Annotated in this window: 421 protein-coding genes, 11 tRNA genes, 3 rRNA genes, 3 other RNA genes, 6 pseudogenes, 1 riboswitch and 1 other annotated feature (2 of these 446 cut by a window edge); of the genes and pseudogenes, 179 read left to right on the top strand and 265 right to left on the bottom strand. The window is 57.4% G+C overall.

Annotated features, from left to right (window positions below; genetic code table 11):
• Positions 1–13: the beginning of an RNA polymerase sigma factor RpoE gene (gene rpoE, locus J1C59_RS04965; RefSeq protein ID WP_111139166.1), read on the bottom strand. Its footprint begins 563 nt before the window's first position; 13 of the gene's 576 nt are visible here — the first part of the coding sequence; its start codon is at positions 11–13; its stop codon lies off the left edge, out of view.
• Positions 14–425: 412 nt separating this feature from the next.
• Between rpoE and nadB the strand changes: the two genes are divergently transcribed.
• Positions 426–2,045 (top strand): L-aspartate oxidase, encoded by a 1,620-nt coding sequence (gene nadB, locus J1C59_RS04960; RefSeq protein WP_208721855.1) that lies wholly within the window; start codon positions 426–428, stop codon positions 2,043–2,045.
• Here nadB and trmN read toward each other — a convergent pair.
• Positions 2,030–2,779 carry a tRNA(1)(Val) (adenine(37)-N(6))-methyltransferase TrmN gene (trmN, locus tag J1C59_RS04955; protein WP_128084394.1) on the bottom strand — a complete coding sequence of 250 codons (750 nt, stop codon included), beginning with the start codon at positions 2,777–2,779 and terminating at the stop codon, positions 2,030–2,032. The two genes, nadB and trmN, sit on opposite strands and share 16 nt — an antisense overlap.
• Before the next feature lie 164 nt (positions 2,780–2,943).
• Here trmN and srmB point away from each other — a divergent pair, with 164 nt between their 5' ends.
• Entirely contained in the window at positions 2,944–4,272 is a 1,329-nt protein-coding gene (gene srmB, locus J1C59_RS04950) for an ATP-dependent RNA helicase SrmB (protein WP_128084393.1), read from the top strand.
• A gap of 216 nt (positions 4,273–4,488) precedes the next feature.
• Here the strand turns inward: srmB and grcA are convergent, their stop codons facing one another.
• On the bottom strand, positions 4,489–4,872 hold the full coding sequence (gene grcA, locus J1C59_RS04945; protein ID WP_111140608.1) for an autonomous glycyl radical cofactor GrcA: 384 nt from the start codon (positions 4,870–4,872) through the stop codon (positions 4,489–4,491).
• 243 nt (positions 4,873–5,115) lie between these two features.
• Here grcA and ung point away from each other — a divergent pair, with 243 nt between their 5' ends.
• A complete protein-coding gene (ung, locus tag J1C59_RS04940; protein ID WP_128084392.1) occupies positions 5,116–5,796 on the top strand; it encodes a uracil-DNA glycosylase in 681 nt (226 codons plus the stop codon).
• Between the two features lie 57 nt (positions 5,797–5,853).
• Here ung and grpE read toward each other — a convergent pair whose 3' ends face one another.
• Entirely contained in the window at positions 5,854–6,435 is a 582-nt protein-coding gene (gene grpE / locus J1C59_RS04935) for a nucleotide exchange factor GrpE (RefSeq protein ID WP_128084391.1), read from the bottom strand.
• Between the two features lie 122 nt (positions 6,436–6,557).
• Between grpE and nadK the strand changes: the two genes are divergently transcribed.
• From nadK to bamE, 3 genes are all read left to right on the top strand, one after another.
• The gene (gene nadK, locus J1C59_RS04930) at positions 6,558–7,436 is read left to right on the top strand and encodes an NAD(+) kinase (RefSeq protein WP_139805869.1); all 879 of its coding nucleotides are present in this window, start codon (positions 6,558–6,560) and stop codon (positions 7,434–7,436) included.
• 84 nt (positions 7,437–7,520) lie between these two features.
• Entirely contained in the window at positions 7,521–9,182 is a 1,662-nt protein-coding gene (recN, locus tag J1C59_RS04925) for a DNA repair protein RecN (RefSeq protein ID WP_139805868.1), read from the top strand.
• Between the two features lie 186 nt (positions 9,183–9,368).
• Positions 9,369–9,716 (top strand): outer membrane protein assembly factor BamE, encoded by a 348-nt coding sequence (gene bamE, locus J1C59_RS04920; protein ID WP_111140612.1) that lies wholly within the window; start codon positions 9,369–9,371, stop codon positions 9,714–9,716.
• A 110-nt stretch (positions 9,717–9,826) separates the two neighbouring features.
• On the opposite strand, the gene J1C59_RS04915 is transcribed toward bamE, so the two are convergent.
• Together J1C59_RS04915 and J1C59_RS04910 are read right to left on the bottom strand one after the other, a co-directional pair.
• Positions 9,827–10,120 (bottom strand): RnfH family protein, encoded by a 294-nt coding sequence (locus J1C59_RS04915; protein WP_128084390.1) that lies wholly within the window; start codon positions 10,118–10,120, stop codon positions 9,827–9,829.
• The gene (locus tag J1C59_RS04910) at positions 10,113–10,547 is read right to left on the bottom strand and encodes a type II toxin-antitoxin system RatA family toxin (RefSeq protein WP_111140614.1); all 435 of its coding nucleotides are present in this window, start codon (positions 10,545–10,547) and stop codon (positions 10,113–10,115) included. The genes J1C59_RS04915 and J1C59_RS04910 overlap by 8 nt, the downstream gene beginning before the upstream one ends.
• A 158-nt stretch (positions 10,548–10,705) precedes the next feature.
• Here J1C59_RS04910 and smpB point away from each other — a divergent pair, with 158 nt between their 5' ends.
• The 6 genes and pseudogenes from smpB to J1C59_RS04880 all read left to right on the top strand — a co-directional run bounded on the left by smpB (position 10,706) and on the right by J1C59_RS04880 (position 19,041).
• Entirely contained in the window at positions 10,706–11,188 is a 483-nt protein-coding gene (smpB, locus tag J1C59_RS04905) for an SsrA-binding protein SmpB (RefSeq protein WP_033733561.1), read from the top strand.
• 43 nt (positions 11,189–11,231) lie between these two features.
• Positions 11,232–11,593, top strand: a transfer-messenger RNA (tmRNA) gene (ssrA, locus tag J1C59_RS04900).
• A 203-nt stretch (positions 11,594–11,796) separates the two neighbouring features.
• Positions 11,797–13,038 (top strand): annotated as a pseudogene (locus J1C59_RS04895) (integrase domain-containing protein).
• Between the two features lie 197 nt (positions 13,039–13,235).
• A complete protein-coding gene (locus tag J1C59_RS04890) occupies positions 13,236–13,505 on the top strand; it encodes a hypothetical protein (protein ID WP_242281362.1) in 270 nt (89 codons plus the stop codon).
• A 197-nt stretch (positions 13,506–13,702) separates the two neighbouring features.
• Positions 13,703–16,615: an archaeal ATPase gene (locus J1C59_RS04885; RefSeq protein ID WP_242281361.1), complete on the top strand. Its 2,913-nt coding sequence runs from the start codon at positions 13,703–13,705 to the stop codon at positions 16,613–16,615.
• Positions 16,616–16,641: 26 nt separating this feature from the next.
• Positions 16,642–19,041: an amidohydrolase family protein gene (locus J1C59_RS04880; protein WP_128084389.1), complete on the top strand. Its 2,400-nt coding sequence runs from the start codon at positions 16,642–16,644 to the stop codon at positions 19,039–19,041.
• A 542-nt stretch (positions 19,042–19,583) separates the two neighbouring features.
• On the opposite strand, the pseudogene J1C59_RS04875 reads toward J1C59_RS04880, so the two are convergent.
• Positions 19,584–20,012, bottom strand: a pseudogene (locus J1C59_RS04875) (integrase core domain-containing protein); the annotation flags it as partial.
• Between the two features lie 33 nt (positions 20,013–20,045).
• On the opposite strand from J1C59_RS04875, the gene J1C59_RS21865 reads away from it, so the two are divergent.
• The 3 genes from J1C59_RS21865 (at position 20,046) to oxlT (ending at position 22,210) form a co-directional block, all read left to right on the top strand.
• Positions 20,046–20,126 carry an RNase A-like domain-containing protein gene (locus tag J1C59_RS21865; RefSeq protein WP_422615484.1) on the top strand — a complete coding sequence of 27 codons (81 nt, stop codon included), beginning with the start codon at positions 20,046–20,048 and terminating at the stop codon, positions 20,124–20,126.
• A gap of 10 nt (positions 20,127–20,136) precedes the next feature.
• The gene (locus J1C59_RS04870; RefSeq protein ID WP_128084388.1) at positions 20,137–20,433 is read left to right on the top strand and encodes a contact-dependent growth inhibition system immunity protein; all 297 of its coding nucleotides are present in this window, start codon (positions 20,137–20,139) and stop codon (positions 20,431–20,433) included.
• Between the two features lie 514 nt (positions 20,434–20,947).
• A complete protein-coding gene (gene oxlT / locus J1C59_RS04865) occupies positions 20,948–22,210 on the top strand; it encodes an oxalate/formate MFS antiporter (protein ID WP_128084387.1) in 1,263 nt (420 codons plus the stop codon).
• A gap of 233 nt (positions 22,211–22,443) precedes the next feature.
• Here the strand turns inward: oxlT and J1C59_RS04860 are convergent.
• Positions 22,444–22,545, bottom strand: a pseudogene (locus tag J1C59_RS04860) (hypothetical protein); the annotation flags it as partial.
• A 479-nt stretch (positions 22,546–23,024) separates the two neighbouring features.
• On the opposite strand from J1C59_RS04860, the gene J1C59_RS04855 reads away from it, so the two are divergent.
• Together J1C59_RS04855 and J1C59_RS04850 are read left to right on the top strand one after the other, a co-directional pair.
• Entirely contained in the window at positions 23,025–23,747 is a 723-nt protein-coding gene (locus J1C59_RS04855) for a hypothetical protein (RefSeq protein ID WP_128084386.1), read from the top strand.
• Between the two features lie 2 nt (positions 23,748–23,749).
• The gene (locus J1C59_RS04850) at positions 23,750–24,223 is read left to right on the top strand and encodes a hypothetical protein (protein ID WP_128084385.1); all 474 of its coding nucleotides are present in this window, start codon (positions 23,750–23,752) and stop codon (positions 24,221–24,223) included.
• 285 nt (positions 24,224–24,508) lie between these two features.
• Here J1C59_RS04850 and cirA read toward each other — a convergent pair whose 3' ends face one another.
• Together cirA and J1C59_RS04840 are read right to left on the bottom strand one after the other, a co-directional pair.
• Positions 24,509–26,464 carry a catecholate siderophore receptor CirA gene (gene cirA, locus J1C59_RS04845; RefSeq protein WP_128084413.1) on the bottom strand — a complete coding sequence of 652 codons (1,956 nt, stop codon included), beginning with the start codon at positions 26,462–26,464 and terminating at the stop codon, positions 24,509–24,511.
• A 67-nt stretch (positions 26,465–26,531) separates the two neighbouring features.
• Complete coding sequence (locus J1C59_RS04840; RefSeq protein ID WP_128084384.1) at positions 26,532–27,683, bottom strand: ABC transporter substrate-binding protein; 1,152 nt, start codon at positions 27,681–27,683, stop codon at positions 26,532–26,534.
• 431 nt (positions 27,684–28,114) lie between these two features.
• Here J1C59_RS04840 and J1C59_RS04835 point away from each other — a divergent pair, with 431 nt between their 5' ends.
• The 8 genes from J1C59_RS04835 to J1C59_RS04800 are packed head-to-tail and all read left to right on the top strand — an operon-like array spanning position 28,115 to position 36,039.
• The gene (locus J1C59_RS04835; RefSeq protein ID WP_128084412.1) at positions 28,115–28,945 is read left to right on the top strand and encodes a DeoR/GlpR family DNA-binding transcription regulator; all 831 of its coding nucleotides are present in this window, start codon (positions 28,115–28,117) and stop codon (positions 28,943–28,945) included.
• Positions 28,946–28,957: 12 nt separating this feature from the next.
• Complete coding sequence (locus tag J1C59_RS04830) at positions 28,958–29,941, top strand: substrate-binding domain-containing protein (protein ID WP_128084383.1); 984 nt, start codon at positions 28,958–28,960, stop codon at positions 29,939–29,941.
• 1 nt (position 29,942) lies between these two features.
• Positions 29,943–31,448, top strand: a complete 1,506-nt coding sequence (locus J1C59_RS04825) for a sugar ABC transporter ATP-binding protein (RefSeq protein ID WP_128084382.1) — start codon at positions 29,943–29,945, stop codon at positions 31,446–31,448.
• The gene (locus tag J1C59_RS04820) at positions 31,441–32,430 is read left to right on the top strand and encodes an ABC transporter permease (RefSeq protein ID WP_128084381.1); all 990 of its coding nucleotides are present in this window, start codon (positions 31,441–31,443) and stop codon (positions 32,428–32,430) included. Before J1C59_RS04825 ends, J1C59_RS04820 begins: the two co-directional genes overlap by 8 nt.
• A gap of 15 nt (positions 32,431–32,445) precedes the next feature.
• The gene (locus tag J1C59_RS04815) at positions 32,446–33,495 is read left to right on the top strand and encodes an ABC transporter permease (protein ID WP_046102429.1); all 1,050 of its coding nucleotides are present in this window, start codon (positions 32,446–32,448) and stop codon (positions 33,493–33,495) included.
• Entirely contained in the window at positions 33,495–34,187 is a 693-nt protein-coding gene (gene alsE / locus J1C59_RS04810; RefSeq protein WP_128084411.1) for a D-allulose 6-phosphate 3-epimerase, read from the top strand. The genes J1C59_RS04815 and alsE overlap by 1 nt, the downstream gene beginning before the upstream one ends.
• Entirely contained in the window at positions 34,184–35,080 is an 897-nt protein-coding gene (gene alsK / locus J1C59_RS04805; RefSeq protein WP_111139943.1) for an allose kinase, read from the top strand. The genes alsE and alsK overlap by 4 nt, the downstream gene beginning before the upstream one ends.
• Entirely contained in the window at positions 35,077–36,039 is a 963-nt protein-coding gene (locus tag J1C59_RS04800; protein WP_140917314.1) for a ribokinase, read from the top strand. The genes alsK and J1C59_RS04800 overlap by 4 nt, the downstream gene beginning before the upstream one ends.
• A 224-nt stretch (positions 36,040–36,263) precedes the next feature.
• Here the strand turns inward: J1C59_RS04800 and J1C59_RS04795 are convergent, their stop codons facing one another.
• Positions 36,264–36,566 (bottom strand): hypothetical protein, encoded by a 303-nt coding sequence (locus tag J1C59_RS04795; RefSeq protein ID WP_111139941.1) that lies wholly within the window; start codon positions 36,564–36,566, stop codon positions 36,264–36,266.
• A 50-nt stretch (positions 36,567–36,616) separates the two neighbouring features.
• The gene (locus tag J1C59_RS04790; RefSeq protein ID WP_242281386.1) at positions 36,617–36,805 is read right to left on the bottom strand and encodes a LuxR C-terminal-related transcriptional regulator; all 189 of its coding nucleotides are present in this window, start codon (positions 36,803–36,805) and stop codon (positions 36,617–36,619) included.
• 452 nt (positions 36,806–37,257) lie between these two features.
• On the opposite strand from J1C59_RS04790, the gene J1C59_RS04785 reads away from it, so the two are divergent.
• From J1C59_RS04785 to J1C59_RS04735, 11 genes are all read left to right on the top strand, one after another.
• Positions 37,258–38,295: a winged helix-turn-helix domain-containing protein gene (locus tag J1C59_RS04785; RefSeq protein WP_140917313.1), complete on the top strand. Its 1,038-nt coding sequence runs from the start codon at positions 37,258–37,260 to the stop codon at positions 38,293–38,295.
• Positions 38,288–38,758: a hypothetical protein gene (locus tag J1C59_RS04780; RefSeq protein ID WP_128085609.1), complete on the top strand. Its 471-nt coding sequence runs from the start codon at positions 38,288–38,290 to the stop codon at positions 38,756–38,758. The genes J1C59_RS04785 and J1C59_RS04780 overlap by 8 nt, the downstream gene beginning before the upstream one ends.
• 457 nt (positions 38,759–39,215) lie before the next feature.
• Positions 39,216–39,770: a fimbrial protein gene (locus J1C59_RS04775; protein ID WP_128085608.1), complete on the top strand. Its 555-nt coding sequence runs from the start codon at positions 39,216–39,218 to the stop codon at positions 39,768–39,770.
• Between the two features lie 41 nt (positions 39,771–39,811).
• Positions 39,812–40,492 (top strand): fimbrial biogenesis chaperone, encoded by a 681-nt coding sequence (locus tag J1C59_RS04770; protein WP_128085607.1) that lies wholly within the window; start codon positions 39,812–39,814, stop codon positions 40,490–40,492.
• A gap of 13 nt (positions 40,493–40,505) precedes the next feature.
• The gene (locus J1C59_RS04765; protein WP_128085606.1) at positions 40,506–43,010 is read left to right on the top strand and encodes a fimbria/pilus outer membrane usher protein; all 2,505 of its coding nucleotides are present in this window, start codon (positions 40,506–40,508) and stop codon (positions 43,008–43,010) included.
• On the top strand, positions 43,001–43,513 hold the full coding sequence (locus tag J1C59_RS04760) for a fimbrial protein (RefSeq protein WP_128085605.1): 513 nt from the start codon (positions 43,001–43,003) through the stop codon (positions 43,511–43,513). Before J1C59_RS04765 ends, J1C59_RS04760 begins: the two co-directional genes overlap by 10 nt.
• Positions 43,514–43,529: 16 nt before the next feature.
• A complete protein-coding gene (locus J1C59_RS04755; protein WP_128085604.1) occupies positions 43,530–44,018 on the top strand; it encodes a fimbrial protein in 489 nt (162 codons plus the stop codon).
• 57 nt (positions 44,019–44,075) lie between these two features.
• A complete protein-coding gene (locus tag J1C59_RS04750) occupies positions 44,076–44,975 on the top strand; it encodes a fimbrial protein (RefSeq protein ID WP_128085603.1) in 900 nt (299 codons plus the stop codon).
• A gap of 147 nt (positions 44,976–45,122) precedes the next feature.
• Entirely contained in the window at positions 45,123–45,368 is a 246-nt protein-coding gene (locus tag J1C59_RS04745) for a YmjA family protein (RefSeq protein ID WP_128085602.1), read from the top strand.
• A 228-nt stretch (positions 45,369–45,596) separates the two neighbouring features.
• Positions 45,597–46,085: a cold-shock protein gene (locus tag J1C59_RS04740; protein WP_128085601.1), complete on the top strand. Its 489-nt coding sequence runs from the start codon at positions 45,597–45,599 to the stop codon at positions 46,083–46,085.
• Positions 46,086–46,373: 288 nt separating this feature from the next.
• Positions 46,374–47,228: a PA4780 family RIO1-like protein kinase gene (locus J1C59_RS04735; protein ID WP_128085600.1), complete on the top strand. Its 855-nt coding sequence runs from the start codon at positions 46,374–46,376 to the stop codon at positions 47,226–47,228.
• A gap of 49 nt (positions 47,229–47,277) precedes the next feature.
• On the opposite strand, the gene J1C59_RS21860 is transcribed toward J1C59_RS04735, so the two are convergent.
• Complete coding sequence (locus J1C59_RS21860; protein ID WP_422615483.1) at positions 47,278–47,325, bottom strand: hypothetical protein; 48 nt, start codon at positions 47,323–47,325, stop codon at positions 47,278–47,280.
• 57 nt (positions 47,326–47,382) lie between these two features.
• Positions 47,383–50,085 carry a magnesium-translocating P-type ATPase gene (gene mgtA, locus J1C59_RS04730; protein ID WP_140917312.1) on the bottom strand — a complete coding sequence of 901 codons (2,703 nt, stop codon included), beginning with the start codon at positions 50,083–50,085 and terminating at the stop codon, positions 47,383–47,385.
• An 88-nt stretch (positions 50,086–50,173) separates the two neighbouring features.
• Here mgtA and J1C59_RS04725 point away from each other — a divergent pair, with 88 nt between their 5' ends.
• The 7 genes from J1C59_RS04725 to speG all read left to right on the top strand — a co-directional run bounded on the left by J1C59_RS04725 (position 50,174) and on the right by speG (position 56,454).
• The gene (locus J1C59_RS04725) at positions 50,174–50,482 is read left to right on the top strand and encodes a hypothetical protein (RefSeq protein ID WP_128085599.1); all 309 of its coding nucleotides are present in this window, start codon (positions 50,174–50,176) and stop codon (positions 50,480–50,482) included.
• A gap of 261 nt (positions 50,483–50,743) precedes the next feature.
• Complete coding sequence (locus tag J1C59_RS04720) at positions 50,744–52,312, top strand: ABC transporter substrate-binding protein (RefSeq protein WP_140917311.1); 1,569 nt, start codon at positions 50,744–50,746, stop codon at positions 52,310–52,312.
• Positions 52,312–53,364: an ABC transporter permease gene (locus J1C59_RS04715; RefSeq protein WP_111139927.1), complete on the top strand. Its 1,053-nt coding sequence runs from the start codon at positions 52,312–52,314 to the stop codon at positions 53,362–53,364. The genes J1C59_RS04720 and J1C59_RS04715 overlap by 1 nt, the downstream gene beginning before the upstream one ends.
• The gene (locus tag J1C59_RS04710) at positions 53,361–54,218 is read left to right on the top strand and encodes an ABC transporter permease (RefSeq protein ID WP_111139926.1); all 858 of its coding nucleotides are present in this window, start codon (positions 53,361–53,363) and stop codon (positions 54,216–54,218) included. Before J1C59_RS04715 ends, J1C59_RS04710 begins: the two co-directional genes overlap by 4 nt.
• Entirely contained in the window at positions 54,208–55,038 is an 831-nt protein-coding gene (locus J1C59_RS04705; RefSeq protein WP_140917310.1) for an ABC transporter ATP-binding protein, read from the top strand. Before J1C59_RS04710 ends, J1C59_RS04705 begins: the two co-directional genes overlap by 11 nt.
• Positions 55,031–55,708, top strand: coding sequence for an ABC transporter ATP-binding protein (locus J1C59_RS04700; protein ID WP_128085598.1), 678 nt, complete (start codon positions 55,031–55,033; stop codon positions 55,706–55,708). The genes J1C59_RS04705 and J1C59_RS04700 overlap by 8 nt, the downstream gene beginning before the upstream one ends.
• 200 nt (positions 55,709–55,908) lie before the next feature.
• Entirely contained in the window at positions 55,909–56,454 is a 546-nt protein-coding gene (gene speG, locus J1C59_RS04695; RefSeq protein WP_003850356.1) for a spermidine N1-acetyltransferase, read from the top strand.
• Here speG and J1C59_RS04690 read toward each other — a convergent pair whose 3' ends face one another.
• The 4 genes from J1C59_RS04690 to J1C59_RS04675 all read right to left on the bottom strand — a co-directional run bounded on the left by J1C59_RS04690 (position 56,455) and on the right by J1C59_RS04675 (position 59,766).
• Positions 56,455–56,874: a hypothetical protein gene (locus J1C59_RS04690; RefSeq protein WP_128085597.1), complete on the bottom strand. Its 420-nt coding sequence runs from the start codon at positions 56,872–56,874 to the stop codon at positions 56,455–56,457.
• Between the two features lie 85 nt (positions 56,875–56,959).
• Complete coding sequence (gene mmuM, locus J1C59_RS04685) at positions 56,960–57,895, bottom strand: homocysteine S-methyltransferase (protein WP_140917309.1); 936 nt, start codon at positions 57,893–57,895, stop codon at positions 56,960–56,962.
• Positions 57,885–59,294: an S-methylmethionine permease gene (gene mmuP / locus J1C59_RS04680; RefSeq protein ID WP_208721880.1), complete on the bottom strand. Its 1,410-nt coding sequence runs from the start codon at positions 59,292–59,294 to the stop codon at positions 57,885–57,887. The genes mmuM and mmuP overlap by 11 nt, the downstream gene beginning before the upstream one ends.
• A 136-nt stretch (positions 59,295–59,430) precedes the next feature.
• Positions 59,431–59,766: a DUF2002 family protein gene (locus J1C59_RS04675; protein ID WP_003850360.1), complete on the bottom strand. Its 336-nt coding sequence runs from the start codon at positions 59,764–59,766 to the stop codon at positions 59,431–59,433.
• Between the two features lie 153 nt (positions 59,767–59,919).
• Between J1C59_RS04675 and J1C59_RS04670 the strand changes: the two genes are divergently transcribed.
• The 9 genes from J1C59_RS04670 to emrB all read left to right on the top strand — a co-directional run bounded on the left by J1C59_RS04670 (position 59,920) and on the right by emrB (position 69,504).
• Positions 59,920–60,237, top strand: coding sequence for a DUF883 family protein (locus tag J1C59_RS04670; protein WP_128085595.1), 318 nt, complete (start codon positions 59,920–59,922; stop codon positions 60,235–60,237).
• A gap of 297 nt (positions 60,238–60,534) precedes the next feature.
• Positions 60,535–60,777, top strand: coding sequence for a glutaredoxin-like protein NrdH (gene nrdH, locus J1C59_RS04665; RefSeq protein ID WP_128085594.1), 243 nt, complete (start codon positions 60,535–60,537; stop codon positions 60,775–60,777).
• Between the two features lie 4 nt (positions 60,778–60,781).
• Positions 60,782–61,195, top strand: a complete 414-nt coding sequence (gene nrdI, locus J1C59_RS04660; protein WP_111139917.1) for a class Ib ribonucleoside-diphosphate reductase assembly flavoprotein NrdI — start codon at positions 60,782–60,784, stop codon at positions 61,193–61,195.
• Positions 61,165–63,303, top strand: a complete 2,139-nt coding sequence (gene nrdE, locus J1C59_RS04655; RefSeq protein ID WP_128085593.1) for a class 1b ribonucleoside-diphosphate reductase subunit alpha — start codon at positions 61,165–61,167, stop codon at positions 63,301–63,303. Before nrdI ends, nrdE begins: the two co-directional genes overlap by 31 nt.
• A gap of 8 nt (positions 63,304–63,311) precedes the next feature.
• On the top strand, positions 63,312–64,271 hold the full coding sequence (gene nrdF, locus J1C59_RS04650; protein ID WP_128085610.1) for a class 1b ribonucleoside-diphosphate reductase subunit beta: 960 nt from the start codon (positions 63,312–63,314) through the stop codon (positions 64,269–64,271).
• Positions 64,272–64,610: 339 nt separating this feature from the next.
• Positions 64,611–65,798, top strand: coding sequence for an MFS transporter (locus tag J1C59_RS04645; protein ID WP_140917308.1), 1,188 nt, complete (start codon positions 64,611–64,613; stop codon positions 65,796–65,798).
• A gap of 300 nt (positions 65,799–66,098) precedes the next feature.
• Complete coding sequence (mprA, locus tag J1C59_RS04640) at positions 66,099–66,629, top strand: transcriptional repressor MprA (protein WP_111139914.1); 531 nt, start codon at positions 66,099–66,101, stop codon at positions 66,627–66,629.
• Between the two features lie 150 nt (positions 66,630–66,779).
• Entirely contained in the window at positions 66,780–67,952 is a 1,173-nt protein-coding gene (gene emrA, locus J1C59_RS04635; RefSeq protein ID WP_128086785.1) for a multidrug efflux MFS transporter periplasmic adaptor subunit EmrA, read from the top strand.
• Positions 67,953–67,968: 16 nt separating this feature from the next.
• A complete protein-coding gene (gene emrB, locus J1C59_RS04630) occupies positions 67,969–69,504 on the top strand; it encodes a multidrug efflux MFS transporter permease subunit EmrB (RefSeq protein WP_128086784.1) in 1,536 nt (511 codons plus the stop codon).
• A 36-nt stretch (positions 69,505–69,540) separates the two neighbouring features.
• Here emrB and J1C59_RS04625 read toward each other — a convergent pair whose 3' ends face one another.
• Positions 69,541–70,707 carry a tRNA/rRNA methyltransferase gene (locus tag J1C59_RS04625; protein WP_140917307.1) on the bottom strand — a complete coding sequence of 389 codons (1,167 nt, stop codon included), beginning with the start codon at positions 70,705–70,707 and terminating at the stop codon, positions 69,541–69,543.
• 159 nt (positions 70,708–70,866) lie between these two features.
• On the opposite strand from J1C59_RS04625, the gene trxC reads away from it, so the two are divergent.
• The 5 genes from trxC (at position 70,867) to J1C59_RS04595 (ending at position 76,636) form a co-directional block, all read left to right on the top strand.
• A complete protein-coding gene (gene trxC / locus J1C59_RS04620) occupies positions 70,867–71,286 on the top strand; it encodes a thioredoxin TrxC (RefSeq protein WP_128086654.1) in 420 nt (139 codons plus the stop codon).
• 81 nt (positions 71,287–71,367) lie between these two features.
• Positions 71,368–72,045, top strand: coding sequence for a tRNA-uridine aminocarboxypropyltransferase (locus J1C59_RS04615; RefSeq protein WP_128086653.1), 678 nt, complete (start codon positions 71,368–71,370; stop codon positions 72,043–72,045).
• A 116-nt stretch (positions 72,046–72,161) separates the two neighbouring features.
• A complete protein-coding gene (locus tag J1C59_RS04610; RefSeq protein WP_140917306.1) occupies positions 72,162–74,819 on the top strand; it encodes a bifunctional acetate--CoA ligase family protein/GNAT family N-acetyltransferase in 2,658 nt (885 codons plus the stop codon).
• Between the two features lie 117 nt (positions 74,820–74,936).
• Complete coding sequence (gene pssA / locus J1C59_RS04600; protein WP_128086652.1) at positions 74,937–76,292, top strand: CDP-diacylglycerol--serine O-phosphatidyltransferase; 1,356 nt, start codon at positions 74,937–74,939, stop codon at positions 76,290–76,292.
• Positions 76,293–76,318: 26 nt separating this feature from the next.
• Complete coding sequence (locus J1C59_RS04595; RefSeq protein WP_128086651.1) at positions 76,319–76,636, top strand: YfiM family lipoprotein; 318 nt, start codon at positions 76,319–76,321, stop codon at positions 76,634–76,636.
• A 5-nt stretch (positions 76,637–76,641) separates the two neighbouring features.
• Here J1C59_RS04595 and J1C59_RS04590 read toward each other — a convergent pair whose 3' ends face one another.
• The 9 genes from J1C59_RS04590 to rluD all read right to left on the bottom strand — a co-directional run bounded on the left by J1C59_RS04590 (position 76,642) and on the right by rluD (position 88,305).
• Positions 76,642–77,931 (bottom strand): MFS family transporter, encoded by a 1,290-nt coding sequence (locus tag J1C59_RS04590; RefSeq protein WP_140917305.1) that lies wholly within the window; start codon positions 77,929–77,931, stop codon positions 76,642–76,644.
• A 274-nt stretch (positions 77,932–78,205) separates the two neighbouring features.
• Positions 78,206–78,321, bottom strand: a 5S ribosomal RNA gene (rrf, locus tag J1C59_RS04585).
• A 90-nt stretch (positions 78,322–78,411) separates the two neighbouring features.
• Positions 78,412–81,318: ribosomal RNA gene (locus tag J1C59_RS04580) — 23S ribosomal RNA — on the bottom strand.
• 205 nt (positions 81,319–81,523) lie between these two features.
• Positions 81,524–81,599: transfer RNA gene (locus J1C59_RS04575), tRNA-Ala, on the bottom strand.
• A gap of 138 nt (positions 81,600–81,737) precedes the next feature.
• Positions 81,738–81,814: transfer RNA gene (locus J1C59_RS04570), tRNA-Ile, on the bottom strand.
• A gap of 73 nt (positions 81,815–81,887) precedes the next feature.
• Positions 81,888–83,427, bottom strand: a 16S ribosomal RNA gene (locus J1C59_RS04565).
• Together the 16S, 23S and 5S rRNA genes with 2 tRNA genes alongside form the textbook arrangement of a ribosomal RNA operon.
• 473 nt (positions 83,428–83,900) lie before the next feature.
• On the bottom strand, positions 83,901–86,486 hold the full coding sequence (gene clpB, locus J1C59_RS04560) for an ATP-dependent chaperone ClpB (protein ID WP_208721877.1): 2,586 nt from the start codon (positions 86,484–86,486) through the stop codon (positions 83,901–83,903).
• Positions 86,487–86,599: 113 nt separating this feature from the next.
• Positions 86,600–87,328 (bottom strand): purine nucleoside phosphorylase YfiH, encoded by a 729-nt coding sequence (gene yfiH, locus J1C59_RS04555; RefSeq protein ID WP_140917280.1) that lies wholly within the window; start codon positions 87,326–87,328, stop codon positions 86,600–86,602.
• On the bottom strand, positions 87,328–88,305 hold the full coding sequence (gene rluD, locus J1C59_RS04550) for a 23S rRNA pseudouridine(1911/1915/1917) synthase RluD (protein WP_111141460.1): 978 nt from the start codon (positions 88,303–88,305) through the stop codon (positions 87,328–87,330). Before rluD ends, yfiH begins: the two co-directional genes overlap by 1 nt.
• Positions 88,306–88,434: 129 nt before the next feature.
• On the opposite strand from rluD, the gene bamD reads away from it, so the two are divergent.
• The 4 genes from bamD to pheA all read left to right on the top strand — a co-directional run bounded on the left by bamD (position 88,435) and on the right by pheA (position 91,182).
• The gene (gene bamD / locus J1C59_RS04545; RefSeq protein ID WP_128085944.1) at positions 88,435–89,166 is read left to right on the top strand and encodes an outer membrane protein assembly factor BamD; all 732 of its coding nucleotides are present in this window, start codon (positions 88,435–88,437) and stop codon (positions 89,164–89,166) included.
• Positions 89,167–89,447: 281 nt separating this feature from the next.
• Positions 89,448–89,783 carry a ribosome-associated translation inhibitor RaiA gene (raiA, locus tag J1C59_RS04540; protein WP_111141458.1) on the top strand — a complete coding sequence of 112 codons (336 nt, stop codon included), beginning with the start codon at positions 89,448–89,450 and terminating at the stop codon, positions 89,781–89,783.
• Positions 89,784–89,871: 88 nt separating this feature from the next.
• Positions 89,872–89,996: a sequence feature (Phe leader region), on the top strand.
• Entirely contained in the window at positions 89,873–89,920 is a 48-nt protein-coding gene (pheL, locus tag J1C59_RS04535; RefSeq protein ID WP_187507180.1) for a pheA operon leader peptide PheL, read from the top strand. Its footprint overlaps the feature before it by 48 nt.
• A 22-nt stretch (positions 89,997–90,018) precedes the next feature.
• Positions 90,019–91,182: a bifunctional chorismate mutase/prephenate dehydratase gene (pheA, locus tag J1C59_RS04530; protein WP_128085945.1), complete on the top strand. Its 1,164-nt coding sequence runs from the start codon at positions 90,019–90,021 to the stop codon at positions 91,180–91,182.
• 36 nt (positions 91,183–91,218) lie between these two features.
• Here pheA and tyrA read toward each other — a convergent pair whose 3' ends face one another.
• Together tyrA and J1C59_RS04520 are read right to left on the bottom strand one after the other, a co-directional pair.
• A complete protein-coding gene (tyrA, locus tag J1C59_RS04525; RefSeq protein WP_128085946.1) occupies positions 91,219–92,340 on the bottom strand; it encodes a bifunctional chorismate mutase/prephenate dehydrogenase in 1,122 nt (373 codons plus the stop codon).
• A 5-nt stretch (positions 92,341–92,345) separates the two neighbouring features.
• Entirely contained in the window at positions 92,346–93,425 is a 1,080-nt protein-coding gene (locus J1C59_RS04520) for a 3-deoxy-7-phosphoheptulonate synthase (protein WP_128085947.1), read from the bottom strand.
• Positions 93,426–93,713: 288 nt separating this feature from the next.
• On the opposite strand from J1C59_RS04520, the gene J1C59_RS04515 reads away from it, so the two are divergent.
• Positions 93,714–94,250 (top strand): GNAT family N-acetyltransferase, encoded by a 537-nt coding sequence (locus tag J1C59_RS04515; RefSeq protein ID WP_128085948.1) that lies wholly within the window; start codon positions 93,714–93,716, stop codon positions 94,248–94,250.
• 96 nt (positions 94,251–94,346) lie between these two features.
• Here J1C59_RS04515 and rplS read toward each other — a convergent pair whose 3' ends face one another.
• From rplS to ffh, 5 genes are all read right to left on the bottom strand, one after another.
• Positions 94,347–94,694: a 50S ribosomal protein L19 gene (gene rplS, locus J1C59_RS04510; RefSeq protein WP_003849035.1), complete on the bottom strand. Its 348-nt coding sequence runs from the start codon at positions 94,692–94,694 to the stop codon at positions 94,347–94,349.
• A 42-nt stretch (positions 94,695–94,736) separates the two neighbouring features.
• Positions 94,737–95,501, bottom strand: a complete 765-nt coding sequence (gene trmD / locus J1C59_RS04505) for a tRNA (guanosine(37)-N1)-methyltransferase TrmD (protein WP_128085956.1) — start codon at positions 95,499–95,501, stop codon at positions 94,737–94,739.
• A 35-nt stretch (positions 95,502–95,536) separates the two neighbouring features.
• Positions 95,537–96,085: a ribosome maturation factor RimM gene (gene rimM / locus J1C59_RS04500; RefSeq protein ID WP_111141451.1), complete on the bottom strand. Its 549-nt coding sequence runs from the start codon at positions 96,083–96,085 to the stop codon at positions 95,537–95,539.
• Between the two features lie 18 nt (positions 96,086–96,103).
• Positions 96,104–96,352 (bottom strand): 30S ribosomal protein S16, encoded by a 249-nt coding sequence (gene rpsP / locus J1C59_RS04495; protein WP_111141450.1) that lies wholly within the window; start codon positions 96,350–96,352, stop codon positions 96,104–96,106.
• A 141-nt stretch (positions 96,353–96,493) separates the two neighbouring features.
• Complete coding sequence (gene ffh / locus J1C59_RS04490; protein WP_128085949.1) at positions 96,494–97,855, bottom strand: signal recognition particle protein; 1,362 nt, start codon at positions 97,853–97,855, stop codon at positions 96,494–96,496.
• A gap of 164 nt (positions 97,856–98,019) precedes the next feature.
• Here ffh and J1C59_RS04485 point away from each other — a divergent pair, with 164 nt between their 5' ends.
• Both J1C59_RS04485 and J1C59_RS04480 read left to right on the top strand, forming a co-directional pair.
• On the top strand, positions 98,020–98,820 hold the full coding sequence (locus J1C59_RS04485; RefSeq protein WP_111141448.1) for a cytochrome C assembly family protein: 801 nt from the start codon (positions 98,020–98,022) through the stop codon (positions 98,818–98,820).
• 15 nt (positions 98,821–98,835) lie between these two features.
• On the top strand, positions 98,836–100,122 hold the full coding sequence (locus J1C59_RS04480) for an HlyC/CorC family transporter (RefSeq protein WP_111141447.1): 1,287 nt from the start codon (positions 98,836–98,838) through the stop codon (positions 100,120–100,122).
• A 57-nt stretch (positions 100,123–100,179) separates the two neighbouring features.
• Here the strand turns inward: J1C59_RS04480 and luxS are convergent, their stop codons facing one another.
• The 21 genes from luxS to J1C59_RS04375 form a co-directional block, all read right to left on the bottom strand.
• The gene (gene luxS, locus J1C59_RS04475; protein ID WP_128085950.1) at positions 100,180–100,695 is read right to left on the bottom strand and encodes an S-ribosylhomocysteine lyase; all 516 of its coding nucleotides are present in this window, start codon (positions 100,693–100,695) and stop codon (positions 100,180–100,182) included.
• A gap of 150 nt (positions 100,696–100,845) precedes the next feature.
• Complete coding sequence (gene gshA, locus J1C59_RS04470; protein WP_128085952.1) at positions 100,846–102,453, bottom strand: glutamate--cysteine ligase; 1,608 nt, start codon at positions 102,451–102,453, stop codon at positions 100,846–100,848.
• Between the two features lie 31 nt (positions 102,454–102,484).
• Complete coding sequence (locus J1C59_RS04465) at positions 102,485–102,886, bottom strand: YqaA family protein (RefSeq protein WP_199560057.1); 402 nt, start codon at positions 102,884–102,886, stop codon at positions 102,485–102,487.
• A gap of 23 nt (positions 102,887–102,909) precedes the next feature.
• Complete coding sequence (yqaB, locus tag J1C59_RS04460) at positions 102,910–103,476, bottom strand: fructose-1-phosphate/6-phosphogluconate phosphatase (protein WP_128085954.1); 567 nt, start codon at positions 103,474–103,476, stop codon at positions 102,910–102,912.
• A gap of 960 nt (positions 103,477–104,436) precedes the next feature.
• Positions 104,437–104,513: transfer RNA gene (locus J1C59_RS04455), tRNA-Arg, on the bottom strand.
• 59 nt (positions 104,514–104,572) lie between these two features.
• Positions 104,573–104,649: transfer RNA gene (locus J1C59_RS04450), tRNA-Arg, on the bottom strand.
• 83 nt (positions 104,650–104,732) lie between these two features.
• Positions 104,733–104,809 (bottom strand) — tRNA-Arg (locus tag J1C59_RS04445).
• Positions 104,810–104,817: 8 nt separating this feature from the next.
• A tRNA-Ser gene (locus tag J1C59_RS04440) sits at positions 104,818–104,910 on the bottom strand.
• Positions 104,911–105,192: 282 nt separating this feature from the next.
• Positions 105,193–105,378: a carbon storage regulator CsrA gene (gene csrA, locus J1C59_RS04435; RefSeq protein ID WP_008927091.1), complete on the bottom strand. Its 186-nt coding sequence runs from the start codon at positions 105,376–105,378 to the stop codon at positions 105,193–105,195.
• A gap of 249 nt (positions 105,379–105,627) precedes the next feature.
• Complete coding sequence (gene alaS / locus J1C59_RS04430; protein WP_128086500.1) at positions 105,628–108,255, bottom strand: alanine--tRNA ligase; 2,628 nt, start codon at positions 108,253–108,255, stop codon at positions 105,628–105,630.
• 133 nt (positions 108,256–108,388) lie between these two features.
• Positions 108,389–108,913 (bottom strand): regulatory protein RecX, encoded by a 525-nt coding sequence (locus tag J1C59_RS04425; RefSeq protein WP_128086499.1) that lies wholly within the window; start codon positions 108,911–108,913, stop codon positions 108,389–108,391.
• 123 nt (positions 108,914–109,036) lie between these two features.
• Positions 109,037–110,104, bottom strand: a complete 1,068-nt coding sequence (gene recA, locus J1C59_RS04420) for a recombinase RecA (RefSeq protein ID WP_128086498.1) — start codon at positions 110,102–110,104, stop codon at positions 109,037–109,039.
• A gap of 95 nt (positions 110,105–110,199) precedes the next feature.
• A complete protein-coding gene (gene pncC / locus J1C59_RS04415) occupies positions 110,200–110,694 on the bottom strand; it encodes a nicotinamide-nucleotide amidase (RefSeq protein WP_140917281.1) in 495 nt (164 codons plus the stop codon).
• Between the two features lie 105 nt (positions 110,695–110,799).
• Positions 110,800–111,576 carry a trans-aconitate 2-methyltransferase gene (gene tam / locus J1C59_RS04410; RefSeq protein ID WP_128086501.1) on the bottom strand — a complete coding sequence of 259 codons (777 nt, stop codon included), beginning with the start codon at positions 111,574–111,576 and terminating at the stop codon, positions 110,800–110,802.
• 175 nt (positions 111,577–111,751) lie between these two features.
• Entirely contained in the window at positions 111,752–112,087 is a 336-nt protein-coding gene (locus J1C59_RS04405) for a zinc ribbon domain-containing protein YjdM (RefSeq protein WP_128086497.1), read from the bottom strand.
• An 80-nt stretch (positions 112,088–112,167) separates the two neighbouring features.
• Positions 112,168–113,250, bottom strand: a complete 1,083-nt coding sequence (mltB, locus tag J1C59_RS04400; protein WP_128086496.1) for a lytic murein transglycosylase B — start codon at positions 113,248–113,250, stop codon at positions 112,168–112,170.
• Between the two features lie 149 nt (positions 113,251–113,399).
• A complete protein-coding gene (gene narI, locus J1C59_RS04395) occupies positions 113,400–114,077 on the bottom strand; it encodes a respiratory nitrate reductase subunit gamma (RefSeq protein ID WP_128086495.1) in 678 nt (225 codons plus the stop codon).
• Positions 114,074–114,802, bottom strand: coding sequence for a nitrate reductase molybdenum cofactor assembly chaperone (gene narJ, locus J1C59_RS04390; protein ID WP_140917282.1), 729 nt, complete (start codon positions 114,800–114,802; stop codon positions 114,074–114,076). The genes narI and narJ overlap by 4 nt, the downstream gene beginning before the upstream one ends.
• The gene (narH, locus tag J1C59_RS04385; protein ID WP_128086407.1) at positions 114,799–116,343 is read right to left on the bottom strand and encodes a nitrate reductase subunit beta; all 1,545 of its coding nucleotides are present in this window, start codon (positions 116,341–116,343) and stop codon (positions 114,799–114,801) included. Before narH ends, narJ begins: the two co-directional genes overlap by 4 nt.
• Positions 116,340–120,101 (bottom strand): nitrate reductase subunit alpha, encoded by a 3,762-nt coding sequence (locus J1C59_RS04380; protein ID WP_128086408.1) that lies wholly within the window; start codon positions 120,099–120,101, stop codon positions 116,340–116,342. The genes narH and J1C59_RS04380 overlap by 4 nt, the downstream gene beginning before the upstream one ends.
• Before the next feature lie 101 nt (positions 120,102–120,202).
• A complete protein-coding gene (locus tag J1C59_RS04375) occupies positions 120,203–121,594 on the bottom strand; it encodes a NarK family nitrate/nitrite MFS transporter (protein WP_128086409.1) in 1,392 nt (463 codons plus the stop codon).
• Positions 121,595–121,955: 361 nt separating this feature from the next.
• Here J1C59_RS04375 and narL point away from each other — a divergent pair, with 361 nt between their 5' ends.
• Positions 121,956–122,558, top strand: coding sequence for a two-component system response regulator NarL (narL, locus tag J1C59_RS04370; protein WP_242281383.1), 603 nt, complete (start codon positions 121,956–121,958; stop codon positions 122,556–122,558).
• Positions 122,559–122,754: 196 nt separating this feature from the next.
• Here narL and J1C59_RS04365 read toward each other — a convergent pair whose 3' ends face one another.
• Positions 122,755–123,678: an amidohydrolase family protein gene (locus J1C59_RS04365; protein ID WP_128086411.1), complete on the bottom strand. Its 924-nt coding sequence runs from the start codon at positions 123,676–123,678 to the stop codon at positions 122,755–122,757.
• Positions 123,679–124,660: 982 nt separating this feature from the next.
• Here J1C59_RS04365 and J1C59_RS04360 point away from each other — a divergent pair.
• Entirely contained in the window at positions 124,661–125,278 is a 618-nt protein-coding gene (locus J1C59_RS04360; protein ID WP_128086412.1) for a Fic/DOC family protein, read from the top strand.
• Here the strand turns inward: J1C59_RS04360 and J1C59_RS04355 are convergent.
• A complete protein-coding gene (locus J1C59_RS04355; RefSeq protein WP_164881279.1) occupies positions 125,275–125,445 on the bottom strand; it encodes a hypothetical protein in 171 nt (56 codons plus the stop codon). The two genes, J1C59_RS04360 and J1C59_RS04355, sit on opposite strands and share 4 nt — an antisense overlap.
• Before the next feature lie 331 nt (positions 125,446–125,776).
• Between J1C59_RS04355 and J1C59_RS04350 the strand changes: the two genes are divergently transcribed.
• Positions 125,777–126,897, top strand: a protein-coding gene (locus tag J1C59_RS04350; RefSeq protein WP_140917283.1) for an IS3 family transposase whose coding sequence is annotated in 2 segments (ribosomal slippage) — positions 125,777–126,035 and positions 126,035–126,897 — 1,122 coding nt in all. Because the reading frame shifts where the segments join, the coding sequence is not laid out codon by codon here.
• A gap of 400 nt (positions 126,898–127,297) precedes the next feature.
• On the opposite strand, the gene J1C59_RS04345 is transcribed toward J1C59_RS04350, so the two are convergent.
• Positions 127,298–128,701, bottom strand: a complete 1,404-nt coding sequence (locus J1C59_RS04345) for a hypothetical protein (RefSeq protein ID WP_128085836.1) — start codon at positions 128,699–128,701, stop codon at positions 127,298–127,300.
• 27 nt (positions 128,702–128,728) lie between these two features.
• On the bottom strand, positions 128,729–130,012 hold the full coding sequence (locus tag J1C59_RS04340; RefSeq protein ID WP_128085835.1) for a tyrosine-type recombinase/integrase: 1,284 nt from the start codon (positions 130,010–130,012) through the stop codon (positions 128,729–128,731).
• 217 nt (positions 130,013–130,229) lie between these two features.
• On the opposite strand from J1C59_RS04340, the gene mutS reads away from it, so the two are divergent.
• Positions 130,230–132,785, top strand: coding sequence for a DNA mismatch repair protein MutS (mutS, locus tag J1C59_RS04335; RefSeq protein ID WP_140917284.1), 2,556 nt, complete (start codon positions 130,230–130,232; stop codon positions 132,783–132,785).
• A 148-nt stretch (positions 132,786–132,933) separates the two neighbouring features.
• On the opposite strand, the gene rpoS is transcribed toward mutS, so the two are convergent.
• From rpoS to cysG, 13 genes are all read right to left on the bottom strand, one after another.
• Entirely contained in the window at positions 132,934–133,926 is a 993-nt protein-coding gene (gene rpoS / locus J1C59_RS04330; protein WP_009086923.1) for an RNA polymerase sigma factor RpoS, read from the bottom strand.
• Between the two features lie 57 nt (positions 133,927–133,983).
• A complete protein-coding gene (nlpD, locus tag J1C59_RS04325; RefSeq protein WP_128085834.1) occupies positions 133,984–135,084 on the bottom strand; it encodes a murein hydrolase activator NlpD in 1,101 nt (366 codons plus the stop codon).
• A 163-nt stretch (positions 135,085–135,247) separates the two neighbouring features.
• Positions 135,248–135,874 carry a protein-L-isoaspartate(D-aspartate) O-methyltransferase gene (locus J1C59_RS04320; protein ID WP_128085833.1) on the bottom strand — a complete coding sequence of 209 codons (627 nt, stop codon included), beginning with the start codon at positions 135,872–135,874 and terminating at the stop codon, positions 135,248–135,250.
• On the bottom strand, positions 135,868–136,629 hold the full coding sequence (gene surE / locus J1C59_RS04315) for a 5'/3'-nucleotidase SurE (RefSeq protein ID WP_128085832.1): 762 nt from the start codon (positions 136,627–136,629) through the stop codon (positions 135,868–135,870). The genes J1C59_RS04320 and surE overlap by 7 nt, the downstream gene beginning before the upstream one ends.
• A 191-nt stretch (positions 136,630–136,820) precedes the next feature.
• Positions 136,821–137,882: a tRNA pseudouridine(13) synthase TruD gene (gene truD / locus J1C59_RS04310; protein WP_128085831.1), complete on the bottom strand. Its 1,062-nt coding sequence runs from the start codon at positions 137,880–137,882 to the stop codon at positions 136,821–136,823.
• The gene (gene ispF, locus J1C59_RS04305) at positions 137,879–138,361 is read right to left on the bottom strand and encodes a 2-C-methyl-D-erythritol 2,4-cyclodiphosphate synthase (protein WP_086906370.1); all 483 of its coding nucleotides are present in this window, start codon (positions 138,359–138,361) and stop codon (positions 137,879–137,881) included. The genes truD and ispF overlap by 4 nt, the downstream gene beginning before the upstream one ends.
• Positions 138,361–139,077, bottom strand: coding sequence for a 2-C-methyl-D-erythritol 4-phosphate cytidylyltransferase (gene ispD / locus J1C59_RS04300; protein WP_128085830.1), 717 nt, complete (start codon positions 139,075–139,077; stop codon positions 138,361–138,363). The genes ispF and ispD overlap by 1 nt, the downstream gene beginning before the upstream one ends.
• A 3-nt stretch (positions 139,078–139,080) precedes the next feature.
• A complete protein-coding gene (ftsB, locus tag J1C59_RS04295) occupies positions 139,081–139,398 on the bottom strand; it encodes a cell division protein FtsB (RefSeq protein ID WP_111141653.1) in 318 nt (105 codons plus the stop codon).
• Positions 139,399–139,575: 177 nt separating this feature from the next.
• Complete coding sequence (locus J1C59_RS04290; protein WP_128085829.1) at positions 139,576–139,896, bottom strand: DUF3561 family protein; 321 nt, start codon at positions 139,894–139,896, stop codon at positions 139,576–139,578.
• Positions 139,897–139,950: 54 nt separating this feature from the next.
• Positions 139,951–140,556, bottom strand: a complete 606-nt coding sequence (gene cysC, locus J1C59_RS04285) for an adenylyl-sulfate kinase (protein ID WP_128085828.1) — start codon at positions 140,554–140,556, stop codon at positions 139,951–139,953.
• Positions 140,556–141,983: a sulfate adenylyltransferase subunit CysN gene (gene cysN, locus J1C59_RS04280; RefSeq protein WP_128085827.1), complete on the bottom strand. Its 1,428-nt coding sequence runs from the start codon at positions 141,981–141,983 to the stop codon at positions 140,556–140,558. The genes cysC and cysN overlap by 1 nt, the downstream gene beginning before the upstream one ends.
• 11 nt (positions 141,984–141,994) lie before the next feature.
• Positions 141,995–142,903: a sulfate adenylyltransferase subunit CysD gene (cysD, locus tag J1C59_RS04275; RefSeq protein WP_128085826.1), complete on the bottom strand. Its 909-nt coding sequence runs from the start codon at positions 142,901–142,903 to the stop codon at positions 141,995–141,997.
• 9 nt (positions 142,904–142,912) lie between these two features.
• A complete protein-coding gene (gene cysG / locus J1C59_RS04270; RefSeq protein ID WP_128085825.1) occupies positions 142,913–144,328 on the bottom strand; it encodes a siroheme synthase CysG in 1,416 nt (471 codons plus the stop codon).
• A 365-nt stretch (positions 144,329–144,693) separates the two neighbouring features.
• Between cysG and J1C59_RS04265 the strand changes: the two genes are divergently transcribed.
• Both J1C59_RS04265 and J1C59_RS04260 read left to right on the top strand, forming a co-directional pair.
• Entirely contained in the window at positions 144,694–145,707 is a 1,014-nt protein-coding gene (locus J1C59_RS04265; RefSeq protein ID WP_128085824.1) for an aminopeptidase, read from the top strand.
• A gap of 9 nt (positions 145,708–145,716) precedes the next feature.
• The gene (locus tag J1C59_RS04260; protein WP_128085823.1) at positions 145,717–146,001 is read left to right on the top strand and encodes a YciI family protein; all 285 of its coding nucleotides are present in this window, start codon (positions 145,717–145,719) and stop codon (positions 145,999–146,001) included.
• A gap of 51 nt (positions 146,002–146,052) precedes the next feature.
• Here J1C59_RS04260 and cysH read toward each other — a convergent pair whose 3' ends face one another.
• The 3 genes from cysH to cysJ are packed head-to-tail and all read right to left on the bottom strand — an operon-like array spanning position 146,053 to position 150,310.
• Positions 146,053–146,787, bottom strand: coding sequence for a phosphoadenosine phosphosulfate reductase (cysH, locus tag J1C59_RS04255; RefSeq protein WP_128085822.1), 735 nt, complete (start codon positions 146,785–146,787; stop codon positions 146,053–146,055).
• Positions 146,784–148,505: an assimilatory sulfite reductase (NADPH) hemoprotein subunit gene (gene cysI / locus J1C59_RS04250; RefSeq protein ID WP_128085821.1), complete on the bottom strand. Its 1,722-nt coding sequence runs from the start codon at positions 148,503–148,505 to the stop codon at positions 146,784–146,786. The genes cysH and cysI overlap by 4 nt, the downstream gene beginning before the upstream one ends.
• Positions 148,505–150,310, bottom strand: coding sequence for an NADPH-dependent assimilatory sulfite reductase flavoprotein subunit (gene cysJ / locus J1C59_RS04245; protein ID WP_140917285.1), 1,806 nt, complete (start codon positions 150,308–150,310; stop codon positions 148,505–148,507). Before cysJ ends, cysI begins: the two co-directional genes overlap by 1 nt.
• 298 nt (positions 150,311–150,608) lie before the next feature.
• Here cysJ and queD point away from each other — a divergent pair, with 298 nt between their 5' ends.
• Complete coding sequence (gene queD, locus J1C59_RS04240; protein ID WP_128086326.1) at positions 150,609–150,968, top strand: 6-carboxytetrahydropterin synthase QueD; 360 nt, start codon at positions 150,609–150,611, stop codon at positions 150,966–150,968.
• A gap of 88 nt (positions 150,969–151,056) precedes the next feature.
• Here the strand turns inward: queD and queE are convergent, their stop codons facing one another.
• From queE to rlmD, 6 genes are all read right to left on the bottom strand, one after another.
• On the bottom strand, positions 151,057–151,728 hold the full coding sequence (gene queE, locus J1C59_RS04235) for a 7-carboxy-7-deazaguanine synthase QueE (protein ID WP_128086325.1): 672 nt from the start codon (positions 151,726–151,728) through the stop codon (positions 151,057–151,059).
• Between the two features lie 301 nt (positions 151,729–152,029).
• Positions 152,030–153,325, bottom strand: coding sequence for a phosphopyruvate hydratase (gene eno, locus J1C59_RS04230; RefSeq protein ID WP_128086324.1), 1,296 nt, complete (start codon positions 153,323–153,325; stop codon positions 152,030–152,032).
• Between the two features lie 76 nt (positions 153,326–153,401).
• Complete coding sequence (gene pyrG, locus J1C59_RS04225; protein WP_128086323.1) at positions 153,402–155,039, bottom strand: glutamine hydrolyzing CTP synthase; 1,638 nt, start codon at positions 155,037–155,039, stop codon at positions 153,402–153,404.
• A 229-nt stretch (positions 155,040–155,268) separates the two neighbouring features.
• Positions 155,269–156,057 carry a nucleoside triphosphate pyrophosphohydrolase gene (gene mazG, locus J1C59_RS04220; RefSeq protein ID WP_128086322.1) on the bottom strand — a complete coding sequence of 263 codons (789 nt, stop codon included), beginning with the start codon at positions 156,055–156,057 and terminating at the stop codon, positions 155,269–155,271.
• Between the two features lie 139 nt (positions 156,058–156,196).
• On the bottom strand, positions 156,197–158,428 hold the full coding sequence (relA, locus tag J1C59_RS04215) for a GTP diphosphokinase (RefSeq protein WP_128086321.1): 2,232 nt from the start codon (positions 158,426–158,428) through the stop codon (positions 156,197–156,199).
• 29 nt (positions 158,429–158,457) lie between these two features.
• The gene (gene rlmD / locus J1C59_RS04210) at positions 158,458–159,774 is read right to left on the bottom strand and encodes a 23S rRNA (uracil(1939)-C(5))-methyltransferase RlmD (protein ID WP_128086320.1); all 1,317 of its coding nucleotides are present in this window, start codon (positions 159,772–159,774) and stop codon (positions 158,458–158,460) included.
• A 92-nt stretch (positions 159,775–159,866) separates the two neighbouring features.
• Between rlmD and barA the strand changes: the two genes are divergently transcribed.
• Positions 159,867–162,596, top strand: a complete 2,730-nt coding sequence (gene barA, locus J1C59_RS04205) for a two-component sensor histidine kinase BarA (RefSeq protein WP_128086319.1) — start codon at positions 159,867–159,869, stop codon at positions 162,594–162,596.
• A gap of 122 nt (positions 162,597–162,718) precedes the next feature.
• On the opposite strand, the pseudogene J1C59_RS04200 reads toward barA, so the two are convergent.
• The 6 genes and pseudogenes from J1C59_RS04200 to J1C59_RS04175 all read right to left on the bottom strand — a co-directional run.
• A pseudogene (locus J1C59_RS04200) lies at positions 162,719–163,855 on the bottom strand (glycerate kinase); the annotation flags it as partial.
• Between the two features lie 73 nt (positions 163,856–163,928).
• A complete protein-coding gene (garR, locus tag J1C59_RS04195) occupies positions 163,929–164,813 on the bottom strand; it encodes a 2-hydroxy-3-oxopropionate reductase (protein ID WP_111141430.1) in 885 nt (294 codons plus the stop codon).
• Positions 164,814–164,831: 18 nt separating this feature from the next.
• Complete coding sequence (garL, locus tag J1C59_RS04190; protein WP_128085990.1) at positions 164,832–165,602, bottom strand: 2-dehydro-3-deoxyglucarate aldolase; 771 nt, start codon at positions 165,600–165,602, stop codon at positions 164,832–164,834.
• Positions 165,603–165,647: 45 nt separating this feature from the next.
• Positions 165,648–166,979 (bottom strand): glucarate dehydratase, encoded by a 1,332-nt coding sequence (gudD, locus tag J1C59_RS04185; protein ID WP_128085991.1) that lies wholly within the window; start codon positions 166,977–166,979, stop codon positions 165,648–165,650.
• Positions 166,980–166,989: 10 nt separating this feature from the next.
• Positions 166,990–168,336, bottom strand: a complete 1,347-nt coding sequence (locus tag J1C59_RS04180) for an enolase C-terminal domain-like protein (protein ID WP_128085992.1) — start codon at positions 168,334–168,336, stop codon at positions 166,990–166,992.
• Positions 168,333–169,694, bottom strand: coding sequence for an MFS transporter (locus J1C59_RS04175; RefSeq protein ID WP_128085993.1), 1,362 nt, complete (start codon positions 169,692–169,694; stop codon positions 168,333–168,335). Before J1C59_RS04175 ends, J1C59_RS04180 begins: the two co-directional genes overlap by 4 nt.
• A gap of 571 nt (positions 169,695–170,265) precedes the next feature.
• Here J1C59_RS04175 and garD point away from each other — a divergent pair.
• Entirely contained in the window at positions 170,266–171,825 is a 1,560-nt protein-coding gene (garD, locus tag J1C59_RS04170; protein WP_140917286.1) for a galactarate dehydratase, read from the top strand.
• A gap of 63 nt (positions 171,826–171,888) precedes the next feature.
• On the opposite strand, the gene J1C59_RS04165 is transcribed toward garD, so the two are convergent.
• From J1C59_RS04165 to syd, 4 genes are all read right to left on the bottom strand, one after another.
• Entirely contained in the window at positions 171,889–172,335 is a 447-nt protein-coding gene (locus J1C59_RS04165) for a flavodoxin (RefSeq protein ID WP_128085994.1), read from the bottom strand.
• A gap of 12 nt (positions 172,336–172,347) precedes the next feature.
• On the bottom strand, positions 172,348–173,127 hold the full coding sequence (truC, locus tag J1C59_RS04160) for a tRNA pseudouridine(65) synthase TruC (RefSeq protein WP_128085995.1): 780 nt from the start codon (positions 173,125–173,127) through the stop codon (positions 172,348–172,350).
• Complete coding sequence (locus J1C59_RS04155; protein ID WP_128085996.1) at positions 173,127–173,456, bottom strand: YqcC family protein; 330 nt, start codon at positions 173,454–173,456, stop codon at positions 173,127–173,129. The genes truC and J1C59_RS04155 overlap by 1 nt, the downstream gene beginning before the upstream one ends.
• A gap of 586 nt (positions 173,457–174,042) precedes the next feature.
• Positions 174,043–174,591 (bottom strand): SecY-interacting protein, encoded by a 549-nt coding sequence (gene syd / locus J1C59_RS04150; protein WP_128085997.1) that lies wholly within the window; start codon positions 174,589–174,591, stop codon positions 174,043–174,045.
• A gap of 62 nt (positions 174,592–174,653) precedes the next feature.
• On the opposite strand from syd, the gene queF reads away from it, so the two are divergent.
• From queF to xni, 3 genes are all read left to right on the top strand, one after another.
• On the top strand, positions 174,654–175,499 hold the full coding sequence (gene queF, locus J1C59_RS04145; protein WP_128085998.1) for an NADPH-dependent 7-cyano-7-deazaguanine reductase QueF: 846 nt from the start codon (positions 174,654–174,656) through the stop codon (positions 175,497–175,499).
• Between the two features lie 168 nt (positions 175,500–175,667).
• The gene (gene ppnN, locus J1C59_RS04140; protein WP_128085999.1) at positions 175,668–177,032 is read left to right on the top strand and encodes a nucleotide 5'-monophosphate nucleosidase PpnN; all 1,365 of its coding nucleotides are present in this window, start codon (positions 175,668–175,670) and stop codon (positions 177,030–177,032) included.
• 34 nt (positions 177,033–177,066) lie between these two features.
• A complete protein-coding gene (gene xni / locus J1C59_RS04135; protein ID WP_128086000.1) occupies positions 177,067–177,822 on the top strand; it encodes a flap endonuclease Xni in 756 nt (251 codons plus the stop codon).
• A gap of 24 nt (positions 177,823–177,846) precedes the next feature.
• On the opposite strand, the gene rlmM is transcribed toward xni, so the two are convergent.
• The 4 genes from rlmM to J1C59_RS04115 form a co-directional block, all read right to left on the bottom strand.
• The gene (gene rlmM, locus J1C59_RS04130; RefSeq protein ID WP_128086001.1) at positions 177,847–178,947 is read right to left on the bottom strand and encodes a 23S rRNA (cytidine(2498)-2'-O)-methyltransferase RlmM; all 1,101 of its coding nucleotides are present in this window, start codon (positions 178,945–178,947) and stop codon (positions 177,847–177,849) included.
• Positions 178,940–179,335, bottom strand: coding sequence for a DUF423 domain-containing protein (locus J1C59_RS04125; protein ID WP_111141923.1), 396 nt, complete (start codon positions 179,333–179,335; stop codon positions 178,940–178,942). The genes rlmM and J1C59_RS04125 overlap by 8 nt, the downstream gene beginning before the upstream one ends.
• A 50-nt stretch (positions 179,336–179,385) precedes the next feature.
• Positions 179,386–180,303: a transcriptional regulator GcvA gene (locus J1C59_RS04120; RefSeq protein ID WP_046102471.1), complete on the bottom strand. Its 918-nt coding sequence runs from the start codon at positions 180,301–180,303 to the stop codon at positions 179,386–179,388.
• A 332-nt stretch (positions 180,304–180,635) separates the two neighbouring features.
• Positions 180,636–180,860 (bottom strand): YgdI/YgdR family lipoprotein, encoded by a 225-nt coding sequence (locus J1C59_RS04115; protein WP_128086002.1) that lies wholly within the window; start codon positions 180,858–180,860, stop codon positions 180,636–180,638.
• 210 nt (positions 180,861–181,070) lie between these two features.
• Between J1C59_RS04115 and csdA the strand changes: the two genes are divergently transcribed.
• Together csdA and csdE are read left to right on the top strand one after the other, a co-directional pair.
• The gene (csdA, locus tag J1C59_RS04110; protein WP_128086003.1) at positions 181,071–182,279 is read left to right on the top strand and encodes a cysteine desulfurase CsdA; all 1,209 of its coding nucleotides are present in this window, start codon (positions 181,071–181,073) and stop codon (positions 182,277–182,279) included.
• A 2-nt stretch (positions 182,280–182,281) separates the two neighbouring features.
• Positions 182,282–182,737: a cysteine desulfurase sulfur acceptor subunit CsdE gene (csdE, locus tag J1C59_RS04105; protein ID WP_140917287.1), complete on the top strand. Its 456-nt coding sequence runs from the start codon at positions 182,282–182,284 to the stop codon at positions 182,735–182,737.
• Here the strand turns inward: csdE and tcdA are convergent.
• On the bottom strand, positions 182,716–183,528 hold the full coding sequence (gene tcdA / locus J1C59_RS04100) for a tRNA cyclic N6-threonylcarbamoyladenosine(37) synthase TcdA (RefSeq protein ID WP_128086715.1): 813 nt from the start codon (positions 183,526–183,528) through the stop codon (positions 182,716–182,718). The two genes, csdE and tcdA, sit on opposite strands and share 22 nt — an antisense overlap.
• 48 nt (positions 183,529–183,576) lie before the next feature.
• Positions 183,577–184,725 (bottom strand): murein transglycosylase A, encoded by a 1,149-nt coding sequence (mltA, locus tag J1C59_RS04095; protein ID WP_128086714.1) that lies wholly within the window; start codon positions 184,723–184,725, stop codon positions 183,577–183,579.
• 203 nt (positions 184,726–184,928) lie between these two features.
• On the opposite strand from mltA, the gene J1C59_RS04090 reads away from it, so the two are divergent.
• The 3 genes from J1C59_RS04090 to J1C59_RS04080 all read left to right on the top strand — a co-directional run bounded on the left by J1C59_RS04090 (position 184,929) and on the right by J1C59_RS04080 (position 185,271).
• Positions 184,929–185,005 (top strand) — tRNA-Met (locus J1C59_RS04090).
• Between the two features lie 59 nt (positions 185,006–185,064).
• A tRNA-Met gene (locus tag J1C59_RS04085) sits at positions 185,065–185,141 on the top strand.
• 53 nt (positions 185,142–185,194) lie between these two features.
• Positions 185,195–185,271: transfer RNA gene (locus J1C59_RS04080), tRNA-Met, on the top strand.
• A gap of 111 nt (positions 185,272–185,382) precedes the next feature.
• Here the strand turns inward: J1C59_RS04080 and amiC are convergent.
• Complete coding sequence (gene amiC / locus J1C59_RS04075; protein WP_128086713.1) at positions 185,383–186,627, bottom strand: N-acetylmuramoyl-L-alanine amidase AmiC; 1,245 nt, start codon at positions 186,625–186,627, stop codon at positions 185,383–185,385.
• A 232-nt stretch (positions 186,628–186,859) separates the two neighbouring features.
• Here amiC and argA point away from each other — a divergent pair, with 232 nt between their 5' ends.
• The gene (gene argA / locus J1C59_RS04070; RefSeq protein WP_128086712.1) at positions 186,860–188,188 is read left to right on the top strand and encodes an amino-acid N-acetyltransferase; all 1,329 of its coding nucleotides are present in this window, start codon (positions 186,860–186,862) and stop codon (positions 188,186–188,188) included.
• Between the two features lie 51 nt (positions 188,189–188,239).
• Here the strand turns inward: argA and recD are convergent, their stop codons facing one another.
• The 12 genes from recD to rppH all read right to left on the bottom strand — a co-directional run bounded on the left by recD (position 188,240) and on the right by rppH (position 206,670).
• On the bottom strand, positions 188,240–190,081 hold the full coding sequence (gene recD / locus J1C59_RS04065; protein ID WP_140917288.1) for an exodeoxyribonuclease V subunit alpha: 1,842 nt from the start codon (positions 190,079–190,081) through the stop codon (positions 188,240–188,242).
• On the bottom strand, positions 190,078–193,617 hold the full coding sequence (recB, locus tag J1C59_RS04060; RefSeq protein ID WP_128083961.1) for an exodeoxyribonuclease V subunit beta: 3,540 nt from the start codon (positions 193,615–193,617) through the stop codon (positions 190,078–190,080). Before recB ends, recD begins: the two co-directional genes overlap by 4 nt.
• Complete coding sequence (gene ptrA / locus J1C59_RS04055; protein ID WP_140917289.1) at positions 193,614–196,505, bottom strand: pitrilysin; 2,892 nt, start codon at positions 196,503–196,505, stop codon at positions 193,614–193,616. Before ptrA ends, recB begins: the two co-directional genes overlap by 4 nt.
• Positions 196,506–196,601: 96 nt before the next feature.
• On the bottom strand, positions 196,602–199,979 hold the full coding sequence (recC, locus tag J1C59_RS04050; protein WP_128083960.1) for an exodeoxyribonuclease V subunit gamma: 3,378 nt from the start codon (positions 199,977–199,979) through the stop codon (positions 196,602–196,604).
• 101 nt (positions 199,980–200,080) lie between these two features.
• Positions 200,081–200,320, bottom strand: coding sequence for a prepilin-type N-terminal cleavage/methylation domain-containing protein (locus J1C59_RS04045; RefSeq protein ID WP_167498280.1), 240 nt, complete (start codon positions 200,318–200,320; stop codon positions 200,081–200,083).
• A gap of 46 nt (positions 200,321–200,366) precedes the next feature.
• Positions 200,367–200,771 (bottom strand): DUF2509 family protein, encoded by a 405-nt coding sequence (locus J1C59_RS04040; protein ID WP_128083959.1) that lies wholly within the window; start codon positions 200,769–200,771, stop codon positions 200,367–200,369.
• Positions 200,768–201,295: a prepilin peptidase-dependent protein gene (locus tag J1C59_RS04035; protein WP_208721878.1), complete on the bottom strand. Its 528-nt coding sequence runs from the start codon at positions 201,293–201,295 to the stop codon at positions 200,768–200,770. The genes J1C59_RS04040 and J1C59_RS04035 overlap by 4 nt, the downstream gene beginning before the upstream one ends.
• A complete protein-coding gene (locus tag J1C59_RS04030; protein WP_128083957.1) occupies positions 201,292–201,759 on the bottom strand; it encodes a prepilin-type N-terminal cleavage/methylation domain-containing protein in 468 nt (155 codons plus the stop codon). The genes J1C59_RS04035 and J1C59_RS04030 overlap by 4 nt, the downstream gene beginning before the upstream one ends.
• Positions 201,760–201,944: 185 nt before the next feature.
• A complete protein-coding gene (gene thyA, locus J1C59_RS04025; protein WP_128083956.1) occupies positions 201,945–202,739 on the bottom strand; it encodes a thymidylate synthase in 795 nt (264 codons plus the stop codon).
• Entirely contained in the window at positions 202,736–203,617 is an 882-nt protein-coding gene (gene lgt, locus J1C59_RS04020; protein ID WP_140917290.1) for a prolipoprotein diacylglyceryl transferase, read from the bottom strand. The genes thyA and lgt overlap by 4 nt, the downstream gene beginning before the upstream one ends.
• A gap of 266 nt (positions 203,618–203,883) precedes the next feature.
• A complete protein-coding gene (gene ptsP, locus J1C59_RS04015; RefSeq protein ID WP_128083955.1) occupies positions 203,884–206,130 on the bottom strand; it encodes a phosphoenolpyruvate--protein phosphotransferase in 2,247 nt (748 codons plus the stop codon).
• Positions 206,131–206,142: 12 nt separating this feature from the next.
• Entirely contained in the window at positions 206,143–206,670 is a 528-nt protein-coding gene (gene rppH / locus J1C59_RS04010) for an RNA pyrophosphohydrolase (protein ID WP_111140836.1), read from the bottom strand.
• 684 nt (positions 206,671–207,354) lie between these two features.
• On the opposite strand from rppH, the gene mutH reads away from it, so the two are divergent.
• The 4 genes from mutH (at position 207,355) to J1C59_RS03990 (ending at position 210,359) form a co-directional block, all read left to right on the top strand.
• A complete protein-coding gene (gene mutH / locus J1C59_RS04005) occupies positions 207,355–208,032 on the top strand; it encodes a DNA mismatch repair endonuclease MutH (RefSeq protein ID WP_128083954.1) in 678 nt (225 codons plus the stop codon).
• Between the two features lie 98 nt (positions 208,033–208,130).
• Complete coding sequence (locus J1C59_RS04000) at positions 208,131–208,841, top strand: TerC family protein (RefSeq protein ID WP_128083953.1); 711 nt, start codon at positions 208,131–208,133, stop codon at positions 208,839–208,841.
• A 118-nt stretch (positions 208,842–208,959) separates the two neighbouring features.
• Positions 208,960–209,178: a YgdI/YgdR family lipoprotein gene (locus J1C59_RS03995; protein WP_128083952.1), complete on the top strand. Its 219-nt coding sequence runs from the start codon at positions 208,960–208,962 to the stop codon at positions 209,176–209,178.
• 140 nt (positions 209,179–209,318) lie between these two features.
• Positions 209,319–210,359: an NADP(H)-dependent aldo-keto reductase gene (locus tag J1C59_RS03990; RefSeq protein WP_128083951.1), complete on the top strand. Its 1,041-nt coding sequence runs from the start codon at positions 209,319–209,321 to the stop codon at positions 210,357–210,359.
• Between the two features lie 36 nt (positions 210,360–210,395).
• Here J1C59_RS03990 and J1C59_RS03985 read toward each other — a convergent pair whose 3' ends face one another.
• Both J1C59_RS03985 and lysA read right to left on the bottom strand, forming a co-directional pair.
• Positions 210,396–210,848: a GNAT family N-acetyltransferase gene (locus J1C59_RS03985; protein ID WP_128083950.1), complete on the bottom strand. Its 453-nt coding sequence runs from the start codon at positions 210,846–210,848 to the stop codon at positions 210,396–210,398.
• A 142-nt stretch (positions 210,849–210,990) separates the two neighbouring features.
• Positions 210,991–212,247, bottom strand: coding sequence for a diaminopimelate decarboxylase (gene lysA / locus J1C59_RS03980; RefSeq protein ID WP_128083949.1), 1,257 nt, complete (start codon positions 212,245–212,247; stop codon positions 210,991–210,993).
• Positions 212,248–212,349: 102 nt separating this feature from the next.
• Here lysA and J1C59_RS03975 point away from each other — a divergent pair, with 102 nt between their 5' ends.
• Positions 212,350–213,270, top strand: coding sequence for a LysR family transcriptional regulator (locus J1C59_RS03975; RefSeq protein ID WP_128083948.1), 921 nt, complete (start codon positions 212,350–212,352; stop codon positions 213,268–213,270).
• On the opposite strand, the gene J1C59_RS03970 is transcribed toward J1C59_RS03975, so the two are convergent.
• The gene (locus J1C59_RS03970) at positions 213,267–214,430 is read right to left on the bottom strand and encodes an MFS transporter (protein WP_128083947.1); all 1,164 of its coding nucleotides are present in this window, start codon (positions 214,428–214,430) and stop codon (positions 213,267–213,269) included. The genes J1C59_RS03975 and J1C59_RS03970 overlap by 4 nt on opposite strands.
• A 315-nt stretch (positions 214,431–214,745) precedes the next feature.
• Between J1C59_RS03970 and J1C59_RS03965 the strand changes: the two genes are divergently transcribed.
• Positions 214,746–215,372, top strand: coding sequence for a S1 family serine peptidase (locus J1C59_RS03965; protein WP_128083946.1), 627 nt, complete (start codon positions 214,746–214,748; stop codon positions 215,370–215,372).
• Here the strand turns inward: J1C59_RS03965 and J1C59_RS03960 are convergent.
• The 6 genes and pseudogenes from J1C59_RS03960 to xerD form a co-directional block, all read right to left on the bottom strand.
• Positions 215,369–215,910: pseudogene (locus tag J1C59_RS03960) on the bottom strand (cupin domain-containing protein). The gene J1C59_RS03965 and the pseudogene J1C59_RS03960 sit on opposite strands and share 4 nt — an antisense overlap.
• A gap of 70 nt (positions 215,911–215,980) precedes the next feature.
• A complete protein-coding gene (gene lysS / locus J1C59_RS03955; RefSeq protein ID WP_128083945.1) occupies positions 215,981–217,501 on the bottom strand; it encodes a lysine--tRNA ligase in 1,521 nt (506 codons plus the stop codon).
• Between the two features lie 9 nt (positions 217,502–217,510).
• Positions 217,511–218,609 (bottom strand): peptide chain release factor 2 gene (gene prfB, locus J1C59_RS03950; protein ID WP_128083944.1). Its coding sequence is split into 2 segments (ribosomal slippage): positions 217,511–218,533 and positions 218,535–218,609, totalling 1,098 coding nucleotides; the frame shifts between segments, so codons are not numbered across the junction.
• 227 nt (positions 218,610–218,836) lie between these two features.
• Positions 218,837–220,573 (bottom strand): single-stranded-DNA-specific exonuclease RecJ, encoded by a 1,737-nt coding sequence (recJ, locus tag J1C59_RS03945; RefSeq protein ID WP_128083943.1) that lies wholly within the window; start codon positions 220,571–220,573, stop codon positions 218,837–218,839.
• Positions 220,574–220,576: 3 nt separating this feature from the next.
• Positions 220,577–221,290: a bifunctional protein-disulfide isomerase/oxidoreductase DsbC gene (gene dsbC / locus J1C59_RS03940; RefSeq protein WP_111142221.1), complete on the bottom strand. Its 714-nt coding sequence runs from the start codon at positions 221,288–221,290 to the stop codon at positions 220,577–220,579.
• Positions 221,291–221,311: 21 nt separating this feature from the next.
• On the bottom strand, positions 221,312–222,205 hold the full coding sequence (gene xerD, locus J1C59_RS03935) for a site-specific tyrosine recombinase XerD (RefSeq protein WP_128083942.1): 894 nt from the start codon (positions 222,203–222,205) through the stop codon (positions 221,312–221,314).
• A 102-nt stretch (positions 222,206–222,307) separates the two neighbouring features.
• Between xerD and fldB the strand changes: the two genes are divergently transcribed.
• A complete protein-coding gene (gene fldB, locus J1C59_RS03930; RefSeq protein ID WP_128083941.1) occupies positions 222,308–222,826 on the top strand; it encodes a flavodoxin FldB in 519 nt (172 codons plus the stop codon).
• A gap of 63 nt (positions 222,827–222,889) precedes the next feature.
• Here fldB and J1C59_RS03925 read toward each other — a convergent pair whose 3' ends face one another.
• Positions 222,890–223,297, bottom strand: coding sequence for a protein YgfX (locus tag J1C59_RS03925; RefSeq protein ID WP_128083940.1), 408 nt, complete (start codon positions 223,295–223,297; stop codon positions 222,890–222,892).
• Complete coding sequence (gene sdhE, locus J1C59_RS03920) at positions 223,272–223,538, bottom strand: FAD assembly factor SdhE (RefSeq protein ID WP_128083939.1); 267 nt, start codon at positions 223,536–223,538, stop codon at positions 223,272–223,274. The genes J1C59_RS03925 and sdhE overlap by 26 nt, the downstream gene beginning before the upstream one ends.
• A 226-nt stretch (positions 223,539–223,764) precedes the next feature.
• On the opposite strand from sdhE, the gene ygfZ reads away from it, so the two are divergent.
• Positions 223,765–224,751, top strand: coding sequence for a tRNA-modifying protein YgfZ (gene ygfZ, locus J1C59_RS03915; RefSeq protein ID WP_128083938.1), 987 nt, complete (start codon positions 223,765–223,767; stop codon positions 224,749–224,751).
• Between the two features lie 63 nt (positions 224,752–224,814).
• Here the strand turns inward: ygfZ and trhA are convergent, their stop codons facing one another.
• A complete protein-coding gene (gene trhA, locus J1C59_RS03910) occupies positions 224,815–225,480 on the bottom strand; it encodes a PAQR family membrane homeostasis protein TrhA (protein WP_128083937.1) in 666 nt (221 codons plus the stop codon).
• A 166-nt stretch (positions 225,481–225,646) separates the two neighbouring features.
• Between trhA and J1C59_RS03905 the strand changes: the two genes are divergently transcribed.
• Both J1C59_RS03905 and J1C59_RS03900 read left to right on the top strand, forming a co-directional pair.
• Positions 225,647–226,363, top strand: a complete 717-nt coding sequence (locus J1C59_RS03905; RefSeq protein WP_128083936.1) for a MurR/RpiR family transcriptional regulator — start codon at positions 225,647–225,649, stop codon at positions 226,361–226,363.
• Between the two features lie 115 nt (positions 226,364–226,478).
• Positions 226,479–227,918, top strand: coding sequence for a 6-phospho-beta-glucosidase (locus J1C59_RS03900; protein ID WP_128083935.1), 1,440 nt, complete (start codon positions 226,479–226,481; stop codon positions 227,916–227,918).
• A 24-nt stretch (positions 227,919–227,942) separates the two neighbouring features.
• On the opposite strand, the gene J1C59_RS03895 is transcribed toward J1C59_RS03900, so the two are convergent.
• The 8 genes from J1C59_RS03895 to J1C59_RS03860 form a co-directional block, all read right to left on the bottom strand.
• Positions 227,943–228,686 (bottom strand): SDR family oxidoreductase, encoded by a 744-nt coding sequence (locus J1C59_RS03895; protein ID WP_128083934.1) that lies wholly within the window; start codon positions 228,684–228,686, stop codon positions 227,943–227,945.
• A gap of 59 nt (positions 228,687–228,745) precedes the next feature.
• Entirely contained in the window at positions 228,746–231,619 is a 2,874-nt protein-coding gene (gene gcvP, locus J1C59_RS03890) for an aminomethyl-transferring glycine dehydrogenase (RefSeq protein ID WP_128083933.1), read from the bottom strand.
• 80 nt (positions 231,620–231,699) lie between these two features.
• The gene (gcvH, locus tag J1C59_RS03885) at positions 231,700–232,086 is read right to left on the bottom strand and encodes a glycine cleavage system protein GcvH (RefSeq protein WP_128083932.1); all 387 of its coding nucleotides are present in this window, start codon (positions 232,084–232,086) and stop codon (positions 231,700–231,702) included.
• Between the two features lie 23 nt (positions 232,087–232,109).
• Positions 232,110–233,207, bottom strand: a complete 1,098-nt coding sequence (gene gcvT, locus J1C59_RS03880; RefSeq protein ID WP_128083931.1) for a glycine cleavage system aminomethyltransferase GcvT — start codon at positions 233,205–233,207, stop codon at positions 232,110–232,112.
• A gap of 430 nt (positions 233,208–233,637) precedes the next feature.
• Positions 233,638–234,840 carry an FAD-dependent 2-octaprenylphenol hydroxylase gene (ubiI, locus tag J1C59_RS03875; protein ID WP_128083930.1) on the bottom strand — a complete coding sequence of 401 codons (1,203 nt, stop codon included), beginning with the start codon at positions 234,838–234,840 and terminating at the stop codon, positions 233,638–233,640.
• A 13-nt stretch (positions 234,841–234,853) separates the two neighbouring features.
• Positions 234,854–236,032, bottom strand: a complete 1,179-nt coding sequence (gene ubiH / locus J1C59_RS03870) for a 2-octaprenyl-6-methoxyphenyl hydroxylase (RefSeq protein WP_128083929.1) — start codon at positions 236,030–236,032, stop codon at positions 234,854–234,856.
• The gene (pepP, locus tag J1C59_RS03865; RefSeq protein WP_128083928.1) at positions 236,029–237,351 is read right to left on the bottom strand and encodes a Xaa-Pro aminopeptidase; all 1,323 of its coding nucleotides are present in this window, start codon (positions 237,349–237,351) and stop codon (positions 236,029–236,031) included. The genes ubiH and pepP overlap by 4 nt, the downstream gene beginning before the upstream one ends.
• 46 nt (positions 237,352–237,397) lie before the next feature.
• Positions 237,398–237,976, bottom strand: a complete 579-nt coding sequence (locus J1C59_RS03860) for a YecA/YgfB family protein (protein WP_128083927.1) — start codon at positions 237,974–237,976, stop codon at positions 237,398–237,400.
• A 170-nt stretch (positions 237,977–238,146) separates the two neighbouring features.
• On the opposite strand from J1C59_RS03860, the gene zapA reads away from it, so the two are divergent.
• The 3 genes from zapA to J1C59_RS03845 all read left to right on the top strand — a co-directional run bounded on the left by zapA (position 238,147) and on the right by J1C59_RS03845 (position 239,371).
• Positions 238,147–238,476 (top strand): cell division protein ZapA, encoded by a 330-nt coding sequence (gene zapA, locus J1C59_RS03855; protein WP_128083926.1) that lies wholly within the window; start codon positions 238,147–238,149, stop codon positions 238,474–238,476.
• A 40-nt stretch (positions 238,477–238,516) separates the two neighbouring features.
• A non-coding RNA gene (ssrS, locus tag J1C59_RS03850) (6S RNA) lies at positions 238,517–238,700 on the top strand.
• A 77-nt stretch (positions 238,701–238,777) separates the two neighbouring features.
• Positions 238,778–239,371 (top strand): 5-formyltetrahydrofolate cyclo-ligase, encoded by a 594-nt coding sequence (locus J1C59_RS03845; RefSeq protein ID WP_128083925.1) that lies wholly within the window; start codon positions 238,778–238,780, stop codon positions 239,369–239,371.
• A 150-nt stretch (positions 239,372–239,521) separates the two neighbouring features.
• On the opposite strand, the gene serA is transcribed toward J1C59_RS03845, so the two are convergent.
• Positions 239,522–240,760, bottom strand: coding sequence for a phosphoglycerate dehydrogenase (gene serA / locus J1C59_RS03840; protein ID WP_111140637.1), 1,239 nt, complete (start codon positions 240,758–240,760; stop codon positions 239,522–239,524).
• A 279-nt stretch (positions 240,761–241,039) separates the two neighbouring features.
• Positions 241,040–241,699: a ribose-5-phosphate isomerase RpiA gene (rpiA, locus tag J1C59_RS03835; RefSeq protein ID WP_128083923.1), complete on the bottom strand. Its 660-nt coding sequence runs from the start codon at positions 241,697–241,699 to the stop codon at positions 241,040–241,042.
• A gap of 181 nt (positions 241,700–241,880) precedes the next feature.
• Here rpiA and J1C59_RS03830 point away from each other — a divergent pair, with 181 nt between their 5' ends.
• Entirely contained in the window at positions 241,881–242,786 is a 906-nt protein-coding gene (locus tag J1C59_RS03830) for a LysR family transcriptional regulator ArgP (RefSeq protein WP_128083922.1), read from the top strand.
• 29 nt (positions 242,787–242,815) lie between these two features.
• Here J1C59_RS03830 and J1C59_RS03825 read toward each other — a convergent pair whose 3' ends face one another.
• The 7 genes from J1C59_RS03825 to tkt form a co-directional block, all read right to left on the bottom strand.
• Positions 242,816–243,541 carry an oxidative stress defense protein gene (locus tag J1C59_RS03825; RefSeq protein WP_128083921.1) on the bottom strand — a complete coding sequence of 242 codons (726 nt, stop codon included), beginning with the start codon at positions 243,539–243,541 and terminating at the stop codon, positions 242,816–242,818.
• Positions 243,542–243,686: 145 nt separating this feature from the next.
• A complete protein-coding gene (argO, locus tag J1C59_RS03820) occupies positions 243,687–244,310 on the bottom strand; it encodes an arginine exporter ArgO (protein ID WP_128083920.1) in 624 nt (207 codons plus the stop codon).
• Between the two features lie 123 nt (positions 244,311–244,433).
• Entirely contained in the window at positions 244,434–245,315 is an 882-nt protein-coding gene (mscS, locus tag J1C59_RS03815; RefSeq protein ID WP_128083919.1) for a small-conductance mechanosensitive channel MscS, read from the bottom strand.
• Positions 245,316–245,495: 180 nt separating this feature from the next.
• Positions 245,496–246,575, bottom strand: coding sequence for a class II fructose-bisphosphate aldolase (gene fbaA / locus J1C59_RS03810; protein WP_128083918.1), 1,080 nt, complete (start codon positions 246,573–246,575; stop codon positions 245,496–245,498).
• A 105-nt stretch (positions 246,576–246,680) separates the two neighbouring features.
• Entirely contained in the window at positions 246,681–247,844 is a 1,164-nt protein-coding gene (pgk, locus tag J1C59_RS03805) for a phosphoglycerate kinase (protein ID WP_128083917.1), read from the bottom strand.
• 51 nt (positions 247,845–247,895) lie between these two features.
• The gene (epd, locus tag J1C59_RS03800; RefSeq protein WP_128083916.1) at positions 247,896–248,915 is read right to left on the bottom strand and encodes an erythrose-4-phosphate dehydrogenase; all 1,020 of its coding nucleotides are present in this window, start codon (positions 248,913–248,915) and stop codon (positions 247,896–247,898) included.
• Positions 248,916–249,232: 317 nt separating this feature from the next.
• Entirely contained in the window at positions 249,233–251,227 is a 1,995-nt protein-coding gene (gene tkt / locus J1C59_RS03795; RefSeq protein ID WP_128083915.1) for a transketolase, read from the bottom strand.
• Positions 251,228–251,498: 271 nt separating this feature from the next.
• On the opposite strand from tkt, the gene loiP reads away from it, so the two are divergent.
• Positions 251,499–252,254, top strand: a complete 756-nt coding sequence (gene loiP / locus J1C59_RS03790; protein WP_128083914.1) for a metalloprotease LoiP — start codon at positions 251,499–251,501, stop codon at positions 252,252–252,254.
• Positions 252,255–252,306: 52 nt separating this feature from the next.
• On the opposite strand, the gene J1C59_RS03785 is transcribed toward loiP, so the two are convergent.
• The 3 genes from J1C59_RS03785 to speA all read right to left on the bottom strand — a co-directional run bounded on the left by J1C59_RS03785 (position 252,307) and on the right by speA (position 255,963).
• Positions 252,307–252,717 carry a YidB family protein gene (locus tag J1C59_RS03785; protein ID WP_128083913.1) on the bottom strand — a complete coding sequence of 137 codons (411 nt, stop codon included), beginning with the start codon at positions 252,715–252,717 and terminating at the stop codon, positions 252,307–252,309.
• Positions 252,718–252,895: 178 nt separating this feature from the next.
• Positions 252,896–253,816, bottom strand: coding sequence for an agmatinase (gene speB / locus J1C59_RS03780; RefSeq protein ID WP_128083912.1), 921 nt, complete (start codon positions 253,814–253,816; stop codon positions 252,896–252,898).
• Positions 253,817–253,986: 170 nt separating this feature from the next.
• Complete coding sequence (gene speA / locus J1C59_RS03775) at positions 253,987–255,963, bottom strand: biosynthetic arginine decarboxylase (protein WP_128083911.1); 1,977 nt, start codon at positions 255,961–255,963, stop codon at positions 253,987–253,989.
• 837 nt (positions 255,964–256,800) lie between these two features.
• On the opposite strand from speA, the gene metK reads away from it, so the two are divergent.
• Positions 256,801–257,952, top strand: coding sequence for a methionine adenosyltransferase (gene metK, locus J1C59_RS03770; protein WP_140917291.1), 1,152 nt, complete (start codon positions 256,801–256,803; stop codon positions 257,950–257,952).
• A gap of 528 nt (positions 257,953–258,480) precedes the next feature.
• On the top strand, positions 258,481–259,878 hold the full coding sequence (locus tag J1C59_RS03765) for a sugar porter family MFS transporter (RefSeq protein WP_111140652.1): 1,398 nt from the start codon (positions 258,481–258,483) through the stop codon (positions 259,876–259,878).
• Positions 259,879–259,943: 65 nt separating this feature from the next.
• Here the strand turns inward: J1C59_RS03765 and J1C59_RS03760 are convergent, their stop codons facing one another.
• Both J1C59_RS03760 and J1C59_RS03755 read right to left on the bottom strand, forming a co-directional pair.
• Positions 259,944–261,215: an O-antigen ligase family protein gene (locus J1C59_RS03760; protein ID WP_167498281.1), complete on the bottom strand. Its 1,272-nt coding sequence runs from the start codon at positions 261,213–261,215 to the stop codon at positions 259,944–259,946.
• Positions 261,205–262,311 (bottom strand): glycosyltransferase, encoded by a 1,107-nt coding sequence (locus tag J1C59_RS03755; protein WP_422615479.1) that lies wholly within the window; start codon positions 262,309–262,311, stop codon positions 261,205–261,207. The genes J1C59_RS03760 and J1C59_RS03755 overlap by 11 nt, the downstream gene beginning before the upstream one ends.
• Before the next feature lie 250 nt (positions 262,312–262,561).
• On the opposite strand from J1C59_RS03755, the gene J1C59_RS03750 reads away from it, so the two are divergent.
• The 6 genes from J1C59_RS03750 to ruvX all read left to right on the top strand — a co-directional run bounded on the left by J1C59_RS03750 (position 262,562) and on the right by ruvX (position 266,777).
• Positions 262,562–263,074 carry a SprT family zinc-dependent metalloprotease gene (locus J1C59_RS03750; protein ID WP_128083962.1) on the top strand — a complete coding sequence of 171 codons (513 nt, stop codon included), beginning with the start codon at positions 262,562–262,564 and terminating at the stop codon, positions 263,072–263,074.
• A gap of 76 nt (positions 263,075–263,150) precedes the next feature.
• Positions 263,151–263,855 carry a deoxyribonuclease I gene (gene endA, locus J1C59_RS03745; protein WP_128083909.1) on the top strand — a complete coding sequence of 235 codons (705 nt, stop codon included), beginning with the start codon at positions 263,151–263,153 and terminating at the stop codon, positions 263,853–263,855.
• Between the two features lie 69 nt (positions 263,856–263,924).
• Complete coding sequence (gene rsmE / locus J1C59_RS03740) at positions 263,925–264,656, top strand: 16S rRNA (uracil(1498)-N(3))-methyltransferase (protein WP_128083908.1); 732 nt, start codon at positions 263,925–263,927, stop codon at positions 264,654–264,656.
• Between the two features lie 106 nt (positions 264,657–264,762).
• Positions 264,763–265,707 carry a glutathione synthase gene (gene gshB, locus J1C59_RS03735; protein ID WP_128083907.1) on the top strand — a complete coding sequence of 315 codons (945 nt, stop codon included), beginning with the start codon at positions 264,763–264,765 and terminating at the stop codon, positions 265,705–265,707.
• Between the two features lie 87 nt (positions 265,708–265,794).
• Positions 265,795–266,358: a YqgE/AlgH family protein gene (locus J1C59_RS03730; RefSeq protein WP_128083906.1), complete on the top strand. Its 564-nt coding sequence runs from the start codon at positions 265,795–265,797 to the stop codon at positions 266,356–266,358.
• A complete protein-coding gene (gene ruvX / locus J1C59_RS03725; RefSeq protein WP_128083905.1) occupies positions 266,358–266,777 on the top strand; it encodes a Holliday junction resolvase RuvX in 420 nt (139 codons plus the stop codon). The genes J1C59_RS03730 and ruvX overlap by 1 nt, the downstream gene beginning before the upstream one ends.
• Positions 266,778–266,783: 6 nt before the next feature.
• On the opposite strand, the gene J1C59_RS03720 is transcribed toward ruvX, so the two are convergent.
• On the bottom strand, positions 266,784–267,776 hold the full coding sequence (locus J1C59_RS03720; protein WP_140917292.1) for a type IV pilus twitching motility protein PilT: 993 nt from the start codon (positions 267,774–267,776) through the stop codon (positions 266,784–266,786).
• Between the two features lie 14 nt (positions 267,777–267,790).
• Between J1C59_RS03720 and J1C59_RS03715 the strand changes: the two genes are divergently transcribed.
• From J1C59_RS03715 to hemW, 4 genes are read left to right on the top strand one after another with little or no spacing between them, the layout of a single operon-like run.
• The gene (locus J1C59_RS03715) at positions 267,791–268,498 is read left to right on the top strand and encodes a YggS family pyridoxal phosphate-dependent enzyme (protein ID WP_128086619.1); all 708 of its coding nucleotides are present in this window, start codon (positions 267,791–267,793) and stop codon (positions 268,496–268,498) included.
• Positions 268,499–268,510: 12 nt separating this feature from the next.
• Positions 268,511–269,065 carry a YggT family protein gene (locus J1C59_RS03710; protein WP_128086618.1) on the top strand — a complete coding sequence of 185 codons (555 nt, stop codon included), beginning with the start codon at positions 268,511–268,513 and terminating at the stop codon, positions 269,063–269,065.
• Positions 269,066–269,086: 21 nt separating this feature from the next.
• Positions 269,087–269,680, top strand: a complete 594-nt coding sequence (locus J1C59_RS03705; protein ID WP_128086617.1) for an XTP/dITP diphosphatase — start codon at positions 269,087–269,089, stop codon at positions 269,678–269,680.
• Positions 269,673–270,812: a radical SAM family heme chaperone HemW gene (gene hemW, locus J1C59_RS03700; protein WP_128086616.1), complete on the top strand. Its 1,140-nt coding sequence runs from the start codon at positions 269,673–269,675 to the stop codon at positions 270,810–270,812. Before J1C59_RS03705 ends, hemW begins: the two co-directional genes overlap by 8 nt.
• 36 nt (positions 270,813–270,848) lie before the next feature.
• Here the strand turns inward: hemW and J1C59_RS03695 are convergent, their stop codons facing one another.
• From J1C59_RS03695 to trmB, 3 genes are all read right to left on the bottom strand, one after another.
• Positions 270,849–271,565, bottom strand: a complete 717-nt coding sequence (locus J1C59_RS03695; RefSeq protein WP_128086615.1) for a YggN family protein — start codon at positions 271,563–271,565, stop codon at positions 270,849–270,851.
• A gap of 104 nt (positions 271,566–271,669) precedes the next feature.
• Complete coding sequence (locus J1C59_RS03690; RefSeq protein ID WP_128086614.1) at positions 271,670–271,996, bottom strand: YggL family protein; 327 nt, start codon at positions 271,994–271,996, stop codon at positions 271,670–271,672.
• On the bottom strand, positions 271,996–272,715 hold the full coding sequence (trmB, locus tag J1C59_RS03685; protein WP_128086613.1) for a tRNA (guanosine(46)-N7)-methyltransferase TrmB: 720 nt from the start codon (positions 272,713–272,715) through the stop codon (positions 271,996–271,998). Before trmB ends, J1C59_RS03690 begins: the two co-directional genes overlap by 1 nt.
• 154 nt (positions 272,716–272,869) lie before the next feature.
• Here trmB and mutY point away from each other — a divergent pair, with 154 nt between their 5' ends.
• Genes mutY through mltC form a run of 3 tightly spaced genes read left to right on the top strand, consistent with a single transcriptional unit; the run spans position 272,870 to position 275,361 of the window.
• Positions 272,870–273,955: an A/G-specific adenine glycosylase gene (gene mutY, locus J1C59_RS03680; protein ID WP_128086612.1), complete on the top strand. Its 1,086-nt coding sequence runs from the start codon at positions 272,870–272,872 to the stop codon at positions 273,953–273,955.
• Complete coding sequence (locus tag J1C59_RS03675) at positions 273,955–274,227, top strand: oxidative damage protection protein (RefSeq protein ID WP_128086611.1); 273 nt, start codon at positions 273,955–273,957, stop codon at positions 274,225–274,227. Before mutY ends, J1C59_RS03675 begins: the two co-directional genes overlap by 1 nt.
• Positions 274,228–274,281: 54 nt before the next feature.
• Entirely contained in the window at positions 274,282–275,361 is a 1,080-nt protein-coding gene (gene mltC / locus J1C59_RS03670; RefSeq protein ID WP_128086610.1) for a membrane-bound lytic murein transglycosylase MltC, read from the top strand.
• A gap of 1,433 nt (positions 275,362–276,794) precedes the next feature.
• On the opposite strand, the gene J1C59_RS03665 is transcribed toward mltC, so the two are convergent.
• Positions 276,795–278,948, bottom strand: a complete 2,154-nt coding sequence (locus tag J1C59_RS03665) for an ornithine decarboxylase (RefSeq protein WP_140917293.1) — start codon at positions 278,946–278,948, stop codon at positions 276,795–276,797.
• 563 nt (positions 278,949–279,511) lie between these two features.
• Here J1C59_RS03665 and acuI point away from each other — a divergent pair.
• A complete protein-coding gene (gene acuI / locus J1C59_RS03660) occupies positions 279,512–280,495 on the top strand; it encodes an acrylyl-CoA reductase (NADPH) (RefSeq protein WP_140917294.1) in 984 nt (327 codons plus the stop codon).
• A gap of 25 nt (positions 280,496–280,520) precedes the next feature.
• On the opposite strand, the gene J1C59_RS03655 is transcribed toward acuI, so the two are convergent.
• Positions 280,521–281,018 carry a CinA family protein gene (locus tag J1C59_RS03655; RefSeq protein ID WP_111140740.1) on the bottom strand — a complete coding sequence of 166 codons (498 nt, stop codon included), beginning with the start codon at positions 281,016–281,018 and terminating at the stop codon, positions 280,521–280,523.
• Between the two features lie 461 nt (positions 281,019–281,479).
• Here J1C59_RS03655 and J1C59_RS03650 point away from each other — a divergent pair, with 461 nt between their 5' ends.
• Positions 281,480–281,776 (top strand): Rdx family protein, encoded by a 297-nt coding sequence (locus J1C59_RS03650; protein ID WP_128086534.1) that lies wholly within the window; start codon positions 281,480–281,482, stop codon positions 281,774–281,776.
• A gap of 2 nt (positions 281,777–281,778) precedes the next feature.
• Here the strand turns inward: J1C59_RS03650 and J1C59_RS03645 are convergent, their stop codons facing one another.
• The 8 genes from J1C59_RS03645 to J1C59_RS03610 form a co-directional block, all read right to left on the bottom strand.
• Positions 281,779–282,309 (bottom strand): PadR family transcriptional regulator, encoded by a 531-nt coding sequence (locus J1C59_RS03645; protein ID WP_128086535.1) that lies wholly within the window; start codon positions 282,307–282,309, stop codon positions 281,779–281,781.
• A gap of 71 nt (positions 282,310–282,380) precedes the next feature.
• Positions 282,381–283,160 carry a siderophore-interacting protein gene (locus tag J1C59_RS03640; protein ID WP_277933481.1) on the bottom strand — a complete coding sequence of 260 codons (780 nt, stop codon included), beginning with the start codon at positions 283,158–283,160 and terminating at the stop codon, positions 282,381–282,383.
• Between the two features lie 351 nt (positions 283,161–283,511).
• Entirely contained in the window at positions 283,512–283,706 is a 195-nt protein-coding gene (locus J1C59_RS03635) for a hypothetical protein (protein WP_128086537.1), read from the bottom strand.
• Between the two features lie 205 nt (positions 283,707–283,911).
• Positions 283,912–284,781, bottom strand: coding sequence for a helix-turn-helix domain-containing protein (locus J1C59_RS03630; RefSeq protein WP_128086538.1), 870 nt, complete (start codon positions 284,779–284,781; stop codon positions 283,912–283,914).
• Positions 284,782–285,088: 307 nt separating this feature from the next.
• Complete coding sequence (locus J1C59_RS03625) at positions 285,089–285,256, bottom strand: DUF2474 domain-containing protein (RefSeq protein ID WP_128086539.1); 168 nt, start codon at positions 285,254–285,256, stop codon at positions 285,089–285,091.
• A 1-nt stretch (position 285,257) separates the two neighbouring features.
• A complete protein-coding gene (gene cydB / locus J1C59_RS03620; RefSeq protein ID WP_111140747.1) occupies positions 285,258–286,262 on the bottom strand; it encodes a cytochrome d ubiquinol oxidase subunit II in 1,005 nt (334 codons plus the stop codon).
• Between the two features lies 1 nt (position 286,263).
• The gene (locus J1C59_RS03615) at positions 286,264–287,676 is read right to left on the bottom strand and encodes a cytochrome ubiquinol oxidase subunit I (RefSeq protein WP_128086540.1); all 1,413 of its coding nucleotides are present in this window, start codon (positions 287,674–287,676) and stop codon (positions 286,264–286,266) included.
• Positions 287,677–288,463: 787 nt separating this feature from the next.
• Positions 288,464–288,844: a winged helix-turn-helix transcriptional regulator gene (locus tag J1C59_RS03610; protein WP_111140749.1), complete on the bottom strand. Its 381-nt coding sequence runs from the start codon at positions 288,842–288,844 to the stop codon at positions 288,464–288,466.
• A 98-nt stretch (positions 288,845–288,942) separates the two neighbouring features.
• On the opposite strand from J1C59_RS03610, the gene J1C59_RS03605 reads away from it, so the two are divergent.
• Entirely contained in the window at positions 288,943–289,800 is an 858-nt protein-coding gene (locus J1C59_RS03605) for an SDR family oxidoreductase (protein ID WP_111140750.1), read from the top strand.
• 351 nt (positions 289,801–290,151) lie between these two features.
• Positions 290,152–291,810: an alpha,alpha-trehalase TreF gene (gene treF, locus J1C59_RS03600; RefSeq protein WP_111140751.1), complete on the top strand. Its 1,659-nt coding sequence runs from the start codon at positions 290,152–290,154 to the stop codon at positions 291,808–291,810.
• A gap of 67 nt (positions 291,811–291,877) precedes the next feature.
• Here the strand turns inward: treF and J1C59_RS03595 are convergent, their stop codons facing one another.
• From J1C59_RS03595 to J1C59_RS03575, 5 genes are all read right to left on the bottom strand, one after another.
• Complete coding sequence (locus J1C59_RS03595; RefSeq protein WP_111140752.1) at positions 291,878–292,384, bottom strand: ferritin-like domain-containing protein; 507 nt, start codon at positions 292,382–292,384, stop codon at positions 291,878–291,880.
• A gap of 10 nt (positions 292,385–292,394) precedes the next feature.
• Positions 292,395–292,877 carry a YciE/YciF ferroxidase family protein gene (locus tag J1C59_RS03590; RefSeq protein WP_128086229.1) on the bottom strand — a complete coding sequence of 161 codons (483 nt, stop codon included), beginning with the start codon at positions 292,875–292,877 and terminating at the stop codon, positions 292,395–292,397.
• A gap of 502 nt (positions 292,878–293,379) precedes the next feature.
• Positions 293,380–293,544 (bottom strand): con-10 family general stress protein, encoded by a 165-nt coding sequence (locus J1C59_RS03585; RefSeq protein ID WP_004571242.1) that lies wholly within the window; start codon positions 293,542–293,544, stop codon positions 293,380–293,382.
• Positions 293,545–294,260: 716 nt separating this feature from the next.
• On the bottom strand, positions 294,261–295,235 hold the full coding sequence (locus J1C59_RS03580) for a sensor domain-containing diguanylate cyclase (protein WP_128086230.1): 975 nt from the start codon (positions 295,233–295,235) through the stop codon (positions 294,261–294,263).
• A 478-nt stretch (positions 295,236–295,713) separates the two neighbouring features.
• Positions 295,714–295,789 (bottom strand) — tRNA-Phe (locus J1C59_RS03575).
• Positions 295,790–296,011: 222 nt separating this feature from the next.
• Between J1C59_RS03575 and J1C59_RS21810 the strand changes: the two genes are divergently transcribed.
• Positions 296,012–297,331 (top strand): methyl-accepting chemotaxis protein, encoded by a 1,320-nt coding sequence (locus J1C59_RS21810; RefSeq protein ID WP_128086231.1) that lies wholly within the window; start codon positions 296,012–296,014, stop codon positions 297,329–297,331.
• Between the two features lie 29 nt (positions 297,332–297,360).
• Here J1C59_RS21810 and mrdA read toward each other — a convergent pair whose 3' ends face one another.
• The 13 genes from mrdA to J1C59_RS03500 all read right to left on the bottom strand — a co-directional run bounded on the left by mrdA (position 297,361) and on the right by J1C59_RS03500 (position 311,231).
• Complete coding sequence (gene mrdA / locus J1C59_RS03560) at positions 297,361–299,232, bottom strand: penicillin-binding protein 2 (protein ID WP_128086232.1); 1,872 nt, start codon at positions 299,230–299,232, stop codon at positions 297,361–297,363.
• A 219-nt stretch (positions 299,233–299,451) separates the two neighbouring features.
• Positions 299,452–300,165 carry a purine-nucleoside phosphorylase gene (gene deoD, locus J1C59_RS03555; RefSeq protein ID WP_111140757.1) on the bottom strand — a complete coding sequence of 238 codons (714 nt, stop codon included), beginning with the start codon at positions 300,163–300,165 and terminating at the stop codon, positions 299,452–299,454.
• 26 nt (positions 300,166–300,191) lie between these two features.
• On the bottom strand, positions 300,192–301,415 hold the full coding sequence (gene deoB, locus J1C59_RS03550; RefSeq protein ID WP_128086233.1) for a phosphopentomutase: 1,224 nt from the start codon (positions 301,413–301,415) through the stop codon (positions 300,192–300,194).
• 95 nt (positions 301,416–301,510) lie between these two features.
• Positions 301,511–302,839 (bottom strand): thymidine phosphorylase, encoded by a 1,329-nt coding sequence (deoA, locus tag J1C59_RS03545; RefSeq protein ID WP_128086234.1) that lies wholly within the window; start codon positions 302,837–302,839, stop codon positions 301,511–301,513.
• Between the two features lie 59 nt (positions 302,840–302,898).
• On the bottom strand, positions 302,899–303,678 hold the full coding sequence (gene deoC / locus J1C59_RS03540) for a deoxyribose-phosphate aldolase (protein ID WP_128086235.1): 780 nt from the start codon (positions 303,676–303,678) through the stop codon (positions 302,899–302,901).
• A 242-nt stretch (positions 303,679–303,920) separates the two neighbouring features.
• Positions 303,921–304,718: a TatD family hydrolase gene (locus J1C59_RS03535; RefSeq protein WP_128086236.1), complete on the bottom strand. Its 798-nt coding sequence runs from the start codon at positions 304,716–304,718 to the stop codon at positions 303,921–303,923.
• Positions 304,715–305,767, bottom strand: a complete 1,053-nt coding sequence (locus tag J1C59_RS03530) for a patatin-like phospholipase family protein (RefSeq protein ID WP_140917295.1) — start codon at positions 305,765–305,767, stop codon at positions 304,715–304,717. The genes J1C59_RS03535 and J1C59_RS03530 overlap by 4 nt, the downstream gene beginning before the upstream one ends.
• Positions 305,768–305,985: 218 nt before the next feature.
• Positions 305,986–306,147, bottom strand: a complete 162-nt coding sequence (locus tag J1C59_RS03525) for a DUF1328 domain-containing protein (protein WP_003848537.1) — start codon at positions 306,145–306,147, stop codon at positions 305,986–305,988.
• Positions 306,148–306,245: 98 nt separating this feature from the next.
• Complete coding sequence (osmY, locus tag J1C59_RS03520) at positions 306,246–306,860, bottom strand: molecular chaperone OsmY (protein WP_128085746.1); 615 nt, start codon at positions 306,858–306,860, stop codon at positions 306,246–306,248.
• Between the two features lie 260 nt (positions 306,861–307,120).
• Positions 307,121–308,707: a peptide chain release factor 3 gene (prfC, locus tag J1C59_RS03515; RefSeq protein ID WP_128085745.1), complete on the bottom strand. Its 1,587-nt coding sequence runs from the start codon at positions 308,705–308,707 to the stop codon at positions 307,121–307,123.
• Positions 308,708–308,985: 278 nt separating this feature from the next.
• Positions 308,986–310,089, bottom strand: a complete 1,104-nt coding sequence (locus tag J1C59_RS03510) for a M20 peptidase aminoacylase family protein (RefSeq protein ID WP_128085744.1) — start codon at positions 310,087–310,089, stop codon at positions 308,986–308,988.
• A 4-nt stretch (positions 310,090–310,093) separates the two neighbouring features.
• Positions 310,094–310,570 (bottom strand): YjiG family protein, encoded by a 477-nt coding sequence (locus J1C59_RS03505; RefSeq protein ID WP_128085743.1) that lies wholly within the window; start codon positions 310,568–310,570, stop codon positions 310,094–310,096.
• The gene (locus tag J1C59_RS03500) at positions 310,560–311,231 is read right to left on the bottom strand and encodes a nucleoside recognition domain-containing protein (RefSeq protein ID WP_128085742.1); all 672 of its coding nucleotides are present in this window, start codon (positions 311,229–311,231) and stop codon (positions 310,560–310,562) included. Before J1C59_RS03500 ends, J1C59_RS03505 begins: the two co-directional genes overlap by 11 nt.
• 468 nt (positions 311,232–311,699) lie before the next feature.
• Here J1C59_RS03500 and ftnA point away from each other — a divergent pair, with 468 nt between their 5' ends.
• Positions 311,700–312,206, top strand: a complete 507-nt coding sequence (gene ftnA, locus J1C59_RS03495; protein ID WP_111142294.1) for a non-heme ferritin — start codon at positions 311,700–311,702, stop codon at positions 312,204–312,206.
• 165 nt (positions 312,207–312,371) lie between these two features.
• Here the strand turns inward: ftnA and J1C59_RS03490 are convergent, their stop codons facing one another.
• Positions 312,372–314,732 carry a glycoside hydrolase family 31 protein gene (locus J1C59_RS03490; protein WP_128085741.1) on the bottom strand — a complete coding sequence of 787 codons (2,361 nt, stop codon included), beginning with the start codon at positions 314,730–314,732 and terminating at the stop codon, positions 312,372–312,374.
• A 10-nt stretch (positions 314,733–314,742) separates the two neighbouring features.
• Positions 314,743–316,053, bottom strand: a complete 1,311-nt coding sequence (locus tag J1C59_RS03485; protein WP_128085740.1) for an MFS transporter — start codon at positions 316,051–316,053, stop codon at positions 314,743–314,745.
• Positions 316,054–316,276: 223 nt separating this feature from the next.
• Between J1C59_RS03485 and J1C59_RS03480 the strand changes: the two genes are divergently transcribed.
• A complete protein-coding gene (locus J1C59_RS03480; protein ID WP_128085739.1) occupies positions 316,277–317,341 on the top strand; it encodes a LacI family DNA-binding transcriptional regulator in 1,065 nt (354 codons plus the stop codon).
• Here the strand turns inward: J1C59_RS03480 and J1C59_RS03475 are convergent.
• Both J1C59_RS03475 and J1C59_RS03470 read right to left on the bottom strand, forming a co-directional pair.
• Positions 317,338–320,187, bottom strand: coding sequence for a bifunctional diguanylate cyclase/phosphodiesterase (locus J1C59_RS03475; RefSeq protein ID WP_140917296.1), 2,850 nt, complete (start codon positions 320,185–320,187; stop codon positions 317,338–317,340). The two genes, J1C59_RS03480 and J1C59_RS03475, sit on opposite strands and share 4 nt — an antisense overlap.
• Before the next feature lie 270 nt (positions 320,188–320,457).
• Entirely contained in the window at positions 320,458–321,069 is a 612-nt protein-coding gene (locus tag J1C59_RS03470) for a cupin domain-containing protein (RefSeq protein ID WP_140917297.1), read from the bottom strand.
• Between the two features lie 331 nt (positions 321,070–321,400).
• Here J1C59_RS03470 and J1C59_RS03465 point away from each other — a divergent pair, with 331 nt between their 5' ends.
• A complete protein-coding gene (locus tag J1C59_RS03465; RefSeq protein WP_128085738.1) occupies positions 321,401–321,883 on the top strand; it encodes a YlaC family protein in 483 nt (160 codons plus the stop codon).
• On the opposite strand, the gene J1C59_RS03460 is transcribed toward J1C59_RS03465, so the two are convergent.
• From J1C59_RS03460 to J1C59_RS03450, 3 genes are all read right to left on the bottom strand, one after another.
• Entirely contained in the window at positions 321,880–323,283 is a 1,404-nt protein-coding gene (locus J1C59_RS03460; protein WP_128085737.1) for an aminotransferase-like domain-containing protein, read from the bottom strand. The genes J1C59_RS03465 and J1C59_RS03460 overlap by 4 nt on opposite strands.
• A 92-nt stretch (positions 323,284–323,375) precedes the next feature.
• Entirely contained in the window at positions 323,376–325,520 is a 2,145-nt protein-coding gene (locus tag J1C59_RS03455; RefSeq protein ID WP_140917298.1) for a putative bifunctional diguanylate cyclase/phosphodiesterase, read from the bottom strand.
• Positions 325,521–325,665: 145 nt separating this feature from the next.
• Complete coding sequence (locus J1C59_RS03450) at positions 325,666–327,750, bottom strand: putative bifunctional diguanylate cyclase/phosphodiesterase (protein WP_140917299.1); 2,085 nt, start codon at positions 327,748–327,750, stop codon at positions 325,666–325,668.
• Positions 327,751–328,293: 543 nt separating this feature from the next.
• On the opposite strand from J1C59_RS03450, the gene J1C59_RS03445 reads away from it, so the two are divergent.
• Genes J1C59_RS03445 through J1C59_RS03425 form a run of 5 tightly spaced genes read left to right on the top strand, consistent with a single transcriptional unit; the run spans position 328,294 to position 333,549 of the window.
• Entirely contained in the window at positions 328,294–328,863 is a 570-nt protein-coding gene (locus tag J1C59_RS03445) for a spore coat protein U domain-containing protein (RefSeq protein WP_128085736.1), read from the top strand.
• 22 nt (positions 328,864–328,885) lie between these two features.
• Positions 328,886–329,401 (top strand): Csu type fimbrial protein, encoded by a 516-nt coding sequence (locus tag J1C59_RS03440; protein WP_128085735.1) that lies wholly within the window; start codon positions 328,886–328,888, stop codon positions 329,399–329,401.
• Between the two features lie 23 nt (positions 329,402–329,424).
• Positions 329,425–330,123, top strand: coding sequence for a fimbrial biogenesis chaperone (locus tag J1C59_RS03435; protein WP_128085734.1), 699 nt, complete (start codon positions 329,425–329,427; stop codon positions 330,121–330,123).
• A 7-nt stretch (positions 330,124–330,130) separates the two neighbouring features.
• Positions 330,131–332,578: a fimbria/pilus outer membrane usher protein gene (locus J1C59_RS03430; RefSeq protein WP_140917300.1), complete on the top strand. Its 2,448-nt coding sequence runs from the start codon at positions 330,131–330,133 to the stop codon at positions 332,576–332,578.
• On the top strand, positions 332,575–333,549 hold the full coding sequence (locus tag J1C59_RS03425; RefSeq protein ID WP_128085178.1) for a Csu type fimbrial protein: 975 nt from the start codon (positions 332,575–332,577) through the stop codon (positions 333,547–333,549). Before J1C59_RS03430 ends, J1C59_RS03425 begins: the two co-directional genes overlap by 4 nt.
• On the opposite strand, the gene tcuC is transcribed toward J1C59_RS03425, so the two are convergent.
• The 3 genes from tcuC to exbB all read right to left on the bottom strand — a co-directional run bounded on the left by tcuC (position 333,546) and on the right by exbB (position 336,256).
• Entirely contained in the window at positions 333,546–334,868 is a 1,323-nt protein-coding gene (tcuC, locus tag J1C59_RS03420; protein WP_128085179.1) for an MFS transporter, read from the bottom strand. The two genes, J1C59_RS03425 and tcuC, sit on opposite strands and share 4 nt — an antisense overlap.
• Positions 334,869–335,104: 236 nt before the next feature.
• Positions 335,105–335,527 carry a TonB system transport protein ExbD gene (gene exbD, locus J1C59_RS03415; RefSeq protein ID WP_128085180.1) on the bottom strand — a complete coding sequence of 141 codons (423 nt, stop codon included), beginning with the start codon at positions 335,525–335,527 and terminating at the stop codon, positions 335,105–335,107.
• Positions 335,528–335,533: 6 nt separating this feature from the next.
• On the bottom strand, positions 335,534–336,256 hold the full coding sequence (exbB, locus tag J1C59_RS03410; protein ID WP_208721879.1) for a tol-pal system-associated acyl-CoA thioesterase: 723 nt from the start codon (positions 336,254–336,256) through the stop codon (positions 335,534–335,536).
• 348 nt (positions 336,257–336,604) lie between these two features.
• Between exbB and J1C59_RS03405 the strand changes: the two genes are divergently transcribed.
• From J1C59_RS03405 to J1C59_RS03385, 5 genes are all read left to right on the top strand, one after another.
• A complete protein-coding gene (locus J1C59_RS03405) occupies positions 336,605–337,576 on the top strand; it encodes a TRAP transporter substrate-binding protein (protein ID WP_128085182.1) in 972 nt (323 codons plus the stop codon).
• A gap of 46 nt (positions 337,577–337,622) precedes the next feature.
• Positions 337,623–338,129, top strand: coding sequence for a TRAP transporter small permease (locus J1C59_RS03400; protein WP_128085183.1), 507 nt, complete (start codon positions 337,623–337,625; stop codon positions 338,127–338,129).
• Between the two features lie 15 nt (positions 338,130–338,144).
• Positions 338,145–339,431 carry a TRAP transporter large permease gene (locus tag J1C59_RS03395; RefSeq protein WP_128085184.1) on the top strand — a complete coding sequence of 429 codons (1,287 nt, stop codon included), beginning with the start codon at positions 338,145–338,147 and terminating at the stop codon, positions 339,429–339,431.
• Between the two features lie 134 nt (positions 339,432–339,565).
• On the top strand, positions 339,566–340,756 hold the full coding sequence (gene metC / locus J1C59_RS03390; protein ID WP_128085185.1) for a cystathionine beta-lyase: 1,191 nt from the start codon (positions 339,566–339,568) through the stop codon (positions 340,754–340,756).
• 174 nt (positions 340,757–340,930) lie between these two features.
• On the top strand, positions 340,931–341,593 hold the full coding sequence (locus J1C59_RS03385; protein ID WP_111139883.1) for a DedA family protein: 663 nt from the start codon (positions 340,931–340,933) through the stop codon (positions 341,591–341,593).
• 30 nt (positions 341,594–341,623) lie between these two features.
• Here J1C59_RS03385 and J1C59_RS03380 read toward each other — a convergent pair whose 3' ends face one another.
• Positions 341,624–342,532, bottom strand: a complete 909-nt coding sequence (locus J1C59_RS03380; protein WP_128085186.1) for an AraC family transcriptional regulator — start codon at positions 342,530–342,532, stop codon at positions 341,624–341,626.
• Between the two features lie 203 nt (positions 342,533–342,735).
• On the opposite strand from J1C59_RS03380, the gene dkgA reads away from it, so the two are divergent.
• Positions 342,736–343,560 carry a 2,5-didehydrogluconate reductase DkgA gene (gene dkgA / locus J1C59_RS03375; protein ID WP_128085187.1) on the top strand — a complete coding sequence of 275 codons (825 nt, stop codon included), beginning with the start codon at positions 342,736–342,738 and terminating at the stop codon, positions 343,558–343,560.
• A 91-nt stretch (positions 343,561–343,651) separates the two neighbouring features.
• Here the strand turns inward: dkgA and ftsP are convergent, their stop codons facing one another.
• The 4 genes from ftsP to J1C59_RS03355 form a co-directional block, all read right to left on the bottom strand.
• Positions 343,652–345,082 carry a cell division protein FtsP gene (gene ftsP / locus J1C59_RS03370; RefSeq protein WP_128085188.1) on the bottom strand — a complete coding sequence of 477 codons (1,431 nt, stop codon included), beginning with the start codon at positions 345,080–345,082 and terminating at the stop codon, positions 343,652–343,654.
• A gap of 141 nt (positions 345,083–345,223) precedes the next feature.
• Complete coding sequence (locus J1C59_RS03365) at positions 345,224–345,961, bottom strand: 1-acylglycerol-3-phosphate O-acyltransferase (RefSeq protein ID WP_128085189.1); 738 nt, start codon at positions 345,959–345,961, stop codon at positions 345,224–345,226.
• A gap of 45 nt (positions 345,962–346,006) precedes the next feature.
• A complete protein-coding gene (parC, locus tag J1C59_RS03360) occupies positions 346,007–348,280 on the bottom strand; it encodes a DNA topoisomerase IV subunit A (RefSeq protein ID WP_128085190.1) in 2,274 nt (757 codons plus the stop codon).
• Between the two features lie 192 nt (positions 348,281–348,472).
• The gene (locus tag J1C59_RS03355) at positions 348,473–349,279 is read right to left on the bottom strand and encodes a transporter substrate-binding domain-containing protein (RefSeq protein ID WP_128085191.1); all 807 of its coding nucleotides are present in this window, start codon (positions 349,277–349,279) and stop codon (positions 348,473–348,475) included.
• Positions 349,280–349,392: 113 nt separating this feature from the next.
• On the opposite strand from J1C59_RS03355, the gene J1C59_RS03350 reads away from it, so the two are divergent.
• A complete protein-coding gene (locus J1C59_RS03350; protein WP_128085192.1) occupies positions 349,393–349,974 on the top strand; it encodes an NAD(P)H-dependent oxidoreductase in 582 nt (193 codons plus the stop codon).
• Positions 349,975–350,022: 48 nt separating this feature from the next.
• Positions 350,023–350,331, top strand: coding sequence for a putative quinol monooxygenase (locus J1C59_RS03345; protein ID WP_128085193.1), 309 nt, complete (start codon positions 350,023–350,025; stop codon positions 350,329–350,331).
• A gap of 204 nt (positions 350,332–350,535) precedes the next feature.
• On the opposite strand, the gene J1C59_RS03340 is transcribed toward J1C59_RS03345, so the two are convergent.
• From J1C59_RS03340 to nudF, 6 genes are all read right to left on the bottom strand, one after another.
• A complete protein-coding gene (locus J1C59_RS03340; protein WP_128085194.1) occupies positions 350,536–351,435 on the bottom strand; it encodes a LysR substrate-binding domain-containing protein in 900 nt (299 codons plus the stop codon).
• 108 nt (positions 351,436–351,543) lie between these two features.
• A complete protein-coding gene (gene parE, locus J1C59_RS03335) occupies positions 351,544–353,439 on the bottom strand; it encodes a DNA topoisomerase IV subunit B (RefSeq protein ID WP_128085195.1) in 1,896 nt (631 codons plus the stop codon).
• A gap of 49 nt (positions 353,440–353,488) precedes the next feature.
• Complete coding sequence (gene yqiA / locus J1C59_RS03330; protein WP_128085196.1) at positions 353,489–354,070, bottom strand: esterase YqiA; 582 nt, start codon at positions 354,068–354,070, stop codon at positions 353,489–353,491.
• A gap of 3 nt (positions 354,071–354,073) precedes the next feature.
• A complete protein-coding gene (gene cpdA / locus J1C59_RS03325) occupies positions 354,074–354,901 on the bottom strand; it encodes a 3',5'-cyclic-AMP phosphodiesterase (RefSeq protein WP_128085197.1) in 828 nt (275 codons plus the stop codon).
• Positions 354,902–354,943: 42 nt separating this feature from the next.
• Positions 354,944–355,369, bottom strand: coding sequence for a DUF1249 family protein (locus J1C59_RS03320; RefSeq protein WP_128085198.1), 426 nt, complete (start codon positions 355,367–355,369; stop codon positions 354,944–354,946).
• Complete coding sequence (nudF, locus tag J1C59_RS03315) at positions 355,366–356,001, bottom strand: ADP-ribose diphosphatase (protein ID WP_128085208.1); 636 nt, start codon at positions 355,999–356,001, stop codon at positions 355,366–355,368. The genes J1C59_RS03320 and nudF overlap by 4 nt, the downstream gene beginning before the upstream one ends.
• Before the next feature lie 213 nt (positions 356,002–356,214).
• Here nudF and tolC point away from each other — a divergent pair, with 213 nt between their 5' ends.
• The 3 genes from tolC to J1C59_RS03300 all read left to right on the top strand — a co-directional run bounded on the left by tolC (position 356,215) and on the right by J1C59_RS03300 (position 359,663).
• Positions 356,215–357,681 (top strand): outer membrane channel protein TolC, encoded by a 1,467-nt coding sequence (gene tolC / locus J1C59_RS03310; protein ID WP_128085199.1) that lies wholly within the window; start codon positions 356,215–356,217, stop codon positions 357,679–357,681.
• Between the two features lie 142 nt (positions 357,682–357,823).
• Complete coding sequence (locus J1C59_RS03305; RefSeq protein WP_128085200.1) at positions 357,824–358,495, top strand: DUF1190 family protein; 672 nt, start codon at positions 357,824–357,826, stop codon at positions 358,493–358,495.
• 7 nt (positions 358,496–358,502) lie between these two features.
• Positions 358,503–359,663, top strand: coding sequence for a glutathionylspermidine synthase family protein (locus J1C59_RS03300; RefSeq protein WP_128085201.1), 1,161 nt, complete (start codon positions 358,503–358,505; stop codon positions 359,661–359,663).
• 158 nt (positions 359,664–359,821) lie between these two features.
• Here the strand turns inward: J1C59_RS03300 and ygiD are convergent, their stop codons facing one another.
• Complete coding sequence (gene ygiD, locus J1C59_RS03295) at positions 359,822–360,607, bottom strand: 4,5-DOPA-extradiol-dioxygenase (RefSeq protein ID WP_128085202.1); 786 nt, start codon at positions 360,605–360,607, stop codon at positions 359,822–359,824.
• Between the two features lie 223 nt (positions 360,608–360,830).
• Positions 360,831–361,487, bottom strand: coding sequence for a 3,4-dihydroxy-2-butanone-4-phosphate synthase (gene ribB, locus J1C59_RS03290; RefSeq protein ID WP_128085203.1), 657 nt, complete (start codon positions 361,485–361,487; stop codon positions 360,831–360,833).
• Positions 361,488–361,597: 110 nt separating this feature from the next.
• Positions 361,598–361,755, bottom strand: a riboswitch (FMN riboswitch).
• 171 nt (positions 361,756–361,926) lie between these two features.
• Between ribB and ubiK the strand changes: the two genes are divergently transcribed.
• Positions 361,927–362,310, top strand: coding sequence for a ubiquinone biosynthesis accessory factor UbiK (gene ubiK / locus J1C59_RS03285; RefSeq protein WP_128085204.1), 384 nt, complete (start codon positions 361,927–361,929; stop codon positions 362,308–362,310).
• A gap of 42 nt (positions 362,311–362,352) precedes the next feature.
• Here ubiK and hldE read toward each other — a convergent pair whose 3' ends face one another.
• The 3 genes from hldE to J1C59_RS03270 all read right to left on the bottom strand — a co-directional run bounded on the left by hldE (position 362,353) and on the right by J1C59_RS03270 (position 368,045).
• Positions 362,353–363,777, bottom strand: a complete 1,425-nt coding sequence (hldE, locus tag J1C59_RS03280; protein WP_128085205.1) for a bifunctional D-glycero-beta-D-manno-heptose-7-phosphate kinase/D-glycero-beta-D-manno-heptose 1-phosphate adenylyltransferase HldE — start codon at positions 363,775–363,777, stop codon at positions 362,353–362,355.
• A gap of 70 nt (positions 363,778–363,847) precedes the next feature.
• Entirely contained in the window at positions 363,848–366,700 is a 2,853-nt protein-coding gene (glnE, locus tag J1C59_RS03275; RefSeq protein WP_140917302.1) for a bifunctional [glutamate--ammonia ligase]-adenylyl-L-tyrosine phosphorylase/[glutamate--ammonia-ligase] adenylyltransferase, read from the bottom strand.
• Between the two features lie 34 nt (positions 366,701–366,734).
• Positions 366,735–368,045 (bottom strand): CYTH domain-containing protein, encoded by a 1,311-nt coding sequence (locus J1C59_RS03270; protein ID WP_128085206.1) that lies wholly within the window; start codon positions 368,043–368,045, stop codon positions 366,735–366,737.
• Positions 368,046–368,316: 271 nt separating this feature from the next.
• Between J1C59_RS03270 and J1C59_RS03265 the strand changes: the two genes are divergently transcribed.
• A complete protein-coding gene (locus J1C59_RS03265; protein WP_111139906.1) occupies positions 368,317–368,937 on the top strand; it encodes a TIGR04211 family SH3 domain-containing protein in 621 nt (206 codons plus the stop codon).
• A gap of 157 nt (positions 368,938–369,094) precedes the next feature.
• The gene (locus J1C59_RS03260; protein ID WP_140917303.1) at positions 369,095–370,327 is read left to right on the top strand and encodes a multifunctional CCA addition/repair protein; all 1,233 of its coding nucleotides are present in this window, start codon (positions 369,095–369,097) and stop codon (positions 370,325–370,327) included.
• Between the two features lie 16 nt (positions 370,328–370,343).
• On the opposite strand, the gene bacA is transcribed toward J1C59_RS03260, so the two are convergent.
• Positions 370,344–371,162 (bottom strand): undecaprenyl-diphosphate phosphatase, encoded by an 819-nt coding sequence (gene bacA, locus J1C59_RS03255; protein WP_111139908.1) that lies wholly within the window; start codon positions 371,160–371,162, stop codon positions 370,344–370,346.
• Positions 371,163–371,353: 191 nt separating this feature from the next.
• Positions 371,354–371,713, bottom strand: coding sequence for a bifunctional dihydroneopterin aldolase/7,8-dihydroneopterin epimerase (folB, locus tag J1C59_RS03250; protein ID WP_128086068.1), 360 nt, complete (start codon positions 371,711–371,713; stop codon positions 371,354–371,356).
• A 108-nt stretch (positions 371,714–371,821) separates the two neighbouring features.
• Between folB and plsY the strand changes: the two genes are divergently transcribed.
• On the top strand, positions 371,822–372,427 hold the full coding sequence (gene plsY, locus J1C59_RS03245; RefSeq protein WP_128086069.1) for a glycerol-3-phosphate 1-O-acyltransferase PlsY: 606 nt from the start codon (positions 371,822–371,824) through the stop codon (positions 372,425–372,427).
• Between the two features lie 212 nt (positions 372,428–372,639).
• Here the strand turns inward: plsY and tsaD are convergent, their stop codons facing one another.
• Positions 372,640–373,653, bottom strand: a complete 1,014-nt coding sequence (tsaD, locus tag J1C59_RS03240; protein ID WP_128086070.1) for a tRNA (adenosine(37)-N6)-threonylcarbamoyltransferase complex transferase subunit TsaD — start codon at positions 373,651–373,653, stop codon at positions 372,640–372,642.
• Between the two features lie 277 nt (positions 373,654–373,930).
• On the opposite strand from tsaD, the gene rpsU reads away from it, so the two are divergent.
• The 3 genes from rpsU (at position 373,931) to rpoD (ending at position 378,229) form a co-directional block, all read left to right on the top strand.
• Positions 373,931–374,146: a 30S ribosomal protein S21 gene (rpsU, locus tag J1C59_RS03235; protein WP_001144069.1), complete on the top strand. Its 216-nt coding sequence runs from the start codon at positions 373,931–373,933 to the stop codon at positions 374,144–374,146.
• Between the two features lie 118 nt (positions 374,147–374,264).
• A complete protein-coding gene (gene dnaG / locus J1C59_RS03230; protein WP_128086071.1) occupies positions 374,265–376,010 on the top strand; it encodes a DNA primase in 1,746 nt (581 codons plus the stop codon).
• A 377-nt stretch (positions 376,011–376,387) separates the two neighbouring features.
• Positions 376,388–378,229: an RNA polymerase sigma factor RpoD gene (gene rpoD, locus J1C59_RS03225; RefSeq protein ID WP_128086072.1), complete on the top strand. Its 1,842-nt coding sequence runs from the start codon at positions 376,388–376,390 to the stop codon at positions 378,227–378,229.
• A 77-nt stretch (positions 378,230–378,306) separates the two neighbouring features.
• Here rpoD and mug read toward each other — a convergent pair whose 3' ends face one another.
• Positions 378,307–378,819, bottom strand: coding sequence for a G/U mismatch-specific DNA glycosylase (gene mug / locus J1C59_RS03220; protein WP_128086073.1), 513 nt, complete (start codon positions 378,817–378,819; stop codon positions 378,307–378,309).
• A 581-nt stretch (positions 378,820–379,400) separates the two neighbouring features.
• Here mug and J1C59_RS03215 point away from each other — a divergent pair.
• Positions 379,401–379,476, top strand: a tRNA-Ile gene (locus tag J1C59_RS03215).
• 157 nt (positions 379,477–379,633) lie between these two features.
• A complete protein-coding gene (locus J1C59_RS03210; protein ID WP_128086074.1) occupies positions 379,634–380,041 on the top strand; it encodes a hypothetical protein in 408 nt (135 codons plus the stop codon).
• Positions 380,042–380,092: 51 nt separating this feature from the next.
• Here J1C59_RS03210 and J1C59_RS03205 read toward each other — a convergent pair whose 3' ends face one another.
• The 9 genes from J1C59_RS03205 to J1C59_RS03165 form a co-directional block, all read right to left on the bottom strand.
• Positions 380,093–380,311 (bottom strand): ogr/Delta-like zinc finger family protein, encoded by a 219-nt coding sequence (locus J1C59_RS03205; RefSeq protein ID WP_128086075.1) that lies wholly within the window; start codon positions 380,309–380,311, stop codon positions 380,093–380,095.
• A 69-nt stretch (positions 380,312–380,380) separates the two neighbouring features.
• Entirely contained in the window at positions 380,381–381,553 is a 1,173-nt protein-coding gene (locus J1C59_RS03200; protein ID WP_128086076.1) for a phage late control D family protein, read from the bottom strand.
• The gene (locus tag J1C59_RS03195) at positions 381,550–382,077 is read right to left on the bottom strand and encodes a phage tail protein (RefSeq protein WP_128086077.1); all 528 of its coding nucleotides are present in this window, start codon (positions 382,075–382,077) and stop codon (positions 381,550–381,552) included. Before J1C59_RS03195 ends, J1C59_RS03200 begins: the two co-directional genes overlap by 4 nt.
• A 3-nt stretch (positions 382,078–382,080) precedes the next feature.
• Positions 382,081–384,543, bottom strand: a complete 2,463-nt coding sequence (locus J1C59_RS03190; RefSeq protein ID WP_128086078.1) for a phage tail tape measure protein — start codon at positions 384,541–384,543, stop codon at positions 382,081–382,083.
• A complete protein-coding gene (locus J1C59_RS03185) occupies positions 384,533–384,658 on the bottom strand; it encodes a GpE family phage tail protein (RefSeq protein ID WP_128086079.1) in 126 nt (41 codons plus the stop codon). The genes J1C59_RS03190 and J1C59_RS03185 overlap by 11 nt, the downstream gene beginning before the upstream one ends.
• Before the next feature lie 32 nt (positions 384,659–384,690).
• Positions 384,691–384,969, bottom strand: coding sequence for a phage tail assembly protein (locus tag J1C59_RS03180; RefSeq protein WP_140917304.1), 279 nt, complete (start codon positions 384,967–384,969; stop codon positions 384,691–384,693).
• Between the two features lie 58 nt (positions 384,970–385,027).
• Positions 385,028–385,537, bottom strand: a complete 510-nt coding sequence (locus J1C59_RS03175; RefSeq protein WP_128086081.1) for a phage major tail tube protein — start codon at positions 385,535–385,537, stop codon at positions 385,028–385,030.
• A gap of 12 nt (positions 385,538–385,549) precedes the next feature.
• Positions 385,550–386,719, bottom strand: a complete 1,170-nt coding sequence (locus J1C59_RS03170; RefSeq protein WP_128086082.1) for a phage tail sheath protein — start codon at positions 386,717–386,719, stop codon at positions 385,550–385,552.
• A gap of 80 nt (positions 386,720–386,799) precedes the next feature.
• On the bottom strand, positions 386,800–387,378 hold the full coding sequence (locus J1C59_RS03165; protein ID WP_128086083.1) for a recombinase family protein: 579 nt from the start codon (positions 387,376–387,378) through the stop codon (positions 386,800–386,802).
• A 60-nt stretch (positions 387,379–387,438) separates the two neighbouring features.
• Between J1C59_RS03165 and J1C59_RS03160 the strand changes: the two genes are divergently transcribed.
• Together J1C59_RS03160 and J1C59_RS03155 are read left to right on the top strand one after the other, a co-directional pair.
• A complete protein-coding gene (locus tag J1C59_RS03160; RefSeq protein WP_242281359.1) occupies positions 387,439–387,807 on the top strand; it encodes a gp53-like domain-containing protein in 369 nt (122 codons plus the stop codon).
• Positions 387,808–388,209 (top strand): tail fiber assembly protein, encoded by a 402-nt coding sequence (locus J1C59_RS03155; protein WP_128086950.1) that lies wholly within the window; start codon positions 387,808–387,810, stop codon positions 388,207–388,209. It begins immediately after the preceding gene.
• 295 nt (positions 388,210–388,504) lie between these two features.
• Here J1C59_RS03155 and J1C59_RS03150 read toward each other — a convergent pair whose 3' ends face one another.
• The 6 genes from J1C59_RS03150 to J1C59_RS03125 form a co-directional block, all read right to left on the bottom strand.
• The gene (locus tag J1C59_RS03150; protein WP_339329375.1) at positions 388,505–388,912 is read right to left on the bottom strand and encodes a tail fiber assembly protein; all 408 of its coding nucleotides are present in this window, start codon (positions 388,910–388,912) and stop codon (positions 388,505–388,507) included.
• Positions 388,913–389,091: 179 nt separating this feature from the next.
• Positions 389,092–390,150, bottom strand: a complete 1,059-nt coding sequence (locus J1C59_RS03145; RefSeq protein WP_242281358.1) for a phage tail protein — start codon at positions 390,148–390,150, stop codon at positions 389,092–389,094.
• Positions 390,147–390,755 carry a phage tail protein I gene (locus J1C59_RS03140; RefSeq protein ID WP_128085134.1) on the bottom strand — a complete coding sequence of 203 codons (609 nt, stop codon included), beginning with the start codon at positions 390,753–390,755 and terminating at the stop codon, positions 390,147–390,149. The genes J1C59_RS03145 and J1C59_RS03140 overlap by 4 nt, the downstream gene beginning before the upstream one ends.
• Complete coding sequence (locus tag J1C59_RS03135; protein ID WP_128085135.1) at positions 390,748–391,656, bottom strand: baseplate assembly protein; 909 nt, start codon at positions 391,654–391,656, stop codon at positions 390,748–390,750. Before J1C59_RS03135 ends, J1C59_RS03140 begins: the two co-directional genes overlap by 8 nt.
• Before the next feature lie 4 nt (positions 391,657–391,660).
• Positions 391,661–392,011: a GPW/gp25 family protein gene (locus J1C59_RS03130; RefSeq protein ID WP_128085136.1), complete on the bottom strand. Its 351-nt coding sequence runs from the start codon at positions 392,009–392,011 to the stop codon at positions 391,661–391,663.
• Positions 392,008–392,592 (bottom strand): phage baseplate assembly protein V, encoded by a 585-nt coding sequence (locus J1C59_RS03125; RefSeq protein WP_128085174.1) that lies wholly within the window; start codon positions 392,590–392,592, stop codon positions 392,008–392,010. Before J1C59_RS03125 ends, J1C59_RS03130 begins: the two co-directional genes overlap by 4 nt.
• Before the next feature lie 113 nt (positions 392,593–392,705).
• On the opposite strand from J1C59_RS03125, the gene J1C59_RS03120 reads away from it, so the two are divergent.
• Positions 392,706–393,356: a hypothetical protein gene (locus J1C59_RS03120; protein ID WP_128085137.1), complete on the top strand. Its 651-nt coding sequence runs from the start codon at positions 392,706–392,708 to the stop codon at positions 393,354–393,356.
• 22 nt (positions 393,357–393,378) lie between these two features.
• On the opposite strand, the gene J1C59_RS03115 is transcribed toward J1C59_RS03120, so the two are convergent.
• The 11 genes from J1C59_RS03115 to J1C59_RS03065 form a co-directional block, all read right to left on the bottom strand.
• Positions 393,379–393,828, bottom strand: a complete 450-nt coding sequence (locus J1C59_RS03115; RefSeq protein ID WP_128085138.1) for a phage virion morphogenesis protein — start codon at positions 393,826–393,828, stop codon at positions 393,379–393,381.
• Positions 393,825–394,292, bottom strand: a complete 468-nt coding sequence (locus J1C59_RS03110; protein ID WP_128085139.1) for a phage tail protein — start codon at positions 394,290–394,292, stop codon at positions 393,825–393,827. Before J1C59_RS03110 ends, J1C59_RS03115 begins: the two co-directional genes overlap by 4 nt.
• Positions 394,225–394,497: an Rz1-like lysis system protein LysC gene (lysC, locus tag J1C59_RS03105; protein ID WP_242281357.1), complete on the bottom strand. Its 273-nt coding sequence runs from the start codon at positions 394,495–394,497 to the stop codon at positions 394,225–394,227. The genes J1C59_RS03110 and lysC overlap by 68 nt, the downstream gene beginning before the upstream one ends.
• Positions 394,394–394,816, bottom strand: coding sequence for an Rz-like lysis system protein LysB (gene lysB, locus J1C59_RS03100; protein ID WP_140916882.1), 423 nt, complete (start codon positions 394,814–394,816; stop codon positions 394,394–394,396). Before lysB ends, lysC begins: the two co-directional genes overlap by 104 nt.
• Positions 394,813–395,322 carry a lysozyme gene (locus J1C59_RS03095; RefSeq protein ID WP_128085140.1) on the bottom strand — a complete coding sequence of 170 codons (510 nt, stop codon included), beginning with the start codon at positions 395,320–395,322 and terminating at the stop codon, positions 394,813–394,815. Before J1C59_RS03095 ends, lysB begins: the two co-directional genes overlap by 4 nt.
• On the bottom strand, positions 395,306–395,524 hold the full coding sequence (locus J1C59_RS03090; protein ID WP_064704197.1) for an HP1 family phage holin: 219 nt from the start codon (positions 395,522–395,524) through the stop codon (positions 395,306–395,308). Before J1C59_RS03090 ends, J1C59_RS03095 begins: the two co-directional genes overlap by 17 nt.
• 2 nt (positions 395,525–395,526) lie before the next feature.
• Positions 395,527–395,730 (bottom strand): tail protein X, encoded by a 204-nt coding sequence (locus tag J1C59_RS03085; protein ID WP_128085141.1) that lies wholly within the window; start codon positions 395,728–395,730, stop codon positions 395,527–395,529.
• Positions 395,730–396,200, bottom strand: a complete 471-nt coding sequence (locus J1C59_RS03080; RefSeq protein WP_128085142.1) for a head completion/stabilization protein — start codon at positions 396,198–396,200, stop codon at positions 395,730–395,732. The genes J1C59_RS03085 and J1C59_RS03080 overlap by 1 nt, the downstream gene beginning before the upstream one ends.
• Before the next feature lie 92 nt (positions 396,201–396,292).
• Positions 396,293–396,961 (bottom strand): phage terminase small subunit, encoded by a 669-nt coding sequence (locus J1C59_RS03075; protein WP_128085143.1) that lies wholly within the window; start codon positions 396,959–396,961, stop codon positions 396,293–396,295.
• Positions 396,962–396,964: 3 nt separating this feature from the next.
• Positions 396,965–398,077, bottom strand: a complete 1,113-nt coding sequence (locus J1C59_RS03070) for a phage major capsid protein, P2 family (protein ID WP_128085144.1) — start codon at positions 398,075–398,077, stop codon at positions 396,965–396,967.
• Between the two features lie 52 nt (positions 398,078–398,129).
• Positions 398,130–398,978, bottom strand: a complete 849-nt coding sequence (locus J1C59_RS03065) for a GPO family capsid scaffolding protein (RefSeq protein WP_140916883.1) — start codon at positions 398,976–398,978, stop codon at positions 398,130–398,132.
• A gap of 144 nt (positions 398,979–399,122) precedes the next feature.
• Here J1C59_RS03065 and J1C59_RS03060 point away from each other — a divergent pair, with 144 nt between their 5' ends.
• The 3 genes from J1C59_RS03060 (at position 399,123) to J1C59_RS03050 (ending at position 403,669) form a co-directional block, all read left to right on the top strand.
• Complete coding sequence (locus tag J1C59_RS03060) at positions 399,123–400,886, top strand: terminase ATPase subunit family protein (protein WP_128085145.1); 1,764 nt, start codon at positions 399,123–399,125, stop codon at positions 400,884–400,886.
• The gene (locus J1C59_RS03055) at positions 400,886–401,926 is read left to right on the top strand and encodes a phage portal protein (RefSeq protein WP_128085146.1); all 1,041 of its coding nucleotides are present in this window, start codon (positions 400,886–400,888) and stop codon (positions 401,924–401,926) included. The genes J1C59_RS03060 and J1C59_RS03055 overlap by 1 nt, the downstream gene beginning before the upstream one ends.
• A 123-nt stretch (positions 401,927–402,049) precedes the next feature.
• Positions 402,050–403,669, top strand: coding sequence for a hypothetical protein (locus J1C59_RS03050; RefSeq protein ID WP_128085147.1), 1,620 nt, complete (start codon positions 402,050–402,052; stop codon positions 403,667–403,669).
• 57 nt (positions 403,670–403,726) lie between these two features.
• Here J1C59_RS03050 and J1C59_RS03045 read toward each other — a convergent pair whose 3' ends face one another.
• The 14 genes and pseudogenes from J1C59_RS03045 to J1C59_RS02980 all read right to left on the bottom strand — a co-directional run bounded on the left by J1C59_RS03045 (position 403,727) and on the right by J1C59_RS02980 (position 411,667).
• A complete protein-coding gene (locus J1C59_RS03045) occupies positions 403,727–404,068 on the bottom strand; it encodes a type II toxin-antitoxin system HicB family antitoxin (RefSeq protein ID WP_128085148.1) in 342 nt (113 codons plus the stop codon).
• Complete coding sequence (locus J1C59_RS03040; RefSeq protein WP_128085149.1) at positions 404,065–404,319, bottom strand: type II toxin-antitoxin system HicA family toxin; 255 nt, start codon at positions 404,317–404,319, stop codon at positions 404,065–404,067. Before J1C59_RS03040 ends, J1C59_RS03045 begins: the two co-directional genes overlap by 4 nt.
• 376 nt (positions 404,320–404,695) lie before the next feature.
• Positions 404,696–404,941, bottom strand: a complete 246-nt coding sequence (locus J1C59_RS03035; RefSeq protein WP_128085151.1) for a hypothetical protein — start codon at positions 404,939–404,941, stop codon at positions 404,696–404,698.
• A 74-nt stretch (positions 404,942–405,015) separates the two neighbouring features.
• Positions 405,016–405,249: pseudogene (locus J1C59_RS03030) on the bottom strand (DinI-like family protein).
• Positions 405,250–405,267: 18 nt separating this feature from the next.
• On the bottom strand, positions 405,268–405,459 hold the full coding sequence (locus tag J1C59_RS03025) for a hypothetical protein (RefSeq protein WP_128085152.1): 192 nt from the start codon (positions 405,457–405,459) through the stop codon (positions 405,268–405,270).
• A 200-nt stretch (positions 405,460–405,659) separates the two neighbouring features.
• A complete protein-coding gene (locus J1C59_RS03020; protein WP_128085175.1) occupies positions 405,660–407,906 on the bottom strand; it encodes a replication endonuclease in 2,247 nt (748 codons plus the stop codon).
• Positions 407,906–408,910 carry a phosphoadenosine phosphosulfate reductase domain-containing protein gene (locus tag J1C59_RS03015; protein ID WP_128085153.1) on the bottom strand — a complete coding sequence of 335 codons (1,005 nt, stop codon included), beginning with the start codon at positions 408,908–408,910 and terminating at the stop codon, positions 407,906–407,908. The genes J1C59_RS03020 and J1C59_RS03015 overlap by 1 nt, the downstream gene beginning before the upstream one ends.
• On the bottom strand, positions 408,907–409,770 hold the full coding sequence (locus J1C59_RS03010) for a DNA adenine methylase (protein ID WP_128085154.1): 864 nt from the start codon (positions 409,768–409,770) through the stop codon (positions 408,907–408,909). Before J1C59_RS03010 ends, J1C59_RS03015 begins: the two co-directional genes overlap by 4 nt.
• Positions 409,767–409,994, bottom strand: a complete 228-nt coding sequence (locus J1C59_RS03005) for a TraR/DksA family transcriptional regulator (protein WP_128085155.1) — start codon at positions 409,992–409,994, stop codon at positions 409,767–409,769. Before J1C59_RS03005 ends, J1C59_RS03010 begins: the two co-directional genes overlap by 4 nt.
• On the bottom strand, positions 409,994–410,221 hold the full coding sequence (locus tag J1C59_RS03000) for a DUF2732 domain-containing protein (protein WP_128085156.1): 228 nt from the start codon (positions 410,219–410,221) through the stop codon (positions 409,994–409,996). Before J1C59_RS03000 ends, J1C59_RS03005 begins: the two co-directional genes overlap by 1 nt.
• A gap of 68 nt (positions 410,222–410,289) precedes the next feature.
• Entirely contained in the window at positions 410,290–410,607 is a 318-nt protein-coding gene (locus J1C59_RS02995) for a hypothetical protein (RefSeq protein ID WP_242281380.1), read from the bottom strand.
• A gap of 64 nt (positions 410,608–410,671) precedes the next feature.
• Positions 410,672–410,854, bottom strand: coding sequence for a phage filamentation protein Fil family protein (locus J1C59_RS02990; protein ID WP_128085158.1), 183 nt, complete (start codon positions 410,852–410,854; stop codon positions 410,672–410,674).
• Positions 410,855–410,863: 9 nt separating this feature from the next.
• Entirely contained in the window at positions 410,864–411,373 is a 510-nt protein-coding gene (locus tag J1C59_RS02985) for a phage regulatory CII family protein (RefSeq protein WP_128085159.1), read from the bottom strand.
• A 30-nt stretch (positions 411,374–411,403) separates the two neighbouring features.
• Positions 411,404–411,667 (bottom strand): hypothetical protein, encoded by a 264-nt coding sequence (locus J1C59_RS02980; protein WP_128085160.1) that lies wholly within the window; start codon positions 411,665–411,667, stop codon positions 411,404–411,406.
• Positions 411,668–411,798: 131 nt separating this feature from the next.
• On the opposite strand from J1C59_RS02980, the gene J1C59_RS02975 reads away from it, so the two are divergent.
• Both J1C59_RS02975 and J1C59_RS02970 read left to right on the top strand, forming a co-directional pair.
• Positions 411,799–412,371, top strand: a complete 573-nt coding sequence (locus tag J1C59_RS02975) for a phage repressor protein CI (RefSeq protein ID WP_128085176.1) — start codon at positions 411,799–411,801, stop codon at positions 412,369–412,371.
• A complete protein-coding gene (locus tag J1C59_RS02970; RefSeq protein ID WP_128085161.1) occupies positions 412,371–413,399 on the top strand; it encodes a phage integrase in 1,029 nt (342 codons plus the stop codon). Before J1C59_RS02975 ends, J1C59_RS02970 begins: the two co-directional genes overlap by 1 nt.
• Positions 413,400–413,882: 483 nt before the next feature.
• Here the strand turns inward: J1C59_RS02970 and J1C59_RS02965 are convergent, their stop codons facing one another.
• The 4 genes from J1C59_RS02965 to J1C59_RS02950 form a co-directional block, all read right to left on the bottom strand.
• A complete protein-coding gene (locus J1C59_RS02965; RefSeq protein WP_128085162.1) occupies positions 413,883–414,206 on the bottom strand; it encodes a DUF1493 family protein in 324 nt (107 codons plus the stop codon).
• On the bottom strand, positions 414,203–414,658 hold the full coding sequence (locus tag J1C59_RS02960; protein ID WP_128085163.1) for an STM2901 family protein: 456 nt from the start codon (positions 414,656–414,658) through the stop codon (positions 414,203–414,205). Before J1C59_RS02960 ends, J1C59_RS02965 begins: the two co-directional genes overlap by 4 nt.
• Before the next feature lie 70 nt (positions 414,659–414,728).
• A complete protein-coding gene (locus J1C59_RS02955) occupies positions 414,729–415,010 on the bottom strand; it encodes a hypothetical protein (RefSeq protein ID WP_242281356.1) in 282 nt (93 codons plus the stop codon).
• A gap of 139 nt (positions 415,011–415,149) precedes the next feature.
• Positions 415,150–415,407 (bottom strand): hypothetical protein, encoded by a 258-nt coding sequence (locus tag J1C59_RS02950; RefSeq protein WP_128085164.1) that lies wholly within the window; start codon positions 415,405–415,407, stop codon positions 415,150–415,152.
• Positions 415,408–416,314: 907 nt separating this feature from the next.
• Here J1C59_RS02950 and J1C59_RS02945 point away from each other — a divergent pair.
• The 5 genes from J1C59_RS02945 to ddlA all read left to right on the top strand — a co-directional run bounded on the left by J1C59_RS02945 (position 416,315) and on the right by ddlA (position 421,867).
• Positions 416,315–417,004 carry a DUF1120 domain-containing protein gene (locus J1C59_RS02945; RefSeq protein ID WP_128085165.1) on the top strand — a complete coding sequence of 230 codons (690 nt, stop codon included), beginning with the start codon at positions 416,315–416,317 and terminating at the stop codon, positions 417,002–417,004.
• A gap of 130 nt (positions 417,005–417,134) precedes the next feature.
• Entirely contained in the window at positions 417,135–417,746 is a 612-nt protein-coding gene (locus J1C59_RS02940) for a fimbria/pilus chaperone family protein (RefSeq protein ID WP_242281355.1), read from the top strand.
• An 18-nt stretch (positions 417,747–417,764) separates the two neighbouring features.
• Positions 417,765–420,128, top strand: a complete 2,364-nt coding sequence (locus J1C59_RS02935; protein ID WP_128085168.1) for a fimbria/pilus outer membrane usher protein — start codon at positions 417,765–417,767, stop codon at positions 420,126–420,128.
• Positions 420,125–420,676, top strand: coding sequence for a DUF1120 domain-containing protein (locus J1C59_RS02930; RefSeq protein ID WP_128085169.1), 552 nt, complete (start codon positions 420,125–420,127; stop codon positions 420,674–420,676). Before J1C59_RS02935 ends, J1C59_RS02930 begins: the two co-directional genes overlap by 4 nt.
• 93 nt (positions 420,677–420,769) lie before the next feature.
• On the top strand, positions 420,770–421,867 hold the full coding sequence (gene ddlA, locus J1C59_RS02925; protein WP_128085170.1) for a D-alanine--D-alanine ligase: 1,098 nt from the start codon (positions 420,770–420,772) through the stop codon (positions 421,865–421,867).
• Positions 421,868–421,887: 20 nt separating this feature from the next.
• Here ddlA and J1C59_RS02920 read toward each other — a convergent pair whose 3' ends face one another.
• The 4 genes from J1C59_RS02920 to J1C59_RS02905 all read right to left on the bottom strand — a co-directional run bounded on the left by J1C59_RS02920 (position 421,888) and on the right by J1C59_RS02905 (position 427,056).
• Positions 421,888–423,309, bottom strand: coding sequence for a GGDEF domain-containing protein (locus J1C59_RS02920; protein ID WP_128085171.1), 1,422 nt, complete (start codon positions 423,307–423,309; stop codon positions 421,888–421,890).
• Positions 423,310–423,559: 250 nt separating this feature from the next.
• The gene (locus tag J1C59_RS02915; RefSeq protein WP_128085172.1) at positions 423,560–425,035 is read right to left on the bottom strand and encodes a SulP family inorganic anion transporter; all 1,476 of its coding nucleotides are present in this window, start codon (positions 425,033–425,035) and stop codon (positions 423,560–423,562) included.
• On the bottom strand, positions 425,032–425,667 hold the full coding sequence (locus J1C59_RS02910; RefSeq protein WP_128085173.1) for a carbonic anhydrase: 636 nt from the start codon (positions 425,665–425,667) through the stop codon (positions 425,032–425,034). The genes J1C59_RS02915 and J1C59_RS02910 overlap by 4 nt, the downstream gene beginning before the upstream one ends.
• 579 nt (positions 425,668–426,246) lie before the next feature.
• On the bottom strand, positions 426,247–427,056 hold the full coding sequence (locus J1C59_RS02905) for a 5'-nucleotidase, lipoprotein e(P4) family (RefSeq protein WP_128085177.1): 810 nt from the start codon (positions 427,054–427,056) through the stop codon (positions 426,247–426,249).
• Positions 427,057–427,162: 106 nt separating this feature from the next.
• Here J1C59_RS02905 and J1C59_RS02900 point away from each other — a divergent pair, with 106 nt between their 5' ends.
• Positions 427,163–427,891, top strand: a complete 729-nt coding sequence (locus J1C59_RS02900) for a purine nucleoside phosphorylase YfiH/LACC1 family protein (RefSeq protein WP_140917329.1) — start codon at positions 427,163–427,165, stop codon at positions 427,889–427,891.
• 182 nt (positions 427,892–428,073) lie between these two features.
• Complete coding sequence (locus J1C59_RS02895) at positions 428,074–430,092, top strand: NADPH-dependent 2,4-dienoyl-CoA reductase (RefSeq protein ID WP_140917328.1); 2,019 nt, start codon at positions 428,074–428,076, stop codon at positions 430,090–430,092.
• Here the strand turns inward: J1C59_RS02895 and rlmG are convergent, their stop codons facing one another.
• The gene (rlmG, locus tag J1C59_RS02890; RefSeq protein ID WP_128086276.1) at positions 430,093–431,211 is read right to left on the bottom strand and encodes a 23S rRNA (guanine(1835)-N(2))-methyltransferase RlmG; all 1,119 of its coding nucleotides are present in this window, start codon (positions 431,209–431,211) and stop codon (positions 430,093–430,095) included. It lies immediately after the preceding gene.
• A gap of 85 nt (positions 431,212–431,296) precedes the next feature.
• Between rlmG and J1C59_RS02885 the strand changes: the two genes are divergently transcribed.
• A complete protein-coding gene (locus J1C59_RS02885) occupies positions 431,297–431,800 on the top strand; it encodes a M48 metallopeptidase family protein (protein ID WP_111142020.1) in 504 nt (167 codons plus the stop codon).
• Here the strand turns inward: J1C59_RS02885 and J1C59_RS02880 are convergent.
• Complete coding sequence (locus J1C59_RS02880; protein WP_128086277.1) at positions 431,797–433,485, bottom strand: chloride channel protein; 1,689 nt, start codon at positions 433,483–433,485, stop codon at positions 431,797–431,799. The genes J1C59_RS02885 and J1C59_RS02880 overlap by 4 nt on opposite strands.
• A gap of 146 nt (positions 433,486–433,631) precedes the next feature.
• Between J1C59_RS02880 and J1C59_RS02875 the strand changes: the two genes are divergently transcribed.
• From J1C59_RS02875 to sstT, 3 genes are all read left to right on the top strand, one after another.
• Positions 433,632–434,618 (top strand): Gfo/Idh/MocA family protein, encoded by a 987-nt coding sequence (locus J1C59_RS02875; protein ID WP_128086278.1) that lies wholly within the window; start codon positions 433,632–433,634, stop codon positions 434,616–434,618.
• 254 nt (positions 434,619–434,872) lie between these two features.
• Positions 434,873–435,841: a TerC family protein gene (locus tag J1C59_RS02870; protein ID WP_128086279.1), complete on the top strand. Its 969-nt coding sequence runs from the start codon at positions 434,873–434,875 to the stop codon at positions 435,839–435,841.
• 235 nt (positions 435,842–436,076) lie between these two features.
• A complete protein-coding gene (sstT, locus tag J1C59_RS02865) occupies positions 436,077–437,309 on the top strand; it encodes a serine/threonine transporter SstT (RefSeq protein WP_140917327.1) in 1,233 nt (410 codons plus the stop codon).
• A gap of 297 nt (positions 437,310–437,606) precedes the next feature.
• Here the strand turns inward: sstT and J1C59_RS02860 are convergent, their stop codons facing one another.
• The 3 genes from J1C59_RS02860 to uxaC are packed head-to-tail and all read right to left on the bottom strand — an operon-like array spanning position 437,607 to position 441,968.
• Positions 437,607–439,097 carry a UxaA family hydrolase gene (locus J1C59_RS02860; RefSeq protein ID WP_128086280.1) on the bottom strand — a complete coding sequence of 497 codons (1,491 nt, stop codon included), beginning with the start codon at positions 439,095–439,097 and terminating at the stop codon, positions 437,607–437,609.
• Between the two features lie 4 nt (positions 439,098–439,101).
• Positions 439,102–440,550 carry a tagaturonate reductase gene (locus J1C59_RS02855; protein ID WP_128086283.1) on the bottom strand — a complete coding sequence of 483 codons (1,449 nt, stop codon included), beginning with the start codon at positions 440,548–440,550 and terminating at the stop codon, positions 439,102–439,104.
• Positions 440,551–440,552: 2 nt separating this feature from the next.
• The gene (gene uxaC, locus J1C59_RS02850; protein WP_128086281.1) at positions 440,553–441,968 is read right to left on the bottom strand and encodes a glucuronate isomerase; all 1,416 of its coding nucleotides are present in this window, start codon (positions 441,966–441,968) and stop codon (positions 440,553–440,555) included.
• A 398-nt stretch (positions 441,969–442,366) separates the two neighbouring features.
• Here uxaC and J1C59_RS02845 point away from each other — a divergent pair, with 398 nt between their 5' ends.
• The 10 genes from J1C59_RS02845 to J1C59_RS02800 all read left to right on the top strand — a co-directional run bounded on the left by J1C59_RS02845 (position 442,367) and on the right by J1C59_RS02800 (position 449,131).
• Positions 442,367–443,671 carry an MFS transporter gene (locus J1C59_RS02845; RefSeq protein ID WP_140917326.1) on the top strand — a complete coding sequence of 435 codons (1,305 nt, stop codon included), beginning with the start codon at positions 442,367–442,369 and terminating at the stop codon, positions 443,669–443,671.
• A gap of 86 nt (positions 443,672–443,757) precedes the next feature.
• Complete coding sequence (exuR, locus tag J1C59_RS02840) at positions 443,758–444,534, top strand: transcriptional regulator ExuR (RefSeq protein ID WP_128086558.1); 777 nt, start codon at positions 443,758–443,760, stop codon at positions 444,532–444,534.
• Between the two features lie 322 nt (positions 444,535–444,856).
• The gene (locus tag J1C59_RS02835; protein WP_128086559.1) at positions 444,857–445,531 is read left to right on the top strand and encodes a DedA family protein; all 675 of its coding nucleotides are present in this window, start codon (positions 444,857–444,859) and stop codon (positions 445,529–445,531) included.
• On the top strand, positions 445,531–445,878 hold the full coding sequence (mzrA, locus tag J1C59_RS02830; RefSeq protein ID WP_140917325.1) for an EnvZ/OmpR regulon moderator MzrA: 348 nt from the start codon (positions 445,531–445,533) through the stop codon (positions 445,876–445,878). The genes J1C59_RS02835 and mzrA overlap by 1 nt, the downstream gene beginning before the upstream one ends.
• 191 nt (positions 445,879–446,069) lie before the next feature.
• The gene (locus tag J1C59_RS02825) at positions 446,070–446,444 is read left to right on the top strand and encodes a DUF1090 domain-containing protein (RefSeq protein ID WP_128086560.1); all 375 of its coding nucleotides are present in this window, start codon (positions 446,070–446,072) and stop codon (positions 446,442–446,444) included.
• A 35-nt stretch (positions 446,445–446,479) separates the two neighbouring features.
• Entirely contained in the window at positions 446,480–446,785 is a 306-nt protein-coding gene (locus tag J1C59_RS02820) for an ElaB/YgaM/YqjD family protein (protein WP_111139262.1), read from the top strand.
• 2 nt (positions 446,786–446,787) lie between these two features.
• Positions 446,788–447,183 (top strand): phage holin family protein, encoded by a 396-nt coding sequence (locus tag J1C59_RS02815; protein ID WP_208721881.1) that lies wholly within the window; start codon positions 446,788–446,790, stop codon positions 447,181–447,183.
• Positions 447,183–447,467 (top strand): YqjK-like family protein, encoded by a 285-nt coding sequence (locus J1C59_RS02810; RefSeq protein WP_128086562.1) that lies wholly within the window; start codon positions 447,183–447,185, stop codon positions 447,465–447,467. Before J1C59_RS02815 ends, J1C59_RS02810 begins: the two co-directional genes overlap by 1 nt.
• A 202-nt stretch (positions 447,468–447,669) precedes the next feature.
• Positions 447,670–448,080, top strand: coding sequence for a DoxX family protein (locus J1C59_RS02805; protein WP_128086563.1), 411 nt, complete (start codon positions 447,670–447,672; stop codon positions 448,078–448,080).
• 76 nt (positions 448,081–448,156) lie between these two features.
• On the top strand, positions 448,157–449,131 hold the full coding sequence (locus J1C59_RS02800; RefSeq protein ID WP_128086564.1) for a glutathione S-transferase family protein: 975 nt from the start codon (positions 448,157–448,159) through the stop codon (positions 449,129–449,131).
• Positions 449,132–449,541: 410 nt separating this feature from the next.
• Here J1C59_RS02800 and rnpB read toward each other — a convergent pair.
• Positions 449,542–449,920: RNase P RNA component class A (rnpB, locus tag J1C59_RS02795), an RNA gene on the bottom strand.
• Between the two features lie 33 nt (positions 449,921–449,953).
• On the bottom strand, positions 449,954–450,820 hold the full coding sequence (gene rsmI, locus J1C59_RS02790; RefSeq protein ID WP_128086565.1) for a 16S rRNA (cytidine(1402)-2'-O)-methyltransferase: 867 nt from the start codon (positions 450,818–450,820) through the stop codon (positions 449,954–449,956).
• 62 nt (positions 450,821–450,882) lie between these two features.
• On the opposite strand from rsmI, the gene J1C59_RS02785 reads away from it, so the two are divergent.
• From J1C59_RS02785 to dolP, 4 genes are read left to right on the top strand one after another with little or no spacing between them, the layout of a single operon-like run.
• Entirely contained in the window at positions 450,883–452,919 is a 2,037-nt protein-coding gene (locus J1C59_RS02785) for a penicillin-binding protein activator (RefSeq protein WP_140917324.1), read from the top strand.
• Entirely contained in the window at positions 452,877–453,272 is a 396-nt protein-coding gene (locus tag J1C59_RS02780) for a YraN family protein (RefSeq protein ID WP_128085073.1), read from the top strand. The genes J1C59_RS02785 and J1C59_RS02780 overlap by 43 nt, the downstream gene beginning before the upstream one ends.
• Positions 453,273–453,286: 14 nt before the next feature.
• Positions 453,287–453,874 carry a DnaA initiator-associating protein DiaA gene (diaA, locus tag J1C59_RS02775; RefSeq protein WP_111139254.1) on the top strand — a complete coding sequence of 196 codons (588 nt, stop codon included), beginning with the start codon at positions 453,287–453,289 and terminating at the stop codon, positions 453,872–453,874.
• 14 nt (positions 453,875–453,888) lie between these two features.
• Positions 453,889–454,461: a division/outer membrane stress-associated lipid-binding lipoprotein gene (gene dolP / locus J1C59_RS02770; RefSeq protein ID WP_128085074.1), complete on the top strand. Its 573-nt coding sequence runs from the start codon at positions 453,889–453,891 to the stop codon at positions 454,459–454,461.
• A 52-nt stretch (positions 454,462–454,513) separates the two neighbouring features.
• Here the strand turns inward: dolP and J1C59_RS02765 are convergent, their stop codons facing one another.
• A complete protein-coding gene (locus J1C59_RS02765) occupies positions 454,514–455,218 on the bottom strand; it encodes a pirin family protein (RefSeq protein WP_128085075.1) in 705 nt (234 codons plus the stop codon).
• 129 nt (positions 455,219–455,347) lie between these two features.
• Between J1C59_RS02765 and J1C59_RS02760 the strand changes: the two genes are divergently transcribed.
• Positions 455,348–456,247, top strand: a complete 900-nt coding sequence (locus J1C59_RS02760) for a LysR family transcriptional regulator (protein ID WP_111139251.1) — start codon at positions 455,348–455,350, stop codon at positions 456,245–456,247.
• Positions 456,248–456,250: 3 nt separating this feature from the next.
• On the opposite strand, the gene J1C59_RS02755 is transcribed toward J1C59_RS02760, so the two are convergent.
• Positions 456,251–458,161 carry a BglG family transcription antiterminator gene (locus J1C59_RS02755; RefSeq protein ID WP_128085076.1) on the bottom strand — a complete coding sequence of 637 codons (1,911 nt, stop codon included), beginning with the start codon at positions 458,159–458,161 and terminating at the stop codon, positions 456,251–456,253.
• A gap of 105 nt (positions 458,162–458,266) precedes the next feature.
• Positions 458,267–458,524, bottom strand: partial view of a 2-dehydro-3-deoxy-phosphogluconate aldolase gene (gene dagF / locus J1C59_RS02750; RefSeq protein ID WP_128085077.1) — the 3' portion only. It continues 483 nt past the right edge of the window; 258 of the gene's 741 nt are visible here — the last part of the coding sequence; the start codon falls outside the window, past its right edge; the stop codon is at positions 458,267–458,269.

Here is a 458,524-nt window from a genome sequence, read left to right as displayed (position 1 = left end):
ACTGCTCGCTCATCCGAGGTAATGTCTCCCCAAATTCTAAATGCATAAAGTAACTGCCAGCACATCTCATCATTCTGAGCAAGCATGCGCTTAGAGTTGTGATGTGGTGCGAAGTTCACTTTTCGCCCTGATATTTACTGCTCCGGTGGCCGCTACACGGGTTGTTCGTTTTCGTTCAGTGTAAGGAGCACAAATCGCAGGCAGAGTAACCTATGACAACAGCTTTTTCATCATTAAATCCGTCAGGTTTTATAGGTTTGCTATAAAAAACAGGACGAATAAGCGCGTCATTTTAACGCTTTGATTGTAGGTCATTTCAGAAAATCCTCTGCCGAAAAACAGCGCACACTGTTTAAAATACTTCACAGCCGCCCCGTTCGGGCTTATGCTCGGACCAGGTCTTGTTTAGTAAATTAAACATTATGATGAAAACAACCCCGGATTATCAGTGTGATGTTTTAATTGTCGGCAGCGGCGCGGCCGGCCTGTCGCTGGCGTTGCGGCTGGCAAAGCAGTATCAGGTGACCGTTCTCAGTAAAGCGCAGGTTAATGAAGGCTCGACGCTCTACGCGCAGGGCGGCATCGCTGCGGTTTTTGATGAGACGGACAGCATTGAGTCACACATCGAAGATACGCTGATTGCGGGCGCCGGGCTGTGCGACCGCGAAGCCGTCTCCTTTGTGGCCAGCAATGCGCGTCACTGCGTGCAGTGGCTGATCGACAACGGCGTGGCCTTTGACCTCGATCCCCAGGCCGCTGGCGACATGCGTTATCACCTGACGCGCGAAGGCGGCCATAGCCATCGCCGTATCCTGCACAGCGCTGATGCCACCGGCCACGCGGTGGAAACCACCCTGGTAAGCCAGGCGCTGAGCCACCCCAACATCCGGATTCTGGAGCGCACCAACGCGGTCGATCTGATCCTTTCAGACAAAAGCGGGCTGCCTGGCCCCCGCCGGGTGATTGGCGCCTGGATCTGGAACCGGAACCGCGAGCAGGTTGAAACCTGTCGGGCGCGGGCCGTGGTGGTCGCCACCGGCGGCGCGGCCAAAGTTTACCAGTACACCACCAACCCCGATATCGCCTCCGGCGACGGCATCGCGATGGCGTGGCGTGCGGGCTGCCGGGTCGCCAATCTGGAGTTCAATCAGTTTCATCCGACCTGCCTGTTTCATCCGCAGGCGCAGAATTTCCTGTTAACCGAAGCCCTGCGCGGCGAGGGAGCCTGGCTGCTGCGTCCCGACGGCAGCCGTTTTATGCCCGACTTCGATGAACGCGCAGAGCTGGCCCCGCGCGATATCGTCGCCCGGGCCATCGACCATGAGATGAAGCGGCTCGGCGTCGACTGTATGTATCTGGATATCAGCCACCAGCCTGAAGCCTTTGTGCGCGCCCACTTCCCGATGATCTACGAGAAGCTGCTGACCTTTGGCTTTGATCTCACCAAAGAGCCGATCCCGATTGTGCCCGCCGCGCACTATACCTGTGGCGGCGTGGTCGTGGACCAGCATGGGCAGACCGACGTCAGCGGCCTGTTTGCCATCGGTGAAGTGAGCTATACCGGCCTGCACGGCGCAAACCGCATGGCGTCCAATTCGCTGCTGGAGTGTCTGGTCTACGGCTGGTCCGCCGCCGAAGAGCTGATGCGTACCCTGCCCGCCATTGAGCCCGTCACGGAGCTGCCCGCCTGGGATGAGAGCCAGGTGGATGATGCGGATGAGCGCGTGGTGATCCAGCACAACTGGCACGAGCTGCGGCTGTTCATGTGGGATTACGTCGGTATTGTCCGCACGACCCGGCGGCTTGAGCGGGCGTTACGCCGCATTAATCTGCTTCAGCAGGAGATAGATGAATATTATCGTCATTTCCGCCTCTCCAATAATCTGCTGGAGCTGCGGAACCTGGTGCAGGTGGCGGAACTGATGGTGCGCTGTGCGCTGGCGAGGAAAGAGAGTCGCGGCCTGCACTTTATCCGCGACTATCCGGCATTACTGCCGGAGGCGCTGCCGACCGTGCTGGCCCCTTCTGGCTACATAAAGAGGTAGAACGCCTGCGTCAGGCCGCACCACTCATCCGAATAGCGGGTGTCGGGCGCGCGGATAGCGAGGCGCTCCAGCAGCGTTTCTCCGGCCTGCGGCGAGAGACCCAGCACGACGCGGTGTGGCGGACGATGAGCATACTCCGCCACATCCAGCCGGAAGCGCAGATGCCAGCCATCGGCCTGCGCCAGGGTGATAAATGTCTGACCAATCTCCACGGGCAGCACCACGCAGAACATCCCCTCCTCTTCGATCAGTAACGCCGCACTGCGCAACAGCGTCTGATGGTCCAGCGTGCCCGTGGCGCGGGCGCTGTCGCGGGCCGCGCTGGCGCAGGCTACGCCCGGCGCAAAATAGGGAGGATTGCTGACAATCAGCGAATACCGTTTATCGCACGCTTCCGCCCATCTGGCGATATCCTGCTGATGAACTGCAATACGCGCCGGCCAGGGTGACTGCTGCACATTTTCCTGCGCCTGCTGCGCGGCGTCGGCATCCAGCTCCACCGCATCGATGGCAACATTTGACGGCGTACGCTGCGCCAGCATCAGCGCGATCAGCCCGCTGCCGCTGCCGATATCGAGAATGCGCCTGACACCGGCGACCGGCGCCCAGGCCCCCAGCAGGATGGCATCGGTGCCCACTTTCATTGCACAGCGATCGTGCGCGACAAAAAATTGTTTAAAGGTAAATCCGTTATTGTTTAACTGTGGCCGTTTGCGCGGCTTATCCTGCATCATTCGTCACTACCATCGATTTTTCCTGCCGTCCGGCAGCGCATGAGTGTAACGTGACAACAGCGTGATTTCACGCAACAGACAACGCCGGGCACAGCCGAAACCGATTAACAGATGAAGATTCAGTCTGATCTGTCTATAATCAGCGCCCCAAACTGAGGTAGACCATGACAGTAACCACATTTTCCGAACTCGAACTTGACGAAAGCCTGCTACAAGCGTTGCAGGAAAAAGGCTTTACGCGCCCAACAGTGATTCAGGCTGCTGCAATTCCGCCCGCACTGGAGGGCCGCGACGTTCTGGGTTCGGCACCTACCGGGACCGGGAAAACGGCCGCGTATCTGTTACCGGCGTTGCAGCACCTGCTTGATTTTCCGCGCAAGAAATCCGGCCCGCCACGTATCCTGATCGTGACCCCGACCCGCGAACTGGCGATGCAGGTTGCCGACCATGCGCGTGAACTGGCGAAACATACCCATCTGGATATCGCCACCATCACGGGCGGCGTGGCCTATATGAACCACGCCGAAGTGTTCAGCGAAAACCAGGACATCGTGGTCGCGACCACCGGCCGCCTGCTGCAGTACATCAAAGAAGAGAACTTCGACTGCCGCGCCGTGGAGACGCTGGTGCTGGATGAAGCGGACCGCATGCTCGATATGGGCTTTGCCCAGGATATCGAAACCATCGCGGCAGAAACCCGCTGGCGCAAACAGACGCTGCTCTTTTCCGCCACGCTGGAAGGCGACAACATCCGCGACTTCGCGGAGCGTCTGCTGAACGATCCGGTGGAGCTGGAGGCCGATCCGAGCCGCCGCGAACGCAAAAAGATCCAGCAGTGGTACTACCGCGCGGACGATCTGGACCACAAGACCAAATTACTGATCCACCTGCTGAAGCAGGAGGACGTGACGCGCAGCATCGTCTTCGTGCGCAAGCGTGAACGTCTGCATGAGCTGGTGAGCTGGCTGCACGAAGCGGGGATTCGCACCAGCTATCTCGAAGGCGAAATGGTGCAGGCCAAGCGTAACGAAGCGATCAAACGCCTGAGCGAAGGCCGCGTAAACGTGCTGGTAGCGACCGACGTCGCCGCACGCGGTATCGACGTTGAGGAGGTCAGCCACGTCTTCAACTATGACATGCCACGCACCGCCGATACCTATCTGCACCGCATCGGCCGTACCGGTCGTGCGGGCCGTAAAGGCATCGCCATTTCGCTGGTTGAGGCGCATGACTTCGTTCTGCTGGGCAAAATCACCCGTTACGTGAACGAGCCGATCAAAGCGCGTGTGATTGATGAGCTGCGTCCGGTCACGCGTGCACCGAGTCCTAAAACCACCGGAAAACCGTCGAAAAAGGTGCTGGCGAAGCGTGCCGAGAAGAAAGCAAGCGAAACGGAAAAACCGCGCGTGAAGAAACGTCATCGCGACGCAAAAAATGTCGGCAAACGCCGCAAGGCAAGCGGCAGTGCACCAGCGAACGAGAACGCGGAATAAATCGTCGCCGCAATAAAAAAATCGCCTCACAGGAGGCGATTTTTTTTATTTAACAGAGAGTAACAGCCCTTTCATCCCGTTTTTACGGTCAGCGTACGCGCTTTAAAAGAGTGCTGGCCGGGCATCCGGAGTCAGATGCCCTATCCCCTTAATTTATCTGCTAATAGTTGCTGTGTGCGCTTTGCGCTCTTTTTCAGCACCCGTAAACTCAGGCGCTTAAAGGCTTTCAGTAAAAGTACGGGTAATAACGTCGCGCTGCTGCTCTGGCGTCAGGGAGTTAAAACGCACCGCGTAGCCCGAAACACGGATGGTCAGCTGCGGATAGTTTTCCGGATGCTTAACGGCATCTTCCAGCGTTTCGCGGCGCAGAACGTTGACATTCAGATGCTGTCCGCCTTCCACACGAACCTGAGGCTTGATTTCAACCGGCACTTCACGATAAGTGAATTCGCCCAGTTCACGGATGGCGACGACCTGATCTTCTTCATAGCCCGCCTTGGCACAGAGGCAGCGTGCTTCGCCTTTCTCTTCGTCCAGCAGCCAGAATGAGTTCAGTAATTCTGCATTACTGCATTGAGTGATCTGGATTCCAGTGATCATAATTGCGTCTCCCGGGTAATACGTGAATAAATCAATTTTGAGGCTCCGGTATACCACCCTAAATTTATGGCAGCTTTGACCTGTATCAATATTAATCAGCCATAACATCGCCTTTCACGCTAACCCCTTGATCTCACAACGCCCTCGCCTTCAACTTAATTTGTATTTTTTCAAATTATTTTACCTTCTGCTCTGTGCCCGGAACCGCTAAGCTTACTGACATTAACGCGAAGGGAGTGAAATATGGCTGAGAAGCTGACCTGGCACGACGTGCTGGCCGAAGAGAAAGAGAAACCCTATTTTGTCGAGACGCTGAAACAGGTCGCCGATCGACGTGCGGCGGGCGTGACCGTCTATCCGCCCCAGAAAGATGTGTTCAACGCCTTTCGCCTGACGGAACTGGGAGACGTTAACGTGGTGATCCTGGGTCAGGATCCGTATCACGGCCCCCATCAGGCGCACGGCCTGGCCTTCTCGGTGCTGCCTGGCGTTCAGGTGCCGCCATCGCTGCAGAATATCTACAAAGAGCTGGTGCAGGATATCCCCGGCTTTGAGAAGCCTGACCACGGTTTTCTCGAAAGCTGGGCTAAACAGGGTGTGCTGCTGCTGAACACGGTGTTAACGGTTGAGGCGGGGAAAGCGCATTCGCATGCGAAATTTGGCTGGGAGACGTTTACGGACAACGTGATCGCGGCGATCAATCAGCACTGCGAAGGGGTGATTTTCCTGCTGTGGGGATCCCACGCGCAGAAGAAAGGCAGCATCATCGATCGCCAGCGCCACCATGTGTTGCAGGCGCCGCATCCGTCGCCGCTCTCCGCGCATCGCGGCTTTTTCGGCAGCAGACACTTTTCCACCACCAATGAACTGCTGACTGCGGCCGGTAAAACGCCGGTGGACTGGACGCCGGTGTTACCGGCTTAACGCCAGAACGCACACGGCCGCGTCAGTGCGCGGCCGTGTCAGGGATTCCGGGATGAATCAGCTTTTGGCTTTGGCCACCGCCACCATCGCCGGACGCAGCAGGCGACCATTCAGCGTATAGCCACGCTGCATCACCAGCATGACATGGTTCGGCTCAAACTCTTCAGACTCCATCATCGACATCGCCTGATGCACTTCCGGGTTGAACGGCACGCCTGTCTCTCCGACCACTTCGACACCGAACTTACGCACGGCACCCAGCAGGCCTTTCAGGGTCAGTTCGATCCCTTCAATCATCGACGCCAGCTGTGGATCTTCTTTGTTCGCGACTTCCAGCGCACGTTCCAGGCTGTCGATAACCGGCAGCAGTTCGTTAGCAAACTTTTCCAGCGCGAACTTGTGCGCCTTCTCAACGTCCATCTCAGTACGACGACGAATGTTCTCGATTTCAGCCTGCGCACGTAGCTGGGCATCGCGTACACCGGTCTGCGACTGCGCTAATTCAGCTTCGAGCTGAGCGATACGCTCATCACGCGGATCCACCTCTGTTGCTGTCTCCGCGTCCTGAGGTTGCTGCTGATCCTGCTGAATTTCGTCTGAGACTTGCTCGTTTGGGGTGTTCTGTTCTTTACTACTCATGAATTTCTCCGCGTTTTGCACATTCATTTCGCTGGTTGGCTTATTATGGGGATTGGTATGACGGATTCAAGGGAACCTATCACATTGCCTTGCCGTTTTGGCTTATAAGGAACACCGACCAGATGAACAAACACTTTAACTGCATTGGTATTGTGGGTCATCCGCGCCATCCCACCGCGTTGACCACGCATGAGATGCTCTGGCGCTGGCTGACGGCCAAAGGTTATCAAGTGATCGTTGAGAAGCAGATTACGCAGGAGCTGTCGCTTCACGACGCAGAAACGGGCACGCTGGCGGAGATTGGTCAGCAGGCGGATTTAGCGGTCGTGGTCGGCGGTGACGGCAACATGCTGGGCGCGGCGCGCGTGCTGGCGCGTTATGACATCAAAGTGATCGGCATTAACCGCGGCAACCTGGGCTTTCTGACTGACCTGGACCCGGACAATGCGCAGCAGCAGCTGGATGAGGTGCTGCAGGGCAACTATTTCGTCGAGAGCCGCTTTCTGCTGGAAGCGCAGGTCTGCAAGTCGGACTGCTCGCCGCGCATCGGCTCAGCCATCAATGAAGTGGTGCTGCATCCCGGTAAAGTCGCGCACATGATCGAATTCGAAGTCTATATCGATGAAGTGTTCGCCTTCTCTCAGCGCTCCGACGGACTGATTATCTCCACGCCGACCGGCTCGACAGCCTACTCTCTCTCTGCGGGCGGGCCGATCCTGACACCTTCTCTGGAAGCTATCGTGCTGGTGCCGATGTTCCCGCATACGCTCTCGGCAAGACCGCTGGTGATCAACAGCAGCAGCACCATTCGCCTGCGCTTTTCTTCGCGCCGCAGCGACCTGGAAATCAGCTGCGACAGCCAGATCGCACTGCCGATCCAGGAAGGTGAGGATGTGCTTATCCGGCGCAGCGCCAATCATCTCAACCTGATACACCCAAAAAATTACAGTTATTTCAATACGCTGAGCTCTAAATTGGGCTGGTCAAAAAAATTGTTCTGAAATCCGGCCTCCCCTCTTTACTGGATAAAAAACCAGTTTATACTGTATGAAAAACCATATGTGTTTATTCGTACAGGTGAACCTATGCTGGCCCAACTGACCATCAGTAACTTTGCTATCGTTCGTGAGCTCGACATTGATTTCCAACGCGGTATGACAGCAATCACGGGTGAGACCGGTGCCGGTAAGTCCATTGCGATCGATGCGCTGGGGTTATGTCTGGGTGGTCGTGCCGATGCCGACATGGTGCGTCAGGGTGCCAGCCGGGCCGATCTCTGCGCCCGCTTCCAGCTTAAATCCTCCCCTTCTGCCCAGCGCTGGCTGACAGAAAACCATCTGGATGACGGCAACGAATGTCTGCTGCGCCGCGTCATCAGTGCAGACGGTCGCTCCCGCGGCTTTATCAACGGCACGGCCGTGCCGCTTTCTCAGCTGCGCGATCTCGGCCAGTTACTGATTCAGATCCACGGTCAGCACGCCCATCAGCTTCTGCTTAAGCCCGATCACCAGAAACATCTGCTGGATGCCTATGCCGGTCATGACGATCTGCTGCAGCGGATGCGCGCCAGTTATCAGACCTGGCACCAGAGCTGCCGCACCCTGGCGCTGCATCAGCAGCAGGCGCAGGAGCGCGAAGCACGTCGCGAGCTGCTGCAGTATCAGCTGAAAGAGCTGAATGACTTTGCGCCGCAGCAGGGCGAATATGAGCAGATCGACGAAGAGTACAAGCGCCTGGCCAACAGCGGCCAGCTGCTCTCCACCAGTCAGCAGGCGCTGCAACTGTTGGCCGACAGTGACGACAACAACCTTCACAGCCTGCTCTACAGCGCGCGTGAAATGATCGCTGAACTCACCTCGCTGGATGAGAAGCTGAATGGCGTGCACAACCTGCTGGAAGAGGCGGCGATTCAGCTGAGCGAAGCCAGCGACGAGCTGCGCCACTACTGCGACAGCCTGGATCTGGATCCGAACCGCCTGTATGAACTGGAACAGCGAATTTCGCGTCAGATTGCTCTGGCGCGTAAGCATCACGTCACGCCGGAAGGGCTGCCTGAACTGCATCAGCAACTGCTGGCAGAAGCCGAGCTGCTGTCTCAGCATGAGAGCGACCAGGAGAGCCTGCAGTCGCTGGTTGGTGAGCACTATCAGGCCGCGCTGAAAAGCGCGGAGCAGCTGCATCTGCAGCGCGGTCACTACGCCGACGAACTGCAACAGCTGATTACCCAGAGTATGCACCTGCTTTCTATGCCGCACGGCCAGTTCCGCATCGTGCTGACCTTTAATCCGGACCAGCTTACCGCAGACGGCGCCACCCGCGTCGATTTCCAGGTGACGACTAACCCGGGCCAGCCTCTGCAGCCGCTGGGTAAAGTTGCCTCCGGTGGCGAGCTGTCCCGTATCGCGCTGGCGATTCAGGTGATTACCGCGAAGAAAATGGAAACTCCGGCGATGATTTTCGATGAAGTCGATGTCGGGATCAGCGGCCCGACCGCTGCGGTGGTTGGTAAACTGCTGCGTCAGCTGGGCGAGTCCACGCAGGTCATGTGTGTGACGCATCTGCCGCAGGTCGCGGGGTGTGGTCATCAGCACTTCTACGTGAGTAAAGAGACCGATGGCGCGATGACCGAAACGCACATGCAGCCGCTGGACAAGCGGGCGCGTCTGCAGGAACTGGCGCGACTGCTGGGCGGCAGCGAGGTCACCCGCAATACCCTGGCGAACGCAAAAGAACTTTTAGCCGCATAGCAGCGCACTTTTTTAACCCACCGTGGTCATATGCTTGCTCTGTAGAGGTTTCCAACAGCGAAAAGGTTTATTATCATCGGCACTTATGTCGCCAGAGTAATAAAGCCTGCCGCAGGCAGAGTTCAGATTTTGATGGCAAGAAAACCGCCTGCTAAAGGCGTTTGGCCCCGGAAAAGGAATGTTTAGATGCGCTGTAAAACGCTGACTGCCGCGGCAGTGGTAATGTTAATGATGACCGCCGGATGTTCCACCTTAGAGCGCGTGGTCTATCGTCCTGATATCAACCAGGGCAACTACCTGGTTGCCAACGATGTGGCCAAAATCCATAACGGTATGACACAGCAGCAGGTGGCCTATACGCTGGGCACACCGATGATGAAAGATCCGTTCGGCAGCAACGTCTGGTATTACATTTTCCGTCAGGAACCGGGTCATGAAGATGTGAAACAGCAGACGCTGACGCTGACCTTCGATGGCAACGGTGTACTGACCAACATCGATAACAAGCAGAATCTCTCCCAGAGCGGCAACTGATCGAACAGCAGACCGTCTGCATCCCGGAGAGTCTGCACGACAGACAGCAAAAAGGCGCACTGAGCGCCTTTTTTATGGCCGTTATCCGCCAGCACTGGCGCGACACGGCCCTACTTTTTGCTTTCCGCCGCGCGCTCTGCGCGCTGACGCCGCAGCTCTTTAGGATCGGCAATCAGCGGACGATAAATCTCGATACGATCGCCCTCATTAATCACGTCATCCAGCTTCACCGGCCGGCTGTAAACGCCCACTTTGTTGCTGCTGAGATCGATCTCCCGACGCAGCTCAAGTAATCCGGAGGCGTTGATGGCCTGTTCGACCGTGCTGCCCTGCTCCACCTTCACATAGAGTTGATACTGCTTATCGGGCAGCGCATAGACCACCTCGACGGTGATATCAGGCACGGTAGACCTCTTTGGCGCGCTGCGTGAACGCCTGCACCATGCTGTTGGCCAGTTCTTTGAAGATGCGTCCAAAGGCCATCTCAACGAGCATATTGGTGAATTCGAACTCCAGGCTGAGCTCAACCTTGCAGGCATCATCGCCCAGCGAGACGAACTTCCAGCCGCCGGTGAGCTTGCGGAACGGCCCGTCAACCAGCTGCATATGAATGCTCTGGTTGTCGGTCAGGGTGTTGCGGGTGGTAAATGTTTTGCTGATGCCCGCTTTCGACACGTCCACCGACGCGGTCATCTCATTTTCAGACGCATCCAGTACGCGGCTACCGGTGCAGCCCGGCAGGAATTGCGGATAGGCATCCACATCATTTACAAGTTGGTACATCTGCCCGGCACTAAACGGGACCAGCGCCGAACGACTAATCTGAGCCATAATGGTTCCTGTTCATCACGAAACCGCTGAATAATAGCATTTTCAGCGATTAAACAAAAATGTCCCTGAGTAAGGGTGTGCTAGAATATCCCGTTTCCTGCCGCCCTGCTGGACTGGGGATGCGATAACCGACTAAGTGATGTAAAATACGCCGCACTATGACAAAGAAAAAAGCACACAAACCCGGTTCTGCCACTGTTGCCATGAACAAACGCGCCCGTCACGAATACTTCATCGAAGAGGAGTATGAGGCGGGATTATCGTTACAAGGATGGGAAGTCAAATCGCTTCGTGCCGGTAAAGCCAACATCAGCGACAGCTACATTCTGCTGCGCGATGGGGAAGCCTTTCTGTTCGGTTCAACCTTTCAACCCTTAGCCGTTGCCTCCAGCCATGTGGTCTGTGACCCGACGCGCAGCCGTAAGCTGCTGCTGAAGCAACGTGAACTTGACTCCCTTTATGGCCGCGTCAACCGCGAAGGATACACCATCGTGGCGCTGTCGCTGTACTGGAAGAACGCCTGGTGCAAACTGAAGATTGGTGTTGCACGCGGTAAGAAAGAGCACGACAAGCGTGACGATATCAAAGACCGTGAATGGAAGCTGGATAAAGCACGTATTATGAAGAATTCAGCGCGCTAACCACTGGATTTTAAGCTGTTTAATTGCTAGTATTTGAAGTTCTGGGGCTGATTCTGGACTCGACGGGATTGTGAAGCCTTAGGAGCATGCCGAGGGGCGGTTTGCCTCGTAAAAAGCCGCAAAAAAATAGTCGCAAACGACGAAAACTACGCTTTAGCAGCTTAATAACCTGCTCTGAGCCCTCTCTCCCTAGCTTCCGCTCTTAAGACGGGGATCAAGAGAGGTCAAACCCAAAAGAGATCGCGTGGATGCCTTGCCTGGGGTTGAAGCGTTAAATCCAATCAGGATAGTCTGTTAGTGGCGTGTCTGTTCGCAGCTAACCGGCGAATGTAAAAACTGACTAAGCATGTAGTGCCGACGGTGTAGTAATTTCGGACGCGGGTTCAACTCCCGCCAGCTCCACCAAAATTCTTGGTTGACGGTTACCAGAACCTTCAACGAAGTCCTGAAAGCCCGCAAGGTGAAAGCTTTGCGGGTTTTTTTGTGCCCTCAATTTATCCCGCAAAGTTCGAACTCAACTAATTAAATCCGAACCTTTTGGGCACCTTGTTAGGCACCTCATAAAGCTTTATTGTTTTTGAGGTGCCTAAAACTATGGAAACCCGGCAATGGCAAGACAAACGAAACCTCTCTCCGTTAAGGAAATCAAATCTGCCAAACCTAAGGAAGCGGACTATGTGCTCTATGATGACGATGGCCTTGAGTTACTCATCAAATCCGGCGGGAGTAAAATCTGGCAATTTCGCTACATTCGTCCCGTCACCAAGAAGTGAGCGAAAAAGAGCATTGGCCCCTACCCGTCAGTTACGCTTGCCGATGCTCGAAGCTATAGGGCAGAATCTCGTTCTCTCCTGGCGAAACAAATCGCTCCCCAGGAACAACAGCAAGAACAACAGCGTAGTTCGCTTGAAGCCAAAACCAATACTTTCCAGCTCGTGGCAGAACGTTGGTGGTATGTGAAGAAAGCCAGTGTGAAAGAGGGCTATGCGGAGGATATCTGGCGAGCTCTGGAAAGAGATGTCTTTCCTGCGATTGGCGACGTTGGCGTTACAGATATTAAAGCTCATACTTTGGTTCAGGCCGTGCAACCTGTTCAGGCCAGAGGAGCGCTGGAGACCGTTCGTCGCCTGTGCCAGCGCATAAATGAGGTCATGATCTATGCCCAGAATACAGGGCTCATTGATGCGGTACCCAGCGTTAATATTGGCAAAGCATTCGAGAAGCCGCAGAAAAAGAACATGCACAGCATTCGACTGGATCAGCTACCTCAACTGAGGCAGACTATGCGAACAGCCAGCATAAGCCTTTCCACACGCTGCTTATTAATGTGGCAACTTCTTACTATTACCCGCCCTGCCGAAGCGGCTGGAGCTCTATGAGATGAGATCGATTTCAATGCCAGCGAATGGAAGATTCCTGCTACTCGAATGAAAATGAACCGAGGCCATACGTTTCCATTATCTGATGAAGCTCTCGCTATTCTGGAAATTATAAAGCCTCTCAGTGGTAGCCGAGAGTTTATCTTTCGTAGTCGCATCAAAGCAACCCAGCAGATCAACAGCCTGACAGTGAATGCAGCACTCAAGCTCGCTGGATTAGGAGGGGGACTCGTATCTCACGGTTTGCGTTCTATCGCCAGTACGGCACTCAATAAAGAAGGCTTTCCTACTGATGTTATTGAGACTGCGCTTGCTCATATAGACAAAAAAGAGGCACGTCATGCTTATAACCGCATTGATTATCTTGAGCAACGTCTTCCAATGATGCAATAATGGGATGACTTTTTGAACAAAGCCGAAAGTAGAAACATTGCGGATTCCGGGAAAAGAGAGTTAAAACTTGTAGTCTGAGTTTCAAGATGAATTGGTTTATTAGTGCTTTTATTGAAGTAAAAATGCATGGGCTCTAAACGTCGCTGCAGACTTAATAGGTAGAACGCAATCGAATCTGATAGTTTAGTTTGTGTCAGCAACGGACTTTTTTAACGTTGCTAATGTATAAATCAATGGAGTGCAGGTCATATTTATAATATAAATTGGCTGGTACAATGAGATTTACAGGAACCTTGCCGATAAATATTATAGCCTCCATTGCTCTTTTAAGCGCATGTCCACTTGTACTGCTGGCAGCAGTGCTGGTGACCTTTTCAGAAACTGTCCTCGATGCCACTAGGCCAAAAGGTCTTTTGAAAAGGACGTCACTCACTCCAAATTCAAAACCAACCGCAGCTGATTTTATCGTTCTAAGCCCCGGCCCGACCGATAAAGATGAAAATTTAACACTTGCAGACGATAAAAATGACAATGGAATCACCTGAAATCCAGTTAAAGTCGCTGAATAATGCTTTGCATCGTTTACGTGGGGCCTTTGCTGCACTTGACGGGAGGAGCTTGATGACAAAATATCGAGGTCATGCGACGACTGCTGCTTGCTGAGGTGCTAGCCGAGGCTTGGATCGTGGCGCCCCCCAACTGATTGAAGCTAAGGGCATCGACTATTGCATAAATCAATGCAATGGTATTTGAAGCACCAGCTCTGATGAGTGGGCTGGCAAAAAATCAAAATAAATGGATCGATACAGACATGACAGACAGCTTACAGACTACAAATACCGAGAGAAATATCATCATCAACTTGTTTGCACCCAACCTTCCGGGCAGTACAAAAGAAGATGATCTCATTCAGAAATCTCTGCGTGATCAGTTGGTCGTGAGTATCCGGAACTCAGTTACCCCTTCTGACGCAGATAAGTCTGCTGAGCTAACACGATTTATTGATGAGTCCGGACGTAATGTATTTTTTGTGGATGGTACTCGTGGCGCGGGTAAAACCACTTTTATCAATAGTGTGGTCAAAGCTCTGAACAGTGACGAAGGTGATGTCAAAGTCAGCATCAAGTGTTTGCCGACCATCGACCCTACCAAGTTGCCGCGTCATGAGCCCATTTTGGTCACTGTGACTGCCCGTCTGAATAAAATGGTGTCCGACAAGTTAAAAGGATACTGGTCGTCGAATGGCCATACAAAACAAAAGGAACAATGGCAGAATTATCTTGCGCAGCTCCAGCGTGGTTTACATCTGCTTACAGACAAGGAATATAAGCCGGAATATTTCAGTGATGCTTTGAAGCTGGATGCACAGCTTGATTACTCAATTGGTGGCCAGGATTTATCAGAAATCTTTGAGAAGCTAGTTGAGCATGCATGTAAAATTCTCGGCTGCAAAGCCATTTTAATCTCGTTTGATGATATTGATACTCAGTTTGAAACGGGTTGGGATGTACTTGAATCTATACGTAAATTCTTTAACAGCCAGAATTTGGTGGTGGTGGCGACAGGTGACTTGCGCTTATATTCCCAATTGATTCGTGGTAAGCAATACGAAAATTACAGCAAAACTTTGCTCGATCAGGAAAAAGAAAGCGCCCGCTTAGCAGAGCGAGGCTACATGGTCGAACACCTTGAACAGCAATATTTATTAAAACTGTTCCCAGTACAAAAGCGTATTCAATTGAAAACCATGTTGCAACTGGTCGGCGAAAAGGGAAAAGTCAGTAAAGAGAAAATCAAGGTTAAAACCGAGCTTGGCATGCAGGATATTGCAGCCATAGATATTCGGCAAGCGATTGGTGATGCTGTTAGGGAAGGCCTTAATTTGAGAGAGGGCTCTGATGCAGACATGTATGTGAATGAACTGCTGAAGCAGCCAGTGCGGTTGTTGATGCAGGTGCTTCAAGACTTTTATACCAAAAAATTTCATGCTACATCGGTAAAACATGATTTTAAACAAGGCAGAAATCAAAGACCTGATGAGTTATCAGTTCCGAATTTACTTAGAAATGCCTTATATGGTTCGATGCTAAGCAGCATTTATCGTGCGGGGTTGAATTATGAACAACATCGGTTTGGTATGGATTCGCTTTGTAAGGATATATTCACCTATGTAAAGCAGGATCGTGATTTTAATACCGGCTTTTATTTGCGGCCTCAGTCTGAAAGTGAGGCATTAAGAAATTGCTCTATTTATTTGGCGTCTCAGGTAAGTGAAAACTGTCAGGGCAGTCTGTCAAAGTTCCTACAGATGTTTTTGGTTGGTTGTGGTTCCGTAAGCATATTCAACCAATTTGTGACCGAGTTAGCACAGGCTGAAAATAATAGAGAAAAATTCGAACAGCTTGTTAGTGAATATGTGGCCTATATGTCTGTTGGTAGAATTGAAAGCGCCTCACATTGGGCTAATCGATGTTGTGCTGTGGTTGCAAACAACCCTAATGATGAAAAGGTTGGCGTTTTTCTTGGCATGGTGCAGTTAAATCGTAAATCACGCCAAAAGATGCCTGAGGGTTACAAAAAATTTAACATTGATACAGAGCATGGCTTGGCAAAAGCTGCAATGGCGGCTTCCTTAAGTACAGTAGCTTCAAGTAATCTCATGGATTTCAGTAGTGTTTTTAATCTGATTGGTGCTATTGCAGATATCTCTGCTTGCGGTCGTGAAAGGCCTGCCATCGCTAATGCTTTTAATAAAATTATAGCTCAGACAACATGTATTGTTCCCCCGTGGAGCGAGGCTGCTACTCGTGCAGAAATGAAAGGTGCAAGTAAAAGTGCGGATAACAATACTGCTGTTTTGGATTTTGATCTTGATCCCAGGGATGATGGCATAACTGATGACAGTCAGCAGGATGACACAACAGAATTCTCTAATGCAATTGAAAAAGTTGAGCAATGGCTTGAAAAAGTAAATGAAATTGAGGTTAAAATTCGTCCATCGGCGCTTTTGATTGGTAAAGTATGGACTCGGTTCTATTTCAACCTCAATAATGTGGCTGATCAGCATAAAACTAGGCTCTATAATGATGCAGAGCATGGAAAAATGGCTAGTCAATCAAATGCTGCAAAAATTATGCGTTTTAATGTTTTGGCTTTTCTTCATGCGGTATTGGTTGAAGAAAGCTTATATCATTCGGCTAGTGACAGGGAATATATCGGTGAAGGGTTAAGATTAAACCCAGTTACTTCGGTTGATGAATTTGAAAAAAAAATAAATGTAATGAATTTAGAATTGAAAGCGGATAATAAAAAATGGAAAGACACCCACCCATTATTTTTTTTATTAATTAGCTGTCCAATCCTGCATCCGTTCATTTTTCCAGTAGGTGGAGTTAATTGTTCAGCCAAAGCACTGAGCAAGGAAAAAAATTTCCTTAAACTGATTAATGAAATTATTGGCAATAAATTACTTTCTGAAGAAGAATGGGAGTATCTATCTAAAAATGATAGTCGACAATTAGACATCAAACAACAAACATCTCAAAACACTATAACATCGCTTAATTCTGCTACAATCGTCGGAGCATTGTACGATAAGGCTACACCAGCCAGGAAATCCAAATTGCCTTCATCAAGTGACGGCGTAGAAAAATAATAATGGCCTTCGTATAAGGATTGGGTATGGAAAGCTTTCTTCTTAACTCAACAGTACTATTGCATAGGCTGAGCACCGTCTCTTTGGATGAGGCATCAATTGATGAGCGGGTGGAATCATCGGTGTTCCTTGCTCAATATGAACGAGTGCATAGTTTGCCTGATCATGTTAGCAAATCGGCATGGTCATCTTTAGTGCAGCAAATCAAACAACGGAATATGAAACTTGGCCCAGTAGCAACCCTACGCCTAGTAGCTGAAAAGTTTATTAAAAATGAGAAAGGTGGCCCCAAAATCAACCTATCTTTGTTTTCGGAATGGCAAACGCTAATGAGCCGAGTGTCGTACCTGCCAATTATGGCGTGTCATCAGATATTTAACTCTGGACCTTCCAGTCAGGGATATAGCTTTCGCTGGCCTTTATATCCATATCATCCGGCTGTTGAGGACTACATTACCCGTGAACACCTACACGAAACTCACCAACATTTGAATGGCAGTACCAGTGCGGAAGAGTGTTGGCTGGATGCGCTTAAGCATCCAGAAGTTAGCGTCAGTGATTTCGAGAAGGGTTGGTCATCTCAAGAGATGAAACAACTTTGCGCCCAGATTGATCCCTCTCTGACACCTAAAATCTTTAATGATCGTTTGCAGATCGCCAGCAATATTCGCGAAATTCTTTGTCGGGTCTCTCAGGGAGTGGAGTTGCCAGAGTGGATTGTATCACTGCAGAACCCGCAGCAGTTGGCGGATAGCACGATTCTGCATCATGGCCAGGAGTATGGGTTTAGGACTGTTTGGCCAACAGACGACAAATACAGTCAGGAATCTGAATTTTGCTGGTTAATCGGGTTGTTCGAAAAATGGCGGTATGGTGCGCCCGAAGGATTGGAACGACTGCTTTGGATTTATCTTCTGATTCAAAATCAGTACTTGACCTTACTGGTTCAGCGAGACGACTTTTTTGGTTTTGATCAGTTCCAGAATTACACCATGACAGAGCTAAGAGAGGAAACCGAGAAATCTTATTTGTCTCGTTTTAGACATGCCCATGGGTCTGGTGTGTACTCTCAGGTGCGTTATCTGGAAGGACGTTTTGCACCAAAGAGCGACCCCAGCAAAATGCAAAACCTGCTCTTCAGTGTGTTAAGAGGATATTGGGAATATCTGAGTGCTCATATGTCTCTGGAATGGGTGCATGAAAAGCCCCTGACTATGTCGCAAGTGCTCGATAATCTCGACTTGGTTGAACCTCATGGCAAGTGTGCAGAGCTGGCGCTAGTGCCGCACTTTATCAAAAGAAAGCCAAAAAATGGTGAGGTCTATCCTTACGCATTGCTATTCAAGGACCTGAAGAAGCAGGCAGCTAATCTGATGGACATGCTAAAGTATGAACCGCGCCTGACAGGCTGGATTCGAGGAGTGGATGCCGCAGCAAATGAGATGCACGCACCACCAGAGTTGTTTGGCCCATTGTTTCGGGTGTTAGCCAAATCAGGTATTGCTCATTTTACCTATCATGTTGGCGAGGATTTCCCGCATCTGATCAGTGGTATTCGATCCATTGATGATGCCTTGAGGTTTTTGCCATTGCGTAATGGCGACCGTCTTGGTCACTGCACGGCGATTGGCATCACACCTGACATCTGGAAACGCTCTTTGCCATTGTCTTTGTCCATGACCAAAGAGACGCGATTGCTCGATTTGGTATTTATCTGGCGGGAACTTCGAAGTCATCCAGAATTGCTGCGTTACGCCAATGATGCAGCGATTGAAGCTGTCTGTCTTGCTCATAAGGTGTTTTCGCTGGAAGAAGAAGTCTCGATTATGACTCTTGATCAGGTATTTCAAATGCGGGGAGTGTTGGCGGAATCGGAAGGGTTACTGGGTGAACTAAATAGGCCATTTCAACCTAAATCCCTCTGGTTGGAAGAGTACGAGCGCGCCAGAGAGTTGGCTAAAACTGCGGACATGATAAGGCCGCTGAAGTTGTATAAGCAATGGCTTACATCTAACGATATTCGAAAGCAGCGTGCTGAATATGTTGAAGTTGCCCTAGAATACTTGCCAGATGAAGCAGTTGTTGCTTTACAACAAGCTGTAATGGCAAAAATGGCAGACCGAAACATTGCGATAGAATGCCCTCCGACCAGCAATACTCGTATCAGCCAGTATCGAGATGTCAGCGAGCACCATATCTTTCGCTGGATGGGTTTGCCGGGTGAGGCGATTGAAGGTGATGTTCCTATGTCTATTTGTCTTGGATCTGATGATCCGGGGATCTTCGCTGCGGATTTGAAATCCGAGTTTTATCATCTGTTTGTTGTGTTAACTCGAAAATTCGGTTTGTCGCCAGCGAAGGCTTTAAGAAAGGTGGCAGAGGTGAACGAGAATGGACGGATTTATCGCTTTCATGACATCAACTAACCTGTATATATCGAGGATTCAGTGGTTGTTCAAGACCCACTGGATTCATTGGTATCCCTCAATACAGTACTGTCGCGGAGTTGGGAGATGTATGTTTATCGATCGTCATTTAACTCTCGATGTTCATTTTTCTTGTTAGTATGGGAGAGCGTCTTGTCGTCTGTGCATATGTACTTTTATTGTAATCTGTATACAATAAACTATTGATATCGCCTACAAAGGGCCTTGGACATACAGTGCCATACAGCCAAGGCCTCTAAATTAGGCTAATAATCAATTCTATATACCTCAATTGTTTACAATAGTTAGCAAACAATGAGTTCAGCACATAATAAAAGAAGTCAATTGGACTGCTTTGCTGCTCGTTGCTTTAAATTTAATGTCCGAAAATCGATAAGAATGGCCAGTCAGATTATTTTTTACCATAGTTTCACCGGTTAAAATATGCTCTTAGGTAGATAAAGTAATGAGCCTCAAGCTCCTCGCTTATTTTTTATAAAATAATCAAGTAACTTGTCCCCTGTATTAGATACAACGCTCAATAGCGATGAATGAGGCCTGCTCTCGTTATGGTCCTGCCGCCAGTCATTAATGATTTTTCGGGCATGAAGAATATCGCTGAACCAGTGTTCATTCAGGCATTAATCTCGAAAGCGACCGGTGAAACTCTCAACAAATCCGTTCTGCGTTAGCTTACCTGGCTGAATAGGTCGCAACTCCACACTATGCTCAAAAGCCCATTGATCGAGCGCGCGACAGGTAAAATCTAGGCCCTAATCGGTTCTTATCGTCGCCGAGCAGCCCCTAAACAGTGCGATGTTGTCCAGAATACGCGTGACCTGAACGCCTGAAGAATCGAAAGTAGCGGTGATCGTCAGACACTATTTCGTGAAATCATCCACACAGGTCAGGCACGTAATCCTTTTACAGTTGGCTAGTGCGTCCATAACGAAATCCATCGACCATGTTAGTTTGTCGTATCCTGACGCAGATGCGGAATAGTTATGACAAACGTGAGAATCATCATTGAGTTTCAACGTTATAACGGCAAACCTTATTACATTCTCACCGCGTTCCCGGATTGATAGGTACAAAATGCAAAACTTCTATTTTCTTGATCAACTGGTTTTTGGTTACTTCAACCAGGACGCTGACATCATCAATGATGGTGAGGATACGATTGAGGGAATCATCCGGTTATACAAAAAGTCTGCGCCAGACTGGATGCTTAACGATCTTATCGAAGAGGTGGACGAATTTATCGCCGCTTATGGCTCTGGTGTTGAAGAGGCATTCAGGCAACGATACGAGTTTGACTTCTCGCCTGAACTCTGGGAAACCACTGCACGCGAATTTCTGATGACAGTACGAAAGCTTTCGTCTATGAAATAAACGTCTGGGAGGTGAGTTTGATGAGGAAAAATAAGTGCCCGGTGAGGCGCAAAAAAAGAATCGAATAACCCGCAAGAGGACAACTCGACGTATCTGTTTGCACTCCACCAGCCCTGACTAACAATCACCCTCCACCTCTCCCTAAAAACCCTGCAACCCCGCGGGCTTTTTCGTCTCTTTAATTTCCCAAAAACCACTTAACCTGCCCAACTTAAGCACAGTTATCCCCGCTTCGCTTCCCGCGCGCACCCCTTTCACCCGCACCAACCCAGCGCACTGATATTTTGCACTGCATCACACTTATCACTTCACTCATCCACTTACCCATTGATAATAAACGTTTTTTACATTGGCACAGTTCCTGCAAACTTTTTAATTACGTAGCTCTGCAGGGCTGAGGATCTCAGACCTGTATCAGCCATTAACCGTCTGGATATAGACGACATCAGCAAATTCTGCACAGAGCAGGCTGAATCTGGCTGCATAACAGAGCGTAATTCTGGGAGAGAGTGCAATGACCTCAATTAGCGAACCGGTAGTAATAGCGAAACACAGTAAATGGGTGCAGCTTCTGCTTGGCTTACTTTGCATGGCGGCGATTTCCAGCCCGCAGTATGTCTGGACGCTGCTGACCAAACCGATGATTGCCAAACTCGGCGTGGGGCTGGCGGAACTGCAGGTTACCTTCTCGCTGCTGATTATTCTGCAGACCTTTTTCTCACCCTTTCAGGGTCGGCTGGTCGAGCGTTTTGGCCCGCGACTGCTGATCTCTATCGGTACGCTGATGGCTGGCTTCAGCTGGGTGATTGCCGCACGAGTCGACAGCCTGGCATCACTCTACCTGGTCTATGGCTGCCTGGGCGGACTGGGTACGGGGATCGTTTATATTGGCGTGGTTGGCCTGGTGATGAAGTGGTTTCCACAGCAGCGCGGTTTTGCTGCGGGAACCGTGGCAGCGGGCTACGGCATGGGCGCGATTTTTACCACCTTCCCCATTTCCATCTCGCTTAACAGTTACGGCCTCGAACAGACCATGACGGTCTTTGGCCTGATCTTCGCCGCCGTGGGTCTTCTCGCCAGCCAGAACTTAAGGCTGCCTGAAGCCAGCATGATGACACCGGTCAGCAGAAAATCCGCACCCGTAGTGGGGCAGCGCCAGTTTAAATCCGGGGAAATGCTGCGCCAGCCGCTGTTCTGGCTGATGTTCATGATGATGACGATGATGTCGACCTCGGGACTGATGGTGACGTCGCAGATGGCGATTTTTGCCGAAGACTTCGGCATCAGTAAGGCGGTGGTTTTCGGTATGGCCGCGTTACCGCTCGCGCTCACCATTGATCGTTTCACCAACGGCTTAACGCGACCGCTGTTTGGTTTTATCTCCGACCGTTATGGGCGCGAAAACACCATGTTTATTGCCTTCGCGCTGGAAGGCGTGGCGATGACGCTGTGGCTTGCATGCCGCGAAGACCCCTTGCTGTTCGTCCTGCTGTCAGGCGTCGTCTTCTTCGGCTGGGGTGAAATCTTCTCGCTGTTCCCCTCCACGCTCACCGACACCTTCGGCAGTGAAAATGCCTCAGCCAACTATGGCTGGCTCTATATCTCTCAGGGAATCGGCTCGATCTTCGGCGGCCCGCTGGCGGCGCTGATGTATCAGCACACCCATAACTGGCATTTAGTTTTTGGCTGCGCGATCACCTTCGACTTTATCACTGCCGGGCTGGCGTTATGGGTTCTTAAGCCGTGGCGGGCACGGTTTATGCGTGCGCAGCAGTAATTTTAAAAGCCGCGAACCCCGGTCGCCTGCCTGCTGTGGAATCTCAGATGGCGCTGTCAGCCCAGGCGGCTGGTTCACCGGTTGATAAGGATGTCAGATGATTGTCCGGCGAAGCAGATAGCATCTGCCGTATTCAGTGCTGCCCTGCCCCGCGAAGGCTGGCCGGAATGGACGCTGCCAACTCAAACATGATGGGCTTAGCCGGGACCCGAAGCTCCGGCCAGCACTTCCCCTTAAAAACTGTAATCCACCGCCGCGAAATATCTGCGGCCATCTTCGTTGTAGCTGTAGTCGTCGCGATTGAGATCTTTGTCGGTCAGGTTCAGCGTATTGGCATCACGCGTGTCTTCAATTACACCCGGAACCATTACGTTCAGGCTGGCTACTTGTTGAAACCGGGAGCGCCTGATTGGTTATCTGATGATTACACTCGTTCCTCCTCATAAGCCGAACCATAACTCATATCGCGCTCGTTTACTTTGGTGGATACAAAAGGCTATTATTCTTTTTTAATTCAGGCAGAAGATTTCTGGAAGCAGGGTTACAGAAACGCACAGGAAACCACTGTTAATTATTTTTTAATAAGTTAAAGCTACGATAAAATTGTTATCGCCTTGCAATGCACAACCTATTCTTCCGTTACTACACAGTATCAACTTATTTTACCCTCAATCCAGGCCACCACCACAACCAGCTGATTTAATTTAATAAAAAATACCACGAGGGACTGCTATCACATTTTTTAAGGGGCTGTTTTTATTCTGCTTGTTATATTTGTTATATTCGGAACATTGGTCAATTACAGGAAATGACGATGGATACGTCTTTACTTAGTGCACTGGACTCAGAGGGAAAAGCAAAATTTGAAAGCGCAGTAAACTCTTTACAGGGAGATGTAGCGGCGGCGGCCGCGAGGCTGTCTGTCGATCCCCGACTACGTCTTGAGTACTCTAAACGCATTAAAGAAATGGCTAATGATCTCCGGGCTAAAGCAAATAGCGGCTTAATCAGCTGGGAAAAAGCAGCACTTGAGGCTCAGGAAACCAGAAATCTGATCATGGAAATGGTGCGCACCCGAAGTACGCCGCTGGGCAGAGCTATGGCTGAAAGAATGAAGACTTCAGGGATAACGCTGAATGAGTTAGTCGCCAGGAAAACGGCTTCGATATTCGGGCCAAAGTCCAATTTTACCAGCTTATCAGAAATGCAGAAAAATCAGGTCTATGCCGAAATAGTAGAGTCTGCAGGCAAATCAAATCCTCAGGTTAACCTGAAGATGATGAAACTCTCACGGGCAGCTAAAGGGTTAATTGTTCTTTCTGTCGGAGTGGCCATGTATGAAATCTATACCTCCGATAATAAAGTTTCAGAAACCGGCAGGCAGTTTGCTATTAATGGGGCGGGTATTGCAGGCGGCTGGGCTGGCGGTACTATTGCGGGTCTGATGTGCGGGCCCGGTGCGCCAGTCTGCGTTCTGCTCGGCGGGTTTGCCGGCGGCGCATTAGCCGCATGGGAAATGGGGAACAGGTGGAAATAACGATGGAAGAAGTCACGACGCTGACGCTATCAGAAATTAGCGAAGCCACAGATGTGTCTCAGGCTCGCTCTGAAGTCCTGATAAGCGGTCATCCGACAGGGATTATCATTCCAGGTAAAGTGCTTGAAGCAGCGATAAAGATCGATTCGCGTCACTATCTTTTATTCGTAACGGACGACATCGTTTATGAGGAGATGCTGACACTTCTGCTGCTGAATCTCTCACAGGGCGTCGTAGAGAAACTGACCCTCGGTGGTGCTTACATGTCGGGTCACTTTGAGGAGCTGAACGTTTCATCCCACTCCGCCAGCTTCCGCTTTATTGGGGATACCACATGGACAGTAAAAGTCTCGACATCTCCCATCCTCAAACTGCCCTTCTCTGATCCTCGTGGGGTAAACCGCCCAATGGGAGTCAGGAAATTTATTGATATCTCTGCCGATCCCGCCCCCGCTAAAATTGATCGTCGTCGTTAGGCCATAATCCGGGGCTGTTGCATTCGACAGATTATGCATTAAGCCAAAAGACAGAAAAGAGACTGACATACGGTCGGGTGTAGCAGCCATATCAGCCATAAACTCTATCAGGAGATGAGGACGTCAGTTCAACCAGCGTCCGCTGTTCCTGTTTATCCAGTACGGTAAGTCTTTCTGCCTCTCCCGCTCTCCTGACAAAACCGTAAACCAGATGGCGAACCTGTCAGACTCGCGGATAACCCTATTAAAACAGCCGGGACCCGAAGCCCCGGCCAGCACTTCCCCTTAAAAACTGTAATCCACCGCCGCGAAATATCTGCGGCCATCTTCGTTGTAGCTGTAGTCGTCGCGATTGAGATCTTTATCGGTCAGGTTCAGCACCCCGGCCCGGATCTTCACCGCTTTACTCACCTGATATGACCCGCCCGCATTCCAGATCGTGTAGCCGCCTGGCGTGGCGTTGCCGTTGGTGACGGTGCGGCTTTGACCTTTGTAATTCGCGGAAAGGTAGAAGCTCCAGTCCACCAGCGGCGTCCAGTCGAGCGTGGCGTTGCTGGTGTGGAACGGCAGTTCAGACAGCGGTTTATTGCCGCCATTACTCAGGTCGCGGGCGTCGTTGTAGGTGTAATTGAGCTTCAGGTTCAGCGTGTCGCTCAACGGCAGGCCGAGCTCGGTTTCCAGCCCGCGGATACGCGCTTTGTTTACGTTGTAATAACGGAAGATCGGATTGCCGCTGGCGTCGAAGCCAGCAAAGTTCTGATAGGTCGGGGCCAGACCGCGGTTAGCGGTACGGATCACCGTGATCATATCGTCGATGTCGTTCTGGAACACCGTCGCGCTGGCGGTGACGCCCTCCAGCGGCCCTTTCTGACCGGTGTAATAGAGGCCGAACTCCAGACTTTCGCTGGTTTCCGCTTTCAGATCTTTACTGCCGACGACGTTACAGCTGCCGCGACAGGAGGTGCTCTGCCAGTCCGGGCTGAGCTGAAGCAGCGACGGCGCTTTAAAGGCAGATGCCCAGCCCCCTTTCATCGTGATGCTGTCCGTCGCGTCATAGACCAGATACGCACGCGGACTCCAGTTGACGCCATAGTTTTCGTGGTCATCCATGCGCACGCCGCCGGTCAGCGCCAGATTTTCCAGGATGTGCCACTCATCTTCCAGGAACAGCGCATACTGATTTGCCTGCGTGCTGCCGCCGTTTTTCATGTTTAAGGCATCTTCCAGCTTATCGTTACGGTATTCACCGCCAAACGTCAGGAACTGAGTATATTCGCCCAGCGGGATAACCACTTTGCCGTCGAGTGAGTTGTTTTTTGACGTGATGGTTTCCGCGTTTTTATTTTTGATGTTCTCACCGTAGAAACGCAGTTCGGTATTCGCCCCGCCCCAGCGGCCCGTATGGCCGAGCGAGTAGTTTTCGCGTTCGAGACGGTTTTTATCCAGGGTATCGGAATCCCGATCCTGACGATCCTTTCCATAGCCGAATGTGATGTCCTGATCCTTGTCCGGCGTCAGGGAGAATTCGACGTTGGCGTTACGGGAGGTCGAGCCTTCGATGCGCGGCTGACCCGTGCTGCCGCTGGCGGAGCGGGCCTGATCTTTGTTGCGTTTACCCAGCGCGCCATACACTTTCACGCCCAGTAGATCCTCCACCAGCGGCCCGCTGGTAAAGAAGCTTCCGTTGCCGCTGTCGCCGCGGTCGCGGTGCGCCTGAACGGTGGTGTCGGCGCTCAGCGTGCCGTGCCATTCCGTGCCCACTTTACGGGTGATGATGTTGACCACGCCGCCCAGCGCATCGGAGCCATATAAGGAGGACATCGGCCCGCGCACTACTTCGATCCGTTCAATCGCGTCGGCCGGGATCCAGTTCAGATCAAAATCGTTGTGGCGGAAGACGGCGTTGCGGGAGTTAACGCGTTTGCCATCGATCAGGATCAGCGTATAGCTGCTGCCCAGCCCGCGGAGGCTGACGCCCTGCCGGTTGTCACTTTCGTTGGTAATCTGCACGCCGGGCACATCCTTCAGCACCTCTTTAAGGTTCTGTACCGGTTTTTTCTGCAGATCGTCGCGGGTAATCACGCTGATACTGGCTGGCGCATCCTTCAGGTTCTGTTCGATCGCGGAGGCCGTCACCACCATCTGATCTTCACTGTCTGCTTCGCGGGCATCCTCCGCCATCACCGGCATCGCGGCGGCAATCAGCTGTGCGAGCAGCCCGGCTTTCACTGCCGGTGTCATGGAAATCTTCACTCTTTTTCTCTCCGTGAGGTAAAAATGCCCCGGCAGACCGGAGCCGCGTCCCTTTTTACTCTGTCCAGTAAGTGCCGGTCGGTTCGACGGCGAGGAACTGTTTATAAAGTTGTTTTTGTGTCTGCTGCGGATCGAGATCGGCAAACTTCTGCGGATAAAACGCTTTGGCGAACAGCTGAACGGCCAGCACGTTATAGGGGGAGTTGTAGTAGTTATGCCAGATGCCGAAACTGCGGCCCGCTTCCACCGCCTTCAGCGTGCTGATGCCTTTGCGTGCCAGCAGTGGCTTCAGGCTGGCGCTCGCCTGCGCTGGCGTGGTCTGCGCACCCAGCACTAAACCGGTGGGTTGCGGATCGCCCGCTTTCGGGGGTCTGGCTCCGCCGCTGACCAGATAGACATCCGGCTGCGCGTCGATAACCTTTTCCAGGTTCACCTGACCAAGCGGGCCGGGAAGCAGCGGCCTGGCGATATTCACCCCGCCCGCCAGGTCGATAAAATCGCCCATGTTGCCCTTGCCGGCCGAGCGACAGCACTCATCCGCCGTGGAGGCGCGCAGCTCGATAAAGACGGCAGGTTTATCCTGCGCGGGGATCGTCTGCGTAACCTCGGTGACGCGCCTGATGTTCTCCTGATAGAAGCGGATATAGTCCTGCGCCTGTTTCTCGCGGTTCAGCACCTTGCCCAGCAGTGCCATACTCGGCAGCGTATTTTTCAGCGGTGAGGTGCGGAAATCCACAAACACCACCGGCACGCCCGCCTTCTGCAGTTGGTTAACCAGCTCGCTTTCGCGGCCCGGCCCGTGACCCGACAACCCGAAAATCGCCAGCTGCGGATTCAGCTTCAGCACATTTTCCGGGCTGATGCTGTCGGCGCTGGTGGTGCCGATTAGCGGGATGTTGTCGATCTGCGGGAACTTCGCCCGATACGTGGCATAGGTCTGCGGGTCCAGCCTGCGAAAATCGCCCTGCCAGCCGACAATGCGGTCAAAGGGTTTCTGCCCTTCCAGCAGCGAAAGCGCGAAGAAGAGCCGCCCTTCGCCGAGCACCACGCGCTGAACGTCATCCGGCACGGTGACGGTGCGCCCTGCCACATCGGTAACGGTAACCGCCTGCGCCGTCAGGCTGAGCAGGCCCAGCGTCAGTCCGGCGAATCCGGCAGCCAGCCGTCTGCCGAAAAACGCGTTGTCTGTTTTCTGATAAAGAGTCATCTTCTGCCGATTCCTTTACGTTTCCCTGAAGAAGCGCAAACAATAAAAGAAACGATAACTATTATCAATTCGATTTACATTTGAAGGCCGCATGCTCTCCCCTGCCGGTTTCCCCGAGGGTGCCGTCGGCTGCCTGAAAATGTGAAAGCGTGAGCCAAAACGGTCAAACCCACACAAACGGTCATAAACAGTCATGGCGTTACCGCGATAGCGGTGTAATCTGTCCGTCCGGTATTTTATTTTTACCGGCCCGCAGAGCGAAAATACGTGAGTGACATCACCTTTAAATGCAATTTATTGCATGGCTTTGCATGTTTTATTTCGACTTCATCACTTAACAAAGGGCAGCGTTATTTGCCCGCGTGGACTCCTGCCCAGTCCACATTTTCCCGTGTTCGCTTCCAGTAATTTATCTCCATCGGAGGAAATGTATGTTGCCGATTGAAAGACAGCAAAGAATTATTAATGAGATTAATATTAACGGCCGGGTAATTGTCTCAGAACTGGTCACGCTGTGTCAGGTTTCACAGGAAACCATTCGCCGGGATTTAAGCCAGCTCGAAAAGCGCGGTTTATTACAGCGCAGCCACGGCGGCGCGGTATTGATAAAAAAACAGAGCACCGGCTCGGCGGGAAATAACAGGATCGCTAAAGAGAACGAATTATCATTTCGTCAGCGTATTAATGAACACGCTGATGAAAAAATGATCATCGCCAAGCGTGCGCTCGACTTTATCAGCCCCGGCGACTGCATCCTGCTGGACAGCAGCACCACCTGCTGGTATCTGGCGCGACAGCTGCCGGACATTGAGTTAACGGTATTAACCAATTCCCTGCGCATCGTGCAGACGCTGGCGGCGCGCGGCAGTATCCGCACGATCTGCCTGGGGGGAGAATATTCCGATCGCGATGAAGATTTTCACGGCGTGGTGGCCGAGCAGCCGCTGCGCGAATTTCAGATTAATAAAATCTTTTTTTCCTGTAGCAGTCTGGGCAACGACGGATATTTACGTGAAGGCAATGAGAATAATGCGCACCTGAAACAACAGATGCTGCTGGCCGCAGAAAGAAAACATCTTTTAATGGATGGCAGTAAATTTCTGCGCCCCTCTTTTGCCCGCATCTGTCACTACCGTGATGTCGATTTTCTTATTACCGACCAATTAAAAGATAAAGAGCTTGAACAGGAACTGGCATGGAATGGTGTCAACGTCATTGTCTGTTCTCAGCGTTATCAATCCATGCAGCTAATTAAAAATTAACCAGGAGTCTGTATGAAAAAACATCTTATCGCCTGCTCTCTGCTTGCCCTGTTTGCCGCCACCGGTGCCCATGCCGCAGAGAAATTACGTATGGGTATCGTGGTCAAAATAGGCGGCATTCCCTGGTTTAATGCCATGGAAGCGGGCATTAAAAGCGAAGCCGCCAAACGCGGTATCGATGCGTGGATGGTCGGGCCGACCGCCGCTGACCCGGCGCTTCAGGTACGTGCCATTGAAGATCTGATTGCGCAGAAGGTCGATATCATCGGTGTCGTTCCCAACGACCCGAAAGTGCTGGAGCCGGTGCTGAAACGGGCGCGTGACGCCGGTATCGAAGTGATTACGCATGAGTCACCCGGCCAGCAGGGCGCCAACTGGGACTTCGAACTGGTCGATGCGACCACCCACGGCATCAACCACATGAAAGCCCTGGCGAGCTGCATGCACGACGAAGGCAAATATGCCATGTATGTCGGCAGCCTGACGGTGCCGCTGCATCAGCAGTGGACCGATGCCGCGCTCACTTATCAGAAAGCGCACTACCCCAAAATGCAGCTGGTCACCGACAAATTTGGCGTCGGCGAATCGCTGGATGACTCCATCCGTACCACCAATGAGCTGATGTCCAAATACCCGGATCTGAAAGGGATCCTGGCGTTTGGCTCACAGGGGCCGATCGGCGCCGGACGGGCGGTTATGAACCGGAAAAAAATCGACCAGGTCTGCGTGATTGGCTCCTTCAGTCCGGGCCAGGGTGCCTCGCTGGTGCAGCGTAACGCCATTAAAGGCGGCTACATCTGGAATCCGCAGACCGCTGGCGAGGTCTTTGTCCGCATCGCCGACATGATGCAGAAGAAAGAGCCGATCACCGACGGCATGACGATCGAGGGGCTGGGCAAAGTCAAAGTGGATGAAGCCACCCACACCATCCTGGGCAACAGCACCGAAAGTCTGGACAAAGACAACCTGCCAAAACTGGTCAAAATGGGGCTCTGATATGCAAGAGGTCATTCCACAGACACTGATTGCGCTCGAGAATCTGTCGAAAACATTTGGTGGTAACCGCGCGCTGAGCGATATCTCCCTGACCCTGCTGGCAGGCGAAGTGCACTGTCTCGCTGGTACCAACGGCTGTGGCAAGAGCACTCTGATCAAAGTTATCTCCGGGGTGCACGCCCCGGACAGCGGCAGCCGCATCACGCTGGGCGACGGCCCGACGCTGCCGCGCCTCACCACCCGGCAGGCGCGCGACTTCGGTATCCAGGTGATTTATCAGGATCTGTCGCTGTTTCCCAACCTCAGCGTGGCAGAGAACATCGCCTTCGAGCATAACCTCAACGGCCTGCTGCGCTGGCACCACCGCGCCCGCCTGCGGGAGAGCGCGCGCAATATCATTACCGAACTGAAGTTCGATCTCGATCTGGATGAGAAGGTCGCAGCGCTCTCTATCGCGCAGCGTCAGCAGGTGGCGATCTGCCGGGCGCTGGTCGCCGATGCGCGGCTGGTGATCATGGATGAGCCGACCGCCTCGCTGACCCGCACTGAGGTCAATCAGCTGCTGCGTACCGTACGCTACCTGAAGGACAAAAATATCTGCGTGGTGTTTGTCAGCCACCGGCTGGATGAGGTGCTGGAGATCTCCGACCGCGTCACGGTGATCCGCGACGGACGCAGGATGGGCTGCTGGCCTGCGCGGGAGATGACGCCGCACCACCTGACGGAGCTGATGACCGGCCTGAAGCTCGACTACCAGCTCAAAGCCCCGACGCGCAACGGCGATCGCGCCATTCTGGAAATCGAGTCGTTAAGCCGCGCCGGGCAGTATCACGACGTCAATTTTAAACTCTATGAAGGCGAAGTGCTGGGGCTGTGCGGCCTGCTCGGTTCCGGCCGCACGGAGCTGGCGCTGTCGCTGTTCGGCATGACCCGTCCCGACAGCGGTAAGATCTGGCTCGACAGCAAGCCGGTGCGCTTTCGCGGCCATGAAGATGCGATCAAGGCGGGCATCGGCTACGTCTCCGAAGATCGGCTGACGCTGGGCCTGGTGCAGCAGCAGTCAGTGGCGGACAACATGGTGCTGCCGATCCTCGACAAGCTGCAGAACCGCTTTCACCTGATCGATGAGTACCGCAAAAACAAGCTGATCCTGCAGTGGATCCAGCAGCTTGGCGTGCGCGTCGCCGATCCGAACCTGGCTATTTCCACCCTCTCCGGCGGCAACCAGCAGAAAATTGTGCTGGCGAAATGGGTGCTGACCCAGCCGCGCATTCTGATCCTGGATTCTCCCACCGTCGGCGTTGACGTGGGTGCCAAGGCCAGCATCTACCAGCTGATCCACGAGCTGGCGAAAGAGGGGCTGTCGATCATCCTGATCTCCGATGAGGTGCCGGAGGTCTGGTACAACTGCGACCGGATCCTGCACTTCCGTGATGGCACGATCCATGCCGAATACCAACCCGATAGCGTCGAACAGCAGCAGCTGGCGGAGGTGATTAATGCCTGACTTTTCCCGTTTCCGTCCGCACTCCAGCCAGGGCTGGCTCGCCTGGGTGCTGCTGGCGTTCATTCTGTTTTTCTCGGTCGCCAGCGATCAGTTTCTCACCATGCAGAATCTGCTGGATCTGGCGGAGAGCTACGCCGTCACCGGCATCTTCGCGCTGGGCCTGTTTGTGGTGCTGGTCACCGGCGGGATCGATATCTCGTTTGCGGCCGTCGCCTCGGTGGTGCAGTACCTGCTGGCGTCGCTGTTTGTGCAGTTCCAGTTCGACAATGCGCTGCTCAGCATCCTGCTGGCCGTGATGTGCGGCACGCTGTTCGGAGTGATCAACGCGCTGCTGATCACCACGCTGCGGGTGGTCTCCATCATCATCACCATCAGCATGCAGTCGCTGCTTTTCGGGCTGCTGATGTGGGTTACCGGCGGCCGCAGCCTCTACTCGCTGCCGGAGTGGTGGATCACGCTGCGCAACGTGCTGCCGTTCAGCTGGCAGGGTGAGAGCTTCCAGGTCGGACTGCCGCTGGTCACCATGCTGCTGATCGCCGCGATCACCGCTCTGCTGCTGAACAAAACCAACCTCGGACGCCAGCTCTACGCCGTCGGGGGCGATGCGGAGTCGGCCCGCCGTATCGGTATCCGCGTCGGTCTGATTCATGTGTTCGCCTACGGCTGGCTGGGCGCGATGGCGGCCATCGGCGGGCTGGTGCAGGTCTATCGCATGGGAGAGGTGGTGCCTAATGCGCTGGTTGGCGGCGAACTGGACGTACTGGCCGCCACGGTGCTGGGCGGTGCCAGCCTGATGGGCGGCAAAGGCACGGTGAGCGGCACGCTGATGGGGGTCTTCCTGATCGCCATCCTGAAGAACGGCCTCAACCTGGTCGGCGTCTCGAACTACTTCATGAACATCGTGGTCGGCGGCGTCATCATGATTGCGATCGCCGTGACCCACTACAAGAAACGCAAAGAAACTGACGTCAGTTTCGTGTGACCGAGGGCACTGATGATGAAATCACTGACTGCACTGCGACCCGACGGAACCAACATCGGCCTGATGCTGCTGATCGCGCTGGCGCTGGCCACCTTCACGGTGATGCTGCCGGGTCGCTTCCTGACCGACTCCACCTTTATGAGTATGGCGTTTCAGCTGCCGGAACTCGGATTACTGACGCTGGCAATGTTTATCGCCATCCTCAGCGGCGGCCTGAACCTGGCGATCATCGCGACCGCGAACCTTACGGCGCTGTTTATCGCCTGGACGCTGATGAGCGCCCTGCCCGCGGGTGCCGGAATGGCGCTGCAGCTGCTGTGGCTGTTCATCGCCATCCTGGGTGCCATGCTGATCGCGGCCGCCATCGGCGTGGTAACGGGGCTGATGGTAACGCGGATTGGCGCACACCCGATTCTGGTGACGCTGGCGACGATGATGACGCTGAACGGCATCGGGATCTGGCTGACCCACGGCGCGGCCGTCAGCGGTATGCCGCCGGTGGTGCAGGCGCTGGGCGCCGACACGCTGCTGGGTATGCCGCTGCCGCTCTGGGTGTTCCTGGTCGCCGCCGCGCTGCTGGCGCTGTTCCTCGGTAAAACCCGCGCCGGTAAATGCATCTATATGGGCGGCAGCAACATCAACGCCACCTGGTTCAGCGGGATCAATACCCATCGTATGGTGATGCTGGTCTATGTGATCTCCAGCCTGCTCTGCGTGCTGGCCGGGCTGATCATGATGGCGCGCTTCAACTCCGCCCGCATGGGCTACGGTGACGCCTATCTGCTGCTGACGGTGCTGGCCATTATTCTCGGCGGTACCGATCCCAACGGGGGCTTCGGCCGTGTGACCGGCGTGGTGCTGGCGCTGATTGCGCTGCAGGTGCTCTCTACCGGTTTCAATCTGATGAACATCAGCCAGCACGTCAGTCTGGCCATGTGGGGCGCGGTGCTGATTGTGGTTCTCGCCTTCAAACAATTCAAAACCCGATTCAACGAACACCGTGCCGTAAAGCTCAGCAGGCTGGCGGCGGTGCTTAATCCTCTGACTGAAAAGAAGGAAGTATGATGCGTACTCAAATCTCCCCGTCACTGATGTGTATGAACCTGATGGAGATCAAGCACCAGCTGCAGGTTCTCGACTCGCGCGCTGACTTTCTTCATGTGGATATCATGGATGGTCACTACGTTAAGAACATTACGCTCTCCCCCTTCTTTATTGAGCAGATCCGTCCCTTTACCCGCGTGGCGATCGACGTGCATCTGATGGTGGAAGCGCCAACCGATTTTATCGAGGCGGTCGCCAGGGCGGGCGCGGACTATATCTGTCCACACGCGGAGACCATCAACCGCGATGCGTTCCGCGTCATCAACCTGATCCGCAGCTTCGGTAAAAAGGTGGGCGTGGTGCTGAATCCGGCCACGCCGGTGTCCTACATCCAGCACTATATCCATCTGCTGGATAAGATCACCGTGATGACGGTCGATCCCGGCTACGCCGGCCAGCCCTTTATCCCGGAGATGGTGGAGAAGGTGCGTGAGCTGAAGGCGCTCAAAGAGCAGCACGGCTATCACTATCTGATCGAGATCGACGGTTCCTGCAATACCCGAACCTATCACCAGCTGCTCGGCGCGGGTGCGGAAGTGCTGATTGTCGGCACCTCCGGCCTGTTCAATATTCATGAGGATTTGGCCACCGCGTGGGAGATGATGCGCGACAGCATTGATGAGGCCCAGGGGCTGACGAAGGTGTCCGCATGAGATCACGCTGGCTCGGTATCGATATCGGCGGCACCGGTACCCGGCTGCAGCTGATGGAAGAGGGAGGCGTCTGGAGCAGCTTTCGCAAGGTGGCTACCGCCAGCTGGGCGCAGCAGCCCGACGCGCTGCAGGCGCTGGCACAGCTGATTGATGAAACGCTGGAGCAGCAGCCGGTCAGCGGCATCATGCTGGGGCTGCCCGGCATCCTCAGCCGCGACAGGAAACAGGTGATCTCGCTGCCCTTTATTCAGGCGCTGGATCACCAGCCGGTGGCGGCGCGTCTGGCGGCGCAGCTCGGCGTGCCGGTCGCGATGGACAAGGATGTGAACCATCTGATGCTGTGGGACCTGCTGCAGCTGGAGCAGTTGCCGGATAACGCCGTGGGCCTCTATCCCGGCACCGGGATGGGCAACAGCCTGTGGCTGAATGGCCACTTTTATCACGGCGAGCATGGCGGCGCCGGTGAACTGGGCCATGTGCCGGTCGCGGGGAACGATCTCCCCTGCCCGTGCGGCAATCGCGGCTGTGCGGAGACCCTGACCTCAGGCCACTGGCTGAGTCACTGGGCCGCGCAGAACGCTGCCGACACGCCGATCGCCGCGCTGTTTACCCGCCACGGTGAACAGCCAGAGCTTCAGGCGTTTGTGCGACGGCTGGCGCAGCTGATCGCCACCGAGATGAATATACTCGACCCGGAATATCTGATCCTCGGCGGCGGCGTGCTGGCGATGGCAGATTTTCCGCTGGCCCTGCTGCGCAGCCAGATCCAGCAGCATCTGCGGCCACCGGTCACACGCGAAAACCTGAAGATTATTTTCAGCCACTCAACCGACTACACGGGCTGTCGCGGTGCCTGTCTTGCCGCCGAACGCCTGTTCAGGAGCGCAGGATGAAAGGAAAAGTGTGTGTTTTCGGCTCGTTTAACCTCGATGTCGTGGCCGTAATGCGTCGCTTTCCGCTACCGGGTGAGTCGCTGACGGCGCACCACAGCATGATGGGCGCGGGCGGTAAAGGCGCGAATCAGGCCACGGCGGCGCTGCGCGCAGGCGCGCGGGTGCACTACATCGGCAAGGTGGGTAACGACGATTTCGGCCTCTTTGCGCGTCGTCATCTGGAGAAAACCGGCTTCGACGCCATTACGCTGTTTACCTGCAAGGAGAAGCCCACCGGTAACGCGCTAATCTATGTCGCAGGCGATGATGCGGAAAATATGATTTCGGTCTATCCCGGTGCCAATACCACCGTGACTGCCGCAGAGGTGACACGCTGCCAGCCGACGGTAGCCGCCGCAGATATCCTGCTGGTGCAGCTGGAGAATAATCTCAGCGCCATTCAGCGTATGATCGATAACGCCCGTGCCAGCGGCACCTTCGTGATCCTCAATCCGGCCCCCTGGCAGAAAGTCAGCGATGCGCTGCTGGCAAAGGTCGATCTGCTGACGCCTAACAGCACCGAAGCGAGCCAGCTCAGCGGCGTGACCGTCACCGATTTCGACAGCGCCCGCCGTGCCGCGGCGGTGCTGCATCGGAAAGGGGCGCGTCAGGTGATCATTACGCTGGGCACAGCGGGCGCCCTGCTCTCAACGCCTCAGGCGCAGCAGCGCATTCCGCTCTTTCCGGCGCAGCCGCGCGATACCACCGGCGCGGGCGACGCCTTCAACGGCGCGCTCGCCGCCCGGCTCGCCTCCGGCGACGATCTGCCGCAGGCGGCGCGCTTTGCTGCGGCCTTTGCCTCACTCTGTGTCGAGCGTGCTGGCGCGGCCGACTCCATGCCCTCGTATGCCGAAGCGCTGACCCGCCTGCAGGCGCATCCGGAGTGCATTGTTGAACCGATTGAGACGCTTACCGCCTGAGCAGAGAGGCCGCATCTGCGGCGATGTCATCTGAACACAGGCGGCTTTCAGGTCACGCTCAGCAGGGCCGCCTGCTGAGCGCGTTTGCCGTCAGCACGTCAACGAGTGCAGGGCATCAGCGCGGCCGCGCGATGCTGTGTCTCCGCGCGGTGCATCACGCCTGGAGTGCGTGAGTGAACGCGCCGTAGCACAGAATGTCCCACGTCTTTCCCCTCTCAGGGATGTCACGCCTCATCATCTTTATAGACGCCCACCCGCTTACCGTTCATGGTCAGAATGAGCCTGGCTGTTTCAGGGTCGCCTTTGTGCAGACGGTCAAACAGATTCTCGTGCAGTACTGCGGTAAGGTAATCGCGGTTTGCCGGCGAATAGAGGTCGAACTGAATGCCGGCTTCACTGAGTCGCTTATCCGCCTCACGCTCGGTCTGATGAATAAGCTCAACAGTGTCGTTGATCAGTTTCTCAACATAGAACGTGATTGTCTCACTGATAATTTTTTTCTCTGCATCACTAAAAGATTCACTCATCTTACGCCCCTTCGAAGCCAGTTAATTTATAACGGTAATTATCAATACTGTCAGAATTCACTGCGCTTTAATATATAAGACTCAGCCTTCTCGCTGTTAAACATACTTCTGTTACACCGGAACCATGAAAAAAATTCAAAGTTGTTTTTCACCTGCAACTTTTTCATGGTTTTTCTTTTGTAATAACTCACATTCTGCTCGGTTATCTGCAGGAACAGCGAGATATCCCTGGGTTTCATACCGGTCATAAGAAACCAGATGATACAAACCTCCTGACTCTTCAGGCGAATTTCGGTTCCGGCGGTGTTAATAACGCGCATTGTATTCTGCTCTGCTCTTTCAGGTAAAAACCTTTCGTGTTGCATGGGTTTTAGTCATTCTTATAAAAAAGTAAACCCATCTTAAGAAAATCTGACTGCAGAGCATCTTAAATTTTATTTAGTTTAATAACCCATGAAAATCCCTTTGCATTCAGTAATTTAAATTTTTAGTTTAAAAGCGATCGCCTGGTATCCTCAGGAAAACCAACGGATAAAGGCGGGTACATTACTCAAAATATTTACTTTTTTCCGCCGGATGGATTATAAATAATGATTAAGAATTTTCTTAGACGCACAGTAACAGCGATAAAAATAATTAAAACGCCTTTCACAGAGCGTTGTTTCAATCACCTGCCAGGGCTTTAATAAAAATGAAACGCATTTACATTATTGGCGATAACGTCAAATTTATCCTTTCTGAAAAATGTCTGGTCAGGCTGGACAATGATACTAAAGTCAAATTAAGGGCATCAGCGGCCTTTTGCCTGCTATTATTGCTTGAAAATCATGGAAAACTGGTCACCCACGATGACCTGTATAAATTCGGCTGGGAACGCTTTGGCATGACAGCTTCGCTGAATGTGCTGCATAACACCATTTTCTATTTACGAAAAATGCTGAATCAGGCGGGGGATTTCGACAATGGGATTATCGAAACCATTCACCGGCGGGGCTTTATCTTCAATCTGCAGGTTTCTGTTGCGCTAACCTATATCAATATGGACACGCCTGAAGAAGAAGAAACGATGCAGGCGGAGGAGCAGGATCAGGACAGCGATGACGCGGAGGGCTTTCTCTTCCCGGCAGAGAGTGAAAGGGCTGAGGAGCAAAACAGCGACGCGCCACGCGCAATGGCCGGACAGGCGAACCCGCCGGAAACCCGCCCTGCTCCGCGGCAGGCCGGTGAGACAGAATCAGTCAAGGCTAAGTCAGAGATGAAAAGCAGCAGTGAGACATTCAGCAGTCCGGGCCTGATTCATCCCGAGGGGGTTGCGATTAATTATTCGGCCTCTGTCAGAACATCAGACACTTTATGCGGGCCAGCGGTAAAAAAGCGTGCCGTCACCATTGCGTGGCCGCGTTATATTTTGCTGCTCAGCATCCTGCTGATTATCGCCTGCTCACTCATCCTCTACCCTGCGGTTTCCCCCGGGAATTATGTTAATACGGGAAAACTGGGGGCCTGTGAGGTTTATCAGAATAACCGTGCTTACGATTTCAAAAATCTTAAAATGGTGGATTACCTCAGTCGTTTCTGTAAAGAGCCCAGGGTGCTTTATCTGACCAATTATCCCTACAGCAATAAGGTCTCCGCGATAAACTGCCGCGAAAAGATCGCCCTGTTCTCGGACGACATCTGCTATTCAAACTATTTTATTTACAAAGACACGGGATATTATCATGATTAAAAGGATTTTTTTTCTCTCAACCGTGGGGCTGGCTGTCGCACTGACGGCTTTTACGATCTGGTATAGATATGGCATTACGTCCGGCTTCTCCTGCTCCGGCAACGTAAACTTTCACAGAGAGTCGGGTATTCTGCGTCTTTCGACGAAACTGAATATTGATGGAAATAGCGGAACACTCTCAATGAACGGGTTTGTAACTCGCGAAGATGGCACCCGGGAAAATGTAAACCGGACGGTGGTCTTTACCAGTCATCATGTTGGCTCGCGGTATACCTGGGTCTCGGATGAGATCCTCGCCTCTATTGACGATAAACTCACACCCGAAATGGCCAGCGCGTGGTTTCCGGCATTTTATCGTGAGCCAAAAAGTAAGGTCGAACTGTTCATTTCCCGGTTGAATATTAATTCAGTAATGCTCTCCGGTGAGTTCGTTCCCTATTATGTCTGTACTCAGCGGCACTGACGCTGCCGCCATTAATCCAGCGTAAGTGGGATGAAATGCGCCGTTCATTCATCCCACTGCGCAATAAGATGTCATCCCGATGCACTTTTTACTTCTCTTAACTAAACCATAATCGCTTACAAAGCAGGCACTTAGTCCACTTAAGGATTTTCCTGCTCGCCTGGCGGTTTAAAAGAAACGCTGCATTTAATTAAAATTAAAAACAACTAAATTTTAATTAATATGACACCCATCCGCTTTTTGTTTAAATTTCATCGCAACTTAGCAGCCTGAACCCGCCCCTGGCGATTCTTATTATGCCGGCTGCTGAGTCTGCATGAACATCCCTGAACCGCATCACTAATCTGCCTGACAGATACAGGCCGGTAATCGATGCGCTGTCACGCTATGGCATGCAAATCAACCTGCTTACACGCCAGTTCACAGGCGTAATTAATAAAATTGAAAGGAATAAAAAATGAATAAAAAGTTCAGCATGAGTCTGTCAGCATTACTTCTTTCAACGGTCGTCCATACCGCCTGTGCCGACGATAATACCATCGTCTTTAAAGGCAAGGTTAATGATGCCGCCTGTCTGGTAAATGTCGGTACCAATGGCCGCCTTGAAGTGGATATGCCGGAAGTGCGTTCGGCAGATTTCGGCGCAAATGTCGGCGACGTTAACGCTAAAAGCTGGAAACCCTTTACCATTTCACTTACGGACTGTCGTAAAACGACTAAAAACAACGTTAAAATTTCTTTCCAGGCTGCTCAGCCAGATGGAAATTATATTGGTTTAACGGGTGCCTCACGCGCGAGAGGCGTTGCTGTCGTGCTTGCTGATTCAAATAAAGTCCAGCTTACCAGTAATGCATTTACGGATACGCTCCGTAATGGTGAAAACTCCTTTAATTTCCAGGCGGGACTGGTCAGAACTATTGCCGACACCGCTGTTGATGACGGTGACGCTATTCCAGGCATCGTGCCGGGCGATGTCTATGCCGAAGCGGCTGTTAACGTCGAATATAACTAAACCCACAGGGGCTGCCCAGCCCCTGGATTCGGAGATGTGTAATGCGTTTTTTAATTGGCTTATTTTTTGCCACCCTCACCTGGGGCTGTCAGGCCAGCATCAGCCTGGGCGTGACGCGCGTCATTTTTAATGAAGGCAGTAAAGATGTGACCCTGTTCGTCCGCAACAGCGCCAGCGAAACACCGTTTCTGGTGCAGTCCTGGATAAGCGACCCGGCGAAAAGTGATAAAACGACCGACCAGTTTTTATTAACGCCACCGCTATTTAAGATGGGGCCGGGCGAAGAGAATCTGCTGCGGGTTGTGGACACCTCTTCTGCGTTACCGAATGACAGAGAGAGCCTGTTTAAAATTAACGTCAAAGCGATTCCGCCAGCCCCCGATAAAGATAAATCCGCGAACACGCTGCAGATTGCGATTAAAACCAGCATCAAACTGTTTTACCGCCCGGCATTGATGAAAAATATGAAGCTGGAAGATGAGGCGGGAAAAGTCACATGGCGGCAGTCGGCTGACAACCTCACCCTGATTAACCCTACGCCGTTCAATATCGCGATAACGAAAGTGGACGTTAATGGTGTTCAGACTGCGGTGTCACAGAGCAGTTTACCGGCAAAAGGCAAGATGACCCTGAACATTCAGAAGAAAAACATCAGCGACATCGGGATTGAATATATCAATGATTACGGTGGTGTCGTTAAGACAAAAATAAAGAAAGAATAGAAATATTACCGCCATGAATAAAATCTTCTGTCTGGCCTTTTTATTGCTGTTTAATACAACACTCTCGTTTGCTGACGTCAGTTTCAACACCTCATTCCTGGAGCTGAACGGCAGCCCGGCGGATATGGATGCCCTTAAAAAGCAGGTTGACAATATCTCCCGCACGCAACCTGCCGGTGAATACTGGGTTGAGATCTATATCAACGAGAGTCTGTATGCGAAGCAGTCGGTTAATTTCAGCTACGATAAAAAGCGCGATAAAATTACGCCCTGCCTTGACAGTGATTTTTTTAAAAATGCCGGACTGAAAGAGGATGCGTGGTCTCGCCTGCAGCATTCGGGGAACTGTGTCGCCTTCACAGAGGCGTTAGAGGGGGCTGACTTTGTCTATGACTTCGCCCGGCAGAAACTCCTGATCACTCTTCCGCAGGCGTTTCTGGACGATGCAGACAGAACGCGGATCAAGGCGGGCTGGGATAATGGCGAAACCGTTCTTTTTTCAGGCTACAGCCTCAGCCATTCCCAAATCTGGTCGGCAGACAGCGCCGTTAAGAGTAAGAAGACATCTTTTACCTCACTCAATAATGGCTTCAACTACGGTGCCTGGCGATTCAGGAACGTCACCTATATTCAGGATGATGGCGAGAACGGGCGAGAGATCACCTCACCGCAGAATTATGTGCAGCGTCCGCTGCCGCAGCTTGATGCCAACCTGAGTCTGGGAGATGTCTATTCAAATGGCGAGATCCTGGAGGGCATTAACTATCGCGGCGTGCAGCTGGCGTCTGATATCAGCATGCTGCCCGTCGAATCGCAGGGATTCGCGCCCACCCTGCGCGGAACGGCGAATGGCCGCTCGAAAGTGTCGGTTTCGCAGAACGGATTTAAGATCTTCGAGCGCTGGGTGCCATCCGGCCCGTTTAATATCGGCAATATCCCCTCGGTCAGCGGCGGGGATGACCTGCTGGTCACGATTGAAAATGAAGCCGGAGAGAAGCAGTTTTACCGCCAGTCCGCGTCCGCCCTGCCGGTGATGGTGCGCGGCGGCCAGTTCTTTTATGAAGTTAACGCCGGTGAATATCGCACGCTCTATCCGGGGAATCACACGCCCGAACCTTACTTTGTGGCGGGCACGGCGCGCTACGGCTTAAACGGCAGCACCACCCTGTTTGGCGGCACCTTACTGAACAGCAACTATCAGGCCTATAACCTGGGCTTTTCACGCAATCTGGCGGGATATGGAGCACTGTCCGCAGACTCGACGCTGTCGCTGTTTAAACCTGCAGGCGCAGCGGATGCGCCGCAGCGCGGCAATGCGCTTCGCCTGCGCTATGCAAAAGATTTCAGCGGCACCGGTACTAACCTGACGCTGGCGGGCTATCGGTATAACACCCGCGGGTTCAGACGATTCAGTGAAGCCTTTGACGATTCCCGCGCCGTTTCGCAAAGCAGTGACGCCATCCTGTCGACATCCGGCCTGAAAAACAGCGTCTCTGCCACGGTTTCACAGCGGTTAACCGACAACAGCAGCGTCTATCTGAACTACAACAAAGATGATTTCTGGCAGTCACAGCCGGCACGCCAGACGCTACAGACCGGGTACAGTTTTAATGTCGGTCGGGCAAGCATTACGCTTTCCGGGACATTCAGTCATCTGCAGGAGAAGCAGACCTCGGCGTTTGCCCTCTCCTTCAGCATGCCGTTGAGTGCAACCAGCCACTCTCCGCGTCTCTTCACCACGTCAGGTTACAGCGCGAATAACCTGAACAATAGCGTGACGATATCGGATACCTCGGACAGCCTGCCGGGTTTAAGTTACAGCGCTAACGCATCCTCAATGCGTGGTGACGTGGGAAAGACCCAGGCTTATGGCGTTTCCGCGCAGTACAGCGGTGCGAAAGGCAATCTGCGAACCAACCTGTCACACAGCGATCTGCGCAATCAGCTGGATATCGGCGGCGAAGGCGGGTTAACGCTGTATAAGGGTTCGCTGATCGCATCACCTCCGCTGGGCGATACGAACATTATTGCCCGGACAAATAACATCGAAAATGTCGGTTTTGATTTTCAGTCAAAAAGCCGGACCAATAAAAGTGGCTATGCGATGTTAACCAATGCGTCGCCCTATACCCGGAACCGGGTGTCGGTCAGGACCAATACGCTGGATGACAATGTTGAAATTGAGAAACTTGTCGGCGAAGTGACGCCAACACGCGGGGCATTCAGCGTCATTGATTTCTCCGGCAGGAAAGGCAACAAAATTATATTACACGCCGTAAATGGCCAGGGGGAGACGGCACCTTTCGCTGCAGAAGTATTTATCGACGCCGAAAAGGCGCAGATAACGCCAGACGCGCTGGTGTCCGATAATGGCAGCGCCTATTTAACCGGCGTGCCGGACAACGCGCGCTTTGAAATTAAAGTTAACAGTGAGCGTTGGTGCGCCGGAGAAATCGCCACCCGCAATCATCAATCCGCTAAATCAGGCGTTATAAAGGTGAATACCGTATGTCATTAATTCTGTCCCGGATAGTCGTTATTTATGTTCTCACCGCTTTTCATGCGCTTTATGCCAAAGACACGGTGAATATCAGCGTGACCGGCTCGCTGAAAAAACCACCCTGTACTTACACTGCCAGTAAATCAATCAGTGTCAATATGGGAGAGGTCACTTATGACAAATATGACACCGTCTCAGGAAATATTCCGCTGATATTACAATGCCCGCCGGGTTCAGCCGTCACGGTAACAGTCCGGCCAGGCAGCGGAACCTCACTGGCCAGTGGTTCAACGACAACGGCGGTCACCAGCTACAGGAACCTGGGTATAGAGCTCTGGTGGAGCGGGACTCAGGCGCTGACCGGTGGACAACAACAACGGGTCAGCCTGACCGGCAACAGAATACTCAGCGGGCTCTCTGGTCAGGCCGATCTCTCAATGACGGCCAGGCTGGTTAAACTGGCCGATCTGGGCGTCAGTAGTTTCAGCGCCAGTTTCACCGTTGAACTTGATTACGACTGACAGGCTGGCGGTATTGATGAAACGATGGATGATGGCGGGAGTGATGTATATTGCGCTCTGTCGCGGCGCCCTGGGGCTGGATGTGAATGTCAGTGGGAATCTGCTGGCTCCGGCCTGTACGGCCGAACTCCCCGCGGACAGCCTCGTTACGCTTCCCGAGGTGAGCCTTGCTCAGCTCTACAAAGGGGAGAGTAAACCCACCTCTGCAACGATAAAAATACGCTGCTACAAGCTGACTGCGGTCAGTTTTACGTTGCGAACCGACCAGACGGATCCGACAGGCGTGGTGAAAACGGATCTGAGTGGCATCGGCCTGGAGATGGGCTATGGCCTGAGTCAGGCAGGCGTCCTGACCGGACTCGCTAAACCTGGTGAGATAATTAATCACACACTGCTGAATGAGGCGCTGTTTGTCATAAAGACCAGACCGGTCATTATCGATGAAAACCGCGCAGCCGCCGGGAGTTATTCTGCATCAGCCCTGCTGAGCATTGAGTACCGCTAATATTTGCTGTGTAAGATCAGCAATTTTATATTTTTACTATTTTTCCAGGAGAGCGTTATGTCCATTATTTTAAAGACAGGGTTTATCTTGATTCTCCTGATTTCTGCCTTTACCTGTAAAGCCGCAGATATGGTATGTACACCGTCTCTTATGATGGTGGATTTAGGGGTTGTTCAGCAAGGGGTCACCACTGATTATAATGCTTATATCGATGGACCTCTTAATCAATTTACCTGCAATGTAAACAGGAGTTTTTTATATGGCGCCTCACTTTCATATAAAAGCGAATCCGTCAATGGTTTGAAAGCTGGCATCCTGATCCCTATGGTTTATAATAACACCCAGGTTCCAACCTACCAGGTTAATAAAGCAACAAACCTGTGCATCGGGCCTACCAATTTCGCCTGCAACTTTCCTCTGGGCGCTAATTCAAGGCTCTCTTTTTCCATGCGATACCGTATATTAATCAATCTTGCTGGAATCGGAACTTTTGTAGGAAAAATAAATTTATATCAAACTCCCAGAGTTCTGGTCGGATATTCAGAACAGATCACCAGTTTTTATTACACCTATACCATTGCAGCCAGGCCCTGTACCGTCGCTGATAAAAATTTAGCGGTTAACTTCGGCGATCTGGATAACCGTCTGTCTGACAATCCGTACCGTGAGCTGGCGATCGCGGTAACCTGTCCGGCACGGACCAATGTCGATGTGCAGCTTAACGCCGGTAAGCCAATTGTGAACGCGACACAGGGCCTGTCAAAAACGTCACTCGCCGGTCTGAACATGCAGGTGTCCCGGAATGGTTCTCCGGTCGTTTTAAATCAGACCAGCACGCAGGTTTTTCAACAGGGGATTAACACTTACCAGCTGAAATTCTCTCCGCAGCTGGCATCCTCTCCGGCACCGACAGGCAGTTTCAGCGCCGACTATACGCTGACCTTTGACTATAAATAGGGCAGCATGCGCGTTTTACCTGACGTATTCAGGAAGGCCGCCGCTTCCCCTTTACAGCCCCGGCCTAAACACGAAATAATCCCCTGGTAAGCCGGGCCACAGATGCTGGCGCGGCCTGAACCTAACCTCAACGCTGCGGACCCCTTTATGAATAATGAAATTTCTCTCAAATACTACGATGTTGCAGATGAGTATGCGACGGAGTCCGCTAAGCCGGTGAGCGAAGCAGAGCGCACGCCGCTGGCTTACTACTTTCAGCTGCTGATCACCCGTTTAATGAACAACGAAGAGATTAGTGAAGCGTCACAGCAGGAGATGGCGCGTGAGGCTGGCATCGATGAGCAGCGTATTGATGATATCGCCGAGTTCCTGAACCGCTGGGGTAATGAGTAACGCCATTCCGGCCTGACGCAGCCTGAAACCTGCGTCAGCGCATCCCCCTGTCCGTGTCAGGCAGCCACGCCTTGTGCGTGGCGCACGGCCTGCTTTCCCGCCGCCCTTCTCTCTGCCTCTTGCCCTCTGGCGCCGCCGAAAATTATCATCCAGACTGATATAGTCTGCGCAGGCATTGTGCTTTACACTGCGCGCTGTAAAAAACTGAGTAGATTAAGCAGGCAAAAAATGGCGATGAACGGAACAATCACAACCTGGTTTAAAGATAAAGGATTCGGCTTTATCAAAGATGAAAACGGCGACAACCGCTATTTTCATGTGATCAAGGTCGCCAATCCTGATCTGATTAAGAAAGATGCGGCGGTGACGTTTGAGCCGACCACTAACAACAAAGGTCTGTCGGCCTATGCGGTGAAAGTGGCTCCGGAAAGCAAATACATCTATATCGCCGGTGAACGCCTTAAGATCACCTCGATTAAATCCTGGCTGGTCTACAGCGAAGAGGTCCCGGCGGATACCGGCATCGATAAAGAGAACGCGGTGCTGTCGGTGGGTCTGCTGCTGAACAATATCCGGCCAAAATCTGACGCTAAGGCGGATGAGATGCGCTCCCTGAAGAAACTGGCGGTCACCACTTTCCAGGGCACCACCCTGAGCTTTTCCGAAGATGAGATCGACGTTGAGAGCACCGTTAAGCTGCTCAAAACCCTGAAGTAATCGTCAGGCTGGCCGGGATCCTGCCCGCACGCACCCGGTCAGTCAGCACTCGCCTGTGACGCTCCCGCACGCCGATTGCGCTGGCGCAGTCCGCTGGCAGCGTCTCGTCCGGTTCGCCGCACTGCGCGGCGGGTCAGGCCAGAACCACGCTCAGAAGCGTATCTCATCAAGGATCATCCCCATAAAGCCATTTTCCAGGGTAGAATCAGATACTTTGTTCCGTGATTGCCACGGCTTCCATCATCGCAGATTGATACGAAAAGCGGGTGAAATAAGGGTTAACGCTGCATGAAAATCCCAAACAGAATCCAGCCTCTGGTCGATGACGGCCTGATTGACGATGTGCTGCAGCGGCTGAAAAGCGGCAAGGAAGCAGACGTTTACACCGTACTGTGCGGCGACAAGGTGCAGTGCGCCAAAGTCTATAAAGAAGCGACTCAGCGCAGCTTTAAGCAGGCCGTGCAGTATCAGGAAGGCCGTAAAACCCGTAACAGCCGCAACGCCCGCGCCATGCAGAAAGGCTCGAAATTTGGCCGTAAGCAGCAGGAAGAGTCCTGGCAGACCGCTGAAGTTGACGCGCTGTTCCGCCTGGCAAGCGCTGGGGTGCGCGTGCCTCAGCCCTATCTCTGCATCGACGGCGTGCTGCTGATGGAGCTGGTCACCGACGACAATGGCGCGGTTGCGCCGCGCCTCAGCGATGTCACCCTCTCCGAAGCGCAGGCGATTACCGATTTCCATACCATGATCCGTAACATCGTTCGCATGCTCTGTGCGGGCATCGTGCATGGCGACCTGTCTGAATTCAACGTTCTGCTGGATGACCAGGGACCGGTGATTATCGATCTGCCGCAGGCGGTCGATGCGGCGGCCAACAACCATGCCGAGTCGATGTTCAGACGAGATGTAAATAACATTACCGCATACTACGGCCAGTTCGCCCCGCAGCTGCTGAAAACGCGCTACGCCAGAGAGATCTGGCAGCTCTATGAAGATGGCAAGCTGACGCCTGAAACGCCGCTGACCGGACAGTTCGTGGAAGTGGAGCGCGCGGTCGATATGGATTCGCTGCTGGATGAGATCATTACCGCAGAGGATGACTATTACGAGCGCCAGCGCGCCAGCCGCGAGCGTGACAGCGATTAGAGAAGAAAAGGCAGCGAATCACTTCGCTGCCTTTTTGTTTACGCGGGGATTACCGTACCACCACCGTCAGCGCGATCAGCGTTAAGCCGATAACCATCACGCAGACAAAAACGCTGTCGAGCCGGTTTCTTTTCATCTTTGCCTCCCCGTGATCCTAGAACCACTGACCGAAACGACGGATATAGAACCGTTTCATGCCCTGCGCCACCAGGCAGTAGCTGAACAGCGTCAGCACCAGCCACGGGAAATATTGCCATGGCAGCGGCACCAGTCCGACCATCGCACCCAGCGGTGAGAACGGGATCAGGATGCCCAGCACCATTACCGCCAGCGTGGTCAGCATGACCGGTAAAGTGGCGCGACTCTGAATAAACGGAATCTTCCGGGTACGCAGCATGTGCACCACCAGCGTCTGCGACAGCAGCCCCTCGATAAACCAGCCGGACTGGAACAGCGACTGCACGCCCGCATGATTCGCACCGAAGATGAACCACATCAGCGCAAAGGTCGTGACGTCAAAGATTGACGACGTCGGGCCCATCCACAGCATAAAGCGTTTGATATTACCGGCATCCCATTTGCGCGGCTTGTTCAGGAACTCGCGGTCCACCTTGTCCCACGGCAGCGCCAGCTGGGAGACGTCATACATCAGGTTCTGAATCAGCAGGTGAATCGACAGCATCGGCAGAAACGGAATAAAGGCGCTGGCCACCAGCAGCGAGAAAACGTTACCGAAGTTCGAGCTGGCGGTCATGTTGAGATACTTGATGATGTTGCCAAAGGTCTCGCGTCCTTTGAGTACACCCTCATTCAGCACCTGTAAATCCTTCTCCAGCAGGATGATATCCGAAGAGGCTTTCGCCACATCCGCCGCGCTGTCCACGGAAATACCGGTGTCGGCGGCCCGCAGCGCAGGCGCGTCGTTGATGCCATCGCCCAGGAAACCCACGGTATGACCGTTCTGCTGCAGCAGACGCACCAGCCGGGATTTCTGCTGCGGCGTCAGTTTTGCAAACAGCGTGCAGCGTTCAGCCTCCTGCGCCAGCACCTCATCGCTCATCGCCTCGATCTGGTCGCCGGTCAGCATCGCCGGATCGGTCAGCCCGACATCGGCACAGACCCGCTGGGTGACCAGTGGATTGTCACCGGTCAGCACTTTCACCGCCACGCCGCTGTCGCGCAGCGCTTTGATCGCCTTGCCTGCGCTGGCTTTGGGCGGATCGCGGAAGGTCAGCATCCCCTGGATAACCAGGTCGCGCTCATCACTGTCGCTGAGCGGCGCATGCAGCGCGCCGTCACGGGTGGCGACCAGCAGTACGCGATAGCCCTGCTGGTGATAGCGCTCGGTCTGCGCCATCAGCGCGGCGCGCTGGGCCGCATCCAGTGCCACCACGGTATCGCCCTGCCGCACGGCGACGCTGACCGCCAGCATCTCTTCCACGGCCCCTTTGCAGATCAGCTGTGAACGATGCTGCGTCAGATCCTCCACCAGCACCGACACCCGGCGACGGGTAAAATCGAACGGCAGCTCATCGATCAGCTGAAACTGGCTGCGCTGAGCCGGTGAAATCACGTTGTCACCCGCGCAGAGCACCGCACGGTCCATGAGATTTTTCGCGCCGCTCTGACTGCCGCTGTTAAGCCAGGCCAGCAGCAGCACCTGCTGATCGTCCCGGCCCTGCACGTCCAGATGATGCGCCAGCAGGATGGTGTCCTGGGTCAGCGTGCCGGTTTTATCGGTGCAGAGCACATCCATCGCGCCCAGGTTCTGGATGGCGTTGAGCTTTTTCACGATCACTTTGCGGCGCGACATCGCAATCGCCCCTTTGGCGAGGTTGGCGCTGACGATCATCGGCAGCATTTCCGGCGTCAGGCCGACCGCGACGGCCAGCGCAAACAGCGTCGCATCCATCCAGTCACCTTTGGTGAAGCCGTTGATCAGCAGCACGACCGGAACCATGACCAGCATAAAGCGGATCAGCAGTTTGCTGACGCTGTTGACCCCGCGATCGAAGGCGGTCTGCGGACGGCTTCCCACCAGCGATGAGGCGAGCGAGCCAAACCAGGTGTCGCCGCCGGTAGCGACCACTACGGCGCTGGCGGTCCCGCTGGCGACGCTGGTGCCCATCAGGCAGATATTCGCCGATGAGAGGCGCTCCTGAGCGGTCTGGCCCTCCGCTTTGACTCCCGCCTCGCTGCTTTGTTTTTCCACCGGCAGCGACTCACCGGTCAGCACGGCTTCACTGATAAACAGATTGCGGGCACTCAGCAGGCGGACATCGGCGGGCACCTGATCGCCGGTGCTGAGCAGAATCACATCGCCCGGCACCAGTTCGCTCATATCCACATCCTGCCGCTGGCCCGTCTCGCTGCCCGGCTCACGCCGCAGCACGGTCACCTGGCTGCGCACCAGTGACTGCAGAGCCTGCGCCGCCCGGTTGGTGCGGAACTCCTGCCAGAAGCGCAGCAGCCCGCTCAGGATCACCATGGTACAGATGATGATCACGCCGGAGAGATCGGTCTCCTCGCCCGCGCGCAGCGGCAGGATATAGTCGGTAAACAGACTCACCAGCGCCAGGACCAGCAATACATAGATGAAGGGGTTGTTAAACGCCATCAGCAGCTGAACCAGCGCGGGTGGCGCTTTCTCATGCGCCACTTCATTGCGGCCATAGGTGGCCAGGCGTTTCGCGGCCTCATCATGGGTCAGTCCCTGACGATGGCTGCGGAGATCGGCCAGCGTCATCCCGACGTGCTGACCGGCATGCTGCGCCACAGCGTACATTTTTTTACTTTTTTTATCGTTACGGTTGCCGGATGCAGTGGCCGCAACCTGTTCCAGTTTCATGTCGCTCATTTCGACATCTCCCTGATTTAAAGCACGTGTTGTCCTGCACGAAAAATAAAGTGCATGGCATAAACCTGGCGGAGCCGGGTTATTTATTGTGGCGACCTTTAAAAATAAACATGTGCTTTCGCCCGCAGCGGAAATAATGACGCGCGCAGGTGAACATGACGCTGTTTTTACACAGCGTAATAAAGATCTGAAGTCAGCGTTCGGGCGTAGCCGGGGCTACGCCGATCGAGGCGGAGGAAAAAGTGCCAGAATAAACAGCAGCATAACGCGCACTCCTGTCACTAACAGGATGAAAAATAATGAGCGCGATCGTGAATTAAAGCGGGGATCGCTGCTCGCCGGTTGGCAAGCAGCAGAGAAGAATCAGCTTGCCAGAATAATGATTAAACCAGGGTGACTGTCCAACTGAATTCTCCGGAAATGATTTGCCGCTATTATAAAGAGAGCGAAGTGCGGGTAAAGCCATTCAGGAATAAATAAACGCCTCGTTGAGGATTTGTTTCTGCTCCGTCTGCCGCTTCGCTAACAAAATGGCGATCTTCTTATAACCACAACCTCACTCTTATAACTTTTAGTCATATGATTAGCCCATATTCGACTATTCTTCATATCAACCCTTTCGTAAACTCGCGTAACTTTTTAAAGGCAAGGAAATTTCATGAAAACTATAATTCCATCCCTGCTGGCGCTGACGCTGGCTGCCGCTTTCACAGCCCAGGCCGCAACACCCAAAGATACGCTGGTTATTGCCCAGTCAACTGACGATGCCGACAGCTTCGACCCGGCCAAAGGGTTTGAACTTACCAGCGTACAGGCTTTCACGAACATCTATCAGCGTCTGGTTCAGTCTGACCCGCAGAATCCGGTGGATCTGAAACCGACGCTGGCGACCTCCTGGCAGCCAGGCAGCGACAATCGCAGCCTGACCTTTGAGCTGCGCAAAGACGCTAAGTTCTCCACCGGCAACCCGCTGCGGCCGGAAGATGTGATCTTCTCGCTGGGTCGCGTGGTGAAGCTGAACCTCGACCCCTCTTTCATCCTGACGCAGCTCGGCTGGACCAAAGATAACGTTGACGGCTTCCTGAAGAAGGTTGACGACAATCATGTGCAGATCAGCTGGACCGCCGACGTCAGCCCGACCTACGTGCTGAGCCTGCTCTCTGCGCCGGTCTCCTCGATCGTCGATGAAAAAACCGTGACGGCCAACCAGAAGAACGGTGACCTGGGTAACGCCTGGCTGGCCACGCACTCTGCCGGCAGCGGCCCGTATCAGATCCGCAAGGTCGTCCTGCATCAGGCCGTGCTGCTCAGCGCCAACCCCTCTTCACCGGCGGGCGCACCGAAGATGAAGAACATCCTGATCAAGAACGTTCCGGAGCCTGCGGCGCGTCGTCTGCTGCTGGAGCAGGGGGATGCCGATATCGCCCGTAACCTGGGTGCCGACCAGATCGCAGCGCTGAACGGCAAGCCTGGCGTGAAGACCGAAGCCATTCCGATGGCGTCGCTCTACTACATTCAGTTCAACACCGGCGGAAACGACACGCTGAAGAACCCGGCCTTCTGGGAAGCGGCGCGCTACCTGTGGGATTACAAAGGCATCGCCAACGAGCTGCTGAAAGGCCAGTTCGACGTGCATCAGAGCTTCCTGCCGAAAGGTTTCCTGGGCGCGATCAACGACACGCCTTACAGCTACGATCCGGAAAAAGCCAAAGCGATCCTGAAGAAAGCGGGCCTGAACAACGTCAGCTTTAAACTCTCTACCAGCAACCAGCCGCCTTATCTGGATATCGCGCAGGCGCTGCAGGGCAGCTTCGCCAAAGGCGGCGTGAAGGTAGAAGTGGTGCCGGGCCTGAGTTCTGAAGTGTCGACCAACGTCAAAGCGCATAAGTATGAAGCAACGCTGAACGCCTGGGGTTCCGACTACTTCGACCCGAACACCAACGCCGCCTCCTTTGCTTACAACCCGGAAGATGGCAGCAAAACCATCGCTTACCGCTCAGACTGGCATATCCCGGCGCTGAACAAGCAGGTCATTGCCGCCACGGCCGAAAGCGATCCGAAGAAGCGTATCGCCCTGTATGAAGCGATGCAGCGTGAGGTGATGAAGAACTCTCCGTATGTGATTGGGATGCAGGCGAAGAACCTGATCGCGCTGCGCGACAACCTGAAAGGCTATGTTCAGGGCATCAACCCGGACATGGTGTATTACTCGCAGGTCACTAAGTAATGGCACAGTCTGTTCCTTCAGCCGGGTTCGCCCGGCTTTTTTGGCAGCGTGGCGGGCGTCTGATCGGTAGCGTGCTGTCGCTGCTGGTCACGCTGCTCGGCCTGCTCGCCTTTACCTTTATGCTGTCGCATCTCTCGCCAATCGACCCGGTGCAGCAGATTGCCGGCGATCACGCCAGTGAAGCGACCTATGCGCAGGTGCGTCATGACCTCGGTCTCGACCAGCCGGTGCTGATGCAGTTCTGGCGCTACATCGAACATTTAGCGCACGGCGATCTGGGCGTCTCCCGCCTCACCAACCAGTCGGTGAGCGGCGACCTGATGACCACCTTCCCCGCCACCATCGAGCTGGCGACCTGCGCGATGATCTTCGCCGTGGTCTTTGGCGTCACGCTGGCGCTGCTGGCCGCCTGGAAACCGGGCAGCTGGATCGATAACCTCGCCCGCTTTATCTCGCTGCTGGGCTACTCGGTGCCGGTGTTCTGGCTCGGTCTGCTGGGCCTGCTGCTCTTTTATGCCGTGCTGCACTGGTCCGCCGGGCCGGGGCGGCTGGATGATATCTGGGTCTACACCCTGGAGCCGAAGACCGGGTTTGTGCTGATCGACAGCTGGCTGTCGGGCGAACCGGAGATGTTCCGCAATGCGATAGCCCATCTCTGGCTGCCGGTGGTCATCCTGGGCCTGCTGGCGATGGCGGGCATTACCCGTCTGCTACGTGCGGCGCTGCTGGAAGAGAGCAGCAAAGAGTATGTGGTACTGGCGCGTGCCAAAGGCGCGGGTCGGGTGCGTATTCTGCTGCGCCACATCTTCCCCAACGTGCTCGGCACGCTGGTGACAGTGATCGCCCTCTCCTACGCCACCCTGCTGGAAGGCTCCGTGCTGACCGAAACCGTCTTCGCCTGGCCGGGTGTCGGCCGCTACATGACCAATGCGCTGTTCTCCGGCGATGTGCCGGCGATTCTGGGCTCAACCCTGTTAATCGGCACCTGCTTTATCCTGATTAACACCCTGGCGGATGTCTTAACCTGGTTAACCGATCCGAGAACCCGATGACGCAACAACTCTCTGAACTCGAAACGGTGCGACCACGTCGCCGCCGTCAACGCGTGACCTCGTTAACCGTTGGGCTGACGCTGGTCGCGATCCTTATCCTGATGGCGCTGCTGGCTCCGCTGATTGCGCCCTTTGATCCAAATGTGCAGACCATGTCGAGCCGCCTGCTGGCGCCGTCGGCACAGCACTGGTTTGGCACCGACGGCTTTGGCCGCGATCTGCTGTCGCGCGTGATTTATGGCACGCGGCCGACGCTGCTGCTGGTGTCGCTGATTCTGCTGCTGACCATTCCGGCCGGCCTGCTGATCGGCATCACCGCCGGTTACGTCGGCGGCTGGACGGAACGCCTGCTGATGCGCATCACGGATATCTTCCTGTCGCTGCCGAACCTTGTGATCGCGCTGGCGCTGGTGGCGATCCTGGGGCCTGGCCTGATGAACGGCGCGCTGGCGCTGGCGCTGACCAGCTGGCCGCCTTTTGCCCGTCAGGCGCGCGCTGAAACCCTGGCGCTGCGCCGCAGCGACTATCTGGCTGCCGCCCGGATGCAGGGCATTACCGGCTTCCGCCTGATGTTCGGTCATATTCTGCCGCTCTGCCTGCCAACGGCCGTGGTGCGGGCGGCGCTCAGCCTGGGCGGGATTATCCTGGCCGCGGCCGGGCTCGGTTTCCTGGGGATGGGCGTTCAGCCGCCCACCGCCGAATGGGGCTCAATGGTGGCCGAGGGCAGTAAAGTGATCTTCGACCAGTGGTGGGTAGCTGCCGCACCGGGCGCAGCGATTCTGTTTGCCAGCCTGGCCTTTAACCTGACAGGCGATGGCCTGCGCGACCGACTGGATACCCGTCATGCAAAATAATCTTCTCCATGCTGAGGGGCTGACCATCCGCAGCGATGATACGCTGCTGGTCGATCACATCAGTTTTTCCGTGGGTCGTGAGCGCGTCGCGCTGGTCGGCGAGTCCGGTTCCGGCAAGTCACTCACCGCCCGCAGCCTGATGGGGCTGCTGTCGCCCGCGCTGCATCTGCAGGCCAGCCAGCTTCAGGTCGCCGGTGAGAATGCGCTGACGCTGAGCGAGCGTCGCTGGAGCCAGCTGCGCGGTAATCGCGTGGCGATGGTGATGCAGGACCCGAAGTATGCGCTTAATCCGACGCGCACCATTGGCTGGCAGGTCGAAGAGCCGCTGATCCTGCATCGCCGTCTGAGCCGCGCCGAGCGCAAAGAGAAAGTGTGCGACATGCTGGATGCGGTCGGCCTGCCCGATCCGCGTCGCCTGATGCAGCAGTATCCGCATCAGCTCTCAGGCGGGATGGGCCAGCGCGTCATGCTGGCGATCGCCCTGATCACCGATCCGGACTTTCTGATCGCCGATGAACCGACCTCTGCGCTGGATCATGCGATGCGCGATCAGGTGCTGGCGCTGATCCGCGGGCTGGTGGAAGCGCGCAACATGGGACTGCTGCTGATCAGCCACGATCTGCAGCAGGTTTCGGAGCATTGCGAGCGGGTTATGGTGATGTACAAGGGCCGCCTGCTGGATACGCTGCCCGCCGCCGATCTGCCGCGCGCCACCCATCCCTACACCCGCACACTCTGGGCCTGCCGGCCGGGCAAAGCGACGCACGGTCAGCCACTGCCGGTGCTGGACCGCGCGGCGCTGGAGGCAAAATATGATTAAGCTGACCGATCTCAGCGTCGCCCATAAGCAGGGCTACGATCTGCGCACCGTGGTGCATGAGGTTAACCTGGAGGTGAACGCGGGCGAGTGCTTTGGCCTGGTCGGGCCGTCGGGCTGCGGCAAATCTTCGCTGCTCTGGGTGCTGGCCGGTCTCAATCCGCACTGGCAGGGCCAGATGCAGCTGGCCGGTCATCCGGTGACGCCCGGCAACGCCTTCACCGGCGCGCTGCGGCAGGAAGTGCAGATGGTGTTTCAGGATCCCTATGCCTCGCTGCATCCGCGTCACCGGCTGCGCCGCACCCTGGCTGAGCCGCTGAAGCTGCTGAAACGCGACAACATCAATGACCGCATCGACCAGGGCTTCCGCCACGTCGGCCTCGATCCCGCGCTGGCCGACCGCTATCCGCATCAGCTCTCCGGCGGTCAGCGTCAGCGTGTCGCCATCGTGCGCGCCCTGCTGCTGCAGCCGAAGATCCTGCTGCTCGACGAGCCGACGTCGGCGCTGGATATGTCGGTACAGGCGGAGATCTTAAACCTGCTCAACGATCTGAAACGCCAGGATGGCCTGACGATGGTGCTGGTCAGCCACGATCCCGATGTGATCGACCACATGTGCGACCGCGCCGTGCGCATGGCGCAGGGCCGCATCATCGAACAGATCTCAGCCTGACACCCGGCCGGGCGGCCCGCCGTGGCTGTCCGGCCGGGTCTCGCCCCGCGTTTCCCCTTACCTGTACCAGCCTCTCGCTGTTTTTCACGCGGCCCTTTCCGATCGGATGCCGAAATGACACCGCCTGCGCGCGCGGGTAAAACGCAGCGGCAGGCTAATCGGGTATACTCGCGGCACTGTGTTCAGAAGAGGAAAAGGTCATGACGGTAAAACTGCGTCCGCTGGAGCGGGAAGATCTGCACTTTGTCCACCAGCTCGATAACAACGCCAGCGTGATGCGTTACTGGTTTGAGGAGCCTTATGAGGCGTTTGTGGAGCTTTCCGACCTCTACAACAAGCATATTCACGATCAGACCGAACGTCGCTTTGTGGTGGAGCATAGCGGGCAGAAGGCGGGATTAGTGGAGCTGGTCGAGATTAACCATGTGCATCGCCGCGCCGAGTTTCAGATCATTATCGACCCGGCACATCAGGGCAAAGGACTGGCTACGCAGGCGGCGAAGCTGGCGATGGATTACGGTTTCTCGGTGCTCAATCTCTATAAGCTCTACCTGATTGTCGATCAGGAGAACGAGAAAGCGATCCACATCTACACCAAGCTCGGCTTCGAGATTGAAGGCGTGCTGAAGCATGAGTTCTTTATCAACGGGGAGTACCGCAACACCATCCGCATGTGCATTTTCCAGCATCAGTATCTGGAACGCCATAAAACGCCAGGCGGAATGGTGAAGCCCACCGCGCAGTAATCAGCCGCGCGCGCCGACCGGATTCATATAGGGACGCGGGTGGTCCGGCTTGAGGTCATACATGCCGCCGTAGAAGGGGTCGACCAGCAGCCAGCCGGGGAAGCCGCCCAGCGGAATATTCCCCAGCAGATACCAGAGGTTGGCGCGTGCTTCGATCGGCACCGTTACCGGCACATAGCCCGGACTTTCCAGCATCAGCAGGTAGTGCTTTTTGCCGAAGTAGCGGCCGGTCGATTTCGCCAGCTCCACGGTCTGCGGCGTGAAACCCTGCGCGACCGCATAGCCACGCTCATCCTGCACCGTAAAGCGCGCGCCCTGCGGTAGAGAGTCGATGCGCACCAGCTGGGTTTCATTGCCGACGATGGTGGCACAGCCGCTGAGCAGCAGCGCGGCGGCCAGAGCCAGAATTCGCTGTTTCATGAAGGGGTCCACAGAGTGATCAATGATCAGAGTGTAGACCGCCCTTTTCAACTCAATCGGGCTATCATCGCCCGATTCAGCCAGCTTATTGCGGTTGACAAGCGCGGGCGATAGACGCGATGTCGTTGGGTGAAGTGCGGCAGCAGCCGCCGATCAGCCTGGCGCCCGCCTGTTGCCACTCATCCAGCTTGTCATGCAGCGTGCAGCCCGACGGCGCAGAGTGCCAGGTTTTACTGCCCGCATCATACTGTTCGCCGGAGTTGGGATAGACCACCAGCGGCTTGTCGGTGAGTTTCTGCAGCTGCTGCAGCGCGGGCGTAACGCTCTCCAGCGCCACGCAGTTGATACCCAGCGCCACAACCTGCGGCTGCTGATTCAGCCAGCTCACCACTTCGGTCAGCGGCGTGCCGTCGCTGATGTGTCCGGCATCGCGCAGCGTGAACGAGAACCAGGCCTGGCCCTGCGGAAACTCCGCCAGCAGCTTCACCAGCGCCTGCGCTTCGGCAAAGGAGGGCAGGGTTTCGCAGGCCAGCAGATCGGCACCGGCCGCCAGCAGCGCCTGCACACGCGGACGGTGGAACGCGATCATCTGCGCTTCCGGCAGCGCATAGTCGCCGCGATACTCTGAACCATCCGCCAGGAACGCGCCGTAGGGGCCGACCGAGCCCGCCACCAGCAGCGTTTTCGCGTCGGGCCGCACCGCCAGATAGTCCTGACGGGCGCGACGGGCCAGCGCCACGCTCTGTGCAATCAGCGCCAGCGACTGCGCCTCATCCAGACCGCGAGCAGCAAACCCCTGCGGGGTCGCCTGATAGCTGGCGGTGATGGCGCAGCGTGCACCGGCAACAAAATAGTCGTAGTGAACCTGATAGATCAGTTCAGGATTTTCCATCAGCACTTTGGCTGACCAGAGCGCATCGGCCAGATGACAGCCGCGGGCTTCCAGTTCGGTGGCCAGGGCGCCATCCAGAATCAGCAGCGGTGACTCCGTTAAAGCCTGCGCGACAGGGTTATGCGACATCGTTAGCCTCCTCAGGCCGGGTGGATGCTTTGTGGGTCAGATGGTAAGCGGCATAGCAGAACAGAACAAACGGGATGCCGCACCACAGCGCGATGCGCTGGGTCGGGTCGAACGCCAGTCCCACACAGGCCAGCAGGCAGAGCAGAAAGCCCAGCACCGGCACCAGCGGATAGAACGGCGCACGATAGGTCAGCTCAGCCAGCGATTTGCCCTGCTGAAGATGACGGCGACGGAAGACGTAATGGGAGGCGCAGATGCTGAGCCAGACCGCCACCACCGCAAAGCCTGAGATGGCCGACAGCGCGACAAACACGGTATCCGGTGCCACCACGCTGGAGATCAGCGCCAGCAGGCCGCCCGCCATGCTGACCGTAATCGCCAGCAGCGGCACGCCGCGTTTGTTAACCCGGGCGAAGGCGCGCGGCAGCGTATTTTCATTGGCCAGCGACCAGAGCATCCGCCCGGAAGCGTAGAGGCCGGAGTTGGCCGCCGAGAGGATAGCGGTCAGGATCACAAAGTTAATGATATCGGCCGCATAGGGGATGCCGATCTTTTCAAACACCAGCACAAACGGGCTTTTTACAATGCCCGCCTGGTCCATCGGGATCAGCGCCGCCAGCACAAATACGGTGCCGATGAAAAAGATAATCAGCCGGACGACGGTCGTGCGGATCGCCAGCGGCAGCACTTTCTCCGGCTGCTGCGTTTCCCCGGCCGCGATGCCGATCAGCTCGGTACCGGAGAAGGCGAAGTTCACGGCCACCATCGTCATCAGAATCGGCAGGACGCCGTGCGGCAGCCAGCCGTGCGCGGTAAGGTTGCTCAGGCCCGGCGCGGGGGTGCCATCTTTCATCGGGATGAAGCCGAACATCGCCGCGCCGCCGAGCAGGATGAACGCGACGATGGTCACCACTTTAATCAGCGAGAACCAGAACTCCCCTTCAGCGAAGAAGCGGGTTGAGATGACGTTCAGCAGATAGATGGCGCAGCAGAAGACCAGGCACCAGGTCCAGACCGGGATCTGCGGGAACCAGTACTGCATACAGAAACCGGCCGCCGTCAGGCTGGAGCCGAGCGCCACGGTCCACGTTAGCCAGTAGAGCCAGGCCACAGTGTAGCCGGTGGCCGGGCTGAGATAGCGTGCGGCGTAGACATGGAAGGCGCCGGTTTCCGGCATCGCCACCGAGAGTTCACCCAGACAGACCATCACCAGCCAGACCACCAGCGCGCCGATCAGATAGGCGAGCAGCGTGCCCGCCGCGCCGGTGGTGGAGATGATATAGCCGGTGTTAAAAAACAGGCCGGTGCCGATGACACCACCCAGCGATAACATCACCAGATGGCGCACTTTCATGGTGCGTTTAAATTTTTCCTGCGAGGGAGTGGGCTGTTCGCTCATCATTTTTATCCGTATGGACGTCTAAACATCTATAGTGGACAATTTTATACGCGTCACAGCCGGGAATTGCAACGGCAGGGGAAACAGAGAGGCAATACAAAAGGGTCAGCGCCCCGTCGCGGCGGGGCCTGAAGCATTAACCGAAAACGCTCTGAATGTAGCGTTCCAGCGCCATGCGGGAACTGAATCCGTGCGGGATGCCATAATGTTCCTGTGAATCACCCGCCAGGTAGAGAGGGAATTGGGTGTAGTGATCGCAGGTCTTCATTTCTGAAGCGGGTTCAGCAAATGGCTGGCTCTTCTCTTTCAGCGTCGGATGGATCACTAAGGCCATGCGCCCCATGCGCGCCTCGCGATTAACATAGACGTAGTTCTCTCCACGGCGATAGCCATAGGCCCGTGGGGTAATCTCATCGACTTCGAAACCCGCTTTTTCCAGTACGCGCGCTACCTCATCTGGTCGTAAATACATGCTCGATCCTCTCCTCTTTCAAAAGCTTCGCAACCTTACAACAGCATGACAGAGTGGGCATTCGGAATTTTCCCTAAAGAACCCTCCCGCGCCTCGTTTATCTCAGGGTCGTCTACACTAGTATTACGTTTTTAATTCAAAGGGAGCTAAAAAATGTTTAATCGCACTGTAAAAAACGATGACATTGATATCAATCAGGACGTTAACGAGCTGGCTGATTCACTGGAAGCCCTGCTGAAATCTTACGGCAGTGACGCAAAAGATGAAGTGGACTCCGCTCGCAGTCAGGCCGAGGCGCTGCTGAAGCAGACCCGCTCTAAACTCAACGGCGGCAGCAACCGTGTCTCTCAGGCCGCGCGTGACGCCGGTGCGCAGGTTGACACTTATGTGCACGACAAGCCATGGCACGGTGTGGGTATCGGCGCTACTGTCGGTATCGTCATCGGTATTCTGCTGGCTTCGCGCCGCTAAGCGCTAAAAAAATCCCCTGAGCCCTGCCCCGTGCGGGGCTTTTTTTTGCTTTTTTTCCGCAACGGCACGGCAGAAAAAAATTTTCCGGCCCCTGATCCGCATGTCTGCTGGCTTTGCGCCGTTTGCGCAAAAGCAAATCGAAAAACCCTATATATAGCAGGCTTGACCGCCACAACCACTACATCTAGTATTTATCTCATCTACACAGGCTCCGGTCTCTGCCGGAATAACGCTCACTCTCTGCATCTGAGCTTCCTGACGCGATACCGAAACCGCACATAGAGGTAAATACGAATCATGCGCATTATTATTTACACTAAAGATCACTGTGTCCAGTGCACGGCGACGAAAAATGCCCTGGATCGTCAGGGCCTGACCTATCAGCTCGTGAACCTCGACAGCCAGCCGGAGGCGGCCGACAGCCTGAAAGCCCTAGGTTATCGCCAGGTGCCGGTGGTGATGACCGGCAATGACCACTGGAGCGGCTTCCGCCCGGACAAAATCGCCACCCTGCGCCCGCTCCCGGCCGTCGGGGGATAAGCGCATGTTCCCGCTGGTCTATTTTTCCAGCCAGTCGGAAAACACCCACCGGTTTATTACACGCCTGGGCCTGCCCGCCCGCCGCATCCCGATCGATGCCGGGCAACAGCTGCATATCGACCAGCCCTATATCCTGGTGGTGCCCAGCTACGGCGGCGGCACCCGGCGCGGCGCGGTACCCGGTCAGGTGATTCAGTTTCTGAATGATGAAGCAAACCGACGCGGTATCCGTGGCGTCATCGCGGCGGGCAACCGGAACTTCGGTGCCGGTTACGGCCTGGCGGGCAGCATCATTGCAACCAAATGTCAGGTGCCCTGCCTCTATCGCTTTGAGCTGATGGGCACCCCGGACGACATTGCGAAAGTAAAAGCGGGAGTAACCCAATTTTGGCAACAACAGAGATTTTCAACGCCGTGACGCCCGACTATCACGCCCTTAACGCCATGCTCAATCTCTATGACGCGGATGGCCGTATCCAGTTCGACCGGGATCGCGACGCGGTACGTCAGTTTTATCTGCAGCATGTGCAGCCCAATACCGTGCCGTTCGCCAGCTGCGCCGAACGGTTACGCTATCTGGTGCAGGAGAACTACTACGAGGCGGCGGTGCTTAATCAGTACGATCCTGACTTCCTGACCGCCCTGCACACGTTCGCGGAGAACTGGAAATTCGAATTTAAAACGTTTCTCGGGGCCTGGAAGTTTTACACCAGCTACACCCTGAAAACCTTTGACGGCAAACGCTACCTGGAAACCTTTGATCAGCGCGCCTGCATGGTGGCGCTGACGCTGGCCCGGGGCGATGCGTCGCTGGCCCGCGCCATCCTGACCGAGATCCTCAGCGGCCGTTTCCAGCCCGCCACGCCGACCTTCCTCAACTGCGGTAAACAGCAGCGCGGTGAGCTGGTCTCCTGCTTCCTGCTGCGCATCGAAGACAATATGGAGTCGATTGGCCGCGCCGTGAACTCGGCACTTCAGCTCTCGAAACGGGGCGGCGGCGTCGCCTTTTTACTGTCGAACCTGCGCGAGTCCGGTGCGCCGATCAAGCGCATCGAAAATCAGTCGTCGGGTGTGATTCCGGTGATGAAAATGCTGGAGGATGCGTTCTCCTATGCCAATCAGCTGGGCGCCCGTCAGGGGGCTGGCGCGGTGTGGCTCAACGCGCATCATCCCGATATCCTCCGCTTTCTGGACACTAAGCGCGAAAACGCCGACGAGAAGATCCGCATCAAGATGCTGTCGCTGGGTGTGGTGATCCCCGACATCACCTTCCGGCTGGCGAAAGAGAACAAACCGATGGCGCTCTTCTCGCCCTATGACGTGGCGCGGGTCACCGGCAAGGCCTTTGGCGATATCAGCATCAGCGAACAGTATGAGACGATGGTGGCCGACGATCGCATCCGCAAAACGTGGATTCAGCCACGCGACCTCTTCCAGACGCTGGCCGAGATTCAGTTTGAGTCGGGCTATCCCTATATCATGTTTGAGGACAGCGTGAACCGCAGTAACCCGATTGCCGGCCGCATCAATATGAGCAACCTCTGCTCAGAGATCCTGCAGGTGAACAGCGCCAGCGAGTACCATGAGGATCTCAGCTATCGCCGGGTCGGCAAAGATATCTCCTGCAATCTCGGCTCTCTGAATATTGCGCACGCCATGGATTCCGGCGATCTGGCCCGCACCGTGGATGTGGCGGTGCGGGCGCTGACGGCGGTGTCGATGATGAGCGAGATCGGCTCGGTGCCGTCGGTCGCCGAAGGCAATCGCCGCTCGCACGCCATCGGCCTGGGACAGATGAACCTGCACGGCTATCTGGCGCGAGAGGGGATCGCCTACGGTTCACCGGAAGCGCTGGATTTCACCAATCTCTACTTCTGCTGCATGACCTACCATGCGCTCTCGACGTCAAACCAGCTGGCGCAGGAGCATCAGCAGACCTTCGACGGTTTTGCGGCGTCGGACTACGCCAGCGGCGTCTACTTCGATAAGTATCTGCAGCGCGAATGGCTGCCACGTACCCCACGCGTAGCGAAGCTGTTTGCCGACGCGGGCGTATCGCTGCCCACTCAGGCGGACTGGCAGAGGCTGCGCGAGGCGGTGATGCAGCACGGGCTGTTTAATCAGAACCTGCAGGCGATCCCGCCCACCGGCTCGATCTCCTACATTAACCATGCCACCTCCAGCATCCATCCGATTGTCTCGCCGATCGAGATCCGCAAGGAGGGCAAGACCGGCCGCGTCTACTATCCCGCGCCCTTTATGACCAACGACAATCTCCATCTCTATCAGGATGCCTACCAGATTGGGCCGGAAGCGATTATTGATACTTACGCGGAGGCGACGCAGCACGTCGATCAGGGCCTGTCGCTGACGCTGTTTTTCCGCGATGACGTCACGACCCGCGACATCAACAAAGCGCAGATCTACGCGTGGAAGAAAGGGATCAAAACGCTCTATTACATTCGCCTGCGTCAGATGGCGCTTCAGGGTACGGAGGTTCAGGGCTGCGTCTCCTGCTCCCTGTAATAAATATGATGAAACATAGACAGATTCAGGCCATTAACTGGAACCGCCTGCAGGATGAGAAAGATCTTGAGGTGTGGAACCGTCTGACCAGCAACTTCTGGCTGCCGGAGAAAGTGCCGCTCTCCAACGACCTGCCCGGCTGGCAGGCGCTGGATAAACAGCAGCAGCAGCTGACCATCCGGGTGTTTACCGGCCTGACGCTGCTGGACACTATCCAGAACGTGATCGGCGCGCCGGGGCTGATGGACGATGCGATCACCCCGCATGAGGAGGCCGTGCTCTCTAACATCAGCTTCATGGAAGCCGTGCACGCCCGATCCTACAGTTCGATCTTCTCCACCCTGTGCAACACCCAGGATGTGGATGCCGCCTACCAGTGGAGCGAAGAGAATGCGCCGCTGCAGAACAAGGCGCACATAATTCTGGATCAGTACCGGGCCGACGATCCGCTGAAGAAGAAAATCGCCAGCGTCTTCCTGGAGTCTTTCCTGTTCTATTCCGGCTTCTGGCTGCCGATGTACTGGTCGAGCCGGGGCAGGCTCACCAACACCGCAGATTTGATTCGCCTGATCATCCGCGACGAGGCGGTGCATGGCTATTACATCGGCTACAAATATCAGCGGGCGCTGGCGGAGACCGACGACCGCCGTCGCGAGGAGCTGCAGCAGTTTGCTTATGATCTGCTGCTGGCGCTCTATGAGAATGAGGTGGCGTACACCGAGGCGCTCTATGGCGAGGTCGGCTGGGTGGAAGAGGTGAAAACCTTCCTGCACTACAACGCCAACAAGGCGCTGATGAATCTGGGGTACGAGGCGCTGTTCCCGGCGGAGCTGACGGCGGTCAATCCGGCCATTCTGTCGGCGCTGTCGCCAAACGCCGATGAGAACCACGACTTCTTCTCCGGTTCAGGCTCCTCCTATGTGATGGGTAAAGCGGTTGAAACGGAAGATGAGGACTGGAACTTCTGACGGCGGGCAGGTCATCCGGCTTATCGGGATGACCTGCGGCAGCGGATAAAGAGGCGGGCTTGTGGCGCCTGTGCCTGCCCTTGTCACCAGCTCTGCGCGGGCTGTGCCTGACCCGCGCGGCTGTGACTCAGGCGTCTCCGTTCCTCGCTTCACGCGCCTGCGTGGCGGGAGACATCAGGCACCGAGCCACGCGTTACCCTGACCTTCCCAGCGCGCCCCGCCGCTGTCGCTGTTTTCACCTCTCGTTATGACTGGTATGGCCTGTTAATAAACATGCGTCTGAAATAGTTTTTTAGGTTATTATTAACCTCAAATGATTATTAGCGACCGATGCGGTTTATGAACACGACGCGCCAGGGGCTGACGCCTGCCCTGGTGATGCTGATGTCGGTAGCCACCGGCCTCTGCGTCGCCAGTAACTACTACGTTCAGCCACTGCTGAATACTATCGCTCAACAGTTCGATCTCTCCGTGAGCCTCGCCGGTTTTATCGTTACCACGGCGCAGCTCGGTTACGCCTGCGGCCTGCTGCTGCTGGTGCCGCTGGGCGATCGGTTTGAACGCCGCAGTCTGATTGTGACGATGATCCTGCTGGCAGCGGCCGGTATGGTGATCATCGCCCTTTCGCACACCTTCGCGTTACTGCTGCTGGGCACGGTGATGACCGGTCTGTTTTCGGTCGCCGCCCAGATCCTGGTGCCGCTGGCCGCGACGCTGGCTGAGCCAGAGCGGCGCGGTAAGATCGTCGGAACGGTCATGAGCGGGCTGCTGCTCGGGATCCTGCTGGCGCGGACGGCCGCCGGCGGTCTGGCCCAGCTCGGTGGCTGGCGAACCGTCTACTGGACCGCCAGCCTGCTGATGCTGGTGATGGCCCTGGCGCTGTGGCGATCGCTGCCGCGCGTTAAACAGTCCGTTCCCCTGCGCTATCCGCAGCTGCTTGCCTCTATTTTTCGTCTCTATGCCGGCAACCGGGTGATCCGCACCCGCGCCTGGACGGGCTGTCTCTCCTTTGCCAACTTCAGCCTGCTGTGGACGTCGATGGCGTTCCTGCTCTCCGGCGCGCCCTACCACTTCTCCGAAGGCCGGATTGGTTTACTCGGGCTGGTCGGAGCGGCAGGGGCGCTGGCCGCCCGTCAGGCCGGTTCGCTGGCCGACAAAGGCAAAGCGAAGCTGACGACCCGGCTGGGCCTGCTGATTATGCTCATCTCCTGGGCCGCGATTGCGTGGGGCGCAGATCAGCTTGTGCCGCTGATCGTCGGCATCCTGCTGCTGGATCTGGCGGTGCAGGCCGTGCATATCACCAATCAGAGCGTGATCTATGCGCAGATGCCGGACGCACGCAACCGCCTGAATGCGGGATACATGACCAGCTACTTTATCGGCGGGGCCGCCGGTTCGCTGCTTTCCGCCACTGCCTACCATCTGGCGGGCTGGTATGGGGTCTGCGGCGCGGGCGTGCTGCTGACGCTGATGAATCTGCTGATCTGGGCGCGGGGATCGCGATTTGAGCCGGAAAAAATCAACTGAAGCCTGTCCGGAGCGTATTGCATCTGGTCACAAATGGTTAGGTTTGTTATGGTTAGTAGTAAACCTATTCACTTCAGTTATTTTTCCTCGCGATATTATTAAATTTGCCCCCTTTTTGATAACGTCCCGGCACCGCGGTTGTCGCCGGGCGTACGGGTTTTTGACCCAGGGCCAGGGAATGGCCTGGAATGCCTTTGATGGTGCAGCGTAAGTCTGAGCGCGATCACCAGCCAGAAAGTGACTACGCTTAACCTGTCACCATAGTTATTATACAAGTTGCAATTAGTGAGGTTTTTTTTAATGGAAAGTTCGTTTACTCCCATTGAGCAGATGCTAAACATCCGTGCCAATCGCCATAAGGATTTTCCGTTGCAGGAAATTATCCTGACGCGTCTCTGTATGCATATGCAGGGTAAACTGCTGGACAACCGTAATAAGATGCTGAAAGCCCAGGGCATCAACGAGACCCTGTTCATGGCGCTGATTACGCTGGATGCGCAGGAGAACCACAGCATTCAGCCTTCTGAACTCAGTTCTGCGCTGGGCTCTTCACGCACCAACGCGACGCGCATTGCTGATGAGCTGGAGAAGCGTGGCTGGATCGAACGTCGCGAGAGCGACCACGACCGTCGCTGCCTGCATCTGCATCTGACCGACAAGGGCATGGAGTTCCTGCGTCAGCTGCTGCCACCTCAGCATCAGAGCCTGCAATATCTCTGGTCTTCACTGTCCGGTGACGAGAAGTCTCAGCTGGAAGGGATCACCCGTAAGCTGCTTAACCGTCTCGATAAAATGGATGAAGATCAACTGATCGCCTCGCTGTCCCGCTAATAGCAATAAGTGCGACACAATCACCTGTCGGAATCGTTATTTTAATTTCCTTTTTTATCTGGCCAGCGCTCAGGCGCTGGCTTTTTCGACTCGGGCGCTGGCGGACAGGGATGTCTGCCCCCCGACTAAATGGAAAATGTGGAGAAATTCATGAGTGCATCGGCAGAAGCACAACGCCCGCAACCGTCAGCCAACAAAAAGAAGAAGCGCAAAAGTGTGCTGATTATCCTGGCGCTGATCATTATTCTGGCGGGTATTGCCTGGGGCGCCTACTGGTTCCTGGTCCTGCGTCATTTTCAGGAAACGGATGACGCCTATGTGGCAGGTAATCAGGTGCAGGTGATGGCACAGGTCTCCGGTAGCGTGAATAAAGTCTGGTTCGAAGACACTGATTTCGTCAAAAAAGGCGACGTGCTGGTCTCCCTGGATAAGACGGATGCGGAGCAGGCGTTTGAAAAAGCGCAGACGGCCCTCGCCACCAGCGTACGTCAGACGCATCAGCTGATGATCAACGGCAGACAGTATCAGGCCAGCATCACGCTGCAGCAGACCGCGCTGGCTCAGGCCGAGGCCGATCTGAAACGCCGTGAGCCGCTGGGTGCGGCTAACCTGATTGGTCGAGAAGAGCTGCAGCACGCCCGCGATGCCGTCGCGACCGCCAAAGCGCAGCTCGACGTGGCGATTCAGCAATATAATGCGAACCAGGCGATGATCCTCAATACCTCGCTGGAAAACCAGCCTGCCGTACAGCAGAGCGCAGCCGAGTTGCGTGACGCCTGGCTGGCGCTGCAGCGAACCGAGATTCGCAGCCCGATGGATGGCTTTGTCTCCCGTCGCAGCGTGCAGGTCGGCTCGCAGATCTCCACCAATACCCCGCTGCTGGCCGTCGTACCGGCCACCAACCTGTGGGTGGACGCGAACTTCAAAGAGACCCAGTTGGCTGGCGTGCGCATCGGTCAGCCTGCCACCGTGGTAGCCGATATCTACGGTGACGATGTGGTCTATCACGGCAAAGTCGTGGGACTGGATATGGGCACCGGCAGCGCCTTCTCTCTGCTGCCTGCACAGAATGCGACCGGTAACTGGATCAAAGTGGTTCAGCGCCTGCCGGTGCGTATCGAACTGAATCAGGAAGATATTGCCAGACATCCCCTGCGCATCGGTCTCTCCACGCTGGTTAAAATCGACACCACCAGCCAGGCGGGCAGTACGCTGGCCACCAGCGTCCGTCAGCAGGCCGCTTACAGCAGCAACGCCCTGGCGATTGACCTCGCGCCGGTCAATCAGCTGATTACCGATATCGTCCGTGCCAACGCCGGATGATGACGCGGAGGCTGTAATGGCAAAAAAACCGCTTGAAGGGATGCCGCTGGTCCTGATGACCATTGCGCTGTCGCTGGCGACGTTCATGCAGGTTCTGGACTCGACCATCGCCAACGTGGCCATTCCGACCATTGCCGGTAATCTGGGTGCCTCTAACTCACAGGGCACCTGGGTGATCACCTCGTTTGGCGTTGCTAACGCAATCTCCATCCCGATCACCGGCTGGCTGGCAAAGCGCGTAGGCGAAGTGAAGCTCTTTACCTGGGCCACCATTCTGTTTGCTGTCGCCTCCTGGGCGTGCGGCATGTCAGAGAGCCTGGAGATGCTGATCTTCTTCCGCGTACTGCAGGGGATCGTGGCAGGCCCGCTGATTCCGCTGTCGCAGAGTCTGCTCCTCAGTAACTACCCGCCCGCGAAGCGCAGCATCGCGCTGTCACTCTGGGCGATGACGGTGATCGTCGCGCCAATCTGCGGCCCGATTCTGGGCGGCTGGATCAGCGATAACTATCACTGGGGCTGGATCTTCTTTATCAACGTGCCGATTGGTGCGGTCGTTGTGCTGCTGACGCTGCAGACCCTGCGCGGTCGCGAAACCAAAACCGAGATCCGCCCGATTGATATGGTCGGCCTGGTATTGCTGGTGGTGGGGATCGGCTGCCTGCAGGTGATGCTGGATCGCGGTAAAGAGCTCGACTGGTTCAGCTCAACGGAGATCATCGTGCTGGCGGTGGTGGCCGTGATTGCGCTGGCGGTGCTGCTGGTCTGGGAGCTGACGGACGATAACCCGATCGTCGATCTCTCGCTGTTTAAGTCGCGCAACTTCACCATCGGCTGCCTGTCGATCAGCCTGGCTTATATGCTCTACTTCGGCTCGATCGTTCTGCTGCCGCAGCTGCTTCAGGAGGTCTATGGCTATACGGCCACCTGGGCCGGGCTGGCCTCGGCACCGGTCGGGATTATTCCGGTGATCCTGTCGCCGATTATTGGTCGTTTCGCCCATAAACTTGATATGCGGCGGCTGGTGACCTTCAGCTTCATTATGTATGCCGTCTGCTTCTACTGGCGCGCCTATACCTTTGAACCGGGCATGGATTTTGGTGCCTCGGCGTGGCCGCAGTTTATCCAGGGCTTTGCCGTGGCCTGCTTCTTTATGCCGCTGACCACCATTACGCTCTCCGGGCTGCCGCCGGAGCGACTGGCCGCCGCCTCCAGCCTGTCTAACTTTGTGCGTACGCTGGCCGGTTCGATAGGCACCTCGATCACCACCACCATGTGGACCAATCGTGAGTCGATGCATCACAGCTATCTGTCGGAGTCGATAACGCCCTACAACGTCAACGCCCAGCAGATGTACAGCCGGCTGGAGAGTATGGGGATGACGCAGCAGCAGGCCTCTGCCTGGATCGCACAGCAGATTACCAATCAGGGACTGATTATTTCAGCGAATGAAATCTTCTGGGCGTCGGCTGGCGTCTTCCTGATCCTGCTGGTGCTGATCTGGTTTGCCCGCCCGCCGTTTGGTGCAGGCGGTGGCGGCGGTGGCGCACACTGACGCTGAAATGAAAAACGGGCCTTTCGGCCCGTTTTTTTATGCGTTCTGACGCCACCATTCGGCGAGCAGCACACCGGTTGCCACCGACACGTTGAGGCTTTCCACGTTGCCGGTTCCGCCAATCGACAGGCTCATGTCACCCTGCTGGAAAGCGGTATCGGAGAGGCCTTCGCGCTCCTGCCCTAACACCAGCACCATTTTCTCCGGCAGCGACGCCTGCGCCAGCGGCGTGCCCTGATGGCTGGAGGTGGTCACGATGGTATAGCCCGCTTTACGGAACGCTTCCAGACCTTCGCTGAAGGTGGCACCGCTGATGGCCTGCACATGCTCGGCCCCGCCTTCTGCGGTCCGCACGGCTGCACCAGACTCCAGCAGTGAGGCGTCGTTTACCAGCAGGCCTTTAACGCCGAAGTGCGCGCAACTGCGCATAATCGCGCCCAGGTTATGCGGGTTGCTGACATCTTCCAGCGCCAGCACGCAATCTTTGGTATTCGCCTGACTCAGCCATTCCGCCACGGCCATACCCATGCGCTTTTTGATCAGGAAGCAGACGCCACCGTGATGCTCGGTGCCTGAGGCTTTGGTGATCTCGGCATCTTCAACCACATGATAGGCTTTGCGGTTGGCCGCCAGCCAGCGCAGCGCTTCGCGGAAACGCGGGGTCACTTCCTGCACGAACCAGGCGCGTACAATCGCTTCCGGACGGCTCTGGAACAGCGCATGACAGGCGTTCTCGCCGTAGACGCGGGTCTCTTCGTTACGCTGACGACGGATCTGCGCCGGATCGACAAAACTCTTGCCGCTGATGCCGCCATGATCCGGCTTATCCGTGTCAGCCGCAGCCGAGCGATCCGCAGCGGGCGGGCGGGAAACGGTGCGCCACGGTGAATCGCTGTTGCCATAGGCGCCGCGGCTCTCATCGCCCCGATCGTTGCGACGCGGCGCACCACGTCCGCCTTCAGTGCGGCGCGGTGAGCTGCTGCGACCGGCGTCATCGCTGCGACGACCGGCAGAGGCTGGACGGCCCCCTTCCTGGCCGCGTTCAGTGCGGGAGCCAGACGAACGACGGTTATCATCCGGACGGGCAGCAGAGTGACCACCTTTGCCTGTACGAGGATTCGACGCACGCGCGCTTTTATCGTCCTCGCCACGCACGTACATCACCTTAACTTTACCGCTCTTACCTTTAAATTCGTCGTTCATATCTTCCTCCTGCATTGAGAGCGCGCAGATTACCTGATGTGATGGCGCTTAGCTATCAACTATTGAACCTATAGAGCAATACAGATTGAGCGAAAATCCGCCCCCTTTCATAATGACCGACTATTACCAGACTGACACTTTTCAACATCAGAGGTTCCTATGAATACGGTATGCGCTTCCTGTCAGGCAACCAATCGCGTTCCTGACGATCGCCTTGCCGACGTGGCGAAATGTGGTCGCTGTGGAAATGCCCTGTTCGATGGCGAAGTGGTGAATGCCACCAGCGCCAACTTTGACAAATATCTGCAGGACGATCTGCCCGTGGTGATCGACTTCTGGGCACCCTGGTGCGGGCCGTGCGTTAACTTTGCGCCCGTGTTTAAGGATGTCGCCAGCGAACGCAGCGGGAAAGTGCGCTTTATTAAAGTGAACACCGAGGCGGAACCGGCCCTGAGTGCCCGTTTTAACATCCGCAGCATCCCGACCATCATGCTGTTCAAACATGGCCAGCGGGTCGACATGCTGAACGGGGCGATGCCTAAAGCGCCGTTCAACGAATGGCTGGATGAATCGCTCTGATCCACCGGGGCCAGCCTGTCTGGCCTTTTCCTTTTCCTCTGCGCTTCGATTACACTGACGTTTTTCCTGCCCTGAATGCCCATGTCTGATAATGCTGTTCTGCGCTTGCGCACCCAACGTCTGGCCCGTGCCACCCGCCCTTTCCTCGCGCGCGGCAACCGGGTGATTCGCTGCCAGGGCTGTCTGCTGCCGGAAGCCCACTGCCTCTGCAGCCAGATCGTCCCGCACACCGCCCGAAGCCGTTTCTGCCTGGTGATGTTCGATACCGAGCCGATGAAACCGAGCAATACCGGCCGTCTGATTGCCGATATTCTGCCGGACACCCAGGCATTTGGCTGGTCACGTACCGAGCCGGACCCGCTGCTGCTGGCGGCCGTCCGTCATCCCGATTATCAGCCGGTAGTGGTCTTCCCGGCCGCCTATGCCGATCCAGGCCGCGAGGTGCTGACAGCGCCTCCGGCCCTGGGCAAGCCGCCTCTGTTTATCATGCTGGACGGCACCTGGACCGAAGCGCGCAAAATGTTTCGCAAGAGTCCGTGGCTGGACGCCTTTCCGGTGATGTCGCTGGCGGTCAGCGCGCCCTCACGCTACACGCTGCGCGAAGCGCACGGTGAAGGCCAGCACTGTACCGCTGAGGTGGCCGCGGCGCTGCTGGCGCAGGCAGGCGACGCGCAGGCGGCGGAGGCACTCTCCCACCATTTCGATCGGTTCCGCGCGGCCTACCTGGCGGATAAACCGCATCACAACGGCCAGGCCTGACTGACCGTCCGCCCGCAGCGAAGAGCGGATCGTGATGCGCAGCCTGCGATCTGCCCGGAAGCACCGCCCGCAAAAAGCGTTTACAATCACGCAAATCCCGATCTCTGGAGGGCGAGATGAGCCAACGCGGACTGGAAGCGCTGTTACGACCTAAATCAATTGCGGTAATTGGTGCCTCGGTGACGCCCGGGCGTGCAGGCTACTTTATGATGCGCAACCTGCTGGCGGGCGGATTCAGCGGCCCGGTCCTGCCCGTCACGCCAAAATATAAGGCGGTCAGCGGCGTGCTGGCCTGGCCCACCATCGACAGCCTGCCTTTTGCGCCCGACCTGGCGGTGATCTGCACCCATTCAAAGCGGAACCTTACCCTGCTGCAACAGCTCGGCGAGAAAGGCTGCAAGGCCTGCATTATCCTCTCTGCGCCCGCCAGCCAGCTGGCCGAACTCAAAGCCTGTGCCAGCCAGTGGCAGATACGGCTGCTGGGGCCAAACAGTCTGGGGCTGCTGGCGCCCTGGCAGGGATTAAATGCCAGCTTCTCGCCGGTGCCGATCGCGAAAGGGCGTATCGCGTTTATCTCTCAGTCTGCCGCCGTCTCCAACACCATCCTCGACTGGGCGCAGCAGCGTAACCTCGGCTTTTCCTGGTTTATCGCGCTGGGCGACAGTCTGGATACCGATGTCGATGACCTGCTCGACTTCCTGGCCCGCGACGGTAAGACCAGCGCCATCCTGCTCTATCTGGAGCACCTCAGCGATGCGCGGCGCTTCGTTTCCGCCTCGCGCAGCGCTTCACGCAATAAACCGATTCTGGTGATCAAGAGCGGCCGCAGCCGCGAAGCGCAGGCGCTGCTGGGTACGCACAGCGGGCTGGACGCCGCGTGGGATGCCGCCATTCAGCGCGCGGGTCTGCTGCGGGTGCAGGACACCCATGAGCTGTTCTCCGCCGTGGAGTCGCTGAGTCATATGCGGCCGCTGCGTGGCGACCGGCTGATGATCGTCAGTAATGGTGCCGCGCCCGCCGCGCTGGCGCTGGATGAACTCTATGCCCGCAACGGCAAGCTGGCGCAGCTCGGCGATCAGACCCGCCAGCGGCTTGAGGCATTGCTGCCCGCCGGTGTGGGTCGCGGCAATCCGCTGGATTTAAAAGATGACGCCACGGCAGAGCGTTATGCCGCCTGTGTTGAGGTTCTGCTCGACAGCCATGAGCTGGATGCGCTGATGATTATTCATGCGCCCAGCGCGGTCGCCCCCGCCACCGAAACGGCCACGCATCTGATCGACACCCTTGCCCGTCATCCGCGCGGTAAGCTGGTGACGCTGCTGACCAACTGGTGCGGCGAGTTCTCTTCCCAGGCCGCGCGCCGGGCATTTACCCAGGCGGGCATTCCGACCTGGCGTACGCCGGAAGGCACAGTCACCGCCTTTATGCATCAGGTCGAATACCGTCGCAACCAGAAGCAGCTGCGCGAAGCCCCTGCCCTGCCCGCGACGCTGAACCAGGACAGCGCTCATGCTCACCGGCTGCTGTCGCAGGCGCTGGCGCGCGGCGTGACTGCGCTGGATACCCATGAGGTGCAGCCGGTGCTGCAGGCGTACGGTCTGGCCACGCTGCCGACCTGGATCGCCAGCGACAGCGCGGCCGCCGTCGCCATCGCCGACCAGATTGGCTATCCGGTGGCGCTGAAGCTGCGATCGCCTGATATCGCGCACAAGTCGGAGGTTCAGGGCGTGATGCTCTATCTGCGCAACGCCAGCGAGGTGGAGCATGCCGCTGAGGCCATTTTTGACCGGGTGCGCGCGACGCTGCCGCAGGCGCGTATCGAGGGCTTACTGGTGCAGAGCATGGCCAGCCGCGCGGGCGCGCAGGAGCTGCGGGTGGTGGTGGAGCAGGATGCGCTGTTTGGCCCGATCATTATGCTGGGCGAAGGCGGCGTGGAGTGGCAGGCCGATAAGCAGGCGGCGGTCGCGCTGCCTCCGCTGAATATGACGCTGGCACGCTATCTGGTGATTCAGGCGATAAAGAGCGGCAAAATCCGCAGCCGCAGCGGGCTCAGTCCGCTGGATATTGCCGGTCTGAGTCAGCTGCTGGTGCAGGTTTCAGATCTGGTGGTGGACTGCCCGGAGATCCAGCGGCTCGATATCCATCCGCTGCTGGCAGCAGGCAACGATTTTACCCTGCTGGATGTCACCCTGACGCTGGCACCCTTCAGTGGCGACAACGAAGCGCGACTGGCCATCCGCCCTTATCCTCAGCATCTGGAGGAGCAGGTGGAGCTGAAAGATGGGCAATTCTGCCTGTTCCGGCCGATCCTGCCGGAAGATGAACCGCTGCTGCGCGATTTTATCAGTCAGGTCACCCGAGAGGATCTCTACTACCGCTACTTCAGCGAAATCAATGAGTTTACGCATGAGGATCTCGCCAACATGACCCAGATCGACTACGACCGCGAGATGGCGATTGTGGCCGTGCGTCCGCATCAGGGCGGCCAGGAGATCATCGGCGTCACCCGCGCCATCTCGGATGCCGATAACATTGATGCAGAGTTTTCGGTACTGGTCCGTTCCGACCTGAAGGGGTTAGGCATGGGGCGTCGCCTGCTGGAAAAGATGATCCGTTACACCCGCCATCACGGCTTGCAACAATTGAACGGTATCACCATGCCCCACAATCGCGGCATGATTACGCTGGCCCGAAAACTGAACTTTCATGTTGATATTCAACTGGATGACGGTATTGTCAGCCTCAAACTGCCTTTACAGAATGAGATCAACTAACCTTGTAGAGAAAGGTAAAAAACGTTCGAATCGACGGAGTTGATGTTATTATTTATGGTTATAACCCTGATTTGATGGCAAAAGGCCATGCAATGAACAGAGAAGAAGTGCACTGCGATGTTGTCTAAATTCAAACGTAACAAACACCAACAACACCTCGCACAGTTGCCGAAACTGTCACAATCCGTTGCGGATGTGTCGACACTTTATTCGCCTGCCGAATTTCGCACGACGCTGCTGGAAAAGATTGCGGCCGCGCAGACACGCATCTGTATCGTTGCGCTCTATCTGGAAAACGATGATGCCGGACGTGCCGTCATGGATGCCCTTTATCAGGCTAAGCAGGCGCGACCAGAACTGGATATCTCGATTCTGGTGGACTGGCACCGGGCGCAGCGTGGCCGGATTGGTGCCGCGCGGGGCGTGACCAACGCCGACTGGTACTGCGAGATGGCGACCCGCTATCCCGATATCGCCATTCCGGTTTATGGCATCCCGGTGAATACCCGTGAGGCGCTGGGCGTACTCCATCTCAAAGGGTTTATCATCGACGACACGCTGCTCTACAGCGGCGCCAGCATCAACGATGTCTATCTGCATCAGCACGATAAGTATCGTTACGACCGCTATCAGCTCATCCGCAATGCCCGGCTGACCGATACCATGTATGAGTGGATCACCCTCAATCTTAAGCCAGCCGAAGCGGTGAACCGTCTGGACTTTGCGGAGCGTCCCTCCAGCCCTGAAATTAAAAATGAAACGCGGCAGTTCCGTCAGGATCTGCGCGGCTTTAACTATCAGTTTGAAGGGGATGCCGGTAACGAAGAGCTGGCCGTCACGCCGCTGGTCGGCCTGGGCAAGCATAGCCTGCTTAATAAAACCATCTTCCATCTGATGCCCTGTGCGGAAGAGAAGCTGGTCATCTGTACCCCCTACTTCAACCTGCCTGCCCTGCTGGTCCGGAACATCATTCATCTGCTGCGACAGGGAAAACAGGTCGAAATCATCGTCGGTGATAAAACCGCCAATGATTTCTATATTGCGCCCGATCAGCCGTTTAAAATCATCGGTGCCCTGCCCTATCTCTATGAGATCAACCTGCGTCGCTTCCTGAGCCGCCTGCAATATTACGTCTCCACCGATCAGCTGGTCGTGAGGCTCTGGAAGGATGGCGAGAACAGTTATCACCTTAAAGGGATGTGGGTTGATGACGAATGGCAGCTTATCACCGGCAATAACCTCAACCCGCGCGCGTGGCGACTCGATCTGGAAAATGCGGTGCTGATCCACGATCCTCATCAGCAGTTAGCAGCCCAGCGCGAGAAAGAACTGACGCTGATCCGGCAGCACACCCAGGTCGTCACTCACTTCCGCGAACTGGAGAGCATTGCCGATTACCCGGCTAAGGTGCGGAAACTGATCCGTCGTCTGCGCCGGATCCGAATCGATCGCCTGATCAGCCGTATTCTTTAATACACGCCGCCTGCGGGGCATCTGCTATGCGAATTGTACTGCTTGCTGTGCTGTTGTGTAGTGGATGTGCCCATATGGCCCAGGATTCCTGGACCGGACGGGATAAAGCGGAACACTTTTTCGCCTCCGCCGCGCTGGCGGCAGCAGGCAGTGAATATGGGCAGCGCCAGCATCTTTCTGACCGGCAGAGCCAGACTCTCGGCTTTATGTTTTCATTGAGTCTTGGGGCGGCTAAAGAGGGGTATGACAGCCGCCCGGCTGGCAGCGGCTGGAGCTGGAAAGATTTCGCCTGGGATGCCGCCGGTGCAGCCAGCGGCATTGCCCTGTGGAATCTCAGCCAGTAGGCATATCAGAGTTTAATGCCTTTGCCGCGTCTGTGCAGCAACAGTGACACCAGGAACGCTACCGCGCCCATCGCGGAAACATACCAGAAGAAGGTCGTCTCAATTCCCTGCTGCTTCATCAGCAGTGCCACATACTCTGCCGATCCCCCGAAAATCGCATTCGCTACCGCATAAGAGAGTCCCACGCCCAGCGCGCGCACCTGGGGCGGAAACATCTCGGCTTTCAGAATGCCACTGATGGCGGTGTAGAAGCTGGTAATCAGCAGGGCCAGCATGATCAGCAGAAACGCGACGCCGGGGCTCTGCACGTTTTGCAGCAGGGTGAGAATCGGCACCGTACAGATGGCCGCGCCCGCACCAAAAATCATCATCGAGGTGCGACGCCCGATTTTATCGGAGAGCGCACCGATAACGGGCTGGATAAGCATAAAGACCAGCAGCGCACCGGTCATCAGACCGCTGGCCGTTTTGGGATCCATACCCGAGGTGTTCACCAGATACTTCTGCATATAGGTGGTAAAGGTATAGAAGCTCAGGGAGCCGCCCGCAGTGAAACCCAGCACCATCAGAAAAGGTCGGGTATGGTTGCGCAGTAACCCGATGACGCTGCCGGCATCGCGATGCTCACGGCTGCTCTTATCAGAAGTCTCCTCCAGTGAGCGGCGCAGCCACAGTGCGACAACGGCGAGCAGCGCGCCAAGGAAGAACGGGATACGCCAGCCCCAGCTTCGCAGCTCAGCATCCGTAAGCAGGAACTGCAGCACTACCACCGTCAGAACCGCCGCCAGCTGCCCGCCAATCAGCGTGACATACTGAAAGGAGGCGTAAAACCCTTTACGCCCTTCGAGTGCCACTTCGCTCATATAGGTCGCGCTGGTCCCATACTCCCCACCCACCGATAAGCCCTGAAACATGCGCGCCAGCAGCAGAATGACGGGAGCTGCCACCCCGATGGTTGCATAACCGGGTAAGCAGGCGATCACCAGTGAACCAAAACACATCATACAGACCGAAACCAGCATCGAATTTTTTCGGCCATGCTTATCGCCGATATAGCCGAACAGCCAGCCGCCAATCGGACGCATTAAAAAGCCGGCGGCAAACACCCCGGCGGTCTGCAACAGCTGCGTCGTGGTATCGCCCTGGGGAAAGAAGATATGTGCGAAATAGAGTGAGAAGAATGAGTAAACGTAGAAGTCAAACCACTCGACCAGGTTACCCGACGAGGCACCGACGATCGCCCAGATCCGTTTCTTTGCATCATCCGGCTGAATATTATTGTTTGTGGGTGTCATGCTTACCTCTGCTCCTTGCTGATCAACAGCGTTGAAAGGGTGAGTAAAGCATTTAAGTCTACTGAAGGTAAAGGCGACGTATTCTGAGATTGTTATTGTGAGCTGCATCGCTGATTATCGGGAAATCAGCGGGTTGCTGATGTTTTCTGCCGAAATCAGGCGGGATACAGAGGGTATATAGCAGGCATATTGATGAGAATTTCAGCACAAAGTAGCAGAGTACAGACGTAAAAAAGCCCCGCACTCGCGTGCGGGGCTTCTTCACTTATACAATGCCTGGCAGTTCCCTACTCTCGCATGGGGAGGCCCCACACTACCATCGGCGCTACGGCGTTTCACTTCTGAGTTCGGCATGGGGTCAGGTGGGACCACCGCGCTAAAGCCGCCAGGCAGATTCTGTCTTCCGCGCCGCCCTGGGGCCGCGCAGATTTATCCGGTTCAGGCTGAAAATCGTCTCTCAAAAAACGCCTCTGGCGTTGTAAGGTTAAGCCTCACGGGTCATTAGTACCGGTTAGCTCAACGCATCGCTGCGCTTACACACCCGGCCTATCAACGTCGTCGTCTTCAACGTCCCTTCAGGACTCTCAAGGAGTCAGGGAGAACTCATCTCGGGGCAAGTTTCGTGCTTAGATGCTTTCAGCACTTATCTTTTCCGCACTTAGCTACCGGGCAGTGCCATTGGCATGACAACCCGAACACCAGTGGTGCGTTCACTCCGGTCCTCTCGTACTAGGAGCAACCCCCCTCAATTCTCCAGCGCCCACGGCAGATAGGGACCGAACTGTCTCACGACGTTCTAAACCCAGCTCGCGTACCACTTTAAACGGCGAACAGCCGTACCCTTGGGACCTACTTCAGCCCCAGGATGTGATGAGCCGACATCGAGGTGCCAAACACCGCCGTCGATATGAACTCTTGGGCGGTATCAGCCTGTTATCCCCGGAGTACCTTTTATCCGTTGAGCGATGGCCCTTCCATTCAGAACCACCGGATCACTATGACCTGCTTTCGCACCTGCTCGAGCCGTCACTCTCGCAGTCAAGCCAGCTTATGCCATTGCACTAACCTCACGATGTCCGACCGTGATTAGCTGACCTTCGTGCTCCTCCGTTACTCTTTAGGAGGAGACCGCCCCAGTCAAACTACCCACCAGACACTGTCCGCACCCCGGATTACGGGGCCACGTTAGAACATCAAACATTAAAGGGTGGTATTTCAAGGATGGCTCCACGCAGACTGGCGTCCGCGCTTCAAAGCCTCCCACCTATCCTACACATCAAGGCTCAATGTTCAGTGTCAAGCTGTAGTAAAGGTTCACGGGGTCTTTCCGTCTTGCCGCGGGTACACTGCATCTTCACAGCGAGTTCAATTTCACTGAGTCTCGGGTGGAGACAGCCTGGCCATCATTACGCCATTCGTGCAGGTCGGAACTTACCCGACAAGGAATTTCGCTACCTTAGGACCGTTATAGTTACGGCCGCCGTTTACCGGGGCTTCGATCAAGAGCTTCTCCTTACGGATAACCCCATCAATTAACCTTCCGGCACCGGGCAGGCGTCACACCGTATACGTCCACTTTCGTGTTTGCACAGTGCTGTGTTTTTAATAAACAGTTGCAGCCAGCTGGTATCTTCGACTGGCTTCAGCTCCGGGAGCAAGTCCCTTCACCTACGCGCCAGCGTGCCTTCTCCCGAAGTTACGGCACCATTTTGCCTAGTTCCTTCACCCGAGTTCTCTCAAGCGCCTTGGTATTCTCTACCTGACCACCTGTGTCGGTTTGGGGTACGATTCTGTGTTACCTGATGCTTAGAGGCTTTTCCTGGAAGCAGGGCATTTATCACTTCAGCACCGTAGTGCCTCGTCGTCACGCCTCAGCGTTAAAAGAGTCCGGATTTACCTGGACCCTCCGCCTACACGCTTAAACCGGGACAACCGTCGCCCGGCTGATATAGCCTTCTCCGTCCCCCCTTCGCAGTAACACCGAGTACAGGAATATTAACCTGTTTCCCATCGACTACGCCTTTCGGCCTCGCCTTAGGGGTCGACTCACCCTGCTCCGATTAACGTTGAACAGGAACCCTTGGTCTTCCGGCGAGCGGGCTTTTCACCCGCTTTATCGTTACTTATGTCAGCATTCGCACTTCTGATACCTCCAGCATGCCTCACAGCACACCTTCGACGGCTTACAGAACGCTCCCCTACCCAGCAACGCATACGCGCCGCTGCCGCAGCTTCGGTGCATGGTTTAGCCCCGTTACATCTTCCGCGCAGGCCGACTCGACCAGTGAGCTATTACGCTTTCTTTAAATGATGGCTGCTTCTAAGCCAACATCCTGGCTGTCTGTGCCTTCCCACATCGTTTCCCACTTAACCATGACTTTGGGACCTTAGCTGGCGGTCTGGGTTGTTTCCCTCTTCACGACGGACGTTAGCACCCGCCGTGTGTCTCCCGTGATAACATTCTCCGGTATTCGCAGTTTGCATCGGGTTGGTAAGCCGGGATGGCCCCCTAGCCGAAACAGTGCTCTACCCCCGGAGATGAGTTCACGAGGCGCTACCTAAATAGCTTTCGGGGAGAACCAGCTATCTCCCGGTTTGATTGGCCTTTCACCCCCAGCCACAGGTCATCCGCTAATTTTTCAACATTAGTCGGTTCGGTCCTCCAGTTAGTGTTACCCAACCTTCAACCTGCCCATGGCTAGATCACCGGGTTTCGGGTCTATACCCTGCAACTTAACGCCCAGTTAAGACTCGGTTTCCCTGCGGCTCCCCTATACGGTTAACCTTGCTACAGAATATAAGTCGCTGACCCATTATACAAAAGGTACGCAGTCACCCCATAAAAGAGGCTCCCACTGCTTGTACGTACACGGTTTCAGGTTCTGTTTCACTCCCCTCGCCGGGGTTCTTTTCGCCTTTCCCTCACGGTACTGGTTCACTATCGGTCAGTCAGGAGTATTTAGCCTTGGAGGATGGTCCCCCCATATTCAGACAGGATACCACGTGTCCCGCCTTACTCATCGAGCTCACAGACCGTGTGTTTTTGTGTACGGGAGTATCACCCTGTACCCTGCGACTTTCCAGACGCTTCCACTAACACACAGGCTGATTCAGGCTCTGGGCTGCTCCCCGTTCGCTCGCCGCTACTGGGGGAATCTCGGTTGATTTCTTTTCCTCGGGGTACTTAGATGTTTCAGTTCCCCCGGTTCGCCTTGCAGCACTATGTATTCATGCTGCAATGATGCACAGAGTGCACCGGGTTTCCCCATTCGGACATCGACGGCTGTAGCGGTTCATATCACCTTACCGTCGCTTTACGCAGATTAGCACGTCCTTCATCGCCTCTGACTGCCTGGGCATCCACCGTGTACGCTTAGTCGCTTAACCTCACAACCCACAGGCGTTTTCACGCTGCGGACTGCAAGCATTGAGAGACCCGACCGTATCGCTCTGCCACCCCTTATTACGGAGGGATGACGCGCTACGTCGTTTCAATTTTCAGCTTGTTCCGGATTGTTAAAGAGCATAATACTTCGCAGCACACCGTTGCCGGTACGCTCTGAGGTATTCAGAAAAAACAGTTAAAACGGTATGGTGGAGCTAAGCGGGATCGAACCGCTGACCTCCTGCGTGCAAGGCAGGCGCTCTCCCAGCTGAGCTATAGCCCCATACAGTTACTGCAGAGACCACTACGTCCAACCGAGTACACTTCGTGAGAAGTGCAATTCGTGCTCAGGCAAGGCATGTCTTCGCGAAGCATAGTGAACTATGCGAGCCGGAGACATAACGCAGCGTGAGTGCGAATTTGGTAGGCCTGAGTGGACTTGAACCACCGACCTCACCCTTATCAGGGGTGCGCTCTAACCACCTGAGCTACAAGCCTGTAGAGGTTTTTTCTGCTCGTTACTTTTTATCAGACAATCTGTGTGAGCACTGCGCGGGAAGGTATCTTAAGGTAAGGAGGTGATCCAACCGCAGGTTCCCCTACGGTTACCTTGTTACGACTTCACCCCAGTCATGAATCACAAAGTGGTAAGCGCCCTCCCGAAGGTTAAGCTACCTACTTCTTTTGCAACCCACTCCCATGGTGTGACGGGCGGTGTGTACAAGGCCCGGGAACGTATTCACCGTGGCATTCTGATCCACGATTACTAGCGATTCCGACTTCACGGAGTCGAGTTGCAGACTCCGATCCGGACTACGACGCACTTTGTGAGGTCCGCTTGCTCTCGCGAGGTCGCTTCTCTTTGTATGCGCCATTGTAGCACGTGTGTAGCCCTACTCGTAAGGGCCATGATGACTTGACGTCATCCCCACCTTCCTCCGGTTTATCACCGGCAGTCTCCTTTGAGTTCCCGACCGAATCGCTGGCAACAAAGGATAAGGGTTGCGCTCGTTGCGGGACTTAACCCAACATTTCACAACACGAGCTGACGACAGCCATGCAGCACCTGTCTCAGCGTTCCCGAAGGCACCGGGGCATCTCTGCCCCGTTCGCTGGATGTCAAGAGTAGGTAAGGTTCTTCGCGTTGCATCGAATTAAACCACATGCTCCACCGCTTGTGCGGGCCCCCGTCAATTCATTTGAGTTTTAACCTTGCGGCCGTACTCCCCAGGCGGTCGACTTAACGCGTTAGCTCCGGAAGCCACTCCTCAAGGGAACAACCTCCAAGTCGACATCGTTTACGGCGTGGACTACCAGGGTATCTAATCCTGTTTGCTCCCCACGCTTTCGCACCTGAGCGTCAGTCTTCGTCCAGGGGGCCGCCTTCGCCACCGGTATTCCTCCAGATCTCTACGCATTTCACCGCTACACCTGGAATTCTACCCCCCTCTACGAGACTCAAGCCTGCCAGTTTCAAATGCAGTTCCCAGGTTAAGCCCGGGGATTTCACATCTGACTTAACAGACCGCCTGCGTGCGCTTTACGCCCAGTAATTCCGATTAACGCTTGCACCCTCCGTATTACCGCGGCTGCTGGCACGGAGTTAGCCGGTGCTTCTTCTGCGGGTAACGTCAATCGGCGCGGTTATTAACCGCACCGCCTTCCTCCCCGCTGAAAGTACTTTACAACCCGAAGGCCTTCTTCATACACGCGGCATGGCTGCATCAGGCTTGCGCCCATTGTGCAATATTCCCCACTGCTGCCTCCCGTAGGAGTCTGGACCGTGTCTCAGTTCCAGTGTGGCTGGTCATCCTCTCAGACCAGCTAGGGATCGTCGCCTAGGTGGGCCATTACCCCGCCTACTAGCTAATCCCATCTGGGTTCATCCGATAGTGAGAGGCCCGAAGGTCCCCCTCTTTGGTCTTGCGACGTTATGCGGTATTAGCCACCGTTTCCAGTGGTTATCCCCCTCTATCGGGCAGATCCCCAGACATTACTCACCCGTCCGCCACTCGTCACCCGAGAGCAAGCTCTCTGTGCTACCGTCCGACTTGCATGTGTTAGGCCTGCCGCCAGCGTTCAATCTGAGCCATGATCAAACTCTTCAATTTAAAGTTTGATTTGCCGGAACAAGTCCAGCGATGCTCATCTGTAAAACGTCATAATGAATTTCATTATGTGTTCACTCGTGAGGCTTAATATTTTTTTGCGTCCGGAGACTCTGATATCAATCCTGCGAGTGCCCACACAGATTGTCTGATAAATTGTTAAAGAGCAGTGCGAACAGTGCGTTAGCGTCCTGTCGCGAGGTGGCGTATATTACGCTTTCCTCCTTCAGAGTCAACCTCTTTTTTCAGAAGTTTTCTCCGGCGGCGCAGTCTCCTGTGCCTCTCAATCCGTTTCCCGTTGCCGGTGTGCCGTGTTGATGGAGGCGCATTATAGGGAACGGTTCAGATAGCGCAAGTGCAAACTACAATTTTTTTACCGACCGTTCACTTTGCGCCCAATACGAGGCAAAAGTAAGCAAAAAGCCCACAAAACGCCAAAAAAAACGGGCCTGCGGCCCGTTTTTTAACACACACCCTTACTGGTGGGCAGTAATAGTGTCGTTTTCCACATCCATTTCGATGGTTTTGCCGGGGACCAGCGTGCCAGCCAGAATCTGCTGCGCCAGCGGGTTCTCGATCTGCTGCTGTATCGCCCGTTTCAGCGGACGCGCCCCATAGACCGGATCATAACCGTTCTCGGCCAGCAGTCGCAGCGCCTCATCCGAGATATGCAGCTGATAGCCGCGTTCATCCAGACGTTTGTACAGCCGCTGCAGCTGAATCTGCGCGATAGACGCAATATGTTTCTCAGCCAGCGGATGGAACACCACCACTTCATCGATACGGTTAATGAACTCCGGACGGAAATGCTGTCCAACCACGCCCATGACGATCTCTTTCATTTCCGGGTAACCGAGGTCGCCGAACCGTTCCTGAATGAGATCCGATCCCAGGTTAGAGGTCATTATCACCACGCTGTTGCGGAAATCGACCGTCCGTCCCTGCCCATCCGTCAGACGCCCGTCATCCAGCACCTGCAGCAGAATGTTAAAGACATCCGGATGCGCTTTCTCAACCTCATCCAGCAGGATCACGGAATAGGGACGGCGACGCACCGCTTCGGTCAGATAGCCACCCTCTTCATATCCCACATATCCCGGAGGAGCACCCACCAGCCGCGACACGGCGTGTTTTTCCATAAATTCGGACATGTCGATACGCACCATCGCATCGTCACTGTCGAACAGGAAGTTCGCCAGCGATTTACACAGCTCGGTTTTACCTACCCCGGTTGGGCCCAGGAACAGGAATGAACCGATAGGCCGGTTAGGATCGGACAGACCGGCGCGACTGCGGCGAATGGCATTCGAAACCGCCTCGACCGCCTCATCCTGTCCGATGACCCGGCCATGCAGATCCTGCTCCATGCGCAGCAGCTTATCGCGCTCCCCTTCCATCATGCGTGCCACAGGAATACCAGTCCAGCGCGCCAGCACATCGGCGATTTCCACATCTGTTACGCGATTGCGCAGTAACTTCATGGTTTTGCCTTCTGCCTGGGTCGCGGCTGCTAACTGTTTTTCCAGTGCCGGGATCTTGCCGTACTGCAGCTCCGACATCTGAGCGAGATCGCCCTGGCGACGGGCCTGCTCTAAATTCAGACGCGCCTGCTCCAGTTCAGCCTTGATGTTCTGGGTGCCGGAGAGTGAAGCTTTCTCTGTCTTCCACTCATCTTCCAGCTCGGCATATTCACGCTCTTTCTGGCTGAGCTCCGTTTCCAGCATTTCGAGACGCTTGATGCTGGCATCGTCTGCCTCTTTCTTCAGCGCCTGCTGCTCCAGCTTCAGCTGAATGATGCGGCGCTCCAGTCGATCCAGAGATTCGGGCTTCGAGTCCATCTGCATACGAATGCTGGAGGCGGCCTCGTCGATCAGGTCAATTGCTTTATCGGGCAGCTGACGATCGGCGATGTAACGATGAGAAAGCGTCGCCGCCGCGACAATCGCCGGGTCGGTGATCTGCACATGGTGATGCAGTTCATAACGCTCTTTCAGGCCGCGCAAAATGGCGATGGTATCTTCCACGCTCGGCTCGGCCACAAAGACCTTCTGGAAACGGCGCTCCAGCGCGGCATCTTTTTCAATGTACTGACGGTACTCATCGAGCGTGGTCGCCCCGACACAGTGGAGTTCACCCCTGGCCAGCGCCGGCTTAAGCATGTTGCCCGCATCCATCGCGCCATCGGCTTTACCGGCCCCCACCATAGTGTGCAGCTCGTCGATAAACAGAATAACGTTGCCTTCCTGTTTTGACAGGTCGCTCAGCACGCCTTTCAGACGCTCTTCGAATTCGCCGCGATATTTCGCCCCGGCCACCAGCGCACCCATATCCAGCGCCAGTACCCGACGGCCTTTCAGCCCTTCAGGCACTTCGCCGTTAATGATGCGCTGCGCCAGTCCTTCAACAATCGCAGTTTTACCCACACCCGGTTCACCAATCAGCACCGGGTTGTTTTTCGTCCGGCGCTGCAGCACCTGGATGGTGCGGCGAATCTCTTCATCACGGCCGATTACCGGATCGAGTTTGCCCTTCTCCGCCCGCTCGGTGAGATCGATAGTGTATTTCTTTAAAGCCTGGCGCTGATCTTCAGCCCCCTGATCGTTCACGTTGTCCCCTCCCCGCATCTGCTCAATCGCACTGGTAATTTTTTCGCGCGTGGCACCCGCTGCTTTGAGCAGGTCGGCCAGTGAGCCGCGTGATTCCAGGGCAGCCAGAACAAATAATTCGGATGAAATAAAGTTATCGTTGCGCTTCTGCGCCAGTTTGTCGCACAGGTTCAGCACCCGCACGAGGTCAGATGAGGGCTGCACATCCCCTTCGCTGCCTTCAACCTGTGGCAGACGATCGATAGCCTGCTCGACCTGAGCGCCAAATGGCGCGACGTTAATCCCCGCCGAGGTCAGTAAAGGTGAAACGGATCCGCCCTCCTGTCTGAGCAGCGCGCTCATCAGGTGCAGAGGTTCGATGAATTGATTGTCGTGTCCCAGAGCCAGGGACTGCGCGTCGGCGAGAGCCAGCTGAAATTTGTTGGTAAGACGATCCAGACGCATAATTCCTCCCATTACAGGTCAAAATGCTACTGGAGATTAGATGAGGTCATCCCTCAAATTTTCAAGGTTAATGACCTGAGATTTGAGTAAAAAATGCGCTAACTGGACCGTCTTATGGCGTAAGGTTATAACAGCCAGATTAAAGTTGCCATACGTCCGGTTATCCCATCGCGACGGAAGGAGAAGAAATCGTCGCGCTGCGTATAGGTACAGCGGGTGTCGGCACTGATGGACTCTACGCCCGCAGCCTGTAACCGCAGCCGGGCCAGCATCCAGATATCGGCATAAAAGCGATCGCCCGCCGGACGAAAAGCCGCGCCGGCGCGCGCGTCCTGCGCAACAAACGCCTGCCGCACCTCGGCACCGACCTCAAACGCTTCAGGCCCGATGGCCGGTCCAAGCCAGGCATGAATCTGACCGGGCGGCGAACGAAACTGTGCCAGCGTATTTTCCAGCACGCCCGCGCAGAGTCCACGCCAGCCTGCATGCGCCGCCGCCACTTCACGTCCATCCTGCGAACAGAACAGAACCGGCAGGCAGTCGGCAGTCATAATGGCACAGACGGTGCCGGGCTGGTCGGTGATACAGGCATCCGCACGCCGTGGGGCACTGCCCCCTGCCGACAGACGCACGACATCCGTGCCGTGAACCTGATCCAGCCACTGCGGCATGGCGGGCAACCCCGCTTCCGTTACCAGTCGCTGTCGGTTGTGCGCCACCGCGTCGGGATCATCCCCGACGTGCCCGCCGAGATTCAGTGCGTGCCAGGGCGAGGCGCTCACTCCTCCCTGCCGCCGTGTCGAGCAGGCCCGGACACGGCGTGGCGCGGGCCACTCGGGTGTGATCAAATTCATCACCAATCCATCTGGTCCTTAAACTCTTCGGTATCCGCTTTCAGGGCCGCAATCAGATCGACCATATCCTGCGGAAGCGCGGCGTGGAACTCCATCTCAATCCCACTGATAGGATGATAGAGACGCAGCATGGTGGCATGCAGCGCCTGACGATCGAATCCTCGCAGCGCGCTGATAAAAGCTTCTGACGCGCCTTTAGGCGGACGCGGACGGCCACCGTACAGCGGATCGCCCACCAGCGGATGGCTGATGTGCGACATGTGCACACGGATCTGGTGCGTACGGCCGGTCTCCAGACGCAGACGCAGGCGGGTATGCGCGCGGAAGTGCTCCATGATGCGGTAGTGGGTCACCGCCGGTTTGCCCATAGGATGAACCGCCATATGGGTGCGTTTAGTGGAGTGACGGCTAATCGGCTGCTCAACCGTGCCGCCTGCGGTCATGGTTCCAATCGCGACCGCCTCATATTCACGCGTGATTTCGCGGCGCTGCAGCGAGTCCACCAGATGCGTCTGAGCGGGAACGGTTTTCGCGACCACCATCAGCCCGGTAGTATCTTTATCCAGACGGTGTACGATGCCCGCGCGCGGCACATCCCTAATCGCAGGATAGTGATGCAGTAAGGCGTTTAACACCGTGCCATCCGGATTACCGGCGCCAGGGTGCACCACGAAGTCACGCGGTTTGTTGATGACGATGATGTCTTCATCTTCGTAAACGATGTCGAGTGGCAGGTTCTGCGGTTCCCAGCGCTGTTCCTCCTCGATCTCAGCGTCAATCGCGACCAGCTCGCCGCCCAACACTTTTTCTTTCGGTGTCTCTACCATCACACCGTTTACCGTCACGCGACGATCGAGGATCCACTCTTTTATGCGAGAACGTGAATAATCAGGGAACAATTCCGCCAAAGTCTGATCTAAGCGTTGTCCGAGTTGTGATTCGGATACCGTTGCGGTGAGTTGAACTTGTTGTGCCATATACAGCTTCTTCGTTAACGTTGGGTTTTCACGGCGATGCCGTTTAATATAATGTGCTATCGTACCTGGTCATTACCGGGAGCTATACGGACAGCTTCCGCCATAACATTTGAGGATAATCACTTCGTCATGACGCGTATGAAACATCTGGTGGCTGCTGCCACACTGAGCCTGGCACTTGTTGGTTGTTCCGGCTCAAATGACGCGGTACCGGACAGCCCGCCTTCTGAAATCTATGCCACAGCGCAGCAAAAGCTGCAGGACGGTAACTTTAAAGCTGCGATTAAGCAACTGGAAGCGCTGGATAATCGTTATCCGTTCGGTCCTTATGCGCAGCAGGTTCAGCTGGATTTAATCTACGCGTACTATAAAAATGCCGATCTGCCCCTGGCGCAGGCTGCCATTGCCCGCTTTATGCGTCTGAATCCTACGCATCCGAACATTGACTATGTCATCTATATGAAAGGTCTGACGGATATGGCGCTGGATGACTCCGCGCTGCAGGGCTTCTTTGGTATCGACCGTTCTGACCGTGATCCGACGCACGCCCGTGACGCTTTCCGCGACTTCGCCCAGCTGCTGCGGAATTACCCGAACAGCCAGTATGCGGCCGATGCGCAAAAACGTCTGGTCTACCTGAAAGATCGCCTGGCCAAATATGAGTTCTCAGTGGCGCAATTCTATACTAAGCGTGAGGCCTATGTCGCGGTTGTTAACCGTGTTGAAGGGATGATGCGCGATTATCCGGATACCCAGGCCACCCATGATGCTCTGCCGCTGATGGAAAATGCCTACCGTCATCTGCAGCTGAATGCCGAAGCTGACAAAGTGGCAAAAATTATCGCCGCCAACAACAGCTGATAACCCGATCGGGTTTCAGACACAAAAAAAGCAGCCTGCAATGGCTGCTTTTTTTTGCTCACAGAACAGTCAGATTTGGATCTGATCGCTGCGGGTCAACTCATCAAGCATGCCCTGTTAATCGTTTCGCTTCAAGCCATTTCAGCCCGTTTCTCTGCCTTTCTCGCAGAATGATTCTGCTGACAAAAAGTGACATTTTTTCGTGACCAAAATCTCACATTTACCGTTTTTTCGCGCTATGCTGAAAGGACCAAGACGGAAATGACAGAGAGGTAAGCATAATGATTCTGAACATTACCAGTAAACAAATGGAGATCACCCCGGCAATCCGAAGCCATGTTGAAGACCGTCTCGCCAAGCTGGAAAAATGGCAAACCGACCTGATTAATCCGCATATTGTCCTGTCCAAAGAGCCCAAAGAATTCGTGGCCGACGCCACCATAAACACACCAAACGGGACCCTGGTAGCCAGTGCCAAGCACGATGATATGTATACCGCCATCAACGATTTGATCGCGAAGCTCGAACGTCAGCTGAATAAAGTTCAGCATAAGTCTGAAGCGCGCCGTGCCAGTGCCAGCGTAAAAGACATCATACCCGCAGGCGAAGAGTCCTGATTTTGCTAACGCGCCTCCGGGCGCGTTTTTTATTGACAGCTTTTGAGCAGTACGGTTACTCTCAGTCCACTCTCTCTTCGGACATTACGATGAAACTTGATCTGTTTTTCTTCGCTTTCTTTTTTACCTTCCCCTGAACGGGAGGCCATTCGTCGTGTGAGAATGAAAGCGAAGACGAACAACGAAGCCTCCCAACCGGGAGGCTTTTTTATTGGATAGCATACAGGTGAGCCCTATGAATCCCGACAATCCATTGCTGGCGCTACGCGATAAAATCAGCGCAGTGGATAAAAAACTTCTGACGCTGCTAGCCGAGCGTCGTCTGCTGGCCGTGGAAGTGGCACAAGCGAAGCTGGCAACGCATCGCCCGATTCGGGATGTGGAGCGCGAACGCGCGCTGCTGGAAAATCTGATCGTGCTGGGAAAAGCGCACAAACTGGATGCCCACTACATCACCCGCCTCTTTCAGCTGGTGATTGAAGATTCCGTCCTGACTCAGCAGGCGCTGCTGCAGAAAAACCTCAACCATCCGCATGCGCATGCTGCCCGTATCGCCTTTCTGGGCCCGAAAGGATCCTATTCCCATCTTGCTGCCCGTAATTACGCATCGCGCCATTTTGACAGCATGGTGGAGTCGGGCTGCCTGAAGTTTCATGACATCATCAAACAGGTCGAAAGCGGCGTCGCTGACTATGCGGTGATGCCGATTGAGAACACCAGTTCCGGTTCGATCAACGACGTGTATGATTTGCTGCAACAGACCAGTCTCTCTATCGTGGGCGAGCTGACCCTGCCTATCGACCACTGCGTGCTGGTAAACGGCCCTACCGATTTACAGCAGATCGAGACCGTCTACAGCCATCCTCAGCCTTTCCAGCAGTGCAGCCAGTTCATTAACCGCTTCCCGCACTGGAAAATCGAATACACCGAGAGCACGGCGGCGGCGATGGAGAAAGTGGCGGCGCTCAACTCCCCTGCCGTTGCGGCGCTGGGCAGTGAAGCCGGTGGCGAGCTGTATCAGCTGCAGGTGCTGGAGCGCAATCTGGCTAATCAGCAGCAGAACCACACCCGCTTTATCGTGCTGGCGCGTAAAGCGATCGACGTCTCCGATCAGGTTCCGGCCAAAACTACCCTGATTATGGCGACCGGCCAGCAGGCGGGTGCGCTGGTTGATGCGCTGCTGGTGCTGCGTCAGCATAACCTGATTATGAGCAAGCTTGAGTCGCGCCCGATTAATGGCAACCCGTGGGAAGAGATGTTCTATATTGATGTGCAGGGTAATCTGCAATCGGAACGGATGCAGCAGGCGCTTCAGGAACTGAAAACCATGACCCGCTCTCTGAAGGTGCTGGGCTGCTACCCCAGCGAGAATGTGGTGCCGGTGGAACCGGGGGAATAAAACGAGAAAAGGCATCCGCAGGGATGCCTTTTTCAGTTATGGACGGCTGTCATTCGCCGAACGTAACAGGCTCCGGCTTTCTACCAGGAAGCGTTTTGCGTGATCGCCAAACCACTCCTCTACCCGGTTGAAGCTGGCAATAAAGGCCTGCTTGTCGCCCTGCTCCAGCAAGGCAATCGCTTCGCCAAACCGCTGATAGTAACGCTTTATCAGCGCCAGATTACTCTCCGATGACATGATGATGTCTGCATAGAGCTGCGGATCCTGAGCGAACAACCGCCCGACCATCGCCAGCTCCAGCCGGTAGATTGGCGAGGAGAGCGCCAGCAGCTGATCCAGATTGACGTTCTCTTCCGCCAGATGCAGGCCGTAAGCGAAAGTGGCAAAGTGACGCAGCGCCTGAATAAACGCCATGTTCTGATCATGCTCCACCGCGCTGATGCGATGCAGACGTGCGCCCCAGACCTGAATCTGCTCCAGGAACCACTGATACGCTTCCGGCTGCCGGCCATCACACCAGACCACCACCTGTTTAGCCAGGCTGCCGCTGTCCGGACCAAACATCGGATGCAGACCCAGCACCGGGCCGCTATGCGCCGCCAGCATCGCCTGCAGAGGCGGGTTCTTAACCGACGCCAGATCGACCAGAATACAGTCTTCCGGCAGAGGCGGCAGCTGAGCGATGACCTGCTCGGTCAGATGGATCGGCACGCTGATAATTACCATGCCGGCATCACTGAGCAGCGCATCGGCCTGCGCCCAGTCCTCTTTATCCAGCGTTTTGACCGTATAGCCTGACAGCCCGAGCATTTTTTCAAACAGTCTGCCCATCTGCCCCTTGCCGCCGACGATCACCACCGGACGCAGTTCCGGACACAGGGTTTTAAAACCTTTGTCATTCTCGCTGGTATAGGATTCGCGCATCACGCGGCGCAGCACATCCTCGATCAGATCCGGTGGCACACCCAGCGCTTCTGCCTCTTTGCGGCGGGAAGCCAGCATGGAGGCTTCGCGCTCCGGCACGTAGATGGGCAGACCGTAGCGGCTTTTGACCTCTCCGACGTCGGCCACCAGCTCCAGCCGCTTAGCCAGCAGTTCCAGCAGCGCTTTATCCACACTGTCAATTTGATCGCGTAACGCGGTCAGTTCAGCCACCATTGCTCTTACACCTCTTGTGACAGACGCGCCGACAGCACTCCCTGCAGATCCTGATGCATTTCACGCAGCAGCGTTTCGGTCACTTCCCAGTTGATGCAGGCATCGGTGACGGAAACGCCATACTTCATTTCGCTGCGTGGCTGCTCAGAAGACTGGTTACCTTCATTGATGTGGCTTTCCAGCATCAGACCAATGATTGAACGGTTCCCATCTTTTATCTGCGCAATAGCGGATTCCGCTACGCCAGGCTGACGGCTGTAGTCTTTGTTCGAATTACCGTGGCTGCAATCTATCATTAAGGCCGGACGCAGTCCCGCCCTGAGCATCTCTTTTTCACACTGCGCGACATCTTCCGGACCGTAGTTGGGCGCTTTACCGCCACGCAGGATGACGTGACCATCCGGATTGCCCTGGGTCTGCAGCAGACAGACCTGACCGGCCTGATTGATGCCGACAAAGCGGTGCGGCATTGCGGCGGCGCGCATCGCGTTGATCGCGGTGCCCAGACTGCCATCGGTGCCATTCTTAAAGCCTACCGGCATCGACAGGCCCGACGCCATCTCACGGTGTGTCTGCGATTCTGTGGTACGGGCACCAATCGCGGACCAGCTGAACAGGTCGCCGAGATATTGCGGGCTGTTAGGATCCAGCGCTTCGGTCGCCAGCGGCAGGCCCATTTCCACCAGGCTGACCAGCAACTGGCGCGCAATGTGCAGGCCCGCTTCCATATCGAACGAGTTATCCATGTAAGGATCGTTGATCAGCCCTTTCCAGCCGACGGTGGTCCGCGGTTTTTCAAAGTAGACGCGCATCACGATGTAGAGCTGATCTTTGAGCTGCCCGGACAGGCTCTGCAGACGACGCGCATATTCCAGTGCCACTTCCGTATCGTGAATCGAGCAGGGTCCGCATACCACCAGCAGACGCGGATCGCGGCCAGCGATGATGTCAGAGATTGTCTGGCGCGAGGCCGCAATCTGATCCTGCTGTTCGGCGGTCAGTGGGAATTTCGCTTTCAGCTCTTCAGGCGTGATTAAGACCTGTTCACCGGCGATATGCACATTGTTCAGCGCGTCTTTTTGCATGATGGCGATCCTTTGGCTCGAATTGGCAGTCGTGGGCTCCTCGTTGAGGAATGCAGACACTGTATCACATTAGATACAGTGCGCAAGACGGGGTGTACATATTTATTACCATCGCTACAATCCGGCCCGACAATTTTCAATTTAATATATATAAAACATTACTTTAGAAATAAACACCCTCTAACCCACCCGCCTACAAGAGTAAATTTAAGTTTACACCTTAAGCCTTTGGTGTTTCGGTTCGTTGCAGGCAGAATGAGGATATTCTTTACTGACCGGGTCGATGACATGCTCCCTTCTCCGCTGGATCTTCATCTGCGTCCTTTCCTGTTAGCCGATGTCCCCGCATTTACGGCTGCGGTTAACGCTTCGCTGGACAGTCTGATCCCCTGGATGGCCTGGGCGCATCCTGACTATCAGCCTCATGAAGCGGAAAGCTGGATACGCTTCACCCACTGGCAACGCCTGCGAGAGGAAGCGGAAGAGTTTGCGATTGTCGATCAGCATGACCGGCTGCTGGGCGGCGCGGGGATACGCTTTGCCCGCCATCCGGGCGACACCAGCGCCATCGGCTACTGGGTGCGCAGTGACGCCCAGCGTCAGGGGATCGCCAGCCGTGCGGTCACGGCGTTGCTGCCGCTGGGATTTTCGCGTCCGGAAACGCAGGTGATCGAGATTCTGGCGGCAGAGGAGAATCTGCCCAGCCGGGGTGTGGCGGAGAAGTGCGGTGGCCAGTTTATTGGCTGTCGCTATGGTCTGATCGTGTTAAAAGAGGGACCGGTGAATACCGCGATTTATCATTTCCAGCGCCCGGAGGCCGGTTAACTGCGCGTCCGGCTGACATCAGCACATAAAAAAGGGGCTGGCATCACGCCAACCCCTTGTTTGCTATTAACTTTTAGATGTCGCGTTAGCGATACCTTAGTTAAGACGCTCTTTAATACGAGCAGACTTACCAGTACGCTCACGCAGGTAGTACAGTTTGGCTTTACGCACAGCGCCACGACGTTTAACAGCGATGCTGTCAATAACCGGCGAGTGAGTCTGGAATACACGCTCAACGCCTTCGCCGTTAGAAATTTTGCGAACAGTGAATGCAGAGTGCAGACCGCGGTTACGAATAGCGATAACCACGCCCTCGAATGCCTGCAGACGTTTTTTAGAACCTTCAACGACCCATACTTTCACTTCCACGGAATCACCCGGGCGGAAGGAAGGTACGTCCTGTTTCATCTGCTCTTGTTCAATTTGCTTGATAATGTTGCTCATAATTAAATCTCATATCCTGGGTAAACTGATAGTCGGGGAAGATTACTCTTCCGCATCATCGTTTTGTTGCTGCTGATGTTCACGCTGGAACTCATTCAGCAACCTTGCTTGCTCTTCAGTCAGAGCCAGGTTTTCCAGAAGTTCAGGTCTTCTCAGCCAGGTACGGCCTAGCGACTGCTTCAGACGCCAGCGGCGAATATCGGCATGGTTGCCTGACAGTAACACTGCCGGAACCTCCATGCCCTCTAACACTTCAGGTCGGGTATAGTGCGGACAATCCAGCAAGCCGTCCGAGAACGAATCCTCATCGGCTGACGCCTGTTTGCCAAGTACGCCGGGAATAAACCGGGCGACTGAGTCAATCATCGTCATGGCTGGCAGTTCCCCGCCGCTGAGAACGTAATCACCGATTGACCATTCTTCGTCAATTTCGGTCTGGATTACGCGCTCATCAATCCCTTCATAACGACCGCAGACAAGAATTAACTTGTTGCGTGCCGCCAGTTCGCAAACGCCCTGTTGGTCCAGTTTGCGACCCTGAGGTGAAAGATAAATCACCCTGGCACCTTCACCTGCCGCTGCTTTCGCTGCGGAGATGGCATCCCGTAAGGGTTGTACCATCATCAGCATTCCCGGTCCGCCACCGTAAGGACGGTCGTCCACGGTACGGTGCCGGTCGTGCGTGAAGTCACGCGGACTCCAGCTCTGAATGCTGAGCAGACCGTTTTTTACAGCCCGGCCAGTTACCCCGTAATCGGTAATAGCGCGAAACATTTCTGGAAACAGGCTAATAACACCAATCCACATTGTATTCGCCGTTACGTTACCGTTCGATTCGGAGATCAAAAACCAGGATCCCAATCTACCTCAATGACGCCAGTAGAGAGATCGACTTTCCTGATAACCTGTTCATCAAGAAACGGAATTAACCGCTCCTGAACACCGAATGCATCTTTCAGGTTTGCCTTAACGACGAGAACGTCGTTCGAGCCGGTTTCCATCATATCGATGACTTTACCCATCTCGTAGCCTTCGAGGTTAACCACCTGGCAGCCCATAAGGTCTTTCCAGTAGTAATCGCCCTCTTCCAGCGATGGCAACTGCGTCGAGTCAACCTGAATTTCGCAATTGGTTAACTGAGCCGCCGCATCCCGATCGTCAATGCCTTTGACTTTGATGATCAGGTCCTGATTGTGGTGCTTCCAACTTTCCAGTTCGACCTGCTGCCATTTACCGGCGCGCTGGATGAACCAGGGTTGGTAGTCGAAGATGCTTTCAGCGTCTTCAGTGGAGGAAAACACTTTGAGCCAGCCGCGAATACCGTAGGCGGCTCCCATCTTACCCAATACGATTGGGTTAACAGGAGGCTGTGCGGCAAGTTGTCTGCTCATGCTCACCACCGTGACAGATTAAGCTGCTTTCTTTGCTTCTTTGACCAGCGCGTTAACGCGATCAGAAAGCGTTGCGCCCTGGCCAACCCAGTGCTCGATACGATCCATATCAAGACGCAGTGCTTCAGCCTGACCAGATGCGATCGGGTTGAAGAAACCAACGCGCTCGATGAAACGACCGTTGCGTGCATTGCGGCTGTCAGTGACGACGACCTGATAGAACGGACGCTTTTTCGCGCCGTGACGTGCCAAACGAATTGTTACCATAACATCCTCTTCAGTTAATAAAACACCCGGCCCCCATCGAGGAACGGGGTCCGGGTGCTATATAAAAAGCCCGAAAATTTTACTCATTTTGGCGCAAAAAGCAACCTAAACCGCGTCCTTCCAGGCTTTTTTGTGGAACACTTAACGACCAGGGAAACCTGGCGGCATCATACCTTTCATGCCGCGCATCATTTTCGCCATGCCGCCCTTCTTCATTTTCTTCATCATGCGCTGCATGTCGTCGAACTGCTTCAATAAGCGGTTAACGTCCTGCACCTGCATGCCTGAGCCGTTTGCGATGCGACGCTTGCGCGAGCCTTTGATGATTTCCGGCTTCTCGCGCTCTTTGCGGGTCATCGAGTTGATGATCGCCTCCATGCGCACCAGCACTTTGTCATCCATCTGCGACTTCACATTGTCAGGCAGCTGTCCCATACCGGGCAGTTTCCCCATCAGGCTGGCCATGCCGCCCATGTTGCGCATCTGCTTCAGCTGCTCAAGGAAGTCATTGAGATCAAACCCGTCACCGGTCTTGAGCTTCTTCGCCAGCTTCTCAGCCTGATCGCGGTCGACCTTGCTTTCGATATCTTCGATCAGGGAGAGAACGTCGCCCATGCCGAGGATGCGTGACGCGATACGGTCCGGATAGAACGGCTCAAGCGCATCGGTCTTTTCACCGACACCCATAAATTTAATCGGCTTGCCGGTGATGTGACGAATCGACAGCGCCGCACCACCGCGGGCATCACCGTCGACTTTGGTCAGGATAACCCCGGTCAGCGGCAGCGCTTCGTTAAAGGCTTTTGCGGTGTTTGCCGCATCCTGACCGGTCATGGCATCGACCACAAACAGGGTTTCCACCGGCTTAACCGCGGCATGCACCTGCTTGATCTCTTCCATCATCGCTTCGTCGACGTGCAGACGACCGGCGGTATCCACCAGCAGAACGTCGTAGAACTTCAGACGCGCTTCGCGCAGCGCATTGTTAACGATGTCGACCGGCTTCTGGCTGAGATCGGAGGGGCAGAAGTCCACGCCGACCTGCTGAGCCAGGGTTTCCAGCTGTTTGATCGCCGCCGGGCGATAGACGTCGGCAGAGACCACCAACACTTTCTTTTTATGCTTTTCGCGCAGGAATTTACCCAGCTTACCGACGCTGGTGGTTTTACCGGCACCCTGAAGGCCCGCCATCAGCACGACCGCAGGCGGCTGAGCGGCCAGGTCCAGCGCGTTGTTTTCCGCACCCATCGCCGCAACCAGCTCGTTACGAACGATTTTGATAAACTCCTGACCCGGCGTCAGGCTTTTGTTCACATCATGGCCGACCGCGCTCTCTTTCACACGGTTGATGAAGTCACGCACCACCGGCAGCGCAACGTCGGCTTCAAGCAGCGCCATGCGCACTTCGCGCAGGGTGTCTTTAATGTTCTCTTCAGTCAGCCTTCCGCGGCCACTGATGTTTCGCAGGGTTTGCGACAAACGATCGGTTAAATTATCAAACATGGTCTCTCACTTAAAAAGATCGCGAGGCGCCTGATCGGCAGAATGCGGCGGATTATAACACGAAGCCCCGGCGATCTCTGCAATTGCCCCTCAGATCGTTTGGAGCCTGCTCCGGCTGGCGCTATACTGCCTTTTTCCTTATCTGACTGAACCTGAAAGGATCTATGTTCGTTTTCGCGATAGTGGCGCTGTTCGCCTACTCCTTAAGCCTTGCCCTGATCATTCCCAGCCTGCTGAAGCGTCATGGCGGCTGGCGGCGAATGGCGATGATCTCTGCCTGTGTGGCGCTGATCACCCATGCGGTTGCCCTGCAGCAACGCATCTTCGCCATTGATAGCGGACAGAACTTAAGCCTGCTCAATATTGGCTCGCTGGTCAGCCTGCTGATCTGCGCCATCATGACCATCGTGGCGTCACGCAACCGTGGCTGGCTGCTGCTGCCGATCGTCTACAGCTTCGCGCTGATCAACCTCGCTTTCGCCACCTTTGTTCCCAATGCGTTCATCACGCATCTGGAAACCACGCCGGGCATGATGATCCACATTGGTCTGTCGCTGTTCGCCTATGCGACGCTGATTATCGCCGCGCTTTATGCGCTGCAGCTGGCGTGGATCGACTACCAGCTGAAAAACAAGCGCCTGGCCTTTACGCAGGATATGCCGCCGCTGCTGACCATCGAACGTAAGATGTTTCACATCACCCAGGTGGGCGTTGTGCTGCTGACGCTGGTGCTCTGTACCGGCCTGTTCTATATGCAGGATCTCTTCAGCGCTGAAAACGTCGATAAAGCCGTCCTCTCGATCATTGCGTGGTTTGTTTATATCGTTTTGCTGTGGGGGCACTATCATGAAGGGTGGCGCGGTCGCCGCGTCGTCTGGTTTAACTGCAGCGGTGCGGTGCTGTTAACCATGGCCTACTTCGGCAGTCGCATCCTGCAGCATCTGCTTGTCCCTGTCTCTCGTTAAAAAGGAAGTTCTGCGTTGGAACATGTTTCAACCACCACGCTGATTATCATTCTCTGCGTCATGGTACTGGTTTCTGCCTGGTTTGCCGGGTCGGAAACCGGGATGATGACCCTTAATCGCTATAAGCTGCGTCATCAGGTTAAGAACGGCAGTCGCGCCGCACGCCGGGTAGAGAAACTCCTGCGTCGCCCTGACCGGCTGCTGAGCCTGGTGCTGATTGGCAATAACCTCGTTAATATCCTGGCCTCTGCGCTGGCCACCATCGTTGGCATGCGTCTGCACGGCGATGAAGGGGTCGCCATCGCCACCGGCATCCTGACCTTTGTGGTGCTGGTCTTCGCTGAGGTGCTGCCGAAAACCGTGGCCGCCCTTTATCCTGAGCGGGTCGCCTTTCCCAGCAGTCTGCTGCTGGTGCCGATGCAATACATCATGCTGCCGCTGGTCTGGCTGCTCAACTCAATTACCCGTCTGCTGATGAGAATGGTGGGGATCCGCACCGAGGGTGCCATCAGCTCGGCGCTGAGCAAGGAGGAGCTGCGCACCATCGTCTATGAGTCGCGGAGTCTGATGTCACGCCGTAACCAGGATATGCTGCTGTCGGTGCTCGACCTGGAGAAGGTCAGCGTGGATGACATCATGGTGCCGCGTAACGAGATTGTCGGCATCAATATCAACGATGACTGGAAATCCGTGGTGCGTCAGCTAAGCCACTCACCGCATGGCCGCATTGTGCTGTTTCGCGACTCGCTGGATGACTGCGTCGGTATGCTGCGGGTGCGCGAAGCCTGGCGCATGATGACCGAGAAAAAAGAGTTCACCAAAGAGACCCTGCTGCGCGCCGCCGATGAGACCTACTACATCCCGGAAGGCACGCCGCTTAACACCCAGCTGGTGAAGTTTCAGCGCAACAAAAAGAAAGCGGGCCTGGTGGTGGATGAGTATGGCGACATTAAGGGACTGGTGACCATCGAAGACATTCTGGAAGAGATCGTGGGTGACTTCACCACCTCAATGTCACCGTCGCTGGCCGAAGAAGTGATGCCGCAGAATGATGGCTCGGTCCTGATTGAAGGCAGCGCAAACGTGCGTGAAATTAACAAAGCCTTTAACTGGCATCTGCCGGAGCAGGAAGCGCGCACGATCAACGGCATGCTGCTGGAAGCGCTGGAGGAGATCCCGGCTATCGCCACCCGGGTGCAGATCGGCCACTACAACGTCGATATTCTCGACGTGCAGGACAACATGATTAAGCAGGTGCGCATCACGCCGAAGACACCGCTGAAGAAATCAGTCGGTTCCTGAAGCCAAAAAAACGCCGCAATCGTCATGATGCGGCGTTTTTTATTGCGAAAGCGCTGACTAGATTTGCAGAGCTTTCAGCTTTTCGGCTGGCAGTTTCAGATCGTCGTTGCGGTTAACGCCAATCTCATGCGCCAGCACATTGCGGGCGATCTGCTGCGCTTCGTCCAGCGAGTGCAGCTTGTAGCTGCCGCACTGGTATTCATTCAGTTCCGGAATCTGGTTCTGATCTTTCACTTTCAGAACGTCTTCCATCGCCCCTTTCCACGCTTTTGCTACGCGCTGCTCGTCCGGTGTGCCGATCAGGCTCATGTAGAAGCCGGTGCGGCAGCCCATTGGCGAGATATCGACGATCTCCACGCCATCACCGTTCAGGTGGTCGCGCATGAAGCCGGCAAAGAGATGCTCCAGCGTATGGATGCCACGCTCGGTGAGGATATCAATGTTCGGGCGGCAAAAACGCAGGTCAAAAACGGTAATCGTATCGCCATGCGGAGTCTTCATGGTTTTGGCAACGCGTACGGCCGGTGCGCCCATGATGGTGTGATCAACGGTAAAACTGTCCAGTAGTGGCATACGTCACCTCCTGTTCTGAGAATTTTTTTTAAAACGATGAAACTTTTCTGTTCGCCCAACGTCTGAATATATGAAAGACGCGCATTTGTTATCATCATCCCTGACAACAGAGATGTTAATTTGGCCACATTGATGTGGCCTTTTTCTTTTCTACCCTTCCCGGCTCGCCAGATACGCTTCAAAATCCAGCTTATCATTCGCTTCCAGCTGCTGCTGGGCCGCGACCGATTCCTGCGCCTGGCGCGTGAAATCGTCTTCGGTCAGGACTTCGAGCGGCTCTTCGCAGAGCAGATGCGCATACTGTTCTGCCAGCGCCACGCCGGTGCCGGTCACGCCGTTGTCCTTCATCGCCTGAAGGATGCGCGCCGAGTAGGTTAGCTCAGGATCGTCAAACGATGCTACCAGTTGATCGCAGACCTGCTGATATTCCGTGCTGTCCTGATTGTTACTGTCTAAGACTTCAGCAACCCGACGCAGATCGGCAAACAGGGTTTTACCCACTTCGACCAGCGAATGTTCCGCTTCGCCACAGCCCACGGCAATTTTCTGCCCCGGTTTGCGCCCTTCCAGCACCACCCGGTTCCAGTTTTTACGGGTGCACTGCAGCTCATCCGCACTCATTTCTGGCGCATCGGCCAGCGTACACCAGATCAGGAACAGGTCGAGGAAGCGAACCTGATTCTCATCGACCCCGATGGCTGAGAACGGGTTGATATCCAGCGAACGCACTTCGATATACTCGATACCGCCACGCAGCAGCGCATCCGACGGCGCTTCACCCGAGCGCGTCACGCGCTTCGGCCGGATCGGCGCATAGAGTTCGTTTTCAATCTGCAGGACGTTGGTATTCAGCTGCAGCCAGTTGCCGTCTGCATCTTTTGTGCCCATCGCCGCATACTCTTCGGAAGGCGTCCTGATCGCTTTCTTCAGCGCCGTAACATAGCCTTCCAGCGAGTTAAAGGTGATACCGAGCGCGCTTTGCGACTTATTGGTGTAGCCCAGATCGCTCAGACGCAGCGAAGTGGCGTAGGGCAGCCACATCGTGTCTTTGTCATTGGTTTCAAACGGCAGTGCGCTTTCACGGCCCTGCAGGAAGCTGGAGCTGATAGCCGGTGAGGCGCCAAACAGATACGGGATCACCCAGCCGAAGCGATAGTAGTTGCGGATCAGGCGCAGATAGCCCGCTGAGATCGTCTCTTTTCCGCTTTCCTGATCTTTCACGTCAGCCCACTCCTGCCAGAACGAGAGCGGCAGCGAGAAGTTATAGTGAATGCCGGAGATGGTCTGCATCAGCGCGCCGTAGCGGTTTTTCAGCCCTTCGCGGTAGAGCGTTTTCATCTGCCCGATATTGGAGGAGCCATACTGCGCCAGCTCAATATTATCGGCATCGGCAATCACACACGGCATACTGAACGGCCACATGCGCTCCTCGCCCAGTTCACGGGCGACGTGACGATGGATATCACGCAGGAATGCCAGCATATGATCGATGCTGTGGTCGACTGGCGTAATAAATTCCAGCAACGTTTCGGCAAAATCGGTGGTGATCCAGTCATGTTTCAGCGCCGAGCCCAGCGAGTCCGGGTGACCGCTTGTTGCCAGTTCGCCATTTGCCTGCACACGCAGCGTTTCACGCTCGATGCCACGGCCAATACCTTTCAGGGCATTGGGATGCGCCTCCAGCCAGGAGAGCGCTTTAGATACGTCCGGGATCACATTACCCCCCCGCTGTGATAATAATTTATTTTTGTTCAGCATAATGTTAACCGTAGCCTCGAATCTGTGCGAATCAATGCCACCATTCCAGCCCCTGTAATGTGGCAGTCGCGATAACGATATAACGCAATGTCTTGCCGACAGCGAGAAACAGCATTGCGGGCAGCCAGGCGAAACGTAACCACCCTGCGAGCACGCAGAGCAGATCACCTATCACCGGCAGCCAGCTGAATAACAGTGCTGCGGGTCCCAGTCGGTGCAACCACGTCATTGCTGTGTCATGCCATCGCCCCTGACGTTTTAACGGCAGTAAGCGACCAATAATAATGTTGGTTAAGCCGCCCAGGGTGTTTCCCAGTGATGCGGCCAAAAGCAACCCGTAAACTGATGTCTTTTTTGCTATCAGAAATGCGATCAGTAGTGCTTCTGAACTTCCTGGCAGGAGCGTCGCACTTAAAAAGCTACTGCCGAACATTGAGGCCAGGGTGAAAACGTCATTCACAGTAAACGGACATCCACCACGGCCATGCCTGCTGCTTTTGCTGCCTGAATACCAAAATCGGCATCCTCAAACACCACGCAGCGTGCCGGTGCCACGCCCAGTAATTCGGCGCAGCATAAAAACGTTTCTGGCTCGGGTTTGTGCTGTTTTACGTCGTCAGCCCCGACCACGGCCGAAAACAGCGCACGCACGCCCAGCTGCGTCAGTAACGCCTCTGCCATGCTGTGTTCGCTTCCGGTGCCTACCGCCATCGGACGACGCCCCTGATACGCTTTCGCCACCTCCAGCAAGGGCAGCGGTGTCACGTTTTCCAGCAGCATCGCTTTCACGGCCGCTGTTTTTTCTGCGGCGAGAAGATGAGGATCGAGTGACGACTGATTGGATTCAATGATGAACTGCGCAAGTCGCCACGCGGGCGCGCCATTGAATTCGATGATACGTGCTTCATCCAGCGTCAATCCATAACGCGCCAGTACCTGACGCCACGCTTTTCGATGTGTCGGCTCGGTATCCAGAAGGGTGCCGTCCATATCGAAAATCAGGGCGTCATATTGATCGTACATTGTCACTCCGGACGTTCACCAAATGAGACATTACTTTAGCCTAATGTGGACAGGTTGTCGCCAGGGTGGATGAACAGCAAATGCTTTGAAAGCATTAACAATTTTTCTTTTCAGATAAAGGTGATCGCCTACGCCCAGCCATAACAGTACGAATTTCCAGCGTTTTTTTAACAATCTTTTCAGCGCGGGCCAGCAGAAGACGGGCCGGAAGAGCAAAACCAGCTACGTTGTCGCAGCAGGCAGGCGTCATTGTCCGCTTAAGTCCGGGTGATGTATCACTGGCGGTAATCGGGGCTAAAAGCCCTGCCGGCAAAGCCAGTGGGAAGCTGAGGGAGATCTTTTCAGGTTATCCCTGCGGCGTGAGCGGCGCATCAGAGCGCGGCGGGAAAACCGCTGTGTACAGCTCAGGCGTGGAGAACGCCAGAGTAGATGGGGAATGAGTGAAAAGCAGGATGACTCCGCTTACGCTTCGCCCTGCGGGCCGTTGCTGACGCAACGTTATCCTCTTTAGTGCAATCTGAACGCGGATTGCGTTATGACACTGAGGGGCTTTATCTGGGGAGAATATGGTGCGTCCGGGAGGAGTCGAACCTCCGACCGCTCGGTTCGTAGCCGAGTACTCTATCCAGCTGAGCTATGGATGAATTGCGGAGTACAACTTTTCAGGGACTGAAAACCAGTCTCAGGATAATGCGAAGAAGGGTATAACCAGAAAAGTGAATCGGTTCGCGCTTTGGGCCGCTGCTGACGCAACGTTATCCTCTTTAGTGCAATCTGAACGCGGATTGCGTTATGACATACTGAGGGGCTTTATCTGGGGAGAATATGGTGCATCCAGCAGGATGACTCCGCTTACGCTTCGTCCTGCGGGCCGTTGCTGACGCAACGTTATCCTCTTTAGTGCAATCTGAACGCGGATTGCGTTATGACACACTGAGGCACTAATCATAAGGGAAAATATGGTGCATCCAGGAGGATTCGAACCTCCGACCGCTCGGTTCGTAGCCGAGTACTCTATCCAGCTGAGCTATGGATGCATTGAGGGGTATTACTTTTTATGGACTGACAGAAACCAACCTGAGGATGTTACGAAGAATGGTGCATCCAGGAGGATTCGAACCTCCGACCGCTCGGTTCGTAGCCGAGTACTCTATCCAGCTGAGCTATGGATGCATAAATCAAATTCTTGTACAACGCAGGGTGCTGACTACTCACCATGAAGGAATTGCTAATTCACTTTATTTCTTTGTTTTCGATGGTGCATCCAGGAGGATTCGAACCTCCGACCGCTCGGTTCGTAGCCGAGTACTCTATCCAGCTGAGCTATGGATGCATCGAAAATGGCGGTGAGGGAGGGATTCGAACCCTCGATACAGCTTTTGACCGTATACTCCCTTAGCAGGGGAGCGCCTTCAGCCTCTCGGCCACCTCACCTTACGCTTTCTTTCGAACCGTGCTTCTGAACTTGTTTCTGCTCATCGGCACTGCGTGGCGCACATATTACTTTCCCGGACTTTTAAGTCAAACAATTTTTCCAAAACTTTTTTCGATTGCACAAATCACACACAATCGGGACAAAATGACGGCAAAAAGAGTGAATTATCAACACTGAAAGCGAGCGATGCTGACAGAAAGGCGGAACAGAGAGGAGAAAGAAAGGCAGGAATTTTTGCAGAAAGCGGTAGCGCCTCGCACGGGTGCGAGACGCTGAATCCGTTAAACGCTGGTTTGTTGCGTTTTTTCAGCCTGGATGCGCTGATAGATCTCTTCACGATGTACAGAGACCTCTTTCGGCGCGTTAACCCCTATACGAACCTGGTTACCCTTCACACCCAGTACCGTTACAGTTACCTCATCACCGATCATGAGGGTTTCACCAACTCGACGAGTTAGAATAAGCATTCTTTGCTCCTTGAAAGATTAAAAGAGTCGGGCTTGTACAGGCACCCGGCATTATCCATCATTTAACGCTGCACATTGGCTGTGAGAATGACACCAACGCGCATCGATGCGCCAATACATTCTGCTGATAGTTAGTTTAGCCGAAATACACTACATCAACCTGACTTTGTCATTTGCTGCTCTGGCACCGTATTAAAAAGCGCCGGAACCGGGGTTCTGACGCTTCAGACAATGCTTTATTCTATTTCATTACAGGCGGCTGTTAACCCAGCTCTCTACCCCTGCCAGCGCGCCTTTAAGCGCCTCAGCATCGTTACCACCCGCTTGCGCCATATCAGGACGACCACCGCCCTTCCCGCCAACCTGCTGAGCCAGACCGGCAATCAGTTCGCCCGCCTTCACCCGGTCAGTCAGATCTTTGGTCACACCCGCAATCAGCGACACTTTGCCGTCTGCCACGGTTGCCAGCACGATAATCGCCGACCCCAGCTGATTCTTGAGATCGTCAACCATGGTACGCAACATTTTAGGGTCGACATTACTGAGCTCACTGACCAGCAGTTTCGCGCCCTTCACATCGATAGCGTGACTGCTCAGTGAAGCGCTCTCCTGCGCGGCCTGCTGATCGCGCAGCTGCTGCAACTCTTTCTCCAGCGACCGGACATGATCGACCAGGCCACGCACCTTCTCGTTCAGGTTGCTGCTGTTCGCTTTGACCAGCTGCGCCAAATCGTGCAGCTGGCTGCTCTGCGCATTAACCTGTGCCAGCGCAGCCTCACCGGTAATCGCCTCGATACGACGAATACCGGCCGCGGTGCCTGACTCAGCCTGAATGCGGAACAGACCGATATCACCGGTCCGTGCAGCATGGGTTCCCCCACACAGCTCAACAGAGAAATCACCCATGGTCAGTACGCGTACGCGCTGATCATATTTCTCGCCAAACAGCGCCATCGCACCCTTAGACTTCGCCGCGTCGAGATCCATCACTTCCGTTTCTACCGGCAGGTTGCGGCGGATCTGTGCATTGACAATATCTTCGACCTGGCGAATCTCCTGAGGTTTCATCGCTTCGAAATGCGAGAAGTCAAAACGCAGATATTTATCGTTAACCAGCGAGCCTTTCTGAGCCACATGCTCGCCCAGAACCTGACGCAATGCAGCGTGTAGTAAGTGGGTCGCAGAGTGGTTCAGGCGGATACGTGCACGACGTGCTGCATCGACCTGCGCCTCAAGGCGATCGCCGATTCGCAACTGCCCTGCGGCCAGCTTACCGACATGACCGATTGCCTGACCATATTTTTGTGTGTCCTGAACGCTAAATTCAGCATTCTTCCCTTTCAGCAACCCGGTATCGCCGACCTGACCACCCGATTCGCCATAGAAAGGCGTTTCATCCAGCACGACGACGGCGTCCTGACCGGCGGTCACTTCATCCACCGCCTCGCCCGCGACATAGAGCGCTTTCACCGTGGCCGCTAAATCAAGCTGGTCGTAGCCTTTGAACGAAGAAGCCGCATCAATGCGAATCACGTTGCTGTAGTCCGCGCCAAAGCCGCTCGCTTCACGCGCACGCTGGCGCTGCTGCTCCATCGCCTGCTCAAAGCCCGCTTCGTCGATTTTCAGGTTACGTTCGCGGCAGACATCCGCCGTTAAATCAGCCGGGAAACCAAAGGTGTCGTAAAGACGGAAGACGATTTCGCCATCCAGCGTATCGCCCTGCAGTTTCTCCAGTTCGTCATCCAGCAGCGCCAGTCCGCGTTCCAGCGTACGGGCAAACTGATCTTCTTCGCTTTTCAGCACCTGCTCAACCTGAGCCTGCTGACGCTGCAGCTCTTCACCTGCGGCACCCATGACCGCGATCAGCGGCGCAACCAGCTTGTAGAAGAACGCCTCTTTAGCGCCCAGCATGTTGCCATGACGCACGGCGCGGCGAATGATGCGGCGCAGCACATAGCCACGGTTCTCGTTCGACGGGATCACGCCATCTGCAATCAGGAAGGCGCAGGAGCGGATATGGTCAGCAATCACGCGCAGGGATTTATTGCTGAGATCGGTCGCGCCGGTCACCTCTGCAACGGCCTGAATCAGTTTCTGGAACAGGTCGATTTCGTAGTTGGAGTTGACGTGCTGCAGAACGGCGGAGATACGCTCCAGGCCCATTCCGGTATCAACCGACGGTTTTGGCAGCGGCAGCATGGTGCCATCCGCCTGACGGTTGAACTGCATGAAGACGATGTTCCAGATCTCGATGTAGCGATCGCCATCCTCTTCCGGGCTGCCCGGCGGGCCGCCCCAGATGTGGTCGCCATGATCGTAGAAAATCTCGCTGCACGGACCACAAGGGCCGGTGTCACCCATCTGCCAGAAGTTATCTGACGCGTAGGCGCTGCCTTTGTTGTCGCCAATGCGAATGATGCGCTCACGCGGCACACCGATTTCGTTCGCCCAGATATCGAAGGCTTCATCATCGGTTTCATAAACCGTCACCCACAGGCGCTCTTTTGGCAGACTGAACCACTGTTCGCTCGTCAGCAGTTCCCAGGCAAAACCAATCGCCTCTCTCTTGAAGTAATCACCAAAGCTGAAGTTACCCAGCATTTCGAAGAAGGTGTGGTGACGGGCGGTGTAACCGACGTTTTCAAGATCGTTGTGTTTACCCCCTGCGCGAACGCAGCGTTGCGAGGTGGTCGCACGGGTGTAGTCACGTTTGTCCTGACCGAGGAACACATCTTTAAACTGGTTCATCCCGGCGTTAGTAAACAACAACGTTGGATCGTTATTCGGTACGAGGGAGCTGCTGGTTACAACCTCATGTCCCTTGCTATGAAAAAAGTCGAGAAACGCCTGACGGATCTCAGCAGTGCTCTTGCTCATATATGTCCTGGAATCACGCTAACGAACGTTCCCTCTGCTCAGCGCTGCCACTTTTTCGTGGTGCCTGACCAGAGGAACAAAAAGTGGGAATAAGATAAAATTTCTTCAGTGGGAAGTAAAATTACATCGGCTTTTAGTCATCAAAATTTCTGAAAACAGACTGGATATCTTCGCTCTTAAAGCCTTTAGACTGCAGATAACGCAGCACTTTTGCTTTCTCTTTCCATTCGGTGGGCAGCGGATGGCCAAATTTTCTCTCCGCCATCTGTGCCGCTCTCGCCGCCCAGTCAACTTCCGTCTCCTCCATCGCGAGGTCGATAGACTCACGGTCAATGCCTTTCTGAGCCAGCTCAAGACGCACGCGCTGCGATCCCAGACCTTTCCGGCTTCGGCTCTGAATAAAGCGTTCGGTAAAACGCTCGTCGTTCAGCCAGCCACTTTCCTGACACCAGTCCAGCACCTGCTCCAGCAGATCGTCGGGGATGATTTCGGGCTCTTTCTTCTGCGCCCATGCGGCACGCTGAGCAGACTGCCGCAGCTTACGCGCCAGTTCGGCACGGCTGTGATCGCGCTGACCCAGAATACGCATCGCACGATCAAGCAGGCGAGAGTAAGAGACGACGTCAGGTTGAGCCTGAGGCTGTGAAGATTCAGTCATACTGCGCACCTTTTACGAACAGAGAGGGGATTATGGCGACAGAACGGGACAGAGGAAAGGCGGGAAAGGAAGCGGAGGGGGCAAAAACAGCGGGAGAGGCTTTCGCCTCTCCCGCAATCGTGATTAGAAGTCTTCGTTCGCTTCGCTTTCGGCGTTTTCGTTGTCAGCAGATTTATCCGCTGCCAGTTTTTCGTCCGCGCCGTTAAGCAGCATCTCACGCAGCTTCATATCAATCTCGTTTGCCACGGCAGCATTCTCTTTCAGGAAGTTGCCCGCATTCGATTTACCCTGACCAATCTTATCGCCGTTGTAGCTGTACCATGCACCGGCTTTTTCGATCAGCTTGTGCTTGACGCCCAGGTCAACCAGCTCGCCGTAGGTGTTGATCCCTTCGCCATACATGATCTGGAACTCAGCCTGTTTGAATGGCGCAGCGATTTTGTTTTTCACCACTTTCACGCGGGTTTCACTGCCGACCACGTTATCCCCCTCTTTAATCGCACCGATACGGCGGATATCAAGACGGACAGAGGCGTAGAACTTCAGTGCGTTACCACCGGTAGTGGTTTCCGGGTTACCGAACATCACACCAATTTTCATACGGATCTGGTTGATGAAGATCAGCAGGGTGTTGGACTGCTTCAGGTTACCCGCCAGTTTACGCATCGCCTGGCTCATCATACGTGCCGCGAGGCCCATGTGTGAGTCACCGATTTCACCTTCGATTTCCGCTTTCGGCGTCAGCGCAGCAACGGAGTCGACGATGATGACGTCAACGGCACCGGAACGCGCCAGAGCATCACAGATTTCCAGCGCCTGCTCACCGGTGTCGGGCTGGGAGCAGAGCAGGTTTTCGATATCCACGCCCAGCTTCTTGGCATAGACCGGATCCAGCGCATGTTCCGCATCGATAAAGGCACAGGTTTTGCCCTTACGCTGGGCCGCCGCGATGACCTGCAGGGTCAGCGTGGTTTTACCAGAAGACTCAGGTCCGTAGATCTCAACGATACGGCCCATTGGCAGACCGCCTGCGCCTAACGCGATGTCCAGCGACAGCGAACCGGTCGAGATCGTTTCCACATCCATTGAGCGGTCTTCACCCAAGCGCATGATGGAACCTTTACCAAATTGTTTCTCAATCTGGCCCAGCGCGGCAGCTAAAGCCTTCTGTTTGTTTTCATCAATCGCCATTTCAACTCCTAATCAAGCCGGGTAAACACGCACTCAGGGTGCCTGCACTCTTTCTGTTGCCGACAATTATACTGTATAGTCATACAGTATCAAGTTTAATTTGTCAGAAATTCGCCATACAGTGTCTGCAGGGCCCATGCCACCGACTGGCGGCGAACGGCATCACGATCGCCGTTAAAATGCTGCTGAAAAGTCAGGACGTTATCCTGTGGACCGGAAAAGCCAAACCACACCGTGCCTACCGGTTTTTCTGCGCTGCCGCCATCCGGGCCGGCAATGCCGCTGACCGAGATCGCGTAGTCGGCCCCGGCGGCCTTACGCGCCCCCAGCGCCATCTCGCGCACCACCACTTCACTGACCGCGCCAGCCTGTTCCAGCGACGCCGCCTGAACGTTTACCAGCTGCTGTTTCGCCTCATTACTGTAGGTCACAAATCCGCGTTCGAACCAGGCAGAACTGCCGCTGATATCGGTAAACACCTTGGCAATCCACCCGCCCGTGCAGGATTCCGCACAGGTGACGGTGGCATTGCGCTGCTTCAGCTGCTCCCCTATCCGGGCGCTGAGCGCCTGCAATTGCTGATCGTCCATTGCATCTCTCCGTTTAGCTGTGGGTTGAAGGTGGTGCAGAAAGCGCACTTTTTCAAGGTCATCCACCATGATTGCGCTTTTTTTGCGGCGGACTCTCCACCGCGCTTACGGTTTTTTCACTGCAATCATAAAAAGACGCGGAAAGGCGAGCAGAACCTGACCTTCCGCCTGAGCGGGATAGGCGGTGACGAGACGCTGATGATAATCGGCCAGAAAGGCGCGCTGTCCGGCCTCATCCAGGTCCGCCAGAAACGGTCTGAGACCGGTCGCCTGCAGCCAGCTGATAATCGCCTGCGCATCGGCCATGACGTGATAATAGGTGGTGCGCCAGATATCGACCTCACAACCCGCCTGCGTCAGCAGATCGTAATAGTCTCCGGTGGAGAGCAGCTGCGTGCGTTCAGCGGCCTCAGCGTTGATCTGTGAGCGCCAGCGCGCGGATGCCGCAACCTCGCGCATCAGCCGATGCGACGGCTCCTGCAGATTATCCGGCATCTGCACGGCCAGCACGCCGCCGGGCGCCAGCTGAGCGACCAGATGAGGAAACAGCGTGGCGTGATTATCCAGCCATTGCAGCGAAGCGTTGGCGTAAACCACCTGCTGCGGAACATCCGCCTGCCAGCTGCGGATATCTGCCTGAACAAAGCGACACTGCGGCAGGCGCTCTCTGGCCTGCGTCAGCATCGTCGCTGAACTGTCGAGCCCGGTGACCTGCGCCAGCGGCCAGGCGTCAGCCAGCAGTTCAGTGCTGTTACCCGGCCCGCACCCCAGATCGGTAACCTGCTCAACCTGCTCCATCGGGATACGCGCCAGCAGCTCACGGGCCGGACGGGTGCGTTCTGCTTCAAATTTACGATACAGCACAGGATCCCACTCTTTCATCATGACCTCTCGCCAGGTTATCAGAGACCTCTGCTTAGTCAGACGGATGAAAAACGAAAAAGTGCAGACCTTTACCGAATATCGTGACGTAACGGCACGGAACAGCGCGAGGGGTGGTGCGGAACAGCAGGCAAACGGGGCGGAAAACGGCGGGCGCGTCCCTGCGCCCCCGATCTCAGTTCTTTTTCACAAACTCAGACTTCAGCTTCATCGGGCCAAACCCATCGATTTTACAATCGATGTTGTGATCGCCTTCGACCAGACGAATGCTTTTCACTTTGGTGCCAATCTTCAGCGATGAGGAGCTGCCCTTCACCTTGAGATCTTTAATCACCGTCACGCTGTCGCCGTCTGCCAGCAGGTTGCCGTTGGCATCACGCACTTCCGGTGCGGCGTTGCTGCTCTCGCCCTCTCCCTCGGTCCAGATATGGCCGCAGGAGGGGCAGTTAAGGTTATCGCCATCTTGCCAGGTGTAATCGGCGTGACAGGCTGGGCAGGCAGGTAAAGACATAACGACTCCGGAAATATCAGCGGCGCGGTGGCCTGAAAAAGGGCGTCATCATATAACCTTACAGTTAATAAGGACAGCCTTTATAACAGACCGCCCTGCCGTGCCTTGCTTACCGCCTCGCCCAGCTGCCAGACCGCCATCGCATAATGGGTGCTGTGGTTGTAGCGGGTGATCACGTAAAAGTTGGGTAAGCCGTACCAGTACTGATAGCTGGTGCCCAGATCGAGGCGCAGCAGGCTGACCTGATCGTTACCATCCAGCGACCCCTGCGGCGACAGACCGGAGGCCGACAGCATGCTCACGCTGTAACGGGTTTTGAAGCCATCTTCCAGCATCGGCGCCTGGCCGCTGGCCGGAACCGCCACATTTTCGCCGCTGCGCCAGCCATGCTTCTGGAAGTAGTGCGCCACGCTGCCGATGGCGTCCACCGGATCCCACAGGTTGGCATGACCGTCACCGTTGAAATCAACCGCATAGTCATTGTAAGAGGAAGGCATAAACTGACCGTAGCCCATCGCCCCGGCGAACGAGCCTTTCAGCGCCAGCGGATCATCCTGCTCTTTACGCGACATCAGCAGGAAGGTCTCCAGTTCGCTGCTGAAGTAGGCAGCGCGGCGCGGGTAGTTAAACGACAGGGTCGCCAGCGCATCCAGTATGCGGGTTTTGCCCATCACGCGGCCCCAGCGGGTTTCCACGCCGATGATGCCGACAATGATTTCCGGCGGCACGCCGTAGACCTGCTGCGCACGCTGCAGTGCATCCTGATACTGATTCCAGAACGCCACACCGTTCTGCACGTTGTCCGGCGTGATGAACTTGTTGCGATAGCGGATCCAGGCGCCGTTAGGACCCGGCGCAGGCGTGTAGCTCGGCGCCTGACGATCCATCAGCCGCAGCACGTAATCCAGCCGTTTTGCCTGCCCGATGATGTTGTGCAGCTGCTGACGATCAAAGTCATGCTTCTCCACCATCTTATCGATGAACTGTTCGGCTGCCGGATTACCGGCGAAGTCACCAAACATCGCCTGTCCGCTGTGCGCCGGCTGCAGTAAAAAACCGCCCTGCGGGGCAGGCAGCATCTTCTGCTGTGAAGGAACTTCAGGTTTGCTACTGCAGGAAGCCAGAAGCGGAATAAACGCAAGAAGGGCTAACTTGAAACGCATCGGTTATCCATAAACGAGGGGTGAATTCAGATGCGCTAATAGTAGACGTTCAGGGCCATGACATACAGGTCAAAATCTTAAAAAAACGTCAATGAGGCGGCCGGTTGCGGGGGCCGCAGGGCACAGTTTACCCCGCGGCCAGGCTGCGTTTAGCGGCGGTTTCGCACCAGCTGGTAGCGGCGGGTCAGATATTCAACCGGCGCGCTCCAGATGTGCACCAGACGGCAGAACGGAAAGAGCAGGAACAGCGTCATTCCCAGCACCATATGGATACGATAGATCAGTGCCACTCCGTCCAGATGCTGTGAAGCGCCCGCGTGGAACGTCACCACCGCCTGCGCCCAGCCCACCAGCTTCATCATTTCACTGCCGTCCGGATGCTGCGCCGAAAAAGGAATGGTCAGCAGGCCCAGCGTGGCCTGCGCCACCAGTAGCGTGATGATCAGAATATCACCGACGCTGCTGGTGGCGCGCACGCGGGGATTGGTCAGCCGGCGTTTCAGCAGCAGCGCCCCACCCGCCAGCGTCATCGCACCAAACACGCCACCGGCGATCATCGCCAGCTTCTGCTTCACGTCAATCGGCAGAAAGGATTCATACATCCAGTGCGGCGTCAGCATCCCGACAACATGGCCAAAGAAGATACCGATGATGCCGATGTGGAACAGGTTAGAGGCGAGGCGCATCCCTTTCTTATCCAGCATCTGACTGGAACCGGCGCGCCAGCTGTACTGCCCGTAGTCATAGCGCAGCCAGCTCCCCACCAGAAAGATCGTCCCGGCGAGATAGGGGTAAATATCGAAGAAGAAGGTAGTGATAAAATTCATGCTGATTCTCCAGTGGTACGCGCCGTGGCCGCGGCGATATCCAGATACTGCGGCGTAACCGCATCGGCGAAGCGACGCTGATGCATCGCCTGCTGCGCCGGGACACAGCCCTGCTCGCCGAGAAATTTAATCTGCTCCTCTTCCCAGACGGCATCCAGCGCCGCCGGGGTATCGTCGCGCGCCTCCTGCGCCACCTGCGGTTTCAGCGCCGCAGCATCAACCGCGCTGCCGGAGAGCGCCAGCAACACCGTGAAGAGGCCGGCGTAGGGACTCTGCCGCGCCTCCAGGCGGGCGGCCAGCAGCGCCAGGATCGGCACGATGTCATCCAGCCCCTGACGGGCGGCCTCGTCGCTTTTGCAGGCGAGATACTCAAGGTAGAGCGGCAGATAGTCGGGCAGCTCTTTGCTGTCCAGTTCCAGACCGTCGGCGCGATACTGCGCGAGCAGATCGACCATCGCCTGACCGCGATCGCGTGACTCCCCGTGCACATGTTCAAACAGCAGCAGCGAGGTGGCGCGGCCGCGATCGAACAGTTCGCAGTAGTCAGCCTGCACGTCGAGCAGTGGGCGGGCGCAGAGCTGCTGAATAAAGCCCGCCAGCCGTGCGCGCTGCGGCTCATTGAGTTCGCCGGCGCTGTCCAGCGCCGCAGTCAGGTCGCGGGCGTGGGTAAAGAGCGCCTCGTCCGGGTAGTCAAGCAGGCGCGACACAATACGCAGCGTGATCATGAGGCATCCTCCGGGCGCGTCGTTTTCTTACCGATGTCGATGGCATCGATACGGCGGCTGTTGAACAGGTTGAATTTGCTGTCGCTGCCGCGGCAGCCATCGCCAAAGCTGAAGCCGCAGCCCTTGCTTTCCGGGAAGGCTTCACCCGCCAGTTCGCGATGGCTGGAGGGCACCACAAAGCGATCTTCGTAGTTTGCGATCGCCAGATAGCGGTACATCTCCTGCGCCTGCGCTTCGGTCAGGCCGACCTGCTCCAGCGCCCGGATATCCCGCTCGCCGTCTACGCTCTCTGCGCGCTTGTAGTGACGCATCGCCAGCATCCGCTTCAGCGCCATCAGCACCGGCGCGGTGTCGCCAGCGGTCAGCAGATTCGCCAGATACTCAACCGGAATCCGCAGGCTTTCCACATCCGGCAGTACGCCGGTGTGCGCCAGCGCGCCGCCATCCGCCGCCGACTGAATCGGTGACAACGGCGGCACATACCAGACCATCGGCAGCGTGCGGTATTCCGGATGCAGCGGCAGCGCCAGCTTCCACTCCATCGCCATTTTGTAGACCGGGGAGCGCTGTGCCGCGTCGATCACGCTCTGCGCGACGCCATCTTTCAGCGCCTGGGCGATCACCGCCGGATCGTTGGGATCAAGGAAGATATCCAGCTGGCTCTGATAGAGATCCTTCTCGTTTTCCGCGGCGGCCGCCTGTTCGATCCGATCGGCGTCATAGAGCAGCACACCGAGATAGCGGATCCGGCCGACACAGGTTTCCGAGCAGACGGTCGGCTGACCCGCCTCGATACGCGGATAACAGAAAATACATTTCTCCGATTTGCCGCTCTTCCAGTTGAAGTAGATCTTCTTGTAGGGACAGCCGGTCAGGCACATCCGCCAGCCGCGACATTTATCCTGGTCGATCAGTACGATGCCATCTTCGCCGCGCTTGTAGATCGCGCCGCTCGGACAGGTCGCCACGCACGCCGGGTTGAGGCAGTGCTCACACAGGCGCGGCAGGTACATCATGAAGGTGTGCTCGAACTGGCCGTAGATCTCCTTCTGGATGTTGTCGAAGTTCCTGTCCTGCGAGCGCTTAGCAAACTCGCCGCCGAGGATCTCTTCCCAGTTCGGGCCGTTTTCGATCTTTTTCATCCGCTGACCGGTTATCAGCGAGCGCGGGCGGGCGATCGGCTGATGTTTACCGGCGGGCGCCGTGTGCAGATGCTGGTAGTCAAAATCAAAGGGTTCGTAGTAGTCATCCAGCGCAGGCACGTCGGGGTTGGCGAAGATCTTCGACAGCAGGCCGACACGGCTTCCCATGCGCGGCTCCAGTTTGCCGTTGATCCTGCGGATCCAGCCGCCTTTCCACTTCTCCTGATCTTCCCATGCGTGCGGATAGCCGACGCCCGGCTTGCTTTCGACGTTGTTAAACCAGGCATATTCCATGCCTTCACGGCTGGTCCAGACATTTTTACAGGTCACCGAGCAGGTGTGGCAGCCGATACATTTGTCGAGGTTCAGCACCATGCCGACCTGTGAACGAATTTTCATGGTTTTACCTCCTGCTGGCTGCCCTGGCAGGCATCGTTGCCCTCGCCATCTAACCAGTTAACGTTGTTCATTTTGCGGACCACCACAAACTCATCGCGGTTAGAGCCGACGGTGCCGTAGTAGTTAAAGCCCCAGGAGAGCTGCGCGTAGCCGCCGATCATATGCGTCGGTTTCGGGCAGGTGCGCGTCACCGAGTTGTGGATCCCGCCGCGCTGGCTGGTGATCTCCGAGCCGGGGATATTCACGATGCGCTCCTGCGCGTGGTACATCATGGTCATTCCGGCCGGAATACGCTGGCTCACCACCGCTCGTGCGGTCAGCGCCCCGTTGGCGTTGAACGCCTCGATCCAGTCGTTGTCCGCAATGCCCAGCTCGCGGGCGTCATCTTCGCTCATCCAGACGATCGGCCCACCGCGCGACAGCGTCAGCATCAGCAGGTTGTCGCTGTAGGTTGAGTGAATGCCCCACTTCTGGTGTGGCGTCAGGAAGTTCAGCGCTTTTTCCGGGTTACCGTTGGGCTTGCTGTTCAGCAACGGCTTCGCCGCGCGGGTATCGACAGGCGGACGATAGACCATCAGACTCTCGCCAAAGGCGCGCATCCACTCGTGATCCTGATAGAGCTGCTGGCGGCCGCTCAGCGTACGCCACGGGATCAGCTCATGGACGTTGGTGTAGCAGGCGTTATAGGAGACATGCTCATCTTCCAGTCCTGACCAGGTCGGGCTGGAGATGATTTTGCGCGGCTGCGCCTGGATGTCGCGGAAGCGGATCTTCTCATCTTCCTTGTTCAGCGCCAGATGGGTGTGGTCGCGGCCGGTGATCTCGCCCAGCGCCTGCCAGGCTTTCACCGCCACCTGGCCATTGGTTTCCGGGGCCAGCGCCAGGATCACCTCTGCCGCATCGATTGCCGTGTCGATATTGGGCTGCCCTGCCGCCGGGCCCGATGCTTTGACATAGTTGAGCTGTTTGAGGAAATCGACCTCTTTACAGGTATTCCAGCTGATGCCTTTGCCGCCGTTCCCCTGGGTTTCCAGCAAGGGGCCCAGCGAGGTAAAGCGTTCCCAGGTCGCCGGGTAGTCGCGCTCTACCACCATGATGTGCGGCGCGGTTTTGCCCGGAATCAGGTCGCATTCGCCCTTTTTCCACTCTTTCGCGTCAAACGGCTGCGCCAGCTCCGCAGGCGAGTCATGCAGCACCGGCAGCGTGACCACATCGGTTTCCACGCCCAGATGACCCGGACAGAGATCGGAGAAGGCTCTGGCGATACCCTTGTAGATCTCCCAGTCACTTTTCGACTCCCATGCCGGATCGACGGCAGCCGACAGCGGATGAATAAACGGATGCATGTCCGACGTATTCATGTCGTCCTTTTCATACCAGGTTGCAGTCGGCAGCACGACATCGGAGTAGAGGCAGGTGCTCGACATACGGAAATCGAGCGTCACCACCAGGTCGAGTTTGCCTTCGGCCCCCTGATCCTGCCACTCCACCTCTTCCGGCTTCTCGCGGCCCTGCTGGCCTAAGTCTTTACCCTGAATGCCATTTTCGGTGCCCAGCAGATACTTCAGCATGTACTCATGGCCTTTACCTGACGAGCCAAGCAGGTTGGAGCGCCAGACAAACAGGTTACGCGGGAAGTTCTGCGGATCGTCCGGCTGTTCGGCCGCAAAACGCACCGTGCCCTGCTTCAGGCTCTCCACGGTGTACGCCAGCGGCGACTGTCCGGCCGCTTTCGCCCGTGCCGCGATGTGCAGCGGGTTGACGTTAAGCTGCGGCGCAGACGGGAGCCAGCCCATGCGTTCGGAACGAACGTTGAAGTCGATCAGGCTGCCGGTGTAGCGGCTTTTATCCGCCAGCGGTGACAGCAGCTCCTCTGTCGCCAGGGTTTCATAGCGCCACTGGCTGGAGTGGTTATAGAAGAAGGAGGTGCTGTTCATCTGGCGCGGCGGACGCTGCCAGTCGAGGCCAAAGGCCAGCGGGGTCCAGCCGGTCTGCGGACGCAGTTTCTCCTGGCCGACATAGTGCGCCCAGCCACCGCCGCTCTGACCGACACAGCCGCAGAAGATCAGCATGTTCATCAGGCCACGGTAGTTCATGTCCATGTGATACCAGTGGTTCATACCGGCACCGACGATGATCATCGAACGACCGCGGGTCTTTTCGGCGTTTTCGGCAAACTCACGGGCAATGCGGATGATGTTCTGACGGGAGACGCCGGTGATCTGCTCGGCCCAGGCCGGGGTATAGGCCTTGATCTCATCGTAGTGCTGCGCGCAGCTGGCATCCTCCAGGCCGCGATCCAGACCGTAGTTGGCCAGAGTCAGGTCGTAGACGCTGGTAACCAGCGCCTCACTGCCATCCGCCAGCTGCAGCCGTTTTACCGGCAGCTTATGCCGCAGGATCTCATCCAGGGCAACGCTGTTAAAATGCTCGCGGGTGATGCCGCCAAAGTAGGGGAAACCGACCTCAACCACCTCATCGTGGCTGCCCAGCAGGCTGAGCTGCAGCTCAACCTCCTGCTGTGTCAGACCGTCGCGCTGCTCCAGATTCCATTTGCCCTTCTCCCCCCAGCGGAAGCCGATAGAGCCCTGCGGCGCAATCAGTTCACCGGTCGCCTGATTCAGCGCCACGGTTTTCCATTCCGGATTATTTTCCTGACCGAGCCCATCCACCAGATCGCTGGCGCGCAGCTGACGGCCTGCGGCGTAGTAGCCCCCCTCACGCGGCTCCAGCAGGACCAGCATCGGCATGTCGGTATAGCGGCGCACGTAGTCGCGGAAATAGGTGACTTCCCGGTCCAGATGAAACTCTTTCAGCATGACGTGGCCCATCGCCAGCGCCATTGCGCTGTCGGTGCCCTGCTTCGGATTCAGCCACTGGTCGCACAGCTTGGCGACTTCGGCATAGTCCGGCGTAATCGCCACGGTTTTGGTGCCTTTGTAACGCACTTCCGTAAAGAAGTGCGCATCCGGGGTACGGGTCTGCGGCACGTTTGAGCCCCAGGCCATGATGTAAGAGGAGTTATACCAGTCGGCCGACTCCGGCACGTCGGTCTGCTCGCCCCAGGTCATGGGTGACGCGGGCGGCAGATCGCAATACCAGTCGTAAAAGCTCAGGCAGGTGCCGCCAATCAGAGAGAGATAGCGCGCGCCCGCGGCGTAAGAGACCATCGACATCGCCGGGATGGGCGAAAAGCCCATGATACGGTCCGGGCCGAAGGTTTTCGCGGTGCAGATGTTGGCGGCGGCGATCATCTCGTTGACCTCCTGCCAGCTGGAGCGGACAAAGCCTCCGCGTCCCCGCGCCTGTTTGTAGCTGCGGGCTTTCTCCGGGTTGCTGATGATGGACGCCCAGGCGTCAACCGGATCGCGGTGCTGCGCTTTTGCTTCCCGCCACAGCTGGATTAGCTTCTTACGCATCAGCGGATATTTCAGGCGGTTCGCGCTGTAGAGATACCAGGAGTAGCTGGCTCCGCGTGGACAGCCACGGGGTTCATGATTGGGCAGATCGGGCCGGGTGCGCGGATAGTCGGTCTGCTGGGTCTCCCAGGTGACCAGTCCGTTTTTCACATAGATTTTCCAGCTGCATGAGCCGGTGCAGTTCACGCCGTGGGTCGAACGCACGATTTTATCGTGCTGCCAGCGGCTGCGGTAACCCTCTTCCCAGTCGCGGTTACTGTTGAGCGTCTGCCCGTGCTGGCCGGAAAAGGGCTCGGCCAGCTGTTTGAAATAACGAAATCGATCAAGAAACTTGCTCATCCGGAATACTCCTGAAGGCCTGGTATGACATTGCTGACTCTGTATCTGTCGCGACACAGAAAGGAAAATGGTGCCGGTGCGCCACACCGGCCTTGTTGTTATCAGGCGCGCGCTTTTCGCCCGTAAACCAGCCAGGTCACCGCGATGCAGCAGAGATAGAAGACCAGGAAGATTTTCATTGCGCCGGCGGGTGAGCCGGTCATGGCGAGCGACAGGCCAAAGGTCTGCGGAATAAAGAAGCCGCCCAGCGCACCGATCGCAGAGATAAAGCCCAGCGCCGCTGAGGTCTCGGTTGCCGCTTCACGCTGAGCCAGCGCATCGTCACCGCCTTCGGCTTTGATACGTTCCAGCGTGAGTTTGCGGAAGATGACCGCAATCATCTGATAGGTAGAGCCGCTGCCCAGACCGGATGTCAGGAACAGGCCCATAAAAATGGCGAAAAAGGCGATGAACGAGCCTTCGTGTCCGTCACCCGGCAGCGTCAGGAACAGCAGCGCGGCAAACAGCGCCATCAGCACGTAGTTGATCAGGGTGACGCGCGTACCACCAAAACGGTCAGAAATGATGCCGCCTGCGGAACGCGCCAGCGCGCCGATAAACGGCCCGAAAAAGGCGTAATGCATGATCACCACGCCAGGGAACTGGGTTTTGGTCAGCATGGCAAAACCGGCAGAAAAGCCGATAAAGGATCCGAACGTCGCCAGATAGAGCAGCGCCATCACCCACAGGTGCGGCCGTTTCAGCACTGGCAGCTGTTCACGCAGCGAAGATTTCGCCGCCGCCAGATCGTTCATGCCAAACCAGGCCGCAAGTGTGCCGACCGCCAGGAACGGCACCCAGATCCAGGCGGCGTTTTCCAGCCAGATACTCTCACCGGCGACGGTAGCGTGGCCTTTATCCGCACACGCAAAAATCGCGCAGGAGATCGCCAGCGGTGCGACGAACTGCATCACGCTGACGCCGAGGTTGCCCAGCCCGCCGTTGATGCCCAGCGCGCCGCCCTGATGGGCTTTGGGGAAGAAGAAACTGATGTTACCCATGCTGGAGGCGAAGTTTGCGCCGCCGAAGCCGCACAGCAGCGAGATCACCATAAACGTCGCGAAGGAGGTCTGACTGTCCTGTACGGCGAAGCCGAGCCACAGGCAGGGAAGGATCAGGATGCCGGTGCTGAAGGCGGTCCAGCGGCGTCCGCCGAAGATGGGAATGACGAAAGAGTAAGGCACCCGCAGCAGCGCCCCGGAGACGGAAGGCAGCGCGGTCAGCAAAAAGAGCTGTTCTGTGCTGAAGTTAAAGCCAACTTTATTCAGGTTAACCGCGACGGTGCTGAACAGCATCCAGACGCAGAAGCCCAGCAGCAGGCAGAACACAGAAATCCACAGGTTACGGCTGGCGATACGTTTACCACGCGCCTGCCAGAACGCTTCGTTTTCCGGCTGCCAGTCCTGAATTAAGGCGCCGCGCGTCGAGGTTTGCAAAGGGGCAGATTGGGTCATAGATCTCTCATCAGCAGAATAATAATTGTGCATATCCTGCGTATCCGTCCTGCCCGCTTGCTTGACACAAATCAACGGCAAGGCAGGTTGCCCGCGCGCCGCCGCCCCGGCTCGTCCCGGTTAAGTAGCGGACCGGAAAACGATAATCCTTATAAATCATAAGGTTTAAATGCACCTCTCCACCGCCCCCGCCGGGGGAGAGTCAGATGGAAATAAAGGAGTAGTCCTTTGGGGGTATGTGGCCTCCCTGCTTCCCCGTTAAAATGGGCCTCGTCGTCTGCGCGACGCTGGCGGTCTGACAGAAACAGGAGAGATTGTGACGGCTGAGAAATACACGCTCTTATTGATTGACGATCATCCCATGCTGCGTAGCGGGCTGAAGCAGCTGATGGCACTGGATCCACGACTGCAGGTGGTGGCCGAAGCCGGTAACGGCACCGAGGGGCTGGCGCTGGCTCAGCAGCACGATCCTGACCTGATCCTGCTCGATCTCAACATGCCCGGACTCAACGGACTGGATACCCTGACTCAGCTGCGCGAAATGGCCCTTTCCGGCCGGGTGGTGGTGTTCAGCGTGTCAGATAACGAAGAGGATGTCGTCAGTGCGCTGAAGCGCGGCGCTGATGGGTATCTGCTGAAAGATATGGAGCCGGAAGCCCTGCTGAAGGCGCTGTATCAGGCGGCGGCCGGTCAGATTGTCCTCAGCGAGGCGCTGACGCCGATTCTGGTCGCCCGACTGCGTGAAGCGCAGCCCGCCCGGCCGCGCGACATCAGTCAGCTGACCCGGCGTGAACGGGAGATCCTGCTCCTGATCAGTGACGGCATGACGAACAAGGCCATTGCCCGCAAACTGGCGATCAGTGAAAGCACCGTCAAGGTGCACGTTAAATACCTGCTGAAGAAGATGAACCTCAAATCCCGGCTCGAAGCCGCCGTCTGGGCGCTGCAGAACGGGCTGCGCTGAGCGGCCGCTGGTTGTCCGGCTCAGCGCTTCCGGAGCGTACCCCACCGCTGTCTGACCGTGAGCGCGAAACAGCATTCAGATAATGCTGCGCGTTCATACAATAACCTGACGGGATAATTTAATAATCGGTTATCCCGGCGTGAGCGTGATATTTCTTCGTCAGAAGATAACGGGCACCGTGACTGATCCCGTTTCGCTAAAAGTCATACAGCTTAACCGGATTATCATGCAATATTCTCTGCCGATCGCGGCGCTCTGGCGCCCAGATATTCATGAGGTCGAGTAACAACGCATCATCGGGTTTATGGCTGTCGGGTGCGGTCGGATGTGGCCAGTCGCTGCCCCATAACAGCCGTTCGGGATTAATTTTAACCAGCCCCTGGGCAACCGGCGCGACATCCCTATATTCCGGCGCGCCCGTTAATGAATCAATATAGGCGCCGGAAAGTTTTACCCAGGTTTTCTCTCCATCAAGCATACGACGCAGCGTCGCAAAAGTGGCGGAGTTAATCCCTTCAGGCTGCGGGACATGCCCCATATGATCGATCACAACCGGCGTCGGTAATTTCTGCAGCCGGTTCTCCAGCTCGGTTAACGTCTTACCTGACGTCACGATCTGAATGTGCCAGTTGAGAGGATGCACGCGCGCGGCTAACCTCTCCATATCGTTCAGATCAAACCTGCTGTAGAGCAGGTTGAATCGTATCCCCCTGACGCCCGCCTGATGCAGCTTCTCTATTTCCTCCCCGGTGACCGTGCTATCCAGCACCACTACGCCCCGCGCGTTGCCCCCGCTGGCCGCCAGCCCATTGAGCAGGACGCGGTTATCGGTTCCGTAGCGGGAAGGGGTCACAATCACCATGCGGTTCATCCCCAGCCGGCGCTGAAGCTTGCGATAATCGTCGATGGAGGCATTAGCCGGGTTTGTGAATGTTGTTCCGGGTACGGAGGGGTAGCGACTGTCGTAGAGATGCATATGGCAATCGACGCTGCCGGGCGGCGGCACCAGCGCAGGCCGTTTCTCGCCAGCACTGTAAGGCACTTTTGCCAGCGCAGGAAAATGCGCCGCAAGGGCCAGGGCTGAACTTAACCGTAATAAATGGCGGCGGGTTAATGGCATATATCCTCCTGATAAATTATTTAACTGCAACAGCGCCTTTATTCCCCTGATTACCCGATCCTGATAATCATCTAGTAAAAAAATCTATCCCGTTTAAAAGAAATAAATCGCCTGAGCCGCTAAGAATGTCAGGCCAGGCAACTAAGCGCACACGCTGAACAGCGCGCCACTGAAAGCAGGCCGAGTTAAGCACTTTTTTATTTGATGCGCAGCGGCAGCCATCGCTTTTATGACAGGCCTCTCTCTTTTAGATGAAACCCCGGATATATTTTCATTGTGAAACGGCATGGATTTAAAAAAGAGAGCTTCATGCGGTTATGCCTGACATTAATCTCCGATGCAGGAAAGCGAGTACGTTAATCCGGGCTGATGCCGACAAATCAGTGGGACAAAAACTCGCGGGGAATGCACACGCTCTTTCTCTGCTGGCCGATAATGTCCTGGCAGGCAGAATGAAGCCCGCTACCTGGCGAAACGCCGCCGCGCCATAAGGGCTGCCGTTCGCACATACAGCATTGCGAGCCCCCTCGCAGCGTTCGGCAAGAACGCCGGAAAGTGCGACTTTTCTGTCGCCAGCCGCCGCCACATTTGCCAGGATGCCTGTCAGGTTTCATCCGGTCAGGATCGCGGCACTGCATCAGGCTGGCATATGCCCTGCCCTATTCGTTATCATCTGACCATCCTGCGCGCCGACGCTAATCCCTTTCGGTTTCATGGGCGTTGACCGCCAGAACTTTACCGCAGCAAAGATGAGTTAAAACCTTATGCAAGAGCCAACCGAAAAGGACTTTCCTTCTCATACGCCTATGATGCATTGGTGTATCAATGCTGATTATTAAAGGTTATTTTTCACCAGAGAATAAAAACTATATTTTAACCTACACCTTTGTAATCCTCTGATTTTAAGTGTATTGTTTGCTGTATTCATCCAGCGTTATACCCCCTCTGTTTTCCCATCCTTCTAATAACACAGGGCATCTCCATGAGCCGATACCATGTATCCAGCAGTGAAGGCCAGTATGAGAAAGACTCTGGCGAGCAGGTTTTGGCTAATAAGCTGGGGATCGCGACTTCTGATGAGATGGATGAGGCTGAACTTGTCCTGTTAGAACAACTCTACCAGTCCGTTTTTGAAGAACAGTTTCCGGAAGGAAAGCTCAGCGTCGCCATGCTTAAACGCTGGCACCACCGCTGGTTAGGTAACATCTACGAGTGGGCTGGACAAGAAAGAGCAGTTAATATCAGCAAAGGCGGCTTTATGTTTGCCCCCTCAGCGCAGTTGCCAAAGCTGCTGAACGAATTCGACACCAGGTATCTGGCTCAATACACGCCGTGTAGCGGCATGGACGAAGAACAACTCATCACCGCTATCGCCATCACCCATGTCGAGCTGATACTTATCCATCCGTTCAGAGAGGGAAACGGGCGATTGTCGCGACTGTTAGCTGACGTAATGGCCGTTCAGGGAGGATACAAACCGCTGGATTATCAAAGCTGGGAGCAAAACAAAACCCAGTATGTCTCGGCTATCCATGAAGGCGTATCAATGAACTACGAGCCGATGAAACACTGGGTGAGAGAAGCATTAAGAAGGGATTAAACCGCAAGACGCAAATGAGCAAATTTTTTGCGCGTGGCTTCAAGTGAAGCTTCAATCTTCGCGGAGGACTGCCCTGTTTCAACAGCCGTAGATGTTGCTACTGAGCGAACAATGTCAGCACGAGATGGCTTAGCGTAGCTTGCCTGAGTTTTTTTGTGGGTGCTCATAATCACTCCTAAAAAGTTGAATCTGGGCTGAAAGACACCGTTCAAACAGTATACCAAAATTTCTACGCAAATTCATATCAAGCCCCGTCAAAGACTCACTCATCGGGCAAGCCCTTTAAGCAATACATCAAGTATAAAACGGTTGGCTAACGGACAACCTCCTTATCAGAAAGATAAATAACTAGGCTGCATCCAAACTTCGATCAATTAAGTAATCCTCTGCACCGAGTTTTATCAGTTGTGTTCTTACTGCACGGCTATGACCTGCTCCCCGTTGATTAATACACCGTGATGTTAGTAATGTCTTCATAAGTCACATGAGGACATCCCCATGAAGAAGCGTTTTTCCGACGAACAGATCATCAGTATTCTCCGCGAGGCTGAAGCCGGCGTTTCTGCCCGGGAACTCTGCCGCAGGCACGCCATTTCCGACGCCACCTTTTACACCTGGCGCAAGAAGTTTGGCGGCATGGAAGTCCCCGAAGTGAAGCGGCTCAAGTCACTTGAAGAGGAGAATGCCCGACTCAGGAAGCTGCTCGCTGAAGCCATGCTGGATAAGGAGGCGCTTCAGGTGGCTCTGGGCCGAAAGTTCTGACGACAGACCAGAAGCGGGAAGCCGTAGAAGTCATGTGTGAGACAACGGGCCTGTCGCAACGCCGTGCCTGCAGGCTGGCTGGTCTGTCCCTTTCAACCTGCCGTTATTCGGCTCAGCGTCCGGCTGCTGACGCGCAGCTGTCTTTGCGTATCACAGAGCTGGCACTTGAACGTCGCCGGTTTGGTTACCGGCGCATCTGGCAGTTATTACGTCGGGAGGGTCTTCACGTCAACCACAAGCGGGTTTACCGCATCTATCGCCTTAACGGTCTGGGTGTAAAACGCAGGCGACGCCGTAAGGGGCTGGCGACTGAGCGGCTTCCGCTTCTACGCCCGGATGCGCCGAACCTGACATGGTCGATGGATTTTGTCATGGATGCACTTGCCAGCGGCCGCCGGATTAAGTGCCTGACCTGCGTGGATGATTTCACGAAGGAGTGTCTGACGATCACCGCTGCTTTCGGTATTTCAGGCGTTCAGGTCGCGCGTATTCTGGACAGCATCGCGCGGTTTCGTGGCTATCCGGCAATGATCAGAACCGATCAGGGCCCGGAATTTACCTGCCGTGCGCTCGACCAGCGGGCTTTTGAGTATGGCGTAGAACTGCGACTTATCCAGCCGGGTAAGCCAACACAGAACGGATTTATTGAGAGTTTTAACGGACGCTTTCGCGATGAATGTCTGAATGAGCACTGGTTCAGCGATATCGTTCACGCCAGGAAAGTCATTAATGACTGGCGGCAGGATTATAACGAGTGTCGTCCGCATTCAGCACTCAATTATCAGACGCCATCAGAGTTTGCAGCACGGTGGCGGAATGGAAAATGTGAGGGTAAACAAACCGACATTACTAACTGATGGTTGTATCTAGTACTGGGGGCAGGTCATCTGGATTATAATAACTCTATCTAGCATGAGTAATCCTTTCGGTGGAAAAACAAGATTACTCACCGAAAGGATCACTCAAAAAAGATCGCTATAATTATCATTATGCCCCATACTTTTCTGACCAATATGAATATTGCTAACAGAACAGAGAGAGCATCATATATATATAGCCCTAGATTATCACTAAATTCCATAGTATCTGGAGTGACAGTTTAAAGGACCACTAAAAGTTGCCAAATAAATCGATACTATATGCAGGCCGAATTGCCCCTCCCTTAATCAAGGTTGACACATATTCCATTCCTAAATACCATAAAGCTTCCATATAATTATCTCACTCTCGATCCAAAATACATCCCCAACATACTCGCTAAGATACCTGTGTTATTTTACAAAAATACTCCCTTAATAAGTCCTTATGGTTAAAATATGCGTCAAGAACTTGATAGAGGAAATACCCTTTATTACTCTTATAGAAAAAGGGTATTTTTGATTCGTCAATTTTAAAAGATTTAATCTTACCCTTACTTCCTTTTCCTTTAATATCCTTTACTTTATCATCATACTCTTCAAGTGAATAAACAATCAATTCATGATCTAAGTGATTAATGAAATACTCCTTATCGTGAATGTCATACTTTAAGTGTACAACCTGAGTCACCACCGAATCATTGATCATATCAAAATCATCGCGTAATTCTTCAAAGGTTATTTCCTTCATTACACTATCATGCTTAATGATAAGTTTATCCTGATAATTTTCACTATAAAATGAGGATATATCAGGTATCCCTTTTACATCTAACTCTAATGGTCCACCTCGGTCAAAATCCTCCATAGCCACTTGCGAAGTAGATATTGATGTTACCTTGAATGAGATTTTCACTATGCTATTGCTATTAATTAACTCTTCAATTACCTTGAGAAGATCATAATCAATTGTTATATTAAGACAATACCCTGGAATTCTATCATCAATTAAGTAAGAGCCATCTTTTGAAGAAATTAACTCTAAGGATTTATTTTTTTCAATCACCTGATATTTGTCAAACTGCTTATCAACTGATTTTAAATCAATACAATGTTCTTTATAAAGATTATAAACCTCATCATTAACACTAGCATAACTTAGAGAGTTAATCTTATTTGACATGTAATTATTATAATGGAAAATAAAATCAAAGACTTTATAGTGGAAAAAGAAAGTTTTAAATTCATCTTCATTCAAAGCAGCATTATCTTGATTTAATAAACTTAATTCATTACCCATGAACTTCGCCCTAAAATAAAATTCAACCTCCTCAATATTTTTTAGGTTATTAAAAGATGAAATTTCAGAGTTAAAGTCTGATAACTCATTTTCATGTAGTGATTTGAACGAGTTATAAGAATTTAATGTACCTTCATTACTTATTAAACACTTCAACACATGACTCAGATAATTCCTTGAGAAAGGAATCACTTTCGAATACATTTCCTTTAAATGGTTCACCTGTTTTTCAAAATACATTACCCCATTGTTTTTTTTCTTTATCTCATATGTTAACCTTGCCAAATTTGAATTTATATAATACATATAACTTTCTTTAATGATTGTAAAAAAAGCATCGTTATGTTTATTTTTATCCACATATGGAATCAATCGGTCAAAAAATAAATTTGTCTTATTAATAAAAGAACATTTTATTCCCCAGTAGTTACATCCTGTGCTTTCTAAAAGTTCGTATTGTTCTTTTTTAAGATCATTAAGTATCGAAAGAAGTTCTGAATCCATTATCTTCAACTATCCTAATTGATGTTATCATTTTAACAATGACTCAAGGTAATCCGCCCACACCTGCAACCACTTCCGGCACTCAGCATCATACTTATACAAATTATAAATCCCTTCAACACCGCCACGTGTATGCCCTAATACGGCCTCTGCTACCTCATTTGGACACTGCAAACGAGATAACCCTGTTCGCACTGTACGACGTAGATCGTGCGGCGTCCAATGAGGTATATCAAGCATTTGACCGCTTTCACGTAAACGCCATGAGTTTTCAGTTAGATACTTCTGCTGGATTGGCTTCTTCGTGGCTTGCGAAGGGAATAGATATTTGTCAGAGGTAAGCCGTAGAACCTTGAGAAAGTCGATCGCTTGATCTGATAATTGAACATAACGCTCTACCCCAGTCTTGGTTTCTCTAAGATGAATGGTGCCTTTTTCAAGATCAACATCCTTCCATGCCATATTGCAGACTTCACCGGTACGACAGCCGGTCCAGAGAGTCAGACGTAACACGTTTTTGATCGTTGGCGTGTAAGCCGAACCCGGAAGCCATTTAAGGAATTTTGCAAGCTCGTCCTCACTCAGTACTCGTGTTCCACGTCCATTTGTGAGCTTGATTCTTGTCTGTCGTAAGCTGGATTTTGCTAACAACGCTGGATTCGCAAAACTGTCATCAAAGCGCCCAAGGCCAATTGCAAATTCATATGCGAGTGAAAGCTCCCTCAGTACATTCCCTGCCTGTACGGTTGCACCTCGAGCTACAATGCCATTGATTAAATTAATGACATCCTGGCGAGTAATCTCAGCAGCATTCCGGGTTCCTAAGCTTTTAACAGCGTCACCATAGAGAGTACGACGAACCTCAGCCTGCCCTTTCGGCTTTCTGGCACCGGGAATGACCTTCCCGTCCTTCGTTTTACGATCCTCAATACGTTCGGTAAGATATAGTTCAACTAATCCCTGTATGGTCAATTCAGGAATCTTAGCCTGTTCAGCTTCAATCGCACGCTGGAGTTTATCTTGTTTGAGTTCAGTCGCAGGACACCGACCTTCCTGTCGGAGGAGCTTTAATTCGTGGAGTTTAAGACGCGCAGCGGCGAGAGAAGTCTGCGGGAAGTTACCAATTTTAACCTGAGCAAGCTTGCCAGTCAGAGGACTTGTGTAACGGTAGAAAAAAGACTTAACCCCAGTTGCACCGCAGGAGACACGTAAGCCACGATTTTCGCCTATATCAGCCTTATCTTTGTCGCCAGGCTTCATCATTTCTACCGCTTTAAACGAAAGTGGCTTTCCCTCTTGTTTTCCTGCCATAAAGACTCCGTTATCATGCACCTTATGCAGTCATGAACATAAATGTAGGTTGTGCTGTATGTGCCCATATTTTACCAGGCCATAGGTTGGCAAGCTACACTTTAACCTACATTTACATGTAGGATGTCATGATATTCGATGAGACACCGTGAAACCTAATGATAACTACAAAAATCACTAACTCATTAAAAATTAAGAAAATGGACATCACAAACCGATGAGTACAATAGAAAACTTAGACTCTCACACCCCAATGATGCAGCAGTACCTGCGCCTCAAGGCAGAGCATCCTGACATTCTGCTGTTTTACCGGATGGGTGACTTCTACGAGCTGTTTTATGACGACGCTAAGCGCGCCTCGCAGCTGCTGGAAATCTCACTCACCAAACGCGGTGCATCCGCGGGTGAACCGATCCCGATGGCGGGCGTCCCCCATCATGCGGTGGAAGGGTATCTGGCGAAGCTGGTGCAGCTGGGCGAATCGGTTGCCATCTGCGAACAGATTGGCGATCCGGCCCTCAGCAAAGGGCCGGTTGAGCGCAAAGTGGTGCGCATCGTGACCCCCGGCACCATCAGTGATGAGGCGCTGTTGCAGGAGCGGCATGACAATCTGCTGGCGGCGATTGTGCAGAGCCCGCGCGGATTTGGTTACGCCACCCTGGATATCAGTTCAGGCCGTTTTCGCCTGAGCGAGCCCGCCGATGCGGAAACCATGGCGGCCGAGCTGCAGCGTACCAATCCCGCTGAGCTGCTCTACCCCGAAGATTTTCAGGCGATGTCGCTGATCGACCAGCGACGCGGCCTGCGCCGCCGTCCGCTGTGGGAGTTCGAGATCGACACCGCGCGTCAGCAGCTTAATCTGCAGTTCGGCACCCGCGATCTCAACGGCTTCGGCGTAGAGAATGCGCACCTGGGGCTTAGCGCGGCTGGCTGCCTGCTGCAATATGCCAAAGATACCCAGCGCACCACCCTGCCCCACATCCGCTCGCTGAGCATGGAGCGGCAGCAGGACAGCATTATCATGGATGCCGCCACCCGTCGTAATCTGGAGATCACCCAGAATATGGCCGGCGGTATCGACAACACCCTGGCGGCCGTGCTGGATAAAACGGTTACGCCGATGGGAAGCCGGATGCTGAAGCGCTGGCTGCACATGCCGCTGCGCGATGTGGAGACGATTACCCAGCGTCAGGCGTCGATCGCCGAGCTGCAGAACCTCAGCGAGGCGCTGCAACCGGTGCTGCGTCAGGTAGGCGATCTGGAACGTATCCTGGCTCGTCTGGCCCTGCGCACCGCCCGTCCGCGCGATCTGGCCCGCATGCGTCACGCGTTTCAGCAGCTGCCGGAACTTAACCAGCTGCTGGCCGATGTAGAGGCTCCTCTGCTGCAGAAGCTGCGAACCCGCATGGGCGAGTTTACCGCGCTGCGCGAGCTGCTGGAGCAGGCCATTATCGAATCACCGCCGGTGCTGATCCGCGACGGTGGCGTGATTGCGCCGGGCTACAACGCGGAGCTGGACGAGTGGCGCGCGCTGGCCGATGGTGCCACCGACTACCTCGACAGGCTGGAGATCCGTGAACGCGAGAAGCTGGGGCTGGACACCCTGAAGGTCGGATTCAATGGCGTGCACGGCTATTACATCCAGGTGAGCCGGGGACAGAGCCATCAGGTTCCGATGCACTATGTGCGTCGTCAGACGCTGAAAAATGCCGAGCGCTACATCATTCCGGAACTCAAGGAGTATGAAGACAAAGTCCTCACCTCCAAAGGCAAAGCCCTGTCGCTGGAAAAAAGTCTCTATGAGGCGCTGTTCGACCAGCTGCTGCCGCATCTTGAAGATCTGCAGCTGAGCGCTGCGGCGCTGGCTGAGCTGGATGTCCTGAGCAACCTGGCGGAACGTGCCTGGTCGCTTAACTATTGCCGTCCGGTATTACAGGATAAAGCCGGGATTAAAATCAGCGGCGGTCGCCATCCCGTGGTTGAGCAGGTACTGAAAGAGCCGTTTATTGCCAACCCGCTGTCGCTGGCGCCTCAGCGCAGGATGCTGATCATCACCGGGCCCAATATGGGCGGTAAAAGTACCTATATGCGGCAGGCGGCGCTGATTGCACTGATGGCCTGGACGGGAAGTTTTGTGCCCGCCGACGAGGCGCTGATTGGCCCGCTGGATCGCATCTTTACCCGCGTCGGGGCCGCTGATGACCTGGCCTCCGGCCGCTCAACCTTTATGGTGGAGATGACGGAAACCGCCAACATTCTGCACAACGCCACTGAAAACAGCCTGGTGCTGATGGATGAGATTGGTCGCGGTACCTCAACCTATGACGGTCTGTCGCTGGCGTGGGCCTGCGCCGAGAATCTGGCCAACCGCATCAAGGCCATGACGCTGTTTGCTACGCACTACTTCGAGCTGACCACCCTGCCGGAAAAAATGGAGGGCGTCGTCAACGTCCATCTGGATGCCGTCGAGCATGGGGAGACGATCGCCTTTATGCACAGCGTGCAGGATGGCGCGGCGAGTAAGAGTTATGGTCTGGCCGTGGCCGCGCTGGCTGGCGTGCCGAAAGAGGTGATTAAGCGGGCGCGCAACAAGCTGAAGGAACTGGAAACGGTGTCCGGTCACGCCGCGTCCTCGACCGTAGATGGATCTCAGTTACCGCTGCTGGTGGAGGAGACGTCGCCTGCCGTGGAGGCGCTGGAGGCGCTGGATCCGGATACGCTGACACCGCGTCAGGCACTCGACTGGATTTACCGTCTTAAATCGCTGGTCTGACACTCTGCCGTGCCGCATTGCCACGCGGTGCGGCTCTTCCGTCCGTTGCGCCGCGCGGGCGCCGTTTTTACCTTTCCGCAGGCATAAAAAAAAGCGGTGGTTTTCACCACCGCTTCCTGCGTCAGTCAGCCGAAGGGCTTAATGACGATTATTCACGAAAGAGTGCTTCAATGTTGAGGCCCTGCGCCTGCAGGATTTCGCGCAGACGGCGCAAACCTTCAACCTGAATCTGACGTACACGCTCGCGGGTTAAGCCGATTTCACGGCCCACATCCTCAAGCGTTGCGGCTTCATAGCCCAACAGACCGAAGCGACGCGCCAGCACCTCACGCTGCTTGGCGTTCAGTTCGAACAGCCATTTGACGATGCTTTGTTTCATATCATCGTCCTGCGTGGTGTCTTCCGGACCGTTGTCTTTTTCATCGGCCAGAATATCCAGCAGCGCTTTCTCAGAGTCTCCGCCTAATGGCGTATCGACTGAGGTGATGCGTTCGTTGAGACGCAACATGCGGCTGACGTCATCAACCGGTTTATCAAGCTGCTCAGCGATCTCTTCCGCACTCGGCTCATGGTCGAGCTTGTGGGAAAGTTCACGCGCAGTACGCAGATAAACATTCAGTTCTTTCACGATGTGAATCGGCAGACGAATAGTACGGGTTTGATTCATGATCGCCCGTTCAATAGTCTGACGAATCCACCAGGTGGCATACGTTGAGAAACGGAACCCGCGCTCCGGGTCAAATTTCTCAACGGCGCGAATCAGACCGAGGTTACCTTCTTCAATCAGGTCCAGCAGTGCTAAACCACGATTGCTGTAACGACGGGCGATTTTTACCACCAGGCGTAAGTTACTTTCAATCATACGGCGACGGGAAGGGATATCACCCCGCAATGCACGGCGAGCGAAGAACACTTCTTCCTCTGCCGTTAACAACGGAGAATAGCCAATCTCCCCGAGATAGAGCTGCGTCGCATCTAAGACACGCTGCGTCGCACCCTGTGATAGCAACTCTTCTTCCGCTACGTCGCTATCACTGGCTTCATTTTCAACGAGTGCCTTCTCGTCAAAAATTTCAGCTCCGTTCTCATCGAATTCCGCGTTCTCATGTAACTCGTTTACTTTCAGCGTATTCTGGCTCATAAGCGGCTCCTACCCGTGATTCCAGGGCAGAACATAAAGCTGTTCTGTTCTGCCGGATTATCGCTGCGGTAAATAACGCAACGGGTTTACGGATTTCCCCTTGTAACGAATTTCAAAGTGTAATCTGACTGAACTGGTTCCGGTGCTACCCATGGTAGCGATCTTTTGCCCCGCCTTAACTTCCTGTTGTTCCCGGACCAGCATTGTATCGTTGTGGGCGTAGGCGCTCAGGTAATCATCATTGTGTTTGATGATGATTAAATTACCGTAACCCCGGAGTGCGTTACCTGCGTACACCACCCGTCCTGAAGCAGTGGCAACCACAGATTGTCCGCGTGTCCCGGCGATATCGATGCCTTTATTGCCACCTTCGGCGGCAGAGAAGTTATCGATAATCTTCCCATCGGTCGGCCAGCGCCAGCTTCCGACCGGCGTTGAACTGTTGGTTGTACTGCTAACCGTAGGGGGTGCGGTAATCACTGGAGCTGTTGTCGTTGCAACATTTGCTCCTTTCGAAGGCAACAATTTGCTGCCACCCGAATTTCCCGAATCATCAGAATACGTAATAACAGGTTGCTGTGCAACAGCAGGAGATTTAATTTGTGGTGCCGCCGGAACCCCGCCCTGCGTTGCATCAGCAGCGGTAATGGAATTTCCACCGGTAATCGGCTGGCCCGACCCATTTCCAATCTGTAATGTCTGTCCGACATTCAGGCTGTATGGCGCCGGAACGTTGTTGCGCTGGGCCAGATCGCGGAAATCGTTGCCGGTGATCCAGGCAATGTAAAACAATGTGTCTCCGCGCTTAACGGTATATGTTTCACCGGAGTAGCTACCCTTAGGAATATTCTGGTAACTGCGGTTGTACACAATACGCCCGTTCTGCGTCTCAACATTATTGCTGGTACTAATCATTCCACCGCTGACTGGAGCAGATGCTGAATTTCTGCTTAACATTTGTCCCTGCGATGGCGCGGCAGGAATACCACCGGAAACCTGGCCGCCGCCCGCCTGGCTGTTCATCATGCCACCCCCATCGCCGACGCGACTGATGGGCGCCTGAGTATTGTCGCCAGAGCTGCATCCTGCCAGCCAGAAACTTACCAGTGAAAGAGCCGCCAGACGGCGTAACTGAAAAAGTGTGCTTCCCGTGCTCATTAATCCCCCGTGATGGCAGCGCTGTTCTGTGTATTTCACTGTACCTGCCAGCAGAATGCTCTGCATGGCGCGGTAAAATCTGCGTTTTTTATTGAATAAACCGGATAGTAACAACATCAGCTACGTGGTGCCATGAAACAGTTGTGAAGAAATACGTAGAAGGTCAGGCCAGATCGCCCTGCACCAGGGGTACAAAACGCACCGGCTCGATGATCTCCTCCACAACCTCTTCGCCCTGACGACGCAGACGCTTCAGTACCTGCTGATCCTCGCCCACCGGCAGCACCATAATGCCGCCTTCTGCCAGCTGCGCTATCAGCGCAATCGGAATTTCCGGCGGCGCCGCCGTGACGATAATGGCATCGAACGGGCCACGCGACGGCCAGCCCTGCCAGCCATCGCCGTGCCGGGTGGAGACATTATGTAGATCCAGCTGCTTGAGGCGACGCTTTGCCTGCCACTGCAGCCCTTTAATGCGCTCCACGGAATAGACATGATCGACCAGATGGGCCAGTATCGCCGTCTGGTAACCGGAGCCGGTGCCTATCTCCAGCACCCGCGAATGCGGATTCAGCTCCAGCAGCGCGGTCATTCGCGCCACCATATAGGGCTGGGAGATGGTCTGCCCGGAGCCGATAGGCAGGGCAACGTTATCCCAGGCTTTGTGCTCAAACGCCTCGTCGATAAAACGCTCGCGCGGCACGTCACTCATCGCCTTCAGCAGATTTTCATCGTCGATGCCCTGCTGACGCAGTTGTGACAGCAATGTCTCGATACGCCGGTTCACCATGCCAGGTTTACCTCAGCTTTGGTCAGCCAGTCGCTGAGCACATCCTGCGCGCTGTGCGCCGTTAAATCGACGTGCAGTGCCGTGACGGACACATAGCCCTGATCCACGGCGGCGAAGTCCGTATCCGGCCCTGCATCCAGCTGTTCGCCGGGCGGACCAATCCAGTAGAGGGTATTGCCGCGCGGATCCTGCTGGGCAATCACCTGATCGGCAGGGTGACGGCTGCCGCAGCGCGTCACGCGGATGCCCTTAAGTTCTGCCAGCGGCAAATCGGGAACATTGATATTGAGAATACGGCCCGTCCGCAGCGGTTCATGCGTCAGCGCCCTGAGGATGGCGCAGACCACCGCCGCCGCCGTCGCGTAGTGCGTGTGGCCATTCAGCGACACCGCGATGGCGGGTAAGCCAAGATGCCGCCCTTCCATTGCGGCCGCCACCGTGCCGGAGTAGATCACATCATCGCCCAGATTTGGGCCGGCATTGATCCCTGACACCACAATATCGGGCCGCGGCTGCATCAGTGCATTCACCCCCAGATAGACACAATCGGTCGGCGTGCCCATCTGCACTGCGATATCGCCGTTTTCATGGGTGAAGGTGCGCAGTGGCGTTTCCAGGGTTAAAGAGTTCGAGGCACCGCTTCGGTTACGATCGGGGGCAACCACCTGTACGTCAGCAATCTGCCGCAGGGCTTTCGCCAGAGTCTGAATCCCTGGCGCATGAATGCCGTCATCGTTGCTGAGCAATATCCGCATTTCGTTCTGACCTTTTTTTATTCGACTGGTCGCTGTGAGTGAACCTGTCTGAACGGCATGGCGACAGGTGGGACATGGACAGCGATTTTTGCATTCTAGCGAGGCACGCGAGGAAGTGGTAGGCGTAAATCACAGGAGGAGGGGGGTTTGCCGCAACATTACCCACACAGCGGGTCAGGTTGCGGCAATGATTACTCATCAGGCTGGTCGGGCGAGTCCGCATGGGTCAGCAGTTCCCGGACAACGCTGGTGGCAAAGCTGCCTGCGGGCAGCCAGAACGCCAGCGCCAGCGTTGCCGCATCCTGCCAGTGCCACTGCATATCGCGCGGCACCACCAGCATGGCGCGGCGTGCAGCATCCACTTTCTCCCGTTCGATCAGTCCGGTCAGCAGCGTGGCATCGGCCAGCGCCTGCTGTTCAAAGGCCAGCGCCTGCTGTTCAAAGGCCAGCGCCTCCGCCTGCGGGCCTGGCTCGCCGCGCCCCGGCAGCGGCGCGGTAATGCGCAGCTCATGCTGATCGACCCGGCGCTGCGACTCAGCCAGCTCGTCGGGCTGCGCGACAAACCAGCTGCCACGGCCGGTCAGCTGCAGCGCATCGCCGTTAAGCACCTGAGTCAGTCCCCCCTGCTGCTGCAGACGCGCGCTGGTCACCTGATTAAACAGGGCACTGCGTGCGGCAGAGAGCATCAGGCTGCGTTTGTTGCGATCGCGCAGGGTAATCTCATTACGCGCCCACTTCTGCGCCATCACGAGGTTGTTCCCGCCGCGACCAAAGCGCTGCTCGCCGAAATAGTTTGGCACGCCCGCCGCGCAGATCTGCGCCAGCCGGGCTTCGACGGCGTCACGGTCGCTGATCTGACGGATGACCAGCCGGAACGCGTTGCCTGCCAGCGCACCGATGCGCAGCTTACGTTTGTGGCGCACCGCCTGCAGGATTTCCACCCCTTCCAGCGCAAAACCGCGCAGATCGGGCATCGCATTGCCGGGCAGGCGAAAACAGAGCGTCTGCTCCGTCACCGCATGGCGGTCTTTCATCCCGGCATAGCTCAGGTCGCGCGCAGGCACCCCGAGATACTTCGCCAGTGCGTCCGCCACGAAGCGGGTATTAGCGCCCACCTTCCGGATGCGCACCAGCAGATGCTCACCCTCCCCGTCCGGGCCGTAGCCCAGATCTTCCACGACCACAAAATCGTCCGGACTCGCCTTGATAACGCCGGAGGCGACGGGCGTACCGTGCAGGTAGTTCAGATTCATTGGCTGTCTGCTTTCAGCAGCAGGGCCACCGCCTCGCAGGCAATCCCTTCACCGCGCCCGGTAAAGCCCAGCTTTTCGGTGGTGGTGGCTTTCACGTTGACCGCATCCATATGGCAGCCCAGATCTTCCGCGATGTTGATGCGCATCTGCGGCACGTGCGGCAGCATCTTAGGCGCCTGTGCGATAATCGTGACGTCCACGTTGCCGATACGATAGCCTTTGGCTTCGATACGACGCCAGGCTTCACGCAGCAGGCCCCGGCTGTCCGCGCCTTTGAAGGCGGGATCGGTGTCCGGGAACAGTTTGCCGATATCGCCCATCGCGACGGCACCCAGCAGAGCGTCAGTGAGCGCGTGCAGCGCCACATCGCCATCCGAATGGGCGATAAACCCCTGCTCAAACGGGATCCGCACACCGCCAATCACTAACGGACCCTCTCCGCCAAAGGCGTGAACGTCAAAACCGTGACCGATACGCATCATGCGCTCTCCTTTAATTGAATCTGACTCAGATAAAAAGCCGCCAGCGCCAGATCTTCCGGCCGGGTGACTTTGATGTTATCGCTGCGTCCGCTGACCAGCAGCGGATGGTAGCCACAATACTCCAGCGCCGACGCTTCATCGGTGATGGTGGCGCCTTCGTTCAGCGCCCGCGTCAGGCAGGCGGTAAGCAGCGCGTGCGGGAAGAACTGCGGCGTTAAGGCGTGCCAGAGGTCGTTGCGTTCCACCGTGTGGGCGACCGCCGCTTTACCCGGCTCGCCCCGTTTCATGGTGTCGCGTACCGGCGCGGCCAGAATCCCGCCGACGTGACTCTGCTGACGCACGTTCAGCAGTTGCTGAAGATCGTCGGGATGCAGGCAGGGCCGCGCCGCGTCATGGACCAGCACCCACGCTGCCCCCTGCGCGGCCTGTAAGCCGGCCAGCACGGATTCGGCGCGCGTCTCGCCACCGGTAACCCGGAGCACACGGGGATCCTGGGCCAGCGGCAGCGAACTGAAATACTGGTCGTCGGGGCTGAGGGCGACAATAACCTGCCGGATAGCGGGATGGGAAAACAGACGGGCAATGCTGTGTTCCAGAAGGGTGTGCTGACCAATCGTCAGATACTGCTTCGGACAGGTTGCCTGCATGCGGCTGCCGATCCCGGCAGCGGGCACCACGGCAATCACATCCGCAAGGGAGGCCAGAGTGTTCATGTTTTATCGTTGTTGGTTTTGCGCAGAGAGTTGCGCGTTGCGTTTGTTCTGGTCAGGCACCAGACGATAGAAAGTCTCACCGGGCTTAATCATGCCCAGTTCATTGCGTGCGCGCTCCTCGATCGCTTCCGAGCCGCCATTGAGATCGTCAATTTCGGCAAACAGCTGATCGTTGCGCGATTTCAGTTTGGCATTGTTTGCCTGTTGCACCGCGACATCATCATTGACGCGCGTATAGTCATGGATGCCATTTTTCCCCAGCCACAACGAATATTGCAGCCAGCCAAGCAGCACCAGTAACAGTAACGTCAGTTTTCCCATCCCGCCCCCTAAAAACGGCCCAATCATCCCATAACTTTGCACAGGACTCCACACCAGCGGCGAAAATGGCGCGCTTTGCGCTGTGTCTGCGCAAAATATGAATCAGTGCCGATTCTGACGGGAAAAGATTTGTAACCTGCCGATGCGTTTGCACATCAGTGCAGGCGGAGAGAGGGCTTACCAGCCGGAGAGAAAAGAGAACATCAGCCAGAAGAGCGTGACCACGATAATCACCGTGGCGAGCGCAGCCCAGAGCCACTGACCGCTGAGCAGCGTGCTCAGTGCGATGCCCGTGACCACGGCGACCGGCAGCAGCGCCAGAAAGAATGGCCAGGTATAAAGAAAGAAAAACAGCGTGTTAGAGCCGAACAGCAGGAAAGGGATCGCCAGCGCGCACCAGTAAGCGAGAAAGCCGATCACGCCGCCCGGCAGCAATGAGCGCGGCTCATCACGGGAAGCGTCATCTTTACGGGCGAGCATTGGGGTAATGTTCTGCATAGGCATCCTGTTGGCGCGAGGGCGGCAAATCAGAAGCGATCTGCCGCTGTCTCTTCAGGATCTGATGATATCGCGGTCACGCAACAGGTCTAACAATTGGGCCGCCAGTTTTGTAACCAATTGTTCGCCATCCAGCTGGATTTCCGGGCGGTCCGGCGCCTCATACACGCTGTCGATTCCGGTGAAATTACGCAGCTCGCCGGCACGCGCTTTCCGGTACAACCCTTTGGGATCACGCGCTTCACACACCGCCAGCGGCGTATCGACAAACACCTCGATAAACTGCCCCGGCTCCAGCAGATCGCGCACCATCTGCCGCTCGGCGCGATGCGGCGAGATAAAGGCCGTCAGCACCACCAGCCCGGCATCCACCATCAGTTTCGCCACTTCGCCGACCCGACGAATATTCTCTTTACGGTCGTCATCGCTGAAACCGAGGTCACGGCAGAGGCCGTGACGCACGTTGTCACCGTCCAGCAGATAGGTGCTGACGCCGATGCGGTGCAGCGCCTGCTCCAGCGCCCCTGCGACGGTCGATTTACCCGAGCCAGAGAGCCCGGTAAACCAGAGCACCACGCCCTGATGACCATGCTGCTGCTCGCGGGCGGCGCGGGTCACCGGATGGTCATGCCAGACCACGTTCTCATCATGCACGGCCATTACTGACCGCCCAGCAGATCACGCGCATTCCAGTGCGGGAAGTGACGGCGCACCAGCGCATTCAGTTCCAGTTCAAAGGCGCTGAACTCACCGCGGTTAACCGGCGTGTCCAGGTTCGGCTGATGGATCATGCCGGCCCCGACGGTGACGTTGCTCAGGCGATCGATAAAGATCATGCCGCCGGTCACCGGGTTCTGCTGATAGCTGTCGAGCACCATCGGTTCATCGAAGGTGATCTCAACGCGACCGATGCCGTTCAGCGGCAGCGCATCAACCTGATGCGTCTCCAGCGAGTTGATCTCAACCTGATGCAGCACCTTCTCCACCCGGCCACGGGTCTTTTTGCCGGCGATTTTCAGGTCGTAGCTCTGACCGGCCTGCAGCGGCTGCTCCGCCATCCAGACCACGTCAACGCTGGCGGACTGCACCGCCGTCAGCGTTTCACCGGCGTCGACCAGCAGATCGCCGCGGCTGATATCAATCTCATCCTGCAGCACCAGGGTGATCGCCTCGCCTGCGCCCGCTTCCTGCAGATCGCCATCAAAAGTGACGATGCGCGCAACGGTGGACTCGACGCCGGAAGGCAGCACTTTGACACGCTGGCCCACCTGCACGCTGCCCGACGCCAGCGTGCCGGCATAGCCACGGAAATCCAGGTTCGGACGGTTGACGTACTGCACCGGGAAACGCATCGGCTGGTGATCAACGACGCGCTTCAGCTCCACGGTTTCCAGCACATCCAGCAGCGTCGGGCCGCTGTACCACGGCATGGTCTGGCTGGCGGAGGCGACGTTGTCCCCTTCCAGCGCCGACATCGGCACAAAGCGGATATCGAGATCGTCCGGCAGCTGAGCCGCAAAATCCAGGTAATCCTGTTTGATCTGCTCAAAGCGATCCTGGCTGTACGCCACCAGGTCCATCTTGTTGATCGCCACGACCAGATGTTTGATCCCCAGCAGCGTCGAGATAAAACTGTGACGGCGGGTCTGATCCAGCACGCCTTTACGCGCATCGATCAGCAGGATCGCCAGGTCGCAGGTTGAGGCGCCGGTCGCCATGTTACGGGTGTACTGCTCGTGGCCCGGGGTGTCGGCGATGATAAATTTACGCTTTTCGGTCGAGAAGTAGCGATAGGCCACATCGATGGTAATGCCCTGCTCGCGTTCCGCCTGCAGGCCATCCACCAGCAGCGCCAGATCCAGTTTTTCGCCCTGGGTGCCGTGACGCTTGCTGTCGTTGTGCAGCGAGGAGAGCTGATCTTCATAGATCTGACGGGTGTCGTGCAGCAGACGACCGATCAGGGTACTTTTTCCATCGTCGACGCTGCCGCAGGTCAGAAAACGCAGCAGGCTTTTGTGTTGTTGCGCGGTCAGCCAGGCTTCCACGCCGCCCTGGTCGGCAATCTGTTGTGCAATTACGGTATTCATCTGGCGTCTCCTTAGAAATAACCCTGACGTTTTTTCAGTTCCATCGAACCGGACTGATCGCGATCGATCACGCGGCCCTGACGCTCGCTGGTGGTGGAAACCAGCATCTCTTCGATGATCTCCGGCAGCGTCTGCGCCTCTGACTCGACGGCGCCGGTCAGCGGCCAGCAGCCCAGCGTGCGGAAACGCACCATCCGCTCGGTGATCTTTTCGCCCGGCTGCAGGTTGATGCGATCGTCATCGATCATCATCAGCATGCCATCACGCTCCAGCACCGGACGCGGCGCGGCGAGATAGAGCGGCACGATCTCGATGTTTTCCAGGAAGATGTACTGCCAGATATCCAGTTCGGTCCAGTTCGACAGCGGGAAGACGCGGATGCTTTCGCCTTTGTTGATCTGACCGTTGTAGTTGTGCCACAGCTCAGGACGCTGGTTTTTCGGATCCCAGCGATGGAAGCGGTCGCGGAACGAGTAGATGCGCTCTTTGGCGCGGGACTTCTCTTCGTCACGACGTGCGCCGCCAAAGGCCGCGTCGAAACCATATTTGTTCAGCGCCTGCTTCAGCCCTTCGGTCTTCATGATGTCCGTGTGTTTGGCACTGCCGTGAACAAAGGGGTTGATCCCCATCGCCACGCCTTCCGGATTGCGGTGAACCAGCAGCTCTGCGCCCATCGCCTTCACGGTGCGGTCACGGAATTCGTACATTTCACGGAATTTCCAGCCGGTATCCACATGCAGCAGCGGGAACGGCAGCGTGCCCGGATAGAAGGCTTTGCGCGCCAGATGCAGCATGACGGACGAGTCTTTACCGATGGAATACATCATCACCGGATTGCTGAACTCCGCCGCCACTTCGCGAATGATGTGGATACTCTCCGCCTCCAGCTGACGCAGATGAGTGAGTCGTTTTTGGTCCATGATTTTCCCTCAAGCCAGATTGACAACGGCGGACTCGCGAGCCCCCTGCTGTGCCGAATGTTTAAACCAGGCGAGTTGCCCGTGCAGATTTACCACCTCTCCAATCACCAGCAGCGCCGGAGTGGGTGCTGAGGCGGCCAGCGCCTCAAGTTGTTCTAAGGTGCCGGTCAGCACCTGCTGATCCTGGCGGGTGCCGCGACTGATGACCGCCACCGGCGTGGATGGCGCGCGGCCATGCGCAATCAGGGCTTCGCTGATCGCGGCCGCTTTCACGGTGCCCATATAGATCGCCAGCGTCTGACGCGCACGCGCCAGCGAGGGCCAGTCGATGTCATGCCCGTCCGGACGGCAGTGACCGGTAATAAACATCACGCTCTGCGCGTAGTCGCGATGCGTCAGCGGAATTCCGGCGTAGGCCGTTGCGCCTGCGGCGGCCGTAACGCCTGGCACCACCTGAAAGGGAATGCCCGCCTGCTGGGCCGCCTGCAGCTCTTCGCCGCCGCGGCCAAAGATAAAGGGATCGCCCCCCTTGAGCCGCACGACCCGCTTACCCTTAAGCGCCAGTGAAATCAGCAGCTGGTTGATCTCGTCCTGCGGCAGCGTATGGGCGCTGGCGCGTTTGCCGACGCAGATGCGGTCGGCATCGCGGCGCACCAGGTCCAGCACCTCTTCGCTGACCAGGTGGTCGTAAAGCACCACGTCGGCCAGCTGCATCACCTGCAGGCCGCGCAGCGTCAGCAGGCCGCTGTCGCCAGGGCCTGCGCCCACCAGGAAGATCTCACCCTGACGGGTCGGCTCCGCCTGGAGTTCGCGGTCGAGCGTCAGTTTCGCCTCTTCGACATTGCCGGCGGATATCTGACTGGCAAACTGCCCGTCAAAGGCGCGTTCCCAGAAGCGGCGGCGATCCGACATGCGGCTGAAGCGCTGTTTGACCTTATCGCGCCAGAGTCCGGCCACCTCCGCCATCTGTCCCAGCGAGGCGGGCAGCAGCGTTTCGATTTTTTCACGCAGCATACGGGCCAGCACCGGCGCGGTGCCGCTGGAGGAGATCGCCACCACCAGCGGTGAGCGGTCCACAATTGAGGGGAAGATAAAGGTGCATTTCGGCTGGTCATCGACCACGTTAACCAGCTTGTGCCGCGCGTTGGCGGCTTCAAATACCTGGGTATTGAGGGCGTTGTCGTCGGTGGCGGCAATCACCAGAAAAACGTTGTCCAGCTGGGCCGGATCGAATGCGGTCGCCACCCACTCCAGTTCCTGCTCATCCCGCAGTGCCTGCAGTTCAGGGCAGAGCTCACGGGACGCGATCTGGATACGCGCGCGCGCGCGACGCAGCAGTTCAATTTTACGCGCCGCAATATCTCCACCGCCGACAACCAGAACCGGGCGGCCAGAGAGATCGGCAAAAAGAGGCAGATAGTTCACGTTAACCCTGATGTTTTAACTTTGTATTAACGCGACTATACGTCGCGGGGTTCAGGCAGATGAAATTACGAATTGGAATGAGTAGTTACCGAATGGAATAACGCCCCCGCAAAGCACAGAACAAATTGATCTTAACGGATGAAATTTAATGGCTTTTTCGTGAGCCGTTTCACAGATTCAGGCGCATCGCCGCCGGACCAAAAGCAGATAAGTGCCAGCAATAAAGGCAGGCAGTGCTGAGCGACGGGGCCACCGCCCGAATCCACTCGCCGGATGGCCGCGCAAAAGGCGTATAATGCGGCCAGCGTGACGGCCTCTGGCCCGCATGCAGAACGGCTACCGTATAACGAAAAAAAGGATGCATTATGTCTGGTTCCCTCCGCCTGAGGGTCGCGACAGTTTTGTTTGGCGCACTCATCTCCCCGCTGGCGCTGGCCATGCCGACCGGTCAGTTTGCCGAGCAGCAGGTCCGGCACATCGCCACCCTGTTCCCCGGCCGCATGAGCGGCAGCCCGGCAGAGCTGATGGCAGCGGACTATCTGCAGCAGCAATTTACCGCACTGGGCTATCAGACCAATACCCGGCAGTTCAACACCGGCTACAGATGGCAGGAAGATGACGGCTCGCAGCGCTGGCATAAACTCACCGCCACCTCGGTCATTGCCGCACGCACAGGCAGCGTGCCGCAGGAAATCCTGATCGTGGCGCACCTCGATACCTGGACGCCGCAGAACAGCAGCCAGGCGCGCCGCAACCTCGGCGGCCTGCGTCTGCAGGGGGTCGACGATAATGCGTCGGGCCTGGGCGTGATGCTGGAGCTGGCCCAGCAGCTGAGCCATAAACCGCTGCACTACGGCATACGCTTTGTGGCGCTGAGCGCCGGGGAAGCGGATCTGCACGGCATGGACGATTATGTTGAGCGGATGAGCGCGCGTGAAAAGAAAAACACGCTGCTGGTGATCGATCTGAACAGCCTGATCACCGGCGATCATCTCTATTTCAACAGCGGCATGAACACGCCCCGCGTCGTGCGTAAGCAGACCAGCGAACGCGCGCTGGCGCTGGCGCGTCAGCAGGGTATTCCGGCGGCCAGTCACCCGATCAGCCACAAAGATTTTAAAGGCCCGAATGCCTTCGACCGCGCGGGCTTCCCGCTGCTGGATGTGACCGCCAGCAACTGGGCGCTGGGCAACAAGGATGGCGGCATCCAGCGTCATCGCAGCCGTCACTTTCCGGATGGCGTCACCCGTCATCAGACCGATCTGGATAACCTGACCTATCTCGACCGCTGGCTGCCGGGCCAGATTACCCTGCGAACCCGCGACAGCGTGCGCGTGCTGCTGCCGCTGATCAGCGAACTGACCAACCCCAAAGTGTAAGGATCTGACATGTACGTGGTCTTTCTGAACTATATTCGTCCGGTTGAGGAGGTGGAGGCGCTGCTGTCCCCCCATATCGACTGGCTTAATCGCTATTTTGCGGCAGAGGTGTTTATCGCGGCGGGCCGCAAAGATCCGCGCACCGGCGGGATGCTGCTGGTCAGGGATATGGAACGGGAACGGCTGGATGCGATTCTGGCGGAAGATCCGTTTGTTGCCGTGGCGCAGTATGAAGTGACAAAGGTTAATGTGACCCGGTCGGCAGAGGCTTTTGTCGCCTTAACCGGGATTTAGCAGCGGCCGCCGGTCAGGGCTTCTCTCCCGGTGCGGGAGAGAAGCTCAGCATCAGCCTTCGTGCAGGCCGCACTCGCGTTTCAGCCCGAAGAAGCGCGTCTCCTCTTCTGCCATGCCCGGTTCCCACTTGCGGGTGGTATGGGTATCGCCCACGGAGAGATAGCCCTCATCCCACAGCGGGTGGTACTTCAGCTTGTGCTGCTCCAGATACTGATGAATCTGACGGTTATCCCAGTCGATAATCGGCAGCAGCTTGAAGACGCCACGCTGTACGCCCAGCACCGGCAGGTTGGCCCGGCTGCCGGACTGATCGCGGCGCAACCCGGCAAACCAGGTCTGCGCACCCAGCGTTTCCAGGGCGCGGTTCATCGGTTCAACCTTGTTGATCTCGTTATATTTCTCAATCCCCTCGACGCCCTGCTCCCACAGTTTGCCGTAGCGCGCTTCCTGCCAGGCCGGTGAGGTGATGGCGCGGAAGACTTTGAGATTGAGATTGAGCTGGTCGGCCAGCTCATCAATAAAACGATAGGTTTCCGGGAAGAGATAACCGGTGTCCGTCAGGATCACCGGGATATCGGGCTGCTGACGCGTCACCAGATGCAGCGACACCGCGGCCTGAATCCCGAAGCTGGATGAGAGCACGTAGGCGCCCGGCAGATTCTCCAGCGCCCAGCTCACCCGCTCTTCCGCTGAGGCTTTCTCCAGCTGCGCATTGGTCGCGGCCAGCGCCATCGCGCGCTGGACCTTAGACATCGCATTCAGTGCGGCGAGGTCGGGCTGACTCATTTTGCTTCCTCCCAGAAATCGCGTGCCGGGTCCAGCACCGGCGCAACAATGCCCGCGCGGATGGTGAAGTCACCAAAGCCTTCGGCGGCCTGGCGTTCGGTGGCCCAGCGTCCCACCAGTTCATCAATGGTGGCGAGAATTTCGCTTTCGTTAATGTTTTCCCGGTACATACGGGGGATGCGCGTCCCGGTGCGGTTACCGCCCAGGTGCAGGTTGTAGCGACCCGGCGCTTTACCCACCAGGCCCAGCTCTGCCAGCATGGCACGGCCACAGCCGTTAGGACAACCGGTGACGCGTAACACAATGTGCTCATCACCCACGCCATGCGCATGCATGATCCCTTCGACTTTGGTCACGAACGCAGGCAGGAAGCGCTCGGCTTCGGCCATCGCCAGCGGACAGGTCGGGAAAGCGACGCAGGCCATAGAGTTTTCACGCTGCGGTGTCACCTGCTCCATCAGACCATGTTCACGGGCAATCGCTTCAATCTTCGCTTTTTCACTTTCCGGCACGCCCGCCACAATCAGGTTCTGGTTGGCGGTCAGGCGGAAATCGCCCTGATGGATCTTCGCAATTTCCGCAATCCCGCTTTTCAGCGGACGGCCCGGATAGTCGAGCAGACGGCCGTTTTCGATAAACAGCGTCAGATGCCATTTATTGTCGATGCCTTTGATCCAGCCGATCCGATCGCCACGGGTGGTAAATTCATACGGACGGATCGGATCGAAGGTGACGCCTGCGCGCTTCTCGACTTCCGCTTTAAAGGTGTCGACGCCAACGCGCTCCAGGGTGTACTTGGTCTTGGCGTTTTTACGATCGGTACGGTTACCCCAGTCGCGCTGCGTCGTGACAACCGCGGCGGCCACATCCAGGATCTTCTCTGCCGGGAAATAGCCAAACTCGCTGGCGGTACGGGCGTAAGTGGCTTTGTTGCCGTGCTCGATCGACAGACCGCCACCGACCAGCAGGTTAAAGCCTACCAGCCTGCCCTGCTCGGCCACGGCGACAAAGTTCAGATCGTTGGCGTGCAGATCCACATCGTTGTGCGGCGGGATCACTACGGTCGTTTTGAATTTACGCGGCAGATAGGTTTCGCCGAGGATCGGCTCCTCATCGGTGGTCGCGACTTTTTCCTGATCCCACCAGATCTCCGCATAGGCGCGGGTGCGCGGCAGCAGGTGCTCAGAGAGCTTCTTCGCCCACTCGTACGCTTCCTGATGCAGTTCTGACTCCACTGGGTTCGAGGTACAGAGCACGTTACGGTTGACGTCGTTGGCGGTCGCCAGCGCATCCAGCCCCACTTCGTGCAGCATCTGGTGCGTCGGCTTCACGTTCTTCTTCAGAATGCCGTGGAACTGGAAGGTCTGGCGGTTCGTCAGACGGATGCTGCCATAAATCGTTTTATCGGTGGCAAATTTGTCAATAGCCAGCCACTGGGTCGGCGTAATGATGCCGCCCGGCAGACGGCAGCGCAGCATCATGGCGTGACGCGGCTCCAGCTTCTGCCCGGCACGCTCGGCACGGATATCGCGGTCATCCTGCTGGTACATGCCGTGGAAACGGATCAGCAGGAAGTTATCGCCGGTAAAGCCGCCGGTCAGACCCTCTTCCAGATCTTCTTTGATGGTGCCGCGCAGATAATTGCTCTGCTTCTTCAGGCGCTCGGCATCTGACAGTTTGCCTTCTACAACCAGCGGTCCAGGGTGTTTATCGCTCATTAGTAAACGTCTCGCTGATAACGGCGCTCAATGCGCAGCTCACTTAAAAATTCATCGGCCGCTTCACGATCCATTCCGCCGTGCTCGACCACCACATCCAGCAGTGCCTGCTCGACGTCTTTTGCCATACGATTCGCATCACCACAGACATAAAGGTGTGCGCCCTCTTCGATCCAGCGCCACACTTCCGCCCCTTTCGCGCGGATCTTATCCTGCACGTAAATCTTTTCGGCCTGATCGCGTGACCAGGCGAGATCGATGTGGGTCAGCAGGCCATCCTTCACATATTTCTGCCACTCCACCTGATAGAGGAAATCCTCCGTAAAGTGCGGATTACCAAAGAATAGCCAGTTTTTACCGCCAGCACCGTCGTTGTCGCGCTGCTGCATAAAGGCGCGGAACGGGGCGATGCCGGTGCCCGGGCCGATCATGATCACCGGCGCATCCGGATTGGCCGGCAGGCGGAAATTGTCGTTATGCTCGATGAAGACGCGGACTTCGCCCTCTTCTTCGATGCGATCGGCCAGCCAGGTCGAGGCTCCGCCGCCGCGCTGGCGACCTTCGATGTCGAAGCGAACAGCGCCGACGGTAATGTGCACTTCGCTGTCGGTTTCCGCCTGGGATGAGGCGATGGAGTAGAGTCGCGGCGTCAGCGGACGCAGCAGCGTGGTCAGCTGCTCGGCCGTGAGTTCAGCCGGAGCCAGACGCACCATGTCCACAATCGGATAGCGCTGCGCATACTGCTGCAGGCGCGCCTTATCCTCCACCAGCGACAGCAGTTCCGCATCTTTCGACAGCTGAGCGTACTGCGCCACGATCTGCGCAGTGTTCACCGTCAGTTCAAAATGTTTCTGCAGCGCCTCTGCCAGCGGCAGCGAGGTCCCGTTAACCGTGACCGGCTCATCGCCTTTCAGCCAGACCAGCGCCAGCAGCTCGCTGACCAGCGCCGCATCGTTCTCATACCAGACGCCCAGCGCATCGCCAGGCTGGTAGCGCAGACCCGACTCGCCCAGATCGATTTCGATATGGCGCACATCTTTGTCGGAGTCACGGCCGGTGATCTTCTGGTTCACCGCCAGGCTTGCGCTGAGCGGTGCCTCTTTGCTATAGGGGCTGGTGGTGACTTCGTTGACGCTGCCTGCTGCAGTCGCCGCCGCCTGAGCTGGCGATTCGACGGGCACGCGCTGTTTCAGGATCGCCGTCAGCGCGCTGCGCCAGGCGGTGGCCTGATCCGCATACTCGACATCGGCATCGACCCGATCCAGCAGACGCTCGGCGCCCAGCTCGGCCAGGCGGCTGTCGAAATCTTTGCCCGCCTGACTGAAGAATTCGTAGGAGGTGTCGCCCAGGCCAAAGACGGCAAAGGCAGCACCGTCCATTTTCGGTGCCTTTTTCGACATCAGGAATTTATGCAGCGCGACCGCCTCTTCCGGCGGCTCGCCTTCCCCCTGGGTGGAGGTCACGACGACCAGCAGCTTCTCCTGGCCAATCTGTTTGAACTTGTAATCCCCGGCATTCACCAGGCTGACGTTCAGCTTCGCGGCCAGCAGGTCATCGCGCAGCTGCTCAGCCAGCCGGCGGGCGTTGCCCGTCTGCGAGGCGGAAAGCAGCGTAATCGCTGGCGCCTCTACCGCGGCGGGCGGCGGGGTGGCGACGGCGCTGCCCGGGGTCTGTTCCACCCGGCCCCAGAAATAGCCTGACAGCCACGCCAGTTGAGTCGGGGAATAATCTGTCGTCGCCGCCTGTAAGCGGGCGAGTTGTTCCGGGGAGAGCGGAAGCATTGAACCAGGTGCCTGAGTCGTCATCGCGTAAAAAATTCCAGTATCAGAAGTCCGGACCGTAAATGGCGGAAGAGTACGTAGGTTACCGGGCTGTATATTAACGATTAAATACACCTTCGACATATCAAATAACCAAAATGACTAAGTGGTTTTCCAGATAGGCTTAATCGCTAAAAGTGGTAATCAAAGCGGTGATATATCAGTTAATTAGCTGGGCACCCGTGAGCGGTGCGGTGGGGAAAGAGACGCTTTGTGCTATGCGGGTGCGAAAAAAGCGCTAATCAGGTAGAATCCAGCGGTTTTTAAATGTCTGAGAACCACTATGTCTACCACCCTGTTTAAAGAGTTCCAGTTCGAAGCCGCGCACCATTTACCGAATGTGCCGGCCGGACACAAATGTGGCCGTCTGCACGGTCACTCGTTCCTGGTTCGTCTGGAGATCACCGGCGAAGTGGATGCGCATACCGGCTGGGTAATGGATTTTGCTGAATTAAAAGCGGCGTTTAAGCCGGTCTATGATCGGCTGGATCACTACTACCTGAATGAGATTCCCGGCCTGGAAAATCCCACCAGCGAAGTGCTGGCCAGATGGATCTGGGATCAGATGAAGCCGCAGCTGCCGCTGTTAACCGCGGTTATGATCAAAGAAACCTGCACTGCAGGCTGCGTTTACCGCGGCTAACCCTGTCGGATCGAAGTTTTCGATCCGACACGTCCCCTCTCCGCTCCCGCTCACCTTAGGTTTAGCTCCCCGGCGCGCTGCCGCAGGGTCAGGCAATATTGAGATATTTGTGGGTCTGCATCGACAGACGCCAGTTGCGGGCAATGCAGGTTTCAATGCAGAGCCGGGTGGCATCCTCTTTGCGGCTGATCGGCTGTAACGCGATGATACGCGCTTTGGCATCGTTGACGCCTGCCAGCAGCTGATCCAGCGCTTCCACATCCCGCTCACGGGCGACCGGATGTTTGATCTCATCGGCCCGGCTCAGCGCCTGATCCAGCACGTCGTAGCCGCCGCGCATGTTGACCTTGGGCGAGACGGTCACCCAGGTCTGTCCGGAACAGTGGATCTCATGCGTGCCGCTGGTTTCGATCTGGCACTGGAAACCCTGCTCTTCCAGGGCTGCGGTCAACGGACGCAGGTCGTAGATCGCCGGTTCACCGCCGGTGATAACCACGTGCCGGGCCGTCCAGCCCTGCTCTGCGATGGCGCGCAGCAGCGTCGCCGCGTCGGCGTCGCCCCAGGCGTCGCTTTCCACCGTTTTAATCAGAATATCGCCCAGCGAAGTTTCCCGATCTGCCCGCTTTTCCCAGGTATGTTTGGTATCGCACCAGCTGCAGCCTACCGGGCATCCCTGCAGGCGAATGAAGATAGCAGGTACGCCGGTGTAATAGCCTTCGCCCTGCAGCGTCTGGAACATTTCGTTAATCGGGTAGAACATTTTTTACTCACCTGGAGAAATCGGGGCGCTGATTATGGCAGATTTGCCGCGCAGCTCAACCACGCGTCGTGCTTTTTCTCTGCGCCGGAGAGAATAGAGAAAGGCGCGTTAAGACGGCGGACAGGCGCAAAGCGTTTCGCGCAGGGAATTGTGCGGGCCGGGCTGGCGAAGAGGCCGGGTCTGGCCGTTTGCTGCCGGGCCGACGCCTTCGCATCGGTAAACCGCCGCCAACAAAAAGCCCCGCACGGGGCGGGGCTTTCAGCATCTGTGATGCCGCGTGAAGCGACATCAGCAGGGGTCATTACTGACCTTTAACTTCTTTCAGACCGTTGAATGGCGCTTTAGAACCCAGCGCTTCTTCGATACGGATCAGCTGGTTGTACTTAGCAACACGGTCAGAACGGCTCATTGAACCGGTTTTGATCTGGCCTGCAGCGGTACCGACCGCCAGGTCAGCGATGGTCGCGTCTTCAGTTTCGCCTGAACGGTGAGAGATCACAGCGGTGTAGCCTGCATCTTTCGCCATTTTGATCGCAGCCAGGGTTTCGGTCAGAGAACCGATCTGGTTGAACTTGATCAGGATGGAGTTAGCGATACCTTTTTCGATACCTTCTTTCAGGATTTTGGTGTTGGTTACGAACAGGTCGTCACCCACCAGCTGAATTTTGTCGCCCAGGACTTTGGTCTGGTAAGCGAAGCCGTCCCAGTCAGATTCGTCCAGGCCATCTTCGATAGAGACGATCGGATACTGTTTAGTCAGATCTTCCAGGAAGTGGGTGAACTCTTCTGAGGTGTAAGCTTTACCGCCTTCACCGGCCAGAACGTATTTGCCATCTTTGTAGAACTCAGATGCCGCACAGTCCATTGCCAGGGTGATGTCTTTGCCCAGCTCGTAGCCCGCTGCTTTTACCGCTTCTGCGATAACGGCCAGCGCTTCGGCGTTGGAACCCAGGTTTGGTGCGTAGCCGCCTTCGTCACCGACAGCGGTGCTCATGCCTTTGCTTTTCAGCACTTTTGCCAGGTTGTGGAACACTTCAGAACCCATACGGATGGCTTCTTTAACGTTTGACGCGCCAACCGGCTGGATCATGAATTCCTGGATGTCGACGTTGTTGTCGGCATGTTCGCCACCGTTGATGATGTTCATCATTGGCAGAGGCATAGAGTATTTACCTGGGGTGCCGTTCAGTTCAGCGATGTGCTCATACAGCGCCTGACCTTTAGAGGCTGCAGCGGCTTTCGCCGCGGCCAGCGAAACAGCCAGAATGGCGTTAGCGCCGAAGTTAGATTTGTTCTCAGTACCGTCCAGGTCGATCATGATCTTGTCGATGTTCGCCTGATCTTTCGCGTCTTTGCCTTTTACCGCTTCAGCAATCGGACCGTTTACTGCTGCAACGGCTTTAGTTACGCCTTTGCCCAGGAAACGTGATTTGTCACCGTCACGCAGTTCCAGCGCTTCGCGTGAACCGGTAGACGCACCTGATGGCGCAGCCGCCAGGCCGACGAAACCGCCTTCCAGATGCACTTCAGCTTCAACAGTCGGGTTACCACGTGAGTCGATAATTTCGCGACCGATGACTTTTACGATTTTGGACATTACGATTTTCCTCAGTACAAGTTAGTCAATCCTAAGACAAGCAACGCGCGAAAAGTTCGCGCGCTGCCTGTGAAACTTACTTCGCTAAACGCTTCTGATGCTCATGCGCGGCTTTCACAAAGCCGGCAAACAACGGATGGCCGTCGCGCGGGGTCGAGGTAAACTCCGGGTGGAACTGGCAGGCTACAAACCAGGGGTGGTTCGGGATCTCAATGATCTCGACCAGCTGATCGTCGCCAGAACGTCCCGCCACACGCAGACCGGCTGCTTCAATCTGCTTTAACAGCATATTGTTGACTTCGTAACGGTGGCGATGGCGCTCAACGATGGTGTCAGAGCCGTAGAGCTGACGAACCTGGCTGCCCGGCGTTAACTGACACTGCTGGCTGCCCAGACGCATGGTGCCGCCCAGATCGCTCTGCTCGCTGCGGACTTCGACGTTGCCATCTTCGTCACGCCATTCGGTGATTAACGCCACCACCGGGTATTTACAGTCTGGCACAAATTCCGTGGAGTTGGCGCCCGGCATCCCGGCCACGTTGCGGGCAAACTCCATCAGCGCGACCTGCATTCCCAGGCAGATGCCGAGGTAAGGTACGTTGTTTTCACGGGCGTACTGCGCGGTCATCAGCTTGCCTTCCACGCCACGGTAACCGAAGCCACCCGGGATCAGAATCGCATCCAGATCTTTCAGTAATTCGACACCGCGTGATTCAACATCCTGCGAATCGATCAGCTTGATGTTAACGGTCACACGGTTTTTCAGGCCGCCATGCTTCAGCGCTTCAATCACAGATTTGTAGGCGTCAGGCAGCTCAACATATTTGCCCACCATACCGATGGTCACTTCACCACCCGGATTGGCTTCTTCGTAGATCACCTGCTCCCACTCGGCCAGGTTGGCTTCCGGTGCGTTCAGGTTGAAACGCTTGCAGATATAGTCATCCAGGCCCTGCGATTTCAGCATGCCCGGGATCTTATAGATGGAATCGACGTCTTTCAGCGAGATAACCGCTTTTTCAGGGACGTTACAGAACAGCGCAATTTTGCCGCGTTCGTTGGCCGGAACGGCGCGATCGGAACGGCAAATCAGCACGTCAGGCTGGATACCAATCGACAGCAGCTCTTTTACCGAGTGCTGGGTCGGTTTGGTTTTCACTTCACCCGCCGCCGCCATGTACGGCACCAGCGTCAGGTGCATATACATGGTGTGTTCGCGGCCCACGTCGACGGCCATCTGGCGAATCGCTTCCAGGAACGGCAGCGATTCGATATCCCCTACCGTGCCGCCGATTTCGACCAGCACCACATCGTGCCCTTCGCCGCCTTCAATGATGCGCTCTTTGATGGCGTTGGTGATGTGCGGGATAACCTGAATGGTGGCGCCCAGATAGTCGCCACGGCGCTCTTTGCGCAGGACTTCTGAGTAGATACGGCCAGTGGTGAAGTTGTTACGGCGCGACATTTTGGTGCGGATGAAGCGCTCATAGTGACCCAAATCCAGATCGGTTTCGGCGCCGTCGTCGGTGACGAACACTTCACCGTGCTGCGTCGGGCTCATGGTGCCTGGATCCACGTTGATATACGGGTCCAGCTTCATGATGGTCACGTTCAGACCACGGGCTTCGAGAATGGCTGCGAGGGAGGCTGCGGCAATGCCTTTACCCAGAGAGGAAACGACCCCGCCGGTCACAAAAATATAATTCGTTGTCATGCTGAACCTGAGAGTTTAGGTTTAAAGACGGTGGAATAACCAGGACGGGAAAACAGTATACTGGAAACCGCTATCAGCCACAATTGATGAATCACAGCCATCCTCCAACGCATTGCTACGGCTAACATAGCGGATAGCCGTCGGCGAAATGTTGACGTGCGTCACAAAGTTGCTGCTGCGCTGAATCGAGTAAGCGAGAACGGCGACTTTATGCACAGCGCTGGAATAATCAGCGCTTCTCGTCTGATTTCACCTGCTGCCAGGCGGCTTCCATCTGCTCCAGCGTCGCGCCCGGCATCGCCAGCCCCTGCGCCGTGATGATCGCCTCAACCTGACGGAACCGGCGCTCGAATTTGTCGTTGGCTTTCTGCAGCGCGGTTTCCGCTTTGCTGCCCAGATGCCGCGACAGGTTCACCGTCGCAAACAGCAGGTCGCCAATCTCCTCCTCCAGCTTCTCGCTGTCCACTACGCTCTGCTGCGCCTCGTGCATCACCTCATCGATCTCTTCGTGCACCTTCGCCACCACCGGCCCCAGCGTGCTCCAGTCGAAGCCGACATTGTGGCAGCGCTTCTGAATCTTGTGGGCGCGCATCAGCGCGGGCAGCGCTTTCGGGATATCATCCAGCGCCGAGTGCTGGGCTTTGTCCGCCCGTTCAGCGGTTTTAATCGCTTCCCAGTTTTTCAGCACCTCATGGCTGGTTTCAGCCGTGGCATCGCTAAAGATGTGCGGATGACGGCGCTCCAGCTTGTCGCTGATGGCGTGACAGATATCCTCAAAGTTGAAGCGATCCTGTTCGCTCGCCATCTGCGCATAAAACACCACCTGAAACAGCAGATCGCCCAGCTCACCGCGCAGATCCTCAAAATCTTCGCGCTGAATGGCATCCAGCACTTCATACGTCTCTTCCAGCGTATAGGGGGCGATGGAGGCAAAGGTCTGTTCGCGATCCCACGGACAGCCCTGCTGCGGGTCGCGCAGGGTTTTCATGATGCCAAGCAGGCGATCAGTAGCGTTCATTTCAGGCGGGTCCTTAACGTGTCAGATAGGGGGCGAAGCGCGAGGCGACAGCCGGACGCTGAATCGCGTCCGGCTCGTTCAGGTGGTGCAGAGAACACCCGCGCAACCTCGTCCGGCCGGTTGCTCCGCTGGCTGCCACTCAGTGCAGGCGACGGGCGTCGATGATATCAGAGACCTGATTCAGGCGCGCCAGCACCCGTCCCAGGACCTGATGGTTGTAGATTTCGATATCCATGTCGATGGTCGCCAGCTGCTTGCGGGTGTCGCTGCGGCTTGAGACGCCCAGAACATTGACCTTCTCGTTGGCGAGAATCGTCGTGATATCGCGCAGTAAACCGCTGCGATCGTTGGCGGTGACGCGCACCACCAGCGAGTAGCCGCTGGAGTAGCTTTCGCCCCACACCGCATCGACGATACGTTCCGGCGCATGGGAGATAAGCTCCGCCAGCTGGTCACAGTCGGCGCGGTGAATCGAGATCCCGCGGCCCTGAGTGATAAAGCCAACGATGTCATCGCCGGGTATCGGCTGGCAGCAGCGGGCGATGTGGTGCATCAGATTGCCCACGCCCTCTACCACGACACGTCCGCTCTCTTTGCGGGCCGAAGGCGTATGCGCCTTCTGGGTCAGCTGACGCAGCGCTTCGCGATCTTCCTCTTCGGCGCTCGGCTTGTTCAGCTTCGCCTGCAGGAAGTTAACCATCTGGTTGAGGCGAATATCACCGCCGCCGATCGCCGCCAGTAGCTCCTCCAGCGAGGTCACGTTGTAGCGCGGCAGCAGCAATTTTTCCGCTTCGCGCAGGCTGATATCCAGCTGGTTCAGCTCGTTGTCGAGAATCTGGCGGCCGGCGACAATGTTTTTGTCGCGATCCTGCTTGCGGAACCAGTTATGGATCTTCGACCGTCCGCGGCTGGTGGTGATATAGCCCAGATTCGGGTTGAGCCAGTCGCGGCTCGGGTTCGGCTGCTTCTGCGTGATGACTTCGACCTGGTCACCCATCTGCAACTGATAGGTGAACGGCACGATGCGGCCACCGATTTTTGCGCCGATGCAGCGGTGACCGATGTCGCTGTGAATATGGTAGGCAAAGTCGAGCGGGGTCGAGCCCGCAGGCAGATCCACCACGTCACCTTTCGGGGTAAAGACGTAGACCCGGTCATCAAACACCTGACTGCGGACCTCTTCCAGCAGCTCGCCGGAGTCGGCCATCTCCTCCTGCCAGCTGATGAGCTTACGCAGCCAGGCGATACGCTCTTCGTGACCGGCCGCACCGCGCGCACTGCTGGAGGTCGGGCCCTCTTTATATTTCCAGTGCGCCGCCACGCCCAGCTCGGCGTCTTCGTGCATCTGGCGGGTACGGATCTGGATCTCCACCGTTTTGCCCTGCGGCCCTAACACCACGGTGTGAATCGACTGATAGCCGTTGGGCTTGGGGTTCGCGACATAATCGTCGAACTCGCTGGGCAGATGGCGATAGAGCGTATGCACCGTACCCAGCGCGCCGTAACAGTCCTGCAGGCGGTCGGCCACGATGCGCACCGCCCGCACGTCAAACAGCTCGTCGAAGGCCAGCGACTTCTTCTGCATCTTGCGCCAGATGCTGTAGATATGTTTCGGACGGCCATAGACTTCGGCGCGGACACCCTCTTTGGCCATCTCTTTACGCAGATTATTGACGAAATTGTCGATGTACTGCTCACGGTCAATCCGCCGCTCATGCAGTAGCTTCGCGATGCGCTTGTATTCGTCGGGATGGAGGTAGCGGAAGCAGTAATCTTCCAGCTCCCATTTGAGCTGGCCGATCCCCAGCCGGTTGGCCAGGGGCGCATAGATATTGGTGCTCTCTTTGGCGGCCAGCACCCGCTCATCTTCCGGCGCATCTTTCATTTCGCGCAGGTTCATGATGCGTTCGGCCAGCTTCAGCACCACGCAGCGGAAATCTTCCACCATCGCCAGCAGCATACGGCGGACATTATCCACCTGTTCAGATGCCATGGAGTCGTTATGGATGGCTTTCAGCTGGCGGATGGCGTCCATGTCGCGCACGCCGTGGACCAGCGAGACGATGCCTTTACCGACCGCGGTTTCCAGCTCCTCTTCGCTCACCACTTCATCGTTAGCCAGCGGGAAGATCAGCGCCGCACAGAGGCTTTCGATATCCATGCTGAGCATCGAGAGGATTTCCACCATCTCGATGCCGCGCCACAGCAGCAGCGACTGATCGGGATGGTCCTGCGTCTGCGCTTCACAGTAGCGCCAGGTCTCGGCAACGCGTTGACATGATTGCGGGTTGGCAATACCGAGACTGGCGATCCACTGGTCGAGGGCGAAATCTCCCTCGGTATTTAAATGCGCACTTCTGACCGCAACCATAACCTCTCCTGCATAACGACATACATCGCTTATGTTTTTCTGAACAGCACCATGGATTCGAGATGACGGGTATGGGGGAACATATCCAGCATCGCGACCCTTTCCAATTGGTAGCCCGCCGACAGCAATGTCTGGCTGTCGCGGGCGAGTGTGGTGGGATTACACGAAACATAGACCACGCGCTCTGGTGCAAGTTTAACCACATGCGCCATAACGCCCGCAGCCCCGGCGCGTGCCGGATCGAGTAATACCTTGTTAAATCCCTGTGCCGCCCACGGCTGGCGCGACACCTCTTCTTCCAGATTATGCTGAAAGAAACTGACATTTTTAAGATTATTCAGATCAGCATTATACGCTGCCTGCCGCACTAATGCTGCAATCCCCTCCACACCTACGACATTTTGTACGAAGATTCCTATAGGAAGTGTGAAGTTTCCCATGCCGCAAAAGAGATCCAGCACCCGGTCTTCGGGCTGCAGATCGAGCCAACTTATGGCTGTCGCCACCATCTGCTGATTCACGCCATCGTTAACCTGAATAAAATCCTGTGGACTAAAGGTTAGCTTAAGCTGATGCGCATGATAAAACGGCGTCGATGTCTGCAGGGCGGTCAGCGCATCCTCGCCCGCGTCCAGAAACAGCATCAGCTGGTGCTCATGCGAAAACTGTTCCAGTTTTTCACGATCGTCCGCATGGAGCGCATCAAGATGGCGCAGGATCATCAGCGGGCCATTGTCGGCCAGCACCAGATCCACATGACCGAGCCGACGCACCGCCCGCAGCCCGCTGAGGCAGTGGTGCAGCGGAACCAGCAATGCCTCAAGTTCGGGCACCAGAACAGGGCAGTGCTGCACATCGACCAGATCGTTGCTGGCCGCCTGCCGGAATCCCATCTGCAGCCGCTGCGCCTTGTTGTGCCACTGCAGGCCCAGCCGGGCGCGGCGGCGATAACCCCAGGGCGCCCCGGCGATGATCTCGTCGACCGGAACAGTCTGGTCTGCGGCCTGGCTCAGCATCCGGCTCAGCGCCTGGGCTTTGCTCTGCTGCTGGAGCGCCACGTCCGCATGCTGCTGCTGGCAGCCGCCGCAGCGTTCATAGTGCGGACAGGGTGGCGTCACACGTGCCGGACTGCGGCTGAGCAGTCGTGTCACTTTCGCCCGGGCAAATTGACGTTTATCCTCTGTCAGCGTGACCTCCGCCTGTTCACCCGGCAGAGCGCCCGTAACAAACAGGGTTTTGCCCTTGTGGCGCGCCACGCCCTGCCCGAACGGGTCAAGCTCATCGATGGTGACGGTGATGCGCTGTTGCGTCGTCACGCGCTGTTTTGCAACGTAAAATTGCGCCATAGTGTTCTTCTTTCTCTTTATCGATACGGCCTGCAGAGTGTCACCGACAGCCTGCACAGGGACGTTAATGCCGGAGTAGCCAGGCGACTATTATGACCAAATACAGCCTGCGGGCGCGAATGATGATTTTAATTCTGGCACCCGTGCTGATGGTTGGCCTGCTGCTCAGCTCATTTTTTGTGGTGCACCGCTACAACGAGCTGCAGCGCCAGGTCATCGATGCCGGGGCCAACATCATCGAACCGCTGGCGATCTCCAGCGAATACAGCATGACCTGGCACAACCGGGATGCCATGCGCGAACTGGTCAGCCTGCTGCATCGCCGCCATTCGGGGATCGTCCGGGCGATCTCGGTATTTGATAACCATAACCAGCTCTACGCCACTTCCAATCACAAGCAGAACCTCAGCCTGCAGCAGCAGGCTGACATCAGCGCCCTGCCCGATGATGTCTCAATGGAGCGTCACGGCAGCCTGCTGATTCTGCGCACCCCGATTACCAGCGAGCGCTACGACGCGGATGAGCTTCCCGAGGAGGACGCCAAACCCTCGGGCAATCCGCTGGGCTACGTGGCGATAGAGCTGGATCTGCAGTCGGTGCGTCTCCAGCAGTATAAAGAGGTGTTTGTCGCCACCCTGATGCTGCTCTTCTGTCTCTGCCTCGCCATGCTGTTCGCCTACCGTCTGATGCGCGACGTCACCGGGCCGATCCGCAATATGGTCACCACCGTTGACCGCATCCGGCGTGGCCAGCTCGACAGCCGCGTAGAGGGCTACATGCTGGGTGAACTCAGCATTCTCAAGAACGGCATCAACGCGATGGCGATGTCGCTCACCGCCTATCACGAAGAGATGCAGCACAATATTGATCAGGCGACTTACGACCTGCGCGAAACGCTGGAGCAGCTGGAGATTCAGAACGTGGAGCTGGATCTGGCGAAGAAGCGCGCCCAGGAAGCGGCGCGCATCAAGTCGGAGTTTCTGGCCAATATGTCCCATGAGCTGCGCACGCCGCTGAACGGGGTGCTGGGCTTCACCCGGCAGATGCTGAAGACCCAGCTGCGCACGACCCAGCGTGACTACATGCAGACCATCGAACGCTCGGCCAACAACCTGCTCAGCATTATCAACGACGTGCTCGATTTCTCGAAGCTGGAAGCGGGCAAGCTGATGCTGGAGGCGATCCCCTTCCCGCTGCGCGCCACGCTGGATGAGACGCTGGTGCTGCTCGCCCCCTCGGCGCATGAAAAGGGGCTGGAGCTGACGGTCGTGTGTGACAGCAGCGTGCCGGACAACGTGATTGGCGATGCGCTGCGCCTGCAGCAGATCCTGATTAACCTGATCGGCAACGCGATTAAGTTTACCGAGCAGGGGTATGTGGGCCTGCGCGTCGGGCAGCGTGTGATCACCCAGTCGCGCGTCGAGCTGGAGATTCAGGTAGAGGACAGCGGCATCGGCATCTCTGAACAGCAGCAGACCCAGCTGTTCCAGGCGTTCCGTCAGGCTGATGCCAGCATTTCGCGCCGCCACGGCGGAACCGGGCTGGGGCTGGTCATCACTCAGAAACTGGTGCGGGAGATGGGCGGCGATATTACCTTCAGCAGCCAGCCGGATCAGGGATCGACCTTTGTGATTCGCGTGCAGCTCGACCTTAACCCGAACGCGCCGGGGATGCCTCGCGTCCTGGAGGCGCTGTCGCACGCGCGCATCGCCTACGTGGAGGCGGACACCATCGTGGCCAGCGCGGCGCTGGAGATGCTGAGCGCCACGCCGCTGCAGATCGACTACAGCGAAACGCTGGAAGGATTGAAAGAGGCGCACTATCCGCTGCTGCTGATGGCGATGCCGGTCGATGTCAGCCAGCCTGAACTGCTCAGTGAGAGAAGAATCAACGCGCTGCTGGAGCGGGCAGATAACGTGCTGATGGCGCTGCCGAGTCCGATGATGCTGCTGGCCGATGAGCTGAAAGTGCGCGGCATTGATGGTTGCATCGCGAAGCCGATCTCCCTGACGCGCCTGCTGCCCATGTTGCTGGATCTGCACACCCGGCAGATGAGCGAACTGCCGCTCTCTCCCCGTCTGCCGCTGACGGTGATGGCGGTGGATGATAACCCCGCCAACCTCAAGCTGATTGGCGCGCTGCTGGAGGAGCAGGTGCAGAATATCCTGCTGTGCAGCAACGCCGAACACGCCATCCGGGAGGCGCGCCAGCATGCGCTGGATGTGATCCTGATGGATATTCAGATGCCTGATATTGATGGCATCCGCGCCAGCGAAATCATCCGCACCCTGCCGCATCACGCCAGTACGCCGATCGTGGCAGTCACTGCGCACGCCATCGATGGTGAACGTGAGCAGTTGATCAAGGCCGGCATGAACGACTATCTCGCCAAGCCCATCGATGAGAGCAAGTTAAGACAGCTGCTGGCGCGCTATACGCCGCCGCCAGTGGTGCCGGTGCCGGAACTGCCTGCCATTTTACCGACGCTGGACTGGCAGCTGGCGCTGCGACAGGCGGCTAACAAGCCCGACCTGGCGCGCGATCTGCTGCGGATGCTGCTGGAGTTTTTGCCGGAAGTGCACGCGAAGATCGCGCAGTTTATGGCGGATAACGACCTCAGCGCCCTGCGCGAAATCATTCATAAGCTGCATGGCAGTGCCAGCTACAGCGGCGTGCCGCGCATGAAGCAGCTCTGCCATCAGCTGGAGAAAGAGCTGCCTGAAGTCAGCGATATCGTGGCGCTGGAGCCGGAACTGCTGGAGTTGCAGGATGAGATGGAGAACGTCGCCAGAGAAGCCCGGCAGCTGCTGGGCATGACGTAAACACCGGATGCCTTCGGGGCCGCAGAGGCAGCCCCGTCAGCGCAGCGGGCGCGTTCTTACGCCCTGTTAAGCTGCGCGCTCAGACCCGCAGTGGCAGAGAGGCCCGGCGCCGGTGAGAGGGCATGAAAGCCGGCCAGCTTCAGCGTGGCCGCCACATTACGCGCCGTCATCTCGACGTTCTTTCCGGCGCTGGCGAGCGCCTCATCCAGGGTGCAGATGCTGTAGAGCACGCTGAAGACCGCATCGATGCCGTGCTGATGCACCACTCCCACATCCGCCGTCAGGCTTCCCGCGATGCCAATGACCGGCTTATTAAACCGCTTAGCGACGCTGGCGACCCCGATCGGCACCTTGCCATTAATGCTCTGGCTGTCGATACGCCCCTCTCCGGTGATCACCAGGTCGGCATCTTTCACCTGCTCCGCCAGCCCCAGCGCCTCCGTGACAATCTCAATGCCGCGCCGCAGCTCCGCGTGACAGAAGGCGTGCAGCGCAGCCCCCATCCCGCCCGCTGCGCCGCCGCCCGGAATCGTCAGTACATCAATATCGAGGTCGCGCTGAATGATCGCGGCGTAGTGCGCCAGCGCCTGATCGAGCTGCTGCACCAGCGCAGGAGTCGCCCCCTTCTGCGGACCAAATATCGCCGAGGCGCCCTCTTTGCCGGTCAGCGGATTAGTTACGTCGCAGGCCACCTCAATGCGGCAGCGCTGAAGGCGGGCGTCCAGCGCGTCGATGTCGATGCTGGCAAGCCCGGCGAGCGCCCCGCCGCCGTGGCCGATCTGCTGACCGCTGGCGTCCAGCAGCCGCGCACCCAGCGCCTGCATCATTCCGGCACCGCCATCATTAGTGGCGCTGCCGCCGATCCCGATGATGATGTGGTCGACCCCTTTATCCAGCGCATGTCTGATCAGCTCACCGGTGCCGAAGGAGGTGGTGATCAGCGGGTCGCGCTGGGAGGCGGGCACCCGCTCCAGCCCGCTGGCCGCGGCCATCTCGATATAGGCCGTTGACTCATCGCCGGAGAGGCCATAAAAGGCATCAACCTGAGTGCCCAGCGGCCCGGTCACCGTCAGCCTGACGATCTTTCCCTTCGTCGCCGCCACCATCGCTTCTACCGTGCCTTCGCCACCGTCGGCGACCGGTATTTTCACGTAATGCGCATCGGGGAAGATCTCGCGGAACCCCGCTTCAATCGCCGATGCCACATCCAGGGCGGATAAACTCTCTTTATATGAATCCGGTGCGATTACGATTTTCATAGGCAATCCGAGCGCTGTTGAGTAATTGAAACGGCTCTGAACCAGTCCGGTTCCGGAAAACCGGCACCAGGTTTTAGCGGGCGATTTCAACCTTCGCTAACTTCTCATAATAGCAGGCCAGCGCGCTGTGGTCGGCGTTACCCTGCCCGTCGTTGCGCAGCGCCTGCATCATCTCCATTACCGCCGCCGTAAGCGGCAGATGCGCGCCAATGCCGTGCGAGGTATCCAGCGCGTTCGCCAGATCCTTGATATGCAGATCGATGCGGAAGCCGGGTTTGAAGTTGCGATCCATCACCATCGGCGCTTTGGCATCCAGCACCGTACTGCCCGCCAGCCCGCCGCGAATCGCCTGATAGACCAGATCCGGATTGACCCCGGCTTTCGTCGCCAGCGACAGGGCTTCGGACATCGCCGCAATGTTCAGCGCCACAATGACCTGATTAGCCAGCTTCGTGACGTTGCCTGCGCCGATGTCGCCGGTATGCACGACCGAACCTGCCATCGCTTTCATGATGTCATAGCACTGATCAAATACCGCTTTATCGCCGCCGACCATCACCGAGAGCGTGCCCTCGATCGCTTTAGGTTCACCGCCACTGACCGGCGCATCCAGCATTTTGATCTGCTTTTCTGCCAGCGCATCGTGCACTTCCCGGCTCGCCAGCGGCGCAATCGAACTCATGTCGATCACCACCAGGCCCGGCTTCGCGCCCTCAATAATGCCCTCTTTTCCCAGACAGACCTCTTTAACCTGCGGCGAATTGGGCACCATGGTAATCACCACGTCGCACTGTTCAGCCACCTCTCTGGGCGATTTCGCCACGGTCGCACCTAGCGCCGTCAGCTCCGCTTCGTTGCTGGCGTTGTGGTCGCGCACCACCAGCGCGTAGCCGGCTTTCAGCAGATTTTTACTCATGGGTTTGCCCATAATGCCCAGGCCGATGAATCCGATTTTCATTGCGTTCCCCTTGATCAATTAGCGCTTAAATTTGTCGCACAGCGCCTGTGAGGCGTTGCGGAACATCCCGACGTCGCTGCCGACCGCCACAAAGGTGGCTCCCCACTCCAGATAGCGACGCGCGTCCGCCTCTACCGGTGCCAGAATACCGCTCGGCTTACCGGCCGCTCTGGCGCGCTCAAAAATGTGTTTAATGACGTTCAGTACCTCAGGATGCGCGGGCTGACCGAGGTAGCCCAGCGCGGCCGAGAGATCGCCCGGCCCGACAAAGATCCCGTCAACCCCGTCGACCGCCGCGATGGCGTCAATGTTGTCGACCGCCTGCTGGGTTTCGATCTGCACCAGCACCGTGATGTTGTCATTGATCTGCTGGTTATAGTCGGGCAGCGTGCCGTACATGTTGCTGCGATGGGAGACGGAGACACCGCGGATACCGGCGGGCGGATAGCGGGTTGAGGCAACGGCTTGCCGCGCCTCCTCTTCCGTTTCGACAAAGGGCACCAGAAGATTGTTGAAGCCGATGTCCAGCAGACGTTTGATGATCACCGGCTCATTGCACGGCGGCCGCACCACCGCGGCGCTCTGGCTGCCTTTCAGCGCCATCAGCTGCGGCACAAACGTCGTAATATCGTTGGGTGCATGTTCACCATCGAGTACCAGCCAGTCAAAACCGGCCAGCCCCAGGATTTCCGTGGAGATGGGACTGGCCAGCGCGCACCAGCTGCCGATCAGGGTGTCGCCCGCTAACAGGCGGCGGCGGAATCCATTGGCCCAGGCTGCATTACTCATGTTTCAACTCCTGTGACGAGGGCTTCGCGGCGGAAGCCCGGAAGATTAACGAACCAGACACGGGCGCTTGTTATCGAACGTCCAGCCCGGCACTAAAAACTGCATCGCCTCGGCGTCATCGCGTGCGCCCAGCCCCTGCTTCTGATAGAGCGCGTTGGCCTGCATCACCTGGTCCATATCCAGCTCGACGCCGAGACCCGGCTTCTGCGGCACCTGCACCATGCCGCCTTTGATCTGGAACGGCTCTCTGGTCAGGCGCTGATTGCCCTCCTGCCAGATCCAGTGCGTATCGATGGCGGTGATCGCGCCCGGTGCGGCCGCAGCCACATGGGTGAACATCGCCAGCGAAATGTCGAAGTGGTTATTCGAGTGAGAGCCCCAGGTCAGGCCGAAGTCGTGGCACATCTGCGCCACCCGCACCGAGCCCTGCATCGTCCAGAAGTGCGGATCGGCCAGCGGAATGTCTACCGACTGCAGCGACAGGGTATGGCCCATCTGCCGCCAGTCGGTGGCGATCATATTGGTGGCTGTCGGCAGGCCGGTCGCGCGGCGGAACTCCGCCATCACTTCGCGGCCGGAGTAGCCCTGCTCAGCGCCACAGGGATCTTCCGCGTAGGCCAGCACATCCCTGAGCTGTTTACCGAGGATGATCGCCTCGTTGAGCGACCAGGCGCCGTTGGGATCGAGCGTAATCCGTGCGTCGGGGAAACGCTTCGCCAGCGCCGTCACCGCTTCGGCCTCTTCGCCGCCGCGCAGGACGCCGCCTTTCAGCTTGAAGTCGTTGAAGCCATATTTCTCGTAAGCCGCTTCCGCCAGGCGCACCACCGCATCCGGGGTGAGCGCCTCTTCGTGGCGCAGCCGGTACCAGTCGCACGGATCGTTCGGCTGGCTCTGATACGAGAGCGACGTCCTGGTGCGGTCGCCGATATAGAACAGGTAGCCGAGCATCTCCACCCGGTCGCGCTGCTGCCCGTCGCCCAGCAACGAGGCGACGTTAACCCCCAGGTGCTGGCCCAGCAGGTCAAGCAGCGCCGCCTCAATGCCGGTCACCACATGGATCGTGGTGCGCAGATCAAACGTCTGGTTGCCGCGTCCGCCAGCATCGCGGTCGGCAAAGGTGGAGCGCACCAGGCTGAGGGTATTTTTGTACTCGCCCAGCGTTTTACCGATCACCAGCGCCGCGGCATCCTCCAGCGTCTGGCGGATTTTTTCGCCGCCCGGAATTTCACCGACGCCGGTGTGGCCGGCGTTATCCTTAATGATCACAATGTTGCGGGTAAAGAATGGTGAGTGCGCACCGCTGAGGTTCAGCAGCATGCTGTCGTAGCCTGCCACCGGGATGACCTGCATGGCGGTTACTTTCGGTGTTGAACTCATCTCCTGCTCCTTATGCTGTTTTGCGGCCAAATGCCGGGCGCTTGCGATCAAACGTCCAGCCCGGGATCAGATACTGCATCGCCGTCGCGTCGTTTCGCGCCCCGGCGGGCAGAGCGTGATAAAGCTGGCTGGCTTTATTCACCTGATCCCAGTCAAGCTCGACACCCAGACCCGGTGCCTCCGGCACGGCGATCTTACCGTTGCGAATCTGCAGCGGATTTTTCGTCAGGCGCTGATCGCCCTCCTGCCAGATCCAGTGCGTATCAATCGCCGTCGGGTTGCCCGGCGCGGCGGCGCCGACATGGGTAAACATCGCCAGCGAAATATCGAAGTGATTGTTGGAGTGACAGCCCCAGGTCAGCCCCCACTCGTCGCACAGCTGGGCTACCCGCACCGCCCCGCTGAGCGTCCAGAAGTGGGGATCGGCCAGCGGGATATCGACCGCGTTGAGCATCACCGCGTGGTTCATCTCACGCCAGTTGGTGGCGATCATATTGGTGGCGACCGGCAGGCCGGTGGCGCGCCGGAACTCGGCCATCACTTCGCGTCCCGAATAGCCCTGTTCCGCACCGCAGGGATCTTCGGCGTAGCTCAGCACATCCTGCATCCCCTTACAGAGCGCTATCGCCTCATCCAGCCGCCAGGCGCCGTTGGGATCGACCGTGATGCGGGCGTCGGGGAAGCGCTGTTTCAGCGCCGCCGCCGTCGCGATCTCCTGCTCACCCGGCAGCACGCCGCCCTTGAGCTTGAAGTCTCTGAAGCCATACTTATCCTGTGCCGCCTCGGCCAGCCTGACGACAGCCTCACTGGTCAGCGCCTCCTGATGACGCAGGTGATACCAGTCGTGCGTAGCCTGCTCTCCCGACTGATAGGGCAGATCGGTTTTGCGGCGGTCGCCGAGATAGAACAGATAACCCAGCACCGTGACCTCGTCCCGCTGTTTGCCCGGTCCCAGCAGCTCGGCCACCGGCACGCCCAGGCACTGTCCCAGCAGGTCAAGCAGCGCCGCTTCCAGCGCCGCGACCGCATTGACCCGCAGCTCAAAGGTCCAGGCACCGTTGCCAAAGGTGGTGAAATCAGCCGACTGGTTGCCCTGATGGACCTGCTGCACCAGACGATTCATCCGGGCGATCTGCTGACCTTTTACCTGCGGAATGGCCGCGACCAGCGTCTGATAGATGGTGTCGCCGCCGGGCGCTTCACCGACGCCGGTGTGTCCGGCGCTATCGGTGAGCACCACCAGGTTACGGGTGAAGCAGGCGTTGTGCGCGCCGCCAATGTTAAGCAGCATGCTGTCGTAGCCCGCGACCGGAATGACCTGCATCGCCGTGATTACCGGTGAGCTTTGTGTGTTCATGAGGCGTCCTTACCGGTCCAGGGTTTCAGTTCGACACGCCTGATGTCACCGGCGATCACCAGGAAGCTGAATGCGGCGACAAAGGCATGGATGCCGACGTAGAGCAGCGCCCCTTCAAAGGATCCGCTGGTGGCAATGATGTAGCCGATGGCGATAGGCGTCACGATGCCGGAGAAGTTACCGAACATGTTGAACAGACCGCCGCTCAGGCCGCTGATCTCTTTCGGTGCCGTATCCGCCATCACCGCCCAGCCCAGCGCGCCAATGCCTTTGCCGAAGAACGCCAGCGCCATAAAGAACACCACCATCCATTCGGTGTCGGTGTAGTTACACATCACCATCGAAATAGAGAGCAGCATGCCCAGCACAATAGGGGTTTTCCGCGCGATATTCAGCGAACCGGTTTTGCGCATCAGCCAGTCGGAGATCACCCCGCCCAGCACGCCGCCGAGGAAGCCACACACCGCCGGAACCGAGGCAACGAAGCCCGCTTTCAGGATCGACATGCCGCGCGCCTGCACCAGATAGACCGGGAACCAAGTGATAAAAAAGTAGGTTAAGGCGTTAACACAATACTGACCGAGGTAGATCCCCAGCATCATGCGGGAAGTGAGCAGCTGCTTGATCTGAAACCACTTCTCACTCCAGCTTATTTTGCGGGTCTCTTTTCTGGCGTCCATGTTGATCAGCGCACCGCCCTGCTCCATGTACGCCAGTTCGGCTTTATTGACGCCGGGATGGTCATTAGGATCGTGGATCACCTTCAGCCAGATGAAACTGAGGATGATGCCCAGCCCGCCCATAAACCAGAACACATGCGCCCAGCCCACTTCGGAGACCAGCCAGCCCATGATGGGCGCGAAGATCACAGTGGCGAAGTACTGTGCCGAGTTGAAGATCGCCACGGCCGTGCCACGCTCCTGCGCCGGGAACCAGGCCGCCACGATGCGGCTGTTGCCGGGGAAGGAGGGCGCTTCGGCCAGACCGACCAGGAAACGCAGAATGAACAGCGACATGACGATGCCAAAGCCGCTGAAGATATCGACGAAGCCCTGCAGCAGGGTGAACAGCGACCAGGTGAAGATGCTCCAGAAATAGACCCGTTTCGATCCGAAGCGGTCGAGCAGCCAGCCGCCCGGGATCTGACCGATCACATAAGCCCATGAGAAGGCAGAGAAGATATAGCCGAGTCCGACTGAATCCAGGCCGATATCTTTAGACATCGCCGAACCGGCAATGGAAATGGTGGCGCGGTCACCGTAGTTGAATGAGGTGACGATAAACAACATCACCACAATCCAGTAACGGGCGTTGGTGCGTTTCTGCACCGTTTCCGCGGTCTGGCTGAAACTATTCATGATGCACTCCTGAAATATAGCGTGAGCTACATTCGCTCTGACTGCATACACATCGCGTTGGGTATCAGAGAGAAGTTGGGTTAAACACGGCGATTTTTTGTTCTGGCAAACCTTTATTTATTCACCCGGCGTCTGGCGAATGCGGCGATTCAGGCGCCCTGTCGCCTTTTCCGGATGAGTAATACGTCGTGACAGATAACCTGACTTTGGCTAACGGGACTCAGTATAGGAACAGCCTGCGGCCAGCACATTGGCGCATTGCCCTGGAATAACGAAGGTGTGGAAGGGATTCTCTTGCGGATGCACAAAAGCCTGCGGGATGGCTCACGAAAGTGCGTTTTTCATCGTCGATCAGCGCCTCTGGTAACGCTTTCCCCCGCTGTTTGTGAGGGTCTTCACTTGCTTTTGGATAACCGACCCAAAACCAGGGAATGAATCTCCTGAATGGTGGACATTTGCACAATGCGCGCTCCGGCGCTGCTCCTTATACTGAAGCTGGCAAACCCCGTGTGACAGGTCAAATCATTACAGCGTGCCGCATCACGCCGGCACGACAGAGGTAAGGTAAGCGATGAATCCTAAAACAGATGAACGACCGCTCTATATCAAAGTCCATGAGCACGACAACGTGGCCATTGTGGTAAACAGCCTGGGTCTGCCCGCCGGAACCCGGTTTGCTGACGGGCTGACGCTGACGGAGCATGTGCCACAGGGTCACAAGGTAGCGCTGAGTGCAATCCGCCAGGGCGAGGCGATCCTGCGTTATGGCGAAGTGATTGGCTATGCGCTGCGGGATATCGCTCAGGGGAGCTGGATTGATGAGTCGCTGGTCGCGCTGCCGGATGCCCCGCCGCTGGCCAGCCTGCCGCTGGCCACACAGGTGCCGCCTGCCCTGCCGCCGCTGGAGGGCTATACCTTCGAGGGCTACCGCAATGCGGATGGCAGCGTCGGCACGCGCAATCTGCTCGGCATAACCACCAGCGTGCACTGCGTGGCGGGCGTGGTCGATCATGTCGTACAGATTATTGAGCGGGAGCTGCTGCCGCGTTATCCCAACGTAGATGGCGTGGTCGCCCTGAATCACCTCTATGGCTGCGGCGTCGCAATCAACGCGCCCGCGGCGGTGGTGCCGATTCGCACTATTCATAACCTGGCGCTGAACGCCAATTTCGGCGGCGAAGTGATGGTCGTCGGCCTGGGCTGTGAGAAGTTACAGCCGGAGCGTCTGCTGACCGGCACCGCTGACGTGCAGGCGATCTCACTGGACGACAGCGACATCGTGCGTCTGCAGGATGAAAAGCTGGTGGGTTTCGGTGCGATGGTACAGGAGATCCTGCAGGTCGCGGAGCGGCATCTTCAGCGGCTGAATCAGCGCCAGCGCGAAACCTGCCCCGCGGCCGAGCTGATTGTCGGCATGCAGTGTGGCGGCAGCGATGCGTTCTCCGGCGTGACGGCCAACCCGGCAGTGGGCTTTGCCTCCGATCTGCTGGTGCGCTGTGGCGCAACGGTGATGTTCTCGGAAGTGACCGAGGTTCGCGATGCGATTCATCTGCTGACGCCGCGGGTAATCAATCAGGAGGTCGGTAAGCGCTTGCTGGAGGAGATGGCCTGGTATGATGACTATCTCGACCAGGGACAGACCGATCGCAGTGCGAACCCGTCGCCAGGCAATAAAAAGGGCGGACTCGCCAACGTGGTGGAAAAGGCGCTTGGCTCTATTGCCAAGTCGGGCCGCAGCGCCATTGTCGAAGTGCTCTCACCCGGCCAGCGCCCCACGCGACGCGGCCTGATCTATGCGGCGACCCCCGCCAGCGATTTTGTCTGCGGTACGCAGCAGCTGGCCTCCGGCATTACCCTGCAGGTCTTTACCACGGGCCGCGGAACGCCCTATGGCCTGGCGGCGATCCCGGTGATTAAGATGGCGACACGAAATGCGCTGGCTGAGCGCTGGCACGATCTGATGGATATCAATGCCGGGACGATCGCCACCGGCGAAGAGAGTATTGAACAGGTGGGCTGGCGACTGTTTGAACTGATTCTGGATATCGCCAGCGGCCGCAAGCAGACCTGGTCCGATCGCTGGGGGATCCGTAATCAGCTGGCGGTATTTAATCCGGCGCCGGTCACCTGATCGTGCGGCGCCCGGGCCGGGCTTATCTGCGGACGGCCAGCCGCGATAAGCCTGGCGGCGGCGTCAGAGCTGTGCCCCCCAGGCCTCAACCCAGGGCGAGGTGACCACTTCCGGCTCCGGATTTTCCGTGGCATCCACCAGCAGCGTCTCGCCAACCCGCTGTGCGCCCTGCTCCTGCAGCAGCGCATCGAAGGCTTTGCCCGCGCCACAAAAATGCTCATAGCTGCTGTCACCCAGCGCAATTACGCCATAGCGCAGCGCAGGCTGATGTCCCAGCTTATCTTTAATCGCGTGGAACAGACCGGAAAGGGTGTCGGGAAAATCGCCCTGACCGGTGGTCGAGGTGATGATCAACGCCACATCGTGACTAAACGCCTGCCAGTCGGCCAGCGTCGCATCCTCAAACAGGGTCACGCTGTGTCCCTGCTGCTGCAGAATCGGTTCCGCCTCTTCCGCCGCCAGCAGCGCATTGCCGTATACCGTGCCTACAAAAATGCCAATCTTTGCCATCTGCTTTCTCCCTTATTCTGAAACCTTATCCTCGCCTGGCGCGGCGGCAAACTCAACCCGCGGCACCTCCGGCAGCGTATCCTGCCAGCCAAACTGGCTCATCAGATTCTGCCAGACGCTATCCAGCCCGGCGCGTATCAGCAGAGGCTCACCGGTGACCGGATGGGTCAGCGCCAGGCTGCTGGCGTGCAGCATCAGCCGGTTCGCACCAAAGTGCTGCGCGGCCCCCCGGTTCTGCCGCAGATCGCCGTGCGCCGAATCGCCAATAATCGGATGGCGCAGGTGTGACATATGGCGACGCAGCTGATGCTTGCGGCCGGTGCGGGGTGAGAGTTCGACCAGGCTGTACCGCGAAGTGGAATAACGGCCAATGCCGACCGGCATCTCGGCGGTCGCCATGACCTGATAATCGGTGATCGCCGACTGGGCAGTCAGCGGTTCGCTGGCGTGCTTGTCCGCGATCTTGTCCCGCTCTTCCACCAGCGGATAGTCGAGCGTCCCGCTGCTCTCCAGCCAGCCGCGCAGGACGGCGTGGTAAGTTTTCTGCATCTGATGCTGTTCAAACTGCTGGGACAGCAGCCGACCGACCTCGCTGGAGAGCCCCATCAGCAGCACGCCTGACGTGGGTTTATCCAGCCGATGCGCGGTAAAGACATGCTGGCCGATCTGGTCGCGCACGGTCTGCATCACAAACACCGTTTCATGCCGATCCAGCCAGCTGCGATGAACCAGCCAGCCGCTGGGTTTGTTGACCGCCACCAGCCACTCATCCTGATAGACTATTTCCAGCATCAGTGAGCCGCATCCCGGAGCAGTGCATCGAGCTGACGCAGGGTGAGCAGCAGCGGCGCAATACCCGGTTGATCAGGCACCAGCGCTACTTCGTAATAGGGGGCAACGGCAAAGTTCTGCGGTAACGGATGCTGCGCCGCAATCAGAGCGTGCATCCGCGGGATCAGCACCCACTGCAGCCACTGGAGGGGTTCCAGCGTATCCAGGCAGAAGGGTTCACGGCTGTCCAGCGCGCCTTCCGGCGGCGGCGTACTCTGCCAGAGTTGATGTTCACGCATCACCGCTTCCAGCTGTTCCAGCCTCTGCGTAATCAATTGTTCAGGCGCCATGCGCTACCTCCAGCGAGCCGTCAAAAATGGGCGGCAAGCATACCATTAGTTGGCACAGGCACAAAAAAAGGGAGCACTGTATAAACAGTGCTCCCGGTTCGTTTGCAGCTATCCCGCTACGTTAGTGCTCCCTGCTCTTCCATGACAACTTGTCCCGTGCGAACTCCTGTCGCGCATCGTCCTGATGTATCCTTAGCGTCCTGGCCCACCACCTCTTCTGAGGGGCTCTCATTCTCCATCCTGGAGGTGTCCCTTGCTCAATCCTGAGCGATCCTGTTTCATCCTGAAACCTTCCGTGTGCCGTAAACTCCGTTACGTTCCCGCCTCATGGCTTATCATCGTCCTGACGATTCCGTTTCCTGAGCATCCTGCAGCGAGAAACATTTTGACAGAACGCGTAAAGCGCACAAGGGACTTGCGGCAAAACTTTACGAAATGTGCGGTGCAGTTTCGGATAATCGCCATTAAGTTTATGATTCACAATATTTTTACATTCCGGCCTTCCGGATGTCTCAGGAGCAATGTGGCGATCTCTCACAGTATATGTAAGAGATCTCTCACAAGCGCAGCGGCAGATCACTGAAAGTCAGTTGATAACCGGTTGTAATGACTTAAGAAATATCTCAAGGCTTTCGGCCAGGATCCGGCGCTGTTTTCGCCCCGGCTGCTCCAGAATGACCTCGCCGGTCAGATTCGAGATCGAGACGATCTCCTCTTCGGAATCGGTGGTGGCAATGAACAGCGTCGGCGACTGTCTGAGCCGGCGCTGCATCACCAGATGCCCAATCAGATTCTCCTGCAACCGCACAAAATCCTCTTCACTCCAGACCTGCAACAGGGTCAGCGACTGCTCGCCCAGCGTGGCTCGCATGTCGCCCGCTAACTGCGTGGTGTAGAACGTCGTGATCGACGGCTGAAGCTGAAGATCGATGGCCCGCTCAATGGCATCCAGCGTCGGCGGCAGTGAAAACGGCTGCGGCTGCCAGAGAACCTGCTGGTCGCGATCTTCCCGCGCACAGGGCGACGGCACACCATAGAGATCGCTGCTGGCCGGGGCGTGACCGGTCTGCTGAAGCCAGTGCTGGCAGTAGCGCTGGGTAAAGTCGCGCAACGCGGCGGCAGTTTGCTGCATCATTCATATTCTCACTTCTGATGGGTTACACTTAGCCACTTTGATTAATTTTGGTGGTAACCGCAATGACTACTCACGAACAGGATCAGGCACTCAGCAACCTGACGCTGGGCAAACCCACAGCCTATCACGATCGCTATGATAATGGCTTACTGCAGGCCGTGCCGCGCAGCCTGAACCGTGAACCCCTTGGCCTGTTTCCCGACAGCCTGCCCTTTACCGGCGGCGATATCTGGACCCTGTATGAGCTGTCATGGCTGAACAGCAAGGGCCTGCCGCAGGTCGCCGTGGGTGAAGTGGTGCTGGATGCGCAGAGCCGCAACCTTATCGAGTCCAAGAGTTTCAAACTCTACCTGAACAGCTTCAACCAGACCCGCTTTGCCGACTGGGGCGAGGTGCGTCAGACGCTGGAGCGCGACCTGAGCGCCTGCGCAGAAGGTGAAGTCCGGGTTGCGCTGTTCCGGCTCAGTGAAGTGGAAGGTCAGCCAATCGGGCACTTTGAGGGCTGCTGTATTGATGAGCAGGATATCACCATCGAGGATTATCGCTTCAATGCTGACTATCTGGCCGATGCCGCAGGCAGCGAACGCGTCGAAGAGACCCTGGTCAGCCATCTGCTCAAGTCAAACTGCCTGATCACGAACCAGCCCGACTGGGGTTCGGTGATGATCCGTTACTCAGGCCCGCGCATCGATCGTGAGGCTCTGCTGCGCTATCTGATCTCATTCCGCCAGCACAACGAGTTTCATGAGCAGTGCGTCGAGCGCATCTTTAATGATGTGATGCGTTTCTGTCATCCGGACACCCTGACGGTGTATGCGCGCTACACGCGCCGTGGCGGGCTGGACATCAACCCGTGGCGCACCAATGTGCCCTTCACGCCCGGTTTTTCACGGCTGGTTCGTCAGTAGTTTGCGAGATTTCTCGCAGGCTGCAGGCTGCGCGCGCAGTTCCGCTTGAGCTGTGCAGGCTGACAAGGCTACTCTGGTGATGGCGGCAACGTATGGATGCCGCCCCGGGATTTTCGTCACTGCCGTTGCAGTGCCAACACGCACCCAGGCGGGTGTAAAGGAGCTCATTTGATTACCCACATCAGCCCTCTTGGCTCAATGGATCTGCTCTCGCAGCTGGAAGTCGATATGCTCAAGCGCACAGCCAGCAGCGACCTCTACCAGCTGTTTCGCAATTGCTCTCTGGCCGTGCTTAACTCCGGCAGCCAGACCGACAGCAGCCACGAACTGCTCTCCCGCTTTGAAAATTTCGACATCAATGTGCTGCGCCAGGAGCGCGGCGTGAAACTGGAGCTGATCAATCCGCCGGAAGAGGCGTTTGTGGATGGCCGCATTATCCGCTCGCTGCAGGCGAACCTGTTTGCCGTGCTGCGTGACATCCTGTTTGTCAGCGGACAGCTCAACTCGCCGGGGCGGCTTACCGCAGCCGAAGAGAACGATTCCGTTACGATCACCAACACCGTGTTTTCCATTCTGCGCAATGCGCGGGCCCTGCATATCGGTGAAGATCCCAATACGGTGGTCTGCTGGGGCGGTCACTCCATCAACGCCGTTGAGTATCAGTACTGCCGCAACGTCGGAACGCAGCTCGGATTGCGCGAGCTGAACATCTGTACCGGCTGCGGGCCGGGTGTAATGGAAGCGCCGATGAAAGGCGCCGCGGTCGGCCATGCGCAGCAGCGCTACCGTGACAGCCGCTTTATCGGCCTGACCGAACCCTCAATCATTGCGGCAGAACCGCCGAACCCGCTGGTGAACGAGCTGATCATCATGCCGGACATCGAAAAACGTCTGGAAGCGTTCGTGCGCATCGCGCATGGCATCATCATTTTCCCGGGCGGCGTCGGCACCGCAGAGGAGCTGCTCTATCTGCTGGGCATCCTGATGAATCCGCAGAACAACGACCAGCTGCTGCCGCTGATTCTGACCGGCCCCGAGGAGAGTGCCGACTACTTCCGCGTGCTGGATGATTTCATCGTCAACACGCTGGGCAAACAGGCGCGTAAGCATTATCAGATCATCATCAACGATGCAGCAGAAGTGGCGCGTCTGATGAAGAAAGCGATGCCCCAGGTTAAAGAGAACCGTCGCGAAACCGGCGATGCGTATAGCTTTAACTGGTCGATTCGCATTGAACCCGATCTGCAGGTGCCGTTCCTGCCGACCCACGAGAATATGGCTAACCTCAATCTCTATACCAATCAGGCACCTGAAAAACTGGCTGCCGACCTGCGTCGCGCCTTCTCAGGCATCGTCGCCGGTAACGTCAAAGAGATGGGGATCCGCGAGATCCGTGAGAAGGGCCGCTACAGGCTGCATGGCGATCCCGACATCATGCATCGGATGGATGAACTGCTGCAGGGATTTGTGGCACAGCAACGTATGAAACTGCCCGGCTCCGCCTATATCCCCTGCTACGAAATTATCAAATAAACCAGGAGGCAGCCTGCGGGCTGCCCTTACGCTCATGGCTTTTCATCTTGTTATTATCGATGCCCTCAATCTGATTCGCCGTCTGCACGCGGTGCAGGGTTCGCCCTGCGTGGACGGCTGCGTGGCCGCGCTGCGTCAGGTGCTGGGTCACACCCGACCCACGCACGCGGTCGCCGTGTTTGATGGCGAAGCGCGTCATCAGGGCTGGCGTCACCAGCTGCTGCCCGATTACAAAAGCGGCCGCCCCCCTATGCCCGATGACCTGCAGGCGGAAATTCCGGCGTTGCAGGCGGCCTTTCGCATGGCGGGCGTCAGCTGCTGGATCGCTGGCGATGATGAGGCGGATGACCTCGCGGCCACGCTGGCGGTGAAAATGGCCCAGGCCGGACATCAGGCCACCATTGTCTCCACAGATAAAGGGTACTGTCAGTTGCTGGCACCCGACATCCGCATCCGCGACTATTTTCAGAAACGGTGGCTCGACCTGCCCTTTATTGAAGCGGAATTTGGCGTGGCTCCGGAGCGACTTCCCGACTACTGGGGACTCTGCGGGATCAACAGCAGTAAGATCCCCGGTATCGCCGGCATTGGCCCGAAAAGCGCGAAACAGCTGCTGGCAGAATTTCACACGCTTGAAGGGATCTATCAGCACCTGGAGCAGGTGCCCGCAAAGTGGCGGGAAAAGATTGCGGAAGGCCAGCGCATAGCCGGGATCAGCCGCGAGGTCGCGACGCTGAAGCGGGATCTGGTGTTACAGGGAAACCTGAATACGCTGCGTTATAGCGGCTGAGTGCGGCTGCACTCAGCCCGGCGATTAACGTTCGTCGCGACGGCCACCGATAGCGGCCCAGATCCGGCGTACGTGCACCGTTACCTCTTCGCGATCGTGATAGAGCTGGCGGGCGCGGATCTGCACATTGATGCCCTCATTATCAAAGCGTTCCTGCATCATCGCCAGATTCTGCGTCACCTCTTCGTAACGCTTCTTCATCGGCAGCTTCAGGTTGAAGATCGCTTCGCGGCACCAGCCGTTAACCAGCCAGTCGGTCATCAGGTTAGCCACGCGCACCGGCTTCTCAACCATGTCACACACCAGCCAGCTGATGTTGTTGCGGGGCGGCCGGTATTTAAAGCCATCGGCCTTTTCGTGCATCACCTGGCCGGTATCCATCAGACTCGGCGCCATCGGCCCGTTGTCCACCGCATAGACCATCATGCTGCGCTGAACCAGCTGATAGGTCCAGCCGCCCGGACAGGCACCGAGATCCACCGCATACATGCCGCTGGCTAAACGCTCATCCCACTCATCTTCCGGGATAAAGACGTGAAACGCCTCTTCCAGCTTCAGCGTGGAGCGGCTTGGCGCATCGGCGGGGAACTTAAGCCGTGGGATCCCCATATACAGCGGTGAGCTGTTTTCGCGGAAGGAGTAGCCGACGTAACAGGTGCCTGGCGCAATGAAGAACACATGCACCACCGGGCGTTTCGGGCTCTCATAATTGAGCAGGATCTTACTTTCACGCAGGGCGGCGCGCAGCGGAACGGTGAACTTACGACAGAATTTCGTCAGCTCTTTGGCTTCGTTGGTGTCCGGCACCTCAACACGCAGTTCGCCCCCCTTTTCCACCACGCCGGTCAGCATGCCGACGATCGGGGTGATGCGATCCTCCTGCGGCAGATCACGCAGCAGTTCGCCGACAACCAGCATCTGCCGGGCAAAAATCAGCTCATCAAACGGCAGCTCACGCGCCAGGCGCTCGGCATCTTCGAACTGGTAGCACTCAAACAACACATAACCGGCGTCATCTTTGACCCGCGGAAAACCGTAGATCTCGCGTTCAGCGGCTCTGGCGCTGATCTCAGCTGCACACTCTTTTTCAAAACCGGGACGACAATAGAGTAAAACTTTATTCATGGCGTTCTGCCTTTCGTTTAAGACGCAGCGCGCCAATCAACATCAATACCCAACCGGCGAGGAAACAGACTCCGCCCACTGGCGTGATAAAAACCCAAAACTTCAGATGTGACAGCGCCAGACAATAGAGGCTGCCACTGAACAACACGGTGCCGAGCGCCATCAGCGCACTGCTCCAGTAAAACCAGATATTGGCGCGACGTAACATCGCGGCCCCCAGCCCCATCACCGCTAAGGTGTGATAAGCCTGATATTCCAGCCCGGTATGGATCCAGGCCATTTCAGCTGCGCCAAGCGACCGGCTCAGCACGTGGGCACCAAAGGCGCCAAACGCCACCAGCAGAAACCCGCTGATCGCGGCAAAAATAAACATGGCACGACTGGACATTCACCAATCCTCAGGATGATTTTGCATCTTAATCCAATTAAATCAGGATGTTATTGTTGGTACCGAAAGCGGAATTTTTCTTGTTCTGTTGCGGCTTTTGCCAGGATCCACTGTCGGAAGGCGGCTATTTTACCCAGTTCTGCCTGACTGTCATGACAAACCAGATAAAAAGCATTTTTACTGACCAGCACATCGTTAAATGGGCAGATCAAGCGTCCGGCCTCAATCTCACTCTGCGCCATCACATTGTTCGCCAGCGCGACCCCCTGTCCATGAATGGCTGCCTGCAGCACCATCGCGCTGTGGCTGAAGATCGGTCCCTGCTGCACATTAATATGCTGCAGCCCCAGCTGACGGATATAGGATTGCCAGTCGCGGCGCGAGGCGTCGTGCAGCAGGGTAAAGCGCGACAGATCCATCGGCGTTTTCAGCGGATTGTCGCCGGTCATCAGCGATGGCGAGCAGACCGGCAGCAGATATTCGGCATAGAGTTTTTCGACCCGCAGCCCTGGCCAGTTACCGCGCCCATAGAAAATTGCCACATCGACATCGTCGGCCAGTTTCTCTTCGTCGCGGTCCACGGCCTGGATGCGTACGTCGATCCCCGGATAAGCCATATTAAAGCTGGAGAGACGTGGAACCAGCCACTGAATAGCAAAACTCGGCAGCAGACTGACGGTCAGGGCCCCCTTGGCACTGCGCGCCTGCAGTTTGCGGGTCGCTTCATTGATGGCAGAGAAAATCTCTTTGATATCGAGATAGTAGCTTTGTCCTTCCTCGGTCAGTAACAGCGAACGATTCCTCCGGCGAAACAGCTTTAACCCCAGAAAATCTTCCAGAGATTTTATCTGATGGCTTACAGCAGCCTGGGTGACAAACAGCTCTTCAGCGGCTTTGGTAAAGCTTAAATGGCGTGCGGCTGCGTCAAAAACACGCAGTGCGTTGAGGGGAGGAAGGCGTTTCGACATGGTTTTCCGTATCCGGCGCGGCGAAAAATACGCGGGCTTATACAAAGCGTTTACGTATTAGAATTTTTAATCCGAGGCATTATAATTTGTCCGTTGAGGAACCACCAGCAAATACCTATAGTTGCCGCACTTCCAGAGCCGGAACGAAAAGTTTTTAGATTTGTGAGTGAGTTCGCAGATTTTCTGAAAACTTTTGGCTTGTGGTCGTGATGTTGTGTTTGCAATTTTTGATCCGACGATTGCGGATCGAACTCTTAATTCCTGTAGATTTACCCTGTCTGTCCATAGTGATTTTAAATAGCACCGCAAATTGCGGTGCTTTTTTTTTGCTCTTACTGGCCTGATTCAACCATCTCTTTGACGTCGGAGCGGTTGATCTGCTGCTCGTTGCCATTCGCATCTTTATAGCTGATCATACCGGTGTCGGTATCGACCTTCGGCTTGCCGGCAGCCACAATAGTACGGCCATCATTGGTATGCATAACGTAGTTGCTTGAACAGGCGCTCAGGGTGAAAGCCAGGGTACACACGGCCAGTACTGCGGTAAGTTTATTCATCTGCTATCTCCTTGTAGATTGATTGCATTAAACCGCCCGCGTTACGCTAATCAGAGGCAGCCGAAAAAGTGAGATCGACTACGAAACGTTCCGTCGTTATGCGGGTCTGGTTCAAACCTTGCAATATTCAGCATAACGCGCTTTTTCAGCTTTGCCAGACGCAGACCATTCTTTCAGTTTGGTCCTAATTATTCTCATCATGGACCCGGCATGACCGCATTTAATCCCATCACTTTTCGCCAGCAGTTTCCCGCGCTCACGGACGCCGGGGTTTATCTCGACAGCGCCGCAACCACGCTGAAACCCCACGCCGTCATTGAAAGTACGCAGCAGTTTTACAGCCTCAGTGCCGGTACGGTGCATCGCAGCCAGTTTGCTGCCGCTCAGGCCCTGACGCAGCGCTATGAGCAGGCGCGCCGCCAGGTGGCCCGCTGGCTTAATGCCGCTGACGACCGTGAAATTGTCTGGACGCGCGGCACCACCGAAGCGATAAATCTGGTAGCTAACAGCTGGCTGCGCCCACGCCTGCAGCCGGGTGATGAGATCGTGGTCAGCGAAGCGGAGCATCACGCCAATCTGGTTCCGTGGCTGATGGCCGCCAGAGCCTGCGGTGCCCGCGTCGTGAAATGGCCGTTAGGTCCGGATCGCCTGCCGGATATCAGCCAGTTACCTGCCCTGCTTAACAGCAGGACGCGCCTGCTGGCCGTGAGTCAGATGTCGAACGTTACCGGCGGCTGTCCCGATCTTGGCCAGGCGATAGCGCTGGCCCATGGCGTAGGAGCGAAGGTCATGGTCGACGGCGCGCAGGGCGTGGTGCACTGCCCGCCGGATCTCCAGGCGCTCGACATCGACTTTTACGCCTTTTCCGCCCATAAGATTTACGGGCCGATGGGGATTGGCGCGCTGTATGGCAAGGCGGAGCTGCTGGAGGCGATGGTGCCGTGGCAGGGCGGCGGCAAAATGCTGACCCAGGTCGATTTCAGTGACTTTACCCCGCAGCCGGTGCCCTGGCGTTTTGAGGCGGGCACGCCAAATGTGGCGGGCGTCGTGGGGTTGAGTGCCGCGCTGAGCTGGCTGTCGCAGTATGATCTGCCGCAGGCGGAGCGCTGGAGTCAGCAGCTCGCCACCCAGGCAGAGGAACAGCTGGCGGCACTGCCCGGCTTTCGCAGTTTCCGCTGTGGAAACGCCAGCCTGCTGGCGTTTGAGTTTGAGGGCCTGCATCACAGCGATCTGGTGACGCTGCTGGCGGAACAGGGCATCGCTCTGCGCGCCGGTCAGCACTGTGCGCAGCCGCTGATGGCGGCGCTCGGCGTCAGCGGTACGCTGCGCGCCTCTTTTGCCCCCTATAATCATCTGCAGGATGTTGAAGCGCTGGTGCACGCCATGAAGCATGCCATCTCGCTGTTATTGGAGTTTTAATTATGTGTTCATTGCCGTTAGCGCCACATCCGTTTGGCGCAGAGATCACTGTCGCTACCCTGAAGGAGCGCTTCGGTCGCTTTCATCAGTGGGAAGATCGTTATCGTCAGCTGATTCAGCTGAGCCGCCAGTTGCCCGCGATGCCAGAAGAGCTGAAGCGCGCAGAGATTGAACTGAGCGGGTGTGAGAATCGGGTCTGGCTGGGCAGCCAGCGACAGGCGGCGGGTACGCTGCATTTCTATGGCGACAGCGAAGGACGGATTGTGCGGGGCCTGCTGGCAGTGCTGCTGACCGCGGTTGAGGGGCAGACGCCCCAGCAGCTGCTGGCCAGCGATCCTCTGCAACTCTTTGATGAACTGGGTCTGCGCGCCCAGCTCAGCGCGTCGCGCAGCAGCGGCCTGCAGGCGCTGGCCGCCGCAGTCGAACAGGCCGCGCGTCAGGCGCTGGCGGCGTCCTGACGAACGGCGCGCGCCAGAAACTTCTTCAGCGCATGTGAAACGGCCACAAAGCCAAAGGTGGCCGTCACCATGGTAGCGGCGCCAAAGCCGGATGCGCAATCCATCCGCTTCGGTCCCTCCGCCGTGCTGCGTGAGGCACAGACGCTGCCATCGGCCTGCGGATAGACCAGCGCCTCGGTGGAGAAGACGCAGTCGATGCCCAGTTTACCCTTACTGTTCTTCACCACGCCCAGGTTCCTGAGCCGTTCGCGCAGTTTCGCCGCCAGCGGATCCTGAATGGTCTTTGCCAGATCTGCGACCTGGATCTGCGTCGGATCGATCTGGCCACCCGCGCCACCGGTGGTGATCAGCGGGATCTTATTCCGGCGACACCAGGCGATCAGCGCCGCTTTAGGCCGCACGCTGTCGATGGCGTCGATCACATAATCAAAGCCCGCGGCCATCAGGTCTGCGGTGTTCTCTGGCGTAATAAAGTCATCGATGCAGATCACCTCACAGTCAGGGTTGATGGCACGCAACCGCTCTGCCATCACCTCCGTTTTGGCTTTGCCGACGTTGCCCTGCAGCGCGTGCAGCTGACGGTTAGTATTGGTGATACAGACATCATCCATATCAATCAGGGTGATCTTACCAATTCCGGTGCGCGCCAGCGCCTCCGCCGCCCAGGAGCCGACGCCGCCGATTCCGATGACGCAGAAATGGGCGTCAGCAAACCGTTGCAGCGCAGCCTGACCATAGAGACGCGCCGTGCCGCCAAAGCGCTGATGCCAGGCGTCATTTAACACTTTCATAGTTGAACCTGTAACGTCGTGCGGGCCCGCAGGCCCGCAGAGAAGAAATTAGTTAGCGCCGAGGAGCAGTGAACCATTATTACCGTTTTGCGGGCTGGAGAACAGCGGCTGTCCGGCACCCGGCGCGGCTTTCAGCACCCAGACGCGGCCATAGTGATTATAGAAGCCCGCCAGATGGGCGGCATCCGGGCCGATACCCTGATAAATATCAAAGTGCTGTCCTTTAATCGCGCCGCCCACGTCCAGGGCCACCATCAGGCGCATCTCATATTTGCCGTTGAACTTGCCCTTCTCATTGAGCTGTGGCACTTCCGCCAGCAGCACCGTACCCGGTGGAATGATGGAGCGGTCAGAGGCCACAGACGCTTTGGCGACCAGCGGCACCGCGCTGGCACCGCGCACCGGCGTAAAGGGCTCGGCCTTAAAGAAGACGAATGACGGGTTGGTTTCCAGCAGCGCACGCACTTCCTGTGGCGAGTGCTCCTGCGCCCACTGACGGATCGCCTGCATCGACATATCTTCACGCTTCACTTCGCCGCGGTCGATCAGCTCTTTACCGATGCTGTGATAGCCCCAGCCATTTTTACCGGCGTAACCAAAGAAGGTCATCGGACGGCCATCGCCAAAATCGACATACCCGCTGCCCTGCACATCCATCATGAAGTTATCGATCAGCGAGTTGCTGTAGGCAATCACGTAGCGGTCATCGAGTCCGCCACTGTAGATAGAGGCGCGGCTCGGTAATTTCTCACCACGTTTGCGTGGCGGCATCCGATAGATGGGATACTGGAATTCGCCCTGACGGGTGTAACGCGCTTCCACTACCGGCGTGTAGTAGCCGGTAAACTGCACGTTACCGTAGTTGTCCGTACCCTCCATCTGCCAGGCATTCAGGCCATACTGGCGAAGCTGCCGGGTATCGGCCCCCGCCATCAGCCAGCTCTCAATCGCACTGTAGGTGCCACTCTGACGACCATAGAGCGCCGATGAGGCGGACTGGATCTGGCGCACCTGCTCACCAAAATCCCGGCCATTTACCGGTGCGCCTTTGGCGTTGGGCTGATTCACCAGCGCCAGCGGCTGGTCAAGTTTGCCATCTTTATATTGCTGACCGCGATCGGTCGGTTTAGAGCTACAGGCCGCCAGCAGCGTTATCAACGCGCCAGTGAGTGCATACTTCACCCAATGTGATTTCATTCTCTTCTCTTTTTATAACTGTTCGCCCCGCGACGATAGCAAAGCCCCCGACAGAATGAAATGCATCCGCTTTCACCTTGCGCGGATCAGTTCAATAATTAATCAGATGGGCGGATCCTTCAGCAACTGGCTGTTAATTTGGCCTTTATCTGTAAAAAGGGGTTGCAACAATCAGCGCGGAGAGTATAGTGCGCTTCCACGGACGCGGGGTGGAGCAGCCTGGTAGCTCGTCGGGCTCATAACCCGAAGGTCGTCGGTTCAAATCCGGCCCCCGCAACCAATACTTCTGATGCAGTTTTCAGAAGTCACAATGTGAAAAGTCGCAATGCGCAATACGGACGCGGGGTGGAGCAGCCTGGTAGCTCGTCGGGCTCATAACCCGAAGGTCGTCGGTTCAAATCCGGCCCCCGCAACCAACACTTCTGACGCGGTTTTCAGAAGTCACAATGTGAAGTCAGTATGATACGGACGCGGGGTGGAGCAGCCTGGTAGCTCGTCGGGCTCATAACCCGAAGGTCGTCGGTTCAAATCCGGCCCCCGCAACCAATCATTTAAACACCTGAAAGGGTGTTTTTTTGTTTCTGGCGTTCACGAATCCTCTTTTGCGCCCTCTCCGCCCTGAAAAGCGTGCGGATAGCCCGGGCTACCCGCTTTGCATTACCGATGGGCCAGCGCCGCCCCACTCTCCACATAGGCTTTGATGCCGTCCAGAATCGCCTCGGCGACCTGATGCTGATAGCGGGTGGTTCGCAGTTTACGCTCCTCCTCCACATTACTGATAAAGGCCGTCTCGACCAGAATCGAGGGGATGTCCGGCGCTTTAAGTACCGCAAAACCGGCCTGATCCACCGTGCGCTTATGCAGGTGGTTGATGCGCCCCATGCGATGCAGTACCTCTTTACCGAACTTCAGGCTGTCGTGAATCGTCTGCCGCTGCACCATATCGAACATGGTGTGGTCGAGATAGCGGTCACCGCTTTTGCTGACGCCGCCTATCAGGTCAGATTCGTTCTGCGTCTGCGCCAGAAAACGGGCGGCTGCGGAAGTCGCCCCGCTGGTGGACAGGGCGAACACCGAAGATCCCCGTGCCGCCCGGCTGGTAAACGCATCCGCATGGATGGAGACGAAGAGATCGGCGCGCTGTTTGCGGGCTTTGGCAACCCTGACCCGCAGTGGAATAAAGACATCTTCGTTGCGCGTCATGTAGGCTTTCATGTTGGGCTGTTTGTCGATCAGCGCTTTCAGTCGCCGGCCTATCTTCAGCACAATGTCTTTCTCGCGCGTCTTATATTTGCCGTGCGCGCCCGGATCTTCACCGCCATGACCGGGATCGATCATGATGATAATCGGCCGGTCGCGCCCCGCTTTGCCCGGCAGGGGAGCCTGTACCCCTTCATCTTTTTCCAGATCGCCCTGGTTATAATCTTTCAGCAGCGCCAGCAGCGGATCGTCTTCCACATGATCCTGGCTCGGATAGAGGTCGACCACCAGCCGGTGATTGATCCCGGCAACCGGGGCGAGATTAAAGATTTTCGGCGCGACGTTGCGCTTCAGCTCCAGCACCACGCGCACCGTATTGCTGTCGAACTGGCCGACGCGGGCATTTTTGATAAAGGGATCGTCGACCCGGACCTGCTTATCCACCCCTTTCAGGACCGGATTAAGGTGCAGGCCCTGGATGTCGATCACCAGACGATCGGGATGGGTCAGGGCAAACTGTTTGTACTTCAGCGCAACGCTGGACTCCAGCGTCATCCGTGAATAGGTGGATGAGGGCCAGATCCGCACGGCCACAATGTGGTTTTTAGCCGCCAGCCCTGTGCGGCTGACGCTTAACAGCAGTAAGGCGCCTGTCCCCTGTAAAAATCGTCTGCGTGAAAAATGGGAATTACCGTCCGACATGCCGCTCCAGCTGCTCTGTTATGTCTGAAAAAGCGCCAGTTAATAAAATGGCGGCGAAAACTTTATCCAATCCGCAGCATGATGTCACCCCGGAAACCCTAAATAATGCAGGCTCTTAGCGACTTTGACACCCGAAAAAACGTAAATTTTCGTCAGGATTAAGGCTTGCAAAATCGCCCGCAAAAGCATAAAAATACAGAAAATACGAATAAACATTCACTGAGGGTTGGCCGTGAAGGAACGTAGTACCGAGCTGGTTCAGGGTTTTCGCCATACCGTTCCCTATATCAATGCCCACCGTGGCAAAACCTTTGTCATCATGCTGGGTGGCGAAGCGATTGAGCATGAGAACTTCTCTGGCATCGTCAACGATATCGGCCTGCTGCACAGCCTGGGCATCCGCCTGGTGGTGGTGTATGGCGCCCGGCCGCAGATTGATGCCAGCCTCGCACAGCAGCAGCTGGAGCCGGTTTATCACAAGTTCACAAGGGTCACCGACGCGCAGTCCCTGGAGCTGGTGAAGCAGGCGGCTGGCCGGTTGCAGCTGGATATCACTGCCCGCCTCTCAATGAGCCTTAACAATACGCCGCTGCAGGGCGCGCATATCAATGTCGTCAGCGGCAACTTCATTATTTCACAGCCGCTGGGCGTGGATGACGGCGTCGATTACTGCCACAGCGGGCGTATCCGTCGTATTGACGAAGAGGCGATTCATCGCCAGCTGGATAACGACGCCATTGTGCTGCTGGGTCCGGTGGCGGTTTCCGTGACCGGCGAGAGCTTTAATCTGACCTCAGAAGAGGTGGCCACCCAGCTGGCGATTAAGCTCAAAGCGGAAAAGATGATCGGCTTCTGCTCTGAACAGGGCGTGCTGGACAGTGACGGGGAGATTATCTCCGAGCTGTTCCCGAACGACGCTCAGGCCCGTATTGACGAGATTGAAAAAGAGGGCGACTACCTCTCCGGCACCGTTCGTTTCCTGCGTGGCGCAGTAAAAGCGTGCCGCAGCGGCGTGCGCCGCAGCCACCTGATCAGCTATCAGGAAGATGGCGCGCTGCTGCAGGAACTCTTCTCCCGCGACGGTATCGGCACACAGATCGTGATGGAGTCGGCAGAACAGATCCGCCGCGCCAACATTAACGATATCGGCGGCATCCTTGAACTGATCCGTCCGCTGGAGCAGCAGGGCATTCTGGTGCGCCGCTCGCGCGAGCAGCTGGAGATGGAGATCGACAAGTTCACCATTATTCAGCGCGATAATCTGACCATCGCCTGTGCCGCGCTCTATCCGTTTATGGATGAGAAGATCGGCGAGATGGCCTGTGTGGCGGTGCATCCGGACTATCGCAGCTCGTCACGCGGTGAAATGCTGTTGCAGCGTGTGGCGCTGCAGGCGAAGCAGATGGGGCTGGAAAAACTGTTTGTGTTAACCACCCGCAGCATCCACTGGTTCCAGGAGCGCGGCTTTACCCCGGTCGATATCGAGTCACTGCCGGAGAGTAAAAAAGAGATGTATAACTATCAGCGCCGCTCAAAAGTGCTGATGGCCGACCTCACCTGAGACTCACCGTCATCATCAGGCGACCTGCGGGTCGCCTGCTCCCTGCCCTTCTCAGCCGCCTGCGCCCAGGCGTTCGACCAGACCGCTGCGACGCTGTGTCTGCAGCTGAACCGCACGCTGAAATACTCCCGGCTCGCTGTAGATCGTCAGCTGCCGCCGCGCGCGGGTGATCGCGGTGTAAACCAGCTCCCGCGTCAGCACCGGCAGAAACTGCGTCGGCATCACCAGCGCGGTGTGGTCAAACTCCGACCCCTGCGATTTGTGCACCGTCATGACCCAGGCCGTTTCGTGTGACGGCAACCGGCTCGGCTGAATCGCCTTGATCGATCCATCCGGCAGCGGGAAGAACACTTTGAGATTGCCCTCCTCATCGCGCAGCGTAATGCCGATATCGCCATTGAACAGGCCGAGCGCGCTGTCATTCCGGCTGATCATCACCGGCCGTCCGGCATACCAGCGGCTGCCGACGCCGGGACGCCGGATGCGCTGCAGCTGCATCAGTCGCTGTTCGATGCGCTGATTCAGGCCCTGCACGCCAAATGGCCCCTCACGTAAGGCGCACAGCAGCTGATACCGGCCAAACGCGGCGATGACCTCCGCCGGCGGCGCCTGCTCTCTGATGAGCTGCAGGAACGGCTGATACCCCTGCGCAACCTCATCCAGCATTGTCTGATAGGCTTCGGCGCTGTTCAGGGTCTGGTAGCTGACATCCTCGCAGGCCGAGGCGAACAGAACATTGACCTGCGCAGCGTCTCCCCGGTTGATCGCTTTAGCCAGCTGGCCGATGCCGGAGGTGGCGTCAAAACGATAACTCTTCTGCAGCAGGCAGATGCTGTCTCGCACGGATGGCGCCTGGGCGTCATCACTGCCCGTCAGGGCGCAACCGGTCAGCCGCGCGAGCTGTTCCGCCCGCGCCAGACTGTAACCGCCCTCGGTACAGCGGCAGATATCGCCCAGCACGGCCCCCGCCTCGACCGAAGCGAGCTGGTCGCGGTCGCCCAGGAAGATCACGCGCGCATGACCAGGCAGGGCGGCGATCAGTTTTGCCATCATCGGCAGGTCAACCATTGACGCCTCATCCACGACCAGCACATCCAGATGCAGCGGGTTCCCGGCGTGGTAGCGCATCCGCTGGGTATCGGGCTGGGCGCCCAGCAGACGATGCAGCGTGGTGGCTTCGGCCGGAAAACGCCGACGCTCTTCGTCGCTGACGGCCAGCTCCTGCAGGGCCCGGCCCAGTGATTCGGTCAGGCGTGCAGCGGCTTTACCGGTCGGCGCGGCCAGCTGGATCCGCAGCGCGCCCGGATGCAGCCGGATCAGCGCAGCGAGGAGCTTCGCCACGGTGGTGGTCTTACCGGTCCCCGGCCCGCCGGAGATCACTGCCGTCTTGCGGGTCAGCGCCACGGCCGCCGCAATCTTCTGCCAGTCCTCAGGCTGATCACCGAACAGCGTGTTCAGCACCTCGCCCGCGGCCTGGATATCGAAGGCGGTTTTCACCTCCTGAGCGGCAAAGAAGTCGGCGACCCGGCCTTCGCTCTGCCACAGCCGGTGCAGATACAAACGCTGGTGGCTCAGCACCAGCGGCGTCACCCGACTGCCGTCGCTCACGGCCGGCCACGCGGCCAGACGTGCAGGCCACTCATCCGGCGCGCCCGCCGCCTGCCAGATCGCCTGGGCCAGCGCAGGCTGACGCCCGGCAAACAGGTTCGCTTCGCACAGGTTGCTCAGCGGCAGACAGACATGCCCCTCGCCGGCTTCTGCGCTGACGCAGGCCGCCGCCAGCAGCAGTGCAGGCTCGGATTCCGGCGCGACCAGCCGCGCAAACTGAATATCCAGCGGCCGCAGGAGGCGCTTCTCTGCCGCCTGCAGCAGCAGGCTCAGCATGTCACTCATAACCCCTCCCCGGGTTCACCAAACAGTGCATCGATTTCGTCCACAAAGGCGTCATCAGGCCGGGTGGCAAAAATGCCGTTGTCCGGCGAACTGCCATCCATCCCGCGCAAAAACAGATAAAATACGCCGCCAAAATGTTGCGCATAGCGGTAACCGGGCAGCCGATGCCGAAGGTAGCGATGCAGCGCCAGCGTATAGAGCTGATACTGCAGATCGTAGCGGTGGCCGATCATCGCCTGCGCCATCGCCTCAGGGGTGTAAGCGGCGTGACTCTCCCCCAGCCAGTTCGATTTATAGTCGAGCAGATAATATTTGCCCTGCCAGCGGAAGACCAGATCGATAAAGCCCTTCAGCATGCCGCGCACCTGGCGAAAATCCAGGGCGGCGGCCTGCCGGGAAAGCGGGTCATGCCGTCGCAGCAGCGCGTCGAGATCGCCTGGCGTCAGCAGGTTGTTGATCGGCAGATAGAACTCCATCTCAATCAGGCATTCGCTGCGCTTAATTGCCGACAGCGTCACGCCCTCCGCGTTCAGCGGCGTACGCAGGACGCGTGCGATCCACTGCTCCAGAACCGGTAACCAGCTGAGCGGATAGCCATTGTGCTGCAGCTGATCTTCGAGCCAGATGCGGTCCGGCGGTTCGGTAAAGTCGATCGACTCAAACAGACCATGTAAAAATGTGCCGGGTGCGGCACCGCGCGGAAAGTGGTGAGGTGTCAGCGCCGCCTCTTCGCCACTCTCCTCTTCACCCGCCGCGTCAATATCGAAGCTGGGCAGCGCATCCAGCAGCGGCGAACTGTGGTGCTGCTGCAGACCCGAGTAACTGGTGACCCGCCAGAGATCCGTCAGCATGCGCGTCATGTCGCGGCTGCTTAACGCCCTGTCGCCCTGCCCGACATCCTGCCACATCTCGCCAGGCCGCAGATCCTCTTCTGTCAGGGCAATGCCCTCACCGGCTAAGGCGTTCAGACGCTGGCTGAGCTGCCGGGCATCGGCCGCCTCGCCCTGCTGCACCAGGTAACCCAGTGCGCTCTTGTGCAGATCGCTTTCGCCCTCTTTTTTGCGGGTGCCTTTGATCAGCGGCGCAATGCCAACGCTGCAGTGATAGACCGACCGGGTCAGCGCCACGTAGAGCAGACGCAAATCTTCCGCCAGACGCTCCTCTTCGGCCAGCGCCAGACTTTGCGCATCCCCCTCGATATCCAGCAGCGCCGTAAAGGTGTCGCGGTCATGGTAGAGCGCGCTGGCGGCCTCGCGGAATCCGGCAGCAAACGGCAGCCAGACCAGCGGATACTGCAGCCCTTTGGATTTATGGATGGTGATGATCTGCACCAGATGCCGGTCGCTTTCCAGACGCAACTGCTGGCTGGCGGCCTGGCTGTTTGGCCGGGCGATCTGCTGCGCCAGGAAGCGCACCAGCGCGTGCGGACTCTCCAGCTGCACCGACGCCTCCTGCAGCAGTTCACCCAGATGCATCAGGTCCGTCAGCCGCCGCTCACCGTTCTCCGAAGCCAGCATATTCTCCGCCAGCTGCCGTTTAATCATCACATCCCGCAGCATCGGCAGGACGCCGCGCTGATGCCACAACTGTTGCCAGGCAGCGAACTGCTCCACCAGCGCATCCCATTCGCGTTCGTTCTGCGTCAGCGCGTCGAGCGTCGCCGCGTCGATGGCAAAAATGGAGGTTGCCAGCGCGCTGCGCAGCAGACGCTCCTGTTCCGGTGCCTGAATCGCCTGCAGCAGCCAGAGCAACTCGCGCGCTTCCGGCGTGGTGTAGACGCTGTCCCGGCTGGAAAGATAGACCGACGGGATCGCCAGCGCATTCAGCGCATCGCGGATTAAGCCAGCCTCATTGCGACTGCGCACCAGCACGGTGATATCGGACGCCCGCACCGGCTTCAGCGCCTCGCCCTTGCCCAGCAGGGCGCGTCCCTGCTGACCGGCGACCAGCCAGCGGCTGATGTCGGCCGCACACTGCTGCGCCATAAACTGCTGGTAGTCACTGTTGCCGACGCCCTCGCCGGGCTGGAGCCAAAAGCGCAGCGCCGGTTGCTGCTGCTGGTCAAACATCAGCGTCAGCGACTGATTCGAATCTGCGGGCTTCACCGGCTGGAAGGGGATCGCCGAGAAGAGAAAGGGCGAATCGACCTGCGAAAAGAGGCGATTGACGCCCGCCACCATCTCCGGCGAGGAGCGCCAGTTGGTGTCCAGCGTGTAGTGAGCGCTGACTTCGTTTCTGGCCCGCAGATAGGTAAAGATATCCGCGCCGCGAAACGCATAGATCGCCTGCTTGGGATCGCCGATCAGAAACAGTGCCTGCTCCGGCTGATTAATGTAGAGCGCGCGGAAAATGCGGTATTGCTGTGGATCGGTATCCTGAAACTCATCGATCAGGGCAACCGGGAAGCGCGCTCTGATGGTTTCGGCCAGCAGGACGCCACCGGGCTGCTGCAGCGCCTCATCCAGCTTACTGAGCAGATCGTCAAAGCCTAACAGCGCGCGAAGCCGCTTCTCACGCTGCACCGTAGCACGCACATCGGACAGCGCCTGAGCGATGATCACATCCCGCAGCGACAGCGGGTCTGCCAGGAACCGATCGATCGCCTCAAACAGCGCATGACGGGGCACGTCACCCTTTTTGGTTTTCTCCGCCAGCACCTGCTGCCCGAAACGCTCCAGCTCTTTAGGCAACTGGTAATCGCGCGTCTCACTGCCGGCCCACTGCGTGACGCGGGCCACCCAGTTGGGCAGATGTTTACTGCTGTAGCTGCGCTTATCGACGCCCGATGCGCTGATGATTCCTTCCACGTCCGCGCTCAGCGCCTGCCACTGCTGCTTGAGGGCATCGATGCGCGCCAGATTGCGGGCGTGACGTTTCTCCAGTGTCTCATCGGCTGCGGGCGGACGTTTCAGCCCCGGCGACTCGCCCTGCAGCCAGGGGCGCAGCGTAGCCAGCAGGCTCTCTGGCCCGCTCCACTCAGCGGCGATGATCCGCGCCACATCCAGACTCAGTGGATAACACTGACGACGCCAGAAATCGGCGGCCGACTGTTTCAGCAGCGCCTGCTCATCTTCAATTAACTCCTGCTCGAACAGCATGCCCGACTCGAAGGCGTTGAGGTTGAGCATCCGCTGGCAGAAGCCGTGGATGGTAAAGATGGCGGCTTCATCCATCTGCCGTTCGGCCGCCAGCAGTTGTGCAGCGGCCTGACTCAGATCCGGCATCTGCTCCAGCAGTAGCTGGTGCATGGGATTGCTGCTTTTACCGCGAATGCAGGCCAGGCGCAGCTGATGAATATTCTCGCGGATGCGCCCGCGCAGCTCTGCGGTCGCGGCTTCGGTAAAGGTCACGACTAAAATCTCTTCTACCGAGAGCGGCCGGCTGTAAGCATTTTCGCCACCCAGCCCCAGCAGCAGCCGCAGATAGAGCAGACCGATGGTAAAGGTTTTACCGGTGCCTGCGGATGCCTCAATCAGCCGCTCGCCCCTGAGCGGCAGCGTCAGGGGATTCAGCGAAATGGCAGGTAACTGCGTCATGGGGTTTCACTCTTTACCGGCAGCGACTGCTGCAGTTTTGCCACTTCCGCCCAGGTTTTCCAGCCCGGCTGGCGGGCAAACTCGGTTTTGCCATTGCCGGTGCCGGCAATCTGCGAAATCATCACCATGCCTTTGTGTTCAATCACGGCGCGCCGGAAAAAATCCGCCAGGCCGATCGGGGTGAGCTGCTGAACCTGCTCGATCATTTTCTGTCGGGTATCAAACCGGTCATTCTGACGATCAAAGTCGCGGCTGAAACGATCGGCCTCTTCATACAGCGTCTGAGGACGCTGCTGCAGATCGTTGATCATCGCCTGCTGATACTGCACAAAATCGGCCTGACTCATGCTGCGCAATCTTTTTTCTGCCTGAGGGTAAAACGCCTGGTATCGCTGCAACAGCCAGCCGGGCTGCCTGCTGTTACTCTGCAGCAGGAAGCCGACGCCCCACTGGCGTCCCACGGGCATCTGGAAGGCAAACACCGCATAGCCGAGCTGCTCTTTGGTGCGCAGCTGATTGTAGAACCACGGCTGCACGATCTGGCTCAGCATCGCGCTGTTCGCCATGCTCTGATATTCACTGTAGCCCAGCGGCACATAGAGGGCGGCCAGCGCCGAGTCGGTGCTGCTGCCCTGCTGCTGCAGATTGGCTTTCAGCGGTTTGTTGAGGGTGACGAACCGGCTCGGCCAGTGACGCGGCGCATGGCTCTGCATCTGCTCCCGGAGTTCATGGCCCAGCTGAATCACGCTTTCCGCGCTGAGATTGCCTACCACCATCATCTCCGGCGTCGCATCACGGAACAGCGCATCGCGGTAGCCGGTGACATCCTGGAGTGAGATCCCACTCACCAGCCTGCGGCGGGTTTCACGCTGGGTATAGGGCAGCTGTGACAGCAGCTGCATCGGCTGAATGGCCTGCTCAAACGCCTTGCCTTTTTCCGCCGCGTCGAGCCGCTCCAGATACCAGGATTTGGCCTGCTCCAGTTGCTGCTCTGTCGGCTGGAAATGCGCATACCCTTCCACCAGCTTCTTCAGCAGCGTCGGCAGACGCTGAGTAAATCCGTTGGCACTGAATACCAGCCCTTCATCTTCGCCGGTTGAGAAACTGATGCCGCCGACCGAAGCCTGCGAGTTCAGCTCATCCAGCGCCAGGCTGGAAAGGTAGTCATTCAGCCCGAACAGGACCTGCTGACGGGCGTCGCTGATGGCGTGCTGATTGCGCAGCGCCAGGGTGATCGCGGCTTTCGGCTCGCTGGCATAGTAGCGGCTGGGCATCCAGTAAATCCGCATCCCGTCTTTGTTATCCAGCCTGACCGGATGGGTGTAGGTTTTGCCATCGGACGGCATCAGGGTGAAATCATCCGGAATATAGGGGTTCAGTACCGGCATCGCCAGGGTGATCTGGCTGGCGCGTTGCTGCCAGTCAGCGAAGGTGGCTGGCGTGATTTTCTCCACCTGATAAGGTGCTTCAACGAAATAGGCCTTTTTATCGTGTGGCTCCTGCGGGCTGATGTACCAGATGCGCGCATGCTGCGGCGTCATCTCTTCCAGCCGGGCGTGTATCGCGGCCGCGTCATACTGGTCCGCCAGATAGGGGGCATCCAGCGTATGTTCAACCGGGACGCGCAGCATGGTATCCACCAGCCACTCGATGTAATCCATATCGCGGGTGATGGAGGGATAGCGGAAATCCAGCGCCAGAACGTGCGACACTTCATCGAAGTAGCGCTTATCGTCGCTCTGCTGACGCAGCAGATTGATGTAGCTGAAAATCGCCGCCACCACTTCGTCACGCTGCGCCAGACCTTTGTCGGTCAGGGAGGCGGTAATGGCAAAGACGCCGCTGTTACGCTCGGTCATCGGGTCAGCACCCGCGTTGACGCCGTCGGCCAGCCCCTGTTTCTGCAGCCAGTCGGTGAGCGTGTTTTTGCTGCGGTTGCTGATCAGATAGCTGATGAGCGTGTCAGTTTTGCTGCGAAAGCGATCGCTGTTGTTGGCGATGCGAAACTCAATCTTAAGCTGCTTGCGCGGCTGGGCCGGAACGTAGTGAATGATGATGCCCTGCTGCGCATCGGTCACTACCGGCACCGTGATTGCCGGCACGCTGGCATCATGATTCGGCACCCGGCCAAAGGTTTTCACCGCAATCGCCGCCATCTCCGGCAACGGCTTATTGCTGTAGATAACGGCCTTCATCAGGTTGGCGGAGTAATGGGTGTGGTAGAAATCCAGCAGCGCCTGGTGCAGCTTACTGCCCGGTTTATCTTTCAGGGTATCGAGGTTGCCGCCCGAAAAACGCGACGCCGGATGCGCCGGGTTCAGGGTTTCCGCGCCGACCTGCGCCATACGCAGCCCGTCGCGCGAGCGCGCCATCGTCAGCTCGGCGTTGACGGCATGACGTTCCCGATCGGCGTTAACCGGATCCAGCAGCGGCGCAGCCACCGCATCGGCCAGCCGATCAACCGCAGGCGCCAGCGAATCATTTTCCACCTCCAGATAGAAAGCGGTGCGATACGAGGCGGTACTGGCGTTGTGACTGCCGCCATGCTTTTTCAGGAATTCGGCCAGGTTGTCCGGCTGCGGGTAGTGCGTTGATCCCATCAGCACCATATGTTCCAGGTAGTGCGCCAGCCCGGCCTGCTGATCGGGATCGTCCAGCGATCCAATCGGCAGCGTCAGCGCGGCCAGGGATTTTGGCGCGACCGGATCGGAAACCAGCAACACCGTCATGCCGTTATCCAGCCGGATCGCCTGGTAATGGCGCGGATCCTGTTCACTTTTGCGAATGGTTTCATTCACCGGCTGCCAGCCTGCTGAGGCCTCCGCCAGAACCGTGCAGGCCGTCAGGCCGAACATCAGCGCCGCTATCCAGCGTGCGTATACCCGCATGTAAACTCCTCTCGTTTCCCGATAAGCCGCCAATTTCTGACCCGGCGGCTCAAAGCAGAGCAAAATTGCTGTGTAATAAATTCGTGTGCTGACCGGTTATTCGTCGTCCTGATGCGCCATCAGCACCGGTAGATACCAGCGCTGTGCCGCCTCAGCGATCTGCTGCAGCTGCGCCTCATCCAGCACCCGGCAGAGACGCTGCAGATAGGGGTCGCCTCCCTCTCCTTCCACCTGATAGTTACCCTGCCAGGCGGTCAGCAGGCGATTACGCGCTTTAAGCTGCGTCGCTTCATCGGTAAGCAGCTGCTGACTTTTTTTGTCATAGCTGGCGGTGAGCCAGACGCCTCCGCTTTTATTAAGCAGCATCAGCGGCTGACGCATTCCGGCCAGATAGCCCGCGACATACGCGTTCAGCGCCGCAGTGGCCTCCGCCTGCGGCACCGCCAGGAACGTCCAGCGGCTCTTCTGACGGCCAAACATCCGGCTGCTGCCGGTGCCGCCCAGTGCGCAGTAGACCAGGTGCTCCAGCCAGAGTAACAGTCCGTCGTTCATGTTGAGCACGCCGGGCCGCCAGCGCAGCAGTCCGTCATCCTGCACCTGCGTCAGCCAGCCGGTTAAACTGACCTGCTCCAGCTGCAGATTGACCTCCCAGCTCTCGCCGTCGCTGCGCTGCGTGACCACTTCCGCAGCGACTTCCTGCATCTCCTCGCGCTGCGCCTGCCAGAACAGCTCACCGAACGCGCCATAGGGCAGATTACCGGCCGCACGATGATATGCGTAGAGCCGCTCTGTATCGTCACCTTCGACCAGCGCATTCAGCAGCTGTGCATTGATCTGATAACGTTCGAGGTTGTCGAGCGCAAAAGGCTCGCTGTCGGGCAGTTCGTTCTCCTCCAGCCAGAAGCTGACGCCAAGCCGCTGGTGGAACCAGGCGCGCACCGGATGCCGCCAGAAGCGCAGAAACGCCTCCAGCGTCAGCGTTTCGATCACCGGAGCAGTCAGCGGCTGCACAAAGTCGGGCTGGGGCTGCCCCGCCTTCTGCGCGGCAGGCAGCCACTCGCGGGCAAAACTCTGCAACCGGGCAGCGGGCTGGAAGTTCTCCGCATCAAACGGCATCCGGCTGTGCAGATGCTGCAGGTGCATCCGCACCCGTTCCGCACTCTCATCCAGCTCCAGATGGCCGTCACCCTCCAGATAGAAACTCTGTCCGATGTAATCCAGCAACTCTGTGACCAGCACAGAGGGGTAGCGTTCCGTATTATCCTGAATCGCCCGGCCGATATAGCTGATATAGAGCTGCCGCTGTGCAGAGATCATCGCCTCCAGAAAGAGATAACGGTCATCATCCCGGCGGCTGCGGTCGCCTTTGCGGGACTGTTGCTGCATTAAATCGAAGCCCAGCGGGGCCAGCGTGCGGGGATAGACACCGTCGTTCATCCCCAGCAGACAGACCAGCTGGAAAGGAATAGAGCGCATCGGCATCAGGGTACAGAAGTTAATCTGTCCGGCCAGGAAACGCTGACTGATGCGCTGCTGGTCAAGCCGGCTGCGCAGATCGTCGCGCAGCAGCGCCACCGGAATCGCCTCTTCAAACCGCGCCGCCATGCCGTAGTCGATCAGCTGCTGCCACTGCTCTTCAACCAGCAGCAGTGCGGCCTCGGTTTCGGCATCGGGACTGAAAAAGGCGTTGAGCAGTTCACGGCACAGGGGCAGCCACTCCGACAGCGGCCGGGATTCCGCCAGCCGCTGTCGCCAGTCATTCAGCCGCGAAAGCAGCTCTGCCAGATGACCCGCCAGCTCGCCCACCAGGCCACTCGACTCGTCATAAGGCAGGATCCCTTCCCAGTCACCGTTGTGACTCTCCATCGCATACCCCAGCAGCATACGCTGCAGGCCAAAACGCCAGGTGTGCTGGCCGGTAATCGGCAGGGCGAGCGCTTCCACGCTGGCGTCATCCAGTCCCCAGCGTACGCCGGACTCGCTGACCCAGCGCCGCAGCAAACGCAGCCCGCTTTCATCAATGGAAAAGTGGGCAGCCAGCGCCGGCACATCCAGCAGCGCCAGCACATCCTCCGAGACGAACCGGCTGTCCGGCAACGCCAGCAGTTGCAGAAACGCCACGATGGCCGGATGGGCCTGACTGGCACGACGGTCAGAAATGGCAAAAGGCAGGTAACGGTCGGCTGGCGCGTTGGCAAATACCGCCTGGATGAAGGGCGCATAGGCGTCGATATCGGCAACCATGACGATAATGTCACGCGCTTTTAAGTCGGGATCGGCCTCCATCATCGCCAGCAGATGATCCTGCAGAACTTCGACCTCTCGCTGGGCGCTGTGGCAGACCTGAACCGCAATGGAGCGATCGTCCGGATCCAGGCAACGCTTACGATCGCTGTGCGCCAGTTCCGCTGCATTCAGTCCGATGATGGCGTTGTCCTGCAGATTGAGAAGATCGTGCTGCATGCAGTGCAGCAGGTTGTCCGGCTCAACATCCACAAAGGCATCAATATCGTCGTTTGACTCCATCTGACTGAGCAGGAACAGGTTGTCACGTCCCAGCTTGCCCCAGGAGGCGAGCAGCGGATTCGTCAGCTGCTGTTCTCCGGCGTCGTTAAACAGCGCCGGGGCCTGCTCCGCATCGCGGAAGAGCGCGCGCGTTTCATCCGCTCCGTGGCGCCGGCGCTGACGACTCTGCAGTTTCGCCAGAAACGCGTAATCCTGAATATCGCCCCAGTAGTCACGGCAGGGATTGGTGAACAGCAGATGGATATCGATATGGCGGCCCAGCGCCTGCAGCGCCTGCAGATAGACCGGCGGCAGCGCCGAGATACCACAGATGAATACCCGCTTTGGCAGATTGTCCGGTGTGCTTTTCGCCTGCTCCAGCGTCTGGATAAAGCGCGCATAGAGGTTGGCACGGTGCCATTCCGGCTGGCCCAGCGCCTCGGTATAGCTGACCAGATCGCGCCACAGGGCGGCCTGCCAGCGCTGCGCCTCCCCCAGCCCCTCGATCGTTTCGCCGCGCTCCCAGCTGTTGAGCCAGTCGGCACGGTAGACCAGATACTGGTCGAAGAGATCGGCGACCCGGGAGCTGAGCTGAAACAGCTTACGTTTGTCGCCGTCGTCATGAAGGTAGTGCCGCAGCGAGGTGAACGCCTCCTGCTCCAGCATGACCGGCAGCCGGTGCATCAGCTTCCAGCCCATGCTGGCCTTGCTGAAGGCGCTTTCTGGCGGGATGCCGGGCAGTACGCGGACAAACATCTCCCAGATAAAACTGGCGGGCAGCGGAAACTCGATGTTGGCCGCGATACCAAAGGTTTGCGCCAGCTCCATCTGCAGCCATTGCGCCATTCCGGGGCTCTGCACCAGGATCATCTCGGCGGCAAACGGGTCATCAAGAGGATCATGTTTAATCACCGCAGCCGCCAGAATCTTCAGCACATCGAGCTGATTTGAGTGATAGACGTGAAACATGAAAACTCCTGTGATAACTCAGAACATGACTGCGGTATTGCGGCCCTGTCACTTTACCGCGTATCGCCGTTGAAACCCATTAAAAGGGCGACCTGTTGCGCTTAACATCGCAGCCGTGTAAGCGTGGCACGGCGCTGCCAGGGGCCGGTGACGTCAGCCTGCAGCAGGATACAGCCTGACGGACCGCTTTTCTGTTGCAGGCGGGATACCCAGCCCGCCACTTCATGCCCGATCAGCCGCTGCCCGGCGACCCGCCAGGCCTCGCGCTGCGCCCACTGCTGGCTGAAGCTCAGCGCCAGGGCGCGGTGATAGTGCAGCAGCGTGCTGGTGCTTAACGCCATAAGCAGCAGCGCAAACAGGAGTTCCGGCAGGCTGAATCCGCAGCATCTACAGGCAGGCTGCCGGAGGCACGAGCGGACAATAGTCGATCCAGCCGTGCGGCAGCGCGATAACCTGACTCCCCTGTAACCGGACCCAGTGCCAGACGGCCATCCCCCTGTCGCTGGCCTCGCCTTTAAGCAGTACGTCATCTTTTTCACCTCGCTGTAAACAACTGCGCCAGCCGTGACGATCGTCCTGCTGACAGTGTACGGTCTCGCTGCCTGGCCAGCGCAGGGAGAATCCCCACTGCAGCGCAGACTGCGCCCGCCAGAAATCGGTGATGGTGTGCTGCTCATCCGCCAGCAGTCGCATCCCCTGCTCAGACAGCCTGCGGCTGGCGTGCAGCGTGACGCTGCCGATCAGCAGCAGCATCAGAACCATGCCCAGCGCGCTACTGCCCCGCTCTTTCACAGATTCTCTCCCTCGACCCAGCTCTCGATCGTTTCACGCCAGCGTCCGGCCTGCCCCTGCAAAACGATCCTGATCTGCGAATCCTGCCGGCTGATGCTGAACTGCCCGATCGTCATAAAGGCGGGATCGGAGAGCCGCTCCCAGCCTGCGGACTGACACTCATCCACTCCGCGCTGCGCCTCAAGCTGCCGCTGTCGCAGGCGGTAGCCGTAATAGTCACTGCCGGTATGGCCCACCGCGTCCCATCGTCCGTTGCTGTTCTCATCCCAGCGCAGCAGCAGGCAGTTCTCGCGGATGGTGAGTGCGCCCGGCCCGCATTCGCCATGACAATATCCGGCCCGCCGCACCGCCTTTTCCAGCGTGGCCATGATCTGCTGTAACTCCTGGCGCAGCTGCGCCCGCTGCAGCAGGCTGGCATTCTCTGCCAGCAGCCGCGGCAGAAAGCGTCCGACGCCGATCATCACGACGGCGCTGAGTGCCATCGCGATCAACATCTCCAGCAGGCTGAATCCGGTCGCTTTCACGGGCAGCCCTCCTCATCCGTCATGCAGAGCCGAATACGGGCCCGGGCCGAGATAATCAGCCTGATGCGTCCGGCGCTGTTACCCAGCCCGATGCTGCCCGCCGTGGCGACGTTACGCCGGCCATAAAAGCCCGGCTCTCCCCGGATGTCAGTGAGTTGCACATCCGGATGCGGGGCGACGAAATGCAGCGGGTTGCCAGGATGGCATTCACCGGCAGGGCTGCCGACACCAATGCACCAGGGCGCGCCAGGCCGCGACCACAAAACCAGATCGCTGTTGTGCCGGTTTGCCCGGGCGCGTATCCGCAGCAGGAACCCCTGCAACTGCTGCGCGCTGTCGCGCAGTTGCTGTCGCTGTTGCCAGCGCTGCCAGCCGTGTAATGCCGTGAGACTTAACGTGGCGGCAATCACCAACACCAGCAGCAGTTCCGGCAGGGTAAAACCCCGTATGTGTGTGGTTTTCATAGCGGCAGAGTGCGATCTGCGGAGCGGTGAAACAAGGGGTTTTGAGGCACGCCGGAATTGGGATGGCAGAAAATCGGCCTGACCGACAGTGGCGGTCAAAAGCGTGCGAGCGGTGCCGCAGATTCAGCGATCGACAGGCAAAAAAAAGCCCCGGCGGCGAGCCAGGGCTTTCTCGTTTTTATCGATCAGATGGCGACCGGGGCTTTGATCGCAGGATGCGGATCGTAGCCTTCAATCTCAAAGTCATCGAACTGATAGTCAAACAGTGACGCCGGTTTGCGCTTAATGACCAGCGTTGGCAGCGGACGCGGTTCGCGGGTCAGCTGCAGGCGCGCCTGCTCCAGATGGTTACTGTAGAGGTGCGTATCGCCGCCAGTCCAGACAAAATCCCCCACCTGCAGATCGCACTGCTGCGCGACCATGTGCACCAGCAGCGCATAGCTGGCGATGTTGAACGGCAGACCCAGGAAGATGTCGCACGAACGCTGATAGAGCTGGCAGGAGAGCTTGCCGTCCGCCACGTAGAACTGGAAGAACGCGTGGCAGGGTGCCAGCGCCATCTCACTGAGTTCACCGACGTTCCAGGCAGACACGATAATCCGGCGGGAGTCGGGATCGCGCTTCAGCTGCTCCATCACCTGGCTCAACTGGTCAATCTCCTGGCCGCTGGCGGTTCCCCAGCTGCGCCACTGCTTACCATAGACCGGGCCGAGATCGCCGTTCTCATCCGCCCACTCATCCCAGATCGAGACCTTGTTCTCTTTGAGATAGCCGATGTTGGTGTCACCCTTCAGGAACCACAGCAGCTCATGAATAATCGAGCGGATATGACATTTTTTGGTGGTGACCAGCGGAAAACCATCCTGCAGATTGAAACGCATCTGGTGACCAAAAATTGAAAGCGTACCGGTGCCGGTACGGTCAGCTTTTGGTGTGCCTTCGTTCAGCACATGCTGCATTAAATCCAGATACTGTTTCATTTTTCCTCACGAAATTGGGGCTGCGGGCGACGACGATACGCCCAGATCATCATAATAATGCCGGCAACAATCATGGGCACAGAGAGAATCTGACCCATGCTGATGCCGCCTTCAAACAGGCCAAGCTGGGCATCCGGCTGGCGGAAGAACTCCACGATAATGCGGAATGCGCCATAGCCAATCAGGAACAGGCCAGAGACGCTGCCCATCGGGCGTGGCTTGCGGATAAACAGGTTGAGGATGATAAAGAGTACGATACCTTCCAGCGCCAGTTCATAGAGCTGCGACGCGTGACGCGGCAGCACGCCGTAGGTGTTCAGCAGATCCTGATACTGCGGGTTGTTGGCGGCCAGCGCGACATCCTCGCTGCGTGAGCCAGGGAAAAGCATGGCATAGCGGAAGTTCGGATCGACACGGCCCCAGAGTTCGCCGTTGATGAAGTTGCCGAGACGGCCGGCGCCCAGACCAAACGGGATCAGCGGTGCAATAAAATCCGAGACCTGGAAGAAGGTGCGTTTGGTGCGGCGGGCGAAAATCAGCATCACCACAATCACCCCGATCAGGCCACCGTGGAACGACATACCACCATCCCAGACCTTGAAGAGATAGAGAGGGTTTTCCAGGAACAGCGGCAGGTTGTAGAACAGCACATAGCCGATACGGCCGCCCAGGAAGACCCCCAGGAAACCGGCGTACAGCAGGTTCTCAACTTCCTCTTTTTTCCAGCCGCTGCCAGGTTTATTTGCCCGGCGTACCGCCAGCCACATGGCGAAAACAAAGCCCACCAGATACATCAGACCGTACCAGTGAAGCGAAACCGGTCCGATCGAAAAGATCACCGGATCGAACTGCGGAAATGCAATATAGCCGTTATTCATCATTCACCGTCTATTTTTCAGCCCTGAAAAGGGGTGTTGTCAGGCACATAAATTAAGGCTGCGCATCATAGCACAGCCGGTTTTTTGAAATGCCGCGCAAATGTAAACGCGGATAATCCGTTTAATCTGATCCGTCGGCGCACCCTGTTGCAGCCACTCCCTGCAGGGACAGCGAGTAACAACCGCAGCGTACAGTGAGTACGTGAGGAGGATGAGCGCTACCCGGCACCGGAAGGGCAAATAAGCCAGCCTGACGGGCCTGGCGGTCAGCGACCGCCGCGAATCAACCCACCCAGACCGCGCCGCTCCATAAAGGCCGAAACCAGATGGCGAACTTCCGTCGCGGTGTGGGCATGCATCCCCTGCTCGCTCAGCGCCTGCGCCTCTTCATAATCCAGGTGACGCAGCAGATATTTCACGCGCGGCACGTTCTTGCCGTTCATGCTGAGGTGGTGATAACCCAGCCCCACCAGCAGGGCGACGCACATCGGATCGCCCGCCATTTCACCACAGAGGCACAGTTCCAGATTAGCCTGACGGGCTTCCTGCGCGATCGCATTCAGCGCACGCAGCATCGCCGGATGCAGCGAATCGTAAAGATTGGCGACGCGGGTGTTATTGCGGTCCACCGCCAGCAGATACTGCGTCAGGTCGTTGGTTCCGACCGAAACAAAATCGACCCGCGATGCCAGATGGGGGATCATAAACAGCATCGACGGCACTTCGATCATGATACCGATACGCGGCGCGGGAATGGCGTAACCCAGCATCTCTTCCACTTCACGTCCGGCGCGATCGATCAGCTGTTTTGCGTCGTCGATCTCATCGATATGACTGATCATGGGCAGCAGAATACTGAGGTTGCCGGAGGCGGCGTTGGCACGCAGCATCGCGCGCACCTGCACCAGGAAAATCTCCGGCTGGTCGAGCGTCAGGCGGATACCACGCCAGCCCAGGCAGGGGTTCTCTTCACTGATCGGCATGTAAGGCAGCTGTTTATCTGCCCCGACATCGAGCGTACGCAGCGTCACCGGCTTATCGTGAAACAGCTGTAACATGCCCTGATACTGCGCCACCTGCTCCTCTTCCGAGGGGAAGCCGTTCTGCAGCATAAAGGGGATTTCGGTGCGGTAGAGACCGATGCCATCCACCCAGCTGCCCAGCGCCTGCTCATGCTCCGGGCTTAAGCCGGCGTTCAGCATCACCTGCACGCGCTCGCCACTTTTCAGCTCGCCCGGCTGGTCGACGACCCCTTCCGCCATCCTGCTCAGCGCATTCTCTTCGCTGATCAGTCGCTGATACTCCTGCACCAGCACCGGCTCGGGATCGATCAGCAGCTCGCCGCGATAGCCATCGACGATCAGCAAACGCTTATTGAGCTGATGAGGCTGAATATCCGCCCCCATTACCGTCGGGATGCCCATGGCGCGCGTCAGGATCGCGGCGTGTGAATTGGCCGCACCATCGCGCACGACCACGCCCGCCAGCCGCTCCTGCGGCAGCTCCGCTAAGGTGGTGGCGGTCAGCTCATCGGCCACCAGCACAAAACGCTCCGGCCAGGCGTTGGTCCCGACCAGCGTATCATCGAGGTGAAACAGCAGGCGCTGGCCCAGCACCCGCAGGTCGCCTGCGCGTTCGCGCAGATAGCTGTCACTCAGGCTGGCGAACTGCTTCGCAAATTTCTCGATCACCTGCTTTACCGCCCATTCGGCGACGGATCCGCGCTCGATCTCCGCGAACAGATCCTTCTTCAGCCGGGCATCGGTTAACAGGTGAGAGTAGAGATCGAAGATGGCCGCGCTCTCTTTCTGAGCGCTGGCGCTGAAACGTTTGCTGAAGCGGCGAAACTCATTGGCCGCTTCGCTCATGGCGAGCGACAGACGTTCGCGTTCACGCTGCACATCCAGCGTTGAGGCGGCGGAAACCTGGTCGAGCAGTGGCTGTGTCTCATCGACCCAGCCCGGTGCCACGGCGACACCCGGCGCTGCCGCAATGGCGCGCACCCGCGTCTGCCGGAACTGACCAAACAACTGGCCCATCTGAGATTGCGACAGCAGCGTCGCCATCTGCGTGGCCAGCGTGACCAGGAACGACTCTTCGCTTTCATCAAACTGACGGTGTTCGCGCTGCTGCACCACCAGCACGCCGAGCAGCTGGCGACGGCTGATGATCGGAACACCGAGGAAGGAGCGATAACGCTCCTCTTTCACAGAGGGAATATATTTGAAGCTGGGATGGCTCTGGGCATCTGCGAGGTTGATCGGCTCGGCCAGACGGCCCACTAAACCGACGATCCCTTCATCAAACGCCAGCGTCACCGTGCGACCGCGCGGCTTTTTCAGTCCGCGCGTCGCCATCAGGTAATAGCAGCGACGATCGTGGTCGGCGAGGTAAACGGAACAGACTTCCGTTTCCATCGCCAGACAGATCTCATTGACCAGAATGTCGAGTGCTTCATTGAGACGCGGCGCACTCGCCACTTTTTCTACAATTTCGCGCAACTGAGTGAGCATAAAGGGCGTGGCCTATCCTCTCTTACGTCGATGGGCAGGATTATTTCGCTGCCCCGCACTCTCCTGCATAGTCATTACCACGCCAGCGAATTCCTTCATCACCCGACGGTAGACGTCGCGCTTGAAGGAGACAACCTGACGTACCGGATACCAGAAACTGACCCAGCGCCAGCCGTCGAACTCCGGCGTGCTGCTGTGCTGCACGTTGATATCCGCGTCATTACACATTAACTGCAAGAGAAACCACTTCTGTTTCTGGCCGATACATACCGGCTTTGTGTCCCAACGCACCAAACGTTTTGGCAACTTGTAACGCAACCAGTTACGGGTAGAAGCAAGTATTCGCACATCCTTCCGGTGTAATCCGACCTCTTCGAACAGTTCGCGATACATCGCCTGTTCTGCGGTTTCACCGGGATTGATGCCTCCCTGAGGAAATTGCCAGGAGTGCTGTCCAAAGCGCCTGGCCCATAACACTTGTCCCTGCCGGTTACAGATTACGATACCAACATTCGGGCGGTAGCCATCATCATCGATCACCGGACTACCTCAAAGCAAAATTTGAATGCGCTGATTGTTTCACACTCCTTACAGGCGGTAAACCACTGGATTCATGAGGGGTTGCGCCCTGTTTATCGGGATAACTCACAGAAAAGCGCGAAGTTATAAACAACAACCGCAAAAAAGATCGATCTTATTCACTATTTCTGTGGATAGCTTTGTGCAGAACGCGGGAGTTAACTGAATAACCCCCCGGCCAGGGGCTGCAGAGCAGGAACGTTATAATTACCTATACATATGATTTTACTCTCTTTAATTTCATAATCGCCATCCGTCTTTTTTTTACCGACAGCGAATATTTTTGCGGCAGCTGACAAATGGTCAAAATTTAGCCACCGCCTTTTTTATCCACAGATAATTGTTCAGAGTCAGGTCAGAGCGGTGAAATTATGCGCAGATCGTGAAAAGTCAAGGCTGTAAATGGAACCAGTACCGCACACCACGGGGGGTTATCCCACTTTTCTGTGGATAACCGGGCTGGAGATCCTGTTCATTGTTGCGGGTAAGCTGGGATAACCCGCCGGGCCTGTGGAGGATGCGAGACCACCGCAGTAAAAAAAGCACGATCTATCATGTTATTATCGATCCCGGAGACGGTTTCTCTTTATCCGGCGTTTTCGCTGTCCGCCTCTGTCTGTTTTTTAACCATCGCGAGTAGGTAACATGAGTCACCAGCCCAGACCACCCGAAGATGAAACCAGCCTGCTGGCACGCGCCCAGGCTTTAGCCGGATTTACCCTGGAAACGCTGGCTGCACGCGCGGGCCTGCCGATGCCTGCCGATCTGAAACGCGATAAAGGCTGGGTCGGCATGCTGCTGGAGTGGCACCTCGGCGCCAGCGCCGGCAGCAAAGCGGAACAGGATTTTGCGCATCTGGGCATCGAACTGAAAACCATCCCGATTGATGCACAGGGTAAACCGCTGGAAACCACCTTTGTCTGCGTCGCACCGCTGACCGGTAACAGCGGCGTCACCTGGCAGACCAGCCATGTCCGCCACAAGCTGGCCCGCGTGCTCTGGATCCCGGTGGAAGGCGAACGCGCAATCCCGCTGCGGGAACGCCGCGTCGGCGCGCCACTGCTATGGAGCCCGGACGAGCAGGAAGATGAGATGCTGCGCCAGGACTGGGAAGAGCTGATGGATATGATCGTGCTGGGACGCGTCGAGCAGATCACGGCACGACACGGCGCCTGGCTGCAGATCCGTCCCAAGGCCGCCAACAGTAAAGCGCTGACCGAAGGGATCGGCGACCAGGGCCAGCCGATCCTGACCCTGCCGCGCGGCTTTTACCTCAAAAAGAGTTTTACCGGCCCGCTGCTGGCGCGCCATTTTCTGCTCTGAATCGCCTCTCACGCCGACAGGGCCGCAATTTTGCGGGAGATCGGCGAACCGAATGCGTATAATCGCCGTTTACTTTTCGTTTAGGATTGAATGTCGGTATGTTTGAGTGGATTTCTGATCCCAATGCCTGGCTGGCGCTGGGTACCCTGACCATCCTTGAGGTGGTGCTGGGTATTGATAACATCATTTTCCTGTCACTGGTGGTCGCGAAACTGCCGAAACATCAGCAAGCCAGCGCACGCCGCATCGGTCTGATGGGCGCGATGTTAATGCGTCTGGGCCTGCTGGCGTCCATTGCGTGGGTCGCGCGTCTGACGAACCCGCTGTTTACGCTGATGGATCACCCCTTCTCCGCGCGCGATCTGATCCTGCTGTTCGGTGGCCTGTTCCTGCTGTGGAAGTCGAGCATGGAGATCCATGAGACGATTGAGGGCAGCGAAGGCGAACATAACACCCGCGTACATTCCTTCCTGGGCGCGATTGTGCAGATCATGATGCTCGACATCATTTTCAGTCTCGACTCCGTCATCACCGCTATCGGCCTCTCCGATCATCTGTTCATCATGATGGCGGCGGTTGTGATTGCCGTGATGATGATGATGTTTGCCGCACGGGCCATTGGTGAGTTCGTCGACCGCCATCCGTCTGTGAAAATGCTGGCGCTCTCTTTCCTGATTCTGGTCGGTTTTACCCTGATTCTGGAGAGTTTTGCGGTGCACGTACCAAAAGGTTACATTTATTTCGCCATGTTCTTCTCAATGGCGGTTGAGTGCCTTAATCTGATGCGCAGTAAGAAAAAGCACGCCTGAGAAAGTCAAGGGCGAGCCTGCTCGCCCGGTTATTTTCAGATTCTTTCGATTAACCCCGCCGGCAAAACCATTTATTACTACACTTTTTGCAATTGACGATTTGTGAGGATAAGGCGTGATGAGAGGGTTGGCTGGCGCAGCACTGATAGTAATGATCGCAGCAGGTTTGAGTGGATGCAGTTCTGATTATGTTATGGCAACCAAAGATGGCCGGATGATCATGACCGAAGGCAAACCCAGCATCGATAAAGAGACGGGCCTGGTGGAATACACCGATCAGACGGGCCATGCCGTACAGATTAACAGTGACGAGGTCTCAACGATCATTGAACGTTAAGTGCCTGATTTAATCACCTGCCACTGCTTCCCCGCTGACAGGTGATTTCCCCGCCTTTTCCCCCTTCCTTCCCCGCCGTTGCTCGCGCTATAGTCCCTGAGGACACAACATTCCGTTCCATAAAGAAAAGGAAGCTGGCAATGCACTATCATCGTATTCCCCACAGCACGCTGGAAGTGAGTCAGCTGGGACTGGGCACTATGACGTTTGGCGAACAGAACAGCGAAGCCGACGCGCATGCTCAGCTGGATTTGGCTATCCGTTCCGGCATCAACCTGATTGATACTGCCGAGATGTATCCGGTGCCGCCGCGCCCGGAAACCCAGGGTCTGACTGAACGCTATATTGGCAGCTGGCTTAAACAGCGCGGCTGCCGTGACAAAATCATTCTGGCCAGCAAAGTTGCCGGGCCAACGCGCGGCAGCGATGCATCAATCCGTCCGGATATGGCGCTGGACCGTAAAAATATCCGTGCCGCGCTCGACGCCAGCCTGAAACGCCTGAACACCGACTACCTGGATCTCTACCAGCTGCACTGGCCGCAGCGCCAGACCAACTTTTTTGGCAAGCTCGGCTATCAGTACAGCGAAACTACCGCGCAGGTGACGCTGCTGGAGACGCTGGAAGCGCTGACCGAACAGGTGCGCGCCGGTAAAATCCGGTATATCGGCGTGTCGAACGAAACCGCGTGGGGCGTGATGCGTTACCTGCAGCTGGCGGAGAAACATGAGCTGCCGCGTATCGTCAGCATCCAGAATCCCTACAGCCTGCTGAACCGCAGCTTTGAGGTGGGTCTGGCCGAGATCAGCCAGCATGAAGGTGTTGAGCTGCTCGCCTATTCCAGCCTGGCCTTTGGTACGCTGAGCGGCAAATATCTCAATGGCGCACAGCCTGCGGGCGCGCGCAATACGCTGTTCAGCCGCTTTACCCGTTACAGCGGTGAGCAGTCACAACAGGCGATTGCCGAATATGTGGCTCTGGCTCAGCAGCATCAGATCGATCCGTCGCAGATGGCGCTCGCCTATGTGCGTCAGCAGCCGTTTGTGGCCAGCACGCTGCTGGGCGCGACCACGCCTGAACAGCTGCAGATGAATATCGACAGTTTTAATCTGACCTTAAACGCAGAGATCCTGGAGGGTATTGAGGCGATCCATCGTCGTTATACCTATCCGGCACCCTGATCGTGCCTGCCAGCTACCGTCGGTGGCTGGCCTCTTTCACAGGTCGCGGCAGTAGAGCGTGACCGGCTTATCAGGATACTCCAGCGCTTCCCCCTGTGGCCGCCAGCCAAACCGTTCATAGTAGCCCGTGAAGGTGGACCACAGCCACAAACGCGGATAGCCCTGTTTCTGTGCCCATGCGATGACATGCTGCTGCAGCGCCTCACTCACGCCTCTGCCGCGTGCCGGCTCATCCACATAGAGAGCCGCCAGCCAGGGAAAAAGATCCTGACGGCTGATGAGGTCGCAGCGCCAGAAGCCGACGGTGCCGATCGCCCTGCCCGCCTCAATCGCAACAAAGGTGATTGGAAATTCTGCCCCGCTCAGGCTGCTGTTAACCACGCTGGCGAAAAACGCCCGGCTGTCAGCGTCACCAAAGGCGCGCCACTGCCAGTCGGTAATCTGATCGGCAAACTGCGGCACTTCGCTGAGCGACACGATCTTCATCACAGTTAATTCCTCTGAAAGGGATCACAGGTCCGGGCTTACGATATCGCCGAGGTGTGCGCCAGAAAAGGCGATCTTTTCTCTCCGGATGCAGGCGTGACAGAGCCCGCTGCTGAGGCGGCACGCTGGCCGCCAGAGAGAGAGATTAGCCGATTTCCAGTGCCAGCAACGACTGAATCGTCTGCGCGCGGCGGATTTCGCGCGGCTGGCCCTGCTCAAACAGCACTTCGGGGATCAGCGGACGGCTGTTGTAGTTAGAGGACATCGAAGCGCCGTAGGCACCGGTGTCATGGAAGACCAGATAATCGCCCACCTTTGCCGCCGGAAGCGCGCGCGGCTCGACCATGCCGCCCTCAAGCTGGGTAAAGACATCGCCCGACTCGCACAGCGGGCCTGCCACCACGGTATCTACGGTCTGCTGCTCATCAATCGCCCGCTCGTCACCCGCCATCAGCGAGATATGGTGATAGCTGCCGTACATCGAAGGACGCATCAGATCACTGAAACCGGCGTCGACCAGCACAAAGTGACGGCTGCCCATCGATTTCACCGCCCGCACCTGCGACACCAGCACCCCCGCTTCGGCCACCAGGAAGCGGCCCGGTTCGATCTCCAGCTTGACCGCGTGGCCCAGATGCTGCGCGATGCGCTGGCGTGCCGCATCCCAGAGTCCGAAGTAGTGCGCGGTATCGATCGCCTCTTCGCCATAGCGGTACGGCACAGAAAGCCCGCCGCCTGCGGAGATCGCCGTCAGATCCTGACCGGAGGCCATCACCAGTTCCACCATCGCATCGCACACCTGCTGGAGATGCCCGTAGTCCACGCCAGAACCGATGTGCATATGAATGCCCACCAGTTTCAGGCCATGCTGCGCAATTGCGGCCAGCGCCGCTTCCAGGTCGCCGTGCCAGATTCCATGCTTGCTGTTTTCACCGCCGGTATTGGTCTTCTGGCTGTGGCCGTGACCAAAGCCTGGATTGACCCGCAGCCACACCGCATGTCCCGGAGACACCGCGCCCAGCTGATGCAGCATATCGATCGATCCGGCATTCACCGGCACCTTCAGCGCCGCGACCCGTTCCAGCGTCGGCTGGTCAAACAGATCGGCGGTAAAGACAATCTCATCACCGCCCGGCTGATAACCGGCGGCCAGCGCGCGCTCGATCTCGCCCAGAGAGACCGAATCCACCCTGACGCCTGCCGCGCGCATCAGGCGCAGAATATGGATATTCGAGCAGGCTTTCTGCGCAAAGCGCACCACATCAAACGCCTGCAGCTGGGCAATCCGCGCCTGAATAATCTGCGCATCGTAAGCCCAGAAAGGCCCGGCATAACGGCGTGCCAGCGGCAGCAGGTGCGCGGCGTTGAGAGCGGTTTCGGTGTTCTGTAAAGGACGTGGCATAGCAATTCTCCTGTGGCGATAACGGCATTAAGCCAGAAACAAGCCATAGCGAAAAATATCTGTTTTAATAGCATCTATGCAGAATGGATATAGGAAGTAGCTGTGGCAAACATAAACTGGCGGCACATTGAGGTCTTTCATGCGGTGATGACCAGCGGCAATCTGACCCAGGCCGCCACGCTGCTGCACACCTCGCAGCCGACCGTGAGCCGGGAACTGGCACGTCTGGAGCAGCAGCTGGGGCTGGCGCTGTTTACCCGGGTACGCGGTCGCCTGCACCCCACGGTGCAGGGTCTGCGTCTGTTTGAAGAGGTGCAGCGCTCCTGGTACGGGCTGGACCGCATCATGGAGGCCGCCGAGGGGCTGCGCCAGTTCCGCCAGGGTGAGCTGTCGATCGCCTGCCTGCCCGTGTTTTCGCAGTCGCTGCTGCCACCGCTGTGCCAGCCTTTTTTGCAGCGCTATCCGGATGTGAGTCTGAACGTCATTCCGCAGGAGTCGCCTCTGCTGGAAGAGTGGCTCTCTGCGCAGCGCTACGACATCGGCTTAACCGAAACCCAGCACGCCCCGGCCGGTACGGATCGCCTCGCCCTGCTGACCTGCGATGAGGTGTGCGTGTTGCCGCAGCAGCATCCCCTCTGTGAGCGTGACGTGCTGACGCCACACGATTTTGCGGGCGAACAGTATGTCAGCCTGTCGCGCAGCGACAGCTATCGCCAGCTGCTGGATACGCTCTTTCAGGAGCAGGGGGTCGAACGACGTATGGTGATGGAGACGCACAGCGCGGCCTCCGTGTGTGCGATGGTCAGAGCGGGTGTGGGGATTTCGATCGTGAATCCGCTGACGGCGCTGGATTACGCCGACAGCGGTGTGGTGATGCGTCAGTTCAGCGTGGCGGTGCCCTTTACCGTCAGCCTGGTAAGGCCACGGCATCGCCCCGCTTCGGCGTTGGTTGATGCCTTTGTCAGCCACCTGCAGCAGCAGGTGGCTGACTTTCCGGCCCGTATCGCCGCGCGCCTGACTTAAGCGCGGGCCCTGACGGCCGCGCATCCCGATTTGCGGAAAGTGATCAGACAGACCAGCAGACCGATAACGGCCAGCGCAGCCGCGGCAACCGGCACCGCCGTCAGACCAAACCCTTCGCCAATCACTGCACCGCCTGCCCAGGCGCCCAGCGCATTGCCGACGTTAAACGCCGCAATGTTCAGGGTAGACACCAGATTAGGCGCCTCTTTACCGTGGCGCACCACGTTGATCTGCAGCCCCGGCACGGTGGCAAAGGTGGCCATCGCCCACAGGAACAGCGTGATCTCGGCCAGCCACAGCGCATGGCTGGTCCAGCTGAACAGCAGCGAGAAGAGGGCGATCAGTGAGAAGCTGAGGATCAGGCTAAAAGAGACTTTCCAGTCAGCCAGCCGGCCGCCGAGAATGTTGCCGACCGTCAGGCCCGCGCCAATCAGGAACAGCGTCCAGCTCACGCCGCGACCGCTGATGCCGGTCACCTCTGACAGCAGCGGCGCAATGTAGCTGAACAGCGCGAACATCGCTGCGGCAAAGAACACCGTCATCAGCAATGAGAGCCACAGTTTGCCGTTAGCCAGCGCACCGATTTCGCTCGCCAGGTGAACCGGTTTTTCCTGTCTGTTCTGCGGCAGACTCACGATCAGGGCGATAAAGGCCAGCACGCCGATCACCGCCACGCCCCAGAAGGTGGCCCGCCAGCCAAACATCTGTCCGAAGCTGGTGCCCAGCGGAACGCCGAGCACATTGGCTAAGGTCAGGCCGGTGAACATCAGCGCCACAGCGGATGCCTGACGATCGGCAGGCACCAGACTGGCGGCAACCACCGCGCCAATACCAAAGAACGCGCCGTGACAGAGCGCGGTAACGATCCGGGCCAGCATCAGCAGATGATAGTTATAAGCCAGCGCGCACAGCAGGTTGCCGATGATAAAGATCACCATCAGCAGAATCAGCGTTTTTTTACGCGGCAGTCGCGCGGTCAGCAGCGCCATAATCGGTGCACCGATCGCCACGCCCAGCGCATAGCCGCTGATCAGCCAGCCCGCCGATGGAATCGACACCTGAAGGTCGCGTGCCACCTCCGGCAGCAATCCCATAATGACAAACTCCGTGGTTCCGATGGCGAACGCACTCAACGCCAGCGCCAGTAATGCTACAGGCATAACACTCTCCCGGTCTTATTTGCAGGTGAACCGCGCAGCCGCGCAGCGCCGCGACGCGCAATATTTGATCTGCGTCACACGGCGTATTACAGCATAGCCCCGCAGCGCGACATAGCCTGCCCGCAGCAAAGGATTATTGCCTGGACGGCAATAATCCCGTCCGTCTGCGGCACCGGCAGGCCGGGTCAGGTTGTGATTTTTCACTGAGCGATTACGCTTTTTAGTGCGGAACTTATTAATTAATCCGCAACCTTGCCGATATATCTCTTAGTAAATGCCAGGTGATGTCATCCACTACTGACGCAGGGAGAGAGAATGCAACGACTCATAGCCTTGATGGTTTTTGGCTTAACAGGTTGCTCGGTCGGTCATTATGAGTACAGTCGGGAAGCGGAAAAACGGGTCGATATGACCGTGACCGGCATTCCCACCATTCTGGGTTTAGGCACGCTCGGCACCACCATTCCGCTGACGCCGGAGTACAGCCTGACCGCTGCACACGTCGCGAAATTCTCACTTTACCGGGTCAAGGCCTGGCATCCGGAGTGCGATCTGGCGGTGGTTTACCACAAAAACAGCGAAATGAATCTGCCCCCCAGCTTTCGTAACAGCCACATCGGGGACCGGATTAATCTTTACGGCTACAGTTTTATCTCAGCCATGCCGGTCAGCTCCAGCGGTCAGAACCTGATCAATACCACCCTGGCGAACAGCTGGAACAAACCCGCCTGCGTGGTGGTCGCGGCGAATGCGGGCGTGGTAAAGGGGATGTCGGGCGGCGCGGTGTATAACGCCTCTGATGATACGCTGGCGGGCGTGATTATTGGCTACAGCAATAACATCGACGACAACGCTACCGGTAAGACGTTATATAAAGATGTTGCCCTCTATGTGCCCTATTCGCGGTTTCAGACCTGGCTGAAAGAGACCCTGAAATCTTAAGATTTTTTGTCAGGCAAGCCGGGAGGGTTGCCCATTGACGGTTCAGGGGGATTGAGCCACCTGTCTTTACGCGTTGCTTCGTAATCCGGGTTCAGAGGATAAGTAATCTGATTCTCAGGGTTGGGAGTTCACCTGCCACTCAGAAGCGGGCCTCATGCTCGCTGTTATGAATAAAGGTGTGGCAGATGCCTCTGCCCGCAGGAAAGGCCATCACATCATCCGGCGACAGCGAATGCAGTTCGCCGTTGATCCAGGCGTCAGGATAACCGTCAGGCACGAAGATGAACGCCTCTTCCGCGCGCTCCGCATGGAGATAAGATTTGCGCCGTCCGGGCAAAAGCCTTTCGTGGTGAATGCCCGGGCGGATTGACCCCAGCAATTTCCCCAGTGACGCACCAACCGACATGCGCGCATCGCTGTCGGCATAATGTTCGCGCTCTTCGCCCTCCCGCGTTTGCCAGTGACGCATAGCGTCAGGGCGTTGCGTCGTTATCGTTGCTCCGGATTGAGAGATGTGCGCAGGCAGAGGAGACAGCATCAGGCGTGCCGGGACACACCACAGACATAAAAAAGGCCGGAAAACCCGGCCTTTAGCTGACGCTTAACGATTACTTGCTGCCCGGACGCAGTGCAGGGAACAGGATCACGTCGCGGATGGTGTGGCTGTTGGTAAACAGCATCACCATGCGGTCAATCCCGATCCCCAGACCCGCCGTTGGCGGCAGACCATGTTCCAGCGCGGTCACATAGTCTTCGTCGTAGAACATCGCTTCGTCGTCACCCGCATCTTTGGCATTCACCTGCTGCAGGAAACGTTCCGCCTGATCTTCGGCATCGTTCAGCTCGGAGAAGCCGTTACCGATTTCGCGGCCCCCAATAAAGAACTCAAAGCGATCGGTGATTTCAGGGTTCACATCGTTACGACGCGCCAGCGGAGAGACCTCCGCCGGATACTCGGTGATGAAGGTCGGCTGGATCAGATGCGCTTCTGCCGTCTCTTCGAAGATCTCCGTGACGACGCGGCCCAGGCCCCAGCTCTTCTCGACTTTGATATGCAGTGACTCAGCAATCGCTACCGCTTTGTCGAAATCGTCCAGATCGGCCAGGTCCGTTTCCGGACGATATTTCTTAATCGCTTCGCGCATGGTCAGTTTTTCAAACGGCTTACCGAAGTCAAACTCCTGCTCGCCGTAAGGCACGACCGTGCTGCCCAGTACATCCTGCGCCAGGGTACGGAACAGACTTTCGGTCAGTTCGATCAGATCTTTGTAATCCGCGTAGGCCATATAGAGTTCCATCATGGTGAACTCAGGGTTATGGCGCGGCGAAATGCCTTCGTTACGGAAGTTACGGTTGATCTCGAACACGCGATCGAATCCGCCCACCACCAGACGCTTCAGGTAAAGCTCCGGTGCAATACGCAGATACATATCGATATCCAGCGCGTTGTGATGGGTGATGAAAGGACGCGCAGACGCGCCGCCCGGGATCACCTGCATCATCGGGGTTTCCACTTCCATAAAGTCGCGGCCCACCATGAACTGACGGATACCCGCCATGATCTGCGAACGAATTTTGAAGGTGTTGCGCGATTCATCGTTGGCGATGAGATCGAGGTAACGCTGACGATAACGGGTTTCCTGATCGGCCAGGCCGTGGAACTTGTCTGGCAGCGGACGAAGGGCTTTGGTCAGCAGACGCAGTTCAGAACAGTGAATCGACAGTTCGCCGGTTTTGGTTTTGAACAGTTTGCCGCGTGCGCCGAGAATATCGCCGAGGTCCCACTTCTTGAACTGCTCGTTGTAGATACCTTCCGCCAGATCGTCACGGGCAACGTAGAGCTGAATGCGGCCACCGACATCCTGCAGGGTCACGAAAGAGGCTTTCCCCATGATACGACGGGTCATCATGCGCCCGGCAACGCTGACTTCGATCCCGAGATCTTCCAGCTCTTCGTTGCTCTTCTCGTCGTAACGCTCATGCAGCTGACCAGAGAGGCTGTCGCGACGGAAATCGTTAGGGAACGCCACACCGTTTGCACGCAGTGCGCTCAGCTTTTCGCGACGCGTTTTCAGTTCGTTATTTAACTCTACGGCGGCATCTGCGCTCTGCGGTTCTTGTTCAGACATGTCGGTTCCTTATAACCCTGCTTTTAAACTAGCTTCAATGAATCGATCCAGATCGCCGTCCAGCACCGCCTGGGTGTTACGTGTTTCTACGCCGGTGCGCAGATCTTTGATGCGTGCATCATCGAGAACGTAAGAACGGATCTGACTTCCCCAACCGATGTCGGACTTGTTGTCCTCCAGCGCCTGTTTCTCAGCATTTTTCTTCTGCATCTCAAGCTCGTACAGCTTCGCTTTCATCTGCTTCATCGCCTGATCTTTATTCTTGTGCTGAGAGCGATCGTTCTGACACTGGGTTACGGTGCCGGTTGGAATATGGGTAATACGCACCGCAGATTCTGTCCGGTTAACGTGCTGACCACCCGCACCGGAGGCGCGGTAAACGTCAATGCGCAGGTCGGCCGGGTTGATGTCGATGTCGATATCGTCATCCACTTCCGGATAGATAAAGGCGGAACTGAAGGAGGTGTGACGACGGCCGCCGGAGTCGAACGGGCTCTTACGCACCAGGCGATGCACGCCCGTTTCGGTCCGTAACCAGCCAAAGGCGTAGTCGCCTGATACGCGAATGGTCACAGATTTGATGCCCGCGACTTCACCTTCAGACTCTTCGATAATTTCGGTTTTGAAGCCTTTGGCTTCTGCCCAGCGCAGATACATACGCATCAGCATGCTGGCCCAGTCCTGCGCTTCGGTGCCGCCGGAACCGGCCTGCAGATCGATATAGCAGTCGGCGCTGTCATACTGGCCGGAGAACATGCGGCGGAATTCCAGCTCGCCCAGCTTGCTCTCGAGAACATCCAGCTCGGCCACGGCTTCGTTGAAGGTCTCTTCATCTTCCGCTTCAACGGCCAGCTCAAGCAGGCCCTGCACATCTTCCAGACCCTGAGACATCTGCTCCAGCGTCTGTACGATCGCTTCCAGCGAGGAGCGCTCTTTGCCCAGCGCCTGCGCTCGCTCAGGCTCGTTCCAGACATCGGGCTGTTCCAGCTCCGCGTTTACTTCTTCGAGGCGTTCTTTCTTGGCATCGTAGTCAAAGATACCCCCGAAGAACGTCGCTGCGCTCACTGAGGTCCTGAATACGGTTTTTGACCGGGTTGATTTCAAACATGGCTTTGGCGTCTTTCTTATGTTCGATGGGACAGGAAAATTAACGTCCAAGTTTACCCGAAACTGTCGGCAGATTGTAGCGCTGAGACAGCGGGCTGATGCGGGGGGTGGCGTGACCTGTCCCATCTGGCACCCAATAATGATGCCCTGCTGCTATTCGCGGCGGCTAAGAGAGGGTAACCGGCCGGACGCGCGTCGGCGATTTCCGCTGACGCGCGTCCGGCAGACTCAGTTCAGCGGCCGGAGATGATCGATGATCAGCTGCACCGAGCGGTTGCCGCGATACTCATTGATATCCAGCTTATAGGCGAGTTCGACCTGGCGGACGCTGCTGTCGGGCCACAGCGTGGTATCGACGTTAAAGGCGATACCGTCGATTAGCGGCCCGCCATCCAGCGGCTCGACCATCACTTTGAGATGCCGCTCGCCCACCAGCCGCTGCTGCAGCAGCTTAAATTTGCCGTCGAACGCCGGTTCCGGGAAGGCCTGGCCCCAGGGACCGGCTTCACGCAGCATCTCCGCCGTCTGCAGCGAGAACTCCTGCGGCTGCAGCGCGCCATCTGACCAGATAATGCCCTGCAGGGATTCGCCATCCAGCCACTCGCCCACCAGTTCGGCAAAGCGCTGACGAAACTCCTCGTAGCGTTCGGTCTCCAGCGAGAGGCCTGCCGCCATCGCATGACCGCCAAACTTCAGCATCAGGCCAGGGTTCAGCGTATCCAGACGCTCCAGCGCATCGCGCAGGTGCAGACCGGCAATCGAACGGCCCGAGCCTTTCAGCGTACCATCGCCCGCTGGCGCAAAGGCGATCACCGGGCGGTGAAAACGCTCTTTCAGGCGTGACGCGAGGATCCCCACCACGCCCTGATGCCATTCGGGATGATAGAAGGCCAGACCCAGCGGCAGATCGCGCTGTTCACGCTCCAGCGCCTGACACAGCGCCAGCGCTTCGCTCTGCATCCCCTGCTCGATCTCTTTCCGGGTCTGGTTAAGCGCATCCAGCTCGCTGGCCAGCATCCGCGCCTGGCTGAGATCGTCCGTCATCAACAGCGCCACGCCCACCGACATGTCGTCAAGGCGGCCGGCAGCGTTGAGCCGGGGTCCCAGCGCAAACCCGAGATCGCTGGCCGCTAACTGGCGGGCATCGCGATTAGCAATCTCCAGCAGCGCGCGGATGCCGGGCCGGCATTTCCCGGCCCGAATCCGGCTGAGTCCCTGCCACACCAGAATGCGGTTATTCACGTCAAGCGGCACCACATCGGCGACCGTACCGAGCGCCACCAGATCCAGCATCTCCGCCAGATTAGGTTCCGCGCGGGTGGCACCAAACCAGCCCAGGGTGCGTAAGTGGGCGCGCAGAGCCAGCATCAGATAGAAGGCGACGCCCACGCCGGCGAGGGCGCGCGAGGGGAAGTCGCAGTCAGGCAGATTGGGATTGACGATCGCCTCGGCGGCGGGCAGCGTTTCGCCCGGCAGATGGTGGTCGGTAATCAGAACCGGAATGCCGTACTGATGCGCGCACTCAACCCCGGCGTGAGAGGAGATGCCATTGTCGACCGTCAGGATCATCGCGGCACCGCGCGCGCGCGCCTGCTCAACCACTTCCGGGCTGAGGCCATAGCCATCTTCAAAACGGTTGGGCACCAGATACTGCACATTGCTGCCGCCCATGCTGCGCAGCGCCATCACCGTCAGCGCGGTACTGGTTGCGCCATCGGCATCGAAGTCGCCCACCACCATAATGCGGCGTCCATCCAGCAGCGCCTCATGCAGCAGTGCCACCGCGTTATCGATGCCGCTCAGGGACTGAAACGGCAGCAGATTTCTGGCGCCACGCTCCAGCTCCGCGGCGTCACGCACGCCGCGTTGCAGATAGAGTCGTTTCAGCAGCGGCGGCAGGCTTGCCGGTAGCGCATCGTCGACCGTCACCTCACGGCGACGGAGTTCCACGTCCTGTTTTACCACCGATTACCCACCACGCTTCTGATTGTCGAGCACCTGCTTCAGCTCCTGCGGCGACTGATAGCCTGGGATCATCATGCCGGTGTCCGTGAGCATCGCCGGGGTGCCCTGGATGCCAAACAGCACACCCAGTTTGTAGTGCTGCGCAATGTCGATTTTGCAGCTGTCCGGGGCGGCCATCTTCGGCGCATTGCCTTTCATCGCCTCATCGAACGCCTTGTTGCGGTCAGCGCTGCACCAGATCGCCTTCATCGCCGGTTCAATCTGACCGTTCAGACCTTCACGCGGGAACGCCAGGTAGCGCACGGTAATGCCCAGCGCGTTGTAGTCGGCCATCTGCTCGTGCAGCTTGTGGCAGTAGCCGCAGGTGATGTCGGTAAAGACCGTAATCACATGCTGCTCTTTCGGCGCTTTATAAACGATCATTTCCGGCACCAGCGCCTCTACCTTTTTGTCCAGCAGCTGGTTTGTGACGTTGACCGGCTGTTTGCCGCTGACGTCATAGAGCGGGCCCTGAATCATATGCTTGCCGTCATCGGTGACGTAGAGCACGCCGCTTTCCGAAAGCACGGTTTTGAAACCGGGCAGCGGCGACGGGCTGATTTCAGTCTGGTTCAGACCGAGTTTTTTAAGTGATTGCTGAATGGCGCTGTCATCGGCATGGGCCAGACCGGAAAAGGCGCTGGCTAACAGGGCCAGCATCGCAAAATGCTTGTTCATTTTTGTCCTTATCGCCGCGGTTCAGGCCCGCGGATGGTGTTGTTGATGCAACTGACGCAGGCGTTCAGTCGCAACGTGCGTATAAATCTGGGTAGTAGAGAGATCGCTGTGTCCCAGCAGCATCTGTACGACACGCAGATCGGCGCCGTGGTTCAGCAGATGGGTCGCAAAGGCATGGCGCATCACATGCGGCGATAACTTTTCGCTGTCGATGCCCGCCAGCGTGGCGTAATGCTTGATGCGGTGCCAGAAGGTCTGCCGCGTCATCTGCTGCGCCCGGTTGCTGGGAAACATCACGTCCAGCGTCTGGCCATTAAGCAGCCACGGACGACCATGTTCCATATATTGCTCCAGCCAGTAAACCGCTTCTTCACCTAAAGGCACCAGGCGCTCCTTATCCCCTTTACCGATGACGCGGACGACGCCCTGGCGCAGGCTGATATCGCTGAGCGTCAGGCCGGTCAGCTCGGAGACGCGCAGGCCGGTGGCGTAGAGCAGTTCCAGCATCGCCTTGTCGCGCAGTTCCAGCGGAATAGTGGTATCGGGCGCCTGCAGCAGACGCTCAACCTGCGCCTCAGTGAGATCTTTCGGCAGCCGCTGTGGCAGTTTCGGCGCAGAAAGCAGCGCGCTGGGATCGTCCGGGCGCAGCTTTTCGCGGTAAAGATACTGAAACAGGCGACGCATCGCGCTCAGCAGACGCGCTGAGCTGGTCGCCTTGTAGCCGCCCTCCAGCCGTTCGGCCAGAAACTGCTGCAGATCCAGCGGCGTCACGCTGAGAAGTGTCAGCCCGTGATGCGCCAGCCAGCCGGTCAGCGTCTGCAGATCCTGACGATAGGAGGCGAGCGTGTTCTGCGCCAGATTGCGTTCAATCCAGAGCGCATCGAGAAACTGTTCTGTCAGTTCGCTGTCCTGCACGTTAACTCCGCCGTCTGGTGTAAAATCATGCTCATTATGCCTGATTCAGCAGCGCTTCTGGTACAATTGCGCCAGAGTCAGTCTTTACAGAGTGTTATCTGCATGAAAATCGGTCTTTTTTACGGTTCCAGTACCTGTTACACCGAAATCGTAGCGGAGAAAATTCGCGATTTCATTGGCGAAGAGTTAGTGACGCTGCACAACGTCAAAGATGATGATCCGCGCCTGATGGAGCAGTACGATTTGCTGATCATGGGCATCCCGACCTGGGATTTCGGTGAGCTGCAGGAGGACTGGGAGGCGATCTGGACACAACTTCCCGCGCTGAACCTGCAGAACAAGATCGTCGCGCTGTATGGCATGGGCGATCAGATTGGTTATGGCGAGTGGTTTTTAGATGCGCTCGGTATGCTGCACGATCTGCTGAAGCCGATGGGCGTGCGTTTCGTGGGTTACTGGCCGCTTGAAGGCTATGAGTTCACCAGCCCGAAACCGCTGAGTGCCGATGGCTCACAGTTTGTGGGTCTGGCACTGGATGATGTGAATCAGTTTGAGATCACCGATGAGCGCGTAGAGCAGTGGTGCGAACAGGTGCTGACCGAAACCGCCGGGCTGCTGTAGCGCCCCGCTGCCGGACGCGGGCGGCTGAAAGATCATCACTCTCTGCCCGCCAGACGGCCTTTACTATTGCGCCTTGCTAAAGCAGCAGGCGCGTAATGCCCGCCATTCGCCAGGCTGCATGCTGTCCTGCATCAGCCACCAGCGCAGGACTTCGCCCTGCTCATTCTTCGCCACCAGCAGTACGCCGATCGGCAACCAGCGCAGTGGCTGCACAGGCCGGAAGCGCTTTCCCTGCCAGATCCAGCAGTGCACGCTTTCCCGCTGCAGCACGCCGCGCCGCTGCGTCAGCCGCCGGTAGCTTTGCCAGCCTTCGGCCAGCAACAGCAGCATCACCGCCCCGTTGAACAGCCCCTCCCCGACCGGCAGCGTCAGCAGCGCTGTGCCCGTGACCGCGGCTGCCAGCCCGGCGCACAGCAATCCATACGCCAGCCGGGAGGGTCGTAACTCACATTGCCACGGGGCCGCGTTCATGGTTGCGCTGCTGGATCAGGTTCACCATCCGCTTAAGCTCAGGATCTTTTGGCTCACCGTGATTCATCAGCCAGTTAAACAGATCGGGATCATCACTCTTCAGCAGGGCCACAAATACCCGCTTATCGGTGTCGCTCAGCGTGTCATACTCAAATTTGAAGAACGGCATAATCGCCACATCCAGCTCCAGCATGCCGCGACGGCAGGCCCACTGAATACGTGATTTATCATTAATATCCATGCATCAGTTTCCACAGTTCACAACGTGGCGCCTAGTGTAACCTGGTTTAATCCGGCTCGCAGGCGCGGCGTCATACGCTGTGCAACCTGCCACATTTCAGGCCGGATCTTTTCAGGGTTATCACGCCTTTTGTGCGCCGTTTTCCGTAAACAGGTTGCATTGCCAGTCGGCTCTTTTAACATTGAAGACAATGTTCCGGATGAACCTTCTTACACAGGATATCTCCATGCCCACTTTTACTTTACCGCCGCGCCAGCCTGCCGCGTCGTCCCGTCTGCCGTTAACCCTGATGTCGCTGGATAACTGGGCACTGGTTTCCATCACCGGTGCCGACAGCACCGCCTACCTGCAGGGTCAGCTGACGCTGGATGTCGCAGCCCTGGATGCTGACCACCACTCGCCCGCCGCGCACTGCGATGCCAAAGGCAAGATGTGGAGCAGCCTGCGCCTGTTCCATCGCGGAGAGGGCTATGCCTATCTGATCCGCCGTGCACTGCGCGACACCCAGCTGGCCGAGTTAAAGAAATATGCGGTCTTTTCGAAAGTAACGATGGTCGCCGACGATGAGTCAGTGCTGCTGGGCGTGGCCGGTTTTCAGGTTCGCGCCGCGCTGACCAGTCTGTTTGAAAGCCTGCCCGACAGCGAAAAACCGGTGGTGCAGCAGGGAGAGACCACGCTGCTCTGGTTCGCACATCCGGCCGAACGCTTCCTGATTGTCACCTCGCAGGCCGTGGCGGAGACGCTGAAGCAGACGCTCAACGACGATGCACAGTTCAACGACAGTCAGCAGTGGCTGGCGCTGGATATTGAAGCGGGGATTCCGGTGATCGACCCGGCCACCAGCGTCCAGTTTATTCCGCAGGCCACAAACCTGCAGGCGCTGGATGCCATCAGCTTCAAAAAGGGCTGCTATGCCGGTCAGGAGATGGTCGCCAGGGCCAAATATCGCGGCGCCAACAAACGCGCGCTTTACTGGCTGGCGGGTCAGGCGAGCCATCTGCCTGAGGCGAATGGCGCACTGGAGCTGCAGATGGGCGATCGCTGGCGTCGTACCGGCAGCGTGCTGGCCGCGGTGCAGTTAGATGACGGCACCAGCTGGGTTCAGGTGGTGCTGAACAACGATCTGGAGCCGGATAGCGTGCTGCGGGTCGAAGGGGATGAGAGCGGCCATCTGACCATTCAGCCGCTGCCCTACTCGCTGGATGAAGGCTGATCCGCCCCGCTGGCCCTCTCCCTCTGCGAGAGGGCCAGCCCTGCTCAGCCGGACAGGCCGAGATCAGCGTACATAGAAGTAGATCGCGCAGAAATGGCAGAGGCTGCCGCCCAGCACAAATCCATGCCAGATGGCGTGATTATAGGGAATACGCCGCGCCACATAGAAAATCACCCCCAGCGAATAGACAATCCCGCCCGCCGCCAGCAGCCAGACGCAGCCCGGCGGCAGGATCATCGCCAGCTGATAAACCACAATCAGCGACAGCCACCCCATGCAGAGATAGGTCACCAGCGAGAGCGCCTTAAAACGCTCGGCTATCGTGAGCTTGAACAGCACGCCTGCCAGCGCCAGCAGCCAGATGACCGCCATCAATCCGTAGGCCAGCGGCGTCCGCAGACCGACCAGCAGGAACGGCGTGTAGGTACCGGCGATCAGCAGATAGATGGCGCAGTGATCCAGCTTTTTCAGCCAGGGCCTGACCGGGCCATCAGGGATCGCGTGGTAGAGCGTCGAGGCCAGAAACAGCAGGATCATGCTGCCGCCATAGAGGCTGTAACTGATAAACGTCAGCGTATCCGCCTGCCTTTCAGCGGCCTGATGGAGCATCAGCACCAGCCCGACAATGCCGGAAAGGCAGCCAAGACCGTGACTGATACTGTTGGCAATTTCTTCTGCGAACCAGTCGCCCGCAGCGGGCCGGATTTTATGAGAGAGCGTCGTGGTCATTTCCATTTCCTGAACAGCAGTAGCACGAGGTCACGCTCTGCAGCGTAACCAACAATTATTTCAGTGTACAGCTGTACGCTAAAAATTTCTGATGTGATTCTCTGCGCCCGAACCGCACGCCAAATCTGATAAACTAACCGCCGGTCAACTGTTCAACGAGTCATTCATGTTCTCGCATCGCGATCTCGCCCGCCTTAACGATCTGGAAATGCAGGTCTATCAGTTCATCATTAAGCACCGTGAAAGCGTCAGCTATATGACCATTCGCGAACTGGCTGAGCAGACGGGGGTCTCCACCACCACCGTGCTGCGTTTCTGCCGCAGAATGGGCTGTGAAGGCTGGTCAGAGTTCCGTATCCGCCTGCGCTTAAACGAGAAGAGTCCGCCGCTGCTCAACACGGCGGGCGTCAGCGACATGCTGAGCTTTTTTAAAAGTATTAATAATCCCGAATTTGAGGAACTGATTGCGCAGGTTGCACGGAAGATTAATCAGGCGGAGCAGGTCTTCTTTATTGGCGTCGGCACCTCCGGCAGCCTGGCGAAATATGGCGCACGTTTTTTCTCTAATCTTGGAAAATTCAGCCACGCGATTGACGATCCCTATTATCCGGTCACGCCCGATCTCTATGAGAATGCGGTGGCGATTATGCTTTCGGTGTCCGGAGAAACCGCAGAGATCCTGCGCATTGCCAGCCAGTTCAGCCAGAATAAGTGCAAAATCGTGGCTATTACCAACACGGAAAGCTGCTCGCTGGCCAGACTGGGGGATTTTTCGCTCTGCTATCACGTCCCTATTATCCGCACGGCGGACCACTGCGATATCACGACACAGGTGCCGGTCACCTATATTATCGAAGCGATCGGCCGTCAGCTGGGAAAATAAAACAGCCTGTTTTTCAGATGTAACAAACGCCATTTCAGGCCCGGTGTTATAGCGTGACTTTCTTTATTGCCTTGCTACACTCAGCTCAATTTCACTATCCGGAATGGAGTCGCGCATGAGTGCAGAATTGCAGTTACCAAAGGGCTTTCTCTGGGGCGGTGCCGTTGCCGCGCATCAGGTCGAAGGCGGCTGGGATCAGGGTGGCAAAGGTGTGAGCATTGCTGATGTCCTGACCGGCGGGTCACATGGCGTGGATCGGGTGATCACCGATGGCGTGCAGCCCGGCCACTTCTATCCGAACCATCAGGGCGTGGAGTTTTATTCCCACTATAAGCAGGATGTCGCGCTGTTTGCCGAGATGGGCTTCAGATGTTTCCGCACTTCCATTGCCTGGACCCGCATCTTCCCCAACGGCGATGAGCAGCAGCCCAACGAAGCCGGCCTGCAGTTTTATGACGACCTGTTCGATGAACTGCTGAAGTATGGCATTGAACCGGTCATCACCCTTTCGCACTTCGAGATGCCCTATCACCTGGTAAAAGAGTATGGCGGCTGGCACAACCGTAAAGTGGTCGACTTCTTTGTGCGCTTCAGCGAAGTGGTGCTGAACCGCTATAAGCACAAAGTGAAGTACTGGATGACCTTTAACGAGATCAACAACCAGCGCAACTGGCAGTATCCGCTGTTTGGCTACTGCTGCTCAGGTGTGATCTTCACCGAGCATGAGAAGCCGGAACAGGCGATGTATCAGGTGATGCACCATCAGTTTGTTGCCAGTGCGCGCGTAGTGAAACTCGGCCACGCTATCAACCCTGAGTTTAAGATTGGCTGCATGATCGCCATGGTGCCGGTCTACCCCTTCTCCTGTCATCCGGATGATGTGGTGCTGGCTCAGGAAGCGATGCATCAGCGTTATGTCTTCAGTGACGTGCAGATGCGCGGTGCCTACCCGGCGTACACCCTGAAAGAGTGGGCGCGCAAAGGGTATGAGATTCAGATGGAAGCTGACGATGCCAGCACGCTGCGTGAAGGATGTGCAGACTATGTGGGCTTCAGCTATTACATGAGTAATGCCGTGAAGACCGATGCCAGCGGTGTTGACGATCCCATCACCGGCTTTGAGGGTGTGGTGAAGAACCCGCATGTGAAAGCCTCAGACTGGGGCTGGCAGATTGACCCGGTGGGTCTGCGCTATGTCCTGAACGACCTCTATGAGCGCTATCAGAAGCCGCTGTTCATCGTGGAAAACGGCTTTGGGGCTATCGATAAGCCCAACGCCGAGGGCGTGATCGAAGATGACTACCGCATCGACTATCTGCGTGCGCATATCGAAGAGATGAAGAAAGCCGTGACCTGGGATGGCGTCGACCTGATGGGTTACACGCCGTGGGGCTGTCTGGACTGTGTCTCTTTCACCACCGGTCAGTACGACAAGCGTTACGGCTTTATTCATGTGAATAAAAACGATGATGGCAGCGGCGATTTCTCCCGTGCAAAGAAGAAGAGCTTCGGCTGGTATCAGCAGGTTATCGCCAGCAACGGCGAAAACCTCTAATCCGCCGCCGGCGGGCTGCGCGGATTAACGGCCCCCGGCAGCGTCAATGATGCTGCCGGTAATGTAAGAGGCCGCCTCGCTGGCCAGCCAGACGATCGCTTCCGCCACCTCTTCGGCTTCGCCGCCGCGTCCCATCGGGATCGCGCTGGCGAGCCGATCCACCCGGCCTGGCTCACCGCCATCGGCATGCATCTCTGTATAGATGAACCCCGGCCGGACGCCGTTCACCCGAATCCCCTGCTGCGCCACTTCCAGTGACAATCCGCGCGTCAGCGTATCCATCGCCCCTTTTGACGCGGCGTAGTCAACATATTCGCCCGGCGCACCCGTACGGGAGGCGGCCGATGAGACATTGACGATGGCCCCGCCCTGCCCCCCATGATGAGTACCCATCCGCTTCACCGCCTCGCGGCAGCAGAGAAAGGTTCCGATAACGTTCGTGGCAAAGACCTTTTGCAGACGCGCCGCCGCCAGATCTTCGGTGCGGCACTGCTGAAACAGAATTCCGGCGTTGTTGACCAGCAACGTCAGCGGTTCCGGCTGCTGGTCGAGCTGCGCAAACAGCGCCATCACCTCCGCTTCATCGCTGATGTCTGCCCGGATCGCAAAGGCGTCACCGCCCTGCTGCTGAATCTGCGCCACCACCTGCCGGGCCTCCTCTTCACGCTGACGATAGTTCACCGCAACCCGGTATCCCCGCGCGGCCAGTAACCGCGCCGTGGCGCGTCCGATGCCCCGACTGCCGCCCGTCACCAGTGCCAGTTTCATGCTGCTTCTCCGAAAAAAAAGGGCCGATAAATCGGCCCGGTGGGGTATTACTCTCCGCGCTACTGATAGTCGCTCATCGGCACACAGGCGCAGAACAGGTTACGGTCACCAAAGACATCATCCAGACGTTTTACCGTCGGCCAGTATTTGTTATGGCTGCCTGCCGGGAAGACCGCCAGTTCACGGCTGTAAGGGTGTGACCACTCACTGACGATTTCCAGCTGGGTATGCGGCGCATTCACCAGCGGGTTGTCGTCCAGCGGCCACTCCCCTGCGGCCACCCGATCGATCTCCATACGGATAGCCAGCATCGCGTCGATAAAGCGGTCCAGCTCGATTTTGCTCTCTGACTCTGTCGGCTCGACCATCAGGGTACCGGCAACCGGGAACGACATGGTCGGTGCGTGGAAGCCGTAATCGATCAGGCGCTTCGCAATATCCAGCTCACTGATACCGGTCTGCTCTTTCAGCGGACGGATGTCGAGAATACATTCGTGCGCCACGCGCCCGTCACGCCCGGTATAGAGCACCGGATACGCCGATTTCAGGCGGCTGGCGATGTAGTTGGCGTTCAGGATCGCCACCGAACTCGCCTGTTTCAGCCCCTCTGCGCCCATCATACGGATGTACATCCAGCTGATTGGCAGGATAGAGGCGCTGCCAAACGGCGCTGCGGAGACGGCCCCCTGCTGCGTCAGGATATCGTCGATCTGCACGACGCTGTGTCCCGGTACAAAAGGCGCGAGGTGCGCTTTCACACCAATCGGCCCCATGCCCGGACCGCCACCGCCGTGCGGGATGCAGAAGGTTTTATGCAGGTTCAGGTGCGAGACGTCCGCGCCGATGTAGCCCGGCGTGGTGATGCCGACCTGGGCGTTCATGTTCGCGCCATCCAGATAAACCTGGCCGCCATGCTGATGCACAATCTGGCACACTTCACGAATCGTCTCTTCATAGACGCCGTGCGTAGACGGGTACGTCACCATAATGCAGGAGAGCTTATCGCCCGCCTGCGCCGCTTTTTCACGCAGATCGTTCAGGTCGATGTTGCCCTGCTTATCACAGGCCACCACCACCACGTCCATGCCCGCCATCTGCGCGGACGCCGGGTTGGTGCCGTGCGCCGAACTCGGGATCAGGCAGAGGTGGCGATCGCCCTCGCCACGGCTTTCGTGATAACGACGGATTGCCAGCAGCCCGGCATATTCACCCTGCGCGCCGGAGTTAGGCTGCATACAGAGCGCATCATAGCCGGTGAGCTGTACCAGCCACTGCGAAAGCTGGCCGATCATCTGCAGATAGCCGGTGGCCTGCTCAGCCGGGCAGAACGGATGCAGCTCCGCAAATTCCGGCCAGGTGATCGGGATCATCTCGGCGGCGGCGTTGAGCTTCATGGTGCAGGAGCCAAGCGGGATCATCGCCTGGTTCAGCGCCAGATCCTTTTTCTCCAGGCTGTGCATGTAGCGCATCATCTCGGTTTCACTGTGATGACGGTTGAATACCGGATGGGTCAGGATCTCACTCTGGCGCTGCAGCCCCGCCGGAATCGCATGGCCTGCGCGGGCGACGTCGCTGTCGAGCGCGTCCAGATTCTGACCGTGATCATCGCCCAGCAGAATCTCGAACAGCGCCAGGATATCGTCACGGCAGGTGGTTTCATCCAGCGTGATGCCGACGGCGTTGTGGATGTCGCTGCGCAGGTTCACACCAAAGCTCAGCGCACGATTCAGCACGGCGGCTTTATCCGCCACGTCGACCGTCAGCGTGTCGAACCAGTGCTGATGGCGCAGCTTCAGGCCGCCCTGCTGCAGTCCCGCCGCCAGAATGCTGGTGAAGCGATGAATGCGCGAGGCGATGCGTTTCAGACCCGCCGGGCCATGGAACACCGCATAGAGACCGGCGATGTTGGCGAGCAGCACCTGTGAGGTACAGATGTTGGAGTTAGCCTTTTCACGGCGGATATGCTGTTCGCGGGTCTGCATCGCCATACGCAGCGCAGTGTTGCCCGCGGCATCGCGCGATACGCCGATGATACGGCCAGGCATAGAACGCTTATGCTCATCGCGGCTGGCGAAGAAGGCTGCGTGCGGGCCGCCGTAGCCCATTGGCACGCCAAAACGCTGGGCTGAACCAAAGACGATGTCTGCGCCCTGCCTGCCCGGAGCCTCCAGTAAGACCAGCGACATAAAGTCCGCCGCCATACTTACGACCACTTTGCGCGCTTTCAGGTCGCCGATCAGCGCGCTGTAATCGTGCGCATCGCCGGTGGTGCCGACCTGTTGCAGCAGCACACCAAACAGGTCGTCATGCTCAACCGCCTTTTCTGCGCGATCGACGATCAGTTCAAAACCAAAGGTCTCCGCACGGGTGCGGACCACATCCAGCGTCTGCGGATGAATATCATCGGCGATAAAGAATTTGTTGGCGTTTTTGAGCTTGCTGACGCGTTTTGCCATCGCCATCGCTTCCGCCGCAGCGGTCGCCTCATCCAGCAGAGAGGCCGAGGCGATATCCATGCCGGTGAGGTCCAGCGTCAGTTGCTGGAAGTTCAGCAGCGCTTCCAGTCGGCCCTGTGAAACTTCCGGCTGATAGGGAGTATAAGCCGTGTACCAGCCCGGATTCTCCAGCATGTTACGCAGGATCACCGGTGGCGTGATCACCGCGCTGTATCCCATCCCAATCCAGGATTTGTAGCGCAGGTTCTGACTGGCAATCGCTTTCAGCTCCGCCAGCGCCTGCTGTTCTGTGACGGCATCGCCCACCGCAGGCGGGCCGGGCAGCTGAATGTCTGCCGGCACAATCGTACCGATCAGCGCCTCCAGCGAACGGGCGCCGATGGCGTCGAGCATTTGCGCCTGCTGCTCAGGTGAAGGACCAATATGGCGCTCGATGAAGGCACCGTTGTGTTCAAGCTGGCTGAGAGTCTGAGTCATTAGCAGTAAATCCTGAATCGGGCTGGGGGAACCGGAAATCAAACAGAAATCTGCGGCCTCGCGGCGAGGCCGCCTGACGACTACTCGTCGATAGAGGCTTTATAAGCATCTGCATCCAGCAGCGCGTCGATTTCCGATTCGTCGCTGGCTTTGAGTTTAAATAACCAGCCGCCGTCATACGGCTCGCTGTTGACCTGCTCAGGGGAGTCGGTCAGCGCGTCATTGACCGCGACCACTTCACCGCTGATCGGCGCATAGATGTCTGAGGCAGCCTTAACGGACTCGGCAACCGCGCACTCTTCACCCGCGGCAAAGGTCGCGCCCACTTCCGGCAGGTCGACGAACACCATGTCGCCCAGTAACTCCTGCGCATGTTCCGTGATGCCGACGGTGTAGCTGCCGTCGGCTTCTTTACGCACCCACTCGTGGCTGTCACGGTACTTCAACGTATTTGGCACATTGCTCATTGGCCATTTCTCCTGAATAAAATTTACTGAGCGACCGGTTTACCGGCGCGGACAAAAACGGGACGGGTTACCTGGACCGGCATCTGGCGGTTACGGATCTCAACGATGGCGCTGCTGCCGACGCTGGCCGGTACGCGCGCCAGGGCGATGCTGCAACCCAGTGTCGGTGAGAAAGAGCCACTGGTGATGATCCCCTCCTGCAACTGCCCCTGACTATCGGTGAAGCGCACCGGCAGGCCGTTACGCAGCACCCCTTTTTCCCTGAGGATCAGCCCGACCAGCTTGTCGGTACCCCGTTCGCGCTGCACTTCCAGCGCTTCCCGGCCGATAAAATCGCGATCGGTGGGTTCCCAGCTGAGGGTCCAGCCCATGTTGGCGGCCAGCGGGGAGACGCTTTCATCCATCTCCTGACCATAGAGGTTCATACCCGCCTCCAGGCGCAGCGTGTCGCGCGCGCCCAGTCCGGCAGGCCTGACGCCCGCGGCCAGCAGACGCTGCCAGAATCCGGCCGCTTCCGCAGCGGGTAAGGCAATCTCATAGCCCGCTTCACCGGTATAGCCGGTGGTGGCGATAAACAGATCGCCCGACGCCACACCGAAGAAGGGCTTCATGCCCGCCACAGCCTCGCGCTGCGCCGCGGTGAACAGCGTCTGAGCTTTCTGCTGCGCCTGCGGCCCCTGCACGGCGATCAGCGCCAGGTCATCGCGTTCGGTCAGCGTAATGCCATAGCCTTCGGCGTGCTGCGCGATCCAGGCGAGATCTTTTTCGCGGGTCGCGGAGTTCACCACCAGCCGGAAAAACGTCTCGCTCATAAAGTAAACAATTAAATCGTCAATGACGCCACCCGAGGCATTCAGCATGCCGGTATAGAGCGCTTTGCCCGGCTGCGTCAGTTTTGCCACATCGTTTGCCAGCAGATAACGCAGGAATTCGCGGGTGCGCGGGCCTGTCAGATCGACAATGGTCATGTGGGAGACGTCAAACATGCCGGCGTCGGTGCGCACCACATGATGCTCATCCATCTGCGAGCCATAGTGCAGCGGCATCATCCAGCCGTGAAAATCCACCATGCGGGCGCCGCAGGCCTGATGCTGTTCAAACAGAGGTGTTTGCTGAGTCATAACGATCCTGTGCAGAAGCGAGTGAGTGCAAAAGTGCGCCGGATTTCAGCACCGACGCAAACGTTCTCTTACGGCTGACGTTACCACCGAATCTGAGGATTAACCATAAGCAAACCGGGGGCGAAATCAGAAGCACAGCCTAACCAGAAAGGGGCGACCGCAGGATAAAAAACTGCAATTTTGTGATTAATCGCGCAATAAATGCAGGGATTTTAAATATACGTAGCAAATTTATGCGGGAGGACGTCCGGGATGTTAAAAAAATAGCGAGCGCATAAGCGTCAGGAATGAAAAAAACTAATGCGAATTGAGCGGCAAAATTAGAATAAATCAAATGAGGAACCCTGCTGGTGCAGCGTTGCCTTTTTGTGGTGCAGAGGCGGTTCAGCGATAAAAAAAGCCAGCGCAGGCTGGCTTTCAGAGGGAGAGATTAGCGGAGCCAGGCGGGCAAATCGTTCAGCCCCATCGCCTGCTTCAGCATCATCGGTTTGACGCCCGGCAGACGATCGGCCAGTTTCAGCCCCACGTCGCGCAGCAGTTTTTTGGCCGGATGATTGCCCGCAAACATTTCACGGAAGCCCTGCATGCCCGCCAGCATCATGGCCGCGCTGTGCTTACGGCTGCGCTCGTAACGGCGCAGATAGAGGTGCTGACCGATATCTTTGCCCTGCTGATGCAGACGCCGAATTTCACCGATCAGCTCGGCGGCATCCATAAAGCCCAGGTTCACGCCCTGGCCCGCCAGTGGATGAATGGTGTGCGCCGCATCGCCCACCAGCGCCAGACGGTGCGCGGCAAACTGACGGGCATAGCGCGCCACCAGCGGGAACGATTTGCGTTCACTCGCCAGTTCGCACAGGCCAAGCCGCATATCAAATGCCACGGAGAGCTGCTGATTGAACAGCGCGTCCGGCATGGTTTCCAGACGGCTCGCCTCCTGCGGCGAGAGCGACCAGACGATCGAACTCAGATGCGGGTCCTGCATTGGCAGGAAGGCCAGAATGCCGTCGCCGTGGAACACCTGACGGGCCACCGCGTCGTGCGGCTTTTCCGTGCGGACGTTGGCCACTAACGCGTGGTGATCGTAGTCCCAGAAGGTCAGCGGAATGTCCGCCTTGTTGCGCAGCCAGGAGTGAGCACCGTCTGCGGCAATCATCAGCCGCGCGCTCAGCATGGTGCCATCCTGCAGGGTAATAAAGGCTTCGTTGTCACCAAAGGCAACCTGCTGCAACTGCGCGGGCGCCATGAGGGTGACGTCGCTGCAATCGCTGGCGCGCTGCCAGAGCGCATGATGAATGACCGGATTTTCGATGATATGACCCAGATGCGACAGGCCCTGCTGCTGGTCATCAAAAGCGATGGTGCCGAAACTGTCTCTGTCCCACACTTCCATGCCGTGATACGCGCGGCAGCGCTGTGAGAGAATGGCCGACCAGACATCAAGCTTCTGCAGCAGCCGTTCGCTGGCGGCATTGATTGCTGACACGCGAATGGAGGGTGACGCACTCAGCGCCATCGGTGGCTCCGGTGATTTCTCCAGCACGGCGATGCGCAGTCCGCTGCTCTGCAGGCCACAGGCCACCGCCAGTCCTACCATACCGCCACCGGCAATCACCACATCAAAAGTTTGCATCTGAGCCTCTTTATTAACGCTTAACCCAGCCAAGCGTGCGCTCGGCCAGTTGATTTCGTAGCCACGGCAGATGATCCATCGCCAGCAGGCCCAGGTTACGTCCCGCCACCAGCGGCCCATAACGATTCGCGAAGATGCGCACCAGCCCGTCGGTTATGCCGATAGTGGCGGCGCGGTCGGCCTGACGACGCTGCTGATAGTGATGCAGCACCGGATAACTGCCGGGATCCTGCTGGTGCCGATGGGCGGCAGCCAGGGTTTCAGCCAGCGACATTACATCGCGCAGCCCCAGGTTAAAGCCCTGTCCGGCAATCGGGTGCAGCGTCTGGGCTGCATTGCCGACTACCGCCACGCGATGCGCGATCGGCGACACCGCCTGGTGCAGCGCCAGCGGATAATATTCACGCCGGCCGGTGTGGGTAAATCTGCCCAGTCGCCAGCCAAAGGCGCGCTGCAGCTGGCTGAGAAAGTCGGCGTCGCTCCACTGTGCAACCTGGTCGCGCTGCGTGTCCGGATGGCACCAGACCAGCGACAGGCGGTTGTCCGACATCGGCAGCAGCGCCAGCGGGCCATGTTCGGTGAAGCGTTCAAACGCCCGTCCCTGATGCGGCAGCGCCGCAGAGACGTTGGCGATCACCGCGATCTGCTGATACGCCTCACGCTGCCACTGGATGCCGCACGAGGCAGCCAGCGCAGAGCGCGTCCCATCTGCCGCGATCAGCAGCTGGCCGCTGAGACGCTCCTCATTATCCAGCGTCACCTCAACCTGCTGCGCAGTGCGCTCCGCCCGGACCACGCGGGCCGGACAGCGCAGGGTCACCCCCGGCGCTTTTTTCAGCTCCGTAAACAGCCGCTGGCCCACGTCGAACAGCCCGACCACCTGCCCCAGCGCCGGAATAGCGTAGTCTGCCGCCGCCAGCGAGACGAAGCCAGCATGACCACGGTCGGAAACATGGATATTGGTAATCGGCGTGGCACAACTGGCGATGTGCTGCCACAGGTTAATGTCCGCCAGTTGCTGACAGGTACCCGCAGAGAGCGCGATGGCCCGGCCATCAAAACCCGGATGCGCACGGCTGCCCGGCTCGCTGCTTTCAATCAGCGTAACCGGCAGCCTGCCCTGAGTCAGGTGGGAGATCGCCAGCGCCAGCGTCGCCCCGGTCATGCCGCCACCGGCAATCAGAATCGTCATGCCTGTCGTGCCGCCGCCATCAGTGCTTCAATCTCATCGGCCTCTTTCACGACGCTGTCGGTGAGATTCTCGATGCCGGTTTCGGTGATCACGATGTCATCTTCGATGCGGATACCGATCCCGCGATAGCGGGCGGGCACGTCCGCATCCGGCGCGATATAGAGGCCCGGCTCAACGGTTAACACCATGCCCGGTTCCAGAATCCGGTCGCGGCTTGGGGTGCCGTAGTGACCGACATCATGCACATCCAGACCCAGCCAGTGGCTCAGACCATGCATGAAGAATGCGCGGTGCGCCTCCTCCGCAATCAGGGTATCGATATCCCCCTCCAGGATCTCCAGCTCTACCAGCCCCGTAACCATGATGCGTACCACTTCATCATTCACTTCACGGATGCTAACGCCAGGCCGGAACAGCTCAAGCGAGCGCTTCAGGGAGGCCAGAACGATGTCATAGATAGCGCGCTGGGCCGGGCTGAACCTGCCGTTCACCGGGAAGGTTCGGGTGATGTCGCCCGCATAGCCCTGGAACTCGCAGCCCGCGTCGATCAGCACCAGCTCGCCGTCGCGCATCTCACTTTCGTTTTCGGTGTAGTGCAGAATGCAGCCGTTTTCGCCCGCGCCCACGATGGTGTTATAGGAGGGATAACGTGCGCCGTGACGGGTAAATTCGTGATGGATTTCCCCTTCGAGCTGATACTCAAACATGCCCGGCTGACAGGCCTGCATCGCGCGGGTGTGCGCCAGCGCGGTGATCTCCCCGGCACGGCGAAGCAGCGCGATCTCATCCTCATCTTTGAACAGGCGCATCTCATGCACCCACGGACGCCAGTCCGTCACGGTGGCTGGCGCACTGAGATTCTGGCGGAAACCGCGGCGCAGCTTATCCAGCGCGCCGGAGACCAGCGTATCCGCGTAGGCGTATTCGCCCTGCGCGTGGTAGATCACATCCAGGCCGTTGAGCAGCAGGTGAAGCTGTTCGCCGATGTCGTTCCAGGGTAAAGCGCGATCGACGCCCAGTTTTTCCGGCGCCGCCTGCTGGCCCAGCCTGCGGCCAGACCAGATTTCTGCGTTGGGATCGCGTACCCGGTTAAACAGCACGCTGTGGTTATGATTCGCATCGCTTTTAATCAATACCAGCAGCGCCTGCGGTTCATTGAACCCGGTGAAATACCAGAAATCGCTACTCTGGCGGAACGGATACTCGCTGTCGTTACTGCGCGTTACTTCGGGCGCAGCAAAAATTAACGCTGCGCTTCCTGGCGCCATCTTCGCCAGCAGTGCCTGACGGCGCTGCAGGAATCGTTCCAGTGAAATCATCTCTGCACTCCCTGTAAACTGACCGGTTAAACGTGTTGTCCTGAAATTAGTGTAGCGTCGGCTTCTGAACTTCTGGCGCAGTGGGCTGCGGACGGGTGAAGGTGTCGTGACACAACAGTGCCGCCACGCGCACATATTCGATCACCTCTTCCAGCGACTGCTCCAGCTCTTCCTGGTCTTCATCTTCTTCATAACCGAGCTGCGCAATCGTGCGCAGATCGTCGATAGCCTCGCCGGTTTCACCGGTGACTTTATCCAGTTTAGGCTGTGTTACGCCCAGGCCGAGCAGAAAATGGTTAACCCAGCCGGCCAGCGCATCGGCGCGGTCAAAGACGGTGATATCGTCGTCAGCGGGCAGAAGCAGCTGAAACAGGAAACCCTCCTCTTCCAGCGTGGTCGCCGTGTGCTCGTGCAGCGCCGCCAGCGGCACGGCAAGAGTGTGTGAAAACGCCATGCCTTCGTTAGCCAGATCGTGTACCAGCGTCTTCCAGCTGGTGTCCTGGTTACCGCCGCAGAGGATGCCGCTCAGCAGACCATGCATTTCTGCTGGTGTCATTCCCACACCCTGCTGGGAGAGTACGGCGGCAAGCGCGTTGTAATCGGGGGTTGCGTTCTGTAAGGACATAAGTTTTCATCGTCGTTGGCAGAATAAGTTCGTGTTATGCTACCACTAGCTGCCTCAAGGTTTCCAGAAAAGGGGTTGTATCTTATTTCGTGGGTCTATATAGTTGCCCGCCTCCCAAGCCATTGACTGCTAAGGGAGTTGCGAGCGAAGGAATCAGTCAGGAAGGTGGCATGTCTGCACAACCGGTAGATTTACAAATTTTTGGTCGTTCGTTGAGAGTGAATTGTCCGCCAGAGCAGCAAGATGCGCTCAATAGCGCGGCTGAAGATCTCAATCAACGGTTGCAAGATCTGAAAGTTCGCACTAGAGTCACAAATACAGAACAACTGGTGTTCATTGCCGCGTTAAACGTCTGCCACGAGCTGGCGCAGGAGAAAGTGAAAACGCGCGATTATGCTGCTAATATGGAACAGCGCATCCGTATGTTGCAGCAGACGATTGAACAGGCACTGGTTGAGCAGGTCCGCATCTCCGAACGTGAAGGTGCGAAGTTCGAATAAAACTTCATGGTTGCGCCACGTCAGGCAACGGTGAGGTAAATTTTCTCTGAGATGTTTGCAAGTGGGCCAGTCCCCTGAGCCGATATTTCGAAAAAACAGAATGTGACGCTCTGTAACCTGTGTGCATGCTCGGTTCGTCCGAGAAGCCTGATGGTTACGACGGCATGTTCACCTTGAACCAAGGGTTCAAGGGTTACAGCCTACGGCGGCATCTCGGAGATCTCCCTTCTTTTCGTCCTGCTTTTTTCCCCCGACCGACATGTTATAGTGGCTGCTCAGCGACTTATCCGGCGGGGAAATCATGTCAGAACCTTCCATGACACAACGTCAGGCGATTCGTCAGCAGGTCCGCCACCTGCGGCGTGCTCTGACCGATGAGCAGCAGGCTCAGGCGGCGGAACAGCTCGCTGAACTCGCCCTGAACTTTGCGCCCCTCTCGGCGGCTGACACCGTTGCGCTGTTCCTCTCCGTCGATGGCGAACTCAATACCCGGCCACTGATCGCCCGGCTCTGGCACCTGAAGAAGACGGTCTGCCTGCCGGTGTTACACCCTTTCTCTCCCGGTCATTTACTGTTTTTACGCTATACGCCCGATACCCCGTTGATAACGAACAGGCTGGGCATCCCGGAACCGCCGTTGGATATCCGGCAGCTGATCACGCTGGATCAGCTGGATCTGATGCTGGTACCGCTGGTTGCATTCGATCGCCACGGGCAGCGGCTGGGGATGGGCGGCGGCTTCTACGATCGCACGCTGCAGCAGTGGCGGCAGCATGGCTTTCTGCCTGTGGGTGTGGCGCACGACTGTCAGCAGGTGGAGGGTTTGCCGGTGGCAGAATGGGATGTGCCTCTGCCCGCTATTATCACGCCGTCAACGCTCTGGCAGTGGGAGTAGCAGCGCCCTTTTCAGGTGGCTGAAAACCCGATCGGGCAGCAGTGAAGCGTGCAGTACGAAGGGAACAGGCTCAGCCGCAAAGCAGCCTGAGCCTGACGTTGCTGACGACATGAAGTGGCGCGACCTGGCGCCACCTCCTGCCTGAACGGCTTAGTAAAGCAGGCGGGCGCGGATGGTGCCCGGAATGGCCTTCATCAGCTGCAGGGCTTTGTCCGCCACTTCCGGCTCCGCATCGATGTCGATCACCACATACCCCATAAATGGCGACGTCTGCAGATACTGCGCGGCAATGTTGATGCCCTGCTCCGCAAAAATCTGGTTGATGGCCGTCAGCACGCCCGGACGGTTCTCGTGGATGTGCAGCAGACGACTGGCGCTGATACCGTGGATCGGCAGCGACACCTCCGGGAAATTTACCGCCGACAGGGTTGAGCCGTTGTCGGAGTATTTCGCCAGCTTGCCCGCCACTTCAATCCCGATGTTCTCCTGCGCTTCTTCCGTCGAGCCGCCAATGTGCGGGGTCAGGATCACGTTATCGAACTCGCTCAGCGGAGAGATGAAAGGATCGCTGTTAGTCGCCGGCTCGACCGGGAAGACGTCGATGGCTGCGCCACCTACCTGCTTGCTGGCCAGCGCGTCGCACAGCGCCGGGATATCGACCACTGTACCGCGTGAGGCGTTAATCAGCAGTGCACCTGGCTTCATCTGTGCCAGCTGCTCTGCACCAATCATATCCTGCGTGGAGAGCGTTTCCGGTACGTGCAGGCTGACAACATCGCTCATGTTAAGCAGATCGGCCAGATGACGAACCTGGGTGGCGTTACCCAGCGGCAGCTTGTTTTCAATGTCGTAGAAGAAGACGTGCATCCCCAGGCTTTCCGCCAGCACGCCGAGCTGCATACCGATGTGACCGTAACCGATGATACCCAGCTTCTTACCGCGTGCTTCAAACGACCCTTTGGCATTCTTGTTCCAGATGCCACGGTGAGCTTTCGCGTTCGCTTCCGGGATGCCGCGCAGCATCAGCAGCATTTCACCAATCACCAGTTCCGCTACCGAGCGGGTATTGGAGAACGGCGCGTTGAATACCGGGATCCCGCGGCTGGCCGCAGCGTCCAGATCTACCTGGTTGGTACCAATACAGAAACACCCTACGGCGACCAGCTTTTCAGCTGCGGCAAAAATCTCTTCAGTAAGCTGGGAGCGGGAACGGATACCAATGAAATGCGCATCGCGGATCGATGCTTTTAATGCGTCGGAGTCCAGTGCGCCCTTGTGGAATTCGATGTTGGTGTAGCCTGCTGCCCGCAGGTTATCCAGCGCACTCTGATGGACACCTTCCACCAGCAGGAACTTAATCTTATCTTTTTCCAGTGATACCTTTGCCATTTCCCGATCCTATTCAGCGTTCAATGAGGACTACCATAAGCCAGCCTTCTGTCAAAATATCAAAAAAATCGCGTCCGGCAATACAAACGATTGCCCGCAGGCCAGCACGGCAACGGCTGACGGCAGCACATTGCCGGACAAAATCATGAGGTGGGCGTTGAAGAGAGAACGAACCCGCTGCGGATGACGGTTATGTGACATAAGTCACCAAATTTCATCCAGGCGAGAAAAGATGATTTGCAGGCAGAAATAACCGGCGCCGGAATGACGCCGGCCAGATCATCTTTTGATGGTTTTCACCCCATCCGGTCCGCCAATCAGCGCAATATCGGCACCGCGCGCGGCAAAAAGGCCGACGGTCACTACACCCGGCAGCGCATTGATGGTTTTTTCCAGTTCGACCGGGTCGAGAATGCGCAGATTATGCACGTCGAGAATAATGTTGCCGTTGTCGGTGACCACGTTCTGACGATACTCCGGCAGGCCGCCCATTTTCACCAGCTCACGCGCCACATAGCTGCGCGCCATCGGGATGACCTCAACCGGCAGCGGAAAACGGCCCAGGATATCCACCTCTTTAGAGGCGTCTGCGATGCAGATAAAGGTCTGCGCCACCGCGGCCACGATTTTCTCCCGCGTCAGAGCCGCCCCGCCGCCTTTGATCATCTGCATCTGTGGGTTGATCTCATCCGCGCCATCAACATAGACCGAAAGCTGGTCAACCTCGTTCAGATCAAACACCTGAATGCCCAGGCTTTTCAGCTTCTGGGTTGAGGCATCGGAGCTGGAGACGGCGCCGTCGATCTGATGTCTGACCGTGGCAAGCGCATCGATAAAGTGGGACGCGGTCGATCCGGTGCCTACGCCAACAATGGTGCCTGGCTGCACGTACTCAAGTGCAGCCCAGCCAACGGCTTTTTTCAGTTCATCCTGGGTCATGGTATGTTTAAAACCTGTGCGACAACGAAGTGCGCGTAGTATAAAACAAGGCTTGCTGAAAATGCGCGGCTGACCGACGTGGATTTATCGGTTTGGAAGCCAGCCCACAAAAACAAGTGAGCCATCACCGGTGACACTTCTGTGGCATAGTGACGTCCACCCTGAAGGAGAGAAAACAAGAATGAAACGCCCGGATTATCGAACGCTTCAGGCGCTGGATTCAGTGATCCGCGAACGCGGGTTTGAGCGTGCCGCACAGAAACTGTGTATCACCCAGTCGGCGGTGTCACAGCGCATCAAGCAGCTGGAGAACCTGTTTGGTCAGCCGCTGCTGGTGCGTACCGTGCCGCCACGCCCCACCGAGCAGGGGCAGAAACTGCTGGCGTTACTGCACCAGGTGGAGCTGCTGGAAGAGGAGTGGCTGGGCGATGAGAACAGTGGCACCACGCCGCTGCTGCTGTCGCTGGCGGTCAACGCCGACAGTCTGGCGACCTGGCTGCTGCCTGCGCTGAAGGATGTGCTGGCAGATTCGCCGGTACGCCTGAACCTGCAGGTCGAAGATGAAACCCGCACGCAGGAGCGCCTGCGTCGCGGTGAAGTGGTGGGCGCGGTCAGTATCCAGCCGCAGCCTCTGCCCAGTTGCCTGGTCGATCAGCTTGGCGCGCTCGACTACCTGTTCGTGGCGTCACGCGACTTCGCCGATCGTTTCTTCCCCAACGGTGTCACCCGCTCTGCCCTGCTGAAGGCGCCTGCGGTGGCGTTTGACCACCTTGACGATATGCATCAGGCCTTTCTGCAGCAGAACTTTGACCTGTCACCCGGCAGCGTGCCCTGCCACATCGTGAACTCCTCGGAGGCCTTTGTGCAGATGGCGCGACAGGGTTCGACCTGCTGTATGATCCCGCATCTGCAGATTGAGCGTGAACTGGCGAGCGGAGAGTTAATCGATCTGACGCCAGGCCTCTATCAGCGCCGGATGCTCTACTGGCACCGGTTTGCGCCTGAAAGCCGGTTGATGCGTCGGGTGACCGATGCGCTGATTGCGCATGGACATCGGGTGCTGCGGCAGGATGAGGTCGCCGCCTGAAACAAAAACGGGGCATCCGCCCCGTTTTTTTATTGTGCCGCGTTGGGCTTGATCTCAAACACCACATCGACCTGGTCGTCAAAGTTGATGCTCTGCTGATCGTAGGTCTCCTGCGCAGAGGTCTCTGGCGCCGCCGCTGCTTTATACATACGGTTCATCGGCATAGGCTGATAGTTAGCCACCTGATAGCGGATGCTGTAGATCGGGCCCAGCTTCGCGTTGAATCCTTCCGCCAGCTGAGAGGCCTGCCGGGTCGCATTCTGAATCGCCGCTTTACGCGCCTGCTCTTTATAGCTCTCCGGGTTAGCCACGCCTAACTCGACGCTGCGAACCTCGTTCAGACCGGACTTCAGCGCCCCATCCAGCAGATCGTTCAGCTTATCCAGCTGACGCAGCGTGACCTGCACCTGACGGACGGCACGGTAGCCTTTCAGCACCGATTTTCCCTCTTTGGTGTAGTCATACTCAGGCTGGGTGCTCAGGTTAGCGGCATCGATATCTTTCTTCTCAATGCCGTTTTTCTGAAGAAAATCGAAATATTGTGCAACCCGGCTGTCCGCCTGCTTTTTCGCATCCGCGGCGTCTTTGGATGAGACGTTCACCACGATAGAGAGCGTGGCGATATCGGGACGGGCATCGACTGTTGCCTTGCCTGAGGTCACCACGTGGGGCCCGTTTGGTAACTCATCAGCCTGTACGCCAGGCAGTGCCCCGGCGCTCATGATTGCGGCCAGAGCCAATGCTTTCAGTTTCATGAAAGTCCTCCTTGAAAAGGTCATTTTGACGGCTTCTAACCGGCGAAGCCCAGCAGCGCATCGGTATGCGCCATGCTTTGAGTGGTCATTATGGCAAAAGTTCGCCCGTCATGCGGCAATTACCGGCACGGATCCCGGAGTGGGATCAAAAACCGGCGATGCCCTGACGGGCCAGCTGCAGCGCAATAAACCACATGACCGCGCCGACCAGCAGATTAATGATGCGCTGTGCTTTCACCGTGCGCAGTCGTGGAGAGAGCCACGCCGCCAGCAGCGCCAGACCGAAGAACCACAGAACCGATGCGCTGATGGTTCCCAGCGCGAACCACTGACGCGCCGTGGCGGTCGGCAGCTGACCGCCCAGGCTGCCCAGCACCACGAAAGTATCCAGGTAGACGTGCGGATTGAGCCAGGTGACCGCCAGCAGCGTCGCGATAATCCGCCCGCGGCCCGGCTTTAACGGCTCACCCTCCGCCAGATCGGCGTCGCCGCGAAAAGCACTGCGCAGCGCGCCCCAGCCATACCACAGCAGAAAGGCGACGCCCGCCCAGGTGATCGCCATCAGCAGCAGCGGCGACTGGTTCAGCAGTGCGCTGCCGCCAAAGATACCGCCGCAGATCAGCAGGATATCGCTCAGCGAGCAGAGCGCCGCCGTCATCAGATGATACTGGCGCTTCACGCCCTGGTTCATCACAAACGCGTTCTGCGGACCCAGCGGCAGGATCAGCGCAGCACCCAGGGCAAGCCCCTGAAAATAGAGAGATAACACGGGATAACTTCCTCACAGGATCGAATGCGATGAAGTATAAAGAGAGAGGATAATAAGCGGAAATTGAAAGATTTAATCTGCGATTAGCAGAATTAATGGGCGACCGCAGCCGCCCAGAAAAGATTACTGCGGCTGTGCCCCGGCCGAAGCAGCCTCCGGCTGACGGTTGGTGTGCAGATGCACATCCATCTGCGGATAAGGAATGCCGATGCCTTTCTCATCCAGCGCCCGCTTGAAGTTCTTCATCAGGTCCCAGTAGACATTCTGCAGGTCTCCGCTGTTGCTCCAGCAGCGCACCACGAAGTTCAGGGAGGAAGCGGCCAGCTCGTTCAGGCCGATCTGGATACCTTTATCTTTCAGTACGCGGCTATCGGCTTCGACAACCTGCTGCAGTAAGGCGATTACTTCATCCACGTCCGCATCATAGGCGACGCCAATGATAAATTCATTGCGGCGAACCGGTTCGCGCGAGAAGTTGACGATGTTGCCACTGATGATCTTGCCGTTAGGCACCACCACGATTTTGCCATCTGCGGTACGCAGCGTGGTGGAGAAGATCTGCACCTGCAGGACGGTGCCCATGACGCCACCCAGATCGACAAACTCGCCGGTCCGGAACGGACGGAAGGTCACCAGCAGCACACCGGCCGCCAGGTTTGAGAGCGATCCCTGCAGCGCCAGACCCACGGCCAGACCAGCGGCACCCAGCACGGCGATCACCGAGGCGGTCTGGACGCCAATGCGTCCCAGCGCGGCGATCAGCGTAAAGGCGATCACGCCGTAGCGCACCAGTGCAGAGAGGAAATCCGCGACCGTCGCGTCGATGTGACGGGCGCGCAGCAGGCGATTGACGGTGTTAGAGATAATACGGGCGATGATCATCCCGACGATAAGAATGGCGATGGCCGCAACGATATTGACGGCGTAGCTGAGGATCAGCGCCTGATTCCGTATCAGCCAGTTGCCCGCGTTATTGATGCCGTCGACGACGTGTAACTCTTCCATTAATAAGCCCTGTTGTTAGATTCCCATCGGGGAATGACAAAACTGCCAGATGTAATCCGACACCCTGTGAACAAGGGTAATCAATTATCCGTTGAAGTGCCAAATCCCCCCGGCTTCCGGCGCGTTTAACGCATAAAAAAAGGCCCTTTCGGGCCTTTTTTGTACGGTAACGGTTATCCGTTACAGAACGTCGACAGCGTTAAGCTCTTTGAAAGCCTGCTCCAGACGCACGACCATTGAGGACTGGGCAGAACGCAGCCAGACGCGCGGGTCGTAGTATTTTTTGTTTGGCTTGTCGTCGCCTTCCGGGTTACCCAGCTGCGACTGCAGATAGCCTTCGTTCTTTTTGTAGTACTGCAGAATGCCGTCCCAGGTTGCCCACTGGGTGTCGGTATCGATGTTCATCTTGATCACGCCGTAGCTGATAGACTCTTCGATTTCTGCTGCTGAAGAACCGGAACCACCGTGGAAAACGAAGTCCAGCGCGTTGTGCGGCAGGCCATGTTTTTCACACACGAATTTCTGTGAATCGCGCAGGATGGTCGGGGTCAGTTTTACGTTGCCTGGCTTGTAAACGCCGTGAACGTTGCCGAAGGAGGCCGCAATGGTGAAGCGCGGGCTGATCGCATGCAGTTTTTCGTACGCGTAGTTCACATCTTCTGGCTGGGTGTAGAGCGCTGACGCGTCCATGTGGCTGTTATCCACGCCATCTTCTTCACCACCGGTGCAGCCCAGTTCGATCTCCAGGGTCATGTCCAGTTTGGCCATGCGCGCCAGGTACTTGCTGCTGATTTCGATGTTCTCTTCCAGAGACTCTTCTGACAGGTCGATCATGTGAGATGAGAAGAGGGGTTTACCATTTTTCTGGAAGTACTCTTCACCCGCGTCCAGCAGACCGTCGATCCACGGCAGCAGTTTCTTGGCGCAGTGGTCGGTGTGCAGGATTACCGGCACGCCATACTGCTCTGCCATCAGGTGAACATGGTGTGCACCGGCGATAGCACCGAAGATAGCCGCGCCCTGTGGCTTGTCAGTTTTGAAGCCTTTACCCGCGATAAAGGCCGCACCACCGTTAGAGAACTGGATGATGATTGGCGCTTTCACTTTCGCTGCGGCTTCAAGCGCCGCATTGATGGAGTCGGTGCCGACGCAGTTGACGGCTGGCAGTGCGAATTTGTTCTCTTTTGCAACTTTGAAGATCTTCTGTACGTCATCACCAGTGACAACGCCGGGTTTTACGAAATCAAAAATTTTAGACATGATTGTGTCCTGTTTCGTGACCGTTGTTCCCCTTGAGGAACGTCGATTTAAACGCCCAGTCGGGCAAGACTTCAGGCGATGCCGTCAGACATCGCCCCCAAAGGATTACTGCTTCGCACGCTCTTCCAGCATGGCAACGGCTGGCAGTTTTTTGCCTTCCACGAACTCCAGGAATGCGCCGCCGCCGGTCGAGATGTAGGAAATTTTGTCTTCGATGCCGAACAGATCGATAGCCGCTAAGGTATCGCCGCCGCCTGCCACAGAGAACGCGTCGCTGTCTGCAATGGCGTTAGCCACGATCTCGGTGCCTTTACGGAAATTAGGGAACTCAAACACGCCTACCGGGCCGTTCCACAGGATGGTTTTGGCATCCTTCAGGATGGCTGCCATGGCCTGTGCGGTTTCATCACCGAAGTCCATAATCTCTTCGTTATCCGCCACTTCCGAAACTTTTTTCACGGTTGAAGGGGCAGTTTCAGAGAATTCCGTGCCAACGCGTGAGTCAACCGGAACCGGGATACCATACTGGTCGCGCAGGCCTTTAGCCGCTTCAACGAAGTCGGGTTCATAGAGTGATTTACCGACCTTGTTGTCGATAGCCACGAAGGTGTTAGCGATGCCGCCACCGACGATCACGGTGTCCGCGATTTTCACCAGCGACTGCAGCACGTCAAATTTTGTAGAGACTTTAGAGCCACCGACGACCGCAACCAGCGGACGCTCAGGATTGCTCATCACTTTACCCAGCGCTTCCAGCTCAGCAGAGAGCAGCGGGCCTGCACAGGCGACAGGGGCAAATTTGCCGACGCCGTGGGTAGAGGCTTGTGCGCGGTGCGCGGTACCAAAGGCATCCATCACAAACACGTCACACAGGGCAGCATATTTTTTAGACAGCGCTTCGTCGTCTTTCTTCTCGCCTTTGTTGAAGCGAACGTTTTCCAGAACCACCAGCTCGCCAGCGCCCACTTCAACGCCATCGAGGTAATCTTTAGCCAGCGTCACGGTGGTGCCGTTCAGCTTCTCTTTCAGGTAGTTAACTACCGGCAGCAGTGAGAACTCTTCGTTGTATTCACCTTCGGTCGGACGACCCAGGTGAGAGGTAACCATTACTTTCGCGCCCTGTTTCAACGCCGCTTCAATGGTTGGCAGAGAAGCACGGATACGTGCATCAGACGTCACTTTACCTTCTTTAACAGGTACGTTCAGATCGGCACGGATCAGCACGCGTTTACCAGCCAGATCCAGATCGGTCATCTTAATTACAGACATGGTGAATCCTCTCGTTGATTCTCATAAGTTTTGCCAGACGCAAACCGCGTCTTACCTGAAACCACTTGCGGCCATCGCTAACGTTGTGTCGAGCATCCGGTTAGCGAAGCCCCATTCGTTGTCACACCAGACCAGGGTCTTGATAAGGTGTTGACCACTGACCCGCGTTTGTGTTCCATCCACAATGGCACTGTGCGGATCATGGTTAAAATCGACTGAGACTAACGGTAATTCCGTATAGTCAACTATACCACGAAATGCCCCCTCTGCTGCGCTTTGCAGCAGGGTGTTCACCTCGCACGCCTTCACGGCCTGGCGGACAGAAACGCTGAGATCGATAGCCGTTACGTTAATGGTCGGCACGCGTACGGCAATCGCCTCAAAGCGATCGTTGAATTTCGGAAAAATGCGGGTGATCCCGGCCGCAAGGCGCGTATCGACCGGAATGATCGACTGACTGGCGGCGCGGGTACGACGCAGATCGCTGTGATAAGCGTCGATCACCTGCTGATCGTGCATCGCGGAGTGGATCGTGGTGACGGTGCCGGACTCGATGCCAAAGGCGTCATCCAGCAGTTTGATCACCGGAATAATGCAGTTGGTGGTACAGGAGGCGTTGGAGACGATGCGGTCGCTGGCCGTCAGATCCTGCTGATTCACGCCATACACAACGGTGGCGTCGAGGTCATGGCCACCGGGATGCGAGAAGAGCACCTTCTTCGCGCCCGCCTGCAGATGCGCTTCGCCATCGGCGCGCGAGCCGTAGACGCCCGTGCAGTCCAGCACTACATCCACATCCAGTTCGCGCCAGGGAAGATCGGCAATGGCGGCGCGGTGCAGAATGCGCAGGGTATCGCCCCCGACACAGAGCACATCGCGCTCCTGGCGCACATCGAAAGCAAAACGGCCGTGGCTGGTATCATACTTCAGCAGGTGCGCCATACCGGTGGCCTCTGCCAGCTCGTTGATGGCGACCACGGTGATTTCCGCCCGCCGGCCCGTTTCATAGAGCGCGCGCAGGACGTTGCGTCCAATCCGGCCAAAACCATTTATCGCTACCCGTACCGTCATTTCTCTCCTGCCACGTCAGACTGAAAAAAACGTGCCGTTAGCCTGAGCGTTTCACTGCATTTTGTACAGGAGATTCTTACCCGGCATTGTCCGAAACCAGGGCGATCTGCCCGGCGACTGAAACGGTTCAGCTACAATAATAGAAGGAAGGAATAACGGGAATGACTGTGATCAATCTGCCTGCGTAAATTTGGATCTGCATCACAAAAACGGGCAAAAATCAGTTATTACTGCAGGAATAAAAGAGGAACAAGGGACGAAAATATCGTCCCCCCGGTTTTACGGCCAGACGGGTGCAGACCCGCCTGGCTGTTTTTTTACGCCAGCAGCGCCTTCGCTTTCGCGACCACGTTGTCGACGGTAAAGCCAAACAGTTCAAACAGCTGATCCGCAGGAGCCGATTCACCGAAGCTGGTCATGCCTACGATCGCGCCGTTCAGGCCGGTGTATTTGAACCAGTAATCTGCGATACCCGCTTCGATAGCGACGCGTGCGCTGACCGCTTTCGGCAGCACAGATTCACGGTACTCCTCGCTCTGCTTGTCGAAAGCATCGGTCGATGGCATGGAGACCACGCGCACTTTGCGGCCTTCGCTGGTCAGTTTGTCCCAGGCGCCTACCGCCAGTTCCACTTCGGAACCGGTGGCGATCAGGATCAGCTCCGGCGTACCTTCGCACGTTTTCAGCACGTAACCGCCGCGCGCGACGTTAGCCAGCTGTGCCGCATCACGTTCCTGCTGCGCCAGGTTCTGACGGGAGAAGATCAGCGCCGTCGGGCCATCTTTACGCTCAATGGCATATTTCCACGCCACGGCAGATTCTACCTGGTCGCATGGACGCCACAGGCTCATGTTTGGCGTGGTGCGCAGGCTCGCCATCTGCTCAACCGGCTGGTGCGTCGGGCCATCTTCGCCCAGACCGATAGAGTCATGGGTGTAGACCATGATCTGACGGATCTTCATCAGGGCCGCCATACGCGCGGCGTTACGCGCATACTCCACAAACATCAGGAAGGTTGCGGTGTAAGGCAGGAAGCCGCCGTGCAGCGCCAGGCCATTGGCGATGGCGGTCATACCGAACTCGCGCACGCCGTAATGGATGTAGTTACCGGCCGCATCTTCATTGATCGGCTTAGAGCCGGACCAGATGGTCAGGTTGCTTGGTGCCAGATCGGCTGAGCCACCCAGGTACTCTGGCAGAATTTTACCAAAGGCTTCGATGGCGTTCTGAGAGGCTTTACGGCTGGCGATCTTCGCCGGGTTAGCCTGCAGCTGCTCAACAAATTTCTGTGACTCTTCCTGCCAGTTCGCCGGCAGTTCGTTGCTGACGCGACGTTTGAACTCAGCCGCCAGCTCCGGATGCGCCTGCGCATAGGCAGCGAATTTCTCATTCCAGGCAGACTCTTTCGCCTGGCCCGCTTCTTTCGCGTCCCACTCTGCGTAGATGTCAGAAGGGATCTCGAACGGTGCGTGGTTCCAGCCCAGCTGTTTGCGGGTCAGTGCCACTTCGTCATCACCCAGCGGTGCGCCGTGTGAATCGTGGGTGCCCGCTTTGTTCGGTGAGCCGAAGCCGATCACGGTTTTGCACATCAGCAGTGAAGGTTTGTCACTGACGCTTTTCGCTTCGTCGATCGCCTTAGCAATCGCCCCGGCATCGTGACCATCGATGCCGCGGATCACATGCCAGCCATACGCTTCGAAGCGCTTCGCGGTGTCGTCGGTGAACCAGCCATCAATGTGACCGTCGATAGAGATGCCGTTGTCATCATAGAAGGCCACCAGCTTGCCCAGCTTCAGCGTTCCCGCCAGTGAGCAGACTTCGTGAGAGATACCTTCCATCATGCAGCCGTCACCCATGAAGACATAGGTGTTGTGGTCTACGATATCATGACCCGGACGGTTGAACTGGGCTGCCAGCGTGCGCTCCGCAATCGCGAAGCCGACGGCGTTTGCAATGCCCTGCCCCAGCGGACCGGTGGTGGTTTCTACCCCCACGGTATAGCCATATTCCGGGTGACCTGGAGTTTTTGAGTGCAGCTGGCGGAAGTTCTCCAGCTCGCTCATCGGCAGATCGTAGCCGGTCAGGTGCAGCAGGCTATAGATCAGCATTGATCCGTGACCGTTAGAGAGCACGAAACGGTCGCGGTCAGCCCACAGTGGGTTCGTTGGGTTGTGGTTCAGATAGCCACGCCAGAGGACTTCAGCGATGTCCGCCATACCCATTGGGGCACCCGGATGTCCCGATTTTGCTTTCTGTACTGCATCCATACTTAACGCGCGAATGGCGTTGGCAAGCTCTTTACGAGAGGGCATTTTCTACTCCAGGTCGGATTAATGCTTCGCACCTTAACTTATTGTTATTAATGAGTTAGCGGGCAAAACAAGGAAAAAGTTGCCCATCAATGTACATGAAAATCGGGGCAAAAGTACATGCTGTAAAACGCTAAATGCAGCCGCTTCGTCTGGCTTTTCCAGCCAACTCTGCTAGCAAAGTGCGGACGGGCACGCTATAACCAAAAAGTTTATTCACCTGACTGAGTTTCAGGTGTTTGTTTTTCTTACCTTGTTAAGAACGGGATAGAGCATGAAAATCCAGAAAACGGTATGTGCGCTGGGGCTGGCAACGCTGCTCAGCGGTTGTCAGGGTTTAGACAATAACGGGCTGATGCAGTCGGGCGCGCAGGCGTTTCAGGCGTATACCCTAAGTGACGCGCAGGTAAAACAGCTGAGCGATCAATCCTGTGAGCAGATGGACAAGGATAATCAGATTGCCCCGGCAAACAGCGACTATCAGCAGCGTCTGAACAAGATCGCGGCCGCGCTGGGCGATAACATCAATGGCGTGCCGGCCAACTACAAGGTCTATCAGACCAAAGATGTGAACGCCTGGGCGATGGCAAACGGCTGTATCCGCGTTTACAGCGGCCTGATGGATATGATGACCGACAACGAAGTGGAAGGCGTGCTGGGCCATGAGATGGGCCACGTCGCACTGGGCCATACGCGCAAGGCGATGCAGCTGGCGTACGCCACGACCGCAGCCCGCACGGCCGCCGCGTCGGTGGGCGGTGTGATCGGCTCCCTGTCGCAGTCACAGCTGGGCGAAATGGGTGAAAAACTGGTGAACGCCCAGTTCTCGCAGACCCAGGAGTCGCAGGCGGATGACTACTCCTACGATCTGATGAAGAAGCGCAACATCAATCCGATGGGTCTGGTGACCAGCTTCGAGAAGCTGGCGAAACTGGAACAGGGTCGCCAGAGTTCCATGTTTGATTCGCACCCGGCCTCTGAAGCGCGTGCGGAGCATATTCGTGAGCGCATAGCGGCGGACGCGAAGTAACGCCCAGGGCGGGCGCATCGGAAGGGATGCGCCTGTCACGCGGTTCAGCGGGCTAGCGGTGGAATATCTGATTTACCATCGAGCCCAGATCGAGTTTGTTCTCGTGCAGTGAAGCCTCGTCCATCTGCCCCTGCGGCGACATCCGGTCAATCAGCTGCGGCAGGATCGCCGCCAGCGCCCCTGTGGCTCCCTGCACATCCGTGCCCAGCTTCTCCGCCAGCGACTGCAGTTCAGCCTGACCAAACGCCGAGTGGATATCGCTGTGCGCCAGCGGCTGATTTGCGCCGGTGCCAATCCACGAGCTGAAGAGCTGGCCCAGTCCGCCCTGCTGGAATTTTTGCAGCAACACCTCGACACCGCCCTGCTCCTGCACCCAGTGCCAGACGGCCTGAAGCTGCCCCGGCAGATGCCCGTCACTCTGGTGGTTCTGCAGGGAACCCGCCAGGTCATCAAGAAAGCCCATGATTGCCTCCACGTTGAGAATGGGTATCACTCAGTTTAGTTGCTGATGCGGGATCGCGCCCGGACCACGGGCTGATGTGGCTGGCAGAAAGGGGGCGGGCGAGGCGTCGCCGCAGAGAGAGAAAAGCAGATGTAAACGCCTGCCGGACGCATCCGGCAGGCGTGGGATAGCGCGGGGATTAGCTTTTGTTCACAGCCTGAACATGCAGCATATCCAGCGCCAGCGTGGCCGCCGCCAGCGCGGTCAGATCGGCGTGGTCATAGCCCGGTGCGACTTCGACCAGATCCATACCCACAATGTTCATTCCCTGCAGGCCACGGATCAGCTTGGTCGCCTTGTCGGTGGTGAGACCGCCGATGACCGGCGTGCCGGTGCCAGGCGCATGGGCCGGATCCAGGCAGTCGATGTCGAAGGTCAGGTAGACCGGCAGGTCGCCAACGGTGCGTTTTACTTCGGCCAGGATATCGTCAACGCTGCGGTCATTGACCTGCGCCGCGTCCAGCACGTTGAAGCCCAGGCTCCTGTCGAATTCGGTGCGGATACCGATCTGCACGGAGTGCTGTGGATCGATCAGCCCCTCTTTCGGCGCGGTAAAGAACATGGTGCCGTGGTCGAACGTCGGGCCATTGGAGTAGGTGTCGGTGTGCGCATCGAAGTGTACCAGCGCCATCTTGCCGAAATGTTTCGCATGTGCGCGCAGCAGCGGCAGCGTAACGTAGTGGTCACCGCCGAAGGTCATCATGCGTTTGCCATTCGCCAGCAGTTTTTCCGCATGGGCCTGTAACTTGTCGGAGAGATCCTGCGAATCACCGAAGGCGTAAACCAGATCGCCGCAGTCGACGACGTTCAGACGCTGACGCAGATCGAAATCCCACGGCCAGCGGCAGCCTTCCCACGCCAGGTTGGTGGAGATCTGACGGATCGCACCCGGCCCCAGGCGGCTGCCCGGACGACCTGAGGTGGCGGCATCAAAAGGAACGCCGGTGATCACCCATTCGGCGTCGCTGTCATAAGGCTGGAAGTTCAGCGGGAAACGCATAAAGCCGAAGGCGTTAGAGACCAGGGAGTTGTCGTACTGATTGCCAAGCGTGTTGTACATAATTGCTCTCTCTATGTGCATGAGTCGGGCCAGGCCCGCAAGCCATGAAGGTTGAGATGAAAAAAATCCCCTCCGCGTCGTTAGGCCCGACGAGGAAGGGATTGAGTGTGTCAGATTATCGACATAGTGAACGACAACTGCAATATGCGATCGCCGCCTGCCCGCGTCGGTTACTCATCTTCTAAATAGGTGTATCCGTAGAGGCCGCTCTCGAACTCTTCGAGGAACTGCGCCCGCAGCTCGTCGTCGATATCGGACGTCTGCACCTGATTACGGAACAGCGTCATCAGCTCGTTGGGATCAAGCTGCACGTAGCGCAGCATGTCTGCCACCGTGTCCCCTTCGTCGGAGAGCTGCACTTCCACTTCGCCGTTCTCGCGCGCGTAGACATCCACCGCTTCGGTATCGCCGAACAGGTTGTGCATGTTGCCCAGGATCTCCTGATAGGCACCGACCATAAAGAAGCCCAGCATCGGCGGGTTATCCAGGTCATATTCCGGCATCGGCAGCGTGGTCGCGATACCGTCGCCATCGACGTAGTGGTCGATGGTGCCATCGGAGTCACAGGTGATGTCGAGCAGCACGGCACGACGCTCCGGCTTTTTGTTCAGCCCTTCCAGCGGCAGCACCGGGAAGAGCTGGTCGATACCCCATGCGTCCGGCATCGACTGGAACAGCGAGAAGTTCACGTAGATCTTATCCGCCATCCGCTCCTGCAGTTCGTCGATGATCGGACGGTGCGCACGGTTGCTCGGATCGAGATGCTGCTGGATGTAATGGCAGATGCTCAGGTAGAGCTGCTCCGCCCATGAACGCTGTTTGAGGTCGTAGGTGCCGGACGAGTAGCCGGTGTGGATATCAAACAGGTCCATCTGGCTGTCATGCAGCCATTCACGCAGCGAACGGCGGGTATCCGGCTCGTGCATCTCCTGCCAGGTTTCCCACATGCTGAGAATCGGACGCGGCGCATCCGGGTCCGGCGTTTCGGGTTCGCTGAACTCGTTACGCTCTACGCCGATAATGTTCGAGACCAGCACGGTATGGTGTGCGGTTACGGCACGGCCCGACTCGGTGATGACCGTCGGATGTTCCAGACCATGCTCATCACAGGCAGCACCGATCGCCCAGATCACGTTGTTCGCGTACTCATTCAGGCCATAGTTGACCGAGCAGTCAGACTGCGAGCGCGTGCCCTCGTAATCGACGCCCAGACCGCCGCCAACGTCGAAGCATTTGATGTTGACGCCCAGCTTCGCCAGCTCCACATAGAAGCGCGCCGACTCACGTACGCCGGTGGCGATATCGCGGATGTTGGCCATCTGCGATCCCAGATGGAAATGCAGCAGCTGCAGGCTGTCGATGCGACCCGCTTCGCGCATGATCTCTACCAGTTTCAGCACCTGAGTAGCCGACAGGCCGAACTTCGATTTTTCGCCGCCGCTTGACTGCCATTTGCCGGAGCCCTGCGACGCCAGACGCGCACGGATACCCAGGCGCGGCACCACGTTCAGACGCTCGGCCTCTTCCAGTACCAGTCGCACTTCGGTCATTTTCTCCAGCACCAGATAGACCTTGTGGCCCATCTTTTCGCCAATCAGCGCCAGACGAATATATTCGCGGTCTTTGTAGCCGTTACAGACGATCACCGAGCGGGTCTGACCCGCGTGGGCCAGCACCGCCATCAGCTCTGCCTTCGAGCCGGCTTCCAGTCCCAGCGGCTCACCGCTGTGGATCAGCGACTCGATCACGCGCTTGTGCTGGTTAACCTTGATCGGATAAACCAGGAAGTAGTCGCCGGTGTAGCCGTAAGATTCACGCGCACGTTTAAAGGCGGCGTTGATGGAGCGCAGACGGTGCTGCAGGATCTGCGGGAAGCAGAACAGCGCAGGCAGACGCTGGCCCTGGGCTTCGCGCTCTTTAACCAGTCGGGCTAAATCGACGCGCACCTCAGGACGGTCCGGATCCGGGCAGACGCTGATATGGCCCAGTTCGTTCACGTCGTAATAGTTGTTGCCCCACCAGGCAATGTTGTACGTGCGCAACATTTTGCTCGCATCCTGATCGTTCATTGCAACCTCCTGCATGGAGCGGAGTGTACCCTGTTCGCCAGCTGACGAACCTTTGATATTCTTCATGTCGTCAGACATCGCGAACCTCAATTTTCCGTTGAAAGATAAAACTGTTAGCCGGCTGTATGGCCGCTAATCTGAAAACCTGTCGCCACATTAAATGCAATGTCCTGTTCACCTGACATTATCGCCAGCGCGATTCACGCCTCAGCGTTAAGTGTAAAACACCCTGACCATCCCGGTTTAAACAGAAAACATTTAACCCTCGGTATAGACCAGAGATAACCGGCGTCGTTCCGCTGCGCAGCCGCAGAGAAGAAAAACCCTAAGAACAGAGGTAAAGATTAGCCGGTGCCTGTGTCGGTAAAATTACCGCACCGGACAGCGTATCGGCAGGGAGAAACAGATGGGAAGCAGGAGAGAGCCAGCGCAGCAGCGCAGCGCAGAGAACCGAAAGATGAAAACGCGTGGTTCATTACTTGAATCACCTCCGCATATGCCAGGGACACATGGAGAACAACCAGGGTGAAAGTCAGACCCGGGTCTGACAGGCGCGACGCAGACTGGAGCGTCATCCTTGCTGCTGCTAGTAAAAGCAGCGGCGTTTTATACAGTTTACCGGGCGGAAATGCAAAAAGATTATCGGGGAATTGTGTGTAGCCTCAGTAAATTATGCCGATAACAGTGGCAGGGCGAGAGCAGAAACAGAAAAAGGGCTGGCAATTGGTTTATCCTCTATCCTAAAATAGCCGTCCAGATGGTTTTCCATCTAAACAGGTTACGATCCAGGCGGTGTCAGCCTGCTGTGCTGATACTTCCTCACTGCTCGCGGCTTTGCCTGAAGGGGCGTCAGGCCAGAAACCCTCCCTGGCGCTATGCAGTCGTACTCAAACCATATTTAAGGTAAAGAACAGAATGGCTAAACACCTTTTCACGTCCGAGTCCGTATCAGAAGGACATCCCGATAAAATCGCCGACCAGATCTCCGATGCTGTGCTGGATGCGATCCTGGAACAGGATCCTAAAGCGCGCGTGGCCTGCGAAACCTACGTCAAGACCGGTATGGTGCTGGTTGGCGGTGAAATCACGACCAGCGCATGGGTCGATATCGAAGAGATCACCCGTAAAACTGTACGTGAAATCGGCTATGTTCATTCCGATATGGGCTTTGATGCCAACTCCTGCGCAGTATTAAGCGCGATTGGTAAACAGTCTCAGGATATCAACCAGGGCGTTGACCGTACCGATCCGCTGGAACAGGGCGCGGGCGACCAGGGCCTGATGTTCGGCTATGCCACAAACGAAACCGACGTGCTGATGCCTGCGCCGGTGACCTATGCGCACCGTCTGGTTCAGCGTCAGGCTGAAGTCCGTAAAGATGGTACGCTGCCGTGGCTGCGTCCGGATGCCAAGAGCCAGGTCACCTTCCAGTATGACGACGGCAAAATTGTCGGCATCGATGCCGTGGTTCTGTCGACCCAGCACGCCGAATCCATCAGCCAGAAAGATCTGCAGGAAGCGGTGATGGAAGAGATCATCAAGCCGGTTCTGCCAGCAGAATGGCTGAGCGCTGGCACCAAATATCACATCAACCCAACCGGTCGCTTTGTGATCGGCGGCCCGATGGGCGACTGCGGCCTGACCGGCCGTAAAATCATCGTGGACACCTACGGCGGCATGGCGCGTCACGGTGGCGGTGCGTTCTCCGGTAAAGATCCCTCCAAAGTGGACCGCTCTGCAGCCTACGCCGCACGTTACGTGGCGAAAAACATCGTAGCGGCCGGTCTGGCCGATCGGTGTGAAATCCAGGTCTCCTACGCGATCGGCGTGGCTGAACCGACCTCTATCATGGTGGAAACCTTTGGCACCGAGAAAGTCTCCACCGAGCAGCTGACGCTGCTGGTGCGCGAGTTCTTCGACCTGCGTCCATACGGTCTGATTCAGATGCTGGATCTGCTGCACCCGATCTACAAAGAGACCGCCGCTTACGGTCACTTTGGTCGCGAACATTTCCCATGGGAAAAAACCGACAAAGCCGCCCTGCTGCGTGAAGCGGCTGGCCTGTAAGGTCACCGGCTGCTGACCAGACCCTGCCCCCGGGCAGGGTTTTTTTATTCTTTTTTCAGCCCCATCACCATCGGCAGGCGCAGGCTTCCCCCCTTCCCGCACGCTGTGCAGCCGCAATTTCTGGCCTGACTCCCCTGCAAAAAACACCCTCTCAGGCGTGCGTTTTTCGCGTCAGCGCAATTTCTTATTTCTCAGCTACACTTCCTTTCGCTTTTTCTGACAACAAAATGTTAACGATTACAAATTGAAATGCTTTGTTTTTCCGATATTTAAGATTTAACGCACGTAGTTATTCTTCTGAAAATGCGTTATTTTCAGCGTCGTCTGATAGCCGGTAAACAGAGCATTGTCAGAAACTTAATGAGTGCTATACCTCACTGATTAATGAATCTTTACGAGAGAAATAGGCTGAATTTCAGGGTTTCAGCATGTGTAAGCGATTACACTGATGTGATCGGTTTCACTTTTTTCTCGCAAAAGGTTTTTTAACATCGATAAAAACAATGATGGATAAACCTGGAGGCTAAAATGCCCGGCAATACACACAAAAGCAGAACTTCAAATAAGGCGATGACCTTATTTGTCTGCTTTCTGGCGGCCCTTGCGGGTCTGCTGTTCGGTCTGGATATCGGCGTTATCGCCGGTGCCCTGCCGTTTATCGCAAAGGATTTCAACGTTACCGCGCATCAGCAGGAGTGGATCGTCAGTTCCATGATGTTTGGTGCCGCCGTCGGCGCGATCGGCAGCGGCTGGATGTCCTCCCGTCTGGGCCGTAAAAAAAGCCTGATGACCGGGGCGATCCTGTTCGTTATTGGTTCACTCTGGTCGGCGATGTCGCCGAACCCGGAAATGCTGATCAGCGCCCGCGTTCTGCTGGGCCTGGCTGTCGGTATCGCCTCGTATACTGCCCCGCTCTATCTTTCTGAAATTGCACCGGAAAAAATTCGCGGCAGTATGATTTCGCTGTATCAGCTGATGATTACTATCGGTATCCTGGGTGCCTACCTGACCGATACCGCGTTCAGCTTCACCGGCAACTGGCGCTGGATGCTGGGCATCATTACGATTCCGGCACTGCTGCTGCTGATTGGGGTTTTCTTCCTGCCAAACAGCCCACGCTGGCTGGCGGCGCGAGGCAACTTCCGCGATGCGCAACGCGTACTGGATCGTCTGCGTGATACCAGCGAGCAGGCGAAACGTGAGCTGGAAGAGATTCGTGAAAGCCTGAAAGTTAAGCAGTCTGGCTGGGGTCTGTTCACCAGCAGCAGCCACTTCCGCCGCGCGGTCTACCTCGGCATCCTGTTGCAGGTGATGCAGCAGTTTACCGGCATGAACGTCATCATGTACTACGCGCCGAAAATCTTTGAAATCGCAGGCTTCGCCAACACCACCCAGCAGATGTGGGGCACGGTGATTGTGGGTCTGATTAACGTACTGGCGACCTTTATTGCCATCGGTCTGGTGGATCGCTGGGGCCGTAAACCGACCCTGATTCTGGGCTTTATGGTGATGGCGGCCGGTATGGGCGTGCTGGGTACCATGCTGCACTTCGGCATTCACACGCCGGGCGCGCAGTACTTCGCTATCGGTATGCTGCTGATGTTCATCGTAGGCTTTGCGATGTCAGCCGGACCGCTGATCTGGGTACTCTGTTCCGAGATTCAGCCGCTGAAAGGCCGCGATTTCGGTATTACCGTCTCCACCACCACCAACTGGATCGCGAACATGATCGTGGGTGCGACCTTCCTGACGATGCTGAACACGCTGGGCAATGCCAACACCTTCTGGGTCTACGCGGCGCTTAACCTGTTCTTCATTCTGCTGACGGTAATGCTGATTCCGGAGACCAAAAACGTCTCGCTGGAGCACATCGAACGCAATCTGATGGCCGGTAAAAAACTGCGCGATATCGGTTCACGCGACTAAGATAACGCACGAAAAAAAGGGCGGGGTTTCTCTGGAAACCCCGCCCTTTTTATTGCTTCAGCGTGTCAGGATGAGGATGTCATCCGCGCCGCCGGCAAGGTGCGCGGCAGACAGCAGAGCGCCAGCGCCATAATGAAAATGGTGGCGGTCTGATTATAGGGCAGCACCGAGTCCGTCAGCCCGCAGATAAACAGCCCTGCGATCGGCAGCGCCACGCCGCGCAGATCGCACCGCTTCAGCCAGCCCGCCAGCACGGTCAGATAGAGTAGCGCCAGCGACAGCGTTCCCAGCCAGCCCTGCAGCGTCGTGACCTCCAGAAACTCATTGTGCATGTTGTATTTGACGTTGGTGTAGCCTTCGATATTGAGAGGATAGTGCGCCATGATGAACTTCCGCGCCTCGGTCGTGCGCGCATCCGGCGTCGCAAAACCCTGGTGATGTTCGATAAAGTCCATCGCCCCACCCCAGATGGCCACGCGCGCGCCCAGCGAGGTCGAACTGTTCGAACCGTAGTTCTCAATATCCTGAACGCCTTCCACCCAGCGATTACCGGTCATCAGCACCAGCACCGCCAGCAGTCCCACCAGCAGCGAGCCTGTCCGCCAGCTGGCGAACAGCGCCAGCCTGTAGGTCTGTAACAGGAACAGCAGCCCGACCGCGACCAGCGCAAGCAGGGTAACGCGGGTGCCGCACAGATAGAGCAGCGCCAGGGTCACGGCCAGCGCCGCGACATCGGCCACTTTCCAGTAGCCGTGCGTCTCAAAGCGACTCAGCCAGAGCCAGGCGCAGTAGATAAACAGAATCATGTAGGAGGACATGGAGGCCGCTTCGGTGGTGAGCTTGATGCGGACATTCTCCGTGTAGAGATGCTCGTGGATCCCGAAGCCCAGCGTGATCAGTAGCCCCGCCAGCATCAGCAGCCTGCCGATGCGCAGCGTGGTAAGCGAGACCCGCTGTCCGTAAATCGCCAGACTGAGCAGGACAAAGGCGCCCAGCAGCAGACGCTTCGCGCCCAGCAGATAGTTACCGATATTGGTAATGGCGTCGGTCGATGGCGCGGTTTCGATGCCCCTGACGTGAATCGCCCAGAACAGACGAATCAGCGCGAAGAGGATCAGCACCGCAAACAGGATCAGATAAAAACGGTTCTCTTTGAAGTCCATCCGCCTGCGCACCACGCCATACAGCACGGAGGCGACGGAGAGATAGGAGACCAGATAGAAAATCTTTTGTGGCAGGCCCGTAACAAACATATTCAGCGACAGCGCCAGGCAGAGCGCAATAACCGAGAAATTCACCAGCAACGTCAATCCGTTGCGGCCGGTTTTAATCGTCATGTTTAACCTCAGTCAGGCGGCTAAACACACTCAGCAGGTGCTTCATATAATTTTCCTCATAAAAACCGGTAATGCTCGCTTTGATAACCTGATGCTCAGGGAAGTGAAAATCGTCGTTCATGGCGTTGAGAATCGCGGCCAGCGCCATGCTGTCATTCGTGGGGTAGAGCTGACCATTCAGACCGTTCTGAATAATTTCCGCTGGCCCGCTGACGCAGTCGGATGAAACGCAGTAGACGCCGCGCGACATCGCCTCCAGCAGGATCAGCGGAAAGCCCTCAAAGTTAGAGCTCATGATCAGACAGGAGACCTCTTTGATATGGCTGCTGACATAGGCCCAGGCATTCTCCTGCCAGCCATGCCAGGTGATGCGATCCTGAATGCCGAGCTGCGCCACATATTCCTGACAACGCGCCAGATCCTCACCATCACCCACAATCTCCAGCGTCCAGGGCACGCTGAGCTGATGCAGGGCATCAAAGAGATCTTTCAGCTGTTTCTGGCGCTGATAGTGAACACGGCCAATATAGAGAAACTTCAGCGCCTGCGGCCTGCCAATCACCACGTCGCTGCGCCTGACGGGGTTGTGGATGACGTCGACATCGGCAGCCGGGACACCCAGCTCCACCAGCTGCTGTTTGATCTGATGACTGATCGCAAAATGGTGGTCGGCCCGTCGCAGATAGTGCGGACGGTAGCGATCCCGCGGGGGCAGATGCATCCAGCTCGACAGAACGATCTTACGGCCGGAGAGCGCGATTGCCCGGCGGGCCATTAACGTAGGGATCGTATTGAGGGTCAGCACATGGTCGGGCCGATAGCGACGGAAAAAGGCGGCCATTCTCAGCGTATGAATCAGATTCTTTATCTTTTTATTCCGCAGCGTGCAGACGCTCTCGGCTAAAACGGCGTTGGCGGTCCAGGCGCGGGAGTGGCTCTCTTCGCCGCTGTTGATAATAAACAGCCCCGCTTCCGTTCCGGCTTCGGCATTCAGAGCGGTAATCAGCTGACAGGTCACATTTTCCATGCCGCCCCGGCCAGCCATCAAATCGGTCACCAGCACTATCCGCTGTTTCCTGATGTTCTTATTTTTCATTGCGTTGTCCGTACACTCTGCCATCCGCCTCTTATCCATCCACTCTGCAGTGAACCTTAACGACAGGATATTCTATAAGAGGCCATAACCCTATTTAATCCATCAGTTTCAGGCCGTCGCCCGGCCTCTCAGGGCAGGATCGTGGTTGCAGATAATCTGGCGGGAAACTGGCGGCAAAGTATAGCTACTGTGCGGCCGTTTTTCGCGGACAACGTTGAGTTCCGACGCGGCGGCGACTATTCTGGGCGCCATGAAAACGCCCCGACTTCCCATCGCTCTGCAGCAGGCCGTGATGCGCTCGCTGCGCCAGTCGCTTGAACGCGCCAATCAGGTGCTGGAGAGCGCCTGGCCCGAACCGAAACTGCTTTACCAGCAGCGCGGCACCGCGGCAGGCACCGCCTGGCTCAACGCCTGGGAGATCCGCCTCAATCCGGTGCTGCTGCTGGAAAACCAGCAGGCCTTCATCGATGAGGTGGTGCCGCATGAGCTGGCGCATCTGCTGGTCTGGAAGCAGTTCGGTCGCGTTGCCCCGCACGGCAAAGAGTGGAAATGGATGATGGAGCAGGTGCTGGGCGTACCGGCACGGCGTACCCATCAGTTTGAGATCGCCTCTGTGCGCAGCAACACCTTTGCCTACCGCTGTCAGTGTCAGCAGCATCAGCTGACCGTGCGCCGTCATAATCGCGTGCTGCGCAAAGAGAGCGAATACCGCTGCGTACACTGCGGCAGCCTGCTGATCGCGGGCGAGTTTATCGCGACCTGAGCACACTCCCCATTCCGCCCTATTCTACATTCTGTTAACCTGCCGCCCTTTTTCGTACTAAGTAGAAATCCGGAATATGTCTCGCACACTCACTCTGGCGCTTGCGCTGCTGTTTGCGCCCGCCGCTGGCGCCCTCGACCTGACTAACTATCACCAGAACACCTTCCAGCAGGCTAAAACCTATGCGGCGGCGATCAACGCCGATGCGCCTGGCTCGTTCTACTGTGGCTGTAAAATAACGTGGCAGGGGAAAAAAGGCGTTCCCGACCTCAACAGCTGCGGCTATCAGGTGCGCAAAAACGCCAACCGCGCCGCGCGCATTGAGTGGGAACATGTGATGCCGGCCTGGGAGTTTGGTCATCAGCGCCAGTGCTGGCAGGCGGGCGGCCGCAAAAACTGCAGCAAAGATCCGGACTATCGTCGTATCGAAACCGACCTGCATAACCTGCAGCCTGCGGTGGGTGAAGTGAACGGCGACCGGGGCAACTTCGCCTACAGCCAGTGGAACGGCAGCGAAAAGCAGTATGGCCAGTGCGAAATGAAGATCGACTTCAAACTCAAACAGGCTGAGCCGCCTGCGCGGGCGCGCGGCGCGATTGCCCGCACCTACTTCTACATGCGCGATCAGTATCACCTGCGTATTTCGCGCCAGCAGACGCAGCTGTTTACGGCCTGGGATAAGCTCTATCCGGTCACAAAATGGGAGTGTGAACGCGACCAGCGCATCGCCAGAGTGCAGGGCAATCACAATCCTTATGTGCAGCAGGCTTGCCAGCGCTAAAATCCCTGCCCTACACTAGCTTTTTTTCCCATGACGCCGCCCCGTGCGGCGTCCGGTTTCAGGAACCCTATGCGCATACCTCGCATCTATCACCCCGATCCCCTCAGCATCGGCAGTGAAATTACCCTGGATGAAGATGCATCCAACCATGTCGGCCGGGTGCTGCGGATGACGACCGGTCAGCATCTGGAACTCTTTGATGGCACTAATCTGACTTTTGCAGCAGAGATCACGCATGTTGATAAAAAGCGTGTAAAAGTATCGGTCACAGAGAGCCAGCCGGACGATCGCGAGTCGCCCCTGCACCTGCATTTAGGCCAGGTGATGTCGCGCGGTGAAAAAATGGAATTCACTATCCAGAAATCGATCGAACTGGGCGTGAATGTCATTACACCCTTGTTTTCCGAGCGCTGTGGCGTAAAGCTTGATGCTGAGCGTCTGGCAAAGAAGATCCAGCAGTGGCAGAAAATTGCGATTGCCGCCTGCGAGCAGTGTGGCCGCAACCGTGTGCCGCAGATTCGTGACGCGATGACGCTGGAGGCCTGGTGTGCGGAGGCGGACAGCGGTCTGAAGCTGAACCTGCATCCCCGCGCCAGCCACAGCATCAACACGCTGCCGCAGCCTGTTGAGCGGGTGCGGCTGCTGATTGGCCCTGAAGGCGGGCTGTCTGCGGATGAGATTGCGATGACAGCCGGGCACGGTTTTACTGACATTCTGCTTGGCCCACGGGTACTGCGAACCGAAACCACCGCGCTGACGGCCATTACGGCACTTCAGGTGAGGTTTGGCGACCTGGGTTAAGCGATACTTTCAGCGGTGAGAGCGCAGGCATGATGTCCTGATTGATCGGCCCACTGCAGACCGAACCAGACGAGGCGGCAGACGCCGCCTCACCGAGGAGATAATAATGATTAAACTTGGCATCGTGATGGACCCAATTTCGTCCATCAATATTAAAAAAGACACCAGCTTCGCCATGCTGCTGGAAGCCCAGCGCCGTGGTTACGAAATTCACTACATGGAGATGCAGGATCTCTCCCTGCGCGGTGGCGTGGCCTCTGCCCGTACCCGCCTGCTGAGCGTCGAGCAGAACCCTGACAGCTGGTATCAGTTCGGCAGTGAGCAGGTGATCCCGCTGGCCGATCTGAACGTTGTGCTGATGCGTAAAGATCCCCCTTTCGACACCGAGTTCATCTACGCGACCTATATTCTGGAGCGCGCGGAAGAGCTGGGTACGCTGATCGTCAACAAACCGCAGAGCCTGCGTGACTGCAACGAAAAGCTCTACACCGCCTGGTTTGCCGAGTTCACGCCTGACACGCTGGTCACCCGCAGCAAGGCGCAGCTGCGCGACTTCTGGCAGGAACATGGTGACATCATCATGAAGCCGCTGGATGGCATGGGCGGCGCCTCTATATTCCGCGTGAAGAAAGATGATCCGAACTTTGGCGTTATCACCGAAACCCTGACCGAACATGGCAGCCGCTTCTGCATGGCGCAGAACTACATTCCGGCGATCAAAGAGGGTGACAAACGTGTGCTGGTCGTGGATGGCGAGCCGGTGCCTTACTGCCTGGCGCGTATCCCGCAGGGCGGCGAAACCCGTGGCAACCTGGCCGCCGGTGGACGCGGTGAAGCGCGCCCGCTCAGCGAAAGCGACTGGGAAATTGCACGCCGTGTCGGCCCGACGCTGAAAGCAAAAGGGCTGATTTTTGTCGGTCTGGACATCATCGGTGATAAACTAACTGAAGTTAACGTGACCAGCCCGACCTGCGTGCGTGAAATTGAGGCTGCGTTCCCTATCTCCATCACCGGCATGTTGATGGATGCCATTGAGAAACGCCTGGGCTGAGCAAGACGCCGGGGCGAGGCTCCGTGATCAACCCAATACCGGTGCGGCCGTCGCGTGCCGGTTATTTTTTTGGTACATCGTGTGAGAATGAATTTACAACATCACTTTTTGATTGCCATGCCTTCATTGCAGGATCCTTTCTTCAAACGTTCCGTGGTCTATCTCTGCGAACACAATGAAGAGGGGGCAATGGGACTGATCATCAATAAACCCATGGAAAACCTGACGGTTGAAGGCATTCTGAAGAAGCTGAAAATCTCCGCTGACGATCGCGATCCGGCGATCCGGCTGGACAAACCGGTCTTTACCGGCGGTCCGCTGGCGGAAGATCGCGGCTTTATTCTGCACTCAGCGCAACGCACTTTTACCTCCAGCATTCGTGTCTCCGATAACACGATCATCACCACGTCCCGTGACGTGCTGGAGTCGATCGGCACCCCCTCTCAGCCAGCCAACGTGCTGGTGGCGCTGGGTTACTGCGCCTGGGAGAAAGACCAGCTGGAGAATGAGCTGATGGAAAACGCCTGGCTGACCACACCCGCTAACAGCAACATCCTGTTCCAGACGCCGGTGTCAGAGCGCTGGCGCGAAGCGGCGCGCAGTATCGGCGTCGATATTCACAACATGGCCAGCGACGCCGGACACGCCTGATGTCAACACAGACTCTGTTAGGTTTCGACTTCGGCACCAAAAGTATTGGTGTCGCCGTGGGTCAGCAACTCACCGGCAGCGCCCGCCCGCTGGCGGCGCTGAAAGCGCAGGATGGCACACCGGACTGGCTGGTAATCGAAAAACTGCTGAAAGAGTGGCAGCCCGATTTCGTGGTGGTAGGACTGCCGCTGAATATGGATGGTACCGAGCAGCCGCTGACCGCACGCGCCCGTAAGTTCGCTAATCGCCTGCATGGCCGCTTTGGCATCCGGGTTGAGCTGCAGGATGAACGCCTCAGCACGGTAGAAGCGCGGGCCGGGCTGTTCGAGCGCGGCGGCTATCGTGCGCTCAACAAAGGGTCGGTCGATTCACAGTCTGCCGCCATTATTTTGCAGGACTGGTTCGAAAACCATTACTGATGCCCGCTAGATAAGACCGGCGGCCTGCCGCGCCAGGCGGCTCTGCTCAAACGTCTGCATTCCGGCCTGCGCGCCGGTCTGCAACAGCGCAGGGATCTGGTGCATCTTCCCCTCGCGGATCAGATTGGTGATGCCGGGCGTGGCGATCAGTATCTCAAACAGGGCGATGCGCCCGTCCGCCGCTGCGGGCACCAGGCGCTGCGCGATCACCGCCTTCAGGCTGCCCGCCAGCTGGCTCCGGACCAGCGGCTTCTCCTCCGCCGGAAAGACATCCACCAGCCGATCCACCGCCTGCGCTGCGCCGCGGGTATGCAGCGTCGCCAGCACCAGATGACCCGTCTCCGCCGCCGTCAGCGCCTGACGAATGGTGTCGCTGTCGCGAAGCTCACCCAGCAGGATAACGTCCGGATCTTCACGCAGCGCCGCCCGGATCCCCAGCGCGAACGACGCGCAGTGCAGTCCGATTTCCCGCTGCTGAATCAGCGACTGCCGGCTCTGATGAATAAACTCAATCGGATCCTCCAGCGTGATGATATGACGCGCCTGCTGACGGTTCAGCGTATCCACCAGCGCCGCCAGCGTGGTGGATTTGCCGCTGCCCGTCGCCCCGGTCACCAGAATCAGGCCATCCTGCTGCGCCAGCAGTGGGGGCACGCTGGCGGGCAGCTGCAGTTCTGCCAGCGTCGGGCAGGTCGTGGCGATAATCCGCAGCGCCAGCGACAGCCCCTCGCGCTGCCTGAACAGATTCGCACGCAGCCGTGAGCCGTCCGCCAGGCTCAGGGCAAAATCGATCTGGCCCGCCTGCGCCAGCTGCTGGCGCTGTGCGTCACTGAGCCACTGCGCCATAAACTGCGCGATCCCGTCGTCGGCGATCCGGGGCTGCTGCGGCAGTGTCTCCAGCCTTCCCTGCCGCCGCCAGCAGGGCAAATGTCCGCTGCAAAGGTGCAGATCGGCGGCATTATGCTTTACACTAAGCGCCACCATTTCATCCAGATTCATGATTTCTCCTGACTATGACCTCAATCCAGCAGAACCTACAGCAAGTGCGGCAGAGAATCGCCGCCGCTGCCGCGCGTTGCGGCCGCGCACCAGAAGAAATTACCCTGCTTGCAGTCAGCAAAACCAAACCTGCGAGCGCGGTCGAAGAGGCGTTTGCCGGTGGCCAGACAGCCTTTGGCGAAAATTACGTTCAGGAGGGGGTTGAAAAGGTTCAGGCGCTGGCCGCACATCCTGAGCTGGCGTGGCACTTCATCGGCCCGTTGCAGTCCAACAAAAGTCGTCTGGTGGCGGAGAATTTTGCCTGGTGTCATACGATCGACCGTCAGCGCATCGCGCAGCGGCTCAACGATCAGCGGCCTGCGACGCTGCCTCCCCTGAATGTATTAATTCAGGTAAATATCAGTGACGAGAACAGCAAATCTGGCATCATGCTGGAGGCCGTTTCCGGGCTGGCAGAGCAGATTGCGGCCCTGCCGCAGCTGCGGCTGCGGGGACTGATGGCGATTCCGGCCGCGGAGAGTGACTACGCGCGGCAGCTGGCGGTATGTCAGCAGATGGCAGAGGCTTTCCGGCAGTTGCAGCAGCAGTATCCGGGTATTGATACGCTCTCGCTGGGAATGAGCGATGACATGGAGGCGGCAATCGCCGCAGGCAGTACAATGGTGCGTATCGGCACCGCCATTTTTGGCGCACGAGACTATGCGCACAACTCACAAAAATAACAGAGGAACTTCATGTTAACACTGACGTTTTTAGTTAAAACGCTAATCGATCTCTACGTGATGGTGCTGCTGCTGCGCATCTGGATGCAGTGGTCGCGCTGCGATTTTTATAATCCCCTGGCGCAGTTTGTCGTGAAAGTAACGCAGCCGGTTGTGAAGCCGCTACGCCGCATCATTCCGGCGCTGGGGCCGATCGACACCGCCTCGCTGCTGCTGGCCTTTGTGCTGACGACGCTGAAATACCCGATTCTGCTGCTGATTCAGGTCGGCGTGTTCTCTGTCGATCCGACCAATCTGCTGGTCGGTCTGCTGTCGCTGCTGAAATCTGCCGGATATCTGGTCTTCTGGGTCATCATTATCCGCTCACTGATGAGCTGGATCAGCCAGGGCCGTGGCCCCGTGGACTATCTGCTGGTGCAGTTAACCGAACCGCTGATGGCCCCCATTCGCCGTATTCTGCCTGCGATGGGCGGCATCGATTTTTCGGCGATGATCGTCATCCTGGTGCTGTATGCCCTGAACTTTCTCGGCATGGACCTGTTCCCGGGTCTCTGGTATCTGCTGTAAATGAATCAAACTGGAACCGTTATGCAAAAAGTTGTCCTCGCCACCGGCAACCCCGGCAAGGTACGTGAACTGGCGGAGTTACTCTCCGCTTTTGGTCTGGATATCGTCGCACAGAGTGACCTCGGGGTTGAGTCGGCGGAAGAGACCGGCCTGACCTTTATTGAGAATGCGATTCTCAAGGCGCGTCACGCGGCGCAGATCACCGGCTTACCGGCGATTGCCGATGATTCGGGCCTGGCCGTGGATGCGCTGGGCGGCGCGCCTGGCATCTACTCGGCGCGCTATGCCGGCGAGGATGCCAGCGATCAGCAGAATCTGGAGAAGCTGCTGCAGGCGCTGGAAAATGTGCCGGACGGTCAGCGTCAGGCGCAGTTTCACTGCGTGCTGGTCTATCTGCGTCATGCGGAAGACCCGACGCCGCTGGTGTTCCACGGCAGCTGGGCGGGTGAGATCACCCGCTCTGCCTCTGGCAACGGTGGCTTTGGTTACGACCCGATTTTCGCTGTTCCGGCGCTGGGTAAAACCGCTGCCGAGCTGAGCAAAGCGGAAAAAGGTGCCGTGTCTCACCGGGGTAAAGCATTGACGCTGTTGCTGGAAGCGATGCGTAATGCCTAATCTGCCGCCACTGAGTCTCTACATCCACATTCCATGGTGCGTACAGAAGTGTCCCTACTGTGATTTTAACTCCCATGCGCTGAAAGATGAGGTGCCGCACGTTGAATACGTGCAGCACCTGCTGCGCGATCTGGAGATCGACCTGCCGCTGATTCATGGCCGTGAAGTGCGCACGATCTTTATTGGCGGCGGCACACCCAGCCTGCTGAGCAGCAGCGCGATGCAGATGCTGATGGATGGCGTCCGGGCGCGTCTGAACCTGGCGCCGGATGCAGAAGTGACCATGGAAGCCAACCCCGGCACCGTGGAAGCGGACCGCTTCAGCGCCTATCAGCGCGCCGGTATTAATCGTATTTCGATTGGCGTTCAGAGCTTCAGTCCGCAGAAACTGCAGCGTCTGGGCCGTATTCATGGCCCGGAAGAGGCGGTTCGCGCCGCTGAGCTGGCGGCTTCTCTGTCGCTGCGCAGCTTTAACCTTGACCTGATGCATGGCCTGCCCGATCAGTCGCTGGAAGAGGCGCTCGACGATTTACGCCGGGCGATAGCGCTGAATCCGCCGCATCTCTCCTGGTATCAGCTCACCATCGAGCCCAACACCCTGTTTGGCTCGCGCCCGCCGGTGCTGCCGGATGATGATGCGCTGTGGGATATCTTCGAACAGGGCGATCGGCTGCTGCGGGAGGCCGGTTATCAGCAGTATGAAACCTCCGCCTATGCGAAGCCGGGCTACCGCTGTGAACACAACCTCAACTACTGGCGCTTTGGCGACTATCTGGGGATTGGCTGTGGTGCGCATGGCAAGCTGACGCAGCCGGATGGCCGCATCGTCCGCACGGTGAAAACCCGCCATCCGCGTGGCTTTATGCAGGGTAACTACCGCGAAAAGCAGTATGATGTGGCAGACAGCGACAAGCCGTTTGAATATTTCATGAACCGTTTTCGCCTGCTGGAAGCCGCGCCGCGCGACGCGTTCAGCCGCTATACCGGCTTAGCCGAACAGGCGATCCGTCCACAGATGGATGCCGCCATCGCTGCCGGTTACGTGATCGAAACCCCGGCGCAGTGGCAGATTACGGAGAAAGGGAAACTGTTCCTGAATTCGCTGCTGGAGCTGTTCTTAGCGGAAGAGTAAGCAGGACGCCTCAGCCCGGCAGGCTGAGGCGTTGACTTAGTTTTTCAGTGCGCCAGCGAGCTGTTTACGCTGGTCTTCCAGGGCGATGACGCGGTTGCAGACTTCGTGACCGAAGTTCTGGAAATCCTGCTCCTGTTTGCTCCACTCAGCCTGAATCGACTGCTGCAGACCACCCAGATTTCCCATAATCGCCTGCAGCGGGTTGCTGCCGCCACTGCCCTGCTGACTGCCCATCTCATTCAGACTGTCCTGCATCACGCCGCCCAGCGTCGACTGCACCAGCCGTTCGCCTTCGGCGCGCACCTTGTCGATCGCCTGATGGTGGAACGTCAGACCATCTTCGCGATGCTCAATGATGCGGTTCATCTGCTGTTTCAGCTGACCGTTCAGGGTCGTCAGACGGTTACGGACGTTGCTGCCGCTTCCCAGCTTTTCGACGATGACCCGATCCAGTGCCGCACGCCCTTTCTCCAGACGTGACGTCGCCCCGCTGTCAATCCAGGGGAGATCGCGGCGCAGCGCATTCTGGTAGTCGATCGCTTTCTGACGGCCGGCCGCATCCAGCGTGACCCGCTTTCCGTTGGACTGCACATCGCCCTGCGGCGAGATTTCCATGTTGCCGTTGGCCCCGACCACCTGCACGCTCTGCGGCTTAATCACCACGTCGTCCTGCGGCTTAACGCTGCATTCATAGGCGGCCTGCGCCTGGGTCGCTGCCACCAGCAGCACAGCAAGAAGCGCTTTACGCATCATATCCACTCCCTAACATCTGGTCTGAAACCGTTCAGCGATCGGGACTCAGCCCGACGCTGTGTAACTGAAAACCTGGCCCGCGATACGCATCGGGGGCGTGGCTATTAGTCCCACCAGACGTCAAAGAGTTCCGTCATCTGCACATCCTGCAGCTTGCGATCTTCCAGCCATTTGCGCACCAGCGCACGATGTTCTTCGGTGCATTTGCCGGTTTTCTGCAGGCAGACCAGACCTTCCCACACCAGATAGCCGCTGCCATCGAAGGCCAGACCGTTAGGATCGATCGCTTCATTGATGAACTGGTTCAGCGTCTCATCGATTTCGCTTTCGCTGGTGCCTTCCGGGAAGCGCCAGGCAACGGAGAAGCCCAGCTCCTGAAACTCGTCGATGTGCAGTTTTTTACGTAAACGGCGGCTGCGTTGTGTGGCCATTATTTCACCCTCTCAAACATTAAATCCCATACGCCGTGGCCTAAACGCTGCCCGCGCTGCTCAAACTTGGTCAGTGGACGCGTTTCAGGACGCGGCACGTAATTCTGTTGTTCTGACTGATTGCGATAGCCGTCGATGCTGTTCATCACTTCCAGCATATGTTCGGCGTAGGCTTCCCAGTCGGTCGCCATGTGGAATACGCCACCCGGTTTCAGCTTGCGCATCACCAGCTCGGCGAAAGGCACCTGAACGATACGGCGTTTGTTGTGACGCGCTTTATGCCAGGGATCGGGGAAGAAGAGCTGAACCATGCGCAGCGAGTTATCCGGAATCATCTTCTCCAGCACTTCCACCGCGTCATGACACATTACCCGCAGGTTCTGCACATCGGCCTCTTTTGCCGAGGCCAGGCAGGCGCCGACGCCCGGCGCATGCACCTCAATGCCCAGGAAGTTCTGGTGCGGCGTGTTCTGCGCCATGGTCACCAGCGAAGCGCCCATGCCAAAGCCGATCTCCAGCGTCACCGGGGCCTCACGGCCAAACAGTTCGGTCAGATCGACGGGTTCCGGCTGATATTCCACGCCCATAACCGGCCACAGGGTATCCAGCGCCTGCTGCTGGCCTTTCGTTAAGCGACCCTGGCGGCGCACAAAGCTGCGGATCCGGCGCAATGGCCGCCCGTTCTCATCAAATTCTGGGGTGATGACGTCATTAATCATGTAAAAGCCTGCTGGTTAGCCTGTTCCGGGAAACGGGCATTATGCAAAGTTCATAAGCAGAAGCAAGCCTTTGCAATCTTCCGGTTTACACCCAGGTGCGCATGTGCTGGAATTCCTGCCTGAGTGTAGAGTAAACACGGAAAATTTCCTTCTTATGATGCAAGCGCCGCAGTTCGCGCAACAGGTGCTGGACTGGTATCAGCGCTTCGGTCGCAAAACCCTGCCGTGGCAGCTGGAGAAAACGCCTTACAAGGTGTGGCTCTCCGAAGTGATGCTCCAGCAGACCCAGGTTGCCACGGTTATCCCCTATTTTGAGCGTTTTATGGCGCGTTTCCCCACGGTCACCGATCTGGCTGCGGCACCGCTGGACGAAGTGCTGCATCTCTGGACCGGCCTTGGCTACTACGCCCGTGCGCGTAATCTGCACAAAGCCGCAAAGCAGGTGGTCGAGGTGCATCACGGCGAGTTTCCGCAGACCTTTGAGGATGTCTCCGCCCTGCCCGGCGTTGGCCGCTCGACGGCAGGCGCGATTCTGTCGCTCTCGCTCGGTCAGCATTTCCCGATTCTGGATGGCAACGTCAAGCGCGTGCTGGCCCGCTGCTACGCCGTCAGCGGCTGGCCGGGTAAAAAAGAGGTCGAGAAACGGCTCTGGCAGATCAGCGAAGAGGTCACGCCCGCCAGGGGCGTCAGCCAGTTCAATCAGGCAATGATGGATCTGGGGGCGATCGTCTGTACCCGCTCGAAACCGAAGTGCGAGATCTGCCCGCTGAACAGCGGCTGTGAGGCCTACGCCAGCAGCAGCTGGGCGAGCTATCCCGGCAAGAAGCCGAAGCAGGTGCTGCCGGAGCGCAGTGGCTGGTTCCTGATGATGCAGGATGGCGATGAGGTCTGGCTGGAGCAGCGGCCGCCGGTGGGCCTGTGGGGCGGTCTGTTCTGCTTCCCGCAGTTCACCTCCGAAGCGGCCATGACCGACTGGCTGGCGGCGCGTGGCATCCATGATAAACCGCAGCAGCTGACCGCCTTCCGTCACACCTTCAGCCATTTCCATCTGGATATCGTTCCGATGTGGCTGGCATGGCCTTCTGCCGGGCCGGCGATGGATGAAGCAGGCGGTCTCTGGTATAACTTAGCGCTGCCACCATCTGTGGGATTAGCCGCACCCGTTGAGCGCCTGTTGCACGAGCTGCGCCATCCCCGACAACTGGCGTTGAACAGTTGTGAGATTAATGAGGAAGAGTAATGAGCCGCACGATTTTTTGTACTTTTTTACAGCGCGACGCGGAAGGACAGGATTTTCAGCTCTACCCGGGCGATCTGGGTAAGCGTATTTACAACGAGATTTCCAAAGAAGCCTGGCAGAAATGGATGGCCAAACAGACCATGTTGATCAATGAAAAGAAGCTCAACATGATGAATCCTGAGGATCGTAAAGTGCTGGAGAAGGAGATGATTAATTTCCTGTTCGAAGGCAAGGACGTTCATATCGAAGGCTATACTCCGCCAGAAGCGTAAACATTCCGGGCCTCTTCAGGGAGGCCGGTTATCCAGGTCAGGCTTGCACTCCCAATGAATAAAAAATTAATCGCCTTGTTGGTGATAGCACCACTTTTGGTCTCCTGTTCCGGGTCGAAACATCAGCAGTCCCACGAAGAGTGGGTAAAAGATACCAACGGTTTTGATATTCTGATGGGGCAGTTTGCTCACAATATTGAGAATATCTGGGGTATCAATGAGGTCCTGATTGCCGGACCGAAAGATTACGTCAAATACAGCGACAACTATTACACCCGCAGCCACATCAACTTTGAGAGCGGTAAGCTGACGATCGAAACGATCTCAGGCACCGATCCGATGGCCAGCCTGCGCCAGGCGATCGTGACCACCCTGCTGATTGGTGAAGATCCGGGTAATGTCGATCTCTACTCCGATGCCAACGACATCGAGATCAGTAAAGAGCCGCTGCTCTATGGTCAGGTACTGGATAACACCGGTCAGCCGATTCGCTGGCAGGGCCGCGCTGAAGCCTTTGCGGACTATCTGATCCAGCACAAACTGATGCGCCGCACGTCCGGCCTGCATGTGATTTACTCTATTTCGATTCCGATGGTGCCGAACCACCTCGACAAGCGTGCACACAAATATTTGCCGATGGTGCGGAAAGCCGCCGAAGAGTACGGTGTCGATGCATCGCTGATCCTGGCGATTATGCAGACCGAATCGAGCTTTAACCCCTATGCGGTCAGCCACTCGGATGCGCTGGGCCTGATGCAGGTCGTGCAGCATACCGCCGGTGTGGATGTGTTCCGCATGAAGGGCAAATGGGGCAAACCGAGCCGCAGCTATCTGCTGGATCCGGAGAACAACATCGACGCCGGTACGGCCTATCTGGCGCTGTTGCAGCGCAACTATCTGGGCGGCATTCAGGACCCACTGTCACGCCGCTATGCGGTGATCACGGCCTATAACGGCGGGGCTGGCAGCGTGCTGCGCGTCTTCTCAAGCGATAAAGATCGGGCGTTTGCGATGATAAACAATATGTCGCCGAATAAGGTTTATCAGACCCTGACCAGTCAGCATCCGTCGGCGGAGTCGCGCCGTTATCTCTATAAGGTGAGTACCGCACAGCGGAGTTACAGAGGGTTCTGATTGGGGGGGCTCGCTGCGCGGGGGAAGTTTGCTGCGCAAACGGGCCCGGCTTCGTCTGGCCGTAGTTTTACCCTGCGCGGGTTTCGTTCGTCTGGCGGGCCGGGCTGTTTCAGGCCCGCCTCTGCAGGCGACCGACAAGGGGGCGCCAGTCGCCGCGCCCCCTGCCCCCTGGCTCCGGCCTGCATCACCGCCGCTTCGCGGTCCCTTCAATTCTTCCGGATTTCTTACGGACCGGCGGGACATCCCTGCCGCTCGTCCTGAAATCCCTCATCCGCTTAACGGCTCTGACGGCCTCCCTGCCCGCTGTAACGTCTTCTTTCTGTGTTGGGTACTTTATCGCTTCAGGTTCATGGAACTGGCTCTGCTTTCCAGACAGGCAGACAACGCCATATAGAAGTAAACAAAAAAACGTACAGGCGACGGTCTGACAGAGGCGTCCACAGCGCTGAGGAACAACCGGAGGCCAGGATGAGCCGACAGGACGTCGGCGAAAGGACGGCGCGAGCCAGGGATGGCGAGTCCGGACGGTCCGTCGGCCGCAGGGCGTGACGAGGGCACCCCGCGAAGCGGGGCGCGAAGGCAGCCGGACGCCGGGATTGTTAAGGGGCGGGCGTCCGCCCCTTAACGCGTCCGCCCGCACGGGCAAACTGAAACTCCCGCGCGCCTGGCGGGCGAAACCCGCTCAGCGTAAAACTACAGCCTGGTATTCCCCACCGCCAGCGGCCTGCTCTGCCAGCAACCGGCAACAAATTTACCGGCGACGGTCTGAAAGAGGCGTCCGCAGCGCTGAGGAACAACCGGAGGCCAGGATGCGCCGACAGGACGTCGGCGAAAGGACGGCGCGAGCCAGGGATGGCGAGTCCGGACGGTCCGTCGGCCGCAGGGCGTGTCGAGGGCACCCCGCGAAGCGGGGCGCGAAGGCAGCCGGACGCCGGGATTGTTAAGGGGCGGGCGTCCGCCCCTTAACGCGTCCGCCCGCACGGGCAAACTGAAACTCCCGCGCGCCTGGCGGGCGAAACCCGCTCAGCGTAAAACTACAGCCTGGTATTCCCCACCGCCAGCGGCCTGCTCTGCCAGCAACCGGCAACAAATTTACCGGCGACGGTCCGAAAGAGGCGTCCGCAGCGCTGAGGAACAACCGGAGGCCAGGATGCGCCGACAGGACGTCGGCGAAAGGACGGCGCGAGCCAGGGATGGCGAGTCCGGACGGTCCGTCGGCCGCAGGGCGTGACGAGGGCACCCCGCGAAGCGGGGCGCGAAGGCAGCCGGACGCCGGGATTGTTAAGGGGCGGGCGTCCGCCCCTTAACGCGTCCGCCCGCACGGGCAAACTGAAACTCCCGCGCGCCTGGCGGGCGAAACCCGCTCAGCGCAAAACCACAGCCCCATTCGCGCAGCGAACACTCCCTCGCCCGGCGGCCAAAACCCGCTCAGATCAACCCTCCACCATCATATTGGCCACCAGGTATTTGCGTCCCTGGTCATCCTCTTCGGTGTAAACACCCTGCAGTTCCGGCGAGAAGCCAGGCAGCAGATTCAGCCCCTCTTCCAGCGCCAGGAAATAGCGCTGCACCGCGCCGCCCCAGATCTCTCCCGGCACCACGCAGAGCACGCCCGGCGGATAAGGCAGCGCCCCTTCCGCCGCGATTCGCCCTTCTGCCTCGGCTATCGGCACCAGCTCCACCTCGCCGCGAATATAGGCCTGATGCGCATCCTGTGGATTCACCCTGACCGCCGGGAACTCTGCGGCGCGGAACATCAGGCGCTGCAGATCCTTCACATTGTGGCTGACGTAGAGATCGTGCATCTCCTGACAGAGACGCCGCAGGGTGTAACCCGCATAGCGTCCGGCATTTTTGCGGTAGAGGGTCGGCAGCACTTCGGCCAGCGGCGCATCCTCTTTAACGTGCTGCTCAAACTGCGCCAGCATCGCCACCAGATTGGCCATCTTCTCCGGACTCTCTGCGGGCGTCAGCAGGAACAGGATCGAGTTGAGATCGCACTTCTCCGGCACGATGCCGTTCTCACGCAGGTAGTTCGCCAGGATCGTCGCCGGTATACCAAACTCACTATACTCACCGCTGACCGCGTCGATGCCCGGCGTGGTCAGCAGGAGCTTACAGGGATCGACCCGATACTGATCGCGTGCATAACCGGCAAAACCGTGCCACTTTTCCTGCGGTTCAAAGCTGAAGTAGCGCAGATCGCGGGCGATCGTCTCCGTCGGAGCATCCTGCCAGCGCGCTCCCGCCACCTTCTCCGGCACAAACGGCAGGATCATGTCACAGCGTTCCAGGATCGCCTTGCGCGCATCTATCCCCAGCCTGACGCACTCATCCCACATCCGACGTCCCGCTTCGCCCTGATGCATTCTGGCGTTGATATCCAGCGCGGCAAACAGCGGATAAAACGGGCTGGTGGACGCGTGCAGCATAAAGGCGTTGTTCAGACGCTTGTGCGGACAGAAGCGCCGCTGGCCGCGGATGTGATTATCCTTTTTATGGATCTGCGACGTCTGCGAAAAACCGGCCAGCTGCTTGTGCACGGACTGCGTGACAAAGATGCCGGGATCGTTCTCGTTCAGCTCCAGCGTCAGCGGCGAACAGCCCTCCATCAGCGGAATAAACTGCTCATAGCCGAGCCAGGCGGAGTCAAACAGGATGTAATCGCACAGGTGGCCGATGCGATCCACCACCTGACGCGCGTTGTAGACCGTGCCGTCATAGGTACCCAGCTGAATAATCGCCAGACGGAACGGCCGCGCCTCCCCGGCACGCGCGGGTGCTACCGCCGCAATCTGTTCGCGCAAATAAGTCTCATCAAAGCAGTGCGCGTCGATACCGCCAATAAAGCCAAAGGGATTACGCGCCGCTTCCAGATAAACCGGCGTCGCGCCCGCCTGAATCAGCGCACCATGATGGTTCGACTTGTGATTGTTGCGGTCGAACAGCACCAGATCGCCCCGGGTCAGCAGCGCATTGGTAACAACCTTATTGGCGCTGGAGGTGCCGTTCAGCACAAAGTAGGTTTTGTCGGCGTTAAACACCTTCGCGGCATACTTCTGCGCATCTTTGGCGGAGCCTTCATGGATCAGCAGGTCGCCCAGCTTGACGTCGGCATTGCACATGTCCGAACGGAAAACGTTCTCGCCATAAAAGTCGAAGAACTGTTTGCCTGCCGGATGCTTTTTAAAGAACGCACCGCCCTGATGACCGGGACAGGCAAAGGTGCTGTTCTGCATATCGACATAGCGGCTCAGCGTCTCAAAGAACGGCGGCAGCAGCGCCGCTTCATACGCCTGCGCAGCCGCCTCCAGCGCCTGCCACGCCTCCGGCTCGCCATTCAGCTCACCGCTGACGCCGGGCAGGTGCATCACCTCCTCTTCAAAGGCGTTCGCGACAAAGACCGGCAGATTGAAGCCGGTGTGGCGCAGCAGGGCCAGTACCCCGCTGCGGGTATCCGCCAGCGAGACGACAACCGCCGCCACATCGGTAAAATCGGTGTTATCCAGCGTCACGACATCACGCGCGGTGTTCAGGGTCAGGCTGGGCGCAACGGCGGCGCTGGCAGCAATTTTCAGTGGAGTCATAGCGAATCCCCAACGTCAGGGAGAAGTGCCTGCGGCACAATTATGGGGACGGAGCCCCGGCGAATAATGAACGATCGGCAGGCATTACGCAGCGGGTGAAGGATGCTCCACCGCCACCGCCTGACGGACTCACCGCATGGTCAGTAATCGGGATGTCGGGAAAGAGAACAGCCCGCTGTGCGCCGGAAAACGCGAACGGTAAGACGGGCGGATGCGCGGTAAACCGGACATGGCGACGTCCTCGATGGTGAAGAAGCAGGGTCAAAAAAGTGGCGCTCATCATGTCATCTTTTTTAAGCACCGACAAGCCGCAACGCCGAATTATCCACCCACCCCGCCATCGCTTAACACATTGATTTATATAGTTTAATTCACCCACCAACCTTTCACCTTTCGATTAATTATCTGAAATATATGCGGATTTATGCACTTATTGTCTCGCGGATCTGAATGCGCATTATCCAGGCAGTCGCTCTGCTGGTCCGGATGCGCCCGCCTGCCCTACCGCATCGCGGCAGCCTGGCGTAGACTTAGCCTCTCTTTTCCATTCTGCCGGAGGCGGCATGTTCAAGGCACTGGTCATTGAAAATGACGAACAGGGTTATCATTCCCTGCTGAAAGATCTCCCCGAATCCCACCTGCCCGACCACGATGTCACGCTCGACGTCAGCTACTCATCCCTCAACTACAAAGATGCTCTGGCGATCTGCAATAAAGGCCCAATCGTGCGCCAGTTTCCGATGGTGCCGGGTATCGATTTTGTTGGCCGGGTGACGGCCAGCCGCCATCCCGACTGGAAAGAGGATGATGTGGCGCTGCTGACGGGCTGGGGCGTCGGTGAAAAACAGTGGGGCGGCCTGGCGCAGAAGGCCAGCGTCAGCGGTGACTGGCTGGTGAAGGTGCCCGCCACGCTGAGTCCGTTACAGACGATGGCTATCGGCACGGCGGGCCTGACCGCGATGCTCTGCGTGATGGCGCTGGAAAAGCAGGGCATCACGCCGGAACGCGGACCGGTGCTGGTGACCGGCGCCAGCGGCGGCGTCGGCAGCTATAGCGTCAGCCTGCTGGCACGTCTGGGCTATGAGGTGACGGCATCGAGCGGACGCGCCAGCGACCACGGCTGGTTAATCGACACCCTGGGTGCAACCTCGGTGATGGATCGCGAAGCGTTATCCCAGCCCGGCAAGCCGCTGGCTAAAGAGCAGTGGGCCGCCGCCATCGACAGCGTTGGCAGCCACACGCTGGCGAATGTCCTGGCCGCCACGCGGCGGGACGGCGTGGTCGCGGCCTGCGGCATGGCCCAGGGGCTCGACCTGCCAGCCAGCGTCGCCCCCTTTATCCTGCGTGGCGTGACGCTGGCCGGTGTCGATAGCGTGATGTGTCCGAAACCGCTTCGCCAGCAGGCGTGGCAGCGCCTCGGTGAGCTGCTGGATAGCGAACGGCTCAGCAGGCTGAGCCGGGTGATCCCGCTGAGCGAAGCCAGAGAGGGCGCGCAGGCTCTGCTGGAGGGGCGTGTGCAGGGTCGGCTGATCGTCGACTGCCGCTGAATCCAGAAAGGTACGGTGCACGCCTCTAGCGGGCGGCCCGCCGTAACCGTTTGATCAGCCCCTGCAGCGCGAACTCTGTGCCCTGCTCCATCACGGATTTTGGATCGCCGCTGAACTGATGGCACTCCGCCTCATCCGTGCCGTCCGGCAACATCCAGCCGAACCAGATGGTACCCGCCGGGGTACCATCGTCTCCGCCGTCCGGCCCGGCATAGCCGGTAATCGATAATCCCACTGGTTCGCCCGAACGGGCGCAGGCCCCCTGCACCATCTCTCTGGCCGTCTGTTCGCTCACCGCCGTGTGCTGCTTCAGCGTGTCGGGATGCACCCCCAGCAGGCGGATTTTGGCGTTTTCGCTGTAGGTCACAAAGCCGCTCGTGTAAAAGTCGCCGCTGCTCTCTACCGCCGCCAGCGTCATGCTGATAAGCCCGGCGGTGCAGGATTCGGCGGTGGTCAGATGCCATCCGGAAGCGAGTAAAATTTTACCCAGTTGTTCAGCGGTCTGATCAAGTGATGTCGCCATAGTGGTCTCCTCAGTCTGTCAGGCACTCCAGGTATAGCGCAAAATCGGCAATTAAAAGCTCGCAAGGCAATGTTTTTAAAAGCGAAACGGCCAGAAATCAGGGTTGAATATCAGGCGGGTTACGCTTAGCATGACCCTGAGGATCGGGCTGAGCGCGCCGTGGCAGAGGCTGTCCGGCCGCGCGGCCTCTCCGCAGGCAGGCGGGAAGCTGCGTCAATCGCTGAAAAACGGGTCGCAGAGGCGCGCAGCCACGGATTAGTTGTTACTATTCGCCTCCCTGCCCGCCGGCAGCATAAAAAAGCACGCGGTCAACGCGGCACCAGGCATGAACACCATGCCGACGATTCAGGCTTTGTACCCGCCCCATGCCATCAGGCAGGTTTATCGGGATAACTCACCACAGCGCACAGATTTTTAACCCGAATGCATCAGCATTTATTCATACGTAAAGGAAGAGAGTTATGGCGCAAAAACCGGTGGTCGTTATTCATTACTGTATGCAGTGCAACTGGCTGATGCGGTCCGCATGGATGGCACAGGAACTGCTGCACACGTTCGCGGAAGATCTGGCGGAGGTGACGCTGAAGCCGGGCACCGGCGGTGTTTTCGAGATTATGCTGGATGAGCATCTGCTGTGGGAACGTAAGCGCGATGGCGGCTTCCCGGACGCGACCACGCTGAAGCAGCGCGTGCGCGACATCTGCTTCCCGGACCGCACGCTGGGTCATATCGACAAGCACAAAACGGAAATCAGCTAAGGCTATTCGCTGCGGGTGATTTTCTCTGCCGCGTCATGCAGCGCCTGAATCAGCGTCTGCAGCGCGGCGTCTGAGATATCTTCCTGCGCCAGCCGCCGGTTCAGCGCGACCTTCAGCCCGTGAATCGCCTGCTCCACGGCAGGAATGCTGCGGTTGTTGACCAGCACTGCCAGTGAAGAGAGCCGCGCAATCAGGCTGAGAACCGTTTCACGCTGTTCGGCCAGCTGCGCCCTGCCTGCGGGCGTCAGGCGATAGGCTTTGCGTGTGGCCTGCGCATCCACCACCTGAATCGCCTCCATCTCCTCCAGCAGCGTCAGATTGGGATAGATAATTCCCGGACTCGGTGAATACTCTCCCTTTGACAGCTCCTCAACCGACTTAATCAGCTCATAGCCGTGCGCCGCACGCTGTTCCAGAAAGTGCAGCATCAGCAGGCGGATCTCACTCGCTTCCAGCATTTTTTCACGTCGTTTGCGACGCCCGCCGCAGCCAGCCTGCGCGTCAGAGGAAGTGGAAGTCGGATACGGTTTCATGGCCTGCCCTGCGGAGAAAAAGGAGGTTGATGGTAGTTCGCCGCCTGACAAAACTCAATTGCCGTAACCGCCTACTTCGCGTGCCAGTAGGCCACCGCCCGCACGAAGCGGCTGTCGAGGCCGCGCTGCAGCGTGAAGTAGTCCGAGAGGGCTTTCACCGCCTCCCCCTCGCCGGTCAGCCAGATAAAGTAATCTTCTGCCGGCAGCGCGATCGCATCCAGCCGGGCTATCAGTTCGTCGATCTGCGCCTTCTGCATCTGGCCGCTGCCGAGCCAGTGTGCGGTCAGGTTATCCGTCTCTGCCAGGTAGTCGCGGCCCGTCGCTTCATCGGTGAAGGCGAACAGATGCAGCGTCTGCGCCTGCACGTCGCGCTGACGGCGCGCAAAGGCGGGCAGACCGGTTTCATCGCAGACGCAGAGCTGGAAAGCATAATCGGTCGGCACCACCAGCGAGCCGCGCGGCCCGCCGATAACCAGCCGATCGCCAGGCTGCGCCCGCGTTGCCCAGTCACTGGCGACACCCTGCTGATGAATATAGAAGTCGAGGGTCAGTAAAGACTCACCATCAAATTCCAGCGGCGTGTAGTCCCGCGCCTGCGGGCGCAGACCCGCTGGCCAGACGATGCCCTCTTCCGTCATCTGCGGCAGCGCGAGCGGCGTATCGTCAGCCGGAAAGAAGACTTTGATGTGATCGTCGAAGCCTGGCGAGGTAAAGCCCGCCAGATCGCTGCCGCTGAAGCGGATACGCCAGAAGTGACCGGCGATCTGCGTTTTACTGACGACCTCAATATGGCGGAAACGTAATTCATTGCGGACGCGCTGCGGCGTACGTGGATTCGCTGATGTAGGCAACATGTCTCTCCCGGAAGCCGGTATGCCCGCAGGTCGGGCGCGCCGGAGTTAAATAACAATCATTCGCATCTGAAGCCAGAAGATTAGCTATGATATATCTTCAGCACAAGAACGAAAAATGCGATCGGCCGCGATAAGATATATTTTGCGCCGACGAGGCGACGCATCATCCGGCCACAGGATCGACCGGAATAGCGCGAAGCGGACCGCAGAACAGCCGGGGATAACAGGGACGAATCAGAGAGAGGCAGCAGGAAGAGGCTGGACCGGGAGGTGAATAGCGTGAGCGCATCCGGCTACTGATGAGCCGGGCACCTTTGTGCGCTGCGGTTAACAGCAGCGCACCCGCACTTACAGCGTGTCGTTGAATCCGGAGAGAGAAGCGTGTGAGCCGGTGTGCTCCGGCAGCTCTCCGTCGCCCAGAATTTCATGCTGAGAGCCTTGAGAGTGGGGATGCAGTCCGGCAGGCGGTGAGAAAGGCTCAGCCTGCTGCGCCATTGCCATAACAGGCAATGCCAGAATAAGTGAAATCAATAAGCGTCGCATAATGGTCTTCGGTTGTCGTTCTGGCCGGAAACGGCCTGAATTGCAGATGAATATTCCAGCCCCATCACAGAAGCACGATGATTAAGGTATGACGGGGTTTCGGAGGAGGATTTTACGCCAGTCGGGCGCGTTATTTTATAAAATCGTGCGGTTTGTCACGGTTTACCGCACGAAAGATGAATGCGCGATTCCCCTGCCCTGAAGTCTACGCCTGGGTCACCGGGATGGAGAAGACGCCGCTGAGCCAGTCGGGCTTGCAGAGCGCAAAATCGAGCCGCAGCAGATCTTTGCCCGGACGGCGCGACACGCCCAGCGTGGGCAGATGCTGATAGTAGATATCCTCGATAAAACGCGTCAGCTGCTCCGGTTTACCGCTCCAGCGGATCGACGCATAGAGGCCACACTCTTCGTGCCAGCGGGTGGTGTTATCACCCAGCAGCCCGGCATGCTGCGGCTCCAGCGCCTGAAACAGGCTGATATTCTGCTGGTCGGCCGAGCTGTCGCCGGGGCCATACTGAAAGCCCAGCCAGCCCTGCGTCACCTGGCTGCCTGCCAGCGCCACCAGATGCCGCGCCTGATCGGCCACCCGGTGATCGCGGTCGGCAATATAATCCCCGAACTTACACTCCCACTCCAGCGTCTCTCCGCGCAAAGGCAGCGCTTCTTCGCGCATCACCAGCGTCGCGCGCTCGGCCAGGGTGCGTACCAGAATGCGGCCATGAAAGTTCTTTACCGGCAGATGGGGAATACGGCGAAACGCGCCAGGCGTCAGCGAAAAGTGGCCTTTGAAAACCCGGGTGAAGTTTTGCTGATTATCAAACCCAAAACGAACGGCGATATCGATCAGCGTCATACGCGTCAGGCGCAGCGCCATCGCCGCCATCGTCAGACGCCGTTTGCGGGTATAGGCCGCCAGCGTCTGCCCGGTCATCTCTTTGAACATGCGCTGCATGTGCCACTTGGAATAGCCGGACTTGAGGGTGATCTGGTCGATATTCAGGTCGTCGGTGAGATTGGCTTCTATCCACTCAACCAGATCGTGGATGTGCTGTTTTTTAATGGCCTGACTGAGCATGATGGCAAGTTACGACGCAGATTAGGACTGGGATTTTCGGCACATGAGAATAGCAAAAATTGCCATTCGTCATAAGAAAAGGGGCGCGATAAACCGTGATTTCAGCGGCATACCGCATTAATTGCTTAGGTTACTAACTAAAAAAGGCTGACACGCGTCAGCCTTTTACATGACGTCCCCGGGAGAGGGGCGCACAACGGATAACCACTGCGCGCTGATCCTGCGACCGGCGCTCCGCAGAGAGGCGGTGCCCGCCTGCCGCCAGGCGCCTCTTCACGGAGAAGAACGGCAACCTGGCTGCCCGCGACTAGTGGCTGCGCATGCCCGCTGCCGTCATCATCATCCGGAACAGCGAGGCAACAACGCCCAGCGCCAGTACGCTGGCGGCATAGATAACGACCAGCCACATCACACGCTTCCACCAGGGGGCTTTCGTTTCGTCCTTGGGGTCTTTCATGCTGCTGAGGCTTTTCATATCAATGGTATCCTGCGTCTGCTTTGATTTTCCCACGGAACACGTAGTAGCTCCAGAAGGTGTAGCCCAGGATCATCGGGATAATCAGCAGGCTACCGACCAGCATAAAGGCCTGGCTCTGCGGCGGTGAGGCCGCATCCCAGATCGTGACCGATGGCGGGATGATGTTGGGCCAGACGCTGATACCCAGTCCGGAGAAGCCCAGGAAGATCAGGGCCAGCGTCAGCAGGAACGGCGAATAGTGCGCCTCGCGCTTGATGGCGCGCACAATTCCCCACGAGCAGAGCAGCACCAGCACCGGAACCGGCAGGAACAGGAACAGGTTTGGCCGGCTGAACCAGCGATGGGCGATGTCCGCGTGTGAGAACGGCGTCCACAGGCTGACGATACCGATGATCACTAACAGCGCGATGACCAGCGGCGTTGCCAGCGCGGACATCTTACGGTGCAGCTCGTTTTCGGTCTTCATGATAAGCCAGGTGCAGCCCAGCAGCGCATAGGCGACGACCAGACCCAGGCCGCAGAACAGCGGGAACGGCGCCAGCCAGTCCATGGCCGAACCGGCGAAGCGACGGCCCTCAACCGGGATGCCATCCAGGAAAGCGCCGACCGCCACCCCCTGACTGAAGGTCGCGATGACCGAACCGGCAATAAAGGATTTGTCCCAGAATGCCCGGTGGCCTTCAACCGCCTTGAAGCGGAACTCGAAGGCGACACCACGGAAAATCAGGCCAATCAGCATGGCGGTCAGCGGAATCGACAGCGCATCGGTGATCACCGCGTAGGCCAGCGGAAACGCACCAAACAGGCCCGCACCGCCCAGCACCAGCCAGGTTTCGTTGCCATCCCAGACCGGCGCGACGGTGTTCACCATCATGTCGCGCTCACCGGCATCTTTGTTGAACGGGAACAGCAGACCAATCCCCAGGTCGAAGCCGTCCATCACGATATACATCAGGGTTGCGAAGACGATAATCACAAACCAGATTACGGAAAAATCGATCATCTTAGTGCTCTCCATCCTTAAAGGTGGCAGCGGAAAGCGGACGCGCCGGGGTTTTCTTCTGACCGGGTCCACCCTCTTCGGTAACGTGACCTTCGCCGACAACCGGTCCCTGCTTAATCAGGCGCATCATGTAGTGATACCCCACGCCAAACACCGAGCTGTAAACCAGAATAAAGGCCAGCAGGCTGATGCTCATGTGCATGTCGCCATGCGCGGAAACCGCATCAATCGTTCGCTGTACGCCATAGACGACCCACGGCTGACGACCAATCTCTGTCGTGAACCAGCCCGCCAGAATCGCAATCAGACCGGATGGGCCCATCAGTAGCGCAAACCACAGGAAAGGACGCGACTCATAGAGGCGGCCTTTAACGCGCAGCCACAGGCTGACCACACCCAGCGTAATCATCAGCAGGCCCAGCGCCACCATCACGCGGAAGGACCAGAAGATGACCGTTGAGTTCGGTCGATCCTCTTTCGGGAACGACTTCAGCGCCGGCACCTGTTTGTCCAGACTGTGCGTCAGGATCAGGCTGCCGAGATAAGGCACTTCCAGCGCATATTTGGTGCGCTCCTGCTCCATATCGGGGATGCCGAACAGGATCAGCGGGGTCGCTTCGCCCGGCGGGTTTTCCCAGTGGCCTTCGATCGCCGCGATTTTGGCAGGCTGATGCTCCAGGGTGTTCAGACCGTGCGCATCACCAATCATCGCCTGAATCGGCGCGACAATCAGGGCCATCCACAGCGCCATAGAGAACATCTTGCGGATAGCCGGATTGTTGTTGCCCTTGAGCAGATGCCAGGCCGCAGACGATCCCACAAAGAAGGCGCTGGCCAGGAAGGCCGCTACCGACATATGGAACAGACGATAAGGGAATGAGGGGTTAAAGACGATTTTCAGCCAGTCCTGCGGCACCACCACCCCATTCTCGATCAGATACCCCTGCGGGGTGTGCATCCAGCTGTTGGACGCCAGGATCCAGAAGGTGGAGATCAGCGTTCCCAGGGCAACCATACAGGTGGCAAAGAAGTGCAGACCCGGACCGACGCGATTCCAGCCGAACAGCATCACGCCCAGGAAGCCCGCTTCCAGGAAGAACGCCGTCAGCACCTCATAGGTCAGCAGCGGACCGGTAATGCTGCCCGCAAACTCCGAGAAGCCGCTCCAGTTGGTACCGAACTGATACGCCATGACCAGCCCGGAAACCACGCCCATGCCGAAGTTAACGGCAAAGATTTTCGACCAGAAGTGATAGAGATCGCGATAGGTTTGATCGCGGGTTTTGAGCCACATACCTTCGAGGACGGCCAGGAAGCTGGCGAGACCGATGGTGATGGCGGGAAAGATAATATGGAAGGAAACAGTAAATGCGAACTGTATCCTGGCCAGATGAAAGGCATCTAATCCGAACATTGCTTACCTCTTTGCCACATAGATTTGCCACATAGAACACCATGTATTTACTTATAATTAACAACTTAAGCCTGATACGCGACTTCTCTGCGCTTATTGAAATTCCCGCCGCAAATTTAGAACTATTCGCGGCGAGGAAACAGAAACAGTGGGGTTAATGAAAACTATAACAGTCTTTTTTGATTTTGATCATTGTTTTTAGCAGGAATTATCTATTTAAAAATAAGGCTTAAAGGTTAACCACAGGGTGTTTTTGTGTCATTAATGTTACGGTATTTGCCGCATTAAAAAGCGGGCCGGCGAACACAAATTCCGCCGAAAAAAGGGTCTCAACGGCCTGTTTTCAGACACTATTTTGCTGATCACACTGACCACGCGGGCCGAAAAGTGACGCAGGAAAAATGAAATCATCTTATTTCTTAACAGGTTAAACCTGAAAACAGCCGTCTCTGCCGCTTTGTTTTATTTTTGGTTTTACTCCGGCAGATCCCGTCGGGGATTCTGACAAAATAAACGGCGGAGCCGGGAATTAAGAGGCCGCAGGAATGTTAATAAAATGAGTCAAAATTTACGGGTGAATTAACAATGAAAGCCAGGCCGCAGATTATTGCTGGCCCGGACAGGATAAATCGATTTAATTAGCGGCAATAAGTCGGGAGGCCGGCTGGGTTATTTGCGCCACCCTGCCGGTGGCGCGATGGCGGTGCAGAAATGCGCTGGGCCGAAAAGCAGAAATGCAGATTAAAAAATGCCGGTGTCGTCACATTCTGACCACTGGCGCGGAAATTCAGGCTGCCGGAAGGCTGCCACGCTGCGCCAGAATCCGGCCCAGATTCTCTTCCAGCCAGTCCGCCAGCCCCACGACCTGCTCCCCGACCTCGCGACCGAGCGGCGTCAGGCGATACTCAACGTGCGGCGGCACCACATCGAAAGCGATGCGCTGCACAAAACCATCCTCCTCCAGGTAACGCAGGTTCTGCGCCAGCATCCGTTCGCTGACGCCGCCGACGGCCCGGCGCAGCGCGCTGAAGCGCAGCGTCTGGTCCTGCAACGCCAGCAGAATCAGTACGCTCCAGCGGCTGGTGACCCGCTTCAGGACGTCACGCGAGGGACAATCAACGTTAAGCAGTTCGCCACGAATAAATTTTTCACTCAGTTTTTCAGCCATTTACTCTGCCTTTCCCACACTAACAATTCTGTAAGTACTTACTTAAAGTTAGTTTATCCCCTAGTCTGAATTTCACCAACAGCTACAGGAGAAAGATCATGATTGCAGTGACAGGCGCAACCGGCCAGCTCGGCCGTAAGGTGATTGCAGCACTACTGAAGAAAGTTCCGGCAGAGACGATCGTCGCCGCGGTGCGTACGCCCGCCAGAGCCGCCGATCTGGCCGCACAGGGCGTCATCGTCCGCCAGGCCGACTACGGCCAGCCAGAGACGCTGGAGGCCGCTTTTGCCGGTGTGGAAAAACTGCTGCTGATCTCCGGCAGTGAAGTCGGCCAGCGTGAAGCGCAGCACAGGGCCGTCATTGCGGCCGCCCGCGCCGCTGGCGTGCGCTTTATCGCCTACACCAGCCTGCTGCATGCGGATACCTCGCCGCTGGGCCTGGCGCTGGAGCACCGCGCCACGGAAGCGCTGCTGAGAGATTCAGGCATTCCGTTCGCTCTGCTGCGCAACGGCTGGTACACCGAGAACTACGCCGCCAGCATTCCGCCAGCGCTGGCACACCATGCATTTATCGGCGCGGCGGGCACAGGCCGCATCGCCTCGGCTGCGCGTCAGGATTACGCGGATGCCGCGGCGGAAGTGATGACCCGGCCGGACCAGGCCGGGAAAGTCTATGAGCTGGCCGGTGACGACAGTTATACGCTGGCGGCGTTTGCGGCCGAAATCGCCGCGCAGAGTGGTGAAAAGGTCGATTACGTGAATCTTTCCCAGGCTGAGTTTGCGGCCGCGCTGAAAAGCGCCGGATTGCCGGAAGGCCTGGCAGAGATGCTGGCTGACTCCGATGCAGGTGCAGAGAAAGGCGCGCTTTTCAGTGATTCCCGTCAGCTGAGCAGCCTGACCGGCCGTCCGACGACCGCGTGGCAGGCGGTGATCCGCGCTGCGCTGGCGAAGGCCTGACGCGCCAGATGCTGAGCGGGAACCCCTCCCGCTCAGCGCCGCCGTCCGCCCCGCTTTCCCGTTGCGTATGCCATTTTTTGTCCCCTTTCCGGCCCGGGATTCTGTGTCAGAATGTTAACAGACGTCGATTTTCTTCAGGTTAATTTTTTAAATTCAGGCCGCTAAGAGATTCATCCGAAATGTGTTTTTGGTGAACAGCGCTATATTTGGTTGAATTGACTGAAATTTATTAAAAAACCTCGATTAATAGACAATTTTTATTACGTTCATAGATATTCTGCATTGTTGTTCCGCAGGTCGGGGAGGCTATAATTTGTCCTTTGTGCAACCCCGACCGCTCAGGAGGCCGCTATTAATACTTATCGCCAGCAACAGAATGCACTTGAAGAGGTTCGTGCCGGGGCGGAAGTTGAGTATCAATACGATCCCCATGAACTGAAACTGGAGCGCATGCAGGATTCTGAACCGGAGCCGGAGCTGATTGAAGGCCTGCCTGCCCCGGATGCGCTCACGCCTGCCGATCGTTATCTGGAACTGTTTGAACATGTCCAGATGTCGCGGATCTTCGAGGACAGTAAAACCTTCCCCGACTGTTCGCCAAAGTACGATCCGCTGGATGTGCTGATGCGCTATCGTCGTCAGAAACGCAGCAGTGACTTCGACCTGTCGCGTTTTGTCGCCGATCACTTTTATTTGCCTGGCGTAAACGAAAGCTTTTATGTCTCCAACCCGGATAAAACGCTCAACGAGCATATCGATGACCTGTGGCCGGTCCTGACCAAAATGCCGCAGCAGCATATGCCGCACTCATCGCTGCTGCCGCTGCCGAAACCCTATGTGGTGCCGGGCGGCCGCTTTGGCGAAACCTACTACTGGGACTCCTACTTCACCATGCTCGGCCTGGCGGAGTCGGGCCGTGACGACCTGCTGCGTCACATGGCGGATAACTTCGCCTGGCTGATCGACAACTACGGTCATGTGCCCAACGGCAACCGGACCTACTACCTCAGCCGCTCGCAGCCGCCGGTCTTTGCGCTGATGGTCGAGCTGTTCGAAGAGGATGGCGTGCGCGGGGCGAAACGCTATCAGGAACAGCTGATGAAGGAGTATCAGTTCTGGATGGATGGCGCCGGGTCGCTGATGCCTAATCAGGCCTATCGCCATGTCGTGCGGATGCCGAACGGTTCGCTGCTGAACCGCTACTGGGACGACCGCGATACGCCGCGCGATGAGTCGTGGATGGAAGATGTGGAAACCGCCCGCGAATCGAAACGTCCGGCCAGCGAGGTCTATCGCGACCTGCGTGCGGGCGCGGAGTCGGGCTGGGATTACTCCTCGCGCTGGCTGCGTAATCCGAAACGGCTGTCGAGCATTCGCACCACACAATTTATTCCTATCGATCTGAACGCGTTCCTGTACAAGCTGGAGCTGATGATCGCCACCCTGTCGCACGCCAAGGGCGAAGAGCTGACCGCGCTGGCGTGGCAGAAAAAGGCCGAAGCGCGTAAACGTGCGATCACCCGCTATCTGTGGGACAGCACCGCTGGCGTCTTCCGCGACTACGACTGGCGGCGTGAGCGTTTCGGTGCCTTTACCGTGGCGTCGGTGGTTCCGCTGTTTGTCGGGCTGGCAACGCCGCATCAGGCGCACCTGCAGGCGATCTCCCTGCGTCACCTGCTGCTGAGCAATGGCGGCCTGCTGACCTCGATGGTGGAGAGCGGCGAACAGTGGGATCGGCCCAACGGCTGGGCACCGATGCAGTGGATGGCGATCGTCGGCCTGAACAACTACGGTGAAGAGACGCTGGCGACGGAAGTGGCGGTGAACTGGCTTAATACCGTGAATAACTTCTACCAGCTGCACCATAAGCTGGTTGAGAAGTATGACATCAGCGGCGAACGCGCCCGTCCGGGCGGCGGGGGCGAATATCCGCTCCAGGATGGTTTTGGCTGGACCAACGGCGTCACGCGTAAGCTGATGACGATGTATGGCCATCTGATGGCGGACTGAGTCCGTCACGCCAGCAACGCAAAAAGCCGGGTTCGCCCGGCTTTTTCATGCAGGTCATCCTGCGGGACTACTTCTTCGCTTCGGTGCCCGGCTGTGAGGCACGTTGCAGGAACTGCTGTGTGACTTCAGGAATATGCTGCAGCAGCCACTCCGCCATGGCCACTTCCTGATCGCGGATTTCACTCAGTATGCGAACGCCCTGCGCGTCACCGACCTGTTCAGCCGTGGCGATCAGGCTGGTGTAGCTGGCGATTTCGGCATTCTCAAAGACATAGCCGCTGATGGCGCCCTTGACCACCTCATCGGAGTTAAACATTCCGCCGACCGCCTGACCGGTGGCCGCCATCTTACCCATCGCATCTTTCATCACGGAGTGATCGATACCGTGGCTGTCGAGCAGCTGTTCCAGCAGCGTCAGCTGATGTTTCGTCTCGTCGAGGTGCTGAGCCAGACGCTGTTCCAGTGCCGGATAGTGTTCAAGCCGGCCCGACATCTTACTGAGCATGCTTTCCGCCTGTTTCTCCATAGCATGCGCGTCGCGCAACCAGTCGTGATAATGTTCAATCGCAGTCATGTCGTCCTCCTTAAGAAACGGTAATCGCTTCGGCTACCGAGGTGAGTTTCTCATCCGTTTGTTTCTCTTCATTCAGGGTCGTCTCCAGCAGTCTGGCCGCTTTGGTGTAACCCAGCTTCAGCGCCAGCGCATGTAGCGTACCGTAGGTGGCAATCTCATAGTGCTCAACCTTCTGCGCCGCACCGATCAGCCCCTGATCGCGGATTTCACCTTTTTCCACAGATTCGATAATCTCCTGCGCCTCTTCGACCAGACCTTCGAGCGCATGACACTTCATTCGTTTAATTCTGACCTCAGGCGTCACCTCCACCAGTTCATCCAGGCGCTCAATCTGCGCACGGGTCTCTTCCAGATGCTGATTAAAGGCAGCGATAAGATTTTCGTCACTGGCAGCACGCGCCATTTTAGGCAATGCACGGGTTATCTGTTTCTCAGCGCTGTAGACATCGGATAAGTCATGGATGAACAGGTCATTTAACGTTTTCACTGTCATAAGATAGCCTCATTGTTAAAAAAGCTGCGTCATTAATAACGCAACGCCAGTCATTTCGTTGACACCCGGAAAGTCTAGTGGAGATTTATAATATAGCACACCGCATCAGTATGAATTTAATACAAAAGTAGCATGTGAAATGCATTTTCCCTTTTATAGCAATACGTTAGCTGATAATAGTTTTTCCTGCAGCGGCTTCGCTAGCCACACCGGAATTTGTACAAGTTTATAAATCGCTGTATACGTTTCACCGCCAGACGCGTAAAAACTTCACCCAGCCAGACGTTACCTGTACAAAGTTTTATTAAATGGTATAACCTTAATCGGCAGGAAATAAAAAAACCGGAAAGGAAATCCCTCCGGTTTAATTAACGGCGTCTTAGTCTGCTGATGCTTCAGCAGCGACACAATTCAGAATGTAATTATCTTGCAGGAAAATAAAAGAGATTCTTTACAGTCCGGCAGACAGGATTGACGGCTCTCAGAGCAGCGTCAGATCCGTTCAGCTCCGGCGACTGACCTTCCCTCCCTTACGTCCCGCCTCAATCGCACGTTCGGGATCGTTCTTAAAGTTCCCGCCGCTTTTCTGGCCACCTTTGCGTCCCGCTTCTGCAGCACGCTCTTTGTCAGCCGCAAAGTTCCCGGCCCCACCACGATATTGAGTCATTCTGTGTTCCTCTTTGAAATTAAAAATCAGAATTTGCACAGTTAATGCTTCATCAGGCCGATTCAGCAATCTAAATGTAGACAGAAAACCGGGCCGATCAAGCGACAAAATAAAATACCATCACATTCCGGATTAATGGAGGCAGGTGCCTCCTCCGGATTGATAACCTATTTAAACTATCGCGCTTTTCTATTCAAAAAAAGCGCAGCGCCGCGGCAGACATTTATAGACAAAAATCGCCGCGCCCTATTAATCGATCTTTTTCGAAAAATGTCCAATTGAAAAAATAGTAACCGAAGCGGCAGGAAGATAACCTCAGCAATATCAGTTAGTGAAGATGATCAACAAACGATCAATTTACCTAAGCGAAGCGGTAAATATAATCAGGCTATTTTCTTGCCATAGAGGAATTAAGCGAGACGCAATGCACTAATTGCGTCAGTCGAAAACACCCGTTTTTGATCAATAAACGATCAATTATGCTGATTTAATGAAAATTCAATTTGGATGCCACCCCATCATTACCAAAAATATTCAGAAATAAACGAAGCGGTAAAATACACGGCTGAGGAGAGTAAAAGGCGTTTTAGGATTAATACTAAAATTTCTGTTGTGCGGGGCTGCGCACCGATTGATTGTATCGGGAGAGCGTCAGGCAGATAACGTCAGAGGGAATCGGGTGAGATCAGAGGAAGGCACAGCGCCAGCGGTCAGGCTCAGCAGAGGTCGAGCGCGTCGGGAAAAACGTCATCCATCGCGACACCGCGTTTGCCATTTTTCTTGATGCGATACATCGCTTCATCCGCCCGCGCCAGTGCGGTATCGAAGTCATCGTTATCCTGCACCTGCGACACGCCGACAGACGCGCCAATCTGAGCGTGACCGTTTGACATGTCGAATGGCGTGAGCACCGCGTCGAGACAGGCATCCGCCAGTTTTCTGACCAGGGGATGGTGCAGTGGATAGGGTAATAACAGAACGAACTCATCGCCGCCAAGCCGCCCAATAACCGCCTCAGCCGGTACACAATCCGTTAAACGCTGGCTGAGCTGGATGAGCACTTCGTCTCCGCTGCGATGTCCCAGCGTGTCATTAACATGCTTGAAGTTATCCAGATCAATGAAGGCGACGCAGAGCGGGCCCTGCGCTTTCATTTCGCTGAAATCGTTTTGCAGGGCGTGGCGATTGTTGAGCAGCGTCAGGGGATCATGCAACGCCAGCAGCGCGAGCTGCGCTTCATACTGCTTCTCTTTCGTCATGTCGATATGGGTGCCGATCACTTTCACCGGCTCACCCTGGGCGTTCCATTCGCTGACCCGCCCGCGATCCAGCACCCAGGTAATGCTGCCGTTCTTCGCGATCATACGGTGCAGCGCTTCGTAGTAAGGCGCTTTGCCGGCGATATGATCGTAAAACGCCCGCAGAACCTCAGCGGCATCATCGGGGTGCAGGCTCTCTTTCCAGGATTCAAAATTGGCGTCGGTCTCTTTCGGCTGGAAACCCAGCATCGCCCCCCAGCGCCGGTTAAAGATCACCAGTTTGCCGGTGGGAATATCGAGCTGCCAGAGAAACAGCCCGGTGCCATCCAGCGCCGCGTTGAGTTTCGTCCGGGCGTCATGCGCTATACGCTTCAGACGCGCATTATGCTTTTTCAGGTTCTGTATCTGCAGCCGCAGTGCTTCTTCTGACATGACCGTGAGCGCGCTGGAAAAAAGGGGTATTGTGCCTGTCAGGTGGATTCTGTAAAGAGTCGCCTATAAAACACGATTAGTCGCGGCCAATTGCAGGCTGGACAGCATATCAGGCGGTGACACTCTGGCAACGCAGCACAGAGCCGGGACGGCAAATTGGTTTCGCCGTGAAATCTGTTTGTGCCGCTACTCAATTCAGCGCCGGAATGGAGGGTGAAAAGGGAAATTCGGATTGTTCGGCGGGACGTGGCGGGGTGATCGAACCGTCGATAACGGGTTCGCCTCAGAACGCAAAAACCCGCCAGAGGCGGGTTCTTTAAATATGGTGCCCGAACCCGGACAAAAATGCCGGGCATTTTTGCATCGCGCGTCAGCGCGACCCACAGGGCGAGCCACAGGACGTGGCGAGTGAATCGAACCGTCGATGACGGGTTCGCCTCAGAACGCAAAAACCCGCCAGAGGCGGGTTCTTTAAATATGGTGCCCGAACCCGGAATCGAACCAGGGACACGGGGATTTTCAATCCCCTGCTCTACCGACTGAGCTATTCGGGCAACGGGGCGCATTAAACCAAAGCGGCCCGGCAGCGTCAAACGCTTTTCACCAAAATCACACCAACTGACCGCTTTTCCATCAACCCGGCCATCGGGCCTCTTCTGTGGCAAAACCGTGACCGCCGATCGAATAAATTTCAGCCAGCGACAGGCCCGCCTCTCTATTGCGCCACCATTTTGCCGATATAGCTTGCGAGACCCAAACTAATAATAAGGATCATCATGTTTTCAACTATTACATCAGGCATCGCTTCCCGTCACAGCTGGCAGAAGCGCTCACACTCAGCGGCGACGCTGAGCTCTCTCAACGGCTCCATCGCGATGATCGAGTTCTCACCCGATGGCACCATTCTCGGCGCCAACGCGCTGTTTCTGGCGAGCATGGGCTATACGCTGGCGGAGATTGAAGGCCAGCACCACAGCCTGTTCTGCACGCCGGAACAGCTGCAGTCGCAGGCCTATCGCGACTTCTGGCAGCGACTCAACCGGGGCGAAAGCTTCAGCGATAAGTTTCTGCGCATGGCGAAGAACAGCCGCCCGATCTGGCTGGAAGCTAACTATGTTCCGGTGCAGAACCGTCACGGCCGGGTGATCAAAATCGTCAAGCTGGCCACCGACATTACCAGCCATATCAACGATGCGCAGGAGCAGCGCGCCATCACCACCGCCATTGAACGATCGATGGCGGTGATCGCCTTTAACCTCAAAGGGGAAGTCCTGAAAGCCAACGATAACTTCCTGAAAACCATGGGCTACCGTCGCGAAGAGGTGGAAGGCATTCATCACAGCCGCTTCTGCTCACCGGCCGTGCGGGAGAGCCGGGAATACAGCGAATTCTGGCAGCAGCTGAACCGGGGCGAATTTGTCTCCGGTCAGTTTCCCCGCGTCAATAAGCAGGGCGAGACGGTCTGGCTGCGCGCCACCTACAACCCGGTGTTTGATGAACAGGGCAGGCTCTACAAAATCGTCAAGTTCGCGACCGACGTGACCGCGCAGGTGGAGAAGAATCAGCAGGAGCATGATGCGGCGCAGCGGGCCTATCATACCGCGCTGCAGACGGATAAGAGCACGAAGCTGGGGGCGGATGTGATCGCCAGCAGCGTCGAAACCATGAATGCGCTGGCGGGCGAACTGCAGGGGATCTCCGGGGATATTACCGGACTGAGTGAATCCTCAGATCGCATCGGGGCGATTGTCGAAGGGATTCGTCGGATTGCCGATCAGACCAACCTGCTGGCGCTCAATGCCGCCATTGAAGCGGCGCGCGCCGGCACGCATGGCCGCAGCTTCGCGGTGGTGGCGAACGAAGTTCGCACGCTGGCGGCGAACATCAACCGCGCGACCACCGACATCGAAAACCGGATACAGCAGAACCATCTGCTGGCGAGCCGGGCACTGAAAGGGATTGAGTCGAACCTGAAGCGCGCCGATCAGGGCGTGCAGCTGGCGCAGGAGGCGGGTGGCGTCATTGCGGAGATTCGGGAGGGCGCAACGGACGTGGTGCACGCTATCGGTCAGGTCACGAAAACGCTCAGCGTCTGACGCGCAGGGGGGGCAGTCGCCCCCTTTTTTTATGGCGTGGCCGGGGCGGTCGCGTCCGGCGTCGGCGGAAGGAAGATGTGATCCAGAATATCCCGCATCACCGGTGCGGCCGTCACCCCTTCCCCGCCCCCGTTCTCCAGGATCAGCGCCACCGCCACTTTCGGATTATTGAAGGGCGCAAAGGCGGTGTAGAAGATATGGTCGCGCAGCCGGACCGGGATCATCTTCGCGTTATAGGTCTGATTCTGCCGCAGGCTGAACACCTGAGAGGTCCCGCTTTTCGCCGCGATGCCATAAGGCGCGGTGTGGAAATATTTATACCCGGTGCCGTTGGGTGCGTTCGCCATGCCAAACATCGCGTGGCGCACCAGCGACCAGTAAGGCGAATGGGGATCGCCAATCTGCGTCTCACGCTGCTGCGGATGGTAGTTCTCAACCAGGGTGCCGCGCTGGGTTTTCTCCAGCAGATGGGGCGCGATGACCCGGCCGTTGTTGATCAGCGCCACCATCGCTTTCACCATCTGAATCGGCGTCGCAATCCAGTAGCCCTGGCCGATGCCCACGGAAACGGTGTCCCCCTGATACCAGGGCTTCTTATGCACCTTCTGCTTCCATTCGCGGCTCGGCAGTAAGCCGTTGTACTCTTCATTGAGATCGATGCCGGAGGGCTTGCCATAACCGAACTGGCTGAGCATGGTGTGAATCCGGTCGATGCCCATCATAAACGCCACCTGATAGAAAAAGGTGTCGGCGGACTCTTCGATGGCGCGCGTCACATCCAGCATACCGTGACCGGTTTTTTTCCAGTCACGATAGCGCCGATCGGTGCCGGGCAGCGTCCAGGTTGGCGCACCGAAGAACTGTGTCTGTGGCGTGATCACATGGGTCAGCAGCGCCGACATCGCCATATACGGCTTCACCGTCGAGGCGGGCGGATAGAGTCCCTGCGTCACGCGGTTGATCAGCGGCAGATCCTTGTCCTGCAGCAGTTTTTTATAGGCCTGATAGCTGATGCCTTTAACGAAGGGATTGGGATCGTAGCTGGGGCTGGAGACCATCGCCAGCACCGATCCGTCATGCGGATCTTCTATCAGCAGCGCCGCACGCTGCCCCGCCAGACGGCTCTCCACATACTGCTGCAGGTGGAGATCCAGCGTCAGCGTCAGGTTTTTACCGGCGACCGGCGGCACCTCTTTCAGCACCCGCACAATCCGGCCGTGGTTATCCACCTCCACTTCCTGATAGCCCGGCTTGCCGTGCAGCAGCGTTTCGTAATAGCCCTCGATCCCCTGCTTACCGATGTTGTGGTCTGCCGCGTAGTTCTCCGCAATGCCTTCGGCATTCAGCCGTTTATAGTCGCTGTCATTGATTTTCGACACATAGCCGACCACATGCGCCAGATCCGCGCCATAGGGATATTCGCGATCCTGATAGGTTTCAATCGTCGCCCCGGTAAAGTGGAACTGATTCACCGCAAAGCGGGCGACCTGCTCCTCGGTCAGCTCCTCTTTCAGCACCACCGGCTTGTAACGGCTGGTCTGCTTCAGCGCATGGCGGAACGTCTCGATCTCGTCGGGCGTCAGATTCACGATGGGCGTCAGCGCCCGCAGCGTGGCGTCCATGTCGCTGATCTTGTAAGGCGTCAGCGTGATGGCGTACCAGCTGACGTTGCGCACCAGCGGAATGCCGTTGCGGTCATAGATCAGCCCGCGCGTAGGGGCGATGGGGATCATCTTGATGTCGTTCTGGTTAGAGCGCGTCTGGTAGTAGCCATGATCGCGCACCTGCAGACGGTAGAGGTTTACACCCAGGATAGTGAAGCAGGTACAGACCAGAGCAAAGGCTATCGCGGCACGGCGGGCAAACAGCTTCTCTTCGGCGTCGAAGTTACGAAAGTTCATCAGGGGGTATTATCGGACGATTCATTATTATCTGTTGTTGCGCACCATGATAAGGCGCGATCGCCGGGGTGCCAGCGCGAAGATGCACAAGCCTCAGTAAAAGTGTGTCATTTGATGTGAATGTTACGGGAAGTCGGCAGGAAAATGCCGATCCTCCGTCAGAGGAGGATCGGTTCAGGGTGACAGCCAGCAGACGGGTGCGCCCGTCCGCCACGCGGTTTAGTCACCCAGCAGGACAGATTCCAGCGCAATTTTGATCATGTCGTTGAAGGTCGTCTGGCGCTCGGCAGCGGTGGTCTGCTCGTGCGTGCGGATATGGTCAGAAACGGTACAGATGGTCAGCGCTTTCGCACCAAATTCAGCGGCCACACCGTAGATACCTGCGGCTTCCATCTCCACGCCCAGGATGCCATATTTTTCCATCACGTCGAACATCTGCGGATCCGGGGTGTAGAAAAGATCGGCGGAGAAGATGTTGCCCACGCGCGCATCAACGCCCAGGTTTTTCGCCGCATCGACCGCGTTGCGCACCATGTCGAAGTCCGCAATCGCCGCGAAGTCGTGATCCCTGAAACGCATACGGTTCACTTTGGAATCGGTGCAGGCACCCAGACCAATCACGATGTCACGCAGTTTCACATCCGCGCGAACCGCACCACAGGAGCCGACACGGATGATCTTCTTCACGCCGAAATCGGTGATCAGCTCTTTGGTGTAGATAGAGCAGGAAGGGATCCCCATGCCGTGGCCCATCACCGAGACTTTACGGCCTTTGTAGGTGCCGGTGTAGCCCAGCATCCCACGCACGTTGTTCACTTCTACCGCGTTTTCCAGGAAGGTTTCTGCGATGTGTTTCGCACGCAGCGGGTCGCCAGGCATCAGTACGACGTCTGCGAAATCACCCATTTCAGCATTAATATGAGGGGTTGCCATTGTTTAATCCTTATTAAATTGCTGATTTACAGCATGTTCTTGCCATAGTCCATCTCGGACAGGCCAAAATAGTGTGCAATTGTCTGACCGATATCGGCGAAGGTTTCGCGATAGCCGAGCGAGCCAGGCTCTACCTTCGGTCCGTAGATCAGAATCGGAATGTGCTCACGGGTATGCTCTGTGCCCTGCCAGGTCGGATCACAGCCGTGGTCCGCCGTCAGGATCAGAATGTCATCTTCCCCGACCAGTTCCATCAGCTCCGGCAGGCGGCGGTCAAACAGTTCCAGTCCGCCCGCGTAACCGGCGACGTCGCGACGATGGCCCCAGGTGGAGTCGAAGTCCACGAAGTTAGTGAAAACAATCGCCTGATCCGGCGCCGTTTTCATCTCCTGAATCGTGGCGTCAAACAGCGCATCCAGACCGGTCGCTTTAACCTTTTTGGTAATGCCCTGTTCCGCGTAGATATCCGCGATTTTACCCACCGAGATCACATGACCGCCCTTCTCATCCACCAGCTTTTTCAGCATGGTAGCGGAAGGCGGCTCAACCGCCAGATCGTGACGGTTACCGGTGCGCTCAAACTGACCCGCCTTGTCACCGACAAACGGACGCGCGATAACCCGGCCGATGTTGTAGCCCCCTTCGGTCAGCTCTTCGCGGGCAATTTCGCACAGCGCGTAGAGACGCTCAAGACCAAAAGTCTCTTCGTGACAGGCGATCTGGAAGACCGAGTCCGCCGAGGTATAGAAAATCGGCTTGCCGGTTTTCATGTGCTCTTCGCCCAGCTGGTCGAGGATCACCGTACCGGAAGAGTGGCAGTTACCGAGGTAGCCCGGCAGATCCGCACGCTCGACCAGCTTATCCAGCAGCGCCTGCGGGAAGCTGTTCTCTTTGTCGCTGAAGTAGCCCCAGTCAAACAGCACCGGCACTCCGGCGATCTCCCAGTGGCCAGACGGCGTGTCTTTACCTGACGAAAGTTCGCTGGCGTAGGCGTACGCGCCGGTGATTTTCGCTTCAGGATCCAGACCTGCCGGGAAGCGACCGGTGGACAGCTCAGCCGCCTTACCCAGGCCCAGCGCGGTGAGATTCGGCAGATGCAGCGGGCCTTTGCGCCCCTTATCTGCTTCGCCCTTAAAGCAGGCTTCGGCGATGTGACCTAAGGTGTCCGAACCTGCGTCGCCGAATTTATCGGCATCTTTACTGGCACCAATCCCAAAGGAATCGAGAACCATGATAAAAGCACGTTTCATGCAAGTCTCCTGCGCATCCGCGCGTGACAAGTCAAAAAAAAGCGATCAGATCAGTATACCCGAATGGATCGCCGCTGGCACCGGTTACGGATCAGTTAGCTGATATTGGTCACACGACGGTAGACGACCGGCGTCTCCGCCGGGGCGCTGTCGCCGATCACCAGCGCGGCTTTCACCGCGGCGGCGGCCTGCTGCCACTGATCCTCGCTGCTGGCGTGAATGACGGCCAGCGGACGCTGCGCATCGGCGCGTTCACCCAGGGTAATCATCTCGCCTAACCCGACGCTGTAATCGATCGTGTCGCTGGCGCGCTGACGCCCGCCGCCCATCGCCACCACCGCCAGGCCCAGCGCACGGGTATCCATGCTGCTGACAATCCCTGGCTGGTCAGCGTAGACCGGTTTACTCAGCGTGGCCGCTGGCAGATAGGCTGCGTAACGTTCGACGAAATCGGCAGGTCCCTTCTGCGCGGCGACCATGCGGCCAAAGCACTCGGCGGCCTGACCGTTGTCCAGCACCGCCATCAGCTTCTGGCGCGCTTCGCTGTCGCTGGCTGCCAGTCTGCCGGAGATCAGCATCTCGCTGCAGAGCGCCAGCGTGACGTCGAGCAGGCGCGGATTGCGCTCCTCTCCGGTCAGGAAGCGCACGGCTTCACGCACCTCCAGCGCATTACCGGCTGAGGAGGCCAGCACCTGATTCATATCGGTCAGCAGAGCCGTGGTCTGGCAGCCTGCGCCATTGGCGACGCCAACGATCGACTGCGCCAGGCTCTCTGAGGCCGCATAGGTTGGCATAAACGCGCCGGAACCTACTTTGACATCCATGACCAGCGCATCCAGCCCTTCGGCCAGCTTTTTCGCCAGAATCGAGGCGGTAATCAGCGGGATTGAGTCGACGGTGGCGGTGATGTCACGCGTTGCGTAGAACCGCTTGTCCGCCGGTGCCAGCGAGTTTGTCTGGCCGATAATGGCGACACCGACCTGCTTTATGATCTCGCGGAAGCGGTCGTCGCTCGGGAAGATATCGAAGCCCGGAATCGCTTCCAGCTTGTCCAGCGTGCCGCCGGTATGGCCCAGGCCGCGCCCGGAGATCATCGGCACATAGCCGCCGCAGGCGGCGACCATCGGCCCTAACATCAGCGATGTGACGTCACCGACGCCGCCGGTCGAGTGCTTATCCACCAGCGGACCGTTGAGGTTCAGCGACTTCCAGTTCAGCACCGTGCCGGAATCACGCATCGCCATCGTCAGCGCCACCCGCTCCGGCAGCGTCATATCATGAAAATAGATGGTCATCGCCAGCGCGGCGATCTGCCCTTCCGACACGGTGTTATCACGCACGCCGTTGATGAAGAAGCGGATCTCCTCTTCCGTCAGCGCAAGACCATCACGTTTTTTACGAATAATTTCTTGTGGCAGGAACAAGGTAGCCCCCTGGTTCAGGGAAAGAGTGAAGAAGAGGCGGTCGGCGACCGCCAGAGGGATCAGTAACCGGCTTTGCTGGTGTCGCTCTCGTGACCCAGGGTGTTAAGCAGGCTCGCCAGCAGGCTGGATGCGCCAAAGCGGAAATGGCGCGCGTCGGCCCACTCTGCGCCCAGCGTCGCGTCCGCCATCTGCAGGTAGATCGCGGCATCGTCAGCGGTGCGTACACCGCCCGCCGGTTTGAAACCGACCTGCTGACCGACGCCTTTATCGCGGATCACGTTCATCATGATCTGCGCCACTTCCGGCGTGGCGTTAACCGGCACTTTACCGGTGGAGGTTTTGATGAAGTCTGCGCCCGCATCGATAGCAATTTCAGACGCCTGACGGATCAGCGCTTCCTCTTTCAGCTCACCGGTTTCGATGATCACCTTCAGCAGCACATCCGCTTCCGCGCAGGCGGTTTTACAGGCTTTCACCAGATCGAAACCAACCTGGCTGTTACCGGCGATCAGCGCACGGTACGGGAAGACCACATCCACCTCATCAGCGCCGTAGGCGATGGCGGCGCGGGTTTCTGCCAGCGCAATGTCAATGTCGTCGTTGCCGTGCGGGAAGTTGGTGACGGTGGCGATGCGGATCTCCGGGGTGCCCTGCTCGCGCAGCGTTTTACGCGCAACCGGAATGAAACGCGGATAGATGCAGATCGCGGCGGTGTTGCCCGCCGGGGATTTAGCCTGATGACACAGGGCGATCACTTTCGCGTCGGTGTCGTCTTCGTTCAGGGTGGTCAAATCCATCAGTTTCAGGGCGCGCAGGGCAAGGTGTTTGATATCGGTCATGTGGCTCTCCAAAGGATCGGGATGCAACCCACCGGCTCGTCGGCGGAATGTTATAATAATAACACTCTGAGGCGCGCTGATATGTGCCAGGAGTCACACAGGAATAAGAAGATGATGCAAAACTGCCACGTATACTGTGACTGTAATCTCAGATAACAGGGCCTGATCGCCATTATACGCCAGCCGGAGCAATGTTACTATTATCACATTTAAACCGGCTGATGGAGGCGGCGCAGCGGGGATCAGTTGCGTCGCGCGGGAAACGCCGGGTCGAGCTGAAACAGCCGCTGGCTGTTCTGCCACAGCGCATCGGCGATCGCTTCAGGTGACTCTTCACGCAGGCTGCAGAGCGTCTGCCACACCTGACGCGCCCGCTCCGGGCGGTTAGGCTGCCCCTGAAAGCCGTGCAGCGGCATATCCGGTGCGTCGGTCTCCAGCAGCAGTGACGCCAGCGGCAGCTGCGCCACGGTCTGACGGGTTTTGCTGGCGCGTTCATAGGTAATGGTGCCGCCGATGCCAATCGCATAACCCAGCTTAATAAAGGCCTGCGCCTGCTGCAGGCTGCCCGCAAAGCCGTGCACCACGCCCCGGCGCGGCAGATCGTGACGACGCAGGATCTGCGCCAGCTTGTCGTGCGTCCGGCGCGAATGCAGGATCACCGGCAGCGCGTAGTGTTTCGCCAGCCTGAGCTGCGCCTCCAGAAAGCGTTGCTGCTTATCAAACTGCGGATCGTCGCGGTAGAGATCCAGCCCGATCTCGCCGATCGCCACCAGCTTACGCGGCCGCTGTTGCAGTAAGGTTTCCAGCTGATCGAGATGATCGTCCCGATGATGTTCAATCACGATGGGATGCAGCCCCAGCGCGGCGTAGAGCGCCGGATGCGTTGCGGCCAGCTCGCAGACCCGCCCGAAGCGGCTGGCATCGATAGCCGGAATGATAATTTTCTCGACGCCCGCCTCCGCCGCGCGGGCCAGGCTGCCGTCGGCATCCCCCTCAAAGGGCGGAAAATCAAAGTGACAGTGCGTGTCGATAAATCTCATGCCAGCGATCCTTTGTCGTAATCCGCATCGTTGTCCGCCAGCGACGGCGTGATAATCGGCCGGGTGTCGGGCGCGTTGGCGACCGGCGCGGGCGGCGTCACGATGCGCGGCGGGCTCAGCGGCTCCGCGTCGCTCAGCCACTGGCCCAGCGTGGCGATGAAGTAGCGCCCGCAGCGTCGTCCCAGATGATAATCCTGATTCAGCGAGGCGATCCGGCTGCCCAGCGCGCTGCTGGCCAGCGCATGCGGGGGAAAGATTTCAATGATACGCAAATCGTCCGGCGGATTTTCAATAAACTGCTGGATCTCGCGATAGCTCTGCTCATGCATATTGAGCACGTTGATCATCGGCTGCAGCGCGCCGGTGCTGAGCCAGCGCTCCATGCGTTTAACCCATTTGGGCGTATAGAACATCTGCGACGGCACGGTGCGGATCACCACAATGGTATCGGCCCCCCGGCGCGCGGCTTCCCGTACCGGGATCGCATCGCTGATGCCGCCGTCGAGGTAGCTGATCCCCTCCAGGTTTACGCCCAGCCGGTAGAAACCGGGAATGGCGCTGGAGGCTTTGATCAGGTCCAGCCAGTTTTCGGCCGTGGGGGTAAAGTAGCCTGGCGTATAGTCGTCGCTGCGACAGGCGCACATATAAAATTCACGCCCGCTGGCAAAGGCCTGCTCGGCGTGCTGCATCGCCAGCGGGAATTCACTGCGGGTAATCTCAATCAGCCAGTCGAGGTCGATCAGGTTGCCGCCCCGCACAAAGCGCAGCGGATCGAAAAAGAGTTTGCTGGTGGTATAACGGGTAATCACGCGCCGGGCATAGCCAGGCTGACCGCAGACATAGGCTGAGAGGTTTTGTGCCCCCGCAGAGGTGCCAAGCAGCAGCTGAAAGGGATTGAATCGGGCGCGCTGAAATTCATCCAGGACACCGGCAGTGAAGATGCCGCGCTGACCGCCGCCTTCGCAGACGAGAGCAATTTTCCGGGATTTAAAAGGGGCCAGGGCCAGAGGTTCGATGGCACCGAGTGTGACAGGAATGCGAATACCCATTGTGCGAACCTCATCAGGGTTCCGGGTATGCTGAGGGATCGTTCCGTTAATGACGGCAGCATGCCGGAGAACCAGTCATCTAATCCTTTAACCGGCAGGCCAGCGTGCTGGCTTGCCATCGCCGCGAAATGAAGGGATCCCTCTCCTCAGGTCACTCGCGGCGGATGACGGGTCTCCGCTCTATGCAACAGGTTGCACTATACTGCAGGACTCATCGGCTAAAGCTTTTTACGGCCGGTGAACAGGCTGATGAGGAACAGGATAATACCGACAACGAAGACAACTTTAGCTGCCCATGCTGCTGTACCCGCTAAACCGCCGAAACCTAACGCTGCAGCAATCAGCGCGATGACCAGAAAAATAATGCCCCAACGAAACATAAGCCTCTCCTTACCCTATTTAAATTCGAACTGCTTATTTCATCCCCGGATGGGTGTCTTTTATTCGTGCGGCCACCGGAGCAACCGCACGTCAGCCATTAAGATTTAACCGTCAGGTCATTCTTAACGCTTTTCACGCCTTCAATGGCCTTGGCGATGCTTTCTGCACGGTCTGACTGTGCCTGAGTAGCAACATGGCCTGAAAGCTGAACAACACCGTCGGTAGTCTCAACTTTGACGTTGCGCGACGGGACAATGTCATCTGCTAATAGCTTAGCTTTAATTTCGCTGGTCGTAGCGGCATCACCCGCATAACCTTTCACTGAAGATGATTTGCTGTCACGGACGTGTAGTTTGTCGCTGACGGATTTAACACCTTCGATTTTCTGCACCACAGCCACAGCCTTTTCAGCCTGCTCCTGTGAGGTGACGAAACCGCTTAAGGTCACGACGCCCTGATGCGTTTTTACCGAGATATCCGTGCTTTTAATTGCGTCGTCATCCACCAGGGCCGCTTTGGCTTTGGCGGTGATGCCGCTGTCATCCATAAAACCATCGACTTTTTTCATAGAACTATCGATTTTTGAACCCGCGCTGTCGGCTGTCTGTGACGCTTTCTGCGACATGGATTCATCAGCCAGTGCGCTGCCGCTGATCAGAGCTGAACCAATCATGGCGGCCATCAGGGTTTTAGCAATCTTAGTCTTGTTCATCGATATCTTCCTTCTATCAGTTAACTCACCCAAAAACTGTGGGCGAAACAGAGGCAATAAAGGCCGCTGCGTTACAGGACGTAAGGACAAGAGAAGTCTCTTCCGCCGTCCGATAAAATAATCATAGACGGCATTTTGCAACTTGCCTGGCTAACTGGTTGATCACACGTCAAAACAGATGAAAAACAGGGTTTTTAGGAGGAGTCTGGAGCGGGGGAAACAGGGCCATTCTCTGCTGGAATGGCCCGGAAACAGCGCGATCAGTGCTCGCGCGTTTTGCGGAAACGGACGTCGGGATAACGTTCCTGAGTAATATTCAGATTCACCATGGTTGGCGCGATATAAGTCAAATTATCACCGCCATCGAGCGCCAGGTTCACTTCGTTTTTACGCTGGAAGTCATCAAACTTTTTCACGTCATCACACTCGACCCAGCGCGCCGTGGAGACGTTAATCGCTTCGTAGATCGCTTCGACGTTATATTCGCTTTTCAGACGCGCCACGACCACGTCGAACTGCAGCACCCCGACGGCGCCCACGATCAGATCGTTGTTATGCACCGGGCGGAACACCTGCACGGCGCCCTCTTCCGACAGCTGAACCAGCCCTTTCAGCAGCTGTTTCTGCTTCAGCGGATCGCGCAGGCGGATACGGCGGAACAGCTCTGGCGCGAAGTTCGGAATGCCGGTGAACTTCATATTCTCACCCTGGGTAAAGGTGTCGCCAATCTGAATGGTGCCGTGGTTATGCAGACCGATGATGTCGCCGGGATAGGCTTCTTCAACGTGCGCACGGTCGCCGGCCATGAAGGTCAGCGCGTCGGAGATCATCACGTCTTTGCCGGTGCGCACCTGACGCAGCTTCATCCCTTTTTCATATTTACCGGACACCACACGCATAAAGGCGACGCGGTCGCGGTGTTTCGGGTCCATATTGGCCTGGATCTTAAACACGAAGCCGGTGAACTTCTCTTCTTTCGCGTCCACCCGGCGGGTGTCGGTGTCGCGCGGCATCGGGCGCGGCGCCCAGGCAACCAGGCCATCCAGCATATGGTCGACGCCGAAGTTACCCAGCGCGGTGCCGAAGAAGACCGGCGAGAGTTCGCCATTCAGGAAGGCTTCCTGCTCGAACTCGTGCGAGGCACCCTGAACCAGCTCCAGCTCTTCGCGCAGCTGCGACGCCAGATCGTCACCTACGGCGGCGTCGAGATCCGGGTTGTTCAGCCCTTTCACGATGCGCACATCCTGAATGGTGTGGCCTTTACCGGTCTGATAAAGATAGGTTTCATCTTTATAGAGGTGATAAACACCCTTGAACAGCTTGCCGCAGCCAATCGGCCAGGTGATCGGCGCACAGGCGATTTTCAGCTCGCTCTCGACCTCATCCAGCAGCTCCATCGGATCGCGGATGTCACGGTCAAGTTTGTTCATAAAGGTCAGGATCGGCGTGTCGCGCAGACGGGTAACTTCCATCAGCTTACGGGTACGATCCTCAACGCCTTTCGCGGCATCGATCACCATCAGGCAGCAGTCAACCGCCGTCAGGGTACGGTAGGTATCTTCCGAGAAATCTTCGTGGCCGGGGGTATCCAGCAGGTTGACCAGGCTGTCGCGATAGGGAAACTGCATGACCGAGGTGGTAATGGAGATACCACGCTGTTTCTCCATCTCCATCCAGTCTGACTTGGCGTGCTGGTTAGAGCCACGGCCTTTCACCGTACCGGCGGTCTGGATAGCCTGTCCGAACAGCAGCACTTTTTCGGTAATGGTGGTTTTACCGGCATCCGGGTGAGAAATGATCGCGAAGGTGCGGCGGCGAGCCACCTCTTCTAAAAAGGGATTAGACATGGAATTCTTCTCAATAGGCAGCGCACATGCTGGCGCTGCTGATAAATCACGGTGGCCGGCAGAACCTTACCGGCGGGTAAACGGTGCCAGAATCGATCTTTCATCGTTGGCGGGTCAGCGCGTCGTTACATTGGCGTGAAGTCCGGTTACCTGGTCAGCTTTAAGGCGGCATAGCATACAATATTTTGCGCGCGCGGCCTACAGGGAGAGAAACGCGATTTATCGGAGGCGGATCGGGAAACGGTGAGGCGACCGCAGCTGCGGCCGCCCGGTCCTGGTTATCCCAGCACCTTTCTGACGCAGGCTTTGAAGATCTGCACCCCGATCTCCAGCGCGCTGAGATCGAAACGCATCTCAGGATGATGCAGGCCCGGTGTCAGGCCGGTGCCCAGTCCCCAGAAGCCCGCTTTGACGCCCGGGCGCGTCACCGGATAGTAAAAGAAGTCCTCGCTGCCTGGCGTGGTGCGGGTTGGCAGCGCCCCCTCTTCGCCCAGCACCTCGACGATGGCGGCGCGGATGACGGCGGTCGCCTCATCGTCAATCTCGGCAGCGGGCATCTCTTTCAGCACGCGCACGTCCGCGCTGGCCCCCAGTGCCGCCACGCTGTGGGTGATGGCGCGCGTGACCTGCTCTTTCAGCAGCGTCATCGGCCCGTTCTCCTGCGAGCGCAGATCCCACACCACGCGGGCCTCATCCGGCACCGAGTTGGTCACGCCTGCATCGCAGAGGAAGCGGGTCGCCTTGACGCTCCAGGTCAGGCCGGGTGGCAGATGGATGGCGTTAACGGCCTGCACCGCCTGCACGGCGGCATCCAGCGCATTGACGCCCAGATGCGGACGGGCCGCGTGCGCGGGCTGGCCCTTGATCGTGGCTTCCAGCGTGCTGCAGGCGGAATAGCGCACGGCGGGTATCGCCTGGCCGACCACGCACTCCTCCAGTGGGCGCAGATGGAATCCCAGGATCATCTCCACATCATCCAGCGCGCCCCCCGCAATCATCGACAGCGCCCCGGCCCCCAGCTCTTCGGCGGGCTGGAACAGGATCTTCAGACGGCCACGTTTGACCGCGCCCTCGCGCAGCAGCGCTGCCGCCGCCGTCAGCACCACCGACGCGTGTCCGTCGTGGCCGCAGGTATGACGCGCACAGGGCACACCGTCGATGATATGCCCCAGAGCATCCATATCCGCGCGCAGCGCCAGCACCGGGCCCGGCACGCCGCTGTCGATCTCCGCCACGATGCCGGTGGTGTTGTTGATGTTGCGCGTTACCTTCAGGCCCGCCTTCTCCAGCTGGTCTGCGATATAGGCCGAGGTTTTCACCTCCTGAAAACCGAGTTCCGGAATCTCGTGCAAATAGTGGTAATGCTCTAAAACCTCAGACACAGCGTTACTCCTGTATAAACAGACGCATAACAGACATCGCGATCAGCGCGTTGATGATGCTGACCAGCATCAGCAGCGGCCAGTATTTTTTGGGCACATCGGCCACGCCCAGCAGCCGCCCCATATATTGCAGCTGCGACCCCATAAGGAAGATCGCCGGAGCCAGAATGGTGATATCGGCCCCCGTCAGCAGCCCTTTGGTCAGCAGGCTGACCGCAACACCGGTGCCCGCCGATGACGACAGCCATGCCGTGAGCAGCACCGTGATCGCCTCGCCCGGCAGGCCAAACAGCCCCATCACCGGCGCAAAGACATGGCCGAGAAACTGCATAATCCCGAGCAGATTCAGGACTTCGGCCAGCACATAAGCCATCACCACATTCGGCATCAGGTTATGGATGGCGATGTGAAACCCCTTGCGCGCGCCGGTGACAAACACATCAAACGGATTCGCGGCGGTCGTGGCGGGACTATTTTTCATCGGCGAAATCCTTTTTATAGACACTGTTTAACATGGCGCGGGTTATCGCCGCACCGACAAATTTCAGTACGAACATGAGTAACAGCGGAATGATGATCGGCAGCGTCATCGAGGCAAACAGCGCGGAGCCGATAGCGAAATAGTTATTGATCAGGCCGGCACCGGAATATTGCCAGGCGCTCATCACCACCAGCTCTTTTTTCCCGATCTGTTTCTGGTCGGCCATCTCTTTGGTTAAGGCCGCCCCGGCGTCGGTGCTTTGCAGATCGGTGATTAATGCCAGACCACACCGGCCCGGCAGCCCCATCAGCGGCTTCAGCAGCGGCGTCAGCAACCGGTGTGCCGCGCGGATGGCGCCGTAGTGGGTGAAGATCTCCAGCACGCCCAGCGCCAGCATCACCGTGGGCGTCAGCGACAGGGCGAACAGGAAGCCTGCTTTGGCGCTGAGTCCGCCTGCGCCCAGAAAGGTGTTGCTGGCGGGATCTTTCATGGTGCCGAAGCTCCCTCCCAGGGTAGTGAAGTCAAAGGCACCGAGCCAGGAAAGTCCCTCCACCTTATAAAAAAGCCCTGAGAAAAACAGAATGGCAAAAATTAATGCGACGTAACTGCCTTTGGTGGCCGCTATTTTCACCGGATTCGCCACCAGGTGTTCATCTGACATGATCGTCTCCTGTAAACCGGGTTAACTGCCCGTTTCCATTGCAGGCAGGTGTGACTAAGGGAATGCGGTTTCAAGCAGGATCTATGCCAGAGCCGCACGATGACCCGTCGCGCCTGCGGTGCGGCCGCGTGATTGCGCCTGTCGCGTGGCGACAGAGTGTCCTGAGGTCCTGACCTCATCAGGCCGGAACCTCAGCCGAGGGGGGATTTTTCACTGTTTTCTGTGCCCCCGTCACCCGCAGATGCCCGCCTGTCCGCACTATCATGGTGCTGATTTTTCTGGCTTTATGGCCCGGCCGGCCGCGAGGAAAAATGAGAATTGGTCGCATTCAATTTTCGAAATAATTCTATTTAAATCAAACAGATAAATTCACCTTTTTTACGAAAAAGGCTTCACTTTACTAACATCTCTGATGCATAATTCACCGCTTAAACTCTGTATTTAACATCTCTTTAAAAGGACTCGGCCATGCTGACTGCTGAAATGACTGGACGTTTAAACGACCAGCTAAACCTGGAATTTTTCTCTGCCAATCTTTATCTGCAAATGAGCGCCTGGTGCAGCGACAAAGGCTTCGAGGGTGCCGCTTCCTTCCTGAAAATGCATTCACGCGAAGAGATGCAGCATATGCAGCGTCTGTTTGACTACCTGAGCGACACCGGTGCGATGCCGGTACTGGGCACCATCGCCGCGCCGCCGGTTGCGTTCACCTCGCTGAATGAAGTGCTGGAGCAGGCGCTGGATCATGAGCAGCTGATCACCCGCAAAATCAACGAGCTGGCGCATGCCGCCATGACCTCACAGGATTACTCCACCTTTAACTTCCTGCAGTGGTATGTCGCCGAGCAGCATGAAGAAGAGAAGCTGTTTAAAACCGTGCTGGATAAACTGGCGCTGGTCAGCAACAGCGGCAACGGCCTGTTCCTGGTCGATAAAGATCTGGGCCGCATGAGCACCGAGAACCACGCAGAGTAATCGTTATCCGGGCCGCGTCAGACCGCTGACAGCCCCCTTACCGGGCGCCGTCATCACGCGACGTCAGCCGGAAACAGGCGCCGGCAGCGACGCGAATCCGCGTTTGCCCGCTGCCCCGTTCGGCCCCTTTCCGGGGCCGAACGCATTTTCATCCTGTCACCGCTTTTACAGCCGGTAACTTGCCGCTTTCTCGCCATTTACCCACAGCTCACGGCTTTCGCCCGCCGGAAGTAATAGCGCGATCTCACGCCAGGCCGGCTGATAATCTCCGCGTTTCTCCACCGTCAGATCGATGCGGGTGGCGCTGCTGCTGAGTGTCCAGTTCAGCCACAGGGCGTTCCCCTGCTGCCAGCCGTGGCTCTCGCCGTCGTCGTCAAAGGTTTCGCCGGTGGTGGTCACGCCTTCCGGTGCAGGCCAGATCTGCCACTGCCGCACCGTGTCGCGACGCGCATCGGTGGTGGTTTCGCACTTGCCCAGCGGGATCACCGCGCCCGCCCGCACCAGCAGCGGCAGCCGATCCAGTGGCGCATCCAGAGTGACCGTTTCGCCGCCCGCAAACGCCCTGCCACTGTGCCAGTCGTACCAGCCGCCGCGATGACGGGGCAGATAGACCTCACGGCTGCGCGCGCCCTGCTCCACCACACTGGCCACCAGCAGGTCACGTCCCAGCATAAAGTCATCGCATGCCTGATAAGTCTGCGGGTCCTGCTCATGATCGAGGAAGGTCGGCCGCAGCATCGGCTCATCTTCGGCACTGGCCTGCCACGCCAGGGTGTAGAGATAAGGCATCAGGCGATAGCGCAGCCGGATCGCCTCGCGGATCATCGGCGTCACCTCCGGATACATCCAGGGCTCATTGACCGTGTGATCGTCATTCCAGGAGTGGATGGTAAAGCGCGGATGCATGATGCCGTTCTGGACCCAGCGCACAAACAGCTCGGCATCCGGCTTATCGCCTGAGAATCCGCCGACGTCGTGACCGACGTTAAACAGCCCGGAGAGGCTCATCCCCAGCCCCATGCGGATGTTGTAGCGCAGCGTCTGCCAGCTGGTGCGGTTGTCGCCGCTCCAGGTCTGCACATAGCGCTGCATCCCGGCACAGCCGGAGCGGGAGATCAGATAGGGCCGCTTGTGCGGCGCGAACTGCTGCTGCGCTTCCATCGAGGCACGCATCATCAGCAGCGGCATCACTGGCCGGATGTGCTTGATGGCGATCGGCTGACCGAATCCGTGACAGCGGGCTTCGCCATCCCAGACCTCATATTCGTTGTTGTCGTTCCAGGTGGAATCGATGCCCTTTTCCAGCAGCTGCTGAGTGACGTTCTCCTGCCACCAGCGCACCGCCTGCGGATGGGTAAAGTCGAGGTGCGATCCCTCATCGTCCCAGAACACCGAGCGTTCCGGACGATCCTGCTCCGAGTCACGAATAAACAGCCCCTGCGCCGCCACCTCCTGATAGCGCGGATGATCCTGCAGCAGGCAGGGCTTGATGTTGGCCGCCAGCTTCATGCCAGCGTCATGGAAGGCGTCGCTCAGCGCGTTGGGGTTCGGAACTTTGTCGTAGTTCCAGTTGAAGACGTAGCGCTTGTTGTTGATCGAGGTATAACCCGACGAGAGCTGGAACGAGTCACAGGGAATTTCATGCTCACGGCACAGGCGGATAAAGGATTGCAGCTGCTGCTGCGCGTCGGGCGCGTCGGTGTAGTGCATGGTGGAGCCGCTGTAGCCCAGGCTCCACTTCGGCTGAAACAGGGTGCGCCCGGTCAGGCGGACAAAGGCTTTGGTGACGTCGAGCAGCGTCGGGCCGAGCAGCATGTAGTAGTCGAGATCGCCCGCCTCGGCGCGGTAGCGGCGGTAAGGCAGGTGGTAGTTATCCAGCTCATTGCCCAGGTCGAGCCAGCTGCTGCTGAGGTTGTCATAGAACAGGCCGAAGCTGACGCCGTCACGCTGCGTCAGGGTAAACGGAATATGTTTATAGAGCGGATCGGTGCTGGCGGCGTTATAGCCCATAGCGTCGAGATTGCGCATCTCAAAGCGGCGACCGGCCCGGTTCAGGTCACCGCTCTTTTCGCCCAGACCGTAAACCCGATCCTGCGGCTGACGGCGCTGATAGTGCTCGACCCCATCGCCATGCGCATTGAGCAGATAGGCACCGGTGTGGCGATCCGCCGTCAGCGGCTGCCAGCTCTCACCGTCGAACTGCTCCCAGCTCAGACAGAGCGGTTGATGCACCGTCACCCGCAGCCGTGATGTGCTGATCCGCAGCTGCTGCGCATCGTGCACCAGCTGAAAGGCGGGCAGCGTGAAGCCATCCAGCGCCTCACGGTCGCGCCCCTCCCACGGCACATCCCCTTCCGGCGCGATGCTCCAGGTACGGTTCAGCGCCAGCTCGCCGTCGCGCTTCAGCAGCACACGCATCAGCTTATCCTCCAGCACGTACAGCCGCAGGAAGTGGCGATCTTCCACCTTCAGTTCAACAAAGTGATCGGCGTGCTGGTGCAGCGTCCAGTTCTTCAGAGTTTTCATCGCGGTATCCTTACAGGTTAGCAGGGCGCTGGCGGCGTTCGGCGATCAGCATCACCAGGAAAACAGCACCAATCAGGTCAAAGAAGCCCATCGCCACAAACAGGGGATTGAAGCCGATGGTATCGGCGGTCACACCGATAATCAGCGAGAAGATAAAGCTGGCGATCCAGGCGCAGGAGCCGCGCATCCCGTTGACCGTGGCCATCTGGCGGCGATCGAAACGCTCCACTACCAGCGCACTCAGCATGCAGGAGATCACCTGATGCCCGAAGCCCCCCACGGAGATCAGCGCGATCGCCAGCCAGGGATCTTTCACCAGGGTCATCAGCGCCAGTGAGACCATCAGCAGCGCGCCGGTCACCGAACTGGCGACGATCGAGTTCACGCGGGTCATGCCGAAGCAGCGCACATAGAGTCGGGTCAGATAGCCGCTGGCGACGCTGCCGAGATCGGCGGCCAGAAACGGCAGCCAGGCGAACATCACAATCTGCTTGAGATCCATGCCGCGCTCGTTGGCAAGATAGAGCGGCACCCAGAAGCTCAGCACCGCCCAGGCCGGTTCGGCGAGAAAGGCCGGGATCGCGATACCGTAGAACTTCTTCTCCTTACCAATGACTTTCAGCGCGGTGAAGAACGGCAGCTTTTCGCCCACCGCCTCATTGTCCTGATTGATAAAATCGCGCTCTTGCGCAGAAAGACGGGGATGGTTCTGTGGCGAGTGATAGCCCCACCACCAGAGGCCGACCCACAGCAGCCCCAGCCCGCCGGTCAGCAGAAAGGCGCCCTGCCAGCCAAAGGTAATGTGCGCGACATAGATGATCGGCGGCGCCAGCATCGCCCCAATGGAAAAGCCGACGCCCGCCCAGCCCGCCGCGACCGGCCGCTCCTTTTTCGGGAACCAGTCACCGATGGCTTTGGCGTTAGCCGGGGTCGCCGCCGCTTCCGATGCGCCCATCACAAAACGCAGCAGGGCCAGATGCAGCCAGCTTCCGGCGCCCGCGTGCAGCAGGCAGGTTACCGACCAGACCAGGGCGCAGATCAGAAAGCCCATCTTCAGGCCGATCACGTCGATCAGCCAGCCGCACAGCGGCTGAAACAGGGTGTAGGCGAGCTGAAAGGCCGCCACCACCCAGGAGTACTGCTCGGTGGTCATGTTGAGGCTGGTTTTCAGCTCCGGCGCCAGAATGCCGAGCGAGTTGCGGGTGATGTAGTTGACGGTTACCCCCAGCAGAAACATCCCCAGCATCCACCAGCGTAAATTTTTGATCACGCGCACCGTGCGCGAAGCACTAATGGGTTTGGTTGTCGATTCGAGGCTCATCGTGCCACTCCTTATTGCCATTGATTACGCACACCGCCTGCTGGCGTACCGCGTGTCCTTTTTTCGAACTTAAAAAAGTGCGAAACGCGGGTACAGCCTCTTTTTTGCAACTCTTTTCATGGCAGGCTGAATGGGGGCGAAAAATGGCCTCCTGACCCTTATCTGAAGCGATTTAGCAGGTCATGAAAAATTTTTCATCGGCAGATTTGAAGGCGATCACAGAATGAAACAAAGGCTGAAAGTCAGCGAAATTGCGGCCCTGAGCGGTGTCTCTATAAGTACGGTGTCGCGGGTGCTGGCGGGCAAAGCCAATACCCGGCCCGCCACGCGCGACAAGGTGCTGGCCGTGGCGCAGCAGCAGGGCGTGCTGGATAACCTGCACAGCGGTCGCCTGCTGCTGAATGATCTGATGGTGTTTGCCCCGCCCCGCGCCTTTGATGTGCGCAGCGACATCTTCTACTACAAGGTGATTCAGGGGATCGGCCAGGCCGTGGAGCCGCATGAGGTGCGGCTGCGCTTCTGCCCGCTGGAGGAGATTGAAAGCGATGCCGCCCTGTTTATCGATAAAATGCAGCAGACTGAGGCGGCCATCCTGATCGGCATCGACGATGAGCATATTCATCAGCTGGCGGCGGAGATGCACAAGCCCTGCGTGCTGATTAACGCCCGCGATCGCCGGATGCGTCTGCCGTCGGTTTCCCCCCATCATCAGCTGATTGGCGAGTTTTCCGCGCGCTACCTGTTTGAGCAGGGCCACCGGCAGATCCTGTCGCTGCACTGCCTGCGCCGCTACACCATGGAACAGCGGCTGCAGGGGGTACGCGACGCCTGGCACGCGATGAATCTGCGCTTTGACAGCCGCCAGCATCTGCTGACCCTGAACAGTTTCAGCAGCCATGAAGCGGCGGAACGCCTCGGTGACTATCTGCGCCACTGCCCGGACACGCTGCGCCCTACCGCCATTCTCGCCAGCGGCGACTATATTGCCGCCGGGGCGGTGAGTGCGCTGCAGCAGGCCGGGCTGCGGGTGCCGCAGGATATTTCAGTGATGAGCATGGATGGCTTCAATCTGGCGACCATCCACGATATTCCGCTGACCTCGGTGCAGGTGCCGCGGGATGAGCTGGGGGCCGCCGCCGTGAAGCTGCTGCAGGAGATGCGCCTGAATCCCGGCACGCCCACGGGCAGCCTGCTGCTGAATGGCAGGCTGGTGGTGCGTGACTCGGTGCGCCGCATCCGGGATAACCTCAGTCATGCACCGGTGCAGCAGCATGGCCTCTACGATTAATCCAGGGTTTTCAGCCGCAGTTCCGACGGCTGAGGGCGGCCGAACAGGAAGCCCTGAAACAGGGTGCATCCCTCTTCGCGCAGCCGCACGAACTGCTCATCGCTCTCCACCCCTTCGGCAGTGATCTGGATATCCAGACTGCGGCTCATGCCGGTGATGGCCCGGATAATCGCCAGCGCCTCGCGGCTGTCGCCCATATCCGTGATGAATGACTTGTCGATTTTGATCTTGTCGAACGGAAAGGATCGCAGGTAGCTCAGCGATGAATAGCCGGTGCCGAAGTCATCCAGCGCGATCTGCACGCCCAGCGCCTTGAGATTCTGCAGGGTGCGGATATTGCCCAGCGAATCATCCAGCAGCACCGATTCGGTGATCTCCACCTCCAGCCGCACCGGATCCAGCCCCGACTCCTTCAGCGCGCCTTCGACCACCGACACCAGCGAGCTGTTTTTAAACTGCAGCGGGGATAGGTTGACCGAGACCGACTGCTCCCCTTCCCAGCTCGCCGCTTCACGGCAGGCTTCATAGAGCGCAAACGCCCCCAGCATATGAATCAGGCCGGTCTCTTCGGCGATCGGGATAAAGTCGTTGGGCATGATCAGGCCACGAATCGGATGGTGCCAGCGCATCAGCGCCTCGTAGCCGATGATGGTGTGATGATCGCCGTTGGTGATCGGCTGATAGTAGAGCCGCAGGTGACCGCCGCTGATGGCATCGCGCAGATCGTTCTCAATCAGCCGCCGGCTGCGCGCCAGGTCGTCCATCTCCAGCGTAAAGTGCTCGTAGCGGTTACGGCCGTTGCGCTTGGCTTCATAGAGCGCCATGTCCGCACAGCGCAGCAGCTGCTCCGGCGTATCGGTGATGGTGGTGCTGAGCGCGATCCCCACGCTCAGCCCGACCGACAGATTATGGCCTTCGATGTTGACCGGCGGACGAATCGCCTCTATCAGGCGCTGCGCCACGATGCTCGCCTCGTCGCTGCTGCCGATCAGCGGCAGCACGATAGCGAACTCATCGCCGCCGATGCGCGCCAGCGTATCCTGGTCTCGCAGCGCGCTGCGCAGCCGTTTTGCCACGCTGCGCAGCAGCTCATCGCCAATCTGATGACCCAGCGCATCGTTCACATTTTTAAAATGGTCGAGGTCAAGGCAGAGCGCGGCACTCTGCTGCGTTGTCTGACCGGCGATGCGCAGAGCCTCGCTCAGCCGCTGCCGGAACAGAATGCGGTTCGGCAGGCTGGTCAGATTGTCGTGATGCGCCATATGGTGAATCCGGGCATCGGCGGCGCGCTGATCGGTGACATCCTCCACCAGCAGCATCAGATAGTTGCGGCGGGCATCCTGCCCGCTAATCGCTTTCGCGCGGGTATGCAGGATCCGTTCGCCGCTGGCGGTCATCAGCAGCTGCTCGCGTTCATGGACGCCCTCACTGCGCAGCGCAACGTCGGCCAGATTGTTAAAGTAGTCGCTGAGTTCAGGCGACATGCATTCGTGCGGGCGCTTGTTGACGATCAGCGCTTTTGACAGGCCGAAAAGCTGCTGCGTGCGATCATTGACCAGCAGGATCTCACGGGTGATGGCATCTTCGACAATCACGCAGGAGGGGATGTTAGCGATGATGTTATCCAGAAAGCGGGAGAGCGCGGTTTTCTGAGCGCTCTGCGCTTCCGCCAGATCGCGGGCGCGCAGGATCTGCTGCTCCTGCTCACGGCGCTCCGTACGGTCGCGGGTGATCTTGGCAAAGCCGACCAGCCTGCCCCCATCGTCGTGGATGGCATCGATCACCACATGCGCCCAGAAGGCGCTGCCATCTTTGCGGTAACGCCAGCCCTCATCTTCAAAGCGGCCGGTCTTCAGTGCGATGCCGAGGTTCGCTTCCGGGGTCCGGTTGAGCCGCTCCTGTGCGCTGTAAAACAGCGAAAAGTGTTGCCCCACCACCTCCTCCGCGCTGTACCCTTTGGCGCGCTGCGCGCCGGCATTCCAGTTCACCACCACGCCATCGATATCGAGCATGTAGATGGCGTAGTCGGTGACGCCCTCCACCAGCAGACGGAAGCGCTCCTCCTGCTCCCGCTGCGCGCTGCGGACGCGCTGCTGCTCCGTGCAGTCACGGGTGATTTTGGCGTAGCCCAGCAGTTTGCCCTGATCGTCGCGGATCGCATCGATCACCACGTGCGCCCAGAAGGCGCTGCCATCTTTACGATAGCGCCAGCCTTCATCTTCAAAGCGGCCGGTGCTGAACGCGGTCTGCAGATTCTGCTCGGGAATATGATTCAGACGATCCTGGGCGCTGTAGAAACGGGAAAAGTGCTGGCCGACGATCTCTTCCGCCACGTAGCCTTTGGCGCGCTGCGCGCCGGCATTCCAGTTCACCACGTTGCCGTCATGATCGAGCATGTAGATAGCGTAATCGGTGACGCCCTCGACCAGCAGACGGAAGCGCATCTCCTGCTCACGCTCTTTGCGCTGCTGCTCCTGCTGTCGGGTACAGTCCCGGCAGACCAGCGAAAAGCCCAGCAGATGATTCGCATCGTCGCGGATCGGATAGATCATCACCTCAGCCCAGAAGGTGCTGCCATCTTTACGGCAGCGCCAGCCTGCGCTTTCCGCGCGTCCGTTGCTGACCGCCATCCCGAGATCCCGCTGCGGATAACCGCGGCGACGATCCTCTTCGCTGTAGAACAGGGCGGCGGGCTGACCGATGATTTCGTCAGGCTGGTAACCCAGAACCTGCTGACCGCCGTCGTTCCAGCTGGCGACCGTTCCGTCCGGTTTAAGCATGGTGATCGCGTAGTCGATCACGCTGTGTACCAGCATGCGATACATGACATCTGAGTGATTATCCATTATTAATTGCCTGCTACTCGGAAGCCGGATGAGGGCCTGAAAATCTGTTAATACGTTCGCCGGGACTAAAACGGAAAAGGTCTGCAAAGACAAGCGTATTAAGAAAAATAGTGAGTCTTAACAGAAGGGTTATCGGCAGCGGTGAGTAAATGTTCAATGTGGCTACAGCATCGATAGAGGCAGATGGCGCACCGCGACATCCGATTCCGGCAGCCAGAAAAAAGCGCGAGACAGGCTCGCGCTGGTTGAGTTCTGCAGGATCGCGGACCTCTAGAAACCGGACTGCTGCTGCAAATGCATCGCCGCAATCGGCTGCCAGATCTCCGTTAACGCGCCCTCTTTCCCGGTAAAGGGATCCTGCGTGGGCAGAGGCACGTTTTTCACCTGCTCCAGCGATCGCTGCAGCCGCGAGGGCTCATCGCGAAGCGTCTCGGGTGCCATGCCTCGGGGATAGGCGCCCACCACCATAAAATCTTCACTGGCGCTGACCTGACGGTGGCCGACACCCGCCGGGATCAGTACCGCATCCCCGGCGCGCAGCGTCACCATCCGGCCGGAATCACCGCCGAACAGCACTTCCGCCCAGCCTTCCGCCACGCCCAGCAGTTCATGCGTGTTGGGATGGTAGTGGGTATAGGGGTAGATCGGGTAGCGCCAGGCTGGCGGCCAGCCGTTCTCTTCAAAGGTTTTCTCAAACCAGAGTGCGATCTCTTCATCTTCCGGCACCACGCGCGGCCAGATGATCAGCGGTAACGGATTGTTAGGCACACCGCCCGACGGGCTGGCAAGCATCAGGTGCTGCGGATTGTCAGAGGCCCCGGCCGAGAAGGTTCCTGCGGCAAAAGACATCATTAATAACAGACTGGAGGATGGGGCTCGCATACAGGTTCTCCGGCTTTTTTCTAAGTGTGGCAAACCCCGGCCACAAAGCAATGTGCGCCAGCCAGCAGAATTGCGATAATTAACTGATATTGCTGACTAAAGCCAAATGTATCGCGATCTGTAGGGCCAGCCCGTGTCTGGATGAGGGCACAGAGCGGTTCTTACTGCGCTAAAGTGTTGCAAATTGTCAGAACGCCGCGGCAGCCGGTTCTGTCTGCGCGTGGCCGGGCAGCCGCCCCTTTAACTGTTATATAAAAAATGCACCGATCTGTTTCTGATGTGCTTGACTGTTATCTGTTGTAATAGCTAACAGATGACAGTGAGGTAACCAATGGACGCTATTAAACAAATCCTGATCGACGAGATCGCCACACTCAACCGTGAAGAACGTCGCGACAACCTGCCGCGCTTCAGCCTCTCGTTTCTGAAAAATCATCCCGGTCTCTGGGCCGTGATGTACCTCTGCTACGGCCTGTGCGTGGCGCTGATTTTCACCACCGAGATGCTGGGCTGGCCTGCCTTCTGGTTTGCGACCGTGTTTGTGCTGGTGATGAGCCTGCTGATGCTGCTCGACATCAACCCGAAATACCGCTTTGAGGATATTGATGCGCTCGACCTGCGCGTCTGCTACAACGGCGAATGGTATTACGTGCAGCCGGTGCGTGAGCAGGCTATCACGCGCATCCTCTCCCTGCCCGATACGCCGGAGCGGGTGAAGAGCGGCATCCAGCGTCTGCTGACGCAGAAAGGCGAAGTGGATTTCTACGATGTTTACTACCTGACCTGGGGCCACCAGCAGGCGGCGAACGTTTAATCCGCCAGCCCTTCCGCCATCAGCTGACCCAGCGTTTCGATTGCCGCCTCGGCCCGACGATCCCACGGCCAGGCGGTGTTCAGCCTGAAGCAGTGACTGAACTGCTCGCCTGCCGAAAATAACTGCCCCGGTGCGATACTGATCCCCTGCGCCAGCGCCTGCTGGTAAAGCCGGGTGGTATCGATTCGTTCCGGCAGGGTGACCCAGAGAAAATAGCCGCCGCGGGCTTCGCTGACCGTGGCCTGCAGCGGCAGCACCTTCAGCAACGCCTGACGCACCATCTGCTGCCGCTTCACCAGAATCTGCCGCAGCCGCTTCAGGTGGGTGTCGTAACGCCGCGTGGCGAGAAAATCGGCCAGCGCCAGCTGCATCGGCGCGCTGGTTGAGAGCGTACTCATCAGCTGCAGGCGCTGGATCCGCTGCGCATGCTGGCCTGCGGCGACCCAGCCGACGCGGAATCCCGCCACCAGCGATTTCGAGAACGACCCGCAGTGCAGCACGTTTCCCTGACGGTCCCAGGCTTTGGCTGGCAGCGGCGGCACATCTCCGGCCCAGAGTTCGGCATACACATCGTCTTCGATCATCGGCACCTGATACCGCGCCAGCAGCGCCACCAGCTGCTGCTTACGCTCCGGGGTCAGGGTGACGCTGAGCGGGTTCTGCAGCGTGGTCATCAGCCAGCAGGCTTTTACCGGCCAGCGCTGCAGGGCCTCCTCCAGCTGCACCAGATCGATGCCCTCTCTGGCGTCCACCGGGATCGCCAGCGCCTTGAGCCTGAGCCGCTCGATCGCCTGCAGCGCCCCATAAAAGCCCGGCTGTTCAATCACCACATAGTCGCCCGGCTCCGTCAGGGATTGCAGGCTGAGGTTCAGCGCCTCCAGCGCCCCGCTGGTGATCACAATCTCATCCGGCGACAGGGTGATGCCCTGCCGCGCATAGCGCTGTGCCAGCAGCTGCCGCAGCGTGGCGTTGCCGGGTGGCAGGTTGTGCAGCGCATCGGTGGGGGTCAGATGGTGTGAGACGTTCGCCAGCGAGCGCATCAGCTGGCGCTGCGGAAAGAGCGCGGGATCGGGAAAGGCGGAGCCAAAGGGGACGATGGCGGGATCGCGCGTCGCCTGAAGCACATCGAACACGAAGTCGTTGATATCGACCTGTTCGCTGATCGCCACGCTCAGCGGCGCGGGGGCCAGGGCGCGCGGCGCCACGTAATAGCCCGACTGGGGACGCGAGACGATCCAGCCCTGACTCTCCAGCAACTCATAGGCATGAAGCACCGTCATCAGGCTGACGCCCTGCTGCGCCACCTGCTGACGCAGCGACGGCAAACGGGTGCCCGGCAGCCAGATACCGGCCTCTATCTGTTGCTGAATCTCATCCATCAATCGCTGGTATTTCGCCACGGGTGACCTCTCCTTGTTTAACCGCGAGACTTTACCACGCACAGCGATCAATGACAGGCGCTACGCATCCTTTATCGGCCTGCCGGGGCGCGTCACAGGGCGGCGACCTGCGGCGTCAGTTGCTGACTGGCGTCTGCATCGTGGCTGACGCTGGCGACCGCCTCTTCGATCTCTTCCGCCACGAAGTTCGCCATTTCCGGCACCCGCTCAGGCGGCACCGGTCTGCCCAGCAGATAGCCCTGCAGCATGTTGCAGCCCAGGCTGGTCAGGAAGGCCTGCTGTTCGGCGGTTTCCACGCCCTCGGCCACCACCTTCAGCTGCAGCGACTGCGCCAGGGCCACAATCGCCGAGACGATCGTGGCATCCTCTTTCTGATGCTGCAGTTCGCTGACAAACGCCCGATCGATCTTGAGCTCGCTGGCCGGTAACCGCTTCAGATAGAGCAGGCTGGAGTAGCCGGTGCCGAAGTCATCGATCGAGGCTTTGACGCCCAGCCGGGTCAGCTCGGTCAGAATCCGCACGCTCTCATCCGGATCGCGCATGGCGGTGGTCTCGGTGACCTCCAGCGTCAGTTGTTCGGCCGGGATCTGATGCTTCGTCAGCGCATCCATCACGATCTCCACCAGATTCGCCTGCTCAAACTGCAGTGCCGACAGGTTTACCGCGACCGACCAGTCCGGATGCCCCTGCAGATGCCACTGCCGCAGCTGGCGACAGGCTTCGTGGATCACCCAGTTTCCGATGCTGATAATCATGCCGGTCTTCTCCGCCATCGGCAGGAACTTATCGGGCGACAGCAGGCCGCGTTGCGGATGCTGCCAGCGCAGCAGCGCCTCGAAACCGAGAATCGGGCCGCGCGGGGCGCAGTATTTGGGCTGGTAGAAGAGCCGCAGCTCCGCGTTGTCCAGCGCCTGCCAGAGATCGTTGTTGAGCTGAAGCTGGCTCTGCGCCTGGATGTTCATGGAGGGCTGGAAGAAGGTATAGCCGTTGCGGCCGTTGTTTTTGGTGTGGTACATCGCCGCGTCGGCGTTGAACATCAGTTCGCGCTCATCCACCCCATCGCCGGGGTAAACCGCAATGCCGATACTCAGCGACACCACCAGCTCATAGCGTGAGATATCGAACGGGCAGTCCACCGCCTTCACCAGCTTATCGGCGATGGCCGCCGCATCGTTGGGATCCTCGATCTCCGCCAGCAGCACAAACTCATCCCCGCCCAGCCGCGCCAGCGTGTAGTAGCCGCTCATCTGCTGGCTCATCCGCTCGGTCACGCCCACCAGCAGGCTGTCACCAATATGGTGGCCAAAGGCGTCGTTCACCGCCTTGAAGCCGTCGAGATCCATAAACATCAGCGCAAACTGCGTCTGCTCACGGTTCGCTTTGTTAATGGCCTGCTCCAGCCGATCTTCCAGCAGGATGCGGTTGGGCAGCCGCGTCAGGTTATCGTGCAGTGCCAGTTGCGCCAGCTCGCGGTTGGCCTCCGCCAGCGAACTGGCGAGCAGCGAGGTGCGCGCCTGCAGCCGCGCATCCAGCATCGACACCAGCAGCGTGATGCCTAAAATCGAGAGCGTCACCACCGTGACCAGAATCGCCAGCCAGTCGCTGTTAACCCCCTGCCCGATCGGATGACTGTGCACGGGAAACTCTGCCGCCACCATGCCGGTGTAGTGCATCCCGGCAATCGCACATCCCATGACCATCGATGCGCCGATGCGCAGCACCGTGACCCGGCCGGTCTTTCCATCCCGCAGGTTAAACGCCAGCCACAGCGCCGCGCCGGAGGCGGCCAGGGCGATGACCACCGACAGCGCCACCCAGCCCCATTTCCAGACGATGCCGGGCGAGAACATCAGCGCTGCCATGCCGGTGTAGTGCATCGCCACCACGCCGCTGCCGAGGATCAGCGCCCCGCCGATCAGCCGCCGCAGCGGCAGATCGCCATTACAGACCAGCCACAGCGCAAAGATCGAGGCGCACACGGCGATGGCGGCCGATAACGCCGTGAGGGCGGCGTCGTAGCTCATGACCATCTCCATATCCATCGACAGCATGCCGATGAAGTGCATCGCCCAGATGCCGATGCCCATGGAAAAACCGCCGCCAAACAGCCAGACCAGCGCCACTTTGCCGGTCGAATGCACCACCCGGCCGGCCATGTCCAGGGCGGTGAAGGAAGCCAGCATCGCGACAAGAACCGAGACGATGACAATAAAAGAGTCGTATGAGGTTGCTAACATGGTGCATTCCCGGGTAAAGCCGTGTCAGGCGTTGAACAGAGGTTTTTATGACTATTTTCGTTATTATCGGCGCGGCTTAACGGCTGATGAGCCGTTAATGCCGCAGGTTTCCGCTTATTGTGAGTGCTGAAACCTATTGAAAGCATCAGCCTGAAGCCGACGCCATCGGATGTTGCCGGGCGGTGAAGCTGAACACCTCAACCCGATCGGCGGGCGTCGGTTTGCCCAGCAGGTAGCCCTGCAGCGCATCAAAGCCCAGGCTGGTCAGCAGATGCTGCTGCTCTTCCGTCTCAACGCCCTCCGCCACCATGCGCAGGTTAAGACTCTGCGCCAGCGTCAGCATGGCACTGACCACGGTCGCATCTTCACTGCCGGGCCGCAGGCAGTTGATGAAGCTGCGATCGATCTTGAGTTCGCTGGCATCCAGATCTTTCAGATGCAGCAGGTTGGCATAGCCGATGCCGAAATTGTCGATCGCGATACTGACGCCCGCCTGCTGCAGTTCGCGGATACGCTGCTGGCTGAACACGGGATCGCGCATCGCAATCGCTTCGGTGATCTCCAGCATCAGCGCGCAGCCCGGCAGCTGATAACGGGTCAGCGTCTGGGTCAGGATCACCAGCAGATCGCGCTGATGGAACTGCAGCGCGGAGAGATTAACCGAGACGGTCCACTCACTGTGGCCCTGGTTGTGCCAGATCCTGAGCTGACGGCAGGCTTCCTCGATCACCCAGTTGCCGAGCGCCACAATCTGCCCGGTTTTTTCGGCGCGCGGCAGAAACAGCTCCGGCGTCAGCAGGCCGCGCTGCGGATGCTGCCAGCGCAGCAGGGCTTCGAATCCCATTAAGCGGGTGCCGCCGGAACGGAATTTCGGCTGATAGAACAGGCGCATCTGCTGGCGCTCCAGCGCCTCCCAGAGATCGTTGGTCAGCTCCAGCTGATGCTGTGTCGCGGCGCTCATGGCCAGTTCAAACAGGCACCAGCCGTTGCGCCCGCTGTGTTTGGTGTGGTACATCGCGGCGTCGGCGTTAAACATCAGCTCCTGCCGGCTGCGGCCGTGCAGGGGAAAGATGGCGATGCCCGCGCTGAGCGAAACGTGCAGAACGTAGCGGTCAAACTCAAACGGCGCGCCGATCACTTTCACCAGCCGCTGCGCCAGCTGGCGGGCCGGGCTGGTATCGCACCCCTTCACCATCAGCACAAATTCATCGCCGCCCAGACGCGCCAGCAGCATCGTCTCGCTGAGCTGGCTGCGCAGCCGTTCCGCGACCGCCACCAGCAGCCGATCGCCGACGTGATGTCCCCAGGTGTCATTCACGGCCTTGAAGCCGTCGAGATCCATATAGATCACGGCAAAGCGATGCCCGTTAAGCATCGCTTTTTTGATCGCCTGATCGATCTGCTGCTCCAGCATGACCCGGTTAGGCAGCGCGGTCAGGTTGTCATGCAGCGCCAGCTGCCGCAGCTCCTTGTTGGCAAGCCTGAGCCGTGTCGCCAGCCGCGCGGCGCGCATCTGTGCGTCCAGCATCGAACAGAGCAGCGTGATCCCCAGGATCGAGAGCGTAATCAGCGTCACCCACACCGCCAGCCCCGGATTACTGAGACCGCGCGACTGCATCGTACTGGTGTGACTGAATGTCGCCGCCGCCATGCCCACATAGTGCATACCGGCAATCGCAATCCCCATCACCAGCGAGGCCAGTCCCCGCATCAGCAGCAGATGGTGATCCCCTTTGCGCAGATGAAACGCCAGCCAGAGCGCGACGCCGGAGGCGACAAAGGCGATCAGCACCGAGAGCGCCACCAGCTGGCCATTCCATTCCGGGCGCGGTTCAACCAGCAGTGCGCACATCCCCAGGTAGTGCATCACCACCACGCCCGCGCCCAGGATCAGGCTGCCGCGCAGCAGCCGCTGCCGGGTAAGATGCAGTCCGCCCACCGTCTGACCAAAGGCCAGCATTGACGCCAGGATCGCCACCAGCAGCGAGAGGATCGTCAGCCGGATGTCGTAGCGCATCGTCATGGGCATCATCATCGCCAGCATACCGATAAAGTGCATCGCCCAGACCCCGATGCCCATGGCGGTGCCGCCCACCAGCAGCCAGAACCGGGCGCTCCAGCCACGGGAAACCGCCACGCGTCCGGCGGTATCCAGCGCAGTAAAAGAGGCAATAAAAGCCACGATCAGCGAAACGCAGATCAGAACGCTATCCCAGGTGACAGGCAACATAGGTAACTCCTCACCACCCGCGAAAAACGGGTGCTGTGTACAGTCTTAAAAATGAATTAAAAAACACCCAGCGGGTGAAAGTGGTTAAATTTCGGTATTTATGCGTTCTTAAGATCCGGCCAAACGTGCCCGCAGACGCAGGCTTATTCTGTTCTGCATCTTATTACCCGCCAGCGGCGCCAGCCGGTAAATCGTTATTTTGTCTGATTGGTACAGGAACATATCACCGAAGCAGAAAGCGCACCAGAGGCCGAAAAAAGCGGGGAAATCCGTTTTGTCGTCTCGCTTTACGCCTTGCTGTTACTGGGTTATCGGCCAGCGTGCGCATTAGATTAGTGAAAAATAAACGGCCGTGCTTCGCGGAACGCTTTAACTGATCTATAGTAAGTAAAACTGATATAAATCATCATTCTTAAGTCTAAGAATTTTCTCATTACAGCGGCTCTGACCGGCCTGTTGTTTTTATTTCCTTTTTTTGGGTTGAATTGTTAATTAACACCGGGTGAAAAAGCACTGACTCTCGATAATCCGTAAGGAAATATTATGAAACTCAAGCTTTTTCTTTTTGCCGCCGCTGGATTAACTGTCGCCCTTCCCGCCTTAACCCAGGCGGCAACCACCTCGGGAACGATCAATGCCACCCTGACGCTGACCACCGGTTGCCTGGTCAACGGCCAGTCCGCCACGGCCGGTGTGAACTTCGGTACCCTGAACTTTGGCAGCAGCGCAGCCACCTTTGATACCCTGAACGCCACCCTGGTCGGGGCGGCCGGCAACGGTATTTTTGTACGCTGCACCACCGGCCAGGATTACAACGTGGTAGTGACCAGCAGCAATGCCGCACCCGCCACGATCTATGGCACCGCCTCTGCCTCGCCACGCTATCTGTTGCTGGGATCGAACAACGCGCAGGGCATCGCCTACACCCTTTACAGTGATGCCTCCTTTACGACGGCGATCGCCAACAATACGCCGATCGCGGCCAGTGGCACCTCCGATCCGACGCTGGGTACTAACTACGCCATCTACGGCCGGGTCGTGGGCGGCGGATTTAACCCGCTGATCCCTGCCGGAACCTACACCGATACGATCAACGTCGCCGTGAACTATTAACCGCTGCCGCAGGATTATCAGGGTGGTTCTCTGGCGGGCCTGCCTGACAATCGCATGCGGCCTGGCGCTGCTGACCGGCAGCCTCCGCGCCTGGAGTCTGCCGACCAGCACGTTTCAGGTCACCGCGTCGATTGTGGCTGGCTGCGTGATCTCCGGCACCAACACCGGCGTTTTTGGCGCGCTTGATTTCGGTTCGCAGTCGGGCGTGTCAGCCCGCACCCTCAACGCCAGCTTTGTCCAGAGCACCGCCATTAACCTGGCCTGTACGCCGGGTACCACGCTGACCATGAGCATCAATCAGGGCAGTAACTTCACCACCACCCGCAATCTGAAACTGCCCGGTTTCAGCAGTACCCTTCCCTATACGCTCTTTAGTGACGCCAGCCGCACCACGGTGATCCCGGTTAATCAGTCGGTGCCACTGAGCTACAGCAATGCCAGCAACATTACGCTGCCGATCTACGGCCAGCTGAAACTTCCCGGCACTGCACGCGCGGGCGTCTATACCGACACGCTGACCGTCACCCTGAGCTGGTGAGGCAATAAAATAAGGATATGCACATGAAGCCCTTTCGCGCCCTGCTGTTACTGCTGAGTTCCGGCCTGCTCTCTCCGGCCTTTGCCGCCAACTCGGTGATGATCTGGCCCATCGACCCGGCCATCAATCCCGAAGAGAAAGCCAGTGAACTCTGGCTGGAGAACCGGGGCAACAGCACCACCATGATGCAGGTCCGGGTCTTCAGCTGGCAGCAGATTAACGGCCAGGAGCAGTACCAGACCCAGCAGCAGGTGGTCGCCAGCCCGCCGATGGTGCGGATGGAGCCGGGTCAGAAACAGCTGATAAGGCTGATCAAACAGACGCCGCCGGCCGCCGGTAAAGAGCGGGCCTATCGGGTGGTGCTGGATGAGATCCCGACGCCACGCAATCCTGGTGAAAACCAGGCCGGGCTGACCTTCCAGATGCGCTATTCGGTCCCGCTGTTTGTGTATGGACAGGGCATCACCGCCGACAGCGTGCGCCCGGCGCTGCGCTGGCAGCAGGTCAGCGAGGGCGGCAGACGCTGGCTTCAGCTGACCAACAGCGGCAACGGTCATGCCCGGCTGAGCAATGTGACGATTGGCGGCCGGCGACTGGGCGAAGGGCTCTATGGCTATGTGCTGGCGGAGAGCGATCACCGCTGGCCCCTCAGCTCACCGGTCAGTGGTGAACTCAGCGCAGAGGTGAACAAAAAGCAGTGGCGCAGCGCGGCTCAGAAGTAAGCGCTGAATGCGATCTTTTTCCCCTCATCCCTGCGCGCTGGCGGTCGCCAGCCTGCTCTGCGCCGCCGCCCCCGATGGGCTGCGGGCAGAGACATACTCCGCCCTGCCGCCGCCGCCCAGCCTGCAGCGCAACGGCGACGCGCAGCAATATATGCTGGAGCTGGTGGTGAACCAGCAGGCCAGCGGCAACATCGTGCCGGTGGAGCAGCGCGACGGGCATTTCCGGCTGCGCAGTGGCGATCTGCAGCGTGCCGGTCTGCCAGCGGAAAAACTGGGCGCGGCGGGGCTGGTCGATGTCAGCAGCCTGCAGGCGGTAAACGTGGAGTATGACGCGGCGCGCCAGCGGCTGCTGCTCACCGTGCCGCCCGCGTGGCTGCCGGGTCAGGAGATCGGCGAGGCAAAAAATGGCCCCCGCTATCCGGGACGCACCAGCCGCGGCGCGCTGATTAACTATGATCTCTATGCCAGCCGCACCGACAACAGCGGCACCCGCCTCTCGATGTGGAATGAGCTGCGGCTGTTTGGGGAAGCCGGACATCTCTCCAGCAACGGCGTCTGGCTGCAGCAGCTCGAAGGCCAGACCACCTATCAGGACGATGGCTACATCCGGTATGACAGCTGGTGGAGCCGCGACGATGAGAACACCGCGATGAGCTGGCGGGTCGGCGATCTGATCACCGACTCGCTGGCGTGGAGCAGCAGCGTGCGGCTCGGCGGCCTGCAGGTGGGCCGCGACTTCAGCGTGCGCCCCGATCTGGTGACCTATCCGCTGCCCGCCTTCTCCGGCCAGGCCGCCGTGCCCTCCACCGTCGATCTCTTTATCAACGGCTATCGCTCCAGCCAGGCCGCCGTGCAGCCCGGCCCCTGGTCGATGACCAATGTGCCCTTTGTCAACGGCGCGGGTGACGCCGTGATCACTACCACCGACGCGGTGGGCCGCCGCGTTACCACCACCATGCCGTTTTATGTCTCCAGTAACCTGCTGAAACCGGGCCTGTCGGACTACGCCTTCTCGGCGGGGGCGATCCGCGAAAACTACGGTATCCGCAACTTCGACTACGGGGCCGCCGCCGCCAGCGGCTCCTGGCGATACGGCATGACCGACTGGCTGACGCTGGAGAGCCACGCCGAAGGCAGCAAAAGCCTGGCGATGGGCGGCGCCGGCGGGCAGCTGCGTGTCGGCAGCTGGGGCGTGGTCAACGGCGCGGTCGCGCAGAGCCAGCTTGAGGGCGACACCGGCAGGCAATATAGCTGGGGATACCAGTACAACAATCGCTGGTTTAACCTCGGCACGCAGCAGATCCAGCGCAGCAGCACGTTCGGCAACCTGGCGCTGGTCGGCAGCCGTGCCGGCGGGATGCCGGACAGCCGCCGCTATGCCCTGTCGCGCCGCAGCGCACAGTACAGCGCCAGCGTCTCCCTGAACCGTTATGGCAGCGTGGGGGCCGCCTTTATCGATATCACGGACGGCCAGGGCGATCGCACCCGGCTGTGGAACCTCTCCTGGAGCAAAAACCTCTGGGGCAACAGCAGCCTCTACGTCTCCGCCAGCCGCGATCAGCAGGAGAAAAGCTGGACGGGTGCCATTTCGCTGGTGATCCCGTTTGGCGAACAGGGCAGCGCGGCGATCAGCACCGAACGCGATCAGCGCGGCCGTAACAGCCAGCGCCTCTATGCGTCACGCGCCATGCCCAGCGACGGCGGCATCGCCTGGGATGCGGGCTGGGCGAATCAGAGCGGTAACAGCGGCGACTACCGTCAGGGCAGCCTGCGCTATCGCAACAACCAGATCGACACCTCGGCGGGCTTCTACGGCGACGACGACAACCTGACGCAGTGGGCCGATCTCTCCGGCGCGCTGGTGCTGATGGACAACCATCTGTTCGCCGCTAACGCCATCAATGACGCCTTTGTCCTGGTGAAAACCCGCTATCCCGACGTGACCGTCCGCTACGAAAATCAGCCGATGGGCCGCACCAGTCAGCAGGGCTATCTGCTGGTGCCCGCTATCAGCAGCTTCTACCCGGCCCGCTATGATATCGACACGCTCGACCTGCCCGCCGATATGACGACGCCACGGGTGGAGCAGCGCTTCGCGGTAAAACGCCAGAGCGGCTATCTGCTCGATTTCCCGGTGGAGAAGCTGCGTTCGGCCAGTGTGATCCTGTTCGATGCCGCGGGGCAGCCGCTGCCGGTCTCCAGTCAGGTGCTGCGCCCCGATCATCCCACCGAATATGTTGGCTGGGACGGGCTTGTCTGGATGGAGAATCTCACCGCCAGCAACCCGATTGCGGTGCTGACGCCCGACGGTCGCCGCTGCGAAACCGAACTGCGCATCGCCAGTGGTCAGCCGCAGGCGCTGAAAACCTACGGCCCCCTGACCTGCGCGCTGCCGCCCCCGGCGACGGGCAGCGCCACTCCCGCTGATCCTTCCCTCTCCGGAGCGCAACCATGATGAGATCTCTGCTACTGGCTGGCCTGCTGCTGCTGCCCTCGCTGGGCCACGCGGCCTGTAACCTGCCCGCCTCCAGCGCCAGCTTCGGGTCGGTTTCCACCTTCGTGGCGAATACCACCATCAGTTCCACGAGCACCAACGCCAACGTTAACTGCGGGGCGGGTTCGACCCTGTCGCTGCTGGGCAATAACCAGATCACCTTTCAGCTGACGGGCGCGACCAGCAATAACGGCACGCGCGGGATATTAAAGCGCAGCGGGGACACCGGCAGCGACAACGTGCCGGTCCGGCTCTGTACTGACTCGGCCTGCGCCAGCGAACTGACGATTGGCGGCGCACCGGTTGTCTATGGCTCCCAGACCCTGATCAACCTGGCGGGCCTGCTGGGCAGCCTGAATTTTGCCATTCCGGTCTATCTGCGAACGGTGCCCGGCCAGGTGGTGGCCGCCGGGACATATCAGGTGACGCTGAATATGGCGGTGACATACCGCGTCTGCACCAGCATCAGTGTCGGCGGGCTCTGCTTAAGCGAACAGAACGGCAGCGGCATCATCCCGATCGCTATCACCGCCATACTCACCAATGACTGCACGACGATTACCTCGCCCAATATCAGCTTTGGCAGTGCGCCGCTGGTCGGCAGTTTCTCCGCCGTCACGCAGACTATTAATGTCCTGTGCAGTAAAGGCAGCACCTATACGGTGGGGCTGAGCAATGGCAGCTATCCGGCGGGCAGCGTGCGGAATATGGCCAGCGGCACCAACCGGCTGAGCTATGAGATCTATAAAGAGTCCGGCAGCAATCGCTGGGGGTCGGCAGGAACGGAACGCTGGAGCAGTACGATCTCCTCGGCGGTGTCAGCGGATGGACTGACGCGCGGCTATAACTATACCGCGCGCATCCTGACGTCGCAGAGCACGCCGCCAGCCGGAAACTACAGCGACAGCGTGGTGGTCGATCTATCGTTTTAGAGTGAGGCGCTGACCGGCGCGGTACGGTGACGCAGCTGATACTGCTTCACCATCCGGCCAATCAGCAGCGTGCCGATCAGCCCGCAGACGGCCGCAAAGGTCAGCCAGATGCCCGGCATCGCCTTGTCACCGGTGGCGTGGATCAGGTAGCTGGAGATGGCCGGGGTGAAGCCGCCAAACAGCGCCGTTGCCAGGCTGTAAGCCATCGAGAAACCGGCGGCACGCACCTCGGCAGGCATAATCTCCGCCAGATAGACCACCATCGCGCCGTTATAGCTGGCATAGAGGAACGACAGCCACAGCTCCGCTTCCAGCAGGTGGGCGAAGCTGGCCGAGCCCACCAGCCAGTGCAGCACCGGCCAGGTGGTGACAATCATCAGCAGCGTAAAGACAATCAGCAGCGGACGGCGTCCGACGCGATCGGACAGCGCCCCCATCAGCGGCAGCCAGAAGAGATTTGAGATGCCGACGCAGAGCGTTACCAGAAACGCCTGCTTGTCGCTCATCATCAGCACGGTTTTGCCAAAGGTAGGGGTAAACGCGGTAATCATGTAGAACATCACCGTGGTGGTGACCACCATCAGCATGCCCGCCAGCACCAGCGCCCAGTTGCTGGCCACCGACCGCATGATTTCCGTCATGCCCGGATGATGTTTACGTTTGCTGAACGCCTCGGTCTCCTCCAGCATCCGGCGGATATAGAACAGGAACGGCACAATCAGACAGCCGACCACAAACGGAATACGCCAGCCCCACTCCGTGACCGCCTCTTTGGCCAGCAGATGGTTCAGCATCAGCCCCAGCAGCGCAGCGAAGATCACCGCAATCTGCTGACTGCCCGACTGCCAGCTGACGAAAAAGCCTTTGCGCCCTTCAGGGGCCACTTCCGCCAGATAGACCGACACGCCGCCCAGCTCAACACCCGCCGAGAAGCCCTGCAGCAGGCGTCCCAGCAGAATCAGGATCGGGGCCGCCGCGCCCAGAGTGGCGTAGCCCGGCACCAGCGCGATGGTCAGCGTCCCTATCGCCATCAGGCTCAGCGTCAGCAGCAGCCCTTTGCGACGACCATGATGATCGATGTAGGCACCCAGAATGATCGCCCCCAGCGGGCGCATCAGGAAGCCCGCACCAAAGGTCATCAGGGTCAGCATCAGGGAGGCAAACGGGTCATCGCCGGGGAAGAAGGTTTTGGCTATCGCGGTGGCGTAGTAGCCAAATACCATGAAATCGTACATCTCCAGGAAGTTACCACTGGTGACGTTAAAGATGGTTCGGGCGGCACTCTTTGGCGGCTTTTGTAAAGACGGGGTGTGACTCATAACGGCTTCCTGTTGTTTTTTAGCCGTTTTAGCCTGCCTGAGTCAGGAATAATGTGACCAGGCTCACCATTGCACTTTACAAAACTATGTACATAAGTAACAACCAATTAACAATTCAGTTCAGCCAGCATAACCGATCGGTGCGATCGCCGGTTGGCCTGATTTTGTGTGGCTGCTGCGCAGGCATAAAAAAAGGCGACGGAAACCGTCGCCCTGTTCTGATGCCGGATAACCCGCTATTTCTTCACGGTTTCCATGCCCATCAGACCGATCTTCAGGTAGCCCGCCGTGCGCAGCTTATCCATCACGCTCATCAGCGTTTCATAGTCCACTGACTTATCCGCCTGGAAGAAGATGGTGGTCTCTTTATTGCCCTGGGTCTGGCTGGTCAGCACGTTCACCAGCGAATCGGGCGTGACCCGATCGTTGCCGACATAGAGCTGCTTATCCGCCTTGATCGACAGGTAGACCGGCTTTTCCGGTCGTGGCTGCGGCGCGCTGGTCGAGGCGGGCAGGTTCACCCGCACGTCAACCGTCGCCAGGGGCGCGGCCACCATAAAGATGATCAGCAGAACCAGCATGACGTCGATAAACGGCGTCACGTTGATCTCGTGCATTTCACCCTGTGTTTCCAGGTCGTCGTTTAATCGCATTGCCATAAGTAGTTACCCTAACCGCAGTTTCTGCGCGGTGGCGGGACGCGGAACATCCCGGGCGACGGTGCCGAGGTCGATATCGCGGCTCTGCAGCAGCATGACCTGGGCGGCCACATCTCCCAGCGAGGCTTTATAGTTAGCGATCATGCGGGCAAATACGTTGTAGATCACGACAGCCGGGATAGCCGCCACCAGGCCGACCGCGGTCGCCAGCAGCGCTTCGGCGATCCCCGGCGCGACCACGGCAAGATTGGTGGTCTGGGTTTTCGCGATGCCGATAAAACTGTTCATGATGCCCCAGACGGTGCCGAACAGCCCCACGAATGGCGCGACCGAACCGATGGTCGCCAGGAAACCGTTGCCCCGTCCGGCGTGGCGGCTGAAGGCCGCGACGCGGCGCTCAAGGCGGAAACTGGTGCGGTCTTTGATGCCGTTGGTGTCTTCCACGCCCGCCGACAGCGCAAGTTCATTCTGCGCATCGTTCAGCAGCACCGCGCTGTGGCTGTGGCCGGTAAACGACTGGGCGATACGGGCGGCGTCATTGAGATTGCGGGCTTCGCCCAGCGCCTGCTGCTCGCGCTTCAGGCGACGCTTCGCCGCGCTGAGTTCGGCATATTTGCCGAAGAAGATCGCCCAGGTCACGACAGAGGCCAGCAACAGGCCAATCATAACCACCTTTACCACGATATCGGCATGTTGATACATGCCCCAAACGGAGAGGTCCGTTTGCATCAACTCACTGGCTACCACGCTGCTTCTCCAACTTCTGATTCAGGGATGCAAAACAAGCGCAAATAATAGCAAAACGGCGCCGAATTGATAGTAGTTCTCATTAGTATTTACAAATAGCGCCCCCGTAACGGCCCCGTCCGCGACCGTGTGAAGCCGCCATATGCCCGGATGTTTCTAAAATGTGAAGCTGCATGAAAAATTATTAAAACAACGTTTCAAAATGTGATGAGATTCATTCAATCAGCACTGCTGCATTTTACTCCCGCCGGTTTTCACTATGCTGGCTCCTCACGGCCCCTCCGGTTTGCCCCCATCCCGGGCCGTCCTACCTCTGCGGGAGACAACATAATGAGAATGATAAAAACAGGCCTGGCAACTGCCCTGGCGTTGACGATGATGAGCGCTGCCGTCCAGGCACAGGTCATTAAAGTTGCCGAAGTGCAGCCCGCGGGCTATCCGACGGTGGTCGCCCTGCAGCATATGGGTGACAAACTGAAACAGGCCACCAACGGACGGCTGGAGATGAAGATCTATGCCGGTGGCGTGCTGGGTGATGAAGATCAGACGCTGCAACAGGTGCAGCTCGGCGCCATCGATATGATCCGCGTTTCGCTGGCGCCGGTGACCTCGATTGCCCCGGAAACCAGCGTGCTGACGCTGCCCTATATTTTTCGCGACGCAGACCATATGCACAAGGTTCTGGATGGTGAGATAGGCCGCGAGATCGCCAGCCGGTTCGATAACGATCCCAACGCCCGCATGGTCTTTCTCGGCTGGACCGACGCCGGTGAGCGCAACATGATCACCAAAAAACCGCTGGCGAAGCCTGAGGATCTCAAAGGGATGAAGATCCGGGTGCAGAACAGCGCCATCTCGCTGGCGACGCTGAAAGCCATGGGCGCGAACCCGGTGGCGATGGGCGTCAGCGAAGTGTTCAGCGCCATGCAGACCGGCGTGGTCGATGGCACCGAGAACAATCCCCCGACCTTTGTGGCCCATAACTATCTGCCGGTGGCGAAGTTTTACACCCTCAGCGGCCACTTTATCCAGCCGGAGATGATCCTCTATTCAAAACGTGCCTGGGATCGTCTCACGCCCGACGACCAGGCGCTGCTGAAAAAGCTCGGTAAAGAGGCGCAGGATGAAGAGCGCCAGCTCTGGGCGACCTACACCGACGACTCGATCGCGAAGATGAAGGCGGGCGGCGTCACCTTCCAGCAGACCGACCGCGACTATTTCGTGAAAGCGACGCAGCCGGTGCGCGATCAGTTTGGCGGCAAATATCAGGATCTGATGACCCGGATCGCTGAGGTGAAATAATCCCGGCGCCACACTGCCGTGTGGCGTGCTTAATCAGGTATCAATTATGACTGCTTATACGCGTCTGATGGATGGGCTTTATCTGCTCTGCATGCTGGTGGCCGCGGTGGCGCTGCTGATCATGGTGACGGTGATCCCGATTGGGATCTTCGCCCGTTACGTGATGAACGGTGCCCTCTCCTGGCCGGAACCGGTCGCCATTATCTGCATGATCATTTTTACGTTTATCGGCGCGCCGGTGGGCCTGCGTGCCGGGACCCATATCTGTGTGTCGATGGTCACCGATCGCCTGTCGCCCGCCCGGCAGCGCCTGATGCTGCGCGTCAGCGACCTGCTGATGATCGCCACCTGTCTGGTGATCTTTCAGGCCAGCTACAGCCTGTGCGAAGCGATGTGGATGCAGAGTCTCGCTGCGCTGCCCGCGGTGACCTACGGCGAGATCTACCTGCCGATCCCGATCGGCGCGATCTTTACCCTGCTGTTTGTCATTGAGCGATTGCTGAACGGCGATCAGAGTCAGCGGCCGGTTGTCTCGCTGGGCGGCACCCACTAACGCGGAGCACTAAAAATGGATGCATTGATTCTGATAGGCAGTTTACTGGTACTCCTGATGGTGGGCTTTCCGGTTGCCTTCGCCGTCGGCCTCAGCGCCTTTATCGGGGCGTGGTGGATCGACCTGCCGCTGGAGGCGGTGGTGATCCAGGTGACCAACGGCATCAACAAATTTTCGCTGCTGACCATTCCGTTCTTTATTCTGGCGGGCGCGATCATGGCAGAGGGCGGCATTGCCCGGCGGCTGGTCAACTTCGCCTATATCTTTGTCGGATTTATTCGCGGCGGGCTCTCCCTGGTTAACATTGTCGCCTCGACCTTCTTCGGCGCGATCTCCGGTTCATCGGTAGCGGATACCGCCTCGATCGGCTCGGTGATGATCCCGCAGATGGAGGAGAAAGGCTATCCGCGTGATTTCGCCGCCGCCGTGACCGCCAGCGGATCGGTGCAGGCGGTGCTGACGCCCCCCAGCCATAACTCGGTCATCTATTCGCTGGCGACCGGCGGCATGGTGACCATCTCCTCCCTGTTTGTCGCCGGGATCTTCCCTGGCCTGCTGCTGGCGGCCTGTCTTATGGTGATGTGTCTGGGCTTTGCCCGTAAACGGGGCTACCCCAAAGGCGAACGGATCCCGTTTCGTCAGGCGCTGAAGATTTTCTTCGATGCGTTCTGGGGGCTGTTTACCGTGGTGATCATCATGGGGGGCATCCTCTCCGGCATCTTCACCGCCTCGGAGTCTGCCGCCATTGCCTGTTTCTGGGCCTTCTTTGTGACGATGTTTATCTACCGCGATTTCAAATGGCGTCAGCTGCACATCCTGCTGTTCCGCACCATTAAAACCGTCACCATCGTTATGGTGCTGATCGCCTTCGCGGCGGGCTTCGGCGCGGTAATGACCTTTATGCAGCTCCCGACCCTGATTACGGACGCCTTCACCAGCCTCTCCGATAACAAATATGTGATTCTGATGTGCATCAACATCCTGCTGCTGGTGGTGGGAACGCTGATGGATATGGCACCGCTGATCCTGATTCTGACGCCGGTGCTGCTGCCGGTGGCGACCGCGCTGGGCATCGATCCGGTTCACTTCGGCATGATCATGCTGACTAACCTGGGGATCGGGCTGATTACACCGCCGGTCGGTACGGTGCTGTTTGTGGCCAGCGCGGTGAGTAAACAGAAGATTGAACAGGTGGTCAGGGAGATGCTGCCCTTCTACGGCATGCTGTTCCTGGTGCTGATGCTGATCACCTATGTCCCTGCCATTTCACTCTGGTTACCGCGCCTGATGGGCGTGATGTAGCACAATAAAAGCGGCCCGTTCGCGGGCCCGTTTTTTTATGCTGCGACGCACTCTGATAATCACCATTGAGTCTCAACCCTGCTGGTCGTTTCGTGATAACGTGAGGGCTTAGTCAGAAGCGGCAAAGGCGACTCATGACCACCAGAAAAATTGATACCACGCTCGTCAGCGCAGGACGCAGTAAGCGTTATACCCAGGGTTCGGTGAATGCGGTGATTCAGCGCGCCTCCTCGCTGGTTTTCGATAGCGTTGCGGAGAAAAAACGCGCCACCGCAGGCCGGGCAAAAGGCGAACTCTTTTATGGCCGCCGGGGCACCCTCACCCACTTTGCGCTGCAGGATGCGATGACCGAGCTGGAAGGCGGCGCAGGCTGCGTGCTCTACCCCTGTGGCGCGGCAGCGGTGGCGAACGCGATTCTGGCCTTTGTAGAAGCCGGCGATCATGTGCTGATGAGCGGCGCGGTCTATGAGCCGACACAGGACTTCTGCACAAAGATTCTGGCGAAAATGCAGGTGTCGACGGGCTGGTTCGATCACACGACAGGCAGCGAAATCGCTGAGCTTGTGCAGCCCAATACCCGGGTGGTTTTCCTTGAGTCGCCCGCCTCCATCACCATGGAAGTGCAGGATATCCCGGCGATCGTCGCGGCCGTTCGCGCCCGCGCACCCGACGCGATCATCATGCTCGACAATACCTGGGCGGCCGGGATCTTCTTTAATGCTCTGGCGCACGGCGTCGATATCTCGATTCAGGCCGGCACCAAATACCTGATTGGCCACAGCGATGCGATGATCGGCACCGCCGTAGCCAATGCGCGCTGTATCGATCAGCTGCGCGAGAACTCCTATCTGATGGGGCAGATGGTCGATGCCGACACCGCCTATATGGCGAGCCGCGGTCTGCGAACCCTGGGCACCCGTCTGCGTCAGCATGAAGAGAGCGCCCTGCAGGTGGCGGAGTGGCTGGCGGCGCGTCCGGAAGTGGCGCGGGTCAACCATCCGGCGCTGGCGCAAAGCAAGGGGCACAAGTTCTGGCAGCGCGATTTTAACGGCAGCAGCGGCCTGTTCTCCTTTATCCTGCAGGAAAAATTAGATGACGCCCGGCTGGCAGAATATCTCGATCACTTCCATCATTTCAGCATGGCTTACTCCTGGGGTGGCTACGAGTCGCTGATTCTGGCGAATCAGCCCGAAGAGCTGGCCGCCATTCGTCCGGCGGGCGGCGTGGATTTCACCGGCACGCTGGTGCGTCTGCACATCGGCCTGGAGCACGTTGATGACCTGCTGGCTGACCTGGAGGCGGGATTTTCGCGTCTGACGCGCTGAGTCAGTTAAACAAAGTGTAAACGAATGCTAAACCGATTGCGGCTGTCCGCAGAGTCTGCCGGGCAATCGCGCTTTTGTTGTTAAAATTTATCCCGCATCGTTCAGGTCACTCATGCGTTAACTGTGTAATCTGGATGCAGACGGATAGTTCCTTGTGACGTGATGGAATAGCTAATGGGTGTTTTACACGAGATTGTCCAGGCGCTCTGGCATCAGGATTTTGCCGCGCTGGCGAATCCGGATGTGGTGTGGGTGGTGTACGGCGTGATGTTCCTGACGCTGTTTCTGGAAAATGGTCTGTTACCCGCCTCTTTTCTGCCGGGCGACAGCCTGCTGCTGCTGGCTGGCGCGATGGTGGCAAAAGGGGTAATGGATTTTGTGCCAACGATGGTGATCCTGACGACGGCCGCCAGTCTGGGCTGCTGGCTGAGTTATCTGCAGGGGCGCTGGCTGGGCAATACCCGGCTGGTGAAGAGCTGGCTGATGCATCTGCCCGCGCAGTATCACCAGCGCGCGTGGAATATGTTTAACCGTCACGGCCTGATGGCGCTGCTGGTGGGCCGCTTTCTCGCCTTTGTCCGCACTATCCTGCCAACCATGGCCGGGATTTCCGGCCTGCAGAACGGTCGCTTCCAGCTGTTTAACTGGCTGAGCGGTGTGCTGTGGGTCGGGATTGTGGTGGCCTTTGGTTACGGCATCAGTCAGGTGCCGTTTATCAAGCGCCATGAAGATCAGGTGATGGCCATCCTGATGGTCCTGCCGATGGTGCTGCTGGTGCTCGGCCTCTCCGGTAGCATTCTGGTTATCTGGAAGAAGCGTCGGCAGAAACGGGCCTGACGCGCCTGCTACGTCCGGGTCCACCGCCGCTCAGGCGGATGGATCCGCGACGGTCTGCCTGACCCGACTCACCTCCTCCCCCGGCGTCACGCCAAAATAGCGCTTAAACTCCCGCGAAAACTGTGAGGGGCTTTCATAGCCGACCCGCACCGCCGCCGCACTCGCCTTGAGTCCGTCATGCAGCATCAGCAGGCGCGCCTGATGCAGGCGATAGCGCTTGAGATACTGCAGCGGCGAGGTCTGCGTGACCGCTTTGAAGTTGTGATGAAAGGCGGACACGCTCATGTTCACTTCGGCCGCCAGCGCATCCACGCTGAGGTTCTCCGCGTAGTGATTCTCAATCCGTCGCAGCGCACGCGCGATCAGGCTGAACTGGGTCTGTCGGCTCACCAGCGAGAGCAGCGCCCCGCCGATCGGGCCGGTCAGCACGTAGTAGATAATCTCCCGGACGATGTGCGGCCCCAGCACCCGCGCATCGCGCGGCTGGGTCATCACGTCGAGCAGGCGTTCGGCGGCGCACAGCATCGGTTCCGTCAGCCACGCCGAGTGAATACCGGAGGTGAGCGGCTGCGGCTGAAACTGATCATCATCGCCGATTTCGATCAGCAGATCCTGCAGGCTGGCGGTATCGACGTTCAGACAAAGCCCGGCGATCGGGATCGCTGGCGAGGCCCAGGTTTCGCACTCCACCGGCAGCGGCACGGTCAGCATCAGGTATTTGCTGGCGTCATACTGGAAGGTGGTGCTGCCGAGGTAGCCGGTTTTGCTGCCCTGAAACAGGATCACGATGCCGGGCTGATACATCATCGGCGTGCGCGGCCGATACTGACTGGCATAAATCAGCGACACATTTTCAACCGGACAGAGACGGTCATGACCGTGCGTCATTAAGGTGACTACCTGCTGTGCCAGCCGGTGACACAGTGCATCGTGCGCCATAGCGACTCCTTTTCGGGCAAAAAGGCAGTGTGCCGTGCCTGTGCCTGAATCGCCAGCGGTCTGGAGAATCAGGCAAGAAGTTTACTGAATCAGGCATAACCCCGGTGCGACGGAGGCTGCCGGAACTGAGCAGGCTGACAATTGTTGGCTAGACTTAAGCACAGTGAAATCTCACGGGTTAACCGCAACGGAAAGGAGCAACTATGGCAGACCAGCCCATTATCAAACTGCGCGATGGCAACATGATGCCGCAACTGGGACTCGGCGTGTGGCAGGCCAGCATCGAAGATGCCCGCCATGCGGTGCTGAAAGCGCTTGAGGTCGGCTATCGCTCAATCGATACTGCCGCCGCCTACAAAAACGAAGAGGCAATTGGTCAGGCACTGCAGGAGACCGACGTGCCGCGTGAAGAGATTTTCGTGACCACCAAACTCTGGAACGACGATCAGCAGAACGTTCAGCAGGCGATGGAGACCAGCCTGGAGAAGCTCAGGCTGGATCAGGTGGATCTCTATCTGATGCACTGGCCGTGCCCGGAAAAAGATCACTACGTTGATGCCTGGAAGAAGATGATTGAACTGCAGCAACAGGGGCTGACCAAAAGCATCGGCGTCTGTAACTTCCACGAGGCGCACCTGAAGCGACTGCTGGATGAAACCGGTGTGACGCCGGTCGTGAACCAGATTGAGCTGCACCCGATGCTGCAGCAGCGCACCCTGCACGCCTGGAACGCGCTGCATCAGATCCAGACCGAATCCTGGAGTCCGCTGGCGCAGGGCGGTAAAGGGGTCTTCGATCAGGAGATCATCAAATCGCTGGCGAAGAAGTATGGCAAAACCCCGGCGCAGATCGTGATCCGCTGGCATCTGGACAGCGGCCTGGTGGTGATTCCGAAGTCCGTGACGCCAGCGCGTATCGAAGAGAACTTTAAAGTCTTCGATTTCCGTCTGGATAAGCATGAAGTGAGTGATATTGCGAAGCTGGACAGCGGCAACCGTCTGGGACCCGATCCGGAAACGTTTAACTGAGACAGGGTGTCAGGATGATCTCACCCGCTGCCCGGTCACCGGCAGCGGATGACAAACGCGGCCAGGCAGGTTATCCCGCCTGGCTGCGTACTTATGTGGTGGGCTGCACCACCAGCTGACCCGCGGTTCCGCGATCCGCCAGCTCCAGCGTCTGGCTGTAATAGACGAACGGGAAGTGATCAGACGAACTCTGCGGGAAGCTCACCAGCAGCTCTACGCTGCCATCGACCCACACCGTATCTTTCCAGCCGCGATCTTCGCCCATCGGCTGAGCGCCATTGACGCTTTTGATCAGGAACATCACGCCCTGAATATGCAGCGACTGCGGCCGGTCAGCGTGCAGGATCCAGCGCTCGAAGGTGCCCTGCTGCGTCGAGGTGTCGATGCGGTTCATATCCCACACCGCGCCGTTGATGCCCGGCATGCTGTCACCGATGCGGAACTCCCGCGTGCGCACCGCGGCGCCATCCAGAATCTGATCGGCCAGCAGCCGCATCGGCAGATTGTCGGTCACCAGCGGCAGCAGCCCGGTCGGCCGCAGCGTCAGGATCAGGGTCGAGGTCAGAATCGATGAGGGCTCAAAGAAGCCGCGCAGCCGGTCCATAATCCCCGCCGCCGTGCCGGCGGTGATGGAGACTTCGTCGCCCTGCGACATATCCACCAGCACTTCGCGGCGTTCGCCCGGCGCCAGAGAGAGACGCTGCACCGCCACCGGCGCAGGCAGATAACCCTGATCGCTGGCGATGACCATAAACGGCCGGTTGTCGCTGAGCACCATCTCGTAGCGGCGCGCATTCGACGCGTTCAGCAGACGCAGACGAACCCAGCCGCGCGACACCTCCACAAACGGGTTGCGCACGCCATTGACCAGCAGCGTGTCCCCCAGGAAGCCGCCATCCTGCGGCGGGTCATACACCGGGGTCGCAAAGTTATCGAGGCGCTTGTCCTGAATGATGATCGGGAAGTCATCCACGCCGTAGTGTTTCGGCAGCGGCAGCTGTTTGCTGACATCGTCTTCCACCAGCCACATGCCCGCCAGACCGTTGTAGATGTGTGGCGCCATGCGGTTTGGGGTGTTCGCGTGATACCAGCAGGTCGCGGCCGCCTGACGAATCGGCAGCACCGGAGACCAGTCCACGCCCGCCGACATCATACGCGGCGCGCCGCCCATCAGCGCACCCGGCAGCTGCAGGCCGCTGACGGTCATGGAAACCGGCTCATTCAGCCGGTTGCTGTAGATGAGCTTTACGTCATCGCCGCTGTAGACCCGGACGGTGGGGCCAAGATAGAGGCCATTGATCCCCCACACCGGCACCTTGTTGTTATCGCCGTTGAACGACCAGTGGCTGCGCTGCATCGTGAGAAACAGCGGCTGGCCGCGACGGGACTCCAGCAACGGCGGAACGGGAAGCGGCGTGTCGCCACTGGCGGAGGAGGCGGCCTGGGCCGCACGAGGCATAACCGTGGCGCTGAGTGCCACGCCAGCAGAAAGCTGGATGAACTGACGTCTGCTGAAAGACATAAAACTTCTGACCCTTTACGCGTGGCGCTAAGCGCCGACCCTGTTTTTATTGATCTGTTTTTGCTGTGCTGCGTTCACGGTGAGCCAGCGCGGGCTCACCGTGGGCATCCATGCAGGATAGTTCGGCGAAGGAGTCGCCGGTCAGATTTTTCCGTTTTTTTCGCGTTCTGCGACTTCGGCGTTCAGCTCTTCCAGCTTCGCCGCCATCAGTTCGCGACAGTGAGTAGCCAGCTTACGCACCGATGATGATTCAAAAGCTTTTACGTCAACCGGGGGCAGCATCTCCACGATCACCAGCCCGTTCTTCAGGCGATTCAGGTTGACCTTACCGTGGGTGTTGGAGACGACAATCGGAATGATCGGCACGCCCGCCGCCACCGCCGCATGGAAGGCACCGGTTTTAAACGGCAGCAGACCACGGCCACGGCTGCGCGTCCCTTCCGGGAACATCCAGATGGAGATGCGCTTGCGATTGAACTGATCCACCAGCTCGCCGATGGTGCCACGCGCTTTGGCGCGGTCATCGCGGTCGATCAGCAGGTTACCGGTCAGCCAGTAGAGCAGGCCAAAAAACGGCACCCACAGCAGGCTCTTTTTACCCACCGTCACCGTCGACGGCTGCACAATCTTAGCCGCGGTCACCATGTCATAGTTGTTCTGATGGTTCGCAATGTAGATCGCGTTGCCATACTTCTCCGCGCCTTCCGGCTTGCGCAGCTCCACTTTCAGACCGAACACCGTCGACAGCTTGCCAAACAGATGACCAAAACGGGCGACGTGACGCGGGTCGCGCGGCGAGAAAAGACACCAGATACAGCCAAAGACACAGACGACGATCGAGTAGGTGACGACGATAATGGTACGCAGAATCAGTAACATAGTTCCCTCATTGAGCCACGGCTGACGCAGGGTCAGCCGGGTAGTTTACGCTTCGCTATCCGGGCTTGCCGGACGCGCAGGCGCATCCAGTTCGACACGATCGATTTTCTGCAGACCGCGCGGCAGCAGCGTGCCACGGCGTCCGCGATCGGCGCGGAATTTCTGGAGTTCTTCACTGCGCAGCAACATTTTACGTTTGCCGACATGGAGCGTGATGGCGCTGCCCGGTGGCAGGATCATCAGCCAGGCCAGTTTATCCTGACCGGCCGCCGCTTCCGCCGACGGGATCGAGATGATTTTGTTGCCCTTGCCTTTCGACATCTGCGGCAGCTCGCCGACCGGGAACATCAGCATCCGTCCCGCCTGCGTAATCGCCAGCAGCATGTCATCTTCATGATGCACCGCCATCGGTGTCATCACGCGGGCATTTTCCGGCAGCGTCAGCAGCGCCTTACCGGCGCGGTTGCGCGACACCAGATCGCTGAAGGTACAGATAAAGCCGTAACCCGCATCGGAGGCCATCAGCAGACGCTGGTCGTCCGGCTCCATCAGCACCTGCTCGACCACCGCACCCGGCGGTGGCGTCAGTTTGCCGGTCAGCGGCTCGCCCTGCCCGCGCGCTGACGGCAGCGAGGTCGGATCCAGCGTGTAGCTGCGGCCGGTGGAGTCAATAAACGCCACCGGCTGATTGCTCTTGCCGCGTGCGGCCGCCAGATAGCTGTCGCCCGCCTTGTAGCTGAGCCCGGCCGGATCGATATCGTGCCCTTTGGCGCTGCGCACCCAGCCCATCTGGGAGAGCACAATGGTGACCGGTTCAGACGGCACCAGCTCCGTTTCGCTCAGGGCTTTAGCTTCGTCGCGCTCGCAGAGCGGCGAACGACGATCGTCGCCGTAGCTGGCGCTGTCAGCCTGCAGCTCTTTCTTCAGCAGGGTGTTCATCTTGCGTTCAGAGGCCAGCGTCGCCTGCAGCTGATCGCGCTCTTTTTCCAGATCCGCCTGCTCGCCGCGGATCTTCATCTCTTCCAGTCTGGCCAGGTGGCGCAGCTTCAGTTCGAGGATCGATTCGGCCTGGGTTTCGCTGATACCAAAGCGCGACATCAGCACCGGCTTCGGCTCATCCTCGGTCCGGATAATCTCGATCACCTCATCGATATTCAGGAACGCGACCAGCAAGCCTTCCAGGATATGCAGGCGGCGCAGCACGCGTTCCAGCCGGTAGTTAAGACGGCGTTTAACCGTTTCACGGCGGAACACCAGCCATTCGGTCAGGATCTCATGCAGATTTTTCACCGCCGGACGGTTATCCAGCCCGATCATGTTGAGGTTAACGCGGTAACTCTTCTCCAGATCGGTGGTGGCGAACAGATGATTCATCACCTGATCGAGATCGACGCGGTTGGAGCGCGGCACGATCACCAGACGGGTCGGGTTCTCATGATCCGACTCATCGCGCAGATCCTCGACCATCGGCAGCTTTTTATTGCGCATCTGGCTGGCAATCTGCTCCAGCACGCGCGCGCCCGACACCTGATAAGGCAGCGCGGTGATGACCACCTCGCCCTCTTCTTTTTTCCAGACCGCACGCTGACGGATCGAGCCGCGGCCGCTCTGGTAGAGTTTGCGGATTTCGTCGCGCGGCGTAATGATCTCCGCCTCGGTCGGGTAGTCCGGCCCCTGAACGATATCGAGCAGCTGATCCAGCGTGGTTTTGGGCGAGTCGATCAGCGCAATGGCCGCCTGCGCCACTTCGCGCAGGTTGTGCGGCGGAATGTCGGTCGCCATCCCCACGGCAATCCCCGTGGTGCCGTTCAGCAGGATGTTGGGCAGGCGCGCCGGCAGCATCTTCGGCTCCTGCAGGGTGCCGTCGAAGTTCAGCTGATAGTCGACCGTGCCCTGACCCAGTTCACCCAGCAGCAGCTCGGCATATTTTGACAGACGGGATTCGGTATAACGCATCGCCGCGAATGACTTGGGATCGTCCGGTGCCCCCCAGTTTCCCTGGCCGTCGACCAGCGGATAACGGTAGGAGAACGGCTGCGCCATCAGCACCATCGCTTCGTAGCAGGCACTGTCGCCGTGCGGATGGTATTTACCCAGCACGTCACCCACGGTACGCGCCGATTTCTTGAATTTTGCGCTGGCGTTAAGCCCCAGCTCGGACATGGCGTAGACGATACGTCGCTGAACCGGCTTTAATCCGTCACCAATATAGGGCAGCGCGCGGTCCATGATGACGTACATCGAATATTTCAGGTACGCATTCTCGGTGAATGTATGCAGGGCAAGACGCTCTGCACCATCCTGAGTCAGTTCGCTCATTAATTTCTCATCCTCACATCGTGGCCCACAACGGCGGGACACCCGGCGGTGGTTTGGCGAGGATAGTACCTTATTCGCTGGTGTTAGTCACAGGGAAGCGCGGGAGATCAGGCCGCCCGCCAGCCGGATTTTACCCGCCGACGGGATGCCCGCTTCAGCGCGGCAAAAGCCGCGTCACGCCGGGGCGGTTACTCAGGACTTAGCCCCCATCCACTGTCGGGCAATCTCGCCATATTCGCCGGTGGCGGTGCTGAGGTGCAGCCACTGATCGACATAGAGTTTCCAGCTGATGTCGTCACGCGGGATCATGTACGCCTTCTCGCCATACTGCAGCGGTTTATCGGGGTTGATCGCACACAGCGACGGATAGCGCTGCTGCTGATAGCGCGCCTCAGAGGCATCGGTGATCATCACATCCGCCTTGTTCTCCACCAGCTGCTGGAAGATGGTGACGTTATCGTGGAACAGCGTCAGCGCGGCGTTGGGCAGATGGCTGTGCGCAAAGGCTTCGTTGGTGCCGCCAGCCGGTTCAATCAGCCGCACGCCGGGCTGATTGAGCTGCGCCAGGGTCTGATAACGGGCCTTATCGGCACAGCGCACCAGCGGGATTTTGCCGTCCACGTCCAGCGGCCGGGCGAACCAGGCGGTCTGCTGACGTTTCAGCGTCACGGAGATGCCGCCAACAGCGATGTCGCACTGCCTGGCCAGGAAGTCCGGCATCAGGCTTTTCCAGCTGGTCGGCACCCACTCCACTTTTGCGCCAAGCGAGGTCGCCAGCGCGTTCGCCATACTGATATCCAGCCCTTCATACTGACCATCGGGCCGCAGATAGCTGTAAGGTTTGTAATCCCCGGTCGTGCAGACCTTCAGCGTTTTCGTGGTGAGAATAGTATCGAGATGCGACTGAGCCTGGACGGCCCCGCTGACCAGCAGCAATGAGAAGATAATTTTTTTCATTTTTGAGTTTTTCAGAGTGAGTTTGCCCGTCGATGGTGCCATAAGGCGGGGTATTATTGCTGCCAACGCAAAAGTGTTGTGATCAGCCTCCCATTTTTCTCTGACCGCTGCGCGCGTAAGCTGAGCGCATATTCAGGAAACGAGGCAGACTATTCATGAGCAACATTTTAATTATCGATGGCGGCAAAACCTTTGCCCACTCCAAAGGCGAACTGAACCACACCCTGACGGACGTGGCCGCCAGCCAGCTGCGGGACATGGGGCATACCGTTTCGGTCACCGTGGCCGACAGCGACTACGTGATCGCCGATGAAGTGCAGAAGTATCTCGACAGCGACGTCGTGATTTATCAGATGCCCGGCTGGTGGATGGGCGAACCCTGGACGGTGAAGCGCTACATCGATGAAGTCTTTACGGAAGGGCACGGCTCGCTCTACGCCAGCGATGGCCGCACCCGCGCCGATGCCGCGAAGAAGTATGGTTCCGGCGGCCTGTTGCAGGGCAAAAAATATATGCTGTCACTGACCTGGAATGCGCCGCTGCAGGCCTTTACCGATCCGGAGCAGTTCTTTGAAGGCGTGGGCGTCGACGGGCTCTATCTGCACTTCCATAAAGCCAACCAGTTCCTGGGTATGGAAGCACTGCCGACCTTTATCTGTAACGATGTGATCAAAGCGCCGGACGTGCCGCGCGATATTGCAGCTTATCGGACCCATCTGAGCCGCGTTTTTGCGTAAGATGAAAGGTGGCTACTCCCTATTTTCCCATGAAAGAGGAATTCGCGAATGTTAACAGTCGTTGCTGAACTTTGTGTTAAACCCGGTCGCCGTCAGGCTGTGCTGGATGCGGTGAAAAAGCTGATCCCGCAGGTCTTAGCGGAAGAGGGATGCCATCAGTATGACGCGCTGCTGGACCATCAGGCACAGGTGCCGTGGAAGCAGAACTCGCCAGACTCCATTTTTATGCTGGAACAGTGGGAAACGCTGCGCCATCTGGAGCAGCATCAGCAGATGCCGCACATGGATGCGCATCGCGCCATCATCAAAGATGACGTGGTGGACGTGAAAATTCTGGTGCTGGAACCCAGCACCTGACCGCTGCGTGCATAGCGGCTGACCGACTCGCCTCTGCGTCTCTCTGGCAGCAACGCACGGGCTCACCCCGCAAAGCACAGGCCTGAGCCTCTTTCCGGGCGCGTCCTGTTCCCGGCGCGGGCAGTGCCGGCGAGCGAAGATGGCCAGGCCTGGCCCCTTAACCCCTGTCCTGTGACAGGGGTTTTTTCTTTCTGACCGCCAGGTTCAGAGCAGCTGACGCCGATCGATCTCGCTGCGGAGAAAGTCCACGAAGCAGGCGATGCGTGATGAGAGCGTGGTGTTACGGTAGTAAACCGCATGAACCGGCAACCGCAGATCGCGGGTCTCAGCCGGCAGCACCGGCACCAGCCGCCCGGCCACACAATCGTCCCGGCTGACGAAGTCGGAGAGGCGCGCGATCCCCTGTCCCGCCAGCGCCAGCTGTCGGATGGTTTCGCCGCTGGAGGCCGCGATCGTCGGTCTGAAGCGCATAAAATTGCCTTCCGACTGCCAGAGGGGCCAGACGTTAAGGGTTTCGGGGTAACTGAAACCGATGGTCTGATGCCGGGCCAGATCCGCCACGCTCTGCGGAGTGCCCGCCTTCGCCAGATAGGCCGGACTGGCCATCAGCCGGATCGCACTGCTGCCCAGCATCCGGGCGTGCAGCGTGGAGTCGCGCAGTTCGCCGATGCGAATGGCGACGTCGGTCTGCTGCTCCAGCAGATCGATCAGGATATCGTCGGTGTTGAGTTCAAGCTGGATCAGCGGATAACGGGCGCGGAACGCCTCCACCAGCGGCACGATCACATGCAGCATAAAGGGGGTGGCGGCGTTGACCCGCAGCCGCCCGGAGGGCACCTCCCGTCGCTGGGCGATCTGCTCTTCCGCCTGCTCAACCGAGGCCAGGATCTGCCGCGCATGCGCCAGAAACACCTGCCCCTCTTCCGTCAGCGCCAGCCGCCGGGTGGTGCGATGCAGCAGCGTCGTCTGCAGCTTGCTCTCCAGCCGGGACAGGGCGCGGCTGATGCCCGAACTGGTCTGCGCCAGCTGCGCGGCAGCGGCCGTAATCGATCCGCTGTCCACCACCGCGACCCAGGCGCGTAACTCTTCCAGCGTAATTTTCACAATGGTTACTGTCTCTGCTCACGAAAACCTGACCGGTGCGGCTGAGGCGGCACCGGGTTCATCATACCGGCGTCATAAAGCGAACAGGACGCCTGCGCGTCCTGTTGTTTACACTTCGATATCGGCGGTATCGCCCTTTTCCTGCAGCCAGTTGCGCCGGTCTTCGGACCGCTTTTTCGCCAGCAGCATATCCATGATGCGCAGCGTCTGATCGACATCTTCATCGCTGATCGTCAGCTGCACCAGGCGACGGGTATTCGGATCCAGCGTGGTTTCGCGCAGCTGCATCGGGTTCATCTCGCCCAGCCCTTTAAAGCGCTGAACGTTAGGTTTGCCCTTCTTGCGCTTCAGCTGCTCCAGCACGCCCTCTTTCTCATCTTCATCCAGCGCGTAGTAGACCTCTTTGCCGAGGTCGATACGGTAGAGCGGCGGCATCGCGACGTAGACGTGTCCGCCCACCACCAGCGAACGGAAATGCTTCACGAACAGCGCACAGAGCAGCGTGGCAATGTGCAGACCATCCGAGTCCGCATCCGCCAGGATGCAGATCTTCCCGTAGCGCAGCTGCGACAGATCTTCGCTGTCCGGATCGATGCCGATCGCTACCGAGATATCGTGCACTTCCTGCGACGCCAGCACTTCGTCGGACGAGACTTCCCAGGTGTTCAGGATCTTGCCTTTCAGCGGCATGATCGCCTGATATTCGCGATCGCGCGCCTGTTTGGCCGAGCCGCCTGCAGAGTCCCCTTCCACCAGGAAGAGTTCTGTTTTATTCAGATCCTGCGCGGTACAGTCCGCCAGCTTGCCCGGCAGCGCCGGCCCGCTGGTGAGCTTTTTACGCACCACCTTTTTGGCGGCCCGCATACGCCGCTGGGCGCTGGAGATCGCCAGTTCCGCCAGCAGTTCTGCGGTCTGGATATTCTGGTTCAGCCACAGGCTGAAAGCATCTTTTACTACACCAGAGACAAAGGCGGCGCACTGACGTGAAGAGAGGCGCTCTTTGGTCTGTCCGGCAAACTGCGGATCCTGCATCTTCACCGACAGCACATAGGCGCAGCGATCCCAGATATCTTCCGCAGAGAGTTTTACGCCGCGCGGCAGAATGTTGCGGTATTCGCAGAACTCGCGCATTGCATCCAGCAGCCCCTGACGCAGACCGTTGACGTGGGTACCGCCCTGCATGGTCGGGATCAGGTTCACGTAGCTTTCGGTCAGCAGCTCGCCGCCTTCCGGCAGCCACAGCAGCGCCCAGTCTACCGCTTCCACATCCCCGGCAAAGCTGCCGACAAAGGGTTTTTCCGGCAGCGTCGGCAGGCCATTCACGGCTTCGGAGAGATAGTCGGTCAGACCATCCTGGTAGCACCAGGTCTGTTCGGTATTGTTCAGCTTGTCTTTAAAGACAATCTCCACGCCGGGACAGAGCACCGCTTTGGCTTTCAGCAGGTGCGACAGGCGCGACACGGAGAAGCGCGGGCTGTCGAAGAAACGCTCATCCGGCCAGAAATGCACACGGGTGCCGGTGTTGCGTTTCGCCACGGTGCCGGTGACGGTGAGATCCTGCACCTTGTCGCCATTTTCAAACGCCATGTCATAGATTTCGCCGTTACGGCGCACCGTAACTTCGACACGTCTGGAGAGGGCGTTAACCACGGAGATCCCGACACCGTGCAGGCCGCCTGAGAACTGATAGTTTTTATTGGAGAACTTGCCGCCCGCGTGCAGACGGCACAGGATCAGTTCGACCGCAGGCACGCCCTCTTCCGGGTGAATATCCACCGGCATGCCGCGACCATCATCAATAACTTCCAGCGACTGGTCAGCGTGCAGAATCACTTCAACCCGCTTCGCGTGGCCGCCCAGCGCCTCATCGACGCTGTTATCAATCACTTCCTGACCCAAATGGTTGGGTCGCGTCGTATCGGTGTACATGCCCGGGCGACGGCGAACAGGCTCAAGGCCAGTCAGGACCTCAATGGCATCCGCGTTATAGTTCGATTGACTCATCGTAAATGTCTGATTAGAAAGATGAAATGGGGTGCGATTTCCGCATTACTCAGGGATGATTCAGACCCAGAAAGTCCAGAATCTGCGGGAAATGGCGCTCGAATCCAGTAAATGCATGATTGCCGCCCTCTTCTACCGTGTGCCGGCACGCGCTGTAATAGTCGAGCGCCTGACGATAATCGAGAACTTCATCGCCGGTCTGTTGCAGCAGCCAGAGTAAATCGGGCGCTTCCAGCGGTTCAATCTGCATTACTTTGAGATCGTAAATGTGGCGAGACTCTAACACATATTGCTGGCCGGTGTAGGGATTCTGATTTTCGCCCAGGAAATCCGCCAGCAGTTCAAACGGCCGTACCGCAGGATTGACGACCACCGCAGGCAGCATAAAGCATTGCGACAGCCAGGTGGCGTAGTAGCCGCCCAGCGATGAGCCGACCAGCCCCAGCGTTTCGCCGCTGCGGCTCAGCACCAGATCTTCCAGCATCGCGGCGGCATCGGCCGGGAAAGTGGGCAGCTGCGGCACGATCATCTCGATCGCCGGATGCTCCGCCTCCAGCCATTGCCGGAACTGCGTCGCCTTCGCCGACAGGGGCGAACTGTTAAACCCGTGCAGATAGAGCAAAGCCGCCACGCGTCAGTATCCTTCTGAGTCTAAATCAGGACGAAAAGCGTCGGTGTCGAGCCGGTTCACCTCGGTGTCGAGGCTGCCATCCGGATGCAGGGTAAACCAGCGCCAGCCCGGAGCCACGGTGTCGATGGTAAAGCTGGTGCAGTGTGGCTTGAACTGCACGCAGGTTGAAGGCGTCGCCAGCACCCGGCGGCCATGCCACGCCAGATCCAGCTCCTGATGAATATGCCCGCAGACCAGCGTCCGCGCCAGCGGGTGACGCTGCAGCACCGCGTCCAGCTGGTGAGAATTGCGCAGGCTGTGCTGATCGAGCCAGGTGCAGCCCGAGGCCAGCGGATGGTGATGCAGCAGGACCAGCGTATGCCGTTGCGGATAGCACCCCAGCGCATTGTCGAGCCACTCCAGCTGGTAGTCGCTCAGCATGCCGTGCGGCACCCCGGAAACCTGGCTGTCGAGCAGAACAATCTGCCACGCCTCACCCAGCAGTACCTGTTTATGGGCATTGATATGGGCGGCGGCCAGGGTATCGACCATCGCGGGCTGAAAATCGTGATTGCCGGGCAGCCAGACGCAGGGCCGGGGCAAACGTGAGATACCCTCAGCAAAATGCTGATAGGCTTCGGCAGAGTGATCCTGAGCGAGATCGCCGGTGGCGATGATCAGGTCGTAGTCGCGCTGTTGCGCGATAATCGCATCCAGCACCGCTTTGTAGCTCGACCAGGTGTTCACCCCAAGCAACGATTCATGTTTTCCCGCGAACAGGTGAGTATCCGTAATTTGTAAAATCCTGAATCCGGAACCGTTCGCCGCAGGAAGAGTTAGCAGGCTATCCAAAGCGTTTCCTTCGTCTCCACGCCATTTACCGCATTATACGCATCAGCAGACCGGAACTGCCATCGCGCCATGCGCCAGGCAGTAGCGCAGCCAGTCTGCGAGAAACTGGTTGATCTGATGTTTTTCATCGCGCTGATGCAGTTTTTTATTAGGATAATCATAGCGCGCTTTGAAACGATAGATCTGTTGCGTTGAACACACTTCGGCGACCATCGCATCGTGATAGAGCCGGACCGACATCGAAGGCAGGCTCCAGTAACTGACGGCAGGCGCGACCTGGCGAATCTCCACCAGCGTGGTGTAGCGGGTCGACTCCTGAATCGTCAGCTGGTAACGGGCGCCACTCACCTGATAGATCACCGATGCACCCGCCTCATCGTTGCGCGGCAGCAGGCGGCTTAGCTGGGCGAAATTGGTTTCGCAGAGCCGCATCATTTCGGGAAAGTCAGGGGTATAGCGCTGTTTCATTTTTGTATCCACTCTTCGCGTAGTTTTTCATGGTGCAACGCCAGCCATTGCAGGGCGATGACAGACGCCGCATTGTCGATTATCCCCTCTTCCACCCAGCGATAAGCCTGTTCGCGGCTCACCACATGGACAAGAATATCCTCATTCTCTTCCTCCAGACCATGGCATCCCTCTGCCTGGCTGGCATCCACTTCCCCAATCAGCACCGACAGACGTTCGCTGGTGCCGCCAGGGCTGGCCAGATAGCTCAGCATGGGCTTGATCCGGCCGACCGTTAATCCCGCCTCTTCGACGGCTTCGCGACGCGCCACCTGCTCGACCGTTTCGCCCGGCTCAATAATACCGGCGACCATCTCCAGCAGCCAGGGTGAGGCGCTGCTGTCATAAGCCGGGATGCGGATCTGCTCAATCAGCACCACTTCGTCGCGTAAGGGATCATAAGGTAGCAGCACGGCGGCATGTCCGCGCTCAAAAACTTCGCGCTGCACTTCGCCACTCATTTCGCCGTTAAACCGGCGGTGGCGGAAACGATAGCGCTCAATGGAAAAAAAACCGTCGTAGAGGGTTTCGCGTGCAATAATTTCTACATCGTTTTTTGTGAAAGTCACAGGGGATTTTTTTTCTTCCGTCATCATCAGGTTCCTTGTGCAGATTGGGATGGAGCGAAAAAAGCCTGTTACCCTGCTCCATGTAAGTGGTTCTTTATGAATTATTTACGTAAATTAGAGGGAGAAGGCACGTTCAGCCAACTTATCTCACAGTTGCCCTCTGCTAGAATCGGCGATAATTTTTTGGCTTACCCGGCAGCGCACCCACTGCAATTTGCTGCAACAAAAGGAATGCAAATGAAAAAACTGCTCCCATTTTTTATTGGGCTGAGCCTGGGCGGTTTCAGCTTCGCCAGCCAGGCCGAAGACCTGCTTCAGGTTTACCAGCAAGCGCGTCTGAGCAACCCGGATCTGCGCAGCGCCGCTGCCGATCGCGATTCTGCTTTTGAGAAGATCAACGAATCGCGTAGCCCACTGTTACCCCAGCTCGGCCTGGGTGCAGACTATACCTATAATAGCGGCTATCGCGATAACAGCGGTCTGCATTCCAACACCACCAGCGGCACACTGCAATTAACCCAGACCCTTTTCGATATGTCGAAATGGCGTGCGCTGACCCTGCAGGAAAAGACCGCCGGTATTCAGGATGTGACCTATCAGGTCGCGCAGCAGGATCTGATTCTGAAGACGGCGACCGCCTACTTCAACGTGCTGAAAGCGATTGATACCCTTTCTTACACCGAAGCGCAGAAACAGTCGATCTACCGCGAGCTGGATCAGACCACACAGCGCTTTAACGTAGGCCTGGTTGCCATCACCGACGTGCAGAACGCCCGCGCACAGTATGACAGCGTGCTGGCAAACGAAGTAACCGCCCGCAACGACCTGGATAACAACGTCGAGACGCTGCGTCAGATCACCGGCATGGATTACCTGTCGCTGGCCTCGCTGAGCATCGACCGCTTCAAAACTGACAAACCCGATGCGGTCAGCGCGCTGCTGAAGCAGGCGGAAAACCGCAACCTGTCGCTGCTCTCTGCGCGTCTGAGCCAGGATTTAGCGCGCGAGCAGATCCGCTACGCGGAAACCGGCCACATGCCCACGCTGGATCTCAAGGCGTCTACCGGCCTGTCTAACAGCAAATATGGCGGCAGCCGTGCGAACCAGAGTACCGGGTCAACCGACTCCATCACCGGTTCCAACCAGGTGGGTCTGAGCTTCTCTCTGCCACTCTACAGCGGCGGCAGCGTGACCTCGCAGGTGAAACAGGCGCAGTACAATTTCGTCAGCGCCAGCGAGCAGCTGGAGAGCGCACACCGCTCTGCGGTGCAGACCGTGCGTCAGTCGTTTAACAACGTGAACGCCTCTATCAGCAGCATCAGCGCCTACAAACAGGCGGTGGTCTCTGCGCAGAGTTCACTGGATGCGTCAGAAGCGGGCTATCAGGTGGGGACACGCACCATCGTTGATGTGCTGGATGCCACCACCGTGCTCTACAACGCGAAGCAGCAGCTCTCTGATGCGCGTTACAGCTACCTGATCAACCAGCTGAATATCAGTTACGCACTGGGAACGCTCAACGAGCAGAGCCTGCAGAAACTGAACAGCCAGCTGGGTAAAGAGATCCCGACCTCACCGGAAACGGTGGCACCGGAAAACGCGCAGCAGACCGCGCGTGTGGATAATGGCCCTGTGGCCACCGGTTCGTCTGAGGCAGCCCGCCCGGCGGCGCGTCGCAACAGCGGTAATCCTTTCGGTAATTAATCAGCAGACGGGCTGCTTTGCGGCCCGTCTCTCTGCTGAACGTATAACTAAGTAAAGATCCCTGCTGCATCAGGCCTTCAGCTTCAATTTTACCCCCCCATCCCCTATTCTATGCCCTACCTTTGGGCACAGGATAATCATAATGAAACGCACAAAATCTATTCGCTATGCCGCTTTTCGCAAGAGCTGGCAGGCACGCCATTTAACGCCCGTTGCGTTCGCCGTATCGGCCGTCTTTATGCTGGCTGGCTGTGAACAGAACGATGAAACGGTGTCGATGTACCAGAACGCGGATGACTGTTCGAAGGCCAATCCGGGTCAGAGCGCACAGTGCACCACCGCCTTCAATGAGGCCAAAAAAGAGGCGGAACGCACCGCGCCAAAATATGCCACGCGTGAAGACTGCGTTGCGGAATTTGGTGAGAATCAGTGTCAGCAGACACCGGCGCAGGCGGGCGTGGGCACCACCAATGCAGAATCTCAGCAGAGTGGCGGCAGCTTCTGGATGCCACTGATGGCGGGTTACATGATGGGCCGCATGATGGGCGGCGGTGCCGGCTTTGCGCAGCAACCGCTGTTCTCGCCTAAAACGGCCCGCAGCCCGGCCAACGGTCAGTTTGTGGATGCGTCCGGCCGCAACTATGGCGCGGCGACCTCCGGCAAAAGCATGACCGTGCCGCAAACGGCGCTGGCCCCGAAACCGGCGACCACCTCGACCATCACCCGCGGCGGCTTCGGTGAAACCGTGGCCAAACAGAACAGCATGCAACGCAGCAGCGCCACCGGCACCTCCAGCCGCTCAATGGGAGGCTGACGCCCCGATGGAACGCATTGCCATTTCAGAACGCCCCGGCTGGCGCGAAAAAGCCACCGAGTTCGGTTTTCGTTTTCACACCATGCATGGCGAACCCTACTGGTGTGAGGATGCCTATTACCAGTTCACGCTGGCGCAGATCGAACATCTGGAAGAGGTGACCGCGGAGCTGCATCAGATGTGCCTGCAGGTGGTGGAGAAAGTGGTCAACAGCGAGGCGCTGCTGACGAAATTCCGCATTCCTAAGCATACCTGGGACTTCGTGCGCGATTCATGGCGTCAGCGTCAGCCTTCGCTCTATTCGCGTCTCGATCTCGCCTGGGATGGAAAAGGCGAGGTCAAACTGCTGGAGAACAATGCGGACACGCCGACCTCGCTGTATGAAGCGGCTTTCTTCCAGTGGCTCTGGCTGGAAGATCAGCTCAACGCCGGTCAGTTACCCGCAGGCAGCGACCAGTTCAACAGCCTGCAGGAGAAGCTGATTGAGCGCTTCGCCGATCTGCATCAGCAGCACGGGTTTAACTGGCTGCACTTCGCCTGCTGCCGCGATACCGATGAAGATCGCGGAACCGTGCAGTATCTTCAGGATTGCGCCACCGAAGCGGGCCTGCCGAGTGAGTTTCTCTACATTGATGAGATTGGCCTGGGCGAAAAAGGGGAATTTACCGACGCTCAGGATCAGGTGATCAGCAACCTGTTCAAGCTCTATCCGTGGGAATTCATGCTGCGCGAAATGTTCTCAACCAAGCTGGGGGATGCTGGCGTGCGCTGGCTGGAACCGGCATGGAAGAGCATTATCTCAAATAAAGCGTTGCTGCCGATGCTGTGGGAGATGTTCCCGAATCACCCTAACCTGCTGCCCGCTTGGTTTGCAGAGGATGATGTTCCGCCGATGGAGAAATATGTGGTTAAGCCGCTGTTTTCCCGTGAAGGCGCTAACATCCGCATCGTGGAGAACGGTCAGGAGATCGCCCGGGTAGACGGGCCTTATGGCGAAGAGGGAATGATCGTCCAGCAGTTCCATCCGCTGCCAAAATTTGGCGACAGCTATACGCTGATCGGCAGCTGGCTGATTGACGATCAACCAGCGGGTATTGGTCTGCGCGAGGATCGTGACCTGATCACCCAGGATCTCTCCCGCTTCTATCCGCACGCCTTTATCGGCTGACGAAGCGCCGTTAACCCAAAATCGGGCGGGTGCCGGTCAGCCGGCCCGCCCGACTCTGCCCCTGCGCCCTGAGGTGCATCCGCGCGATGTTGTTCAGAAACGCCTGACGGCTTCTCCGGGCTGCAGGGCATGTTTATCCTCTGCGCCCGATCTTCTGCTTAACCGACCTGAACCGACAACATGCTGATGGCCCCCATCTCGATTCCGTCAACCGGAATGGTGATGGCGTCATCCGGCTGACGTGTGCCCAGCACATAGAGCAGCGGCAGATAGTGCTCAGGCGTCGGATTGGCGAGCGCGGCATCAGGATGATCCATAAAGTTCACCAGCGGATGTGATGCGGCATCGCTCTGGACCGCCAGGTTATCGCGAACGAACTGTTCAAACCCGCTGGCCCAGGGATAGACCTCACTGCTGCCGTTCCAGTGCGCCTGACGCAGGTTATGCACCACGTTGCCGCTGGCAACAATCATCACGCCCTGATCGCGCAGCGCAGCCAGTTTGCGGCCCATCTCAAAATGCCATGCCGCCGGTCGGGTACCATCGATGCTGAGCTGCACCACCGGAATATCGGCATCCGGATACATCTTTATCAGGACGCCCCAGGAACCGTGATCCAGTCCCCAGTCGTGATCCAGCGTCACCGCCACCGGCGCTAACTGCGCCACCAGCTGCTGCGCCAGCTCAGGCGAACCCGGTGCCGGATAGCGCGTATCAAACAGCGCCTGCGGAAATCCTCCGAAATCATGAATGGTTTTCGGCTGCGCCATCGCGGTGACGGCAGTGCCGCGCGTGTACCAGTGCGCTGAAACCGCAATAATCGCACGCGGACGCGGCAGCGTGTCGCCCGCCTGACGCCACGCGGCGGTATAGCGGTTCTCTTCAAGGGCATTCATCGGGTTGCCATGGCCCAAAAACAGCGCTGGCATGCGTAACTGACTCATTCGTGTACTCCGGGATCCGGTGATTTAATGGTCACTACGATACGCGCATTGATGCCGGGATCACGCGGATAAGCATGATGGAGATCATCAGGAAATTTGAATGAAATAAACGGGGTAATATTAAGCGGCTGGCTGACCGCGGGAAGAGACGGAAAGCGCGACAACAGCGGGAGCCGAAACAAAAACAGGCCCGCAGGAGGCCTGTTTTAGGGCAGCAGATGACTCAGCTGGCGTGACGGGTTTCGTGCGTGCGACGCCAGGCGATCAGGTCTTCAATCGTGACGACCGGCATCTGATGCTGACGGGCAAACGCAATCGCTTCAGGCGCATGCGCCATGGTGCCATCGTCGTTGGTCAGTTCACACAGGACACCGGCGGGCTTAAAGCCTGCGAGCGTGACCAGATCGATGGTCGCTTCTGTGTGGCCGCCACGGGTCAGCACCCCACCTTCGCTGGCGCGCAGCGGGAAGACGTGACCAGGACGATGCAGATCGGCCGGCTTTGCATCATCGGCAATCGCCGTGCGGATGGTGGTGATGCGATCCTGCGCGGAAACGCCGGTGGTGACACCCTCTGCCGCTTCGATGGTCACGGTAAAGCCGGTGCCAAAGGAGCTGGTGTTGTTTTCCACCATCATCGGCAGATCGAGCTGCTGGCGACGCTCTTCCGTCAGGCAAAGGCAGACGATGCCGCTGCCGTGACGAATCGTCAGCGCCATCTGTTCAACAGTCATGGTTTCTGCGGCGAAGATCATGTCGCCTTCGTTTTCACGATTTTCATCGTCGAGTACCATCACACCACGACCCTCACGCAGGGCGGCGATAGCACGTTCTACACGCTGTTCAGGCGTGCCAAATTCAGAAAGTAGCGTCTGATTCATGGTAATAAAAACCTTTATATGTATGGGTTACCAGAATCAGGGCGTGCTTAGGAGTGACGTCAAAAAGACGTGGCAATAACGTGAAGCAGACACAATTGTCCGACAGATGTCGTTACCCTCTCCCATCCGGACTGTAACCGTCGGCCCCGGAATTACACCGGATCTGCTGACCTTTATCCCGCATTTCAGTGGGATAAAGCGCTCGCGGGCTTTCAGCCGAAGCTGATTTACCGCCGGTGGGGAATTGCGCCCCGCCCTGAGAATAAGCTCTTCAACTATAACGCCGAATGTTTGAAGCGGCAATCATCAATAGCGCAATTGCTTTTGCATTTCCTGCGTTACGGATTTGAGGTTTATCCTTTTCATTTCTGGCATTACACTTAACACTTATTACGTTGGTAAACACGCTGACACAGCTCCCCGTAACCAGGAAATCATCATGATCGACACGAAAAAAATTGAACACCTTGCCCGTCAGGTTCACGACGCGATGCCGAAAGGTGTTCGTGAGTTTGGGGATGATGTCGAAAAGAAAATTCGTCAGGTTCTTCAGGCGCAGCTGACCCGGATGGATCTGGTCAACCGTGAAGAGTTTGATGTGCAGACGCAGGTCTTGCTGCGTACGCGGGAGAAGCTGGCGGCGCTGGAACAGCGTCTGGCGCAGCTGGAAAGCCAGGGCGCCTCAGCCGGTACGCCGCCAGCGGCAGCCGCTTCAGCCACCTCCACCGTGACCCCGGCGGCTGCGGTAGCGACCTCACCTGCGGTCTCTCCGCCACCGGTTGCCGACGTGGTGAAACCTGTGCCGGATAACAAGTCCGAATAAGTGTTCAGGCGGGAGCCTGGCGGCTCCCGCTCAGACGTGGCCTCAGCTGCCGCGAATGGTTTTGATAATGTTGGTGGTCGAGATACCGTCTTCAAAGTTCAGTACCTGCACATCACCGCCATTGGCCCACACTTCTTTGCTGCCAGCGATATCTTCCGGCTTGTAATCCCCGCCTTTTACCAGCAGGTCCGGCAGAATAGAGGCAATCAGGCGCTGCGGGGTGTCCTCTTCAAACACCACAACCCAGTCGACCGCTTCCAGCGCGCCAAGCACGATCATCCGGTTTTCCTGTGGATTGACCGGACGGCTTTCTCCTTTCAGACGTTTTGTCGAAGCATCGCTGTTGACCGCGACGATCAGCCGGTCGCCCAGCTTGCGGGCGTTGGCGAGGTAGGAGACATGCCCGGCATGCAGGATGTCGAACACGCCATTGGTCATCACCACTTTCTCGCCACGGCGACGGGCCATTTCGACGGCGGCTTTCAGCTGCGCTTCTGTCATGATGCCAAAGCCCTGCTCCGGACGGGCGTGGATCGCATTCTCCAGCTCGACGGTGCTGACGGTCGATGTACCCAGTTTCCCCACCACCACACCGGCGGCGGCATTGGCCAGGAAACAGGCCTCTTCCAGCGAGTCACCCGCCGCCAGCGCTGCTGCCAGCACGCCAATCACCGTATCGCCGGCACCGGTCACGTCATACACTTCCTGCGCCTGCGTCGGCAGATGCAGAGGTGCTTTGCCTGGCTGCAGCAGCGTCATGCCATTTTCGGAACGGGTGACCAGCAGCGCGGCGAGGTCAAAATCAGCAATCAGCTGCATCCCGCGCGCCACGATCTCCTCTTCGCTTTTGCACTTGCCGACGACGGCTTCAAACTCAGAGAGGTTCGGCGTCAGCAGCGTCGCGCCACGGTAGCGGGCGAAATCGGTGCCTTTCGGGTCGATCAGGACCGGCACCTTCGCCTCGCGCGCCAGGGTAATCATGGTCTGCACGCTGCTCAGCGCGCCTTTGGCATAATCGGAGAGCACCAGCGCACCCGCCGCGGCCAGGGATTCACGCATTTTCTGGTGAATCGGCTCCGGATCAACCTGCTCAAACCCCTCTTCAAAATCAAGGCGGATCAGCTGCTGGTTGCGGGAAAGCACGCGCAGTTTGGTAATCGTCGGATGGCTTTTTACCGCGACAAAGTCACAGTGAACGTTGACGTCTTTCAGCGTGGTACTCAGCACGCGCGCCGCATCATCTTCCCCGGTCAGGCCAATCAGGCGTGACGCGGCACCGAGTGCTGCAATGTTCATCGCCACGTTCGCCGCCCCGCCAGGACGCTCTTCAACCGTGTCCACTTTCACCACCGGCACCGGTGCCTCAGGGGAGATACGGCTGGTTGGGCCATACCAGTAACGATCCAACATTACATCGCCAACAACCAGCACTGAGGCTTGGCCGAACGCGGGCAGAGTCACTTTCATTCCAGACACTCCAGACTGCATTAAAAATAGTGCGCGGATGATAGCACAGTTGCGAATGGTGCTATCAGCATCACGCCAGGATAGAGGACGGCGCGACCAGCCAGCGTTGCCAGCTGTTCAGCACTGTCTGCCGCTCCGCTGCAAACGCCTCTGGCTCAACGTGGCCAGGCAGTTCCTGCAGGGCGCGATGATGCAGTGCGTCGCGCAGCGTCACATACGCCTGCGTCAGGGCCTGCGCTTCATCGGCAGGCATTTTTTCAAACGTCGCCATCAGCTCAAAAATGCGCACGTTATCAGACCAGCGCGTCAGCGCCGGCTGCTCGGCGGCGTAGCGTAAGACAAGATATTGGGCGATGAATTCAATATCCGTGATGCCGCCCTCGTCGGCTTTAATATCCCAGCGGCCTTTGTGTTTGTTGCTGAGGTGAGCGCGCATCTTTTCACGCATCTCGCGCACTTCGGTCTGCAGAACCCCGGCGGGACGCGGCAGCGAGAGGATCGCCAGACGGATCGCGTTAAAACGCTGGCTCAGTGCCGTTTCTCCAAAGACCACACGCGCACGAACCAGCGCCTGATGCTCCCAGGCCCAGGCTTCACTGCGCTGATACTCCTCAAACGCCTCAAAGGTGCTGACCAGCATCCCCGCTGCGCCGGAAGGACGTAGCCGCGCATCGACCTCATAGAGAATCCCGGACGAGGTGCGGGTGCTGAACAGATGCATGATGCGCTGGGCGAGGCGCAGATAGAACTGACGGCCATCGATGCTGCGCTCCCCTTCGGTCACGGCATCGGCCGGGCAGTCGTGCAGGAAGACCAGATCGAGGTCGGAACTGTAACCCAGCTCCCAGCCCCCCAGTTTTCCGTAGCCCAGCACCGCGAATCCGCGCTCATGTTCATTGACCAGATGCGAAGGACGACCGTAGCGCTGCACCATCATATGCCACGCCTGACGCACCACGGATTCGATGATCGCCTCCGCCAGCCAGGTAAGATGATCGCTGACTTTCATTACCGGCAGCGTGCCGGCGATGTCTGCAGCCGCAATCCGCAGATGCTGTGCCTGCTTGAACTGCCGTACCGCTTCCAGCTGCTGCTCTTCATCTTCCGCTGGGATGCGCAGCAGATACTGCCGCAGCTCATCGCGGTAGGCATCGGTGGCGGTCGGCTGATAAAGCGTGGCCGGATCGAGCAGTTCATCCAGCAGCAGCGGATAGCGTGCCAGCTGGCTGGCGACCATCGGGGAGGCGGCGCACAGGCGAATCAGGTGGCGCAGCGCACCGTGATATTCGGTCAGCAGCTCCAGATAGGTACTGCGCGTCAGCACACCAAGCAGCAGCGGAGTCAGGCGGCTGAGCGTGACCGCCGCATCGTCACGCGGGCAGACCTCGCTCAGCAGGCGCGGCATCAGCTGATCCAGCGCCTGACGGCCACGCGGCCCGATGGTGCGCCGGTTGATATCCTGACGAAACGCCTCCAGCGTCTGATGCAGCGTCTGACGGTGATCGTCGCTCAGCTGCGGCACCAGCGGCGCCAGCTCGTTATCCTCCAGCTGGTCCTGCCACAGCACCTGAAACTCTGCCAGCTCGCGCTGATCGTCGATATCGGGGGTGTCTTCGCCAATCAGCTCATCAAAGATGGCCCGCACCGCCGCCATCTGGCTGTCGAGCTGAGTCATCAGCGCCGCCCAGTCGGCGCACGCCATCGCCCACGCCAGCCGTGCGCGATGCAGGTCATCCTCCGGCAGGGTCTGGGTCTGTTCGTCGCCCAGACTCTGCAGCAGGTTTTCCAGCCGTCGCAGGAAGAGATAGGCTTCGCGCAGCGCATCGACCTGATCCGCTGGCAGCAGTGCCAGGGTTTTGATCGCCTCCAGCGTCGGCAGCAGCGCGCGTAACTGAAGTGAGCGCTCACGCCCACCACGAATCAGCTGGAACACCTGCACGATAAATTCGGTTTCGCGGATGCCGCCTGCGCCCAGCTTGATATTGTTTTTCAGTCCGCGCCGCCGGACCTCCCGGCTGATCATCCCTTTCATGTTGCGCAGCGACTGGATCACGCTGAAATCGATATAGCGACGATAGACAAAGGGCCGCAGCATCTGCTGCAGCTCCAGGCTCCAGCGGTCGTGATCGTCCCCCATCAGGCGCGCCTTCACCATCGCGTAGCGCTCCCAGTCACGACCCTGCTCCTGATAGTAATCTTCCAGCGCGGCAAAGCTCATCACCAGCGGGCCACTGTCGCCGAACGGCCGCAGCCGCATATCCACCCGATAGACAAAACCATCCATTGTGGGCTGATCCAGCACCCTGATCAGCCGCTGGCCCATGCGGGTGAAGAACTGAGCGTTGTCCAGCTCGCGCCTTCCGCCGCGCGTGGTGCCATTCTCCGGCCAGGCAAAAATCAGGTCGATGTCAGAGGAGAAGTTGAGTTCTCCCCCGCCCAGCTTGCCCATGCCGAGGATCAGCATCGGCTGCGCTTCGCCCTCCGCATTGCAGGGCGTGCCAAAGTCCTGGCAGCACGCCTGCCAGACCCAGTCACGCGCCCGGCTAATCAGCACTTCGGCCAGCAGGCTGAGCTGTTGCAGGCTCTGTTCGGTGGTGGCGTGCCGCAGCGCCTGCATCCACGCGATACGCACCAGCATCCGGCGGCGAAACAGCCGCAGCTCCCGCATCAGGTCCGCTTCGCTGTCGATGCCGCTCAGGGCCTGATTCAGCCACTCCGGATAGTGCTGATATTCGTCGGGCTGAGGCGGCTGGTCCCGCATCGTCTGCCACCAGTCGGGATGTTGTTGCAGGTTTTCCAGAACAAAATCGCTGAACGCCAGTCCGGCGGCCTGCTCCGCGCTGAGCGAACTCAGCGGCACCTCAAGCAGTCGGGCGGCCTTTTCCGCCTGGTCGCGAAGCAACGCGGGAAGTGCTGACAACATAACTCCCTCCTTAGATGGCAAGACGTAATGCCCGTCAGCGGCCAGCGCCGCTGGTGAGCCAGAATGGTGACTGTTTCAGCGCCTGCGTGGCCAGCCAGGCTAAACCGGACAACTGCTTCTCGTGGATGGCGGAAAGCAGTTGCTGCCAGGGTTCGAGCCAGGCCATCACGATTTCGGCGGGATAGGATCCGGCCAGCAGATGCACCGTCAGCAGCTGACGCGCCAGCCGGGTCGCCTTATCCTGATATTCGTTTGGCTGCCTGACCGTAGCGAAGGTCTCGCGCAGATCGGCATTGACGCGGCTCAGCATAATGTCGCTGAAGCGCTTGAAGGAGCCCTGCAGCTTGGCCTCGCCTTTGGCGTCAACCCACTGACGCCACTGCGATTCAGCCAGCCAGTGCGTCAGCGCCAGCTGCGTCTCTACCGACAGAGAAGATAAGCAGAACGCGGACGCCTCCTGCTCTTCATTTACCAGCGTCTCTTCCAGGGTGGTCAGCTGCTGACGCAGCGCGCTGCTGGCTTTGCGTGGCACCAGCGCACCGAACAGGCTGAACGCCTGGCGCAGCAGATCCAGCGCTTCACGCACCGCATCCTGCGCCGCCGCATTGCCACGCAGCCAGACCTCTTCATGATACTGCCAGTGCTGGAGACCCGCCGACATCGCAGCGATCATGCCCTGTTCGACGGTAGCTTTGGCACCCGCCTTCAGCAGCGGAAACGCCACTATCTGGCGCGGCGGATTGCCCTGCGCCAGCTGATAGCCGCGGGCCGCCTTGCTCAGGTTCCCCATACGCAGCCCACCCAGCGCCACCAGATCCTGCGCAAAAGCCAGCAGATCCTGGCGTTCGCCGCGTTTCAGCTCCAGTTCGATCTCGCACAGCGGTTCGCTCAGCTCGCCCGCCGTCACTTCGCCCTGATCAAAGGCCACTTCGATGTCGCTGTTGCCGCTGGTAATCAGCCAGACTTCGCGCTGAAAGTGGGTGGTGAACAGCGGCTGTAAACGCTGCTGCAGCGCCGCGACGTCGGTGCCCGGTGGCCAGATCGCCTCGGGCAGGCGCGCGATGTCCAGCACCGGCTCGCTGAGATCGACATTATATTCCGGGCGCTGATGCAGTCCGCCGAGCGTCTGCCCCGCCGCTTTCAGCGTCATCTCATAACGCTGGTCAACGCCACGGATGCGTAATCCCATATCCCAGCGCCGCAGCTGGTTATCGTCGGTTTCGAAATAGATGTTGGTCAGCTCGCGCGCAGCCTGATGCTGATGCGGCAGCGTGGAGAGTCGTTCAGCCAGTTTCCCGGCTGCCTGTGATGTTGCAATGAACTTTAGTTCGATTTCGATGGTCATAATTTTTTATTCACTACGCCGCTGGCACTTAAGAGGGTGTTTCCTGCATATTTCAGGCGATTATCAGCAGGTTACTTACGCTGTCGCCTGGAGGGCAAGGGGTTATCAGGCGAAGATTAATGCACAGAAGCCGCGCTGTCTCTGCTTTCTTTGTTCTTTCGCAGACCTTTTCGCACTCTCATGAGACCAGGATAGTTCTCATTCAGATTTATGTGAGGCCTCTCCAGACTGTGCCGGTAAATTTTAGTCAGACTAAGCCAAACGAAATCGAATGAAAAAAATCACACTTGCTGGACTCACTTTGCTGGCCCTCAGCACCCTTGCACCTGCCCATGCCGACGAAAAACGCTACGTTTCTGATGAACTCTCGACCTGGGTCCGCAGCGGGCCGGGCGACCAGTTTCGCCTGCTCGGTAAGCTGAACGCCGGGGAAGAGGTGCAGCTGCTGCAGACCAACAATGACACGCATTATGGCCAGATCCGTGATTCAGAAGGCCGCACGACCTGGATCCCGCTCTCCCAGCTCAGCGCCAGTCCGAGCCTGCGTACCCGTGTGCCGCAGCTTGAGCAGCAGGTCAAAGACCTGACGGCGAAACTGGATAACATCGACAACAGCTGGAACCAGCGCACCGCAGAAATGCAGAACAAAGTCGCCAGCAGCGATGGCGTGATCAACGGCCTGAAAGGCGAAAACCAGAAGCTGAAAAATGAGCTGATCGTGGCGCAGAAGAAAGTCAGCGCGGCGAACGTTCAGCTGGATGACAAGCAGCGCACCATCATCATGCAGTGGTTTATGTATGGCGGCGGCGTGCTGGGCGTCGGCCTGCTGCTGGGCCTGTTGCTGCCGCACATGCTGCCGCGTCGCAAGAAAAGCGATCGCTGGATGAACTGACACCCTTTCGCCGGATTGAAACAGGGGATCTTCTGATCCCCCCTTTGGCATGTCTGCAATCCGGGGAATCTGTGCAACAATGAAATGAGATGCATTGCCGATTTCAGGCGCAGGACACGCCCGGCGTGCAGGTCATTTCTTTTTCTCTGGAGTTTTCGTGAAGACGTTTTTAGTTGGCGGTGCGGTGCGCGATGCGCTGCTGAATCTGCCCGTGACAGACAAAGACTGGGTGGTGACGGGCGCCACGCCTGAGGCCATGCTTGAGCAGGGCTACCAGCAGGTCGGTCGTGATTTTCCCGTTTTCCTGCATCCCAAAAGCCGCGAAGAGTATGCGCTGGCGCGGACCGAGCGGAAAAACGGGAAAGGCTACACCGGGTTTGTGACCTGGTCTGCGCCCGACGTGACGCTGGAGCAGGACCTGCAGCGCCGCGATCTGACCATCAATGCGATCGCGCAGGATGAAAACGGCGACCTGGTCGATCCTTATCATGGCCAGCGCGACATGGCGCTGCGCCTGCTGCGCCACGTCTCTGACGCCTTCAGCGAAGATCCGCTGCGGGTGCTGCGGGTCGCCCGCTTTGCCGCGCGCTTTGCTCACCTTAACTTCCGTATCGCCCCGGAAACCCAGCAGCTGATGCAGCAGATGGCCGAGAGCGGCGAGCTGTCGAATCTCACTGCGGAACGGGTCTGGAAAGAGACGGAAAAGGCGCTCGGCAGCCGCAATCCGCAGGTCTATTTTCAGGTGCTGCGGGACTGCGGTGCGCTGAAGGTGCTCTTCCCGGAGCTGGATAACCTGTTTGGCGTGCCTGCGCCGATCCGCTGGCATCCGGAGATCGATACCGGCGTACACACGCTGATGACGCTCGCGATGGCGGCCGCCCTCTCCGGGGAGATTGATGTGCGCTTCGCCACGCTGTTCCATGATGTCGGCAAGGCGCTGACGCCGCCCGCGCTGTGGCCCAGCCATCACGGTCACGGTCTGGCCGGCGTGCCGCTGGTCGCGGCGCTCTGCCAGCGGCTGCGCGTGCCGAATGCGATGCGTGACCTGGCGCTGATCGTCACCGAGTTTCACGACATCGTGCACACCATTGAGCGGCAATCTCCGGCGTCGCTGGTGGGGCTGTTTGACCGGATCGATGCCTGGCGTAAGCCGCAGCGTGTTGAGCAGATGGCGCTGACCAGCGAAGCGGATGCGCGCGGACGCGCCGGACTGGAGAGCATGGCCTATCCGCAGGGCGACTATCTGCGACGGGCGTTTGCCCTGGCTCAGGCGGTGCCGACGAAAGCGGTGATCGAGGCGGGCTTCAAAGGGGCGGAAGTTCGGGAGGAGTTAACGCGACGGCGCATAACGGCCGTTGCGCAGGGTCTGGCGTTCGGGCAACCTGACTAGCAGGCTGCCCTGAGGTTTACATGAAGAGCGCGTAAACCGCAGCCGCCACGATAAAGCGGTAGATGGCGAACGAGACAAAGGAGATGCGCTTGATCAGCTCCAGGAAGACTTTAATCGCAATCATCGCCACGATAAACGCCGTGACAAAGCCCACGGCGAACATCGGGAAGTCTGCCATCGTCAGGAAGCCGATACTCTTATAGAGATCCAGTACGGTGGCCCCCATCATCATCGGCACCGCCAGGATGAAGGAGAACTCGGACGCGGCGTAGCGGCTCACGCCCATCAGCATCCCGCCAGAGATGGTGGCACCGGAGCGGGAGAAGCCCGGCCACAGCGCCAGGCACTGGAAACAGCCAATCATAAACGCCTGGCGATAGGTGATGTCATCGACGCCTACCGCTTTCGGCTGTTTAGGCTTGAGGAATTCCGCCGCCAGCAGCAGCACACCACCGACCACCAGGGCGTACATCACGTTAATCGGGTTAAACAGGGTTTTAATCTGATCGTGCAGCACCAGACCGATCACCACCGCCGGAATCATCCCCAGCAGGATGTGGATCAGCGACAGACGTCCGGTACCCACACCTTCGTGTCTGACTTCACCAAAATGGATGCCGATCAGGCCAAACAGACGACGCCAGAACATCACCACGACGGCCAGAATCGAACCTAACTGGATTACCACTTCAAAGGTCTCGGCTTTTTCACCCTCAAAGCCCAGCAGGTGACCCACTATAATCATGTGGCCGGTGGAAGAGACCGGTAAAAACTCGGTCAGCCCTTCCACAATGCCCAGGATTGCAGCAACCCAAAGCTGATGAATATCTGCCATCAAATGTTCCCTCTATCTGTTTCAAAACCATTAAAAAGGCGGTAGCCCGTTGCTATCGCCTTAAATATGCCGCGCCCAGCCTGAATTAAACCTTAAGGTTCTGCCCTTTTTCGCCTGCTGTAACGAAACGGCTCACGCTATGACAGACAGTAATTTGGTTTGGTTTCATTGTGATGGCAATCACATCCAGATTATTTAGGAATAGTCCCGCGCTCAATTCGCACGCCAACCTGCGCCGCCTGGGCCACCGCGCCCGGTTTGCTGACCTTTATACGCACGCCAGGCGAACTGAAACGGTTCATCAACAGATCCGCGATTTCTTCAGCGACCCGCTCCACCAGCGCAAAACGGCTGCCGTTCAGATGGGTCAGGATCGCCGATGCGACATCGGCATAGCTGAGGCAGTCGCTGACGTCGTCGCTGCGGGCCGCCTGACGGTTATCCCAGGCCATTTCGACATCGAGCACCAGCTTCTGCTGGATGCCCTGTTCCCAGTCGTAAACGCCAATGGTGGTGAACACCGTGAGTTGTTCTATAAATACGATATCCATGATGAGAGTCTCTGTTTTTGGCTGAGCCGGATACCACTTCCGGCGGATTATGCGTATTATCCACGGTTGATGAGATCAAAACGACCCTAAAGGGAACGGTACGGTGTTATGAGTGCTTTCGCGCTTGGTATGATTATTTTCGCGTATCTTTGCGGCTCGATTTCCAGTGCGATTCTGGTCTGCAAACTCGCAGGCCTGCCCGATCCCCGCACACAGGGTTCCGGTAATCCGGGCGCCACCAACGTCCTGCGTCTGGGCGGTAAAGGCGCCGCCGCCAGCGTACTCGTGTTTGATGTGCTGAAAGGGATGGTGCCGGTCTGGCTGGCGTACCTGATGCACGTGACGCCGTTCTATCTTGGTCTGACGGCGATTGCCGCCTGTCTGGGTCACATCTATCCGGTCTTCTTTCACTTCCGCGGTGGCAAAGGGGTGGCGACGGCGTTCGGTGCTATTGCGCCAATTGGCTGGGACCTGACCGGTCTGGTGACCGGCACCTGGCTGCTGACGGTGTTACTGAGTGGCTACTCCTCGCTGGGCGCGATTGTCAGCGCACTGATCGCTCCCTTCTACGTCTGGTGGTTCAAACCGCAGTTTACCTTCCCGGTGTCCATGCTCTCCTGCCTGATCCTGCTGCGTCATCACGACAATATTCAGCGGCTGTGGCGGGGACAGGAAGGCAAGATCTGGAAGCGTAAGAAGAAATCGCAGCCGTAACGTTGCAGATAAGCGGTGGTGTGTGGCCATGCCTGAACAGAAATCAGGGGCAGTCTGGCAGGAGGCAAAAGCCGCGCACCCCGTAACCGGACCCGCGCGTTGCCTGAGATGAAAACGCCTGACGTTTTTCGCCAGGCGTTGCATTTCTCTTCTGATCCGATTTTCCGCGCGTTGCGCTTATCCGTTGCGGACAGCCGCGTGAAAGCCGATCCTCAGATAGCAGGCAGTTCTGCCAGCGGCCAGCGTGGTCGCACACTGACACTCAGCTCGCCGCGCGTACCGCCTTTTAACCGCACCATGCCCGCATACGCGATCATCGCACCGTTATCGGTACAGAACGCCGGACGGGCGTAGAAGACTTCACCGCCACGCTTCTGCATCATGACCGCCATCTGCTCACGCAGCGTGCGGTTGGCGCTGACGCCTCCCGCAATCACCAGACGCTTAAAGCCGGTCTGATCCAGCGCACGCTTACACTTGATCGACAGCGTATCCACCACCGCATCTTCAAAGGCGCGGGCGATGTCTGCGCGGGTCTGCTCGTCGTCAGGATTGGCGCGGATGGTATTGGCGGCAAAGGTTTTCAGGCCGGAGAAGCTGAAATCCAGCCCCGGACGGTCGGTCATCGGGCGCGGGAAGGTAAAGCGCCCTGCCGTCCCCTGCTGCGCCATCTTCGACAGCATCGGCCCGCCCGGATAATCCAGCCCCAGCAGCTTCGCCGTTTTGTCGAACGCTTCACCCGCAGCATCGTCGATCGATTCGCCCAGCAGTTCATATTCACCGACGCCGGTGACGCCAATCAGCTGTGTATGTCCGCCCGACACCAGCAGCGCCACAAACGGAAATTCCGGTGGATTCTCTTCCAGCATCGGCGCCAGCAGGTGGCCTTCCATATGGTGAACCGGCACGGCAGGCACTTTCCAGGCAAACGCCAGCGCGCGGCCAATGGTTGCGCCGACCAGCAGCGCACCGACCAGCCCCGGCCCGGCGGTGTACGCCACCGCGTCGATCTGCTGCGGCGTCAGATTCGCCTCTTTCAGCGCCGCCTGAATCAGCGGCACGGTTTTCCGCACGTGATCACGTGAGGCCAGTTCCGGCACCACACCGCCGTAGTCGGCATGCAGTTTTACCTGGCTGTAGAGTTGGTTTGCCAGTAATCCGGCCTCATCGTCATAGATTGCGATGCCGGTTTCATCGCACGATGTTTCAATACCCAGAATTCGCATTGCATCACCTCATTCTTGCGGCGCGCAGTTTATCACAGCAATGGGATGAGCAGCGCGGGCATCCGGCGTAAAAAGTCATTTTCTGTCGGCTAAAGAGTGCGCTATACTCCCGCCCCTGGAAAAACCGGCAGCCGCACAGGCAAACGCTCCTGTTGGTTTCAAATTATCCATGGTGCTTTACAAACCGACGCGAGTTGGAGTAAAATGCTGCACCATTTTGAAATGTGCTGGCGCCGCAGTCAGCAGCAAAACCGAATTTTATCGAGGTGAGAGTTACATGCCGGTAATTAAAGTACGTGAAAACGAGCCATTTGACGTAGCACTGCGTCGCTTCAAGCGTTCTTGCGAGAAAGCAGGCGTTCTGGCTGAAGTTCGTCGTCGTGAGTTCTATGAAAAACCGACTACCGAACGTAAGCGCGCTAAAGCGTCAGCAGTTAAGCGTCACGCCAAGAAACTGGCTCGCGAAAACGCACGCCGCACTCGTCTGTACTAAGTCGTTCCGGAGGTTCGCCTCCATTGCGTGATTCACGCAGACAGAGTCAAGTAAAAGGCCGTGCTTTCCGAAAGGAAGCGCGGCTTGTTGCCGTTTATGAGCTGAAAATCTGGGGCGTATGGCTGGACGAATTCCACGCGTATTTATCAACGATTTACTTGCCCGCACGGATATCGTGGATCTTATCGATGCCCGCGTTAAGCTGAAAAAGCAGGGTAAGAATTTCCATGCGTGCTGTCCTTTCCATAATGAAAAAACGCCCTCCTTCACCGTAAACGGCGAAAAGCAGTTCTATCACTGTTTCGGCTGTGGTGCCCACGGTAACGCTATCGACTTTTTAATGAACTTCGACCGACTGGAGTTTGTTGAAACGATTGAAGAGTTAGCCACTTCCCACGGTTTAGACGTGCCTTACGAAGCAGGCAGCGGGCCGAGCCAGATGGAACGCCATCAGCGCCAGAGCCTGTACCAGCTGATGGAGAGCCTGAACGGCTTTTATCAGCAGGGTCTGCAGCAGTCCAGCGCACAGCCTGCACGCGACTATCTCGACCGTCGCGGCCTGAGCGCCGACGTCATCAGTCATTTCGCTATCGGTTACGCGCCTGCCGGCTGGGATAACGTTCTCAAACGTTTCGGTAAGCAGACGGAAGATCGCGAGTCATTGATGGAAGCGGGCATGCTGGTCAGCAATGACAAAGGCCGGACCTATGACCGGTTTCGCGACCGCATCATGTTTCCGATTCGCGATAAGCGAGGCCGCGTCATCGGTTTTGGCGGCCGGGTACTGAGTAACGAAACGCCGAAGTATCTGAACTCGCCGGAAACACCCATTTTCCATAAAGGCCGCCAGCTCTATGGCCTTTATGAAGCGGTCAAGAACCATCCTGAACCTGCCCGCCTGCTTGTGGTTGAAGGATACATGGACGTGGTGGCGCTGGCGCAGTACGGCATAGATTATGCGGTCGCGTCCTTAGGCACCTCCACCACCGCTGAACACATTCAGTTGCTGTTTCGCAGCACCGATACGGTCATCTGCTGTTACGACGGCGACCGCGCTGGCCGCGAAGCCGCATGGCGTGCCCTTGAGACCGCATTGCCTTACATGAATGATGGTCGTCAGCTACGCTTTATGTTTTTACCCGATGGTGAAGACCCGGATACGCTGGTACGCAAAGAGGGTAAAGCCGCCTTCGAAGCGAGGATGGAGCAGGCGATGCCGCTCTCTTCGTTTTTATTTGATAGCCTGCTGCCGCAGGTGGATCTGAGCTCACGCGACGGAAAAGCGCGCCTGAGCACGCTGGCTTTACCGCTGATTACCCAGATCCCCGGCGAGACCCTGCGTATTTACATGCGTCAGGAGCTGGGGAACAAGCTGGGGATCCTCGATGACAATCAGCTTGAAAAGCTGATGCCGAAGCAGGCTGCCAGCGGTGCTGCGCCGGTCGCGCCACCGCTTAAACGGACGACCATGCGCGTGCTTATCGCCCTGCTGGTGCAGAATCCGCAGCTGGCCTCGATGGTGCCCTCGCTGGATGGCCTGTCTGAGTCGAAAATGCCGGGCCTGCCGCTCTTTATCGAGTTAGTGGGCCGTTGTAACGAGAATCCTGGATTGACCACCGGGCAGCTACTAGAGTTATATCGCGGGACAAATTTTAGTCAGACGCTTGAAACGCTGGCGATCTGGAACCACATGATAGTAGATGAGGAAGCCGAAGCGGTGTTTCAGGACTCGCTGGCCAGCATCTATGATTCTGCGCTTGAAGAGCGACTGGAGTTCCTGATTGCGCGTGAACGTATCCAGGGACTTACCGCCGATGAGCGCCGTGAGCTCTGGACGCTCAGCCAGGCGTTCGCCAGAAAATAAGTTTTAACACGCTGCCCGCGGTGAATGCGGGCAGCCTGTCTGTTTGAGGATCAGGGTTGCCGTTTCGCTCACGTGCGTTTTTACCGGAGCTGAAATAGCGCCGCCGTATAGGCCGTTGACGCAACGTCTGTCACTGCCAGCGCATCGTTTACCGCGTCTGAAGGATGTGAAGAAAGCGAGCATTGCCGGGGCAGGAATGGCGGGTAAGCCAGGCCACAAGCACCAGAATTTATACAAGCGGCTTAAGTGCCGATAACTGTTGGGCATAGCCCACGCCGCGACGAAGGCAGCGGCAAGAATTAAACGCCTTCACTGCTATTGTTGGCGCGCTGCCGACCGACACCAATCTAATTTAACAGAAGTGTGGATACCGTCTTATGGAGCAAAACCCGCAGTCACAGCTCAAGCTTCTTGTCACCCGTGGTAAGGAGCAAGGCTATCTGACCTATGCTGAGGTCAATGACCATCTGCCGGAAGATATCGTCGACTCAGATCAGATCGAAGACATCATCCAGATGATTAACGACATGGGTATTCAGGTGGTTGAAGAAGCCCCGGATGCTGACGATCTGATGCTGAATGAAAACAGCTCCGATACTGACGAAGATGCCGCGGAAGCTGCCGCTCAGGTATTATCCAGCGTTGAATCTGAAATCGGGCGCACGACTGACCCGGTGCGCATGTATATGCGCGAAATGGGTACCGTTGAACTGCTGACGCGCGAAGGCGAAATCGACATCGCGAAGCGTATCGAAGATGGTATCAACCAGGTTCAGTGTTCCGTTGCCGAATATCCTGAAGCGATTACCTATCTGCTGGATCAGTATGACAAAGTCGAAGCAGGCGAATCCCGCCTCTCCGATCTGATCACCGGCTTCGTCGATCCTAACGCAGAAGAAGATCTGGCCCCAACCGCGACGCACGTGGGCTCTGAACTCTCTGAAGCCGATCGCAACGACGACGAAGAAGATGATGAAGAGGATGACGACAATTCCGAAGATGATAACTCTATCGATCCGGAACTGGCGCGCGAGAAGTTCTCTGACCTGCGTAAGCAGTACGAAACCACCCGCAGCGTGATCAAAAGCAAAGGCCGCAGCCACGCCGCCGCCATTGCCGAGATCCAGAACCTTTCTGACGTCTTTAAACAGTTCCGCCTGGTACCGAAGCAGTTCGATTACCTGGTCGGCAGCATGCGCAATATGATGGAACGTGTCCGTACGCAGGAACGTCTGATCATGAAGCTCTGTATTGAGCTGTGCAAAATGCCGAAGAAGAACTTTATTACCCTGTTTACCGGTAACGAAACTAACGAGAGCTGGTTCAAAGCCGCGCTGGCGATGAACAAGCCGTGGTCTGAAAAACTGCTGGAAGTGCAGGATGACGTGATGCGTTCCCTGCAGAAACTGGCACAGGTCGAAGAAGAGACCGGCCTGACCATCGAGCAGGTGAAAGATATCAACCGTCGCATGTCGATCGGTGAAGCCAAAGCGCGTCGCGCCAAGAAAGAGATGGTGGAAGCGAACCTGCGTCTGGTTATTTCGATTGCGAAGAAATATACCAACCGTGGTCTGCAGTTCCTCGACCTGATTCAGGAAGGTAACATCGGTCTGATGAAGGCGGTCGATAAGTTTGAATATCGCCGTGGTTACAAGTTCTCGACCTATGCGACCTGGTGGATCCGTCAGGCGATCACCCGTTCTATCGCCGACCAGGCGCGTACCATCCGTATTCCGGTGCATATGATTGAGACCATCAACAAACTCAACCGTATCTCGCGCCAGATGCTGCAGGAGATGGGCCGTGAGCCGACGCCGGAAGAGCTGGCTGAGCGTATGCTGATGCCGGAAGATAAAATCCGTAAGGTGCTGAAAATCGCCAAAGAGCCGATCTCTATGGAGACGCCGATTGGTGATGATGAAGATTCACATCTGGGCGATTTTATCGAAGACACCACGCTGGAGCTGCCGCTGGATTCTGCTACCTCAGAGAGCCTGCGTTCTGCCACCCACGACGTGCTGGCTGGCCTGACCGCGCGTGAAGCGAAAGTGCTGCGCATGCGTTTTGGTATCGATATGAACACCGACCATACGCTGGAAGAAGTGGGCAAACAGTTCGACGTGACGCGTGAGCGTATCCGTCAGATTGAAGCGAAAGCCCTGCGTAAACTGCGCCATCCGAGCCGTTCGGAAGTGCTGCGCAGCTTCCTCGACGATTAAGTCCTGAAAACCCCGGTTCGCCGGGGTTTTTTATGCCTGCCGGTTAACGCCTCTCCCCTGCCCGGCTCAGGCTCTCCTTATCCTGGGTGCAATGCCACATAGAGCTGGCGATACGCTGCCACCATCTCCTCCAGTGAAGCGCGATTCAGTCCACTGGGATTTGGCAATACCCATACCTGCGTTTCTCCCATCCCTGCCGGCTGCCTGCCCCACTCAACCCTGCTCTGTTTAAAGGCACGACGAAAAGCCTCCTTGCCCAGGATCGCCAGCGCGGCGGGCTGATAGTGCATGACCTTTTCCGTCAGGCGCTGGCCGCCCTCGCGCAGCTCATCCGCCGCTAATTCGCTTGCCTGCACCGTGGGCCGCTCGACCAGCATGGTAATCCCGCAGCCGGTTTCCGTCAGGCGCTGCTCCTCTTCCGGTTTCAGTTGCTGACGGGTAAATCCGGCCAGATGAATCACCTTCCAGAAGCGATTGCCGGGATGCGCAAAGTGAAAGCCCTGATGCGCGGTCGACTGGCCCGGATTGATGCCGCAGAACAGCACATCAAGGTTCGGGGCGATGATATCGCGGATGTCATGCTCGATCATGCTGTCACCACCTGTGTGAAGACCTGTGACGCTTTATGGATACGCAGCAGCATCAGAGTGGCCTGCTCTTGCGCACAGCCCTGTATCCGCTCATATTTAGCCTGTGAGGCTGAAGCCGTGCAGATGCTGTCATGTGCATACCGGAGGACGTTCATCGACAGGGTTCCGTCTGCTTTCAGGCCCGCGCCGGATCCCCTGCGCGTGCATTGTGATTGCGCCCTGTTGCTCTGCTGCTCCATATCTCCTCCTGCCCTCTCTTCTGCATTCATCACTGATTAAGATATTACACCGGCCGCATGCCAGCCTGAGGATTTTTCACATGCCGCCACGACTGGGGGTCACAGGCGTATCAGAGTCTGGCTGACTCATCTGCAGAAGAGGAATATTCATGTGGGCATCAGTACCTGAAATTTTCTTAACGGCACAGAGCGGGCATTTGCGACGCAGTTTTACAACTTCGCTAACGCAGAGCGACAGATTTGTTATAGAAATCAGCAGCTAATTCACTGCTGATTATTTCAGCAACCGGCGGCGGAGTGCTGGATCGCTCTGAAGAGATACTTTATAATCCCCGCTCCGCTGGCCCCTTAGCTCAGTGGTTAGAGCAGGCGACTCATAATCGCTTGGTCGCTGGTTCAAACCCAGCAGGGGCCACCAAATTTACTCATATAAAACATATACTTAAGCCGCTTACTAAAGCGGTTTTTTTGTATCTGGCTTTTCGAGTGGCGGTAAAGTGGCGGTGCATTTTCACCGCCATCGCCGCCCCCCGATTTATTCGCCAGGCAAACTCACCTCAAAAGGACGTTTGATAATGCGATTACATTTAGCCCTAATCAGCTCTGCGTTAATATTCTCTTCAGGTGCCGTAGCACAAACTTCAGACATCAGCACTCTCAAGAATAAACTTAAGCCCTGGCAACCATCGGAAGTCAGCCTTAAAGATGATCAGTTGATGATTGTGATACCCGCTAACAATATTGATGATGAATCTTATAATGCGATCATCTCCAGCGGGGTATGCTCACCTATCTGGACAAAAGACGCATCTGCTAATTACCTAAAGAAAATCAAGGCAATCAACGTTACCAACAAATTCAAGGCCAGCGGATATTCATTTGAAAACCCTCTAACAACCTGTAATGAAATGGGCAAGCTAATGGACAAGCCCGCCAGAGCAATGCTGTTCGGCAATACTCATATTTTTAAGGGTGGCGAATAGCGCCCACAAAAAACCCCGCCAGTGCGGGGTTTCTTTTATGGACCCATCAAATTAGTGCAGTAAGGATGGCTGGGATTCATGCCCTGTAAAGATCGGCACACGATTAACCTGGCCGGGCGATACAATAATCATCGCTAACGTTTCGTGCGTTTTGAAAGAACAACTGCAATTGATGTTCTGGCACTGGTGATAGCGCTCTTTTGTTTCTTTTGAAATGTATCTGCTGCTTTTAGCGTGTGCGGCGGTCTGGCATAACGGACAATGCATCATCGGTGGCGTCTCCCTGTAAGCTCGTAGCTTTAATACTCTTAAATACCAAAATGAGCAACACATTTTCACTTATTGTGAATCATCTTCGTCTGATTCTGCCTCATACTCCACATCTGAAAGCAGCACCTCAAACTCAAGCGCGGTTGTATATCCGCTGCCGCTCAGGCTGTGCGTCACTTTACTTATAATCCACGGCTGCGCATCGATCACCGACTTAAATCCGCTCACCCTGACCGGCGTCTCCGGGTACAGGTCAGCACGCCCCATAGCCAGGGTGATCGAGAACTCAGCAACGCCACGCTGTAGCTTCTCCCACTTTGCTTTAGCCGCCCGCATCGCAGCCGCTTTCGTCGCATAGACGGTCGTCAGCGTAAACACGTTATCTTCCGTGCCAGCCAGATAATCCCCCTCCCTGGCCTCCGGCGCTTTAGTCGCTGTCGTTTTCTTCTTTTTCGCCGCCGGGTGTTCCAGCGCGCGCAGATGCTTTTCTTTCGGCTTGCGCTTCACCTTAACTTTTTTGGGCTTCGGGTCTTTGGTATGCAGCCAGCTCGCCGAGACGCCAGTGTATGCGCCACGGTCGGCAATGCTGAAGCTGTGCCGGTCCCCATCCTGCCGTGTGATCGTCATCTGCGGAATTGGCTTGCCGCTGGCGGTGACGCCGTTACCGGGCTTTATAAACAGAAGCCGCCCGGCTTTCACTGCAGCAACAGCGCCATAAAGCGTGGCGAGCCGCGTCAGAAATTTAGCGTCCGTCTCCTGCGTCTGGTCGATGTGTGCCACGGCAATTCCGGCGAAGCCATCGGCCAGCACTGGCTTCAGATTATTGCGCCCGGCTATCTGCGTCACAACGTCCCCCAGGGTAGTGTCGTGATAGGACACCTCCCGGCGGGAATTGAGCGAGCCACGAAAATCAGCGCTGCGGGCGCGGATTGTCATGGTGTCCGGCGCGCCGTGGTGCTCAACCTCATCAACAGTGAAATCACCTTTGCCGAAAAGCGCCTGCCCTTTCCAGCCGAGAAGCAGCGTTATTACGGCGCCGCGTACCGGCATTGCCAGCTGGCCGTCGGCGTCGTCCAGCTCAATATCCAGCTGGTCAGCTTCGAAGCCGCGATTATCAGTCAGCGTCATCGAGATAAGGCGATCCCGGATATTGGTTGTGACGTCTTTAGAGTTAACCTTCAGCATGAAATCCGGCGTCAGCTGCGCCCCGGCCTGCACCGGCAGACTGCTTATCCCGATCATCCGAGCAGCCCCCCTGCAGTTGAAATCAGGCTACCGGCCGCCGACTTCACGCCGTCGATTGCTGAAGTGAGCTGCCCTGGCAGACTGGCGGAGCCGCTGATAAGTCCGTCAGCCTGCTTTTTCAGATCGCCAAACATGGACGTCAGCGACTCATCAACGCGTTTCAGGCTCAGGGTAAACATGATTTTGCTGGCCGTTCCGTTGGGGTAGAACTCGCTGAAGGTGTTAGAAATACTCTCGATCACGTACATGCCGTAAATCATGCCGCTGCCGCCAATCAGCGGCCATGCCATTCCCTCGTCGGCCATCAGGCGAATTGTCATCAGCGACAGCGAGCCGCCTGTGATTTCCGGGCGCAGCTCCCCGGATAGCGTGATTTTTTCATCGCCCGGCCCGATAAACTGTGACGACGGGCGCTGCCCTAACCGGCTGTTAGTGGGCCAGCGGTAATCGATATTCTGCTGCATATCCCCATAAGGCAGGGTCTGCCGCATAAACGGCATCATGCCGTAAATCATCATCATCGGTTAATCCTCCCAGCCCATCTTGCTTCGGTTCTGTGCCTGACGGTTGCGCTGCTCTCTGGCCTGGTGCTGCGCCATCAGCGCCATTGCGTCGTCTTTGGTCATCCCCTCATGCATATTGATTTCATACTGATATGTATTCTGGCTGCGGTCGGTAAATCCGCCGCCTGCTGACGGCGCTGAAACCGGACGGTATGCCGCACCACCATAGGCGAGGTTGTATTCCAGCCCGCCGGTATCTGCGCCCGCGCCGCCGGTTGCTAATGGATCTGGCGACGGCACTTTGTCTTTCAGACCATCGGATTTCGTGTCGATGATGCCGAGCTTATCCAGCACCCAGTCAATGCCGCCCATAAGCTGATCGAGCGCGTGACTTGGAATTTTCAGCGCCTCGGCCAGCATGTTGCCAAATTTCTTACCCATGTCTCCGGCGGCGGCAAGTTCGGTCTGCGTGGATTTAACCGGCTCCAGCAGTTTGCCGAACCAGTCCCAAAGCTCTTTGACCTTACCGCCTACCCACTCAAAAGCGGGCTTCAGCGAGCCGAAAGAATCACTGATCGGCCCCATCGCAGCTGTGAAGCCTTCAGCCATGCCTGCAACAAAGGCGCTGATGGGTTCCCAGTATTTACGAACCAGTAGCGCACCGGCCACGATTGCCGCCGCGACGGCCACTACCGGCAGAGTGATAGCACCGAGCGCCGCCGTAATCGCTCCGCCCGCGATGCTGAATGCCGTGCCGAGGAAGCCCGCCCCGGCAATCAGGATATTCACGCCCGCAATCACCGGCCAGGCTACCAGCCCGATAGCGCCCAGCGCCCCGGCTAACATCAGCCCGCCCATTACTACCTTAGCAATACCGCCCGCCAGCTCAGGATTAGCTTTAATCCAGCCATCAACCTTAAGCAGCAGCGCCGCTGTATCCTGGGTGAGTGTTCGCAGAGCGCCATCGTTCTGATCAAAAAGGTCGGTGCCGATAGCCTCATACGCAGACTGCAGCTCTTTCAGATCGCCGCCGAGGTTATCCTGCATGACCTGAACCAGCTCGGCCGTTTTACCATCAGAGGCTTTAAACTCGGCGGTCAGCTGGTCGAGCTTGCCGGTTGAGGCAGCAGTCATCAGCAGGGCGGCTGATGAGCTGGCCTCCTCGCCGAAGATGGTTTTCATGTACTCAGCGCGCTGGCCCGTTCCCAGCTTGTGACGGTCAAAACTGGCCTGCATTTCTTTCAGGATGGTGAAGATCGGCCGGGTATTTCCTTTGCCGTCTGCGGTTTTAATCCCCAGCTCTTTGATAGCCTTGAATGATTCGCCGGTAGGAGCCTGCAGCCTGCTCAGTACAGCGCGGCTTCCCGTACCGGCCATCGAGCCTGTGATTTTTCCGTCATGCAGAGCGCCGATCATTGCTGCCGCCTGCTCGATACTGACGCCTGCATTTTTCGCCACCGGGGCGACGTAGGTCAGCGCATCACTCAGTCCGTCAAAATCAGAGGCCGTTTTATTCAGCGTCATCGACAACACGTCGCCGATGTGTGCCACCTTATCGTTTGAAAGCTGGAAGGCTGACTTCATCCCCATCAGCAGCCCGGCGTTTTCTTCCATCGTGCGCTTGTTTGCCAGCGCCATATTGAGTGTTACCGGCGTGACGGCCTGAACGGCTGCGGCATCGCCGCCGCCTTTGGCGATAACGATTTGCGCACCTGCTGCATCATCGGCAGACGCGGCCGTTGTATCGCCGAGCTGACGCGCCTGCGCACGCAGTGCGATCATCTCCTTTGAATCTTTCGCCACGCCGAGCACGGCCTGCAGCTCGGAGTTCTTCTGTGCGAAATCAAAGCCCGGCATCAGCAGCGAGGTTGCCGCCATGCCGCCGACCGTTGCAGCCCCGATACCGGCCGCACCCATATTGCGCACCTTGCCCGACAGCTCCTGGCCTTTGCGGTAGCGCTCACTGGTCTGGTTCAGACGCTCCTGCTGTGCATTCAGCCGCTGCAGCTCCATTTTCTGACGGCTCAGGCTGACGGTTGCCTGCGCTGATGCGGTTCGCAGGCGCTGCTGCTCGCTGCTCAGGCTTTTGGTGGAAATCCCCGCCGCGTTAAGCGCCTCGCGCTGCTGCTGCACCGACAGGCGCAGGCTGTTGGTTTTCGTCTGCAGCTCTGCCGCTGCCTGCCGGGCCTTTTCCAGTGCGCGGGCCTGCTGCGTCGTGGGGCGCTCCGTGTTTTTAAACTGCACGGCCAGCGCTGCCACCTCCTGCTTTGCGTCTTTGAGGCTCTGCTGCATAACGGCCAGTTGCGCGCTGGCCTTGCGGAAGCCGTCAATTTTCCCCGCCTGCGCATCCAGCTCCTTAATCGTCGTCTGCGTCTGGCGAATGTCAGACGACAGATTTTTAGCGGCAGTCTGAACGGCTTTGAAGGGGCGCGAGGCTTTGTCTACCGCGTTCAGCAGCACCTGCACCTTGAGGTTATTGCTCATCCGGGTTCGCTCCGCTGCGGATAAAGGCTTTATGCCGCCAGTCGATCAGCTCGGCCAGCGGCATGTCGTACATCTCGGAGGGTTGCCAGTGGAATATCGTGGCAATGTCGGCCATCAGGTCATTGACCGTCAGGCCGCGAGGCCAGTCTATTCGTCCGACTTCGACTGCAAAAAACCGATCACCCTGCCGCCCAGCGTAATCAGGTCAACCGGATCCAGGGCGTTACATTCAGCCTTTGTCAGCGCTGGCAGGGTAATGCGCGGCAGCACGGTCAGCAGAGCGTCAACATCCGACTGGCACAGATCGGCCAGGCGCACGCCGCGCAGGCTTCCGGCGGTCGGCTTAATCAGCTCCACGCTTTTGATTTCGGTTTCGCCGCGCAGCAGCGGGGTTTCAAACTCAACAACGCTATCTTTCTTTTCCATGATTGTTCTCTGTTCACTGTAGTCAGGTAACGCCAGCGGAGGTCGCTGGCGTCAGGGTTTATACCAGGCCGAGGTTTTTACGGCGCTGCTCAAGGCGGTCAGTGCCGTTAACCTTCTCCACCATGTTGATGGTGTCGATTTCGATCAGCTCCTTGCCGTTAAAAGTCAGCTTGTAATAGGTGTTTTTACTGGTGATTTTGGTTTCCGAGTCTTCACCCTGCTTGGCCTCGCCGAAGTCGAAAGACTGATGCTTACCGCGCACCTCGATCTCGACCGCGATTTCCTCGCCGGTATCGTCACGCTGGTAAGAGCCGGTAAAGCGCAGGGGAATGTCGGAGGCTCCCCACTGCGTGAGTACCAACTCATCAATGCCGCCGATACTCCACTCCATATCAAGCGCGTCATCTTCCAGGCCGTTATCGATAAAGGCCGCGCCGCTCATGCCGCCCGCGCGGAACGGGTCGAGCTTGCGCGCCAGCTTCGGCAGGGTGACGGCGGTGACTACGCCCTGATAGCTGTTGGCGTTGTTGAAAAGGTTCATGCCCTTCAGTTTGCGTGGCAGTGCCATTTATCCGGCTCCTCAGCTGTTTACGGATGCGGCGAAGTTCGCCAGATATTTGTCGGAAATGCGCTGGCGCAGCGTCAGGTCTTCCAGCGGCGGAACCGGCGTATAGTCGTAATCAATAAAGAGCTTGCCCGCCTTCAGGCTGTCTTTGTCGTTTGCGCTTTCGTCATACCAGGCGGATGCACCCAGCAGATAACCGGCGCTGACCAGCTCGCGGAATTTCGCGTTAATGCCTGCGATAATCTCGCGCACCAGAACCGGCGTCAGCGGCTTATCAACCGCCCACATATGCGCCTCGGCCATCGTGTCGGCCAGCACCTGCGCCGTGCGGGTGTAGTTCTCGAACTGAAACAGCGGATCATCGCTGCAGGTACGGTTGCCCCAGAAGCGGAAACCGTCTTTACGGATCAGCGTCGTAACGTCGGCCTCGTTGAGCAGGTCAGCGTCGGTGCCGGTCTGCTGCAGATCCCAGAACACTGATGCGGAAATGCCGGTCACGTTATTGACGCCGACGTTAGACAGGGTTTTATGCCAGCCCGTGTCGTTATCGATTTTGGCGCGCAGGCCCAGCGCGCGGGCGGTCGCAAAGGCGGTATCGGATTTGCTGGTCGCAGTGTTCCAGGCGAGAAAGTCCGGCCAGATAACCATGATTTCGCGCTGGCTGAAGTTCTGACGATACAGGCGGGCTTCGGAAATGGTTTTACATCCCCATGCCGAGACATAGGCAAAGGCGCGCAGCTGCTGCGCGATGCTGGCAAGCGCGGTCGCCACTTCCAGTGAATCCAGCCCCGGCACGCCGAGGATGCGCGGCTTCACGTCGAGCTGGGTCTGCGCGGCGAGCAGCGCTTTCATGCCGGTGTACTGACCGTTTTCATCCGTGCCGCCGATGATATTGGAAATAGTTTCAGCCTCGTCGGCACCTTCAGCGACGCGCACCACTACGGTGACGGGTTTTGACTGGTCGGCAATGGCCTGCAGCGCGGCGGCGAGCGTGCCTTTTTTGCCTGCTTTACCGACTGCGCCCTGCACATTGGTGATGAGAACAGGCGTATTCAGCGGGAAGGTTGCCGCATCGGCATCCTGTGCGGTGCAGACCATGCCGACGATTGAGGTTGATACAGTGGTTATGGTGCGCGTGCCGTCGTTGACTTCGACGATGCGGACACCATGATGATAATCAGACATCTGATGCACTCCGTTTTGAGGGTGTGCTCAGGGTGTCAGGTCAGGTTTAGCGGTGCATCTGATGGGGGTTTGCTGGTCTGTCAGCAGACAGAATTAATAATCTGGCGCTGTCTGTCGGCCGGTATGTACCGGTAAAGGGTTTTAACCGACACCTCCAGCACAAGCGCAATCTGCTGCAGCGTCGCGCCATTCGCCAGCATTCTTTCAGCGCGGCTAATCACGTCCGGCGTCATTACGCGACGCCTGCCGCCGATGCGCCCCTTTTCCCGCGCAGCGGCCAGCCCCGCGCGGGTGCGCTCTATTATCAGCTCGCGTTCCATTTCAGCCAGCGCGCCCATAACGTGAAAGAAAAATCGCCCCATCGGCGTGCTTGTATCGATGCTGTCTGTCAGGCTGCGGAAATTAACGCCGCGCTCGCGCAGCTCCTCCGTCAGCATGACCAGGTGGCGCATACTCCTGCCGAGCCGGTCGAGCTTCCAAACAATCAGCGTATCGCCAGGCTGCAGGCAGCGCAGCGCCTTTTTCAGCCCCGGCCTCTCGCTGGTTTTGCCACTTATCCTGTCCTCGAAAATCAGCTCACAATCTGCGCTCTGCAGCGCAATCCGCTGTAAGTCCGTGTTCTGGTCATTTGTTGACACCCTGATGTAGCCAATCAGCACGCTGAGTTCCCCGCAAATGGGCACAAGTGTGCCAGCGCAGCCCGCCGCAGGGCCAGGCTCTTGTTTCTCAAAAACCTCGGTTTAGGCGACGCGGCAAAAAAGACCGTAGGTAATGGCACCGGCCAGTTGCCTGATATGAGTTTTTTCTCGGCTGTTAAATCGGGAAATGGCTATACCCGACTACCAAATGGCCTGATTTTGCAATGGGGGTATGGATCATTTACACAGAAAGCAACGACGGTGGTTGTGCTGCCAATTGAGTTCCCGACAGCGGGCGTCGCTGTTATGGCTTGCAAGGGTTCATCTTTACCACTGTCGGGGGAATACGGTGTGGGAGCGCAATTCCGCAATAAAGCGTCTTTTGATCTTACTAATACAGGCTCTGGCTCAACTAGCCAGGGAATTTACTGGCTGGCGCTGGGGTACTGAATGAAAAAATATTCACCTTCTACAAATGCTTTTTACGATACCAGCATCAATCTGGTTATCCCTGATGATGCCGTAAAAATCACTGATAAAAAATGGTCTGATTTGCTTTCCGGACAGGCTGAAGGAAAGCTGATTGCCTGCGGTGCTGACATGCTTCCGTGCCTGACTGAGCCGCCGCCGCCTACAGCAGAGGAGCTAATCAGCCAGGCAGAAGACAAACGCAGCAGATTGAGGGCTGAAGCCGACGCGGCTATACAGCCCCTGCAGGATGCGAGCGATTTAGGGATAGCAACAGATGATGAAGCAAGCCAGCTTGTCGCCTGGAGAAAATATCGAGTCATGCTGATGCGCATAAATGTGGAGGATACCGTAAGCATCGCATGGCCTGAAGTGCCAGTGTAATCAGACGAGCCATTTTAGTTCGATTTTTATTTACCGCTTACGCTTGTTATTAACTTTCATGCTTATAGACTAAGCATTATCGTGTAATTCCAGCCGCTCCTACCGGCGGAATGCAAAGGAAGAAGCCAGAAACGCTCACTTCTTTGCACGATAAAAAGATGAAAATAAGATCTGAATACTCATGGTATTCATAGCGCCTCACCGCGACCTTATGCCTGTTCCTAACTTTGAGGGAGCGGGTATTTTTTTGCAGTAAACCGATGCTGGGATTATATCGCCGCGGGCACCGTTATTATTAAGGTTTTGGCGGCCAGATAATATCGGGCGCATCAGTAACATTAACCGCCTGTACTGCCTGAATATATTTCATCCATGCCGTGAGCGAGGCTTTATCTTCTTCCGTAATAATCCCAAGCAGCAGCTGAGTCTGCCATGCCTGAGTGACGCCGTTTGCCTCATTGATCATCGCTGATTTTTCACTGGCGGCCTTACTCACCACTGCGTTCCGCTGCGCGTCGGTGTCAGTTAACCATTTTTCACCATCCCATTTATCCCAGGTGGTTGCAGGTTTGAGCGGCGTTGTGTCCGCCGGGTATTCGCCCGGTGCGCTGATTAATACTGCTGAGCCGTCATTAACTGAATAAACCGTTTCACCGCGATGATCGGCAATGACCTGCCAGCTGCCATTAAGATAAAGCGCCACGCTACCTGCTTCAGCGGGGGGCGGCGCTATAATGCAGGCATTAGCAGGCAGGCCAACGCCCTGAGCCAGAAACTCATTGCTGGAGCCGGTAAACTCACCGCTTACCGCGTCAAAGTTAAAAATCGTCAGTGTGCCGGCCGATTTAGCCAGGCCACTCTTATCAAGCGTTACCTTTGCCATTACGCTGCCCTCACGATGTAATTAAACGCCACGTTGCGCGGGCGGGTTTCGGTTGCGGTGCTGCCAGATGCCCCGCTTGTTGTCACCGTCTGCGTATTATCAACGCTGTAAGCTGAATCCAGACTACCGCGATCACTGTCTGCCACCCGAAGCGGCATTACGACTGTGTGAGTGTGCTGCTGAAGGGCGTGCCCCTGTGTGCTCAGTAGCTCGCGCCCGCTGTCTGCTCCGCGACCGTCATCCCAGCCCCTGATAAATTCGCCGCGCAGGTCAGCAAGTTTCAGGCCCGGATAAGCCAGCGCCAGCTTTGGATATAACGTGCCGCTGAATGTCGCCCCGTTACTTTTCAGAAAGACCATGCCAGCCATTGAATCAAACAGCTCATTAGGCATTTTGGCGTGAGGCCAGGGGAAAGGTGACCCTATGACCGGCGCGCCTTCGCCTAAACCGAGGTTTTTGAGAACGTCAGCAACCAGCCCGGCGTCTTTGATTTCTGCCAGGGCGCTTGCGATTTGCAGGTACTGGCTGTGTGGGTTTTTAGCGTCGGTGTGATTTTTCATTACACTGTCAGCGTAAGCCTTCACCTCGATCACCGCGTCATCAACGTACTTGCGCGTTGCCAGCACGACTGATGGATCAATTTTCAGCGTGATGGCCGTTGTGCTGTTCACGATTAAAATCATGCGCACGGTCTGCGTCCGGCCGCTGCCTTCGGCCAGCTGCGGCTTATAGGTTTCCGGGCAGTTAGCAACGGCAATCAGCACGCCGTCGGCATCGTACAGGCCGATTTCGCGAATCCAGAAACCGCCCTCACTTTCGGGAATAATCTGCTCCGCGATAATCTGGCTGCTGTTTGCCGCGTCAACGGTCAGCGAATTAAGCTGCGCGCGGCGCTTCTCGCCGATGAGCTTTGTCTGTGCGGCGTCAGGCGTCGGCAGCGTGCCGCCACCATCTCCGACGCCTAATGATGTGATATTCACTTTCGTGCCGAGCGCGGCGGCGTTCGCCAGCTTAGCCGCGCCCTGATTGGTCAGCAGGGCAAAATATTTTGTCGTCATGCGCTCACTTCCGTCAGGTCAATAAGATGCACCGCCACGCCGGAATAACCCGGCCCGCCGACGCTGATAAGTTCAGGGGTATAGGGATAAATGGTCAGCTCGTCGCCGCTGTAGCTGGCAACGGCTACCGGCAGCGTGCCGTTAGCGTCCAGATTGATAGACAGCCCGATAAGGTGACGGCTGCAGGGCTTCGCGTCAGCTATCAGGCGCTCCAGCTCGTTATACATTTCCTCCGTAATGCCGGTATCCAGCACGCCTACATCAAGCCGGAACGTGCCTGGCGCTTCGTTGGTTTTCCACCACTCAATAATTCTGATGAGATAGCCCAGCGGCTCAACGACGCGGCGGATAGCGCCTATCGTTCCCTTGTGCCGGTGCACGTACTGCGAGGCAGCAACAACGGCGCGCTTTGTCGATTCCGGCCAGGCTGAATCCCAGCGGTCAACTGACCACGCCCACGCCAGATATGGCAGAAGCTCCACCGGGCAGGATTGCGGATTCCATAACTGCCGCAGCGGCACGCTCATAGCGCCGGGGCTTGCCAGCGCCTCAGCGGCGGCAACCTCAAGCGCTGATGATCCGGTCGGCAGCAGGCGATCACTCATCCGAGCCTCCTACGGTCAGCGTGTAGCCAGTGCAGTAAGCGGCCTGCGTTTTGTCGAGCACCACGTCAGCCGACGGCTTAATCAGGCTGACTCGCTGCACGCCCTCAACGTGCATGGCGGCATACAGTGCAGACAGGCGAATGTCACGGCCGAGACGCTTCTGCGAGCTGATGTAGGCGGCGAGCTTTGCCTCAGAGGCGGCGCGGATTGGCTCAGCCTCCGGCCCCGGATAGAGGTACAGCTCGGCCTCGATTTCGTAATTAACAATCTTCGCTGACTGCACGCTTACCCGGTCGGCAACCGGGCGTACATCCTCATCATTGAGCGCAGCGTTAACCACGGCCAGCAGATCGTCTGTCGCTGCGCCGTTGCCCTCGCGGGCGAGCACAGTCACAGTGACAACGGCTGGTGACGGGCTGATAGCTGACGCATCCGCTACCCGGCCGTCGGCGCTTCTGGCGTGATACTCATACGCGCCGGTCGGCCCGGCCACGCTCATCCCCTCAAAGGCTGAGGCGATGCGCAGCCGGAAATCGTCGTTACTTTCCATAACGGCATCGGTCGGCGGGATGGTCGTATCGTCGGCCGGGGTAATGGTCAGGCGTGTTACGCCATTGTTCGCGCCGAGCTGGTCAAGGTCGCTGTCCAGTGCATAGGCAACCATGACAGCCTTTGCTGCCTCGTTAATGCGCTGGCGCAGGATCAGCTCTCGATAGGAATTCTCCTGCAGCAGCTTAACGATGGGTTCTGATTCAAGCGTCAGCGTGCGGGCGACGGCCTCCTGCTGATCAGCCGGGTAAAGGGAAATCAGTGTCGCCTTGCGCTCGGCCAGCAGGGTTTCATAGTCCAGCGAATCCACCACATCAGGCGCGGGCAGCTGGCTCAGGTCGATAGTTGCCATAGTCTCAGCTCACAGGAACGGTTAAGGAAAAAGGCTGCGCGCTGTCGGTGCGGTTGCCGGACAGCTCAACCACCATTGCGCCATTGAAATACGACTCAAAGCTGATGGCTGTCAGCTTTACCCGCGGCTCCCACTTCAGGATCGCCAGATAGCAGGCCGACATAATCTGCAGGCGCAGCGCCTCATTTTGAGGCTGGCCAATCAGAGCGGATAAAAGCGAGCCATACTGGCGACGCATCACCCTGGTGCCGACAGGAGTCAGCAGAATGTCGCGCACTGACTGCCGGATATGATCGAGATCGGTCAGCGCGGCGCCGGTTTCCCGGTTCATGCCGATATATTTTGCGGTTGTCATATCGGTTCCCCCGTCTGGCCGCCGCTGTCGCCAGGGTGCTTATGCTTGTGCAGTACCTTGCCGTTTGAGGAAAGGTCGCCGCCGGTATGCGTCACGTCGCCTTTCATCGTGCCGCCCTTAGTGACTTCCAGCTGCGCTGTTTTAAGCAGCGTTGTGCATTCCACTTCCGGCGAGTCGAACAGGATTTTTACCGCCGCTTTGATGGTTGCCGTCTGTATGCCGGTTGCAGTCAGCGCGCCATTTTCTGGCTCGTACTCAATCACCGCGCCATCGGGAAATGACCAGTGCAGTGCATCGGCCGAGGCAGACGGAGCCGGATTGTCATCCGAGAAAATGCCCGGCAGTACAAAGCCGGTATCGAGTTCGCCGCCGAGGCAAAGAATAAGCACCTGCTCACCCACTGACGGCGCATTCCAGGAGCGGGTTTTACCCGCGCGGGCGCTCAGCCAGTGCAGCCAGCCGGTCGTATTTTTTCCCGTATCGACACGGCACAGCCCGCCGTCAAGGTTGACGGCCGACACGGTTCCGATGCGGATCAGGTTGCGCAGCAGGCGCTGAATTTCTGCGAGTTGTTCATTCATATCCATATGTTGGAGATTGTTACTAGCAGGAGCTATTCTCTTGTGTCCGCTGGTTAACTGGTAAGAAATCAAGGTGATTTCTCGGAGCATAAAAAATCTGTTAAGAGGAAAGAATGACAGCATCTGATTTATATGAATTTATAAAACTTACTCTTCCTGAAATCATGGGGGCATTAAAAGACACTATCGTCACAGGAGCAGCTTTGACTGGTGCAATAATTGCTTTCAAAGGATTAGGCACATGGAAAAAACAGATTAACGGTCAGGCTAATTACAACCTGTCTAAAAATCTACTTATTAACCTTTTCAAGTATCGAGATGCGGTGAATGACGTTCGCAACCCTTTTATGTCATCACAAGAAATGCCACAGCCTTCAGAAGAGGAAAGTAAGAAATTGAATGATGATGGCGTTCGATATCATGGACTTTATAAAGCTTATGAAAACCGCTGGAACCGAGTAGTTGAGGTCAAAACTGATATTTATGCAAACTTAATTGAAGCCGAGGCATTGTGGGATAATCAATTAAGTGACATGTGGAAAGTGCTACAAAGGCAAGAAAAGAAATTATTAATCAGCCTAAAAAATTACTTGATATTAAGAAGCCCGCATTATGAAAAATTTGATAAGGAACACTTACAAGATAAACAGCATCAAATACATGATGATATATTTGATGCTGGCGATGAAGATGTGTTTAAAAAACAATTTGAATCAGAGCTAAGCAATATGACAAGTTACATTAGAACTAAACTTAAACACTGATACTCCTGAGTGCGCGCATATCTTAACCGCCTAGCCGTTTGAGTATTTCATTTTGCAGCAACTCCATATCGCGCTCACTAATCCCCAATAATGGGCGCGCCTCATACTGAACTTCTTTACCTTTCCGTGACGGCCGGTCACGCAGCCCGTAATGATGCACGCGGGCCATGCGCTGCACGTTACCCGCAAACTCGATCACGGCTTCATTGGGGCTGGCCTGCATCTTCATGTATTTAGCCGTGCGCAGCTTTGCGAACATCTCGCGCTGTATCCGGCCCTTTTTGCTGCGCACCGGCTGCGTTTTGCGGGGCTTAAACGGCGTACCGTCTGGGGCCTGCTGGCGCTTAATATTCTGCTGCTGACTCGTGCGCAGCCTGCGGCCAATGGTTCGCGCCATCTCTTTTCGTGCGGGGGCTGACAGACTGCTGATAAGCGCCTCCAGCCGGTCATTTACCAGCTGCAGCCCGCTCATGTCTGCCACTCGCTGACCAGCTCACCGTGAACATAAAGCTGCACCGGCCGGGCGTCATTCTCCGGCAGCGGGTTCTCGCCGACGTGGGTCACATGCAGCCCGTCGTCGGCCTGTTTCACAATCACGCGCTCGCTCAGCTGCAGCTCGATACTGATATCGCTGGCCGTGTCGCTGATCACATCCGCCTGGAAGGTAAAGCCCGTGCGGCGCTTTTCTTCGGTTGCCATAATGTCGGGTTCATTCGTTCGCAGCCATGCCAGCAGCGGCACGATCAGCAGATCGATATTCCCGGCGTAATCGGTGATAACCATGTTAAGCCGGTACTGGTATTCAAACGACAGCGAGCTGGCAAGCGTCGAGACGATGCGCCCGCTGTCGATAAACACGTTCAGCGCGTCAGGGTTTCGCTGCAGCTCCGGCACGCTGTCGGTCAGTGCCTGGCGCAGCTGTTGTGGTTTCAGCATCGTGTTGTTCCTGGCAGTCTTTGATGATTTCGACCTGCAGCCCGCAGGCGGCGAGCGCGGCCTCAAGCTGTCGATTATCCGCCGCCAGATCGCCCGCCGTTTTAAGGCTGTTTCCCGGCACCGGACAGCTTGTCACGCGCGGACACCCAGTCCAGATAATCTCTGGCGCTGCTGAAGGCCGGGCGGGTGTGCAACCGGATAACATCGTCAGGCAGAGCAGCAGCAGACCAGTCACGCAGTATCGGATTCGCATCGGTTTCTCTCTGTATGGTCATTTCACGGTTAAGCGCGGCCGTGCTGGCGCGCCCCTGCATCAGCCGCAGCTCGGCCTCGCGCTTCTGGCTTGCCCTTGCATCCGCATCCAGCCTGGCTATCGCTTTGTCGCGGCTTTCGATACCGGCCGACAGCGTGCCGATAATGCGCTGCGCGCTGGTCAGGTCATCTTTCGCGAGTTTCCACTGCCAGCCGGTCACGCCCAGCGCCAGCAGCGCCACGGCCAGCAAAGCGGCAATCAGGCGCGTCATGACACACCCCGCAGGCAGTAGGCTGTCTCATTCGCGCGGCGGTTCTCCAGCCCGCGATTTCTCACGCCCTTAACGAACACCCAGCGCCGCAGCTCGTTACAGGCATCAGGCCAGTGCTGCAGCCTGATGTAACGGGCGAAGGTCGAGCTGCAGGCCGCGCGTACGCCGACGTTAAAGGCGAATGAAACGGCCGTGTCATAAATCGGCTGTGGCATCTCAGCCGACATACAGGCATCGATCCCGCGCTCCACGCGCATCACGTCATACACCAGATTAACCGCCGCCTGCCGCTCGCTGACCTGGCTTTGTGGCGTCACGCCTTCGGTGTGACCAATGCCGTTAGTCCAGACTCCGGCGCTGCACTGATAGGGCGAGGTGCGGCACCCCTCAGCGTTGGCGATAAGCGCAAGCCCGGCCTCGGACGTTTTCAGGGTTTTAAACTGTGGCAGCAGCGCAGCAATCGCCAGCACGGCCACCACGGCGCAGCGTTTAACGGTCTGGCTCAAGGTTCACCCCCCGCAGGCGCTGCAGCTCATAGGTTTTGCGGCGGTAGTGCCAGTTGATAAAGAACGTCGCCACGTTAGTAATGAGCGTGATAACGGCCACGCCCGAACCGACCATAAAGGCGATATCCTGCGGCGTATGACGGCCGAACCACATCAGGATGAGGCCAATCAGGTAATTGATCACAGAGCTGATTTTTTCCATTTTTAGTCCCACAGGTTGACGGTTTCGCCCGCTGAAGATTCCGGCAGATCAGGCAGCGTCACCTCGCAGCCGTGCGGCAGTACCGGCCCGCTTTCGGCGAGGCCCGGATTGGCCGCGTAAACCAGCTCAACGGCGTGCCCGGTTCGCCCGTAATAGCGATGGCAGATTTCGTCAACGGTATCGCCCTGCTGCGCGTAAACGTTCATCAGAGCAGATCCACAATGCAGCCGGGCTTACCGGCGATGCGGCTGATACTAAACCGCGCGTCGCGCCAGTACTCGTCAGCGCTGGCCTCGATTTCGCCCGCCTTTTTTGTGCCGCTGGCGTCATAGCCGCGATAGCGTTCAGCGATGGTGGCGGCGGTCAGCGCGCCGACGGCGGCGAGGTAGGCCGTAACCTTTTCGCTCTCGCCGTCCAGCGATTCCGCAGACACGTCGGCCAGCGTCTTAAAGCCCGCCGCCATCTGCGCGGCGCGCCAGTCGTACAGCTCGGCGTTTACTTCTGAAATCGCCGTTTTCACGGCCAGGCGCAGGCGCTGCGCCGTGACCGTTCCCTCATAGCGCAGCGAATCGCGCAGCTGCTGCAGGTCAACGTCAGGCCAGAAAAACGTATTCTTTACCGGCGGCTCGGCAGCGTCTGCCGGTCGCGGGGCGGGGATAACAACCGTGTTATTCATAATCGGCCTTTGAAATAGGTGGGCGGTGGAGGACGGCGCAGACACTGAAAGTGCGTTGCCGTCCTGCCGCCCGTGCGCGGGGTCGCGTTCGGTCAGCGGCGGGCGATAGCTTCTTTTTTCATCGCCGTTCCCAGCCGCTCAATGTCTTTTTTGACGCCGCAGCCGTCGTGCAGCTGATGCGCTCTTGCAAGGTGGGTCATCGCCTCCGAAGCCCTGCCCGCATCGCGAAGCACATACCCGGTTATCTTGTGCAGCTTGGCGCGCACCTGGTCGGGCATGTCTTCAGATTCCGTCATCGCAATGGTTGCCAGCAGCGGGTCAACATCGACCGGCGCTTTTGCCGTCCAGGCGCGCGTTGCCGCGCTGGCGACTTCCTCGGCCAGCAGATAAGGCAGGCTGGCGCGCTTAAAGCCGTCAGGCGATACAAGGCCATGCTTCAGCGCGTACCGGGCAATCTCCAGCGCGCCGGGCACGTCGCCCGCATCGAGCCGCCAGATCATGACGGTCATCAGTACGGCATCCTGTGCGCCTTTGCCTTTCTCCAGCACGCCGGACACCCACGGCAGGTACTCAGGCAGCAGCTGACGCTTCATTTCCGCCTTGCGCTCGTTAGAGTGCACTTTCTTCAGGCGGCGCTTGTCGTCGTTCAGCTTGATGAGCATCTGCTCATAGCCGCTGGCGTGGCGCAGCGGGTTGTCGGCGTTCTGCGAGGCTTCGATAGCCTGCTGGCGCATGCGGTGACGTCGGGCAGGACTTAACATGCGTTACGCCTCCGTTTTTTCGGTGCCGTCAGCGCTGCCGCTTTCTGCCGCTGCTTCCTGTGTGGTGGCAGCAGGTGCCGCGTACTCGCCGACTTCGATGTTTTCAACCAGGCAACCGGCCGCGTAATCCTCGATCACGTAGTCCTCGTTGATTGACTCATAGTTTTCGATGCGGTCGCGCTTCGGCACCTCGTCAATCAGGCGGCGATGCGTGCCTTCCTGGAAGTAAATCGACAGGTTATCGGTGCGGGTGATAAACATGGCGTCGGCCGGGAAGTACGGCACGCGCACCGCTGGCAGACCGCCGATGCGTTTCTGACTGATAATGACGTCAGCGGCCAGCTGCTCGGTGTTGGCCTGCGACTGGTTGACGATCGGGAAGTATTTATCAGCCAGCAGCTGACGGCCCACGATAACAACCAGCTCCGGGTCTTCCTGATACCACGGCTCGATCAGGGTGTTAGTGGCATCCATCACCAGCGCATCGAGGCTGGCATAGTCGCCGTTTTTGCCGACGCGGATTTTTTCAGAGACGACGGTGCCGTCTTCCTCGGTGATTTTGCTCATCACGCGCGCCGGGGCATCGTTGCGGTACTTCTGCAGCCAGCCTACGGCCACGTCCTGCAGCATCGGGAATTTGGCGCGGTTCGAGGTTTTGGCACGGGTCACGCCGTTGAAGCCGATCATGATGCGGTCAAGTGCCTGGCGCTTCACGATGGCGTCACGCAGACGGGCCTGAAAATCTTCATAGCGCGCCCACAGGTCGAGGGTGTTATAGCGGATGTGGAAATCGTAGTTGACCTGCACACACTCATAACCCTGCTTATCCAGCGCGGCGAAATCAGCGGTTTCGCGCTCGTCGCCGCCTGCCGTGTCGGTCACGCTGGCAATCGAGCCGGATACGCCGATCCCGATTTTCTCGCCCTTCATTTCGGACACCGGCACGATGTTGATGCGGGTCAGGAAATCGGAAGACTCCTGCACGCGGTTCATCAGCGTCTGCGTGACCGACGGCTCAACGGTAAATTTCTTGTTCATGTCGTCGGTTTCGACGCCGTTCAGCTCGGCGAGGCGGGTCATAAACTGGTTAAACTTAAAGCGGGTATTCTTGCGCATTGGCGTTCCTGTTTATCTCTGTGTTGGGTTTTAACGTTCAGGCCACGCCTGATTAGCAGTCGGTCTGCGCGCCGGACTTCGGATCGCTGCCGGTTGCCGCCGGGCGGCGGTTAAAGCTGCCATCGGTCTGCGAAAGCTGGCCCTGCAGCGCAGCGAAAGCGGCGCGGTCTTCCCCGGCCTGCTGCTCGATAGCCTCAAGGCGTGCGCTGACGGACTGCTCCAGCGCCGACAGCTCCTGCGCCTGACTCTCCGCGTTCAGCTGCACCTGCTCGGCGACGGCCGTTACTGCCGCGCTGACGTCGGCGAACTGCTCGCCGTCGGTTTTCTTTTTCGCAGAGAACATCGCCGAGATTCGCGCCAGCAGGGACGGAGACGGCTCCGCTGCTTCTTCAAACTCGATCACGGTTTCTTCTGCGGCGGTAAAGAGGTTGCCTTTATCCAGCTTGCGGGACGCCAGCGGATTAACTTTTGCCGTGGCGCTGAAGCTCAGAATCTCGGTGCCGAGGCTTGCCGGGTCGTCGGTGACGGCCAGGCCGACCAGATACGCCTCGCCCGTGTCGGCGAACTCCGGGTTAACTTCAATGGAGGTGTAGATTTTCTGGCGCGCTTTGGTCAGTTCGACCAGCTCAGGCGTCGGATCAATCCAGCCGAACAGCGCCAGCTTGCCCTTGAGCTGCCCGTCGCCGATTTCTTCAGCCTCGACGGCGGTCACGTCACCAAAGCGGCGGAAAGTGCTGTCAGCGGCATAGCCCCGGATATGCTCCATGTTGATGCGGGCGCCGTACATTTCCGGGCTGTAGTTTTTCGCCATCTGCGAAATCCAGTCGCGGGAAATGACACGGCCGTCGGTGGTTGCGCCTTCAACTGCGATACGAAAACGCTTTGATTTGATTGCTGCCATTAATCAGGCTCCGGTCAGGTGTTGGGTCGGTTCGGGGCCAGTTTCCCTGTCGCCACACAATCCCTCAACGAATGCCAGCCCGCTGATGCATCAGCAAACAGGGACAGCAGGCGCGCCATTTTCGGCACCGGTAGCCTTGCCGGTATGAAAACGACACCGACAACCATCATCAGCGATCCGCGCCGTCAGGCTGCGCTGCTTTACTGGCAGGGTTATTCCGTGCGCCAGATTGCGGAGACGCTCGGACAGAAAACGCCAACCGTGCAGAGCTGGAAGCTGCGCGACGCGTGGGACGACGTTGCGCCCATCAGTCGTGTTGAATCCAGCATGGAAGCCCGGCTGATCCAGCTCATCATGAAAGAGGTAAAGGGTAATGGTGATTACAAAGAGATAGACGCGCTCGGCCGTCAGATTGAGCGCCTTGCCCGCGTTGAGCGCTACCGCAGCAGCGGCAACGAGGCCGACTTAAATCCGAACGTACGCAACCGCAATAAAGGCGAGCGCCAGCCGGTTGTTAAAAATGAGTTCAGCGACGAGCAGATCGACAAACTCACCGGCGTGTTTATGGATAACTGCTTTGAGTATCAGCTCAACTGGCACCGCGCAGGGCTGACTCACCGCATCCGCAATATCCTGAAGTCCCGCCAGATTGGCGCAACTTTCTACTTTGCCCGCGAGGCGCTGATAGACGCGCTGACCACCGGCCGCAACCAGATATTTCTTTCGGCCAGCAAGGCGCAGGCGCACGTCTTCAAAAACTACATCATTGACTTCGCCCGCCAGGCTGACGTTAACCTGAAAGGCGATCCCATCGTGCTGCCGAACGGCGCGCGCCTGATATTCCTCGGCACGAACGTGCGTACCGCGCAGAGCTACACCGGCAATCTGTACTTGGACGAATATTTCTGGATACCGAAATTCCAGGAGCTGCGCAAAGTCGCCAGCGGCATGTCGCTGCACAAAAAGTGGCGCACGACCTACTTTTCCACGCCGTCAGCCCTGTCGCACAGCGCCTATCCGTTCTGGTCGGGCGAGCTGTTCAACAGGGGGCGGCGCAGCAAAGATGATCGCATCGAGATAGACCTGTCGCATTCTCACCTGGCAAAAGGCGCGCTGTGCGGTGACGGACAGTGGCGGCAGATTGTCACGGTTGAGGATGCGCTGACCGGCGGCTGCAACCTGTTCGACATTGACCAGCTGCAGCTTGAATACAGCCCGGCGGAATATCAGAACCTGCTGATGTGTGAGTTTGTCGACGACGAGGCGAGCGTGTTCCCGTTCGCCGAGCTGCAGAGCTGCATGATCGACAGCCTGGAAGAGTGGGAGGACTTTAACCCCTATCTGCCGCGCCCGTTTGCTTACCGGCCTGTCTGGATTGGGTATGACCCGTCGCATACCGGCGACAGCGCAGGCTGTGCGGTTATCGCGCCGCCGCTCGTTGCGGGCGGTAAATTCCGCGTGCTAGAGCGTCACCAGTGGCGGGGCATGGACTTTGCCGCGCAGGCGAAATCAATTGAGGACTTAACGAAAAAATACACTGTGGAATATATCGGCGTGGATGCAACCGGCATCGGCCAGGGTGTTTTCCAGCTGGTACGCCAGTTTTACCCGGCCGCGCGCGAGATCAAATACTCACCGGAAGTGAAAACCGCAATGGTACTCAAGGCGAAAGACACCATCAGCAGCGGGCGGCTTGAGTATGACGCCGGGGCGACGGATATCACGCAGTCATTTATGGCTATCCGCAAAACCATGACGGCCAGCGGCAACCGCTCAACCTATGAGGCGAGCCGCAGCGAAGAGGCCAGCCACGCCGACGTCGCCTGGGCCATCATGCACGCACTTTTAAACGAACCGCTTACCGCAGCCAGCGGCGGCGCTAACCCCTCTATTCTGGAATTTTACTGATGAGCAAACGCAGAGGCCGCAAGGCTCACACCGCCACCGCGCAGCCGGTACAGGCAACCGCACCGCAGCAGCACGCCGAGGCGTTTACCTTTGGCGACCCCACGCCGGTTATGGATAAGCGCGACATTCTGGATTATGCAGAGTGCATCGGTAACGGGCGCTGGTTTGAGCCGCCGGTCAGTTTTAGCGGGCTGGCTAAAAGCCTGCGCTCGGCCGTGCATCACAGCTCGCCGATTTACGTAAAGCGCAACATTCTGGCATCAACGTTTATTCCGCACCCGATGATGAGTCAGCAGGAGTTCAGCAAGTTTGCGCTTGATTATCTGGTGTTCGGCAACGCCTTTGCCGAGCTGCGCCGCAATGGCCTGGGTAAGCCGCTGCGCCTTGAAACCACCCCGGCCAAATTTACCCGCAGAGGCGTGAAGGACGGCGTTTACTGGTTTGTGAATGACTGGAAAGAGCCGCACGAATTTTCGGCCGGCAGCGTGTTTCACCTGCTGGAGCCGGATATTAATCAGGAGCTCTACGGCCTGCCGGAATACCTCAGCGCGCTTAACTCCGCCTGGCTGAATGAGGCGGCAACGCTGTTCCGCCGCAAGTATTACCAGAACGGCGCGCACGCCGGTTACATCCTGTATATGACCGACGCGGCGCAGAGCAGCAGCGACGTTGACCGGATGCGCCAGGCGATGCGCGACACGAAAGGGCTGGGTAACTTCCGCAACCTGTTTATGTACGCGCCAAACGGAAAGCCGGACGGGATCAAGATTCTGCCGCTCAGCGAGGTGGCAACGAAAGACGATTTCTTTAACATCAAGAAGGCCAGCCGCGACGACCTGTTAAGCGCGCACCGCGTGCCGCCGCAGATGATGGGGATTATCCCGGATAACACCGGCGGATTTGGTGATGCAGTGAAGGCGGCGCAGGTCTTTGTAAGAAACGAACTGACACCGCTTCAGGAACGTATGAAAGAGATTAATATGTGGCTTGGTGAAGATATAATTTCTTTTAAACCTTATGTACTTGAAAGTAATGGGTAAAGTTAGCTTACTCTCATAACTTCGCTCATAAGATACCATTTGTTGTCTACATAAAACTTTGTAGCGCAACAAATGGTAATATGGTGTAATATTTTTATTTTTTCATATCATGATGGATTAAATATGGAAATCACTGATGCGGCAGTTTGGCACAATTACACCATTAGCACCCCAACATATTCCGATTCAGAAGACTTAGCTTCTAAACTCATAGAAACAGGTGTTTTTTCTTCAGTTTTAACACCCAGCAATAAACTTTACTATTCCAATAAAGGTGCGATTTCTAATCAAGAGCTTCAACTTGAATATTCACATGATTTTCTAGGCTTAACCGTGACAGGGTTAAAAAATATAGACCTAGATGATTTATGTGACTTCACTAAAGCTGGATTTATGAAGTGTATAAACATGCGCCTTTCACAAGAAAAAGTTATGCACTTACAAGGTGGATTCTTCTCAAACTCAATTATTGGCTCTATTAAACCTTTCTTCATAGACCCTAACGATGACCAGCGATATTTATTTCCCATGGTGAGAGTGTATGAAATTGGCATTACACAAGTCACATTTATGGATGATGGAACCTACGAAGGTGATATAAAGGAATTCATTGATGAAAGGGTAAACATGCCCTTAAGGAAATTAAATTATATAACTAGTCCATTTTCTTATGTGAAAAAGCATCTAGACATTGAATCAGAATGTGTTAATTATGCATTGCGCCATAACTTTAGGAAAATCAAAGAAGCGTACATATCATTATTGAAATCTGAGCTTAAAACCCCCAACATTGATAGTTTGAATTTAAACGAAGAGTACGTCGATTATGCGGGCGCGCTTAAGTTAGAAGATAGCATTAGTGATATAGCCCGGCATATAGCGGCCATAGTATCTTATACACTCAAAAAAGGGAAAAAATATAACAAGCTTAGTAAGCTAGATAGAGATTCTTTATATGGATACTGGCAAGGCAAACCAAACATCTTTGTGTTTGAACACGAAAACCAAAAGGATACTGCCACTGAAAATAGTAAAAACAGCGAAGTCATGATAAATTCAATTCTTGCCAAATCTTCATATTATATAAAATACGGCCGAAGCAAAGAACACATTGATCATAGAGCATTTGATGATTATAACTTTTTCTCCGAGCCAGGGGTATGTTTAACGCTTTTAGCTAAAAATACATATACTAACATGATAAGCAACAAAGAAGCGACTTACTCATCAGAAAACTTGATGATGGATGCTCTTGTCAAAAGTGACATGCGAGATCTGGCAGCGGTATTTTTTGAAATAAAATCACAAGAAATAAGCATATCTAAAAGCAGCATCAATTTAGCTAGAATCAGAGAAGAGATAATTACTTTTGAAGAATGGTTACGGATAACATCGAGAAGATTTGGAGAAATACAAGACTATGTCCTAAGCTTTTTGCATGATAGTGACATTAGGACTTCCCTAAACAACATGAACTCTTTATTAAAAGCTAAAACAGAAATTATGAAATTAAAAGAAGCGGAGCTAAGCGAGAGGACATCTAAAAGAACTGAATGGATATTTGGCTTAATAGCCTGCACATCTTTAACGCCTGTTATTAGCCCAATGTTGGAAGGAAGTAAAATAGACAGCCTCATTTCCTACCTCAACATGGCCAAATATAAAGATGGAGTTTACCTCATTATTATTATGATTACTGTCTTTATTTTAGACTTCTTATTATCGAAAACAACAAAAAAATAAAGCACAGCTTTATAAATAAAATAAACGGCCTAAATAGGCCATTTATTTTCCTTAAAGCTACGAGTGCTTTTCAATGACCAAATCAACGCCTTCGTTGAGCAGCTCATTGATAGAAACACCGTGCGCCTGAGCAGTTACAGCCAGCGCCTGATGACGTTCTGGCGTCAGGCGGGTAGTCACCTTGCCGCTGAATGTCTTATAAGGTTCGATATCATCCTTGCGGCATTCCTCGAGAAAAACCGCCAGTGATATTGAACCCTCTTTTTTCAACTCTTCGACGCTATAAGCGTAGAAATCAGCTCCGCCGTTCAGGCCGACAAACTCCCCACGAAACATTTCGATCTCAGGGTCAAAGGTGATGACGGCCAGATGGCCGTCGATTTTAAGTGTATTATTCATGGTCTGATTCCTAAACTATCGAGCCATAACCGGATGGAGTTAACCGCCCCCTTGTCAGTTGTCGGTCTGGGGTGCGGCCTGTGAAATATTTTCTTTTGCCCTTTCAGCAGTACCGCAATCCTTGAACCTTCCCTTTCGTGAACCTCCGCACCGAGAGCGATAAAAAGAGATTCAATATCACTCCACTTTATTGAACCGCTAACCGGCCGGGCGAACACATCTGACAGCGTTTTCTGGTGTCGTTTGTTCATGGGTTTATAGTACCAAAAAGTGACACTACCGCAAGTTCTTTTGGTGTCACTTTTCGGCACCACTCAACCGAGCTTTAGTGATATGCAGTATGCGTGCGTATAAGCGCCTCTGAGGGGATGGTTTATCGCGACCGACTTGGGGTGACACGGAGCCAGCAAACCACACAGCGAGGCGCTGACGCACGCTGCGGCATACATGTTTGCACCCTCAGCGCGCAATGCTATCCCCGCCACGCCTGCCCGCTTTGTGCATCGCTTTTCATGCAGTTGCATACCACTCCAAAAACAGCGCCGCTACTGGCCCTGCGGGGTGTTTGAACGCCTCAGAAATTAATGCAGATCCATGCACATTATGCATGCATGGCTCCTTTACGGATCAGATAGCGTGAAATCTGGAGGGTGAAGCGCTTTCAAATTTCAGCTGTTGCAGGTAAACAATGCCTTCATAAAGTGAAACCGGTCGCGGCAGCTCGATCATGAAAACGAAATCGTAAGTTCTGCCGAGCCAGAACCCCCCGCCCGCATGTTTAGGCCGCTGGAAGAAAACCCAACCGCCGGAATGGAAGCATTCGAGGTTATCGCCCCGATAAACTATCTGATAATTTGCGTCACTTCCCGCCATTTACTAACGCCTCGCAATGCTCGTTGTTCAACCGTGCCGCCGCCAAAATCGAGATTTTGGCATCAGCACGGTTATCAATGCAGCCAGCTGTCATCTTCCCAGACGTTCTGAAGCAGATCATTTAGCCTGCACCAGCCTTCACCAACATTTACACCGGGCATTTCGATTTTGGTGTAACTGCCCTAGCGCACCTGTACTACTGCATCAGGAAATAGCGCGGTCACTCGTTTATTTACTTCTTCCCGGAAAGCCTCTACCACCGACTGACTGACTTTTTGATTCTTATCGAGTGTGATTTCAATACGCATAACTTTGAAACCTCGATTTTACTTATCAAGCGGCACAGCCGAAAAGACGACCGAAAACTGCTGATTGGCTATTGAGGTGTTACGCGCTATTTCTGCGATGAGATTCAAGGCGATCACCCTGTCCTGGTCCCTGCAGATCCCCTCAGAAGTAAGCCGCGCAATCAATTCTACCCGCTCAAGCATCACTCGCTCTTTTAAACCGTTATCCATGTGCCCTCCCCACCAAACCACTGTCTATTTATACAGTATCACAGCATTTACAGGTTGAGAAAGAAAAATATCCCAGCCAATTTAATTTTTTATCTAGCTGATAAGGAAGATTTTTATCCACGCCTCATCTCAAAAATCAGCTTGTCGGGAAACTAAATGATCTGATTGACTGCTACTTCAGAATTTCAAGCTGTAGGCCATCATTTTTCGCTTTTTGTACGGTGTTTTTCTGCTAAACGATTAAATCGTTCTAATACGGAAACACTCTTCTGCTCCAGTATTGGGCGGGCCAGTTCACCATTAGGCAGGCTGCGGAAAAAATGACCGCCGATTTTAGTCTGCGTGCCACCGATCAGACGCACGGCCAGCCCGCGGCTGATGGTTTCACCGCTTAAATCTCTCACCTGGCTTATTAGTTTTTCACACGCAGCTTCGACTTTGTCCGACCGCCTCAGCCTCAGATGCCGCTTTTCTGGTTTTTCCGATCTTATCCGACTTAAAAGCCGCCGCCGTTCCTTCCTGCTCATGCCGTCCAGGTCGATTTTTTCGTAACTTTCCGTCGGGTTCGAATCCTCAGATCTCAAACCTCCCGTACAGTTATTGACAGAACTCCGAGAGGACGCAGACGCGTCCTTAAATTCAAAACCCAAATCAACGGCACGTTTCGGGACAATCTTCCATTGCATCAGACGGGTTAAAATTGGCGTATCGTCGCCAACTTCAGTTGCGTAAACGCCCTTGATGCGCACGGTTTCCTCGCCGTACTCATTCATATCTTCGCTTGCCTGATACCAGGTGCGCACAGCCAGATCGTCACGGCGCACGAACGGCCCGCCCTGGGCGTTAACGTATCCGGCCCAGTCTCCTGCGTCGGCCGCGTCATGCGCGGCAGCAAACTCAACGCTCAGGCCGTGCGCGGTTTCGCTGTCTGCCATGCGGCGCAGCTCGCGGTAAACCGTGACCGGCGCACCGCCCACAAACTGAAATTGGCGGATGTGCCAGCGTGCCGCCCAGGCAGAAACTGCCGAGGCGGTTTCCTTAAGGTCTTTGCCGCTTTCGTCGTCTGTCTCACCGTCCAGCGCATAACCGTCGATATTTTTGGAAATGTATTTAGCAACGTAACCTGTTGCGCTGCCCTTCTCTGAATCGATAGCCTCGGCGTGAAAACGTGCCTTACGGGCCTTGTCTGTCGTCAGCTCGCTGCTATCTTCCTGCCAGGCGTAATCGCGCATAATTTCTCGCACGCGCTCAGCCTGTTCAGGGCGCATGAACATGAGCATGTGCCAATGTGGGGTCGCATCATGATGAGGCTCAGCAACGCGGATCCCGAAAATGCGGATTTCTTCGCGGTGTAACTTGGCGCGGATTTTCTGCCAGACGCTGCATAGATAACGCTGCGTATCAGCCGGGCTGGCACCGTTCCATTTGCGATTCCGATGCCCGGTTTTAATTGTGGCGTGATAGCGCGCGGGGACGGTCAGCGTATAGAACTCGCCGATAAAACCCATTTCGTTGCAGATGTTTTCAAATCCGCGAATGCGGGTCATCAGCTCGCAGCGACGGATCGCTGGATTGGCTACACTGCCGTCGTACTTTTCGATCAGGCTGATGCGGTTGCCTTCCTCGTCTTCCAGCTCCATCCCCTTCAAAAATTCACGGGTGCGGCGCTTCTGCTCGCGCCACTCTGAAACGGTCATGCTGCTGGCGTAGGGAGTATGCTTTTTGCTGACGTTAGCCAGGGCAATCTGAAGATGTTCACGCCATGATGCAGCCACGCGGCGCAGTCGGCCCTTCCACCATTTTTCCGTATGCATACGCATGATCGCCGGGGTAACTTCCTCCGGGTCAAACAGTCGTGACGTGACTTTGTCCCATAATGGCGGCGTCTGGCTCAGCTCACGGGTGATGGTGGCGGCGGTCATGTAAACGCGGTGCGTGTATTTATAATCTGACTCATCGCTGGCCTGCTCGTGTGCCTGTACCAGCTCGGCGAGAATGAAATTAGCCACATCCCCGGCAAGCAAATCAACGTCGGAGCGAGCCATATCAGGCAGGCGGTTAAAGCGGCGCATCAGCTCCCATAGCTGACCGCCAGCACTGGCCGCACCTGCCTGTTTTGCGGCATTGCCTGCCAGCAGGTTAAACGTGCTGCTGCTCATTTCAGCGAGGCGATATTGAGTGTTAACGGTTTCGACGCGTGGCAATGTGCGCTCAACGAAGGTTTTCGTTAAGTACGCATTGGCACGATCAATACCCTGTGTTTTTTCCAGCTCACTGACGCGGCGTTTAACGTCGAGCTGGATAAGTGTCGGCTGCTTTTCAAGTAACTCTTGCGCACGCACTAAAGCCGCAATCATCTGACTGCGGCTATGCATTTCCTCATAGGTAGGGTATGGGCTGGCGATGGCTTCCCGTGGAGCATTCCACAGGTAAGCGTATTCCTGAATCACTCGCAAACCCCCAGATAGACGCTGCTGCAGGCGGACTTGTTATCCATAGCTGCGAACATGTCAAACTGACGGCCACCGCGCGTTGTCAGCGCCCAGTCGCGATAGGTTTCAATGCCGTGTGAGGCGAGGGATACTTTGCTGCCGTTTGTTTCTGCTTTAACGGGATCCATTCCTGAATGGAAAAATGCTGCGTTTCCACGGCGTGAGCATCGGGCAACAATCCGTTCCCATTCAGCAACCCGGCTTATTTCTTCAGGCCAGCGGGTAAAGATTTCCCCGAGTTCAGCTTTGTTTACGTTAACGCATGGCATGCAACCGACACGGCTGCACCCCTGCTGATAAAGAGGGTTTGGCTTGATACCGTGACGCCTGGCCAGCGCAAAAACGTCATCATGCGTCCATTGAAGGATCGGCCGGTAAATCGACAGGCCCGGCCCGAGATCAAACCCTGCTTCCCACTCAGGCAGCTCTGCCCGTTTTGCGGATTCCTGAGCGCGAACTCCCTGCCACGTGATGACGCGCTTACCTTCTGCAATCAGCTTGTCTACAACCTGCTCCTGCATAGGGATCTGTTTAAGCTCGAAAGAGCAGAACTTGCGCTGGGTGGAAGGAAATGTGCCTTTCCAGATGCACATATCAAGAAAGGGAATGCCGGTAGGTTTAAGGGCATTCAGCGCACGACGCACTATCGTTGCAGCCTCTTCCTCTGTGAATCCTAAATCTCTGACCAGGGTAACTGGCCACTTATCTTTTACGAACGTTCTCTTGTCAGCTATACGCTGTGAGAAGTCAGCCCTGACGCGGCGCAATGGACCGAGTTTGCTTTCAAGGTATTCCAGATATTTAACGGTTTCAGGATGTTCATGTCCGGTGTCGGCAAAAACCGCCTCGAATGTCACTCCGGATTCGATAGCCAGCAGCCACTGAGCAAGGCTGTCTTTACCTCCAGACACGGTAACAAGATTCATAACACCGGGGGCGAAGCAACGCGTATCGATCATGGCTGCACCTCTACTTTTACAGAGCAGTCCGGCCCAGCTGCCATATCGAAACCAGTAAAAATGACGGCGGATTTAGGCTGACGTACCGCAATGATTTCTGATGCGCGCTTTCCTTCACCTGCAGCTACGCCAACCGAGCGGGCTACGCTGATTCTGGTGATGTCGAAAGCGCGCAGGATGCTGCGGGTGTAAAGGGTGTCGCTGTTTGAAACCACAACAGGGCAGCGTTCCGAGACGTCGAGCAACATGCTGACCAGATCGTGATGCTCATCTTTGCCAAAACCTGCAGAGTGATATTCCGCGAATGTACCGTCATAGGGCGGATCGCAATACACAACATCCCCGGATTTTGCGAGGCGCAGCGTTTCGCGAAAGTCGGCACAGATAAACGTCGCGTGCTGGGCTTTTTCTGCGAATGCTTCTATCTCAGTCAGCGGGAAATATGGCTCTGTGTAGTTACCGAACGGGATATTAAATTCACCGCGCTTGTTGTAGCGGCAAAGGCCGCGATAGCCATTGCGGTTCAGGTACAGGAAATAAGCGGCGCGCTCCAGAAGAGGCAGAGCCGGATTATGGTTGAACACCTCACGGACAGCGTAATAGCTTTCGCCGGTCTTGTTCTGATTAAACAGGCTGGCTGCAATAACGATAAACGGACGGGTGTGCTCTTTAATCTGGCGATAGAGGTTAATCAGGTCAGGATTTATATCCGCAACCAGATAGGCCGGGTAATCGGTGTTCATCATTACTGCGCATGAACCGGCGAAGGGTTCGACCAGTCGATCACCTTCAGGCAGGTGCGTCAGCAACTCCGGCATTACGCGGGACTTGTTACCCGCCCATTTCAGGATCGTGCTCATACGGCACCGCCTTTGGAAACTTTCGCGCGCATTTCAGCCACGTCCTGACAGCTGACACAGCGAGTTACGCCACTCACGGCGCGGCGGCGCTTCTCCGGGATTGGCGCGTCGCAATCTTCACAGAATGAAGCCGCCACACTGACCGGGCGGTTAACCACGCTGGCGATATTGCGTGCCAGCAGCTCGTCGGCGCGAGCCTGCGCCATGTCCATTGAGTCGGCCATCAGTGCAGCTCCTGTGATTCGTTCTGGTAGCGCTCAGCCTCACGGCGAATCAGGTCGGCGGCTTCAATACCGGAAAGCCCCTGCTGATGAACGTGCAGCGCAATCTCGACCAAGCGCTCCGAAACAACCAGTGCACGGTCTTTGCGCTCCTCGATCCGCGCCTTAGTGATAATTGCTGCCAGCGCTTCAGTGTCAGCATCAAATTTAAGTGTCTCGACATTTCTCATTTAACTTTCTCCAGAATTTAGGCAAAAGAATGCCTGGCGGGTTTACGCCATTGATTTTTGGGTTTTATTTACTCAGGTAAAAAACAGTCTGCGGTTGAAAACTGACGAGGTAAAATGCTGCCCCATCGCGCCATCTTATTCATGGCAATAATAATCAGCCTCCTGCGGTCCTCTTCAAAATATTGAAACGGCTTTCCTATTTCATCAGGCTTAAAACTTTTCGGACTTTCACGATTTGCCAGCGTAAGTACGCAGAATTTAAACTCGTCATTCTGATGATTAAAATAACGCAATGCGGCGTTAGCGTTATTGTCACGCATTTGACGCCATTTTTTGCGAAATTCATCAAACGTCATAGGCTGAATTTTATCAACGCGAGCGCCCATCAAATGAATTTTGGTAAAACTGGCGGGCGCGTGTTGCTTTGGTACTTCCCATAAAACTTTCATATTAGCCACCAAAAATACGGCGCAGGCGGTGTGAATATCCGTCGCGTTTTGTTGTGATACTTTTCAGCAGCTCTTGCTGATTTTTACATGGATGCCAAGGCCTGCCATTTTCGCCCATGATCCAGCCATTTCCGTAAGACATTGACGGACTCTGACGCTTGAGGTGTGCTGCAAATGAAATCATCGTGCGCCCTCAGCTGATACCAATCGAAGCACCCAGCCCGCTGATAGCGTCAACGGTTGAGGCTAGAGTAGGGTTAGAGTGAACGCGGTTCTGTACGGCCATCGCGGCCAGCATCATGCAGCGAATGCCGGTATTTGCAGCTTCCAGAATGCTGCGGCGGCACGTTGCAGTTATCCGCTCCGGGTTGGCAGCACTGGCGGCCATGCTTCCGACTTCTGCAGTCGCTTTCAGTACGTAGGCCGGAAACTTCTCATCTGCCAGCTCATTAACCGGTACGCATGGCAGGCAGTGCAGCTGTGCCAGCGCGCCATCTATCAGTGTTGCGTCTTCCGTCAGATCGGTAAGCAACAGCAATTCAGGAACGGTCAGCTGATGGATCTGCTCAGGGTTCAGCTTGTTGCGCAGGGTCTGCGCCTTCATGCCTGCACGCTGCGCCAGCTCAGCCATGCTGTGCGTCAGCGCAAACTTGCGGCAGGCATCGTCATAGTGGTTATGTGTGGATGTCTTGAAATCAAACATGTGCGAATCTCCCTATTCACTTAATGTGAATTAGCTGCCAATAACCAGCTGAAAACGGGAATGCCCGAACGCTTTACGCAGCTGTTCTTCTTTCCAGCGTGCGTAATAGATACGGATCGGCCCGCTGGCCTTCTTACAACCCTTACGGATAGTACGCGGCTCAATTGGCAACTGCGGATTTTCTCCGGTAGTCCAGCGGTACACGGTGCGAAGCGATATGCCTTCTAATTCGGCAAACTGCTCGGTAGTAACAATCGGTGCAGGTACTTTGATGATTGCGATTTCAGAGGCCATATAGCATGATTCCTTATTTGAAATTTTATGACACCGATTGCCATTTGTTTGCCAACGTTTGCCATCGATTGCCACCAACAAAACGAATCCTAATGCCAATTTTGGCATTGGTCAACATGGAAATACCATTTATGGACATTGAAAACCAGATTTCTAATGAGGAAGTTTTAGATCGGATTTGTCAGGTTTATGGCTTTAGCCAGAAAATCCAGCTCGCTAATCACTTTGATATTGCTGCCAGTACGCTGCAAAACCGCTATACGCGGGGCAATATCTCGTATGACTTCGCAGCGCATTGCGCCCTAGAAACTGGTGTAAACATCAGATGGATTCTCACTGGCAAAGGCCCGCAAAGGAGTGACGAAAGCGCAGGGTCGACCATCGAACTCCAGTTATTCACATTAAGTGAAGGCAGGCTTTCAGAGATTGGGATTTTAGTGGTAGGTCATGAGCTTTTTGGGAAGCAGCTTAAAAATGCGATGTGCCTCAGATACGAGGGTAAAAGCTATATCGTTGAGAAAGATGCTTCCCTGGCCGATGGCTGCTGGTTGGTAGATGTTGAAGGTGCAGTGAGTTTGAGAGAGGTGACAGTGCTTCCAGGCAAACGGCTGCACGTTGCAGGAGGGAAGATTCCTTTTGAATGTGGAGTCGATGAGATCAAGCGCCTGGGCCGTGTTGTCGGAATTTATAGCGAGGTTGCCTAGTGTCTGTGCGTAAATTGCCTTCTGGCGGATGGCTCTGTGAGATTTACCACAACGGTAAACGTACTCGCAGCAAATTCGCCACTAAAGGTGAGGCTATTGCATTCGAACAACACAAGGTTCAGCAGCCGTGGCATGAGGAAAAGGAAGACCGACGCACGATCAAGGATTTGATTGATTCCTGGTATGGGGCGCACGGGATTACCCTCAAAGATGGCGAGAAGCGACAGAAAGCCATGACTCATGCTTTTGAGTGCATGGGGGAACCGCTGGCTAAGGATTTCGACGCGCAGATGTTTTCGCGCTATCGCGAGCGCCGCCTTAAGGGTGACTTTGCGCGTTCCAGTCGCGTAACCGAGGTATCACCACGCACGCTCAATCTTGAACTTGCATACTTCCGAGCAGTGTTCAATGAGTTAAGCCGATTGGGCGAATGGAAAGGCGATAACCCTATTAAGCATGTGCGCCCGTTTCGCACAGAAGAATCAGAAATGGCCTGGCTCACACACGAACAAATCAGCTTACTACTGTTAGAGTGTCAGAAGAGCGAATATAAGGATCTTGAGGCCCTGGTCAAAGTCTGCCTCGCTACCGGCGCGAGATGGTCAGAAGCCGAAGGCTTGAGAAAAAGCCAGATAACCAAATACAAAATAACTTTTACTAAGACAAAAGGCCGTAAAAACCGAACCGTTCCTATTACCGAGGCGATTTACAAAATAATTCCTGAAAATAAGACGGGCCGCATCTTTACGGACTGTTACGGTGCATTTCGTTCTGCAATTGAAAGAACCGGTATTGAATTACCCGCAGGACAGCTGACCCATGTTTTACGCCATACTTTCGCAAGTCATTTTATGATGAACGGGGGAAACCTTTTAGTTTTGCAGCGCGTTCTCGGCCACACAGACATCAAAATGACCATGCGCTATGCTCACTTTGCCCCCGATCATTTAGAGGAGGCCGCTAAGCTAAACCCACTGGCTACCAGTGGCGGTAAAGTGGCGGTCGAGATGGCAAACGATGGCAAATGATGGCAAACGCTGGCAACTTATCTGCATGTTTTTAAACGCAAACTATTGTTTTTACGTTGCTAAGCATAGTTCTCATAATCGCTTGGTCGCTGGTTCAAACCCAGCAGGGGCCACCAAATTTTAGCTGTTAAATCAGCAAATTGAAGCCACTCACAGGAGTGGCTTTTTTGTTTTCTGAGTCTGGTCATGGCTTCAAAATGGCTACGCGCTCGTTTTTTTTAATATGCCGGGCTTTCATTTTGCTGCATTTTTTGATGTATTTACTATTCAGTAAATCAAAACACATCTCGCAAGATATGAACAGTCGGTCTCAGATCTGGCTGGCATTTCAAAATCAGTTTAGCAACCGGCGCACAATGGAATTAGGCCGAAGGCTTGAAGGGAAACCAAATCCGCCCCGTTGAATCCACTATGTGAAAACTAAAGGTGAATTCTGAGCAAGAAAAATTCGCCCTGTCTTTGCACATTTCCCTCTGAAAGCAGCTAAAAAAGCCAGCGCCCTGCACTGGCTGACTCAATAAACATTCTTATAGTCAGTGGCTTTTTGTCCTGTTTTACAGAGGCGCGAGAGAACAGCGATGAAGTCTTCCAGGGAAAATGGGCCGCGAGATTGAAACCTTCTGGCTGTACGTCAAATTCTTTAAAAAACTTTTCAGCCATTTCAGCGATATCATCCGCTTCATATTGTTCCTGCAATATATCGTTATTTCCAACCTCGATTTTCTTCAACAGGAACGTTGTTACCAGTGGCAATTCACGCAGTATGAATTCGCGCACCACGTTAGGGTTTATCGTTATCTTACTCACCAGATTTTATCCTCCGCCCGCACAATTAAGTTATAGCGATGAGATGTGCGAAAACTGATTTGTGCAACGTCGTTTGCCAGAATCACCCATCCAACAACAGGTACTGCTCTGCCAGCGAAAGCGCCCAGGTTATTCACCCAAAAAATCTTCAGGCCGCGCAGAGTAAGAGATTTAGCAGTCAGCGTTGGCAGGATGCGACGCCGAAATTTGTAGGAAAGGTGTTTGCGGAAAAAGAGCGACGCAACGGAAGTACCAGGAGTTGCCGTATTGGGCTTACCTGGTACATCGATGTTATTATTTCCCAGAATTAGTCCTGCAACGGCCACAATATCCTGTACACCTAATTGCTTTTGAGTCTCATCAACCAGTATCCAGAACAGCAGTTCCTGCGGCGTCAGATTTGATAAGTTATTGAAATAATAGGTGCCATTGAGTTGCTCTGTAGTATCCATACATGCGAATCCCTTTCGTCAAATGGTAACGGATTTTAATTTACCATCTGCGTGACAGGCTGTTAATCCCTTAGCTCAGCCAGACATCTTTTCGAGGCTGGATAGTAATCAGCAGCACTTGCCCGACCTTTATCGCCGCGCTGCCACTAACGTCTGTTTCCGCATCACCGCCCACTGTAATCAGCTGACTTTCTTGTGCGGCCACGCTGTAACTGCCGGTAGTGACGTGCTGAATGGCTCCGGCCATCAGTGACGCCGTACCGATCACCGTGGTCCTTTCCGTTGCTTTCAGAGTCGTTTCCCTGCTGATCAGCTCACGCTTTTCAGTATCGGCTTTAACCTCGCGGCTCATGAACGTTTCACGGATGGCCTGATCGGTCTGGCGTGCCCAGCCACTCGCCTGCATTACCCGCGGTGATACTGCAGGCGCCTGTTCGACCAGCTTAACGTCTGGCAGGCTGATTCAGTACGTATGGGTAACTTCACGAGCTCTACTCACTCCCTGCCCGCCTACCTGCCTGATAGAGCCTGCACACAGCCAGGACGGTGAATACAGCCAAAGCAACAGAGAGCAGGGTCAGAAAAATGATCAGCGAGAGTAGCGGATTCAGCAAACCGCCCAGGCTTGTGAAATCACTCACCCTCACGAGGTGTTCAGGTGTCAACGTGCGAAGAATAATCTCCGGTATAATCAGGAAGTAAATAATCACGACCGGGATACAGATCAGCACTTTCCTTTTTTTTCGCATCTTCTTTCCTCTCCTTGTAAGCGAATGGATCCAAAAATCAGGTAAAGGATACAACAGGGCTTCAGGATCTGTCACAGATCTGATTCGATTGGCGACAGGGCTCCCTCCGCAACGCGCTACTGCATTAAAAATTCTGGTAATGAGATTCATTCTTTAATTTTTCATCTTTAATGGGTAGTGACTGCCACCTTTATCTTCATTCAACACTACAAATGATAGTAATAGCTCTATGAAGATTCATCTTTCATACGATATGGCCTAATAAGAAATACCGAAAAGGAAAAAGGCCGTTGCTCAGCCAGCGTGTTGAGCAATTACTCCCACCCAGCCCCTTTTTTTTCATGCAGCAATCCCCTCTCTCCTTTCTTAATTAAAAAAACATAGCCCTTCATTAGTCTCTTAATTTGACTTAATTCATAAGAAATAGACTGAAAAGAGAAATCACTCCCTTAATTCAGGTTAATGATAAAAATAACTTCTTCCACTAATTGCCAGTCAATAGCAGAAGGAGCGATCGCCAAAAAATCACCTTCTGCGCTAAAAATGGCGAAACATTATGCTGATATCGCATTCTTTTTATTCGATTCGTTCTATTTTTAGAGCTCTTTTTATCTACAGGTAAACAGATAACTTAAAAATATAACGTTCGCACCAAAATAAGAATAACTTTACCCGCCCCCTGCCTTAACGATTAATAAACGAACATGTTAGCCTGTTAACACTGAATCGATGGATTGATTTAGCTCTCAATTAATCAATGCACAATCCGGCATGGATAAATAAGGAGGATGCGTGTCTTGCTATTTTATTCACGCTGCATGTTGCAGCGATTAACAAACACAACATAAAAGTCAGATCACCCTATTTATATTGACTGACTATTCCTATTATTAAATTGAGAAATATTATGCGTAAATTACTGTTAAACACTGCCATTTTTACCGCAATAGCCTCTGTCAGTTTTGCTGGTCAGGCTGCTGAATCTGCTTCACTGAGTATCACCGGCGCAATTACACCCAGCGCCTGTAATGTGTCGCTGAGTAATGCCTCCGTGGATTTTGGCAATATAACCGCGGCGACTCTGAATCAGAACTATAACGCCAAAACAGCCAGTAATATCAGCGTGTATGTGGATTGTGATGCCCCTTCTGCGATAGCAATTCAGACCACTGACAACCGTACCGCCAGTGCAATGACGAAAGAGGAGGCAACCAGTCAGCTGAGTATGCAGGTTGGCGGAACATCTGATGAGAATTATTTTGGCCTGGGTCTGGATGGCGCACAGTCCAAAGTCGGTGTAATGTTCCTGTCCGTTGTCGCGGCCACCGCTGACGGTGCCGCCAATAATCACCTGCTCATCAGCACAGACAAAGCCGCCTGGACTGAGGTCGCGATCTCGTCATCGGTCAATGCCCTGCTGGAAAAACAGGGCTACTTTGCGCTGGGGTCAGATGCGAACTCATCCACACCCGCTGCATATACCAAATCAACCTACACCCTTCATCCGATAATCCTGCTGAAGAAGAGCAATTTTTACCCAACCGGTGAAGACATCAAAGTCGACGGTAACGTGACCTTCTCTGTTGTGTATCTGTAATTTTCTTCTGTTTATGGCGAAGGCTGGATGGCCTTCGCCTTATTGAGCGACGGATATGACTACCCTGATGAAATCTCTCTGCCTTGCTGTTCTGGTCTTATTTTCTGCCTCTTCTGTCTTTGCAGCAGGCATGCAACCGGAGACATCCAGCCTGTTTATTGACGATGAGGCGCGCGAAGCCACGATTACTGTGCAGAATACCGAAAACAGCACTGCGCTGCTGCACAGTCGCCTGCAGACGCTGCCTGAAGATCCTGAAAATGCCCTGATTATTACGCCGCAGCTGGTACGCGTTGAAGGCGGAAAAAATCAGCAGATTCGCGTGGTGTTAAAAGCGGGCGTAAAGCTGAATAAGCAGAAAATGCAGCGTATTGATTTTGTTTCTGTCCCGCAGGATGACGGCAAAAAAAATCGCGCGCGTGTTCTGATTGGCCAGAATATTCCGGTGATTATTTCCCCCGCCGATCTGCCCTTAAATACGACACCCTGGACCGGCCTGACCTTTCAGCGCAGCGGTTCATCGCTGAAGATTGAAAATCCCACACCTTATGTCGTCCGTCTCACCGAGCAGGTTGATCTGCTGCCTGGCAAGCGGCTGGTGAAGCTGAAGAAAACCTATATTCTGCCGGGTGAAAAAATCACGCTGCCTCTGCCTGCGGCCTCAACAGGGATTACCTCTGTGCGGCTGCATCCCGTGACCCGCTACGGAATTTTAACAACACCCTATGTTGCGCAGCTGTAGCCCTGGCCGCTGAAGACGATGAAAAGATTTCGGCTACTCAGCCTGCTTATCTTTTCAGCCGCGACGCTGGCGGCGGGCGGCTACGACCAGGAGATGCTGAAGGCGCTGGGCTACGATGCCAGTGCCTCAGCCCTGCTCGATGCAGGCACCCATTTTCTTCCTGGCGAGCAGCCCGTGAATATCATCGTCAACAGGCAGAGCAAAGGTGTGCATATCCTGACGTTTGATCAGGCGGGCAATCCCTGCTGGACCGCAGAACAACTGCAGGCGCTGAGTATCAGTCCTGAACGCTTCACTCACGAGGACCAGGATGCCTGCCTGCGCCTTCCGGCAGAGAGCCCTGTCCTGGTGGAGCAGGAGATTGCTCGCAGCACCCTTCTGCTGAGTGTGCCGGAGAGCGATCTGCTGAGCGACCCGCACTACGCCAGCGGCGGGAATGCCCTGATTGTTAATTATGACGGCCAGCGATATCAGTATCAGCCACGTGCCGGAGCGAGCCACACCTCTCAGGCGCTGACCTCGGAGGTAGGCGCCAACATCAATAACTGGATCCTCCGCAGCGGGCAGAGCTACGCCAGTCTGGATGCGCAGCATCAGCTCACCCGTCTCTACAGCTATGCGCAGCGCTCTGTTCCCGCCTGGTCTTCGGTGATGCAGTTCGGTGAGATCACCGCCGGTGGTTCACTCTTCTCGGGCATCAACCTGCTGGGCGCACAGATCATGCCGGAGTACGGGTCAGAGAATGATAAAGGCCGTGATGTCTCGCTGGATCTGCTGGTCTCACAGGCCGGTACGGTCGAAGTCTGGCAGGCGGGCATTCTGCTGAAGACCTTTCAGGTCACGGCGGGCATGAACAGGCTGGATGACATTCCGGCCATCAGTACGTCAGACGATTTTGAAATCATCAGCCACGATCAAACCGGCCATCGTGAGACGCAGCGCATCCCCTACATTCAGGCACGATCGTCGATAGCGATGGCAGAGGACGGGCTCTCAATGGCCGTGGGACGCCTGCGTTTAACCGACGAGGCGTTTCCACTGGCGGTCGGCTCTGGCGGACTGTATCAGAACGATTTTATGGCGGTGACGGCTGGAGGCATGCTGAGTGAAAACTATCAGGCGATCTCCTGGCGCACCGCACTGCGCCTGGCCGAACGCCTGGTGGCATCGATCACCCAGACCGCCTCGCGGGCAAGGGACGTGGCCGGAAGCGAACGTAACAGGCAGGGCCTGAATCATCAGGTCAGCCTCAACGCGGGCGTCACTCAGCAGCTGTCACTGACCACCTCGGCCAGCTTCCGCGGCCGCGACTATATGGATGCGGGTAACTCATGGGGGTCGAAAAAGACCAGCGAACAGCTCGGGCAGACAAAGTCGCAGTATGCTCTGGGGCTGAGCTACAGTCAGCCGCAGGCTGGCGTATTCTCTTTCTCCGGCAGCCTCTCGCAGAGCTGGCGCGGCACAGAAAATAGAGGCTATATGTTCAGCTGGGGGCACGCCTTCGGTAAGGTCAACGTGAATCTGGGTATCCAGAAAAACCGGCTCTCCGTGGATGAGCGACGGAGCGATAACCGCTACGCGTATCTTAATCTCTCCCTTCCTCTGGGCAACAGCAGCAGCATGCGCAGCTGGATCAGCGACAATGACCATAAAAACCGGGCCGGGGTCGGTTTTGACAGCACGCTGAATGACAAATTTTCCTGGAGCCTGTCAGGTGAAAAGAGCGGGCAGGAAGCGGCCTCGATGGCCAGTTCCGCCACCTGGACCACCAGGTATAGTCAGCTGAGCGGTGGCGCATCACACAACGAGAACAGCACCAGCTACAACTACGGCGCTCGCGGCGGCGCTGTGCTGCACAGCGGTGGCCTGACCTTTACCCCCCGAAAGGTGGGCGATACCTTCGGCATTATTTCCCTCAACAGCCCGCAGCCGGATGTGGTGATGCACACCCCAGGCGGAACGGTGTGGAGCGATGGCCGTGGCTACGCCATCGCCTCCTGGACGCCCTGGCAGAACAATAGTGTGCAGATCGATAACCAGAGCCTGCCTGATAATGTCCAGATTATCAGCGGCATTGCCGATGTCACGCCCTGGCACGGCGCGGTTGTGCCGGTGGTTCTGCCCGCCTTCAGGGTACGCCGTGCGCTGCTGAGCTTCCCGGCAGGTGACGGCCCGGCTCCGGACGCGCCAGTGAAGAATGGCAAAGGTACCCTGGTCGCTTTCGTGAATGACGACGGTACGCTGTTTTTTGACAATCTGCCGGATGAGCCCCTGTTCACCCAGCGCCCTGACGGCACGACCTGTTCACTGCATATCCTTACGCCCTGGCAAAACGAACCCAGCGCCCTTTATGACTCCCTTTCAGCGAGATGCGACCCATGAAACCGCAATCAGCTCTGCTCCTGCTGCTGACCTTCGGCAGTTTTCTGACGGCCACTGCCACGCATGCAGCCTGCGCGATTCAGCTTAGCGAACCGCAGATTAACTATGGCGACATCACGCGCGGCCAGCTGCTCACGCGTCCCGGCAACGCGCTCGCCGCCACAGAGCTGCGGATGGGGGATGAACGCGAGTCGGATCTTACCGTTATCTGCGATCGCCCGTCCTCGCTGACCCTGACGTTCAGCGCGCCGGTAAAAGAGAACGAGAGCTATGCGTTCGGCGAGCAGGGCCGGGCGACGCTGACGCTGCATGATGTCACCCTCGACGGCCATCCGGTCATGATCGACAGCGCTGGCCGGCAGGCGGCGAAAATGGCGTTCAGCGGCGAGACGCCTCTGCGTTTTCTCACGGAGGGCCAGCCCGCGTCAGGCATGACTCTGCGCGCCAAAGTGCGCATCGCGACCTGGCTGCCCGCCGCGATCACCCGCGTCCGTGAACGTGAGCAGTGGCAGCTGAACGGCCGTTTTCTGGTCAGCAGCGAAGGCTAATCCGCCGGGCGCAATTATCTGCCGCCCTGCCCTGTTTTCCCGCGCAAAGCCCATGCTATCTTGTGGTTTTGATTTTTTCAGTGGGCAAAATTGATGACTAAGTTGCGGGTAGGGATCGTGTTTGGCGGGAAATCGGCTGAGCATGAGGTGTCGTTGCAGTCGGCCAAAAATATCCTTGAGGCGATCGATAAAACCAGATTCGATGTGGTGTTGCTGGGCATCGACAAGCAGGGACAGTGGCACCTTAACGATGCGTCAGACTTCTTACTTAACGCGGAAAATCCGGCGCTGATCGCGCTGAACTCTGCCGCCGAAGCGGTGGCGCTGGTGCCGGGCCAGACACAGCAGCAGATCATCACCCGTCACGACGCCCATCCGCTGTCGCAGATCGATGTCATCTTCCCGATTGTTCACGGCACACTGGGCGAAGATGGCTCCCTGCAGGGCCTGCTGCGCATGGCGTCGCTGCCTTTCGTGGGTTCCGATGTGCTGGGGTCTGCCGTCAGCATGGATAAAGACTTCACCAAGCGGCTGTTACGCGATGCCGGACTCAAGGTCGCGCCGTGGCTGAGCGTCACGCAGGCGCAGCGCGCCCAGCTGGACGCAGAGGCCGTGATTGCCCGCCTGGGCCTGCCGCTGTTTATCAAGCCAGCCAACCAGGGCTCATCGGTGGGCGTCAGCAAAGTTGATTCCCCTGATGAATTTGAGGCAGCGCTGGCGCTGGCCTTCTCCTTCGACCGTAAAGTGCTGATTGAACAAGGCATTAAAGGCCGGGAGATCGAGTGTGCGGTGCTGGGCAACGACGCCCCTGAAGCCAGCCCGTGCGGTGAAGTGGTGGTGCATGACGCCTTCTACTCTTACGACACCAAATATATCTCTGAAAGCGGCGCGCAGACGGTGGTGCCGGCGGCGATTTCCGCGCAGACCAGCGAGGCGATTCGTGAGGTTGCCATCAGAGCCTTCTCCGCGCTGGAGTGCTTTGGCATGGCCCGCGTCGATGTCTTCCTGACTGATGACGGTGAGATTATCGTCAACGAGGTGAACACCCTGCCCGGCTTCACCAACATCAGTATGTATCCGAAACTCTGGCAGGCGGCCGGACTCAGCTATCAGGATCTGATCAGCCGCCTGATCGATCTGGCGATAGCGCGTCACCAGCAGGCCAGCACCCTGAAAAGCAGCGTCAGCTGATCCCGACCCGCGGCGTGGCGTTATGCCACGTCGCTGGTGATGGCCTGATCGCCGACCGGGGAGGTCTGATTGCGGCCATTGCGTTTCGACAGATAGAGATTTTTATCTGCGGCAGAGATCAGCCGGTTGATGACCCGGTGCCACTCAGCCGCCCGCCCCGCCCGGCCGTGCGCCAGGCCCAGGCTGATGGTCACCGTTACCGTACTGCCCTGCAGCCAGAACTTCTCTTTTGCCATCTTCTGCCGGATCGCCTCCGCAAGAAAATAGAGCTTGTCCGGATTCTGATCGAACAGCACCACCACGAACTCTTCGCCGCCAAAACGGCAGATGCGCCCCGCTTTGCCCACGACGCGCTGCATACGGCAGGCGATCTCCTCCAGTACGCTGTCACCGGCATCATGGCCAAAATTGTCGTTAATGGTTTTGAAGTAGTCGACATCGATCAGGATCACGCCTGCCGTGCGCGCCGGGCTAATCGGCTCGGCATGCAGGCTCTCATAGAGACCCGAACGCGACAGCAGCCGGGTCAGGAAATCGTAGTTTGCCCGCAGCGCCAGCCGTTCATTCAGCTGGCGGATGGCGTCCATGCTCGCGGCGACGATCAGCGGACTGATGGCGATGGTCGCCACCCCGAGCCGCGCCGAGGTGAGATGGCTGACCGGCAGCAGGTTGTCATCCCCCTGAATATTCATCAACCCGTGCGACACCAGGATAATCTCGGTAATGCCGGTCAGCAGGATCACCAGGCTGGTCAGCGGCATCGGCAGCACCACGGCGCACCAGACCAGCGCCGGAACCGGAAAGGTCAGGCTGCCCGCGCCCCCCATCATCGCGCCGATGACGAGCGACAGGCCCACCGCGATAAGCGGCAGCAGCTTGCGTAGCTCCCCGAACTGGCGGGGCGACAGCGACGACCAGTCGCGCGTCAGCAGAAAAGGCAGCAGCATCAGCCCGGTGGAGAACTGCTCGCTGAACCATTCGCCCCAGGCTGTCGCCAGTCCGGTGTCAAAGTCGGCCTGCTGCGCCAGCGCCCCCCAGCTGGCACAGGCCAGCGCGGCCAGCAGACAGGCCGGAAAAATGCGCAGTACGCGTGTCACGCGTTCGCTGCCGGAATCGTGCTGCAGATGCTTCACCAGCAGCAGCACCGCCACCAGCACAAACAGCAGATTCGCCAGGTTGAGCGTAAACGCGGTCAGCGCCCAGCCCGAAAATACGGTGTCGTTAAACACCATCGCGGCAAAGCTGGCGAGGTAATAGCGGGTCTGATGCAGAAAGGGATGGCGGACAATGATGCCGGTGATAATGGCGTTGACCGGCCAGAACAGCGACAGCTCCTGCGGAAAGCGCAGGTGGCCGCCGATAAAGCAGAATAGCAGCGTGATTAAAAACAGCGAAAAGGCGTTCTTCTTAGCGTTGTGCTCTTCAAACAGCTGTATACGCATACTTCCGGACCTTGTTGCAAAGAGGCGTTTCCACGTCGGCCTGAACGGGCGCGTGGCGTCAGAATAATTACATCCTGGAAACCCGCTGTATCATCCTGCGATAAAACACCACTTCAGAGGTCAATCCGGCAGGTTGCTGATACCCGATGACGCCTGTAAATGGGGGCTTATTATGCCCTGCATACAAAAAAATCGGATATCCGAGATATCCGATTTTTGCTGTTATGACGCCCTGTCTTTGCACTTCACGCTATTTTACAGCTACCGGCCACTGACTCAGGCGGATACCCCGTTTATCGGCGTTGTCGCCAAAATCTTTAAGCACCGCCCTGACGTCGGGATCGATATATTCCGCATTATCGTTATCCACGATCACCACGCTGTTCTCCGGGATCTCATCCAGCAATCCCTGCAGCTTTGGATTGTGCATAAAGGTCAGGTTCTGCTGAAAGCGCAGCACATAGTGATCGTCGTAACGGGTAAGCTGCAGCGCGTTGCGATGGCTCTTATAGATGCTGCAGAGGATCTGCGTGGCGATCCCGATCCCGATGCCGACCAGCATACCCAGCGTGATGATCCCGACGATCGTCGCCAGGAACGGCACGTACTGCTGCGGCCCCATCCGGAACTGCTCAACAAAGAGGCGCGGTGTCGCCAGCTTATAGCCGGTGTAGAGCAGCACGGCGGCCAGGCTGGCCAGCGGAATGGCGTTCAGCATCTCGCTGAACCACATGCCGCAAATCAGCAGCAGCACACCGTGGATGAAGATCGACAGCTTAGTCTGCGCGCCTGCGCTGACGTTGACCGAACTGCGCACAATCACCGCCGTGATCGGCATGGCCCCCAGAAATCCGGCAGTCAGGTTACCGATCCCCTGAGCAAACATCTCTTTGTTGGGCGACGGCGCAGGCGTCTGCGGACGTAACTTTTTCAGCGCCTCCTGGCTCAGCAGCGTTTCCAGACTGGCGACCAGCGCCAGGGTAACGGCCACTACCCAGACCTGCGGATTCTGCCAGGCCATCCAGTCGGGCGTTTCCAGCCCGGCCACCAGCGCAGAAACGCTGTCGAAGGCGGGCAGTGAAATGCGCGCCAGACCGCTGGCGACATCAGGAAACAGCCGCCCGCCCACGACCGTCGCCAGGCAGCCGGTCAGCACGGCAATCAGCGGACCGGGGATCCAGGCCAGCGCTTTGATCCGTTTGATCGGCCCGGTGGTCCAGAGACACAGGATAGCGAGACCCACCCCCGCCACGGCTATCGCGGGCAGCGAAAAGGTCATCTCGCCCGTCACCAGCGACACCAGCTCCGCATCGCCAGCGGCACCAAACGCCACCGGGATCTGCTGCATGATCAGCAGCAGGCCAATCGCCGCCAGCATCCCTTTGATGACGCTGCCCGGCACCAGCGAGATAAAGCGCCCGGCGCGCAGCAGTCCGAACAGGCACTGCAGCGCCCCGGCAATGATCAGCGCGGTGAGAAAGGCGGAAAAGCTGCCCAGCGATGCCATCGAGGCGACGACGATAGTCACCAGGCCCGCCGCCGGGCCGCTGACGGCAAACCGGGAGGGACTCAGCGACGTCACCACCAGTCCGCCAATCACGCCCGTCAGCAGGCCGGCAAACGGCGGTAATCCACTGGCCTGGGCAATCCCCAGACAGAGTGGTAACGCGACCAGGAAAACCACCAGACCCGCCGGGATGTCGCGGCGCAGGGTATCGAGGTTCATAATGAAGGCTCCTCTGCAGATTGATGAATCAGCTCTTTAAGATGGCCGGAGCGCAGGTCATAAACACAACCAAACACCTCCAGTTCCTGGCCCGATTGCCAGATTTGCCGGACCGGTCCGGCGTTCACCAGTCGGGCAAATTGCGCTTTAACATTGGCTTCGACCAGCCGGTCGAGCCGTTCACCCGGCTCGGCCTGTGGCGACAGGCTCTCTGCCACTCCCGCCTCAATATCCTGACGCAGCCTGCTGATGCGCCTTGCCAGCGCGCTCTCCTGGCCGTCCAGCACGCTACCCGGCAGATTCAGCGCAGCCTCTACCCCGCCGCAGCCGTAGTGGCCGCTCAGGACGATGCGTTTCACGCCGAGAAAAAAGAGGGCGTACTGCAGGACGCTGAGCAGGTTGTCATCCTCTTCAATCACCATGTTGGCGATATTGCGATGGACAAAGAGTTCGCCAGGCTGGGAGCCGGTCAGGACTTCGGCGGGAACGCGGCTGTCAGAGCAGCCTATCCAGAGTGAGTGCGGTTTTTGCTGATGAAGGAATTTTTTAAAATAGTCCGGATTGCGCTGGCGGCGCTGTAAGGCCCAACTGCGATTTTTCGCTAATAAGGGTTTAAGTGTCGTCACAATCATCTTCTCTCTACTACCGGGATGTCGCATCCTGGCTGACCACAAAGTGTTTCGGCTGACCCGCAAAGGGTAAGCCGCCAGGTAAATAAGAACTGAGTCACAGAAAAAGGTTATAGACGTTAACCATTGCCAATGCACGAGCAATATTTCACAGCGCATTAACATCATCGCCTTTGTCAATCCGGCGTCAGTAAAAGTCAGTGAAAAGTAAATTTAATTCAGCAGCAGAAGCGGAAAGAAATAGAGAGAAGCGATTATTAATCACATAAAATCAATAATTTATTTAAATTGAGATTAATAAGTAGAGTTAACGCTGACAAATAAATACAAGCAGTAACTCAGGGGATATTTTTTATTCCCCGCAGCGGCGGGCTTTTTACCAGGATTACTCTTAATTAAAAAATTAACCATTAGCACGATTCACCAGCTTAATTGCGCAAAGCCAGTTTAATCCACCTGATTTGAGTTAAGAATAAAGCGGGAGATAATTAATTTCATTTGCAGGGATATAGTGACGGCGGTAAGTAAATCAGGGCCGGAAATTATCAGAGCCTGAATGCTCAGGCTCTTTTTCTTGACGAATTATTTACCGTTCCAGCTCTGCAGGCGCGACTCCCGCACCGAGAGCTGCTGTTCCGGGGTCAGCTTGTTGTAGTTTTCCGCCATTCCGCTCTCCCAGTCACCGTAGAGCGGGTTTGGCAGGACGATGAACTGCGTACCAAAGCGCTGATGGTTGAGATTGACGAAATCGCGTCGCTGCTGATTCCCCTGATGCCAGGTGGCGCCACCGAAATCGTTGAGGTTATCCCCTACGTAGAGCACCACGTTATAGCCGGCATTTTTGATGGCATCGAAACGCGCCTGTTTGTTGGAGCTGTCGGTATTCAGACGCACCGTCTTTTCGCTGACGTCCGGGAAACCGAGCTGCTGCATGTTGGCGACGGTGGCGGCGTAATCTTTCTGGTCGCGGTTCGAGACATAGAACAGCGTGCCGCCGTTTTGAGTAACGTGACGGGCGAACTCAACGGCGCCGGGCACCGCTTTTGCCTGCCGCGCCTGCGTCCAGGCTGACCAGGTTTTGCTGCTGAACGGCTGACCGTTTTTCGCCTGCCAGGCGCTGTAGGCGCTGTTATCCAGCATGGTTTCATCCAGATCGACAATAACCGCTTTGGGTTTGCCGGTCAGCGAAGGCGCCTGATCAAACGCCATACGCGCGGTATTAAAGGCCTGCCAGGTCAGTGCCTGATATTCGCCAGACTGCTGGAACCAGTTGGCTGCCAGCACCGATTGCTGGCCGAGCTGCTGCTGCGCGGTCTGCTGTGCCGAGGGCGCACAGCCGGTCAGCAACAGCGCGACCAGACCGGATGCAGCGAGTTTTGCGGAGGTTTTCATCATTTCATCCTTAATGTGAGAAAGGGCTTGGGAGAAGCTTCAAAAATGTAGCAGTTAACGTAAGCTGTGGGCAGCCCAACGCATGCTGTTATAACAGGAGATTCTTATGGCCGTGAACCCGCACTCGCCGTTACTCGACGCGCTGACGTGGCTCGATTATGCGTTTCAGCCTGCCGGTGAGCCGCCGCCCGCCGATGCCGCCTATGGTCATCAGCGCCACAGCGCGACCGTGGTCAATGACAGTGAGAACATCCCTCCTAAAAGCTGTGAGTCGGATGGCGTGATCGCCAGCGGAACCCGCCCGGTCGCCGTTTACACGGCGGATTGCCTGCCCGTTCTGTTTGCCGATCGTGAAACAAAAATTGTGGCAGCGGTGCATGCCGGACTCAAGGGCACGCTGGCGGGCGTCCTGACCCGCGCCGTGGAAAAACTGAGTGAACAGGGCTGCGCCCCGCAGAATCTGGTGGTGGCGATCGGCCCGGCGATGGGGCCCTGCTGCTACGAGCTGGCCGAACCGCAGCGGGCGGCGATCGCGCAGAATCCGGCCTTCAGCCGCGGGCTGCGCTGGCATCAGCACCAGCCGGTCAATCCGCTGGCGCAACGTCCGCAGGCCACGGCCCACCAGCAGGGTGTCTGGTTCGATCTGCCTGCGCTGGCGACGCAGATGCTGGTGGAGGCGGGCGTGCCAGCCCCGCAGATCGATAACGTGAATGTCTGCACCTACTGCATGGCAGAGAGCGGCTCCAGCTATCGCTTTAACACCCACTTCGGCAGTGGCTATCGCTCACGCTATTCGTGGATCCGCCGACGTCCGACGCCGGAGGACGCGGCGTAACCGTGTTGCCGCCGCTATCGGGCTGACCGCAGGCAGGCGGAAAGCCCGTGTCAGCGACCCTGAGCGGCTCCTCGCCTGCCGATGTTTTTGATTTCACTCACACCCTGACACTCTTTCACTTTTTTTTAACCGGGAAGCGGCTAGAGTTAACTCATCCGACCACTTAACACCGAGTCACGCTTATGCCTGCGAATGCCGCCTACCCTGCGCTGTTTACCCCCCTGGACCTGGGCTTTACCCGCCTGAAAAACCGTTTTCTGATGGGATCGATGCACACCGGCCTGGAAGAGCATCCGGAGGGAGCCGCCCGGCTGGCGGCGTTCTACGGCGAGCGGGCGCGTGAGGGCGTCGCGCTGATCGTCACCGGCGGCATTGCCCCGAATGCTCAGGGGGTTACCACCGCGCATGGTGCCATGCTTACCGACGAATCACAGTGTGACTGGCACCGGCAGATCACCGACGCGGTGCATGAGCATCAGGGAAAAATCGCGCTGCAGATCCTGCATACCGGTCGCTACAGCTATCAGCCCGATCTGGTCGCCCCCTCCGCCCGTCAGGCCCCGATTAACCCCTTTACGCCACAGGCGATGAGCGAGGCGGCAATTGAACAGACCATCGATGACTTTGCACGCTGCGCCCGGCTGGCACAGCAGGCGGGCTATGATGGCGTGGAGATTATGGGGTCTGAAGGCTACCTGATTAATCAGTTTCTGGTGAAGCACACCAATCAGCGCAGCGATCGCTGGGGCGGTGACTTTCCGCAGCGGATGCAGTTCGCGCTGGCGATTACCCGCGCCGTGCGCGCCGCGACGGGCGACGCCTTTATCATTATTTTCCGCCTGTCGATGCTCGATCTGATCAAAGAGGGCAGCACGCAGGCGGAAACGCTGCAGCTGGCGGGCGAGCTGGAGCGGTGTGGCGTTACGCTGTTCAACACCGGCATCGGCTGGCACGAGGCGCGCATCCCGACCATCGCCACCTGCGTGCCGCGCGCGGCCTTTGCCTGGGTGACACAGCGGCTGCGCGCCCATGTCACCGTGCCGGTCATCGCCACCAACCGCATCAACCACCCCGCCGTCGCCGAGTCGCTGCTGCAGTCGGGCTGCGCCGATATGGTGTCGATGGCGCGCCCTTTTCTTGCCGATCCCGCCTTTGTCAGCAAAGCGGAGCGCGGGGAACCGGACAGCATCAATACCTGTATCGCCTGCAACCAGGCCTGCCTGGATCAGGTCTTCGCCGGTAAGATCACCTCCTGCCTGGTCAATCCCCGCGCCTGCCATGAATCACTGATGCCCGTCGTCGCCAGCGCCGCACCGCGCAGGCTGGCGGTGGTCGGGGCCGGTCCGGCCGGGATGGCGTTTGCCCTGCAGGCGGCGCAGCGTGGCCATCAGGTTACGCTCTATGACGCTGCACAGGAGATTGGCGGTCAGTTTACTCTCGCCCGGCAGATCCCCGGCAAAGGAGAGTTCAGCGAAACGCTGCGCTATTTTCGCTATCAGCTGGCGGCGGCGGGCGTGACGGTGAAAACCGGCTGCCGGGTCGATGCAGATCGGCTGAGTGATGCCGATGAGGTGGTGCTGGCGACCGGCATCCAGCCGCGTACGCCTGCCATCCCGGGGATCGATCACCCCAGCGTGCTGAGCTACCTTGAGGTGCTGCGCGACAGGCGCCCTGTGGGCAAGCGGGTGGCGATTATCGGCGCGGGCGGCATTGGTTTCGATGTGGCGGAGTATCTGTCGCAGCCTGCAGAGGATGCGGATCTGGCGGCGTTTTATGCGGAATGGGGCATCGATCAGAGTCTGACGCAGAGTGGCGGCCTCGTGAAGCCCGAGCCGCCTGCCGCGCTACGGCAGATCTGGCTGCTGCAGCGGCGCTCAGGCAAACCGGGCGCCGGGCTGGCAAAAACCACCGGCTGGATCCATCGGGCCAGCCTGCAGGCGCGCGGCGTTGAGATGTGGGGCGGCGTGGAGTATCTGAAGATTGATGATGATGGCCTGCATCTGCGGCGCAACGAAGAGACGCTGCTTCTGGCGGTGGATAATGTGATTATCTGCGCCGGGCAGGAGCCGCAGCGCGAACTGGAAGCCGCACTGCGCGACCGGGGCCAGAAGGTAACCCTTATCGGCGGGGCCGACGTGGCACAGGAGCTGGATGCGCGCCGGGCCATTGCGCAGGCGACCCGGCTGGCCATAACGATCTGATTACCGCATCTTCACCGCACGCAGCACCACAAACTTCTGGTTGGAGGCGATCAGCGTGCAGTTACCAAACATCTTTTTGAGCTTGTGGTGATAATCCAGGTGGCGGTTGCCGACGATGCGCAGTTCGCCGCCATACTGCAGCGTGCGTTTAGCATCGCGGAACATCTGCCAGGCCAGATGATCAGTAACCGCGTGCTGCTGATGGAAAGGGGGATTGCAGAGCACTGCATGCAGCCGATCAGACGGATAGCCGCTCAGTACGTTGTTTACCCGGAACTGGCAGCGGTCCAGATCTTCCGGACGGTTCAGCTCCACGTTGAGCTGGCTGGAGGCGACCGCCATGTAGGACTCATCCAGGAAGTGCACATCCGCCTGCGGGTTCTGCGCCAGCGCCATCAGCCCTACTACGCCGTTACCGCAACCCAGATCGACAATCTCGCCCTCAATGTTCTCCGGCAGATGCTCTATAAACAGCCGTGCGCCGATATCCAGCGAGGCGCGTGAGAATACGTTAGCGTAGTTATGGATCTGATACGGGGTGCCATCCAGCGGCCAGGCCAGCGTCGGCTTCGCCTCGCGCAGTGCGGGCTGGGTGAACTGGCTGAAGATCAGACGCGCTTTTTTCCACGCCAGTGAGGTGCGGGTTTCACCGATAATCTGCTCAAACAGTTGCAGGGTCGAGTTATGGATCTCTTTGGCCCGCGCCGCCGCCAGGATCACCGTTTCAGGGGTGGCAACCTCACGAATGGCACGCAGCTGGTGCTCCAGCAGCGCCAGGGTTTTCGGCACTTTGATCAGCACCGCCGCCGGGGCCGCGGGCAGTCCGGCCAGGCTATCCACAAAGTGAACGTCGCTGTCATCCATGTCGTTGAATTTCAGGTTCTGACGCGCGGCCTGCTGGCTGAGCCAGGAGTCGCTGACGTGCCAGACGGTGCGCGGATTCAGGGCGCAGGTCAGCGCCCCGAAACTGTCGTTGAACACCAGCACCGGTCCCTCTGGCAGCGCCTGCTGCAACAGGTATTCATCAGCCGCATCCCAGGCTTGTAATGGACTTTCGTCACGCATCTGCGGGAAACGATGCAGGATCAGTGTGCGATCGTTCAGTTCAAGTTGGCTCATGAATTCTCCGGCGTGGTACACTTTGGTTAAATTTCGCCCCGATAAAAAGGGCGCGCAGTATACTCTTTTTCGCCTGGAATCCCTAATGTCCCAACTGATCTACCTTCAGGGTTATCCTGCCCCGCTGCTTGAGCAGGTTCAGACGCTGATAGCCCACCAGCGCTTAGGTGCGTTTTTGCAGGAACGTTATCCCGATACCCACGATGTCATGAGCGACAAGGCGCTGTATGACTATACCCAGGCGCTGAAAAACCGCTATATGCGTAACGCCCCGCCGATCAGCAAAGTGATGTGGGATAACAAAATCAAAGTGATGAAACACGCGCTGGGGCTGCACACCGCCATTTCACGGGTTCAGGGCGGCAAGCTCAGGGCGAAAGCGGAGATCCGCATCTCCACCTTTTTCCGCCTCGCCCCGGAGCCGTTTCTGCGGATGATCGTGGTGCATGAGCTGGCGCACCTGAAAGAGAAGGATCACGACAAAGCGTTCTATCAGCTCTGCTGCCATATGGAACCCGACTATCACCAGCTCGAATTTGATGCGCGCCTCTGGATGACTGACCAGGCGATGCGCGGTAACGCCGCTTAAAGAAACTCCTGCGCTTTCTGGATCAGGCTGGTTTTGGTCAGCGCCCCCAGAAAGCGCCGCTCCTCTGGATTGTTAAGCACCGGTAGTCGCTCCAGCGTGACGGCCGCAAAGGCTTCCCACCCCTCGCGCATACTCTGATTCTGATAAACCACCGGGAAATCCTGATCCATCACGCACTGCACCGGTGAGTCGAGGGTGATCTCCTGCGCCAGCACCCGCCGCGAGATCTCGTGAATCGAGACCACGCCGAGAAAGGCGCCTGCCGCGTTGATCACATAGACGTAGCGTTCACGCTTCAGCGAACTGACCGCCATCGCCTGCCCCACCGACTCCTCCGGCTGCAGCGCCGCCCCCGGAATAATCAGCTCGGCGATGCGCATATTATCGAAATCATATTTCGCCTCTGAACGGCTGAAGTGATGGCTCACCACCGGATAGGTACTGGCCGACTGCAGGCGATAGACCACCATCGACGCCAGCACGGTGGCGATCATCAGCGGGAACAGCAGGCTGCTGTTGAGCGTCATCTCCAGCACCATCAGCATCGCCATCAGCGGGGCCTGGCTGACCGCCGCCAGCACCGCTGCCATGCCGATCGCGGCGTAGAGCAACACATTGCCGAGCGGCAGATGCAGCGCTGCACCGAGGGTGGCGAGCGCCACGCCCAGCAGCGCGCCAATCAGCAGCGACGGGGTAAAAAGTCCGCCCACCGCATTCGATCCTACCGACAGGCTGGTGGCGAGCGTTTTCAGCACCAGCAGTAACAGCAGCCCCGGCAGCAGATAGTCACCCGCCATCACGTTGACGATCACCTCATAGCCGTTGCCGAGAATATCGGTGGAGATCAGCGCCAGCAGGCCGACGGCGAAGCCGCCCGCCCCCAGCCGCAGCGGCAGCGAGGCGATCCGGCTGAAGAGCAGTTTGCTGCGGGCGATGCTTTTGATGACGATCCAGCCCGCCAGACCGGCACTCAGACCAATCACCACCGTCATCAGCAGCGTGCTGAGATCCATGGTGAAATCGGCCTCCGCCAGCGGATAGAGCGCGCTGCGGAAGCCCAGCGTCCACATCGTCATCACCGCCGTGGCGGAGGCGATGATCAGCGGGATCAGCCGCTGCAGGGCCGAGATGCCGAAGGCGATCTCCGCCACGAAAATCGCCGAGGCCAGCGGCGCGTGGTAGACCGACGAGAGGCCCGCCGCCGCCGCCATCGCCACCACGTCGCTGTTTTTCAGGTTCAGCGATGCGGGCAACAGGCGGCCCATCGCGCTGCCGCAGAGCGCCGACAGCTGCACCATCGGCCCCTCTTTACCTATCGACGCGCCGCTGCCGATACTGGCTATCGACGACAGGGCGCGAAACAGCGAGGTCCGGGTAGGCACCGCATCGAGCCGGGCATTGATCACTTCCAGGTAATCGGTCTTAATCGTCTGCTGCTGTTCAAGGGCGACCGCATAACGCAGAAAAAAGCCGGCCAGCACGCCGCCCGCCCCCACCAGCAGCGGCCAGAAGATCCACGGCCAGAGCGCGAGGGAGTCGGTAATGTCGCCGCTGCGGGCAAACAACAGATGGTTGATCAGCTCAATCACGCCGCGAAACGCCAGCGTAACCAGCGACGCCGCGCAGCCGACCGGAATGGCGATCAAGAGTGTGGTCCAGTTTAATGCGTGCTTACTTGCTTTCACCTGCGCTCCCTGGTTGAGGCCTGAAAATCGTCGCGTCTGCATAGTAGTGGAATGCAGATCGCAGGATCACGCTCTGCCCGCCCGCTGCCATTGCGCAACGCGGCGGAGATGTTACTCTGCCGTTTTACTGCCGCCGGAGAGATGACGTGATTCGTTTTGCCATTGTGGGAACAAATTGGATTACACGCCAGTTTATTGATGCCGCTCATGAAACCGGCGCGATGAGGCTGCACGCGGTGTATTCACGCAGCCAGTCACAGGCCGACGCCTTTGTTGCCGACTATCCCTGCCAGCAGACCTTTACCTCGCTGGATGCGCTGGCCGCCTGCCCGGAAATCGATGCGGTCTATCTGGCCAGCCCCAACGCCCTGCACTGTCAGCAGGCGCTGCTGTTTATGTCGCACGGCAAGCATGTCATTTGCGAAAAGCCGCTGGCGTCGAATCTGGCAGAGGTGGAGCAGATGATCGCCTGCGCCCGTGAGCATCAGGTCGTGCTGTTTGAGGCATTCAAGACCGCCAGCCTGCCCAACTTCCAGCGGCTCCGGCAGGCGCTGCCTGATGTCGGTCAGTTGCGAAAAGCGCTGCTGAGCTACTGCCAGTACTCGTCACGCTATCCGCGCTATCTCAACGGTGAAAACCCGAATACCTTCGACCCGCGCTGGTCGAATGGCTCCGTGATGGATATTGGCTACTACTGCCTGGCCGCGGCGGTGACGCTGTGGGGGGCGCCCACGCGCGTGCAGGCCAGCGCAACGCTGCTGGAAAGCGGCGTAGATGCCCACGGCGTCGTGCTGCTGAGCTACGGCGATTTTGACGTGACGATCCTGCACTCCAAGGTCAGCGACTCCAGCCTGCCCAGCGAGATTCAGGGGGAAGCGGGCGCGCTGCTGATCGAGAAGCTGGCGGAGTGCCAGCAGCTGATCTTTGCGCCGCGCGGCGGCGAGAAGCAGGTGCTGAGTCAGCCGCAGCACAGCAACACGATGCGCTATGAAGCCGCCGACTTTGTCCGGCTGGTTGAGCAGCGTCAGGTGGAGCACCCTGCGCTGGCGGTGTCGCGCACCACGGCGGCGCTGCTGACGGAGATCCGCCGCCAGACCGGCGTAGTCTTCCCGGCAGATCGGGCCGCTGTGTAAATATTTCTAAATATGACTGAGAACGATTGCTTCCTGAGCAGTGAGACCGTAACGTACTCTCCTGCAAAGGGGAGTAACTTGTAAGCTGATTGATCGTCACTACGTTGCGAAAGCATCCGGTCATCAGGCAACCCGGAATCGATTTCTGTGTTGTAAGTGAGACCTTGCCGGAAGGCGAGGTTTGCTTACAGAAAAATAAGCGGCTGATGTCTTCTGACTTCAGCCGTTTTTTTATTTTAAGACAGGATACGACTATGCAGACTGTGGGTACGCCTCTTCTCTGGGGCAGCTTTGCGGTTGTGGTGCTGATTATGCTGGCTATTGACCTGCTGCTGCAGGGACGCCGTGGCGCGCAGACCATGTCTTTCAAACAGGCGGCTGTCTGGTCGCTGATCTGGGTTTCCGTTTCACTGCTGTTCAGCGCCGCCTTCTGGTGGTATCTGGAGGGCAGCGCAGGCCGTGAGGTCGCTAACACGCAGACGCTGGCGTTCCTGACCGGCTACGTGCTGGAGAAGGCGCTGGCGGTGGATAACGTCTTCGTCTGGCTGATGCTCTTCAGCTACTTCTCGATTCCGGCCAACCTGCAGCGCCGCGTGCTGATCTACGGGGTCCTGGGCGCTATCGTGCTGCGTACCATCATGATATTTGCCGGTAGCTGGCTGGTAACGCAGTTCAGCTGGATCCTCTATGTGTTCGGTGCTTTCCTGCTGTTTACCGGCGTGAAGATGGCGCTGGCGAAAGAGGATGACGGTGCGGTAGGCGACAAACCGGTGGTGCGCTGGCTGCGCAGCCATTTACGTATGACCGACGATCTCGACGGCGAGAAGTTCTTTACCCGCAAAAACGGCGTGCTGTTTGCGACGCCGCTGCTGCTGGTGCTGATCATGGTGGAACTCAGCGACGTGATCTTTGCGGTCGACAGTATCCCGGCGATCTTTGCCGTGACCACCGACCCGTTTATCGTACTGACTTCAAACCTGTTCGCGATTCTGGGCCTGCGCGCCATGTACTTCCTGCTGGCTAACGTGGCGGAGCGCTTCTCGATGCTGAAATATGGCCTGGCGATTGTGCTGGTGTTTATCGGCTTCAAGATGCTGATTGTCGACCTCTACCATATCCCGGTCGGCATCTCATTGAGTGTGGTTGGCGTGATTCTGGCCTCAACCCTGCTGATAAATGCCTGGGTCAACCGCAAAAGAGACCAGAAACGGATCTCACCATAATTACCTGCAGGGGCAGCGGATGCCCCTGTTTTATTTTGCGGCGCCCTGCCGCGACATTTCATCCCTCTGTCACACTTCCTCTATCCAGCATAATAAAAACCCGACCTCCGCCACAGCGACAGAATTTTCTCTTTTCTCGTCCGATCTTTTCCTTATACTCCGCCGGGCAAACCGTTTTAGCCGATGCAAAACATCGCGCCTGAAACTACATCCGCGACAAAATATAGAAAATATTATGCAGAAAACTCTCTCCTCACGTCTGGGCACGCTGCTCGCCGGAAGCCTGGTGAAGCAAATCATGATTGGGCTGATCGCCGGTGTGGCGCTCGCCTGGATTTCACACGATGCCGCGCTGGCGGTGGGCCTGCTGGGTGAACTGTTTGTCAGTGCGCTGAAAGCGGTCGCGCCGGTGCTGGTTCTGATGCTGGTGATCGCCTCGATCGCCAACCACCAGCAGGGCCAGAAAACCAATATCCGGCCGATTATCATGCTCTATCTGCTGAGCACCTTTTTCGCGGCGGTCGTTGCGGTGGCCTTCAGCCATCTGGTGCCGCAGACGCTGACGCTGGCGGTGGGCAGCACGGAGATCGTGCCGCCTTCCGGGATTGCGGAAGTGTTGCGCGGCCTGCTGATGAGCATGGTATCGAACCCGATTACCGCCCTGATGCAGGCTAACTATATCGGCATTCTGGTCTGGGCAATTGGCCTGGGGCTGGCGTTTCGTCACAGCAGTGACACGACCCGCGCCTTGCTGAATGATGCCTCAGAAGCGGTGACCTGGCTGGTCCGCTGCGTCATCCGCTGCGCACCGATCGGGATTTTCGGCCTGGTAGCATCGATCCTGGCCTCAACCGGCTTTGGCGCACTGTGGCAGTATGCTCATCTGCTGGCGCTGTTACTGGGCTGTATGCTGCTGATGGCGCTGGTGGTCAACCCGATGCTGGTGTTCTGGAAAATCCGCCGTAATCCCTATCCGCTGGTCTTTACCTGCCTGCGTGAAAGCGGCGTCACCGCCTTCTTTACCCGTAGCTCTGCCGCCAACATTCCGGTGAATATGGCGCTGGCAAAACGTCTTGGTCTGGATGAGGATACCTATTCGGTGTCGATTCCGCTGGGCGCGACCATCAGTATGGCGGGAGCCTCGATTACGATCACCGTGCTGACGCTGGCGGCCGTGCATACGCTGGGCATCAGCATCGATGTGCCGACGGCGATTCTGCTGAGTCTGGTGGCGTCACTCTGTGCCTGCGGCGCATCGGGTGTGGCAGGCGGTTCGCTGCTGCTGATCCCGGTGGCCTGCAACATGTTCGGCATCCCGAACGATCTGGCGATGCAGGTGGTAGCGGTCGGCTTTATCATCGGCGTTCTGCAGGATTCGGCGGAAACCGCGCTGAACTCCTCAACCGATATTCTGTTTACTGCCGCCGTCTGTCAGGCAGAAGCAGAGCGCGAAACCAGCCGGGCCTGATGCCCTGAACATACAAAGGCGACCCGTGAATCTGATGCCGGTCGCCTGATGATATCGGTAACGTCTGGCCCGGTGGCGGTGAAACCGTGCCTGCGAAGGGCACAGGGTCAGATCGGAAAGTCGCAAAAGCCGTCATCCATGACATGCTCGGCCCACGCCATCCATGGCGCGGGACGCTTTCCTCCTCTGACCCTGTTCCCTGCGCGTTTAGCTTTTGTAGGGCGGCAGCCTTCATTCTGACAGGTGCCAGTCTGTAATCTGAAGCGATCCGCAGTGATAACGGACCAGTTGCTGGTTTCAGAGCGTCACACCGCTTTTAAAAATCGCCAGTTCGCGGAAATCGTTCTTCTCATTGTTGGTCAGCTCACCGCTGGCAATCGCGACAATGTGGTCGACAAAATCTTCCAGCATCGCCTCCATACTCATCCCCTCGATCAACCGGCCGGCATTAAAGTCGATCCAGTGTGGCTTCTTCTCCGCCAGCGGCGTATTAGTCGCCAGCTTCACCGTCGGCACAAAACCGCCATAGGGCGTACCGCGTCCGGTGCTGAACAGCACCATATGGCATCCGGCGCCCGCCAGCGCGCTGGTGGCAACCGCATCGTTGCCTGGCGCACTCAGCAGATTCAGCCCCGGCGTTTTTAACCGCTCGCCATACTTCAGCACATCGACCACCTGGCTCTGCCCCGCTTTCTGGGTACAGCCCAGCGACTTCTCCTCCAGCGTGGTGATGCCGCCTGCCTTATTGCCCGGTGACGGATTCTCGTAGATAGGCTGCTGGTGATCGATAAAGTACTGTTTGAAATCGTTGATCATCGCCACCGTTTTGCGGAAGGTCGCCTCGTCGCGACAGCGACTCATCAGAATCTGCTCCGCGCCAAACATCTCCGGCACCTCGGTCAGTACGGTGGTGCCGCCGTTGGCGATCATCTGATCGGAGAAACGGCCCAGCAGCGGGTTAGCGGTGATGCCGGATAAGCCATCTGAGCCGCCACACTCCAGACCAAATTTCAGCTCGCTGAGCCTGCCGGGTTCGCGACGATCGTGGCGCATTTTCTCATACAGCGCATGCAGACGCTCAACCCCGGCCTCAACCTCGTCGTCATGCTGCTGGCACACCATAAACGCCACCCGATCGCTTTCAAACGCGCCCAGGGTGTCGCGAAACGCATCGACCTGATTGTTCTCACACCCCAGGCCAATCACCAGCACCGCGCCCGCATTGGGATGGCGTACCATGTTCTGCAGCATGGTGCGGGTGTTCTCGTGATCCTGTCCCAGCTGCGAACAGCCAAAGGTGTGGCTGAACAGGAACACCCCGTCGATCCCTTCTGCCTGCTGCGTCTCTTTCAGAAAGCGCTGCAGGATCTGGCGCGCGATGCCGTTGACACAGCCGACTGTAGGCAGGATCCACAGCTCATTGCGGATGCCGACCTCGCCGCTGGCGCGACGATAAATCTGTACCTCGCGATCGTCCGGCTGCAGCGGCAGCGTCACAAAATCGGGCTGATAGGCGTAGTCGTCCAGGTCGCTGAGATTCGTGCGGGCGTTCTGCGAATGGATCAGCTCACCGGCGGCCACAGGCTGCGTGGCGTGGGCAATCGGCAGCCCATACTTGATCACCAGCGCATCCTGCGCGACCGGCTGCAGGGCAAATTTATGCCCGCGCCCGACCGCCTGCTGCAGCACCACAGGCTGTGTCGCCAGGTCGACGGTGGCACCTGCGTCTAAGTCACGTAACGCCACCGCGACGTTGTCGCGGGGATCGATCCTGATGGCATCTTGCATAGCGTTATCCCAGTTGGTTCAGCGCCTCACGCATTCCGTGGGCGACGATGTTTTGCAGGTGTTGAGTGACCTCTTCAGCCAGTCCGGGCTGACGGGTTAAATCCTGGCCCCAGTGCGACACATTGCCGAGCACGCCACGCACCAGCTGCGGCAGCGAATGCGGCTCAGCATCACAGGCTTTCCAGGCTTCAGCGTAATAAGCTAACCAGTGCGGCTCATCCTGCAGCGGCCACACCTTTCCGGCTGACTCGCCGCGATAAAAAGCGATCAGCGCCGCCAGGGCAAAGGTCATGTGCGTCGGCCATCTGCCGGTTTGCTGATGGGCGGCAAGCAGCGGCGTCAGCAGACGGGTGCGGAACTTGGTCATGCCATTGAGGGCGATCGACAGCAGCGCGTGGCGAATAAAGGGATTACAAAAACGGCGCACGACCGCATCGGCAAACCTGTGCAGCTCCTCTGGCGGCAGATCCAGCGTCGGGATCACCTCGTGGCGCAGCAGCCGATCCACAAATCCGGCGATCGCCGGATCGGCCATGGCCTCCCCGACGCTCTCAATACCCGCCAGAAACGCCACCGGCACCATCGCAGTATGCGCACCGTTAAGAATGGCGACCTTCTGCGCTTTGTAGGGCGCGATATCATCCACATGCCGGATCTGCGGCGACAGCGCCGCCAGCTTCAGTTCACTGAACAGCGCCGACGGCCCCTGAATCACGAACTGGTAATAGACTTCGCCCGCCACCAGATAGCGATCTTCATAGCCCAGCGTGTTCTGCAGCTGCTCACTCTCCGCCGGAAAACCGGTCACGATGCGGTCCACCAGGGTGTTGTAGAAGGCACAGTCCTGATTAACCCAGGTTTTAAATTCGGATGGCAGATGCCAGAGGTCGGCGTAGCGCAGCACAAGTTCGCGCAGCGTGTCACCGTTGTGGTCTATCAGCTCACACGGCACCATCAGCCAGCCCCGGTCGCGGGCGCCGCTGAAGTAGGTATAGCGCGCCCACAGCAGCTGCGTCAGTTTGCCGGGATAACTGCTGGCGGGCGCATCAGAGAGCCGATCCGTCTCGCTGAAGGTGATGCCCGCTTCGGTGGTATTCGAGAAGACCACACGCAGATCGGGATTGCGGGCCAGCGCCATAAACGCGTCATGCTGCTGCCAGGGCTGGATCTCGCGATTGAGGCTGCGGATCAGCCGGGTTTCGCTGATTGGCTCGCCCCGATCGTTCAGCCCGCGGATCAGCGTGGTATAGAGACCCTCCTGCTGATTCAGGCTGTCACTGACCTCACGGTTGCGCGGCCGCACCACCACGATCCCGGCATCAATACCCTGATGTTCATTCAGCCAGTCAATCTGCCAGTCGATAAAGGCACGCAGAAAATTGCCTTCGCCGAACTGGATGATCCGGTCACGGTAGACCGCACCCGGAAAGTCGTGGCGGTTCAGCCTTTTCATCATCAGGCTCCCAGCTCAATGCCGAAGTAATCCCGGGCATTGTCGAAGCAGATATTGCGAACCATCTGACCTAACAGCGCCTCGTCGGCCGGTGCCTCGCCTCGCTCGACCCACTGGCCAATCATCTGGCACAGCAACCGGCGGAAATATTCGTGGCGGGTGTAGGAGAGGAAGCTGCGGCTGTCGGTCAGCATCCCGACGAAGCGACTCAGCAGGCCAACCTGCGCCAGCTGCGTCATCTGACGCTGCATCCCATCCAGCTGGTCGTTGAACCACCAGGCGGAGCCGAACTGCATTTTGCCCGCCTGACCTTCGCCCTGGAAATTGCCTGCCATGGTGGCCAGCACTTCGTTATCGCGCGGGTTCAGGCAGTAGAGGATGGTTTTGGGCAGCGCATTATCGCGGTTCTGGGCACCCAGCAGGCGCGCCAGCGGCGCTGCCAGCGGCTGATCGTTGATGGAGTCGAAGCCCACATCCGGCCCCAGCAGCTGAAACTGGCGCGGGTTGGTGTTGCGCAGTGCGCCGATGTGATACTGCTGCACCCAGCCGCGACGGGCATATTCGCTGCCCAGCCAGACCAGCACGGCGGTTTTGAACTGCGCCGTCTCCTGTGGGTTGGGCGCGGCACCGCTGCGACGGCGTGCCAGAATCGCATCCAGCGTGGCGTCATCCGCCTCGGCATAACAGACCACGTCCAGCGCATGGTCCGAGATCCTGCAGCCGTGCGCGGCGAAGTGATCCAGCCGCTGATGCAGCGCGCGGCGCAGATCGTCGAAGCGCTGCACGCTGATGTCCGTCAGCTGCTCCAGCGCCGCAATCCACGGCAGGAAGGTCTCCGCGTCGATATTAAACGCTTTGTCCGGTCGCCAGCTCGGCAGCACTTTGACGCTGAAGCTGGCATCGTCTGCCATCGCGCGGTGATACCGCAGGTCATCCAGAGGATCGTCGGTGGTGCCGACCATCTTCACGTTCATCTGCTGCATGATGCCGCGCGTGGTAAAGCTCTCCTGCGCCAGCAGCGCATTGCAGCGATCCCAGATGCTGTCAGCCGTTGTCTCTGAGAGCAGCGTGCCGGTAATACCGAACGGCCGGCGCAGTTCGAGGTGGGTCCAGTGATAGAGCGGGTTGCCGATGGTGTGCGGCACGGTGCCCGCCCAGGCATCAAATTTTTCGCGGTCGCTGGCGTCTCCGGTGATCAACGCCTCAGCCACACCGTTGGCGCGCATCGCCCGCCATTTGTAGTGATCGCCTTTCAGCCAGATATCGTAAAGGTTGGCGAAGCGATAATTTTCGGCAATCTGCTGCGGGGGTAAGTGGCAGTGATAGTCGAAAATCGGCTGATCTTTCGCATAGTCGTGATAGAGACGACGGGCGAATTCACCCTCCAGCAAAAAATCCTCGGTCATGAAACGTGACATACATGCATCCTCATCTGCTGAACCACGAATGGCCCAAAGTTATCATACCAATCCTGGTGTGTTACCGATTTGTTTGCGATCCTGCTCACATAAACCGCGATAACGGGCCGCCGTTATGGACGTTTTTGTCGCCGGCTGCGCGCTAAATGGCTGTCATTACGCAGGTTTCCAGTATCCCACAGTGCAGAAAGGGTTTTTGTGATAGCTCTCAACTTTTAAAGTTGTATAACAAGTTAGGCTCCCGACCTGTCGTGAGCATGCTGACGACGGACAAATGGCAAGGTCATAACAGGGTTGCTGAAACAGAACCTGCGGGCGTGAGCAATCTGCATCACGTGCTGTCCCGCTCCAGATAACAACAGCGGCAAGACCGCAAACAGAACTGGAAGAGGTAGAGGATGCGTAAGATCAAAGGGTTACGCTGGTATATGATTGGGCTGGTCACGCTCGGCACCGTGCTGGGGTATCTGACCCGCAACACGATCGCCGTGGCTGCCCCGACATTACAGACAGAGCTGCATATCACCACGCAGCAGTACTCCTACATAGTGGCGGCCTACTCCGCCTGCTACACGCTGATGCAGCCGGTCGCCGGTTATGTGCTGGATCTGCTCGGCACCAAAATCGGCTATGCGATGTTTGCGGTGCTGTGGGCGATCTTCTGCGCCGCCACCGCGATGGCGGGCAGCTGGGGCGGCTTCGCGCTGGCACGCGGCGCGGTCGGTGCGGCAGAAGCCGCGATGATCCCGGCGGGCCTGAAGGCGAGCAGCGAATGGTTTCCGGCCAGAGAGCGGTCGGTGGCGGTCGGCTACTTTAACGTTGGTTCCTCGATCGGTGCGATGCTGGCTCCGCCGCTGGTGGTCTGGGCGATCGTGGCGCACAGCTGGCAGATGGCCTTTATCATCACCGGCGTGCTGAGCATGGCCTGGGCGCTCTGCTGGCTGATTTTCTACAAGCACCCCAAACAGCAGACAAAGCTCAGCGACGAAGAGCGGCACTACATTATCTCCGGTCAGGAAGCGCAGCATCAGACCGGCAATACCCGCAAAATGTCGGCGCTGGAGATTATCCGCAACCGCCAGTTCTGGGGCATTGCGCTGCCGCGTTTTCTGGCAGAACCGGCGTGGGGAACGTTCAATGCCTGGATCCCGCTCTTCATGTTCAAGGTCTACGGTTTCAATCTCAAAGAGATCGCGATGTTTGCCTGGATGCCGATGCTGTTCGCGGACTTTGGCTGCATTCTGGGTGGCTATCTGCCGCCGCTGTTTCAGCGCTGGTTCGGCGTTAACCTGATCGTTTCCCGTAAACTGGTCGTGACCCTGGGCGCAGTATTGATGATCGCCCCCGGCACCATCGGCCTGTTCACCAGTCCCTATATCGCGATCGGGCTGCTGTGTGTTGGCGGCTTTGCGCATCAGGCGCTCTCCGGTGCGCTGATCACCCTCTCCTCTGACGTGTTCGGCCGCAACGAGGTAGCGACGGCTAACGGCTTAACCGGCATGGCCGCCTGGACCGCCAGCACCATGTTCGCGCTGGTGGTCGGTGCGCTGGCTGACACGCTGGGCTTCAGCCCGCTGTTTGCCGCGCTGGCGGTGTTCGATCTGCTGGGTGCGGTGGTGATCTGGACGGTGCTGAAGAATAAACCGATCTCAGAGCTGAATGCTGAACCGGTGATTCCACAGGCCAGCGCCGTGCGCAGCTAATCTGTCGGGCTGGCGCAGGCCAGCCCATTTCCTCGCCCGGCCTGAAGTGGTATAACAACTTATCTGTCTGCTATCAGGATTGTGCTATGGACCTCACCGAATCCCGTCGACTCTATCAACAGCTGGCCAGCGAGCTGAAAAGCCGCATTGAAACCGGGATCTATCCGGTGGGCGATAAGCTGCCTGCTGAACGCCTGATTGCCGAAGAGATGGAAGTGAGCCGCACGGTGGTGCGCGAGGCGATCATCATGCTGGAAGTGGAAGGCTATGTGGAGGTCCGTAAAGGTTCGGGCATCCATGTGATTGCCAGCCAGCAACAGAATCGCATCGCCGTCAGCAGCAGCCAGCTGGAGTTCGCCACCTTTGGCCCGTTTGAACTGTTGCAGGCCCGTCAGCTGATTGAGAGTAATGTGGCCGAGTTCGCCGCCACCCAGGTGACGCGACAGGACATTATCGACCTGATGGCGATTCAGGAAAAAGCCCGCCAGGAGGATCACTTCCGCGACTCCGAGTGGGATATGCAGTTTCATGTCCGCATCGCCCAATCCACCCAGAACAGCGCCTTAGCCGCCATCGTTGAAAAAATGTGGCTGCATCGCCTGCACAATCCTTACTGGCTCAAACTTCACGAGCATATCGACCAGCGCAGCATTCTCAGCTGGTGCGACGACCACGATCAGATCCTGAAAGCCCTGATGCGCAAAGATCCTGCCGCCAGCAAACTGGCGATGTGGCAGCATCTGGAAAATACTAAGCAGATGCTGTTTAACGCCACGGCAGATGATTTCGAATTTAACGTGGATCGTTACATGTTCAGTGAGAACCCGGTCATCCTGCCAGAAGGGTCTGACCACGCCCGCTGAGCGCGCCTGAATCCCCCTGAAAGGGTCAGTTAATCTGCAATAGTGTCAGGACGTGTAAAGCTCCTTTTTACAGGTCGTTTCACAAGGTAAAACTCCTGTCTGTCAGCGAGTTTTCCTGTCTCAGACAGGCGAATTTTGTTACAGTTATCGCCCTTTTATTACCCTTTGCGACAGGGGGTTATAAAGTCGCTGATTTAACAATCAATTCTGGAAGGATCCGGAAAATCCCGCCCAGGCTGTGCTCCTAAAATTTATAACGAAATGCCGGTCTGCGTTCAGGTCCCTGTGGGACATGTTTAACAATGATGTTCAGGAATGATTGATGGATATTTTGCAAGCGTTGCTGCATGCCCTGTGGCAACAGGATTATGAAACCCTTTCCGATCCCGCGCTGGTATGGGCCATTTACGGCGTGCTGTTTATGATTCTGTTCCTGGAAAATGGCCTGCTTCCTGCCGCGTTTCTGCCGGGCGACAGCCTGCTGATTCTGGTTGGCGTGCTGATTGCCAAAGGCACCATGAGTTTCCCGTTAACCATCCTGGTATTGACCACGGGCGCGAGTCTCGGCTGCTGGGTGAGCTACATTCAGGGACGATGGCTGGGCAATACGCCGACCGTGCAGAAGTGGCTCTCTCACCTTCCCGCCCAGTACCACCAGCGCGCGCACAGCATGTTCCACCGTCACGGTTTATCGGCTCTGCTGATTGGCCGCTTTATCGCCTTTGTGCGTACGCTGCTGCCAACCATCGCCGGTTTATCCGGCCTCAGCAACGCCCGTTTCCAGTTTTTCAACTGGGTAAGCGCCTTCCTGTGGGTTGTGATTTTAACCGTTATCGGCTTTGCGCTGGGTAAAACCCCGATTTTCCGGCGTTATGAAGATGAGATGATGTTCTTTCTGATGATGCTGCCCCTGGCGCTGCTGGTGTTTGGTCTCGTCGGGTCCCTGGTGGTGTTATGGCGTAAGCGTCAGGCGAATCAGAACGGGAAAGCCGAGTAATGAAACTGCTACAGGCTGTTCCCAAACGGTGGCTACCGTGGCTGATTGCTGCTGCCTTTGCGCTGGCCGCGCTCTGTCTTGTTCCCGGTCTGATCAAGCACGAAACGGTGGTGCAGATCCGGGTTTCCCATGCCGGGGCGACGCTGCCCGATGGCTTTTATCTCTATCAGCAGTTGAGCGCGCAGGGCATCCGTATTAAAAGCATCACGCCTGCGGGTGATGCGCTGGTCATCCATTTTGACAGCGAAGAGCAGAGCCTGGCGGCGCAAAAAGTCCTGCGCCGTCTGTTGCCACAGGGCTTTATTGTGGCGCAGCACGATCACTCTCCGCACCTCTCTCTGGCGTAAACGCCCGATGCCGCCTCTTTCACGCCGCCACATTGTCCTGGTGTGGCGTGAAAGAGGCCCTATCTCCCGGTCTTCTTTGAACTTTTTACTATCGCTGTCTATGCTTAAGCGAGAGTCGATCCTCAGCACCCGAAATCAGACGATGACGCCAGTGATGACGGATCAGGTCGCAAAGGAAGGGGTCAGGGCCGATGAAATATCAAATTTTACTGGGTGTCGCGATCTTCTCGCTGTCTGGCTCACTGCTGGCTGCTGAAACGCTGTGCGAGCAGAAAGAGCAGGATATTCAGCGCGAAATCGGGATGGCGCAGAAGCACAACAACCAGCGCCGGGTGAACGGCCTGGAGCGTGCGCTGACAGAAGTCCGGGCTGACTGCAGTGATAAAAAACTCGAAGCAGCCCATCTGGAAAGAATTAACGCGCAGAAGCAGAAAGTGGCGGAACGCGAGCACGCACTCAGGGAAGAGCGCGAAGAGGGCCATGACAGGGAGAAGATTGCCAAACGACAACAAAAGCTGGATGAAGCGCGCCGGGAGCTGAAAAAGTTACAGGCGGAGCCCTACTAATCGGAATTAACCAACTGATGTTAAAGGAGTATTTTATGTCTAAAGACACATCATCGGAACATTTGCGTGCTGAGCTGAAAAACCTGGCGGATACCCTGGAAGAAGTGCTGAGCAGCGGTACTGAAAAATCCAAAGGCGAGCTGGATAAACTGCGTAACAAGGCGCGTGTGGCGCTGGACAGTTCGCGCGAGCGTCTGGGCGAATCAGGTGAGCGCATTGCGGCGACTACCCGTGAAGCGGCGCAGAAAGCCGAAGGCTACGTGCGTGAAAATCCCTGGCATGGTGTGGGCATCGGTGCAGCGATTGGCGTCGCACTGGGCATGCTCATTTCGCGTCGTTAATTATGACTGACTCACAGCAGAACCACGGCCCGGCGAAAGGGGTCATTAACATCGGTCAGCGCATTGTGACCACGCTGGTGGGTATGGTTGAGACGCGTGTCCGTCTGGCAGTGGTGGAACTGGAACAGGAAAAAGCAAACCTGATACAGCTGCTGTTGATGGTAGGCCTGACCATGCTGTTCACGGCATTTGGTCTGATGAGCCTGATGGTGCTGATCATCTGGGCGGTAGACGCACAGTACCGCCTGATGGCGATTGGCATCACCACCGGCACGCTGTTCCTGCTGGCGGTTATCTTCGGACTCTGGACGCTTCACAAAACACGTCAGTCCACGCTGCTGCGCCACACGCGCAAAGAGCTGGAAACCGACCGTAAACTGCTGGAGGAGCAGCGCTGATGAGCCGCCGCGAGCGTGAAGAACGCATCCATGAACTGCTTAAGCATGTGCAGCAGCAGCGGCTGGACTTGAGCGCTGCGCGGCGTGACTGGCTGGAAGGCACCGCCCACTACGATCGCGGCTGGTTCACTTTCCTCAGCTTACGTCGCTATCTGGCTATCGGCAGCAGTGCTCTGGCCATCTACTCGATCCGCAGCCCTAACCGGCTGCTACGCTGGGCCAAACGGGGCTTCGGCGCCTGGAGCACCTGGCGCATGATCAAGTCCGCGATGCCACCGCGCTAATCCTGCTAAAAGCCGGCCCTGAAAAGGCCGGCTTTTCTTCATCAGAATTTCTGAAAAACACTGACAGTATATCTCGCTTACAACCTTTTCACTGCGCGACTATCATCTCCAGCCATCACCCCAATGAACGCAGCACTGCTTTCAGCGGGCATAAACCCTGCGGGCAACCTGCCCTGCATCACTGATAGCGCTGGAGTAAATGATGAAAAAATTCGAAGATACTGGTCTGTTACTGGCTCGCATCCTGATGCCAATCCTGTTCATCACGGCGGGCTGGGGCAAGATCACCGGTTATGCCGGTACGCAGCAGTATATGGAAGCGATGGGCGTGCCGGGCTTCATGCTGCCGTTGGTGATTCTGCTGGAGTTCGGCGGCGGTCTGGCCATCCTGTTTGGCTTCCTGACCCGTTTTACGGCCCTGTTCACCGCAGGCTTCACCATCCTGACGGCGTTCCTGTTCCACAGTAACTTTGCCGAAGGCGTCAACCAGCTGATGTTCATGAAGAACCTCTCTATCGCCGGTGGCTTCCTGGTATTAGGTCTGGTGGGTCCTGGCGCATACAGCCTTGATCACCTGATCGGCAAAAGAAAACCGCAGGCCGTTGCGCGCTAATCTCACGTAATGCGTAATGCCACATATACTTAGCAGGGTGGGGAAATTTCCCCGCCCTGTTTGCATTGGAGCCATTATGGGACAGTTAATTGACGGTGTCTGGCATGACACCTGGTACGACACCAAATCTACCGGCGGACGATTTAAACGTTCAGCATCGGCGTTTCGTCACTGGGTTACGGCGGACGGCAGTGCCGGTCCGACAGGCAACGCGGGCTTCACCGCCGAACGCGACCGCTATCATCTTTATGTTTCGCTGGCCTGCCCGTGGGCGCACCGCACCCTGCTGATGCGCCAGCTGAAAGGGCTGGACAGCATGATCGATGTGTCAGTCGTCCACCCCCTGATGCTGGAGAACGGCTGGACCTTCGATGACACTTTTGAAGAGGCGACCGGCGACAAGCTCTATCAGAACGAGTTTCTCTATCAGCTCTATCTGCACGCCGATCCGCAGTACAGTGGTCGCGTTACCGTGCCGGTTCTGTGGGACAAGCAGCAGAACACCATCGTCAGCAATGAGTCGGCGGATATTATCCGCATGTTCAACAGCGCCTTTGATGCGGTGGGCGCGCGCGCCGGTGACTATTATCCGCAGGCGCTGCGTCAGGAAATTGATGAGCTGAACGGCTGGATCTACGACACCGTGAACAACGGCGTTTACAAGTCGGGCTTTGCCACGTCGCAATCCGCCTACGATGAGGCCGTCACCGCCCTGTTCCATTCGCTGTCGCGGCTGGAGCAGATTTTAGGCCAGCATCGCTATCTGACCGGCGACCAGCTGACCGAAGCGGATCTCCGGCTCTGGACCACGCTGGTTCGTTTCGATCCGGTCTATGTGACCCACTTCAAATGCGATCGTCACCGGATTTCTGATTACAGAAACCTCAGTGGCTTCCTGCGCGACATCTATCAGATGCCCGGTATTGCAGAGACGGTCAGCCTGCCGCATATCCGTCACCACTACTATTGCAGCCACAAGACCATTAACCCGCACGGCGTCATTTCGCTGGGCCCGGCGTTTGACTGGGATGAGCCGCACGGTCGCGGCTAAAGATGGTTAGCGTCATAAAGCAAAAACCCCGCCAGCGCGGGGTTTTCAGTAAAAGTCGGCGCTGGCCGTTAAGCCGCATTCTTTTCATAAGGTGCGTCGTGGACAGGCATTTATCGCGGCCTGCTCGCGGCCTGAAAAGCAAAAACCCCGCCAGCGCGGGGTTTTCCGTAAAAGTCGAGGCTGGCCGTTAAGCCGCATTCTTTTCATAAGGTGCGTCGTGGACAGTCATTCATTGCTGCCTGCTCACTGCCTGAAAAGCAAAAACCCCGCCAGCGCGGGGTTTTCCGTAAAAGTCGAGGCTGGCCGTTAAGCCGCATTATCTTCATAAGGTGCGTCGTGGACAGTCATTCATTGCTGCCTGCTCGCGGCCTGAAAAGCAAAAACCCCGCCAGAGCGGGGTTTTCAGTAAAAGTCGAAGCTGACCGTTAAGCCGGGTTCTGTCGTGGACAGTCATTCATCTAGGCCAGCAATCGCTCACTGGCTCAAGCAGCCTACCCGGGTTCAGTACGGGCCGTACCTTGTGAACCCCTATTTGGCCTTGCTCCGGGTGGAGTTTACCGTGCCACGAACTGTTGCCAGTCGCGCGGTGCGCTCTTACCGCACCCTTTCACCCTTACCTGATCCCATTTCTGGGCCATCGGCGGTTTGCTCTCTGTTGCACTGGTCGTAGGCTTGCGCCTCCCAGGCGTTACCTGGCACCCTGCCCTATGGAGCCCGGACTTTCCTCCCCTCTGCCCGTCTCCCCACAAGTGAGGACGACGACAAAGCGGCGACTGTCTGGTCAGCTTCGGCGCGGGATAATAGGACATTCCCCGCCGTTTGTCACGCCTCTTGCTGCTCCAGCGCATACTTATAAAGCGCATTCTTCTTCACGCCGTGGATCTCCGCCGCCAGCGCCGCCGCACGTTTCAGTGGCAGCTCCTTCTGCAGCAGCGCCAGGGTTCGCAGCGCGTCGGCCGGAAGCGCATCGTCATCCTCGACCCTGTGCCCTTCCACAATCAGCACCATCTCGCCTTTGCGACGATTCTCATCCTCTTTCACCCAGGCCAGCAGCTCACCTACCGGGGCACCGTGGATGGACTCCCAGGTCTTGGTCAGCTCACGCGCCAGCACCACATAACGGTCAGCGCCCAGCTCAGTGACCATATCCTGCAGGCTGTCGATCAGACGGTGGGTCGATTCATAGAAAATCAGCGTACGCGGCTCCTGCACCAGCGCCCGCAGCGCATCGCAGCGGCCTTTGGTTTTGGCGGGCAGAAACCCTTCGTAACAGAAACGATCGGAAGGCAGACCTGCGGCACTTAAGGCGGCAATCGCGGCACAGGCACCCGGCAGCGGCACCACACGGACACCCGCTTCACGGCAGCGACGCACCAGGTGATAGCCCGGATCGTTGATCAGCGGCGTGCCAGCATCAGAAACTAAGGCTATGCTTTGACCCTCTTGCAGCTTCGTCAGCAGCAGCTCAGCCTTGTGCTGTTCGTTGTGGTCATGAAGTGAGAAGAGTCGCGCATTGATGGCGAAATGTTGTAGCAACAGCCCGGTATGACGTGTATCTTCCGCAGCGACCAGATCGACGCTCGAAAGCACCGTCAGCGCCCGCTGGGTGATATCACCCAAATTACCAATCGGGGTTGGAACGATGTAGAGCGTGCTGGCAGAAATCTCTGCCCGATCGAGTTGTTTCATTGTTTCATCCGAATTGCCGATTTAATATTGAGCATCTTGAAAAAAACATCACTGGATACAGTATGCTTCCTTCAAAAGTCGTTCGTCATAAAGCAGGACGCTTTCTGCCTGTCATTCTTGCTGGGCTGATTTTAGCCGCATGTAGCGGTCAGGGGCCGCAAACCTCAACCGTCAATATTCAGGGGCCTGTCACAGCCAGCTCCGCTTACTATCTTCAACAGGCGCAGCAAAGCAGCGATGATAGCAAGACCGACTGGCAATTACTCGCAATCCGCGCCCTGTTGAAGGAAGGAAAGTATCCTGACGCGACGCAGCAACTGAGCCAGTTGCCGCAGCAGCTCTCTGAGACGCAACAGCAGGAATCCCTGCTGCTCAACGCGCAGTTACTGATTGCACAGCAGAAAACCAAAGAGGCTGAACCACTGTTAGCCCAGGTCAAAACCGGCGCCCTGTCGCAGGATCAGCTGGCCCGCTACTACAGCCTGCAGATTGCCAGCGCCCAGGGTCGCCCGTCGCTCTCGCTGGTGCGGTCCTACATCGCGCAGGAGCCGCTGCTGAAAGGCACCGATCATCAGGGCAACATCGACGCCACCTGGCAGACACTGACGCAGATGTCGCCGCAGCAGGTCAGTAACCTGGTCATCAACGCCGACGAAAATGTGCTGCAGGGCTGGCTGGATCTGCTCGCGGTCTGGCGCGCGAACGCCCAGGATGCGGAGATGCTTAAGTCAGGCATCAAAGACTGGCAGACCCGCTACCCGCAGAACCCGGCGGCCAAAACCCTGCCCACCCAGCTCAGCCAGATGCAGAACTACACCAAAGCCTCGACCAGCCTGATCGCGCTGCTGCTGCCGCTGAACGGTCAGGCGCAGGTGTTCGCCAACGCGATTCAGAAAGGCTTTAACGACGCGAAGAACGGACTGTCAGCACCGTCGGCGCAGCCCGCCGCAGCCGCGCAGCCCGCCTCAACCGATACTACCGCCAGCACGCAGCCCGCTGCCGTCGCGGGTTCTGCCAGCGATCCGATCAGTGCACCGCAGCAGCAGCAGCAGCAGCAGCCTGCCGACACCGCCGCTCAGCCTCAGTCTCAGCCGGTCGCCGCACAGCCGGCCAGCACGGCTCAGATCAAGGTGTATGACACCAGCAGCCAGCCGATTGAACAGGTAATGCAGCAGGCTCAGCAGGATGGCGCGACTATCGTGGTCGGCCCGCTGCTGAAGAGCAACGTCGAGAAAGTCGCTAACAGCCAGACGCCGCTGAATGTGCTGGCGCTTAACGAACCGGAACAGATCCAGAACCATCCGAATATCTGCTACTTTGCGCTCTCTCCGGAAGATGAAGCCCGCGACGCGGCGCACCATATCTGGGATCAGGGCAAACGTCAGCCGCTGCTGCTGGTTCCGCGCAGCGGATTGGGCGATCGCGTCACCAACGCCTTTGCACAGGAGTGGCAGTCGCTGGGTGGCACGACGGTCATGCAGCAGCGCTTCGGTTCCACTGCAGAGCTGAAACAGGGCATCAACAGTGGCGCAGGCATCAGCCTCTCCGGTACGCCGGTGAATGCGGCGCCTGCCGCGTCGCAGGGTGTTTCCATCGCAGGGCTGACGATTCCGGCTCCGCAGCAGAGCACGCCGGATGCGGTCAGCACCAGCAGCGGTGGCAGCGTGGATGCGGTCTATATCGTGTCGACTCAGGATGAACTGCAGCTGATCAAACCGATGATCGCGATGCGTACCGGCAGCCGCAGCAATATCTCGCTCTACGCCAGCTCACGCAGCGCACAGGCCGGTGCCGGTCCCGACTTCCGTCTGGAAATGGATGGCCTGCAGTTCAGCGACATCCCGCTGCTTTCCGGCAGCAACCCTGGCCTGATGCAGCAGACCGCGAAGTCATTCAACAATGACTACTCCCTGGTGCGCCTCTACGCCATGGGAATGGATGCCTGGACGCTGGCGAATAACTTTAACCAGATGCGCCAGACACCGGGCTTTACGCTGGATGGCAACACCGGCAGGCTCAGTGCCAACACGGATTGTGTGATCAACAGGAAGTTGACATGGAACCAGTATCGTCGGGGCGAAATCGCACCGGCCAACTGAGCCGCCGCCAGATTGGGGCCGGGCACGAAGCAGTGGCCCGGCGCTATCTGGAGCAGGCTGGCCTGGAATGGGTCGCCAGCAACGTTCACTTTCAGCAGGGTGAACTTGACCTGATTATGCGCGACGGGCACTGTTGGGTGTTTGTGGAAGTCCGCTACCGTCGCGACGCGCGTTATGGTGGCGCACTCGCCAGCATAACCCGGAATAAACAACAAAAGCTGCTGCGCGCCGCCGCTCTCTGGCTGGCGCAACGCGGCGGCAGTTTTGAAACAGTGAATTGCCGTTTCGATATCATCGCCATTACCGGCACGGCGCTTGAATGGCTGCCGAATGCCTTTAATGCAGACGTTTAGAACCAGGTGGTCGTGTGCAGGAAAGAATTAAAGCGTGTTTTACTGAAAGTATTCAGACCCAGATAGCCGCCGCCGAGGCATTGCCCGATGCCATCTCCCGTGCGGCCATGACGCTGGTGCAGTCGTTACTCAATGGCAATAAAATCCTGAGCTGTGGCAACGGGGCCTCGTCGGCCAATGCCCAGCATTTTGCCGCCAGCATGATCAATCGTTTTGAGACCGAACGCCCCAGCCTGCCGGCGCTGGCGCTGAGTGCAGACAACGTGATGCTGACCGCGATCGGCAACGACCGTCTGCATGATGAAGTGTATGCCAAACAGGTACGCGCGCTGGGACAGGCTGGCGATGTGCTGCTGGCGATCTCTACCCGCGGTAACACCCGTGACATTATCAAGGCGGTTGAAGCCGCAGTGACACGCGATATGACTATCGTTGCGCTAACCGGGTATGATGGCGGAGAGCTTGCCGGACTGCTGGGCCCGCAGGATGTGGAAATCCGTATTCCCTCTCATCGCAGTGCCCGGATTCAGGAGATGCATATGCTCACCGTGAACTGCCTGTGCGATCTGATCGATAACACTCTCTTTCCCCATCAGGAATGAACGAAGGAGCACGAATGAAAGCATTGAACGCTATAGCTATTCTGTTAACTGCCCTGCTGCTGCAGGGCTGCGTCGCGGTCGTCGCGGGTGGTGCGGCCGTGGCGACCAAAACGGCAACCGATCCCCGCTCCGTCGGGACGCAGGTGGATGACGGCACGCTGGAGCTGCGCGTCACAAACGCGTTAGCTAAAGATCAGCAGATCAAAACCGATGCCCGCGTGATTGCGACGGCTTATCAGGGCAAAGTGCTGCTGACCGGTCAGGCACCTTCGCAGGAGATTGCCAACCGCGCCAAACAGATCACAATGGGCGTTGATGGCGCAACCGAGGTCTACAACGAAATCCGTATCGGCCAGAAAGTGACGCTCGGCACCACCTCGTCCGACACCTGGATCACCACTAAAATCCGCTCACAGCTGCTGGGCAGCGATCAGGTGAAATCGTCCAACGTGAAGGTGACGACGGAGAACGGCGAAGTGTTCCTGCTGGGTCTGGTGACGCAACAGGAAGCGCAGGCCGCGGCCGATATCGCCAGCCGGGTCAGCGGCGTGAAGCACGTGACCACCGCATTCACCATGCTGAAGTAACCTGCAGAACGCAAAAAAGGCGGCCCTGGCCGCCTTTTTTATTGCCTGCGGATCAGACCGGGATGTCGATGACCAGCGCGCGGGTCGCGGTTTTGGCGGTCAGCTGCAGCTGTTTCTCCTCCTGCAGGAACGCGCCGTCGCCACAGCCCAGGGTCTCCTGATGATCGGTGCCGGACATCGCCGTCAGCGATCCGTGAATCGACTGCAGATAGGCGCGCGGCCCCTGTAAGCGCAGCGCGTGCTGCTCACCGGGCGCCAGTTCGACCTGATAAATCCACACCTGCTGACGCAGCTGCAGGCTCTCTTCCACGCCATCCGGCGAGGCGATCAGCTGCGACAGCGGCCCTTCTGCCAGCGCCATCTTCTGCATGCGCGGGTTTTCCCGCTCCGGGCAGGCGGCCAGCCAGAGCTGCATACGCGTCAGCGGCCGCTCTTTGCTCAGGTTCATTTCGGTGTAACTGACGCCCGGCTGCGCAGAGAGCAGCAGCGCCTCCCCTTCCTGCACGGTAATGGTGTTGCCTTCGCTGTCGCGGTACTCCGCTTCACCCTGCAGCACAATGTTCAGCACATCGACCTGAGGATAGGCGCGCGGCTGAAACGCCGCACCCGGTGCCAGCACTTCCTGGTTCAGGACGCGCAGTGACGCGTAGCCCATCAGTCCGGGATCAAAATAGTGGCCAAAAGAGAAACTGTAGCGGGCCTGCAGCCAGCCAAAATCGGCCTGGCCACATGCGGACGCGCTGCGTGTGGTGATCATGATTTACCTCCGGCATCCGCTGACGAGGATCGGTCGCGGACTCTATACCCTCATGGTAAAAGTCTGGACGCCGGATTGTTAGCCAGTTAATCTGCCCGGCATGTTCAAATTTCCTGACAGAGACCCGGGATGGCTAAAGAGCGTGCGTTAACCCTTGAATCTTTACGCGTAATGGATGCGATCGATCGGCGTGGTAGTTTTGCCGCCGCCGCGGATGAACTGGGCCGCGTCCCTTCCGCCCTCAGCTACACCATGCAGAAGCTGGAAGAGGAGCTGGATGTGGTGCTGTTTGACCGTTCCGGTCATCGCACCAAATTCACGAACGTGGGACGCATGCTGCTGGAGCGTGGCCGGGTACTGCTGGAAGCCGCCGATAAGCTCACTACCGATGCGGAAGCGCTGGCGCGCGGCTGGGAGACCCATCTCACCATCGTGACCGAAGCGCTGGTGCCGGTCGAGGCGCTGTTTCCGCTGGTCACGCGGCTGGCCGACAAGGCCAATACGCAGTTTTCGCTGGTTACTGAAGTGCTGGCGGGCGCCTGGGAGCGGCTGGAACAGGGTCGCGCCGATATCGTGATCGCGCCGGATATGCACTTCCGCGCCTCAACCGAGATCAATACCCGCAAGCTCTACACCATGATGAGCGTCTATGTCGCCAGCGCCGATCACCCGATTCACAACGAGCCTGAACCGCAGTCGGAAGTGACGCGGGTGAAATACCGGGGCATCGCGGTGGCAGATACCGCCCGTGAGCGGCCGGTTCTGACCGTGCAGCTACTGGATAAGCAGCAGCGCCTGACCGTGAGCAGCATGGACGACAAGCGCCGCGCGCTGCTGGCCGGCCTGGGCGTGGCGACCATGCCCTATTCGTTAGTGGAGCAGGATATTGCCGAAGGTCGCCTGCGGGTGGTCAGCCCGGAGTACACCCGCGAGGTCGATATTATTATGGCGTGGCGGCGTGACAGCATGGGTGAAGCCAAATCCTGGTGCCTGCGCGAGATCCCGCGCCTGCTGGCGAAGAAAAACTGATTCTCAGGGGCGGCTCAGACACTCCATCGCGACCGCCCTGAAGCTGCTGAAATCGGTGCAGTCCCGCAGGCGGGTCATCGCCCTTTCACGCAGAAACGTCACAAACAGATCGTAGATCGCCATCGCCTCTTCATACTCGCTTTTGCTGATCGCCAGCAGGAAAATCACATAGGCGGTGTCGTCGCCCCAGGCGATCCCCTGCGGGGCCAGCACGGTGCAGACCACGGTTTTCTTTGCCAGCAGCCCCAGCGAGTGCGGCAGCGCAATGCCTTCGCCGAGCATGGTGCTGACGATCGCCTCGCGCTCCTCCACCGACGGACAGAACGCCGCATCCACGAATCCTTCTGCCTCCAGCTGATCGCACAGCTGGCGAAACAGCGCAGAGCGGGTCATCGGCCGATCGACAATATGGAAATGCTGCGCATCAAAAAATTTCGCCAGCATATAGGGCCGGGTTCGATCGACCAGCACCAGTTTGCCAATCTGCTCCAGCTGAAAACCGGTGGGAAACGGCGACATGACCACGACCGGCTTCTCTTTTTCGCTGAGCCGGATGGTCGAGATCACAAAATCCTCATCAATGCGGCTGCGCGCCTCATATTCACGCTGTGACAGCCGCGCCGTCACCTGCAGCTGCGGATAGCGGCGCAGCAGCATCGCCTCGATCATCCGCAGCGTGGAGTTGCCGCTGTCGCACACCAGCAGCACCTGCGGATGGCGCTGATAGCCGACATCATAGTGGCGCTCCAGCCCGACACCGATGTGCAGCACCAGAAAGCCAATCTCATTTTCGCTGATCACGTAAGGGGTATATTTCCCCCAGCTGGTCACCGCCGCCAGGGTGACATCATAGGCCATCGGATAGTGCTGTTTGATGTTACTGAGCAGCGGATTGGGAATATGAATCTGATAGCGTACCCGGGTAATCATGGTCTTGATGTGGGTAAGCAGATCGGCACGCAGCTGCTGATCGTTCTGCAGATTGAAGTTGTAGTGGGTGTTGATAAAACTGAGCAGATAATCCACCAGCGCATCGCCATCGTCCGCGTTGATCGCGCTGGGGGCCACCGCCTGAATGCGCCGCGCCGCAATGTTAATCCGCAGCCAGTGCTCTTCGGCCGGGGAGATCGGCTTACTGACCAGCGGCCGCATCAGCGTGATCAACTGATGGGCGGCTTCCCGCTCCTCATCGCCAATCTCTTCGGCACCCGGATCGTTGAGCGGATAGCCCTCGCTGATGCGCCGTACCGCCACGGCACAGTAGATCCGCAGGTAGCGCTCGCCCTCATCGCTGAGCCGGATGTTGTGCCGGGCGAAACAGCGCTGTAACAGCGGGCGCAGCGTCTCCAGTATGCCGCTGTTCAGCGCCTCGATAGTCAGCAGCGGACTCTCCGGCTGCGCCTGATCGATTTGCCACAGCAGGTCGGTCAGACAGGTCCGGATCGCCACCTCGCTGCCAAACAGCTTCATCCCGTAATGCGGCTTGCTTTCGATCGTGAGGTGATAGCGCCCCAGCCATTCGCGCACCTCGGCCATGTCATTCTGCAGGGTCGCCCGGCTGACAAACCACTCTTCTGCCAGCTCCTCCAGCTTCAGCGAATAGGCGGCGGTGAGAAAGCGGGTCAGCAGATAGCGGACCCGATCCGGCGCGGTTCGCGGCACCCGCAGCGGCGACGCGCTGTGCTGTTGCAGATGCTGAAAACGCTGCGCATCCTCAATCTTCAGCTGATAGCCCGCGCCGCGATTCAGGATAAACTGCGCGCCATGTTCGGCCAGCAGCGCATTCAGCGCCGTCATGTCGGTGCGCACGGTCCGCGTCGAGACCGCAAAGCGCCGCGCCAGCTCCTCCTGAGGCAGCGTTTCGTTTTGCAGGGCATCAAACAGTTGCGCAAGGCGCTGATTGGGAAATCTCACAAGCGTTACCTGTTAGCAGACAGAAAGTGGAAATCAGCCTACGGCGATCGTCGCGCAACGTCCATGCTGCGCGATCGTGCCGGGGCGGTTCGATCGTATCGATCCTCAGGCCAGCAGCGTTTTGCCGATCGCCAGCAGCTGCCGCACATCCTCCACGCGCGTCTCGCCACTGGCCTGATCGATAATCGAACTGTAAACGTGCGGGATCACTTTACTGACGCCCGACTCCAGCGCAATACGGACGATCTCACCAAAATTCTCCAGATCGATACCGCCGGTAGGCTCCAGCCAGAAGTCCAGTTTTGCGCACGCCTCCGCCACGGCGCGATACTCCTCCACCGCCTGCAGCCCGCCCATCGGAAA

Origin of the sequence: Pantoea deleyi (assembly GCF_022647325.1) — a bacterium.
Classification (GTDB): Bacteria; Pseudomonadota; Gammaproteobacteria; order Enterobacterales; family Enterobacteriaceae; genus Pantoea; species Pantoea deleyi.
This window is presented reverse-complemented; position numbering and strand designations above follow the sequence as displayed.

Excerpts from the sequence above, each read along its gene's own strand:
- nadB (WP_208721855.1), top strand. The coding sequence starts at position 426 with ATGAAAACAACCCCGGATTATCAGTGTGATGTTTTAATTGTCGGCAGC.
- trmN (WP_128084394.1), bottom strand. The coding sequence starts at position 2,779 with ATGATGCAGGATAAGCCGCGCAAACGGCCACAGTTAAACAATAACGGA.
- srmB (WP_128084393.1), top strand. The coding sequence starts at position 2,944 with ATGACAGTAACCACATTTTCCGAACTCGAACTTGACGAAAGCCTGCTA.
- grcA (WP_111140608.1), bottom strand. The coding sequence starts at position 4,872 with ATGATCACTGGAATCCAGATCACTCAATGCAGTAATGCAGAATTACTG.
- ung (WP_128084392.1), top strand. The coding sequence starts at position 5,116 with ATGGCTGAGAAGCTGACCTGGCACGACGTGCTGGCCGAAGAGAAAGAG.
- grpE (WP_128084391.1), bottom strand. The coding sequence starts at position 6,435 with ATGAGTAGTAAAGAACAGAACACCCCAAACGAGCAAGTCTCAGACGAA.
- nadK (WP_139805869.1), top strand. The coding sequence starts at position 6,558 with ATGAACAAACACTTTAACTGCATTGGTATTGTGGGTCATCCGCGCCAT.
- recN (WP_139805868.1), top strand. The coding sequence starts at position 7,521 with ATGCTGGCCCAACTGACCATCAGTAACTTTGCTATCGTTCGTGAGCTC.
- bamE (WP_111140612.1), top strand. The coding sequence starts at position 9,369 with ATGCGCTGTAAAACGCTGACTGCCGCGGCAGTGGTAATGTTAATGATG.
- J1C59_RS04910 (WP_111140614.1), bottom strand. The coding sequence starts at position 10,547 with ATGGCTCAGATTAGTCGTTCGGCGCTGGTCCCGTTTAGTGCCGGGCAG.
- smpB (WP_033733561.1), top strand. The coding sequence starts at position 10,706 with ATGACAAAGAAAAAAGCACACAAACCCGGTTCTGCCACTGTTGCCATG.
- J1C59_RS04890 (WP_242281362.1), top strand. The coding sequence starts at position 13,236 with ATGAGATTTACAGGAACCTTGCCGATAAATATTATAGCCTCCATTGCT.
- J1C59_RS04885 (WP_242281361.1), top strand. The coding sequence starts at position 13,703 with ATGGTATTTGAAGCACCAGCTCTGATGAGTGGGCTGGCAAAAAATCAA.
- J1C59_RS04880 (WP_128084389.1), top strand. The coding sequence starts at position 16,642 with ATGGAAAGCTTTCTTCTTAACTCAACAGTACTATTGCATAGGCTGAGC.
- J1C59_RS21865 (WP_422615484.1), top strand. The coding sequence starts at position 20,046 with ATGACAAACGTGAGAATCATCATTGAGTTTCAACGTTATAACGGCAAA.
- J1C59_RS04870 (WP_128084388.1), top strand. The coding sequence starts at position 20,137 with ATGCAAAACTTCTATTTTCTTGATCAACTGGTTTTTGGTTACTTCAAC.
- oxlT (WP_128084387.1), top strand. The coding sequence starts at position 20,948 with ATGACCTCAATTAGCGAACCGGTAGTAATAGCGAAACACAGTAAATGG.
- J1C59_RS04855 (WP_128084386.1), top strand. The coding sequence starts at position 23,025 with ATGGATACGTCTTTACTTAGTGCACTGGACTCAGAGGGAAAAGCAAAA.
- J1C59_RS04850 (WP_128084385.1), top strand. The coding sequence starts at position 23,750 with ATGGAAGAAGTCACGACGCTGACGCTATCAGAAATTAGCGAAGCCACA.
- cirA (WP_128084413.1), bottom strand. The coding sequence starts at position 26,464 with ATGACACCGGCAGTGAAAGCCGGGCTGCTCGCACAGCTGATTGCCGCC.
- J1C59_RS04840 (WP_128084384.1), bottom strand. The coding sequence starts at position 27,683 with ATGACTCTTTATCAGAAAACAGACAACGCGTTTTTCGGCAGACGGCTG.
- J1C59_RS04835 (WP_128084412.1), top strand. The coding sequence starts at position 28,115 with ATGTTGCCGATTGAAAGACAGCAAAGAATTATTAATGAGATTAATATT.
- J1C59_RS04830 (WP_128084383.1), top strand. The coding sequence starts at position 28,958 with ATGAAAAAACATCTTATCGCCTGCTCTCTGCTTGCCCTGTTTGCCGCC.
- J1C59_RS04825 (WP_128084382.1), top strand. The coding sequence starts at position 29,943 with ATGCAAGAGGTCATTCCACAGACACTGATTGCGCTCGAGAATCTGTCG.
- J1C59_RS04820 (WP_128084381.1), top strand. The coding sequence starts at position 31,441 with ATGCCTGACTTTTCCCGTTTCCGTCCGCACTCCAGCCAGGGCTGGCTC.
- J1C59_RS04815 (WP_046102429.1), top strand. The coding sequence starts at position 32,446 with ATGAAATCACTGACTGCACTGCGACCCGACGGAACCAACATCGGCCTG.
- alsE (WP_128084411.1), top strand. The coding sequence starts at position 33,495 with ATGCGTACTCAAATCTCCCCGTCACTGATGTGTATGAACCTGATGGAG.
- alsK (WP_111139943.1), top strand. The coding sequence starts at position 34,184 with ATGAGATCACGCTGGCTCGGTATCGATATCGGCGGCACCGGTACCCGG.
- J1C59_RS04800 (WP_140917314.1), top strand. The coding sequence starts at position 35,077 with ATGAAAGGAAAAGTGTGTGTTTTCGGCTCGTTTAACCTCGATGTCGTG.
- J1C59_RS04795 (WP_111139941.1), bottom strand. The coding sequence starts at position 36,566 with ATGAGTGAATCTTTTAGTGATGCAGAGAAAAAAATTATCAGTGAGACA.
- J1C59_RS04790 (WP_242281386.1), bottom strand. The coding sequence starts at position 36,805 with ATGAAACCCAGGGATATCTCGCTGTTCCTGCAGATAACCGAGCAGAAT.
- J1C59_RS04785 (WP_140917313.1), top strand. The coding sequence starts at position 37,258 with ATGAAACGCATTTACATTATTGGCGATAACGTCAAATTTATCCTTTCT.
- J1C59_RS04780 (WP_128085609.1), top strand. The coding sequence starts at position 38,288 with ATGATTAAAAGGATTTTTTTTCTCTCAACCGTGGGGCTGGCTGTCGCA.
- J1C59_RS04775 (WP_128085608.1), top strand. The coding sequence starts at position 39,216 with ATGAATAAAAAGTTCAGCATGAGTCTGTCAGCATTACTTCTTTCAACG.
- J1C59_RS04770 (WP_128085607.1), top strand. The coding sequence starts at position 39,812 with ATGCGTTTTTTAATTGGCTTATTTTTTGCCACCCTCACCTGGGGCTGT.
- J1C59_RS04765 (WP_128085606.1), top strand. The coding sequence starts at position 40,506 with ATGAATAAAATCTTCTGTCTGGCCTTTTTATTGCTGTTTAATACAACA.
- J1C59_RS04760 (WP_128085605.1), top strand. The coding sequence starts at position 43,001 with ATGTCATTAATTCTGTCCCGGATAGTCGTTATTTATGTTCTCACCGCT.
- J1C59_RS04755 (WP_128085604.1), top strand. The coding sequence starts at position 43,530 with ATGAAACGATGGATGATGGCGGGAGTGATGTATATTGCGCTCTGTCGC.
- J1C59_RS04750 (WP_128085603.1), top strand. The coding sequence starts at position 44,076 with ATGTCCATTATTTTAAAGACAGGGTTTATCTTGATTCTCCTGATTTCT.
- J1C59_RS04745 (WP_128085602.1), top strand. The coding sequence starts at position 45,123 with ATGAATAATGAAATTTCTCTCAAATACTACGATGTTGCAGATGAGTAT.
- J1C59_RS04740 (WP_128085601.1), top strand. The coding sequence starts at position 45,597 with ATGGCGATGAACGGAACAATCACAACCTGGTTTAAAGATAAAGGATTC.
- J1C59_RS04735 (WP_128085600.1), top strand. The coding sequence starts at position 46,374 with ATGAAAATCCCAAACAGAATCCAGCCTCTGGTCGATGACGGCCTGATT.
- mgtA (WP_140917312.1), bottom strand. The coding sequence starts at position 50,085 with ATGAGCGACATGAAACTGGAACAGGTTGCGGCCACTGCATCCGGCAAC.
- J1C59_RS04720 (WP_140917311.1), top strand. The coding sequence starts at position 50,744 with ATGAAAACTATAATTCCATCCCTGCTGGCGCTGACGCTGGCTGCCGCT.
- J1C59_RS04715 (WP_111139927.1), top strand. The coding sequence starts at position 52,312 with ATGGCACAGTCTGTTCCTTCAGCCGGGTTCGCCCGGCTTTTTTGGCAG.
- J1C59_RS04710 (WP_111139926.1), top strand. The coding sequence starts at position 53,361 with ATGACGCAACAACTCTCTGAACTCGAAACGGTGCGACCACGTCGCCGC.
- J1C59_RS04705 (WP_140917310.1), top strand. The coding sequence starts at position 54,208 with ATGCAAAATAATCTTCTCCATGCTGAGGGGCTGACCATCCGCAGCGAT.
- J1C59_RS04700 (WP_128085598.1), top strand. The coding sequence starts at position 55,031 with ATGATTAAGCTGACCGATCTCAGCGTCGCCCATAAGCAGGGCTACGAT.
- speG (WP_003850356.1), top strand. The coding sequence starts at position 55,909 with ATGACGGTAAAACTGCGTCCGCTGGAGCGGGAAGATCTGCACTTTGTC.
- J1C59_RS04690 (WP_128085597.1), bottom strand. The coding sequence starts at position 56,874 with ATGAAACAGCGAATTCTGGCTCTGGCCGCCGCGCTGCTGCTCAGCGGC.
- mmuM (WP_140917309.1), bottom strand. The coding sequence starts at position 57,895 with ATGTCGCATAACCCTGTCGCGCAGGCTTTAACGGAGTCACCGCTGCTG.
- mmuP (WP_208721880.1), bottom strand. The coding sequence starts at position 59,294 with ATGAGCGAACAGCCCACTCCCTCGCAGGAAAAATTTAAACGCACCATG.
- J1C59_RS04675 (WP_003850360.1), bottom strand. The coding sequence starts at position 59,766 with ATGTATTTACGACCAGATGAGGTAGCGCGCGTACTGGAAAAAGCGGGT.
- J1C59_RS04670 (WP_128085595.1), top strand. The coding sequence starts at position 59,920 with ATGTTTAATCGCACTGTAAAAAACGATGACATTGATATCAATCAGGAC.
- nrdH (WP_128085594.1), top strand. The coding sequence starts at position 60,535 with ATGCGCATTATTATTTACACTAAAGATCACTGTGTCCAGTGCACGGCG.
- nrdI (WP_111139917.1), top strand. The coding sequence starts at position 60,782 with ATGTTCCCGCTGGTCTATTTTTCCAGCCAGTCGGAAAACACCCACCGG.
- nrdF (WP_128085610.1), top strand. The coding sequence starts at position 63,312 with ATGAAACATAGACAGATTCAGGCCATTAACTGGAACCGCCTGCAGGAT.
- J1C59_RS04645 (WP_140917308.1), top strand. The coding sequence starts at position 64,611 with ATGAACACGACGCGCCAGGGGCTGACGCCTGCCCTGGTGATGCTGATG.
- mprA (WP_111139914.1), top strand. The coding sequence starts at position 66,099 with ATGGAAAGTTCGTTTACTCCCATTGAGCAGATGCTAAACATCCGTGCC.
- emrA (WP_128086785.1), top strand. The coding sequence starts at position 66,780 with ATGAGTGCATCGGCAGAAGCACAACGCCCGCAACCGTCAGCCAACAAA.
- emrB (WP_128086784.1), top strand. The coding sequence starts at position 67,969 with ATGGCAAAAAAACCGCTTGAAGGGATGCCGCTGGTCCTGATGACCATT.
- J1C59_RS04625 (WP_140917307.1), bottom strand. The coding sequence starts at position 70,707 with ATGAACGACGAATTTAAAGGTAAGAGCGGTAAAGTTAAGGTGATGTAC.
- trxC (WP_128086654.1), top strand. The coding sequence starts at position 70,867 with ATGAATACGGTATGCGCTTCCTGTCAGGCAACCAATCGCGTTCCTGAC.
- J1C59_RS04615 (WP_128086653.1), top strand. The coding sequence starts at position 71,368 with ATGTCTGATAATGCTGTTCTGCGCTTGCGCACCCAACGTCTGGCCCGT.
- J1C59_RS04610 (WP_140917306.1), top strand. The coding sequence starts at position 72,162 with ATGAGCCAACGCGGACTGGAAGCGCTGTTACGACCTAAATCAATTGCG.
- pssA (WP_128086652.1), top strand. The coding sequence starts at position 74,937 with ATGTTGTCTAAATTCAAACGTAACAAACACCAACAACACCTCGCACAG.
- J1C59_RS04595 (WP_128086651.1), top strand. The coding sequence starts at position 76,319 with ATGCGAATTGTACTGCTTGCTGTGCTGTTGTGTAGTGGATGTGCCCAT.
- J1C59_RS04590 (WP_140917305.1), bottom strand. The coding sequence starts at position 77,931 with ATGACACCCACAAACAATAATATTCAGCCGGATGATGCAAAGAAACGG.
- clpB (WP_208721877.1), bottom strand. The coding sequence starts at position 86,486 with ATGGGAGGAATTATGCGTCTGGATCGTCTTACCAACAAATTTCAGCTG.
- yfiH (WP_140917280.1), bottom strand. The coding sequence starts at position 87,328 with ATGAATTTGATCACACCCGAGTGGCCCGCGCCACGCCGTGTCCGGGCC.
- rluD (WP_111141460.1), bottom strand. The coding sequence starts at position 88,305 with ATGGCACAACAAGTTCAACTCACCGCAACGGTATCCGAATCACAACTC.
- bamD (WP_128085944.1), top strand. The coding sequence starts at position 88,435 with ATGACGCGTATGAAACATCTGGTGGCTGCTGCCACACTGAGCCTGGCA.
- raiA (WP_111141458.1), top strand. The coding sequence starts at position 89,448 with ATGATTCTGAACATTACCAGTAAACAAATGGAGATCACCCCGGCAATC.
- pheA (WP_128085945.1), top strand. The coding sequence starts at position 90,019 with ATGAATCCCGACAATCCATTGCTGGCGCTACGCGATAAAATCAGCGCA.
- tyrA (WP_128085946.1), bottom strand. The coding sequence starts at position 92,340 with ATGGTGGCTGAACTGACCGCGTTACGCGATCAAATTGACAGTGTGGAT.
- J1C59_RS04520 (WP_128085947.1), bottom strand. The coding sequence starts at position 93,425 with ATGCAAAAAGACGCGCTGAACAATGTGCATATCGCCGGTGAACAGGTC.
- J1C59_RS04515 (WP_128085948.1), top strand. The coding sequence starts at position 93,714 with ATGCTCCCTTCTCCGCTGGATCTTCATCTGCGTCCTTTCCTGTTAGCC.
- rplS (WP_003849035.1), bottom strand. The coding sequence starts at position 94,694 with ATGAGCAACATTATCAAGCAAATTGAACAAGAGCAGATGAAACAGGAC.
- trmD (WP_128085956.1), bottom strand. The coding sequence starts at position 95,501 with ATGTGGATTGGTGTTATTAGCCTGTTTCCAGAAATGTTTCGCGCTATT.
- rimM (WP_111141451.1), bottom strand. The coding sequence starts at position 96,085 with ATGAGCAGACAACTTGCCGCACAGCCTCCTGTTAACCCAATCGTATTG.
- rpsP (WP_111141450.1), bottom strand. The coding sequence starts at position 96,352 with ATGGTAACAATTCGTTTGGCACGTCACGGCGCGAAAAAGCGTCCGTTC.
- ffh (WP_128085949.1), bottom strand. The coding sequence starts at position 97,855 with ATGTTTGATAATTTAACCGATCGTTTGTCGCAAACCCTGCGAAACATC.
- J1C59_RS04485 (WP_111141448.1), top strand. The coding sequence starts at position 98,020 with ATGTTCGTTTTCGCGATAGTGGCGCTGTTCGCCTACTCCTTAAGCCTT.
- luxS (WP_128085950.1), bottom strand. The coding sequence starts at position 100,695 with ATGCCACTACTGGACAGTTTTACCGTTGATCACACCATCATGGGCGCA.
- gshA (WP_128085952.1), bottom strand. The coding sequence starts at position 102,453 with ATGCTGAACAAAAATAAATTATTATCACAGCGGGGGGGTAATGTGATC.
- J1C59_RS04465 (WP_199560057.1), bottom strand. The coding sequence starts at position 102,886 with ATGTTCGGCAGTAGCTTTTTAAGTGCGACGCTCCTGCCAGGAAGTTCA.
- yqaB (WP_128085954.1), bottom strand. The coding sequence starts at position 103,476 with ATGTACGATCAATATGACGCCCTGATTTTCGATATGGACGGCACCCTT.
- csrA (WP_008927091.1), bottom strand. The coding sequence starts at position 105,378 with ATGCTTATTCTAACTCGTCGAGTTGGTGAAACCCTCATGATCGGTGAT.
- alaS (WP_128086500.1), bottom strand. The coding sequence starts at position 108,255 with ATGAGCAAGAGCACTGCTGAGATCCGTCAGGCGTTTCTCGACTTTTTT.
- J1C59_RS04425 (WP_128086499.1), bottom strand. The coding sequence starts at position 108,913 with ATGACTGAATCTTCACAGCCTCAGGCTCAACCTGACGTCGTCTCTTAC.
- recA (WP_128086498.1), bottom strand. The coding sequence starts at position 110,104 with ATGGCGATTGATGAAAACAAACAGAAGGCTTTAGCTGCCGCGCTGGGC.
- pncC (WP_140917281.1), bottom strand. The coding sequence starts at position 110,694 with ATGGACGATCAGCAATTGCAGGCGCTCAGCGCCCGGATAGGGGAGCAG.
- tam (WP_128086501.1), bottom strand. The coding sequence starts at position 111,576 with ATGAAAGAGTGGGATCCTGTGCTGTATCGTAAATTTGAAGCAGAACGC.
- J1C59_RS04405 (WP_128086497.1), bottom strand. The coding sequence starts at position 112,087 with ATGTCTTTACCTGCCTGCCCAGCCTGTCACGCCGATTACACCTGGCAA.
- mltB (WP_128086496.1), bottom strand. The coding sequence starts at position 113,250 with ATGCGTTTCAAGTTAGCCCTTCTTGCGTTTATTCCGCTTCTGGCTTCC.
- narI (WP_128086495.1), bottom strand. The coding sequence starts at position 114,077 with ATGAATTTTATCACTACCTTCTTCTTCGATATTTACCCCTATCTCGCC.
- narJ (WP_140917282.1), bottom strand. The coding sequence starts at position 114,802 with ATGATCACGCTGCGTATTGTGTCGCGCCTGCTTGACTACCCGGACGAG.
- narH (WP_128086407.1), bottom strand. The coding sequence starts at position 116,343 with ATGAAAATTCGTTCACAGGTCGGCATGGTGCTGAACCTCGACAAATGT.
- J1C59_RS04380 (WP_128086408.1), bottom strand. The coding sequence starts at position 120,101 with ATGAGCAAGTTTCTTGATCGATTTCGTTATTTCAAACAGCTGGCCGAG.
- J1C59_RS04375 (WP_128086409.1), bottom strand. The coding sequence starts at position 121,594 with ATGACCCAATCTGCCCCTTTGCAAACCTCGACGCGCGGCGCCTTAATT.
- narL (WP_242281383.1), top strand. The coding sequence starts at position 121,956 with ATGCTGCGTAGCGGGCTGAAGCAGCTGATGGCACTGGATCCACGACTG.
- J1C59_RS04365 (WP_128086411.1), bottom strand. The coding sequence starts at position 123,678 with ATGCCATTAACCCGCCGCCATTTATTACGGTTAAGTTCAGCCCTGGCC.
- J1C59_RS04360 (WP_128086412.1), top strand. The coding sequence starts at position 124,661 with ATGAGCCGATACCATGTATCCAGCAGTGAAGGCCAGTATGAGAAAGAC.
- J1C59_RS04355 (WP_164881279.1), bottom strand. The coding sequence starts at position 125,445 with ATGAGCACCCACAAAAAAACTCAGGCAAGCTACGCTAAGCCATCTCGT.
- J1C59_RS04345 (WP_128085836.1), bottom strand. The coding sequence starts at position 128,701 with ATGGATTCAGAACTTCTTTCGATACTTAATGATCTTAAAAAAGAACAA.
- J1C59_RS04340 (WP_128085835.1), bottom strand. The coding sequence starts at position 130,012 with ATGGCAGGAAAACAAGAGGGAAAGCCACTTTCGTTTAAAGCGGTAGAA.
- mutS (WP_140917284.1), top strand. The coding sequence starts at position 130,230 with ATGAGTACAATAGAAAACTTAGACTCTCACACCCCAATGATGCAGCAG.
- rpoS (WP_009086923.1), bottom strand. The coding sequence starts at position 133,926 with ATGAGCCAGAATACGCTGAAAGTAAACGAGTTACATGAGAACGCGGAA.
- nlpD (WP_128085834.1), bottom strand. The coding sequence starts at position 135,084 with ATGAGCACGGGAAGCACACTTTTTCAGTTACGCCGTCTGGCGGCTCTT.
- J1C59_RS04320 (WP_128085833.1), bottom strand. The coding sequence starts at position 135,874 with ATGGTGAACCGGCGTATCGAGACATTGCTGTCACAACTGCGTCAGCAG.
- surE (WP_128085832.1), bottom strand. The coding sequence starts at position 136,629 with ATGCGGATATTGCTCAGCAACGATGACGGCATTCATGCGCCAGGGATT.
- truD (WP_128085831.1), bottom strand. The coding sequence starts at position 137,882 with ATGAATCTGAACTACCTGCACGGTACGCCCGTCGCCTCCGGCGTTATC.
- ispF (WP_086906370.1), bottom strand. The coding sequence starts at position 138,361 with ATGCGTATCGGTCACGGTTTTGACGTTCACGCCTTTGGCGGAGAGGGT.
- ispD (WP_128085830.1), bottom strand. The coding sequence starts at position 139,077 with ATGAACACTCTGGCCTCCCTTGCGGATGTGATTGCCGTGGTGCCCGCT.
- ftsB (WP_111141653.1), bottom strand. The coding sequence starts at position 139,398 with ATGGGAAAACTGACGTTACTGTTACTGGTGCTGCTTGGCTGGCTGCAA.
- J1C59_RS04290 (WP_128085829.1), bottom strand. The coding sequence starts at position 139,896 with ATGCAGAACATTACCCCAATGCTCGCCCGTAAAGATGACGCTTCCCGT.
- cysC (WP_128085828.1), bottom strand. The coding sequence starts at position 140,556 with ATGGCCGTGCATGATGAGAACGTGGTCTGGCATGACCATCCGGTGACC.
- cysN (WP_128085827.1), bottom strand. The coding sequence starts at position 141,983 with ATGAATACCGTAATTGCACAACAGATTGCCGACCAGGGCGGCGTGGAA.
- cysD (WP_128085826.1), bottom strand. The coding sequence starts at position 142,903 with ATGGACCAAAAACGACTCACTCATCTGCGTCAGCTGGAGGCGGAGAGT.
- J1C59_RS04265 (WP_128085824.1), top strand. The coding sequence starts at position 144,694 with ATGTCTGGTTCCCTCCGCCTGAGGGTCGCGACAGTTTTGTTTGGCGCA.
- J1C59_RS04260 (WP_128085823.1), top strand. The coding sequence starts at position 145,717 with ATGTACGTGGTCTTTCTGAACTATATTCGTCCGGTTGAGGAGGTGGAG.
- cysH (WP_128085822.1), bottom strand. The coding sequence starts at position 146,787 with ATGAGTCAGCCCGACCTCGCCGCACTGAATGCGATGTCTAAGGTCCAG.
- cysI (WP_128085821.1), bottom strand. The coding sequence starts at position 148,505 with ATGAGCGATAAACACCCTGGACCGCTGGTTGTAGAAGGCAAACTGTCA.
- cysJ (WP_140917285.1), bottom strand. The coding sequence starts at position 150,310 with ATGACGACTCAGGCACCTGGTTCAATGCTTCCGCTCTCCCCGGAACAA.
- queD (WP_128086326.1), top strand. The coding sequence starts at position 150,609 with ATGTCTACCACCCTGTTTAAAGAGTTCCAGTTCGAAGCCGCGCACCAT.
- queE (WP_128086325.1), bottom strand. The coding sequence starts at position 151,728 with ATGTTCTACCCGATTAACGAAATGTTCCAGACGCTGCAGGGCGAAGGC.
- eno (WP_128086324.1), bottom strand. The coding sequence starts at position 153,325 with ATGTCCAAAATCGTAAAAGTCATCGGTCGCGAAATTATCGACTCACGT.
- pyrG (WP_128086323.1), bottom strand. The coding sequence starts at position 155,039 with ATGACAACGAATTATATTTTTGTGACCGGCGGGGTCGTTTCCTCTCTG.
- mazG (WP_128086322.1), bottom strand. The coding sequence starts at position 156,057 with ATGAACGCTACTGATCGCCTGCTTGGCATCATGAAAACCCTGCGCGAC.
- relA (WP_128086321.1), bottom strand. The coding sequence starts at position 158,428 with ATGGTTGCGGTCAGAAGTGCGCATTTAAATACCGAGGGAGATTTCGCC.
- rlmD (WP_128086320.1), bottom strand. The coding sequence starts at position 159,774 with ATGGCGCAATTTTACGTTGCAAAACAGCGCGTGACGACGCAACAGCGC.
- barA (WP_128086319.1), top strand. The coding sequence starts at position 159,867 with ATGACCAAATACAGCCTGCGGGCGCGAATGATGATTTTAATTCTGGCA.
- garR (WP_111141430.1), bottom strand. The coding sequence starts at position 164,813 with ATGAAAATCGGATTCATCGGCCTGGGCATTATGGGCAAACCCATGAGT.
- garL (WP_128085990.1), bottom strand. The coding sequence starts at position 165,602 with ATGAGTAATGCAGCCTGGGCCAATGGATTCCGCCGCCGCCTGTTAGCG.
- gudD (WP_128085991.1), bottom strand. The coding sequence starts at position 166,979 with ATGAGTTCAACACCGAAAGTAACCGCCATGCAGGTCATCCCGGTGGCA.
- J1C59_RS04180 (WP_128085992.1), bottom strand. The coding sequence starts at position 168,336 with ATGAACACACAAAGCTCACCGGTAATCACGGCGATGCAGGTCATTCCG.
- J1C59_RS04175 (WP_128085993.1), bottom strand. The coding sequence starts at position 169,694 with ATGAATAGTTTCAGCCAGACCGCGGAAACGGTGCAGAAACGCACCAAC.
- garD (WP_140917286.1), top strand. The coding sequence starts at position 170,266 with ATGAATCCTAAAACAGATGAACGACCGCTCTATATCAAAGTCCATGAG.
- J1C59_RS04165 (WP_128085994.1), bottom strand. The coding sequence starts at position 172,335 with ATGGCAAAGATTGGCATTTTTGTAGGCACGGTATACGGCAATGCGCTG.
- truC (WP_128085995.1), bottom strand. The coding sequence starts at position 173,127 with ATGCTGGAAATAGTCTATCAGGATGAGTGGCTGGTGGCGGTCAACAAA.
- J1C59_RS04155 (WP_128085996.1), bottom strand. The coding sequence starts at position 173,456 with ATGGCGCCTGAACAATTGATTACGCAGAGGCTGGAACAGCTGGAAGCG.
- syd (WP_128085997.1), bottom strand. The coding sequence starts at position 174,591 with ATGATGCAGCAAACTGCCGCCGCGTTGCGCGACTTTACCCAGCGCTAC.
- queF (WP_128085998.1), top strand. The coding sequence starts at position 174,654 with ATGACTACTCACGAACAGGATCAGGCACTCAGCAACCTGACGCTGGGC.
- xni (WP_128086000.1), top strand. The coding sequence starts at position 177,067 with ATGGCTTTTCATCTTGTTATTATCGATGCCCTCAATCTGATTCGCCGT.
- rlmM (WP_128086001.1), bottom strand. The coding sequence starts at position 178,947 with ATGAATAAAGTTTTACTCTATTGTCGTCCCGGTTTTGAAAAAGAGTGT.
- J1C59_RS04125 (WP_111141923.1), bottom strand. The coding sequence starts at position 179,335 with ATGTCCAGTCGTGCCATGTTTATTTTTGCCGCGATCAGCGGGTTTCTG.
- J1C59_RS04120 (WP_046102471.1), bottom strand. The coding sequence starts at position 180,303 with ATGTCGAAACGCCTTCCTCCCCTCAACGCACTGCGTGTTTTTGACGCA.
- J1C59_RS04115 (WP_128086002.1), bottom strand. The coding sequence starts at position 180,860 with ATGAATAAACTTACCGCAGTACTGGCCGTGTGTACCCTGGCTTTCACC.
- csdA (WP_128086003.1), top strand. The coding sequence starts at position 181,071 with ATGACCGCATTTAATCCCATCACTTTTCGCCAGCAGTTTCCCGCGCTC.
- csdE (WP_140917287.1), top strand. The coding sequence starts at position 182,282 with ATGTGTTCATTGCCGTTAGCGCCACATCCGTTTGGCGCAGAGATCACT.
- tcdA (WP_128086715.1), bottom strand. The coding sequence starts at position 183,528 with ATGAAAGTGTTAAATGACGCCTGGCATCAGCGCTTTGGCGGCACGGCG.
- mltA (WP_128086714.1), bottom strand. The coding sequence starts at position 184,725 with ATGAAATCACATTGGGTGAAGTATGCACTCACTGGCGCGTTGATAACG.
- amiC (WP_128086713.1), bottom strand. The coding sequence starts at position 186,627 with ATGTCGGACGGTAATTCCCATTTTTCACGCAGACGATTTTTACAGGGG.
- recD (WP_140917288.1), bottom strand. The coding sequence starts at position 190,081 with ATGAGTGACATGCTGAGCCTGCTGCTGCAGGCGGCAGAGAAGCGCCTC.
- recB (WP_128083961.1), bottom strand. The coding sequence starts at position 193,617 with ATGACGCAGTTACCTGCCATTTCGCTGAATCCCCTGACGCTGCCGCTC.
- ptrA (WP_140917289.1), bottom strand. The coding sequence starts at position 196,505 with ATGCGGGTATACGCACGCTGGATAGCGGCGCTGATGTTCGGCCTGACG.
- recC (WP_128083960.1), bottom strand. The coding sequence starts at position 199,979 with ATGTTTCACGTCTATCACTCAAATCAGCTCGATGTGCTGAAGATTCTG.
- J1C59_RS04045 (WP_167498280.1), bottom strand. The coding sequence starts at position 200,320 with ATGGCGTTAAGCACCAGCACGCTGCTGCACTATCACCGCGCCCTGGCG.
- J1C59_RS04030 (WP_128083957.1), bottom strand. The coding sequence starts at position 201,759 with ATGAAAACCACACACATACGGGGTTTTACCCTGCCGGAACTGCTGCTG.
- thyA (WP_128083956.1), bottom strand. The coding sequence starts at position 202,739 with ATGAAACAGTATCTGGATTTAATGCAGCATGTGCTGAACGAAGGCACA.
- lgt (WP_140917290.1), bottom strand. The coding sequence starts at position 203,617 with ATGAATAACGGCTATATTGCATTTCCGCAGTTCGATCCGGTGATCTTT.
- ptsP (WP_128083955.1), bottom strand. The coding sequence starts at position 206,130 with ATGCTCACTCAGTTGCGCGAAATTGTAGAAAAAGTGGCGAGTGCGCCG.
- mutH (WP_128083954.1), top strand. The coding sequence starts at position 207,355 with ATGAGTCACCAGCCCAGACCACCCGAAGATGAAACCAGCCTGCTGGCA.
- J1C59_RS04000 (WP_128083953.1), top strand. The coding sequence starts at position 208,131 with ATGTTTGAGTGGATTTCTGATCCCAATGCCTGGCTGGCGCTGGGTACC.
- J1C59_RS03995 (WP_128083952.1), top strand. The coding sequence starts at position 208,960 with ATGAGAGGGTTGGCTGGCGCAGCACTGATAGTAATGATCGCAGCAGGT.
- J1C59_RS03990 (WP_128083951.1), top strand. The coding sequence starts at position 209,319 with ATGCACTATCATCGTATTCCCCACAGCACGCTGGAAGTGAGTCAGCTG.
- lysA (WP_128083949.1), bottom strand. The coding sequence starts at position 212,247 with ATGCCACGTCCTTTACAGAACACCGAAACCGCTCTCAACGCCGCGCAC.
- J1C59_RS03970 (WP_128083947.1), bottom strand. The coding sequence starts at position 214,430 with ATGCCTGTAGCATTACTGGCGCTGGCGTTGAGTGCGTTCGCCATCGGA.
- J1C59_RS03965 (WP_128083946.1), top strand. The coding sequence starts at position 214,746 with ATGCAACGACTCATAGCCTTGATGGTTTTTGGCTTAACAGGTTGCTCG.
- lysS (WP_128083945.1), bottom strand. The coding sequence starts at position 217,501 with ATGTCTGAACAAGAACCGCAGAGCGCAGATGCCGCCGTAGAGTTAAAT.
- dsbC (WP_111142221.1), bottom strand. The coding sequence starts at position 221,290 with ATGAACAAGCATTTTGCGATGCTGGCCCTGTTAGCCAGCGCCTTTTCC.
- fldB (WP_128083941.1), top strand. The coding sequence starts at position 222,308 with ATGAAAATCGGTCTTTTTTACGGTTCCAGTACCTGTTACACCGAAATC.
- J1C59_RS03925 (WP_128083940.1), bottom strand. The coding sequence starts at position 223,297 with ATGAACGCGGCCCCGTGGCAATGTGAGTTACGACCCTCCCGGCTGGCG.
- sdhE (WP_128083939.1), bottom strand. The coding sequence starts at position 223,538 with ATGGATATTAATGATAAATCACGTATTCAGTGGGCCTGCCGTCGCGGC.
- ygfZ (WP_128083938.1), top strand. The coding sequence starts at position 223,765 with ATGCCCACTTTTACTTTACCGCCGCGCCAGCCTGCCGCGTCGTCCCGT.
- trhA (WP_128083937.1), bottom strand. The coding sequence starts at position 225,480 with ATGACCACGACGCTCTCTCATAAAATCCGGCCCGCTGCGGGCGACTGG.
- J1C59_RS03905 (WP_128083936.1), top strand. The coding sequence starts at position 225,647 with ATGTTCTCGCATCGCGATCTCGCCCGCCTTAACGATCTGGAAATGCAG.
- J1C59_RS03900 (WP_128083935.1), top strand. The coding sequence starts at position 226,479 with ATGAGTGCAGAATTGCAGTTACCAAAGGGCTTTCTCTGGGGCGGTGCC.
- J1C59_RS03895 (WP_128083934.1), bottom strand. The coding sequence starts at position 228,686 with ATGAAACTGGCACTGGTGACGGGCGGCAGTCGGGGCATCGGACGCGCC.
- gcvP (WP_128083933.1), bottom strand. The coding sequence starts at position 231,619 with ATGACTCAGACTCTCAGCCAGCTTGAACACAACGGTGCCTTCATCGAG.
- gcvH (WP_128083932.1), bottom strand. The coding sequence starts at position 232,086 with ATGAGCAATGTGCCAAATACGTTGAAGTACCGTGACAGCCACGAGTGG.
- gcvT (WP_128083931.1), bottom strand. The coding sequence starts at position 233,207 with ATGACTCAGCAAACACCTCTGTTTGAACAGCATCAGGCCTGCGGCGCC.
- ubiI (WP_128083930.1), bottom strand. The coding sequence starts at position 234,840 with ATGCAAACTTTTGATGTGGTGATTGCCGGTGGCGGTATGGTAGGACTG.
- ubiH (WP_128083929.1), bottom strand. The coding sequence starts at position 236,032 with ATGACGATTCTGATTGCCGGTGGCGGCATGACCGGGGCGACGCTGGCG.
- pepP (WP_128083928.1), bottom strand. The coding sequence starts at position 237,351 with ATGATTTCACTGGAACGATTCCTGCAGCGCCGTCAGGCACTGCTGGCG.
- J1C59_RS03860 (WP_128083927.1), bottom strand. The coding sequence starts at position 237,976 with ATGTCCTTACAGAACGCAACCCCCGATTACAACGCGCTTGCCGCCGTA.
- zapA (WP_128083926.1), top strand. The coding sequence starts at position 238,147 with ATGTCTGCACAACCGGTAGATTTACAAATTTTTGGTCGTTCGTTGAGA.
- J1C59_RS03845 (WP_128083925.1), top strand. The coding sequence starts at position 238,778 with ATGTCAGAACCTTCCATGACACAACGTCAGGCGATTCGTCAGCAGGTC.
- serA (WP_111140637.1), bottom strand. The coding sequence starts at position 240,760 with ATGGCAAAGGTATCACTGGAAAAAGATAAGATTAAGTTCCTGCTGGTG.
- rpiA (WP_128083923.1), bottom strand. The coding sequence starts at position 241,699 with ATGACCCAGGATGAACTGAAAAAAGCCGTTGGCTGGGCTGCACTTGAG.
- J1C59_RS03830 (WP_128083922.1), top strand. The coding sequence starts at position 241,881 with ATGAAACGCCCGGATTATCGAACGCTTCAGGCGCTGGATTCAGTGATC.
- J1C59_RS03825 (WP_128083921.1), bottom strand. The coding sequence starts at position 243,541 with ATGAAACTGAAAGCATTGGCTCTGGCCGCAATCATGAGCGCCGGGGCA.
- mscS (WP_128083919.1), bottom strand. The coding sequence starts at position 245,315 with ATGGAAGAGTTACACGTCGTCGACGGCATCAATAACGCGGGCAACTGG.
- fbaA (WP_128083918.1), bottom strand. The coding sequence starts at position 246,575 with ATGTCTAAAATTTTTGATTTCGTAAAACCCGGCGTTGTCACTGGTGAT.
- pgk (WP_128083917.1), bottom strand. The coding sequence starts at position 247,844 with ATGTCTGTAATTAAGATGACCGATCTGGATCTGGCTGGTAAACGCGTG.
- epd (WP_128083916.1), bottom strand. The coding sequence starts at position 248,915 with ATGACGGTACGGGTAGCGATAAATGGTTTTGGCCGGATTGGACGCAAC.
- tkt (WP_128083915.1), bottom strand. The coding sequence starts at position 251,227 with ATGCCCTCTCGTAAAGAGCTTGCCAACGCCATTCGCGCGTTAAGTATG.
- loiP (WP_128083914.1), top strand. The coding sequence starts at position 251,499 with ATGAAAATCCAGAAAACGGTATGTGCGCTGGGGCTGGCAACGCTGCTC.
- J1C59_RS03785 (WP_128083913.1), bottom strand. The coding sequence starts at position 252,717 with ATGGGCTTTCTTGATGACCTGGCGGGTTCCCTGCAGAACCACCAGAGT.
- speB (WP_128083912.1), bottom strand. The coding sequence starts at position 253,816 with ATGTACAACACGCTTGGCAATCAGTACGACAACTCCCTGGTCTCTAAC.
- speA (WP_128083911.1), bottom strand. The coding sequence starts at position 255,963 with ATGTCTGACGACATGAAGAATATCAAAGGTTCGTCAGCTGGCGAACAG.
- metK (WP_140917291.1), top strand. The coding sequence starts at position 256,801 with ATGGCTAAACACCTTTTCACGTCCGAGTCCGTATCAGAAGGACATCCC.
- J1C59_RS03765 (WP_111140652.1), top strand. The coding sequence starts at position 258,481 with ATGCCCGGCAATACACACAAAAGCAGAACTTCAAATAAGGCGATGACC.
- J1C59_RS03760 (WP_167498281.1), bottom strand. The coding sequence starts at position 261,215 with ATGACGATTAAAACCGGCCGCAACGGATTGACGTTGCTGGTGAATTTC.
- J1C59_RS03755 (WP_422615479.1), bottom strand. The coding sequence starts at position 262,311 with ATGAAAAATAAGAACATCAGGAAACAGCGGATAGTGCTGGTGACCGAT.
- J1C59_RS03750 (WP_128083962.1), top strand. The coding sequence starts at position 262,562 with ATGAAAACGCCCCGACTTCCCATCGCTCTGCAGCAGGCCGTGATGCGC.
- endA (WP_128083909.1), top strand. The coding sequence starts at position 263,151 with ATGTCTCGCACACTCACTCTGGCGCTTGCGCTGCTGTTTGCGCCCGCC.
- rsmE (WP_128083908.1), top strand. The coding sequence starts at position 263,925 with ATGCGCATACCTCGCATCTATCACCCCGATCCCCTCAGCATCGGCAGT.
- gshB (WP_128083907.1), top strand. The coding sequence starts at position 264,763 with ATGATTAAACTTGGCATCGTGATGGACCCAATTTCGTCCATCAATATT.
- J1C59_RS03730 (WP_128083906.1), top strand. The coding sequence starts at position 265,795 with ATGAATTTACAACATCACTTTTTGATTGCCATGCCTTCATTGCAGGAT.
- ruvX (WP_128083905.1), top strand. The coding sequence starts at position 266,358 with ATGTCAACACAGACTCTGTTAGGTTTCGACTTCGGCACCAAAAGTATT.
- J1C59_RS03720 (WP_140917292.1), bottom strand. The coding sequence starts at position 267,776 with ATGAATCTGGATGAAATGGTGGCGCTTAGTGTAAAGCATAATGCCGCC.
- J1C59_RS03715 (WP_128086619.1), top strand. The coding sequence starts at position 267,791 with ATGACCTCAATCCAGCAGAACCTACAGCAAGTGCGGCAGAGAATCGCC.
- J1C59_RS03710 (WP_128086618.1), top strand. The coding sequence starts at position 268,511 with ATGTTAACACTGACGTTTTTAGTTAAAACGCTAATCGATCTCTACGTG.
- J1C59_RS03705 (WP_128086617.1), top strand. The coding sequence starts at position 269,087 with ATGCAAAAAGTTGTCCTCGCCACCGGCAACCCCGGCAAGGTACGTGAA.
- hemW (WP_128086616.1), top strand. The coding sequence starts at position 269,673 with ATGCCTAATCTGCCGCCACTGAGTCTCTACATCCACATTCCATGGTGC.
- J1C59_RS03695 (WP_128086615.1), bottom strand. The coding sequence starts at position 271,565 with ATGATGCGTAAAGCGCTTCTTGCTGTGCTGCTGGTGGCAGCGACCCAG.
- J1C59_RS03690 (WP_128086614.1), bottom strand. The coding sequence starts at position 271,996 with ATGGCCACACAACGCAGCCGCCGTTTACGTAAAAAACTGCACATCGAC.
- trmB (WP_128086613.1), bottom strand. The coding sequence starts at position 272,715 with ATGATTAATGACGTCATCACCCCAGAATTTGATGAGAACGGGCGGCCA.
- mutY (WP_128086612.1), top strand. The coding sequence starts at position 272,870 with ATGATGCAAGCGCCGCAGTTCGCGCAACAGGTGCTGGACTGGTATCAG.
- J1C59_RS03675 (WP_128086611.1), top strand. The coding sequence starts at position 273,955 with ATGAGCCGCACGATTTTTTGTACTTTTTTACAGCGCGACGCGGAAGGA.
- mltC (WP_128086610.1), top strand. The coding sequence starts at position 274,282 with ATGAATAAAAAATTAATCGCCTTGTTGGTGATAGCACCACTTTTGGTC.
- J1C59_RS03665 (WP_140917293.1), bottom strand. The coding sequence starts at position 278,948 with ATGACTCCACTGAAAATTGCTGCCAGCGCCGCCGTTGCGCCCAGCCTG.
- acuI (WP_140917294.1), top strand. The coding sequence starts at position 279,512 with ATGTTCAAGGCACTGGTCATTGAAAATGACGAACAGGGTTATCATTCC.
- J1C59_RS03655 (WP_111140740.1), bottom strand. The coding sequence starts at position 281,018 with ATGGCGACATCACTTGATCAGACCGCTGAACAACTGGGTAAAATTTTA.
- J1C59_RS03650 (WP_128086534.1), top strand. The coding sequence starts at position 281,480 with ATGGCGCAAAAACCGGTGGTCGTTATTCATTACTGTATGCAGTGCAAC.
- J1C59_RS03645 (WP_128086535.1), bottom strand. The coding sequence starts at position 282,309 with ATGAAACCGTATCCGACTTCCACTTCCTCTGACGCGCAGGCTGGCTGC.
- J1C59_RS03635 (WP_128086537.1), bottom strand. The coding sequence starts at position 283,706 with ATGCGACGCTTATTGATTTCACTTATTCTGGCATTGCCTGTTATGGCA.
- J1C59_RS03630 (WP_128086538.1), bottom strand. The coding sequence starts at position 284,781 with ATGCTCAGTCAGGCCATTAAAAAACAGCACATCCACGATCTGGTTGAG.
- J1C59_RS03625 (WP_128086539.1), bottom strand. The coding sequence starts at position 285,256 with ATGAAAAGCCTCAGCAGCATGAAAGACCCCAAGGACGAAACGAAAGCC.
- cydB (WP_111140747.1), bottom strand. The coding sequence starts at position 286,262 with ATGATCGATTTTTCCGTAATCTGGTTTGTGATTATCGTCTTCGCAACC.
- J1C59_RS03615 (WP_128086540.1), bottom strand. The coding sequence starts at position 287,676 with ATGTTCGGATTAGATGCCTTTCATCTGGCCAGGATACAGTTCGCATTT.
- J1C59_RS03610 (WP_111140749.1), bottom strand. The coding sequence starts at position 288,844 with ATGGCTGAAAAACTGAGTGAAAAATTTATTCGTGGCGAACTGCTTAAC.
- J1C59_RS03605 (WP_111140750.1), top strand. The coding sequence starts at position 288,943 with ATGATTGCAGTGACAGGCGCAACCGGCCAGCTCGGCCGTAAGGTGATT.
- J1C59_RS03595 (WP_111140752.1), bottom strand. The coding sequence starts at position 292,384 with ATGACTGCGATTGAACATTATCACGACTGGTTGCGCGACGCGCATGCT.
- J1C59_RS03590 (WP_128086229.1), bottom strand. The coding sequence starts at position 292,877 with ATGACAGTGAAAACGTTAAATGACCTGTTCATCCATGACTTATCCGAT.
- J1C59_RS03585 (WP_004571242.1), bottom strand. The coding sequence starts at position 293,544 with ATGACTCAATATCGTGGTGGGGCCGGGAACTTTGCGGCTGACAAAGAG.
- J1C59_RS03580 (WP_128086230.1), bottom strand. The coding sequence starts at position 295,235 with ATGTCAGAAGAAGCACTGCGGCTGCAGATACAGAACCTGAAAAAGCAT.
- J1C59_RS21810 (WP_128086231.1), top strand. The coding sequence starts at position 296,012 with ATGTTTTCAACTATTACATCAGGCATCGCTTCCCGTCACAGCTGGCAG.
- mrdA (WP_128086232.1), bottom strand. The coding sequence starts at position 299,232 with ATGAACTTTCGTAACTTCGACGCCGAAGAGAAGCTGTTTGCCCGCCGT.
- deoD (WP_111140757.1), bottom strand. The coding sequence starts at position 300,165 with ATGGCAACCCCTCATATTAATGCTGAAATGGGTGATTTCGCAGACGTC.
- deoB (WP_128086233.1), bottom strand. The coding sequence starts at position 301,415 with ATGAAACGTGCTTTTATCATGGTTCTCGATTCCTTTGGGATTGGTGCC.
- deoC (WP_128086235.1), bottom strand. The coding sequence starts at position 303,678 with ATGACCGATATCAAACACCTTGCCCTGCGCGCCCTGAAACTGATGGAT.
- J1C59_RS03535 (WP_128086236.1), bottom strand. The coding sequence starts at position 304,718 with ATGAGATTTATCGACACGCACTGTCACTTTGATTTTCCGCCCTTTGAG.
- J1C59_RS03530 (WP_140917295.1), bottom strand. The coding sequence starts at position 305,767 with ATGGGTATTCGCATTCCTGTCACACTCGGTGCCATCGAACCTCTGGCC.
- J1C59_RS03525 (WP_003848537.1), bottom strand. The coding sequence starts at position 306,147 with ATGTTTCGTTGGGGCATTATTTTTCTGGTCATCGCGCTGATTGCTGCA.
- osmY (WP_128085746.1), bottom strand. The coding sequence starts at position 306,860 with ATGAACAAGACTAAGATTGCTAAAACCCTGATGGCCGCCATGATTGGT.
- prfC (WP_128085745.1), bottom strand. The coding sequence starts at position 308,707 with ATGTCTAATCCCTTTTTAGAAGAGGTGGCTCGCCGCCGCACCTTCGCG.
- J1C59_RS03505 (WP_128085743.1), bottom strand. The coding sequence starts at position 310,570 with ATGAAAAATAGTCCCGCCACGACCGCCGCGAATCCGTTTGATGTGTTT.
- J1C59_RS03500 (WP_128085742.1), bottom strand. The coding sequence starts at position 311,231 with ATGTCAGATGAACACCTGGTGGCGAATCCGGTGAAAATAGCGGCCACC.
- ftnA (WP_111142294.1), top strand. The coding sequence starts at position 311,700 with ATGCTGACTGCTGAAATGACTGGACGTTTAAACGACCAGCTAAACCTG.
- J1C59_RS03490 (WP_128085741.1), bottom strand. The coding sequence starts at position 314,732 with ATGAAAACTCTGAAGAACTGGACGCTGCACCAGCACGCCGATCACTTT.
- J1C59_RS03485 (WP_128085740.1), bottom strand. The coding sequence starts at position 316,053 with ATGAGCCTCGAATCGACAACCAAACCCATTAGTGCTTCGCGCACGGTG.
- J1C59_RS03480 (WP_128085739.1), top strand. The coding sequence starts at position 316,277 with ATGAAACAAAGGCTGAAAGTCAGCGAAATTGCGGCCCTGAGCGGTGTC.
- J1C59_RS03475 (WP_140917296.1), bottom strand. The coding sequence starts at position 320,187 with ATGGATAATCACTCAGATGTCATGTATCGCATGCTGGTACACAGCGTG.
- J1C59_RS03470 (WP_140917297.1), bottom strand. The coding sequence starts at position 321,069 with ATGCGAGCCCCATCCTCCAGTCTGTTATTAATGATGTCTTTTGCCGCA.
- J1C59_RS03465 (WP_128085738.1), top strand. The coding sequence starts at position 321,401 with ATGGACGCTATTAAACAAATCCTGATCGACGAGATCGCCACACTCAAC.
- J1C59_RS03455 (WP_140917298.1), bottom strand. The coding sequence starts at position 325,520 with ATGTTAGCAACCTCATACGACTCTTTTATTGTCATCGTCTCGGTTCTT.
- J1C59_RS03450 (WP_140917299.1), bottom strand. The coding sequence starts at position 327,750 with ATGTTGCCTGTCACCTGGGATAGCGTTCTGATCTGCGTTTCGCTGATC.
- J1C59_RS03445 (WP_128085736.1), top strand. The coding sequence starts at position 328,294 with ATGAAACTCAAGCTTTTTCTTTTTGCCGCCGCTGGATTAACTGTCGCC.
- J1C59_RS03435 (WP_128085734.1), top strand. The coding sequence starts at position 329,425 with ATGAAGCCCTTTCGCGCCCTGCTGTTACTGCTGAGTTCCGGCCTGCTC.
- J1C59_RS03430 (WP_140917300.1), top strand. The coding sequence starts at position 330,131 with ATGCGATCTTTTTCCCCTCATCCCTGCGCGCTGGCGGTCGCCAGCCTG.
- J1C59_RS03425 (WP_128085178.1), top strand. The coding sequence starts at position 332,575 with ATGATGAGATCTCTGCTACTGGCTGGCCTGCTGCTGCTGCCCTCGCTG.
- tcuC (WP_128085179.1), bottom strand. The coding sequence starts at position 334,868 with ATGAGTCACACCCCGTCTTTACAAAAGCCGCCAAAGAGTGCCGCCCGA.
- exbD (WP_128085180.1), bottom strand. The coding sequence starts at position 335,527 with ATGGCAATGCGATTAAACGACGACCTGGAAACACAGGGTGAAATGCAC.
- exbB (WP_208721879.1), bottom strand. The coding sequence starts at position 336,256 with ATGCAAACGGACCTCTCCGTTTGGGGCATGTATCAACATGCCGATATC.
- J1C59_RS03405 (WP_128085182.1), top strand. The coding sequence starts at position 336,605 with ATGAGAATGATAAAAACAGGCCTGGCAACTGCCCTGGCGTTGACGATG.
- J1C59_RS03400 (WP_128085183.1), top strand. The coding sequence starts at position 337,623 with ATGACTGCTTATACGCGTCTGATGGATGGGCTTTATCTGCTCTGCATG.
- J1C59_RS03395 (WP_128085184.1), top strand. The coding sequence starts at position 338,145 with ATGGATGCATTGATTCTGATAGGCAGTTTACTGGTACTCCTGATGGTG.
- metC (WP_128085185.1), top strand. The coding sequence starts at position 339,566 with ATGACCACCAGAAAAATTGATACCACGCTCGTCAGCGCAGGACGCAGT.
- J1C59_RS03385 (WP_111139883.1), top strand. The coding sequence starts at position 340,931 with ATGGGTGTTTTACACGAGATTGTCCAGGCGCTCTGGCATCAGGATTTT.
- J1C59_RS03380 (WP_128085186.1), bottom strand. The coding sequence starts at position 342,532 with ATGGCGCACGATGCACTGTGTCACCGGCTGGCACAGCAGGTAGTCACC.
- dkgA (WP_128085187.1), top strand. The coding sequence starts at position 342,736 with ATGGCAGACCAGCCCATTATCAAACTGCGCGATGGCAACATGATGCCG.
- ftsP (WP_128085188.1), bottom strand. The coding sequence starts at position 345,082 with ATGTCTTTCAGCAGACGTCAGTTCATCCAGCTTTCTGCTGGCGTGGCA.
- J1C59_RS03365 (WP_128085189.1), bottom strand. The coding sequence starts at position 345,961 with ATGTTACTGATTCTGCGTACCATTATCGTCGTCACCTACTCGATCGTC.
- parC (WP_128085190.1), bottom strand. The coding sequence starts at position 348,280 with ATGAGCGAACTGACTCAGGATGGTGCAGAGCGTCTTGCCCTGCATACA.
- J1C59_RS03355 (WP_128085191.1), bottom strand. The coding sequence starts at position 349,279 with ATGGCACCATCGACGGGCAAACTCACTCTGAAAAACTCAAAAATGAAA.
- J1C59_RS03350 (WP_128085192.1), top strand. The coding sequence starts at position 349,393 with ATGAGCAACATTTTAATTATCGATGGCGGCAAAACCTTTGCCCACTCC.
- J1C59_RS03345 (WP_128085193.1), top strand. The coding sequence starts at position 350,023 with ATGTTAACAGTCGTTGCTGAACTTTGTGTTAAACCCGGTCGCCGTCAG.
- parE (WP_128085195.1), bottom strand. The coding sequence starts at position 353,439 with ATGAGTCAATCGAACTATAACGCGGATGCCATTGAGGTCCTGACTGGC.
- J1C59_RS03320 (WP_128085198.1), bottom strand. The coding sequence starts at position 355,369 with ATGAAACAGCGCTATACCCCTGACTTTCCCGAAATGATGCGGCTCTGC.
- nudF (WP_128085208.1), bottom strand. The coding sequence starts at position 356,001 with ATGACGGAAGAAAAAAAATCCCCTGTGACTTTCACAAAAAACGATGTA.
- tolC (WP_128085199.1), top strand. The coding sequence starts at position 356,215 with ATGAAAAAACTGCTCCCATTTTTTATTGGGCTGAGCCTGGGCGGTTTC.
- J1C59_RS03305 (WP_128085200.1), top strand. The coding sequence starts at position 357,824 with ATGAAACGCACAAAATCTATTCGCTATGCCGCTTTTCGCAAGAGCTGG.
- J1C59_RS03300 (WP_128085201.1), top strand. The coding sequence starts at position 358,503 with ATGGAACGCATTGCCATTTCAGAACGCCCCGGCTGGCGCGAAAAAGCC.
- ygiD (WP_128085202.1), bottom strand. The coding sequence starts at position 360,607 with ATGAGTCAGTTACGCATGCCAGCGCTGTTTTTGGGCCATGGCAACCCG.
- ribB (WP_128085203.1), bottom strand. The coding sequence starts at position 361,487 with ATGAATCAGACGCTACTTTCTGAATTTGGCACGCCTGAACAGCGTGTA.
- ubiK (WP_128085204.1), top strand. The coding sequence starts at position 361,927 with ATGATCGACACGAAAAAAATTGAACACCTTGCCCGTCAGGTTCACGAC.
- hldE (WP_128085205.1), bottom strand. The coding sequence starts at position 363,777 with ATGAAAGTGACTCTGCCCGCGTTCGGCCAAGCCTCAGTGCTGGTTGTT.
- glnE (WP_140917302.1), bottom strand. The coding sequence starts at position 366,700 with ATGTTGTCAGCACTTCCCGCGTTGCTTCGCGACCAGGCGGAAAAGGCC.
- J1C59_RS03270 (WP_128085206.1), bottom strand. The coding sequence starts at position 368,045 with ATGACCATCGAAATCGAACTAAAGTTCATTGCAACATCACAGGCAGCC.
- J1C59_RS03265 (WP_111139906.1), top strand. The coding sequence starts at position 368,317 with ATGAAAAAAATCACACTTGCTGGACTCACTTTGCTGGCCCTCAGCACC.
- bacA (WP_111139908.1), bottom strand. The coding sequence starts at position 371,162 with ATGGCAGATATTCATCAGCTTTGGGTTGCTGCAATCCTGGGCATTGTG.
- folB (WP_128086068.1), bottom strand. The coding sequence starts at position 371,713 with ATGGATATCGTATTTATAGAACAACTCACGGTGTTCACCACCATTGGC.
- plsY (WP_128086069.1), top strand. The coding sequence starts at position 371,822 with ATGAGTGCTTTCGCGCTTGGTATGATTATTTTCGCGTATCTTTGCGGC.
- tsaD (WP_128086070.1), bottom strand. The coding sequence starts at position 373,653 with ATGCGAATTCTGGGTATTGAAACATCGTGCGATGAAACCGGCATCGCA.
- rpsU (WP_001144069.1), top strand. The coding sequence starts at position 373,931 with ATGCCGGTAATTAAAGTACGTGAAAACGAGCCATTTGACGTAGCACTG.
- dnaG (WP_128086071.1), top strand. The coding sequence starts at position 374,265 with ATGGCTGGACGAATTCCACGCGTATTTATCAACGATTTACTTGCCCGC.
- rpoD (WP_128086072.1), top strand. The coding sequence starts at position 376,388 with ATGGAGCAAAACCCGCAGTCACAGCTCAAGCTTCTTGTCACCCGTGGT.
- mug (WP_128086073.1), bottom strand. The coding sequence starts at position 378,819 with ATGATCGAGCATGACATCCGCGATATCATCGCCCCGAACCTTGATGTG.
- J1C59_RS03210 (WP_128086074.1), top strand. The coding sequence starts at position 379,634 with ATGCGATTACATTTAGCCCTAATCAGCTCTGCGTTAATATTCTCTTCA.
- J1C59_RS03205 (WP_128086075.1), bottom strand. The coding sequence starts at position 380,311 with ATGATGCATTGTCCGTTATGCCAGACCGCCGCACACGCTAAAAGCAGC.
- J1C59_RS03200 (WP_128086076.1), bottom strand. The coding sequence starts at position 381,553 with ATGATCGGGATAAGCAGTCTGCCGGTGCAGGCCGGGGCGCAGCTGACG.
- J1C59_RS03195 (WP_128086077.1), bottom strand. The coding sequence starts at position 382,077 with ATGATGATGATTTACGGCATGATGCCGTTTATGCGGCAGACCCTGCCT.
- J1C59_RS03190 (WP_128086078.1), bottom strand. The coding sequence starts at position 384,543 with ATGAGCAATAACCTCAAGGTGCAGGTGCTGCTGAACGCGGTAGACAAA.
- J1C59_RS03185 (WP_128086079.1), bottom strand. The coding sequence starts at position 384,658 with ATGGCCGACATTGCCACGATATTCCACTGGCAACCCTCCGAGATGTAC.
- J1C59_RS03180 (WP_140917304.1), bottom strand. The coding sequence starts at position 384,969 with ATGGAAAAGAAAGATAGCGTTGTTGAGTTTGAAACCCCGCTGCTGCGC.
- J1C59_RS03175 (WP_128086081.1), bottom strand. The coding sequence starts at position 385,537 with ATGGCACTGCCACGCAAACTGAAGGGCATGAACCTTTTCAACAACGCC.
- J1C59_RS03170 (WP_128086082.1), bottom strand. The coding sequence starts at position 386,719 with ATGTCTGATTATCATCATGGTGTCCGCATCGTCGAAGTCAACGACGGC.
- J1C59_RS03155 (WP_128086950.1), top strand. The coding sequence starts at position 387,808 with ATGAAAAAATATTCACCTTCTACAAATGCTTTTTACGATACCAGCATC.
- J1C59_RS03145 (WP_242281358.1), bottom strand. The coding sequence starts at position 390,150 with ATGACGACAAAATATTTTGCCCTGCTGACCAATCAGGGCGCGGCTAAG.
- J1C59_RS03140 (WP_128085134.1), bottom strand. The coding sequence starts at position 390,755 with ATGAGTGATCGCCTGCTGCCGACCGGATCATCAGCGCTTGAGGTTGCC.
- J1C59_RS03135 (WP_128085135.1), bottom strand. The coding sequence starts at position 391,656 with ATGGCAACTATCGACCTGAGCCAGCTGCCCGCGCCTGATGTGGTGGAT.
- J1C59_RS03130 (WP_128085136.1), bottom strand. The coding sequence starts at position 392,011 with ATGACAACCGCAAAATATATCGGCATGAACCGGGAAACCGGCGCCGCG.
- J1C59_RS03125 (WP_128085174.1), bottom strand. The coding sequence starts at position 392,592 with ATGAATGAACAACTCGCAGAAATTCAGCGCCTGCTGCGCAACCTGATC.
- J1C59_RS03120 (WP_128085137.1), top strand. The coding sequence starts at position 392,706 with ATGACAGCATCTGATTTATATGAATTTATAAAACTTACTCTTCCTGAA.
- J1C59_RS03115 (WP_128085138.1), bottom strand. The coding sequence starts at position 393,828 with ATGAGCGGGCTGCAGCTGGTAAATGACCGGCTGGAGGCGCTTATCAGC.
- J1C59_RS03110 (WP_128085139.1), bottom strand. The coding sequence starts at position 394,292 with ATGCTGAAACCACAACAGCTGCGCCAGGCACTGACCGACAGCGTGCCG.
- lysC (WP_242281357.1), bottom strand. The coding sequence starts at position 394,497 with ATGTTATCCGGTTGCACACCCGCCCGGCCTTCAGCAGCGCCAGAGATT.
- lysB (WP_140916882.1), bottom strand. The coding sequence starts at position 394,816 with ATGACGCGCCTGATTGCCGCTTTGCTGGCCGTGGCGCTGCTGGCGCTG.
- J1C59_RS03090 (WP_064704197.1), bottom strand. The coding sequence starts at position 395,524 with ATGGAAAAAATCAGCTCTGTGATCAATTACCTGATTGGCCTCATCCTG.
- J1C59_RS03085 (WP_128085141.1), bottom strand. The coding sequence starts at position 395,730 with ATGAACGTTTACGCGCAGCAGGGCGATACCGTTGACGAAATCTGCCAT.
- J1C59_RS03080 (WP_128085142.1), bottom strand. The coding sequence starts at position 396,200 with ATGAATAACACGGTTGTTATCCCCGCCCCGCGACCGGCAGACGCTGCC.
- J1C59_RS03075 (WP_128085143.1), bottom strand. The coding sequence starts at position 396,961 with ATGTTAAGTCCTGCCCGACGTCACCGCATGCGCCAGCAGGCTATCGAA.
- J1C59_RS03070 (WP_128085144.1), bottom strand. The coding sequence starts at position 398,077 with ATGCGCAAGAATACCCGCTTTAAGTTTAACCAGTTTATGACCCGCCTC.
- J1C59_RS03065 (WP_140916883.1), bottom strand. The coding sequence starts at position 398,978 with ATGGCAGCAATCAAATCAAAGCGTTTTCGTATCGCAGTTGAAGGCGCA.
- J1C59_RS03060 (WP_128085145.1), top strand. The coding sequence starts at position 399,123 with ATGAAAACGACACCGACAACCATCATCAGCGATCCGCGCCGTCAGGCT.
- J1C59_RS03055 (WP_128085146.1), top strand. The coding sequence starts at position 400,886 with ATGAGCAAACGCAGAGGCCGCAAGGCTCACACCGCCACCGCGCAGCCG.
- J1C59_RS03050 (WP_128085147.1), top strand. The coding sequence starts at position 402,050 with ATGGAAATCACTGATGCGGCAGTTTGGCACAATTACACCATTAGCACC.
- J1C59_RS03045 (WP_128085148.1), bottom strand. The coding sequence starts at position 404,068 with ATGAATAATACACTTAAAATCGACGGCCATCTGGCCGTCATCACCTTT.
- J1C59_RS03040 (WP_128085149.1), bottom strand. The coding sequence starts at position 404,319 with ATGAACAAACGACACCAGAAAACGCTGTCAGATGTGTTCGCCCGGCCG.
- J1C59_RS03035 (WP_128085151.1), bottom strand. The coding sequence starts at position 404,941 with ATGGCGGGAAGTGACGCAAATTATCAGATAGTTTATCGGGGCGATAAC.
- J1C59_RS03025 (WP_128085152.1), bottom strand. The coding sequence starts at position 405,459 with ATGGATAACGGTTTAAAAGAGCGAGTGATGCTTGAGCGGGTAGAATTG.
- J1C59_RS03015 (WP_128085153.1), bottom strand. The coding sequence starts at position 408,910 with ATGATCGATACGCGTTGCTTCGCCCCCGGTGTTATGAATCTTGTTACC.
- J1C59_RS03010 (WP_128085154.1), bottom strand. The coding sequence starts at position 409,770 with ATGAGCACGATCCTGAAATGGGCGGGTAACAAGTCCCGCGTAATGCCG.
- J1C59_RS03005 (WP_128085155.1), bottom strand. The coding sequence starts at position 409,994 with ATGGCCGACTCAATGGACATGGCGCAGGCTCGCGCCGACGAGCTGCTG.
- J1C59_RS03000 (WP_128085156.1), bottom strand. The coding sequence starts at position 410,221 with ATGAGAAATGTCGAGACACTTAAATTTGATGCTGACACTGAAGCGCTG.
- J1C59_RS02995 (WP_242281380.1), bottom strand. The coding sequence starts at position 410,607 with ATGGGCGCTCGCGTTGATAAAATTCAGCCTATGACGTTTGATGAATTT.
- J1C59_RS02990 (WP_128085158.1), bottom strand. The coding sequence starts at position 410,854 with ATGATTTCATTTGCAGCACACCTCAAGCGTCAGAGTCCGTCAATGTCT.
- J1C59_RS02985 (WP_128085159.1), bottom strand. The coding sequence starts at position 411,373 with ATGTTTGATTTCAAGACATCCACACATAACCACTATGACGATGCCTGC.
- J1C59_RS02980 (WP_128085160.1), bottom strand. The coding sequence starts at position 411,667 with ATGGCCTCTGAAATCGCAATCATCAAAGTACCTGCACCGATTGTTACT.
- J1C59_RS02975 (WP_128085176.1), top strand. The coding sequence starts at position 411,799 with ATGGACATTGAAAACCAGATTTCTAATGAGGAAGTTTTAGATCGGATT.
- J1C59_RS02960 (WP_128085163.1), bottom strand. The coding sequence starts at position 414,658 with ATGGATACTACAGAGCAACTCAATGGCACCTATTATTTCAATAACTTA.
- J1C59_RS02955 (WP_242281356.1), bottom strand. The coding sequence starts at position 415,010 with ATGAGCCGCGAGGTTAAAGCCGATACTGAAAAGCGTGAGCTGATCAGC.
- J1C59_RS02950 (WP_128085164.1), bottom strand. The coding sequence starts at position 415,407 with ATGCGAAAAAAAAGGAAAGTGCTGATCTGTATCCCGGTCGTGATTATT.
- J1C59_RS02945 (WP_128085165.1), top strand. The coding sequence starts at position 416,315 with ATGCGTAAATTACTGTTAAACACTGCCATTTTTACCGCAATAGCCTCT.
- J1C59_RS02940 (WP_242281355.1), top strand. The coding sequence starts at position 417,135 with ATGCAACCGGAGACATCCAGCCTGTTTATTGACGATGAGGCGCGCGAA.
- J1C59_RS02935 (WP_128085168.1), top strand. The coding sequence starts at position 417,765 with ATGAAAAGATTTCGGCTACTCAGCCTGCTTATCTTTTCAGCCGCGACG.
- J1C59_RS02930 (WP_128085169.1), top strand. The coding sequence starts at position 420,125 with ATGAAACCGCAATCAGCTCTGCTCCTGCTGCTGACCTTCGGCAGTTTT.
- ddlA (WP_128085170.1), top strand. The coding sequence starts at position 420,770 with ATGACTAAGTTGCGGGTAGGGATCGTGTTTGGCGGGAAATCGGCTGAG.
- J1C59_RS02920 (WP_128085171.1), bottom strand. The coding sequence starts at position 423,309 with ATGCGTATACAGCTGTTTGAAGAGCACAACGCTAAGAAGAACGCCTTT.
- J1C59_RS02915 (WP_128085172.1), bottom strand. The coding sequence starts at position 425,035 with ATGAACCTCGATACCCTGCGCCGCGACATCCCGGCGGGTCTGGTGGTT.
- J1C59_RS02910 (WP_128085173.1), bottom strand. The coding sequence starts at position 425,667 with ATGATTGTGACGACACTTAAACCCTTATTAGCGAAAAATCGCAGTTGG.
- J1C59_RS02905 (WP_128085177.1), bottom strand. The coding sequence starts at position 427,056 with ATGAAAACCTCCGCAAAACTCGCTGCATCCGGTCTGGTCGCGCTGTTG.
- J1C59_RS02900 (WP_140917329.1), top strand. The coding sequence starts at position 427,163 with ATGGCCGTGAACCCGCACTCGCCGTTACTCGACGCGCTGACGTGGCTC.
- J1C59_RS02895 (WP_140917328.1), top strand. The coding sequence starts at position 428,074 with ATGCCTGCGAATGCCGCCTACCCTGCGCTGTTTACCCCCCTGGACCTG.
- rlmG (WP_128086276.1), bottom strand. The coding sequence starts at position 431,211 with ATGAGCCAACTTGAACTGAACGATCGCACACTGATCCTGCATCGTTTC.
- J1C59_RS02885 (WP_111142020.1), top strand. The coding sequence starts at position 431,297 with ATGTCCCAACTGATCTACCTTCAGGGTTATCCTGCCCCGCTGCTTGAG.
- J1C59_RS02870 (WP_128086279.1), top strand. The coding sequence starts at position 434,873 with ATGCAGACTGTGGGTACGCCTCTTCTCTGGGGCAGCTTTGCGGTTGTG.
- sstT (WP_140917327.1), top strand. The coding sequence starts at position 436,077 with ATGCAGAAAACTCTCTCCTCACGTCTGGGCACGCTGCTCGCCGGAAGC.
- J1C59_RS02860 (WP_128086280.1), bottom strand. The coding sequence starts at position 439,097 with ATGCAAGATGCCATCAGGATCGATCCCCGCGACAACGTCGCGGTGGCG.
- J1C59_RS02855 (WP_128086283.1), bottom strand. The coding sequence starts at position 440,550 with ATGAAAAGGCTGAACCGCCACGACTTTCCGGGTGCGGTCTACCGTGAC.
- uxaC (WP_128086281.1), bottom strand. The coding sequence starts at position 441,968 with ATGTCACGTTTCATGACCGAGGATTTTTTGCTGGAGGGTGAATTCGCC.
- J1C59_RS02845 (WP_140917326.1), top strand. The coding sequence starts at position 442,367 with ATGCGTAAGATCAAAGGGTTACGCTGGTATATGATTGGGCTGGTCACG.
- exuR (WP_128086558.1), top strand. The coding sequence starts at position 443,758 with ATGGACCTCACCGAATCCCGTCGACTCTATCAACAGCTGGCCAGCGAG.
- J1C59_RS02835 (WP_128086559.1), top strand. The coding sequence starts at position 444,857 with ATGGATATTTTGCAAGCGTTGCTGCATGCCCTGTGGCAACAGGATTAT.
- mzrA (WP_140917325.1), top strand. The coding sequence starts at position 445,531 with ATGAAACTGCTACAGGCTGTTCCCAAACGGTGGCTACCGTGGCTGATT.
- J1C59_RS02825 (WP_128086560.1), top strand. The coding sequence starts at position 446,070 with ATGAAATATCAAATTTTACTGGGTGTCGCGATCTTCTCGCTGTCTGGC.
- J1C59_RS02820 (WP_111139262.1), top strand. The coding sequence starts at position 446,480 with ATGTCTAAAGACACATCATCGGAACATTTGCGTGCTGAGCTGAAAAAC.
- J1C59_RS02815 (WP_208721881.1), top strand. The coding sequence starts at position 446,788 with ATGACTGACTCACAGCAGAACCACGGCCCGGCGAAAGGGGTCATTAAC.
- J1C59_RS02810 (WP_128086562.1), top strand. The coding sequence starts at position 447,183 with ATGAGCCGCCGCGAGCGTGAAGAACGCATCCATGAACTGCTTAAGCAT.
- J1C59_RS02805 (WP_128086563.1), top strand. The coding sequence starts at position 447,670 with ATGAAAAAATTCGAAGATACTGGTCTGTTACTGGCTCGCATCCTGATG.
- J1C59_RS02800 (WP_128086564.1), top strand. The coding sequence starts at position 448,157 with ATGGGACAGTTAATTGACGGTGTCTGGCATGACACCTGGTACGACACC.
- rsmI (WP_128086565.1), bottom strand. The coding sequence starts at position 450,820 with ATGAAACAACTCGATCGGGCAGAGATTTCTGCCAGCACGCTCTACATC.
- J1C59_RS02785 (WP_140917324.1), top strand. The coding sequence starts at position 450,883 with ATGCTTCCTTCAAAAGTCGTTCGTCATAAAGCAGGACGCTTTCTGCCT.
- J1C59_RS02780 (WP_128085073.1), top strand. The coding sequence starts at position 452,877 with ATGGAACCAGTATCGTCGGGGCGAAATCGCACCGGCCAACTGAGCCGC.
- dolP (WP_128085074.1), top strand. The coding sequence starts at position 453,889 with ATGAAAGCATTGAACGCTATAGCTATTCTGTTAACTGCCCTGCTGCTG.
- J1C59_RS02765 (WP_128085075.1), bottom strand. The coding sequence starts at position 455,218 with ATGATCACCACACGCAGCGCGTCCGCATGTGGCCAGGCCGATTTTGGC.
- J1C59_RS02760 (WP_111139251.1), top strand. The coding sequence starts at position 455,348 with ATGGCTAAAGAGCGTGCGTTAACCCTTGAATCTTTACGCGTAATGGAT.